Below are 387,706 nucleotides of genomic sequence, written 5' to 3'. Positions count from 1 at the left end.
CGCCGCGAACAGCCGGCCGAGCACGTCGGTCGCACCACCCGCCGCGTAGGGCACGACCAAGCGTACCGGTCGCGAGGGCCAGGCCTCCGGCGACGACTGAGCCCAGGCAGGCCCCGTCACCACCATGCAGGCGACCAGAGCCGGCACACGCCAGCCCTCGAGTGCCTGCCGGCGCCGGTTGACCACACGTGACTGCGCGTCGAAAGCTGCCTGTTCCATGCTCATGCTCCCCTGGCGGACGCCACTTTTTCGTTGGCTATCGCCAGCGAATAGTATGTTCAAACGCGTTCGGGCACGTCGCAGTCGCGCTCCCAGCCCTCGTTCTCGAGCTTCAGGCTCTGGAACGCCACCGCATTGGCATTCGTATCGAGGTCGGGCAGCGCCAGGTACTCGCTGACCCAGCATCGGTAGAGCCTGTAGGCGATCGCCAACTGGCCGGCCTCGTTGTAGACCCCGAGGATCAAGTCCTTGCGGAAATCGTTCAGCGACACTTCGCTGCCTGGACCTGAGCCGAAGTTCCAGACCTTGCTCGCCCACTGTTGGAATTCGGCATCGCAAGTCACGCCGCGCTCCAGGCTTATCGCCGCGAACTTCGCGCGGCCCGGGCGATTGCGGCCGGTCGACGGATCACCACCCTCGCGGTGCTCGACCACTTCCGTGCTGCGCTCGAGCGCCGACACCGTGCTCACCCCGGCCACGTAGCGGCCGTCCCACTTCAACCGGAAATGGAAGTTCTTGTAGGGGTCGAAGTGTTGCGCATTCACCGAGAACCATGAGCCAGAAGGAACCAGCGCGGCACACACCGCTTCTGCCGAATGGCAAATGGTACCAACGAAAAAGCGTCCGAAGGCGCTTGTTTGCCAGTCCATTGGCGGAGAGGGTGTCTGTCAACCCTCTAGTATCCATGCGGGTTACAGAACCTCTGAATCAGCTATCCCCCAACCTACCCGCCGAACCGTCAACCCTCGGAGCGCCCTTTGCACCTTTTCAATCGGTACGTGGGAAGTTCAAACTATCCATTCCGGCGACCTTGCAGGACGAAGTCCCGCGAAATCGATGATTCCCAAGGAGAACCGCTTTGGAAGGCTTACTGATCACGTTCGGTTTAGTCGCCGCCGCTGCGAGCTACTATTTTGGCTGGGAAGCTGGAAAACAAGAAAAGGTTCGGGAGATTGCAAAGTCCATACGAGACCACATGAGCACTGATGCTCAACGCAGCGATTTTGCGAACATCTTCAAAATTTCAGGGATGCATCTTTATGAAATTGAACCTTCGTGGAACACATTGGCAAGCGGTCCGCCGCCTGCATTTATTGTCAGGCAGGGCGAATTCTACGATCTTGCGGCTCGCAGCGAACTTGCCTCGGATGTTCCACTCGATGCCGTAGAAAAAAAAGTTGACTCGATGCACGAGATGTATCTTGATTACGCGAAGAAGCGTCGGAAGTGGGGCTAGATGAATGCTTTCGGAGGCAACCGCCGCTCACCCCGCCTGGATCGTCTTCATACGATGGGGCACCGATCGGCCTATGGCGCGCCCGGCTGCGTTCGTCTTCGATACGCCGACGGGCTTTCTGTGGATCGAACCTTCGTATTTTGACGAACCCGGCTATCGTTCTGCGCCAGCGATGCACGTCGCGCGCTGCGAGGTTACGCAGGCAGTCGGCGAGCGCTGGACATTCGTCGGCGAGATGTCGGGCGCCGTCGAGCGCTACGGCATCGGAGAGGATGCCGACATCGTCTCCGGGCTCGAATGGTTCGCGACAGAGTTTCTACCGTCGCAAAAGAAAACGCTCGCCGAACTGCGGGCGAGCGTTGCGGAGAAGCTCCGAAGAGAAGCCGTCGAGATCCTCTAGCATGCTCGCGCGCAGGACTCGGCCCCTGAGTTCGCCAGTCATGGAATTCGGGCAAGCATCTCGTTGCCGGTCGGCAATTCGGTGAAAAAAGCCCCAGTGCATGGCCGCACGAGCTGAACTCCGGTTCAGATCGTCGATCATCGAACGAGGGCCGAACCGGCATCACCGGTCCCCGGCAGGCCTTTGCGCGCACGAATGCCCTTCATGGTCAATGCATCGGGCGTCCCAGCAGCTTCTCGTGTGTCCTGACTTCCTTCGCAAGGCGTTCACTCAATTCACTGGCCCCCGTTTCCGGCACGACTTCCTGATCGACGGATGACTTCGCAAGTATGCTTAACGCCGATTCATACGCGGGGCGCAAATCCTTCTGGCTGGGCTCGGCCACGAGGAAGTACAGCTTGAACTTTTCCTTAGCCTTGGCCACGCTGGTGAGTTGTCCGAGCCATTTATGCGCCTTGTCCCGTATCGAATCCGCCGACGCGAGATCGAACGACACCGGCGCCAAACAATGCCAAGCACCGTTCTTCCAGGCGTGCTTGAACTCGACTTGATCGTCGTCCACGGCGATCGTCTTCTTTACAAAGTGCGGCAGTACCTGCCGCTTTTCGAGTTCCAGGCTGAACCGCTTCCAGACGTCTTCGTCCTGCCGCCGCGGCACCTGCGCGCGGGGTTCGTGCGCAGTCACGAAACGATCGTAGAGCTGTTCGAGCGTCGCGCCGGGGTCGGCTGTAAGCCCTGCGCCCATTGGCGACCACTGCAGTGAGCTGTCGTCGGCCCCGAGCACGGCATGTGCAAAGCGCATCACGCCCGTTTCAGTGGCCTGCACGGAGGTTTCCGCATTCAGTTCCGCCTGAAACCATTCGAACTCATGGGTCACATGGCGCATGCTTGAGCGAAACGAATCACCGTCAAGTGACGGGAAGACGTCTTTCAAGCGCTTGTATGTGGTCCGGCACCGAGCATTGACGTAGTGGCATTCCGGGACCAGCAAAGCTACGCCGACGTTCAGAAACTCCCCGGTGCCAATGTCGTGGACATAGCGCAGCACCGTGTAGGTGTAGGCAGTCTTGTTGCTCATGACAGTGTCCTCAGGATTTCCCGCATGGCGGGGCCAATATGTTGCCGGAGGTCGTGCAGGAAGTCGATCACCGTATCGGCAGTGTGCGCCGCCTGCGTGCTGGCGGTCCACTGCGGCGGTAGTGATGCCCGATAAGCGGTCAACCGCTCGTCGTCAATGGCCTCCCACGCCGTCGCGAGTCGTGTCAGGTCCGGGCGGGTGCCGCGGAGCGAGGGAAAAAGCAGATGCGTCCCGACCGATCCCGTCGCATTGAGTGCACCCGGCGTCCAAGGCGGCGCCCAGAACAGCACGCCCTCGGTGACGAAAGCCAATTCGTGATCAAAAATCGCAAAGCGCTCGCCCTTCACCTGAAGATTCGGGTTCTCTGGCCGGCGATCTGGGTTCTGGATGAGCAGATCGAACGCGTATATCTCTGCCGCAGCCTGCTGCATAGACATCGGCACACGACGCTCTGGCATCCAGGCCGCAAAGCCGTTGGGGAGCATTGTGGAACCGAAGCCAATGGGAACAGCGGCCGCGAGTGCCGCGCCATCAGCGGAATACATGGTCGACACGGCGGCCACGAACTCGGGCGAAAGGGTCACGCAAAAGCACTCCGGCACGGGCAGACCTAGGTCGGCCGCCAGCATCGCGCCGAAGGCTTCGCGGACTAGACCTTCTACCGCTAACTGCGCGCTCGTAAACTTCGCGACCACCGCCACGGAGCGACCGACACGGTTCTCGCATTCAAGCAGGAATGGACGAGTTCGGCCTTTCGTGATTCGACGGTCGAAGCGGGTGGCGATAAGGGTGTCCAGCATTCGGGAGTCGATTCAGTTGAAAGCTCGATAGAGCAAAGCGTTGCAAGATGCATTTGCTTTTGCCAACGCATCAGCCTGTCGTTCCATGACCGACTTAATGCTCTGAACGTGCTCGCAAAACGCCTTTTGCAATGCCCCTGGAACCACGGGCACCGGTAGCGATCCGAGACCTTCGACATTTAGGTTGTATTGCCCCGCCGAGGTTTTCGCCCGCTCCCGCAAGAGTCGCCTTCCTCGGTCGCTAGACAAGTACGCTTGCAAAAACACGGGCGAAACGCGCGAGTCTGCCAGTCTGGCCCGGATCAGATAGGACGCGTAGACGCAGTCGCCGCCATCATGCCCAGCAGCGGTCAAAACTCTGCTGGCGTAAACCGAGCACCGCCCGACGAATTCTGGGTTTCCGTTAGTCCGAACAAACAGTAGGTCGCCGTCCAGCAGTCGCAAACGCTCAAGCTCAGCCGGCTTTAATGACACGAGCTTCACCTCAGTTATGTCGATCGCACCGTCGACGACATTCGGGATTCTCAGGACAGGTATCCCGACGGATCCAGACTTCTGTGACGTTCCGTACCGGAACGAATTAACAAGCTCCCTCATCGGCACTACTGGCCAGTTCTTCGGATTAGTTTCTGGGTCGCCAAACATATCGTTGAAAATCGCCGGGATCAGCTCGGCGGCTGTCTGCTGGGCTTCGCGGCGCAGACGAACGATGCCTTCGGCTCGGGTAAGCAGGTCGACGATGCTGCGCTGCACCTCGAGCGAGTGCAGCGGAACCATCAGGCTCTCGATGAATCCCGATTGAACGCTATGTACCGTTGCGCCTTTCTTGACTCCACGCGCAACGACATTCAAAGACTCCGACCGGAGAAACCAATATAGATAGTCTGGTACGACCTCATCGCTGATGGGAGTGGCCGCCTTGATGTCTTGATTGAACGCTACTGGCCTTCCGACCTGCGCAATCGGGAACGAGTGCGCTAGGATTCCAGAGCGAACGACGAGCAAGATGCTGCCGGGTGGCACGATCGACGTTGCTGAGTTTTCTACCGCCTCGGCTGAGATGTAGTCCGTCGTGCAGTCGATGACAGCCTGCTTCATGTCTTTCGGTGACACCCATGGAATGTCGCCTGCCCAAAAGCGGGCATTCGACTTAGGAGGCGTGCCACCGTGCCTGAAGGCGCAAAGATCACGGAGTGGTTTGAAGCTTGCCGCGCTCATCGCGACTGTTCGGCGAGAAGAGCGCGAAGCGCCGACACCTCCTCCGTGATCTCCGCTTCGATTGACGCGAGTTCATCCAGCAGCTCGCGCGGATCACGGTGCTGGACTTGCGCCTGGCTCATCGGCCTGTAGCGCCCCGCCGACAGATTGAAGTCGGTCGCCCGCAGCGTCGCCGCGTCGGCAAACCACCATTTCTCATCCCACTTCGACGCAGCGTCACGCGCTGCCCACTTGCTCTCAACCAATGCACGCTGGGCGTACGCCCGCACCATTCCCGGCAGGTCGTCGGCCTCGATGGACGTGTCATGGTTCGCATCGAGCTTGTAGCCGTCATCGTCAGCGTGCAGGAACAGCACTCGCTCGGTGCGCCCGCCCTTGCGAAAGAACAGCACCGACGTCTTCACCCCGCTGTACGGCTGGAATACACCACCCGGCAGGCTGAGCACGGCCTCGACACGGTTGTTCTCAATCAACTGCCGGCGCAGTTCCTTGTGCGCACCGGTCGAGCCGAAGAGCACGCCCTCTGGCACGATTACGCCGCAGCGACCGCCCGGCCGAAGACTGTCCATCATGTACTTCAGGAACAGCAGCTCGGTCGCCGTGGTGGTGCCGACCTTCACGTCTTCCACGATACGGTCGCGGTCAACACGGCCGGAAAACGGCGGGTTTGCAAGGATGACGTGGAAGCCCTCGGCAGGGAGTCCAAGCTCGGCTTTGCGTTCGGCATCCTGCGTCGTAGTCAGGACGTTGCGCAATTGGATGCGCACATCGGAAAGGCCGCGGAGCGTCAGATTCATAGTGGCCAGCCGGACCATTTTCGGGTCGACGTCATTACCGAAGAAGGTTGCGCTATTCAGGGCGCTGACCTGTGCCGCCGAGAGCTTGTCGCCCAGTCCACGGCGCTGCGGCTTGCCGTCCAGCTCGGCGGTGGTTATCGCGCTGGGTGACGAGTTGGCCAGGCGGATGTGGTTGTATGCCGCCACCAGAAAGCCAGCAGTGCCCGCAGCCGGGTCGTAGATGGTCTCGCCGACCTTGGGGTCGATCATCTCGACGATGATACGAATCACATGCCTCGGCGTCCGGAACTGACCGAGCTCGCCAGCCTGCTTGATCTGCCGCAGCACATGCTCGAACAGGTCACCCTTGGTATCGGCATCGGCCTGATCGAGGCGCAAGCCATCCACCAGATTGATGACTTGAGTCAGTACGGTAGGCTCGTCGATGGTCAGACGGGCGCCGGCCATGAAGTTGGTCGCTCCGCCCTGTCCAAGCTCCGCGAAGAAGGCGAACACCTCGTCGCGTACGAAACGCACGAGCGACTCGCCGGACATGCCTTTTGCCCAGATAGACCACCTGAACCGGTCTCGCGGGATGCTTGCTGCGCCCGCCTGTACGCCCTGGCCAGCCGCGCCCGCCGGAGCGTTGAGCGGATTCTTCAGCTCCCAAGCTCCGTCGAACAGGCTCGTGTGCGGCTTCTTGAGAAAGCGCGCACGTGCGCGGTTCTCTGCGTCGATACCCTCGATCAGATAGAAGAAGAACAGAAACGACAGTTGCTCGGCGTTGCTCACCGGATCCGGGTAACCGCCACCGAAAAGATAGTCGCGGATCTGGTCGATCGACCGACGCATCTCGGGTGTCAGGGGCATAGGTTCATTGGCTCTGCAGAATGGGAAGGCGATGCGCGGTCAATGTGATGCGGAATGTGGCGAGTCACCGGAACGGGCGGCGCCCTCATCGGCGCCGTCCGACTGCCACGCAAACATGTGCTCGTTCAGGCTTCCGATAACTTCCGCCAGGCGCTTCTGGCTTCCAAACACCCGGATTGCCTGCGCCATACCGCCGAGCTGCGAAAACGGGTGGAAGGCAAACTGGTCGAGCGAAAACTCAGCATCGGGGCCGCCGTAGTGATCGGCGTTTGCACGGAACTGATGCCCGATCATTCGAAGCCAGGACTCTTCACCAGCGTCGAGATCGGTTCGCTGCAGTAGCCATGCCTCGAACCGCGTACCCAACTCAGCGGCCAGCTGTTCCGAAGCTTCAGGGAACACCATGTTTCCATCCTCGTCGACGGTGATCCACTCTCGCGTGGTCGGGTCGATGTGGTCGTCGATGTCGAGCGCCAGCAGGCGCCGCGGCTCATACTTCTTTCGCGCTTGCTTGGCGGCAACGATGCCGCCTTGGGCGTAGTCGTCGTCATCCCCGTGATAGTCCGAGACGCCGACGAAGTCGAACATCGTGAAAGTAGGCTTGTTGCGAGCCTTTCGCGTGCCGCGCCCGCGCATCTGCTGGTAGAGAATCGCCGAGCGAGTGAAGCGCGCGAAAACCAGGCTGACGACTTCGGGGCAGTCGAAGCCGGTGTCGAGCATGTTCACCGACACCAGTATCTGCGGAAACTGTTCCTTCTTGAATCGGCGGATTTTGCTCATACCGTCGACGGTATCATCGGCGCCCTGCCCGCTCACCACATAGTCGGCGAAGCGCACATCAGGTGAGGGTTTCAGATGCGCGAACTCGGCGTCGAAAAGCTGCGCCAGTGTTTCCGCATGCTTCTTCGTTACGGCGAACACGATCGCCTTGCCCAGCAGCGGCTTGCGCAACACCCCGTTGCCGTCGACATAGCCGTGGTCGAGCACTTGGCGGTACTCGCGCACGATCGCGCGGTTCCGCTCAGGAATGGTGAACCGTCGCTCCAGGGCTGAAGGGTCGACCGTGATCGCTGCTTGTTCTCCGAAGACCTTCTCCAGCTCGGTCCGGGTATCTGCAGTCATGCCCGACCAGTCGAGCTCGGCCTTCTTGACTTCGAAGCCACCCTCGGCCGCTGTCTTGACGGTCTGAGCTTTGTAGATCTGATACGGGACGAGATGACCGTCGCGGATGGCCGTCTTGAGCTTGTACGAGAACGTCGGCGCGTCGACCTCGAAGAAGCGGAGCGTGTCGCGCACGAAAGCCTTGTCGTCAGCGTCGCCGCTATCTGGATCGGCTACGCATGGCGTGGCTGTCAGGCCGACCTGTACGCCGTCGAAATGTCGGAGCACGCCGCTCCACTGGCCGTAGATGCTGCGGTGACACTCGTCACTGATGACGAGATCGAAATAGCCGCTGGAGTACTCGGCGTACAGATTCACCATGCTCTGCAGCGTTGTGATGGTGATCCGCTTTTCGTCCTGGAAGCGCCGGCCGGCGCGCAGCACATAGGCCGGATAGTCCGGAAGGTGCTCGGCGAACGCGTCTTCGGTCTGCTTTGCGAGCGGAATGCGGTCCACCAGGAACAACACCCGGGTGATCGCGTTCGCCTCAAATAGACGCTTGATGAACGCTGCCGCGGTGCGCGTCTTGCCTGTGCCGGTCGCCATCTCGACGAGCAGCTTTCGCCGGCCCAAGCCGATTTCCCGGCAGAGCGTGTCGATGCACTCTATCTGGTAGTCGCGCTCGACGATGTGCCGGTCGATCGCCACCGTGGCGGGATCCCGGCGCACGGACAACGTGGCGATTCGGCGCTCCAGGTCGTCCTGCTTGAAGATCGTCTTCACCGGCCGGGGATATGCCTCGCGCTCCCACTCCCAGAAAAGCACCTCGTCACCGTTCGACAGGAAGGCGTACGGGACCCCGAGTTGCAGGGCGTAGGCTTTCGCCTGCGCCGCGGCGTCGTTCGGGCTGACCGAATACCGCTTCGCCTCGATCACCGCCAGCGACCGGCCGTGCCGATCGCACAGCACATAGTCGGCGCGGGTACCGTCCGGCAGTTGAACCTCGAAGCGGACGGCGTTCGTGTCGACGGTGTCCCAGCCCTGCGCGGCGAGCAGGGCGTCGATCTTCACGCGGGCGAACGCTTCGTTGCTCATGTCACCTTGTGTTGCGTGGCCGTCTAGGATCGGCACCCGGACATGCCGAGACTCCGGGAGACGCCGTCAGGCCGGGAGTATAGATTGCGTTCGGCCGGCGCGACCGGCAGCGGGTTCCCGCGCGCACCTACCGCCCGATTTCGACGAGGGTCCGCCATGTCCTTTAAGAGACATGTTTCAGCCCGGCACGGCCCAACGCCGTCACTCGGCAGTGGGGCTTTAGCCTATCGCCGACCGAGGGGTCGTGAGCCCGGCGCCAGCGGCAATATGTCGATAGCACTGCAGTGCTGCTTCCCGGTCGGCGAGTGCAAGATTCCGGGCGAGTACGAATTCATCCGGGGTAAACGCGTACAGCCGGCCGACGATGTCGACCAGCGCACGAAGTTCCGCATCAAGCGCCCTGCCGCCGCGCTGCGAGGGGCAGATTCGCCCATCTGAGGAGGTGTCGACGTGCGTCGGTTTTTTCTGCAGGGTTCCCGAGACGGCACCGCCAAAACTGTCAGAAGGGGCTTTTGGCGGTTCTGTCGGTGCGCCCCGATCCGCCGCCCCGGAAAACTCGGCGCGGAACTTCTCCAGGTACTTCATCGAAGAACCTTCGGGTTGACTCGATACCCAGGACTCGGCCGACCGGCCGTTTCGATGGTCTCGGCGCGCAGGTAATCGAAGTCTGCGAGAAGGTCAGCAGCCTGCTTTGCTCGGTCACGGGTATCGAGCTGCGCCCAGCCGAATCGGTACACCTCGCGCAGAGCGAACGAGCCCCCTGCACCGATCGCGCCGCGTTTGATCTTTCCGAGAAGCGCTCGCGCAGCTTCACGATGCGTCGACCGCGCAGCACCGTAAGCGCGGCGCGCATGGGCTTCCAACAGGTCGCACCACGCAAGCGCCCTTGTGAGCGTTGCGGCGTCGATGTTCTGCGGTTCCCCATGGACAGCGTGGAAGATCAAGGCCAGCGCCGGCGCCAGCTTCCGGTACTTCGCGAGGTGGGCAGTGACAGCCGCCAAGTCGTCGCCGTCCGGCGTACGGAGGCGCCGTTCCAGTTCGGCCCTCCATGTCTCGAATAGCTCCCGGGCACCGTCGTCAAAGCGGACGAATGGCACCGCACCCACCGCCTCCGTTTCGGCGCCGATCGCAGCGGGGTCGAACTCCGCCAGCCTCTGGAACAGTTCATTGGCGGCGTTCCGCGCGGCCGCGTCCGGAGCGCGGTCGACCGATCGCCATTGTGCCGGCGAATCCGGCCAGACCAGCAGGGAGAACCTGGACAGAAGACCATCGCCACCGCCAGAGTCGAGAGCTTCCCGGATGTACTTCGCGATCACGGCCGGTTGCGTCGAGCCCAGCAGCGAAAGACAGCAAGCCGGGACGCGGGTCTTACCGCGTCCGATCCGGTCCGAAACGTACGGTTCCTTTCCGCTGTAAGCGGAAAGAAAGAAGCCGCGCTGTTCTTCCCTGCCCTCGCGCTCCATGCCGGCGAGCAGCGAGGCGAGCTCATCACGGAAGGCGAGTACGCCGAGCGGGTTCGCAGCAAGAATCTCCTGCAGAGCCTCCGGCGTTGCATCGTTCACCACGAAGCGCTTCGCTTCAGGCTCATCATCGGTTATGTCGAGCAGCAGGCTCGATGCATCGAAATCCTGGCCCTTTCGCGCCGCCCGGTTAGCCTGGTGTTTCGCCGCGTCGCGCCTCACCTTGGAACCTTCGGCTTCGGCCTGCCACGCGCGAACGGCCTGTTCGTGCTGCTCGTGCGCCTGATCTTCAAGCCTCCGAAGGGGGGCGAGAACAGCATTCAAGGCCGGCGACTTCAACACCCCAGGCGACCCGATCACCACTCCCCAGAGATTCGCGAACTCGGACCAGTCATCGAGTCGCTTCGGCCGTACCGCCACCCTGCGGCCGAGAACCGAGCCGAGCGCGGCGAGTGCGCCGACCGCGAGGAACTCCGGCGGACATTGCATGCGCTCGGCAATATCAGATACCCATGAAGCCAGAGGATCCGGAAGAAGGCGAGCATCGAACGCGGGCACGGGCAGCAGTTCATCGATGATCGGCTGTGGATCCGGCCAGTCATCAGTCATGGTAGCGGTCGTCTTGACCGTTTCCGCCTGCGGCGCGGGCGGAGCCGCCGCCGCTAGACACGCCCGAGCCGCGTCGGGACCTTGCTCGTTCCAGACATCCCACAGGTCGCACTTCCGGCCGCCCATCAGTGGCACGGCCACAAGCGCCCCGGTGGCGAGCGCCGCATCCTTCGCCGAGCGCACGCCGGTATTGCCGCTGGTCTTTTCGTCGTTGTCCGCGACGATGACTATTCGTGCGCCTGACGCGGCAACTTTTCGCAACGCCCGTGCGACAACAACCAGATTACCGGCGCTCATCGCCGCCGCGGCTGGCCACCCGGTCACGGCGACCGCCGTGGCGACCGTTGCCAGCCCTTCGCCGATCAGAACATTCGCGGCTCCGCGCAGCTTGCCGAAAGGGTGGAACGCGCCCGCCGCCCGACCATCTTTCAGAAACCGCTTGTCACCGTCCATTGCGATCGCCTGAATCGAAACAAGGTTGCCGGCTGCGTTAAAGAGCGGCACGCGCAACGCGTCGGCCCAGCTGTTCTGTTCCCACGCGCCACGGGTTACGAGCGGCCCGAATGGAACCCGCTTGCGCTGGGCGTAGGCGTGTTCAGCGGGATCGCCAACGTCGGCAGCTTCCATGATGTCCTTGGCGAGCCGTGCTGCGCGCAACTGCGCATCCGTCTGGGCTGCTTCTCGGGCCCGCTGCTTTTCCGCAATTTCGCGCCGAAATGCCTTCATATCCGCTGGGCTCATCGACTGACATGCTTGGCCACTCGACCAACGTATCAATCCCCCCGATCCTTTGTGGGATTGGAACCATCCGGTCGGCCGATGATCCGCGTGGACCTGATAGGCACCCGACCGTTTGCCACGCTCGCCCCGCAGTGCAAAACGTTGGATGGTGCCATCCGCGATGATCTCGTCGGGCGGCTCCACGCCCGCGGCCCGCATCGCGTTCGCGAACGCCGCCGTTACCTGGGAGGTCGAGTTCATCGAAGGAGCCCTCCCAGCAGTCGCAGACAAGTCGACAAGGTGCTTGCTGCCTTCTGCAGCACAGGTCGCTTATCAATGGCATACCGGGCCGATCGAGCGTCTGCAGCCGCTTGCGCGAGCCACAAAGACACGTCGACGCGACTCGCGAGTCGCAACACCCATGCTGGCGTCATCGGCGCCCCCCCTCGGGGAGCGCCGCACGTGCGTGTTCCGCACGCTTCCTCCGCTTCCCGTCGATCAATTGCTGGGGTCTGTCCATCGACTTCAGAGCGGGCAACGATTCGACCCACTGAACGAGCTCGGCAACGCGCCACCGGGGGTTTCGCGGACCGAAAAGCGCCACCGGCGCCGGAAAGCCTTCGCGTTTGCGCAGATCAGCGAACGCCCGTGGACTGACATCGAGGAGCGCTGCGCCGCCGTCGGCGTCGACAATGAGCGGCGCGGTCATCGCTTCTTCTCCTGAGTGGCGGCGACGCGCTTCAGATAGTCCGCCGGAGCTTCGATGACGATGGTCCGCCGACCGATCTTGATGGTCTTCGGTCTGAGCTCAGCCGGAAGGGTGTACAGCTTCGGACGACTGATCGAAGTCAGCTCACACCATTCGGTCAAGCTGAACCCGACTCGGAACGGCGCAGATATTGTCATTCCCATGTTTACGTCTCCTGAGACGCCCCGAACGATTCGGGACATGGAGACGGATTAAATAGATCTCTTTTTTGGCGCGAAGCTGTAACCAGTATCTATTTCGAAGCTTTCTCGCAGAGATCTTCCGGCGACAGTCGCTCAGGCGACCGCCCTGCTCATGATGGGCAGCACCTTCGCCACCGGTAACCGACCGTCCTGGTACTCGCTCCAGGCCACGAGCAGCGCTCGACGCTCTTCGTTGAACTTCGCCCGGTTATAGGCCGCGCGGATCCTGTCGCCTTCCTTGTGGGCAAGGCATGCCTCGATGACGTCCGGGCGCGCAATTCCGGTTTCGTTTGCCCAGGTCGAGAAGGTCGAGCGACACACCCCGTGCGCCGTCGTCCGGTCAAGCCATCCCATCCGCTTGAGGAGTGAAAGCATCGCCATGTTCGACATCGGAATAGTCGTGTCGCGCGGGTTCGGGAACAGGAATGCGCCGTTCACCGAGCGCATTTCGTCGATGATCTGAAGCGCGCGGGGGCAGAGCGGCACCCGGTGCTCCTCTCCCGCTTTCATGCGCGCAGCCGGTATCGTCCACAAGCGTGCCGCCGCGTCGATCTCGCTCCAGGTTGCGCCGATGATTTCGCCGGTTCGGGCCGCGGTCAGCATGGCAAACTCCAGCGCACGGGCCGCGATACCCGGCTGCGCTCGGAGCGCCTGCACGAACCCGGGTACGTCGGCGACAGCGAGCGCCCGGTGCGATTCGACATCGCGCCCGACTTGTCCTTCGCGCACCTTTCGCTTGATCGCTGCCGCGGGGTTCCGGCCGCAGATACCGCGAAACACGGCGTCATCGAAGACGGCCTCCAGACGCTGCCGGATTCTCGAAGCCGTTTCCGGCACCCGCTGGTACAGGTCGGCCATCGCATCGAGCAGCGCAGGCGCCTCGATCGTTGCTATCGGCGCGTGCCAGAGGTGGGGCGGGACGAGACGTTCCATCGAGCGGATCCACTCGCCCCCGTGCTTCGCCGATCGTGACGGCTCGATCACGCGTTCGTGATAGCCCCGCGCGACGCGTGCGAGGGTTGCCGCGTTCTTCGTCCTCTCGGCCTTCGCAGCGCGGACCGCCGCCTTTGCGGCTTCCTTCGCAGCCTTGCGGTCTTCGATCGGATCGCGGGGAGGAACCTCCGCCAGCATCGCCCGTGCCTTCGCCGCTGCGGCGCGCGCTGCAGTCAGGCTGGCGCCGGCGGTCTGCATGTTCGCTCGCTCGCAGCCGCCCAGACCCATCTCGCGCCGCGCGCCATCAGGGGAGGTGAACCGGAACAGCCATCTCGCGCCGCAGGCATCCACCTGAAGGCGCAGCCCGGCGCCGTCGGAGTGGTCACCGGGCGGGGCGTGCAGCACCTCCCGCACGCTCAGAAGGTGAAGCTTGCACATCTGAAGCCGAGTACCCATCGCAACCCTCGCTCGCTCGATCATGGCGGCGGGTTCGATGTGCTGTACCCGCCAGCGTACCCACCACAGGGTCGCGAAAGTGCGCGCTCCAGGGCGGATTCACGATGCACTGTCTGTGCAACGAACGAAGGCTAGTTCCGCTTTTGAATCAATGGGAAACTGCACTTCGGTGCACCGTCGACGCATCGAGGGTGCGAGTATTGCTGGCGGAGAGGGTGGGATTCGAACCCACGGTAGGCTTGCACCTACGCCTGATTTCGAGTCAGGTACATTCGACCACTCTGCCACCTCTCCGGCAGCCCGGATTTTACACATATCCGGCATTCGTGCCCGCATCGCCGAAAGCGTGTCCTGACGCACATTTGCGCCGTGAACCAACACACGACCGCGGCCCGGGGGTGCATGTCACAATCGCGGCTCGTCGGACACCAGGGAAAGCCGATGCCTCTGTCGCTGACTCTGCTTCTGTCTCTGCTGTTGCCCATGTTGTTGTCGCGCCTGGTCGTGCCGTCGCTGCGGTTGCTGGTGTGGCGGACGCTTGCCCGCCGGTTCGCGCGGGTCCTGCCGATGATGACCCTGGCCGCCCTGGCCGGTTGCGGCGATCCGGCCCCGCCTGCCGAGGTGCTCCCCCCCCTGGTCGACGGCGGCGAACTGGTCGTGCTCACCCACCAGAGCGGCACGACCTTCTATCAGGACGGTGAAGGCCGCCACACCGGGCTCGAGTACGAGCTCGTGACGCGCTTCGCGGCCGAGGCCGGGTACAAGGTGCGCTTCATCGCGCTGCCGCAATTCTCGGCGGTGCTGCCGGCCCTCGCGCAGGGACAGGGGCATCTGGCCGCAGCCGGGCTGAGCATCACGCCCGAAGCGGCGAAGCGGTTCACCTTCGGCCCCAGCTACCAGGAGGTGTCGCTCGAGGTGATCTACGACACCGAGACGCTGCGCCCGCGCAGCGTGAACGATCTCGTCGGCAAGCGCGTGGACGTGCTCGCCGGGTCGCTCGCGATCCCGGAACTGCAGCGCCTGCAGGCGAAGCTGCCGAACCTCGCGTGGAACGAGGTGGTCGCACGCGACACCGAAGAGATCGCCGGGCGGGTCGCTGGCCGCCATGCGGAGTTTGCAGTGGCGGAGTCGCATGCGGTCGATGTCGCTCGCAACTTCCATCCGTCGATCGCCACCGCCTTCACGATCGGCCAGCCGCGCAAGCTCGCCTGGGCGCTGCCGAAGAACGCAGATCCGGAACTGGTGAAGAAACTCGAAGCGTTCTTCGGGCGCATCCGGCGCGATGCCACCCTCACCCGCCTGATCGACCGCTACTACGGCCACCTGCAGCGGCTGACCGAAGCCGACATCGCACATTTCATGCTGCGCGTGCGCACCGTGCTGCCGCTCTACCGCAAGCACTTCCAGGATGCGCAGGAACTCATCGGCATCGACTGGCGCCTGATCGCGGCGCTCGGCTTCCAGGAATCGCACTGGGATCCGGCCGCCGTCTCGCCCACCGGCGTGCGCGGGCTGATGATGATGCAGGACGATACCGCGGCCAGGATGGGCGTGAAGAACCTGCTCGACCCGCGCGAGAACATCCTCGGCGGTGCACGCTACCTGTTGATGCTGCGCGACCTGCTGCAAAAGGCACCCGAGCCTGACCGCACCTGGATCGCGCTGTCGGCCTACAACATCGGCTTCGGACACCTCGAGGATGCGCGGGCGATCGCCCGTTCGCTCAACCTCGACCCGAACGTGTGGGTCAACATGAAGCAGGTGCTGCCGCTGCTGATGCGCCCGGAGCACTCCGCGGTCACCCGGTTTGGCTATGCGCGCGGCGGCGAGGCGGTGATCCTCACCGAGAATGTCCGCCAGTACTACGACATCCTGCAGCGCGTCGAGGCACCGCACCGGCCGGCCTTCAAGAGCCTGCGCGACGAGATCACCCTGCTGCCCCCCGGCCAGAAGGCGCCGTCGCTGAAGGGGCCCTGAGCGCGGTCAGCCCCGGGCAACCACCCGGGTCCCGCCCATGTACGGCTGCAGTGCCTCCGGCACGTCGATGCCGCCGTCGGCGCGCTGGTAGTTCTCCATCACTGCCACCAGCGTTCGTCCGACCGCAAGGCCCGAGCCGTTGAGCGTGTGCACGATCTCCGGCTTGCCCTTGGCGTCCTTGCGGTAGCGTGCCTGCATCCGGCGCGCCTGGAAGGCTTCGAAGTTGCTGCACGAAGAGATCTCGCGGTAGGCCTGCTGGCCCGGCAGCCAGACCTCGAGGTCATAGGTCTTGGCCGAGCCGAAGCCCATGTCGCCGGTGCACAGCAGCATCGTGCGGTAGGGCAGACCGAGCCGCTGCAGCACGGCCTCGGCATGCGCGGTCAGCGCCTCGTGCGCCTCGTACGAAGCCTCGGGCTTCACGATCTGCACGATCTCGACCTTGTCGAACTGGTGCTGGCGGATCATGCCGCGCGTGTCGCGGCCGTAGGAGCCCGCCTCGCTGCGGAAGCACGGGCTGTGGCAGACGAACTTCAGCGGCAGCGCCTCGGCCGCGAGGATCTCGCCGCGCACGATGTTGGTCACCGGCACTTCGGCGGTGGGGATCAGGTACAGCTTCGCCTCGTCGCCTTCGCCACCCCTTGGCACGGCGAACAGGTCTTCCTCGAACTTGGGCAACTGGCCAGTGCCGCGCAGGCTGTCCGCGTTCACCAGGTAGGGCGCGTACACCTCGGTATAGCCATGCTCGAGCGTGTGCATGTCGAGCATGAACTGGGCGAGCGCGCGGTGCATGCGCGCGAGCGGCCCCTTCATCAGCGAGAAGCGGGCGCCGGTGATCTTCGTCGCAGTCTCGAAGTCGAGCAGCCCCAGCCCCTCGCCGAGGTCGACATGGTCCTTGACCGGGAAGTCGAAGCTGCGCGGCGTGCCGACGGTACGCACCACCGCGTTGTCGTCGGCCGAGCGGCCTGCCGGGACGCTGTCGTGCGGCACGTTGGGCACGCCGGCGAGGAAGGCTTCGATCTCCTCCTGCAGCGCCGCGAGGCGCTTCTCGTCGGCCGCGAGCTCGTCGGCGAAGCTCGCCACCGAAGCCTTGAGCGCGGCGACGTCGCTGGCGTCCTCCCCCTTCTTCATCGCCTCGCCGATCTGCTTCGACACCTGGTTGCGGCGCGCCTGCAGCTCCTGGGTGTGCCCCTGCAACTGCTTGCGCTCGCCTTCCAGCGCCAGGAAGCGCTCGCGGTCGAGCGCATACCCCCGGTCGGCAAGCCGCGTGGCGACGCGATCGAGGTCGGAGCGCAGCAGTTGGATGTCCAGCATGGTGGGAAGCCTGCGATGAGATAACCCGCTATTCTACGAAAAAAGCGCGCCGGGGCTGGCCTGCAACGGCCAGGCCGGACCGGGACGCGCCGCCATCGCCCGCAAGGCGAACCACCCGAAGGAGGAACGCTTGACCCAGGATCCCCCGTCGATCCCGACCACGCGCGGGCCCGACCGCCAGCCGCGCCGCCCGGCGCTGGCGCTGCCGCCCGGCAGCTGCGACTGCCACTCGCATGTGTTCGGGCCGGCCGGGCGCTTCCCCTACGCGCCCACCCGCAGCTACACCCCGCCGGACTGCACCACCGCCGAGTACGTGCAGATGCTGCAGACCATCGGCTGCGAGCGCGCGGTGATCGTCCAGCCGAGCTGCTACGCCACCGACAACGCGGCCACGCTCGACGCGCTGCGTTCCGGCCAGTTCGATTTCCGCGGCGTGGCGGTGATCTCCGGACACGAGACGGATGCGCAGCTGCAGGACATGCACGAGGCCGGCGTACGCGGCGTGCGGCTGAACCTGCACACCCGGGGCGCGGTGCTCGGCCTGGCGGATGCCGGGCGCATCGCCGCGCGGGTGCGGCCGTTCGGCTGGCATGTGCAGGTCTATGTCGAGGTCGCCGCGCTGCCCGACCTCGATGGGCTGCTGGCCACGCTCGGGGATACGGTGGTGATCGACCACATGGGACAGCCTGCGGTAGGGGCGGGACCCGATGCGCCTGCCTTCCGCACGCTGCTGCGGGCGCTGGCCGATGGCCGCTGCTGGGTGAAGCTGTCCGGCGCTTACCGGCTGTCGAAGTCCCATCCACGCTATCCCGAGGCCACCCCGTTCGCCCGGGCGCTGGTCGCAGCCAACCCGGATCGGCTGGTCTGGGGCAGCGACTGGCCGCACCCGAACTTCGACGGCCCGATGCCGAACGATGCCGAACTGGTCGACCTGCTGGCCGACTGGATGCCCGACGCCGGGCAACGCCAGCAGGTGCTGGTGGACAACCCGGCACGGCTGTACGACTTCCCCACGAGGACACCATGAACAGGATGCGGATGACCACCACCGGCCGCGCCGCCCGCAGCGCCGCCCGCAGTGCCAACTTCTGGGCGCCTGCCCTGCTGCTCTGCCCCGCCCTGGCCGCCGCCCAGCCGGCGTGGCCGTCGAAGCCGATCCGGCTCATCGTGCCGCTCGCCCCGGGTGGCAACCAGGACCTGATCGCACGCAACGTGATGCAGCGGGTTGCCGTCGAGGTCGGCCAGCCGGTGGTGGTCGAGAACCGTCCCGGCGTCGGCGGGGTGGTCGGCTCGGAAGTCGTCGCGCGCGGGCCGGCCGACGGCTACCAGTGGCTGTCGATCTCCAACACCTTCGTCACCGTGCCGAGCGTGCTGCCGAACGTGCCCTACGACCCGGTGAAGGACTTCGTCACCGCCAGCGTGATCGCCAACATCCCGCAGGTGCTGGTGGTCAATCCGGCGATGCCGGTGAAGACGGTGCAGGACCTGGTGAAGCTGGCGAAGGCCCGGCCCGGCCAGGTGAACGTCGCGATGTCCGGATCGGGCAGCACCGGCCACATCGCCTCGGTGGGCTTCACCCGGGCCGCCGGCATCGAGGTGACCTACGTGCCGTACAAGGGCAACGCCCTGGCACTCATCGACGTGATGGGTGGCCATGTGTCGGTGCTGTTCGACCAGGTCAGCACCTCGATACCGCTGATCCGCTCGGGCAAGGTGCGCGCGCTCGGGGTGACCAGCACGCGGCGCTCGGTGCTGCTGGCCGACGTACCGACCATCGCCGAATCGGGGCTGCCAGGCTACGAGGCGGCCACCTTCAATGCCGTGCTGGCGCCGGCCGCGGTGCCGGCGGCCATCGTGTCGCGCATGCATGCGGCGATCGCGGCTGCGGTGAAGCAACCGGACCTGCGCGGCCGCATGGCCGAACTCGGCATCGAGCTGATGGCCAATGCCTCGCCCGAGGAGGCCACGGCATTCGTGCGCTCGGAAGTGGCGCGCATGGCAAGGCTGGTGAAGGAAGCCGGCATCAAGGCCGACTGAAACGTCCGGTGCAGGCGCGGCAGCGCAGTCCGCGCCAGGCGCACGGTGCCGGCGCTCAACCGGCGGTCGCGGGCGGCGGCCCTGGCGGCTGCGGCGGCATCGGGTCGTGCTTCGAAGAACGCCGATAGAACTCGCCGCCACCGAACAGCATCGCCGCACAACCGAGGAACACCGGGATGTAGCCGGTGACGCTGGCCAGTGCGCCGAAGGCGAGCGGGATGGTCACGTGCGTGAGCTGGTTGATCATCACGCGAATGCCCGTGCCCTCGCCCGCCCGGCCCTTCGGCGACAGGTTGTAGATCAGCGTCATCGACAGCGGCTGCGCGCAGCCGCAGCCCAGTCCGAGCACGAAGGCGATGATCGCCAGCGTCAGGCCACCGGTGAACAACGGCAGCAGCGCGTAGGCGATGCCGGTGGTGAAGATCGCCCAGGCCAGCACCGGCCCCTCGCCGTGCTTGGTCGCGAGCTTGGCTGCCACCAGGCGCACGACGAAGGTCGCGCTGGCGAACGCCGCCATGATCGCGCCGATCGCCGAGGCGGAATGGCCGATGGAGCGCGCATAGACCGGCAGGAAGAAGTTGAACAGGTCCCAGGCGGTCGCGATCACGCCACCGGCAAAGAAGGTGCGCTTGAGCGCCGGGATGCGCCAGAGGTCGAGCGAACTGGTCTTCGGCCCGCCCCGCGTTGCCGATGCCCGGCGCTGCGGGATCCAGCCGGGGAACCACCACACGGCCACCAGGGCGATCAGCGGCAGCGCGGCCAGCACCAGGTAGGTCGCGCGGTAGCCGATCAGGTCGATCGAGAAGCCGGCGATCAGCGGGCCGAGCAGGCCGGACAGCGAGAAGCCCATGCCCAACAGCGCGAAGTTCCGGGCACGGCTCTCCGGTCCGCCGAGCGAGCCGGTCATCGTCTGCGCGGCCACCTGCCAGGCCATGAAACCGACGCCCAGCACGCTGGCCGAGATGCAGAGCGCGACCATGTTCGGAAAGAACCAGGGAATCAGCAACCCCGTGAGCACCATCAGCGCGCCGAACACCAGCGGCAACCGCATGCCGAGGCGGTCGACCATCTGGCCGGCCCGGACCGCGAGAAACAGCGGCAGCAGCGCATACAGCGACACCACGACGCCGATCATCAGCGGGCTCGCCTCCAGGTGAAGGGCGAACAGTGAAGACAGGACGCGGCTGCCCCCGAACCCCACATGGGTGAGCACGCTCATCAGCACGATGAGCTTGAGCGGGCGCGAAGGCCCCGTCATGGGCGTCGCGGGTCCACGGTCAGCGGGTCGGTAGGCATCGGGCAGTCTCCATTATGCGAGTAAACTCGGGCGCAGTCGAACCGCACGTCGTTCGGCAGCGCGCATGGACGCCAACGCATGGATGCACAGAAGAGGAACGTCGCCGTGCTGGCCGGTTGCCAGGCGATCACGCAGGTCAAGATGTCGATGCTGATCGCCATCGCGGGACTGTCCGGCTATGCACTCGCCGCCGACAAGACCTGGGCGACCCTGCCGGTCACCATCTACGTGATCGGCTCCGCGCTGGCGACGCTGCCGTCGGGCACGTACATGAAGCGCCACGGCCGGCGCAGCGGCTTTGCGCTCGGCGCCACCTTCGGCATTGCCGGCGGCGTGGTCTGCGCCGCCGCACTGTGGCTGGAGAGCTTCCTGGTGCTGTGCATCGGCACGGCGGTCCTCGGCGTGTTCGTCGCGTTCGGACGGGCCTACCGCTTCGCCGCGGCAGACTCGGCCCCGAAAGAATTCAAGGCGAAGGCGATTTCGCTGGTGCTCGCCGGCGGCATCGTGGGCGGCGTCCTGGGCCCCAACCTCGCGAACTGGACGAAGGACATGATGCCCGGGCTCGCATTCGGCGCGTCCTTCCTCGCCATCAGCGTGCTGTCGGCACTGACGCTGCTCGCGCTGATGCCGCTGCGCATCCCGCCGCTCACCGCCGCCGAGCAGGCCGAGCCGGGACGCCCGATCGGCGAGATCATGCGCCAGCCGACCTTCATCGTCGCGGTCACGGCATCGGCCGTGGGCTACGGCATCATGAACCTGCTGATGGTGGCCACGCCGATCGCCATGCACCACCATGACTATCCGTTCAGCAACACCGCCTTCGTGCTCGAATGGCACCTGATCGGCATGTTCGCGCCGTCGTTCTTCACCGGCCACCTGATCACCCGCTTCGGCGCGCTGAAGGTGATGACCGTGGGCGCGATCCTCAACCTCGTATGCATCGGCATCGCGCTGTCCGGCGAGACCGTCTGGCACTTCTGGGCGTCGCTGTGCATCCTCGGCATCGGCTGGAACTTCCTGTTCACCAGCGGCTCGGCCCTGCTCACCGAAACCTACCGGCCGTCGGAACGCGAGAAGACGCAGTCGATGCACGACTTCGTGACCTTCGCCACCATGGCGGTCACCTCGCTCGTGTCGGGGGCGATGCTGTCGCACGAGGGGTGGGGCTGGCATGCGATCAACTACGGCTCGCTGCCGTTCGTCTGTGCCGTACTGATCGCGATCGCCTGGCTGTCGGCGATGCGCCGGGGCGGTGCCAGCGGTACCGCGTCAGGCTGACCGCCCGGGCCGGGATCGGCCTTCAGTCCTCGCCGCGATAGCCCCCGCAGTCAGCGGGTCGGTGGGCCCGGGTGCCTCAGGCGTTCGTGATTGGCCGTGTTCTCGAGGCAGATCGCGATGATGCTGGCCAGCCGCTCGATGACGTCGGTCTCCATGCCAGGCGCGAAGCGCGCGAAGTGGAGACTGCCGATGTTCAGGCTGCCGAGCAGCCGACGCCGGCGCTGCAGCGGCAGGATGGCGACGCTCTGAGGCGGCTGCGACTCGCGCGGGAACAGCAGGCCATGCAGCGGCTTCACGAAGGAGCCCAGCGACGTCCCTCCGTCGCCTTCGAACACCCGGTACAGCTCCGAGAACCCACCGAGCAGGATCAGGTCGGGATAGTCGTTCGGGTCCATGCCGGCCGCGCCGAACAACCGGCGCAGGTCATGATCGGGGTCGCACAGCGCGAGCGTCACCACGTCGTAGTCGTTGGCGCGCTTCAACGCGTTGAACAGCGTGTCGAACAGCTCCGGGAAGCTCGATCCTTCCAGCAGCCCGAGTTCGATCCGCCGGTGCCGGCTGAGGATCTGTTCGTTGCGCTGGGCGTCGGCCAGCATCGCGTCGAGGCGCTCGCGCAGCGCGCGGTTCTCGTTCCGGCGGCGATCGATATCCATTGCGCCTCGTCAGGTCAGGGGGGCCGGCGCGGCCGGCAGGATGGCGCCCAGCCAGGCCGCGCGTGCGGCCGACGCCTCGGGGGATGCGCCGGCGTCGACCGCCAGCCATGCGGTATCCAGGGGGGCCTCGGTCAGCGTGACCCGGCACTGGTACAACTCGTCGCGGCGGAACGCGTGCACGTCGAGTACCCGCCCGGGAGACGAGGCCGACAGCAGCGCGTCGATGCCGGCGAAACGCAGGCCGTCGATCGCGATGACCTGATCGCCCGCAGACAGTCCTGCCTGCTGTGCGGGGCTGCCATCGTGCACGAGCGAGATCCGGCCGTCGGCAGCCATGCGCGCGCCGAGCCAGGCTCGGGCCGGCCACGCGCCGGCACGTGCCTCGGCCGACACCGCCGGCGGCGACCCGGGCCCTCCCCCCTTGTCGGACTCGCCGCTGGCCGCACGCAGGCCGAGCGCCACGCCGACGGTGCCGAGCAGCGTGGCCAGCGGCAGGTCTTCGGTGCCATCGACCGCGAGCGCGAAGAACGCGCCCAGGTCGCGCCCGGCGATCTCCGAGGCCAGGGCCGGTATGCGATCTTCCGGCACGCCGATGCCACGCGCGCCGTAGTCTTGCCACAGCCGGCGCATCAGGTCGTCGAGCGAACGTGCACCGCCGGTCGCCTCGCGCAGGGTCAGGTCGAGCGCCAGTGCGACCAGCGATCCCTTGGTGTAGTAGCTCACCACCGCATTCGGCGTGTTCTCGTCCGGACGGTAGAACTTGATCCACGCGTCGAAGCTCGACTCCGCGACCGACTGCTTCAGCCGGCCGCCGCCACGCAGCACGCGGGTGACGGTCTCGCCCAGCATCCGCAGATACTCGTCGTGGGTGAACAGCCCGCAGCGGACGAGCGCGAGGTCGTCGTAGTAGGAGGTGATGCCCTCGAACGCCCACAGTTGCCGCGTATAGGCCTCGCGCGACAGATCGTAGGGCAGGAACGCGGCAGGCTTGATCCGCTTCACGTTCCAGGCGTGGAAATACTCGTGGCTGGCCAGCCCGAGCAGCGTGCGGTACTTGTCGCTGGTCCCGGACTGACCCGGCTGCGGCAGATCGTCGCGGCTGCACAGAAGGCTGGTCGAGCAACGATGCTCGAGGCCGCCGTAGCCGTCTCCGACCACCATGATCTGGAACAGGTAGCGGTCGAACGGCGGCGGCGCGCCGAACAGGTCGATCTGCGCGGTGCAGGCGCGCGCGAGATCATGCGCGAACCGATCGAGGTCGCTGCGATGCCGGCCGGTGACCGCCACCTCGTGCCGCACGCCGTGCGCCTCGAACGCCACCAGGTCGAAGGTGCCGCATTCGACCGGATGGTCGATCAGTTCGTCGTAGTCGGATGCGCGGTAGCGGCCGAAGCCGTGCTCGGGCGCACCCGCCCGCTCGAGCGTCGTGGCGACGCGCCAGCCCTTGCCTGCATCCCCGGGCGGCGGCTGGATGTCGACCGTGCAGCTTTCGTGCTCCCGCCCCGCCACCGCCAGGAAAACGGAACTTCCGTTGAAGTAGGCATGGGTGGTGTCGAGGTGGGCAGTCCGTACCGAGAGGTCCCACGCATGGATCTCGCAGGTCACCGAAAGCGGGCCGCTGCAGGGCGCACAGTGCCATCGATGCTTGTCGACCTTGGCCACCGCCACCGGCTGACCCTGCCCGTCGCGCGCGCTGATCGACAACACCTGGCGCGCGAACTCGCGCACCAGGTAGCTGCCCGGCAACCATACCGGCAACCAGAAGCCCTGGCCGGCCGGGTCGGGATCGGATACCCGCACGGTGACCTCGAAGCGGTGCGCTTCCGGAGAAGCGGGAACGATCAGGTAGTGGATCTCTTCCATTTCGTGCAAGGATAGACGCTATCGTTGAAGGACAACGCAAAGGAGCTGCTGCACCCCCTACCCCAGCGCCTTGGTCGCCACCTCGTACACGTCCTTCGACAGGGTCTCCTGGGCGGCGATCGCCTGCAGCTCCGCGCGCATCAGCGCCTGCCGCTGCGGGTCGTACTTGCGCCAGCGGTTGAGCGCGCCGAGCATCCGCGATGCCACCTGTGGGTTCTGCCGGTCGAGCTTCAGCACCTGCTCGCGCAGGAAAGCGTAGCCCGATCCGTCGGCCTGGTGGAAACGCAGCGGGTTGCCGTGGCAGAACACGCCGACCAGCGCGCGGATGCGGTTCGGGTTGCGCGCGTCATACGCGGGATGGCCCATCAGCGCACGCACCTGGGCGAGCGCATCGGGCGCTTCCGAGCGCGCCTGCAGCGCGAGCCACTTGTCGATCACCAGCGGATCGGCCTGCCACTGTGCATGGAAGGCATCCAGGGCCCGCTGGCGCGCCTCGCCGGGCACGTCGACAATGCACGAAAGTGCCGCGATCTGGTCGGTCATGTTGTTGGCCGAGTCGAACTGGCGCAGCGCGAGGCCGAGTGCATCGGGAGCACCGGTGCGGCTCAGGTAGGCGAGGCAGGTGTTGCGCAGCGCGCGCGCGGCGATCGACGCGCCGTCGTGGCGGTAGGGACCGGGCGCACGGTTGGCCTCGTACAACTGCTCCAGCGCCTCGCGATGCGCGCATGCGAGCTGGTTCACCACGGCCTCGCGCGCCGCATGCAGGCCCTCGACATCGATCTGCGCCATCTGCTCGCCGAGGAAGGTGAAGTCGGGCAGGGTCAGTGCCAGTGCCTTGAAGCGGCCGTCGAGTGAAGGGTCGGCGAGCGTGCGGCCGAACGCATCGATGAAGGCGCCGGGCAGTTCGATCGCCCGTCCGGCACGGAACGCGGCGACCGCAGCCAGCAGGATGCGGGTGGCAAGCCGCTGCCCGGCCTCCCAGCGGTTGAAGGGATCGTCGTCGTGCCCCATCAGGAACGCGAGGTCGGCATCGCTGCAGTCGAGGTTCAGCTTCACCGGCGCGGAGAAGCCGCGCAGCAGCGATGGCACCGGCGCCGACGACACGCCCTCGAACACGAAGCGCTGCTGCGCCTCGGTCAGCGACAGCACGACCTCGGTGCCGGCCGGGGCGGCCGCACCGGCCAGCTGCAGCGGGAGCGGCTTGCCGTCGCTATCGAGCAGCGACACGCGCACCGGGATCTGCAGCGGCTGTTTCTGTGGCTGTCCAGGCGTCGGCGCGGTGTACTGGGACAGGGTCAGCGTGAACCGCTGCCCCGGCGCATCGTAGGCGGTGCTGGCGGTGACCTCCGGGGTACCGGCCTGTGAATACCAGCGCCGGAACAGGGTCAGGTCGACACCCGAGGCATCCTGCATGGCCTGCGCGAAGTCGTCGCAGGTGACCGCCTGCCCGTCGTGGCGGTCGAAGTAGAGGTCCATGCCCGCGCGGAACTTCTCCGGCCCGAGCAGGGTGTGCATCATGCGGATGACTTCCGCACCCTTCTCGTAGACGGTCGCGGTGTAGAAGTTGCTGATCTCGATGTACGCGTCGGGCCGCACCGGGTGCGCGAGCGGGCCGCCATCCTCGGGGAACTGGTGGCTGCGCAGGGTGCGCACATCACTGATCCGCTTGACCGCCTTCGAGGTCATGTCGGCGGTGAACTGCTGGTCGCGGAAGACGGTCAGGCCTTCCTTCAGCGACAGCTGGAACCAGTCGCGGCAGGTGACGCGGTTACCGGTCCAGTTGTGGAAGTACTCGTGAGCGATCACCGCCTCGATCGCCTCGAAGTCGGCGTCGGTGGCGGTCTCGGCCTTCGCCAGGACGTACTTCGAGTTGAAGACGTTCAGGCCCTTGTTCTCCATCGCGCCCATGTTGAAGTCATCGGCGCTGAAGATCATGTAGGCGTCGAGGTCATACTCGCGGCCGAAGGCCTCCTCGTCCCAGCGCATCGCGCGCTTCATCGACGCGATTGCATGGCCGCACTTGTCGAGGTTGTGCTGCTCCACCCAGACCTCGACGCCGACCTCACGGCCGGACATCGTGGTGAAGGTATCGCGCGCGCAGGACAGATCGCCGGCCACCAGCGCGAACAGGTAGGACGGCTTCGGCCAGGGGTCGATCCAGGTCGCGAAATGGCGGCCTTCGGCGCCCTTCCCGGTCGCCGGCCCGGTCTCGCCGCGGTTGCCGTTGGACAACAGCACCGGGTATTTCGCCCGATCGGCGATGATGGTCGTGGTGTAGCGCGCCATCACGTCCGGACGGTCGAGAAAGTAGGTGATCTTCCGGAACCCGCGTGCCTCGCACTGTGTGCAGAAGTTTCCGCTCGACTTGTACAGGCCCTCGAGCGCGGTATTGGTCTCGGGGTGGATGATGGTGACCACCTCGAGCGTGAACTGGCGCGGGACGCGACCGATCGTCAGGCCTTCGGCGTCGACCGTGTACTCGGACGGCTCGAGCGCCCGCCCGTCCAGTGCCAGTGCCTCGAGTTCCAGTCCGATGCCGTCCAGCCGCAGCGACGGCGCGACCGGTGCCTGATCGTCGCAGGCGTGGATCACCGAATATGCGGTGACGACCGTACGGTCTTCATGCAGGTCGAACGTCAGTTCGACCGAATCGACTCGATAACTCGGCGGCGCATAATCTGTCAGCCGGGTGACCGACGGCGTTGCTTGGGTGCTGGAAACGATGTCCATCGGGCGCTCGGCGACAAGGGGTCGGCGAGCATTCTAACGGCATCGGCTGCAACGACACCCGGGCTACGGACCTGTCGTCCGCCACCCGGGCACTCGCACGGTCATTCCGCCTTCAGGTTGGCTTCCTTGACCAGCCGGGCGAAGCGCGCGGTCTCCGTCCGGATGAACTTGTCGAACGCCTCGGGCGTGCTGCCGGTCGGAACGATACCCGCACCGTGGTGTCGCTCGATGATGTCCGGCATCTTCAGGACTGAATTGACCGTCGCATTCATGCGGTCGATGATCGGGCGCGGCGTCTTCGCGGGGAAGAACACGCCGTACCAGTTGGTGACCGCGAAACCGGGCACGCCCGCTTCGCCGATGGTCGGGATATCGGGAAACAGCGGCGTGCGTTCCGGCAGCGTGAAGGCGATCGGACGCAGGCGGCCGGACTTCCAGTGCGGCAGCACCGACACCATCGTCGCGAACGACAGCGTGATGTTGCCGCCGACCAGGTCCGCCATGGCAGGGCCGCCTCCCTTGTACGGAACGTGGACCAGTTCGGTGCCGACGATCCGGTTGAACAGTTCGCCGGCGAGGTGGTCGGCCGCGCCCATGCCGGAGGAGCCGTAGGTCAGCTTGCCGGGGTTCTTCTTCGCCAGGGCGATGATGTCCTTCACCGTCTTCACCGGCAGCGACGGGTGCACCACCAGCACGTTCAGTACGACCGAGGTCTGCGAGACCGGCGTCAGGTCGCGCAGCGGATCGACCGCCAGCTTGCCATAGAGCGCCGGGTTCACCGCGATGTTGCCGATCGTGCCGAGTACCATCGTGTAGCCGTCAGGGTCCGACTTCGCAGCCAGTTCGACCCCGATGTTGCCGCCGGCCCCGCCGCGGTTCTCGACGACCACCTGCTGGCCGAGCGCATCGGACAGCTTCGGCGAGATCAGGCGGCCGACGAAGTCGGTGCCGCCGCCGGGAGCGAACGGCATGATGAAGCGGATCGGCTTCACTGGCCATTGCTGGGCCAGCGCCGCGCCGGGCAGGACCATCGGCAGCGCCAGTGCGGCCGCGGCGGTGGCAACGCAGCGGGACGAAAACCAGGATACACGGGGAAACGGCATGGACGACCTTTCTGTCATGGGATGACGCGGTGGCGGCAATGTACCAAAACGGTGCATCGCAGGGCCATCGGACTGCCTGACCTGCAGACCCAGGACGCGCAGCACGAGCTGTGCCAGCTTCCGGGGCGTGCGGTCAATCCACCTGTGCGCCCGACGCGCGCACCAGCGCGCCCCACTTCGCCACCTCGGCCGCAATGAACTTCGCGAACTGCTCCGGGCTGTTCGGGCTGGGTTCGCCGCCCTCGGCGGCGATGCGTTCGCGCACGTCGGACAACTGCAGGATCTTCACGATTTCCGCATTGAGCCGGTTCACGATGTCCGGCGGCGTGCCGGCCGGCGCGAGCACGCCCCACCAGTTCACCAGTACGAATGCCGGCAGCCCGCTCTCGACCATGGTCGGCACCGCGGGCAGCACGGCGGCACGATCGGCACCGGTGGCCGCGATGGCCCGCAGACGTCCGGTACGCACCTGCCCGAGCACCGGCGGGATCGTGCTGAACAGCATGCTGATCTGCCCGCCGAGCACGTCGGTCATCGCCGGCACATTGCCCTTGTAGGGGATATGCGTCATCCTGGCCTTCGCCGCGATCTTGAACTGCTCGCCGGCGAGATGGCCCGCCGTACCGTTGCCGGGCGAACCGAAGGTCAACTGGTCGGGACGGGCCCGCGCAAGCGCCGCCAGTTCCTTCACCGTCTTCACCGGCAGCGCCGGGTTGACCACCAGCACCAAAGGTGCAGACACCGCGTTGGTGACCGGGGCGAAGTCCTTCACCGGGTCGTAGGGCAGCTTCTTGTACAGCGCCGGGGCCACTGCCAGGTTGGCTGCCTGCCCCATCACCACGTTGTACCCGTCGGCCGGGGCACGCGCTGCGGCTTCCAGGCCGATCGTGCCACCCGAGCCGGCGCGGTTCTCGACCACCACCGGCTGGCCGAGCCGGTCGGACAGCCGCTGTGCGATCACCCGCGACATCACGTCGGTGCCGCCACCGGGCGGGAACGGGATGAACCAGCGCAGCGGCTTCGACGGCCAGGCCTGGGCGTGGGTGGTGCCTGCAGTGAAGGCACTGGCCACGAGCGCTGCGGTGCCTGCGGCGAACAGCACGCGCACGGCGCTCATGCCGATACCATCGGCATGCGTGCCGACGCATCGAGCATCGGCACATGGCCATACAGCGGCTCGCCCGGAATGCCTTCCGCGAGCACCTCGCGGATCGCGATCAGCCGGTCGAGGTCGATGCCGGTGCGCAGGCCCATCTCTTCCAGCATGAACACCAGGTCTTCGGTCACGATGTTGCCGGTGGCCCCCGGCGCGAACGGACAACCGCCGAGACCAGCGAGCGAACTGTCGAAGGTGCGCACGTCTTCTTCCAGTGCGGCGACCACGTTGGCCAGGCCGAAACCGCGGGTGTTGTGCAGGTGGGCGCCGCCCAGCCTGTCGCCGATCGCCGCGCGCACCTTGCGGAAGACACGCCGGATCTGCGTCGGGTTGGCCATGCCGGTGGTGTCGGCGAGCCCGACCTCGTCGCAGCCGGCTTCGACGCAGGCGATGGCGTCGCGCACCACCTGCTCTTCCGACACCCGGCCTTCGATGGTGCAGCCGAACACCGTCGACAGGCCCGCTTCGATCTTCGGCCGCTGCGCCTCGGGCAGCGAATCGCGGAACGCGCAGGCACGGCGCGCATCCTCGATCGCCTCTTCCGTCGAGCGGCGTACGTTCGCCAGGCTGTGCTTCCGGCTCACCGAGATCGGCAGCGTGATCTTGTGCGCGCCGCTCTCGATCGCACGCAGCACGCCCTTGAAGTTCGGCGCGAGCACGGCCACGTGCAGGCCGGGGATGCCCAGCGCATGGCGCACCACCTCGTGCGCATCCACCATCTGCGGGATGATGCTCGGCGGCACGAACGAGCAGACCTCGATCTCGCGCAGGCCGGCGGCGGCGGCGGCGCTGATCCAGCGCTGCTTGAACGTGGTGGGCATGAACTGCTTCGTGTTCTGCAGGCCGTCGCGCGGACCGACTTCACTGATCAGGACATCGATGCCTTCGACGGACGGGGTCATGCCGCTCCTCCTTGCTTGCGCGCATCGCGTGCGCGGATCAGCGCGCAAGCTGCGCGCACGTCGACGTTGCCGCCGGAGACGATCACTCCGATGCGCGCGCCGCTCTTGTAATCGATCTTGCGCTCGAACAACGCGGCCGTGGCAAGCGCGCCAGTCGGCTCGACGACAATCTTCATGCGCTCCCAGAGGAACAGCATCGCGTCGAGCAGCTGGTCGTCGTCGACCGTGACCATGTCGTGCAGCAGCTTCTGCACCAGCGGGAAGGTGAGCGTGCCGAGGGACGGCGTACGTGCGCCGTCGGCGATGGTGTCCGGATTGTCGACCGTCTGCAGCACGCCGGTGTGGAACGAGCGCGTGGCGTCGTCACCGGCTTGTGGTTCGACCCCGACCACCTTGCAGCCTGGGGACAGGTGGTGCGCGGCGATCGCGCAGCCGGACGTGAGGCCGGCACCACCGGTGCAGACCAGCAGCCAGTCGAGCGGGCCGGCGTCCTCGATCAGCTCCTTCGCCGCCGTGCCCTGGCCGGCGATCACATGCGCGTCGTCGTACGGCGGCACCATGGTGAGGCCGCGTTCCTGCGCCAGTTGGCGTGCAATCGACTCGCGCGTGGTCTTCGTCTTGTCGTAGGTGATCACCTCGGCGCCATAGCCGCGCGTGGCCTCCAGCTTCACCGAAGCCGCGTCGTCCGGCATCACGATGACCGCCCGGATGCCCAGCAACTGTGCCGACAGCGCCACCGCCTGCGCATGGTTGCCCGACGAGAACGTCACCACTCCACGCGCCTTCTCCGCCGCACCCAGCTGCGACAGCGCGTTGTACGCCCCCCGGAACTTGAACGCACCACTGCGCTGGAAGTTCTCGCACTTGAAGTACACCTTCGCGCCGGTGCGGCGGTCCACCGTACCCGACGTGAGCACCGGCGTGCGATGCGCATGTCCTTCGAGCCGGCGCGCTGCCGCCTCCACATCCGCGTACGTAGGCAAATCAGGGGCAGACGCCATCTTTCTGCGATCTCCGGAACAGAAGGTTCAGAGCCCGCATTCTGCGACAAAAAACGGTGGGGGTCAGGTCTTGAGTTTTGCATGCCGGTGGGGGTCAGATCGGCGCAAAACTCAAGGCCCCCATCTGACCCCACTCCACCTTCTGCAAAACTCAAGACCTGACCCCCATCTCACACCCATCTCACCTGACCCCCATCTCACCCATCTTTCACCGGGCACCTCGACCGACGTCGCGCTGACATTGCGCGGCCGACTGTCGTACGGCTTCCTGATCGGCGAGGACGGTTATGCTTCGTTTCTGCGCCTGGAACAGGCTCATCTCTTTGAAGGGACTGCGTCATGATGCTGATCAAGGGCGGCCGGGTACTGAACCCGGGCAACTACCGTTTCGAGCCTGCCGACATCCTGGTCGAGGCCGACCGGATCATCGACATCACCGCGCCCGGCAGTGTGCCGGCCGAAGGCAGGCAGGTCGTCGACGCCACCGACCGGCTGGTCATCCCCGGGCTGGTGAACGGCCACAACCACGCGCAGACCAACCTGTCCAAGGGCATCGCCGACCGCTGGACGCTGGAGGTCCTGCTCGCCAACGCCCCGTGGACCGGCGCGCGCCGCTCGGTGGAAGAGAAGTACCTGTCGGCCGCAATCGGTGCCTGCGAGATGCTGCGCAAGGGCTGCACCGCCTCGTTCGACATGTTCGCCGAGTTCCCGCTGCCGACCCTCGACGGCGTGAACGCGGTAGCGCAGGCCTATGCCGATGTCGGCATCCGCGCAACGCTGGCGCCGATGATGGCCGACCGCAGCTTCTACGAGGCGATCCCGGGACTGGCCGATGCGCTGCCCGGCCCGCTGCGTGAACAGGCGCTGGCCATCCGCCACGCCTCGCATGCCCAGAACATCGCCATCTGCCGCGAACTGTTCACGAACTGGAAGTTCGACCGCACGCAGATCCGCCCGGCGCTCGGCCCGACCATTCCGCACCACTGCAGCGATGAATTCCTGAGTGGCTGCCGCGACCTCGGCCTGGAACTCGATGTCGGCTTCCAGATGCATGTCGCCGAATCGAAGATGCAGGCGATCGTCGCGCAGCAGCGCTACGGCAAGACCCTGGTCGCCCACCTCGATGACCTGGGCCTGCTAAAGCCTGGCTTCTGCGTCGCGCATGGCGTCTGGCTCGACGACGACGACCGCGCGCGGCTGGCCGACCACGGCTGCTCGATCTCGCACAACCCGGGCAGCAACATGAAGCTGGGGTCAGGTCTCGCGGACACACGCGCGATGCTCACGCGCGGCGTGAACCTGGCCCTGGGCACCGACGGCGCCGGCTCGTCCGACAACCTCAACATGTTCGAGGCGATGCGCCTGGCCTCGTTCGTGTCGCGCGTGCACGGGCGCGACACCGAACTGTGGCTGTCGACACAGGAAGTGCTGCGCGCGGCGACCGAGGGCGGCGCGCAGGCGCTCGGCTTCGCAGGCCAGATCGGGCGGCTGCAGAAGGGCTACAAGGCGGACATCGTGCTGCTCGACCTCGGTGCGCCGCACTACGTGCCGTTGAACGACCCGGTGAACCAGATCGTGCACTGCGAGGACGGCACCGGCGTGCATACGGTGATCGTGAACGGGCGCGTGCTGCTCGAGGCCGGGCGCTTCACGTCGTTCGACTTCGACGCCTTGCGCGTGAGGGCGGCGGTCGCGATCGAACGGCTGAAAGAGGTGAACCGCGAGTCGCGCGCGCTGTGCGAGCAGATGGAACCGTACGTCAGCCAGTTCTGCAGCGGGCTGGCGAAGACGCCGTACCACGTGCCGGGGTTCTGCCAGCACTGAGGCGGTACGGCGGGCAGCCGCATTGACTTTCAGTACCGAAAAAAGCACTATAAATCCCATATCAGTACGTTTCGGTGCCTGGATGAACAATACGCTGACAGTTGCAATGCTCAAACGGCGCGGAATGGCGGCTATCGAGGAAGGCCTCCGTCACGGCCCGATCCACATCGTGAAGCGCAACAAGCCCGCTGCAGTCGTACTGTCGGAGGACGAGTACCTTCGGCTGACGGGCAGACAGTCGAACAGTCTGCCCGGACAGACCGCCATACAGTGGTTGCTCGCACAGCCTTCCGCCAACCTGCGCAGCAAGCAGGACATCGACGAAGCCCTGGAGGAGGAACGCAATTGGTGAAGGCGCGGTGATCGCATTTCTGGATTCCAGCGCTTTGATCTACCTGACGGAGGGCCACGAGCCCTTCGCAGCCCGGATGCGGGCCACAGTCCACTCGATCGCTGAACAGCATGCTGATATCGGCCTCGCCATCAGCCGATTGACCTGGCTGGAATGCCGTGTCGGCCCGATGAAGCGCGACGATGCGGCTACCCTGGGGCGCTACGACGCATTCTTTGCGCGTCCCGACGTTTCGTGGGTGGAACTCACGCGCGACGTGGTGGAACTGGCCGCCGCGGTACGCGTGCGCCACGGTCTTCGCACCCCGGATGCGTTGCAGGCAGCATGCTGCCTGCAACTGGGGCGAGAGCACCGCATGCTCACCGGAGACGCTTCCTTCCAGCGCGTGGCGGGCCTGAACGTCGTCCGGCTGGACTGAGAGACACCGAGGCTCGCATACAATCGGAGTCGCGGCGCTCCCTCCGGAGCGCCGCCTCCATTTCCAGCGAGCCCCATGCCCGATCAGGCCCCTCCCGCCCCCCGCCCCGCGATCTCCATCCGCGGCGCCCGCCAGAACAACCTGCGCAACCTCGACCTCGACCTGCCGCTGGGAGAACTGACGGTCGTTACCGGGGTCTCCGGCTCCGGCAAGTCGTCGCTGGTGTTCGACACGCTGTATGCGGAAGGCCAGCGGCGCTATGTCGAGACCTTCTCGCCCTACGCACGGCAGTTCCTCGACCGGATGGACAAGCCGCAGGTCGACCGCATCGACGGCATCCCGCCGGCGATCGCGATCGACCAGGTGAACCCGGTGCGCACCTCGCGCTCGACCGTGGGCACGATGACCGAGCTGAACGACCACCTGAAGCTGCTGTTCGCGCGCGCGTCGAAGCTGCATTGCCGCTGCTGCGGACAGCCGGTGTTGCGCGACTCGGCCGATTCGATCTTCGCCACGCTGGCCGAGCGAACGCCAGCGGCCGGCGACCCGCGGCTGGCGATCACCTTCCCGGTGCCGGTGCCGGACAACTTCAAGCCGGACGAAGTCCGGACGATGCTGGAGCGGCAGGGCTACACCCGGATCGAGCCGGATGGCGCGAAGCGATTCACTGTCGTGCAGGACCGCTTCCGCTTCGGCAACGCGGAGCGGGCGCGCGTGGTGGAGGCGCTGGAGGCCGCGCTTCGCGTCGGGCAGGGCCGGGTCGACGTCCGTGTGCTTGCCGAAGGCGCCACGGCAGAGAGCAGCAGCATTGAACCGCCCCCGGCGTCCCCGGCATCCACCCTGGTCTGGCGTTTCTCCTCCGACCTGCACTGCGCCCACTGCGACCTGCACTACGCGGACCCGACGCCCAGCCTGTTCTCGTTCAATTCGCCGGTCGGTGCCTGCGAGACCTGCCGCGGCTTCGGCCGGGTGATCGGCGTCGACTACGGGCTGGTCGTACCCGACGAATCGAAGACGCTGCGCCAGGGCGCGGTCAAACCCTGGCAGTCGAAGAGCTTCAGCGAATCGCAGAAAGAGCTGATCGAATACGCGCAGAAGCGCGGCATCCCGATCGACGTACCCTGGCGCGACCTGGGCGAAGCGAACCGCCGCTGGGTGATCGACGGCGAGCCGCAATGGAAGAGCTGGAACAAGTCCTTCCCCGGCACCTGGTACGGCGCGAAGCGCTTCTTCGACTGGCTCGAGACCAAGAGCTACAAGATGCATGTGCGGGTGCTGCTGTCGCGCTACCGCGCGTACACCCCGTGCACCGATTGCGACGGTGCGCGGCTGCGCCCCGATGCGCTCGACTGGCGCCTCGGCTCGCGCGAGGATGCAGACGCTGCATTGGCCGGCACCGCGCGCTTCCGCCCGCAGGCGGCGCGCTACGATGCAGCGGCGCTGCAGGCACTGCCCGGCCTCACCGTGCACGACATGATGCTGCTGCCGGCCGAACGCCTGCGCACCTTCTTCGACCGGCTGCAGTTGCCGGCACCGCTCGACCAGGCGACCGAGCAGCTGCTCGGGGACATCCGCGCGCGCGTCGGCTACCTGTGCCAGGTCGGCCTCGCCTATCTCACGCTGGACCGCCAGTCGCGCACGCTGTCCGGCGGCGAAGTGCAGCGGATCAACCTCTGCACTGCCCTCGGCACCTCTCTTGTCAACACGCTGTTCGTGCTCGACGAGCCGTCGATCGGCCTGCATCCGCGCGACATGCAGCAGGTGATCGCGGTGATGCAGCGGCTGCGTGCCGCCGGCAACACGCTGGTGGTGGTCGAGCACGACCCGCAGATCATGTTCGGTGCCGACCGCATCCTCGACATCGGCCCGGGGCCGGGCGAGCGCGGCGGCAACATCGTGTTCCACGGCACACCGGTCGAGATGATGGAATCGGGCACGCTGACCGCGCTCTACCTGTCGGGCAGGCGCCGCGCCGATGCGGGGCGGCTGGGCCGCCCGGAGGCCGAGATCGCAGCCCGGCCGACGCTCGTGCTGCGCGGTGCCTCGGAACACAACCTGAAGCAGGTCGATGTCTCGGTTCCGCTGGGCTGCCTGGTGACCGTGACCGGCGTATCCGGCTCGGGCAAGTCGACGCTGATCGACAACGTCCTGCATCCGGCGCTGCTGCGCCATTTCGGGCGCCCGACGGAAGCACCCGGCGCGTTCGATTCGCTCGAAGGCGCGGAGCATCTGGAAGATGTGGTGATGGTCGACCAGACGCAGATCGGCCGTACGACGCGATCCAACCCGGCCAGCTATGTCGGGGCCTTCGATGCAATCCGTACGCTGTTCTCGAAGCTGCCGCTGGCAAAGGAACGCGGCTATACCGCCGGCACCTTCAGCTTCAATTCGGGCAACGGGCGCTGCCCGACCTGCGGCGGCACCGGCTTCGAGTTCGTCGAGATGCAGTTCCTGTCCGACGTCTACCTGCGCTGCCCGGACTGCGACGGCACGCGCTACCGCGCGGAGACGCTGGAGGTGACCCTCGACGGCCGCTCGATCGCCGACGTGCTGGAACTCACCGTATCGGAGGCGCTGTCGGTGTTCGCTGGCGAACGCGACCTGGTGACGGCACTGCAGCCGCTGGCCGAGGTCGGCCTCGACTACCTGCGCCTCGGACAACCGGTGCCGACGCTGTCCGGTGGCGAGGCGCAGCGGCTGAAGCTGGCTGGCCACCTCGCCGAGGCCGCGAAACGCAGCAGCAACTACGCCGCGCCAAAGGATGGCCGGGGCAAGCTGTTCCTGTTCGACGAGCCGACCACCGGCCTGCACTTCGACGACATCGCCAAGCTGCTGGTCGCGTTCCGGCGGCTGATCGAGGCTGGCCATTCGCTGCTGGTCATCGAACACAACCTCGATGTGATCCGCGCCTCCGACTGGATCATCGACCTCGGGCCGGAAGGCGGCGACGGCGGCGGCGAGGTGGTCGCGGTGGGTACGCCGGCTACGATCTGCGCCAGCCCCCGGTCGCACACCGGCCGCGCGCTGGTCGATTACGAAGCGTCGTTCACCGACCTGCAGCGCTTCCATCCGTCGCGCACGACCGTGGCGCAGGAACCCGACGGCCTCGAGGCCGGCTACCGCGAGCGCGCCCGCCATTCGATCGTGGTGCACAACGCGCGCGAACACAACCTGAAGCAGGTGCATGTCGAGATCCCGCGCGACCGCTTCACCGTGGTCACCGGCGTCTCGGGCTCAGGCAAGTCGACGCTCGCCTTCGACATCGTGTTCGGCGAAGGGCAGCGGCGCTACCTCGAGTCGTTGAACGCCTATGCCCGGCAGTTCGTGCAGCCCGCAGCCAAGCCCGAGGTCGATGGCGTGTTCGGCATCCCGCCGACGGTGGCGATCGAACAGCGCACCAGCCGCGGTGGCCGCAAGAGCACCGTGGCGACGATGACCGAGATCTACCACTTCCTGCGCCTGATGTTCATGAAGCTGGGGACGCAGTACTGCCCGGACTGCAACGTCGCGATCGAGCCGCAGAGCTTCGATGCGGTGGCCGCGCAGGTGATGCGCGACTACCGGGGCCAGAGCATCGGCGTGCTTGCGCCGCTGGTGGTCAACCGCAAGGGCATCTACACCGACCTCGCCGCCTGGGCCTCGGCGCGCGGCCATGGCCACCTGCTGGTCGATGGCCAGTTCGTTACCACGCGGCCGTGGAAGCGGCTCGACCGCTTCAAGGAACACACGATCGACCTGCCGGTCGCGGACATCCGCGTGCTGCCCGAGAACGAGGTGAAGCTGCGTGCGCTGCTGCAGGCCGGCCTCGACCAGGGCAAGGGCGTGGTGCATGTGATGGCCGACCTCGATGCATTGGACGGTGCGATGCGCGCCGGGCAGAAGAGCGCACTGCTGTCGACCCGGTCGTTCTCGGTGCGCCGGGCCTGCCCTTGCTGTGGCACGAGCTTCGCCGAACTCGACCCGCGGCTGTTCTCGTTCAATTCGAAGCATGGCTGGTGCGAAGGCTGCCTCGGCACCGGCGTGGCCTTCCGCCACTACAGGCAGGACGACGACGCGAGCCTCGAGACCGAGGACCGGCGCCTGGACAGCTTCCTCGACGAGCAGGCCGGCGGCGGCGAACTCGAGGCATGCCACGACTGCGCTGGCGAACGCCTGAACCCGATCGCGCGCAACGTCCGCTTCCGCGGGCGCTCGATCTCGGCGACCACCACCGGCTCGGTCGATGCGCTGGCGGGGATGTTCGATGCGCTGGTGCTCGATGCCCGCGAAGGCGAGATCGCACGCGATGTGCTCTCCGAGATCCGCTCGCGCCTCGCCTTCCTGCGCGATGTCGGCCTCGGCTACCTGGGCCTCGACCGCGCCTCGCCGACGCTGTCCGGCGGCGAGGCACAGCGCATCCGGCTGGCTGCCCAGCTCGGCTCCAACCTGCAAGGGGTGTGCTACGTGCTGGACGAGCCGACCATCGGCCTGCATCCGCGCGACAACCGGGTGCTGCTCGACATGCTGCAGCGGCTCGCCGGAAAGGGCAACACGCTGCTGGTGGTCGAGCACGACGAAGAGACCATCCGCCGGGCCGACCATGTGATCGACCTCGGTCCGGGCGCAGGGGTTCGTGGCGGCCAGGTGGTCGCCCAGGGCACGGCCGATGAACTGTGCGCCTCCCCGACCTCCATCACCGGGCGATTCCTGAATGAGCCATTGCGCCACCCGGTCTCGCCGAGGCGGCCGGTGGACGCCGATACGCCTTCGGTACGGGTGCTCGGCGCGCACCGGCACAGCCTGCAGCAGGTCGACGCCCGGTTCCCGCTCGGCCGGCTGACGGTGGTCACGGGTGTCTCGGGCAGCGGCAAGTCGACCCTGGCACGCGAGGTGCTGCTGGCCAACCTGTCCGCTGCGGTGTCGGCACGGCGCGAGCACCGCCAGCCGTCGTGGGAGGGCGTGCGCGAGATCGCCGGCGCCGAGCAGGTAGGGCGGGTACTCGAGGTGGACCAGACACCGATCGGCAAGACGCCGCGCTCCTGCCCGGCCACTTACATCGGCTTCTGGGACGCGATCCGCCGCCTGTTCGCGGAGACGAACGAGGCTCGCATGCGCGGCTATGCCCCGGCGCGCTTCTCGTTCAACACTGGCGACGGCCGCTGCCCCGCCTGCGAAGGTGCCGGCGTGCAGCGCGTCGAGATGAGCTTCCTGCCCGACGTGAAAGTGCCCTGCGAGAGCTGCCACGGCCTGCGCTTCAACCCGGCCACGCTGTCGGTGACGTTCAAGGAGCGTTCGATCGGCGACGTGCTGCGGATGAACGTGGAACAGGCAGTCGAGTACTTCGAGGCCCATCCGTCGATCCGCGCGCCGCTCGAACTGCTCGAGAGCGTCGGCCTCGGCTACCTCACGCTCGGCCAGGCGAGCCCGACGCTGTCGGGCGGCGAGGCGCAGCGGATCAAGCTGGTGACCGAACTGGCGAAGGCCCGCGTCGGAGACGTGCGCGACGCTGCACGGCGGCCGGGCCGGGGCGGCGCGGAGGCCCATACGCTGTATGTGCTCGACGAGCCGACCGTCGGCCTGCACATGGCCGACGTCGAAAAGCTGATCCGCGTGCTGCATCGGCTGGTCGACGCCGGCAACACGGTCGTGGTGATCGAGCACAACCTGGACGTCTGGGCCGAGGCCGACTGGATCATCGACCTCGGCCCGGAAGGGGGCGACGGCGGCGGGCGAATCGTTGCCGAGGCACCGCCGGAGGTCGTGGCGCTCGATGCGGGCTCGCACACCGGGCGTATCCTAGGCGAGTTCCTGGGCGAGCGCTCGATCTGAGGTGGCTCTGAGGCAGCACCAGGACGGTAAGGGCGTCGGCCCGCCGGATAAGGTATCCTTCGGGTAGACGATGTGCGCCATGTTCCGGTTGCGCACGCTCCGTCTGCCCTCCCCCGGGCCATGCCGCGGATGCCAGTCCTGATCCGGCGCGCATCGCCTGCCGTCACCGAGCCCCGCTCGCTGCCGCGCAGCGATCCCGGCGGAAGGTTCCCTGTCGAAACGCTGTCGTCCTGAACCGGTACGAAGGAAGAACCTTCGCGGGCCGATGCATTCAGGAGATTCACATCAGTACATCGTTCAATGACCTCGGGTTGGTCCCCGAACTGCTGCGCGCCATTGCCGACCAGGGCTATACCGAAGCGACGCCGATCCAGATGCAGGCCATCCCGGTGGTCCTCGCCGGCCGCGACCTGCTCGGCGCAGCACAGACCGGTACCGGCAAGACCGCCGGCTTCACGCTGCCGCTGCTGCAGCTGCTTTCCTCGCGCGCGCGCAACGGCACTGCGCCCCGCTGCCTGATCCTCACGCCGACGCGGGAACTCGCCGCGCAGGTGGAAGAAAGCGTCACCACCTACGGCAAGTACCTGAAGCTGCGCTCCACCGTGATCTTCGGCGGCGTCGGCATCAACCCGCAGGTGGCCGAGCTGCGCCGCGGCGTCGACATCGTCGTGGCCACGCCCGGCCGGCTGCTCGACCATGTGCAGCAGAAGACGGTCGACCTCAAGTCGATCGAGATCCTGGTGCTCGACGAAGCCGACCGCATGCTCGACATGGGGTTCATCCGCGACATCAAGCGCATCCTGGCGGTGCTGCCCAGGCAGCGCCAGAACCTGCTGTTCTCCGCGACCTTCTCCGACGAGATCCGCACGCTGTCGCGCGAGTACCTGCACGACCCGGCCACGGTGGAAGTCGCCCGCCGCAACACGCCGGCGGAACTGGTCACCCAGGTCGTGCATCCGGTCGACAAGGAGCGCAAGCGCGCGTTGCTCTCGCACCTGATCAAGGAAAAGAACTGGTTCCAGGTGCTGGTGTTCACCAAGACGAAGCATGGCGCGAACCGGCTGGCGGAACTGCTCGAACGCGACGGCATCGAGTCCGCGGCCATCCACGGCAACAAGAGCCAGGGCGCGCGCACGCGTGCGCTGGCGCAGTTCAAGGACAACTCGCTGCGCGTGCTTGTCGCCACCGACATCGCGGCGCGCGGCCTCGATATCGAGATGCTGCCGCACGTGGTCAACTTCGACCTGCCGAACGTGTCGGAAGACTATGTCCACCGGATCGGCCGCACCGGCCGTGCCGGTGCCAGCGGCGAAGCGATCTCGTTGGTCAGCGCGGAAGACCGCCCGCTGCTGCACGACATCGAGAAGCTGATGGGACGCCGGATCGAGCAGCGGGCGGTCGCCGGCTTCGAACCCGGCAAGCCGAAGCCGGCTGGCGAGGCGGACGATCGTGCGCCGAAGACCGATGGACGGCGCAGTGAGTTTCCGCCGTCGCGCGGACGGCAGGGCCAGCGCCCCGGGGGCGCCGGTGCAGCCCCGGCCGGCAGGCATGGCAACGCTGGCGGCGGACGTGGCCGGCCCGCCGGCCAGGGCGCGGGTGGTGCCGGTCGAGGCCACGGCAATGCTGCTGCCGCGCGCCCGGCAGCGCACGCTCAGCCGCGGATGGCTACCCCCGCTTCGGCGCAGCCAGCCCGAAGCGGCCCGGCCGGGTACGGCACGGCGGCACCGGCTCCCGCGCCCTCGGGCGGGCTGTATTCCGACCGGGGCAAGCCGCGTTCGCGCGGCAGGGCTCGCTGAAAACGCGCCGCACGGCTCGCCGCCGTTGCAGCGGCCGGGCAGCCTGACGCCCTGTTCTGCAGCCGGGCCCGGTCGGTGAGCCGGTGCCGACACGCGAGCCGCTCGCGCGTATCATTTCTATCCAGCCAGCAGTGCCCCAGCCCGACGCCGAGAGCCCGCGCATGAAACCTGACGATTCCGACCTTTCTCTCCCCCCGCAACAGGTCAGTATCGATGTGCTGCTCGAGAAGTACGCGAAGGGCGGCGAGCAGTCGATCGAAGAGGTCCGTCGGCGCGTCGCCCGCGCGCTGGCCGAGATCGAAAGCGATCCGGCTCACTGGGAGCCGGTATTCATGGAAGCGCTCGAGAAGGGCTTCATCCCCGGCGGGCGCGTGAACTCGGCCGCCGGCACCGACCTGCAGGCGACGCTCATCAACTGCTTCGTGCAGCCGGTCGGCGACTCGGTGTCCGAGACGGTCGACGGCAAGCCGGGCATCTACGTCGCGCTGATGCAGGCGGCCGAGACGATGCGCCGCGGTGGCGGCGTGGGCTACGACTTTTCCTCGATCCGCCCCAAGGGGGCGCATGTGAAAGGCACCGACTCGCATGCAAGCGGCCCGGTGTCCTACATGCGGGTGTTCGATCGCTCGTGCGAGACGGTGGAATCCGCCGGTTCGCGGCGCGGCGCACAGATGGGCATCCTGCGTTGCGACCATCCGGACATCGAAGACTTCATCCACGCCAAAGACCACGGCGACCTGCGCAACTTCAACGTCAGCGTCGCCGTGACCGACGCGTTCATGTGCGCGGTCGAAGCCGACGGCGAATGGTCGCTGGTGCACAAGGCGCCGCCACGCCGGCGTGGCGACGATACGCCGGTGCAGGACCCGCACGGCGCATACATCTACCGCACGGTCCGCGCACGCGACCTGTGGCAGCAGATCATGCAGTCGACCTACGACCATGCCGAGCCGGGCGTGGTGTTCATCGACCGGATGAACAGCGACAACAACCTCGCCTACTGCGAGGGGATCGAGGCGACCAATCCGTGCGTGACCGGCGACACCTGGACGATGACCGTCGACGGTCCGCGCCAGGTGCGCGACTGCATCGGCGAGTCCCAGACGCTGGTCGTAGACGGGCGGCCGTGGGCGACCGGCCCGCAAGGCTTCTTCGAGACCGGGACGAAGCCGGTGCTGTCGGTGACGACCGCCGAAGGCTTCAAGCTGCGGCTGACCGAGGACCACCAGGTGCTGCGGGTCAAGCGCATGACGCGCGACGTGCGCGAAACGGAATGGATCCCTGCATCGGCGCTCGCCGCGGACGACCGCATCGTCGTGCATGACCATCGCGCGCTGTCCGGCTGGCCCGGACGCGGTTCGGCCAGCGACGGCTTCCTCCTCGGGTTCCTGCTGGGCGACGGCACGCTCAAGGCCGACGCAGCAGTGCTGGAAGTGTGGGATGCCGCAGCCGCCCGGGTCGTCGGCGGCGCGCCGGCAGCCGGACTGTCGGCGCGGTCGCTGATGAATGCGGTGGTCGATGCGGCCAGCGGACTGCGCAAGCGTTCCGACCACCAGGGCTGGATGCCGGTCCCCGACCACAACAGCTGGCGGTTCAAGTCGAGTGCGCTGCGCGACCTTGCGAGTTCCTTCGGCATGCTGCCCGGCGCGAAGGCCATCACGCCAGAGATCGAGCGCGCGTCTTCCGTGTTCTGCCGGGGATTCCTGCGCGGGCTGTTCGACGCCGACGGGTCGGTGCAGGGCAGCCAGGCAAAAGACATCAGCATCCGGCTGGCGCAGTCGGACGAAGCGACGCTGCAGGCGGCACAGCGGATGCTGGCGCGGCTGGGCATCCTCGGCACGCTGTATCGCGAGCGGCGGCCGGCCGGGCTGCGCCTGCTGCCCGACGGCCACGACGGCACGCCGGAGTATGCGACGCGTGCCCAGCACGAACTGGTCATCGCCAACGACAATGTCATCCGCTTCGCCGACCTGGTCGGCTTCGCGGACAGCGACAAGCAGGCCGCACTCGCAACCGCGCTTGCCGCGTACCGGCGCCGGGCGAACCGCGAGCGCTTCGTCGCCACGATCCGGTCGATCGTGCCCGACGGCATCGAACCGGTATACGACGTGAACGTCCCGGGCGTGCATGCATTCGACGCCAACGGCCTGTACGTGCACAACTGCGGTGAACAACCCCTGCCCTCCTACGGCTGCTGCTGTCTGGGCAGCGTCAACCTCACCTTGTTCGTGCGCGAGGCCTTCACGCCGCAGGCCCGCTTCGACTTCGAGGCGTTCGGCCGCGTGGTACGCCCGGCGATCCGCATGCTCGACAACGTGCTCGACGCCACCGTCTGGCCGCTGCCGCAGCAGTACGCCGAATCGCGCGCGAAGCGCCGCGTCGGGCTCGGCTTCACCGGCCTGGGCGACACGCTGATCATGCTGGGGCTGCGCTTCGACACCGAAGGGGCGCGCGGCATGGCCTCGCAGATCGCGCAGGCGATGCGCGACGAATCGTATGCAGCCTCGGTCGACATCGCGAAGGACAAGGGCGCCTTCCCGGCCCTGGATGCCGAGCGCTACCTGGCCGAGCCGTCGTTCGCCTCGCGGCTGCCTGAGGACGTGCGGCAGGGCATCCGCAAGCACGGCCTGCGCAACAGCCACCTGCTGTCGATCGCGCCGACCGGCACCATCTCGCTGGCGTTCGCCGACAACGCGTCCAACGGCATCGAGCCGCCGTTCTCCTGGACCTACCAGCGCAAGAAGCGCATGCCCGACGACACGCACAAGGTCTACGACGTCGAAGACCACGCGTGGCGGCTGTACCGGCACCTCGGCGGCAACGTCGATGCGCTGCCGGAATCGTTCGTCACCGCGCTCGAGATCTCCGCGCTCGACCACATGAAGATGGTCGCCGCCGTCGCGCCATTCGTCGACTCGGCGATCAGCAAGACCGTCAACGTGCCGGCGGACTACCCCTATGAAGACTTCCAGAACCTGTACATGGAAGCCTGGAAGGCCGGCCTGAAGGGCATCACCACCTACCGCCCGAACGCCGTGCTCGGCAGCGTGCTGTCGGTGACACCGTCGACGTCGGCGGGTACCGGTGCAGGCACGACGCCCAACGACGCACCGAACGACCTGGACACCAGCGACGCCGACCGCCGCATCCGCCTCGATGCCGCGCCGCAGCCGGCCCTGGCCAGCCTGCGCTGGCCGGGCCGCCCGAAGCTCACCGCCGGCAACCCGTCGTGGACGTTCATGGTCGAGGCGCCGACCGGCAGCTTCGCGATCTTCGTCGGCCACGTCGAAGGCGAGCAGTGCCATCCGTTCGAGGTCTGGGTGAACGGTGCCGAACAGCCGCGTGGCCTGGGCGCCGTCGCCAAGACGCTGTCGATGGACATGCGCGCACAGGACACCGGCTGGCTGCGCGCAAAGCTCGACATGCTGTCCAAGACCCCGGGCGACGATGCGTTCGACTGTGCGCTGCCGCCCGACGGCAAGCCGCTGCGCATGCCCAGCATGGTCAGCGCGTTCGCGCGCATCGTGCGCTGGCGGGTGGAGCAGCTCGGCGCGCTCGACGAGCATTCGAGCGGCACCCCGGTGCTCGACACCCTGTTCACGAAGAAGGAGCCCAAGACCGGCACCGACGGCACGATGAGCTGGAGCGTCGATGTCTACAACGGCGCGAGTGGCGACGACTTCGTGCTGATGCTGAAGGAGCTGGTGCTGCCCAACGGCCAGCGGCGTCCGTACTCGATGTGGCTCGCAGGTTCGTATCCGCGCGCGCTCGACGGCCTGTGCAAGCTGCTGTCGCTCGACATGCGGGTGATCGACCCGGCGTGGATCGGCATGAAGCTGCGCAAGCTGCTGTCGTATGCCGAGCCGCTGGGCGACTTCATGGCGCGCGTCCCGGGCGAAGACCGCCAGGAGAACTACCCGAGTACGGTCGCCTACATCGCCCGCCTGATCATCCACCGCTACGCGATGCTCGGCGTACTCGACGAACGCGGCCTGCCCCTGTCGGACATGGGTGTGCTCGAGATGCCCGAGGACGACGGGGTGATGCCGGTGGCGAACGCGCCGGGGTACACCCAGGCGAGCGCCGTGGTCGCCGGCAAGCTGTGTACCGAATGCGGCAACATGGCGGTGATCCGCAAGGATGGCTGCGAGTTCTGCACGGCGTGTGGCGCGATCGGCGCCTGCGGCTGAGTGCCGCAGGGCGAGCCTCCGATGGGCGCGCGGGCACATGCGATCGGCGAGGCTGGCGCCCGGTCAGACGCCGGGCCGGTGCCAGCCTTCCTGTTCGACCTCTCGCTGGCCGAGGCGCACGCCTGGGGCATGCTCGAACGCGGCGCAGCCGATCGACGTTCGCCCTGCCATGCGCCGTCGGTGGCCACCCTGTCGGACGAAGGGCCGCAGGTGCGCACGGTCACGCTGCGCCATGCAGACCGTGCGGCGGCCACCCTTCGCTTCAATGCGGACGCGCGCGGCGGGCTGGTGACACAGCTGATGGCCGATCCGCGCGCCGCGGTACATGCGTACGATCCGGCCGGAAAGACGCAGTTGCGACTGCGCACCGTCGCCGCCCTGCATCGCGGCGATCCGCTCGCGTTGTCGACGTGGCAGGCGACCAACCCATCGGCGAAGCGCTGCTACCTGGTGCCGCCACCAGGATCGCCCGCCGGCGTGCCTGCCAGCGGCCTGCCGGCACCGCTGGAGCGCCGCCGCCCGACCGACACGGAGAGCGACGCCGGATTCGCGCACTTCTGTGTCGTCGAACTGAAGATCGAGGCGATCGAATGGCTGCATCTGCATGCGATCCACAAGCGTCGGGCGCGCTTCGAGCGACAGGGGGAACGCTGGCAAGGGACCTGGCTGACCCCGTGAAGGGCCGGACATGAACGATCCGCATCTGACCCCCGCGACAACGGCGCGATCCGATCCGGCGACGGTCGACGACCACACGGTGTCGATGCGGGAGTTCCTCCGACTGTTCACAGCGCTGATGTTGCCGATGTTCCTCGCAGCGGTCGACCAGACGCTGCTGGCAACGGCGACTCCGGCGATCGCCGCCGACCTGGGCGGCCTGCGCGACACCACCTGGATCGCGCTCGGCTACCTGCTGGCCGTGACGATCATGGTGCCGACCTACGGGAGGCTCGGCGACCGTTATGGCCGACGCGACCTGCTGCTGGTCGCACTCGGCGTGTTCGCCGTCGGATCGCTGGCGTGTGCCCTGTCGCAGTCGATGGCGCAACTGGTGCTGGCGCGGGTACTCCAGGGCCTCGGCGGCGGCGGCCTGATGGTGATGGCACAGGCATTGATCGGCGAACTCGTGCCGCCCCGGGAGCGGCCCCGGTTCCAGGCGTACTTCGCGAGCATCTTCACTCTGTCGAGCGTCGGCGGGCCGGTGCTCGGCGGACTGGTCGTGAGCCAGTTCAGCTGGCGCTGGCTGTTCGCGGCAAACCTGCCGCTGATCGCATTCGCAGCATGGCGCGTCTGCACGCTGCCACGCGGCATACGCCATCCGGAAAGCGGCGGCGTCGACGACCGGACCGGCATGGTGCTGTTCGCGGTAGCGGCGTCGAGCGGACTGCTCTGGCTGACCTTCGGCGGGCACCGCTTCGACTGGCTGTCGGGCGCCAGCGCCGCGCTGATCGGCGGATCGGCGCTGGTATGGCTGTGGCTCTACCGACGCGAACGCCGCCTGGCGCAGCCATTCCTTCCGATCGAGATCCTGCGCATCCGCGGCGTGCTCGACATGTCGATCACCATCGCCTGCTTCGCCGCCTGCCTGTTCGCGACGATCTTCTTCCTGCCGATCTACCTCCAGCTCGGCCATGGTTCGACCGCCAACGAGAGTGGCCTGCTGCTGCTGCCGCTGACGCTTGGCCTGGTGGCTGGCTCGACGATCACCGGGCGCATCGTCTACCGCACGCGGCGTCCGTCGGCCACCCCGCCGATCGGGCTGGGCATCGCCGCGGCGTCGCTGGCGCTGCTGGGCCTCACGCCACCGGATCCCTGGGTGATCAGCATGCTCGGACTGTGCTGCGGCCTGGGGCTGGGCGGCATCATGCCGTCCGCGCAGGTCATCATCCAGCAGCTGTCGGGCCGCACGAAGCTCGGTGCCGGTGCCGCGACACTCGGCCTCGCACGCGTGCTCGGCGCATCGCTGGGCACTGCCGGATTCGGCGCGATCTCGTTTGCACTGCTGCAGGGCACCGACATCGACGCGATGCTGCACGGCGCCGCCGGCGACCGGGCACGGCTCGTCGACGGCTTCCACATCGGCTTCCTGGCGATCGCCGGCCTGGCGCTCGCCGGCGCGCTGCACGCACGTCGCCTACCCGACGTGCGACTCTGACCCTGGGGTCTGACCCCGGGGTCAGACCCCGAAGTCAGCTGATGGACTTGAAGCGGATGCGTTTCGGCTTGGCACCTTCCTCGCCGAGGCGCTTGCGCTTGTCTTCCTCGTACTCGTGGTAGTTGCCGTTGAAGAACGTCCACTGCGATTCGCCCTCGCAGGCGAGGATGTGGGTGGCGATGCGGTCGAGGAACCAGCGGTCGTGCGAGATGCACAGCACGCAGCCAGCGAACTCGAGCAGGGCCTCTTCAAGGGCGCGCAGCGTCTCGACGTCGAGGTCGTTCGATGGTTCGTCGAGCAGCAGCACGTTGCCGCCCTTGAGCAGCGTCTGCGCGAGGTGCAACCGGCCGCGTTCGCCGCCGGAGAGCTGGCCGACCTTCTTCTGCTGGTCGGCACCCTTGAAGTTGAAGCGGCCGCAGTAGGCGCGCGAGGGCATCTCGAAGCGACCGACCGTCAGGATGTCGGAGCCCTGCGACACCGCCTCCCAGACCGTCTTGTCGTTCTCGAGCGCATCGCGCGACTGGTCGACGTAGGCGATGTTCACCGTGTGGCCGATCTTCACCTCGCCGCTGTCGGGCTGCTCGCGGCCGGTGATCATCCGGAACAGGGTCGACTTGCCGGCGCCATTCGGGCCGATGATGCCGACGATCGCGCCAGGCGGGATCTTGAACGACAGCTTGTCGATCAGCATGCGGTCGCCGTAGCCCTTGCTGACGTCGATGAATTCGATCACCTCGTTGCCCAGCCGCTCGGCCACCGGGATGAAGATCTCGGAGGTCTCGTTGCGCTGCTGGTACTCGTATGAATTGAGTTCCTCGAAGCGCTGCAGACGCGCCTTGGACTTGGCCTGCCGCCCCTTGGCGTTCTGCCGCACCCACTCGAGCTCCTTCTTGATCGCCTTCTGGCGCGCGGACTCGCTGGATTCTTCCTGCTTCAGCCGGTTGTCCTTCTGCTCCAGCCAGGAACTGTAGTTGCCCTTCCACGGGATGCCGCTGCCACGGTCGAGTTCGAGGATCCACTCGGCGGCGTTGTCGAGGAAGTAGCGGTCGTGGGTGACGCCGACCACGGTGCCGGGGAACTTGGCCAGGAACTGCTCCAGCCAGTCGACGCTCTCGGCATCCAGGTGGTTGGTCGGCTCGTCGAGCAGCAGCATGTCGGGGCGCGAGAGCAGCAGACGGCACAGCGCCACCCGGCGCTTCTCGCCACCGGACAGGTTGGCGATCTTCGCGTCCCACGGCGGCAGCCGCAACGCATCGGCGGCGATCTCGAGCTGGTGCTCGGCGCCACCCGACCCGCCACCGCCGGCGATCAGCGCCTCGAGCGAAGCCTGCTCTTCTGCCAGCTTGTCGAAGTCGGCGTCGGGTTCGGCATAGGCCGCATAGACCTCCTCGAGGCGCTTCTTCGCGCCCTCGAGGTCGCCCAGCCCGGATTCAACCGCCTGGCGCACCGTCTGCTCGGGATCGAGCTTCGGCTCCTGCTCGAGGAAGCCGATCTTGAGCCCGGCGGCCGGCGTCGCTTCGCCCTCGATCTCCTTGTCGAGGCCGGCCATGATCTTGAGCAGCGTCGACTTGCCCGACCCGTTCAGGCCGAGCACGCCGATCTTGGCGCCGGGGAAGAAGGACAGCGAGATGTTCTTGAGGATCTCGCGCTTGGGCGGGACGATCTTCCCCACCCCATGCATCGTGTAGACGTACTGAGCCATTGCATCGCAGCCGTGAATGTGGACGAACGCGATTGTCCCACGATACGCGGGGGGCTTTCAGCCGGTGTGCTTGCCCACCGCCCAGCCCTTGCCAGCCAAGTGTTTCTCGCCCACTTCCAGCGGCTCCTCCTCGAGCGGCGTGGCCATCGAGTCGTTCCACCGGTTCATGAAGCCGAACAGCGCGACCGTGGCGGCGATCTCGACGATCTGCCCCTCGGTCCAGTGCAGCTTCATGCGGTCCATCAGTTCGTCGGTCACGTCGTTCGGCTGGGAGGCCGCCGCGATCGCGAAGTCGAGCGCCACGCGTTCGGCCTCGCTGTAGAGCGGGCTGGAGCGAAACGCCCAGATCGCATCGAACTTCGCTTCATCGATCCCGAGCCGGAGCGCCGCCCCGGCAGTGTGGGCCATTCAATAGTTGCAGCCGTGCGCCTTGCTGGCCATGTAGGACACCAGCCGCTTGAACGACACCGGCACTTCGCCGTCCGCCGCCCAGATCGACGAGGCCAGCCCGGCCAGCGCCTTCAGGATTGCAGGCTTGCGCTGCAGGATCAGCGCGCTGTTGGGCACGAACCCCAGCGCCATCCGGTAGCGGTCGAAGGACTCCTCGAGGCCGGGGACGGATCCCATCGGCAAGGGTGCAATGCGTGACATGGATGTACTCCCCCGGTGTTCTCGTTTCGCCGCGCCGGACGGCGTGGCTAGGCCCTGCCGACCTTGTCCTGCACCCGCTGGTCGAAACGCTCGACATTGACCACCACGCGGTCGTGCAGGCCGTCGCCGACCAGTTCCTTCTCGTCGTGCGCCTCGACCCGGAAGGTGATCAGCCGGCCCTCCACCTTGATCACTTCGGCAGTCGCCACCACCTTCATGCCGACCGGGGTCGCGGCGATATGCCGGATTTCGAGTCGGGTGCCCAGGCTCTGGTGCCCCTCCGGCAGGAAGTGCTCGGCGGCCTGCAGCGCGGCGGCCTCCATCAGGTTGACCAGGACCGGGGTGGCGAGCACCTCGACCTTGCCACTGCCCACGTGCGGCGCGGTATGCTCATGGGCGACGGTGATCTCGTGCCGTCCCTGACTGCCGGCCGGTACCTTCAGTTCGAATGCCAAGTCTGGTGCTCCTGGTTCCAGGTGGTCATCGCTGCCTGCCACGCTGTCGCGTTCATCGAAACCGCATGTTATCCGAAGGCCGGGGGAGTCCAGCATGGAACTGCTGCTGAAGCCGCATGTGAAGGACCTCGGCGGGTTCAGCGTCCGCCGCCTGCTGCCCGCGCAGGCGATACGTACGATCGGGCCATTCATCTTCTTCGACCACATGGGCCCGGCGGCCTTCGCACCGGGCGACGGCATCGATGTGCGTCCACATCCGCACATCGGGCTTGCCACCGTCACCTACCTGTTCGACGGCGCGCTGATGCACCGCGACAGCCTCGGCTTCGTGCAACGGATCGAGCCTGGCGCAGTGAACTGGATGACTGCGGGCGACGGTATCGTCCATTCCGAACGCAGCGACCCCTCCGATCGCGCCGCGGGTCACCGCCTGCACGGCATCCAGACCTGGATTGCCCTGCCCCGGGCCGCCGAACGCACCGCACCGTCGTTCGTGCATGTGCCCGCCGACCGCCTGCCGTCGTTCGAAGAATCGAGCGTGCAGTTGCGCCTGATCGCCGGCGACGCACTCGGCCTGCGCTCACCGGTGCCGGTGCATTCGCCGATGTTCTACCTGGCCGCCGTGTTCCGCCCCGGCGGCCGGTTCGTGCTGCCGGCCGAATACGCCGAGCGCGGCATCTACCTGGTCGAAGGCAACCTCGACATCGACGGCGAGGCCCTGCCGCCACAGCATGTGGCAGTAACCGCAGCCGGCCAGCCGGTGCTGCTCGAATCGCAGCAAGGCTGTACCGCAATGCTGTTCGGCGGGGCCCCGCTCGATGGCGAACGCTTCATCTGGTGGAACTTCGTCGCCAGTTCGCGCGAGCTGATCGAATCCGCGAAGGACCGATGGACCCGGCAGCAGATGGGGCAGGTGCCGGGCGAAACCGAATTCATCCCGCTGCCGGCGCAATGAGCCAGCACGCACCCGCCTCGAACGTTCCCACAGGCGCTGCGCCCGAGGCAGGCGCGGCCTTGTCGCAGCGGCTCACCCCCAAGGCGATCGTGCGCCACCTCGACCTCGAGGTGATCGGCCAGGACGACGCGAAGAAGACCCTGGCGGTGGCGATCTACTCCCACCAGCGCAAGATCGAGGCGGCACGCACGCGCGGGACGCCGCTGGCGAAGAGCAACATCCTGCTGATCGGCCCGTCGGGCACCGGCAAGACGCTGATGTGCGAGACGCTGGCGCGCTTCCTCGGCCTGCCCTTCGTGACCGCAGACGCCACCGCCATGGTGCAGACCCGCTATGTGAACGACGAGATCGAGGCGATCCTGCAGCGGCTGCTCGACCATGCCGACGGCGACCTCGCCGCCGCCCAGCGCGGCATCGTGTTCATCGACGAGATCGACAAGCTCAAGGCACGCGATGGCCAGCCGGCGGCCGTGTCCGGCGAATCGGTGCAGCATGCGCTGCTGCGCGTCATGGAAGGCGCGCTGGTACGCCTGCGCGGCAGCGACGCCGACGGGCAGGCGCGCTACATCGACACCACCGGCATCCTGTTCATCTGCGGCGGTGCCTTCGTCGGCCTGAACGACATCATGGCGCGCAACCAGAGCTATGGCTTCATCTCCACCACGGGCACAGACGATCGGACCATCCTCGATCGCCTGAATGCGCGGGTGAAGCCGACCGACCTGATGCTGTTCGGACTGATCCCCGAGTTTACCGGCCGCCTGCCGGTGGTCGCCCGGCTGCAGGACCTCGATCGCGCGGCGCTGGTGCGCATCATGACCGAGCCGCGCAATTCCCTCTACCGCCAGTGCCAGGCCGTTTTCGAGGCCGAGCAGGTAGCCCTGACCATCGAACCGAGGGTGTTCGAGGAGATCGCCGACCTCGCGCTCGAATACCGCACCGGCGCGCGCAGCCTGCGCGGCATCTTCGAAGAACTGGTGACCCCGATCCTGTACGTGGTGCCCGACCAGCCCGAGATCCGCAAGGTCACGATCACGTCGCTGTTCGCCGGGCCTACGGTCACGCGCGGCACCTGACGCGCCGGTCGTCCCCTACCGCGCCGCCCCGAACAGACCCTGCGCCGCGTCCAGCCGGATCCTCGCCTCGGCCAGGCCGGACAGCAGGTCGACCCTGACCAGGCGCTGCTCATGGTGGGTACGCATGGCGTCGAGCCATTCGAGGATGCTGGCCCGGCCGAAGCGATAGGCATCCTCGGACATCACCTGGAGCATCGGCAGGCGTGACGCGGCGTCGGCCTCGAACCGCTGCAGGGCTTCGCTGCGTCGCTGCACCACAATGGCGTAGCGGTCGAGGCTCGCGGCGACCTGGGCCTCGGCCAGCGTGCGCCGGAGGGTGGCCGCACGCGCCTCGGACAGCGCCTCTTCAAGCGGGCCGCGCCGGGTATCGAACAGCGGCACCTCGACCGACAGGCCGAGGAAGTTCGCGGCACCGTAGGGATCGCGGGTCCACATGCGGCCGATGCCCAGCGACGGCACCGGGATGCGGTCGCGTCGGGCGACTTCGATCGCTGCGGCTGCGGCTGCTTCCTCGCGCAGGGCGGACTGCACCGATGGATGGCCAGCGGCGAGCGCCGGGCGCAGCGCCGGGGCTGCACCGGACGGGCTGCCGGGCAGCGAGGGGCCGCTGCCGGCAGTGCCGTGGACCGGCATCCCGTCAGCGATCGGTGCCAGGCGGCCGGAGGCCTTCGGCGTCCAGCCCGGCACGCCGAGCAGCACCGCCAGCGCACCGGTGGCATCGGCGCGGTCGCCTTCCTGTTCGGCCAGCCGGGCCTGCAGCGCCGCACGCTCCATCTCGACGCGCGCCACGTCGTAGCGGCTGGCGAGGCCACTCGATTCGCGCGCCGCTACGATGTCGCGGATGCGGCCGATGCGCTCGATCGAATCGGTCAGCGCGTCGATGCGTTCCTGTACGGCGAGGATCGCCACGAACGCGACCGCCGCTTCCTCCGCCAGCTGGTTCTCGCCGACGCGCACCCGGGCGCGCGCTGCATCGATGAAGCGCTCCGCAGCCTCGATACGTGCGCGGCGCTGGCCGGCCAGCAGCAGCGGGAACTCGACCGAGGTGTCGGTCTGGTTGCGCCCGTCGAACATCGTGGCACTGCCGCCTGCCGGGCGGCTGCGGCCGATCGCGATCCTCGGATTGGGCAGCGCGCCGGCGGAGATGCGGCGGGCCTCGGCAGCGGACACCGCCTCGCGCTCGATCTGCAGGCGCGGACTGGCTTCACGCGCCAGCGCAAGAACGGCTGGCAGGTCGACCTGTGCCGGCAGGGCCGGCGCGACGGCCTGCGGGGCCTCGGCCGGGAAGGCAGGCTGCGGCGCGGCCAGCGCGGCCACGCACAGCGCAAGCAGGCAGAACATGCGCAGGGCCGGGCGCGGTACCGCCGCGGAAGGAACCCGCCCAGGCATCATGCGTCCTCCTGTTCCGGCGTCATCAGTTTCTTCGGCGTGAGCATCCGGTAGACCACCGGCAGCACGAACAGCGACACCAGCAGCGTCGTCGCCATGCCGCCCACCACCACCAGGGCGAACGGCCGCTGGGTCTCGGACCCGACGCTGGTCGCCACCGCCATCGGCATCAGGCCGAACATGGCCAGCATCGAGGCCATCAGCACCGGCCGCAGCCGCTCGACACAGCCCTCGACCAGCGCCGAGTCGAGCGCTTCCCCGGCCAGCCGGCGCGCCTCGGTCGCCCCGAGCAGCAGCAGGCCCATCAGCGACACCTGCCCGAGCAGCGTGATGAAGCCGATCGCCGCGCTGACCGACAGCGGCACGTCGGCGATCAGCAGAGCAAACGCACCACCGCTCTGCGCGAAGGGTACGGTCAGCAGGATCGCCAGCACCGTGCGCCCGCTGTTCATCGCGGCATAGAGCAGCGCCAGCACCAGCAGCACCGCCACCGGCACCACCAGCTTCAGCCGCGCAATGGCACGCTGCTGGTTCTCGAACTCGCCGCCCCACACGAAGCGGTGCCCCTCGGGAGGCTTGACCTGCTCGCGCACCGCGCGGATCGCCTCGGTCACGGTCGAACCGATATCCCGGTCCTCGATGTTGAACTTCAGCGCGAGGAAACGGGTGTTGCCCTCGCGGTTGATCTTCGCCAGGCCGGTAGTCGAGGTAATCGACGCCAGCTCGGACAGCGGGATGCGCGCACCGCCGGCACCGTCGAGGGTGATCGCGCCGATGCGCTCCGCGTCGTCGCGCGCGCCGATCGGAAGCACGACACGTACCGGCACCACCCGTTCGCCTTCCCAGAACCGGGTGACTATCTTGCCTGCGAGCGCGGTCTCGATCACCGTTTGCGCAGCAGCGACTTCGATGCCCGCCCGCGCCAGCGCCTGCCGGTCGAGCTTGATCTGCAGCTGCGGCGTGGTGGCGTCGCGGAACAGGTCGAGTTCGACCACGCCCTCGACCTTGCGCAGCACCGCGATCGCCTCGACCAGCGACGCGCGCATGGCAGCGAGGTCTTCGCCGAAGATCTTCAGCACCACCTTGCCGCGCACGCCGCTGACCGCTTCCTCGACGTTGTCCTTGATCGGCTGCGAGAAGTTGTAGCGCACGCCCGGGATCTCCGCGAGCGAGGCGCGCATCTCGCGGGTCAGCGCCGTCTTGTCGATGCCCTTGCGCCACTCGCCACGCGGCTTCAGCCGTACGTAGGTCTCCGACGCGTTGACGCCTTCGTTGTCGGTGCCGTCCTCGGGCCGTCCCTGCGCAGACAGCGTCTCGCGTACCTCGGGGAACTTCATGATCCGGCTGCGCACCTCGGCCAGGATCTCCTGCCCGCGCTGCAGCGACACGCTCGCCGGCATCTCGACGAACACGGTGAAGTCGCCCTCGTCCAGCTCGGGCAGGAACTCGGTGCCCACGCCCTTGCCCGCCAGCACGCCACCACCGAGCAGCACCAGCGCGAACACCAGGGCCACCCAGCGCCGCTTCAGCAGCCAGCGCAGCAGGCGGCGGTAGCCGTCGGCCAGCGCGACCTGCCAGCGGGGCTCCTGCTTGTCCGCGTCGGACGGACGGAACGCGAACGCGCAGAGCGCCGGCACCACCGTCAGCGCGAACACCAGCGCACCGAGCAGGGCGAACGCATAGGTCAGTGCCAGCGGCCGGAAGATGCGCCCCTCGACCGACTGCAGCGTGAACACCGGCAGCAGCGCGACGATGATGATCAGCATCGCATAGAGGGTGGGCTTGCCGACGTCGATCGCCGACTGGATGACCACCCGGATCACCTCGCGCCGGTCCTTCGGCCGCTGGTGGCGCAGCGCATGCTGCACGTTCTCGACCAGCACCACCGCGCCATCGACCAGGATACCGAAGTCGATCGCGCCCATCGAGATCAGGTTGGCCGGCAGCCCGAGCGCATGCAGCCCGAGGAAGGCCGACAGCAGGGCGAGCGGGATGACGACGGCGACGATCGCCGAGCCGTAGATGCTGCGCAGGAACAGCCAGACGATCGCCACCACCAGCACGAAGCCGTGCAGCAGGTTGGTGTGCACCGTGGCCAGCGTCAGGCCGATCAGCGTGCTGCGGTCGTAGGTCGGCTCGATCTTCATGCCCGAGGGCAGGATCTCCTCGTTGAGCTGGCGCACCTTCTGGTGGATGCCGTCGAGCACCAGCGACGGGTTCTCGCCACGGCGCATCAGCACGGTGCCGATCACCACGTCGGGCTTTTCGTTCCAGCCGACGCTGCCGCGGCGCGGGGTATGCGACTGCTTGACGTCGGCGATGTCGCCGACGGTGATCGGGCTGCCGCCCCGGCTGCGCAGCACGATGCTCTTGATGTCCTCGGCGGTCTCCAGGAAGCCGAGGCTGCGGATGGTCAGCTCCTGCTCGCCGCGGCGCAGGAAGCCGCCGCCCACATTGCTGCTCGAGCGCGACAGCGCGTCGTCGAGTTCGACCAGGGTGATGCCGGCGGCATGCAGGCGCGCCGGGTCCGGCTCGACATGCACCTCCTTCAGGTAGCCGCCGAAGGACACCAGGTCGGCGACCCCCTGCACCTGGCGGATCACCCGTGTCACGGTGAACTCGAGTTCGGAGCGCAGTTCGTACAGGTCGTGCCGGTCGCTGGTGATGCGGAACTGGTAGACCTGTCCGAGCGGGGTCGCCTCGGCGGCGAGCTTCGGCTGCACCTGCTCAGGCAGCTCCACCTGGGTCAGCCGCTGCGCGACCAGCAGCCGGGCGTTGAAGGGATCGGCACCGTCGCGGAAGGTCAGCGTCACCAGCGACAGGCCGAACAGGCTCTGCGAGCGGATCAGCGTCATGCCCGGCGTACCGTTGAGCACCCGCTCGACCGGCACCGTGATCAGACGCTCGATCTCGGGCGCGGCATAGCCGGGCATCTGGGTGATCACCGTCACCTGGGCGTTGGTGACGTCCGGGAAGGCCTCGATCGGCGTGTCGAGGTATGCACGCACGCCGAAGGCGGCCACCACCAGCGTGAAGAACACGGCGGCAATGCGCCGGTGGACGCAGGCCTCGATCAGGAACTTCAGCATCGTGGCCTCAGAGCAGCAGCTCGGCTTCGCCGTCGAGCAGCAGCGCGCCCTTGACGACGATCCGTTCGCCGACGCTCAGGCCCTCAAGGATCGCGATCCGGCCACCGGACGAGCGCCCGGTTCGCACCTCGCGCACTTCGAACTTTCCGTCCGCCCGCTGCAGGTACACCACCCGCCGGTGGCCGTCCTTGATGAGCACCGCGGATACCGGCACCGACAGGCCGTCGCGCGAGCCGGCGAACCGGACCTCGGCCAGCATGCCCGGCGTCAGGCTTGCCGGCGGCACCTTCAGCGCGATGTAGACCGGTAGCCGGCGGCTGGTGGCGTCCACCGCGGAACCGATACCGTCGACCACGCCCTCCAGCGTGGCATCGATCGCGGGCACGCGGACCCGGACCTGCTGGCCGGCGGCGATGCGCGCCACCTCCGGCTCGGGCACTTCCGCCACCACCCAGACCCGGCCCGGATCGGCCAGTTCGACCAACGGCTCGCCGCCCGGCTCGGCGATCGCCCCGGCCGAGGCGCGCACCGAGACAACCACGCCGGCCGCCGGTGCACGCAGGATCACTTCACTGCCCTGCCCGCCGCCGGCGAACGCGATCGCACGCCGGGTACGTTCAAGTTCGGCGCGTGCCTCCTTCGCCCGCGCCTCGGCCTCGACCCGCTCGACCTCCAGGCCGACGCCGCGCGCCATCATCTCGGTCTGGCGGCGTAGCTGGTCCTCGGCGGCACTGGCGCGAGCGGTGGCCTGCTCGAGCTGAGAGCGTGCGGCGGAGGCATCGGCGCTCTGCAGCACGACCAGTGGCGCACCGGCCCTGACCCGCTCGCCCGGCCGCACCGAGACCGAGGTGATCCGACCCGAGAACGGCGCACCGAGACTCGACAGCGCCTGCGGCCGGTAGGCCACCCGCCCGGGGACTGCGGCAGACGGGGCATCGCCGCCGCCGCCGACCTCCTCGATCTTGAGGAACCCGATCTGCTCGGGCGTCAGTATCGTCGCCTGCCGGTCGCGGGCTGGTGCCGGGATCTTGGCCACCGGCGCCTCCCGGCAGCCGGAGGCTGTAAGCAGCAGGCCTGCGACCAGTGCGGCACCGAGGCGCCGGGCGGGGCAGGATCTGAGCGGGAGCGCGATGTCGCCGGATGAGCCTGGGATGCAGCGGTGGATCGACAGCATGGATGCGGAATGACCGGCTCTGTTACACGTTCAAGACGTATACAGGTGCCTCCTTTCGCCAAGCTTGCAGGCTTCGGGGCCTCCTGCCCGGGCGGACCGGACCGCTCAGCCGCCGGGTATCCAGTCCAGCCCCGCGACCTGCCCCACCGTGACCGGCAGCACCGGTGCGCGAACACGGTAGCAGCCGACCTCGGCCGGCGGCCGGTGCTGCGTCGCCGCGATCAGTTCGGTTACCGTGAGCCCGCACAGTCGGCCCTGGCACGGACCCATCCCGCAACGGCTGAAAGCCTTCATCTGGTTCGGTCCGGCCACGCCGCCGAGCGCGAGCCCCCGCAGTTCGCCAGCCGTCACTTCCTCGCAGCGACAGACGATCGTGTCGTCGCCTGCCGGCACGCGCAGGGCGGGTGGAGGCTGGTACAGCCAGTCGAGGAACGGCCGCACGCTCCAGTGCGCCCTCAGCGCACGCCGAGCCAGCCGGGCGCGGCGGTCGCGCTCTGCGGTGTCGATGCGTCGCTGCTGCCACGCGACCGACAGACCGGACAGTTCGCCGGCACAAAGGGCCGCCTCGGCGCCGCCGATACCGGCGCTGTCGCCTGCCACCAGCACGCCGGGCAGCGTCGTGTTGCCCCAGATGTCGACCACCGGGCGGAAGCACCGCTGTGCGGCATCCCAGTACTGTTCCATGCCGAGCGACTGCCAGAGGCTCGCGTTCGGCACCACACCCTGGTGCAGCAGCACGGTCCGCGCGGCGATTCGATGTTCGCGTCCGCGGCTGCGAAAGGCCACGGCCTCGGCCCGTTCGCTGCCCTCTATCCGCAGATCGGTCGCCGACGCGAAAGCCGGCACGCCCGCGCGGCGCAGCGCTCCGAGCAGCGACAGTCCCCTGGACAGGTAGCCGGGCGCCAGCAGTGCCGGCAGCAGTCGTGCTGCCGCCCGCAGACGGTTTCCGGCCGGCACGGTGCCGACGACCGCAGCCGGCTTCACGCCGGCGCGCATCAACTGCACGGCGAGCAGCAGCACCAGCGGTCCGGAGCCCACCAGCACCGGCGGTGCCGCGGGTACCATCGCCGCCGACTTCATCAGCACCTGCGCGGCACCGCAGGTCAGGACGCCAGGCAGCGTCCAGCCGGGCAGCGGCATGGGGCGTTCGCAGGCGCCGGTCGCCACCAGCACATGGCGCGCGGCGATGTGGTGGGTGCCGCGCGCGTCGGTATAGAACAGATGGCGGTCTGCGCCGGTGCGCCGACGCTCGTCATGTACGGCCTCGTCGTCCGGACCGGTATCGATCGCGCCATCGGTCGGCAGCGCCAGCGGTGCCGGCGGTTTCGGCACCGGCAGCGCGAGTTCGACCTGCCAGACCCGTGCGCCGGGCCGGTAGTCGGCACCGCAGCCGCGGAACCGCTGGGCGAACGCGAAACCGTCCGCATACTCCGTGCCGAACAGGAAGAGATCCTGGGGCCGCCGCGTGGTGATCGCCTCGACATTGCGCCACACCTGCCCGCCCGGATCGGGCTGTTCGTCGAGCACGACGGTACGCAGCCGGTGCCGCCGAGCCTCGAGTGCCGCAGCCATCCCCGCCGGGCCGGCGCCGACGATCGCGAGGTCGAAATGCTGTTCGCTCATCGGGTCGCGCCGCCAGCCGCGGTGCGGTAGCCGACCTGGCAACGGACGATCATCCCGGCCTCCGCCACCACCATGCATGCCTGCTGGTTGGGCACGCCGTCGATCTCCACCAGGCATTCGAAGCACACGCCCATCATGCAGTAAGGCGCACGCGGGCTGCCCGACAGGCCGCTGAGGCGCGAGACAGCACCGCACTGGAGCAGCGCGCTGGCCACCGGGGCACCAAGCGGCACGGTACAGGGCTCGCCATCGACCGACAGCGTGACCCCGGGCCGCTGCGGATCGACGTCGTCGTCACGCAGGCTGCGGAACATGCGCCTCCTTGTCTGAGCTGCCTGGCGCAGGCGCAGCGAAGCGGACCGCCGAGCAGTGCGCATACTGCGGCGGCAGGCGGCCGCGTGCGATCGCAGCGGCGACGCCATACACATGCACTGCGGCCAGCGTGACACCACTGTGACAGGACACCGCCCAGGCTCCCGGATGGGTTGGCGATGCCTCGTAGACCGGCAGACCGTCGGGCGTCATCACCCGCAGCGCCGCCCAGCTGCGCACGATGCGCAGGTTGCCGATGAACGGAAAGGTGTCGACCGCGCGCCGCGCGATCGCGCCCGAATTGCCGACGGTCACCCGGTCGTCGAAGCCAGCCTCCTCCTGCGACGACCCCAGCAGCAGACCGCCCTCGTCGGTCTGCCGGATGTCGGCGGTCGGGAATGACAGCACCGGCTGCACCTTCTCGGTGACCAGGATCTGCCCGCGCACGGGCCGTACCGGGCAGCGGATGCCGACCATCCGTGCCAGCCGCTCGTTGCCGAGCCCGGCAGCCAGCACGACCTGCGGTACCCAGGCGCTGCCCCAGGACGTGCGTACCTAGAACCCGTCGCCACCGACCACCGGATCCACCGCCTCGACCGCAGCACCGAACCGATGCGTGGCGCCGAGCGCGATGGCCGACTGGTAGAGCGCCCGCAACAACCGCAGCGGATTCACATGCCCGTCGTAGGGCGTGTACGACGCCCCGACCACCTTCGGTCCCAGCGCGGGCCCGCCGCACAGACGGCGATCGAGGCTGCCGCGGTCGAGCATCTCGAATTCGAAGCCGAAGTCCCCCGCCTCGGTCTGAATCCGGCGCATCAGGCGCGCGCGAGCCTCGAAGGCAGCGACGTCGAAACAGAAAGAAAAGCCGCCCGGCTGCTGCAGTCCCGTATCGATGCCGCTGGCATCGCGCAGGCCGCGCGCGAGGTCGCCCCACTGCACGGCCGACTCACGAGTCAGCCGGTGGTATTCCGGCACGCCTGCACCCTTGTCCTGCACCCAGACCTGGCCGAAGTTGCCACGCGCCGCACGCAGCGCAACGTCGCCTTCGTCGTGCACGACGACCCGGCGGCCCTGGCGGGCAAGCCCGTAGGCAATCGACCATCCGACCAGGCCACCGCCGACGATGGCGAACTCGGGCCGGCCAGCCGCAGTCGCGCTACCGAAGCCCACCGTCAATCCACCGTCGCGCCCGTTTCTCGGACGATACGGCTCCAGAGCGAGACATCGGCCGCGATGATCGCGCCGAACTGTGCAGGCGTGGTCACCAGAGGCTCCGCGCCCTGCGCCGCGAACCGCTCGACGATGTCGCGCGATACCAGCAGACGATTGATGTCGGCATTGATGCGCGTGACTACCGACGGTGGCATGCCCGCCGGCCCGAGGACGCCGAACCACGGCGTGACGTCGAACCCGGGGAACCCGGACTCCGCGATGGTCGGCACATCCTTGAGCAGCGCGGCCCGACGCCCGCTGGTGACGGCGATCGCGCGCAGCGACCCGGCCTTCAGGTGGCCGATCACCGACGGCATGCTGGCGAACGTGAACTGCACCTGCCCGGACAGGGTGTCGGTGATCGCACCGGCCGCACCCTTGTAGGGGATGTGCGTGAACTGGACCTTGCCCGCGCTCGCGAGCATCGGGCCCAGCAGGTGATTGACCGTACCGTTGCCAGCCGAGCCGAAGCGCACATCGCCGGGCTTCGCGCGTGCGAGTGCGACCAGTTCGCCGATACTCTTCACGGGCAGGGGACCGTGCACGGCGACGACAAACGGTACGCTGGCCAGCGTGGCCAACGGAGTGAAGCTCTTCTGCGGATCCCAGGTCAGCCCCTTGTACAGGCTCGGGTTGATCGCATGGGTGCCGACGAAACCGAGCAACCAGGTGTAGCCGTCCGGCGTGGCCTTGGCGACAAGATCGTTGCCGATGTTGCCGCCGGCACCCGGACGGTTGTCGACGAGTACCTGCTGGCCCCAGCCATCGGCCAGTTGCTGGCCGATGATGCGCGCCAGCGCGTCGGAGGCACCGCCTGGCGTCTGCGGCACCACCAGCCGGATCGCACGTGTCGGCCACGCCTGTGGCTGCGCCGCGGCAGGTGCGGCCGCCGGCACCTGCGCCAGCAACGGCAGGGGCGCGCTGCCGATGGCAGCCGCCAGGCAGGCAGCAGCTACGGTCCGGCGATATTGCGTTCGATCTCGGGGCATTGAATCCTCCTGGGTCCGACTGGGTCCGCCTGGGCCGGGCTGTACGGCATAGCCCGCGACATTCAGCGCGGACGGTCGCCGGCGAGGGTGATCCGGTGCATCACGCGCCGGAACCCGTGGTAATCGTTGACCGGATTGTGCTGCACGCACCGATTGTCCCAGATCGCGATCGAACCGGGCTGCCAGGCGAACCGGCAGGTGAATTCCGGGCTGACCTGGTGCGCAAACAGGTAGTCGAGCAGCGGCGCGCTCTCCGCCTCCGTCCAGCCCGCGAAACGCGCGGTGTGCGCGACATTCACATACAGCGCGCGGCGCCCGGTCTCCGGATGGGTGCGCACCACGGGATGCTCGGCGACATACTCGCGCCGCGCGTCTTCGCGGCCGCCATCGCGGATGCGATCCTCGCGCGTGCGGCTCACGTCCGCCTTCGACGAGCTCGACACGCCGGCCAGCGTCGCCAGCGTGGCCTGCAGCGCCGGCGAGAGCGCATCGAGGGCACGGTACTGGCAGGCGAACAGGGTGTCGCCGCCGAACGGCGGCACTTCGCGCGCGATCAGCATCGAGGCCATTGGTGGCTGCTCGAGGTAGGTAGTGTCGGAATGCCAGATACCGCCGAAGTTGCTGCGCTCGTGCTCCAGCTTGACCACCGGGGTGATCATCGGGAAGCCGTCGATCCCCTTGATGAACGGATAGTCGACCGGCTGGCCGAACCAGCCGGCCAGCCGGAGGTACTGCGCAGGCGACAGCGGCTGGTCACGGAAGAACAGCACGCCATGCGCCAGCCAGGTCCGGCGCAGCGCGGCAATGACCTCGGGCGGCTGGTCGCTGCACAGGTCGATGCCGTGCACCTCGGCGCCCAGGGCGCCGGCCACGCGGCGCACCTCGAGACCGCCACCCTCGCACATCGCCAAGGCCTCGCTGCCGCAGCCAGGTTCAGCCGACCGGGTTGGTCAGCGTGCCGATCGGCTCGATCGTCACCGCGACCACGTCGCCCGCCTGGAGGTACTTCGGCGGATTGAAGCCGATGCCGACCCCGGCGCAGGTGCCGGTGGCGATCAGGTCACCGGGCTCGAGCGTCATCAGGCCCGAGATCTCCTCGATCAGCGTCGGGATGTCGAAGATCAGGTCAGACACCGGCGCATCCTGGCGCAGTTCACCGTTGACCCGGGTCTGCAACTGCAGCTTCGTCACGTCCGGCACCTCGTCGGCGGTGACGATGCACGGGCCCATCGGGCAGAAGCCGTCGAGGCTCTTGCCCAGGAACCACTGTTTGTGCCGGTGCTGCAGGGTACGCGCGGTGGCGTCGTTGATGATCGTGTAGCCGTACACATGCCTGAACGCATCGGCCTTTTTCACGTTGCGCGCGACAGAGCCGATGACGACGGTCAGCTCGCCCTCGTAGTCGACCGAATTCGTCGGGTCGTTGGCGCTGGGAATCGCATCGCCCGGCCCTGTCACCGAGTTCGGCCACTTGGTGAAGATGATCGGCACGTCCGGTATCGCATCCTTGCCGGCACTGGCGTCGAAGCCCGACTGGTGGAATTCCTTTGCATGCTCGTGGTAGTTCTTGCCCACGCACAGGATGTTCTTTGCCGGGCGCGGAATCGGCGCGAGCAGGCGCACACGGTCGAGCGCGATACGGCCGCTGCCCGAGGCGACAGCGTTGCGCGCAGCATCGAGGGCTGGTGCACCGGCTGCGATGAACGCACCCATCTCGCGCGGCAGCGACGGCGCCGCCACGGACAGGTCGGTGATCGACTCGCGTGCATCGTCGAGCACACCGATACGGATGCCGGCGGCGTCGGAAAAAGTCACCAGTTTCATGAAGCTCTCCTTGTCGATATTCGTCCGCAGGCCGGTCAGGCTGGCGCGCGTTCGTTCGCCGCGCGCGCCCACAGGTAGACCGGGATGCCGGCCAGCAGCACGCCGACCGCGATCAGGCCGTTGAACTTCGCGTAGTTGATGCCCGACCAAAGCATGTACGCGCAGAACACGCAGAACAGGACAGGCACCACCGGGTAGAAGTGCACCGCGTACGAGTTCACCGGCTTGCCTTCGCGGGCGCGGAAGATGAACAGTGCGATGCCGTTGAGCAGCATGAAGGTCCAGAACACCGGTGCGGTGTACTCGACCAGCACCTTGAAGCCATCCTTCTGGATGGCGCCGAACACCACCAGCGCCAGCGCAAGCACTGTCTGCACCAGAAGTGCATTGGCCGGCGTATTGCGGCCTTCGTTCCAGCGGCCCATGAACGAGAAGATGCGGAAGTCACGCCCGAGCGCGTAGTTCGTGCGCGCACCGGTGAAGATCGTCGCGTTGAGCGTGGTGCCGATCTCGGTCAGGATGACGATCGTGATGATCACCGCGCCGGTGGCGCCGGCGACAGCCTTCATCATGTCGGTGCCGACCGCGCGGCTGGCGCGGATGCCGTCGATGCCCAGCACGTTGAGGTAAGCCAGGTTGAGCAGCAGGTAGATCACCGTCACCACCGCCAGCCCCATCAGGAACACGCGCACCATGTTGCGCTTCGGGTCCTTCAGTTCCCCGGACAGGTACACCGTCTCGTTCCAGCCACCGTAGGTGAGCATCACGAAGACGAAGGCAAAGCCGACCGCGGCATTGGCCGGGTCGAATGGTTTGGACAGGGCCGGGATCGGACCCGTCGGCGTCACCGTCAAACCGAGCACGATGATCACCGCAAACGCGCAGACCAGCGTGACGGTCAGCACGTTCTGCAGCCACGTACTCTGTTTCGTGCCGAGGTAGTTGATGAACGAGAGCGCGACGATCAGGATCGCCGCCCACAGCGGCTCGCTCAGTGCCCCGAAGTTGGCCCAGCCGAAGCCGTCGAACGCCGACAGGCGTGTCATGTATTGCGCGAACAGATAGCCGATCGCCGCGATGATGCCGGCCTGGATCACTGTCAGCCGCCCCCACGCGAACAGGAAGCCCAGCCCCTTGCCGTAGGCGCGGGAGAGGAAGTTGTACTCCCCGCCGGAATCCGGATAGCGACCGGCCAGTTCGGCATAGCAGAGCACGCCGAGCAGCGACACCAGCCCGCCGACCACCCAGAGCGCGATGTACCAGCCGGCATCGGGTGAGTTGAGCGCGACCAGCCAGGGCGTGCCGAAGATGCCGACGCCGATCACCATGCCGACCATCAGAGCGGTGGCATCGAAAACCGACAGGGACTGCCGGGGTGCTGCCGAGCCTTGCGACATGCCGTTCCTTCCTTCTGTGGGTCGTGGGGCGGTGGTGGCCGCGGTCCCTGCCCGGGTGGGTTTGAGGGTTGACTGGTTCCAGGGTGGAGTGCAGGCGATGCGCGGCGATCAGCCGCGCATCGCAGTGAATGGCATCTGACGCCGGGATTTCCCGATGCCGACGGTGACCAGACCAGCGATGGTATCGCCTTCGACCCTTCCTTCGAAGCGGTGCGCGCGTTCGGCATCGTCGTGCTCGATCGGCGAAGCGTCGCCGCCGGGAACGTAGGTCAGGGTGAAGCCGATCCGCTCGCCGTCGAGGCGCCCCTCCCACAGCCGCGCCGTGCGGCTGCCGATGGTGGCCGAGCCTTCCAGCTTCTGGAAGCGCTGGCGCAGCGCCAGGTCGAACCGGCGGTCGCCCGCATCGACACGCCACTTACCCTCGACCCGGGCCGGGATGATCCACAGGTAGAGCGTCTTGCCGACGACCAGCCGGCGGTCGGGCTCCCAGTCGTCCATGTGGAAGTCGTGCGACACCACCCGGGTGCCCGGCTTGAGTTCGGCCAGCAGCTTCGGCCGCAACCGCAGGTTGACCGCGGTCAGCAGGTACATCGTGACCACCGTCGCCTTGCTGAAATCGGCGGCGAAGATGTTCTCCTCGCGAAACTCGACCAGTTTCTGCACACCTGCCGTGCGGGCGTTCACGCGCGCCTCGGCGATCCGCTGCGGATCGATGTCGAAGCCGATGCCACGGATGCCGAATGCACGCGCGGCCGTCACGACGATACGGCCGTCGCCCGACCCGAGGTCGATCAGGAAGTCATTGCCGTCGACGGCAGCCAGCCGCAGCATCTCGTCGACCACCAACTGGCGGGTGGGTACGTACGGCACGTCGAAGCGCTGCTGCGCGATGGCACGGGTCGGCAGCAGCGCAGGCAGCACTGCCGGCAGCAGCAAGGCGCGCGACACAGCGCCCGACACCGATGCCATCGCCGTCCCGGCGAGGCTGGCCGCCGCGCCACCGAGCAACCGCCGCCGCAAAACGGTCACGGCTTCTTCGGCAGGCGCACCGCAGACCAGGGCGCGCTCATCGGTGCGGCGTTGTCGCCATTGACCATGCGCACCGTGCCCTTGATCGCATTGCCCGCGACCCGCCCGCTGTACTCATGGCGGATGCGCAGGCCACCGGCGTCGCCGATCACGGTGAACGAGATCTCCTCGCCGCGCAGGCGCGCATCCATCAGCCAGTAGGGGTCGTTGTCGATCTTCACCGGGCCGCTGATCATCTGGAACTGCTGCCGCAGTTCCATCGTGAACTCGGGCGTGCCCTTCCCGACCGGCTGCCGCCATGCCCATTCGCCGTCGACCTTCGCCGGCACGATCCACAGGTAGATGCGCGTCCAGCCGCGATCAGCGCGTGCGTCCGGCATCCACTCGGCCATGTCGAAGTCGTGCGACACGACGCGCGTCCCCGGCCGCAGTTCGGACAGGATGCGCGGCCGCAGCTTGAGATTGACCGTCGGCAGCAGGTACATCGTCAGCACCGTCGCCTTCGACAGGTCGGTCTCGAACAGGTCGCGCTGGTAGAACGCCACCCGGTCGGCCACGCCCTCCTTCTCGGCATTGCGCAGCGACAGCTTCCAGCGCTCGGTGTTCAGCTCTACGCCGAAGCCGGTCGCGCCGAACTGCTTCGCCGCGTTGATCACGATCCGGCCATCGCCGGAACCGAGGTCGATCAGATAGTCCTTGGGGCCGACGCCGGCCATGCGCAGCATGCGATCGACCGTCTCGTCGCTGGTCGGTACGAACGGCACGTCGAGCGGCCGGTCCATCGGCTGCGCCAGCGCCGGCAGGGCGACCGCGCCTGTACCGGCGAGCAGCGCCTGCAGGATGCGACGGCGCGCAGTAAGGCCTGGTCCTGTTGCGTGCATGTCCATGGTTCGGAAGGTCCTCGGGTGCAGAGTCATCGGGGGAGAAATGCGATCGTCGGGCGCTTCACGGGCGGCGCGCAGGCACGGCCAACGGTTCGGCACGCCTCGCGGTGATGGCGACGGTCGTGGCGAAGGCTGGCGCGGCCGCTGCGGCCGACGGGCCTGTCGGTCGACCGGCCGCCTCCACGGTCCACTGGCCCACGAGTTCGCCAGCCACCGAACGGCCGTCGAACGAATGCCGCACCGGACCGCCCGGGCCATCGATACGTGCGCCGAACGTGACCTTGTCGCCCGCAATCGCCGCCCGGTCGAGCGGGCCGCTGCGCGCCCCTACGCGCAGGGTGCCGGACAGAGACTGGTAATCCTGGCGCAGCTCGGCGCGGAAACGCTCGCTGCGTCCACGCTCGGCGACGCTGCCCTCCCAGGCGCCTTGTACGTAGGCCGGGACCACCCAGAGGTAGACCGTGCTGAACGGCGGCCCGAACGCACGGTCTGGCACGTCCACCTTGATCGTGGCATCGGGTTTCCAGTCGCCCAGCCGGAAGTCGTGCGACACGATGCGCGTGCCCGGCCGCAGGCGGGCGAGCCGCGGCTGCAGTTCCATCAGCAGCCTGGGCAGCAGGTAGAGCGTCACCACGGTCGCCTGGGACAGATCGGTCTCGAACAGGTCGCGCCGCTCGAAGGCCACCCGGGCAGACAGGCCGAGCTGCCGTGCCTCGTCGTTGCTCGACCGTACCAGGTCCGGTTCGATCTCGACGCCCAGTCCGCGCGCCCCGCGACTGCGCGCCGCTTCGATAACCACGCGACCATCTCCAGATCCGAGGTCGACCACGAAATCGGTATCGCCGACCCGCGCCAGTTCGAGCATCACCCTGACCACCGGCCACGGCGTGGGAACATAGGGCGCGCCGGCGACCGGCGCAGCCTCGACCGGCTGCGCCAGGGCACGACCGACCGGGACTGGAGAAGGTGCCAGCCAGAGCATGCCGGCGCAAGCAGTTGCCGCGGCGATCGCGGCGGGCGCCTTTCGGCGCGTGCCGGGGCAAGGTGCCATCCTTCCCACTCCGTCTGCCTGCATTCCCGCCATGTCCGCCGTCCGCTCGCCCGCGCAACGATGCATCCGGCATCCGATCGCTGCCGTGCAACAGTGCCGAGTGTATGACGAGCGCACGCCAGTGGCAAAAGCGCCCGCCACAACGGAAAAAGCCCGCCGAAGCGGGCTTCTCCTGTTGCCGGTCAGGCAGGATTACGTCGGTAGTCAGGCGCCCTGCTTCGCCTCGTTGCCGAGCACCGGGTAGCGCACGTTCTCCACCATCTCCTGCACCGAGCGGCCAGGCGGCGCGGTGAGCAGCGACACGACGATCAGCGTCAGCATGCCGGCTGGCATGCCGAAGATGCCCGCGGAGATCGGCGCGATGCCGAACCAGAGGTCGATCTTGTAGCCGGTCATCGCGGTGAAGAACGGATAGGTCGAGATCTGGTAGTACATGCAGACGGCCAGGCCAGTCAGCATGCCGGCGATGGCACCGGCCTTGTTCGCACGCTTCCAGAATACGCCCAGAACGAGCGCAGGGAAGAACGCAGACGCAGCCAGCGAGAACGCCGCACCGACCAGGAACAGGATGTCCCCGGGGTTGAGCGAAGTCACGTATGCCGCGACGATCGCCACCACCAGCAGCAACGCCTTGGCCATCACCAGTCGCTTCTGGGTCGTGGCGCTCGGGTTGACCATCTTGTAGTAGACGTCGTGCGAGAGCGCGTTGGCGATGGTCAGCAGCAGGCCGTCCGCAGTGGACAGCGCCGCCGCGAGGCCACCCGCCGCGACCAGGCCAGAGATCACGTACGGCAGGCCGACAATCTCAGGCGTGGCCAGCACGATCACGTCCTGCCCGAGGGTGATCTCGGCCAACTGAACGATGCCGTCCATGTTGACGTCGACCACCGACAGCAGCTTCGGATCGACCTTGCTCCAGGCCGCTACCCAGGCTGGCAGGTCGGAGAAACTGTCACCGACCAGCAGCGTGTAGATATCGAACTTGGCCAGCACCGCCAGCGCCGGCGCGGTGAAGTAGAGCAGGAAGATGAAGAACAGCGACCAGAACACCGAGCGCCGGGCCTCCTTCACCGACGGCGTGGTGTAGTAGCGCATCAGGATGTGCGGCAGCGCTGCAGTACCCACCATCAGGCAGAACACCAGCGCCAGGAAATTGATGCGCGCGGTGTCGCGTGCAGCTTCGGTGGCGCCCGGGAACGGTGTCGCGTGCGGACGCGGCGGTGCCGCACGTGCGGTGTTCGCGTTGCGTGCCGCGGTCCACGCGGTACGCGCGGCATCCGCGCTCGCCGGGTAGCCAGCGAGGGCCTTCTCGGCGGCCGCGACCGCCTCGGCGGGCGCATTGGATGCCTTCAGGTCGGACACCTTCTGCGCGAGGTCGGCGCGTCCCTTCTCCCAGGAGGCGGGCAAGCCCTTGATCTGCGCATCGAGCGCGGCGGCGCGCTCGCGGAAGATACCGCGCACCTCGAGTTCCTTCGGATCGGCGGTCAGAACCTTCTCGCGCTCGGTCACTTTCTCTAGCACCGTGCCGTAGACCGCCTGCGGCACCGGGATGCCGGTGTGCTTGTACGCCAGCATCATCACCGGAATCATGTAGGCGACGATCAGGATGATGTACTGCGCCACCTGGGTCCAGGTCACTGCCCGCATGCCGCCGAGGAACGAACACACCAGGATGCCCAGCAGGCCGACGAACACGCCGACGCCGAACTCGAGCCCGGTAAAGCGCGCGGTGATCAGCCCGACGCCATAGATCTGCGCGACGACGTAGACGAACGAGGCGAGGATCGCGGCGAACACCCCGATCGTGCGCACGATGTTGCCGCCGTAGCGTTCGCCGAGGAAGTCGGGGATGGTGAACTGGCCGAACTTGCGCAGGTAGGGTGCCAGGAACAGCGCGACCAGCACGTAGCCGCCAGTCCATCCCATGATGAACGCCAGCCCGTCGTAGCCCTGCAGGTAGAGGCCGCCAGCCATGCCGATGAACGACGCGGCCGACATCCAGTCTGAGCCGGTGGCCATCCCGTTGAACACCGCTGGCACGCGGCGTCCGGCGACGTAATACTCGGACAGGTCGGTGGTGCGGCTCATGATGCCGATGCCGGCATACAGGCCGATGGTCGCCAGCAGGAACAGGTAGCCCAGCGTCTTGTTCGGGACGCCCATGTATTCGAGTATCGCGACCCCGACCAGGAAGACGAAGAAGCCCCCGGTGTAGAATGTGTAGTACTTCGTCAGCTGCTGGGTGAAGGTCTTCTGCGAAAAGGGAACGGCACTCATTCATCGTCTCCTTCAGCTACGCCGTACTCTTTGTCGAGCCGGTTCATGTACCAGGCGTAGTAGCCGATGATCGCCACGTAGACGATCAGCGCCCCCTGCGCGCCCATGTAGAAGCCGAGCGGAAAGCCGAAGATGACGATCTCGTTCAGTTCGCGCGCGAAGAAGCTCGCAACGAAGGTGACGACGAACCAGATCGACAACAGGATCGCGGTGATCCTGAGGTTCCGGCTCCAGTATTCCTCATGACGCTGGGTGAGCTGCATGTATTCCCCCCTCCAGTTGGCGAACCGCAGCCGTCGCAGGCTGCTCGCACGTGCGATCGGTCGCGTCCTGCGGTCGATCGCGCATGTCACTGTCATGCACCGCACCCTTCAGGCGCGGCACCATTCCAATGTCCTCAGCTGCTGGCGCGCCACAGGCGCGCTGCCCGTCCCTGCTTCGTCCGTCTGGCGCGGCTTGGCAGGCTTTTTATCGATCAGATGACACAGGGTACCCAGTACCGGCAGCCATGCCAAGACCCACGTTGAATCTTTTCGCAGGAAACTGACCGATGCACGACAGGCCTTGCGTTCGCAGGCCGCGGCAATGCGGCCAGAGGCGACCTCTCCCGCTGACGACGGTCAGGGCGAAAGGGTCTCGCTTGCCACGCGCAGCACGAGGTAGACCTTCGCCACGTAGAGGAGGATCCAGGCCATCAGCACGAGCGCAAACGCCGCCAGCCCGATGTGCTGGTCGACGACGAAGCGCGGCGCGATGAAGCGGGTCGCCGCCCGCACCGGCGAAGTCATCACCGCCAGCACCCGGTAGAAGACGTTCGTTTCCCGGGACGGACCGGCCAGCAACGCCAGCAGGCCCTGCCCGAGCAGCGCGAGCCCGGCGATCTCGGCGACCGCCTTCAGCACGACGACCACGTCGTACCAGAGCGCCAGTGAACTCAATGGCCGCTCCTGCTGCCACGATAGCCCGCCATCACCGTCAGCTGCCGTCGACCTTGATGCCGACCTGCTTGACGATCTTCGTCCAGCGCGCGATCTCGCTGCGCACCAGCTGGTCGTGCTGCTCCGGCGTGGAACCGACCGGCTCGGCGCCCTGGCTGGACAGCCGCTCGCGCACGCCCGGGTCCTGCAGCGCCTTGACCAGCGCCGAGTTGACGACCTTGACCACGTTCGCCGGGATGTTGGCCGGGGCGATCATGCCGAACCCGGACGACACCTCGTAGCCGGGGAACCCCTGTTCGGCGATGGTCGGCACGTCGGGCAGCGCCGGGGAGCGCTTCACGCTGGTCACCCCGAGCGGCTTCAGCTTGCCTGCCTTCACATGCGACACGAACACCGGCATCGACGCAGCCATCAGGATCACGTAGCCACCGACCACGTCGGTGATCGCCTGGCCCGAGCCCTTGTACGGCACGTGCACGTAACTGCCGCCGTTCATCGAGGTCAGCAGTTCCATCGCAAGGTGCCCGACCGTACCCGAACCGGAGGACGCATAGTTCAGCTTGCCCGGATTCTTGCGCGCCAGCGCGGCCAGCTCGCGCACGTTCTTCACCGGCAGCGACGGATGCGCGACCACCAGCGTCGGCACGTCGGCGGCCACGCCCAGCATGGTGAAGTCCTTGATGCTGTCGTACGGCAGCTTGGGCAGGATCGCAGCATTGAACACATGCGCAGAGGACACGAAACCGACCACGTAGCCATCGGCCGGCGAACGCGCCAGCACCTCGGTGCCGATCGTGCTGCCAGCCCCGCCCCGGTTCTCGATCACGAAGGTCTGGCCGAGCAGTTCCTGCATCCGGTTGGCGACACCGCGCGCGATGATGTCGGTGTTGCCGCCGGGCGGGAACGGTACGATCATGCGGATCGGCTTGGCAGGATAGGCCTGCGCCTGCGCGGCGGCAGGCAAAGCAGACAGCACGGCGATCGCCACTGCGGACATCGACAGCAGGGCCGCGGGTGAAAGGCAGGCCGGGGCCCGGTACGTATCGTGGGTCATCAACTGCTCCTCTTGTGGATTCACGCAGCCGGCCGGACTGGCACGCCGGTGCAGTCGTGTCGTGAAGCACGCCAGGACTCTGTGATCCGGTTGCGCGGCCGCCGACATCAGCAAACCGTCAGTTTACTTCACTTCACGACGATCGCTCAGCCGAGATAGGCCTTCCGCTTCACGGTCCGGGAAAGGACTGCCTGCCCCGGAAGCACTGGCGGCGGCGTCTCGTGGCCAGCCCGTACGGTGCCGGCCGCTTCATCGCCACGCATCGGAGCGCGGATTTCATGGCGAACCTGGCGGCCACCGACCTCCGCGCTGAAGATCACGCTGAGGTCGTTGCCGATCATCTCGGCGAACACCAGCTTCGCGGGGCGACCGCCGAGGCTGACCGTCCCGGTCAGGATCTGGAACCGCTGTTCGAGGTCGAGCTCGACCGGCAGCGTCTGCCCGCCCGCGACCGGCATCCTGCCCTGCCAGCGGCCTGCGCCCTGCCCCGGCACGATCCACATGTACACATAGGCGAGCCCAGGCGTACCGACCTTCTTCTCCGGCACGTCGAGCGTGATCCGGTCGTCGGGGAGCCAGTCCTCGAAGTGATAATCGTGCGTGACCACACGCGCACCCGGCCGCAGTTCGGCGAGCAGCTTCGGCCGCGCCATCATGTTCACTTCCGGCAGCAGGTACATCGTGACCACGTCCGCTCCGGACAGGTCGGTCTTGAAGATGTCGCGCTGGAAGAACTCGACCCGATCGGACACGCCTGCCTGCTTCGCACCCGCATTGGCGTAACGCACCAGTTCTGCATCGAGGTCGACGCCGAAGCCGCGCACACCCATCCGCTGCGCTGCGGTGATGATGATCCGCCCATCCCCCGACCCGAGGTCGACGATGAAGTCCTTTGCGCCAAGACGTCCCATGCGCAGCATCTCGTCGACCACTTTCTGCGGTGTAGGCACATAAGGCGAAGAGTCCGACCGGATCACCACTGCATCGCGGGCGACTGCCTGCGCGTGTGCGGCCGGGGACAGCACGATGCCAGCGGCACCCGCAGCACATGCCTGCAGCACCGAGCGTCGGGTTACGGCCGGAACTGCCGCCCCGGACATCGTCAGCAGGGCCATTCGGAAAGCGGTGTCGGAGGATTTCATTTCACCAGTCCGGTGGGGCGGAAGTAGGCCGTGGCGGGCGTGCGCACCGCGCGCCACGGATAGGTGACGGCCTTGTAGTCGGGGTCGTCACGGTAGACGACCTTGACGCTGCCGTCGATGCGGTCCCCGCGCACCTTGCCGGAAAACTCCTGGCGGGTGAGCCCGACCTTGTCGAGGGTGATCTCCATGGCGAACGACAGGTCTTCACCGCGCAGCTTGACGTCGGTGCATACGCCGCGCCGATCGCCGACGCGGCAGATGCCCTCCGCCACCTGGAAACGCTGCTCGAGCAGGGCATCGTAGCGCTGCGCGCTGCCGGTGACCGGGAGCTCCCAGTTCCAGTATCCCTGGACACGAGCCGGGACGATCCAGACCAGTACCCGGCCACCTTCGGTGTCGGTGAAGTCGGGCTCCCAGCCGGGCATCTCGAAGCCGTTGGACACCAGCCGGGTACCCGGCCGCGCCTCGGCCAGCAGCTTCGGCCTGAGCAGCCGCATCAACTCCGGGAACAGCCACATGGTGATCACCGTCGCCTGCCCGATGTCGGCATCGAACACGTTGCGGTGGAAGAACTGCGCACGACCGTCGAGGCCCTGCTCGCGCGCATTCGCAGTCGCCTCGGCCACCAGCTCCGGGTTGATGTCCACGCCCCAGCCACGCACCTTCGGGTTCGCCTTCAATGCAGTGAGCACGATGCGGCCATCGCCCGAGCCGAGGTCGACCACCACGTCGTCGTCGCGCAGTTGCGCCATCCGGATCATGCGGTCGACGGTGAACTGCGGGCTGCCGACGAAAAGTGAGAAACGCTCCTGTGCGCGCGCGGCGCCGGGCAGCAGCGCGGCGCCGGCCAGCAGCGACAGGCAGGCCCGGCGTTGCCGCGATGGCAGCACAGCGTCGGCAGGACCGATGGCCGCTCCGGGCCGGTCTCCGGGGATACCGACTGGCGTCGGTTCGCGGCGCATGCTCACTTGAGGTCTATGCCGGTCGGACGGAACCAGCCGCTCTTCGCGACCCGCCGTGCCGTCCACGGCAGCTCGACCGGCTTGCCCTCGGGGATCGCCACCTTCACCGAACCCTTGATGGTGTCGCCGTTCACCTTGCCGGAGAACTCGTGCTTCGTGCGGCCCACGCCGGTGAGCGTCATGTCGAATACGAACGAAAGGTCTTCGCCGCGCAGCTTGACGTCGGTCAGGCTCTCGCGCCGGTTGCCGACGCGGGCGAAGCCCTCGGCATTCTGGAACGCCTGGTTCATGATCGCGTCGTAGGTCTGGGTGGCACCGTTGAGCGGCAGGTCCCATGTCCAGTAACCCGCCACGCGCGCCGGTACGATCCAGAGCATGATCGGGCTGGAACCTTCGCGGTCGATCACGTCCGGCTGCCACAGACCGAGGATGTTGTCGGTGCCGATCAGCTGGCCGTTGACGATGACGCGCGTGCCCGGCCTGGCCTCGGCGAGGATCTTCGGCTGCAGCAACCGGGTCAGGTTGGCGAACAGCCACATGTTGATCACGTTCACCTGGCTCAGGTCGACGTCGAACGCGTTGCGCTGGCTGAACTGGGCACGGTCGGACACGCCCTGCTTTGCCGCCTCTTCCGTGGCGGTCTTGACCAGCCATTCCTGCAGATCGACGCCCCAGCCGCGCACCTTCGGGTTGCTCTTCGCGGCCGCGATGATGATCTGGCCGTTACCCGAGCCGAGGTCGGCGACCACGTCGCCGTCCTTCAGCGCCGCAAGCTTGATCATGCGGTTCACCGCGTCCTGGCTGCTCGGCCCGAACGGCGTTGCATACTCCTGCGCCAGTGCGGCCCGGATCGGACCGAATGCACCGGCGAGCATCCCGGCTGCGGCCGTGGCCCCGGCGATGAACGTGCGACGCGACTGCTGTTCCATCTGTGTTCTCCCTGTCCCTGTTGCCTGTGGACGCCTGCGGCCCGGCCCCCCGGTCCGCAGGCGCATGATTACTTCGTCTCGACCCCCGTCGGACGGAAATACGCGGTCGTCACCGTGCGCCGTGCAGTCCACGGCAGTTCGACGTTCTTGCCGTCGGGCATGCCGATCTTCACCGTGCCCTTGATCTGGTCACCGCTCACCTTGCCGGCGAAATCGTGGCGCGTGAGGCCAACGCCGTCGAGCGTCATCTCGAGCGAGAACGAGAAGTCCTCGCCCCTGAGCTTCACGTTCTGCAGCACGCCGCGGCGGTTGCCGGCCCGGGTCACCCCCTCGGCCATCTGGAAACGCTGCTCGAGGATCGCATCATGGCTGAACGGGATGCCGTTCAGCGTGTACTGCCAGGACCAGTTGCCCTCGACCTTCGCCGGCACGATCCACAGGCCGACCGCGGAGCCTGCTTCCTTGTCCCACTCGTCGGCTTGCCACGAACCCATGTCGAACAGGTGGGTCAGCACGCGCGTACCCGGCCGCGCCTCGGCGAGGATCTTCGGGCGCAGCAGGCGCATCAGTTCCGGGAACAGCCACATGTTGATCACGGTGACATCGCGGATGTCGGCGTCGAACACGTTGCGGTGGAAGAACTGGACGCGGTCGGACACGCCCTGCTTCTTCGCCGCCTCGTTCGACTGGCGCACCAGGTTCTCGTTGATGTCGACGCCCCAGCCGCGCACCTTCGGGTTGTCGCGCGCCGCGGTGAGCACGATGCGCCCGTCACCCGAACCGAGGTCGACCACGACGTCGTTTTCCTGGATGCGCGCCAGCTTGACCAGGCGTTCGACCGTCGGCTGGGCACTGGGGACGAACAGCGAGAAGCGTTCCTGCGCGACGGCAGCGCCGCTGCACAGGAAAAGTATCGAAGCGGCGAGCAGCGTACGCAGCCCTGGGCCAGTCAGGGAATGGGTGGTCATCTTCATCCTCGGTTACTCGATCGGTCGGAAACGTGCATTGCGTGAGATGGCTTACTTGATGTTGACGCCAGTGGTCCTGAACCAGGACGCGGCCGTACCGCGGCGTGCAACCCAGGGCAGCTGCTGCGGCTTGCCCTCGGCCGGGGTCACGGTGACCGTGCCCCGGATCTCGTCGCCCTCGACCTTGCCGGAGAACGCATGGCGCGTGCGCCCGACGCCTTCGACCGTGATCTCCATCGCGAACGAGATGTCGGCACCCTGCAGCCGCGCGTCGCTGACCGACTCGCGGCGGTTGCCGACGCGTGCATGCCCTTCGATCATCTGGAACTGCTGGCTGAGCAGCAGGTCGTACGGGCGTGCCTCGCCGCCGAGCGGCAGTTGCCACGACCACGCACCCTCGACACGGGCAGGCACGACCCACACGAGGATCGGGCTCTGGCTGCCGTCGCCGCGGTCGACGCGGTCGGGTTGCCAGTTGCCCATCATGTTGCCGTTGTCGATCAGCGCGCCGTTGACGATCACCCGGGTACCGGGCCGCGCTTCGGCGAGGATCTTCGGCCGCAGCAACTGCGTCAGGCTGCGGAAGAGCCACATGTTGATCACCGTGACCTCGCGCAGGTCGACGTCGAACGCATTGCGATGGAAGAACTGCGCGCGGTCGGACAGGCCTTCCTTCTTCGCCGTCTCGTTGGCGGCCGCCACCAGGCTCGCTTCGATGTCGACACCCCAGCCGCGCACCTTCGGGTTGCTGCGTACCGCCGCGAGCACGATGCGCCCGTCGAACGAGCCGAGGTCGACCACCACGTCGCCGTCGCGCAGGGCGGCGACCTTGACCATGCGGTCGATGATGAACGGGCTGCTGCCGGCAGGAAACGACCACTGTTCCTGCGCGGCGGCAACGGCCGGCAGCAGAAGCCCGGCAATCAGGATGGCGCGGGCGCGCCGCAGGATGTCAAAGCCCATGTAGCCTCCGTGGTTCACTTCGCCGCCAGCCCGGTGGGCTGGAAATAGGTCGTGCTGCTGGTACGGGCCGCGCGCCAGGGCAAAGTGACGGCCTTGCCGCCATCCGGGGTGACTCGCACCGTACCCTCGATGGCATCGCCCTTCACCGTGCCGCGGAACTCGTGCGTCACCAGCACTCCGGGATCGATCGTGATGCGCAGGCCGAACGACACCTGGTCACCACGCAGCCTGAGGTCGGTGAACAGGCCGCGCCGATTGCCCACGCGGACGATGCCTTCGCCCACCTGGAAGCGCTGCTCGACGATCGATGCGTAATTCACAGGCTGGCCGCCGACCGGCAGGGACCAGTTCCAGTAGCCGTGGATCTTCGCAGGCACGATCCACAGGCTGATCCGCGCCTCCGCGCCGGCACCGCCGAACTTGTCCGGCGCGAAGAAGCTGATCTGCTCGTCCGGATCCCAGGTGCCGAAATTGAAGTCATGGCTGACGATGCGCGTTCCCGGCTGCAGTTCGTTCAGCAGTTTCGGGCGCAGCATCCGCATCAGTTCGGGGAACAGGTACAGGTTGACGACCGTCGCCTTGCGCAGGTCGGCATCGAACACATTCTGCTGAATGAAGGTGACCCGGTCGCTCACGCCCGACTTCTTCGCGATCGACGCGGCGAGGTCCACCAGTTCCGGGTTGATGTCGACCCCGAATCCGCGCGCGCCGTGCAACCGGGCGGCAGTGGTGACGATACGACCGTCTCCGGACCCGAGGTCGACCACGACGTCCGACTTGCCGACGCCGGCCATCTTCGCCATCGCCTCGGCCACGCTCTGCGGGCTCGGGACATACAGCGAGAAGCGCTCCTGCGCAACTGCCGACAGCGGGGCGGCGACCAGGCCGAGCAACAGCAGGGCCGCGGCGGCCAGCCCTGCAGCGCCGCGCGGCACGCGGGGGATTCGATCGGCCACTGCCGTTGCGCCCCCCGCCCTCGCTTGGTCGTTGCACAGCTGGTGTGGCATTTCCGGTCCGGTTCCCGTGGCGCGTATGGTCTTTTCGATGCGCGAACTGTCCCGCACGCCAGGTGCGGAGAATCGCGGAGCGCAGTTTGCCTGCAACGGCGCCGAATGTCAGCGCGTCGAACGGATTCGATCGGCCTTGCGGCCTGCTGCCCGCCCCCGAGTCACCGCCTCGCGGTCCTCCGGGCCTGCCAGCGGACTTCCGCGCCGCGGTGGTTGCGCGCCACCCCGGACATCGTTTCACCTTCTACCCGGCCTTCGAACTGCCAGGGCATTGCCGGTGGTCCGCCGGCGCGGACCGGCAATACCGTGGCAAAGCGCAGTCGATCACCGGCGAGCCGGGCATCGCGTGCCTCCAGGATCTCGCGCCCCACGCTCACTTCGGCATCGAGGATCTGGTTGACCTGCAGCAAACGCAGTTCGAGCGGACCCTGGGGCAGGTCCTCGGGTGACGTTCCGGTCAGCGTCAGCGCCCAGCGGCCATGGATTTCGGCCGGCACCACGTACAGGAAAACCGTGCTGTCGCCGCCGCGCCCGTTGTTCTTTTCCGGCGCGAAGAACGTTTCGGTGGCATCGGCCCGCCAGCCCTCGAACGGAAAGTCGTGGCTGACGATGCGACTGCCGGGGCGCAACTGGCGCAGCAGCACCGGACGCAGGCCCTGGATGATCGGTGGCAGCATGTAGAGCGTAACGACTGTCGCCTTGCGCACATCGGCTGCGAACACGTCGCCGCGCTCGAAACGCACCCGCGCGGCGACGCCGGCCTCGGCGGCATTGCGGTTCGACAGTTCGACCAGCCTCGCATCGAGGTCGACGCCGGCACCGCTGGCACCGAACTTCAGGGCGGCGGTGATCGGGATGCGGCCGTCGCCGGACCCGAGATCGATCACATGGTCGTCCTTGCCTACGGAGGCGATCGACAGCATGCGCATCACCGTGTTGGTCGGGGTGGTGATGAACGGCGAGAACGGCTTGTCGTCCTGGGCCCACGCCGCGCGCCCCGCGAGCACCAGCGGCAGCGCGGGCATGGCGAGCCAGCCGCCAGCGCACGCCACGGCGATGCGGCGGCGCCCGAGGTCGGGAAGGCCGGTCGCCATCTAGCGCACCCCTGCCGACGGATCGATCGACACCACCTTGCCACCGGTGCGCGAGGCGGCCCAGGGCACGCTCGACTCGACCTTGTCGAACAGGCGCAGCATGCCCTCGACCGTATCGCCCCGTACCTTGCCCGTGAAGTCGTGCCGCAGCGTTCGTCCGTTGATGTCGACCATGGCGGTGATGCGCAGGTCCTCTCCGCGCACGGTGGCCAGCGTCACGTTGACCGGCTTGCCGCCGGCGGTGCCGCGTACCTCGATCTCCTGCAACCGCTGGCGCACCGACATCTCGACCGGCTGGCCGCCAGGCAGCTTCCACTGCCAGGTGCCGGAGACGTTGGCTGGCACGATCCACAGATAGACGTAGCTGACCCCCGGATTGCCGACCTGCTTCTCGGGAACCTGCATCGTGACCGCCTCTTCCGCCCGCCAGTCGCCCATGTTGTAGTCGTGCGAGACGATGCGGGAACCGGGGCGCAGTTCGGCCAGGAGTTTCGGCCGCAGCCTCAGGTTCAGGTCCGGCAGCAGGTACAGCGTGATGACGCTCGCCGCGCTGACGTCGGTCTCGAACATGTTCCGCTTCTCGAAGGTGACCCGCTCGGCGACGCCCTGCTTCTTCGCGTTGTCGTTCGCCTGGCGCAGCAGTTCGTCGTCGAGGTCGTAGCCGCGGCCGCCCCTGGCGCCGAACTTCGCCACCGCCGTGATCAGCTGGCGTCCGTCGCCCGAACCCAGGTCGATCACGAAGTCGGCGGGACCGACGCGCGCCATCGACATCATCCGGTTGACCACCACCTGCGGCGTGGGTACGTAGACCACGTCCCCGGCTCCGGTCTGCGCCCGCAGCAGCGGCGCCGATGCCAGCGCGCCCGCACCGGCAGCTGCGGCAACGCCGAGCATCCGCCGGCGCAGCGGGTCGGCAGGCAGCAGTTGCCGCGACGCGTGCGACGAACGTTTCGAATCCATCGATGTACCTCCGGGAACCTTCATTTGAGCCTCGATGCGGCAAACCGCGTCGTCGCCGAGAGCGTCGATTCGATCGTACCTTCCATGCGGTCGCCATCGACCCGCGCGCGCACGATGGCCCGGCCGGGCCGGCCACCCGGGCCATCGACCGGGAGGGCGAAGCGCAGGTCGAGTCCCCTGAGCGAGGTCGCGTCCAGCCGGCGCGGCACGCGCCCGCCGAGTCCGATCGTGCCCTCGAAATCATTCAGCGTCTTGCGCAGTACGAGTTCGCCGCGATCCAGGGCTGCGACCCCGGGGGCCTCGACCGCCCAGCGGCCCTCGACGCGCGCCGGAACCAGGAACAGGTAGACCGTCGTGGTCGGTATGCCGGTGATCGCGACCTTCTCCGGCACGTCAAAGGTGAATTCGCTCGCGGCGCGCCAGTCCTCGAAATGATAGTCGTGCGCGACGATACGCGTGCCCGGCCGCAGGTCTGAAAGGAAACGCGGGCGCAGCTTCATCATCATCCACGGCAGCAGGTACAGCGTGAGTACCGTCGCCTCGCGCACGTCGGTGTCGAAGATGTTGCGCTCCTCGAATCGCACCAGGTGGCCGACGCCCTCGCGGGCCGCGGTGTCGTTGGCGAGGCGGACCAGCTCGCCGTCGATGTCCACGCCATAGCCGCGGGCACCGTGGCGTTTCGCCGCGGCGATCACCAGCCGGCCATCGCCGCAGCCGAGGTCCATCACCAGGTCTTGCGCGCCGATGGTTGCGGTGCGGATCATCTGGTCGACCACCGGCCAGGGCGTCGGCACATACGGACCGCCGTTACGGTCGAGCGGCTTCGTGGCAGCCGGGGACTGTGCCAGCAGCGGCATCGCGCCGAGTCCCAGCCCGGCACCGCCGAGCCCCGAGGCCAGCGCCAGCATCCCGCGCCTGCGCATGCGCACGCGCTTCATCAGCTGCCGCGGACGTAAGTCCAGGCGCCTTCCGGCCCGGGCTCGACGACCGTGGCACGGGTCATCCGGAACGGCGACTCGCTGCGCCGGCCTTCGGTCTCGGTGCGGAAGTAGCCTTCGATGGTGTTGCCGGTCGAGCCCGGACCACGCACCACGCGCCCGAAGAAACGGCGGAAGGTGAACTGCCGGTTCACCTCTTCCATCATGATGAAGGTGAGGCGGTCGCCGGCGAGCCGGATGTCGCGCAGGCCGACCTTCGCACCATCGGCCTTCACTTCGGCATCGATGTCCTGGAAGCGCTGGCGCAGCACGATCTCGTGGTCACGCGGCCCGATGCCGGGCAGGTCCAGCCGGGCCGTCCAGATACCCGCGATGCGCGCGGGGACCCACCAGAAGAATACCTGGCTGCCGTAGTCGCGCAGGCGGATGTGCAGGTCAGGCTTCCAGTCGCCGAGGTCGAAGTCGTGCGATACGATGCGCGTGCCGGGTCGCAGTTCGGACAGCAGCTTCGGACGCACGCGCAGGTTGACCTTTACCCCGAGGTAGAGCGTGACGACGGTCGCCCTCGACAGATCTGCGTCGAACAGGTTCTGCTCGGTGAACTGCACCTGCCCGGAGACGCCGGCGACCCTGGCCAGTTCGATGCTCTCTCGCACCAGCGCGGGATCGATCTCGTACCCGATGCCGGGCGCGCCCCACTCGCGCGCCGCCGCGATGTTGATGCGTCCGTCGCCCGACCCGAGATCGATCACGAAGTCGCCGGGCACCACGTTCGCCACACGCAACATCGTGTCGATCAGGGTGAAATTGGTCGGCGCAAACGGAACGTCGAGCTTCAGTTGAGCGCGGGCACTGCCGGACGGCAACGCGAGCGTGCTGCCGACAGTGGCCGACAGCGCGGCGAGCAGCGAGCGACGGCGGGGATTCGGCGGCATCAACCGTGTGGGCGAGGACAGACGTTGCGAAGGCGCGAAGTCTAGCATGGCGCCTTCGACCGATCGTTCCGGCCCGGACGGGCCGGCGAGCAGGCGTTCGTCAGCGAACATAGCCCTCCCAGGGCGCGATCGCCGTCGCGCTGGCCATGTAGAGCGGATGGCGCGGATGCCCTTCCCGGGTCAGCCCGAGTACGCCCAGGCGTATGCCCTCGCGGCCGAGGCGCGAGGCCACGCGCTGCCCGCGGTCGGACAGGGCCCCGTGCACGCCCCAGGCGCAGACCACCTGCCCCGCCTCGCCAGCCATCGCCAGGATCGCCGCATCGTTGCGCGGCCCGACCGGGGACGGATGTGCGTACAGGGCTTTCGGATCGGTGCTGCGCAGCGCGAAGATGTTCGCCACCAGCAGGCCGCCGAAACCGCTCGCACGCGCGCGACGCTCGCAACGTTCGACCGTAGGGTCGTTGCGCTCCTCGTCGGCCGTCGACGGATTGAGCATGATCATCAGCAGCGGCGCGCGGGACAGGTCCCAGTGGCGCCACAGCCGGTATCGGTACAGCCGGTCGCGCGAGAAGGTCGCGCCGGCGGAAACACGCACGCGCACGATCGCGCCCGCCCCGCTCTTCCGGGGTGGTGCGCGGCCGTGGACCGGCGCCTCGCTCAGTTTGCCGCGAAGCAGTACAGCCGCCCGTCGCCGCCGGTACTGCGCAGCGCCTCGATGCTGCACGCCTTGGACGGATGCGAAGCGTTCCATGAGCGCGACGCCTCGTCATCCCTGAGCCCGACGCGGTCGTGGTGACCGACCATGGCAGAGCCGGCGGCGCTGCGCGTCCAGTTGCCGCAGGTACGGTCGTCACCCGCCGGGAAAGCGGTGCCGTCGGCCTGCGACCCGGTGAGGATGTCATGCATGTTCGGCTTGTCGCTGCGCCCGTTCAGCGTAACGCCCTTGTCGGTCAGCGCGGTCTGCAGGTTCAGGTTGTTGTTGCCGTGCAGTTCGGCGACGCTGGAGGCGATGACCACGCCCTTCGCGTTGACCCACGGACCGCGGCCGATCCGGTCGCGCGCGTTCACTGCTGGCGCATCCGGCGTGGCCTGCGTGCTGAGGTAGGCGCGCCAGGTGCGGCGGCCACCGGCGCCGGCCTCTTCGGCGAGCCTCTGGCACAGCGCATCGGCACCGGCGAGACCACCGAAATCGGCGCCCTTGCCCGAATCGACGCTGGTGATGAAGAAGGTCATCGGCGACTTCGGCTCTTCGATCAGCATGCAGCCGGCCAGCACTGTTGCGGACGCCGCGAGCGCCCATTTCCTGAGTTTCATTCCCGGTTCCCCCTTTGGTCGTGACGGGCTTCGGCACATCCCCCCCGCGCACCGTCCACCGCAGTGTGCGCCTTTGCCATGCAATGGCAAGGGCGCACAGCCCCGAAGCAGGGTCAGTCCCCGCCGCTGTCGCGCCGCGTCATTCCTCGAGCAGCGATCGCAGCATCCACGCAGACTGCTCGTGCACCGTGAGGCGCTGGGTCAGCAGGTCGGCCGTCGGCTCGTCATCCGCCTTCTGGGCGGCCGGGAAGATCGACCGTGCGGTGCGCGCGACCGCCTCGTGGCCCTGGACCAGGATCGCGACCATTTCCAATGCGCCCGGCCGCGTCTCGGGTGCGTCCTTGAGGGACGTGAGGCGCCCGAACTGGGCATAGGAGCCCGGCGCGACATGGCCGAGCGAGCGGATCCGCTCCGCGATCGGATCGACCGCGTTCCAGAGCTCCGTGTACTGGACCATGAACATGGTGTGCAGCGTGTTGAACATCGGCCCGGTCACGTTCCAGTGGAAATTGTGCGTGGTCAGGTACAGGGTGTAGGTGTCGGCGAGCAGCCTCGACAGGCCCTGGGCGATTGCCGCACGGTCCTTGTCGCTGATGCCGATGTCGATGACAGGTGCTTTCTTTCCGTTGCTCTTGCCCATGGAACGCTCCTTCAGGTTGCGAATCGGGACGCAGGCGACGGATACGCAGCGAACGCGCCCGCCCCTGGTAGCAGGCATTCACGTCAGCGCGCCAGCCTGGCCTCCCATCTTGCCGCCACCGACGCCGCGCGCGCGTGGTAGGTAGCCGTACCCGACACGCTGTCGCCTTTCACCACGCCGTCGAATTCATGGCGGAACCGTTCCACGCGACCGGACGGCTCCAGCGCGAAACGCAGCCGTTCGCCGTCGATGCGCAGGCCCAGGAGGTCGACCGGCTGTCCGTTCAGGGTCGCCTTGCCGGTGAGGATCTGCCGGGCCTGCGACACCGCGATCTCGACGCGGGCGCCACCCTGGGCCTTCGGCAGGTCGAACTGCCACCGGCCAGCGACCGGTGCCGGTACCGTCCAGAGCATCAGCGTACTGTGTTTGTCGCGGCCGACCGGCTTGTCAGGCACGTACATGCGCAGCGTCATGTCCGGCTGCCAGTCGCCGAGCATGGCGTAGTCGTGCGAAACGATCCGGGTGCCGGGCCGCAGCGCAGCGAGCTTCGGCGTGAGCAGTTGCATCACCTTGGGCAGCAGGTACACGCTGACCACGGTTGCCTTTGAAAAATCGGACTCGAAAAGGTCCTGGGTCAGGAACTGGGCGCGATCGCCGATGCCGAGCTTCGCCGCGGCCTGCCGGCTGCGTTCGATCAGGCGCGGATCGATCTCGATGCCATGGCCGCGCGCGCCGAACTTCGAGACCGCCGTCAGCACGATCCGGCCGTCCCCCGAGCCGATGTCGATCAGGTAATCCGACGGACCGACGCCGGCCAGATGGAGCATCCGCTCGACCACGTCGATCGGCGTCGGCACATACGGGGTATCGGTATCCTCGTCGACGATGCCGGCATCGGCGGGCGACTGCGTTGTCGGGGCGGTACCCGCCTGGGCGAACGACGCGGCAGGCTGCAGTGCCGCGCCGATGGCAACGGACAGCAGCAGCGCGGACCATACGCGCAAGGGAGGGGTGTACGACTTCATCGACGGCCTTTCCGGGACAACGAGGCGTCGAGTCTAGCAAACGGTGCGGATACGCAATCCCACCGCTGCGAAAGGCCCGCCGCCGCCGTACAATCCGCGACCGCCGGGCTGCCCGGCCCTCCATGGCCCGCGGGCCGCTGCGGATCCAGACCATGTTCCTGCTGCATGCGATCATCTTCTCCACCGGCGGCGCGATCCTCGCGCTGGAACTGCTCGCCTCACGGATCATGACGCCCTACTTCGGGGTCAGCATCTACATCTGGACCGGCATCCTGTCGATCACCCTGATCGCGCTGGCCGCCGGCTACTGGTACGGCGGGCGGGTCACCCATGCACGCCGCAAGCCGTCGATCGAACGCCTCGCGCAGTGGTACCTCGAGCAGCCGGCGCTGGCCGGGCTGACCATCGTCGCTGCCTGCCTGGTCTATCCGTACGCGTTCCACTCACTGGCGAGCTTCGACCTGGTGATCGGCTCGTTCGTGGCCTGTATCGTGCTGCTGTTCCTGCCACTGCTGACCACCTCGGCGATGAACCCGCTGCTGGTCGCGATCATGACGCAGTCGTCGCGCGCCAACGCAGACGCGAGCGCATCGAAAGGCGCGGCGCCACTCGAGCAGCTGGATGCCGGGTCGGGCCGGGTCTTCTTCGTGAGTACCGTCGGTTCTGTCGCCGGCGTGATCGTCACCGCCTTCGTGCTGATGCCTTATGTATCCAACTACAACGCCGTGCTGGCGGTCGCTTTGGTGCTGTCGCTGTTGTCGCTCGCCGGTGCGGTGCGCCCGCCGGTGCCGGTAGCCAGCCGGCGGCGCCTGCTGGCCGTGGGCATGGCGGCAACGCTCGCCTCGGGCGGCCTGCTCGTCTTCTCCGACAGCTATCTCGACCGCCTGTGGCCCGCCCGCTATGGTGGTGTCGAATGGCAGAAGAAGGCCGAATACGGCTCGCTGTTCGGTACGGTGAAGATCCTCGCCGGCCCGGCGGGCGCAAACCCGGACGACCAGCTGCGCATCTACTTTCAGGATGGCCTGGTGCAGAACACGCTCGACGCGCAGAATCGGTCGCAGTCCTTCTTCACCTACGGCCTGGAGGGGCTGGTGCAGTCGTTCAAGCCCCGGGCCACGCGTGCACTGGTACTCGGTCTGGGCGCCGGCGTGGTGCCCATGTCGCTCGCGCGGCATGGCATCGAAGTGACCGCGGTCGAGATCGACCCGGTGTCGTTCGAGGTCGCACGAAAGCATTTCGGCTTCGACCCCTCCCGGGTCCGCACGATAGAGGCCGACGCCCGGACCTACCTGCGCGGCTGCAATGGCGAGTACGACACCGTGGTGGTGGACCTTTTCCACGGCGACGGCATCCCCGAGTACCTCATCACGCGAGACTTCTTCCACGACCTGCGCGGATGCCTGAAGCCCGATGGCGTGGTGGTATTCAACACGTTCGTCGACCTCGACCGGCCCACGGTGTACGCCAACTTCCTGGTCACGCTGCACTCGGAACTGCCGGAGATCGTGGTCTATCGCCCGGACGCGGCAGGCTCGCGGCACGTCAACAGCTTCGTGGTGGCCAGCGCCGGCACACTGGTGCCACCCTCGCCGGTGCGCCTGCGCGAGGCCCCGCCCCGGCACGCGGCGATGCTGCAGACGATGCTGGAGCGACCGAACAAGCTCGATGCGGATACCCTGCGCCGAGGAGCGATCATCACCGATGCGCGCAACTCGATCTCGCTCGACATCGCCGATGCGCAGATGGCCTACCGGCGGCTGGTGATAGAAACGGTGCCACGGGCGTTCCTGGTCAACTGAGCGCGCCGGACAGGTCGCTCGACCTTGCGGCGCGCGCAGTTCACCGGAGGATCCAGCGCGCTGCACGAAGCGACGGCAGCTCCCGACCCTCCCGAGGTTCCGACCGTTCCATGGCAGACGTTGTGATGAATCCAGCCCCTGGCACCGAGCACGCAGCACGGAGACGGCGGATGCTGCCGCCGGCAGCAATCCGGCTTTGCGCGCTGCTTGCCCTGGCTGCGTTGCTGGCCTCGACGGCTGCCATCGGACAGTCGCTGTCGACCGGGCAGAACAGGGTCCGGGTCGAGTTGTTGGCAGAGCCCAGCACAGCCCGCCCGGGCGAGCCGTTCCAGGCCCTGCTGCGCATGCGCATCGCGCCCGGCTGGCACACGTACTGGATGAATCCGGGCGATTCAGGCCTCGCGACCAGCCTGGAGTGGCAGCTGCCAGCCGGCGTGACCGCTGGCCCCCTGTCCTGGCCGGTGCCGAAGCGGCTGCCGGTCGGGCCGCTGATGAACTACGGCTATGAGAATGAAGTACTGCTGCCGATGCAGGTCACGGTACCGGCCGGATTCAGCGATCCGGTGCTGCGGGTCGCGGCAACAGCCGAGTGGCTCGTCTGCAAGGATGTATGCATTCCGGAGTCCGCAGCAGTCGGCTTCCAGTTGCCGGTGGCACCGATCGCCGCGCTGGCCGACCCGCGCACGGCAGCGCTGTTTGCCGCAGCGCGCGCCGCGCTTCCCGGCAGCCTCCCCGCCTGGACCGCGACGGCCAGCGTCGCAGACGGCCGGTTGCGCATCGCACTGCGCGCGCCCGAGGGCAGTCCGGCGCCCGCGGGTGAGGTCTATTTCTTCAATGCGACCGAAGGCCAGGTCGCGCATGCGGCGGCCCAGACGGTGTCCCGCCACCGTGACGGGCTGGTCATCGACGTGCCTCTGCAGCCTCAGCCGGTGACGCCGGTACAGCGCATGGACGGGCTGCTGGTGGCCGCAGCCGGCTTCGGTCCGGGTCAGCCGACGGCGGCAACCCTCAGCGCCGCGCTGGCGCCGACGTTGCCTGACCTGGGCCCCCTTCTCGACACGACGACCGTCGGCGGCGCGGGAGCGTCGGTCGCCGGGCGCACTGGCCAGCCCGCTGCCGCAGCCCCGTCGCTGCAGGACGGCGCCCCGGCAGCGGGGCTGCTGCTGGCATTGTTGCTGGCACTGGCTGGCGGCCTGGTACTGAACCTGATGCCATGCGTGTTCCCGGTACTGTCGCTCAAGGCCCTGGCCATGGTCGGCGAGGCCAGTGCCGACCCGCGCGGCCTGCGCAAGGGTGGCCTGGCGTTCGGTGCCGGCGTGCTGGTGTCCTTCTGGGCGCTGGCCGGCACGCTCATCGCGTTGCGCGCCGGGGGCGAGCAGGTCGGCTGGGGGTTCCAGCTGCAATCGCCACCGTTCGTCGCAGCCATGGCTATCCTGTTCACGCTGCTTGCCCTGAACCTCGCGGGGGTGTTCGAAGTGGGATCGCGGGTGGCCGCGCTGGCCGGCAGCCTGCCCGAGCGCAAGGGGCCGGCGGGTTCGTTCTTCAGCGGAGTGCTCGCAGTCGCGGTGGCCGCGCCATGCACCGCTCCGTTCATGGGCGCAGCGCTCGGCTATGCGCTGGCGCAGCCCGCACCGCATGCACTGGCGGTGTTCGCTGCTCTCGCGCTGGGCATGGCCCTGCCCTACCTGCTGCTGTCGTTCGTGCCCGGCCTTGCACGGATGCTGCCTCGCCCCGGTCGATGGATGGTCACGTTCCGGCAGGCGATGGTGTTCCCGTTGCTGGCCACGGTGGCGTGGCTGGCGTGGGTGCTCGGCCTGCAGGCGGGCGTCGATGCCGTGTTCGGCCTGCTCGCCGGACTGGTGCTCATTGCCCTCGCCGCCTGGCTGTACGGACGGTTCGCGCTACCGGCTGCAAGCCGGCGCAGCCGGGCGATCGCGATCGGCTGCGCACTGGGCTTCGCCGTCGCAGGTGGCTACGCTGCATGGCCGTCCATGGCTGCAGATGCGCCGGCCGGCCGGCCCGACGCGGCGCGGCGCGGCGATACCCGCGAACCCTGGCAGGCCTGGTCGCCCGACCGGGTCGCCACACTGCGCGTCGAGGGTCGGCCGGTGTTCATCGACTTCACCGCCGCATGGTGCGTGACATGCCAGGCCAACAAGCAGCTGGTGCTGGATACCGTCGCGGTACGCCAGGCGTTCGCCCGCGTGGGCGCAGCGACGCTGCGCGCCGACTGGACACGCAGGGATCCGGCCATCAGCGCAGCCCTCGCAGGCTATGGTCGCAGTGGCGTACCTGTGTACGTCCTTTACCTGCCAGGGCGCGATGCACCCGTCCTGCTGCCCGAACTGCTGACGCGCGACATCGTGCTCTCGGCGCTGGCTGCCCATTCGCCATCGACCGCCGGCGCACGCTGAGGCCCGTCGTTGTCCATCAGATAACGGAGCGACATCCTGATGATCCTGTCCTGCCCGGGCCGAGGCGCCCATCCACCAGGAGGCCTGCGGTGGCGACGACATCGCCTGCCGGGTCTGCTGTACCTGCTGTGCCTGGGGGCGGCGCTGCTGTTCGCCCGGCCTGCACTGGCGCAGCCGTCGCTGGCGCGCGTCGGTGACCCTGCGCCGCCCTTCACCCTGTCGACGATCGACGGACGCAAGGTGTCGTTGTCCGATTTCCGCGGCAAGTACGTCGTGCTGGAATGGTGGAACAGCGATTGCTTCGCGATCAACACGCACTACGGCGCGGGAGCGATGCAGGCAGCGCAACGGCGTGCAAGGGCCAGCGGCGCGATATGGCTGTCTATCGACTCCACCCACCCCGCGCACCCGAGCTTCGTCGATGCGAAGCGCTCCGGCGCGATACTCAGCCAGTGGAAGGCCAACCAGACCGCGATGCTGCAGGATCCAGACGGTCAGACCGGGCGCGCCTACGGCGCGATGGTGACGCCCCATACCTACGTGGTCGATCCGTCGGGTACATTGATCTATGCTGGTGCGATCGACGACCAGCGCAGCATGCGCGACGTGCGCAAGGCGAGGAACCTCGCGCTCGCGGCGATCGAGGAGGCCCGTGCCGGCAAGCCGGTATCCCGGCCGCTCAGCCAGGCCTATGGGTGAAACATCAAGTACGCGGGCTAGTCTGGTCCGCCTGATGAAGCATCGCGAACACCTGCATTTGGCCCGGCTCGCATGCTGGAAGCGACGCTGCGGCCGGCCTGGCTGGCCACCGGCGTGAGCCCTCAACCGCCCGAGCGGTCCCGGCGGCGCGCGAGCCAGTAGGCACCGAGCAGCGTCTTGGCCTCCGTCTGCTCCCCGGCATCGGCCTGCCGCAGCAGCTCGTCGAGCGGCGACACGACCGTGGACAGGAACTCGCCGTCCTCTCCCGGATGACCGACGTGCACGAGCCGGGTCGCCAGGTAGTAGTCGATCCGTTCGTCGGCATAGCCAACGCACGGATGCACCGTGAACGCGAACTCGAGGCATCCGGCGCGGTAGCCGGTCTCCTCCAGCAGTTCACGCTCGGCCGTCGCGCGCGAGGACTCTCCCGCGTCGATCTTGCCGGCAGGGAACTCGAGCGTCTCGCGCCCGACCGGGTAGCGGTACTGACGCACCAGGATCACCCGTCCATCATCGAGCACCGGCAGGATGATCGCCGCCCCGGGGTGCAGGATGTACTCGCGCAGCGCCTCGCGCCCGTCGGGCAGGCGGACACGGTCGCGCCGCACCTTCAGCAGCGCACCGTCGAACACCGCGGTGGAATCGATCTGGCGTTCGGTGAAATCGTCCATCCGGCCCCTCGCCGGCCCGCGCCGCTGCGGGCCTACATCGATCGTTCGATCACAAACAGACACCAGGCCATCAGGGGCTGCGGCAGCAGGCCCAGCGCCAGCACCGCCAGGCCGTTCATCGTCATCAGCAGGCGCGCGTCGGCGGCCGCCGTAAACGGCACGGTGTCTGCAGGCTCGTCGAAGTACATCAGCTTGACGATACGCAGGTAGTAGAACGCCCCGACCAGCGACATCATCACCGCGAACACGGCCAGCCACACCATCCCGATGTCCACAACGGCGGACAGCACGGTCAGTTTCGCGTAGAAGCCGACCATCGGCGGCAACCCGGCCATCGAGAACATCAGCAGGAGCATGAGAAAGGCCTGCCAGGGCGCACGGCGCGCGAGACCGCGATAGTCGTCGAGCTGGTCCGCCTCGAAACCGGAGCGCGCGAGCAGCAGGATCATGCCGAAGGTGCCGAGGTTCATCAGCACGTACACAGCCACGTAGAACATCGCGGCGGCGAAGCCGAACGCATTGCCCGCCAGGAAGCCGAGCAGCAGGAAGCCCATGTGCGAGATGCTCGAATAGGCGAGCATGCGCTTGAGGTTCGTCTGCGCGATGGCCGCGATGTTGCCGAGCGCCAGCGACAGCACTGCCATCACCACCAGCATGCTGCGCCAGTCGGCCGTCAGCCCGCCGAGCGCCTCGCCGAGAATCCGCATGAAGAACGCGAAGGCCGCCACCTTCGGGGCCGAGCTGATCAGCAGCGTCACTGCCGTCGGCGCACCGTGGTAGACATCCGGCACCCACATGTGGAACGGCACCACGCCCAGCTTGAAGCCCAGCCCGGCCACGATGAACACCAGTCCGAACACGAGCACCGTCCGGCTACCCTCGCCGCGGGCGATCATCGCGGCGATGTCGCCCAACTGCAGCGTACCCGTCGCGCCGTACACCATCGACATGCCATACAGAAGCATGCCGGAGGCCAGGGCACCCAGAATGAAGTACTTCATCGCCGCTTCCGTGGCGACCGCAGAATCCCGCTGCAGGGCGATCATCGCGTACAGCGACAGCGACAGCAACTCGAGGCCGAGGTAGAGCGTGATGAAGTGGTTGGCCGACACCATCACCATCATGCCCAGTACCGAGAACAGCGTCAGCGTGAAGAACTCGCCGCGATACATGCCGCGGTCGGCCAGGTAGCGCCGCGAATAGACGAGCAGCATCGACACCGCGACGATGATCATCAGCTTCAGTGCGTCGGCCAGAGGGTCGTCGATGAACATCACGCTGAACGTGAACGCGGTGCCGCTGCTCGCGGTGGCGATCAGGATCGCGGCGCAACCGACCAGGACCAGTTGGGCAAGCATCTGGGTGATCCACCGGCGCCCGTCGCTGATGAACAGGTCGATCAGCAGCACTGCGCAGGCGGCCGTCAGCAGGAACAGCTCGGTCGCCGCCGGGGCGAGGTCGGGAATCGGGATGATCATGTCAGCGCGCCGGCAGTTTGCTCTGGCCGACATGCGCGACCAGATCGTTGACCGAGGTGTGCAGCACTTCGGTGAAAGGCAGCGGCCAGAGGCCCATGCCGAGCACGGCGACCGCCAGCAGGCCGAGCACCAGCGCCTCGCGGGCGGAGAGGTCCTTCAGCCCAGCGACCGCGGCATTGGCGACCTCGCCGAACACCACCCGTCGGTACATCCAGAGCGTGTATGCAGCGCCGAAGATGAGCGTGGTCGAGGCCAGGACTGCGTACCAGAAGTTGACCTCGATCGCCGCCATGATCACCATGAACTCGCCGACGAAGCCGCTGGTGCCCGGCAGCCCTGCGTTTGCCATCGCGAACAGCATGAAGAAGGCGGCGAATACCGGCATGGTGTTGGCCACGCCGCCGTAGTCGGCGATCGCCCGGCTGTGCACACGGTCATAGAGCACGCCGACGCAGAGGAACATCGCCGCCGAGATGAAACCGTGCGAGATCATCTGCACGATCGCGCCTTCGATACCCAGCGCATTGAACAGGAACAGCCCGAGCGTGACGAAGCCCATGTGGGCGATCGACGAATAGGCGATCAGCTTCTTCATGTCGGTCTGAACCAGCGCGACCAGGCCGATGTACACGACCGCCACCAGCGACAGGGCGATCACCACGCCGGCCAGCGCCTGGCTGGCGTCGGGCACTACAGGCAGCGAGAAGCGCAGAAAACCGTAGCCACCGAGCTTCAGCATGATTGCAGCCAGCACCACGGAGCCGCCGGTCGGCGCCTCGACGTGCGCATCGGGCAGCCAGGTGTGCACCGGCCACATGGGGATCTTTACCGCGAAGGCCAGGAAGAAGGCAATGAAGATCAGCACCTGCGCCTGGAACGGAATCTGCAACCGGTACCACTCGGACAGGGCGAAGCTGCCGTCGGACAGCATGAACAGGTAGATCAGCGCCACCAGCATCAGCAGCGAGCCCATCAGTGTGTAGAGGAAGAACTTGACCGAAGCGTAGACGCGGTTCGGCCCACCCCAGATGCCGATCACGATGAACATCGGAATCAGCGTCGCCTCGAAGAAGAAATAGAACAGCAGCGCATCCATCGCGCAGAAAACGCCGTTCATCAGGCCCGACAGGAACAGGAAGGCGGCCATGTACTGCGCCACCCGATTGTCGATCACCTTCCAGCCTGCCAGCACCACCAGCACGGTGGTGAAGCTGTTCAGAAGGATCAGCAGCAGCGAGATGCCGTCGATGCCCAGGTGGTAGTTGATGTTGAACGCCGGCACCCAGGCCATGAATTCGACGAACTGCAGGCCGGATTGCTGGGGGTCGAACCCGAACCAGAGCGGCAGCGTGACCGCGAACCCCGCCAGCGCTCCGGCAAGGGCAAGCGCCCGCGCGATCCCGGCGTTGCGGTCGGAGCCGGTAGCCAGCACGAGGATCGCGCTGGCGATGGGCACCCAGATGGCCAGTGTCAGCAGCGGAGTCATTTTCGATCAGTCATTTTCGATTCGTGTTTTCGGTCAGAGCACCGCGCGCGTGCGCACGACCCACAGCAGCAGCAGGCCGAGCACCCCGATCAGCATCGTGAACGCATAGGTGTAGAGGTATCCCGACTGGAGTTGCCGCGACAGCCGTGCTACCTGCCCGACTACCCAGGCCGTGCCGTTGACCATCACGCCGTCGATCAGCTTCACGTCGCCGACCTTCCAGAGAAAGGTACCCAGCTTGCGCAGCCCGTCGCGGAACAGGAAGGCGTAGACCTCGTCGATGTAGTACTTGTTCAGCAGCAGCGCATGCAGGCCCTTCATCTTCCCGGCCATCGCGGCAGGCAGGTCGGGCCGCTTCAGGTAGAGGAACCAGGCGAGCACGACACCGGCCAGTGCAAGCCAGAACGGTGCTGTGACGAAACCGTGCAGCGCCATCTCTAGCGGACCGTGCACATGCGCCTTCAGGTGCTCGAGCGCGCCATGGGCGGGATCGACGAAGATCGCGTCGGAGAACCAGTCGCCGAGTACCATCGGCGACAGCGCCAGGTAGCCGATCGCCACCGACGGGATCGCCAGCACGACCAGTGGCAGCGTCACCACCCAGGGCGACTCGTGCGGTTTTTCGTCATGGCCATGGCCGTGCCCGTGATCGTCTGCGTGTGCGTCGTGCGGATCGTGCGGCTTCAGGTGGTAGCGCTCTTCGCCGTGGAACACGAGGAAGTACATGCGGAACGAGTAGAACGCGGTGATGAATACGCCGGCGATCACCGCGAAGGCCGCAAAGCCCGAGCCGGCGATATCGGCCTCGGAGACCGCGACGATGATCGAGTCTTTCGAATAGAAGCCCGACAGGAACGGCGTGCCGATGAGCGCGAGCGACCCGACCAGCGAGGTGATCCAGGTGATGGGCATGTACTTGCGTACCCCGCCCATCCAGCGGATGTCCTGGTTGTGGTGCATCCCGATGATCACCGAACCGGCGGCGAGGAACAGCAGCGCCTTGAAGAACGCGTGGGTCATCAGGTGGAAGATCGCGACCGGGTAGGCGGAGGCGCCGAGTGCAACCGTCATGTAGCCCAGTTGCGACAGCGTCGAATACGCCACCACGCGCTTGATGTCGTTCTGGACGATGCCGAGCAGGCCCATGAACAGGGCGGTGATCGCGCCGGTGACGAGCACGAACGACAGCGCGGCATCGGACAGCTCGAACAGCGGAGACATGCGCGCGACCATGAAGATGCCCGCAGTGACCATCGTCGCCGCGTGGATCAGCGCCGAGATCGGCGTCGGGCCTTCCATGGAATCGGGCAGCCAGACATGCAGGGGGAACTGCGCGGACTTTCCCATCGCGCCGATGAACAGCAGGATGCAGGTGACCGTCACCAGCGACCAGTTCATGCCGGGCAGGATCTCGATGCCGGCGGTGGCCATCTCGGGCGCGCGCTCGAACACCTGCTGGTAGTCGAGGGTGCCGAAGAACGCGAGCACCAGGCCGATGCCGAGCAGGAACCCGAAGTCGCCGACCCGGTTCACCAGGAAGGCTTTCAGGTTCGCATAGGTGGCTGTCGGGCGCTTGTACCAGAAGCCAATGAGCAGGTAGGACACCAGCCCGACCGCTTCCCAGCCGAAGAACAGCTGCAGGAAGTTGTTGCTCATCACCAGCATGAGCATCGAGAAGGTGAACAGCGAGATGTAAGAGAAGAACCGCTGGTAGCCCGGGTCGTCGCGCATGTAGCCGATGGTGTAGACGTGCACCATCAGCGACACCGAGGTCACCACCAGCATCATGGTGGCCGTCAGGCTGTCGATCAGGAAGCCCACCTCAAGGCGCAGGTCGCCGGAGGTGAGCCAGGTGTAGACCGTACCGTTGAACGTGTTGCCCTCGAGCACGTCGAGGAACACGCAGACCGAAGCGGCCAGCGATACCGCGACCCCGGCGATGGTGACCAGGTGCGCGCCGGTACGCCCGACCTGGCGACCGAACAGGCCCGCGACGAGCGCCCCGAACAGCGGCGCGAGGGGAACCAGCAGGTAGACCGTCTGCATCGTCATCGCGGCGCCCTCACCCTTTCAACGTGTCGAGGTCGTCGACATGGATGGTACGCAGGTTGCGGAACAGCGCGACCAGGATGGCCAGCCCGATCGCCGATTCGGCCGCGGCGACGGTCAGGATGAAGAACACGAAAACCTGCCCGGCGATGTCCTGCAGGTAGTAGCTGAAGGCGATGAAGTTCAGGTTCACCGCCAGGAGGTTCAGCTCGATCGCCATCAGCAGGATGATCACGTTCTTCCGGTTGAGGAAGATGCCGAGCACGCTGATCGCAAAAAGGATCGCGCCCAGAATCAGGTAGTACGACAGCGGCACCAACGGCTTCGCTCCCCTAGTGTTCCTGCTTGTTCCACGGACCGGCGCACCGTCGAGGCATGGTCTGCACGCGGGCTTCGGTCATTTGGGCTGTTGCGGTGTTTCCGCCGGGGCGGGTTCCGGCGGGGGCGCTGGCACGCCCTTCTTCTCGGAGGGCATCGAGACCAGCCGCACGCGCCCTTCGCGGGTCGCGGCGACCTGGACCGACGGATCGATGCTGCGGGTGTTCTTGCGTGCGCGCAGCGTGAGCGCGATCGCGGCCACGATCGCCACCAGCAGGATCACCGCGGCCAGTTCGAACGGATACAGGTATTCCGTGTAGAGCACCATGCCGATCGCACGCGTGTTGCTGTAGCCCTCGGCCACCTCCGGCGGCGGCGGCCGTACCGACAGGCCGAAATAGGGCCCCATCAGCGTCGCACCCATTACCCCGAGCAGCAGTACTGCCACCGGCAGCGCGATCGGCAGGATGTTCCAGAAGCCCTCGCGCAGCCGGTCGACGTTGATGTCGAGCATCATGATCACGAACAGGAACAGGACCATCACCGCGCCGACGTAGACCAGGATCAGGGTGATCGCGAGGAACTCGGCATGCAGGAGCAGCCAAAGCCCGGCCGCCGAGGCGAACGAGAGCACCAGGAACAGCGCCGCGTGCACCGGATTGCGCGCGGTGATCACGCGCAGCGCCGACAGCACCAGCACCGCAGCCAGCACGAAGAACACCGCGGACTGGAAGTTCATTGCGCCCCCCGGTCAGCGGACGCAGCGGGGGTCTGGGTCGCCGGCACCGCGCCGGGCGTCTTGTCAGCGGTAGTTCGCATCGGCCATCCTGTCGCGGGCGATCTGTTCCTCGTAGCGGTCACCGATCGCCAGCAGCATTTCCTTGGTGTAGACCAGGTCGCCGCGCCGCTCGCCGTGGTACTCGAGGGTGCGCGTCTCGACGATCGAATCCACCGGGCAGGACTCCTCGCACAGCCCGCAGAAGATGCACTTGGTGAGGTCGATGTCATAGCGCGTCGTGCGCCGGGTGCCGTCATCGCGTACATCGGACTCGATGGTGATGGCCATCGCCGGACACACGGCCTCGCAAAGCTTGCACGCGATGCAGCGTTCCTCGCCGTTCGGATAGCGGCGCAGCGCATGCAGGCCGCGGAAGCGCGGACTCTGCGGGGTCTTCTCCTCCGGATACTGCACGGTGATCTTGCGGGCGAACAGGTTGCGCCCGGTCAGCATCATGCCGCGCAGCAGTTCGAGCAGCAGGAACGATCGGAAGAAACTCTGGATGCGGGTCATCATCGGGGGCCTCTGCGCATTTCCATGGCTCAGAACCACCAGCTGAACGGCGGCCAGTTGCGGATCGGATCCATCAACGCAACGCCGACCACCATGATCCAGACCAGCGTCAGCGGGATGAACACCTTCCAGCCCAGGCGCATGATCTGGTCGTAGCGGTAGCGCGGGAAGGTCGCACGCAACCACAGGAAACAGAACAGCAGGAATGCGATCTTCAGGAACAGCCAGTGCGCGCCAGGTCCGAACAGCAGGCCCACGACCGGGATCGCAGCCAGCGAATCGACCTGCACCGGCGGCAGCCAGCCGCCGAGGAACATCAGCGAGGCCAGCGCCGAGATCAGGATCATGTTCGCGTATTCGGCCAGGAAGAACACCGCGAACGCGGTGCCGGAATACTCGACATGGAAGCCGGCGACGATCTCGGACTCGCCCTCCGCCACGTCGAACGGCGCGCGGTTGGTCTCGGCGACGCCGGCGATGAAGTAGACGAGGAACAGCGGCAGCAGCGGCAGCAGGTTCCACGACCAGAAGCCGCCGCCCTTCTGCGCATCGACGATGCCGCCCAGGTTCAGCGTGCCGGAGACCATCAGGACCCCGACCAGCGCGAAGCCCATCGCGATTTCGTAGGACACGATCTGCGCCGCCGAGCGCATCGCGCCGAGGAAGGCGTACTTCGAGTTCGACGCCCAGCCGGCAACGATCACGCCGTAGACCCCCATCGAGGTCAGCGCGAGCACGTAAAGAAGGCTCGCATCGATGTCAGCGAGCACCGCCTCGGGACCGAACGGCAGCACCGCCCAGGCGGCCAGCGCCGGCATGATCGACAGGGTCGGGGCGATCAGGAACAGGAACCGGTTCGACCCGGTCGGGACGATGATCTCCTTGAAGATCAGCTTGAACACGTCTGCGAACGGTTGCGCCAGACCCGCCGTCCAGCCCATCCCGAACGCCATCACCCGGTTCGGTCCGATGCGCAGCTGCATGTAGCCGATCACCTTGCGCTCCGCCAGCGTCAGGAAGGCCACGCAGATCGTGATCGGCAGCACGATCGCGAGGATCTTCACCAGGGTCCAGACCACGGGCCAGGCCGGGCCGAACAGGTTCTCGAAGAATTCCATCGTCGCCCCCTCAGCTCACGGTCTCGGCAGGCACGGCCCGGGCGGGCGCCGCAATGCGCTCGATCGAGAGCGCACCAGTGCCGCCGGCGGGGGCGCCGAGCGGGAACGTCGATGCATGCCCGGCCGCAAGCAGCAGGCAGCCCGCGGGCAGCCGAGGGTCGAGCACGGCAGGAAACAGCGCACTTGCGCCGCCGGTGCCGATGCGCACCGAATCGCCAGGCTGCAGGCCGGCGCCCTGCCAGAGGTCCGTCGCCAGTGCCGCTTCCAGCGGCGCCGCATCGCGCGTCTTCTGCAGCGGCGGCGAGCGGCGCGCGAGCGCGTCGGCATCGTGGATGCGTACCGGCGCGACCCGTTCGATACCCGTCGGCGCAGCGGGCGACGCATCGACGGCCAGCGACGCGCGCAGCGCATTGTCGCAACCGGCCGCCGGCAGGCCGTCGAGCGACAGCGCAGCCCGCACGGCATCGGACGAATCCTGGTCGAACCCCGGCAGGCCGAGCAGGTTGCCCAGCACGCGCAGTACCTTCCACGCCGGGCGGGTGTCGCCCAGCGGGCGCACCACGCCGGCGAACGACTGCGCGCGGCCCTCGGCGTTCACGAAGGTACCCGCGGTCTCGGTGAACGGGGCGACCGGCAGGATCACTTCGGCGTAGTCGAGCGCACGGTGTTCGAACGGCGACATCGCGACGACGAACTCGGCGGACTTCATCGCGGCCAGCGCTGCCGCGCCATCGGCGCAGTCGAGTTCGGGCTCGACGCCGAGCAGCACGTAGGCCTTCCGGGGCGATGCGATCATCGCCCGTGCATCGAGGCCACCGCCGGACGGCAGCGCACCGGCCAGTACCGCACCGACGCTGTTGGCGGCTGCGCCGAGATGGCCGAAGCGCGCGCCGGTCAAGGTCGCCAGCGCCTGCGCGAGGACTTCGAGCTCGGCATAGCGCGGATGCTGCACGGCCAGGTTGCCGAGCCAGACCACCCCGTGCGCCGCGCGCACGAGATCGTCGGCAGCCTGCCTGGACTGCGCAGACACCGTGACCTCGGCCAGCGCGGCGTCGAGGCCGGCCGGAAGCGCGGCACCCTTCGCCTCTGCGGCAGCCTTCACCACGGCGGCCAGCGTGGCAACCATTGCCGACGGTGCGACCACCTGCTCGCCCGCCAGCGGCATCAGCGGATCCTGGGCGAGCGGATTGAGCAGGTGTACCCGTGCCTGCCGCTTCGCGGCCTGGCGCAGCCGCTGCGCGAGCAGCGGATGGTCCTTGCGCAGTACGCTGCCGACCACCAGGACAGCATCCGCCTGGCCGACCTCGGCCACCGGCAGCCCCAGCCAGGGTGCGCCACTGCGCGATCCGTCGAGACGGAAGTCGACCTGGCGCAGGCGATGGTCGACGTTGTCCGAGCCGAGGCCACGCACCAGCTTCGCCAGCAGGTACAGTTCCTCGACGGTCTGGTGCGGCGAGGCCAGCGCGCCGATCGAATCGGTGCCGTGGCTGGTCGCGATCGACTTCAGCCGGCCTGCCACGTGTTCGAGCGCCTGCGGCCAGTCGACCTGTTCCCAGCGCCCGTCACGCTTGAGCAGCGGCTGTACGAGCCGCGTCTCGGCATTCAGCGCTTCGTAGGAGAATCGGTCCTTGTCGGAGATCCAGCACTCGTTGATCGCCTCGTTTTCCAGTGGCAGCACGCGCATCACGCGGTTGCCCTTCACCTGCACCATCAGGTTCGAGCCGAGGCTGTCGTGCGGGCTCACCGACTTGCGGCGCGTCAGTTCCCAGGTGCGGGCGGTGAACCGGAACGGCTTGGAAGTCAGCGCCCCCACCGGACAGACATCGATCATGTTGCCGGACAGTTCCGAATCGACGGTGCGCGCGACGAACGGCATGATCTCGCTGTGCTCGCCGCGGCCTGCCATGCCCAGTTCCATCACCCCGGCGATTTCCTGTCCGAACCGCACGCAGCGCGTGCAGTGGATGCAGCGCGTCATGTCGGTGGCGATCAACGCGCCGAGGTTCTTGTTGGGCACTACCCGCTTCATTTCGTCGTAGCGCGACTCGCTCGCGCCGTACCCGACCGCGAGGTCCTGCAACTGGCATTCGCCGCCCTGGTCGCAGATCGGGCAATCGAGCGGATGGTTGATCAGCAGGAACTCCATCACGCCCTTCTGCGCCTGCACGGCCTTGGGCGAGTGGGTGGATACCTTCATGCCTTCGGTGACCGGCGTCGCGCAGGCGGGCAACGGCTTGGGCGCCTTCTCGACCTCGACCAGGCACATCCGGCAGTTGGCGGCGATGGTCAGCTTCTTGTGGTAGCAGAAATGCGGCACGTAGATGCCGAGCGCATTCGCGGCTTCCATCACCATCGCGCCGTCGCGTACCTCGACCGGTTTGCCGTCGACTTCCAGCTTGGCCATCGTTGCTATCGCTCTCTCAGACGTACGGGCCGACCAGGCACCGCTTGTGGTCGACGTGGTACTGGAACTCGTCGCGGAAGGCCTTGATGAAGGCCCGTACCGGCATCGCGGCCGCATCGCCCAGTGCGCAGATCGTGCGCCCCTGGATGTTGTCGCAGAGGTTCAGCAGGAGGTCGAGGTCTTCTTGCCGGCCCTTGCCGTGCTCGATGCGGTCGACGACCCGGTACAGCCAGCCGGTGCCTTCGCGGCACGGCGTGCACTGGCCGCACGATTCCTCGTAGTAGAAGTAGGACAGGCGGTGCAGGCAGCGCACCATGCAGCGGGTCTCGTTCATCACGATCACCGCGCCCGACCCGAGGAACGACCCGGCCTTCTGGATCGAGTCGTAGTCCATGTCGAGTGCCATCATGGTGTCGGCAGGCAGCACCGGCATCGACGAGCCGCCGGGGATCACCGCCTTCAGCTTCGCGCCATCGCGCATGCCACCGGCCATCTCGAGCAGCTTCGCGAACGGCGTGCCGAGCTTGACCTCGTAGTTGCCCGGGCGTGCGACGTCGCCGCTGACCGAGAAGATCTTCGTGCCGCCGTTGTTCGGCTTGCCGAGGTTCAGGAACGCCTCGCCGCCGTTGTTGATGATCCACGGCACCGCGGCGAAGGTCTCGGTGTTGTTGATCGTGGTCGGCTTGCCGTACAGGCCGAAGGTGGCCGGGAACGGCGGCTTGAAGCGCGGCTGTCCCTTCTTGCCCTCGAGCGACTCGAGCAGCGCGGTCTCTTCGCCGCAGATGTAGGCGCCGTAGCCGTGGTGCGCATGCAGCTGGAAGCTGAATTCGCTGCCCAGGATGTTCTCGCCGAGGTAGCCTGCGGCGCGCGCCTCTTCGAGAGCTTCCTCGAAGCGCTCGTAGACATCCCAGATCTCGCCGTGGATGTAGTTGTAGCCGACCGTGATGCCCATCGCATACGCTCCGATCGCCATCCCCTCGATCAGGATGTGCGGGTTGTAGCGCATGATGTCGCGGTCCTTGAACGTGCCCGGCTCGCCCTCGTCGGAGTTGCAGACGAGGTACTTCTGGCCGGTGTAGTTCTTCGGCATGAAGCTCCACTTCAGGCCGGTCGGGAACCCGGCACCGCCGCGCCCGCGCAACGCGGACTTCTTCAGCTCGCCGATCACCACGTCCGGCGGGATCTTCTCGGACAGGATCCTGCGGATCGCCTGGTATCCACCGCGCGCCTCGTAGTCGCGCAGGCGCCAGTTGGTGCCGTCCAGGCCCTTCAGGATCACCGCATCGGGGCCGTAGATGCCGGCCTCGAACGGGGGCAGCGGTGCGTTCATCGGCCGCCCTCCTTCGGCGTGGCACCGGCTGCGCCCGCGCGGTGCTCGGCGCGCAGCTGTTCGACCAGTGCATCGATGCGTTCGGGCGTCATCCAGGAGAGCATTGCACGGTTGTTGCGCATCATCACCGGAGCATCGCCGCAGGCGCCCATGCACTCGCCCTCCTTTAGCGTGAAGCAGCCGTCGGCGGTGGTCTCGCCGAAGCCGATGCCGAGCGTCGCCTTCAGGTGTTCGGCCGCGGCACCCGCGCCCTGCAGCTGGCAGGGCAGGTTCGTGCACAGCGTGAGCTTGTTGCGACCGACCGGCGCCAGGTCGTACATGGTGTAGAACGTCGCGACTTCATACACCGCCACTGCCGGCATGCCGATATGCCGGGCGACGGCATCCATCACGGCCGTGGACAGCCAGCCGTTTTCTTCCTGGGCGATCGCCAGCGCGGCCATCACCGCGGACTGGCGCTGGTCCGCCGGGTACTTGGCAATCGCGCGATCGATGCGCAAGATCGCGCCGGCCGACAGCACGGCCTCACCGTCGGGACTGGCGGAGGTGCGGCCGCCTTCGGCCGCTGGCACGGGTGCGTTCATCGCGCGGGGGTCAATCCATCGGTCATCGGGTTGCTCACCGGTCGCTCATCGATCAATTTCGCCGAACACGATGTCCTGGGTGCCGATGATCGCGACCACGTCCGCGATCATGTGGCCGCGGGCCATCTCGTCGATCGCCGCCAGGTGCGGGAAGCCCGGCGCGCGTATCTTCAGGCGGTAGGGCTTGTTCGCCCCGTCGGACACCAGGTAGATGCCGAATTCGCCCTTAGGATGCTCGACCGCCGCGTAGGCCTCGCCGGCCGGCACATGCATGCCTTCGGTGAACAGCTTGAAGTGGTGGATCAGCTCTTCCATGTTCATCTTCATGTCGACCCGGTGCGGCGCGGCGACCTTGTGACTGTCGCTGATCACCGGGCCCGGGTGCTTGCGCAGCCAGTCGACGCACTGCCGGATGATGCGGTTCGACTGGCGCATCTCCTCGATGCGGACGAGGTAGCGGTCGTAGCAGTCGCCGTTGGTGCCCACCGGGATGTCGAAGTCGAGCTGATCATAGACTTCGTACGGCTGCTTCTTGCGCAGGTCCCATTCGATGCCGGAGCCGCGCAGCATCGGACCGCTGAATCCGAGCTGGAGCGCGCGCTCGGGCGACACCACGCCGATGCCGACGGTGCGCTGCTTCCAGATGCGGTTGTCGGTGAGCAGCGTCTCGTACTCGTCGACACAGCCCGGGAATCGCTCGGTGAATGCCTCGATGAAGTCGAGCAGGGAACCCTGGCGATGCTCGTTCAGCCGCCTGAGGTCGGACTCGCTGCGCAGCGGCGACGGGTCATACTGCGGCATGCGCCCGGGAAGGTCGCGGTACACGCCCCCCGGCCGGTAGTACGCCGCGTGCATGCGCGCGCCCGAAACCGCCTCGTAGCAGTCCATCAGGTCTTCGCGCTCGCGGAAACAGTACAGGAAGACGGTCATCGCGCCGATGTCGAGCCCGTGCGCGCCCAGCCAGAGCAGGTGGTTCAGCGTGCGCGTGATCTCGTCGAACATCACGCGGATGTACTGCGCGCGGATCGGTGGCGCCACGCCCGTGAGCTTCTCGATCGCCATCACGTACGCGTGCTCGTTGCACATCATCGACACGTAATCGAGACGGTCCATGTACGGCACCGACTGCAGGAACGTGCGTGTCTCGGCCAGCTTCTCGGTGGCCCGGTGCAGCAGTCCGATGTGCGGGTCGGCGCGCTCGATCACCTCGCCATCGAGCTCGAGGACGAGGCGCAGGACGCCGTGGGCCGCCGGATGCTGCGGCCCGAAGTTCATCGTGTAGTTCTTGATTTCGGCCATACGCTTGCTCAGCCCTTGCGGAAGCCTTCGCTGTCGGCGTAGTTGTCTTCGCGGATCACGCGGGGCACGACCTCGCGGGGTTCGATGCTGACCGGCTGGTAGATCACCCGCCGCTGGTCCGGGTCGTAGCGCATCTCGACGTACCCCGAGACCGGGAAATCCTTGCGGAACGGATGTCCGACGAAGCCGTAGTCGGTGAGGATACGGCGCAGGTCGGGGTGGCCTTCGAACACGATGCCGAACAGGTCGAAGGCCTCGCGCTCGTACCAGTTCGCGCCGGCCCAGACGCCGGTCACCGAAGGCAGCACCGGGAAGTCGTCGTCGGTCGCGAAGGCGCGTACACGCAGCCGGGCATTGTGTTCGAGGGAGAGCAGGTGATAGACCGCCGAGTAGCGTGCACCATCCCAGGCACCGTCGCCGTAGCCCGACCAGTCGACACCACAGAGGTCGACGAGTTGCGCGAAGCGCAGCCCGGCCTCGTCGCGAAGCCGGGTCATCGCCTCGATGAGCCTGGCCGGCGCCACCGTCACCGTCAGTTCGTCGCACGCGAACTCGACGTTCGCTGCCGCATCACCGAGCGCGGTCTGCACCCTCGACTGAAGTTGATCGGGAGGAAGGCTCATCGTGCGATCGTGCTCTGCCGCTTGATCTTGTTCTGCAACTGGATGATCCCGTAGAGCAGCGCCTCGGCGGTCGGCGGACAGCCTGGGACGTATATGTCCACCGGGACGATACGGTCGCAGCCGCGCACCACGGAATACGAATAGTGGTAGTAGCCGCCGCCGTTCGCGCATGAGCCCATGGAAATCACCCAGCGCGGCTCGGCCATCTGGTCATAGACCTTGCGCAGGGCCGGAGCCATCTTGTTGCACAGCGTGCCGGCGACGATCATCACGTCGGACTGGCGCGGGCTCGGGCGGAAGATCACGCCGAAGCGGTCCATGTCGTAGCGCGCCGCGCCCGCATGCATCATCTCGACCGCGCAGCAGGCAAGACCGAAGGTCATCGGCCAGAGCGATCCGGTGCGTGTCCAGTTGATCAGTTTGTCGGCCGAGGTGGTCACGAAGCCACGGTCGGCGCCCGGGAATACCGGCGCGGGCGCACCCGACTGCACACCTGCAGCGGGCATGGCGAGATCGCTCATCGGCTGCTCCTTTCGATGCCGCCGGTCATTCCCATTCCAGCGCACCCTTCTTCCATTCGTAGACGAAGCCCACCACCAGCACCATCAGGAAGATGAACATCGCACCGAGCCCGAACCACCCGATGTCTTCCAGCACCACCGCCCACGGAAACAGGAAGGCGATCTCGAGGTCGAACAGGATGAACAGGATGGCGACGAGGTAGTAGCGCACGTCGAACTTCATGCGCGCATCCTCGAACGCCTCGAAACCGCACTCGTAGGGCGACAGTTTCTCGGGATCGGGCCTGTTGGCGCCGGTCGCGGAACTGGCGATCCAGCCGACCAACGGAAGCACGAGCCCGAAAGCGAGCCCGACGCCGATGAACAACAGAATGGGCAGGTAACTTTCCAGCACAGCTAGCTCAACCGTCGACTATGCACATCTTTGGCCCCCCGGCTTACCCGGTACACCCTCGCGCGTCGGCCGGCCTGCCGGAGGTCGGCCGGACCGTGCGAGGGCCACGATAACGCAGCCGCTGCGCTCGTCCGGAACATCACGACCCGAACGAGTGGCGTGCGCTGCAATCACGCGTCTGGAGGCATCAGGCGCGGCGCGAGGGACCGCTTTGCGCCTTGCCATGCTGCCGATCCATCACTTTCGCCGGACCCATGCACTGCACGGAACCCGGAACTGCTGGTGCCCACGATCAGACTCGAACTGATACGGCTTTCGCCACTGCCCCCTCAAGACAGCGTGTCTACCAATTCCACCACGTGGGCAAACTGCCTGCGACCCCCGTATTGTCGCCTACTTTCGTCCTTCCGGGTTCATCCGTCCTGCGTTTTACTTCGGAATATCTTGCGCCTTCGATGCTCCGCCCTTTACGGCTTCGGCAGGAACGGAAGGCACCGGTACCGCGGGCGCACCAGCAGCCGGGGCACCCGGCACCGGGATCTGCGAGGCCGGCGTGGCCGGAGCCGCCGGCACCCGCTCCATCAGACCGCGAGAGGCACCGGTGTTGGCCGCGACATAGGTCAGCACAAGGCTCGTGATGAAGAATACCGTGGCCATGATCGCGGTCATCCGGCTCATGAAGTTGGCCGATCCGCTGGAACCGAACAGGCTGCCGGCCGAGCCGCTGCCGAATGCCGCGCCCATGTCGGCGCCCTTGCCCTGCTGAAGCAGCACGAAGACGACGATCGCGCCGGCGGCAAGCACGTGAAAGAGGAGGATGAAATTCTGGAGCATCTGGTGGATTCCTGTGGTTCCGGCAGTGCAGGCCGAGGGTAGCCGGCGAGGGTCAGGCGCAGGCGCGGCAGATGGGCTCGAAATCGGCCATCTTCAACGAGGCACCGCCGATGAGGCCGCCATCGACGTCGGGCATCGCGAAGAGTTCGGCGGCATTCGAAGCCTTGACGCTGCCGCCGTACAGCAGAGACACCGAGGCACCGGCCGGGCCGAGCCGTCTGCGCAGGAAGGCATGGACGGATTGAACCTGGTCGGGCGTTGCATTGCGGCCGGTGCCGATCGCCCACACCGGTTCGTAGGCGATCACGCATTGCGCGACATGGTCGTGGCCAAGCACTTCGATACAGACCGACAACTGGCCGGAGATCACGACCTCGGTCATGTCGGTCTCGCGTTCCTCGAGCGTCTCGCCCAGGCAGATGATCGGCGTCAGGCCGACGGCGAGGGCCGCGGCGGCCTTCCCGGCGACCTGCGCGCTGGTCTCGGAATGATGCGCCCGCCGCTCGGAGTGGCCAACGATCACGAACGATCCGCCGAAGTCGGCGATCATCGCCGCCGACACTTCGCCAGTATGCGCACCCGATGGGTGGACACTGACATCCTGCGCACCCCAGCGCACCGCACTCCCGGACAGGCGGTCTCGCGCCTGGGCAAGATAGGGAAACGGCACGCAGACCGCCACCTCGAGGGCCGCCGTGGCGCCAGCTGCCGCTGCCGGGAACGCCGACGCGCAGTCGCCCAGCAGCACCGCGTTTCCCGCCAGTGTGCCGTTCATCTTCCAGTTGCCCACGACGCGCCTCGTCCTCAACGCATCGTCCCCCAACGCCTGGTGCTCATATCGCCGGCACGCATCCCGCTTTTATCTGAAGTAGAACCGCGGGATTGTACCGGCCGAGACGCAGGCCGGTCAAACTTCGACGACTACGACTACGACTGCGGCAGCCGCGCCGTCGTCCCGGCGACGTCAGCCGAAGCGCCCGGTGATGTAATCCTCGGTCTGCTTGCTGGTCGGCTTGATGAAGATCGACTCGGTGACGCCGACCTCGATCAGCTCGCCGAGGTACATGTAGGCGGTGTAGTCGGACACCCGCGCGGCCTGCTGCATGTTGTGGGTGACGATGACGACCGTATAGTCACGCTTGAGTTCGTTGATCAGTTCCTCGATCTTCGCGGTGGAGATCGGGTCCAGTGCCGAGCAGGGCTCGTCGAGCAGCAACACTTCCGGCTTGATCGCAATGCCGCGCGCAATGCACAGTCGTTGCTGCTGGCCGCCGGACAGGCTGGTGCCGCTCTGGTGCAGCTTGTCCTTGACCTCTTTCCAGAGCGCCGCCTGGTTCAACGCCCACTCGACCCGCTCGTCCATGTCTGACCTGGACATCTTCTCGAAAAGACGCACGCCGAACGCGATGTTCTCGTAGATCGTCATCGGAAAGGGCGTCGGCTTCTGGAACACCATGCCGACCCGGGCACGGATCAGCGAGACATCGTCCTTGGTCGAAAGGATGTCCTCACCGTCGAGCAGCACCCGACCTTCCGCACGCTGCTCGGGGTACAGTTCGAACATGCGGTTGAGCACGCGCAGGAGCGTCGACTTGCCGCAGCCGGACGGACCGATGAAGGCGGTGACGCGCTTCTCCGGGATCGTCAGGTTGATGTTCTTCAGCGCATGGAACTTGCCGTAGTAGAAGTTGAGGTTGTCGACCAGTATCTTGGTCTGCTCGACCGAAGCGGGGACCTGCACCTGCGGCGCGTCGGTCGGCTTCTGGAGTTCTGCATTGAGCACGGTTCAGTCCTTCTTGCGGAACATGACGCGCGCGATGATATTCAGCGCGAGTACACCAAGGGTGATCAGGAAGACGCCGGTCCACGCCATCTTCTGCCAGTTCTCGAACGGGCTTAGCGCGAACTTGAAGATGGTCACCGGCAGGTTGGCCATGGGCTCGGAGAGGTCCATGCTCCAGAACTGGTTGGACAGGGCGGTGAACAGCAGCGGCGCGGTCTCGCCGGAGATGCGGGCGATCGCCAGCAGCACGCCGGTCACCACGCCGGCGCGCGCGGCCTTGAGCGTGACCAGCGTGATCACCCGCCACTTCGGCGCGCCGAGCGCGTACGCCGCCTCGCGCAGCTGATTCGGGATCAGCTGCAGCATGTTCTCCGTCGTGCGCACCACGACCGGTATGACGATAAGCGCCAGCGCGAGCACGCCGGCGAAACCGGAAAAGGTGCGCGTCTTCGCCACGATCACGGCGTAGATGAACAGACCGATCACGATCGACGGGGCCGACAGCAGGATGTCGTTGACAAAGCGCGTCACGTTGCCGAGCAACGTGCGCTGGCCGTATTCGCCCAGATACACCCCCGCCAGCACGCCGATCGGCGTGCCGATAAGCGTGGCCAGGCCCACGATCACCAGCGAACCGTAGATGGCGTTCGCCAGGCCGCCCCCCTCGACGTTGGGCGCCGGTGTCATCTCGGTGAAGATGGCAATCGAGAGGCCGCCGATGCCGCGGACCACGGTGTCGGCCAGGATCCAGATCAGCCACACCAGCCCGAACGCCATCGCGGTCAGCGACAGGCTCAGGGCGATGATGTTCACCAGCTTGCGGCGGCGATGCGCTGCCAGCCGCTGCGCGTTTGCCGCCAGCGCGCTCATGAACGCCCCCCTTCGGCACGTTCCAGGCGGGCGAGCAGCACCTTGGATGAGGTGAGAACGACGAACGTGATCAGGAACAGGATCAGCCCGAGCTGGATCAGCGACGCCTCGTGCAGGCTGCCTGGATTGGCCTCGGAAAACTCGTTCGCGAGCGCCGAGGTGATGCTGTTCGCGGCATCGAAAAGCGACACACTGTTCAGCTGGTTCACGTTACCGATCACGAAGGTGATCGCCATCGTCTCGCCCAGGGCGCGGCCGAGGCCGAGCATGATGCCGCCGATCACGCCAGCCTTGGTGTACGGCAGCACGATGCGCCAGACGACTTCCCAGGTTGTCGCGCCAAGGCCATACGCGGACTCCTTCAGCATCGGCGGCGTCACCTCGAACACGTCGCGCATCACCGAGGCGATGAACGGGATGATCATGATCGCCAGGATCACGGACGCGCACAGGATGCCGATACCTACCGGCGGGCCCTGGAACAATGCGCCGAGCCCGGGCACGTCGCCGAAAGCCTTCTGCAGGGGAATCTGCACGTAATCGGAGAAGATGGGCGCGAACACCAGCAGGCCCCACATGCCGTAGACGATGGACGGAATGGCCGCCAGCAACTCGATGGCCGTGCCGAGCGGACGCCGCAACCAGCCCGGCGACAGCTCTGTCAGAAAGATCGCAATGCCGAAGCTGACAGGCACCGCGATCAGCAGCGCAATGAGCGACGTCACCAGCGTGCCGTAGATCATCACCAGCCCGCCGAAACGCTCCTTCACCGGGTCCCATTCAGCTGTCCAGAGGAAGGACAGGCCGAATTCGCGCATGGACGGGATCGCGCCCGCGACCAGGGAAAGAAGGATTCCGAGCAGAAGCCCGAGGGTAATCAGCGCGGCACCGGTCGTCAGGACGGCGAAGACCTGGTCGCCAAGCCGGTCGTCACGACGAATTGCTGTTGGTGCCGGGGGGCGCGGCTCTGCAGTCTGGTCAGTTGCACTTACGGGCAGGATCGCCGCCATCACATTCTCCCGGCTTCGGACGAAGGAACGGGACCGGTTCTTCCACCGGCCCGTCCAAGGGACAGGAAACCGCCGCTACTTCGTCGGTACCGGCTTGCCGTTCGTATCGCGCATCTCGCTCCAGAGAGCCCGTACCGACTTCACGACGCTCGGCGGCATCGGCACGTAGTCGAGTTCGAGAGCCGTCTTGCTGCCATTCTCGTATGCCCAGTCGAAGAAGCGAACTACTGCCGTCGCATTCTCGGGACGTTCCTGGACGCGATGCATCATGATGAACGTCGCGCCGGTAATCGGCCAGGCATCCTTGCCACGCTGGTTGGTCAGGATCTGGTAGAACGATTTCGACCAGTCGGCACCTGCGGCCGCAGCGGCAAACGTCAGATCATCTGGAGCGACGAAATTGCCTGCAGCATTGCCCATCAGCGCATAGGGCAGCTTGTTCTGCCGTGCATACGAGTATTCGACGTAACCGATCGAGTTCGGCAGGCGCTGCACGAACGCGGTCACGCCCTCGTTGCCCTTGCCACCGGCGCCCGTAGGCCAGTTGACCGAGGCGCCCTCGCCCACCTTCGACTGCCACTCTGCGCTGACCTTCGACAGGTAGTTGGTGAAGATGAAGGTCGTCCCGGAGCCGTCGGCGCGCCGCACCGGCGCGATCTGCGCGTCCGGCAGCTTGACACCCGGATTGAGCTTGACGATCACCGGGTCGTTCCAGCGGGTGATCTTGCCCAGATAGATGTCGGCCAGGATCTCGCCGGTCAGCCGAAGCTGGCGCGCCTGCAGGCCGGCAATGTTGATGATCGGCACTACGCCGCCGATGACCGTGGGGAACTGGAACAGTCCGTCCTTGGCCAGTTCCTCATCGGTGAGCGGCACGTCCGACGCGCCGAAAAACACCGTCTTGCCACGGATCTGGCGCAGACCGCCACCGGATCCGATCGACTGGTAGTTCATGCGCACGCCGGTGGCCTTGTTGTAATCAGCGGCCCAGCGCGCGTACAGCGGCGCAGGGAAGGTCGCGCCGGCGCCGGTGATCTCGGTAACCTGGGCGATCGCAGCCGAGGCTGCCACGAAAGTCAACGTGGCGGTTGCGGCGGCAAGCAGGCGGCTCAGTTTCATGTCGTCGATTTCCTCTTCGTCTGGTTTGCGGCCGAGTCTAGCGCCACCACATGACAGGACTGTTACTGTCAAATCCCCACGCCGAAGGCTTCAGCCAGCCTTGCCGATCGCCGCCGCGATCGATTCGGCGCAGCCGCGCGACAACGATTCCCTGTCCGACTCGACCATCACCCGCACCACCGGCTCGGTCCCCGATGGCCGCAACAGCACGCGTCCGCGCGATCCCAGCGCCTCGCCGGCATCGGCCACTGCCTTCACAACGTCAGGATCGTCGCGGTAGGCCGCCGGCTTGTCGGTGCGGACGTTGATGAGTACCTGCGGGAACAACACCAGCGAACCCGCGATCTCGGCCAGGGTCCGCTGCCCTCGCTGCATTGCAGCAAGCACCTGCAGCGCCGAGACGATGCCGTCGCCGGTGGTATGGCGGTCGAGACAGAGGATATGCCCGGAATTTTCGCCACCGACCTGCCAGCCGCGCGCGCGCAACTGCTCGAGCACGTAGCGGTCGCCGACCGCCGCGCGCGCGAACGGAATGCCGCGCGCCGCCAGCGCGCGCTCAAGCGCGAGGTTCGTCATCAGCGTACCGACCACGCCACCGACCAGCTCGCCGTGCTCGTGGCGATCGACCACGATCGCATGCAGCAGCTGGTCGCCGTCGTAGACGGTGCCGTCCTGGTCGCACATCAGCAGACGGTCGCCGTCGCCGTCCAGCGCGATGCCGAGGTGGGCGCGATTGGCCTTCACCGCGTCGCGCAGCGCGGCCGGATGGGTCGCCCCGAAGCTGCGGTTGATATTGAAGCCGTCGGGCTGGTTGCCGATCGGGATCACATCGGCGCCCAGTTCGTGGAACACCGGCCCGGCGACATGGTAGGTCGCGCCATGGGCAGAATCGACCACGATGCGAAGCCCGCGCAGGTCGCGCTCGGCCGGGAAGGTGCCCTTGCAGAACTCGATGTAGCGCCCGCCGGCATCGGTGATCCGCCGCGCGCGGCCAAGACTGGCGGATTCGCGCGTGATCATCGGTTCATCTACCACCCGCTCTATCTCGAGCTCGACCGCGTCCGGCAGCTTGTTGCCATCGCCGGAGAAAAACTTGATGCCGTTGTCCTCGTACGGATTGTGCGAGGCACTGATCACGATACCTGCCGACAGACGCAGCGCGCGCGCGAGGTAGGCGACCGCGGGCGTCGGCATCGGACCACACAGGTATACATCGACCCCGGCGGCAGACAGCCCGGCCTGCAGAGCGGATTCGAGCATGTAACCGGACACACGCGTGTCCTTGCCGATGACCACCGCCGGCTGCGCCGGCGCGCGGCCCGGCCCGGGCGTGGAGCCCTCGCCGGGCTGCTCGGCGAAGCCCGCCAGCACGCGGCCGGCGGCATTGCCCAGGCGCATCACGAAATCAGGGGTGATCGGGGGCTGGCCTACGCGGCCGCGCACGCCGTCGGTGCCGAAGTACTTGCGGGTCAAGGGTGAGGTCTTGTGCCTGTGGGGTTGGACGCGTCGAGCGCGCGCCAGACAGAAAGGGCATCCCGCGTCTCGCGCACGTCGTGGACCCTGATTATGTCAGCGCCGTGCAGCGCGCACCACAGAGCGCCGCCGACGCTGGCCGCCAGCCGTTCGCCGGTCGCCCGCCCGGTGAGCGCACCGAGCATCGACTTGCGCGACAGGCCGACCAGCACAGCGCAGCCGAGCTGGCGAAAACGCGGCAGGGCATGCAGCAGCGCCACGTTGTGCTCGAGCGTCTTGCCGAAACCGATGCCGGGGTCCACCGCGATCCGCTCGCGCACGACGCCCGCGTGGACCAGCGCATCCACCCGGCCGGACAGGAAAGCGTAGACCTCGGCCACGACGTCGTCGTAACGCGGCTCGCGCTGCATCGTCGCCGGCGTGCCCTGCATGTGCATCACGCAGACGCCCGCCTCGCTCTCGGCCAGCGTCTCCAGGGCACCCGGCGTACGCAGGCCCTGGATGTCGTTGATGATCGACGCGCCGGCGGCGATCGCGGCACTCATCACCGCCGGCTTCACTGTATCGACCGAGATCGGCACGCCGGCGTCGACCAGCCCTTCGATCACCGGCAACACCCTCTGCATCTCGTCCGACACGCTGACCTCGGCCGCACCGGGGCGGGTCGACTCACCGCCGACGTCGAGGATGTCCGCACCCTCGTCGACCAGCGTCCCGCCGTGCGCCAGCGCCGCTGCGGCATCGAGGAACTTGCCGCCGTCGGAGAACGAATCGGGCGTGACGTTGATCACGCCCATCAGGCGGGGCACGTCGAGCGACAGGCGATACCGCCCGCAGCTCCAGTATCGGCGCACGGAACCGTCCCTGCGTGCGTGCTCAGGCCTCGGTCGCGGGCGTCGTGGACGGCGCGGGCGCACTCGGCGTGGAGGCGTTGCCACCACCCGGCGACGAGGCCGGCGGCTGGGACGGCTTCGGCGGACGCGGCGGGCGACCTTCCATGATGTCCTGTATCTGCTCGGCATCGATCGTCTCGAACTCGAGCAGGGCATTGGCCATCGCATGCATCTTGTCGGAGTTCTCTTCGATCAGCCGGCGCGCCAGCGTGTACTGCTGGTCGATGATGCGTCGGATCTCGGCGTCCACCTGCTGCATGGTTGCCTCGGACACGTTCTTGTGCGTGGTGATCGAGCGGCCGAGGAACACTTCGCCCTCGTTCTCGCCATACACCATGGTGCCAAGCTCCTTGCTCATGCCCCACTGGGTAACCATCTTGCGTGCAAGGTCGGTGGCCCGCTCGAAGTCGTTCGAGGCGCCGGTGGTCATCTGGCCCATGAACACTTCTTCGGCGATACGACCGCCGAACAACACGGCGATGTTCTGCAGGATCTGCTCGCGGTCCATGCTGTAGCGGTCTTCGACCGGCAGCTGCATGGTGACGCCGAGGGCGCGGCCGCGCGGGATGATGGTGACCTTGTGTACCGGGTCGGTCTTGTCGAGCATGCGCGCGACCAGTGCATGGCCGGACTCGTGGTACGCGGTATTCTTGCGCTCGTGTTCGGGCATGACCATCGACCGGCGCTCAGCGCCCATCATGATCTTGTCCTTGGCCTTCTCGAAGTCGTCCATGTCGACCAGGCGTTTGTTCTTGCGCGCGGCAAACAGCGCGGCCTCGTTCACCAGGTTGGCGAGGTCGGCACCGGAGAAGCCGGGGCAGCCGCGTGCCAGGATGTCCGCCCGCACGTCCGGCGAAATCGGAACCTTGCGCATGTGCACCTGGAGGATCTGCTCGCGGCCCCGGATGTCGGGCAGCGGCACCACCACCTGGCGGTCGAAGCGGCCCGGGCGCAGCAGCGCCGGATCGAGCACATCCGGACGATTGGTCGCGGCGATGACGATCACGCCGACCGCGCCCTCGAAACCATCCATCTCGACCAGCAGCTGGTTGAGGGTCTGCTCGCGCTCGTCGTTGCCACCACCCAGCCCGGCACCGCGCTGGCGGCCGACGGCATCGATCTCGTCGATGAACAGGATGCACGGTGCATGCTTCTTCGCCTGCTCGAACATGTCGCGCACCCTCGCCGCACCGACGCCGACGAACATCTCGACGAAGTCCGAACCCGAGATCGAGAAGAATGGCACCTTGGCTTCGCCGGCGATCGCCTTGGCGAGCAGCGTCTTGCCGGTACCCGGGCTGCCGACCATCAACACGCCGCGCGGGATGCGGCCACCCAGCTTCTGGAACTTGGACGGGTCGCGCAGGAAATCGACCAGCTCGGACACTTCTTCCTTCGCCTCTTCGCAGCCGGCCACGTCGACGAAGGTGATCTGATTGCTGTTCTCGTCGTGCAGCTTGGCCCGGCTCTTGCCGAACGAGAACGCCCCGCCCCGCCCGCCGCCCTGCATCTGGCGCATGAAGAACACCCAGACCGCGATCAGCAGCAGCATCGGGAACCAGGAGACGAAGATATTCATCAGCAGCGACGGCTCTTCCTCCGGCTTCGCCTCGATGATCACGCCGCTCTTCAGCAGGTCGCTGACCAGCCATGGATCGGAAGGGGAGTAGGTGACGAAGCGCTTGCCGTCGCTGCGCAGGCCCTTGATGACCCGGCCCTCGATGGTGACCTTGGCAACACGGCCCGCCTTCACCTCTTCGATGAACTGGGAGTACTCCAGCGTGTTGCTCTGGACCTGGCGCGTGTTGAACTGCTGGAAAACGGTCATGAGCACAAGGGCTATGACCAGCCAGATCGCGACGTTCTTCACGAGGTTGTTCAAGCGCTGCTCCTGCTGGGGTCACGTGCGGGCGATGACCCGCGCGAAAGCGAACATTCTAAACCTGAAACCTGCCGGGTACGGCCCCGGCCCTGCCCCGACCAACGCGGCCAGCCCTGACTGTGCTGCCTGATGCATCCATATCGACCAAAACCGGCGTGCCTGCAGCGCTTTAGCCGCCTGCCGGCCGTTTCAGCTGACGGCCCAGCAGGAACTGCTCGCTGCTGCGGTCGCGCGAGGCCGCCGGCTTGCGGCTGGCGACCGTCCTGAAGGTTTCCATCATCTGTGCCCGGAAATCCGGGTAACCCGCACCCTGGAATGTCTTTACCAGAAAGGCGCCGCCCGGGGCCAGCCGTCCGCGGGCGAACTCCAGCGCCAGTTCTGCCAGGTTCACCGCGCGCGCCTGGTCCATCGACGCGATACCCGAGATATTGGGGGCCATGTCGGAAAGCACAAGGTCGACCGGCCGGCCGGCAAGCCGGGCATCGATCTGCGCCAGAACTGCATCGTCGGTGAAATCGCCCTGAATGATCTCCACGCCGGGCAGCGGTTCGATCTCCAGCAGGTCGACCGCGATCAGCCGGCCAGCCGGCTGGATGCGCTTCACGGCGTACTGGGCCCAACTGCCCGGCGCTGCGCCGAGGTCGATCACCGTCGCGCCCGGCCGCAGGAGGCGGTCCTTGCCGTCGATCTCGGTCAGCTTGTAGACCGCCCGGGACCGGAACCCTTCCTTGCGCGACAACAGGACGTAGGCGTCGTTCTCGTGTTCCCTGAGCCAGGTGTTGCTGCTGTTCGAGCGTTTCATCGCCGTGCCGGTCCGTCAACGGCCCCACGCGGGATGCGCTGGCCGGCCGTGCAGATTACACTTCGCGACCCTGCCGTGCCGGAGCACCGATGCCTGCAATCGAACTCACCCCCGCCGAGCGCAAGGCGCTGAAGGCCGACGCCCATGCTCTGTCGCCAGTCGCCGCGATCGGCAAGGCCGGCATCACGCCGGCCGTCCTGAAGGAAATCGACCTCTGCCTGCGCAGCCATGCGTTGATCAAGGTGCGCGCCGGCTCCGACGAACGAGAAGAGCGGGCCGGCTGGCTGCACGCTCTTTCAGAGCAACTCGACTGCGCACCGGTGCAGTCGATCGGCCGCGTGCTCGTGCTGTGGCGTCCGAAGCCGGACGAACCGGCAGCAGCGCCGTCGCGTTCACGCAAGCCGGCGGGTCCGGCGCGCAAGCGCACCAAGCGCGCCTACCAGTCACACTGAGCCCCGGTAGCGCGGCACGCTGCGGCACTGCCCGCCCAGGCTGCCAGCCGGAGCCCGGCAGAGGTGCCCCGGATCAGCGCAGGCCGGTACGCTGCAGCAGCACCATGGCGACCGCCAGCATGCACTGCACCAGGTAGAGCACGCTGGACACGCCGTGCCAGGTGCCGAAGCGCTCCCGGAACACGCTCTCGACGATTTCCTTGGCCAATTGCTGCTCACGCAGCCCGGCCAGGATCGGCTGTACGCCGAACTTTCCGACCAGCACCAGGGCCAGCATCAGCAGCACCACCCAGGTGAAGCCCTGACGGAACGCCGAGCCACCGAAGCGTACGATACGGAACAGCAACAACCAGGATGCGCAGCCGATGCCGATCCACGCCACGCTGTCGAACAGCACCCCGGCGAGGCGTCCGGCGAGAGCGCGGTCGTCCAGCACCGAGAACAACGTCGGCGCGACCAGCAGGCCGACGGCCCAGAGGGCCCCTGCCCAGCCCGCGACCGCAAGCCAGTGCAGTGCTTCACCAAGCCGTTTCAATCGGACCGCCTCAGATGTACTTGACGTCGAGCACTTCGTACTCGCGTGCGCCACCAGGGGCCTGGACCTCGGCGATGTCGCCGGCATACTTGCCGATCAGTGCACGCGAGATCGGCGACGAAATGCTGATCTTGCTCTGCTTGATGTCGGCCTCGTCGTCTCCGACGATCTGGTAGGTCACCACGTCACCGGAGGCGAGGTCCTCCAGTTCCACCGTGGCGCCGAACACGACCCGCCCTTCTGCGTCGAGCAGCCGGGGGTCGATCACCTGCGCGTTGGACAGCTTGCCCTCGAGTTCCGCGATGCGGCCTTCGATGAAACCCTGACGTTCCTTTGCCGCATCGTACTCGGCGTTCTCGGACAGGTCGCCATGCGCACGCGCCTCGCTGATCGCTGCGATCACTTCATGCCGTGCCACGGTCTTCAGGTGGTGAAGTTCGGCGCGCATCTTCTCCGCGCCGATAACGGTCACCGGAACAGTCGCCATCGGGACAGCCTCGATATGGTTGGTTGGAAAGGCGGCGCCTGTCAGGCAGCCAGCGAACGGTGCAGGCCCTGCAGGTCGTAAACCTTCATGCCGCGGATATCGCGCATGCCATAGGCTGCCGCTCGGGCACCGGCGACAGTGGTGAAGTTGGCGATGCGGCTCTGCAGCCCAGCCGCACGGATCGAGTACGAATCCTGGATCGCGGCACGCTTCTCCTCGACCGTATTGATGATCATCGCGATCTCGCCGTTCTTGATCATGTCGACGCAGTGCGGCCTGCCCTCGGTCACCTTGTTCACCGCTGCGACCGGCAGCCCTGCCGCCTCGAGCGCCGCAGCGGTACCACGGGTCGCGATCAGCGAGAAGCCGAGTTCATGCAGCACGCGCGCGACATCGATGATCTTCGGCTTGTCGGCGTCGCGCACGCTGATGAATACCTTGCCGCTGCGCGGCAGGCGCTCGCCGGCAGCCATCTGCGCCTTCACGAAGGCTTCGGCAAAGCTTTCGCCGACGCCCATCACCTCGCCGGTCGATTTCATCTCGGGGCCAAGGATCGAGTCGGCGCCGAGGAACTTGGCGAACGGGAAGACCGCCTCCTTCACCGAGAAGAAGTGCGGTACGACTTCCTTCGTCACGCCCTGCGTCGCGAGCGAGATACCGGCCATGCAGCGCGCGGCGATCTTCGCGAGCGGCAACCCGGTTGCCTTCGACACGAACGGCACCGTACGCGACGCACGCGGATTCACCTCGAGCACGTAGATCTGGTCGCCTTCGGGCGTCGACTGGATCGCGAACTGCACGTTCATCAGACCGACCACCTTCAGCGCCTTCGCCATCGCCACCGTCTGCGCGCGCAGTTCGTCCTGCAGCGCCGGGGACAGGCTGTACGGCGGCAGCGAACAGGCCGAATCGCCCGAATGCACGCCGGCCTGCTCGATGTGCTCCATCACGCCACCGATCAGCACCACCTTGCCGTCGCTCACCGCGTCGACGTCGACTTCGATCGCGTCGTTCAGGAATCGGTCGAGCAGCACCGGCGAATCGTTGGACACCTTCACTGCCTCGCGCATGTAGCGCTCGAGGTCCGCCTGCCGGTGCACGATCTCCATCGCCCGCCCGCCGAGCACGTAGCTAGGACGCACTACCAGCGGATAGCCGATCTCTTCGGCCAGCGCGATCGCCTTCGGCGCGCTGCGCGCGGTCCGGTTGGGCGGTTGCTTGAGCTTCAGCTTGTGGATCAGCTTCTGGAACCGCTCGCGGTCTTCCGCGACGTCGATCGAGTCGGGCGAGGTGCCGATGATCGGCACGCCGCAGCGCTCGAGGTCGCGCGCGAGCTTCAGCGGCGTCTGGCCGCCGAACTGCACGATCACCCCGAACGGCTTCTCGATGGCGACGATCTCGAGCACGTCTTCCAGCGTCAGTGGCTCGAAGTACAACCGGTCGGAGGTGTCGTAGTCGGTCGACACGGTCTCCGGGTTACAGTTGACCATGATGGTCTCGAAGCCGTCCTCGCGCAGCGCGAGCGCGGCGTGCACGCAGCAGTAATCGAACTCGATGCCCTGCCCGATGCGGTTCGGCCCGCCGCCGAGCACCATGATCTTCCGGTTCGACGTCGGATGCGACTCGCATTCCTCGTCGTAGGTGGAATACATGTAGGCGGTGGACGTGGCGAACTCGGCCGCGCAGGTATCGACCCGCTTGTAGACCGGGCGGATGCCGAAGCCGTGGCGCCGTTCGCGCACCGCATCCTCGGTGGCCTTCGTCAGGTAGGCAAGCCGACGGTCGGAGAACCCCTTGCGCTTGAGCATCCGGAGTTCCACCGGATCGAGGTCCTCGAGCGCACGCTTCTCGATCGACAACTCGAGGTCGACCAGTTCCTTGATCTGCACCAGGAACCAGGGGTCGATGCGGGTCAGTCGATGCACCTCGTCGAGCGACATGCCGACGCCGAACGCATCGGCCAGGAACCACAGCCGCTCCGGCCCGGGATAGGTCAGTTCATCCGCGATCGTCTCGGCATCGACCGTCTTCAGGTTGAAGCCGTCGACGCCGGTCTCGAGCCCGCGCAGCGCCTTCTGCAGCGACTCCTGGAAGGTGCGGCCCATGGCCATCACCTCGCCGACAGACTTCATCTGCGTGGTCAGCCGCGAATTGGCCTGCGGGAATTTCTCGAATGCGAACCGGGGTACCTTGGTGACCACGTAGTCGATCGACGGCTCGAACGAGGCTGGCGTAGCGCCACCGGTGATCTCGTTGCGCAACTCATCGAGCGTGTAGCCGACTGCCAGCTTGGCGGCAACCTTGGCGATCGGGAAACCGGTGGCCTTGGAAGCCAGCGCCGACGAGCGCGACACCCGCGGATTCATCTCGATGATCACCATCCGGCCGTCGGCCGGATTGATCGCGAACTGCACGTTCGAGCCACCGGTCTCGACGCCGATCTCGCGCAGGCAGGCGATCGAGGCGTTGCGCAGGATCTGGTATTCCTTGTCGGTGAGCGTCTGCGCCGGCGCGACGGTGATCGAGTCGCCGGTATGGACGCCCATCGGGTCGAGGTTCTCGATCGAGCAGACGATGATGCAGTTGTCGTTGCGGTCGCGCACGACCTCCATCTCGAATTCTTTCCAGCCGATCACCGACTCCTCGACCAGCACCTCCTTGGTCGGCGAAGCCTCCAGGCCGCGCTCGATGATCGCGACGAATTCTTCGCGGTTGTAGGCGATGCCCCCGCCAGTGCCGCCGAGGGTGAACGAGGGTCGGATGATCGTCGGGTAACCGACGACCGCCTGAACCTGCAGCGCCTCTTCCATGCTGTGGGCGAGTGCGGAACGGGGGCTCGCCAGGCCGATCTTCGCCATCGCCCGCTTGAACTTCTCGCGGTCTTCCGCCTTGTCGATCGCCTCGCGCGAGGCGCCGATCATCTCGACACCATGCTTCTCGAGCACGCCATGCTTCGCGAGGTCGAGCGCGCAGTTGAGCGCCGTCTGGCCGCCCATCGTCGGCAGCAGTGCGTCGGGCTTCTCGATCTCGATCACGCGTTCGACCATCTGCCAGGTGATCGGCTCGATGTAGGTCGCATCGGCCAGCCCCGGGTCGGTCATGATGGTCGCCGGATTGGAGTTGACCAGGATCACCCGGTACCCCTCGTCGCGCAGCGCCTTGCACGCCTGCGCGCCGGAATAGTCGAACTCGCACGCCTGGCCGATGACGATGGGACCAGCCCCGATGATCAGGACGCTCTTGATGTCCGTACGCTTAGGCACCGCGCACCTCCATCAGGCGGATGAACCGGTCGAACAGGTAGTCGACGTCATGCGGCCCGGGGCTCGCTTCCGGGTGCCCCTGGAAGCAGAACGCCGGACGGTCGGTACGCTCGAAACCCTGCAGGCTGCCGTCGAACAACGACACGTGCGTGACGCGCGCGGTGGACGGCAAGGTATCGGCATCGACCTGAAAGCCGTGATTCTGGCTGGTGATCATCACGCGTTTCGTGTCGAGGTCCTGTACCGGATGGTTCGCCCCGTGGTGGCCGAACTTCATCTTGCGAGTCTTCGCGCCACTGGCGAGGCCGAGCAGCTGGTGACCGAGGCAGATGCCGAACAGCGGCACTTCATGGTCGAGCAGCGTGCGGATCGCGGCGATCGCGTAGCCGCAGGGTTCCGGATCTCCGGGGCCATTGGACAGGAACACCCCATCGGGCTTCATGGCCAGCACGTCGGCTGCCGGCGTCTGCGCAGGCACGACGGTAAGGCGGCAGGCGCGCGAAGCCAGCATGCGCAGAATGTTGCGCTTGACCCCGAAATCGTAGGCCACCACGTGGAATCGTGGATCGGGCGGTGTCGAATGGCCGCTGCCGAGTGCCCATACACCCTCGGTCCAGGCATACGGGGCGGCGCAGGTGACATCCTTCGCGAGATCCATCCCGGCGAGGCCACTGAACCCGCGTGCCGCCGCGACCGCGCGGCCGGCGTCGAGCGTGGCAGCCGGGGCCGCTGCGGCGACCAGGCAGCCGCCCTGTGCTCCCTTCTCGCGCAGGATGCGGGTGAGCTTCCGGGTGTCGATCTCGGCGATGCCGGGCACGCCGGCTGCCTCGAGACAGGCCGTCAGCGATTGCGTCGAGCGAAAGTTGCTCGCGACCATCGACAGGTCACGGACGATCAGTCCGGCAGCAAAGACGCTCGCGGACTCCATGTCTTCCGGGTTGATGCCGACGTTGCCGATGTGGGGGCAGGTCAGGGTGACGATCTGACCAGCGTACGACGGGTCGGTCAGGATTTCCTGATAGCCTGACATCGACGTGTTGAACACGACTTCCCCGATCGATTCGACCGGTGCACCGATCGACACACCGTGGAAAATCGTTCCGTCGGCAAGCGCGAGCATGGCGGGCGGACGGGTTGACACGACAGAACCTCTCCAGACTTGGACGGCGGGCACGCTCCGGAGCGCGCACCGCTGCTTGCGGCCCGGGGGCAGCATGCGGATGGGTGCGAACAGCCCGCTGACGTGGCCCTCTGGGCCGTATACATGGCAAGCGGGACTGGCACGTGCACGTCCGGCGGGAAACACCCGGACATTCTCACGCCGTCCCGCAGAATATTTCGCGAATTATACGCGAACGGCCGCCCTTCGCCTACCGCCGGGGGAACCGCCTCAGTGCCCGCGCAGTCCGAGCACGTCCTGCATGTCATAGAGCCCCGGCGCGCGCCCATCGAGCCAGCGTACGGCGCGCAGCGCGCCCAGCGCATAGTTGGCGCGGCTGGAAGAACGATGCGTGATCTCGAGGCGCTCGCCGGCCCCGGCGAAGAACACGGTATGGTCTCCGACGATGTCTCCGCCCCGCGCCGAGTGGAACCCGATCTCGCGCACGGTACGCTCGCCGGTCACCCCCTCGCGGCCATGTACCGCGTCGGTCGCAAGGTCGCGGCCGAGCGCAGCCGCCGCGACCTCGCCCAGGCGCATCGCAGTGCCCGAGGGGGCATCGATCTTGTGCCGGTGATGGATCTCGAAGACCTCGACGTCGTAGGCATCGCCCAGGATGCGCGCCGCGGTCTCGACCAGCTTGAACGCCACGTTCACGCCGACGCTCATGTTGGGTGCGAACACCAGGGGGATTTCGCCAGCCGCCTGCGCGAGGCGGCCGCGCCCCGCCGCATCGAACCCAGTGGTACCAATCACCATCGATACGCCAGCAGCGCGGCAGGCATCGAGATGCGCAAGGGTCGCAACCGGCAGCGTGAAGTCGACCAGGGCATGCGCACCGTCGAGGGCGTGCGCGACATCGCTGCCGATCACCACGCCAGTGTGCACACCGGCACCGTCGCCGGCGTCGCGGCCGATCGAAGGACTGTCGGCACGGTCGAGTGCGGCATGCAGTCGCAGGTGGGGTGCGCGCGCGACCGCCTCGATCAGGGTACGACCCATCCTGCCGGATGCACCGGCGATCACCACGTTCAGTGTACGGTCCATCTGCTGCCTCATCTGTTGGGTGCGGCCGGGGCCGGCGGTACCGTACCGGAACCGGCAACCACGTCACCGTCGATGCGCGCCAGCTGATCGCCATCGAAGATCACCGTGACCCGCCGCTGCTGCGGTGCCTGTCCCTGGCGCCGGAGGAAATAGACGTAGTCCCAGCGGTCGTTGCGAAAAACGTCGACCACCAGCGGCGTGCCGAGCAGGAACCTCACCTGGGAACGGGTCATACCCAGCTTGAGCTTCGACAGCGATTCCTGTTCGATGACGTTGCCCTGCTGCAGCGGCGGCGAGTACGGCGTGGGCATGCGCACGCTGCAGCCGGCGAGCCCGAGGGCGATGGCGCCCGCCGCCACGAGCAGGCGAAAGGAACTGCCGCCGCCGCGGTGGTGCGACGAAACCGATTCGATGACGAGGCTGGACGGCATGGGGCGGGCTGGCCGAAGCGGGACGCGCCGGCGCTGGATTCGAGGTCGTATATGATACCTATCCTGGTAATGCGACCGCACGGAAGATGGTCTAATGGGCAAATCGCAGGAACTGAAGACGATCGGCCTCAAGGTAACGACCCCGCGGTTGCGCATCCTGAACCTGTTCGAGACGAGCCAGGTCCGGCATATGACCGCCGAAGAGGTCTACCGGCAACTCTCGAAAGACGGCATCGATATCGGGCTGGCGACGATCTACCGCGTCCTCACCCAGTTCGAACAGGCGGGCCTGCTCGAACGGCATCACTTCGAAGGCGGGCGGGCCGTGTTCGAACTCAAGCAGGACGGCCACCACGACCACCTGGTCTGCCTGCAGTGCGGCCGGGTCGAGGAGTTCTACGACCCGCAGATCGAGCGGCGCCAGGAGAAGGTCGCGGCGGAACGCGGCTTCGCGATCGTCGATCACTCCCTCTACCTCTACGCGGAGTGCCGCACCCCGGACTGCCCGCACCGCAGCCAGCCGGCGTAAGCCGTCGGGACGCACGGCCCGGCAGTACGGCAGCATCAACCCGCGGCCGCGTCCTCGCGCGCCTGGCGCAGGAGTTCGTCTGCGTGCTGGCGCGTGGTGGCAGTGATGCGTACGCCACCGAGCATCCGGGCGATCTCGTCGACGCGTGCGGCGGCGTCCAGCGGCTCGACGCGACTGACCGTCTGCCCGTCCACCACCCGCTTCGCCACCTGGTACTGGTGCGCCGCGCTGGCCGCGACCTGCGGCAGGTGGGTCACGCACATCACCTGGTGCGTACGGCCCAGTTCCCGCAGCAGGCGCCCGACGATCTCGGCGACCCCGCCGCCGATACCGGCATCCACCTCGTCGAACACGAGCAGCGGTACGTGCGTGGCTGCGCTGGTGACCTTTCGCAGGGCAAGGCTGATCCGCGACAGCTCACCACCGGAGGCCACCGCGGCGAGTGCCGCCGGCGGCATTCCCGGATTGGCGGATACGCGGAACTCGACGGTCTCGTCGCCATGCGGGCTGCCCGGAGAATCGACCGGCACGGACGCGGTCGCGGACACCGTGCTCTTGGCCTTCGCCGGGGCGGAGGTGCCGCGAACCCGGGACGCCGGCTGCAGCGAAGCGGACGGCGCTGCCGGTTGGGCGGGCAGGCCCTGGCCCGCGGCAGCGCCGACCGGCTGCAGCACCACCTCGAACCGGCCGCCAGCCATCGCCAGCGTCTGCATCGCCTCGGTGACGGCCGAGGCGAGACGCGCCGCCACGCGCTGCCGCGCCCGGGTCAGCAGCGCGGCGGCCTCCTTGTAGGCGGTGCGGGCCGAAGCCTCCGCGGCGGCGAGCGCACGCGGATCGGCGGCCCGGTCGAGCTGGCGCAGTTCAGCGTCCAGTCGTACGCGGAGCAGGCCCAGTTCGGCCGGCGCGACACGGAACTTGCGCGCGGCGTCGTGCACGGCTTCGATGCGGGCGTCGAGTTCCCGCAGCCGCGCCGGATCGATGTCGAGCCGGTCGCGGTAATGGCGCAGTTCGCGCACCGCTTCCTTGAGCTGCGCATCGGCCCCGGCCATCAGCTCGAGAGAAGCCTCGGCCTCGCGGTCGACGCTGGCACTGTCGCGCAGCCGCGCGAGCACGGCCGACACCTGAACAAGCGCGGACCCCTCGCCATCGCCGAGCGCGGCGAGCGCGTATTCCGCCGACTCGATCAGCGCCGCCGCGTTGCCCAGCCGCGCATGCTCCTGGTTGACCGCTTCCCATTCGCCGGCATCGAACGCGAGCGTCGCGAGCTGTGCGGTCTGCCATTCGAGTTCTTCGCGCCGCTGCGCCAGCTCGGCCTGCCCTCGCTCGGCCTCCTGGCGGGCGCGCCTGGCAGCCTGCCACGCCTGCCAGGCGGTGCCCGCCCGCGCCAGCAGGTCGGGGTGGCCACCGAAGCCGTCGAGGATCGCCCGCTGCTCGGCCGGCCGCGCCAGCGACTGATGCGAATGCTGCCCGTGGATGTCGACCAGCTGCTCGCCCAGTTCGCGCAACTGTCCGAGCGTGACGCTGCGGCCGTTGATGTACGCACGCGAACGGCCGCCGGCATCGACCACCCGCCGCAGCAGGCAGCCCTCCCCGTCGGGATCCGACAGTTCACGCGCCGCGAGCCATTCCGCAACGCCCGGTTCGCCCGCGATGTCGAATTCGGCCGACAGCTCGGCCCGCTCACGACCGGGACGCACCACGCCCGGATCCGCCCGGCCGCCAAGCAGCAGTCCGAGCGCATCGATCAGGATCGACTTGCCCGCGCCGGTCTCGCCTGTCAACGCGGAAAAGCCCGCGTCGAACTCGATCTCGAGTCGATCGACGATCACGAAATCGCGGATCGCCAGCGCACGCAGCGCGGCGGCCCGGCTGCTGTCCGGACGGGACGCCATCGCTACAGGGTTTCGCTCCACTTGAGCTTCTCGCGCAGCATGTGGAAGTAGTCGTAGTCGTTCGGATGCAGCAGCATGACGTCGTGGTCGGAACGGCGCACCTGCAGGCGGTCGGCGCTGCAGATCGCCGCGTCGGAATGGCTATCGAAACGCACCACCGCTTCGCTGCCCGCGTGCATCCTGACCTCGATCGACGAGCCGGCAGACACGATGATCGGCCGGTTCGACAGGGTATGCGGACAGATCGGCACCAGGCTCATCACCGACAGCGACGGATGCACGATCGGGCCGCCCGAGGACAGTGCATAGGCGGTAGACCCGGTCGGAGAGGCGATGATCAGGCCGTCTGCGCGCAGGCTGGTCACGTACTGCCCATCGACCGAAACATCGAATTCGATCATGCCGCCGCGCTCGCCCTTGCTGATGACGACGTCGTTGAACGCCAGCACGGTCGCGGGGGCTTCGACGGCCCCGGCATCGGCGGCGAGCGCGTCGCTGCCGGGGCCGACCGTCGCCTCGAGCAGCATGCGGGACTCGGCAAGATAGTGCCCATCGAGGATCGCATCGAGCGCAACCGCCATGCGGTCTACCGACAGGTCGGTGAGGAAACCCAGGCGCCCCTGGTTCACGCCGACCAGCGGCACGCCAAACGGCGCCAGCGTGCGCGCGATGTTCAGCATCGTACCGTCGCCGCCGAGCACCACGGCCAGCCCGGCACGCTGGCCGATTTCCTCCAGCGAGAGCGCGCCGGCCATGTCGCCGCCGACATGGGCCGCGGTCAGCCGGTCGATAAGAACCTCGACCCCGCGCGCGGCCAGGTGCCTCGCCAGATCGGCGAGCGGCTCGGCGATGAGCGGGCTCTTGTATTTGCCGATCAGGGCCACGGTACCGAAGGTGCGCGACGGCGTACGCAGTGCGGCTCGGCCGCCGGGCAGGACGCGGGCGCTGGCCCCGCCGTGCGGCGCAGCGCCGGACGGCTGGTCTGCCCCGAGAGGCGCGGGTCGGTAGGCTGGTTCGTTCATGGACGGATTAGAACACACACGTTCGGTGCCGAAACAGGATCGGCGGATGAACCGGGAAGGCCGGCGGCAGAGGGCTGCAGAGGGCGACAACGACGCTGGAAAGTGCGGCAGCCGGCGTACGCCACCGGCCATCGGGGACGGCGCCGCCAGCCCGGGCAACCGCAGGGTTGCCCCGCAGCGGTGTCCGATGGGTAGAATGAGGCCATGCTCAACGATCGTGCACAACTGCTGCTGAAGACGCTTATCGAGCGATACATCGCCGACGGCGACCCGGTGGGCTCGCGCACGCTCTCCAAGTACTCCGGGCTCGAACTGTCGCCGGCGAGCATTCGCAACGTGATGGCCGACCTCGAAGAGATGGGCTTCATCGCCAGCCCGCACACTTCGGCCGGACGCGTGCCGACCGCCCGCGGCTACCGCTTCTTCGTCGACACGCTGCTGCGGGTAAAGCCGCTCGAACAGGTCGAGATCACCCAGCTCGAGGGCCAGCTGGAGAATGACAGCCGGCGTCGGCTGGTCGCCTCGGCCTCGCACATGCTGTCCGAACTCACTGCGTTCGCGGGCGTGGTGATGACGCCGCGTCGCCAGGACCAGGCCTTCCGTCACCTCGAATTCCTGCGCCTGTCCGAAAAGCGCGTGCTGCTGATCGTCGTCGCGCCAGATGGCGAGGTGCACAACCGCATCCTCACCACGGCGCGCGACTACTCCGCGACCGAGCTGATCGAGGCATCGAATTTCGTCAATCAGCACTATGCCGGTACGGGGTTCGACCAGATCCGCCTTCGCCTGCAGGGTGAACTCGTGGCGCTGAAACAGGATGTGTCGGCGCTGATGAACGCCGCGATCGAAGTCGGCAGCGCAGCCATGACCAGCCCGGAAGACCTGGTGGTCTCGGGAGAGCGAAACCTGCTGGGCATCCCCGACCTGTCCACCGACATGGGGCGCCTGCGTGAACTGTTCAACGTGTTCGAGCGCAAGACCGCCCTGCTGCACCTGCTCGACACCAGCCTGCATGCGCAAGGCGTGCAGATATTCATCGGCGGCGAATCGGGCATCTCCCCGCTGGACGAGTGCAGCATCGTCACCGCACCCTATGAAGTGGACGGCCAGGTCGTCGGCACGCTCGGCGTGATCGGGCCGACCCGGATGGCGTACGAGCGGGTGATCCCGATCGTCGACATCACTGCAAAGCTGATCGGCAGTGCGCTCAGTCATCGCTGACCGCCGCCCCGGCGCGCGTCCGGGGAGCGTGGCCGGCGCCGCGGAGCGTCGGCACCCCTCCTTTACGGCACTGGACGCAGCGTGAGTACCGTCGCCTACCGCCACGGCACGCAACCGCGCATCGGCGTGTTGCTCGTGAACCTCGGCACTCCTGCCGCGCCGACAGCGCGCGCGTTCCGGCCGTACGTCAAGCAGTTCCTGTCGGATCCCCGGGTGATCGAGATACCGAAGCTGATCTGGTGGCCCATCCTCAACCTGATCATCCTGAATACGCGCCCGAAGAAGTCCGCCGCGAAGTACGCGATGATCTGGACACCAGAGGGTTCGCCGCTGCGCGTGTATACCGAACGGCAGGCGAAACTGCTGGCGGGCTACCTCGGCGAGCAGGTCAAGACACCGCTGACGGTCGACTTCGCGATGCGCTACGGCAAGCCCTCGATCGAGCAGCGCATACTCGAAATGGCAGCCGAAGGATGCGACCGCATCCTGGTCCTGCCCTTGTATCCGCAGTACTCGGCCAGCGCGACCGCGACGGTGTTCGATGCCACGTTCGACGTGCTGAAGAAGATGCGCAATCCGCCGGCACTTCGTACCGTCAAGCATTTCCATGACGACCCGGCCTACATCCAGGCGCTCAAGACCAACGTGCAGCGCTACTGGTCAGAGAACGGTCGGCCGGATCTGCTCGTGATCAGCTTCCACGGCATCCCGCGTTTCGCGCTCGACCGCGGCGACCCGTATCACTGCGAATGCCACAAGACCGGCCGGTTGCTGGCAGAGGCGCTCGGGCTACCGCCCGAGAAGTACCGGGTCACCTTCCAGTCCCGCTTCGGGCAGGCTGAATGGCTGAAGCCGTACACGTCAGAGACGCTGGAAGAACTCGGACGCGCCGGTACCCGGCGGGTGGATGTCGTGTGTCCCGGCTTCGTCGCCGACTGCCTCGAGACGCTCGAAGAAATCGGCATCGAAGGCAAGAGCAGCTTCCTGTATGCCGGCGGCAAGGAGTACCACAGCATCCCGTGCCTGAACGATCGGCCCGACTGGATACATGCGCTGACCGGCCTGGTCACAACGCACCTCGCGGGCTGGATCGACACCGGCCTCGATCCGAAAGCGGCAGCCGCGGCCAGCGACGCGACCCGCGAGCGTGCGCTGGCGCTGGGCGCGCGCGACTGACCTACGGCCCGGTCGCTACGGCCGAGTGCTGGAGCGTCTGCGCGCGGCGTAGCTCAGGAACCGCCGCCGGTCCGGTTGCGGGACGAAGAGTCGGCGGCCGACGGCTCGAAGGTCTGATGCGAAAACATCGTGCGCGACACACCGGCGAACGTGGAATTGGCAGCGGAGGCGAAACTTCCGGTCGGGTCTGGCTTGTTCGATGCGGATGCCGATGCTGAACCATAACCCGAAGTGGAGGAGCGACCAGGCCAGGCGATGGCCTCCAGATCGCCCCCTGTTCCATCGGCTGGCACGAGTTCGAGGTTCATCATGCTGGGCACCGGAGCACGCGCCGGCGCCGAGTGCTCGCTCACCACTGCGTTAGCGCTGTGCAGGCGGCGGATCAGCGCGTCGATCAGCACGCTCTGGAAGTGTTCCTTGCACTCTTCGGACGCGATTTCATAGGCGGCCAGATTGACCTCGAGAAACGTGACATCGCCCATGGCAACGACGGTTGCCGTACGCACCGGATGCGTCTGATTCAGGAAGGCCATCTCGCCTAGCACTTCGCCCGGCCCGAGGCGGGCGAGCACGCGGCGGTCGCGAGATACCTCGACCTCGCCGGCGATCAGCACGCCGAAGGTGTGGGTTTCGTCACCCTCCTCCATCAGGGCAGCGCCGTCATCGAAGTGATGCCAGGTGGCGATACGAAGCACCTCCCACAGCTCGACGCGTTCGAACTGCGCGAACACCGGCAGCGAGCGCAGCAGTTCGAACCGGTCGCTCAGCTTTTCCGTCTCTTCGTCCTTCAGCTGGTAGCGCGCGCCCGCGAGGTCCTTGCCGAAATCGGCACCGGTCTTGTAGCGGGAATAAAGGTCCTTCTCGAGCGCCCGCTTCACGATCGGGTCGAGTTCAGGCGGGATCACCGGATTCAGCGCGCTTACCGACGGCGCGTCGGAATTGATGATCTTGTAGATCAGTTCGGGGTAGTGCTTGGCGCGGAAAGGCACCCGGCCGGTGAGCATCATGAAAAGCACGACACCGAGCGAGTACAGGTCGGTCTGCTGGTTCAGGGCATAGCCCTTGACCTGCTCCGGCGACATGTAGGCCGGAGACCCGACCCCCATCACGAAGGTGGAGTCGTGCTCGGACTGCTTCTGCATGTTCAGGGCCAGCCCGAAATCCATGATCTTCGGGTTGTCGTCGGGACCGACCATGATATTGGCGGGCTTGATGTCCCGGTGCACGACCCCCTGCCGGTACGCATAGTCGATTGCAAGGCAGCACTTGAAGATGATGCCGACGACCCGGGGCAACGGCAGCAACCGGTCGAACGTACAGAACTCGGCGAGGGTCGCTCCCTCGACATACTCCATGGCCATCAGGGCGGTGTTCTGGTCGACCACCGTGTCGTAAACCTTGACGATGTTCGGATGGTCGAGGCGCGCGGCCACCGCGCCCTCGGTCTGGAACAGCTTGCGCAGCCGCCGGTGCTGCTTGATCCGCGCCTCGCCCGGCTCCAGCTCGCCGCCGAACTTGATGACCTTCAGCGCGACCTGACGATCGTGGTGCGGATCGTGGGCGAGATAGACAGTCGCGGTCGCACCGCGACCGAGCTGACGGACGATCTGGAAACGACCAATCCGCGCCGGCTTGGAATCAGCTTCGGACACTATCGGCTCGCGCTATTTTTCGACATTCCAACATTATGCGCCTGCTTTGCGCCAGCCGGAAGCCAACTTTGCACGTTTTCAGCCCTTGAATCCTGCCGGAGTGTCCCCATCAACCCATCGTGGGTTGATGCAAGCACCGAAGCGGAAGCGAATCGACGCACGCACCAGGCCCGGGCTGGATTGAAACAGGAACGTGAAACAGGAACGGAACCCGGGGGCGTTCGATCCCGCGTTCCGAATACGCCAAGGAAAGGCACACCAATGTCGCAACATGATACATCCCAGGCCGGTCAGCCGGAATCGCCGCAGGATCCGGCAACAGCCACCCACGGCGCGCCGGCCGATGCGGCAGGGCTCGCCGAGGCGCTGGCCAGGGCCGAAACCCTTGCGCAGGAGCACCAGGAAAACTGGCTGCGGGCAAAGGCCGAAGCTGACAATATCCGCAAGCGTGCGCAGGCAGACGTATCGAGTGCCCACAAGTACGCGATCGACAACTTCGCTGGCGAACTGCTTCCGGTTTACGACGCGCTCGATGCCGCGCTGGCCACCGGAAACGCGACGGCAGAGTCACTGCGCGATGGGGTTGAACTGACGCGCAAGCAGCTCAAGGCGGCGTTCGAGAAGTTCGGAGTCACGGTGCTCGACCCGACCGGCGAGAAATTCGACCCTCACCACCATCAGGCGATGACTGCCATCGAGTCCGACGCCCCGGCGCACTCGGTGCTGCAGGTGTTCCAGAAGGGCTTCAAGCTGCACGATCGGGTGATCCGGCCTGCGATGGTCGCGGTCGCCAAGCCCAGGCCCGGTACGGACGATTCCGGCACGGCCCCTGCTTGAAAAGCGCGCCTCCGATCCCAAGCTTTGACGCATGCGCAGGATCCTGAGGCGGACGCCAGGCTTTCCTGCAAGCGCCATCTACCCTGCAGAATCAACGAACTCCCCGAGAGGAACAGCAAATGGGCAAGATCATCGGCATCGACCTGGGCACCACGAATTCCTGCGTGTCGATCATCGAGAACGGGCAACCGAAGGTGATCGAGAACGCCGAAGGCGCGCGTACGACGCCGTCGATCATCGGTTATGCCGATGACGGCGAGATCCTGGTCGGTGCGCCGGCCAAGCGGCAGGCCGTCACCAACCCGAAGAACACGCTGTATGCGGTGAAACGACTGATCGGACGGCGCTTCGAGGAGAAGGAAGTGCAGAAGGACATCGACCTGATGCCCTATACGATCGCCAAGGCCGACAACGGCGACGCCTGGGTCGAGGTGCGCGGGCGCAAGATCGCCCCGCCGGAGGTGTCGGCGCAGGTATTGATGAAGATGAAGAAGACCGCCGAGGACTACCTCGGCGAACCGGTGACCGAAGCCGTGATCACCGTGCCGGCCTACTTCAACGACTCGCAGCGCCAGGCGACCAAGGACGCCGGCCGCATCGCCGGCCTCGAAGTGAAGCGGATCATCAACGAACCGACCGCCGCTGCGCTGGCCTTCGGCCTGGACAAGAAGAAGGGCGACCGCAAGATAGCGGTATACGACCTCGGCGGCGGCACGTTCGACGTGTCGATCATCGAGATCGCCGAAGTGGAAGGCGAGCACCAGTTCGAGGTGCTGTCGACCAACGGCGACACCTTCCTCGGCGGCGAAGACTTCGACCAGCGCCTGATCGAATACCTGGTCGACGAATTCCGGAAGGATTCCGGCATCGACCTGAAGAAGGACATCCTCGCGCTGCAGCGGCTGAAGGACGCCGCCGAGAAGGCGAAGATCGAACTGTCGAGCGCGCAACAGACCGAGGTGAACCTGCCCTACATCACCGCCGACGCCAGCGGCCCGAAGCACATGGCGGTGAAGATCACGCGCGCCAAGTTCGAGAGCCTGGTCGACGACCTGATCCAGAAAACCATCGAGCCGTGCCGCATCGCGATCAAGGATGCTGGCGTGAAGATCTCCGACATCGAGGACGTGATCCTGGTCGGCGGCCAGACGCGCATGCCGAAGGTGCAGGATGTCGTTAAGGAAGTGTTTGGCCGCGAGCCGCGCCGTGACGTCAACCCGGACGAGGCGGTGGCCGTCGGTGCCGCGATCCAGGGCGGCGTGCTGCAGGGCGATGTGAAGGACGTGCTGCTGCTGGACGTGACGCCGCTGTCCCTGGGCATCGAAACGCTCGGCGGCGTGATGACCAAGCTTATCCAGAAGAACACGACCATCCCGACCAAGGCTTCGCAGGTGTTCTCGACCGCAGACGACAACCAGTCGGCCGTGACCATTCACGTGCTGCAGGGCGAGCGCGAGATGTCTGCCGGCAACAAGAGCCTCGGCCAGTTCAACCTGACCGACATTCCGCCGTCGCCGCGCGGCATGCCGCAGATCGAGGTCACCTTCGACATCGATGCCAACGGCATCCTGCACGTGTCGGCGAAGGACAAGGCCACTGGCAAGGAGAACAAGATCAAGATCCAGGCGAGCTCCGGGCTCACCGAGGAAGAGATCCAGCGCATGGTGAAGGATGCCGAGGCGAATGCCGAGGAAGACAAGAAGATCCTGGAACTGGTCACCGCGCGCAACCAGGCCGACGGCATGGTCCACACCGTGAAGAAGTCCCTGGCCGACCACGGAGCAACGCTGGAGGCCGGCGAGAAGGAAAAGATCGAAGCGGCGCTGAAGGAGGCCGAGGAGGCGATCAAGGGCAGCGACAAGGAGAAGATCGACGCGGCTACCCAGGCACTCGCGATGGCCTCGCAGAAGCTCGGCGAGAAAATGTACGCCCAGGAGCAGGGCAAGCCCGCCGGCGGTGCCGATGCCGGCGCAGCCGGCAGCGCTGGCAAGGACGACGGCAACGTGGTCGATGCCGAGTTCGAGGAAGTTAAGGAAACGAAGAAGTAACGGGCAGCACCCCGGGCGAAGGCGGCTGAGCGATCAGCCGCCTTTCGCTTGTGGTGGACGCACTGCGAAACGACCGTCCAACCCGAACCCTGCCCTGCAGCAGTCGAAGAGAAAGACCGATGGCCAAGCGTGACTACTACGAAGTGCTCGGCGTCAACCGGGATGCCGACGAGGACACGCTGAAGAAAGCGTACCGCCGGCTGGCGATGAAGCACCATCCCGACCGGAACCCGGACAACCCGAAATCGGAAGAGGCATTCAAGGAGGCGAAGGAAGCCTACGAGATGCTGTCCGACCCCAGCAAGCGCGCAGCCTACGACCAGTACGGCCATGCGGGCGTCGATTCCTCGATGGGCGGCGGCGGCGCCGGCATGGGCGGCTTCGCCGATGCGTTCGGCGACATCTTCGGCGAGATCTTCGGTGGCGGCGGACGCGGACGCAACGGCGTCTACCGCGGGGCCGACCTGCGCTACAACCTCGAGATCTCGCTCGAGGAGGCGGCACGCGGCACCGACACGCAGATCCGCATCCCGAACCAGGCGAAGTGCGAGGTCTGCGAAGGCAGCGGCGCAAAGCCCGGTACCAGGCCGGTGGGCTGCCCCACCTGCGACGGCCATGGCCAGGTGCGCATGCAGCAGGGCTTCTTCTCGATCCAGCAGACCTGCCCGCGCTGCCACGGCACAGGCAAGATCGTGCCGACCCCCTGCACGAACTGCAACGGCGCCGGCTTCGTGAAGCAGCAGAAGACGCTGTCGGTGAAAATCCCGGCCGGTGTCGACGACGGCGACCGCATCCGGCTTTCGGGCGAAGGCGAGGCTGGCGCGAACGGCGGTCCGCCCGGCGATCTGTACGTCGTGATGCACCTGAAGCCGCACGCGATCTTCAAGCGCGACGGGAACGACCTGCATTGCGACATGCCGGTGAGCATCGCAACGGCCGCCCTGGGCGGCGAGATCGAGATCCCCACGCTCGACGGCCATGCACAGATCCGCATACCTGCCGAGACACAGACGGGCAAGGTGTTCCGGCTGCGCGGCAAGGGTATCAAGCAGGTGCGTGGTTCAGGCTTCGGCGACCTGCTGTGCCATGTGTACGTCGAGACGCCGGTGAACCTGACCCATCGGCAGCGCGAACTGCTGGAGGAATTCGAAGCCATCGCGAAGGAAGATCCTTCGCGGCACAATCCTCAGGCAAAGGGCTGGTTCGACAAGGTGCGCGACTTCTTCGGCGGCTAGCCCGGGCAGGCCCGGTCGACCGGCACCGGGTGGCGTGGCCAGCTAGATCAGGTCGCCGGGGTCGAAATCGGCCCCGGTATCGTGCGCATCGTCGTCGAACAGCGCAGTGGCGGCGGCCACCAGCAGGTTGCCGCCGAGTACCCCGGCACTGATCGCCGCCGCATCACGCAGGAAACCACGCGACGGAAGCGCAGCGGCGGCACGCGCCGCGCTGTCGGCGCTGTCGGCCGGCGTACTCGCCGGCATTCCCGGATCGTTAGCAGCGATCGCTGCGCCGCCGCGCAGGCGCGCGATCTCCGCGTGCACCTGCGCCAGCGCGACCTCCAGTACCAGAGCCCGCTGCAGCAGCAGGTAGGGAGCATCGGCGCGCGCCGCCACCAGCCGCTGCACTGCTCGCTGTGCGTCGATGTCCTTCGCTTCTTCAGGGTGCCGCAGCACTCGGTTGACCAGTGCGGCCAGCAGTTCGCGCGCTTGCTCGTCCATCGCAGCCTCGTGCACGCTAGGGAATATCGAGCACAACCTGCCCGATCTTCGTGCCCGATTCCACCGCGCGGTGCGCGTCCACCGCATGCTCCAGCGGAAAACGCCCGGAGATCGCAAATGAAGGTCCGCCGACTGACTTTTCTTCCCGCAACCAGCGGCCGATGTCGGCGATCGCGTGGCGCTTCGCGGCATCGGGCATGGTGTAGACGAACACCTGCCGCACCACCGGGTTCTTCCAGAGCATCGACGCATAGGGAAGCTCGGGCACCGGCTTGCCGGTAGTCGCGTAGGCGGCGATCGCACCGTTGGGCCGCAGCAGTTCAGCAGACACCGGCAGGTTCACGCCGAGGTCGACCTCCACCACCCGATCGATGCCGCCCAGCGCCGCCCGCACTTCCCGCACCACGTCCGAACGCCGGTAGTCGACCACGACGTCTGCGCCTGCCGCGTGCGCATGCGCGGCCTTCTCGGGCGAACTGACCGTCGCGGCCACGCGAGCCCCGGCCCATTTCGCCAACTGGATCGCGTAGTGGCCGACGACGCCCGCGCCGCCGGTGACCAGCACGTTCAGGCCAGCGACCGGCCCGTCGGCGAACAGGCACCGGTGGGCGGTCATGCAGGGGATGCCGAGGCATGCGCCCTGCGCGAAATCGAGCGATTCCGGCAAGGGAACGGCCAGCGTCTCGGGCAGGCAGACGAACTGCGCGCTCGCCCCGAACGGCCGGCCCCACTGCGCGTTGTAGATCCAGACGCGCTCGCCGATTCGTCCGGGGTCGACGTAGGGTCCGACGCGGTCGATGCGGCCGGCACCGTCGCTGCCCGGGATCACGTAAGGTGGTATCGGCTTGCGCGAACCGGCGCGCGCCTTCACGTCAGAGGGATTCACCGCTGCGGCATGCAGCCGGACGCGAACCTCGTGCGGACCGGGCTCCGGGTCGGGCCTTTCGCCGACCTGCAACACCTCGCCTGCAGGCCCGTTCGTTTCGTACCATGCGGCAAGCATCGCGACTCCGTCAGTTCGGCTGGATGTTTGCAGTCTGCACGACCTGCTTCCAGCGCGCTATCTCGCCCCGGAGGAAGGCCTCGAACTCGGCGCTGGTGTTGGCGACCACCTCGAAGCCGATCTCGTCCATCGACTGGCGTACCTGCGGGAGCCTGAGCGCCGAGACCACCGCGCCTTCCATCCGGCTGCGGATGTCCTTCGGCAGGCCTCGCGGAGCAGCGAACGCCTGCCAGGAATAGACCTCGAAGCCCGGGAAGCCGAGCTCTAGCATCGTCGGTACTTCAGGCAACTGCGGAGACCGGCGATCGCCGGTGACTGCGAGCGCACGCAGCCGGCCGGCCTTGATGTGGCCCGTCGCCGCGCCGAGGTTCTGGAACGACGCATCGACCTGGCCGCCGACCATGTCGGCCATCGCGGCGGCACCGCCCTTGTATGGCACATGGATGCCGGTGGTCTTCGTCCGTTGCCAGAACAGCTCGGCAGAAAGATGGTCAGAAGACCCTGTGCCCGACGACACGAAGGTCAGCTTGCCGGGGGTCTTCTGCAGCAGGCCGATCAGGTCCTTCACGCTCGCCGCGGCGACCTTCTGGCTGGTGATCAGCACATTCGGGTTCCGTACCGCGACGGTAAGCAGGTCGTAGTCGCGCAGCGGGTCGTAGGAAAGGTCCTTGAACAGCGCAACGTTGATCGCGAACACTCCGATCGAGCCGACCATCAGCGTGTATCCGTCGGGGCTGGCCTTGGCCAGCATCTGGCCGGCGATCGCACCGTTGGCGCCGGGCCGGTTATCGACGATGACAGTCTGGCCGAGCGCCTCCTGCATGCGCAGGGCGACGCTGCGTCCGACAATGTCCGAGGAGCCGCCAGCGACAAACGGCACGAGCATCCTGAGCGGCCGATTCGGCCAGGCGGTTCCCTGTGCCTGCGACGATGTCGGCGGCAGGGCCAGGCACAACGGGATCGACAGCAGGCATGCAGCATGGGCCGCGAAAGCGGCGACGGTGCGCTTCATCGGTCTTGCTCCTCCGGTTCGGCCGCCCGACGGTTGCGTGCGGACACTCGTTTATTTTCTCTGCCCGCACAGCGTACCGCAAAGCGCACACGGGACGCGTAGTAACATCGATGCACTGCAACGCGGACGCGACTCCATGGAAGCTTACCTCCTCGACTGGGCCAGCCTGCTGCTGCGCTGGCTGCACGTGATCGCCGGCATCGTCTGGATCGGCGCCTCCTTCTATTTCGTCGCGCTCGACAACTCGCTCGATCCGCCGAACCCACCGAAGAAGGGTGTGCTCGGCGAGAACTGGTCCATCCACGGCGGCGGCTTCTACCACAAGCAGAAGTACGTGGTCGCGCCCGACCGGCTGCCGGAGCGGCTGCACTGGTTCAAGTGGGAAGCCTACTGGACCTGGATCAGCGGCTTCGCGCTGTTCGTGGTCACCTACTACCTCCATGCCGAGACCATGCTGATCGACCGCGCGGTACTCGACATCGCGCCGTCGACCGCGGTGCTGGCGAGCCTCGGCCTGATCGTCGCCGGCTGGCTGGTCTATGACGGGCTGTGCCGATCGCCGCTGGGCAGGCATGACGGGTGGCTCGCACTGGTGGGCTTCGTGCTGATCGCCCTGGCCGCCTGGGGCTGCGCGCAGGTGTTCGGCGGGCGCGGCGCCTACCTGCAGGTGGGCGTGATGGTGGGGACCATCATGGTGGCCAACGTGGCGATGGTGATCATTCCGGGCCAGAAGAAGATGGTCGCGGCCATGTCCGCCGGCGAGGTGCCGGATCCGAAGTACGGCCGCTGGGGCAAGCAGCGCTCGGTACACAACAACTACGTGACGCTGCCGGTCGTGTTCATCATGCTGTCCGGACACTATCCGATGACCTATGGCCATCCGCAGGCATGGGCAGTACTGGTCGCGGTGTTCCTGATCGGCGGCGTCGTCCGTCACTACTTCAACCGGCGCAATGCCGGCCAGACCATCGCCTGGCTGCCGGCGGCGGCTGCGGCAATGGTGGTCGTGCTCGCGGCACTGATCGTGCCGCGAGCACCCGAAGGCAGCGCCGGTCGCACGGCGACGATCGCCGACGTGCAGCAGGTAATCGCGCTGCGCTGCCAGTCGTGCCACGCGGCCACGCCGACGCAGCCGGGATTCGCACAGCCGCCGGGGGGCATCATGCTCGATACACCCGAGCGGATCGCACAGCTTGCGCAGAAGATCCACCAGCAGACCGTACTGGCGAAGGTGATGCCGCCCGGCAACCTGACCGGCATCACCGACGACGAGCGTGCGATCATCGCCGCCTGGTATCGCGACGCCGCTCCCGGGCGCTGACCGGAAAGGCAGATGCCGGAGGTGCCGGGGTCTGACCCTGGGGTTGACCCTGGGGTCTGACCCCGGGGTCAGACCCCAGGGTCAGCGCCCGGACGCGGCGGCAGCCAACGCAGGAGGAGGCACAGATGGGAATGCTCGACGGCAAGGTGGTGGCGGTCACAGGTGCAGGAGGCGGGATCGGCCGCGACCTGGCGCTGGCGTGCGCCGCGGCGGGGGCCTCGGTGGTGGTCAACGACATCGGGGCATCGCTCACCGGTGAAGGCCTGGACGCCGGTCCGGCGCAGCAGGTCGTCGACGAGATCCTGGCCGCCGGTGGCCGCGCCGTGGCGAACACCGACAACGTCGCCGATCCGAAGGGCGGCGAAGGCATAGTGGGCAGCGCGCTGGCCGCGTTCGACCGCATCGACGGTGTGATCAACAACGCCGGCATCCTGCGCGACCGCTTCTTCCACAAGATGAGCGAAGTCGAGTTCGATGCGGTCGTCAAGGTCCACCTGTACGGGTCGTACCACGTCGCGCGCGCCGCCGCCAACCACTTCAAGGAACAGGGCAGCGGTGCCTACGTGTTCATGACGTCTACCTCCGGGCTGGTCGGCAACTTCGGCCAGGCCAACTACTCGGCCGCCAAGCTGGCGCTGACCGCGCTGTCGAAGTCGATCGCGCTAGACATGCAGAAGTTCAACGTGCGCTCGAACTGCATCGCGCCGTTCGCCTGGAGCCGGATGATCGCGTCGATCCCGACCGACACGCCCGACCAGGTCGCGCGCGTGGCCAAGCTGCAGCAGATGACGCCGGCGAAGATCGCGCCGCTCGCGGTCTACCTGCTGTCCGACGCGGCGCAGGACGTCAACGCCCAGGTGTTCGGCGTACGCAACAACGAGGTGTTCCTGTTCAGCCAGCCTCGGCCGGTGCGCAGCGTGCACCGGTCGGAAGGGTGGACGCCGGAATCGATCGCCGAGCATGCAATGCCTTCTCTGGCGAAATCGTTCTTCCCGCTGGACCGCTCGCAGGACGTGTTCAGCTGGGATCCGGTCTAGGGCGCTTCCGGTGAGGGAGATCGCCTTCGATTCCGCGGCCTCGATCGCGCGCCGCATCGCGCGCGGCGAGTTCTCCGCGCGCGATGCGCTCGATTACTTCGTCGATCGCCAGCGCCGGCTGCATCCGTCGCTGAATGCAGTCGTCGTGACCGACCTCGCGAAGGCGCGGCGGCAGGCCGGCGCGATCGACCGTGCGATCGCGCGCGGCGAGCGGCCCGGGCCGCTGGCCGGCGTACCGATGACGGTGAAGGAATCGTTCGATGTCGCGGGGCTGCCGACCACCTGGGGCCTGGAGGCACACCGAGGCAACGTCGCCGCACGCGATTCGCTCGTCGTGGAGCGGTTGCGTGCGGCCGGTGCAGTAATCTGGGGCAAGAGCAACGTACCGGTGATGCTCGCCGACTGGCAGACGTTCAACCCGGTCTACGGCACCACCAACAGCCCCTGGGGCGCAGGACTCACGCCCGGTGGCTCCTCCGGCGGCGCGGCCTGCGCGCTGTCCGCCGGCATCAGCGCGCTCGAATACGGGTCCGACATCGGCGGCTCGATTCGCGGTCCGTCGCACCTGTGTGGCATCTACGGGCACAAGTCCAGCTACGCGATCGTACCGGGCCGCGGTCACGCGTTGCCCGGCTTCTGGTCGCCACCGGAGATCTCGGTGGTCGGTCCGCTCGCACGGTCGGCGGGTGACCTCGCGATCGCGCTGAAGGCGACCGCCGGCCCGGCCGGCAACGATGCCCGGGCCTACCGGCTCTCGCTGCCGGCACCGTGCTTCGACGGGTTCAAGGGATTGCGCGTCGCGGTGCTGCCGTCGCACCCGGCGACCCGCGTGTCGCGTGTCGTCGCCGACGAGGTCGTGAAACTCGGCCGGTTCCTCGCACGGCAGGGTGCGAGGGTGAAGATGCCGGTCGATCTGCCCTTCGACGTCGCAGCGCACGACCGGCTTTACGTGCTGCTGCGGCGGGCCGCGACTTCGATGCGCGCGTTCGATGACGCGGGATTCCTGCGGGCGGTGGCCGAACGGGACAAGCTGTCTCCGGACGATCGCAGCTACGCCGCCGACCAGCTGCGCGGCAACACGCTCGCGCACCGCGAATGGATGCTGCTCGAGAACGAGCGCCAGCGGTTGCGCCAGGTCTGGGACGACTTCTTCCGCGACCACGACTTCCTGCTGTGTCCGGGTGCCGCGACCGTGGCCTATCCGCAGAATCCATCGGGGCGGCGCTGGGAACGCATGATCGACATCGACGGCGAACCGATGGCCGATGTGCAACAGATATTCTGGATGGGTTTCGCCAGCCTCGGCTGCCTGCCAGCGACCATGGCGCCGATCGCGATCACCGCCGACGGATTGCCCACCGGCGTGCAGATCATCGGGCCGCAATTTGCCGACCTGTCGACCATCCGCCTCGCCGCGCTGATCGAGCGCCACTACCACGCCTTCGTACCGCCTCCCACACTCGCATGATGATCGTCCGTCTCCCGATGTCCGCTGCCAGGGTTCGCCTCGGCGCATTCATGGGCGCATTCATCGGAACACTCGCCGGACTGCTGCCGGCCGCGCAGGTGCACGCCCAGGCCTGGCCGGCCCGGCCGGTGCGCATGATCATTCCGTTCACCCCTGGCGGATCCACCGACCTCCTGGCACGCGCGGTCGGCGCGCGCATCTCGGAGGGTATCGGCCAGCCAGTGGTGTTCGACAACCGGCCGGGCGCCAACACCATCATCGCGTTCGAACTTCAGGCAAAGGCGGCACCCGACGGCTACACCTTGCTGATGGGTGGCTTCAACGGCATGGTGATGAACCCGATCTTCTATCCGAAGCTGCCCTACGACGTCGAGCGCGACCTCGCGCCGATCGGCATGGTCGGTGCATCGCCGCTGATGGTCGTCGTGCATCCGTCGCTGCCGATCCGCTCGATGCGCGACCTTGCCGAATACGCCCGCGCCAACCCGGGCAAGCTCGACTTCCAGTCCTCGGGCAACGGCAACATCACCCATGTGTCGGTCGAACTGTTCATGACGATGGCCGGCGTGAAGATGCAGCATATCCCGTACAAGGGCGGCTCGGCCGGGCTGCCCGACCTGCTGTCGGGCGCGGTGCCGTTGAAATTCGACGTACCGCTGTCGGCTCTGCCGCACGTGAAGGCCGGCAAGCTGCGCGCGCTGGCTGTCACCTCGCCCAGGCGCCTGTCGATTGCACCCGAACTGCCGACCGTCGCGGAAGCGGGCTATCGTGGCTACGAGGCAGCGACGTGGTTTTCGCTGGTCACGCGGCGCGGCACGCCGAAAGAGATCGTCGACCGGGTGAACGCCGAGATACGGCGCTTCGTCGACACCGCCGAGGCACGAGCCCAGTTCGCCACCCAGGGCATCGAACTCGAGGCTGGATCGCCTGCAGACCTGCAGGCCCGGATCGCGCGCGACCGCGCCACCTGGTCGAGCGTAGTGCGAAAGGCCGGCATTTCGGTCGAGCCGCTCTGAGCGCAGCGCGGGCACCCATGACATTCCGATCGCGAGGCAGTGGAAACGGCAGCGCCGGAGTACCCGCCTGGCGGGCGCTGCGCACGCTGCTGACGATGGTCCTGCTGGCGGTGGTCGGTTGCGCGCAACGCGACAGCGCAGACGACAGTCGGCGGATCGAACAGGAGACGTCCTGGCAGGAGACGATCGCACAGGCAAAGGCCTTCACCTACCGCATCGGCTTCGTCCCGACCGCCAACTTCACGCATGCGAGCGCGGACCTGCCCGGTTTCCCGTACTGCGGTCGCGCCTCGAAGCTGGTGCTGCCCTACTCGTACGAAGACCCGGCGATCGAATGGCTGGACGTGGCCACGCCGGCGCAATGTCGCGACATCCCCCCATCCATGGAGTCCTACCATGGCATGTCGGAAGCGGTCGGCGAAGTCGCGTCGCCGGTGACGCCGTCGATGATCGCCAGCGGCGTGCCGCGAATGATCTACCTGGTCGTTCACGAGGACTGCCACGACCAGTTCACGCTACCCTACGGTATCGAGGAACCGTTGTGCGAACTCATCAGCTACCGGGCCATGACGGAGATAGCGGCACAGCCAGGGCCCTGGAGCGCCGCGGAGCGGCGTGCCATCCGCGACTACGCGCTGCGCAATGCAGGCCGGATCCCGCTCAACCTGTATCACTACCAGCAGGTCGCAGCGCTCCATGAACGGCATGCCCGCGGTGAAATCGACCAGGCCGGCCTGCTGCGCGCACGCGCGGTGCTGCTGTCCAGGGCGGAAGCGGCGACAGACTCACCGGCCGGCAGCCTCAACAACATCGTGCTGGCGAACCGCATGACCTACGCTCGCCATTACCCGGCCATCGAGCGGGCGTTCGAGCGCGTCGGCTCCGACCTGGGACGGCTGGTCGCGCTGTTCCAGCAGGTCGATGCACGCATCGTGGCAGCGTCCGCACTGGCCGCCGAGACCGCCATCGATGCCGGGCCGGCACGCGTCGAGCCGGCGACGAATTCCGGCCCGCGACAGCGGCCATCGCCCCTGCCGCGTGCGGCACCGGCCGGACGCAACCCGGTCGACGCGAAGGCCCGCCCGCCCCAGAAGCCCGCCACGCGCCCGCCAGCGCCAGGCAGTCGTGCGGCCATCACAGGCGCGTCCGCTGAGCGTGCGCCGGTCGAGACAGCAGCGGCGGAATCCATGGCCGACGACCCGGCTGCGCTGCTCGACCGGATCAGGGCGGCCGAGGCAACCGCACTTGAGGTCGTAGCCCGGTTGCTCGACGCACGCTGAACAACGGCTAGCCGAGGATGAACGCTTCGTGGATCGACGACTGGATCGATCCGCCGACGATCGGACCGCCACCGGCGACGTACAGCGTGTCGCCGATGGCCACTGCACCCAGGCCATGCCGGGGCGTCGGCATGGGCGCATGCGCCTCCCAGCGATCGCCACGGAAGTCGTAGCTCTCGTTCTGGCCGAACACCCGGCGCGTACCCTCGCCGCCGACCACGTGCAGGCGACCACCGATCAGCCCGACCCCGTGGCCACTGCGTGGCGTCGGCAGCGGCGCGCGTTCACTCCAGCGGTCGGCCTTCGGGTCGTACACATGGTGCAGGCCGGTGTTGAAGTGGAAGGTGTCCATCCGACCGCCAATGCAGTGGATACGGCCCTCGTGGGCGATATGTCCGATGTGGTCGCGCTGGGCCGGCAGTGGCGATGCACCGTCCCAGCGATCGGCCTTTGGATCGTAGACGTCGTGCCAATCGACCGATCGCGAATCGCGACCACCGATCGCATGTACCCGCCCGCCATGCACTTCGACAGCGATCGCCCCTCGAGGACGATTCAGCGGACGGATCGTCCGCCATTCGTTGGTATTGGCATCCCAGACATGGCACTGCGAATGCGGCGCGCGGTTCTGCTCGATGAATCCGCCGATCGCGAAGATGTAGCGGTCGTCCATGGTCGCCACGCCGATATGGTTCGCGCCGAACGGAATCGCGGCCGCCTGCTCCCAGCGGTCGGCCTTCGGGTCGTACACATGATGGTAGTTGCGGTCGACGCGCTGCAGCCCGTACCCGCCGACGATGTGCATCCGGCCGCGGCAGACCGTTGCCCATGCCATCTCGCTGCGAGGGATAGGCAGGCTGGCCCGTGCGATCCAGCGGCCCTGCCGCGCGGAGGCCGGTGCGGAACTGGCGGTGAACCGCACCTCGGCCGCCGCTGCTGGCAGGTCGCGGATCTTCGGGTCGAACAGGTGCGAGTACGGGCTGTCGTGATGCGGGATCGGGTCCATCCCGGCAGCGCCGTGGTGGCCTGCATGCTGGGCGCGGGCCGGTGCCACGGCGGCGACGCCGGCAGCCAGCACGCCAAGGAAGTTGCGGCGCGTCGTGTTCATCGTGGGCTCCAGGTGGACTTGTCAGGACTTCCAGGCATCGGGGTTGAGCAGGTTCGGCGGGCGCTCCCCGGAGAGAACGCACAGCGCATTGCGGGCAGCCAGCATCGCCATCCCGCGGCGCGTGGCAGCGGACGAACTGGCGATGTGCGGTGCGAGCACAACGTTGTCGAGCGCGAGGAAGTCACGGTCGAAAGCCGGTTCGCCTTCGAACACGTCGATGCCGGCCGCGGCGATCGTCCGCCGGCGCAATGCCTCGACCAGGGCGCGGTCATCGACCACCCCGCCGCGGGCGGTATTGACCAGGACCGCCGTCGGCTTCATCCGAGCGAGCTCGGCCGCGCCGATCAGGTGGTGGGTCGCTGGCGAATACGGCACCATCAGCACGACGAAATCCGCTGCGGTCAGCAGTTCGTCGCGGGCCACCCAGCGGGCGTTCAGGCTGCGCTCGGTCTCGGCGTCGAGGCGACTGCGGTTGCAGTAAAGGACCGACATCGAAAAGCCCTGCGCACGCCGTGCGATCGCCTGCCCGATTCGGCCCATGCCGATAATTCCGAGCGTCGCATGGTGCACATCCACTCCGAGCAACTGCTTCAGCTGCCATCCCGTCCACCGGCCTTCGCGCAGGTACCGCTCGGCCTCGGTGACACGGCGCGCCGCACCGAGCATCAGCGCCCATGCGAAATCGGCAGTGGTCTCGTCGAGAACCCCGGGGGTATTCGTGGCCATCACGCCGCGCGCAGTACAGGCCGCCAGGTCGATGTTGTTGTGGCCGACCGCGATGTTGGCCACGACCTTCAGCTTCGGGCAACGGGCGAGCAGTGCATCGTCGATGCGGTCGGTCAGCGCACAGACGAGCGCATCGGCATCCGCCGCACGCGCCGCCAGCTCTTCCGGGGACAACGGCCTGTCGGACGGGTTGTCGACCACCGTCGCTCCGGCGCGAAGCCGTTCGAGTACATCGTCGAACACCTCGCGCGTCACCACCACCTTGTACGCCATCACGCCATCCCCCCTGTTGCGGCCGCCGGAACTATATCGCAGCGGGACGCCGGTGTTGCAGGCAAGGGCAGGCAGCTGCAGGGGGTGCCCCCCCAGTACCGGGCGGGGCGATACGAGACCGCCCGTGCTGCCCCCTCAATTTTCCGGGGTCCACGCCGTTAACTGGCTGACGAGCCTCGTCTTCCCCTGCCGGAGTACGCGTCCGCACGCACCATGCAGATCTACACCAACACCGCGGCCCTGAACGCCCAGCGATCGCTCGACCGTACGTCGAGCGACCTGTCGCGTTCACTGTCGCGCCTGTCCTCCGGGGTGCGGATCAATACCGCAGCCGATGACGCAGCGGGGCTGGCGGTGGGGTCACGCATGACCGCTCAGCTGCGCGGGATGAACCGCGCCGAACGCAATGCGAACGACAGCGTGTCGCTGCTGCAGACCGCGGAAGGAGCGATGGGCACGGTGGTCGACGCGCTGCAGCGCGCGAGGGAACTCGCAGTGCAGGCAGCGAACGGCACGAACAACACCAGCGACCGGGCCGCACTGCAGGCCGAGGTGTCGCAGCTGATGGCGGAGATCGATCGCGTCGCACGCGCCACCACCTTCAATGGCAGCCAGGTGTTCTCGCAGGATACGCAGGGCATCGGCGGCGACGCCAGCATACGCGCCGTACTGGACGGGCTGAAGCTCGGCTGGCTCGAGGAGGCGGAGAGCCGGATCAGCAGATTCTTCGGCATCCAGGGCGACGGCGCCGAACTGCAGGTACAGCTGACCACCTTCACCGACGGCGCGAGCGGCACCGCCGCCCGCGTGGCCGGTTCGTTCGCGGCCCCCGGCCCGGGCGTCAAGGGCAGCAGCCTGAAGCTGCAGGTGGATATGGCCGATTTCACGCCGCCCAACCTGCCCGATGGTGGCAACGCGCCGTTCTACAACGACCGGATCATCGCGCACGAGATGGTGCATGCAGTGATGTACCGGTCGATGGATGATTTCCAGGCGCTCCCGACCTGGTTCACCGAAGGTGCAGCGGAGTTCATCCACGGTGCGGACGAGCGGCTGGCCGCCGACGTGCAGGCCGCCGGCGGCATCGGCGCGCTGCTCGCCGCGGCACCGATCACCAGCTGGGGCGGCAACTCCGCGAGCTATTCGACCGGCTACCTCGCGACGCGTTACCTGCACCAGGCACTGAAGGATGCCGGCGCGAGCGGCGGCCTCAAGGATTTCATGCAGTTCCTGTCGCGACCCGGGGCGACCATGGATGCCGCGTTCAGCCAGTTCTTCGCGGCCTCGGGCGGCCCCACGACGCGTACCGCCTTCGAGACCGCGTTCGCCGGCAACGGCGCGGCCTTCTTCAACAGCCACATCAACCTCACCAACGCCGATACCGGCGCGATCGGCGGGCTGGATGCGGACAATGGCAAAGTCTTCACCGCGGCCAGCATCATCGACAACATCAGCGGCACGTCCTACGGCGACAGCACGCTGAAGGGGTTCCGGCTCAAGTACGACGAATCGAACCCGACCGGCACCTCGACGCGCGACCTGTCGTTCCATGTCGGCACCCAGTCTTCGCTGCAGGAAGGCGGCCAGACCATCGACGCGCGGATCGGCGCCGTCAACGTGCAGGCACTCGGCCTGGGCGAGGTCGACCTTGCGAAGGATGCGCGGCGGGCGATCGTGCACATCGATGAAGCGCTCGGTTTCCTGAACAGCCAGCGCGGCCAGATCGGCGCGCAGCTGTCACGGATGGACAGCGTGATCGCCAACCTGAAGTCGGGGGCGGTGAATATCGCGGCGAGCCGGTCGCGCATCATGGACGCCGACTTCGCCGAGGAAACCGCGAAGCAGGTCCGCGCGCAGATCCTGCAGCAGGCGGCGGTATCGATGCTCGCGCAGGCGAATGCGGTGCCGCAGCTCGCGCTGTCGCTGCTGCGCTGAAGGCCGGGGCGCCGCTCAGGCGCCAGCCGGCATCCTCGCAGCATCGATGGACGGCGCAGCCACGACCGCCGGAGCAGCCGCATCGCCGCGCCGCTGCGGTTCGTGCGGATGCCAGCCGAGCACCAGCAGCATCACGGAGAACCCAACGACATAGCCCAGCGCCACATGCCAACCGTGCCGCAGCCACGCACCGACCGATCGTGCCTGCGGGAACTGGTTGGACAGCGCGATACCGGCCGACGACCCGAACCAGAGCATCGAGCCGCCGTAGCCGACCGCGAACGCAAGGAAACCCCAGTCGTAGCCACCCTGCTCGAGCGCGAGCTTGGTCAACGGAATGTTGTCGAACACCGAGGACACGAACCCCAGGCCGAGCGCCGTCTGCCAGCTCGCCACCGGCAGGTGCTCGACGGGCATCATCGAGGCACAGAGCACCAGCGACAGCAGGAACAGCGCACCCTTCGCGGCCTCCGGCACCACAGCCCAGTCGGGCCGACGCAGCAGCGAACTGAGCAGGATGGCGCCGAACACCGCGACGCCGATGAACGGGAAGCTGTCGGCGAGCGCCGCATGCCTCAGGTTCACGTAGACATTGGCGGCGATGGCCGATGCCAGGATGAAAGCAACGATACCGACCCGCACCCAGTCGATGCGCACGCCCGGTGCGACGTCGGCGGTGATCGGCTGGTGGCGATGCTGCTGCAGCGCGGCCGGAATGCCGCACACCACCAACGCGACGACCGCCGCGACATAGGCATGCACGACATCGAGCGGATCCACGCCGCCGATCCACATCATGGTCGTCGTGGTGTCGCCCACCACGCTGCCAGAACCCCCGGCATTCGACGCGGCGACGATCGCAGCGAGGTAGCCGATGTGTACCCGCCCCTTGAACACGCTGGCCGCGACGGTGCCACCAATGATCGCAGCCGCGATGTTGTCGAGGAAACTGGACAGCACGAAGATCAGCACCAGCAGCATGAATGCGCCCCTCCAGTCGTCCGGCAGGAAGCGCGGCAACATTTCCGGGACCCTGCTGGCATCGAAGAAGCGTGCGAGCACCGCAAAGCCGACCAGCAGCATCATCAGGTTCGCAAGGAGCACCCATTCATGCCCGAGGTGGGACGCCAGCCCGGCCAGTCCCGCGCCATGGTGGAAACCCACATACGCGAGCTTGTAGCTGGTGATCACAGCAAGCCCGATCAATGCCACCTTCAGCGTGTGGGCATGGAACAGCGCGACGCCCAGCAGCGTGCAGGCAAACAGGAGGAACTCGACCGGAATGCCGAGCAGGGTCAAGGTCTGGGTCACTGTGTCACTCGATCAGGGCGATTACGCCGGCAGCGGGCACCGGCCGGAAACGGCCACAAACGGCACATGGCACCCGCCAGGCTAGTTGAGGGAAGCGCTGGCGCCGCAACACTGCGAGAACCGTCGCCCGCTGCAACAGGGACAGGGGTCCGCAGGCTTCAGGCGTGGTGGCTTGCGCACCGCCGCACGGGCGTCCGGACCGGTGCCGCGCTGGTGCCAGAACTGGTGCAGTTCGAGCGTGCTGTCGGGCAGTTGCTCGATCAGTGCCTCGATCTGCTGCGGCGACAGCGGCTGTTCGACGATCTCGCGGTCGTCGGCATGAGCAAGGGTGACGATCGGCGTCAGCGACTCGGATGCGTCATCATCGTCGAAGGCTTCCTGCCAGTCGTCGGCATGCAACCCGACGGCACGCATGAAACCGATCGCCCAGGTGCTGCCGGGAACGAGTTCCTGGGCACGCTCGCCAGGCGTGGATGCGGCGCCAGGCTTGTACTCGAACAGGATGGGCATCGTCGGCATGCCCGAATGCAGCGTCCAGGCGATGGTCGCCCAGTGCCGGTCGAGGAGTTCGAGAATGCGCCGGCACTGTGCAGCGGAGCCGAAGCGTACCGGCCGCCGGCCGTCCTCGGTGTCGCCCCAGATCAGCGAAAGCCACTCGCTTGCCCCCGCCGCGATGGGACTGCAGACCAGCCCGGCGATGAACCCGTCGAGTTCCTCGAGGTCCATCGAATCTTCCGGCGTGGCGCTGGACAGCAGGAAGCGGTCGAGTTCGTCGAGTTCGCTCTCGGTGAGCGGGTCGACGCGGGGCCTTCGGGCAGCCATCGGCTCGGTACGGAGCGGTCGTTACTTGATCAGCGTCACCGGAACGGTGGCGACCTGCAGCACCTGGGTGGCGACCGAGCCGAGTACGAGCCCGCTGACACCGCCGAGGCCGCGGGTACCCATCACGATACCGTCGCAGGCATTCTGGGCCGCGAAGTCGCCGATGGCAGGCCCGATCGGACCCAGCAGGATATGCGACACATAGGCGGTACCGGCTGCATCGAGGAGCTTGCGCGCGGAAGCGAGCCTCTTGTCGCCCTCCTCGCGCTGGTAGGTCTCGATGGCATCGCTGGAGACGAAGCTGCGGATCAACCCGTCGCGAATCGCCGGCTGGACGGTCACCACATGCACCTCGGCCGGTTTGTTCATTGCCTGGACGACACCGATCACCCAGCTTACGGCGCGGTCCGAGCATTCGGATCCGTCGACAGCCAACAGTACCTTGTTCATTTCCATCTCCTGTTGCCGGGCGAGACCCGGCGGCACCAGAACACTGCGGACCGGCAGGCACCTGCCGATACGAGACCCCGCTACTGGCCGGATCTTCCGGCACCAGTCAGCGAACCAGCACGACGGGCACGCTGCACAACTCGATCACGGCCTTCGCGACCGAACCCATGAGCACGGTGTTCACCCAGCCAAGGCCCTTGGTACCCAGCACCACCAGTTCGAAGCCTCCGGCATCGGCGAACTCGCTGATTCTAACGCCCGCAGGGCCCATCGCGATATGGGTCTGGCAGGGAATGCCAGCTGCGTCGAGGCGAGCGCGAGCGGATTTCATGGATGCTTCGCCGTAGGACTGCAGGTGCATCGCCTGCGCCTCGATGCTCATGAAGGGCTGCACCTGGATCACCGTCACCTCGAACGGCGCCCCGGCCCGATGCAGGGCGATCACCCGGTCGGTCGCCCGATCGGACGTTTCGGAACCATCGACTGCCAGAAGCACCTTGATCGACATCGCATCCTCCTTCGTGTGGCGTTCCCCGGTCGCACCCTTGCGACCGGGCGTCGGCCACGGTTCAGATGCCTGACTGTACTGCCGCCTTTCCTTACGGAATATTGACGACGATCAAGATCGATGCAGATTCCGGTGTCGCGCGGTCAGCCATGCGTCGGCATCACGGTCGAGCGGCCCGCCACCGGGGCCGCTACCGCCGCCGACGGCCAGCGTTCGGTGATCACCTTGGTACGGGTATAGAAGCAGATGCCTTCCATGCCATGCACATGCAGGTCGCCGAACAGGGACTGCTTCCAGCCACCGAACGAGAAGAATGCCATCGGCACCGGGATCGGCACGTTGACGCCGACCATGCCGACTTCGATCTCGTTCTGGAACTTGCGCGCAGCGCCACCGGATGCGGTGAAGATCGCGGTGCCGTTGCCGAATTCGTTGCGGTTGACCAGTGCGATGGCTTCGTCGAGCGTATCGACGCGCACCACCGAAAGCACTGGCCCGAAGATCTCGTCGCGATAGATCGACATCTCGGGGCTGACGTGGTCGAACAGCGTGGGTCCTAGGAAATAACCCTGCTCATGGCCGTCCACCGAAAGCCTGCGGCCGTCGAGCACCAGCGCCGCGCCCTCGGACTCGCCGCTGTCGACATAGCCCTTCACCTTGTCGCGGTGCGCCTTCGACACCAGCGGCCCCATGTCGGCGCCCGCGACATCGCCGGGCGCAACCTTGTAGCCGGCGCCGATCCTGGCGATCTTCGCGACCAGTTCGTCGCCGATGCCGCCTACCGCCACCACCGCCGAGATCGCCATGCAGCGCTCGCCGGCCGAACCGTAACCCGCGCCGGCGATCGCATCGGCGGCGAAGTCGATGTCGGCGTCAGGCATCACGACAGCGTGGTTCTTCGCGCCACCCAGCGCCTGCACACGCTTGCCGCCACGCGCCGCCGTCTCGTAGACGTACTTCGCGATCGGGGTCGAGCCGACGAACGAAACCGCACGCACCGACGGGTGCTGCAGCAATGCATCGACGGCCACCTTGTCGCCGTGCACGACGTTGAAGACGCCGTCCGGCAGGCCGGCCTCCTTGAGCAGTTCCGCCAGCAGCATGCTCGCCGAAGGGTCCTTCTCGGACGGCTTCAGGACGAAGGTATTGCCGCAGGCGATGGCCACCGGGAACATCCAGCAGGGCACCATCACGGGAAAATTGAACGGCGTGATGCCGGCGCACACGCCGATGGCCTGCATGCGCGAATGGCAATCGATGCCGCGCCCGACGTCCTCGGCATGCTCGCCCTTCTGCAGGTGCGGTACGCCGCTCGCGAATTCCACGACCTCCAGGCCGCGCTGTACCTCGCCCTGGGCGTCGGGCAGCGTCTTGCCATGCTCTTCGGTGATCAGCCTGGCCAGCCGATCGCGATTGAGTTCGATCAGTTCCTTGAACTTCGCCATGACCCGTGCCCGGCGCAGCGGCGGGGTAGTGCTCCAGTCGGAGAAGGCAGCGCTGGCCGCTCGCACCGCCGCGTCGACATCGGCAGCATCGCCCAGAGCGACCTTGCGGATGACCTGGCCGGTTGCCGGGTTGGTGACCTCGCCGCTGCGGCCGCTGCGGGCGGCGTGGCGTGCGCCGTTGATCCAGAAGGTGACGAGTTCGTTCATCGGCGTGCTCGATCGGTGCATGGAAGGGGCCCCGCGACAGGCACGGGAGCAAGGGCGAAAGTATAACCGCCGGCGTCGATCGGACTGGATGCGGGCTTCGGGCGCACGCGCTCGACAGGGTCCCGCCCAGACGCGGAGCCCCTCGAACCGGGCGGGGAAGCGCCGATGAGCGACAATCCAACGGAAAGGAGCCAGTCAACCATGACGGACGCGATGCGGGGCCAGCGCAGGCCGGGATACCGAGACACAGACGTCGACGCACGGCGATGCCAGGTGCGCAGATGAGCGTCGGCGTGCTGGCACTGGTTGCCATCATGACGATCGCGCTGCTGGTGATGCTTGGCCTGTGGCGCCTCAGCGTGCGCGAAGCCTACATCCGCGAGACGCTGCTCCCGCCAGGCCTCCTGGATACGCTGTCCAGCCCCTTCCCGGCGCTGAGCCTGAAGGACCGGCAACTGGTCGCGCGCGGGCTGCGCAAGTTCTTCCTCGCGCAACTGAAGGCCGGCCGAAAGCCCGTGGCCATGCCTTCGCGCGTGGTCGGCGCACTCTGGACGGCGTTCGCGCAACGCGGCGCCGCCTACGAGTCCTACTGTCGCCAGAGCCTCGGACGGGTGCTTCCGGTCACCGCGCCGGTGGCATTGTCTGTCGAAGCCGCGGCCAATGCCGGGCTGCGCCGCTGCTGGTGGAATGCCTGCCGGGAAGAAAACCTCGATCCGAGCGCACCGACGCGGATCCCGCTCTTGTTCGCACTGGATGCGAAACTGAAGATCGAGCATGGCCATTACTACTTCGCTGACGATGCGGCGAGGCTTCGCGCGTTGCGCCGCGATGACGGCGGCGAGTGGTCGTTCGAGCGCGAGCGCAGCTGGACGCCCGACGATCTGCGCGATACCGCATGGGACGGGGGCACCGACGGCTTCGGCGACGGCGGTGGCGGCGACGGCGGTGGCGGCGACGGCGGCGGCGGAGACTGACCTCGGCGACTGACCTCGGCGACTGACCTCGGCGACTGCTCCCGGTACCAGCGCGGCGCCGGTCGTGCGGGCCGGGACTCGAGCCCCGCGCGGATCAGGCGCCGACGAGCCCCATCAGCCGCCATACCGGCATCGACAGCGCGATCGACAGCAGCACCAGCAGGCCCCACAGCCAGGCCAGCGCACGCGCATGCCGGTGCGAGAAGCACTCGCCGGAGCCGTGGTAGAGCGCCAGGTAGACCGTACTCTGGTAAGGCAGGAACCACACCTGCGTCGATACCAGCGCCACCAGTGCAACCAGGAACGGATGTACCTGCGCCGCGCCGGCCGCCGGCAGTGCGACCAGCGTCAGCAGGGGCGCAGCGGCCTGCCAGCGCACGATGAACGACAGGCCGAAGCCGACCAGCGCCAGGACCAGGCAGAACGACAGGCTGCCCAGGGCCATCGACTGGATGACTGCGGCAAGCCGCGCACCCAGCCAGGTACCGATACCGAGCGTGGTGAACACGGTCGCCAGGCTGGAGATCGCGCCGAAGAACAGCAGGAACGGCCAGTTCACGCCGGTACGCACCATCGTCGTGTCGAGCGCACGGCCGAGCGCCAGCACGACCAGCGCACCGACGCCGAGCCATGCGCCGTTGATGCCGTGCCACGGCTCGGTCAGGAAGCCGGCGATCAGGCCGATGAGCACCGCGAGGCAGAGCTTCTCGTCCGCACGCATCGGCCCCAGTACCGCACGCTGCAGCGCGAGCCGGTCCCCGGGGTTCGCAGCCGCGGCCGTCGGCCGGTAAAGCCACACCACTGCGGACACCCCCCCGGCGAACAGCAGCAGGTGCAACGGCAAGGCCGCGACGAACCAGCCGGCGAACCCGAACTGGCTCCGGACCTCGTCGGGCAGCAGGCCGTGCACCAGCAGGCCGACCGAAGAGCCGGTCAGGAACAGGCCGGCCATCTGTCCGAAGCCGATCAGTGCCGCCAGCGCAAGCCCGGTCGCCGCACGACCGCCGGGTTCGAAGCCGAGCGCCTCGGCGATCTCGCGCACCATCGGCGCAGCCAGCGCCGTGCGGCTGGTCGCATTGGGCAGCGTCGGCGTCACGGCGGTGCCGACCAGCCCGAGCGTGATGCAACGGCTGGCGAAGCCGGCCGGCTTGCGGCCGAGTGCCGCCAGTGCGACCCGGTACATCAGCCCGGTGTTGCCCACGGCGACACCGACCGCAAGCACAGACAGCACCAGCACCCAGGGTTGGCTGGCGAAACCGTCCAGCGCGACGCGTGGCGCGACCAGGCCGGTGACTACCCAAGAGGCGATCAGCGCCAGCGCGATCACCTCTTCGGCCAACGCCTCGGTGGCGAACAGGATGGCCGCTGCGACGACGGTCAGGAGGGCCTGCCAGCCCGCCGGGCCGAGACCCTCCGGCGGCGTCATCGTCCACAGCGACAGCGGCAGCAGGGCCAACGCCAGTCCCGCGAGCCTGCGCAGCGGCAGAGGCCGGCGCGCCGGCGCGGCCGCGGACGGTTCGGCATCGCTTGTCGATGCCACCTCGGACAGGGCAGCTTCCCGCCCGTCCGGCGCCGTCGCCGCAGGCGTACCGCGCGCGCTCAGGCGCAATGCATCGCTGTCGGCGCCGGCCGCGCGATATGCGGCAGCTGCAGGGTTGCGCTGGCCCAGATGCTCGAGCTCGACTGCAATCGCGCAGATGCGCGCCGCGAGCGCGGTATGGCGGTGCTCGGCCTGCAGCCCGCGTTGCAGCGAGCGGGCGATCGCAACCGGCACGCGGTAGCCGTCCGGCTCGTCGCGCAGCAGGGGCGACTGGCGCGCGAGCGCCGCCAGCCTGATCCGCGCCCTGTCCTCGTCGACCTCGGCCAGCCGTGCCAGCACCGCCAGCGGCGCGCGTTCGAACAGGGCTGCCGCCTCGACGAGGTCGCGCTGACCGGCATCGAGCTCTCGCAGGCGTCCGGCCACCCAGGTATCGACTTCCCGCTGCAGTTCGCCGAGCGCGCGCCGAGTACGGGCAAGGTCGAGCCCGATCGCGGCGCTCAGGTGCAGCATCAGGTCCGGTTCGCCGCGCAGCAGCGCATCGAACCGGACCCGGGGCAGCATCCAGACTCGTACTGCGGTCACCGAGACCACGCTCGCCGAGCGCGGCTCGTCGGTAAGCAAGGACAGTTGCCCGAAGCTCTCGTAGGGTTCGATGCGGTCGATCGCGGACCCCGACACGCGCCGCTCCGCGACGCCCTCGCGCATGATGTAGAGACCGTCGCCTTCGCCGCCGGCCTCGAACACGAGCGATCCGGCATCGAACCAGCGCTCCTCGAGCACGCCCGCGAGCTTCGCGAGGTCGACTGGGTCAAGCCCGGCGAACATGGGCACCGCAGCCAGTGCCTGCGCCGCGGCAAGCGACTCCTGGCCCTCGCTCACCGCTGCGTCCGGCGGCAGCGCGGACCGCGCACATCAGGCCCCTGCCCGCGCCTCATGGCCGGACCTTCCAGGGATGGAAGAACTCGACCCGGTCGATCGAATTGACCAGCGCATCGAGCACCAGCCGACCGCGCAGTACCCGCAGCCGGATCCGGGTGCCGGCGGCACCGGCGGCCCAGAGCCTTTCGTAGAATTCGCGCGGCGTGGCCACCGGATCGGCAGCCACCGCGATGATCACGTCGCCCTCGCGGATACCCACACGCTGCGCCGGAGACTGGTCCATCACGTGCGCCACGACCACCTTGCTGTCGTCCTGGGCCGTGTAGACGCCAAGCCAGGGGCGTGCCGGCTCGGGGCCGCGGCCATGCGCGATCAGGTGGGGCAACAGCGGCCGCAGCAGATCTGTCGGCACGAACATGTTGCCGGGCAGGGCGCTGCCCTGGTCGAGCGCATCGCCGACCCACAGCGAGGCGACGCCCAGCAACCGACCCTCGGCATCGACCAGCGCGGCGCCACTGTGCTCCGAACGCCCCGGGACGGTGAACAGCGCTTCACCCAGCATGTACTCCCAGTAGCCGACGAATGGCCGGCGCGACACGACTGCCGCGGCGCTCGCGCCCCCGGCGCCCTCCTGCGCGACGAAGTAGCGCGGCTGCATCTCGCGCACCGACGAGGAATCGCCCAGCACCAGCGGATGGTCGGTGACCCTGCCGCTGGCACGCAACAGCCCGAAACCGGTCGCATGGTCGAATGCGATCACGCTGGCCGAGAGCACACGGTTGTCGCGGGTGATCACCAGCACCGACCCTGCCTCGATCACCAGATAGCCGATGGTCAGGATCAGCGTACCGGCCCGGGCATCCTCCCCGGGCACGTCATCGGCGCGGATCACGATCCCGGTCCCCTCGCGTTCGGTGCCCAGGGTCTGCCCGGTGCGCGCGTCCTCGATCGTGCGCACGCTCAGCTTCACCACCGCATCCAGCACCGCGTCGGGGAGCGCGCGGGTCGACGCCGGGTCGTTCACCGCCCGCCACGCGGCAAGGCTCGCGAGCACGAGCGGGACGCTGTCCGGCAGCGGCGGGGCGGGGATAGCTGGCCGGTACGATCCTGGTGGATCGCCCGGATCCGGCGATTTGGATGGATCCGACACGCCCCTACTGTACCGCTCCGCGGGTCCGCATGCGCGCCTGGCCGGTGTCATCGCTGCCGCGCGTGCTACCGTCGTCGTTGCACCGCAGCCGACCGCTGGCGGGCTGCATCACGCCGGCCGCGCCCTTGCCCGACAGGAATCCGAGTGCCACCACCTTCCAGCCAGCCCCGCCAGCCCCGCCAGACCCGCACCCGCTCCAGTCCCGCACCGAAGGCAGGTCGCGAGTTCGATCGCTCGCTGCTGAGCGCGCGCGAACTGGCCCGCCTGCTCCCCCTCACCACCCCCGCGAAGATCCAGGACTTCATCACCGACCGGCTGTCCTGCAACCACGAGGTGAATGGCGATACCGTGCTGTCGGTGCGGTCGGTGCTGCGCGAGAAGCATGCGCACTGCATCGAGGCAGCCTTCGTAGCGGCCTGCTGCCTGTGGCTCAACGGCGAGCCGCCGCTGTTGCTCGACCTGCACGCCGAGGGCCACGACTACGACCACGTGGTCGCCGTGTTCCGCCGCAACGGCTGCTGGGGCGCGTTGTCGAAGAGCAACCACCTCTGGTACCGATGGCGCGATCCGGTCTACCGCTCCCTGCGCGAACTGGCGATGTCGTACTTCCACGAATACGTGGATGCCGAAGGCACCAAGACGCTGCGCAGCGTCTCGGTGCCGCTCGACCTGTCACGGGTGGATCCTGCCCTGTGGATCACCAGCCCGGACCATTGCTGGGAGATCGTCGATCGCCTCGGCAGGCTGAAACACACCCGGCTGCTGCCGCCGGGCCAGCGCCGCTGGCTGCGTCCGCGCGACAGGCTCGAACGCAGCGGCAACGCCATCATCGAATATCCGGAGTGAAACCGGGGTCAGGCGCGCGCGACGGTGTTGCGCAGCACACCGATGCGCTCGAGTTCGCACTCGACGACATCGCCAGGCTGGCAGTAGCCCTTCGCAGGGACCAGCGTCTCCTCGCCATCGGCCGCGCCGATCCACTGGCCGCCGAGTTCCGCATCGGTCGACCACGCCGTGCCGCCAGGCGTGCCGGTGATGATCACCATGCCCGGCTGCAGCGTGAGATTGGTCGAGAAGAAATGGATCAGCTCGGCGCACGACCAGATCATGTTGCCGGTCGACGCCGACTGGCGCAACTCGCCGTTGATACGGGTGCGCAGGCGCAGCGCCTGCGGGTCGGGAATCTCGTCGGCCGTGGTGATCCACGGACCGAGCGGCGCCGCGCTGTCGAACACCTTGCCGCGGCCCAGTTCGTACCAGGTGCTGCCGTCGGGCTTGCGCCGCACCTGCCGGTCGCGCGCGGTCACGTCGTTGACGATGGTGTAGCCGAACACGTGTTCGAGCGCGCGCTCCACAGGGATGTGCCGTCCCGGCCTGCCGATCACTACCGCCAGTTCGGTCTCGCAGTCGAGCTTCTTCGTGAGTCGCTCGTCGTACACGATGTTCGCCTCGGGGCCGACCACGCAATCGGCCGTCTTCAGGAAGAACTCCGGTTCCTTGCCGGAAATGGGCGCAGCCGCCTTCTCACGGTTGTGGTCGTGGTAGTTGCTGCCGCTGCACAGGATGGTCGACGGTCGCAGTGGCGCCGCCAGGCGCACGGTCTTCAGCGCGCGGATCGCAGCGGCCGGAGCCATCGACAGCAGCGATGCGGCCAGCGCACGCGCCGGCTCGCCGGCACCGATGAACGCCAGGCAGTTGGCGAACCAGGCTGCGCCCTCGGGCGGTACCGCCCTGCCGCCGGCCGCATGCGCCTCGAGCGCACGCAGCGCATCGACCATGCCGGCGCCGTTGACGAAACCCAGGCGCTCGCGCCCGTCTTCCAGGTAAGTCAGTACTTTCACGTCGTTGCCTCGTCGAGCGGCGGCCGGTTCATTCCAGCTTGCCCATGCGGCGGATCACGTCGGCCAGCCGCTTCGAATCGCGTTGCAGGAAATCGTCGAACTCGGCACCCTGCAGGTGCATGATCGGCGTCTCCATCGCCGACATCGCCTTGATGAAGCCGGCGTCGGCGACCGCCTCCTTCACCGAGCCGCGCACGCGCGCCAGCACCTCGGCAGGCAGACCGGCCGGCGCGAACACGCCGGACCAGATGTAGAACTCCGCCTCGTAACCGGCCTCGCGCATCGTGGGCAGGTCGGGGAAGGCCTTGAGCCGCTGCCCGCCCCATGAGCCGAGCAGGCGCACCTTGCCCGCCTTCACATGCGGGCTGGCGACCCCGGGCGCCTGCGCGGTCACCTCGACCTGGCCGCCGAGCAGGGCGCTCATCGCGGGGCCGCCACCGCCGAACGGCACGTGCAGCAGTTGCGCACCCGCCGACTGCGCCAGCATCTCGACCGCGACATGCAGCGTGCCGTAGATACCCGACGATGAATATGTGATCTTGCCCGGACGGCTGCGCGCGTCCTTCATCAGGTCGGCCACCGTCTTCCACGGGCTGTCGGCGCGCACGATCAGCACGGTCGGATCGGCCGACACCAGCGCCACCGGCGTGAATTCCTTCATCTGGTAGCTCGGCGCGCGCCCGTTGACGCGGTCGGCTTCCGGGATGGTGACGATGCTCGACAGCGCCATCAGCAGCGTGTAGCCATCGGGCTTCTGGCGCGCCACGTGCACCATGCCGACGCCGCCGCCCGCGCCGGGCCGGTTCTCGATGACGATCGGCTGGCCGAGCGTGCGGGTCATCGCCTGCGCCAGCGGGCGCCCGGTGATGTCGGCGATGCCGCCGGGCGCGAACGGTACGACCATGGTGATCGGACGGCTGGGCCAGGCGGCCGGCGCCTGCGCACTGGCGGTACCGGCAACAAGACCTGCCGCAGCGATGGCTGCGACCGCAGCGGTGACAAAGCTCTGACTCACGATGGGCGCTCCTCCTGGAAGATCGAACGGCCGGGGCGCCGATTATGCCGTGCGCAGCGCGGCCAGGGTCGCCTGCACGATCGACGTCGCATCCACGCCGAAAAACGCCCGCAGCGCCTGCCGGGTGTCGCTGCGGCCGAATCCGTCGGTACCGAGCGTGACATACGGCGCCGGTACCCAGCCGCGCACGAGGTCCGGCAGCGCGCGCACATAGTCGGTCGCGGCCACCACCGGACCACTGCCGGCGCCGAGCGCAGCGGTGATCCATGGCGTGCGCGGCGCGTGCGGGTTGTGCAGGTTCCACGCATCGCAATCGAGCCCGTCGCGCCGCAGTTCGGTGAAACTGGTCACGCTCCAGACTTCCGCATCGACGCCGTGGGTTGCCTCGAGCACTTCGGCTGCGGCCAGCACTTCACGCAGGATGGTTCCGCTGCCGAGCAGCCGTACCGGCCGGGCGCCAGGCGCCGCATTGCCCGGGCGAACCCGGTGCATGCCGCGCAGGATGCCTTCCGTCGCATCGGCCGGCATCGGCGGCTGCGGGTAGTTCTCGTTCATCACGGTGACGTAGTAGAAGACGTCTTCGCGCGCCTCGAGCATCCGGCGCATGCCGTCGTGCACGATCACGGCGACCTCGTAGCCCCAGCACGGGTCGTAGGCCACGCAGTTCGGGTAGGTCGACGCGATCAGGTGGCTGGTCCCGTCCTGGTGCTGCAGGCCCTCGCCCGACAGCGTGGTGCGGCCGGCCGTGGCACCGATCAGGAAGCCGCGCGAGCGCATGTCGGCCGCCGCCCAGATCAGGTCGCCGATGCGCTGGAAACCGAAGATCGAATAGAAGGTGTAGAACGGCAGCATCGGCAGGCCGTGCGTCGAATAGCTGGTGGCCGCCGCCAGCCAGGACGATATCGCCCCCGCCTCGCTGATGCCCTCCTCCAGGATCTGCCCTTCGCGCGCCTCCTTGTAGTAGACGAGTTCGTCGCGGTCCTCCGGTTCGTACAGCTGGCCGACGGCCGAGTAGATCGCCACCTGCCGGAACAGCGCCTGCATGCCGAAGGTACGCGCCTCGTCGGCGACGATCGGCACGATGCGCGGGCCGAGCGCCGGATCCTTGAGCAGCTGGCCGAGCATCTGCACGAACACCATCGTCGTCGACTGCTCGCGCGCGCCCGAGCCCTCGAGCAGCCGCGCGAACGCGGGCAGCGGCGGCACCGGCAGCGCCGGCACCTCGGTGCTGCGCCGGGGCAGGTAACCGCCCAGCGCGGCGCGCCGCTGGTGCAGGTAGCGCATCTCGGGGCTGTCCGCGTCCGGCCGGTGGAAACGCAGCTGCGCGACATCGTCCTTCGACAGCGGCAGCGCGAAGCGGTCGCGGAACGCGAGCAGCGCTTCCTCGTCGAGCTTCTTCTGCTGGTGGGTACCCATGCGGCCCTGCCCCCAGTGGCCCATGCCGTAGCCCTTCTTGGTCTGCGCGAGGATCACGGTCGGCTGGCCGCGGTGGCGTACCGCCGCGTGGTAGGCCGCGTGGATCTTCACCGGGTCGTGCCCACCACGACGCAGCCGGTCGATGTCGGCATCGGTCAGGTGGGCAACCAGCTGCCGAAGCTCGGGATAGCGGTTGAAGAAGTTCTCGCGGTTGAACGCGCCATCGGTTGCCGCGTACTTCTGGAACTCTCCATCGACCGTCTCGTGCAGCCTGCGCAGCAGGATTCCTTCATGGTCGCGCGCGAACAGCGGGTCCCAGTCCGATCCCCAGAGCAGCTTGACCACGTTCCAGCCGGCACCCGCGAACAGACCCTCCAGTTCCTGGATGATCGAGCCGTTGCCGCGCACCGGACCGTCCAGCCGCTGCAGGTTGCAGTTGACGACGAACACGAGGTTGTCGAGTCCTTCGCGCCCGGCCAGCGACAGCCCGGCCAGCGATTCCGGCTCGTCCATCTCGCCGTCGCCGACGAACGCCCAGACGCGACGGCCGCGCGTCTCGAGCAGCCCGCGATGCTCCAGGTAGCGCAGGAAACGCGCCTGGTAGATCGCGTTGATCGGTCCCAGCCCCATCGATGCACAGGCGAACTGCCAGAACGATGGCATCAGCCATGGATGGGGATACGACGGCAGGCCGCGGCCACCGGTCTCGCGCCGGTAGTGGTCGAGCTGGTCCTCGTCGATGCGGCCCTCGAGGAAGGCGCGCGAATACACGCCCGTCGACGAGTGCGGCTGGAAGTACACCAGGTCGCCGTCCTGCCCGCCACGGAAGAAATGGTTGAAGCCGACTTCGAACAGGTCTGCGGCCGACGCATAGCTGGCGATGTGGCCACCGAGCTCCGGATGCGCACGGTTGGCGCGCACGACCATCGCCAGCGCATTCCAGCGGATGATCGCCGACAGCCGGTTCTCGATGTCGAGGTCGCCGGGATACTGCGGTTGCGCCTCCAGCGGGATCGAGTTGCGGTAAGGCGTGTTCAGCACCGGCGGCAGCGGCACGCGCTTCGATCGCGCCAGGTCGAACAGCCGGCGCAGCAGGAAGGTCGCGCGCTCGGGGCCTTCGCGCGCGATCGTCTGTTCGAACGCCTCCAGCCACTCGCGGGTCTCTTCCGGATCCTCGTCGGGTGGCGCGACGCGGAGGAATGCCCGGGCGGCGGGAAGGCCCGGACTGTCTTCAGCGGGGTTCGGGATGCTCTCGTCCATGGTGTGCAACGCGCGCTGGCGCGCCCTCCTCGTCAGGTACCGGCCGTGGATCGCCGGTTGCACCGATGGTATCGGGACGCCACCGGCACGGGCTGCCGAAGCCAATCGCACGGACCGCCTCTGTCGGCATATCATGCCGCATTAACTATCGAAACAGAGTTTTCATGCTGCCAACATCGCTGGACACCAAAGACCTGCGCATCCTCGACCGACTGCAGCGCGATGCCAGGATCTCCAACGTGGACCTCGCACAGGCGGTCAACCTGTCGCCCTCGCCGTGCCTTGCCCGGGTACGCGCGCTGGAAGCCTCCGGAGTCATCGCTCGCCACGTCACCCTGCTCGATCCGTTGGCGGTCGGGCTCGATGTCACCGTGTTCATCCAGGTCGCGCTCGACAAGCAGGTCGAGCCGGTACTCGACCGCTTCGAGAAGGCGGTGCGCGAACGTCCCGAGGTGATGGAGTGCTATCTGATGACCGGGGACGCCGACTACCTGCTGCGCGTGGTCGTGCCCGACGTGCGGGCACTCGAGCGGTTCATCGTCGACGTGCTGTCGCGCATGCCCGGCGTGGGCAACATCAAGTCGAGCTTTGCGCTCAAGCAGGTGAAATACGAGACCGCGCTGCCGCTGCAGCCGCCGACGGTCAGTCGGACGCGCGCGCGCCGGAGCGCTTGACCAGTTCAGCGTACTTCGCCACTTCCTTCCTGAGGAAGACCGCGAACTCGGCCGGTGGCAGGAAGATACCTTCCGCCCCATCGCGCTCGAACGCGGCGCGTATGTCGGGATGCGCATGCACCTTGCGCATTTCTTCGACCCAGCGATCGAGCACCGGCTTCTGCACGCCGGCCGGCAGCCATGCGCCGTACCAGATGTCGGTATCGAAACCCGGCACGAAGTTCGCCATCGGCGGCACGCCCGGCAGCGCGGCAGCCGGGCGTGCGGTGGTCACCGCATGCACGCGCAGCTTGCCGGAACGGATGTGCGGCAGCGCGCTGATGCTGGCGACGAAGCCCATGTCGACCTCGCCGCCGATCAGTGCCGCGATCACCCCGCCCGCGCCCTTGTAGGGAATGTGGGTGAGGACGGCCTTGCCCGAGAGCTTGAACAACTCACCGGACAGATGGCTGGTGGTACCCGTGCCGTTCGATCCGAAATTCAGGCCGCCGCTGCGCTTCTGCGACAGCGCGATGACGTCCTTCACCGACTTTGCCGGCACCAGCGGATGGGTGACCAGGGTCAGCGGGGCGCTGGCGAGGAAGGCGACCTGCTGGAAATCGGTAAACAGGTTGTAGTTCAGCTTCGGGTACAACGAGACGTTCACCGCGATCGAGTTGGTGGTGATCATGATCGTGTGGCCGTCGGCCGGCGCTTTCGCCGCGATCTCGGCACCCACGTTGCCGCCAGCGCCGGCCCGGTTGTCGACCGCGACCGGCTGGCCGAGCGCATCGCCGAGGCGCGCCGCGAACTGGCGGCCGATGATGTCGGTGCCACCGCCTGGCGCGAAAGGCACGACCAGCCGGATCGGCCGGCTCGGGAACGTCTGCGCCTGTACGGTCGCGGCAGCGATGAGCAGAAGCAGGGTCGCGCAGGTGGTGCGCACGGCGGTCATGCGGTCGATCATGTGGTCCACTCCTGGGGCACGGGACAGCGGCCGCGCGATTGTACGGCAGCCTCCATCGGCCGGTTGAAAACTGACCTTTCCGTCAAGGTCGCCGCGGCAGCAGGATCGAACGATCGACCTGCCGGATGTCGGTCTTGCCGCAGAAGGCCATCGTGATGTCCAGTTCCTTGCGGATGATCTCGAGGCAGCGCGTGACGCCCGCCTCGCCCATCGCGCCCAGGCCGTGCAGGTAGGCACGCCCGATCATCGTCGCCTTCGCACCGAGCGCCACCGCGCGCAGCACGTCCTGCCCGGACCGGATGCCGCTGTCGAACCAGACCTCGATCCGCGGGCCGACCGCATCGACGATCGCCGGCAGTGCATCGATCGTCGATGGCGCCCCGTCGAGCTGGCGCCCCCCGTGGTTGCTGACCACCAGCGCATCGGCGCCGGCGTCGGCGGCGAGCCGTGCGTCCTCGGCGTCCATGATGCCCTTGAGCACCAGCGGACCGCCCCAGCGGCGCTTGATCCACTCGACGTCGCTCCAGTCGAGCGTCGGGTCGAACTGGGCGCTGGTCCAGGAGGCGAGGCTGGAGGTGTCGCCGACGCCGTCGACATGGCCGACGATGTTGCCGAACTGCCGGCGCGGCGTACCCAGCATGTTCCGGCACCACCGGGGCTTGGTCAGCAGGTTCAGCAGGTTGGCCAGGGTCGGCCTTGGCGGCGTCGACAGTCCGTTCTTCACGTCCTTGTGGCGCTGGCCGAGGATGGTGAGGTCGAGCGTGAGCACCAGCGCAGAACACTTCGCGGCCCTCGCGCGCTCGATCAGCCGCTCGATGAACGCGCGGTCGCGCAGCACGTAGAGCTGGAACCAGAACGGCTTCGTCGTGTGCCCGGCAACGTCTTCGATCGAGCAGATGCTCATCGTCGACAGCGTGAACGGCACGCCGAACTTCTCGGCGGCGCGCGCCGCATGGATCTCGCCGTCTGCCCACTGCATGCCGGCCAGCCCGGTCGGCGCGAGCGCGACCGGCATCGTCACCGGCTGGCCGAGCATGGTTGTGGCGATCGAACGCCGGTCCACGTCCACCGCGACGCGCTGGCGGAACTTCAGTTCCTGCAGGTCGGCCTGGTTGGAGCGGTAGGTTCGCTCGGTCCAGGCGCCGGAATCGCAGTAGTCGTAGAACATGCGCGGGGCGCGCTTCTCATGCAGTACACGCAGGTCTTCGATGTCGGTGATGACGGTCAAGGCATTCCCCCGGTGGCCAGCCCGCGCCGGCTGCGGCCGGCCGGTACGCTGGAGGTGGAGTATCGCGCGATTGACAGGCCGCCGGTTGCGCCGCCCGGCCTAGCGCCGGCTGCGGTAGCGCGCGAGGGCCGGAAGGTCGGGTTCGATGCCGAGCCCCGGTGCATCGGACAGGTGCCAGCAGCCGTCCGCGATGCGCGCGAACGGCCGTGCCAGCGCCTCGCGCAGCGGATTCGGGTTCGAGTCGACTTCGAGCATCCCGCTGCCGCCGACCGCGGCGAGCAGGTGCGCCGACGCGGTCAACCCGATGCCGCCGCCCAGGTAGTGCGGGCAGAACGCGAGGCCGGCCGCGACGATGCCGGCGCCGATGTCGTGGCAGCCGCTGATGCCGCCCCACTTGATCACATCGGGCTGCAGGAAGCGGAACGCCCCGGTCGCCAGCGCCGCGGTGAACTCCCCCTGCCGCGCAGGTTCTCACCGGCGGCCAGCGGGATCGGCGATCGTTCGGCAAAAGCGCGCCAGGTCTGCAGCCGGGCGTCGGCACGCAGCGGCTCCTCCAGCCAGATCGGCCGGAACTCTGCCAGGCGGGCGGCCATCGCGACACCGCCATCGAGGTCCCAGGCCTGGTTGGCATCGATCATCAGTGTCGCGCCATCACCGACCGCGTCGCGCAGTTCACGCAGGTTGCCGGCATCGCGATCCTCGCCGAAGCCCACCTTCAGCTTGAATGCGCCGAAGCCGAGCGCCTTGTGCGCCAGCGCGACCTGGCCCGGGCGCGTCGGGTTGATGCCGCTGGCATAGGCCGGCACGCTTGAGGCCGCGGACGGGTTCAGCAGTCGCGCAAGCGGCAGCCCGGCGCGCCGCGCGACGAGGTCCCAGGCGGCGATGTCGATGCCGGCGATCGCCTGCGCGAACGGCCCGGGTTCATCGGTCTGCAGCACCAGCACCCGGGTGCGCTCGGTGAGGAACTCGAACAACCTGGAGGGCGATGGATGTTCGCGCTCGAGCGCCAGCGGACCGAGTACCTCCTCGATCAGGCATCCGCGATGCTCGGCGCCGTCGGGCGGCCAGTTCGAGAACACCTCCCCCCAGCCATGGGCGCCCTCGGCATCCTCGACGCGCACCGCAAGCGCAGCGCGGCTGCGCATCATCCCGAACGAGTTGCGCACCGGCTCGTCGAGCGGCACGCGCCATACGAAAGCTTCGACCTTGGCCAGCCGGAGCGTCTGCGAGGTCATAGGCTGCCGTCCCCGTGCGACTTGCCCATGGCCGCATCCGGCATCAGGTGATAGATCGCGAAGGCCTCCTGCGCGTCCGTCCACGTAAACCCACACGCGTAGCCGCTCGATGCAGCCAGCGCGCGAAACCCGTCCGGCGTGTACTTGTAGGAATTCTCGGTGTGGATGGTCTCGCCCCGGCGGAACGCATGGACGACTCCGGCAACCTCTACCTGCTGATCGACGAGGCTTTCCAGGTGCATCTCCACGCGTCCGGCCTGCGCATCGTAGCGCGCAACGTGGCGGAACCGGGACAGGTCGAACGTGCATCCCAGCTCGGCGTTCAGGCGGGCGAGCAGGTTCAGGTTGAAGCGCGCCGTGACGCCCTGCCGGTCATCGTATGCGGCTTCCAGTACCGCAGCGTCCTTGCGTGTGTCCACGCCGATCAGCACGCTGCCGCTCGGGCCGATCCAGCGCCCGACGCGACACAGGAACGCCCGCGTCTCTTCCGGCGTGAAATTGCCGATCGTCGAGCCGGGAAAGTACAGCACCCGCGGCGCTCCCGGCGGAAGACGATCGTCGGGCAGGGTGTCGAGGCGCGTGTAATCCGCATGGATCGCGAGCACCTGCAAAGAAGGGAACAGGCGCGCAGTACCGGCGGCGCCGGTCTCGAGCATCGAGCGCGAGATGTCGATCGCGACATAGGCGCATGGCAGGCAGGCCTCGATCAGCAACCGGGTCTTGGTGCCGGCGCCACTGCCCGGTTCGATCAGGACAGCGCCGGCCGGGAGCGCGGACGCTATCGCATCGAGATGCTCGCGCAGGATGGCCAGTTCGGTGCGCGTGACGTAGTACTCTGGGGTGGCGCAGATCGCCTCGAACAGTTCACTGCCCTGCTCGTCGTAGAACCACTTGGCCGGAAGCGCGCGGGGAGCGGCGGCGAACCCGGCCAGCACGTCATCACGCAGCGAAGTGCCGAAGGTATCGGCCGCGGCAAATGCAAGGTTGGCGGGACGCGTATCCATCATCGCCGCATGGTAACCGGTCGCCGCCCGGACAGGTGGACGCGGAGCGACCACCTGTCGCGGCGTATACATCCACCGCGGCAGACGCTCGATGCAGGGACGGCGGCGCGAGACTGCGCCGGTCAGATCAGACGCAGGGAAAACCCGCTCTCGATCCAGCGACGGATGCGATTGGCATCGGCGATGCGCGAGTGGCGGCCGTCGGAGTCGAGCAGGACGATCACCATGTCTTCACCATTGATGCGCGTGTGCATGACCAGACAGCGCCCCGCCTCGCGGATGAAGCCGGTCTTCGAAAGGCCGATGTCCCACTCTGGGCTCGCCACGAGCTGGTTCGAGTTGTTGAACTGCAGGTGCGCTGCACGGTTACCCGGGGTGTCGACACGAAGCGCCGACGTGGTCGTGTATTCACGGATCGTCGAATAGGTCATGCCGGCGTTCACCAGCCGTACCAGGTCCTGCGCCGTGGCCACGTTGCCGCTGTGCAGGCCGGTGGAATCCTCGAAACGCGACTGGTGCATGCCGAGCGCCTGTGCCTTCAGGTTCATCTGGGCGATGAACTCGCGGTAGCCGCCGGGCGAGGTCCTCGCCAGTGCTGCGGTGGCACGGTTCTCCGAAGACATCAGAGACAGGCGGAGCATCTCGGCGCGGCTGAGCGTGGTACCGGCGGCCAGGCGCGAGCCGAGCCGGCGCGTGGCGTCGATGTCTTCCTCGGTGATGGTGACCGGTTCATCCATCGCCTGGTTGTAGTCGAGCACCACCATCGCGGTCATCAGCTTGGTGATGGACGCGATCGACCGGACCCTGTCGTCATTGCGCGAGAACAGCACCTGTCCGCTCGCCTGTGAAGCGACCAGCACCGCGGTCGAGCGCAGGACCAGGTCGCTGGGCGCCTCCGCCGAACGCGCGGAGTCGGGACGGTACCGCATCGACACGGGCGTCGCGCGGGCGGCAGTCATCGGCGCTGCCTTCGCCGCCGCATGCCCGCTGGCCGGGATCGTCGCACGCACCCGTTCGCCCGGCCGGGCGGTGCCGTGGCGGCCGGTGGCGGTTCGCTGTGCCTGCGCGGCGGGCCGCTGTGCCTGCGCGGCGGGCCGCGCCGCCTTTGGCGCCTGCGCCTTGCGGGCAGTGGCCTCGCGCGAGTTCGCGGGCTGCGCATGGGCCTGTGGTGCGGGGAGCGACACCGTAACGGCCGCGAAGCAGAGCAATCGAAGCCACTTCCTGAGAGAGCGGGTCGTCACGGTTCGGATCCTCGTGCGCATGGATGCCATACTGTCAACGGCACCCTCGGGCGGCAGCTTTAGCGTCCCGAATGGGGCGCTCGCCGCGCGATTAGATAACGAAAACCGTGGCTTGGCAACTACAGCTCAGGAATTTCCTCGATCGATCAGGGTTCGCCGCGGGTCAGCTGCCAGTCTGTACCGAGCGCTCCTGCTGCTGCAGTGACCACATCTGCGCATACTGCCCGCCCGCTGCGAGCAGTTCGCGATGGGTGCCGCGCTCGATGATCCTGCCCTGCTCCATCACCAGGATCTGGTTGGCGTCGATGATCGTCGACAGACGGTGTGCGATCACCAGCGTGGTGCGGCCGATCGCGATCTGGTCGAGTTCGCCCTCGATCGCCTGCTCGGTTTCGGAATCCAGGGCCGAGGTGGCCTCGTCGAAGATCATCACCTGCGGGTTCTTGAGGATGGCGCGGGCGATCGCGACCCGCTGCTTCTCGCCCCCCGACAGCTTCAACCCGCGCTCGCCGACCGCCGATTCATAGCCCTGTGGCAGCGACGCAATGAATTCGTGGATATGCGCCGACTGTGCCGCAGCGACCACCTCATCCGGGGCGGCCGAGGGCCTGCCGTAATGGATGTTGTAGCGGATCGTGTCGTTGAACAGCACGGTGTCCTGCGGCACGATGCCGATCGACGCACGCAGGCTCTGCTGGCGCAGGCGCCGCACGTCGATGCCACCGACCGAGACGCTCCCGCTCTGTACGTCGTAGAACCGGTAGAGCAGCCGTGCCAGCGTGGACTTGCCGGAACCGCTGTGGCCCACGACCGCCACCTTCGCCCCTGCCGGGACCTCGAAGCTCACCCCGTGCAGGATCTGCCGCGCCGGGTCGTAGCCGAAATCAACGTGATCGAAGCGGATCGCCACGCTGCCGGGAGGCACGTCGACCGCGCCCGGGGCATCCTGCACCTCGCGATGCTGGCCGAGCAACGCGAACATCCGGTCCATGTCGGTGGTCGACTGCTTGATCTCGCGGTAGGCCATGCCGAGGAAGTTGAGCGGGATATAGAGCTGGATCAGGAGCGCATTGACCAGCACCAGGTCTCCGAGCGTGAGTTCCCTCGACGCCACGCCCTGCGCAGCGAAGATCATCAGTACCGTGACCCCGCCGGCGATGATCAGGCTCTGGCCCACGTTCAGCAGGCCGAGCGACGCCTCGGTCTTCACCGCTGCGGCCTCGTAGCGCTCGAGGCTGCGGTCATAGCGCCGCGCCTCGTACTCCTCGTTGTTGAAATACTTCACTGTTTCGTAGTTGAGCAGGCTGTCGACCGCGCGCGTGTTCGCCTTCGAGTCCAGTTCGTTCGCTTCGCGGCGGATCGCCGTCCGCCATTCCGTCACCGAGATCGTGAAATACACGTACAAGCCGACGGCCAGGAAGGTCACGGCCGGGAAGCGCCAGTCGAACTTCGTCAGCAGCACCGCGGCCACCAGCACGAACTCCAGGATCACCGGGATGATCGAGAACAGCATGTAGTTCAGGAGCGTACTGATGCCGCGCGTGCCGCGCTCGATGTCGCGCGACATGCCACCGGTCTGGCGATCGAGGTGGAAACGCAGGCTCAGGCTGTGCAGGTGGCGGAACACCGACAGCGCGACCTTGCGCACTGCGCGCTGGGCCACGCGCACGAACACCACGTCGCGCAATTCGGCGAACAGCGTGGTCGACATCCGCAGCAGGCCATAGGCGAGCAGGAGCATGAAGGGCACGGCCAGCATCGCGCGATCCGGAGAAAGCGAATCGACGATCTCCTTCAGCACCAGCGGCACGCCCAGGTTGGCGAGCTTCGCGCACACCAGCAGCGACAGCGCGGCCACTACCCGCCAGCGATACTCGCGCAGGAACGGCAGCAGTATGCGCACACGCGACCAGTCGAAGAAAGCGGCACGGGGTTGCCCCGGCCCTGCCTGCTGCGGGGCCTGCACTGCCGGCCCGGAATGCCCGTGAGGACTCATGCTGCACCTGCCATCATCGTTCTTGCGTCCTCGATCCTGGATCCGAAACATTTCGGGGCCACATGCCCCGGAAGATAGGAAAAAAAGCGGGCACCCTTGAGGGTGCCCGAAATCCAAAGGAGGAGGATGAAAACAGTGAGCCATTGCGGGCACTCTGTCTTCACGCTCAATCGCAAGCAGAGACCGTGCCAACTTCGGACGGTCATCGAATCAATCACTTGGAGGCGTGGCACATCATCGATCGCGCACCGGATGCACCGCACGCATTCGACACGCCTGAAGCGCGCACCATCGATGCGCAGCACCGGAGACGACGCCGGCCGACGCGCTGCCAGTTACGGCGTACCCGTCCCGGGTGCGCTCTCGTGCGTGCGCGACCTGAACTCGGCGGCCACCGGAGACCAGTAGGCTGCGGCCAGCAGTACGCCCCACAGGATCGCCGCGACGCTGTCCATCGTGTAGGCAAAGCCGGACAGGACTACCGTACCTGACAGTGGCATGGGCAGGTAGATCGCAATCGTCGAGGCCAGCGTCAACCAGCGGGCCCAGCGCTGGAACGCCAGCAGGCCAACCAGCCCGACGCACAGCGCCACGAACGCGCCGAACGACACGGTCGCGCCGATCGATTGCAGGGGCGTGGACAGCATCGCGCCGCGCGAGCTGATCCAGGCCTGCAACTCGGGCGGAAGCAGGTACATGTCGAACGACGCGACGAACATGGCGGCCGGTATCAGAAGCGCGTTGAACAGCACCAGCAGGCGGAACTCGGCACGGACGCTCAAGGGACCTCGGGACATTTCTCTGGAAGATAGCCAAGGATGCCATGCGTGCCAGACGGTTGCCGGATAGCGGTGTCTGTAAACGCGGTGACCGCGCCGGGTCTCCGGGGCGCGGGGGCAGCCCCGGCGGTGGCATCGCCAATGCGCGAAGGCCGCTACAGATAATCCTTGCGTGCTCCATACCCCGCCCAGCCGAGCAGCACCCGCACGATGCCGTAGCTGACCCAGCTGGCGATGCGCGCGGCAAACCCGCGCCGGTACCCGGAAGCGAACACCTGCCGAGCGCCAGCGTCCATGGCCCGCCGCAGGCTGGACAGCAGTTCGGCGGCGAAGGCGGCGTCGCGCACGAACACGTTGGCCTCGCGCGCGAGCAGCAACGACAGCGGGTCGATGTTGGAGGAGCCCACGGTTGCCCACTCGCTGTCGAATACCGCCACCTTCGCATGCATGAAGCTCCGGTGGTATTCGAAGATGCGCACGCCGGCGTCGAGCAGTTGCCGGTACAGCGCGCGCGAGGCATGGCGCATCAGCACGTATTCGACGCGGGCCTGCAACAGCACTGTGACCTTCACGCCGCGCCTGGCGGCATCGATCAGCGCGTGGCGGAACTCGATGCCCGGCAGGAAATAGGCACTGGCGATCAGGATCTCGCGCTCCGAGCGCGCAATCGCCTGCAGGTAGGCATCCTCGATGTCGCGCCGGTGGCGCAACGTGTCGCGGATGACGAAAGCAGCCTGGATCGGCCCGGCCGGCGCCATCGACGGCGCTGTTGCCGACGCGTCGGTTTCCTGCACCGGCAGCGAGACGAGCGACTCGGGCAGCGCGCGCCATGACGGCCAGCGGCGGCCCAGGTAGGTGCGGGCGACGGCATCCCATGTCTGCCGTGCGACGCGCAGTATCTCGAGCGTGAGTGGCCCGCGAATTTTCACCGCATAGTCCCAGCGCGGCGGCGTCTGTCCCGGGGTATGCATGTCGTCGATCACGTTGATGCCACCGGCAAAGCCGAGTTCACCGTCTATCGCGACGATCTTGTGGTGCAGTCGGCGCAGCCGGCTGCGCTGAAAGTCGAACACGGTGACGTCGGGCCGGAAGAACAGCAGTTCGATCCCGGCTGCGCGCAGCCGCGCGCGAAGCACACCGGGCATGTTGCGGCTGCCGAAGCCGTCGACCAGCACATGTACCGCGACCCCGCGCGCGGCCGCCCGCACGAGCGCTTCGGCGACGATCCGCCCTGCCGGATCGTCCGCGAAGATGTAGGCCTGCAGATGGATCTCGTGCCGGGCCGCATCGAACGCTGCCGCAAGCGCCGGGAAGTACGCGCCGCCGCCCTCCAGCAGTTCGACCGCATGCCCTTCGAGGAAACGGGCGTGGGTGGCTGCCGACTGCACGGTGGCCCTGCCTTCAGCCGAGGATGAGCGTGGCTGAAAGCGGTGCATGGTCGGACAGGCGCGCCCAGGCCTGTCCGTGATGCACATGGGCGTGCCGGACTTCGAACCCGCGCACGTAGATCCGGTCGAGCCGGAACATGGGCATGCGCGTCGGGAAGCTGCGCGCCGGGTGGCCGCGCGTGACCTCGAACACCTCGACCATGCCCAGTTCCGAGCTCATGCCGTCGCTGGCTTCCTTGCGCCAGTCGTTGAAATCGCCGGCGATCACGAGCGGCGCGCCCTCCGGCACGAGCGCCCGGATATGCCCGGTCAGCTCGCGCAGCTGCCAGCGCCGGCCGCGTGCAAGCAACCCGAAATGCACGTTGACGCAATGCAGCGGGTGCGCCCAGCCAGGCACGGCGATCTCGCTGTGGAGCAGGCCGCGGCTCTCGAAGAAGTAGGCCGACACATCGATATTGTCCCACTTCGAGATCGGATAGCGGGACAGGATCGCGTTGCCGTGATCGCCATGGTCGTAGACCGCATTCCGGCCGTAGGCGAAATCGTGCCATACCGAATCGGCAAGGAATTCGTACTGCGGTGCGGCCGGCCAGTGCTCGAAGCGCGCGGCATGCCGGTCGTGGCGACCATGCACCTCCTGCAGGAACACGACATCTGCCGCCAGCGTGTGCAGCTGGTCGCGCAGATCGCGCACCATCATCCGCCGGTTGAACGGCGAGAAGCCCTTGTGGATGTTGTAGGTCGCCACCCGCAGCGCTCCAGTGGCGCGCGCGACACCGGCTCCGGACGTTTCGTGGACGGTCGACCGCGCGTCAACCGAGGACACACGCACTCCCGCGGGCTCGGGGCCGGCACGGCGTTCCGGTCGCACGCTCCCGCCCGGGGCGGACTACGACACCTCGAGCATGCGGGTCAGCGCGAGACGCGCGAGCGCCGCTTCCCGCTCGGGTACCGTGATTCGGTTCACCACGCGGCCCTCGACGAGATTCTCGAGGCACCAAGCCAGGTGCTGCGGATCGATGCGTGCCATCGTCGAGCACATGCAAACGGTCGGCGCCATGAACTGCACCACCTTGCCCTGGCTCTTGAACTGGTCCGCAAGCCGGTTGACGAGGTTCAGCTCGGTGCCGACGAGCCAGCGCGTGCCGGGCGCACTCTGCGCGATGGTCCGGAGGATGAAATCGGTCGAGCCGACGTAGTCGGACAGCTTGCAGACGTCGAACTTGCACTCTGGATGGCTGATCACCATGCCCGTCGGGTTCTGCTCGCGCCAGCGCAGGATATGCTGCGGCTGGAACATCTGATGCACGGAGCAATGGCCCTTCCAGAGCAGCACCTTGGCCATCTTGATCTGCTGTGCGGTGAGGCCCCCCATCGGTTCGTCCGGGTCCCAGACCAGCATCTCGGACACCGGAATATCCATCAGGTAGCCGGTCCAGCGGCCCAGGTGCTGGTCAGGGAAGAACAGTACCTTGTCGCGCCGGGCGAACGCCCACTCGAGGATGCTGCGCGCATTGCTCGACGTGCAGACGATGCCGCCATGTTCGCCGCAGAACGCCTTCAGGTCGGCAGCCGAGTTGATGTAGGTGATCGGCGTGATGTGCTCGTCCGGATCGAGCACCTCGGAGATCTCGCGCCAGGCCCGCTCGACCTTGGCGAGGCTGGCCATGTCGGCCATCGAGCAACCGGCCGAAAGGTCGGGCAGGATCGCCACCTGGTGCGGTTTCGTCAGGATATCGGCCACCTCGGCCATGAAATGCACGCCACAGAAGACGATGTACTCGGCGTCGGTCTGCGCCGCCAGACGCGAAAGCCCGAGCGAATCCCCGGTGAGGTCGGCATGCTGGTACACGTCGGCCCGCTGGTAATGGTGGCCGAGGATGGTCGCGCGTGCGCCCAGCCTGGCCCGGGCTGCGACGATCCGCGCCTGGCAGGCGTCGTCTTCCAGGGTCTTGTAGTCGTCGAATGACAACACTGGGGTCGCGGTCATTCCATCCTCCAGGGAAAGCGCATCGGCAAAACGCCACCGATCAACGCAAACGGGCCGGCGAAGTTAACACAACTGTCATCCCCGGGTGCACGGCAGCGAGGTGTCAGCGCGAGGCAAGCAACGGCAGCCGGCGAATGGCATCGCCATTGGTGGACGAAAACACCTTTCCTGCAGCCTCCGACCAGGGCAACCATTGATATCGGGTGTGTTCGCGCGGGGACAAGACCACCGGCAGGCGATCGTCAAGCTCGAGACCGAACGCATGCTCGACATTCTCGGTGACACCGGGACCGTAGCGGGCCCGCCAGTGCGGGTATATCTCGTAGCGACTCGACTGCTTCCAGTCGACCAGGCGGCCCTGCCCGGCATCTATACCGGTCTCCTCGAGCACCTCGCGCCGCGCCGTCTCGTCCAGCGGCTCGTCGAGCCGGTCCAGGCTGCCGGTGACCGACTGCCAGAAGCCGGGGCGGTCGAAACGCTCGAGCAGCAACACGTCAAGGGCACGGGTATGGATCACCACCAGCACCGATACCGGGATCTTGTACACGCGCGCGGCGCCTGGATCAGCCGGCGTCCGGCGCGTCGGCCGACGGCAGCGCATCCAGGCCGAACTCCGCCGGCTCGTCGCTCGCCACCAGCACCCAGCAGGCGATGCCACGCTCGCGCCAGGCGTCGACCGCATCGTCGAGGATCTCGACCAGGGTCTCGAACACGTCCGGGACCTGGTGCGCCGCGAACGCAGCCCCGTCGATGCGCCAGAGCAGGCCCTGCCGGGCGGCATCGCCCGGTTCGTGCCAGGCGTCGTCGCGCAGGCATTCGTCGAGCGCGTCCCAGTTGCCACCGAAATACTCGGGAAGCCTGCAGGCGTCGGCGAAGGCATCCAGGATCGCGCCCTTCGTGCGGCAATGTTCGAGGTCGACCCTGACCACCATCAGCCCGGCGGCGCGCGCGGCGGCCTCCCAGGCATCGAGGTCGTGATCGCATGCATACAGACCGGCGGCTGCGGCATCGCGAAGCAGGCTCTTGTTCATGCCATCGCTCCCGTGACTGTCAGCGGCTCATTCACGGATGCGCCTGAAACTCGCATAGTGGTCGTCGGTGTAGTAGAACTCGCCGGACCGCGCCGTCACGATCCGCCGCGCCCCCCTGTTGCGCGCACCCGGCGTAGGCACGGTGTATTCCAGGTACCAGCCGCGCTCGCGCTGCGGCAACAGTTTCTCGCGGTTGCCGAACACGATGCCGTCCCGGTCGTACGGAAACGGTCCACCCTTGCGAATCAGCGCAAGCGTGCGCTGTGCCTCCGGCGGCAGGTCGGCCAGCGCGACCTCCGCGCCCCTGCCCTGGACCGCGGGTTGCTGCTCGCCGCGCGCGGCCGAGTCCGGCACCGTCGCGCACAGCAGGGCGAATGCCAGCAACGCCGGCAGCCACGCGAGCAGCGTACCGGCGGCAGCCCGCCACGGCTTCGGCCTGACGCACCGGGTGGGTGCCTGCATCAGCGGACCTTGATGTGCAGTTCACGCAACTGCTTCTCGTCCACGGGCGACGGTGCCTGGGTCAGCAGGCATTGCGCGCGCTGCGTCTTCGGGAAGGCAATGACATCGCGGATCGAATCGGATCCGGCCATCATCGCCACGATGCGGTCGACACCGAACGCGATCCCGCCATGGGGCGGCGCACCATACTGCAGCGCATCGAGCAGGAAGCCGAACTTGGTGCGTGCCTCCTCGATCGACAGGCCGATCGCCGAGAACACCTTCGACTGTACGTCCTCGCGGTGGATACGCACCGAACCGCCGCCGATCTCCGATCCGTTGAGCACCATGTCGTACGCCTTGGCCAGCGCCTTGCCGGGCTCGGCTTCGAGCAGGTTCTCGTGGCCGTCCTTCGGTGCGGTGAACGGATGGTGCATCGCCGTCCAGCCCTTGCTCTCTTCGTCGAACTCGAACATCGGGAAGTCGACCACCCAAAGCGGTGCCCAGGCACGGCCATCGAGGTGGCCCTTCTCGTGGCCGACGCGCAGGCGCAGGGCGCCCATCGAATCGTTGACCACCTTGCCGCGATCGGCACCGAAGAAGATCAGGTCGCCCGACTGCGCGCCGGTGCGCTCGAGGATGGCCGCCAGTGCCTGCGCATGCAGGTTCTTCACGATCGGCGACTGCAGGCCTTCCTCGTTCGGCTTCGAGGCATCGTTGACCTTGATGTAGGCCAGGCCCTTGGCGCCGTAGACCTTCACGAACTCGGTGTAGCCGTCGATCTCGCCCCGGGTGAGCGCAGCGCCGCCGGGCACGCGCAGCGCCGCCACCCGGCCACCGGGCGTCGTCGCAGGACCGGAGAACACCTTGAAGGCAACATCCGTCATCACATCGGTGAGTTCGGTGAGTTCGAGCGTGACGCGCAGGTCCGGCTTGTCGCTGCCGAAGCGGTCCATCGCCTCCTGCCAGCTCATGCGCGGGAACTCGGGCAGATCGACCGACATCACCTCGCGGAACACGCTGCGGATCATGCCCTCCATGATGTCGTTGATCTCGCGCTCGCCCAGGAACGAGGTCTCGACGTCGATCTGGGTGAATTCGGGCTGGCGGTCGGCACGCAGGTCTTCGTCGCGGAAGCACTTGACGATCTGGTAGTAGCGGTCGAAGCCGGCGACCATCAGCAACTGCTTGAAGATCTGCGGCGACTGCGGCAGCGCGAAGAACTCTCCGTGGTGCACGCGCGAGGGGACGAGGTAGTCGCGCGCACCCTCCGGCGTCGACTTGGTGAGCATCGGCGTCTCGACGTCGATGAAGCCCTGTGCATCGAAGTAGCGGCGTACCGCCATCGTGAAACGGTAGCGCAACTTCAGGTTGTTCAGCATCTCCGGGCGGCGCAGGTCCATCACGCGATGCGTGAGCCGCACGGTCTCGGACAGGTTCTCCTCGTCCATCTGGAACGGGGGCGTCAGCGAAGCGTTCAGGATCTCGATCGACTTCGCCAGCACCTCGATCTGTCCGCTGACGATGTTCGCATTGGTGGTGCCCTGAGGGCGGTGCCGCACGCGCCCGGAGATGCGCAGGACGAACTCGTTGCGCACCTTGTCGGCGGTGGCAAACGCATCGGGGGTATCGGGGTCGATCACCACCTGCACCACGCCCTCGCGGTCGCGCAGGTCGATGAAGATCACGCCGCCATGGTCGCGGCGCCGATGCACCCAGCCGTTCAGTTCCACCGTCTGGTCGAGGTGTCTTTCGGAGATCAGGCCGCAGTAGTCGGTTCGCATCGTCGTTCTTCAGGTTCCGGCGGGCACGCAGCCGGCGGTTGGGGAATGTTCAGGACTCGAGGGCGCCGCGGCATGCGCAGCGGCGGCAGGCTCAGCTGCCGGGCAGCGGCCGCTTGACCAGCTGCAACGGGCTCTCGCCGGGCCCTCCGGGACGCACCTGCCCGCGCGGCGGCACGATGCCCATCGAGATGATGTACTTGAGTGCCTCTTCGACGCTCATCTCGAGTTCGATCACTTCGTTCGCCGGCACCAGCAGGAAGTACCCGGCCGTCGGATTCGGCGTCAGAGGGATGAACACGCCCACCGAGTCGCCCGGCAGGTGCCGGGCCACTTCGCCACCCGGAGTACCGGTGATGAATCCGATGGTCCACGTGCCGGGCATCGGAAACTGCAGCAATACCGCCTTGCGGAAGGATTGTCCATTGCTCGCGAGCAACGAGTCGCTGACCTGCTTCACGCCGTAGTAGATCGAGCGCACGACCGGTATGCGCGCGAGGAGCCCTTCCCAGAAGGCGAGCAACCGCTGGCCGATGAAATTGGCCGCCACCACGCCGGTCAGCGTGACGATAGCCAGCGTCAGCAGCACGCCCATGCCGGGAATATGCATGCCGATCCAGGCCTCCGTGCGCCAGCTGGCCGGCAACAGCGCCAGCGACTGGTCGAGCGTGCCGACGAGGAAATCCATCACCCAGAAGGTGATGCCGATCGGGATCCAGATCAGCAGGCCGGTGATGAAGTAGCGGCGCAGGTTCACTGCCGTCGGCCAGCGGTGTGCGAACTGCCGGCGGTCACTGGGCCGCCGGCTTGCCGCTGGTGGACGGGGTGGCTGCCGGCGCAGCAGGGGTGGACGCGACGGGTGCGGCGGCAGAGACACTCGCCGCCGGCTTCGCCGGCTCGCCAGCCGGCGTCGGTGCCGCATCGCTGCCTGCAGCCTTCGGTGCTTCCGTCTTGGGGCTGGGTACCGAGGTGGAGCCTTCGGCCGGCTTCTTGCCGCTGTCGCGGAAATCGGTGACGTACCAGCCGGAGCCTTTCAGCTGGAATCCTGCGGCGGTGACCTGCTTGGCCAGGGTCGGCTTGCCACATGACGGACAGTCGGTCAGTGGATCTTCGCTCACCTTCTGCAGCACATCCTGTTCGAAGCCGCAGGAGGCGCATCGATAGGCGTAGATCGGCATCGCGCACTCCGGAGAAAAGGGTAAAAGCACAAAGGGCGTAATTATAGCGCGCGCGCCGGCAGAATCCGTGCCCGATCGCGATTGCGCCACCCCTGTCAACGCTTCCGGCGATCCCGCGTGTATGCTTTCCCGTCATGGTCGAAGTGGATAACGTCGGATGAAACTGCTGCTGCGCTGGGCGCTCAATGCAATCGGGCTATGGGTTGCCACCGAGATCGTTCCGGGCGTCACCGCTTCCGGCTGGCAGGCTCTGCTCGTCTCGGCGCTGCTGCTCGGGCTGGTGAACGCGCTCGTACGCCCGGTACTGGTGCTGCTGACCCTGCCGATCACACTCCTCACGCTGGGACTCTTCCTGGTGGTCATCAATGCCTCGATGCTGATGCTGGTCGCATGGCTGGTGCCGGGCTTCTACATCGCCAGCCTGTTCTGGTCCGGCGTCCTGGCTGCGCTCTGGATGTCGCTGTTCGGCCTGTGCACCCACTGGACCATCAAGGACTGACGGCGCCAACCGACGATCGACCATGGCTGACCTCCCGACCCGCACGCCCCACACGCCCCCACACGCCCCCGACGGCAATCATCTGGATACCCTGCTGGCCCGCGCGCGCGCGTTGCCGCCTGCAGCCACTGCGGTCGCCTGGCCGCTTTCGCGCGACGCACTCGCAGGACCCGTCGATGCGGCAGCCGAGGGCCTGATAGAGCCGTGGCTGGTCGGGCCGGTGCAGGACATCCGTGCGCTGGCCGAACGCGAATCGCTCGACCTGCGCGGCTGCCGGGTGGTCGACACGCCCGATCCAGTGCAGGCGGCAATGCACTGCGCGCGCCTCGCCCGCGATGGCGAGGTGACCGCGATCATGAAGGGCAGCCTGCATACCGACGAGCTGATGGCTGCCGTGGTAGCGCGCGAATCGGGGCTGCGCACCGCGCGCCGGATCAGCCATGCGTTCGTGATGGGTGTGCCCGCCCATCCGCGGCTGTTCATCATTACCGATGCCGCGGTCAACATCGCGCCGGACCTCGAGGCCAAGCGCGACATCGTTCAGAACGCAATCGAACTGGCCCATGCCCTGGGCGTCCCGGTGCCGAAGGTTGCGCTGCTCGCGGCGGTAGAGACCGTGAACCCGAAGATGCCGGCGACCCTCGATGCAGCCGCCCTGTGCAAGATGGCCGACCGCGGGCAGATCAGCGGCGGCATGCTAGACGGACCGCTGGCCCTGGACAATGCGCTGTCGGCAGAAGCCGCGCGGATCAAGGGCATCGTCTCGCCGGTGTCGGGCCGGCCCGACATCCTGGTCGCACCGGACATAGAGGCCGGCAACATGATGTACAAGCAACTGGTGTTCTTCAGCGGCGCGTTCGCAGCCGGGTTGGTGCTGGGCGCGCGCGTTCCGGTGATCCTGACAAGCCGCGCCGACGGTCGCAGTTCGCGCCTGGCCTCCTGCGCCGTGGCACGGCTCGCCGCGTCCCCCCCCTGAACACCACCGCGCACGGGCTTCGCACCGATCGGCGATTCGGCCCGGAATCCCGATGACCGACAGCATCCTCACGTTCAACGCAGGCTCCTCCAGCCTGAAGTTCGCGCTCTTCGTGTGCCACGGAGATCAGGCCATCGAGCCACTGTTCCGCGGGCAGCTCGAAGACCTCGACGAGGACCCGCGTTTCCTGGTGACGGACGCCGTCGGCCGCCGTATCGTCGACCAGAACCTGGGCCAACTGCGCCCGGGCACCTGGACGCATTCCGAGGCCCTGGCGCACCTGCTGCACTGGATCGACGCGCACGACGACAACCTGGTCCTGCGCGCGATCGGACACCGAGTGGTGCATGGCGGGGAACACTTTCTGGCCCCGGTAATCGTCGATGCGGCGGTGGTCGATGCGATCGAGGCACTGACCGTGCTCGCGCCGCTGCACCAACCGGCAAGCATCGCGCCGATCCGCGCGATGGCCGCGCTCAGGCCGGACATCCATCAGGTCGCCTGTTTCGACACCGCATTCCACGCGACGCTGGACACGGTCGAGCGCACGTTCGCACTCGGTGCCGACCTGCGCGCGCTCGGCGTGCGCAGGTTCGGATTCCACGGACTCTCCTATGAGTACATCGCCTCCGAACTGCCCGCGCGCATCGGGCCGCTGGCCGAGCGCCGCGTGGTGGTGGCCCACCTCGGCAACGGCGCGTCGATGTGCGCGATGCATGGGCGGCGCAGTCGCGCGACCACGATGGGGTTCACCGCGCTGGACGGCCTGATGATGGGCACCCGCTGCGGCACGCTCGATCCGGGCGCGGTGCTTCACCTGCTGCGCCATGCCAGCCTCGACGCGGCGACGCTGGAACGCAAGCTCTATCGCGAGTCGGGCCTGCTCGGGGTGTCAGGGCTGTCGCACGACATGCGCACGCTGCTCGCCTCTGACTCACCGGCTGCGGCGCTGGCCGTGGACCTGTACTGCCATCGCATCGTGCGCGAGGTCGGTTCGCTGGCCGCGGCGGTCGGCGGGCTGGATGCATTGGTATTCACTGCCGGCATCGGCGAGCACGCGACGGCGGTACGCGCGCGGGTCGTCGACGCACTGGGCTGGATGGGGCTGCAGCTCGATGCCGCGGCAAACGATTCGGGCACCGCCTGCATCACGACCCGGGACAGCCGCGTGCCGGCGTTCGTGATCCCGACCAACGAAGAAGCCGTGGTCGCGCGACAGACGCTGGCGCTCGTGCAGGTTCACCAGACTCCGATGCCGGGCTCGCCCTTGAACGGCCCGAACACGTCGGGTGCCGCCCAGCGAGCATAGAACTGTCCAGGCTGGGGCAGCACGCACATCGCGCGGCCCGTGCGCGCGACCTCGGTGCCGGCAGCGATGATCACGACCTCGCGATGATCCGGCGCGAGCTGCAGCGGGCGCGGATAGTCCCATACGGATTCCTGGCCAGGCGCGGGTTCGATCGGGAACCCCGGACGCCGGACGCCGGCACTGCCGGTGTACCCTCGCGCGTGCCCCACCCGTCAACCGCAACCCGGAGCATCGACCCGATGAAAGCCCCCTTCCAGCTCACCGCCATCGAAGCGCGCACGCAGATGGATGCCGGAACCCTCACCGCGGAGGCGCTCGCACGCTCCTGCCTGGAGCGTATCGCCGAGCGCGAACCCCAAGTCGATGCCTGGCAGTACCTCGCCAGCGATGCTGCGATCGCGCGAGCGCGTGAACTCGATCGCGGCCCGGTGAGCGGGCCGCTGCACGGCATCCCGTTCGGCGTGAAGGACATCATCGACACCTTCGACATGCCGACCGAGTACGGCTCGCCGATCTACCGCGGTACGCAGACTCGAAACGACGCGGCCTGCGTTGCACTCCAGCGCGAGGCAGGCGGTGTGCTGTTCGGAAAGACCGTCACCACCGAGTTCGCCAACCTCACCCCAGGCAAGACGAAGAACCCGCACGATCCGCGGCGCACACCGGGCGGCTCTTCGAGCGGCTCCGGAGCTGCAGTCGGCGCGATGATGGTGCCGCTGGCGCTGGGCACCCAGACCACGGCCTCGACGATCCGCCCGGCCGCCTTCTGCGGCGTGGTCGGCTACCGCCCGACCTGGGGCGACCTGCGGCTGTCGGGCGTGCGCGAAGCGGCTGGTTCGCTCGACTCGCTCGGCCTGATGGCACGCTCGATCGAGGACATCTCGCTGCTGCGCGACGTACTGCTCGGCCGACCGTGGCAACCGCTGGAGGGCACGCCGCCGAAACCGAAGATCGGCTTCTGCCGCAGCCACCTCTGGGCGCAGATCGAAGCACCGGCCGCTGCGCTGCTCGAGGATGCCGCACAGCGCCTGTCGGCCGCCGGCGCGCAGGTGATCGACATCGACCTGCCGTCAGGCTTCGCCGACGTGCTGGATGCGCACAGGTGGGTGTCCAGCTTCGAGTTCGCCCGCAACTTCCGGCATGAAGTGACCCACCACTGGAACCTGATCAGCGAACAGCTTCGCGAAGGCCGCCTCAAGGATGGCCTGGGCTGCACCTTCGAGCGCTACCTCGAGGCGCGCACCTTCCTCGAAGGCCTGCGCGCCGAGTTGCCCGCCCTGGTCGGCGACTGCGACCTGCTGCTCACTGCACCGTGCAATGGCGAGGCACCAATCGGGACCAGCACCACTGGCAACCCGTACTTCTCGGCGCTCTGGACCGCGATGCACGTACCCTGCCTGACCCTGCCGCTGTTTACTGGCCCCAGCGGCATGCCGATCGGCGCCCAGCTGATCGGCCACCGCAACCGCGACCGCCAGTTGCTCGACGCCGCCCGCTGGGTCTCCGCCACGCTGTCCTGAGGACCGGACCGGCACCTTATAGTGGGGTCTGACCCTGGGGTCAGACCCCCGAGCATCCGGGGTCAGGTCTCGAGCATCCGGGGTCAGGTCTTGATTTTTGCATCCTCGCAGAAAGATGCAAAACTCAAGACCTGACCCCCCTTCATCATTTCGCCGGAATCACCGGCAGCAGGATGTGCGACGGATAGATTCCGCCGGCGTGCAGGGTGTTCTCGGCGCCGGCGTTATAGTCTGCGTGGTAGTGGGTGTAGGGTGCCGAGCCGATGCCGTCGCGCGGCTGGATGTCGACGCGCAGCCGGTGTCCCTTCTGCAGCACGATGCAGGTGGGCCAGATCTCGACGTTGCATTCGACGACCTCGCCCGGCGATAGCCACAGGCGCTCGTCGTGCGAGTGGTACGGACGATGTGGCGTCGACAGGGCCGGATCGAGCTTGCGATGCGAGGCCCTCAACCATCCTTTGGTGAGCGGCACTGGCTGGCCGTGCTGTCCGACCTCGGGCACGTCCTTGCCGTCAGGGCCGACGTTGCGCAGCGTCAGCATCAGGTCCATGTCCTCGCTGGTGCTCGACACATAGAGCGTCATCGACAGCGGGCCGGTGATCTCGGTGTCCGCGGCCATCGGCTCGGTCTGCACCGACACGCCGAGCCGGCCGCCACCGCCGTGCGTGGTCGACAGCGACGAGCCCGATGCCACGCCGGCGGCGGTGACGCCGCTCGCCGGGTAGCTTACCGACGTCTCGTCCGACGGCAGTGTGTCGACCATCAGCCCCTCGACATCCGCGGCGTCGTGAGATTGCTCGCGGTCGAAGCGCAGGTACATCTTCTTCCACTGCGTGCGCGCTAGCGGCCACTCGTTCTCGAAGCGGAATGCGTACGGCTTCGGGCTGCCGCCGGTGCGGATCTCGAGCTTCACCGGCGGCTCGTCCATGATGCCGGTGTCGTTGCCCTTCAACCAGTGGTCGAAGAAGCGCAACTGGTCAAGCCGGCCCTCTTCCGAGTGGAACGGATGGAAATGGGTGCCGGTGTGTACGCGAAGCTTCTTGTGCTTCGACTTCGCGCGGGTGAAGCCCTCGGTGTTGCCGCGCAGGTGCAGCGCGAAGCCTCCCCAATTGCCGGCGCTGTACAGCGGCACCTCGGTGGCGTCCCAGTCGGCGCTGCACAGGCGCCAGAACATCGAGTCGAGGTCGTTGCGCATCAGGTTGTAGAGCATGTCCGGCTGGAACGAATCCGGGTTGTAGCTGCGCGGCCGGCCGAGCAGGTGGTGTGCCGTGTGCGTGGCGACCCAGTTGGCAATGAAGCCCAGCGCGAAGATGCCGCCGTGGTAGCCCTGGTCTCGGTACTGGTCGGCGCGCCCCTCCCACGGGATGATCGCCTTGAGCGACGGCGGCTTCAGCTTGGCCACGCGCCACTGAGAGCTCGCGTGGTACGAGATGCCGCAGGTACCGATGTTGCCGGAACACCAGTCACGCTTCGCGATCCACTCGATCGCGTCGTGGAAATCAAGCGCCTCCTGGTACGAACTGGGCTCGCAGCGGCCATGCGACTTGCCGGTGCCACGCGAATCGACGCGCACGCAGGCATAGCCGCGCGGGCACCACCACAGCGGGTTGACCGTCTCCCAGTTCATGTACGGGTTGGCCGCCTCCTCGAGGTCGGCAGGCGGGATCCAAAGCTTGTCCTTCTGGTAGACGCTGATGTTCATGATCGCGGGCACCTTGCCGGGAATCGCCGGCCGGAACACGTCGCATGAAAGGATCGTGCCATCGCGCATCGGCACCTGCACGTCCTTCTCGACGATCAGTTCGCACTCCACCGGCTGCGACACCCTGCTCATGACATCCACGCCTGCTGCCACCGCTGCTGCTGCCATGCCGCCCTCCCCCTTGTCGAATGCAGGCTCAGTCGAGCCTGATCTGGTTTTCCTTGATGATCCGGGCCCAGCGCCCGACCTCGGACTTCACGTACGCATCGAATTCCTCGGGCGAGCGGCTCGTCGCCACCGGCACCGCCACCTTCGCATACGACTCGACGATCGCCGGGCGTTGCAGCACCTCGACCGTGGCCTGATGAAGCCGGTTGACGATCGCGCGTGGCGTACGGGCCGGCACGAACAGGCCATTCCAGTTGTCGCTCCCGACACCGGGCAGACCAAGTTCGGCGAACGTGGGCACCTCGGGCAGGTCGGACAGCCGCTTCGGCGCAGTCGTGGCGTAGGCCTTCATGCGCCCGGCCTTCACCTGCGGCGTGGTCGATGCGGCATTGGCGATCGAGAAATGGATCTCGCCGCTGATGATGCTGGCCGCCGACGAGCCCGCGCCCTTCGACGGCACGTTGACCAGCTTCATGCCTGTGCGGCTGGCGAGGTCGAGCATGTCGAGGTGCGAGTAGCCCCCTAGCGGAGTCGAGTAGTTCAGCTGCCCGGGGCGGGCTCGAGCATACGCAAGAAGTTCCTTGAAGCTGCCCGGCGGAAATCCGGCACCGGACACCAGCAGGTTCGGGATCGCCGCCAGCAGCGTCACCCCGGAGAGTTCCTTCAGCGGGTCGAACTTGAGCGTACCGGCGTAGAGGATCGGGTTGATCGAGGCGGTCGACACGTTGCTTACCAGTACCGTATGCCCGTCGGGCTGCGCACGTGCAACGATCTCCATCGCGATGTTGCCTGCCGCGCCCGACCGGTTGTCGACGACGACCGGCTGGCCGATTGACTCGGCGAGCGTCGGCGCAAGCAGGCGGGCGACGATGTCGGTGCCGCCACCGGGTGCAAAGGGCACCACCAACCGCACCGGCCGCTGCGGCCAGTCGAGCTTCTGTGCACCGGGCTGCGCATGCACGGGCGACGGCACCGCCGCGACGAGCGCGAGCGACCCGATCGCCCCGATCAGGGACAGCCTGCACAGGCGGTTGTCCGGCCAGTGCCCGGGCCGGGATTTCTCTTCATCCATGGTTACAGTTCCTCCGTCGGCCTGCCGTCGCCTTTCGTCGAAGGCCATCGCGCCGCAGGCTAAACGCTGGTTTATCCGCATCCCGGCGTCCAGTCAACAGCCCCCGGGCTGGCGGGCAGCGCGGCAATAGCGAGGAGGGCAGGGTGATAGACTCGATCACGACGCAAGCAGTCCCGAGGAGGACCATGAACTTCGACCTGTCTGAAGACCAGCAGCTTTTCCAGGACGCCGTGCGCGGCTTCGCCGAGCGGCACCTTCGCGCCGACGCACTCAAGCGCGCGCATGCGCCCGAGCATCCGGCCGATGTCGGACGACTGATGGCCGAACAGGGCCTGATGGGCATAACCCTGCCGGAAGCCGATGGCGGCCAGGGCGGCACGCTGCTCGATGCAGTGATCGCCATCCAGGAAGTCGCGAAGGTGTGCCCGCGCAGCGCCGACGTGATACAGGCCGGCAACTTCGGCCCGATCCGCGTGTTTGCCGAATACGGCACCCCGGCGCAGAAAGAGAAGTATCTCAAGCCGCTGCTGCGCGGCGAGACCGTGATCTGCCTGGGCATGACCGAGCCCGAAGCCGGCTCGGCGGTCACCGACCTGAAGACGACCGCGAAGCCCGACGGTGACGGCTACCGGGTGACTGGCACCAAGGTCTTCAACACGCATGGTCCTTATGCAGACGTGTACCTCGTGTACGTGCGCTACGCACCGGGCGTCGGCGGCATCGGATCGGTGCTGATCGAGCGCGGTGCTCCCGGCTTCCGCATCGGCAAGACATCGAAGTTCCTGTCCGGCGAGGAGTGGGCGCAGCTCTACTTCGAGGACGTCTACGTGCCGCCGGAGAACGTGCTGCTGAAGGAAGGCGGCTTCAAGAAGCAGATTGCCGGCTTCAACGTCGAGCGCATGGGCAACTGCGCCCGCTCGCTGGCCTACGGACAACTGGCATTCGAGACCGCCCGCCAGTGGGCGATGGATCGCAAGCAGTTCGGCCGCCCGCTGTGCGAGTTCCAGGGCCTGCAGTGGCAGTTCGCGGAACTGAAGATGCGCCTCGAGGCCGCTCAACTGCTGCTCTACCGTGCCGCGCTGTCGGGTGGCCAGGCGGGCATCCCGACCCAGATGGATACCGCGATTGCCAAGCACACCTGCAACCAGGTCGGCTTCGACGCCTGCAACTTCGCGATGCAGGTGATGGGCGGCATGGGCTACAGCGACGAGTCGCTGATCGAATACATGTTCCGCAAGACACGCGGCTGGATGATCGCTGGCGGCTCGCTTGAAATCCTCAAGCAGCGTGTCGCCGAGGGCGTGTTCGGCCGCAGCTTCGACCAGCGCCCGCCGCGGGCGGGCTGATCGGCATGGCGATGAACGAACTGTCGAGGGCGCTGTTCCGTCCGCAGCGCATCGCACTGGTCGGCGCTTCCGGCGACGCCACGAAGAACACCGCGCGGCCGCAGCGCTTCCTGCGCAAGCACGGCTTCACCGGCACCATCCTGCCGATCAACCCCGGGCGCCCCGAGATCCTCGGGGAACCGGCGTTCGCCTCGCTGGAGGCCGCTGCGGCCTCGCTCGGCGGCGCACCGATCGACCACGTGTTCATCATGACCCCGGCCGCCTCGGTGCTGGAACTGGTGCGCGAATGCGTGCGCCTGAAGGTGCCGGTGGCGACGCTCTACAGCGACGGGTTCGCCGAGCGCGGCGAAGAAGGCCGCGCGCTGCAGGAGGAGATCGTGTCGATCGCGCGCGCCGGCGGGCTGCGGCTGCTCGGGCCCAATGCGCTCGGGGTGATCGACACCCATGCCAACTCGCCGATCACCTGCAACGCGACCTTCGAGGGCGACCTCCTGCTGCGCGGCAACCTCGCGATCATCTCGCAGAGCGGCAGCATGATGGGCTCGCTGATGTCGCGCGCACAGGCGCGCGGCTTCGGCTTCTCGCGGCTGGTCTCGGTCGGCAACGAATGCGACATCGGCGTCGGCGAACTGGTCGACCTGATGGTCGACGACCCGAACACGGATGCGATCCTGCTGTTCCTGGAGACCCTGCGCGATGCCCCGGCGCTGGCCACGGCCGCACGCCGTGCATTCGCCGCGGGCAAGCCGGTGATCGCCTACAAGCTCGGCCGCTCCGAGATCGGCCGCGAACTCGCCGCCTCGCACACCGGGGCGATGACTGGGGCAGACGACACAGCCGACGCGTTTTTCCGGGCGCACGGCATCGTGCGCGTCGGCACGCTCGAATCACTGCTCGAGACCGCCCAGCTCCTCGGCCGGTTCCCGCCGTCGAAGCAGCCGCGGACGGGACGGCGCCGGGTTGGCGTGGTGACGACTACCGGCGGCGGCGCGGCGACCGTGGTCGACCAGCTCGGTCTGTACGGCATCGACATCGCACCGCCGACCGAAGACGTGATCCGCCAGCTGGCGGAGAAGAAGATCCATGTCGGCCAGTCGCCGATGATCGACCTCACGCTGGCCGGCACCAAGAAAGAGATCTACAGCGCGGTGCTCGATGCGCTGCTCGCATCCGACGACTGCGACGCCGTGCTTGCGGTCGTGGGTTCCAGCGCGCAGTTCCATCCGCAGCTCGCAGTCGAACCGATCGTCGGCGCCAAGCCAGGCAAGCCGCTGCTCGTGTTCATCGCGCCCGCCGCCGACACCTCGCTCGACCTGCTGCGCGCCGGTGGCGTACCGGCTTTCCGCACGCCCGAGAGTTGCGCCGACGCGATCCGCTGCTACTTCGACTGGCAACCGCCAGTGGCGCGCGACCTGGCCGCACCAGCCGGCCTCGACGCGGTCGCCGGGCTGGTCGCAGCCGCCGGCGACGCGCCGCTGAACGAGCGCGATGCAGCCGCCGTGTTCTCTGCAATGGGCATCCCGGCCGCGCCGTCCGAGGTACTGACGGCGGCCGACCAGGGTTCGTCGATCCCCTTTCCGGTCGTGGCGAAGGTGCTGTCGCGCGACGTGCTGCACAAGACCGACGCCGGCGGCGTCGTGCTCGGGATCGTGGACGCGGCGGCCCTGCGGGCAGCCTGTGGACGCATCCTGGACAACGTCCGCGCCAGGCATCCGGAGGCGCGCATCGACGGCGTGCTGGTGCAGAAGATGGAACGCGGGCTGGCCGAGGTGATCCTGGGCTACCGCAACGATCCGCAGGTCGGGCCGGTGGTGATCGTCGGCGCGGGCGGCACGCTGGCCGAGATATACAAGGACTACGCGATCCGCAGTGCGCCCGTGGATCTCCCCGAAGCGCACCGCATGATCTCCGAGGTGAAGGCGCTCGCGCTGGTGCGCGGCTACCGTGGCCTCCCGGCCGGCGATGTCGATGCGCTGGCGGAAGCGGTCGTCGCTTTCTCCATGCTGGCGCTGCTGCCCGGGGCGACCGTTGCCGAAGCAGAGATCAATCCCCTGCTGGTGAAGCCCGCGGGCGAAGGCGTAGTGGCGGTGGATGGCCTGCTGGTCACGCGCTGAGTGCTGCGCCCTGCTTCCAGGGTCTCCCGCAGGGTACAGGGGCTGACCACCCACTGGCAGGCAAGGATTTTGCTACCCTATCTTCTTGGATTTCGCATGATGTGGAAGATAGGGCAATCTGACAGATGGCGGTGATACTCGATCGAGGTCCAGACGAAGTCCAGGGATGGTTTGACGACCTGCGCACGCGCCTGCAGAGCCCCGTCGTATACGGGGTATTGCCCCCCCTTGCTGCGGTACAAGTCGATCGTCCGGCCGCCGAGTTCATCTCGCTGTTGGGCAGGCGCCAGGCGCCCCGCGACGACGCCGAGCTTTTCGCGCTGTTCGCACTGGCGCGTGCCGGCATCCATCTGTCGCATGTCGTCACCTCGCCGTGGTACTTCGCGTTCACCCGAGATGTGGGTCGCCGCGCGCGCTGGGCAGCCCGCTGGCAGGCCTCGCGCCGGCCTCTCGCCAGCGGCGAAGAGCTTCGCGCGCGAACCGATTTCGCCATGCTGGCCGGTACCCTCTTCGACACGACGGAAGGATTCAGCGTCCACGAGATCCTCGAGACACACGCGATCGTCGAGGGTCTGCGCTCGTCGATGGCCCGTCCGAGCGCGGTCGCGCTCTACCACCTGGCGCTCGAGCTGTACCGCGAGCGGCCGTCGAGCCTACGGCTGCTGTCGCGTCTGGCCGGGCTGTTCGACATCGAGCTGGCGGTGGCGCTGGTGCCCCGCCTGTGCTCAGCAGCGCTGCGTTTCCCGTTTCCGGCGATCGCTCTCGGCGACCTGATCGCGTCGCTTGAACAGAACCGGAGCAAGGTCGACCAGCTGGTCGAGATGACGGCAGAACGCTTCTTCACGAAGTGCAGGCTCGACGCCGACGCGGCGGCTCGCTCCTCGCGCGAGCAGGCCGCCGACGGACCATTCGTGGAGACCGATGCATGGGCCGAGTCGATCCGGACCTACTTCGATCGCTACGAATCGCTGGACAGCGGGGAGGCACGCCTGCAGGCCGCGCTTCACCCGCTGCAGGGTGCGCTGGACCCGGCATCCGCCGACAGCCCACCGCTGTTCCAGCCGGCATGGCTGCTGTTCCCCGACGGCCAGGTCGGCGACCTCCGGCCACAGCCGGGGACGTTCACGGACTTCGCGCGCTGGGTGGCGGATGCACTCGGATTGCTGGAAGGGGTCGCCTGGCTGGGTGAGCCTCAGTCCGCCCTCTGAGCGGACAGGTCAACCAGTGCCGCTCGGCAATGCAGGGCTTGATGCGGCCACGCGCGGCCCCAATATCCGACAGATCTCGCGATCGTGCCGGAGCCTCAGATGACCGATCCACTGCACCTCTGCTGTCCGCACTGCCAGGCCGTGAACCGCGTCCCTGCCGCGAAGCTCGAACAGCAGCCGCGCTGTGGCCAGTGCCACCAGCCACTGTTCACCGGCAAGCCGGTTACGCTCACCAGCCAGAGCTTCGAGCGCCAGATGGCGCGCAGCGACATCCCGCTGCTCGTGGATTTCTGGGCTCCCTGGTGTGGGCCCTGCAGGACGATGGCCCCGCAGTTCGAGCAGGCAGCTTCCCGGCTGGAACCGGGGATGCGTCTGGGCAAGGTCGATACCGAGGCGGAACAGGCACTCGGCAACCGGTTCGCAATCCGCAGCATACCGACCTTGATCCTGTTCAGCGGCGGACGCGAAATCGCACGTCAGCCCGGTGCCTTGGGCATGCAGGACATCCTGCGCTGGGTCGACGCCCACCGCCCGCGCCCCGCCTGATCCATCCAGGGCGATCACGCCACCGGCGGCAGCCCCTGGAACCCGAACATCGATTCGCACCATGCGGCAGCCGCCAGCAGGCCTGCGTCGCGACGCTCGGCGCCGACCAGTTGCAGCCCGAGCGGCAAACCAGCAGGCCCGAGGCCCGTCGGTATGGTGATGGCCGGCGTGCCGAGCAGCGTCCAGATCGAACAGAACACAGGGTCACCGCTGGTCCGGATGCCGTCGGGGGCTTCGCCGATCGCCGGCGGCGTCAGCACGGCATCGAATCCGGACACGAAGCGTGCAAAGGTCTCGCGCAGCCGCTCGCGCGCGCCCAGCGCGTCCCGGTACTCTGCCGCGCCGATCGCGGCAGCCTGGTCGAGGTATCCGTTCAGCCAGTCGCTGATCAGGCTGCGGTGCCGCGCCTGCACCGGCTCGAAATAGCGCACCGCCTCGTGGCCCATGATCACGCGGTGGACATCGTGCGCGCGCTCGAAGCCGGCCGGGAGATCGGGGCATTCGACCCGGGCACCGGCACCCGACAGCACCGACTGCGCGCGTTCGAATGACGACTGCATCGCCGCCGAGGCCTGCGCCCACACCGGGCTGCGGACGGCTGCGAGGCGCGGACGACCGGCACCCGCCTCGCCTCCGAACGCGCCCTGCCGCGCGCCGGCATCGAGGCCGAAACCGGGTTCGGCCAGTGCCTGCGCGATGCGGGTGACGCCGTCGACCGATCGCGCATAGCAACCCGCCTGGTCGAGCGTCGGCGCATAGCTCAGCACCCCCTGCACCGGGAACGCACCGTAGCTCGGCTTGAAGCCGACGATGCCGCAGAACGCCGCGGGCCGGATCACCGAGCCGTTGGTCTGTGTCGCCAGGGCCGCCGGGACACAGCCTGCCGCCACGGCCGCCGCCGATCCGCTGGACGACCCGCCCGGCGTATGCGCTGTATTCCACGGATTGCGCGTCTCGCGCGGGTGCATGAAGGCGAACTCGGTGGTGACCGTCTTGCCGAACACGAACCCGCCGGCCGCCTGCAGCCGCGCGACCAGCGGCGCATCGGCATCGGCGACCGATCCGTCGTGGATCGGCGAACCCATACCGGTCACCAGGCCACGCACGTCGATGATGTCCTTCACGCCGAACGGCACGCCGGCAAGCAGCCCGGAAGGTGCGCCAACGCCTGCACCGCCTGCGGCCTCCACGCGCGCACGGATCATGGCCGGCTCGATCGCCTTGAACGCGTGGATCATCGGCTCGACCGCCAGCGCCTGCTCGATGCAGGCCCGGGCGTACTCGACCCGGCACAGGCGGCCGGCGGCGATCGCATCGGCCAGTGCCGGCAACGGCACACGCAAAGGCGACCCTTCGGGCGGACCCGCGACCCGCGACGAGACGCGCAAGGTCAACGCCCGCTGAACTTCGCAGAGCGCTTTTCGAGGAAAGCCAGCACGCCTTCGGCGTAGTCCTCGGTGAAGCCGAGCTCACGCTGTCCGTCTGCCTCCTGCTGCAGGATGTCCTCCAGGGAGGTCTCGATGCCAGCCTTGATCGTCGCCGAGATGCGCCGATAGGAGCGTGTCGGACCGGACGCCAGCCGCTGCGCGATCGCCAGCGACTCGTCCGGCAGCGCCATGTCATCGACTACCTTCCAGACCATGCCCCAGGCCTGCGCCTGCTCCGCGCCGATCTTCTCGCCGAGCAGTGCACAGGCATTCGCGCGGGCGGGTCCGATCAGGCGCGGCAGGAAGAAGCTCACCCCGCAGTCGGGCATCAGGCCGATGCGGCTGAACGCGAGCACGAAGCTCGCGCTTTTCGCGGCGACCACGATGTCGCAGGCAAGCGCGAGGCCGACGCCCATGCCCGCCGCCACGCCATTGACCGCGCACACGACCGGGATCGGCGAATGGTAGAGCCGGGAGAACAGCGGATTCTTTGCCTCGAGCGACGCCCCGAGGTCGTGCTTCTGGCCCTCCGGCAGCGGCTTGCGGTCAGTAAGGTCGACGCCCGAGCAGAAGCCGCGCCCGTTCGCGCCCAGCAGCAGCACGCGGGCGCCGCTGTCCGGCGCATCGATGCGATCGAACGCATCGAACAGTTCGTCCTGCATGCGCACGTTGAACGCATTCAGCCGGTCGGGCCGGTTCAGCGTGATACGGGCGATGCCCGCGTCGATCGAGAAGGTGATGGTCTGGTAGTCCACTGCATTCACTCCTTTCCTCCGGTGGCGGCCAGCGCGCGCCGGGCCGCATCGTATTCCGACCGCAGCCGCGCGACCACAGCGGCCACCGGCTCGACTGCATCGATCGCGCCCACGCCCTGCCCGGCACCCCATATGGTCTTCCAGGCCGGCGGACGGTCGTCGCGCCGGCGGTAGCTCGCGCCGGGTTCCGGGGCAGGCAGGTTGTCCGGGTCGAGGCCGGCCGCGACGACCGATGGCTTCAGGTAATTGCCGTGCACGCCGGAGAACAGCGGCGTGTAGACGATATCGGCCGCGCTCGCATCGACGATCATCGACTTGTAGGCGTCGCCGGCATTCGATTCGCAGGTCGCGATGAAGCGAGTGCCGATGTAGGCGAGGTCGGCACCCATCGCCTGCGCGGCGAGTATGCCGCTGCCGGTGGACATCGCGCCGGACAGCGCGATCAGCCCGTCGTAGAACGCACGGACTTCGGACACCAGCGCGAACGGCGACAGCGTGCCGGCATGCCCGCCGGCGCCGGCGCACACGAGGATCAGCCCGTCGACCCCGGCCTTCAGTGCGCGCTTCGCATGCCGGGTGCTGATGACATCGTGCAGCACGATGCCGCCATAGGCGTGGATGCGCGGCACGATGTCGTCGGGTGCCGACAGCGACGTGATCACCACGGGCACCCGGTTGGCTATCACGACCTCGAGGTCGTGTTCGAGGCGCGCGTTGGCCTTGTTCACGATCAGGTTCACCGCATGAGGCGCAACCGGGTCCCCCGGGTGCGCCGCTGCATGCGCGGCACAGGCAGCGGCGATCTGCCTCAGCCATGCATCGAGCAGTTCCGGCGGACGCGCGTTGAGCGACGGAATGGAACCGATGATGCCGCTGGTGCACTGGGCGATCACGAGTTCCGGCCCCGAGATCAGGAACATCGGGGCTCCGATCACCGGTAACGACAGTCGCCCCCGCAGGGCCACGGGAAGCGCCATCAGCCGGCCCCGGCACCAGCCGACCGTGCCGCGCCCGACCTGCGGTCGACCACCGGCGCACCGTACAGGTATCCCTGCGCCCAATCGACGCCGAGGTCGCGCAGCACGCTTGCCGTACCCGCATCCTCCACGCATTCGGCAACCGTGGTCAGGCGGAACTTCCGGGCGGTAACGACGATCGTTTCGAGCAGCTGCCGGATGCGCGAATCGCCGACCGCCCGCGCGACCATCCAGCCCTCTATCTTCAGGAACCGGATCGGCAGGTCGGCCAGGTACTGGAACGAGGAATAGCCGCTGCCGAAATCATCGAGCGAGAGCAGGAAGCCGGCGTCGACCAGCGGCTTGAGGTGCGCCTTCAGCGATGCGATATCGACGCCATGGCGTTCGCTGATCTCGATCACGAAGCTGCGCTCGCCCGCCCCCGGGATGCGGGCACTCGCCGCCTGCTCGATCAGGCGGTCGATGCTTCGTGTGCTGGCAAGGAACTGCGGGGAAAGATTGATGAAGCAGGTGAGATGGCCGGCGGCCCTGGCGGTCAGCATGTACTCGGCGATGGCTTCGTCGATATCGGCGCACAGGCGCAGCGATTCCGCCGCCTCGAGGAACTCGGAGGCCGGGATCACGCGGTCGTCCGGGGCGATGATGCGCGCGAGGGCCTCGACCCCGACCTGTTCGCCGCTGCGCAGGTCGATGATCGGCTGGAAGGCCGCGACCACGCGCGACTCCTGCAGTGCGGTCCCGACCTGTGAAGGCTCCCGTACGACGCTGCCCCGGCGCCCCTCGGCCGTGCCGATGCAGAGCACGCGGTCGCGCCCAGCCTGCTTTGCTTCGTACAGCAGCCCGTCGGCCTCGGCGAGCATCTTCGCCGGCGACTCGAGCGCCGGTCGGTACACCGAGATGCCCAGGCTGACCGTCACGGCAGGCTCGGTACCGCCAGGTGGCGCCGATGCGCTCACATGCTTGCGCATCCGTTCCCCGGCTGCCAGCGCCCCGGCAGCATCCAGCCCGTGGAAGCAGATCAGGAACTCCTCGCCGCCCCAGCGCGCCACCCAGTCGCCGCCGCGCAGCGTGGTGTTCACCACCTGCGCGACACGGCGCAGCGTACGGTCCCCGACCTCATGGCCGAACTGGTCGTTGACGCGTTTGAAATGGTCGATGTCGAGCAACCCCAGCGCAAACGGCGAGCGCATTCGCCGGGCGCGGTTCCATTCGAGCTGCAGCCGCGCCTCGGCCGCACGCCGGTTCGGCAGGCCGGTGAGGTAATCCTCCATGGCCAGCCGGGTGATCTCCTGCTCGGCATGCTTGCGTTCCGACACGTCGCGGCCGACGGATAGCCAGTGTTCTACCAGACCGTCGCTACCGGTCACCGGCACCACTGACAGGTCGATCCAGAACGGCGTACCGTCCTTGCGGTAGTTCACCAGCTCGGCGCGAACGGGCCGCCCGGCGCGCATCGTCGCACGCAGGCGATCCAGTGCGGTTCCGGGCGTCCTGCGTCCCTGCAGGAAGCCCGGATGGCGGCCGAGTACCTCGTCGGGCTCGTACCCCGTGACCTTTACGAAGGCCTGGTTCACGTACTCGATCTGGAACGACGCATCGGTGATCAGGACGAGATCGTTCGACGCCTCCACTGCGGCCGACAGCAACCGCCGCTGCGCGATGTCGCGGTCCGTCCGCGATACGTTGACCGCCATGCACTGCAGTTCGTCGTTCTCGGCCGCCTGCTGCATGAAGGCGATGATGTCGAGCGTTACCCGTTCGCGGCCCACGCCGAGCGTGCGCACCTGCGCGCGCCCGGGACGACCGCTCTTCACCGACTGTTCGACGATCTCGACGAGCTTCTCGACCGGGATGAAGCGTCCGGCCGGCACGCCGATCAGGTGCTTCGCCTCGGTGCCGAGGAACCCGGCAAAGGCTTCGTCGGCCTGCACTATGAGGCCATCGGTCACGCGCAGCGAGAAACGCCCGATGCTCAGCGCATCGAGGAACTCGTCCTGCAACTGCTCGGTGAGCCGGCGCTCGCGCTGCGAGACCGCGAGCATCAGTTCTGCCAGCGCCGCGTCCACCAGCAGGGTCGTCAGCCGGTCGGAAGTCTCGAGCGCCTCTACCAGGTGAGGCCAGGGCGTGGGGCCGGCTGCTGCCGCTGCGTCCAGCGCATCATGCAGCGATACCTCGGCGGCGACCAGTCCGTGCCAGGTCTGGTCAGCCGCTGCAGTTGCCGCCGGATCGGCCGCCACGTCGACGGCGGCCGCAGTCGGGACCGGCGGCAGGATGGACGCGCGCGCCGCGAGGAGCGGCACTGGCTCGCCGGCCGCGGCCGCGGCGATCGCCCGCCGCACCAGGCTGCGATTGACATCGAGCGAGCGCAGCAGCGGCGCAAAGCGCCGGACGCCACCGGCGCCGGGGCGGTCGTTCACCATCCGGGGGCCTTCAGCTGCACGCCGCCCCGCTGGTCACCGCCGCTGCCCGCGCACCCAGGGTCCGCTCACCACTGCCAGGCTGCAGCACGCCGCGCCTGACCGCGGTCATCTCGGCCAGTATCGATACGGCGATCTCGGGCGGCGTCTTGCTGCCGATCGGCAGGCCGACAGGCCCGAACAGGCGTGCGATCTCGGCGTCGGACACGTCGAAGTCGGCGAGCCGCCGGCGTCGCTTCTCGTTGTTGGAGCGCGACCCCAGCGCGCCGACGTAGAAAGCCGGCGACTTCAGTGCCTCCATCAGTGCAAGGTCATCGAGCTTGGGATCATGGGTAAGTGCCACCACCGCGCAACGGCTGTCGAGTTCCATCGCCACCACCGTGTCATCAGGCATGGTGCGCACCAGGTCGACCCCAGGAACATCCCATCCGAACACGTACTCGTCTCGAGGGTCGCATACCGTCACGCGATAGTCGAGCGTACGCGCCATCTCGGCGAGGTAGCGCGACAGCTGTCCGGCGCCGATCAGAAGGAGGCGCCAGAGCGGGCCGTGAACGGTCTGCAGCATCTTCCCGTTGAACGAGAGCGTGGAATCGCGCGAGCCCGGGGCAAGGCTCATGCGCCCGCTTTCCATGTCGAGGGTGCGCACGGTGAGTTCTCGCCGGTCGCTCGCCGCGAGCAGCTTTTCGAGCATCTCCAGCACATGTGGATCCTGTGCCGGGTCGACCACGGGCTCGACCACGATCGCAAGGCGGCCGCCGCAGGGCAGGCCGAAACGTTCTGCCTGCTCGCGGGTGACGCCATAGGTGAGCAGCTTCGGATGCGCCGGGGCCGCCTCGCCGGTGAGCTTTGCGATCATGTCGTCTTCGACGCAGCCGCCGGAGACGGAACCCGACACCATGCCATCGCTGCGGATCGCCAGCATCGCGCCGACCGGCCGAGGCGCGGAGCCCCACGTTTCCACGACCGTAGCCAGGGTCACCCCATGGCCGGCCCGGCGCCAGGCGACCGCCGAACGCAGCACTTCAAGATCGACGCTGTCCATCGCAACTGCCTCCCGCGGAACAAACACCTAGTTTATCCGCTGCAACCCCGCATGTCCGCGCAGCGGCGGGTTTGGCAACCGCGGCATCGCCGGCCCATGGACCGGCGGCAATCAGGCGCGCCGCCAGAGCGTGCCGCCCGCCCCGTCCTCGAGCACGATGCCGGCGGCCAGCAGGTCGGCGCGTATTGCATCGGCGGTCGCGAAATCGCGCGCCTTCTTCGCCGCGGCACGCTCGGCAATCTTCGCCTCGATGGCCGCCGGGTCCAGGGCGGCGACGGACGCGTCCCCGGCTGCCGACTGCAGGAACAGGAGCGGGTCGCGCTCGAGCAGACCGAGGCTGCGGCCCAGGGCCTGCAGCATCCCGGCCACCGCGGGGTTTCGACTGCGGTTCAGCTCACCCGCCAGGTCGAACAGCACGGCGATCGCCTCCGGCGTGTTGAAGTCGTCGTCCATGGCTGCCCTGAAGCGGGCCGCATGCGGCTCGTGCCAGTCGATCGCGATCTGCGGGACATCGACGCCCTTGAGTGCGGTGTACAGGCGGGCCAGCGCCTGGCGCGCATCGTCGAGGTGACGGTCGGAATAGTTCAGCGGGCTGCGGTAGTGCGCCCGGGCAATGAAGAAGCGCACCACCTCGGCATCATAGCGCCCGAGCACTTCGCGCACGGTGAAGAAGTTGCCGAGCGATTTGGACATCTTCTCGTCATCGACGCGCACGAACCCGTTGTGCATCCAGTAGCGAACGAAAGGTCGGCCATTCGCCCCCTCGGACTGTGCAATCTCGTTTTCGTGGTGGGGAAACTGCAGGTCCTGGCCGCCCCCGTGGATATCGAAGGTCTCGCCCAGCAGCGCCGCAGACATCGCGGAGCACTCGATATGCCAGCCCGGACGGCCACGTCCCCACGCCGATTCCCAGAACGGTTCGCCCTCCTTGCTGCGCTTCCACAACACGAAATCGAGCGGGTCGCGCTTGCCGGAATTGACCTCGACGCGTTCGCCCGCGCGCAGATCCTCCAGCGACTTGCCGGACAGTCTTCCGTAGCTGGCGAAGTCGCGCACCGAATAGTTCACGTCGCCGTCGCTGGCCACATAGGCCAGCCGGTTGCGCTCGAGCCGGTCGATGATCGCCTGCATCTGCGGCACGTATTCGGTCGCGCGCGGCTCGTGGTCGGGCTTGATGACCCCGAGCGCCGCGGCATCCTCGTCCATTGCATCGATGAACCGCTGCGTGAGCGTGCCGATCGACTCGCCGTTCTCGGCCGCGCGACGGATGATCTTGTCGTCGATGTCGGTGATGTTGCGCACGTAGGTGACCTCGTAGCCGCTGGCGCGCAGCCAGCGGGTGACCAGGTCGAACACCACCATCACACGGGCATGTCCGAGGTGGCAGTAATCGTAGACGGTCATGCCGCAAACATACATGCGGACCCTGCCCGGCTCGAGCGGGACGAACGGCTGCTTGTCGCGTGCCAGCGTGTTGTAGATTCGGAGCATCGTCGTCCCGGAGAAACGGTTGCTGGGAGATTACTTTTCGCGGCCTTGCTGCTAGAATCAGCCGGGTAGCCTATATCGTAAGTATTTGTCTTGATTCGATATTTCCAAAGCCCGACGAGAAAAATATAACATATGCAGTGTCTGCGAACCGCTATTGCCGCCACCGAGGCCCCGGTCGGCCCGGGCGCGATGTCCGTGCGGGCGTCCCTGCGTGGCCGCATTCGAAGCGCCACGGCGATCCTGGCCCTGCTCGCCGGCATCCTGTGCGCACCGGGGGCCGCGCTCGCCGACGAGCTGACCGACGTGCAGGCGCTGGTCAGGCAGGGCAACCTGACCCAGGCGACCGAACGGCTGAACGCATACCTCGCGAAGAATCCCAAGGACGCGCGGGCGCGTTTCCTGCGCGGCCTGATCCTCACCGAGCAGAAGCGTCCTGCCGATGCCATCCGGGTGTTCGTGGCGCTGACGGAGGAATACCCGGAACTGCCGGAGCCCTACAACAACCTGGCGGTGCTCTACGCGGCGCAGGGGCAGTTCGACCGCGCACGGCAGATGCTCGAGTCGGCGATACGTACGCATCCCAGCTACGCCACCGCGCACGAGAACCTCGGCGACATCTACGCGAAGATGGCCTCCGAAGCCTATGACCGGGCGCTGCAGCTCGATCGCTCCAACACGGGCGTACAGACCAAGCTCTCGCTGATCCGAGAACTGTTCTCGGCCAACCCGAAGTTCCAGCGTCAGCCGCTCGCAGGCGATTCGTCGAAGCAGGTCGCGATTGCCGGCCAGGCCGCACCGGCCGCACCCGCAGGTCAACCGGCAAAAGGGGCTGCGGCACCCGCACCTGCACCACTTTCAGCACCCGCGGCCAGCCGGCCGGTAGCCATCCGCGAAACTGCCCCTGCTGCGGCCGACGCCCAGCCCGCACAGGCCAGGGCGTCGGCAGCTGCCACCGCCGCGCAGCCGCCGACGGCTGCCTCCCCCGCCACTGCGGCACCGGCGGTGGCGCCGGCCGCTCCGTCCTCCGTTGCCGGCGCCGAAGACGTGTTGCGTACCGTAGAGCAATGGGCGCAGGCATGGTCGACGAACGACGTGAACCGCTACCTTGCGTTTTATTCGAAGGATTTCAAGGTTCCCGGCGGCGAGACACGGGCAGACTGGGAGAAGGGTCGACGCGACCGGATCGCGAAGCCCAGGAAGATCGAGGTCAGCGTGAGCGCGCCGCAGGTCAAGCCGCTCGGGCCCAACCGCATGGTGGTCGCGTTCCGCCAGGATTACCGGTCGCCGACGCTGAAAGCCAGCTCGCCGAAGACGCTGACGCTGGTACGCGTCGGTGATCGCTGGCTGATCGAGCAGGAGCAGGTCGGCCGGTGACCGGCTTTGCTGCATCGTCCGATTGAACAGTACATCGTGAGCGCGCCGTGAGGTTCTTCAGCCGTACTTGGCATGGCCGGATGGGCACCCTCGTGGCTCCGATCATGGCGCTGTCCCTGTTGGCCTCCGCAGGCGTTGGTCTGTTGCTGCTGGTCGGGCCAGCGGAAGACGTCCATGTACCCGGCAAGGTACCGGGCAGTGGTGGCAGCCTGGGTGCTGCACCAGGCGCGGACTCGCCGGCCACTGCGCCGACGACGAGCACCGAGGCCGCGTTGCGGGCCACCAGCGAGGTGGAAGCCTCACTGGTGCGTGGCATCCTGGAGATCGCGCGCAGCCGACCGGACGTCGCGCTTGCGGAGATCGACCAGGTGCTGCTCGGCAATCCCAACTTCCGGCTCGCGCACCTGGTGCGCGGCGACCTTCTGCTTGCCCGTGCCAGGCCGATCACCGACTTCGGCAACCCGGTGAAGGAGGCCACCGAACCCTCGACCGGGCTGTCCGACCGCGCCGAACGCATCGACGACCTGCGCGCCGAGGCGCGGGCACGGCTCAGCCGGCTCGCCGCCGAACCGCCGCCCGGGCGGTTTCCGGGCCACATCCTTCAGCTCGACCCGCGACAGCGGTACGCGATCGTCGTCGACAGCGCGAAGTCGACGCTGTACGTGTTCGAACAGGTCGACGGCCGATTGCGCTACCTGAAGGACTACTACATCAGCGTCGGCCGCAATGGCATCGACAAGATGTTCGAGGGCGACAAGCGAACGCCGCTGGGGGTCTACCACGTGCGCGCGAACCTGCCGCGCCAGAAACTGCCCGATTTCTACGGCAGCGGTGCGCTGCCGATCAACTATCCGAACGAACTCGACCGAATCGAAGGACGTACCGGCCACGGGATCTGGCTGCATGGCGTGCCCTCCGATACCTTCGCCCGTCCGCCGCAGTCGTCTGATGGCTGCGTGGTGCTCGCCAACGCCGACTTCGAGGCCCTGCTGCCGCTGGTTCAGATCGGCCTCACGCCGGTGGTGATCGCACCGCGCATCGACTGGGTCGATGCTGGCGCAATCGAAGCGAGCCGCGCATCGCTGGCCCGAGCGGTCGAGGCCTGGCGCCGAGACTGGGAAGGGCGCGACATGAAGGCATACCTGCGGCATTATTCGCCCGCGTTCAGCAGCGGCGGGGCGGCGCGCGACCTCGCCGCGTGGTCTGAACAGAAGGGCAAGGTCAACGCGAGCAAGACCTGGGTGCGCATTGGACTGCGCAACACCAGCATGTTCCTCGATCCGAACCGCGATAACCTCGCGGTCGTGCAGTTCGAGCAGGACTACGCCAGCAACAACCTCAACCAGCAGATGCGCAAGCGCCAGTACTGGAAACTGGAAGGCGGCACATGGCGCATCGTCTACGAAGGCGACGCGTGACCCCGGCAACGACGGGGGGTATCGCGCCGACACGCTACAGGGAGTCGATGTGCAGAGACTGATCCGGAATTGGTTCCTCAAGTTCGCACCGCAGTTGCTCTTGCCACTGATGCTCGGCATCGGGGTGTCGGGCGACGCGCTCGCGCAGAAGAATCCGCGCGTCGAGTTCACGACCAGCTACGGGCCGATCGTGGTCGAGCTGTATCCCGACCGCGCACCCGAGACGGTGCGCAACTTCCTCCAGTACGTGAAGGACGGCCATTACGAAGGCACGGTGTTCCACCGCGTCATCCGCGGCTTCATGGTGCAGGGGGGCGGCTTCACCGCCGACTTCAAGGAAAAGCCGACGCGCGAGCCGATCAAGAACGAGGCCGAAATGACCTTCAAGGCCGGGCTGCGGCACGAGATCGGCACGCTGGCGATGGCCCGCACGCGCGATCCGCACAGTGCGACCGCCCAGTTCTTCATCAACGTGGCTCGCAACGACTTCCTCGACTTCCGCGAGCGCACGGTCGTCGGCTTCGGCTATGTCGTGTTCGGCCGCGTGATCAAGGGTCTCGAGACCGTCGACCAGATGCTGCAGGTGCCCACCGGTCCGGGCGGGCCGTTCAAGACCGACGTGCCGGCCAAGCTGCCGGTAATCGAGAAGGTGACGATCCTCGGCGCCAGCCGCTGAACGCCTGCCGGGATCCGCGTCCTTCGACCACAACCCCCAGAGGAGCAATTCGACCATGATCAGACTGCACACCAGCGCCGGCGTGATCGGCATCGAACTCGACGCCGCCAAGGCCCCGATCACGGCAGCCAACTTCATCGAATACGTGAATGCTGGTCACTACGACAACACGATCTTCCATCGCGTGATCGACGGCTTCATGATCCAGGGCGGGGGCTTCGAACCGGGCATGAAACAGAAGAAGACGCGCGATCCGATCACCAACGAAGCCGACAACGGGCTGAAGAACGACAAGTACACGGTGGCGATGGCGCGCACCTCGGAACCGCACTCGGCGTCCGCCCAGTTCTTCATCAACGTGGCCGACAACGACTTCCTGAACTTCACCTCGCCGACCGCACGCGGCTGGGGCTATTGCGTGTTCGGCAAGGTGGTCGAAGGAATCGAGGTGGTCGACCAGTTGCGCGGCGTGGCGACGGGCACGCGTGCGGGCCACCAGGACGTACCGACCGAAGACGTGGTGATCACCCGCGCGGAAGTCGTCGAGGCCTGAGCAGGGGCCTGCGCCGGGACACGGCAGACCGCATGGCGTCCGGCCCCACGCTGCTGGTCTCGGACCTGCACCTGTCGGCATCGCGGCCGGTCACCACGGCGGCCTTCATCGGCCTGCTCGCTGGCGCAGCCCGCGATGCTGCGGCACTGTACATCCTGGGGGACCTCTTCGACTACTGGATCGGGGACGAAGAGATCGACGACCCGTCGATCCGGCCGGTGGTCGATGCGCTGGCAGCCGTCTCCGCCGGCGGCACGTCAGTGCTGTTCATGCATGGCAACCGTGACTTCCTCGTCGGCCGACGCTTCGCCGAGGCGACCGGCGTACAGTTGCTGCCCGATCCACTGCTGGTCGAGATCGACGGCATGCCGACGCTGCTGCTGCACGGCGACACCCTGTGCACGGAAGACGACGGCTACAACCGCTTCCGGGCGACAGTACGCGACCCTGAGTGGCAGGCGGCCTTCCTCGCACGGCCGCTTGCGGAGCGGCGTGCCGAGGCCCGGCGGCTGCGCGCGATCAGCGAGCGCGAGAAGCAGTCCAAATCCGCTGAGATCATGGACGTGACACCGTCCGAAGTGCTGCGTGTGCTGCGTGAGACCGGCTATCCGCGCCTGGTACATGGCCACACGCACCGGCCGATGCAGCATGTCCATCCTGTCGACGGCCGGTCATGCGAGCGCTGGGTGCTGCCCGACTGGCACGACGCCCCGACCGGACTCGCCGCAGATCGCCGCACGCTGCGGCTTTTCTGAGTCCGGAGACGGAGCCAGGGGTCAGGCGTCGAGCCCGCGCGCCAGGTCGGCCTTCAGGTCGACCACCGCTTCCAGCCCGACTGCGACCCGGATCAGCCCCTCGGTAACACCGGCGGCATCGCGCGTGGCCTGCGGAATACGCCCGTGGGTGGTGGTTGCCGGATGGGTGATCGTCGTCTTGGTATCGCCGAGGTTGCCGGTGATCGACATCAGCCGGGTGGAGTCGATCACGCGCCAGGCGGCTTCGCGACCGCCCTTCACCTCGAACGACACCACACCACCGCCGCTCTTCTGCTGGCGCATCGCCAGCGCGTGCTGCGGGTGCGACGCGAGCCCTGGATAGAGCACGCGCGACACCTTCGGGTGCTTCTCTAGCCAGGTCGCCAGTTCGAGCGCGCGAGCACTGTGCGCCTCCATCCGGATACCCAGCGTCTCCATGCCCTTCAGGCAGACCCATGCATTGAACGGACTCATCGACGGCCCGGCATTGCGCATGAACTGCAGCATCGGGCCGTGCACCAGCGCCTTGCTGCCGAGCACTGCGCCACCGAGCACCCGGCCCTGGCCGTCGAGGTACTTGGTGGCCGAGTGGATGATGATGTCAGCCCCCAGTTCGAGCGGCTGCTGCAGCGCCGGCGAACAGAAACAGTTGTCGACGATCAGCACAGCGCCCGCGCGATGCGCGATCGCTGCCAGTGCGCCGATGTCGGACACCTCGGTCAACGGGTTCGAAGGCGTCTCGATGAAGAACATCTTCGTGTTCGGGCGTACCGCCGCTTCCCAGGCCGACGGGTCGGTCGGCGGCACGAACGACACCTGCATGCCGAACTTCTCGAAGAAGTTGGTGAACAGCTGCACGGTCGAGCCGAACACGCCCTGCGAGATCACCACGTGGTCGCCGGCCTTGAACAGGGCCATGGTGATCGCGAGGATGGCGGACATCCCGGACGCGGTCGCCACGCAGCACTCGGCGCCTTCCAGCGCGGCCAGCCGTTCCTCGAACGCGGTGACCGTCGGGTTGGTGAAGCGCGAATAGACGTTGCGCCCCTCGATGCCCTTCTGGAAGGCCTCCGCCGCCTGCGCCGCGTTGTCGAACACGAAGCTGGAGGTCAGATACATCGCCTCGCTGTGTTCGCCGAACTGGCTGCGGTGGATGCCGGTGCGCACGGCGAGCGTGTCTGGCTGGTACTTTTCCATCGATCAATTCTGCGACGCCGGTACACAGGCTGTCAAACGACCGGCCACTGCAGGCGGCGGCACCGGTGCCGGGGTACCCTCCGGCTTCCGCAGACATGACAAAGCAGGAGGACGCCGATGCACACCACCCCCGCCGCCGAGCCCGCGATGACCGAACAGCGATCGAGCATGGCAGCGACCGGCATCGGACGCTCCGCCACGATGCTTGTCCGGACATGTGCCGCGGCCTTGCTGTTGGGCCTCCCGGCCATCGCCGCGCACGCGCAGCCGGCGGCACAGGCGCCGGCCGGCAGCCAGGCCTTCCCGGCCGGGCCGGTACGCATCGTCGTGCCGTTCGCGCCCGGTGGCTCCACCGACGCCATGGCGCGCATCGTCGCGCAGCGCCTGGGCGACCGTATCCGTCAGCCGGTACTCGTCGAGAACCGCGCGGGCGCCAATGGCACGATCGGAGCCGCCCATGTCGCCAAGGCACCCGGTGACGGCCGCACGCTGCTGTTGGTGCAGGCTGGCTATGCGTCCAACCCGAGCCTGTTCAAGAACCTGCCCTACGACCAGTCGCGCGACCTGCTGCCGGTGACCAACCTGGCATCCGGACCGCTCGTGCTGGTCGTGCATCCGTCGCTGCCGGTCCGCTCAGTGAAGGAGCTGGTCGCGCTCGCGCGCGCAAAGCCGGGGGCGCTGAATGTCGGAGTACCGGGTACCGGCTCGCTGAACCACCTCGCAGCCGAGCTGTTCAACCTGAACACCGGCATCCGGACGACCAGCGTCCCGTACAAGGGCACCGGTGGCGCACTCGCCGACGTGCTGGCAGGCAACGTCGAGGCCTACTACATGAACCTGGTGCTGAGCGTCCCGTACGTGAAGTCCGGCAAGCTCCGGGCGCTGGGCGTGACGAGCGCCCAGCGTTCGACGATCGCGCCGGACCTGCCGGCGATCGCGGAGGCCGGCGTGCGCGACTTCGACCTCACTACCTGGTTCGGCCTGCTCGCGCCCGGCACGACGCCGCGCGAGGTGATAGGCCGCGTGCAGTCGGAGGTCGTGCAGGTGCTGGGGCTCGCCGATGTACGCGAGCGCATGGCCGGCGATGGCCTGACGGTGGTCGGCGACACACCGGAGCAGTTCGCCACCTTCCTTGCAGCCGAGACCGCGAAGGCTGCCCGGATCATCAAGGCCGCCGGCATCAGCGTCGGCCAGTGACCGACCGGGCGCTCAGATGACCGTCTCGTCCGGCAGGATGGTAGCGAGTACGCGCAGGTAGTTGCCACCGAGGATGGCTGCGATGTCGTCCTCGGCGTAGCCGTGGCGCTGCAGCCCGTCGACCAGGTTCGGCAGGTCCTCGATCTCCTCGAAGCCGCGCACGACCGGCGGTTCGGCGCCCGGCGTGTGTCCGTCCCGGATGCTGCGCGGACCGTCGTACTTCACGAAGTCCATGCCCAGTGCCATGTGCTTCACGCCGACCAGGTCGACGATGTAGTCGATATGCCGAAGCATCTGCTCGATCGACGACTCCTTGCCGGCGACCGTGAACGGCAGCGCGAGGATGCCGATGACGCCGCCCTGAGCGGCGATCGCGCGGATCTGATCGTCGTCGAGGTTGCGCATGTGGTCGTACACGCCGCAGGCATTGGCGTGGCTGACGATCAGCGGCGCTGAAGCCACCTCCAGCGACTGGTAGAAGCCGGCCTTCGCCATGTGCGACAGGTCGACGACCATGCCCAGCCGGTTCATCTCGCGGATCACGTCGACGCCAAAGCGGGTCAGCCCGCCGCCGGTACGGCTCTCCCAGACCCCGTCGCCGAGTTCGTTGCGCAGGTTCCAGGTGGGCTGCATCGAGCGCACGCCCAGCCGGTAGAAGTTACGCAGCTGCGCGAGGCCGCCCTGCAGGGGTTTGCCGCCCTCGAGGTGCAGGATGAACTTCACGTGGTCGTGCAGGCGCGAGGCCGGCAGGTCGCCGCGCGTCTTCACGAGCGAGAAGCGGCTGCCGGGCGCGGACATCTCCTGCAGGAACTGGTCGAGGTTGTCGAGCGTAGCCTCGAGGAAACGCCCCGTGTTCTGCGAGTGTGCCCATGAGTCGCCGCCGACCGCATAGACCGACAGGTCGATCCGGTCGCGGATCAGCCGCGGCACGATCGCGTCGGCAAGCGGGCTGGCTTCGCCCATCAGCGTCCGGTGCACCTGCTCGTAGACGTCGCGGTGGCCCTCGATCACCAGGTGCCGCTGCAGGATCGCCGAAGCTTCGGTTTCGGTCATGCCTTGCCCCCTGCGCGGCTACTCGGCCGATTCGAGGTTCAGGTCGAGCTGCGTGGTCGACTCGCGCGACCGCTGGCGATCGCCATCCTCGCGGTTGGCTTCGAGGCAGTTCAGGTATTCGGCAGTGACGTCGCCGGTGATGTACTTGCCGTCGAAGCAGGACGTCTCGAATCGGGCGATCGCCGGGTTGGTCGCACGTACGTCATCGATCAGGTCGTCGAGGTCCTGGTAGATGAGGCGGTCGCAGCCGATCTCGCGGGCGATCTCCTCGACCGAGCGCTCGGAGGCGATCAGTTCGCTGCGCGTGGGCATGTCGATGCCGTACACGTTGGGGAAGCGCACCGGCGGGGCTGCGGAGGCGAAATGCACCTTGCGTGCACCGGCGTCGCGCGCCATCTGCACGATCTCCTGGCTGGTGGTGCCGCGCACGATCGAGTCATCGACGATCAGCACGTTCTTGCCCTTGAACTCGGTCCCCAGCGCGTTGAGTTTCTGGCGCACCGACTTCCGGCGCACGGCCTGCCCCGGCATGATGAAGGTGCGCCCGATGTAGCGGTTCTTGATGAAGCCTTCGCGATAGGACAGGTTCAGGTGCTTGGCGAGCTGCATCGCCGCCGGACGCGAGGAATCGGGGATCGGCATCACCACGTCGACGTCGAGGCCGGGGAACTCGCGTTCGATCTTGCGCGCGAGGCTCTCGCCCATGCGCAGGCGGGTGTCGTACACGGAGATGCCGTCGATCACCGAGTCAGGGCGCGCGAGGTAGACGAACTCGAAGATGCACGGCGCGAGTTCCGTGCGCTCGGCGCACTGGCGACTCTGGAACACGCCCTGCTCGTCGATGAACACAGCCTCGCCGGGCGCGACGTCGCGCAGCGGCGCGAAGCCGAGCGCATCGAGCGCCACCGTCTCGGAGGCCACCATGAACTCCGTGCCGGCCTCGGTCTCGCGGCTGCCGATGCCGAGCGGCCTGATGCCGAACGGATCGCGGAACGCCAGCAGGCCGTAGCCGGCGATCATCGCGACCACCGCATAGGCACCGCGCACCCGCTTGTGGACGCCGGCCACTGCCTTGAAGATCGTGTTCGCGTCGAGGTGGAAGCCTGCGGCATTGCGCGAGAGTTCGTGCGCAAGCACGTTCAGGAGCACCTCGGAATCCGAGTCGGTATTCACGTGGCGCAGATCGTCACGGAACAGCTCGCGGCGCAGTGCCTCGGAATTGGTGAGGTTGCCATTGTGGCCGAGCACGATGCCGAACGGAGAGTTCACGTAGAAGGGCTGTGCCTCGGCCGACGACCACGCAGAACCGGCAGTCGGGTAGCGCACGTGGGCGATCCCGACATTACCCGCGAGAGTCCGCATGTTGCGCGTGCGAAAGACGTCACGCACCAGCCCGGGACCCTTGTGCATGTGGAAGGTATTGCCTTCGCTCGTCACAAGGCCCGCCGCATCCTGGCCGCGATGCTGGAGCAAGAGCATCCCGTCGTACAACTCCTGGTTGACAGGAGACTTCGCAACCATTCCGACGATGCCACACACGAAGATTTCTCCCTTCGGCCCGATACCGTTACGACGGAGCATTCGCGGGAGAATCGAGTCCCTGCGGCCCCGGCCGGTTCGCCTTGGCTCTAGCGAGGCGGAGTATAGACCACCTGCTGACCTGCGTCGTACCTGATCTTGCGCGCGAGGTCCGCGGGGAGATAGGGAAGCACGGCCAGTGCGAGCACCTCGAGCGGCTGCGACAGCATCGCGTCGCGCCAGCCTGCATCCTGCGGCACGCGGGTGAGGCCGGCGAGCAGCACCACGATCAGCACGATCAGCAGGCCGCGTACGAGCCCGAATGCAAGGCCGAGCACCCTGTCGACGAACCCGAGCCCGACCACGCGCACCAGTTCGACGATCGCGAGTGTGATCACGACCATCACGAGCAGGGTTGCGCCGAACACCAGCAGGAACCCGGCAAGCATGCGCAACGAATCGTTCGGGATTGCCGCCGGCAGCATCGGCGCGATCCTGCCCGCGAACGTGCTGGCAGCCACGAACGCCGCCACCCATGCGACCAGCGACAGCACTTCGCGCACGAAGCCCCGGATCACCGCCACCAGCGCCGAGACGCCCATGACCAGCAGCACGCCGTAGTCGAACCACGTCATCGGCGATCGCTCCTCGAAGCCAGTGCCCGGGCCTGGAGACCGCCGGCCTTGCCCCGCACGCTCAGTAGCGCCGGGGGACCACGATCCCGTCGGTCATGCCCAGCCCCTTCAGCCGCTCGTTGACCTGCTCGGCGGCTTCGCGCGTCGGGAATGGTCCGGCCCGCACGCGCGTCTTGTCGCCGGTGGGCGTCTTGACCACCTCGGTATAGGACTTCACGCCGGCCTTCACCAGCTGTGCATGGCGATCCTTCGCGCGGCTCACCTCGGCGAATGCTCCCAGCTGGATCACGAAATTCTTCGCCTCGGCATCGCCGGGGATCACCTTCGATTCGCTGCCCTTCGCATCGGCGCCTTTGGTCGGCGCGCTCCGGGCCTCGGTTGCAGCCTTCGCCTCAGCCGCGCGAACTGCGGCTGCCGTCTCGGCAGCGTTCCTCGTATCGGCTGCGGTGCCGGCTGCGGTGCCGACAACGCCACCGGCCCCGTCGGACGGTGGCCGCAGCGCGCCGGTCACTTCGATCTTCTGGTCCGCGGGCGTCGCCGAGGACGGCCCGCGTGCCGGCGCAGCCGTGCCCGCCGCACTGGACGGAGTCGCAGAGGACGCCGGAGCCGCACGCGGATCGTCTGCCGGCGCCAGGGGCGGTGCATTCACCGTGCCGTTCGTGTTCCCCGGCGCAGCGCTGGTACGCGCAGCCTCGGCCTGGCCCTTCGGCGCATAAGGGCCGCTGTTCGGTGAGGGTATCTGCACGGCGATGTCATGGCCGATCGGCCGAGGTTCGCTGTCGAGTACCATCGGCAACGTGACAACCACCAGCGTGGTCAGGGCGATTGCGCCGATCAGCCGGCGCCGGGCGCGTTTGCGGAGCCTGATTTCTTCTTCTGAAATGCTGCGTGCCATGCCTGTCTGTCCTGGCCGAGGGTTGGACGCAACGGGCCGGTGCTGCTCGTCATTCAATCGCGAGACGCGCCGATCGACGCCAGTACCTCGGCTACCGTATAGAACGACCCGAACACCACGATCCTATCACTTTCGCCTGCACGTTCCCGAGCCTTCAGCCAGGCCTGGGCGACCCCGCTGCATTCGGTCGTCGGGTCGAGCGCAGCGGCCCGGGTCAGGGCGCCGCGCAGCGCAGGCAGGTCGGCCGCACGCGCCGCGTCCACCGGCGCGATGAACCACTCGTCGATACGTGCCTTGACCGCACGCACCACGCCCTCGATGTCCTTGTCGGCCAGCATCGAGAACACCGCCAGCGTGCGGCCCGTCCCCTCGAGGCGTGCCAGGCTGGCGTCGAGCACTGCAGCTGCATGCGGATTATGGGCAACGTCGAGCACCACCGTCGGCCGTCCAGGAAGCACCTGGAATCGCCCGGCGATCTCGGCCGTGAGCAGCCCGGTGCGGATCGCCTCGGCACTGACCGGCAACCGGTCGGCCACCTCGTCGAGCGCAGTGAGCGCAGCCGACGCGTTGGACAACTGGTATGCCCCGCGCAGCGCGGGAAACGGCAGGGCGTAGCGGGCCTTGGACACCACGGTGGCGGCAGGTACGGCACCGCCCGGCGAGACGAAGCGCCGGTAGCGCCACTGACTGCCATCCTGATCGGTGAAGTCGTAGTCGATGCCGGCACGCAGCAGCCGCGCGCCGATCGCCAGTGCATGGTCGACCAGCGATGCGGGCGCATCGATATCCGCACAGATGGCTGCGCGGCCGGGACGGTAGATGCCGGCTTTCTCGAAGCCGATCTGCTCGCGGGTGTCTCCCAGGTATTCCATGTGGTCGAGGCCCACGCTGGTGACGACCGACACGTCGGCATCGATGATGTTCACCGCATCGAGCCGCCCGCCAAGGCCGACCTCGAGCACGGCCACGTCGACACGGCCGTCGATCATCAGCCACAACGCGGCCAGCGTGCCGAACTCGAAGTAGGTGAGCCCGATGTCGCCGCGCGCCGCCTCGACCGCCTCGAAGGCGCGGCAAAGATCCGCGTCGCTCGCATCGTGCCGCGCGAGACGCACGCGCTCGTTGTAGCGCAGCAGATGCGGCGACGTGTAGCACCCCACACGGTAGCCTGCGCGATCGAGGATCGCCTCCAGCATCGCGCAGGTCGAACCCTTGCCGTTGGTGCCGCCGACGGTGATCACCGGAAAGCCGGTCGACCGGGGATGGGCGCCGGGGCGAAGCCGGCGCCACACTTCGGCAACCCGGTCGAGCGTCAGCTCGATCGTCACCGGATGCCGGGTCGAGATGTATTCGAGCCAGCCCTCGAGCGTGCGTGCCCCGCTCACCTGGCGGGCTGTGCCTGCATGCGCGGTTGCGGCTGCCGCGACAGCAGCGCCAGCAGCGACGCGAGCCGGTCGCGCATCTCGCGCCGGTCGACGATCATGTCGATCGCACCGTGCTCGAGCAGGAACTCCGCGCGCTGAAAACCTTCCGGCAGCGTCTCGCGCACCGTCTGCTGGATCACTCGAGGACCAGCGAAACCGACCAGCGCCCCCGGCTCGGCGATCACTACATCGCCGATCATCGCAAAGCTGGCCGATACACCGCCCATGGTCGGGTCGGTCAGTACCGACACGAAGGGCAGGCGCTCGCTCGCGAGCAGGGTCAGTACCGCGCAGCACTTCGACATCTGCGCCAGCGACAGCACGCCTTCCTGCATCCGCGCGCCGCCCGAGGCAGCGATGCACACGAACGGCATGCGCTGTTCGATCGCGGCGCGTACGCCGCGCGCGAAACGTTCGCCGACCACCGACCCCATGGAGCCGCCAAGGAAGCGGAACTCGAATGCAGCGACCACGACGGGTGTCGCATGGATGCTTCCCTGCATCACCACCAGGGCATCGTCCTCGCCGGTGTCGCGGGTCGCGGCAGCCAGGCGGTCGGTGTACTTCTTCGTATCCTTGAACTTCAGACTGTCCACCGGAAGCACTTCGGCACCGATTTCGTAGCGCCCCTCGCCGTCGAGCAACATGTCGAGCCGCTCGCGCGCGCCGATCCGGTTGTGGAAGCCGCAACCCGGGCACACCTGCAGGTTGTTATCGAGGTCGGTACGGTAGAGCACCGTCTCGCAGCCATCGCACTTGATCCACAGGCCTTCGGGCACCGACTTGCGTGCAGCGCTGTCGTCGCGCTTGATCTTCGGCGGCAGGTGCTTGTGCAGCCAGCTCATCGGACGCGCGCCTGCCTGGTCTGCATTGCCCGCCCCGCCCCGCTGGCTGGCACCGTGTCAGCCCTTCCGCGCGACGGCATCGATCGCCTGCCGGATGCCGCGCAAGAACGCCCCGACGTTGGCAGCCTCGCTGCCGGGTGCGGAGCTCTCGATCTCTTCGACGATGCGGCTGCCGATCACGACCGCGTCGGCGACCTTCGCAATACCCGCAGCGCTCTGTGCATCGCGGATGCCGAAGCCGACCCCGATCGGCACGCTGAGGTGCCGGCGCAGCACTTCCATCCGCGCGGACACGTCGCCCACCTGCAGGTGTTTCGCGCCGGTCACGCCGGTCAGCGACACGTAGTAGACGTAGCCACGCGCGAGCCGGGCGATCTCGCCGATGCGGGTATCGGTCGTGGTCGGAGACAGCAGGTAGATCGGATCCAGGCCGGCACTGACCAGCCGATCGACGAAGCCGCGGGACTCTTCAGGCGGCAGGTCGACCAGTAGCACGCCGTCGACGCCGACCTCGGCCGCACGGCTGGCGAAAGCGTCGTAGCCCATCGCCTCGACCGGGTTCGCATAGCCCATCAGCACGACGGGCGTATCCGCGTCGAGGCTGCGGAACCGCGCCACCACGTCGAGGATGCGCCGCAACGTCGTGCCGCGCGCCAGTGCCCTTTCGCTCGCGCGCTGGATCGTCGGGCCGTCGGCCTGCGGATCGGAGAACGGCACGCCCAGCTCGATCACGTCCGCACCGGCAGCAGCCAGTTCGTGCATCAGCGCAAGCGTCACCTCGAGCGAGGGATCACCCGCGGTGATGTACGGGATGAGCGCCGCGCGGCCTTCGCCCTTCAGCTTCTCGAAACGTCCACGGATGCGCGACATCAGAGGGTGATCCCCGCAATGCCGGCGACGGTGTTGATGTCCTTGTCGCCACGGCCGGAAAGGTTGACGAGCAGGACCTGGTCCTTGCGCATCGAGGGCGCCATCTTCGCCGCCTGCGCCAGCGCGTGGGCGGACTCGAGCGCCGGGATGATGCCCTCGAGCCGGCACAACAGGTGGAACGCCTCGAGTGCCTCGTCGTCGTTGATCGCGACATACTCGGCACGGCCGAGGTCCTTGAGCCACGAATGCTCGGGCCCGACGCCAGGATAGTCGAGGCCTGCCGACACCGAGTGGGTGTCCATGATCTGCCCATCCTCGTTTTGCATGAGGTAGGTGCGCGTGCCGTGCAACACGCCCGGGCGACCGGCGGACAGCGGTGCCGCATGCTTGCCGGTCGCGACACCGGAGCCGCCGGCCTCCACGCCGATCAGGCGCACGCCTTCGACGTCGATGTATGGATGGAAGATACCCATCGCGTTCGAGCCGCCGCCGACACAGGCGATACAGGCGTCCGGCTGGCGCCCGACGAGTTCCGGCATCTGCCAGAGGCACTCGTGGCCGACCACCGCGTTGAAGTCGCGCACCATCATCGGATAGGGGTGCGGGCCGGCGACGCTGCCAATGATGTAGAAGGTGTCGGCGACGTTGGTCACCCAGTCGCGCATGGCTTCGTTCAACGCATCCTTCAGGGTCTTCGAGCCGCTCTCGACCGGCACCACCTCGGCACCCAGCAGCTTCATGCGGAACACGTTGGGCGACTGCCGCTTGACGTCCTCCGAACCCATGTACACGGTGCATTTCATCCCGAAGCGGGCAGCGACCGTCGCGGTCGCCACGCCATGCTGCCCTGCTCCCGTCTCCGCGATCACGCGCGGCTTGCCGATCTTGCGTGCAAGCAGTGCCTGGCCCATGGTGTTGTTGATCTTGTGCGCGCCGGTATGGTTCAGGTCTTCACGCTTCAGGTAGACCTGCGCACCGCCGAAGTGTTCGGACCAGCGCCTGGCGTGGTAGATCGGGCTCGGGCGGCCAACGTAGTGCTTGAGTTCGCGCGCCAGTTCTGCCATGAACTCGGGGTCGTTCCGGTACTTCAGGTAGCACTCGTTCAGTTCGTCGAGCGCATGCATCAGCGTCTCGGCAACGAACACGCCACCATACGGGCCGAAGTGGCCACGCTCGTCGGGCAGGTCATACATCTGCAAGGTGAACCTCCTCAATGAACCGCTCGATCAGGCCGTGATCCTTGACCCCCTTGGGGCCACTGCTGCGCTCGACGCCGCTCGATATGTCGACAGCCCACGGACGCACCTGCCGCACCGCGTCTCGCACATTCGCAGGCGTCAGACCTCCGGAAAGGATCACCTCGCCGCGCATCGACCCGGGGATCAGCGACCAGTCGAACGACTGGCCGGTACCCCCGTGCAGACCGGGGACGAACGCATCGACCAGCAGTCCCCGCGACAAAGGCCGGAACGGCACCGACGCAGCAGCGGATTGTAGCAAATCGACTCCCGGCCTCACCCGCACTGCCTGTACGAACGGTTTGTCGAACTGCGCGCAGAAAGCCGGCGCCTCGGAGCCGTGGAACTGCAGCAGGTCGAGCGGAACTGCCGACAGCACCTCGCGCACCTCTGCTGCGGGAGCATCCACGAACAGCCCGACGGACATCACATAGGGTGGCAGGCTGCCGACGACCCGCACGGCCTGCTGCACCGTGACGTGGCGCGGGCTCGGCCCGTAGAACACCAACCCGATGGCATCGGTACCAGCCCGCGCCGCAGCCTGTGCGTCGTCGACAGTGCGGATACCACAGATCTTGACGCGGGTGCGATGGCGGGTCACGCCGTCGCCCCTTCCATCGCAGCTGGCAACGGCGCCGCCGACCCGACGAAGGCCGGCAAATGCCCGGCAATCGAAGGACGCGGCCCCGGAAGCGCTGGCGCACGGCCCGGCGCGTAGGCCACCTCCGTCAGGTAGAGGCCGGCCGGCGAGAAGGTAGGCGCCGCGCGGGTGCGGTCGCGCCCTTCCAGTAGTTGGCCGAGCCACTGCGGTGCTGCGCGTCCCCGGCCGATGCGCACGACGCTGCCGACGATGTTCCGGATCATGTGGTGCAGGAACCCATCGGCCCTGAACTCGAAGGTGAACAACGAGCCCTGCTGCGCCACCGCCGCGCAGTACATCCGGCGGATGGGCGAGCGCGCCTGGCATTCGGCGGCACGGAACGCGCTGAAATCATGCTCGCCCTCGAGCGCAAGGAGCGCTTCGCGCATCGGCTCCAGCGAAAGGCGTTCATGGTGCCATCCAGCGGTACCCCCGAGCATCGCTGGCCGCACGGGATCGCTGACGAGGACGTAGCGATAGGTGCGGGACACGGCATCGAAACGTGCATGGAAGTCGTCCGGCACCGTTGCTGCGCCGACCACCGCAATCGAATCGGGCAGCAGCGCATTGACGCCGCGGACCCACGCCTGCGTCGGCCGCACCGTCGGTGCATCGAAATGCACGACCTGCATCAGCGCGTGCACTCCGGTGTCGGTACGGCCGGCGCAGAGGGTGGATACCGGTGCAGCCGCGATCCCTGCAAGCGCTCGTTCAAGGGCATCCTGTACCGAGCATCCGGAAGGCTGGCTTTGCCAGCCGCAGAACAGGCCACCGTGGTACTCGATCTGGAGGGCGATGCGCATCGTGCAAGGATAGCGCCAAAGGCGACTCAGGGCGCGCCATGGACTCCGATGGCGGAGTACGCTGTACGAAAGGGCCGCAGCCTCGCGGCCGCAGCCGATCGTCCGGCAGATCAGCCCAGACGGGCGAGCATCGCTTCGGCGTCTGCCTTCTGCTGCGCGTCGCCCTCGGCAATCACTTCGCGCAGGATCTCTCGCGCACCGTCCTTGTCGCCCATCTCCTCGTACGCCTTCGCGAGGTCGCACTTGGTGTTGACGTCGTTCCAGTGCTCGTCCCTGTCAGGATTACTCCCATCGACCTGTGTCTCGCCGAGGTCGAGATCGACGCGAGGCAGGGTAGCCTCCTGCCAGTTCTGCGGCAGTCCGGCCGGATGCGTCATGTCGAACGTGACCAGTTCGCCCGGGTTGGCCATGATCATCGTGTCCTGACCCAGAGACGCCTGCGTCGGCTCTCCGGACTCGGTGTCTGCGGCAGACAACTCGGACTGGGCCAACGCAGCCTCGCGCTTGAAGTCGAGGATGCTGCCGGTGGGCGGACCGGAGTCGAGCAGGACATTGGTGGCCTCCGATTGGAACAGCGGAGTGGGCAGGCCCTCTTCACCAGTCGAGGACGGGAAGATCGGCTCGAAGGTCAGGTCGGCTTCGGCCGTCTGCGTTCCAACGGAAGGCGCCTCGAGCGGAAGATCGGGCAACGGGGGCGCCGAAGCCGTCTGGGGCGAACCGAAGTCGAGTGTGAAGTCCATGTCGGTGGCAGCCGCGCCGGACGGGACAGCTGCTGCGCCCTCGACGTCCATCAGCCCCCCCACGCCAGCGACTGCGGCCGGCGGAGCCAGCGCACCTGCGGGTTCGAAGTCGAAGTCGATGGTCGGCGGCGCCTCCGACAGCGCGGTGTCGTCCACCTGGAGAATCTGTGTCTTCTCCATGTCGAGCGCGAGCGGAGCGGGGCTGGGCGCCCTGGGCGCAGGGCTGGGCGCCCTGGGCGCGGGGCTGGGTGCCCTGGGCGCGGGGCTGGCCGCCCTGGGCGCGGGGCTGGCCGCCTTGGGCGCGGGGCTGGCCGCCTTGGCTACGGTCGCTGCGACCGCAGCGACTGCGGCCGCAGCAACCGGGACGCTGGTGGCACGCGGCGCGACAGGCGCGACAACCGGCTGACCAGACGAGTACAGCGGGTTGGCCGGATCGATCGACGCACCCATTCGGGATGCAGTCTGCCATACAGCTCCTTCGCCACGGGTCCCGGTATACAACTTGCGGGCAACCGGCTCGAACGCGGCTGCATCGCCGCGCTTCTGGTAGATCTCCAGCAGCTTCAAGTGAAGCTCGTAGCGCGTCGGGGCCTTGGCGATCATTTCGTGCAGAAACTCTTCAGCCTGGCTCTCTCGCCCATGATCGAGATAGACCTCGACCTCGGCCAGCGGATCGACCTCTTGAAGATCGATCTGCGATGCCTGCGTCGGCTCCAGGAACGAATCCGCACGCGTAGCCACCGCAGCTGGCGCAGACGCCGGGACGATCGGCGGAGCCGCTGCAGCCTTGGTGACCGGGGTCTTGGGCGCACTGCCTTTCCGACGGCGGGCAACCAGCGCACCCAGGCCGAGCAGCGCGGCGAGGCCCAGACCCAGTTCGGTCAGGTAGGTCGTGACGAACTCCATTGCCTGATCGACGAGGCTCGGCGCAGGCGGCGGCGGTGGCGGCGGCGGAACCGGTTTCGGTTTCGCAGCCTCGACAGGCGGCGTGGGTGCGACCGGTGCAGCCGGTGGTTCCGCCTTGGCAGGCTCTGCCGTCGGTGGCGCCGCTGGCGCGATCGGAGCGACCGACTCAGCCTTCGCTTCAGCCTTCGCGGGTTCCGGCTTCGGCTCCGGCACGGCTGGCACCGGCTTTGGTTCTGCCTTGACCGGCTCGGGCTTGGGCGCTTCGACCGCCTTCGCGGGCTCTGCCTTCTTTGCCGGCTCGGCGGCCTTCGCAGGCTCTGCCTTGGCGGGCTTCTGCAGGTCGGCCAGTTGCTTGCTCTGGATATCGAGCAGCCGCTGGGCGTCCTTCAGCATCTTCTCGAGGGATGCGACCCGATCATTGGCCTCGCGCAGCGCCTTTTCGCGAGCGGTAGCGTCTTCTTCCCGCGCGGCCTGGGCCGCCTTCGGATCGCGACCGCTGCCCTTGGACGGATCGCCCTTGGAGACGCGGAGCACATCGGAACCGCCCGAAGGCGCGGGTGCCTTCTCTTCCACCCGCGGTGTAACACGACCGGACGCCACCTGACCGCCTTCGGCGGCGGCGGGCGGCGCATCCTGGACAGCACCGGCGAGCCGCTGCCGATATCCATTGAAATCGGCTGCCTGGGCACGTACTTCGCGCGAAGCCTCGGCGGCTGGCGTGGCACCGAGCGCCGAGGCGTCAGGCACGCGCAGGACCGCCCCGGTCCGCAGGCGATTCATGTTGCCGCCGTCGAACGCCGCCTTGTTCTCGCGGTACAACGAAACCAGCATCTGGTCGAGCGATACGCCGGCAGGGCGAACCGATTCGGCGATCTTCGCGAGCGTCTCGCCACGGCGCACCGGACCGTATTCGCTCGCCCCAGGTGTAGCGGTGGCAGCAGCGCCCTTTTCCGCGGCGGCACGCGCGACCGGGGCGGGCTTGACCGCAGCGGCCGGGGTAGCCGGAGCAACGGACGCAGCAGGGGTCTCGGGCGCGATCGGAGCCGCAACGACAGGACGCGGATCGGCGACGGCCGGACGCGCAGCAGCGACGGGCGGCGCGGTCGGGGGTGCCACGACGTCAGCCGCAGTGAATCCGGGCGGATCGATCAGCGACGTGTACTCGCGCATCAGGCGGCCCGAAGACCACACCAGCTCGACGAGCAGTTCGATGAACGGCTCGTTCACCGGACGCACCGTGGTTGCGCGCACGATCATCGAGCCGTCTCGCCGCTGCTCGATCGCGAGCCGTACCGATGTCACGAACGCGGAGAACTCGAGGTTCGCGCGCCGGTAGGCGTCGGCCGACGCGATGCGAACCTGCATCGTCGAGAGCTCGTCTTTCGTCGCGTTCAGCTCGATTTCGGCATTGAGTGGCTGGCCGAGCGCAGACAAAACGTTCATTCGCCCGAGGCCTGCAGCATCGGCCGCAGCGGGGAGGAACACCATGATCGTGAGCGCGCAGGCTGCAAGCCACGCGCGAATGCCATTTGAAACGCTGTTGCGCACGGACCGTCCTTCAGGACTTGTCGGAGTTTGAACTTAACATCATGGGCTTATCGACGCAAGCTCACTCAGTCTCTCGCCGGCTGGACGCTCCAGGAGCAGCCGGAGCATACGGCGCAACGGCTCTGCTGCACCCCAGAGCAGCTGGTCGCCTACCGTGAACGCGGTGAGATAACTGCCTCCCATGGGCAGTTTGCGCAACCGGCCGATCGGGACCTTCAAATCGCCAGTCACCGCCGCAGGCGTCAGGCGCGCGAGAGAGTCCTCGCGCCGGTTCGGCACCACCTCGACCCAATCGTTTCCGGACGCGAGGAGCGCCTCGACCTCCGCCAGGGGCAGATCGCGGGCAAGCTTGATGGTGAGCGCCTGGGAGTGACAGCGCATCGCACCGATGCGAACGCATATTCCGTCGACGGGTACCGGATCGGCGGACCGGCCAAGGATCTTGTTGCACTCGGCCATCCCCTTCCATTCCTCGCGGCTCTGGCCGTTGCCCAGGTCCTTGTCGATCCATGGCAGCAGGCTGCCGGCCAGCGCATGACCGAACTGCTCGGTCGGAAAGGCGTCGCTGCGCAAGCGCGCCGACACGGCGCGGTCGATATCGAGGATGTTCGACTTCGGATCGGCGAGCAGCACGCGAACTTCCTCGTGGGCCGCCCCCATCTGCGCCAACAGTTCGCGCATGTTCTGAGCCCCGGCGCCCGACGCCGCCTGGTAGGTCATGGCAGTGACCCACTCCACCAGACCTTCCCGGAACAGCCCCCCCATCGCCATCAGCATCAGGCTGACCGTGCAGTTGCCGCCAATGAAATCGCGTCTGCCCGCGGCAAGCGCAGCGTCGATCACGCCGCGATTGACCGGATCGAGGATGATCACCGCGCCATCCTGCATGCGCAGCGTCGAAGCCGCATCGATCCAGTAACCGCTCCAGCCGGCCGCACGCAGCTTCGGGTGCATCGCAGTCGTGTAATCGCCACCCTGACAGGAAATCAGCACGTCCATCGACGACAGCGCGCCGATGTCGCTGGCGTCAGCCACCACCGCCTGCGCGTTCGGCAGCGCCATCGCGGCCTGTCCCGCCTGGGTCGTCGAGAACAGCGTCGTGCGCACGTGGTCGAAGTCACGCTCTTCCTGCATCCGCCCGACCAGCACCGAGCCGACCATTCCGCGCCAGCCGATCAGTCCGACCTTCATCATCTTCGCCATGATCTTCTCCTTCGGTCCGCGACGCAGCGCGCCGCGGCGGCCTCAACCAGGGACAGCGAGGGCCGCCACGACCGCATCGCCCATCGCGCGGGTGCCTATCACCGGCTCGCCCTTCTCGGCGATGTCCGACGTGCGCAGGCCTTTCGCGAGTACCGCGCTGACCGCACCCTCTATACGGCGCGCGAACGCATCCTGGTCGAGGCTGTAGCGCAGCAGCATCGCGGCCGACAGGATGGTCGCCAGCGGGTTGGCGACGTCCTTGCCGGCGATGTCCGGTGCAGAGCCGTGGATCGGTTCGTACAGCCCCTTGCCGTCCGCGTCGAGCGAAGCCGACGGCAGCATGCCGATCGACCCGGTGAGCATCGAGGCCTCGTCGGACAGGATATCGCCGAACATGTTGCCGGTGACGATCACGTCGAACTGGCGCGGATTGCGCAGCAGTTGCATCGCCGCGTTGTCGACGTACATGTGCGACAGCTCGACCGTCGGGTAGTCCCTCGCGACCTCGGTGACGACATCACGCCACAGCTGCGAAGTCTCGAGCACGTTCGCCTTGTCGACCGAGCACAGCCGGCGATTGCGCTTGAGCGCCGACTCGAAGCCGACGCGGGCGATCCGGCGTATCTCCGACTCGGCGTAGAGCATCGTGTCGAAGCCTTCGCGCTCGCCCGCAGCGTTGGTGCGGATGCCGCGCGGCTGGCCGAAATAGATGTCGCCGGTCAGTTCGCGGATGATCAGCACGTCCATGCCGGAGACCACTTCCGCCTTGAGCGTCGAGGCGGCGGCCAGTTCGGGATAAATCACCGCCGGCCTGAGGTTGGCGAAAAGCTTCAGCTCCTTGCGCAGGCCGAGGATCGCCTGCTCGGGACGCTTCTCGCGCGGCAGCTTGTCCCACTGCCAGCCACCGACCGAACCGAACAGGATCGCGTCGGCCGAGCGGGCGAGGTCGAGCGTCGCCTTCGGCAGGGGATCGCCGGACAGGTCGTAAGCGGTGCCACCGACCGGGGCCTCCGCCATCTCGAGCACCAGACCCTGGGGTTCGAGGGCGCGCAGCACGCGCACGGCCTGCGCGATGATCTCGGCGCCGATGCCGTCGCCGGGCAGGACTGCGATCTTCTTCATGGGGTCTCCGGGCCTGCTAGAGGAAAAGCCAGGGCTGGGCAGCCCTGTGCTTCGTTTCGAATGCACGGATGTCGTCCGCGTGCTGCAGCGTCAGGCCGATTTCGTCGAGCCCGTTCATCAGGCAATGCTTGCTGAACGGCTCGATGTCGAAATCGAACTGCCGTCCGGACGGCGTGGTCACCTTCTGGCCGGCGAGGTCGATATCCAGCCGATAGCCTTCGCTGGCGAGGGTCTCGTCGAACAGCACGTCCATCGCCTCCTTCGGCAACCGGATCGGCAGCAATCCGTTCTTCAGGCTGTTGCTGTAGAAGATGTCGCCGAACGACGAGGCGATGACGACCTTGAAGCCGTAATCCTGCAGCGCCCACGGCGCATGCTCGCGCGAGGACCCGCAGCCGAAGTTCTCGCGCGCGAGCAGCACCTGCGCGCCCTGGAACCGGGTCTTGTTCAGGATGAAGTCTTCGTTCAGCGGCCGGTTGCTGTTGTCCATGCCGGGCTCGCCGGTATCGAGGTAGCGCCAGGAATCGAACAGGTTGGGGCCGAAGCCGGTGCGCTTGATCGATTTCAGGAACTGCTTCGGAATCACCGCGTCGGTGTCGACATTGGCACGGTCGAGCGGCGCGGCAAGGCCGTTCAGTCGGATGAACTTGTCCATGATCAGGCCCCCTTGACAAGCGTGCGCACGTCGACGAAATGCCCGGACACCGCGGCAGCGGCAGCCATGGCCGGGCTGACCAGATGCGTGCGTCCGCCCGCGCCCTGCCGGCCCTCGAAATTGCGGTTGGAGGTCGACGCGCAGCGCTCGCCCGGCTCGAGCCGGTCATCGTTCATGCCCAGGCACATCGAGCACCCCGGCTCGCGCCATTCGAACCCGGCGGCGGTGAACACTTCATGCAGGCCTTCCTGCTCCGCCTGCTCCTTGACCAGCCCGGAACCCGGCACCACCATCGCCAGCTTCACGTTCGGCGCCACCTTGCGGCCCTTTGCCACGGCAGCCGCCGCACGCAGATCCTCGATGCGCGAGTTGGTGCAGGAACCGATGAACACCTTGTCGATCGCGATGTCCTGGATGCGTGTGTTGGGCTTCAGGCCCATGTACTTCAAGGCGCGCTCGATGCCGTCACGGCGCACCGGGTCGGTTGCGTCCGCCGGATCGGGCACGCGCCCGCCGACCGGCACCACCATCTGCGGGCTGGTGCCCCAGGTGACCTGGGGCTCGATCGACGCAGCCGGCAAGTCGACGATGGCATCGAACCCGGCGCCTTCGTCGCTGACCAGCGTGCGCCAGCAGGCGACGGCGGCATCCCACTGCTCGCCCTTTGGCGCGAAAGGCCGGCCCTTGACGTATTCGATCGTCTTCTCGTCGACCGCAACCATGCCGGCACGGGCACCGGCCTCGATCGCCATGTTGCACAGGGTCATGCGGCCTTCGACCGACAGGCCGCGGATCGCGGAGCCCGCGAATTCGATCGCATGCCCGGTCCCGCCCGCAGTGCCGATCCTGCCGATCAGCGCGAGCACGATGTCCTTGGCGGTGACGCCGGGGCCGAGGTCGCCCTCGACCTTGACCAGCATCGACTTCGCCTTCTTCTGCACGAGCGTCTGCGTCGCCAGCACATGCTCGACCTCGGAGGTACCGATGCCGAACGCCAGGGCCGCCAGCGCACCGTGCGTGCTGGTATGCGAATCGCCGCAGACCAGCGTGGTACCCGGCAGCGTGAAGCCCTGCTCCGGCCCGATCACGTGCACGATGCCCTGCTGCTTCGACAGGAAAGGGAAGTACGCGCGCGCACCGTACTCGCGGATGTTGGCGTCCAGCGTGTCGACCTGCAGCTTCGACACCGGATCCTTGATGCCGCCGGCCCAGTCGCGCGTCGGCGTGTTGTGGTCCGCCGTCGACATGATCGAGTTGATGTTCCAGGGCCTGCGCCCGGCGATCTTCAGCCCTTCGAATGCCTGCGGGCTGGTCACCTCGTGGACGAGGTGACGATCGATGTAGAGCAGCACGGTACCGTCGTCCTGGCGATGGACGACGTGGCTGTCGAACAACTTGTCGTAGAGCGTGGAGGCCATGGTCTCGGGCACAGCGTTGATGAACCCGTGATTATGTCATGGACCCCGTCCGGCCGGCACGCCGGCCGGGCCGCCGCCAACGGATGGCGGCGACCCGCTACAGCCCGACCGACGTGGCCACCAGCCGGCCCAGTTCCACCCGCAGCGTGCGGCGCACCTCGGCGCAGGCCGGGTCATCGATCAGGTTGTTCATCTCGTACGGATCGCGGTCGAGGTCATAGAGCTCATCCAGTTCGCCGTCGTCGCCGCGGTTGACCCAGTGGATCAGCTTGTAGCGGTCGGTGCGCACCGCCTTGTACGACATGCCGATCAGCCAGGGCATGGCGTTCTCGCTGAAGTACTCGCACAGGATCGAGTCGCGCCAGCCCGGCGTGGTACCGCGCGGCCGGCCTTCCATCAGCGGCAGCAGCGAGCGCCCCTGCACCTGCGGCCCGGGCGTGCCACCGGCCAGTTCGATGCAGGTCGGTGCGATGTCCAGCGCAAGCACCAGGTCGTCGATCTTCGTGCCCGCCTTCACCCGGCGCGGATAGCGGAAGATGAAGGGCGAGCGGATGCCCTCCTCGTAGGCGAACCTGCGCTCGAGACCCAGCCCGTGCTCACCGAAGAAGTACCCGTTGTCGCCCAGGAACAGGATGAACGTGTCGTCGAGCTGGCCGCTCTTCTCGAGCGCGTCGAACAACTGGCCGACGCCCTCGTCGACCGAGGCCATCATCCGGGCGCGCAGTCGCATCTCTTCCTGGTCGCCGCTCTTCACCGATTCGAGCAGCGCCTGCGAGGTCTCGGTCGACTTGATCTCGAACGCCTCGCGCCAGACCGGCTTGTCCTTCACGACTTCCGCCATGGGGATCACGTTCGGCCGCGGCGGGAAGATCGCGCCTTCGTAAAGTCCTTCATGGCGCGGCGCCGGCTTGTAGCCATTGCCCGGGTCGAGCGTGAGCTTGCCGTCGGCCGCCTGCACCGCGTCCGGGTGCACCGCCTTGTGCGCGAAGAACAGCGAGAACGGCTTGTCGCGCGGCCGCGATACGAACTCGACCGCACGCTCGTTGAGCAGGTCGGTGATGTAGCCCTCGTACTGCGTGTAGACGCCGTCTTCGTTGAGGCGCGGGTTGAACAGGTTGCCGTGACCGTCGAAGCTGACCCAGTAGTCGTAGCCGGGACGCGGCCCGCCCTCGTTGCCCATGTGCCACTTGCCGACATGCGCGGTTTCGTAGCCGAGTTTCTGCAGCGCGAGGTGGTAGTTGGGCAGGCGATGGCTGTGCGCGTCGCGCGCGACGTTGTCGATGATGCCGTGCCGGCTCGCATACTGGCCGGTGACGATAGAAGCGCGGTTCGGCGAGCACAGCGGCGTGGTGTGGAACGCGCGGTCGCACAGCGCGCCTTCGCGTGCGATACGGTCGATGTTCGGCGTCTTCATGTACGGGTGGCCACCCGCACCGAATTCATCGAAGCGCAGGTCGTCGATCAGGATTACCAGCAGGTTGGGACGCTTCACCGTGCGCACTCCCTCGTCGTTATCGGATTCGTATTCGTTGTCGTGATCGTCGGTGCCGCCGCTGCCGGCGTCAGCGTGGCTTGTAGATCGCCAGGGCCTCGGGCAGCATCGCCTCGATGTCGCGGATGCGGCTGGCGTTGGACGGATGCGTGGACATCCATTCCGGGGTGGAACGGCCCATCTTCGCGGACGCGTCGGCCATGCGCACCCAGAGGTCGCGCGCAGCGCGCGGATCGTAGCCTGCCCGTGCCATGTAGGTCAGGCCGAGACGGTCGGCCTCGGTCTCCTGCAGGCGCGAGAACGGCAGGATCACCCCGAGCGTGGCGCCGGCACCGAGCGCACCGAGCAGCGCCTGCGTGGATGCCGAATCCCGGCCGCTGGCACCGGCGGCGATCGCACCAGCGGTGAGTCCCGCCTGCACCAGCAGCCCCTGGCTCATGCGCTCCGCACCGTGGCGCGCGGTGGCATGCGCGATCTCGTGGCCGATCACCGCAGCAAGCCCCGCCTCGTCTCGGGTGATCGGAAGGATGCCGGTATAGACCGCGACCTTGCCGCCCGGCAGGCAGAAGGCGTTGACGAGCTTGTCGTTCTCGATCAGCCGGAATTCCCACTGGAAATCGGTGCGGCCGGTGGCCGCGGCGATGCGAGCGCCAACCCGGGCGAGCAGCGCGGTCTTCTCCGGATCGGTGGAGATCTTCTCTTTCTTCAGTATCTCCTGGTAGGCCTGCAGGCCGAGCTTGACCTCCTCGCCGGGGGAGAGAAGGATCAGCTGGCTGCGACCGGAGATCGGTGCGGTCTCGCAGCTCACCAGCATCGGCCCGAGGCCGAGCGCAAGCAGCAATGCGGCAGCCGCCGACCGAAGGCTGCGCGGCGTCCGCCGCGGGCTGCAGGCTTCAGGCGCTTCGTCGATGGCGTTCATTCAGTTCTCCTCCCGTTCCGCGGCGCACGATCGAGACCCTCGCGCCGGCACGCAGGACGCGTCCCCGGCGTGGCACCGCCTGACCCGCACATTATCGCAGCCGTTCATGCCGCGGGGGGCGGATGTTCCGGGACCCGCCCGCGCACCATGGCCAGCAGCAGCGCGAAACCCAGGCCGGCTGCCAACGCGGCGAGCGTGAAGGTAATGGCCGGGCCGAACGACGACCAGACCAGGCCAGAGGCGAAGCCACCGAGCGTCCCGCCGGCCCCGAACGACAGTGCGGTATACAGCGCCTGCCCCTTCGCCTGGTGCGCTCCCTGGAACCAGCGGTGTATCAGGCCGATGGCCGCAGCATGGTAGGCGCCGAAGGTCGCTGCGTGCATCGCCTGCGCCAGCACGAGCGCGGTCGGCGATCCGACCAGCCAGCCGATCATCAGGAAGCGCACCACGGCGATCGCGAACGTCGCCACCAGCAGCCGGTACAACCCGATGCGCGCGACCAGTTGCGGCATCCACCAGAACACGGCGACCTCGCAAACCACCCCGAGCGCCCATAGCCAGCCGACGGCCGACTTGCTGTAGCCGTTGTCTACCAGGTGCACCGAGAAGAACGAATAGTAGGCACCGTGCGCAGTCGCCATGAGGAAGCAGGCACCGAGCAGTCCGGCCACCTCCGGGCGCATCAGGATCGTGCGAGCCGGCACCTCCTCCCGCACCGACCGATGGGCCGAAGATTCCGGCACCTGCCAGGTCGCGACCAGCGCCACGGCATAGATGGCGATCACCAGCCAGAGCCAGTCGCGCAGGGTCGCGAAGTCGAGGAAGTAGCCGATGCCGACCACCGAGAAGATGAAGCCGACCGAGCCCCAGAGCCGGGTGCGCGCATAACGCCCGGTATCGCCACGCACATGCCCGAAGGTGGTCGCCTCGGCCAGCGGCATGGTGGCACTGGTGAAGAAGCTGATCACCAGCAGCGTGACGAACAGCGCGCCGAAGCTGTCGCCGGCGAACAGTCCGAACATCGCAATGCCGCCGGCCAGTGCAGTCAGGCGCACGATATGCATCCGGCTGCCGCGCCGGTCGGCCAGCACTCCCCACAGCATCGGCGCGAACATGCGCGAGGACTGGTTGACCGCCATCAACATCCCGATCTGCACCGCGCTCATGCCCACCGAGTCCAGGTAGAGACTCAGGTAGGGCGTGAAGCCGCCGACGTACGCGAAGTAGAAGAAATAGAACGCACCGAGCGACCACGCGGTGCGGGCGGGCAACGATGAGCTCATCGTGGTCGCAGCCGTGCCGTCGCCGGCCGGCGGCTCAGGCCTCGGATGGGTCCGAGTCCTCGCGCGTGGCGGCGGCGGCAGGCGCTGCGCTGTCCGCCGACGGCGCCAGCGCAGCGATGCGCGGCGTAGACACCACCACGTCGGCGTTCTGCGCCCGGTGGCGCAGCGCATGGTCGATCAGGGTCAGTGCCAGCATGGATTCGCAGATCGGCGTCGCCCGGATACCGACGCACGGGTCGTGGCGCCCGGTGGTCTCGACGATCACCGGTGCCCCGCTGCGGTCGATCGACCGCCGGGGCAGGCGGATCGAAGACGTCGGCTTGACCGCCACGTGGACGACGATGTCCTGTCCGGTCGAGATGCCGCCGAGCACGCCGCCGGCATGGTTCGACAGGAAACCGTCCGGCGTCAGCTCGTCGCCATGCACCGTGCCCGGCTGGGTCACCGCATCGAAGCCGGCGCCGATCTCTACGCCCTTCACCGCATTGATGTTCATCATGCTGTAGGCGATATCGGCGTCGAGCCGGTCGTACACGGGTTCGCCCCAGCCCACCGGCACGCCGGTGGCAACCGTCGTGATCTTCGCGCCGCAGGAATCGCCAGACTTGCGCAGGCGGTCCATGAACGCTTCGAGCTCCGGCACGATGTCGGGGTCGGCACAGAAGAACGGGTTGTCATACACGCCGTCCCACGACTTGAACCCGAGCGGGATCGGCCCGAGCTGCGACATGCGCCCGCGGATGACGATGCCATGGCGCTCGAACAACCACTTCTTCGCGATCGCACCGGCGGCGCAGCGCACTGCGGTCTCGCGTGCGGAACTGCGCCCGCCGCCGCGGTAGTCGCGTTCGCCGAACTTGTGCCAGTAGGTGTAGTCGGCATGGCCGGGCCGGAACGTATCCTTGATCTTCGAGTAGTCCTTGCTGCGTGCATCCACGTTCCGGATCAACAGCCCGATCGGCGTGCCGGTCGTACGGCCCTCGAACACACCCGACAGGATCTCGACCACGTCGTCCTCGCGCCGCTGGGTCACGTGGCGCGACGTGCCGGGCTTGCGCCGGTCGAGTTCGATCTGGATGTCGGCCTCGGTCAGCGCCATGCCCGGCGGGCAGCCATCGACCACGCAGCCGATCGCTGGGCCGTGGCTTTCGCCGAACGAGGTGACGGTGAACAGGGTACCGAGCGTGCTTCCGGACATGGGGTAGGCGACAGGCGCCCGGTGGCCGGGCGACCGCGATTGCTGTGGAGCCTGAAGTCTAGCATTCGCCCCCCTGCTCCTCCGTGCCCGTAGCGCTGGCGCAGGGCTGCCACGCTCTACCCAGGGAGCGCCTGGACGCGCGCACCGGGTTGCCGACTCCGTTCGTGTCCCCCGGCCCGGCCCTGCTCGCGCAGGCCCGGGCCTCCTCCTCTACCTCACTCCGTCGGCAACCCGATGCACGCGCCCATTCCACCGCCGTGCCGCGCGACCAGGCGCCGTTGCGACCGCCGTGCTGTATAGCGAGGCACCGTCGCGACCGCGGCACGGCACCTGCGCTGATCGAGGTGATGGGGTACCTCGCGGAGCGAAGTAGAGGAGGAGGATCGGGCTCGGACACGAGCCCGATCCGGGGGACATGAGCGGAGCGAGGTACCCCGTCGCCTCGATCCCGCACCGCCCCTGCAAGCGAGGTACCCCGTCGCCTCGATCCCGCACCAGCCCCTGCATGCGAGGTACCCCGTCGCCTCGATCAGCACCAGCACGGCAAGCGACCAGCGATACAATCGGCGGACGTCCAGCCATCCCTGCCCATCGCGCCAAGGTGCGAAACCGATGCAGCAATACCACGAACTCATGCGCGCGATCCTGGATCGCGGCAACCGCAAGTCCGACCGCACCGGCACCGGCACGCTCAGCCTGTTCGGCTGGCAAATGCGCTTCGACCTCGCCGACACGTTCCCGCTCGTGACGACCAAGAAGCTGCACCTGAAATCGATCATCCACGAACTCCTCTGGTTCCTGCAGGGCGACACCAACGTCGGCTACCTGCACCAGCACGGTGTGACGATCTGGGACGAGTGGGCCGATGCGAACGGAGACCTCGGGCCCGTGTACGGGAAGCAGTGGCGCAGCTGGTCGGCACCGGACGGCCGCACCATCGACCAGCTGACGCAGATCGTCCAGCAGATCCGCAGCAACCCCGACTCGCGCCGCCTGGTGGTGTCCGCCTGGAACGTCGGCGAGCTGGAGCGCATGGCGCTGCTGCCCTGCCATGCACTGTTCCAGTTCTACGTGGCCGACGGCAGGCTGTCCTGCCAGCTCTACCAGCGCAGCGCCGACGTGTTCCTGGGCGTACCGTTCAACATCGCCTCCTATGCGCTGCTGACCCTGATGGTCACGCAGGTGTGCGGGCTGAAACCGGGCGAATTCGTGCACACGCTCGGCGATGCCCACCTCTACCTGAACCACGTGGAGCAGGCGAACGAGCAGTTGCGGCGCTCGGTACGGCCGCTGCCGTCGATGCGGCTGAACCCGGCGGTGACCGATCTGTACGCGTTCCGCCACGATGATTTCACGCTCGAAGGCTACGACCCGTGGCCGGCGATCAAGGCACCGATCGCGGTGTGAACCGGTGACCGGCCTGCCCCCACCGTCCCTGATCGTCGCGATGGCGCGCAATCGCGTGATCGGCCGCGGCAATGCGATGCCGTGGCACCTGCCGTCCGAACTGCAGCGCTTCAAGCGCATCACGCTCGGCCACCATATCGTGATGGGGAGAAACACGTTCGAGTCGATCGGCCGCCTGCTGCCAGGGCGGACCTCGGTGATCGTCACCCGCAACCCGGCGTATGCCGTCGAGGGCGCGATCGTCGTCCATTCCCTGGATGAAGCGCTGCGCGCCTGCGCCGGCGACGAAGAGCCGTTCGTGATCGGCGGGGCCCAGTTGTTCGCGCAGGCGCTGCCGCTGGCACGACGCATCCACCTCACGACGATCGACGCGGAGATCGATGGCGACGTGCTGATGCCACCGTTCGACCGGGCAGCCTTCCGGGCGTCCGGCCAGGAGCGTGTCGAAGCCGGCCCGGGGCAGTCCCTCGCCTATGATTTCGAACGGCTCGACCGCATCGCAGACGCGCCAGTCGCCTGAGAACGGCGGCGAATCACTCCGGCAGGCCCTTGCGCGTCACCGACTGCAGTTCCCAGCGCAGCCAGTCGCCCTGCATGACCAGCGTGCCGCCGGCCTCGCCGCCGCCAGACATCAGGTCTTCGTTGAAACTGTCCTCCTGGGAACGGACGACCGCCCCGATCGACGGCGCGAACCAGTCCACTTCCTTGCGGATCGTCTCGGTCCGGTAGAAACGCTGGTCGCCGAGGAACACGTCGCGTACCACGCGCAGCGCACGGAATTCGCCAGCGGGGACCTTCACCGTCTCCCAGCCTGCGCTGTAACCGGTCACGATCACCCGGCGCGGCGGCGAACCGTCGGACTCGCGCGCCACCAGCGTCTGCCGGAAGCGTGCACCCGGACGAAGCGGGAACGGCAAAACCCGCATCGGCGGTTCGAACGCGACGCTGCTGCCGTCGGCGCGCTCCAGGCGGACGATGGCGCCGCGCGCATCGAGCACGCGGTTGACGAAGATCGTCTGGCTGGAACCGAACGCGTTCTCCGCAGGAATCTGGTAATCCATCCCCTCGATCCGTGATCCGGCGGGTCCGTATACCTGGCGCACGGTAGCGCGCGGTGCATCGTTGTAGGCGTTGAACGTGGCGTAGGTCAGTACGCTGCCGGACGGCAACGCGCCAGGTTCATGGACGATTTCCACGGCCGGCACCGACGGGTCGGTCGCGCAGCCGGCGGTGACGAGGACCAGCGCCGCGAACGCGGCGACTGAGAGACGGCGGATCTGCATGGCGGGACTCCCTCGGGTGGCGTGGCCGGGACGACCCGGACTTTGCGTAGCTTAAACCCGAGCGCCTGCGCCAACGCGTGGTCGAGGCCTAGCGCCGCACGCCAGGTGCATCGATGGCGAGGCCTTCCGCGCGCCATGCGAGGTACAAGGCTAGTTCGAGGTGCTCCACTGCACCATACGGAAACATCTCGGCGCGCACGCCCGACAGGCAACTGCGCAACCGCCGCTGCAGCGACCCGGCACCCTGCCACTCGAGTCGATAGACAGGATAGCCCGTACCGTGGCCCTGGCTGATGGTCTCGGGGCCAAGCTGGCGTCCCCAGTTCGAATCATGGCACTGGCTGCAGGACAGGTTCATCTGGCCGACTCGCCGGTGGTAGTGCTCGCGGCCACGCTCGAAGAACGGCCTTGCCGCACCATCGATCGCGGGCCGGATCGGCAGCCCCCTGGACTGAAAGGCAACGTAGGCCACCAGCGACAGCAGCGGCTCCGACTCCCAGTCGAGTGGCGAAGCCTGCTGGCGTTCGCTGCGGCACTGCCTGATCCGGCCTTCGAGGTCGACCAGTTGCCCATTGGCCTGGTCGACCTGCGGATAGCGGGTGGCAGCGCCGCGCATCGAACTGCCCTCACCATGGCAGCCCGCGCATGACCGCGCCTGCGGCCCTTCGGGCTGCAGCCACAGCTTCGCGCCCCGGGCGACCCAGAGCATGCCTGGATTCTCGAACTCGTCGGCCTGCATTGCCTGCAGCGCCTTCGGCGCGAACGCGCTGCCCTGCTGCAGCGGCAGTGGACGATCCGGCAGGGGCGGATGACCACCGCTACCCGGCTCGCGGGGCGTGCACCCGGCGCAGGCGAACACCAGGCCGATCAGCCAGGGTGCCAGGGTAGTTGCACGCATCGTCCGGCCTGGGCCCGCCAGGTCAGCCGCGTACCGTGACCGGTATGCGCTCGCTGCCCGTGACGCCCGCATCATCGACCCAGGATAGTTCGAGTACGCCGCTCGCTTGCGCGGTGATCCAGAACTGCAGATACGGGTTGGCCGCGATGCCGGACCCGAGCTCGGCGCGGTAGACCTCGACACCGTCGTAGCGCGCAACCAGAGTGTGGATCACGTTCCTCGGGATCGTGCGGCCCGAATTGTCGAAGCGGAAGCCAGTCTCCATCGCGTGCTGGATCGCGATCCGCACATCGAACGGTTCACCGCGCTTGACAACTTCGGGGATGCGTACGCGCGCCACCATCTCAGGATCCGTCGAGACAGGCAGATTCGGTGACGACCACGTCGGCCTGGCCCGACCACCAGGTGCCATCGGACATCTCTGCCAACGCAACGATGCGCTGCGTACCGTTCAGGCGCACGCGGGTAGCCAGTTCGGCACGACCAGCCTGCGGGCCCAGCCACACTTTCAGGATCACCGGCCTCGGATTTCGATCCGACAGCAGCGTGATACTGCGTACGTGATCATCCTGGCGCATCGAGCTCTGCACGACGATGCGTACCGGTACCGCATGACCATTGTCGGCAAGCGCCGGCACATCGACCGTTACGCGTGCGGCGCGCACCGATGCACCACCGGTCTCCTTCGGCACCAGCAGTGCATAGCCACTGCCCAGCGGTGGTGGGGCCGTCGGCATCTGCGCCTGCGCGTCCGGCAGAAGCAGCGGCAGCAGCGCACTGCCGCCAGCCAGCGCCAGGAACGACCGGCGGCCATGACCGTTCATTTCAGCGTCTGCAGCCATGCGACGACATCCTCGATCTGTTGCGCATCCAGCAAGGGCCTGCCGCGCCAGGGGCCGGCGACCTGACGCAGTCCGTCGACCACGAAATAGGAAGGCATGATGGTATGCGGGTTGACGAGTGACGGGTTGACCATGCGCTGACGGAGCTGGCCAGCGCTCAGCCGCGCGCCGACGCGATCAAGCGGCGGTGCGAGGTTCCCGACCGGCCGCCCCGCATCGGCAACCGGATGGCAGAGCAGGCAGTTCCCGTCCCGCCCGAATGCGATCATCTGCCCACGCGCCGGATCGCCACTGCCGGATACCAGCGGCTGCTCGATACTATCGGCAGACTTCAGACCGGCGGCAGCCACTACCGACACAAGCAGGATGCCCGACAGGCAGCCGGCGACGCGCGCAATCGGCGGGGCGCAGGCTGCCACGGACTGTCCTTGTTCGCGCCGCGGTCAGATGAAGGTGAAGCCCTCGTTCTTCAGCGGCAGGTTACGCACCGGCCGGCCGATGGCGGCGGCAATCGCGTTCACCACCGCCGGAGCAGACACGCAGATCGTCGGCTCGCCTACCCCGCCCCAGAAATCCCAGGTCGGTGCGATCACCGTCTCGACCATTGGCATTTCTGCGAGCTTCATGATCCGGTACCGGTCGAAGTTGGTCTCGACGATGCGGCCCTTGTCGACCGTACATTCGCCGAAGAACGCGGCGGTGAGGCCGTAGGCGACCGAGCCCTCGACCTGTGCGGCGATCTGGTCCGGATTGACCTGATGCCCGCAATCAGTGCCGAGCACAAGACGATGCACCTTCACCTGCCGCTTCGCATTCACGCTGACTTCCGCGACGGCGGCCGAATAGCTGGCGTAGCCCATGAACTGGGCAATGCCGCGGAACACGCCTTTCGGCAGCGGCTTTCCCCAGCCCGCCCGCTCGGCGACCGCATTCAGCACGCCCAGGTGCTTCGGATGGCTGGCCATCAGCGCACGGCGGAACTCGAGCGGGTCGCGGCCTGCGAGTCTCGCCACCTCATCCATGAAGCACTCGAGGTAGACGCCGTTCTGCGTGGTGTTGACGCCGCGCCACGGCCCCGGCGGCACGTGCGTGTTGCGCATCGCGTACTCGATGCGCATGTTGGGCACCGTGTATCCGATCTGCGCATCGCCAGGCTCTTTCCAGAACCCCTGCAACTGGCGCACGTCCTTGCCGTCCTTGATCGCCGCAGGATTCAGCGCGGCATTGATCGACTGGCCAGACACCCGGATGTGCAGCCCCGTGAGGTTGCCCTTCGCGTCGAGGCCTGCCGCCAGCCGGCATTGTGAGATCGGCCGGTAGAAGTCGTGCGACTGGTCTTCCTCGCGGCTCCAGATCATCTTGACTGGCACGCCGGGGAATTGCCTTCCGATCGACACCGATTGGCGGATGAAGTCGGGCACCGTCACCCGGCGGCCGAAGCCGCCACCAAGGTCGTGGTTATACACCTCGCACTGGGCGAGCGGCAGGCCCGAGGTCTCGGCCAGCGCGGCCAGTGCGGATTCCTGGTTCTGAGTGGCCACCCAGATCTCGCCGCGATCGGCGGTGATACGCGCGGTGCAGACCATCGGTTCCATCGTCGCATGCGCGAGGAACGGTGTCGTGTAGACCGCCTCGATCTTGCGCGGGGCGGCGGCAATCGCCTTTGGTGCATCGCCGTAATCGGAATCAGCGAACGCGTCGCCCGAGGTCAGCCCGGTACGGAGGTGCGCGGCGATGCTGGCGCTGTTCACCTTCGCATTCGGACCTTCGTCCCAGACGATCGGCAATGCATCGAGCGCGGTCTTCGCGCGCCACCAGGTATCGGCGACCACGGCCACCGTGGTGTCGTTGACCCGTACCACGCCCTTTACGCCGGGCATGCCCGTGACCTTGGCCTGGTCGAACGAGACCAGCCTGCCGCCGAACACCGGGCACTGCTTCACCGCGGCATTGAGCATGCCGGGCAGCTTGACGTCGATCGAGTACACCTTGCTGCCGTCGACCTTCGGTGCGGTGTCGAGCCGCCGCATCGGCTTGCCGGCGATCTTCCAGGCGCGCGGATCCTTCAGCTTGATCGACTTGGCATCCGGCGGGGTGAGCTTCGCAGCCGCCGTGGCGACCTGGCCGTAGCGTACGGTGCGGCTGCTCGCGGCATGGCTGATCACGCCGTTGGCCACAGTCAGTTCGCCCACCGGCACCTGCCAGCCATCGGCCGCTGCCTGCATCAGCATCATCCGGGCGGCTGCGCCGCCGCGGCGGACGTAGTCATGCGAGCCGCGGATGCCGCGGCTGCCACCGGTCGACATGTCGCCCCAGACGCGCTTGCGTGCCAGGTTACGGCCGGCGGTGACTGCCTCGAGCGTCACCTTGCTCCAGTCGCATTCGAGTTCCTCGCAGACCAGCTGCGCCAGCCCGGTGTGCGTGCCCTGCCACATCTAGGAGCGCACGACGCGGACCACCGTGGTGTCGTCGGGGCGCACGACGACCCAGGCGTTGATCTCGGGCGTGCCAGTGGCATCGACCATCTGCGCCACGGCATCGCGTGCGCCACCGGCAATGCTGATGCCCAGCGCGAGGCCGCCACCGGCCATTGCACTGCCGACAATGAAGTGGCGGCGGCCAAGGCTGGCCGCGCTGTCGATGCCGGCATTGCCAACCTGCGCCGACCCCTTGGAAATCTTCGTGGTCATGGTGTCTGTCTCCGTGTGCGCTGGTTCAGGCGTCGCTGGCCGGGCTGCGGTCGGTGCCGTTGGCGGCAAGCGTCGCGCTGGCGCCGGTCTCGCCGACCACATGGAAGACAGACCCGTTGCCGCTGCCCTTGGCGGTGCCGGCGGCCTTGTGGATCGCCGCACGGATGCGCTGGTAGGTGCCGCAGCGGCAGATGTTGGTCATCGCGTCGTCGATGTCCTTGTCGGTGGGCTTCGGCTTCGCGCGCAACAGCGCGACTGCCGCCATGATCTGGCCCGACTGGCAGTACCCGCACTGCGGTACGTCGAACTCGGCCCATGCCTTCTGCACCGGGTGGCTGGCATCCGCGGACAGCCCCTCGATCGTGGTGATCCGCTTGCCGGCCACCGCCGACACTGGCATTACGCACGACCGGATCAGCTGCCCATCGATGTGCACACTGCATGCGCCGCACTGGGCGACGCCGCAGCCGTACTTGGTGCCGGTCAGCCCGACCTGCTCCCGCAGCACCCACAACAGGGGCGTACCGGGTTCGGCATCGACCGTGACGGCCTTGCCATTGACGTTCAGTGACAGCATCGACTCCTCCTGGGGGTGTACACAGCGGTGCGTCGTTCTTGGGTCGACTTGCCGCCAAGTCGTGCGAAGCGTAAGTCGCGGGTGGCAGTCGGGTCAAGCTTCGGACAGTTTCCGTCAGCTTCGGGCATGAGCCCGCCGGGAACGCGTCGTAGATGAGTCATGCAGCCGACGGTCGTATCTCGATTCACTACGAAAGGAGATTCACGAACGCTTCGGACCCACCGTCGGCCGAGCGCGGCAGGTGGTCGACCCTCACCACCGCAAGCTCGAGCCCCTGGCCGAGGCGCTCGCGAACGACGGCGGCGAGGCTTGCCTGGTCGGCGGCGCCGAGCGGCTGGTCGGCGACCAGCCGCAACTCGACGCGGTCTAGCGCGGTCTGTACGAACTGGTGCTGGCGGATACCGGGCACGACGTCGAGCGAAATCAGTTCGCATCCGGGCCAGCGGCGGCTGCCGTCGGGCATCGATATCAGGTTGCGCCCGCGGCCGACGATCCGGTCCAGGACGGCGAGCCCGCGCCCGCAGTCGCACGCGGCACCCGCGATCGCGTAGTCGCCGGTGTCGTAGCGCACGAAGGGCATGGCGAAATTGTGCAGCGAGGTGACCACCACCCGTCCCGCCCGACCTCGCGGCACCGGCTGCCCACCCTCGTCGAGCAGTTCCAGCAGCACACCCTCTTCCTGCACATGGTAGTGCTCGTGCCTGGGGCATTGCAGGGCGAGGTAGCCAAGTTCGCGCGTCGAGTACGAGTCGACCAGCGGCCGCCCGAAGGCGGCGCGGCACGCGGCCCGCTGTTCCGGCGTGACCCGCTCGGACACCGTGCGGATGTCGCGCAGGCGCGGCAGCTTCAAGCCATGCCCGCTGAACCAGCCCGCAAGCGCATAGAGATTTCCGGGATGCGTGATCAGGCTGTGCGGATTCTGCTCGACCAGCCACGCGACCTGCTCGACGATATCGTGCTCGACGGGCAAACCGACGGCGGGTCCGGTGCTGCATAGCGCCGAGGCAGCCCGGTCCCAGTCAGGCGCTTCAGCGCGCCCCCCCGGGGTCGAGCGGATCATGGCGAGCTTGCCGGTCAGGTCTCGCCGGTGCCAGAGGTGGTCGCGCAGAGAGAATGCCCGCCACATGAACTGGGTCAGCCCGGTCGTGCGGAAGTGCAGCGGCGCACCGGTGGTGCCCGCGGTGAGAGAGGTCTGCACGGCACCGTGCGCCTGCGGCACCGTCTTGCTGAATGCCGCCTCGCCCGCGCCGCGGATCATCTCGCGCGTGACCACCGGCAGCGCAGAGAAACGTTTCGGCGTCAGCGTATCGACCGCAGGATCGAATCCGAGCCGTTCCCGGCCGAGCCCGGCCCAGAGGTCCGCGTAGAAGGGCACGTGCGCCGCCGCATGCCGCAGCAGCGCGCGAACCTGCACCATCTGCAGCGAGCGCAGCCTGGCTGGTGCGAACCGTTCGCTGCGCTCCATCTGCCAGAGCATCGCGAGCAGCGCTTCGCCGGCCTGGTCAGGGAACGCCGGCCAGGCGATCCCTTCGATGGCCGAGCGTACCGGCAGCCCGGCGGCTTCTGGCATCCGAGCAGCGCTGCTACTTCGACGGCTTCACGCAGTCGACGTAGTAGCGCGTCGCGCCACCGCTCACCTTCTCGGACACGAGGCCATGGATGTCGGTCTCGAAGCCGGGGAACAGGTGGTTGAAATCGCGCGCGAACCGCAGGTAGCGGACGATGGTCGAATTGAATCGCTCGCCCGGGATCAGCAGCGGGATACCTGGGGGATATGGCGTGACGAGCATCGCGGTCACCCTGCCCTCGAGATCGTCGATCGGGACACGGTCGATCTCGCGGTGCGCCATGCGGGCGAACGCCTCCGAGGGCTTCATCGCCGGCTCCATGTTCGACAGGTACATCTCGGTCGTCAGCCGCGCGATGTCGTGTTCCTTGTACTTCGCGTGGATCTGCGCGCACAGGTCGCGCAGGCCGACCCGCTCGTAGCTGGGGTTGCGCGAGACGAACTCGGGCAGCACCCGCCACAGCGGCTGGTTCGAATCGCAATCGTCCTTGAACTGCTGCAGTTCGGTCACCAGCGTGTTCCAGCGGCCCTTGGTGATGCCGATGGTGAACATGATGAAGAACGAGTAGAGGCCGGTCTTCTCGACGATGATGCCGTGCTCGGCGAGGTACTTCGTGACCACGTTCGCCGGGATGCCCCAATCGGAGAAGTCGCCATCGACGTCGAGGCCCGGCGTGATCACGGTGGCCTTGATCGGGTCGAGCATGTTGAAACCCGGCGCGAGGTCGCCGAAGCCATGCCAGCGCTCGCCGGACTTCAGGATCCAGTCTTCGCGATCGCCGATGCCCTCCGGGGCCAGGTGGTCCGGACCCCAGACCTTGAACCACCAGTCGTCCTCGACGCCCTTCGCCCGGCCACCGCGCCCGGCGCGGCCGTCGACCGCATCGCTGCCCTCCGGGTTGCCGAACTCGTCGCCCACCTTGCGCATGGCGCGCCGGAACTCGATCGCTTCGCGGATCGACTCCTCGACCAGCGCATTGCCCTGCGGCGGCTCCATCATCGCCGCGGCCACGTCGCAGGACGCGATGATCGCGTACTGCGGGCTGGTCGAGGTATGCATCAGGAACGCCTCGTTGAACACGTCGCGGTCGAGCTTTCGCTTCTGCGAATCCTGGGCGAGGATCTGCGAAGCCTGCGACAGCCCGGCCAGCAGCTTGTGCGTGGACTGCGTCGAGAACACCATCGACTCCTTGCAGCGCGGACGGTCGGCGCCGATCGCGTGGTAGTCGCCGTAGAAGTCGTGGAAGGCCGCGTGCGGCAGCCAGGCCTCGTCGAAATGCAGCGTGTCGAGGTGGCCGTCGAGCATCTCCTTGATGGTCTCGACGTTGTAGCTGATGCCATCGTAGGTCGACTGGGTGATGGTCAGGATGCGCGGCTTCTTGTTCTTGCCGCGCACGAACGGGTTCGCCTCGATCTTGCGCCGTATGTTCTCGATGCGGAATTCTTCCAGCGGAATCGGGCCGATGATGCCGTAGTGGTTGCGCGTCGGCGTCAGGAACACCGGCACAGCGCCGGTCATGGTGATCGCGTGCAGGATCGACTTGTGGCAGTTGCGGTCGACCACCACCACGTCGCCCGGGGCGACCGTCGAATGCCAGACGATCTTGTTCGAGGTCGAGGTCCCGTTGGTGACGAAGAACAGGTGGTCGGCGTTGAAGATGCGCGCGGCGTTGCGCTCGCTCGCCGCGACCGGCCCGGTGTGGTCGAGCAGCTGGCCGAGCTCGTCGACCGAGTTGCAGACGTCGGCACGCAGCAGGTTCTCGCCGAAGAACTGATGGAACATCTGCCCGACCGGGCTCTTCAGGAAGGCGACGCCCCCCGAGTGGCCGGGACAGTGCCAGGAGTACGAACCGTCGGCCGCGTAATGGGTGAGCGCGCGGAAGAACGGCGGCGCCAGCCCGTCGAGGTAGGCCTTGGCCTCACGGATGATGTGGCGCGCGACGAACTCCGGGGTGTCCTCGAACATGTGGATGAAGCCGTGCAGCTCGCGCAGCACGTCGTTCGGGATGTGCTGCGAGGTGCGCGTCTCGCCGTACAGGTAGATCGGGATGTCCGCGTTGCGGAAGCGGATTTCCTTGATGAACTGGCGCAGGTTGAGCACCGCAGGGTCCAGTTCCGGCCCGGGCGTGAACTCTTCGTCGTCGATCGACAGGATGAATGCCGACGCACGCGACTGCTGCTGCGCGAACGACGACAGGTCGCCGTAGCTGGTGACACCGAGGATCTCGACGCCCTCGTCCTCGATCGCCTTGGCGAGCGCGCGGATGCCCAGACCCGAGGTGTTCTCGGAGCGGTAGTCCTCGTCGATGATGACGACGGGAAAGCGGAATTTCATCGGTTCACCTTTCGCCGTCGCAGCGTTGCCGTGCGACGGCCGCTAGATCTTGGGTAACGTGACGCCGACCTGGCCCTGGTACTTGCCGCCACGGTCCTTGTAGGAAGTCTCGCACACGTCGTCCGCGTCCGACTCGAAGAAGATCATCTGCGCAACGCCTTCGTTGGCGTAGATCTTCGCCGGCAACGGCGTGGTGTTGGAGAACTCGAGCGTCACGTAGCCTTCCCACTCGGGCTCGAGCGGGGTGACATTGACGATGATCCCGCAGCGGGCATAGGTCGACTTGCCGAGGCAGACGGTCAGCACGTTGCGAGGGATGCGGAAATACTCGACCGTGCGCGCGAGCGCGAACGAGTTCGGCGGGATGATGCAGACGTCCGACTTCAGGTCGACGAAGGAATTCGCGTCGAAGTTCTTCGGATCGACGATGGTCGAGTTCAGGTTGGTGAACAGCTTGAACTCGTCCGAACAACGCACATCGTAGCCATAGCTGGAGGTGCCGTAGGACACGATGCGGCGGCCGTCGACCTCCTTCACCTGGCCGGCCTCGAAGGGTTCGATCATGCCGTGGCCGGCGGCCATGTTCCGGATCCAGCGGTCGGACTTTATGCTCATGCGGGCGGGCTCGTTGTCATCGGCCGATGGTACCAAGGGTGCCGCTGGATGCGGTGCCTTCCAGCAGTCGCCCCGACGTTCAGGTGTTCTTCTGGATCACGATCTTCGGGAACGCCGCGCTGTGGTCCTGCTGCAGGTCGGCGATCTTCAGGGCCACCTTGCGCGCGATGTCGCGGTAGATACCCGCGATCCGTCCCTCCGGATCGGCCACCACGGTGGGCCGCCCGGAGCCGGACTCTTCGCGGATACGGATATCCAGCGGCAGCGAGCCGAGCAGGTCGACCGAATAGTCGCTGCCCATGCGCGCACCGCCGCCCGCGCCGAAGATGTGCTCTTCATGGCCGCAGTTCGAACAGACATGCGTACTCATGTTCTCGACGATGCCCAGGATCGGGATGTTCACCTTCTGGAACATCTTCAACCCCTTGCGTGCGTCCAGGAGCGCGATGTCCTGCGGCGTGGTGACGATCACCGCGCCAGTCACCGGTACCTGCTGGGCTAGCGTCAACTGGATGTCGCCAGTGCCCGGCGGCAGGTCTACAACGAGGTAATCGAGGTCTCGCCACTTCGTTTCGGTGAGCAGCTGCTGCAGCGCCTGGGTGACCATCGGGCCGCGCCAGACCATCGGCGTCTCGGCATCTATCAGGAAACCGATCGACATCGCCTGCAGCCCGTGGCGCTCCATCGGCTCGATCGACTTGCCGTCCTTCGACTCGGGCTTGCCATCGATGCCGAGCATCGTCGGCTGCGATGGACCGTAGATGTCCGCATCGAGCATGCCGACAGTCGCACCCTCGGCAGCCAGTGCCAGCGCCAGGTTGACGGCGGTAGTCGACTTGCCGACGCCGCCCTTGCCGGACGCCACCGCGATGATGTTCTTGACGCCGGGAATCAGCTTGACGCCGCGCTGTGCGGCATGCGCGACGATCCGGCTGCCGACCGTGACCTCGACCCTGCCCGCCCCCGGCAGGGCTGCCAGGCACCCGGCAACCTGTGCGCGGACCGATTCCCAGACCCCCTTGCCCGGATAGCCCAGCGCAATCTCGACGGCGATGTCGGCGCCGGTCACCTTCACCGACTTCACGGCCTTTGCGGACACGTAATCCTTGCCGCTGACCGGATCGGTCAATCCGGCGAGTGCGGACCTGACTTCCTGCTCGTTCAATGCCATCGGAGGCTCCAGCACGCCGTGCGTGCCCAAACGCGGGGACGCAGAGTTTACGGCTTTCCGCTCTGCTAGACTTCGCTGCATGTCCCGTCGACGAATCCTGGTCACCTCCGCGCTGCCCTATGCCAATGGCAGCATCCATCTGGGCCACCTGGTCGAATACATCCAGACCGACATCTGGGTGCGTTTCCAGCGCATGCAGGGTCACGAGATCCACTACGTCGGCGCCGACGACACCCACGGCACGCCGATCATGCTGCGCGCCGAGAGCGAAGGCATCACCCCGGAGGCGCTGATCGAGCGCGTCTGGCACGAACACAAGCGCGACTTCGACGCCTTCGGGATCGGTTTCGACAACTACTACACGACGAACTCGCCCGAAAACCGCGCCTACTGCGAGGAGATCTACGGTTCGCTGCAGGCGGCAGGCCTGATCGCCCGGCGGCCAGTCGAGCAGTTCTTCGACCCGGTGCGCGAGCTGTTCCTGCCCGACCGCTACATCAAGGGCGAGTGCCCGAAGTGCGCGGCGAAAGACCAGTACGGGGACTCCTGCGAGGCTTGCGGCGCTACCTATTCGCCCACCGACCTGGTGAACCCGTATTCGACCGTGTCGGGTGCCACGCCGGTGCGGCGCGAATCAGAGCACTTCTTCTTCCGGTTGTCCGACCCGCGCTGCGAAGCCTTCCTTCGCAGCTACACCCAGCAGGCCGGCCACCTGCAGCCGGAGGCGGCGAACAAGATGCTGGAGTGGCTGGGTGAGCCCGGCGAGTCGAAGCTGGCCGACTGGGACATCTCCCGCGATGCGCCCTACTTCGGCTTCCCGATACCGGGCACCCTGGGCGCCAAGTTTTTCTATGTCTGGCTTGACGCGCCGGTCGGCTATTTCGGCAGTTTCGCCAACCATGTCGACAAGTGGCCGGCTGGTGGTACCCCTATCGACCGCGACCATTTCCTGAAGCCGGGCCACGACACCGAGCTGATCCACTTCATCGGCAAGGACATCCTCTACTTCCACGCCCTGTTCTGGCCGGCGATGCTCGAACACGCCGGCTACCGTACTCCCACGCAGGTATTCGCCCACGGCTTCCTCACCGTCAACGGCGAGAAGATGTCGAAGTCGCGCGGCACCTTCATCACCGCCGCGAGCTATATCGAGCAGGGCCTGAACCCGGAATGGCTGCGCTACTACTACGCGGCCAAGCTGAACGCGACGATGGAAGACATCGACCTGAACCTGGCCGACTTCTGCGCACGGGTGAACAGCGATCTCGTCGGCAAGTACGTGAACATCGCCAGCCGCTGCGCCGGCTTCATCGGCAAGCGCTTCGACGGGCGCATCGGCACGATGTCGCATGTCGCGCCGGGCGCACCGCCTTCGCTGCTAGATGACATGCGTGCGGCCCGGACCACGATCGCGTCGCTCTACGACGCGCGCGAGTACGGCAAGGCGATGCGCGAGGTGATGGCGCTGGCCGACCGGGCCAACCAGTACGTCGATCACGAAAAGCCGTGGGAACTCGCGAAGCAGCCTGGCCAGGAAGCGCGGCTGCATGAAGTCTGCAGCACCGCGCTCAACCTGTTCCGCCTGCTGACTCTTTACCTGAAGCCGGTGCTGCCGAAGCTCGCGCACGAGGTCGAGGCATTCCTGTGCATCCCACCGCTGGTGTGGGGCGACGCCACGAGCATCCTCGCGCCAGGGCACGTGATCCATCCGTACAAGCACCTGATGCAGCGGGTCGACGTAAAGCAGACCGAGGCACTCGTGGCCGCCAACCGCGAGACAATGCCCGGTGCCGCGGCCAAGGTGGCCTCGGCAGTCGCGGATGCTGCCACTGCGGCGACGACCGCGGCGGCAAAAGCGCCTGCGGCGCAGGGCGGGGCCGCCATGCCCGCCAAGGCGCTCCCCTCGGCGGCGGCCGCCCCGGGCACCCTCACGATCGACGAGTTCGCACGCGTCGACCTGCGGATCGCGCGCATCGCGAATGCCGAGCAGGTCGACGGCGCCGACAAGCTGGTGAAGATCACCCTCGATCTCGGCGGTGCGCAGCGTACCGTGTTTGCCGGCATCAAGTCGGCCTACGCGCCGGAGTCGCTGGTCGGCCGACTCACCGTGATGGTGGCCAACCTCGCGCCACGCAAGATGAAGTTCGGCGTGTCCGAGGGCATGATCCTCGCCGCCAGCGGCGAAGGACCTGGCATCTTCCTGCTCTCCCCCGACGACGGCGCGCTGCCCGGCATGAAGGTCAAGTAGCGGCCATGGCTGCCTGGACCCGGTTCCGTCCGCGGCTGCTGGACAGCTTCGACGGATACGACGGGCCGCGCTTCGGGACCGACCTGGTCGCTGGCGTGACCGTCGGGGTGCTGGCTCTGCCGCTGGCAATGGCCTTCGCGATCGCCAGCGGCATGAGCCCGGCGGCGGGTATCGTCACCGCGATCGTTGCCGGCCTGGTCATCTCGGTGCTGGGCGGATCGCGGGTGCAGATCGGCGGCCCCACTGGCGCGTTCATCGTGATCGTCTACGGCATCGTTGTCCAGTACGGGGCGGCCAACCTGCTCATCTGCACGATGATGGCCGGCGCCATGCTGCTGGCCATGGGCCTGGCCAGGCTGGGCACCTGGATCCGCTTCATACCGATCTCGGTGATCAGCGGCTTCACCAAGGGCATCGCGGTGCTGATCCTGCTGTCGCAGGTGAAGGAGTTTCTCGGCCTGGAGATCGAGGCGCTGCCCGCCGAATTCTTCGGCAAGGTAGAGGCGCTGTGGGCCGGGCTGCCGACGACCAACCCGCAGAGCGTCGCGCTGGGCATCGCCTGCGTGCTGCTGATCGTGCTCTGGCCCGGGCGCTGGCGCAGCGTGCCCAGCCCGGTGGTCGCGCTGGTCGCAGGCACGGTGGCGGCCGCCACACTGGGCCTGGATGTCGAGACCATCGGCTCGCGCTTCGGCGGCATCCCGTCCGGCCTGCCAGCCTTCGCGCTGCCTTCGGTCTCGTTCGCCGAGCTGGGCCCGCTGTTCGCCCCGGCGTTCGCCATAGCCCTGCTCGGCGCAATCGAATCGCTGCTCTCGGCAACCGTGGCCGACAACATGATCGACGACCGGCACGACCCGAACCAGGAACTGGTCGCGCAGGGGCTCGCGAACATGGCCGCGCCACTGTTCGGCGGTTTCTGCGCGACCGGTGCCATCGCGCGCACCAGCACCAACGTGCGCATGGGCGGGCGCACGCCAGTAGCCGGCATCGTGCATGCGCTCACCCTGCTAGCGGTGGTGCTGGTGGCGGCACCCGCTGCCCGGTACATCCCGCTCACCGTCCTGTCGGCGATCCTGATCGTGGTTGCCTGGAACATGGGCGAATGGGGCGAGTTCCGGGAACTGCGGCGCTACCGCTTCAATTATCAGGCGGTGCTGCTCGCGACGTTCGCACTGACGGTCATCTTCGACCTGACCGTCGCGGTGCAGGCGGGGCTGGTGCTGGCGGCGATCTTCTTCATCACGCGCATGTCGGGGCTGACCCGGGTGCGCGAACTCGCGCTGCCGGACGGGCTGGCGGCGGCAGGCACCGATGCGGCGGCCGACACGCGCCCGGTACGCATCTTCGAAGTCTTCGGATCGCTGTTCTTCGGCGCGGCAAACAAGATCGAGCCGCTGCTGACGCTGGCCGAACCCGCGCATCCGGCGCGGGTGGTGGTGCTCGACATGCAGAAGCTGATCAATGTCGACACGACCGGCCTGGACATGCTCGCCACGCTGCAGCGCAAGCTGGCGCGCAGCGGCAAGCAGTTGTTCATCGCGGGCGCCAATGCCCAGCCGCTCTCGCTGTTCTCCCGCTCGGGTTTCCTGGACGTCCTGGGTCGGGACAACCTGTGCTCGACGGTGGACGAGGCGCTCGCCCGGGTCGGGTACGCGCAAGACCGCCAGGCCTGAGCCCGCCGGTCGACGGGCATTGCGCTCAGGCCTGCCGCTCCTCCAGCGCGGCCACGATCTGCGCCGCCCAGTCTTCGCTCGACTGCAGATTCCGGCCGGTCACCAGATAGCCATCCCGCACCGCATTCGAGGTGAACTTCGGAGCCAAGACCACTTCGGCACCGAGCTCGCGCAGGCGCTGTTCCAGGTGGAACGAAACGACGTCCGCCAGACCGACCGCGGCCTCCTCCTCGGTGCGATGGACGGATCGTCTCTGCATCATGCGGCAATCATGCCTGCGTGACTGCGTGCTCGAGACAACAGGGCAGCGGCAGCCAGCGGGCCCATCACTCGAAGCAGCTGCGCATCCAGGACAGGTAGCCGGCTGCACCGGGCGAACCTTCGGCCGGGGCGAACGACGGCAGTTCGGCCGGCGTGCGATCGACGAACGGCCCGGCCTTGGCCTCGAATGCGATGGTGCCGGGTTCGAGCGCGACGAGGGAATGGATGACCCCGTGCGGGATGTCGATGCCGACGGTATCGCCACCGGCCGCGATCACACGACGGTCGGTCACCGCACCCTGTTCGTCGAACAGCAGCACGCCGATCGACCCGCGCAGCACGAACAGTGTCTCGTCCTTCGTCGGGTCGAGGTGGCGATGCGGCGGCACGTAGGAGTCGGGCTCGATCGCGTTGAGCAGCCGGTTGCTCGGGTAGTCATTGACCGGATGGAAGTTCAGGTTCCTGCGCCGACGCACCGACGCGCGCGCCTGCGCCGACAGGGCATCGAACATCGGTGCGTCGATCCAGCGCGCGCTCACGACAGACCAGCCATCAGTAGACGATCTCCACCGCCTCAGGCTTCAGCCACTCGCCCAGCTTGCCGACCAGTTCGTCGTGCAGGTTCACGTTCCAGCGCTCGCCGAGCGTGATCGGAACGGTCGCGCGGCCATTGTCGTAGAGTATCTGAACCGGGCAGGGCCCCTCGCGATGCGGGCCAAGCAGGTCCTGCAGACGGCGGATGTTCGCCTCGGTCGTCGCCGCCGCGAGCTGGCCGTTGCAGTGCAGCCGCAGCCCGCGCGCAAAGCGGTTGCGCGCGGCGGTCAGGTCGTACACCTTGTCGGCGGAGATCCGGCGAAAGGTCTCGCCGGCTTCGCCGTCGGCACCGCCGCGCCGGATGTCGCGCACCTTCACCTCGAGCACCAGCACCGCATCCTCCACGATCGCCTTTCGGTGCTGGTCGTACAGTTCGCCGTAGAGCGTGACCTCGACGGCCGCCGTGCCGTCGGACAGCGTGACCACGATCAGGCGGTTCGAACTCTGTGTCTTGAGCTGGCGCACGGATTCCACCACCCCGGCGATCACCTGGCCAGACTGGCCGAAACCGCCGCCACCGTACTCGCCGCCTCCGCCTCCACCGGACGACGGCGCCAGCGTGGCGAGCGTCGAACGCACGAAGCGGCAGATCTCGTCGCGGTAGGCCGAGTACGGGTGGCCGGAGAAGTAGAAACCGAGCGCCGCCTTCTCTTCGCGCAACTGCATCCGGCGATCCCACGGCGCAGGTTCGGGCAGCGCGACCTGCGGACGCGCCTCGGTCTCGCTGGCGCCGAACAGGGACACCTGCTGCGCGTTGCGCTCGCGCTGCTCGGCCGCGGCGATCGCGATGCCGACCCACGACAGCTGCCGCGCGCGATGGTCGTCGAGCCCGTCGAACGCGCCGGAGCGCACCAGCGCCTCGATCACCCGCCGGTTGACCAGCCGCTTGTCGACGCGCGCACAGAGGTCGAACACGTCGCGGAACGGACCTGCCTTCGCACGCGCGGCCGCGATCGCATCGATCGCCGACTCGCCGGTGCCCTTGATCGCGCCCAGCCCGAAGCGGATGGTCTGCCGGTCGATCGGCACGAAGCGGTACTCGCCGCTGTTCACGTCGGGCGGCAGCACCGAGAGCCCGTTGTCCTTCGCGTCCTCGCACAGCGCACGTACCTTGTCGGCATCGTCCATCACCGCCGAGAGGTTGGCTGCGAAGAACGCCGCAGCGTGGTGTACCTTGAACCACGCGGTCTGGTAGGCCACCAGCGCATAGGCGGCGGCATGCGACTTGTTGAACCCGTAGCCGGCGAACTTCTCCATCAGGTCGAACATCTCGTTCGCCCGGTCGCCGTCGATGCCGGATTTCGCTGCGCCTTCGGCGAAGATCTGGCGGTGCTGCGCCATCTCCTCGGCCTTCTTCTTGCCCATCGCCCGGCGCAGCAGGTCGGCGCCACCGAGCGAGTATCCGCCCACCCGCTGCGCCATCTGCATCACCTGCTCCTGGTAGACCATGATGCCGTAGGTCTCGGACAGGACTTCCTCGACGCGCGGGTCGGGGTAAGACACTTCATGCCGGCCGTGCTTGCGGTCGCAGAACTCCGGGATCAGGTCCATCGGGCCCGGCCGGTACAGCGCCACCAGCGCGATGATGTCTTCGAAGCGGTCCGGACGCGCGAGCTTGAGCAGGTCGCGCATGCCGCGCGATTCGAACTGGAACACCGCCGTCGTGTTCGCGCGCGCGAACAACCGGTACGACTCGGGATCGTCGAGCGGCAGCTGGTCCAGGCGCACGTCGGCATCCGGGTCGATGCGCGCGATGAACTTGAGGGTCCAGTCGAGGATGGTCAGCGTGGTCAGCCCGAGGAAATCGAACTTGACCAGCCCGACCGCCTCGACGTCGTCCTTGTCGAACTGGCTGACCGCCGCCTCGGTGCCGGCCGCCATGTACAACGGGCAGAAATCGGTCAGCTTGCCGGGGGCGATCAGTACGCCGCCGGCGTGCATGCCGACGTTTCGCACGACGCCCTCCAGGCGCTCGCCGAGCGCAAGCAGTTCGGCCACTTCCTCCTCGGCCTGTTCGCGTGCCTCGATCTGCGGCTCGACTTCGCGCGCGTAGATCACGCCGGAGTCGCCCTCGCCTTCGCGCCGGCGCAGCGTCACCAGCTTGCCCGGCTGGAACGGGATAAGCTTGGCGATCGCATCGCAGAACAGGAACGGCAGATCGAGCGCCCGTCCCGCGTCGCGTACCACCGCACGTGCGGCCATCGTGCCGAACGTGACGATCTGCGACACGCTCTGCGCGCCGTACTTCTGGCGCACGTAGCTGATGACCCTGTCGCGGCCCTCCTGGCAGAAGTCGATGTCGAAGTCGGGCATCGATACCCGCTCCGGGTTCAGGAAGCGTTCGAACAGCAGGTTGTAGCGCAGCGGATCGAGGTCTGTGATGCACAGCGAATACGCGACCAGCGACCCGGCCCCCGAACCCCGGCCCGGGCCGACCGGCACCCGGTTCTGCTTCGCCCAGTTGATGAAGTCGGCGACGATCAGGAAATAGCCGGGGAAACCCATCTTGACGATGGTGGCGATCTCGAACGAGAGCCGCTCGCGATAGCGCGGCATCTCGCGCTCGCGCGCTTCGGCATCCGGGTAGAGCAGCTGCATGCGCGTTTCGAGCCCGCGTTCGGCTTCCATGCGCAGGAACTCGTCGAGGCTCACCCCGTCGGGCGTCGGAAATCGCGGCAGGTGCGTCTTGCCCAGCGTGAGCTCGAGGTTGCAGCGCTTAGCCACCTCGACCGTGTTGTCCAGCGCCGAAGGCAGGTCGGCGAAGCGCCGGGCCATCTCCTCGGCAGGCAGCAGGTACTGGTCGGCGGTGAAATCCTTCGGCCGCCGCTGGTCGCCGAGCGAATAGCCCTCCGCGATGCAGACCCGGGCTTCATGTGCCTTGAAGTCGTCCGGATCGAGGAACTGGACCGGATGGGTCGCCACCACCGGCAGGCCGAGCCGCGCCGCCAGCGAGGCGGCTGCGCGCAGCTGCGGCTCATCGTCCGCATGGCCGGCACGCTGCAACTCGAGGTAGAAACGGCCGGGGAACCGGGCCGCCCACTCGTTGGCCAGCGACTCGGCCAGCGCCACGTTGCCGCCGAGCAGTGCCGCACCGATCTCACCCTTGCGTGCACCGGAGAACGCGATCAGGCCGTCGGCACCCTCGCCATCCAGCCATTCGCGACGCAGCTCAGGCCGGCCGCGATGCTGGTTCTCGCGATAGGCGCGGGTGACCAGTTCGCACAGCCGCCGGTACCCGGCTGGCGACTGGCAGAGCAGCAGCATGCGCATCGCCCGGTCGCGGTCTGCTTCCTGGGTGACTACCATGTCCACCCCGGCGATCGGTTTCACGCCGAGCGACATCGCCGCGCGGTAGAACTTGATCAGGCCGAACAGATTCGCCGAATCGGTGATCGCCAGCGCCGGCATGCCCAGTGCCTTCGCGCGTTCGAGCACCGCATCTGGCTGCAGCAGGCCGTCGCTGACCGAATACTCGCTGTGCAGGCGCAGATGGACAAAGGCAGGCTGGGGCATTCGGGGCAGGCGTCGCGTGATGGCCGATCATTTTACGCGCGACCGGCAGACGATTGAAAATCCCCCGTAACCGGCCCAGACTCTGCCGACAGGCTGTTACCGTCCATGGCGGCACCGTACCGTACCGGCCGGGCGTTCAATACTGCGGCAACATCCCCGGCATCCGCCAGCATGCACCAGGAAGAGAGCGATTCCATGTCCACCGACTTGCCGTCATCCAGGCGCCACCTGCGCCCGCTCGCCACCAGCGCGATCGCCTGCACCCTGCTGGCCGCGGCGGTAGCGCACGCCCAGCCGATCTTCAAGTCGGTCGATTCGACCGGGCGTGTGACCTATTCGCAGGAACCGATTCCGGGGGCGGTCTCGGTCGACAAGGTCGACGTCACGCCGAAGGTCGTGGTCGACCGGCCCGCAGGTGCTGGCAGTGCCGCCGCGCCGAATGCGGCGGCCGAGGCGAAGCGGGCCGAGACCGCTCGCCAGAACGAGGAGTTCCGGCAGCGCCAGCAGGCCCGGGAAGCCCAGCGCCAGCAGGCGAGGGATGCGGTCAATGCCGCCGAGCGCGACCTCGACGCCGCACAGAAGGCCCTGGTCGCGGGCCAGGAGACCGACCAGCCCGGCGACCGGCAGGGCATCGGCGGCGTACGCAGCCGCCCGACCGACCAGTACCTCGAACGGGTGCAGCGCCTGGAGGCCGCCGTCGAGGCTGCGAAGAAGCGGCTGGCAGAAGCGCAGAACCGGCTGCGCGAGGTCCAGTAGCGGGTCGCGCGCGCGGTCACGCGCGCCGGCTCATCAAGCCGCCGATCACCAGGAACGCGGAGGCGAGCAGGAAGACGGGCGCAACCCCGACCATGGTGCCGAGGAATCCTGCCCCTGTCGGCACCAGCACATGGGTCATGTTGTTGATCGCGAGCCTCAGGCCCGTCACTTCGCCGCCCCGCCCTTCCGGCGAACGGTTGAACACCATCGCGAGGGTCAACGGCTGCCCGGTACCGAGCGCACCGCCGACCAGGAACGCGAAGAACAGCAGCAGCGAATAGTTCTCGATATACGGGAACACCACGTAGATCGCCGCGCCGAAGAACATCGCGGTCATCAGCACCGGGCGCACCCGGAAGCGGGTGGTCAGCGGCCCCAGGCAGGCCCGCATCACGAAACCGCCGATCGCGAACGCCCCGAGGATCTTGCCGATCTCGGCCGGGGACAGATTGATGTTGTAGCCGTAGATCGGCACATAGAACGTGAACAGGTCCCAGCCAGTCACGATCAGCGCGCTGGCGATCAGGATCTTCCGCAGTTCCGGATTCGACAGCAGGTCGAACGAACTACCCGGCTTGCCCGACCGGCCGGACGCCGGCGTGGTGTTGAGCGAACGGCTGAAGTAGAGCACCACGAGCGCGAAGAACATCGAACAGGCGAGCAGGCCCGAGGCCCGTGAATGCCCGTACCACTCGATCAGGTAGCCGGTGCTCACCGGCCCGATCAGGTTCGACGCCGAATAGCCGAGCGACAGCGTCGCGAAATTGCGCGTGCGCTCCTCCTTCGGGCCGTACTGCCCGGCCAGACTCTGCGTCGAAACGTTGTAGAACGCGAACCCGAGCCCCACCATCATCGCCGAGGCGAACAGCGCGACCAGCGTCGGGAACACGAAAGGAACGATCAGCCCGACCGTCATCGAGGCGATACCGAAGAGCATCGGCTTGCGAGTGCCCAGCCGGTCGGCCACGCGCCCGGCGTAGATCGCCAGCAGCAGTGGCAGGAACGAGTAAGCGGCGATCAGCAGGCCGATCGTCCACTTGCTCGTCTGCAATTCCAGCGCGAACAGCGTAGCCAGCACCCGGCTCCCCATCTGGGAGCCCTGGACGATCATCGTGACAAAAGCGAGCAGGTACATGGCTTCGCCCGCTGCGCTGCGGCGGACACGATCCCGTGAGGAGTGACGCCGGATTGTCTCAGCTTAGGGGGTGCCGCGTCTGTACCCGCCGCCTGCCCTCCGGCCAGCCCGCAAGCGCAGGGGCCGACCGCTCAGTCGGTAGACTTGACGTCGTACTGCCGCACCGCCTTCGCCCAGCGCGCGACCTCGGCGCGCAGGTACTTGCCGAACTCGTCCGGCGACATCGGCGTCGGGTCGAAGCCGCGGTCTTTCAGGGTCTGCGCAGCCGGCCCGCCGGAAAGCACCTTGTTGACAGCTTCGTTCAGGCGCATCACCACCGGCCTGGGCGTGCCCGCCGGTGCCATCAGGCCGTACCAGCCGCGGATCTCGAAGCCCTTGTAGCCGGCCTCGCCCATCGTCGGGACATCCGGCAGTTCGTTCGAGCGCCTGGGCGAAGTGACACCGAGCGGCCGTACCTTGCCCGCCTTGATCTGCGGCATGGCAGCCGTGGGGCCGGAGAAGATCACCTGCACCTCGTTGGCCAGCAGCGCAGCCATCGACGGGCCGGAGCCGCGATAGGGGATATGCGTCATCTTCAGATTCGCGGTCGCGTAGAAGACTTCCTGTGTGACATGCGCAGTCGCATTGCCGGATCCGAAGTTGTACTTGCCCGGATTGGCCTGCACCAGCTTGACGAATTCGGCGAGGGTCTTCGCCGGCACCGACGGGTGGATGCTCATCAGGTACGGCTGCTCGACCAGCATCCCGACCGGAACGAAGTCGCGTATCGCGTCGAACGGCGGCTTCGGGCTCATCGGCGGTGCGATCGCCGTCGCGCCGATCTCGGCGATCACCAGCGTGTAGCCATCGTTCGCCGAGCGAGCGCCGATCTGCGTGCCGACCACGCCCTGTGCGCCGCCCCGGTTGTCGATCAGAACGGGCTGCCCGAGCTGATCGGACAGCGGCTGCTGGATCACGCGCGTGACGAAATCGGTGCCGCCGCCCGGCGGGAACGGCACGATGATGCGTACCGGCTTCTGCGGGAAGGCGGCCGCGGCAGCCGCCGGACCGGCAAACAGGACCGGCAGTGCGGCGGCCAGGGCCAGGGTCAGGGCAGCCAGCAAGGGCTGCCGAGCCGGCGATGCCGGTTGGCTGGAAACGGATTGCGAACAGCGTGATTGCAGGTTCATCTCGGGCTCCCGGTTGACAGGGCAGACAGCAACTCGGGCGCGAGTGTATCAGCGGTGGATGAACGTAATGCAACAGCCCCGCGCGTCCCGGCGATGGCGCCCACAGCGCCCCGAAGCGGGGCCCGCTGCGCTCAGCCGCGCAGGATGCGCTTCATCTTGGCCACGGCGCTCTCGGGGCTGGTGAGCGGCTTCTCGCCAGTCGCCGCCTCGACCGCCGCCGCGGCGCGCGCCATCGAGAACTGCGACAGCAACAGCCGGCCACGCCCTCTGTAGCGCAGCGCCGCCTCGGCGATCAGCCGGTCATGCGCCGCCGCATCGCCTTCGCCGAGCAGGCGCTGCGCATCGGGGACATGCACGCCGATCAGTTCCGCCATCCGCCCGCCGGGGCCGATCGCCTCGCGGAAATCAACTTCCATCGACGGGATGCTGGGCGCGAAGGTGGCGAGCACGACGATTGGCATCGCCGTCGCAACCGCCTCCTCGACCATCGCTTCGTTCGGCTTGAGCATCGGCAGCGGTGCATTCCGGCGCACCGCATCGATCGCTTCGCCGAACGCCGAGCAGGTGTAGATGATGCCGTCGACGTTCTGCGCGATGCAGTAGTCGGCAAGCGTCCGGAAGCGCGGCGCGAAATCGACCTCCATGCCGCCGGGCGCCGCGCGGTCGAACGCGAGCGAATCGTCGAGCAGGTTCATCGGCTGCGCGCCGGGCAGGCCGGCGCGCAGCGCGTCGTTGATCGGGGCGACCGCCAGTGGCGTCGCGTGGATGAGTCCGATGCGAAGAGTCATTCTGTTACGTCCCGTTCAGGCGTTGGCCAAGGCCTGCACCACTTCCGCGGTGAAGGCGGCGGTGCCGAGCGGCCCGCCGAGGTCGCCGGTGCGGCGCTTGGGATCGACGATCACCGAGTCGATCGCACGTTCCATCGCCGCCGCGGCGTCGACCAGCTTCGCGCTGCCAGTGCGCCGGCCGTACCAGTCGAACAGCATACCGGCAGAGAGGATCAGCGAGGTCGGGTTCGCAATGCCCTTGCCGGCGATGTCCGGCGCCGAGCCGTGCTGTGCCTGGGCCACGCAGAAGTCGTCGCCCTGGTTGGTCGAGCCGGCCAGCCCGAGGCTGCCGGACAGTTCGCCCGCTTCATCGGACAGGATGTCGCCGAACATGTTCTCGGCCATCACCACGTCGAACTTCGACGGATCGCGCACCAGCAGCGCGGCCATCGCGTCGACGATCTTCTCCTCCACCTCGACATCCGGGTAATCCTTCGCCACCGCGCGCGCCTCGCGCAGCCAGAGCCCGTCTGACATCTTCATCACGTTGTGCTTGTGCACGATCGTGACTTTCTTGCGGCGTCCGCGCGCCAGTTCGAACGACACGACGGCGATCTTGCGCGAGGCCTCGGCGGTGATCTTGCGCACGGCGATCGCGATGTCGGGCGTCGGCATGAACTCGCCCACGCCCATGAACATGTTGCGGTCGGCGTAGAAGCCCTCGGTGCACTGGCGCACGATGATCAGGTCCATCGGCACGCCGACGCGCGACAGGCCCATCCGGCTCTTCGCCGGGCGGATGTTCGCGTAGAGGTCCCACTTCACGCGGAACTCGCCCGACGGGTTGATGCCGCCCTGGTCGCGGGGCGGGTAGTCGAGATGCGATACCGGCCCGAGGATCACGCCGTCGCAGTGGGCGACCTTCGCGCGCACATGGTCCGGGAACGTCGACTTGAACTTCTCGAGCGCGGGAAAGCCGATCAGGTCGTGGTCGTACTTCAGGCCGAGGCCGAATCGAGCGTCGGCCGCGTTGCAGACGGCAAGCGTCGCATCGGTGATCTCGGGGCCGATGCCGTCGCCCGGCAGAACCAGCAGTTTCATTGCCTTCTCCTCAGTGCCTCGGTCCCGCGGTGCATCCGTTCGCAGGATGCATCGGTTCCCCCCGGTGCGCGCAGCGCGCATCCGTTGCGCGAATGCCCGGCGGAGGGGGGGTATCGGCCGACAACACGCGCCGGCCCAGGAAACTGCCGATGATCGCATGCCGTACCGGGCTCAGGCCAGCCATGGCCGCGGCCCGGATGGCTGCCAGCCGGAAGCGGTGCCCGGGGCACCACGGGCGCGTGCGGCTACAGGCGCAAGCCCATCGACTGCAGCCGCGCGCGCGCTACCGGGTCGTGCAGCAGTGCGATGAACGCCTTCACCGATGGCCGCTCCGCGCGCGCCTTTGGCACCACGAAATCGTAGTGCTCTTCCTGCAACGGGATGAAGCCGAGCCCGTACTGCCCAGCGACGGTGTCGATCGCGATGCCCCAGTCGGCGCGGCACTGCGCAACAGACGCCGCAACGGCGTTGTGCGACTTCGTCTGCACGCCGTAGCCCGGCGGCTGCCGGCCGTCCAGCAACCGGTCGACCAGCACGCGCGTGCCGCTGCCGGCGTTGCGGTTGACCAGCGTGCAGTCGGGATCTGCCAGTGCAGCCGCGACGGCATCGGCGAGCGGGCGGCCTTCGAAACGCGCATCGCCACGGCGGAACACCAGCCCCTGCAGGCGCCGGTAGCCTTCGACCAGCATCAGCCGGTCATCGAGCAGGTGGCTGTTGTAGCGGCCGGTGGCCGGGTCCATCAGGTGGATGCCGGCGATGTCGCACTCCCCTCGCCTGGCCGCCGCCAGCCCGCCCATGCTGCCGACATGCATCGCCCGGGTGGTGGTGCCGCGTGCCTGCAGTTCGCCGAGCAGCCAGTCGAGTCCGGCACAGTGGCTGCCGATCGCGACCAGCCCGGGCGCCGCCAGCCCCTCGCCCAGCAACTGCACTTCGACCGGGGTGTCAGCGTCGACGATCTCCTGGTGCTGCCCGATGGTCACGAAACCGTCGGCATGGCTGAATGAGGTGACCGACCCCGAACCCTTGCCCATCGGATAGGCGACAGTGCCGCCATCGGTCTCGAACAGGCCCACCAGCAGGTACTCGGTGCGGCCGCGCTCGGAGTTCACGCGCAGGGGCAGCCGCGCCTGCACCGACTGCCGGCGCTGTGCGGGCAGTCCGCCGAACGCGCGCAGCACCGGCGCGACGAACTCGTGGAAGGTGAAGATCGCCGAGGTCGGGAAGCCGGGCAGGATCACCACCGGCTTGCCGTCGGTCACCGCCAGGCAGACCGGTTTGCCGGGCTTCAGCGCGACGCCATGCGCGACGATGCCCGGATTGCCGAGCCGGCTGACCACCCGGTACGACAGGTCGCCCGCACCCTTCGAGGTGCCGCCGGACAGGATCACCATGTCCGCAGCCATCCCGCGCGCGAGCACCGCCTCGAGCTGGGCATCGTCGTCCTCGACAATGCCCAGCTGGATAGCCTCGCCGCCGAGTTCCTCGACCGCCGCGCCGATGATCGCGGCATTGGAGTCGAACACCGCACCCGGCCGCGCCGGCGAACCCGGCGCGACGATCTCGTTGCCGGTGGACACGATCGCCACCCGCGGCCGGCGCCACACCTCGACCTCGGCCAGCCCGATCGCGGCCAGCACGCCGATCTCGCGCGAGGTAAGCCGCTGGCCCTGGCGCAGCACGGTCTCGCCGCGCGCGATGTCGGTGCCGGCGAAGGTCACGTTCTGTCCGGGAGGCACCGAGTGGCGGCATTCAACGCCACCGTCGTCGGTCGCTTCGGTCTGCTCGACCATGATCACCGCGTCCGCCCCGCGCGGCAACATGCCGCCTGTGGCGATGATCGACGCCCGCCCGCGGGCGACCGACTCGGCGGGGACGCGTCCCGGCTCGATGACTTCCGCGTTGAGCGCGAGCGCACGCGGGCTCTCTTCCATCGCGCCAAAGGTATCGGCGGCAACGAGCGCGAAACCATCGACGTTCGAGCGGTCGAACGCCGGCACGTCGACCGGCGAGACGATGGTGGAGGCCAGCACGCGCTGTCGTGCCAGCGCGAGCGGCACCGTCTCGCGGCCCAGCGGCGCCAGCACGAGATGGCGCCGGAAACGATCGGTGGCTTCATCGCGGGTGATGACTTCCAGGAACTGTTCCTGGCGGGCGGCACTGCGCACGCCAGGCCTTGGTTTCTTGTCTGGCATTCGATCCAGGCCGTCTACGGGCCGCGGTGATCAGGATTCATAAAGGTACACGTCGACGGCCGTGCCTGCCGCCTGCCCTTCGCTGTCCCCGGGGACGATCACGAAACCATCGGCCCGAGTGGTCGACGAGAGGATCGAGGCGCCGCTCAGCGCGAGCGGTTCGGCCCCGTCATCGCCGAGCCTTACCCTGCAGTAGTCGACCCGTCCGACCTGAGAGGCGATCTTGCGCGTGAGCACTGCGCGCCGCACGGCGTGCGGCCATGCCGGCGCGCGACCGCCGAGGATGCGCAGCGCGCGTCCGGCGAAGAAGTCGTAAGCGCACAGGCAGGACACCGGGTTGCCGGGCAACAGGAACACCAGCGTGTCTCCGACGCGACCGAACCCCGCCGGGCTCGAGGGCCGCATCGCGACACCGTGCACGGCGAGCTCCCCCGCCTCCGCGAGGAGGCCAGGCGCATGGTCTTCGCTGCCAACGCTGGACCCTCCGGACACCAGCACGACATCAACCCCGGGCGCGAGAATCGCCTCGCGCACAGACTCGCGCCGGTCGGCCACCCGAAGCACCGGCGCGGGCATGCCACCGTCGCGGCGCACCAGTCCGTGCAGCATGCTCGAGTTGGCATCGTAGATCTGGTGCAGGCCCTTGGCGGCACCCGGCACCGCGAGTTCATCGCCAGTGACCACGATGCGCACGGTGGGCCGCCGCACGACCGTCGCGCGGTCAAGTCCGATCGAGGCGATCAGCCCGACGTCCTGCGCACGCAGGCGGCGTCCGGCAGCGAGCAGCAACGCACCGGCTGCGACATCCTCCGCGCGGCGTCCGACATGCCGGCCGGGTGCGAGCGGCGCGGTGACCTCGACCTGGCCGTCGCGCTCGGTCGCGTATTCGGCAGGCACCACCGCATCGGCGCCAGCCGGCATCGGCGCACCAGTCATGATGCGCACCGCGCAGCCGGCCGCTACCACGCCCTCGAACGGCCGGCCCGGCAGCGCCTGGCCGACGATCGCGAACGACAGCGGGTTGTAGTCGCCGGCACCATTGGTCTCGGCACCGCGCAAGGCATAGCCGTCCATCGCCGAGCGGTCGAACGGCGGCACGTCGATCGTCGCGTGCAGGTCCGCCGCCAGTACGCGCCCGTGCAACGCGTCGAGTGCAGCCGTCTCCGGGCCGAGTTGCCGCGCATGCGCGTCGATCCAGGCCAGCGCAGCCTCGACGGTGGCACGCGCGGAAAAGCCGCGCATGCGAACATCCTCCCCCGGATGGGTCATCGGCTGCGCTGCCGGGCGACATGCACGGCGACACGCACGGCGATGCGCACGGCGATCGCGGGCATCAGGGCACCAGCGCCTGCGCCACGCCGATCATGCTGTCGCGGGTCACCAGCGCGGCGAGCCGCTCTTCGTCCCAGCCCTCGGTGCCCGGCGGGCGCAACGGGATCACGAGGTAGCGCATGTCGGCGGTCGAGTCGACCACGCGGATCTCGCGCTGCGCCGGCAGCTCGGTACCGAATTCCTTCAGCACGGCACGCGGCTCGATCACCACGCGCGAACGGTACTCGCGGCTCTTGTACCAGGCCGGGGGGATGCCGAGGATGTTGCGCGGATAGCATGAGCAGAGCGTGCAACAGACGACGTGGTGGACCGCCTGCGTGTTCTCGAGCACGGTGAGTTCAGGCGTGTTCGCGAGGTCGAGCTCGAAGGCACGGCCCAGCGCCGGCTTCGCCTCGGCGAGCAGTGCCGTGCGGAAGGCATCGTCGAGCCACGCGCGGGCGATGATGCGGGCGCCCAGCGCCGGCGTACGCGATTCGGTGAGGTCGATCTGGCGCTGGATGTCCTCGGCGCTGAACACGCCCTGCTCGACCAGCAGTTCGCGCAGGGCCTGTTCCATCAGCAGCGACTCGGGCTGGTAGTGGTCGAGGTCATCGACCGGTGCGTGCGGATCGCCGGCATCGTGTTCGGGATGCGCATGGTCGCCGTGGTCGTGCCTGCTCATGCCGTGTTCCCTTGCCTGCCGTCCGGCAGCGCCGGTTCGAGCCAGTGTTCGAAGATGTCCGCCATGATGCGGTAGGGAGCCTCGCGCAGCAGCTCGCCCCAGACCTCGGCCGCGTCGAACTCGACCTGGTAGAGCGTGACCGGCGGCAGCCCGGGCTTGTGGTAGGCGAGCGCTTCCGGATTCGGATAGCAGCCGAGCGCGCGCACCACCACGCCATGTTTGCCGCGCAGGTAACGCGGCGTCCGGCAATGGGTAGACGGATCGGCGGTGCCCACCTTGACCACCACGCCCGCGGCGAGCGGTGGCCGGCTCACGGCTTCACCACGCGCTGCGCGGCGATGGCGGCCATCCGCTGCTCGAGCGCGGTCTGGCTGACGAGGCCACGTTCGATCGCCAGTTCGCGCACCGCGCGTATCCAGCGCTCGTAGTAGGCGAGGCCGTGGTAGGCCTGCGGGTCGAGCGATTCGATCGACCGGCGCATCGCATCGACGGTGAAATACCCTTTCTGCGGATGGGCGAGCAGGCGCAGCATCGCGTCGACCCGCTGGTCGAACAGGGTGCGGGCATGCTCGGCCCGCTCGATCGGGCCGGCCGGGTCGCCACCCATGTCGTGGACGTTCTTGCTCATGCCGCTATTCTGCCTTGATACCGGCGGTACGGATGATCTTGCCGAGCGAGTCGATCTCGGCTTTCAGGAACGCGCCGAAAGCCTCGGGGCTGCTCGGCCACGGTTCCGCGAAGAGCGCAGCCAGGCGGTCTTTCAGCTCGGCGGTTCCCAGCGACCGGCCGATCGCCGCGTTGATGGTCGACACCACCGGCTTCGGCGTGCCGCGCGGCGAGACCAGTCCCCACCACTGCATGATCTGGTAGCCAGGCAACCCCTGCTCGGCCATGGTCGGGATCTCCGGTGTCAGGCTGTGCCGCTTCGGCCCGGTGGTGCCGATCGCGCGCATCTTGCCCGCGCGCACCAGCGGCATGGCGGCGAGCATGCTGCTCGCCGTCAGGGTCACTTCGCCGCCGGCCAGCGCTGCCAGCGCTGGCACCGCACCCTTGTATGGAATCACCGTGAACTCGAACTTGCCCATCATCCGCAGCAGTTCTCCGCTGAGGTCGCCAGTGGTACCGCGTCCGGGCGAGCCGAAGTTCACCTTGCCCGGGTTGGCGCGCGCGAACGCGATCAGATCCTGTGCTCCCTTGCCGGCGACCGCGTTGGACACGGTCACTACCTGCGGCGCCGTCGCGATGCCACCCAGCGGCGTGAAATCGCGCAGCACGTCGATCGGCAGCTTGCTGTACAGCGACGGCAGGCTTGCCAGCGCCGGTTCCGCGAGCATCAGCGTATAGCCGTCCGCGCCGGCACGCACAGTGAGTTCGGCGGCGATCAGCCCGCCGGCGCCGGTGCGGTTGTCGACGATGGTTGTCTGGCCCCAGGCCTGGCTGAACTGGGCGCCGATGGTTCGCGCCATCACGTCGGCCGCACCGCCGGCGGCGAACGGAACGATGAAGCGTACCGGCTTGACCGGAAATGCCTCTGCCGCACGCAGCGGCGACGCACCGATGGCTGCGGCGATCGCCGCGGCGCTGGCAGCCAGCGCAACGGGAGCCCGCCAGGGCACCATGGGCCTGCCGCGGACGGAGCCGTCGGTTCGGTTGCAGCGCGAGGTCATCGAAAGCCTTTCAGTGGGGAAACCGAGCGGCCATTCTAACGGTGCGACGCGGGTACGGTGCCCGATCCTGCGGATCGGTCAGTCGAGCTTGAGTCCGATCCTGCGGATCAGCTTGCCCCAGAGTTCGCGCTCTGCGCGCAGGTGCGCACCGAATTCCTCGGGCGTATTGCCCACCGGTTCGGCGCCGAGCTCGAGCAGCCGCTGGCGCACCACGTCACGGCGCAGCACCGCGACCGTCTCGCGGTTCAACCGCTCGACGATCGCGCGCGGCAGGCCGGCCGGGCCGACGAATCCGTTCCATCCCTGCACGTTGTAGCCAGGAACTCCGGCTTCAGCCATCGTCGGCAGGTCGGGCAGCAGCGCGGAGCGCTTCGCCGGGGTGACCGCCAGCGCGCGCAGCTTGCCGGCCTTGATGTGGCCGATCGACGGCGGCAGGCCATCGAACATCAGCTGGATCTGCCCGCTGAACAGGTCGATGTGCGCGATCGGGCTCGCCTTGTAGACGATGTGTTCCATCTGCGTCCCGGTCAGCGCCTTGAACATCTCGGCCGCCAGGTGGATCGTGCCACCTGCGCCGGCGGAGCCATACGACAGCTTCCCCGGGTTGGCCTTCGCATGGGCGATCAGTTCCGGCACGCTCTTCACCGGCAGCAGCGGGCTCACCACCAGCACATTGGTGACCGCGTTGATCTGGGTGATCGGTGCGAACGCAGTGGCCATGTCGTAGGGCATATTGCTGAACAGGAAGCCGTTCACCGCCAGCGTGCTGGCCGAACTGAGGATCAGCGTATGGCCGTCGGGTACCGCCTTCACGCCGAGATCCGTCCCGGGGTTGCCGCCACCGCCGGGCCGGTTGTCGACCAGGATCGGCTGGCCGAGCGCATCGGACAGCGCCGGCATCGTCACGCGCGCGATCACGTCGGTGACGCTGCCGGTGCCGAACGGAACGATCACGCGGATCGGACGGTTCGGATAGGTGCCCTGCGCGAGGGCCTGCAGGGACAGCGAACATGCAGCCGCGGCGCACAACAACGGCACCGCCTGTCGGGCATCGAAAGGCATCTTCAGTCTCCTGGCAACGTGCAACGGTCGAAGCGGAAGGTGTTCGCCGGCTCGGCGGCCCGTGCGAGCGGCTCACGAATGCGGCGGATCATCGCGAACGCATGCGGCGCAGCGCGCAGCAGCAGGTCGAACTGGCGCTCGTCGAGCACGAGGCCCGCCTGGCTGGCCAATGCCCCGGTGGCCGCGCGCACGGCAGCGGTCACCACACGGTCGTCCAGCAGCGCCGGTGGCGCCAGCCGCACCGGTGGCCGCGCAGACCCGGGCACCAGCGCCGGCCGTCGCGCACGCCAGCCGGTCGCCTGTTCGTAGGCGTGGCCGACGCGCAGCACGGTGCACTCGTCGAACGGGCGCCCGCCGATCTGCAGCCCCATCGGCAGGCCGTTGCCGGCGAATCCGCAGCACACGATCAGCGCCGGATTGCCGAACACGCTGAACGGGGAGAACAGCGAGGGCTTCTCCCAGAACGACACCGTGCGGTGCGCATCGAGCCGCGGTGCCGGACCGGCACCGGGAGTGACCAGCACGTCGAACCGTTCATACAGCGGCAGCGCGGCCTCGAGCAGGCCGCGCCGCACGCGCTGCGCGAGCATGTAGTCGGATGCCTGGAACAGCGCGCCAGCCAGGCCACCGCGCCCGAGGAAGTCCTCGCCGAAATCGCCCGGCCGCGCCACGAGCGAGTCGCGGTAGATCGAGAAAAGCTCCGACAGCGAGATCACCGTCTTCACGTCGTGGTACACCTGCGCCGGATGCATGCGCACGTCCTCGACGGTCGCACCGAGCGAACGCAGCACATCGATCGATGCCTCGGTCGCACGCACGAGTTCGGCCGGGGTATCGACGTCCTCTTCCCACAGATGGCGCGGCACGCCCACCCGGATGCCGCGCAGGTCGTCGCCGCGCAGCGCGGCCCGGTAGTCGGGGATCGAGCGATCGGCGCTGGCCGGATCGGCCGCGTCGTGGCCGGCGATCACCTGCAGCAGGATCGCGCAGTCCTCGGTGGTCCAGGCCATCGGGCCGCAATGATCGAACGACCATGAATTCGGCAGCACGCCGCTCCGGCTCACCAGCCCATAGGTGGGCTTGAGCCCGGCCAGGCCACACAGCGCCGAGGGCGTGCGGATCGAGCCGCCGGTATCGCTGCCGAGCGCGCCCGGGGCGAAGCCCGCGGCGACGGCCGCGCCAGGGCCACTGCTCGAGCCGCCGGTGATGTGTTCGAGGTTCCACGGGTTGCGAGCGGGTGGCCACGGCAGGTCGAAGGACGGTCCGCCATGGGCGAACTCGTGCGTCGCGAGCTTGCCGAGCAGCACCGCGCCGGCCGCATGCAGCCTGGCCACCGCGAAGCCGTCGCGCGCCGGCACATGGTCGATGCAGATGCGCGAATGGCCGGAGGTGAGCACGCCCGCCGTCTCGAAGATGTCCTTCAGCGCGTACGGCATGCCGTGCATCGGCCCCCGGTAGGTGCCGGCGGAGATCTCTGCCTCCGCCTGCCGCGCACGAGCCATCGCGAGCTCCGCCGTGCGGGTGATGAATGCATTGACCTGCCCGTCGAGCGACTCGATGCGGGCGAGCAGTGCGCCGGCGAGCTCGACCGGGGACAGTTGGCGCGACTCGATCCGGCGCGCCAGCTCGGCGAGCGTGAGGGTATGCAGCCCGTCACTCATGGGCAGGCCCCTGGCGCACGGCCCACAGCAGTGCGAGTGCCTGCACCGGGTCTTCCGGTGCGCCCGAGCTGCCTGGTCGGCGGCCCCTTCAGTTCGACCCTGTTGCCTTCCGGGTCGCGCAGGTAGATCGACCAGCCGAAGCCGTCCGCGCCGTAGAGCTCGCGCTTCGGTTCAGGCTGGCCGCCGCACGCGAGGATGTGCGCGGTGATCGCATCGGGATCGAACGGGTCGACCCGCAGGCAGAAGTGTTCCATGTTGTCGCCGGCGCCGTCGTCACCGGGTGCCGGCATGCGGCCCGGTACCAGGTCGAGCAGCGCCTCGCCGATACGCAGCTGCACCAGGACGATCGGCTTGTCGATCCGGCGCTCGACCGCAGCGCCCAGCAGGCTGCGGTAGAAGGCCTCTGCACGCGCGAGGTCGTGCACCCTGAGCACGACATGGTCGAGGCGCAGGATGCGCATCGGGGCCGGGGCGATGGTCATGGTTCCCTCCCTGGTTCAGGGTCGTTGCACGGCCGTCACATCGGCTTGAAGCCGATGGCCTTCGTGAGCTTCGCGTACTTGTCGAGTTCACGCCGGATCAGTGCTGCAAATGCGTCCGGAGGTTCGGCGATGATCTCCAGGCCCGCGCCGGTCATGCGCTCGGCCACGTCCGGCTGATTCACCGCTCGATTGATTTCCTCGTTCAGCCGCAGCACGATGGCGCGTGGCGTGCCCGACGGCGCAAGGAAACCGAACCAGCCCTGCGACGAATAGCCCGGCACCGCATCGGCGACCGTCGGCATGTCCGGCGCAGAGTTCATCCGTACCGGGTTGGTGATGGCCAGCATGCGCAGCTTGCCCGCACGCGCGAACGGCACCATCGACGTATAGCTGGCCATCGCCGCGTCGACCTGCCCGCCCAGCAGGTCGTTCACGATCTGCGCCGCGCCCTTGTAGGGCACGTGCAGGTAGGTGAAGCCGGCCTGTACCCGCAGCAGTTCGAAGGACAGGTGCGGAAAGCCCCCCTCCCCGTTCGACCCGAAGGTCAGCCTGCCCGGGTTGGCTTTCGCCCAGGCGACCATCTCGGCCACCGTGCGGTAGGGCGCCGACGGCTGCACCACCAGTGCGAGGTAATTCATCGCCACCAGCGCCACCGGCGCGAAATCGCGCTGCGGGTCGTAGCCCAGCTTGCGGTATGCATGCGGGGCGACCGCGACATTGCCTGCCTGGCCGACCGCTACGGTGTAGCCGTCCGGCGCCGCCCGGGATGCCAGCTCGAGCCCGAGCTGGCCGCTGGCACCGGCGCGGTTGTCGACCAGCAGCGGCTGCCCGATACGCTCGGTGATCTTCTGCGCGATCAAGCGGACGATGGTGTCGGCGGTATCGCCGGGTGGATAGGGAACGATCACCCGCACCGGCTTGGCCGGCCAGGCCTGCGCCCACGCCGGAAGCGATGCGGAGACGATCGCGATGCCCGCGACAGACGTGATGACCGCTGCCCGCAGCAGCGCTCGATGTGAATGGACCAATACCGCCTCCGGATGCGCAGCAGCCGCCGACTGGCGACCGTCCCGCGCCAGAATACAAGCATTCAACGCGTACGGCGTCGGCCGCGCGCCGGCACGGCTACTCCGGCACGGCTCCGATCCGGCTCGCGAGCTTCTTCATCGCCGCCAGGTCAGCCTGCACGAAACGCGCGAACTCGGAGGGCCGCTCCGACGCGAACGGCTCGAAGCCGAGGTCGTCGAAACGCTTGCGCACGTCGGCTGATGCAACCGTACGCCCGATCTCGCCGTGCACGCGATCGATGAGTTCCGGGGCCACGCCGGCCGGGTACCAGAACCCGTACCAGGTGAAGTACTCGAACGCGGGCACGCCGGCCTCGTCGATCGTCGGGACATCGGGCAGGCGCGCCCAGCGTTTTCCACCGCTGAAGCCGATCGCCCGCATGCGACCGGTACGAACGAACTCCAGCGCGCCGGCAGGTACCACGAACGCGGTCTCGATCTGCCCGCTCATCAGGTCGATCGACAGCGGCGGCGCCCCCTTGTACAGCACATGGGTCATCCGCGTTCCGGTCGCAAGATTGAACAGCGCCATCGCCAGATGCTGCACACCGCCGGTGCCGGAGGATCCGTAATTGAGTTTCTGGGGATAGGCCCTGGCAAGCGCGACGAGTTCCTTTACCGAGCGCACCGGCAACGAGGGATGAACCGCCAGCAGAAAGCCCGGGATGCGCGCGACGCTGCCGATCGGAGCGAAGTCACGCAGCGGATCATAGGGAAGCGTCCGGGTGAACGCAGGCAGGGCCGTGAAGTTGCCCGAGGTCAGAAGCATCGTGTAACCATCCGCCGGCGCCTTGGCGACCAGTTCCATGCCGACGATGCCGCTGGCCCCGGGCCGGTTGTCGAGCAGCACGTTCTGGCCGAACGAGGCCGACATCTGAGCGGCGGCGGCACGGCCGAGGACATCGACTGGCCCGCCCGCGGCGAACGGCACGATGATCCGGATCGGTTTCAGCGGAAACTCGGCCGCCCGGGCGACTCCCCCCGCGAACGATCCGGCGACCATGACCAGCGACTGTGCAGCGAGGGCTGCCCGCAGGATGAACCGCATTGCCATCTCCTTCTGAAGACATCCAGCGACCACAGGCCCGGCTGCCACCCGGGCCTGTGGTCGGTCCGTGTCCGCCGGTCGCGCTGTCAGAACCGGGGTTCGTCCCGGTTGTTCCAGCCCTCGACCACTGCCATGCCTTCGATCGCCAGCCCGTAGCCCAGCGTTTCGTGGAACGACCGCTTCAGCTGCTGCACGAGCAGGGCCTTGGTGAATCGGCGCACCAGCGGCGGCTGCCTGAGCAGGATCTCTGCCAGCTCATGCGCACGCGGTAGGAGCCTGTCCCGCGGCAGCTTCTCGCAGATCAGACCGAGGTCGAGCGCCTCCTTTGCCTCGATCAGCTGGCCTGTCATCAGGAAATAGCGCCCACGGTTGAGACCGAGCAGCATCGGGTAGATCACATGCACGCCATCGCCGGGCACCAGACCGGTCATGAAGTGCCCGGTATCCTGGAATGCACAGGTATCGGAACCGATCACCAGGTCGCACAGCAGCGGCAGTTCGCTGTGCCGCAGGGCCGGGCCGTTGATCGCGGCGATCGTCGGCACCTCGATGTCCAGCAGGTTCTGCACCAGCCGCTTGCCGCCCCAGTACTCGTTGTACCAGCCTGCCGGTGTCTTCTGTGGCCGGTGATTCGACGGGTTGCCGGGCGGCCCGGAAAAGGCATCGCCCGCGCCGGTGAAGATCACGACCTTGTTTCCCGGATCGTTGCCGATGTCCGCAAAGACCTGCGGGAACTCCAGGTAGGGAGCCTGTCCCCACTGCAGCGTCCCGCCGTCGGTGTGGAACGTCGCGAGCAATACGCCGTCGGCGCTGCGCTCGAGCCGGATATGCCGGTACTTGCCCGAGTACTCTTCGAATGTCGACATCCATCCCCCTTGCCGCGCTGTCCGGCAGCTGTCTGTTTACGTCGCATGCTAACCACGGGTGCGGTGCAGCAGCAAGCCGGACGTCGCACGCCCGGGCGCGCCCCGGCGCGCCAGTTGCCGGGCGGGGTTGCCCGGTAGCATCATCGCGCCTCGCGCAATTCACGTACGGTACCCGGAGGCAGGATGGACGATCGGAAGATAGGAGTGGTGGGTCTGGGCAACATGGGCGGTGGCATCGCACGCAACTTCCAGCGCGCCGGCCTGCCACTGGCGGTCTGGGACCTCGACCCGGCCGCCCGCGATGCGCTCGCCGCGCTGCCGGGCGTGGAGGTGGCCACGCCGGGAGAGATGGCGGCCTCCTGCAGCACCATCTTCTTCATCGTGCCGGCCACGCCCGAGATCGCCGCCTGCTTCGACGGCCCAGACGGCGTGCTCGCGCACGCGGCGCCGGGGCTGGTGGTGTACGACTTCACCACGTCTGGTCCGGTGCAGACGCGGGCGATCGCGGCGCGCGCGGCCGAGCGTGGCATCGCCTATCTCGACGCAGGCATGAGCGGTGGCGCATCGGGAGCGGACGCCGGCACGCTGACCCTGATGGTCGGCGGCGACAAGGATGCGTTCGAGCGCACGCGCGGATTGTTGGAGCGGATCTCGAAGCGGCTGTTCCACCTGGGCGCCAGCGGCACCGGCCACACGATGAAGCTGATCCACAACATGGTCTGCCACACGATCTTCCTCGCGACCTGCGAAGGCGGGCGGATGGCCGAAGCGGCGGGCATCAGCGTCGCCGACATGATCGGCGTGTTCAACGTATCCAATGCGCGCAGCTATGCGAGCGAGGTCCGCTTCCCGGCCCACATCCTGTCGGGCAAGTGGGACGCCCGCTCGCGCGTCTACAACCTGCGCAAGGACGTATCGATGGCGGTGTCGCTCGCCGGGTCGCTCGGCGCGCAGGTGCCACTGGGCACGCTCACCAGCGAGTTCCTGGCCTCAGCCATCGAACAGGGGATGACCGACACCGATTTCGCCCACCTGTATCCGCGTTTCGACGAAATCGTGAGCGGCACGCGCACGCGCTGATCGGCGGACCATCGTGCGGCCGTCCACTGTGTATGCTTGCGGCTGGACGGCATAATGACCCCCATGCAAACGTAGAGGAGACACCATGCCCAGGCTGGCCATCGGCGACGGCGAGATCGCCTACGAAGAAAGCGGCAGCGGCCATCCGCTGCTGTTCGTCAGTGGTCTCAACGGCACTGGCCGTTCATGGGCGCCGCAGGTGCCCTTCTTCAGCCGGCACTATCGGGTGATCACCTACGATCAGCGCGGCACCGGCTCCAGCGACCGGTTGCAGCGTTCGTTCTCGGTCGACGGGATGGCTGCCGATGTCATCTCGCTGCTTGACGCACTCGGGCTCGAACGCGTCCACCTGGTCGGGCAGTCCACGGGCGGCGCGATCGGCCAGACACTCGCGGTACTGCATCCCGAGCGGCTGTCGCGGATGACGATCTACGCGACCTGGACCTGGTGCGATCCCTGGTTCAGGCGATTGTTCGAGGCGCGGCGGCAGATGTACCAGCAGGCGGGGCCGGAACTGCACGGTCGATTCCATCCGCTCTGGCTGTACCCGCCCGATTACGTGAACGCGCACGACGCCGAGATCGAGGAGGAACTGCGCCGCGCGGCCGTCAATCCGCCGCCGGCGGACGTCTCGGTCGGCCGCATCGACGCGATCATGGCGTTCGACCGCCGCGCAGACCTCGCACGCATCACCACGCCCACGCTGGTGATGGCCGCGCGCGACGACTACATCACCCCCGCCTACCACGCCGAGGCCCTGGCCCGCGCGATCCCGGGCGCCCAGCTCGAGTTGATGGACAGCGGCGGCCATTCACTGTCGAAGACCCGCCCGGACGCGTTCAACGCGCGCGTGCTGCGGTTCCTGCAGGAGGGCGGCTGAGTCGGTGCGCGAGGGGGTAGCGCCCGACTGACTTACCTGGCACAGCTGCTCGCGCCTTGCGCGCTGACCGCTACTTGTCGGTGAAGAACCGTACGCCGTAGTTGCAGGGATTGACCTTGCAGTCTTCCATGATCACGCGCAGCGTGAAGCGGCCTGTCCACTTCGGGCGAGCGTTGACGATCGGGATGTCGTCGGTGGAAGTGTCCTGGGAGATCTCGTTGCCGCGCTCGTCGAGCAGGATCAGGTCGAGGTCGCGGCAGTCGTTGTCGCAGACACCGTGGATGCGATAATCGACTCCCTTCACCAGGAAAATCGTCCACTCGGTGCGCTGGCCATTGCGCAGCGAGCCGGTGAGGTCGCGCGCGGCCTGTGCCATGTTGCGCGCCTCCATGCGCCCGCTAAGGCGCGACAACTGGGAGTCGATCGAGCTCTGCTGGGCGATGGCGGGAGTCATGCCGGCGGCTGCGAAACCGGTGACGACGAGAAAACGGAACAGTCCTTTGGTGAGCATGAGGGGCCTCTTGTTTCCCGTTGCAAAAGTGTTTCCGGGATAACGGCTTGCGAGGCTCTTTCTTGAGTGCCGGGCTCCAACATGGCTGAACCGGGCGTTCGAGACCGCCGGGCTTTCGGCAGCACGTGGACCGATTCCCGGCCACTCAGCCCGTTTCTGCGAGCGCGGAGATCCTGTCAGCGAGTACGTGCGCGATCTGGATTCGGCCCGACAGGGAGCGCAAGGAGGAGCAGGCGCTTGATCGGCTGAAGACAGAACTCGCGCGCCCATTTGCCGCCCACGAGTCGGCCCGCAAGCCTTTGGCTGCGCCTGGCCGCGCCCGACCGGGAGAACAGCCCCTTGATCCGCAGGAAATCGAAAGCGAGGCGAAGCCGCGCGAAACAGCGCCTTCACGGCCTGCTGGATTGACTCACTGACGCCTCGCGGTGGCGGCCATCCACCTGGTCCAGGAACTCGGCGATGCGGCGCTCCAGGTCTGGGTAGTGCGGGTTGAAGGTCGCCCGGGCGCCGGCTGCGCCAGGGGGCGGCGTCTGCCCGCCAACGCCGTACCACACCTGCGACGCCTCTTTGCAGGCCCGGATCTCGTCTTCCTTGCGGAAAGGGGTGCTGCCGCAGTTGCGGTACGTGCCCGTCACACCGTAGTGCGGGTTGTGAGGCGACATGTGCAAGGCGAGGTGGGAGAGCCCGACCACGCGCATGGCGTCGTTGGCGGCAGGAAGCCAGATCACGCGCTGGCTCGATGCATCTTCCGGCAGGACGGAGAAGTAGTTCAAGAAGATGCTGCGAGGATCGCCCGCGTTCGCATGGAAGAACCTCCGGTTGCTGGCGACATCGACCACTTCATCGTCTTCGCTCTGCACGACCAGCCAGGGCGTCTTCACGGCGCCTGCTCGCCTCACGCGATCGTTCAACACGCTGAGCACCGCCATGGTGGACGCGATGCCCTTTGTCGGCATGGCGCCATACCGCGCGAAGTCTTCGCGCGGACCCAGTTCCAGCCATGGACGGAACGCCGCCACCCAGCGGGCCTGCCGCGCCAGGGTGTTGGAGCGAAGTCGGTAGGCCGGCGACAAGCCGATGACCGCATCGACCTTGTCAGGCGACTCGGCTGCCACCGCGAGGGAGAGGGCTGCGCCAAGGGAAAAGCCTGCGAGCACGACGACATCGCTCTCGCGACCGGCCTGCGTGACCGCCGCCTCAACGTGAGCCAGCCAGTCCCGGTGATCGACAACCATCAGATCCGCCGGACGAGTGCCATGCCCTGGCAGCAACAGCACGCGGGACTCGAAGCACATTCTCGATAGGGACTTCGCAAGATCGCGCATGGCAAATGCGGTATCCGACAGCCCATGGACGATGACCGCGATGCCTCGCGGGGCCTCGGGCTGGCATCCCGGACTTGGGGCAATCCGAAAGGGGGCCACCAGCCTCAGCTCCGCATCGGCCATCGAGGGTGCGAACGGCAGCCGGTGGACGCCCAGCTCCCGCGTCACCTGTGCGACATAGGCATCGAAGTCGGCGACAGGCGCCACCGCTGACGGGTCACGCCAACCACTGCTGAGACGTTCCGCCCGCGGCGCGACGCTCTCTTTGGATGCGCAGCCCGACAGGAGCGCGAACAAGGCCGCCCCGGCAAGAACAGCAGGCAGGGATCGCTTGTGTGGCCGAGAGATCCGTATCGACAAGGGTTGCCCCCAGGAAACCGAAGGCCTCAAGCTTGCAGTGCATGGTCAAGGGGGAGCAATCCCCACCCGTGCATGCCAGCCATGCAATTCTGCAGCGGGCAGTTCCATCTTCCGCTGGCGCTCCCGTCGAGCAGTCGCAGTTCCCGGAGCAGGGACGGTCGGCTTCGTCTTCAGCGAGGGCCGGGGTTGCTCTCTTGGCCGCGGACCGACCCTTCTTCCCGCTTCGACCCTTCGCCCACACAAGTCGGGCACGCCTTGGCCGGCTGGCCTCCGATAACCGGGAACATTGACGTTCTGCCGCGTTTTCGTTCCGGGACACGGGACGAACGGCGTAGTGTCCACACTTCAACCTAAGCCATCCTTACCGGTGGCGCCAGCGCCGCCCGCCCTCCGGCGTGAGCAGCAGGAAGAGCCCACTGCCGTCAAACAGCTTGACGGGCTTGGTGCCGGGCTTCGCGTTCTTGATCGCGGTATCGGTGAGCGACGTTCGGTGCTCTTTACTGACGGCGAATTGATCGCGTACCCCCCGGCTGTAAAGGGACGCTACCGGACAACCCCGGACCGTTCAGACGAAAATAACCGCAGATACGCGGGTTCGGGCAGGTTCTTCGGACGTCTACGGACGACTTCAAACAGGCTGATGGTGCGGATACAGGGACCGCATTCCACGCTGTAACCGGCATGGATGCCATTCTACGGTCTTCGTTTGCGGAGTTGACCCCGCGTGGGGCATGTGACCCTGCGGCCTGAGCGTGTCGGATCAGGTGAGCGCCACGCCGAGCGCAGCGAGCACGATCACCGCAACCGCGCGCAGATTCACCGCGAGCCAAGCCACCGCCGGCCAGACGAATAGCCAGACCGGCGCGCCGACGAAGAAAGCCAGGCCGAAACCGACTGCGATCGCCCACCCCAGAAGGCGTGACACAAGCCGAGCCGAAGGCATCAGTACGCCACCTCTTCCAGCGGCGGGCAGACAAAGTGACGCTGCATGGTCTGGCCTCCTTCCTGTGGGCTCAGATCGTCCCACTTCGTCAGGTCTGTCGGCCGGACAGTGTAGCGCGCTCAGCCCGGCCTGTTTACCCCGCCGCGTCCGTAGATGACCCGGATCGTCAACGGTTCGCCGCCCAGCGCAGAGTGCTCGACGCGCTCAATGAAGTCGCCGGAAGCGCGGGCGAGAATCTCGGATGCCTTCAACCGGTCGCGCATCTCGGCCGCTGGGTCGCGGGCGAGTAACGCGGCATGTGGCCCGATGCGCTCGGCCTTGGCCAGTACCCGCGCGCTCTCGCGCGAGGGATTGAACAGCCGATCGGTGGGCGCCATCGTGAAGGTGCCGCGCTGGGTGGAAACCTCGTGCCGGCGGAGCAGTTGGCCGGCGGCATCGAGGATCTCGATCGAGCGGTCGAATATGCGCACCGTCACCGTGCTGTGTGCCGCTGCCGGCAGCGCCGCACAGCAGGCCGCATCGATCTGCACCAGCCCCGCGTCATCGACGGTGCGCGTGGCCTGCTTGAAGTAGCGGAAGGGCTCTGCGGGCGGCGCTCGCAGCTAGGGCAGTTCCTCGCGGTACATCTCGAGTACCTGGCGCTTCTTGCGCCCGTGGATCCGGGTAGCCGCCCAGCGCTCCTCCCAATGGGCGAGCCAGGTGTTCTGCGCCCCGACCGAGTCGAACCGGCGCCCCTTGAGCGCTGTCGCCTGCGTGTGCTGGATCGCGCTCTCCACCGTGCCCTTGCGGTTGGGGTCGCCCACGCGGCAGGTGTCGGCCACCACGCCGTAGTGCGTGAGCATCGCCGCATACACCGGGTTCAGTTCCGGGGCATACAGGTCGGGGCGGATCACCCCTTCCTTCAGGTTGTCGAGCACGATGTAGGCCGGGCAACCGCCCAGCGCCCGGAACGCCTGTTCGTGCAGTCGCGCCCACGCCTCCTGGCTGGTCTTCCACACCGTCTTGCGGAAGCTCTTGCCAAAGAACTTCAACGTCATCACGAACAGGTAAGGACGCCGGTACTTGCCCCCGCCCACGGCGGTGAGCGCGCCCTGGCCGTAGTCGACCTGCGCCTCCTCGCCGGGGAGGACCTCGAGCACGTCGAAGCGCTCGGGCTCGCGCTTTCGGATCGTGGCGACGAATCGCTTGCTCGAGTTATGGGCGTGGCCGAAGCCGTGCACCTCGACCAGGTCCTGGTAGATGCTCACCGCATTGCGACCGAGCACGACCTGGGCTTCGATCCACGCCCGGTACGGTTCGCACGCCGAGGCGGCTGGTGCCAGCGCCGCGCTCCCCGGACCGCCCTCCGGAGCCGGTGGCCGGGGTGGGGGAATCTGCGCCCCAGACTCGGAAAAGCCGGTGGCCACCCCGGGGGAATTTGCCATCGCCCGGGCATGACTGCGAATGGTTTTCCGGTCCACGCCAGTGCGGCGCTCGATCTCGCGCTGGGGCGTGTCCGTGCTCAACAGGGTCTGGACGGTGATGCGTAGATGCGGCTTCAAGACGTTCAGTCCATTACCCCCTCATGCGAAGGGGCGAGAGTAACGTCCCGTCTTCAGCGCTCCACGGCGAGTCAGCCGCAGCTATCGGTGCTCAGGTGGGGGAATTTGGGTGGCCGCCGGGGCCGGACAGTCCAGACGTAAAAAAACCCGCAGATACGCGGGTTTGGGCAGGTTCTTCGGACGTCTACGGACGACTTCAAACAGGCTGATGGTGCCGGATACAGGATTCGAACCCGTGACCTTCGGTTTACAAAACCGCTGCTCTACCAGCTGAGCTAATCCGGCAGGTTCAGAACGAGTATAAGCGACCCTCCAGGCGCCGGTACGATGCGCATCGGCCGACGCTGGGCAGCGTCCGCCGAGCGGCCGCTACTTGACAACCTGCAGGCGCGGGCGCGACGGACGCGATGGACTCGTCGGCGTGTCGGGACCCGGCTCGTCGCCGGTATCGCTGGGCGCAGGCGACTCGGGAGCCTCGGTGGCCTGCCCCTGCGTGCCGGCTGCCGCCTCGGTCGGGAAGAACAGCCCCTGCCCGTTTTCCTTGGCGAATATCGCGGCGACCGCACCCATTGGCACGCTGATCTCGCGCGATACGCCGTTGAAACGGGCAGAGAACTGCACCACGTCGCGTCCGAGGGTAATGTTGCGGGTCGCGTCCTGACTGATGTTGAGCACGATCTCGCCGTTCTTCACGTACTCGAGGGGCACCCGTGTCGACCCGTCCACCTTCACCGAGATATAGGGGGTGTACCCCGAGTCGCTGCACCATTCGTAGATGGCGCGGACGAGGTAGGGTTTGGTCGTCGGGTCGGTCATGTCGGCAGCCTACTTGCGCATCACCTTCTCGGAAGGCGTCATCGCGTCGATGAAGGCCGGACGGCTGAACAGCCGCTCGGCATACTTCGCCAGCGGCGCCGCCTGCCGGGGCAGCTCGATACCGTAGTGCTCCAGGCGCCAGAGCAGCGGTGCGATCGCAACGTCGAGCATCGAGAACTCCTCGCCCAGCATGTATTTCTGCTTGGCGAACACCGGCGCAATCACGGTCAGGTTATCGCGGATGATCTGGCGAGCCTTCTCGACCGTCTTGGCATTGCCCTTCTCAAGCGTATCGATGTGACAGAACAGTTCGTTCTCGAAGCGGTAGAGGAACAGCCGCGCCCGCGCCCGCATCACCGGATCGGCCGGCATCAGCTGGGGATGCGGAAAACGGTCGTCGATGTACTCGTTGATGATGTTCGACTCGTACAGCACAAGGTCACGCTCGACCAGCACCGGCACCCGGTTGTACGGATTCATCACCGCGAGGTCTTCCGGCTTGTTGAACAGGTCGACGTCGGTGATCTGGAAATCCATGCCCTTTTCGTAAAGGACGATACGGCAGCGTTGTGAGAACGGACAGGTCGTTCCCGAGTACAAGGTCATCATCAGGGGTTCTCCTCCGCCGGTCTCGAGCCGGCGCGAGTGGGTTCCGGGGTGCCCGAAGGCACCGTCGCAGGGAAGTTCAGTGCTTGATATCCCGCCAGAACTCGAGCTTCAGCAGATATACGAATACGAGGAGGATCGCCAGAAAGAACATGACGATGATGCCGATGCGGCTGCTCTGTACCTTCCAAGGCTCGCCCATGTAAACCAGGTAGTTCACCAGGTCGCCGACGGCGCGGTCGTACTCAACCGCGTTCAGCAGGCCGGGCTCACCGGGGGCGATGCTCTTCACCTGCACCGCATGGCCGTGGGACTGCTTCTCCTCGACCTTCAGTTGCGTCGCACCCTGCAACTGCCAGAGCGGATGCGGCATGCCGATGTTCGGGTATGCGAGGTTGTTCCAGCCCAGCGCACGCGATTCGTCGACGTAGTAGGACTTGAGCAGCGTGTAGATGTAGTCGGGTCGCTTGGAGCGGGCGATCACGGTCATGTCGGGCGGCGCCTTGCCCATCCACTCTTTCGCATCAGCCGGGCGCATCGCGATCGTCATCGGCGAGCCCACCTTGTCGGTCGCGAACAGCAGATATTCCTTGATCTGCTCTTCGGTCAGCCCGAGGTCGGTCAGCCGGTTGAACCGCATGTAGTTCGCGCTGTGGCAACCCATGCAGTAGTTGACGAACAGGTGCGCGCCGCGCTGCAGGGACACCGCATCCTGCAGGTTCACCGGTGCGCGCTGGAGTGCAACCCCACTGCTGGCAGCCAGCGCGGAAGACGGAGGCGCCGAGGACAGGACTGCCGCGAGGGAGACGAGGGCTGCGAATGCCCGGTTTCTGAACTTGGCCATCTTCATCCTGTCAACCGCTCGGGTTCGGGTTTGCACTTGTCGATGCGGCTGTACCAGGGCATCGCGAGGAAGAACGCGAAGTAGGCAATCGTCAGCAGGCGCGAGACGATCGTCGCCACTTCGACGCCACCGATGATCGGCAGTATCTCCGGCATCTTGCCCCAGACGTCGGTCGTGGCCACGCCCAGGTAGCCCAGTACGAGGAAGCTCACCACGAAGATCGCCAGTGCGGTACGGAAGATCGGTCCCTTGTAGCGGATCGACTTCACGGGGCTCTTGTCGAGCCAGGGCAGGAAGAACAGGATGATCACGCCCGCACCCATCACGGCCACGCCGGCGAACTGCGACCCGAACATCGCGGGCACGGCACGAAGCATCGCGTAGAACGGCGTGAAGTACCAGACCGGGGCGATGTGCGCCGGGGTCTGCAGCGGGTCAGCCGGAAGGAAGTTGTTGTACTCGAGGAAGTAGCCGCCCATCTCCGGACCGAAGAACAGGATCGCGAAGAACACGATGAAGAACACGACGATGCCGATCAGGTCCTTCACGATGTAGTAGGGGAAGAACGGTATGCCGTCGACCGGCTTGCCGGTAACCGGATCCTTGTTCTTCTTGATCTCGATGCCGTCGGGGTTGTTCGAACCCACTTCGTGCAGCGCGACCAGGTGCAGGAACACCAGCCCGACCAGTACCAGCGGCAGCGCTATCACGTGCAGCGCGAAGAAGCGGTTCAGCGTCGCATCGGACACCAGGAAGTCGCCGCGGATCCAGACCGAAAGGTCGGGCCCGATGAACGGCACCGAGGAGAACAGGTTCACGATCACCTGCGCGCCCCAGTAGGACATCTGGCCCCAGGGCAGCAGGTAGCCCATGAAGGCCTCGGCCATCAGGGCGAGGTAGATCATGCAGCCGAAGATCCACAGCAGCTCGCGCGGCTTGCGGTACGAGCCGTACAGCAGCGCGCGCATCATGTGCAGGTACACCACGACGAAGAACATCGAGGCGCCGGTCGAGTGCATGTAGCGGATGAACCAGCCGCCCGACACATCGCGCATGATGTATTCGACCGAGCCGAACGCGGTCAGCGCGTCGGGCTTGTAGTTCATCGTGAGGAAGATGCCGGTGACGATCTGCAGCACCAGCACGATCATCGCCAGTGAACCGAAGTAGTACCAGAAGTTGAAGTTCTTCGGAGCGTAGTACTCCGACATGTGGTACTTCCAGGTCGAAACCAGCGGGAACCGCTCGTCGACCCAATCAATCAGCCCTTGCCCGGCTGCAACGATTCGACTCATGACGCTCATGCCCCCTTGCTGTCGTCGCCGATACGCAGGCGAGTGTCGTTCAAGTATTTGTAAGGCGGCACCACCAGGTTGGTCGGTGCGGGCATCCCGGCGAACACCCGCCCGGCGAGGTCGAATACCGAGCCGTGGCAGGGGCAGTAGAAGCCGCCTGCCCAGCCTTCGGCCGGTGCCAGCCGGTCCGTAGGAGAGCAGCCGAGGTGGGTGCAGATGCCGAGCAGCACGAGCATCTCGGGCTTGATCGAGCGCGTGGCGTTCGCGGCATACTCGGGCTGCTGCGGCAACTTCGAATCGGGATCGGCCAGCTTCGGCTTGACGGCATCGAGAGTGGCCAGCATCTCGGGCGTGCGGCGTACCACCCAGACCGGCTGACCGCGCCATTCGGCACGCAGCAGCATGCCGGGTTCGATCGCGCCGACATCGACGTCGACCGGGGCGCCGGCGGCTTTCGCCCGCTCGCTCGGGAACCAGCTTGCGAGGAATGGCGCGCCCGCTGCCGCTGCGCCCGCAGCGCCGACAGCCGAGGTGGCCGCGAGCAGGAGCTTGCGCCGCTGGGGCATTTCAGCGCCGGGTGCTGGCGGCGTGAAGGATCCGCCGCTTGTGTTGCCAACCACGGGCGCGGTCATCGAGGGTGACTTGCTCATGCCATTCTAGCCTTTGCCGGAACCATAACCACGGGATTGTACCGAATCGGATGCGAGACCTGAAGCCTCGATGCGTTCGCCGGGTGGTCGCAGCGCGTTCCCCGCGCTGTTCGACAACCGCGATGGTGACCGAAAGCGGCGAAACCGGCGGATCAGGCGGGATTGTCGATGTCGATGAAGCGGTGATCCAGCCCATGCTCGCGCGCCAGATGTTCGCCGACGGCCTGCACTCCGTAGCGCTCGGTGGCGTGGTGACCGGCACAGACCAGGGCGATTCCGCACTCTCTGGCCACGTGCACCGTCTGCTCGGAGACTTCCCCGGTGATGAAGACATCGGCGTGCGGCCAGGCGTCCTCGATATAGCGCTGGCCACCGCCGGTACACCATGCCGCGCGGCGCAGCGGCATCGCGGGATCACCGATGACCAGCGGCTCGCGCCCCAGCGCCAGCGCGACCTGGCGCGCGAAGGCCGCCAGGGTTGTCGCGCCCGTCAGCGGCGACGGCAGGTCGCCCACCGCGAGCAGGCCGGCCCGGTCGAGCGAACCGGTGCGTTCGATCCCCAGTTGCACACCGAGCCGGCTGTTGTTGCCGAGCGTCGGATGGACATCGAGCGGCAGGTGGAAGGCGAACAGGTTCAGGTCGGCACCGATCAGGCGCGCGACCCGCGCCCGGCGGTAGCCGGTGAGCCGCCCGCTGTCGCCCTTCCAGAACAGACCGTGATGCACCAGCAGCGCATCGGCCCCGGCATCCACGGCGGCATCGATCATTGCCTGCGAGGCGGTCACCCCGGTCACCAGCCGGCGTACCTGCGCGCGTCCTTCCACCTGCAGTCCGTTCGGGCAGTAGTCGTCGACCGCCGCGGGCGGCAGCAGGCGATCGAGATAATCGCTGAGGTCCTGTCTGTCCATCGTCTCGTCGGGGATGCGGTGCGGCGCCGGATCGACGGCACGCGCCGGACGTGCGGGTCCGGTGCGCGCCTCGATGAGCCCGATGGTAGCCTTGATGATGGATCTGGGCGAATTCCGTCCGGCGATTTCGGGAATCTCGGCATGCGCAGGCTGTGGCTGCTGTTTGCACAGGCGGTGACGGTCACCCTCGGGGTGTGGTTCGTCGCGGCCCTGCTCCGCCCCGACCTGATGCCGGCGGCCCTGCAGCCCTGGCGGTCGATGCCCCACCATCAGGCCGCCCCCGCCGCGGGCGCTGCCGCGACGGCCGTCTCCGCAGCGGCCAACCCGGCACCTGCGCTTCCGGCGACCGGCTCCTACTCCGAAGCCGCCGCGCGCTCGATGCCATCGGTAGTGAACATCTACACGACCGCCCGTGTATCGCCGCGCGAGCGCAACCCCGCACTCGACGATCCTTTCTTCCAGTTCTTCTTCGGCGACCGCGCACCCGGCGGCCGTGGCCGCGGCGAGGGCGAGCAGCGCCAGCGCCCCGCCAGCCTGGGCTCCGGGGTGATCGTCAACGCTGGGGGCTTCATCGTCACCAATGCGCATGTCGTCGACGCCGCCGCGCAGATCGAGGTGGCGCTGTCCGACGGGCGCCGCGCGGCGGCCACCGTGGTCGGCTCGGATCCGGATACCGACCTCGCGGTGATCAAGGCCGACCTCGGCAACCTGCCGGCCATCCGCATCGGCGACACCTCGAAGGTCCGCGTCGGGGATGTCGTGCTTGCCATCGGCAATCCGTTCGGGGTCGGGCAGACGGTGACGATGGGCATCGTCAGCGCTTTGGGTCGCAGCCAGCTCGGCGTCAGCGCGTTCGAGAACTTCGTGCAGACCGATGCAGCGATCAATCCCGGCAACTCGGGCGGTGCGCTGATCGACAGCCAGGGCAACCTGATCGGCATCAACACCGTGATCTTCTCGCGCAGCGGCGGCTCGCAGGGCATCGGCTTCGCGATTCCAGCCGAGACGGTGCGCCAGGTGATGGACCAGCTGATCGCCTCCGGCCAGGTGGTGCGCGGCTGGCTCGGCGTCGAGACGCAGGACCTCACCCGAACACTGGCCGAGTCGTTCGGCATCGGGCCGGCCGGCGGGGCGTTGATCGCGGGCGTCGTACGCGGTGGCCCGGCCGAAGACGGCGGAATTCGCCCCGGCGACGTGGTCGTCGCGATCGAAGGCAGGCCGATCGGCGATTCGAGCGCCCTGCTCAACGCGGTCGCGGCGCTGAAGCCGGGCAGCAGTGCAGCGGTCGCGCTGGTTCGCGAGCGCAGGGAACTGAAGGTGACGGTGAAGGTGGGTACGCGGCCGGCACGCCGGCGCGGCTGAGTCAGTCGGCCGGTGCGATCCCGCAGAGGTTGAGGATGGTCGCGGCGTACACCTTCGTCGCTGCCAGCAGGTCATCGATCTTCATCGCCCGGTCGCGGGCGCCGCTGAACGGCTCCATCTGCCGCGGCGGGCCATAGCAGACCGACGGTATGCCGACCTCGTTGAACACGTTGACGTCGCGCCACATGCTGGTCTCGGCCGCCGGCGGCGTCGGAGTCGACGTGCCGAACAGGTCGCGATGCGCGGCCTCGATGGCGGCCACCAGCGGCTCGGCACCCCTGGCGACATGGCCGCGGGAGTACTGGTACACCGACAGCTTCGCCTCGACGCCGAGCTTCGCGGCGACCTGCGCGATCTCGCGTCGTACCAGCTCCGGGTTCTTGCCGGGCACGATGCGCACATCGACATGGATGTCGCACCAGCCCAGCGCCTCGGATCCGCTGACCTTCACCACCTGCGCGCGCGGCACGAACTGCCCACCCGGGAACGGCTGGCTTTCCCGCTCGGTGTAGGCGATCGCCCATTGCTCGATCGCGATCACCAGGTGCGCCGCCTTGACGAAGGCGTTGGACGCCGGGCCGAGCGTGGCCGGACGTTCATGGCGCGGCGTATAAACGCGCTTGCCTGGCACATGCACCTTGATCGACGCCTCTCCACACTCGGCCTTGATGATGCCGAAACCCGACGTCTCGCCCACCAGTGCGAAATCTGCGGTGATGCCGCGGTCGACCAGCCAGCGGGAGCCGAAGCCCTCGCCGGGGTAGTCGATGCCCTGCAGGTCGCCGACCGACGGGCGACCGGTCTCGAAGGCCACGCCGGCGAGGTAGCAGTCACCGCGCAGCCGCAAGCCCATGCGGCGGATGGCACGCAAGGCGATCATGAATGCGCACAACTGACCCTTGTCGTTGATCACGCCCTTGCCAATTATCAGGTCGCCATCGACCCAGGCACCCTCGATGCGCCGGTCGGCCTCGGTCGCATCGGCCGACAGGGCCGGGCCGGTGTCGAGGTGGGCATCGACGATCAGGCTGGACCCATCGCCGTTGCCCGGCAGGTGCCCGACCACGTTCGCGCTGCGCTCGGTGATCGGTTGCAGCCAGGCGTCGATCCCGTGCCTGGACAGCCACTCGCGCACATACTCCGCACCCGGCCGCTCCTGGGCGTGCGGAGTGGCCATGTTGCCCAGCGCCAGGCACAGCTCGACCAGGTCGTCGCGATCGCTGTCGATCGAAGCCAGCAACTTGCGGTGGATCTCGGTGCTGTCGCCGTCGCCGACGACCCTGCTGTTCCTGCCAGCCATGCTCGACCCTCCCCGGTCGGTATGCCCGCGCCCGAACACGGCGTGGCGCGCTATTCTGCCTTGATGCCGGCCGCGCGGATCACCTTCTCCCAGCGCGCGACCTCCATGTCGATGTAGGCCGCGAACTCCTTCGGCGAATTGCCGATCGCCTCGAAGCCACCGGTGGCCATGCGCTCCCTCATGTCGGGTTGCGCATAGATCTTCTGCAGGTCAGCGTAGAACTTGTTGATGATCGGCTGCGGCGTGCCTGCGGGCATCAGCAGGCCTGCCCAGGTCGAGGCCTCGAAGCCGCGCACGCCGGCCTCGTCCATCGTCGGCAGGTTGGGCATCGTCTGAGAACGTTTTGCCGAGGCGATCGCCAGTACATTGATACGCCCGGTGTTCACGTGCGGCAGCACCGCCGGCAGGTTGCCGAAGATCATCGAGATCTGGCCGCCCAGCAGGTCTGTGACGGCAGGACCGCCACCCTTGTACGGGATATGGGTGATGTCGACTTTCGCGAGCAGCTTGAACAGTTCCGCCGCCAGGTGGGTGGAGCCGCCGACGCCGCCAGAGCCGTAATTGATCTGCCCGGGCCGCGAACGCAGCAGCGCGATCAGTTCCTTCACGCTCTTCGCGGGCACGCTCGGATGCACCGCAAGCACGTTCGGGGACTCGGCGACGTTCGACACCGGCGCGAAGTCGGACAGCTTGTAGGGCACCTTGCGGAACAGGCTGAAGTTGGCCGGGAAGGCCGAGGTCGCCATCAGCATCGTGTAGCCGTCGGGCGCGGCGCGTGCGACCACCTCGGCGCCGATCATCGTCGAGCCGCCGGGGCGGTTCTCGACCAGCACGGTCTGGCCCCAGATCTCGCCCAGCTTGGTACCGACCAGGCGCGCGATGGCATCGGTCGACCCGCCGCCGGCAATCGGCACGATCATGCGTACCGGCTTGACCGGCCAGGCCTGCGCGAACGACAGGGTCGACGCGCAGAGGCAGGCCACGACCAGCAGGCGTGTAGCGGTGCGCAGCTCGGGGCGTCGGTCGATACGGGGCATCTTGGGGCTCCTTCCGAGGATCGTAGAGCGACATGAAGCAATAGGCAGGCCACCTGTCGAGCACGCGTCTTGATCGCCCCGGCCCCCTTGCCCGGATCGTAGCGCCGATCCGCGCACCGGGTCATCCCCCTGGCTGCGCCTTCGCGCCTTGGGCGCCTCGTGCGTCACGGATTGCCTGCAGCGCCGGCGGCAGCGGCGTGAGGGTGCCCTCGGTCGTCCAGCGACGCTCGGTGGCCAGCAGTTCCATGCGGTACAACCGATCGTCGGTTGAAGGATGGGTGCGCATGAACACGGGCACCGATTCCGACGCACTGCCGGCTACGGACGACCGACGCTGCATCTCCTGGAAGAACGCGGCGGCGCCAGCGACATGCCCGTAACGCTGCGCCACCGCAGCCAGCGCATCGGCATCGGCGCGCGCCTCCTGAGCGCGACTGAAGGTGAGCACAGTCAGGTTGCCGGCGCTGCCGACCACCCAGTCGGCGACAGCGGAGCCGGCGCCCGCCGACATGGCCGACATCACCACCGCAAGCGCCATTCCCCGGCCGAGGCTGCGCACCGGATCGCGGTGACGGATATGTGCGATCTCGTGCGCGAGCACCATCGCCAGCGCGTTCTCGCTGTCGATCGCCTCGACCAGACCACGGTAGATGGTGATGTTGCCGCCCACGGTGGCCGAGGCATTGGCCACCGGCAGTACGCCGTAGTGCACCTTCAGCGTCATGCCCGCTGGCAGTCCCTGCGGACCGACCAGGGAGTCGGCCAGCTTCTGTAACGTCGCCTCCGGCTCCGCCGCAGGGTCCACCGGCTTGACGAAACGCGCGGCCACCGCCTGTTCGGCCGAGAACGGCAGCCAGGCGGCGATGGCCTGGGCGAACAGCATCAGCACGAGCGCACAGGCGAGCAAAGCCACGCCCAGGCCAGCGACCATCACGAAGAACGACAGCACCGGACGCGACTCGCCGACGTTGATCGTTTCCTGCGGCAGTCGCGGATTGCTCCAGGCGCTCACGCGAGCCGGCGCAGCGCCGTCCCGTAGGCGAGCAGTTCGACCGCGCCGACGCCACGACCGGGCACCTGTACCGTCTGGAACTTGACGTTGACGATCATCGATGCGCCCTTGCGCATCGCCGCATGCTTCATGCGCAGCACCGACTCGCGCCGCGCGCGGTCGAGCAGGCTCTCGTACGAGCGGACGCGTCCGCCGAAGATGCTGTAGAGGCCGGCGGCCACCGCCTTGAAGTAGTCCTGCGACACCACGACGCTGCCGCAGACCAGCGTCGCCTGGAATGGCTGCGACACCGTAGGCGGGAAGCGACTGCTGAACACGGTCACGCGCTCGAACAGTTTCTCGCGCTTGCGGATCGATCGATAGTGCGCCTTCTCGGCGATACGGCCGGCGACATAGCCGACCAGCAGCAGGACCGCGAAGACGATCAGTTCGACAAATGGGAGGAGACCCTGCATCCCGGCCGCCTACTCGACCACCACAGCGGTACCGTAGGCGAACAGTTCGGCCGCACCCTGTGTGATCGAGGAGGTGGAGAAACGCACGTTGAGTACCGCGTTCGCCCCCGCAGCCTGCGCCTGGCGCACCATGCGCTCGGTGGCCTCCTCGCGCGCCTCGTTCAGCAGTTCGGTATAGCCCGTCAGTTCGCCACCGACGATGTTCTTCAGGCTGGCGAGCAAGTCGCGCCCGACATGCTTTGCACGCACGGTACTGCCCTGCACCAGACCGAGGTGGCGCACGACCCGCTTGCCAGGAATGAGTTCGATGTTTGTCAGAATCATCTTCGCTCCGTAACGTATGCCAGAGTGATTGGCGCTACTGCCGCTGCTCAGGACTCTTTGCCCGCACCGGCCGCGTCCGATTCGGCCGACTCGGCGGCGGCCCGGGCGTCCGCCTCGGCACGCGACGGCGAGAGACCGGTGAATCGCGCGATCTGCAGGCCGAGTTCGTACAGCAGGCACAGCGGGATCGCGAGCAGCAGTTGCGAGATGACGTCCGGCGGCGTGACGACGGCCGCGACCACGAACGCGCCGACGATCACGTACGGCCGCGCCTGCTTCAACTGGTCGATGGTGGCTACGCCGAAGCGCACCAGCAGCACCACGACGATCGGCACCTCGAACGTAAGCCCGAAGGCCAGGAACATGCCCATCACGAAGGACAGGTAGTTCTCGATATCGGGGGCGACCGCCACCGATTCGGGAGCGAAGCCGGCGATGAACCGGAACACGAAGCCGAACACGACAAAATAACAGTAGGCCATGCCGACGAAGAACATCCCGACGCTCGAAGCGAGTACGGGCAGGGCAAGGCGCTTCTCGTGCTGATAGAGCCCCGGCGCGACGAAAGCCCAGACCTGGTAGAGCACGTAGGGCAGCGCGAGCAGGAAGGCGACGAACAGGGTGACCTTCAGCGGCACCATGAACGGCGAAATGACGCCGGTGGCAAGCAGCTTGGTACCGACCGGCAGCGCCGTCATCAGCGGCAGCGACACCGCATCGAAGATCTGCTTCATGAACGGCGACAGCACGACGAATACCAGCAGCACCGAACCGGCCGCGCGCACGACCCGCTGCCGGAGTTCAACGAGGTGGGACATGAAGCTCTCGGCGGGCGGGGCATCTTCCGTGCCTGCATCCGCCTGCGGATCGTTACCGGGGGTGGTCGACATCGGTCAGGCCCCTGGCACGCCGACGCGGGCCGGTACGTCCACGGACAGCGGGACCTCGGGCCAACGGCGCGCGCCGGACAGTGGTGCCGCGGCACTGGCCATCGCGATCGAGGCAGTGGCCCTGCAGCACGCGGTACCCGCCCGGCTGGACATCGCACCGGCCACCGTCGGCTCGATCCATGTCTGGCTCGCGTCCGCCGGCGGCGCGGACAGTTCGACCAGCGCAGGCTCGGGCATCGGCGTCACTTCATCGCCAGGCAGCGGCATCCCGGCCGGCAGTGCCGCACCGTGCGCTTCGCTGCGCGCCAGCGCCTCCAGGTCACCGGCCGTGGTACGCGCAGCGGTCTCGAACGAGTTGAACGAAGACTGCACGGAACCCGCGGTCTCTTCGACCGTCTGCCGGAACTTGCGCAGTTCTTCGAGTTCCATCTCGCGCGTGATGTCGGATTTCACGTCGGCGACATAACGCTGCATGCGGCCGATCAGGTGGCCGACGGTCTTCGCGACCTTGGGCAGGCGCTCCGGGCCGAGCACGACCAGCGCGACGACCGCGATCACCATCATTTCAGAGAAGCCGAGGTCGAGCATGGCTCGGGCCGCCTATGCCGCCGCGTCGGCGGTGCCGCGCATCGGCACCGGGCACGTACGGATCAAACCTTGCTTTCTGACTTGCTCTTGACCTCGCCCTCGATCGTCTGCCCCGAGATCTGCTGCGAGGGGGTGCCAGGGGCGGTGCCGGTACCGGGCTTGTCGTCTTCGGGCTTCATGCCTTCCTTGAACCCCTTGATCGCGCTGCCCATGTCCTTGCCGAGGTTGCCGAGCTTCTTGGTGCCGAACACCAGCACTACGACCAACAGCACGATCAACCAGTGCCAGATGCTGAACGAACCCATGACGATGCTCCTTGTCGGTCGAGCGGCGCGCAGGCCGCTGGCGGCGTGATCCGGGGTGGGAAATACGGGACTGAACGAACCTGCTGCGATCATGGACGCGGGCACATGCCGCTTCCGATCATCCGGCGTTCCTGGCCTTCTTCTCGTCGTGGCCCGACACACCCTCACGCCGTGCCAGTTCGTCGAGTACATCGCCGGGCCGCAGGCCATGGAAGGCAAGCAGCACCATGCCGTGGAACCAGAGGTCAGCCATCTCTCTGATCAGGTGCAGTTTATCACCGTCCTTCGACGCCATTAGCGTCTCGGCCGACTCCTCCGCCAGCTTCTTGAGGATGGCGTCTTCGCCCTTGTGGAACAGGCTCGCCACGTACGAGCTGCCCGGATCGGCCAGCTTGCGCGACTCCAGCGTGTCCGCCAGTCTTTCGAGGATGGGTTGGTGTTCCATGGTGTCAGTCGGTACGGCCGTAGATTTCGCCGGGCGGGCGCAGCACGGGGTCGGTGGTGACCCAGCCGCCGGCCTCGAGCCGACGGTAGAAGCAGCTTGCACGACCCGTGTGGCAGGCGATGCCGCCGACCTGATCGATCAGCAGCAGGATGACGTCTTCATCGCAATCGAGCCGGATCTCGGACACCTTCTGCAGGTGGCCGGACTCCTCGCCCTTGCGCCACAGTTTGCCACGCGAACGCGACCAGTAATGAGCAAAACCGGTCTGGTGGGTGAGCGCGAGCGCCTCGCGATTCATCCAGGCGAACATCAGTATGCGACCGTCGGCAGCGTCCTGCGCGATCGCCGGGATCAGCCCGGCCGCGTCGAACGCGACCTCGTCGAGCCAGGCATCCGCACCCATGCTAGAGCCTCACCTCGACGCCGGCGGCAGCCATCGCCCGCTTGACTTCGCCGACCGTATGCTCGCCGTAGTGGAAGATGCTGGCGGCCAGCACCGCATCCGCATGGCCGAGCGTCACGCCGTCGACCATGTCGCCGATCGACCCCACGCCACCGCTGGCGATGATCGGGATGGACAGGGAATCCGAGAACGCACGGGTGAGCGCGAGGTCGAAGCCGACCCGCGTGCCATCGCGGTCCATGCTGGTCAGAAGGATCTCGCCCGCGCCGTTCGCCTGCATCCGCCGCCCCCACTCGAGGGCGTCCAGGCCGGTCGCGCGCCGCCCGCCGTGGGTGAACACCTCCCAGCGCGGCGCGTCGTCCGGCGTGCCCGGGACCCGCTTCGCGTCCACGGCAACGACGATGCACTGCGAGCCGTAGCGGTCGGCCGCTTCGCGTACGAACTCCGGCGACTGCACGGCAGCGGTGTTGATGCTGACCTTGTCAGCGCCGGCGTTGAGCAGGGAACGCACGTCGGCGACCGTGCGCACGCCGCCGCCGACGGTGAGCGGGATGAAGACCTGGGCGGCCACGGCCTCGACCATCGACAGCAGCGTGCTGCGTTCATCGCTGCTCGCCGTGATGTCGAGGAAAGTGAGTTCGTCGGCGCCCTGCTCGTCGTAGCGGCGCGCGACCTCGACCGGGTCGCCGGCATCGCGCAGGTCGACGAAATTCACGCCCTTGACCACCCGGCCGCCAGCGACATCCAGGCAGGGGATGATGCGCTTGGCCAGCATCGCTCAGGCGTCCGGCGCAGGCACGGGCGGCGACAGCGTGTCGGCCAGCCGCTGGGCCTCGCCGAAGTCGATCGTGCCTTCATAGATCGCACGGCCGGTGATCGCGCCCGGGATACCCTCGGCCTCGACCTCGCACAGCCTGCGCACGTCGTCGAGGTTGGTCAGGCCGCCGCTGGCGATCACCGGGATGGTCAGTTGCCGGGCCAGCCGGACCGTCGCCTCGATGTTGATGCCGCTGAGCATGCCGTCGCGGCCGATGTCGGTGTAGATCACCGCCTCCACGCCGTAATCCTCGAACTTCTTCGCCAGGTCGCCGACCTCGTGCCCAGTCATCTTCGACCAGCCGTCGACGGCAACCTTGCCGTCCCTGGCATCGAGCCCGACGATGATGTGGCCGGGGAAAGCGCCGCAGGCGTCGTGCAGGAAGCCGGGCGTCTTCACCGCGGCCGTACCGACGATCACGTAAGAGACGCCGTCGTCGAGGTAGCGCTCGATCGTGTCGAGGTCGCGGATGCCGCCGCCGAGCTGGATCGGGATGCGATCGCCGACCGCCTTGACGATGTCCTTGATCGCCGGCTCGTTCTTGGGCCTGCCGGCGACCGCACCGTTCAGGTCGACGATGTGCAGGCGGCGCGCACCCTGGTCGAGCCACTGCTTCGCCATCTGGCCCGGCTGGTCGGAATAGACGGTCGCGCCGTTCATGTCGCCCTGGCGCAGCCGCACGCAGCCGCCGTCTTTCAGGTCGATCGCGGGAATCAGGAGCATGTTGCACCCTCGGTGATCGTTCCTGCGCGGACATCCCAGCGGACGAAATTCGCCAGCAGCTGCAGGCCTGCCCGATGGCTCTTTTCGGGATGGAACTGCACGGCGAACAGGTTGTCGCGGGCGACTGCGCAGCAGAACGGGAAAGGATAGTGGCTGTAGCCGGCGACCAGATCGGGGCGCGCCGGCTGGGGAAAATAGCTGTGCACGAAATAGAAGCGGGTCGCGTCGGGGATGCCGGCCCACATGGGATGCGCTTCGGACTGGTGCACTTCGTTCCAGCCCATGTGCGGCACCTTCAGACGGCTGCCGGCCGCATCGAACATCGCCTCGGGCGGGAATCGGATCACCTCGCCCGGCAACACCGACAGGCCGGGCGTATCCGCCTCTTCGGAGCGATCGAACAGCATCTGCAGGCCGATGCAGATGCCGAGAAACGGACGGCTGGCCGCGGCTTCCAGCACGGCCGCACGCAGGTTTCGGGACTGCAGTTCGCGCATGCAGTCGCGCATCGCCCCCTGGCCCGGAAACACCACCCGGTCGGCGGTGGCGATGGCGGCCGGGTCGCCGGTGACGACCACCGGCACGCCGTCCGAGACATGTTCGAGGGCCTTGGCCACCGAACGCAGGTTGCCCATGCCGTAGTCGACTACAGCGATCGTCATCGCGGGCTCTTGCTCAACGTGGGTTCAACGTGGAAAAGGAAATGGCCGCGCCGGTGCCGGCCCGGCTCAGAGCGTGCCCTTGGTGGAAGGGACGGCGTCGACCGCGCGCGGGTCGAGTTCCACCGCCATCCGCAGCGCACGGCCGAACGCCTTGAAGATCGTCTCGGCCTGGTGGTGCGCGTTGCGGCCCTTCAGGTTGTCGATGTGCAGCGTCGCCTGAGCGTGGTTGACGAAGCCCTGGAAGAACTCGTACACGAGGTCGGCATCGAACTCGCCGATGCGCGCGCGCGTGAACTCGACCTGCATGTCGAGGCCGGGACGCCCCGACAGGTCGACCACCACCCGCGACAGCGCTTCGTCGAGCGGCACGTAGGCATGGCCATACCGGCGCACGCCACGCTTGTCGCCGACCGCCTTCGCCAGCGCCTGGCCGAGCGTGATGCCGACATCTTCGACCGTGTGGTGGGCATCGATGTGCAGGTCTCCGACCGCGCTGATCTCGAGATCGAACAACCCGTGGCGTGCGATCTGCTCGACCATGTGGTCGAGGAAGGGCACGCCGGTCGCGATCGAATAGACCCCCGTGCCGTCGACGTTCAGCGTGACGTCGATCGAGGTCTCCTGGGTCTTGCGATGTACGGTGGCCTGACGCATGAGCGAAGGTTAACCCAAATCCGCCACGGCCTCGTGCAGCGCCGCAATGAAGCGGCGGCTCTCCGCCGGCGTTCCCACCGTCACCCGCAGGCAGTCAGCGAGCAGCGGGTGCGCGCGCGACACGTTCTTGACCAGCACCCCGCGCGCGACCAGTGCATCGAACAGCGCAGCCGCCCGGGGAATCCGGAACAGCAGGAAGTTCGCCTCCGACGGGAAGACCTCGGCACCGGGTACGGCCCGAAGCGCTTCGGCCAGCGCAGACCGGTCGGCGCGGATGGCTGCGGCCTGCGCCGCGAGGGCGGGATAGCTGTCGAGCAGCCGCGTCGCAGCGAGCTGGGTCAGCACGTTGACGTTGTAGGGCAGGCGCAGCTTGTCGAGCTGCTCGAGCCAGGCCGGCGCGCCGACCAGGAAGCCCAGGCGCAGGCCAGCCATGCCCAACTTGGAGAAGGTGCGCATCACCAGCACGTTGGGCAGCCGGGCCGCGAGTTCGAGGTGGCTGCTGTCGCCGAACGCATAGTAGGCCTCGTCCACCACCAGCAATCCGGGCGTGGCCGCAGCGATGCGCTCGATGTCGGCGCGCGCGAACGTGTTGCCGGTCGGGTTGTTCGGCGTCGCCAGGAACATCACCGCCGGGCGCTCGGCCTCGAGCATGCGCAGCACAGCGCCCATGTCGAGGGAGAAATCGGAGCGCAGCGGGCATGATGCGTAGCGCAGCCCGGTGAAGGTCGCGATCATCCGGAACATGACGAACGTCGGCTCGACCGAGGCCAGCACCGCGCCGGGCTTCGCCACGGCCATTGCCAGCAGCTGGATGATCTCGTCGGAACCGTTGCCGAGCAGGATGTCGCAACCGGACGGTACATCGAGCGCGCGCCGGATCGCCGCCTTCAGCGCGCGCGCATCGGCCTCGGGATAGCGGTTTACCAGCGCCGCGCCGAGCAGCGCGCCGAGGCCTGCCGCGAGGTCGTCCGGCAACGGGTACGGGTTCTCCATCGCATCGAGCTTCACCATGCCGGCCGAAGCGGGAACATGGTAGGCCGACAGCGCGAGCAGTTCTTCGCGGATCAGGGACTGCGGCGTCGCCGCGCCGTTGGCTTCGCTCATGCCGCCCCCCGGCGCTTCGGCTTCAAGCGACACTCGGCCGCGCGTGCATGCGCTTCGAGCCCTTCCGCGCGCGCGAGCACGCTCGCGATGCCACCCAGCGCATCGGCGCCGCGCGGCGTGACCTCGATCACGCTGGTGCGCTTCTGGAAGTCGTAAACGCCCAGCGGCGAGGAGAAGCGCGCGGTGCGTGCGGTCGGCAGCACGTGGTTGGAGCCGGCGCAGTAGTCACCCAGCGTCTCGGACGTGTAGTGGCCGACGAAGATCGCGCCCGCATGGCGGATGCGCTCGACCAGCGGCCGCGGATCGCGCACCGAGAGTTCGAGGTGCTCGGGCGCGATGCGGTCGGCGATCGCGCAGGCTTCCGCCAGGCTCTTGACGCGCACCAGCGCGCCGCGCGAGGCGAGCGACTTCGCGATCACCTCGCGTCGGGCCATGCCGGGCAGCAGGCGGGCGATCGCCGAGTGCACCGCGGTCAGCAGGCGCAGGCTTGGCGTGAGCAGGATCGATTGCGCCATCTCGTCGTGTTCGGCCTGCGAGAACAGATCCATCGCGATCCAGTCGGGGTTGGCCGAATCGTCGGCGATGACCAGGATCTCGGACGGGCCGGCGATCATGTCGATGCCGACGGTGCCGAACACGCGGCGCTTCGCTGCGGCGACATAGGCGTTGCCCGGGCCGGTGATCTTGTCGACCGCAGGCACCGTCGCGGTGCCGTAGGCCAGTGCCGCCACCGCCTGCGCGCCACCGATCGTGAACGCGCGGTCGACGCCGGCGAGCTTCGCCGCAGCGAGCACCAGGGTGTTGCGTTCGCCCCCGGGCGTCGGCACGACCATCACCACGTCACGCACCCCGGCCACCTTCGCCGGCACCGCGTTCATCAGCAGCGAGGACGGATATGCCGCCTTGCCACCCGGCACGTACAGGCCGGCGCGATCGAGCGGTCGCACGAGTTGCCCGAGCTTCGACCCGTGCTCGTCGGTGAACTGCCACGACTTCGACACCTGCCGCTCGTGGTAGTCGCGGATGCGGGTATGCGCGGCCTGGAGCGCGCGCCGCTCGATGGCGCCGAGGGCCTTCCAGGCAGCCGCCAGTTCGGCGCGGGTGATCTCGAGAGCGCCCGCGTTGCGCACCGTCATGCGATCGAAGCGCCGGGTGTAGGCGACCAGCGCGCGATCGCCGTCGCGCCGCACGTCGTCGATGATCGTCGCGACGGCCGACTCGATCGCAGGATCGGACGACGCATCGAAGGCCGTCAGCGCGGCCAGCGCAGCGTCGAAGCCGCGAGCACCGCTGTCGAGGGTGCGCACCAGCGAAGCGCCTGCGGTGCTGCGCGACCTGGCACCGGCGGTCGTGTGCTCAGCCATGGGCGGCCTCCAGCCGGCGCGTGCGCGAAGCGGCGGCAGCCAGCGACACGGTGTCGATCAGTGGCCGCAGCGCCTCGCGCTTGAGCCGCAGCGCAGCCGGATTGACGATCAGCCTCGCGCTCACCAGGGAAATCTCCTCCACTGCGACGAGGTTGTTCGCCTTCAGCGTGTTGCCGGTATCGACCAGGTCGACAATCACGTCGGCCAGGCCGGTCAGCGGCGCGAGTTCCATCGAACCGTACAGCTTGATCAGGTCGACATGCAGGCCCTTGGCCGCGAAATGCTCGCGCGCGGTGCGTTCGAACTTGGTCGCCGCGCGCAGGCGGCGACGCTGCGCCACCGCGGCGGCGTAGTCGAAATCGGAGCGTGCGGCGACCACCATCCGGCAGCGGGCGATGTCGAGGTCGACCGGCTGGTACAGACCGCTGCCGCCGTGTTCGTCGAGCACGTCCTTGCCCGCGACGCCGACGTCCGCGCCGCCGAACTGCACGTAGGTCGGCACGTCGGTCGCGCGCACGATCACCAGCCTGACGTCGGGACGATTGGTCGGAATGATCAGCTTGCGCGAGCGTTCGGGATCGATCGCCGGCACCAGCCCGGCCTGCGCGAGCAGCGGTAGCGTGTCGTCATAGATGCGGCCCTTGGACAGCGCGATGGTGATGATCGGTGCGGAGGTCAAGTCAGCGGTTCCGGTACGGATACAGGTCGGTGGAGGTCGGCTTCAGCGTGCGCGGCGGATCTTCGCGCCGAGCCCGGACAGCTTCCGCTCGATCGCCTCGTAGCCGCGGTCGAGGTGGTAGATGCGGTCGATCACCGTCTCGCCGCTGGCGGCCAGCGCGGCAATGATCAGGCTCGCCGATGCCCGAAGGTCGGTGGCCATCACCGCTGCGCCGTCGAGCGCCGGTACGCCCTGGATGATCGCCGTGTTGCCGTCGATCTCGATCTGCGCACCCATGCGCTTCATCTCGAGCGCATGCATGAACCGGTTTTCGAAGATCGTCTCGACGATGGTCGAGGTGCCTTCGGCGACGCAATCGAGCGCCATCAACTGCGCCTGCATGTCGGTCGCGAAACCGGGATACGGCGCGGTGCGCAGGTTCACCGCGCGCGCGCGTGCCGGCATCGCCAGCGCGATGGTATCGGCGCCGGTCTCGATGCGCGCGCCGGCCTCGCGCAGCTTGTCGAGCACCGCCGTCAGGTGCGAGGGGTTGGCGCCGCGCACGACGATGTCGCCGCAGGTCGCCGCCGCCGCTGCGAGGAAGGTTCCGGCCTCGATGCGGTCGGGCATGATGCGCCAGGAGGCACGATGCAACCGCTCGACGCCCTCGATCGTGATCTCGCTCTCGCCGGCACCGCTGATGCGCGCGCCCATGGCGTTCAGGCAGTGCGCGAGTTCCGCCACTTCCGGCTCGCGCGCGGCGTTCTGGATCACCGTCGTGCCCTCGGCCAGCGCAGCCGCCATCATGAGGTTCTCGGTGCCGGTGACCGACACCAGGTCCATGAAGATCGGCGCGCCGCGCAACCGCCTGCTGCCTCCCGGGTGCCCCACCCGCGCTTCGAGGTAGCCGTGCTCGATCGAAATTTCGGCGCCGAGTGCCTGCAGGCCCTTGATGTGCAGGTCGACCGGGCGCTGCCCGATCGCGCAGCCGCCGGGAAGCGAGACGCGCGCGCGTCCGAAGCGCGCGACCATCGGGCCGAGCACGAGGATGGACGCGCGCATGGTGCGCACCAGTTCGTAGGGCGCCTCCAGCCGGTCGAGCTTCGCGCAGTCGAGAACCATCGTGTGGTCCTCGGGTCGCTCGACCGTCGCGCCCATCGTCGACAGCAGCTTCGCCGTGGTCGCCACGTCCTGCAACCGCGGGACGTTGGTGACGGTCAGCGGTTCGGCCGAGAGGATGGCCGCGCACAGCACCGGCAGTGCGGAGTTCTTCGCGCCCGAAACCTCGACTTCTCCGGCGAGCCTCGCGCCGCCTTCGATGACCAGCTTGTCCATGGATCGTCCGTGAAGTCAGTGGCGCAGCTTGTAGCCGCTCTTGAGCAGCAGCATCGCCCAGCCGCTGACTACCACCGCGCAGGCAGCGACCACCGCGAGCGACAGCCAGGGCGAGACGTCGGCAGCCCCGAAGAAGCCCCAGCGGAAGCCGTCTACCATGAAGAACACCGGGTTCAGGTGCGAGGCGGCCTGCCAGAAAGGCGGCAGGGTCTGCACCGAATAGAACACGCCGGCGAGAAAGGTGAGCGGTACCACCACGAAGTGCTGGAACGCCGACAACTGGTCGACCTTGTCGGAATAGATGCCGGCCACCAGGCCGAGGGCGCCAAGCGAGGCCGACCCGAGCATGGCGAACACGACGACCGCGAAAGGATGCGCGACCGGCAGCGGCGCGAACCCGGCACCGACCAGCAGCACGGCCGCGCCGCACAGGAAGCCGCGCAGCATCGATGCCAGGACATACGCGCCGACGATCTCTGCCGGCGACAGCGGCGGCAGCAGGATGAAAACCAGGTTGCCGGTCATCTTCGACTGGATCATCGAGGACGACGTGTTGGCAAACGCGTTCTGCAGCGCGGCCATCATGGCCAGCCCGGGCACCAGGAACGAACTGTAGGCCACGCCCGGGAATACCTCGACATGGTTCGCCAGCACATGGGCGAAGATCATCAGGTAGAGCACGGTCGTCACCACGGGGGCGAACACCGTCTGCATGCTCACCTTCCAGAAGCGCAGCGTTTCCTTGTAGAGGAGCGTGACGAAGCCGCCACGGACGTCGGTGGCCGGAACGGCGATCGGGAGCAGGTGTTCGGACAAGGAGGCAGCCGCCAGCAGTGTGGGCGGCGTCTGGAGACGCCGCAGGTTCGCCGCCGGTGGCCCGGCGCTGATCGGGGACGGATTTTACACCCCTGTCCGCCCGCAGGCCCCGGCAAACGTTTCGCGCAAGCCCTTTTTGCGCGGTCGGGCCGGCGCAACAGCGCTCGTCGGCGGGCGTTCAGTGCCGGGTCATCACCTGCATGAACACATCCTGCAGGTCGGGCTGGACCACGTCCAGTTCGAGTACCGCCTCGCCGGCCTGGCGTACTTCGGCGAGGATCTGCTCCAGTTCGGCATAGTTGCCGAGGGGGATCGTCACCGAATCGCCGTCACGCACCGGTTGCCGCGCAGCCAGCGCCATCGGGAGGGTGCTGCCGGACAGCCGCAACCGGACGGTCTTCTGCGCGTTGCGCGCGACCCGCAGCAGGTTCGCCGTAGTGTCCAGGGCGACGACACGGCCCTGCTTCAGCATGGCGATCCGGTTGCACAGGGTCTCGGCTTCTTCCAGGTAATGGGTGGTCAGCACGATGGTGTGCCCGGCACGATTCAGGCGCCCGATGAACGCCCAAAGCCCCTGGCGCAGCGCAACGTCTACGCCCGCTGTCGGCTCGTCGAGCACCACCACCGGCGGCTTGTGCACCAGCGCCTGCGCCACCAGCACGCGCCGCTTCATGCCGCCCGACAGCGCGCGCATGTTCGTGTCGGCCTTGCTGGTGAGATCGAGGCTGTCGAGCAATTCGTCGATCCATGCGTCGTTCCGGCGCAGGCCGAAGTAACCCGACTGGATGCGCAGTGTCTCGCGCACCGTGAAGAACGGGTCGAACACCAGTTCCTGGGGAACCACCCCGAGATGGCGCCGCGCCGCCCGGTAGTCGTCGACCACGTCGTGGCCCATCACCGACGCCCGCCCCCCGCTTGCCCGGACAAGGCCCGCCAGCACGCTGATCAGCGTGGTCTTGCCGGCGCCGTTCGGCCCGAGGAGCCCGAAGAACTCGCCCGGCTCGACCCGCAGGTCGACACCATCGAGCGCCTGCAGCGATCCGTAGCGCTTGGACAGCCCTTCGATGGCAATGGCTGCGCTCATCGACAGCCCCGTGCAGCGGCGACGCTCAGCACCGCTTCAGACATGGGCGGGCGCCAGCAGCAACGCATCGACACCGTACAGTGCGGCCAGCGTGGCCAGCTTCGGCGGTGGGTTCGAGTAGCGGATGCCGGACCCACCATCCGCCGACCGGCGCTGCCACTCGAAGAAGACCCCGATCGCTGCGGAGTCGAAGTCGGTGAGGCCAGCGAGGTCGATCTCGACCGTCGCGTTACCCGCCGCAGCCAGCAGCACCGAGCCGGACGCGAGCACCGCGGGCGCCGACTCGATGGTGATCGCACCATCGACCCTGAAGCGGCCGCTGCCGTCGGCGCGCAGGACTGCCTGGCTGCTCACTTCTTCGCGACCTCGATGGACGCGCTGCGATTGCGCTCGGCAATCGACTTGACCAGCCCGTCGACGCCGGACTTGCGGATCTCGGCGTCGAAGCTCGAGCGGAAGTTCACCACCAGGCTCACGCCACCGATGGTCACGTCATAGACTCTCCAGCCCTGGGGCGTGCGCTCCATGTCGTAGTCGATCGGGATAGCCTGCGCACCGGGCTGGTTCACAACGGTCTTCACCTGCACATCGGTCGACCCGGCGGGGATCTTGAGCGGCCGGACGTCGATCGTCTGGTTGCGGTATTCCTTCAGCGCCACCGCGTAGGTGCGCAGCAGCAGCGCGCGGAACTGACGCACCAGTTCTTCCTGCTGGGACGGATTGGCCTGCTTCCAGTTCGCCCCCATCGCGAGGCGGGTCATGCGCACGAAATCGAAATGGGGCGACGCATGCGTCTCGGCCACTTCGAGGATGCGCTTCATGTCGCCGGACTGGATGGCCTTGTCGCCCTTGACGATCTCGATGATCTTGTCCGTGGTCGTCCTCACCAGCTGATCAGGCCCGATATCCTGGGCGTGCACTGCCGGGGCAGCAAGCAGGAGGCAGAGCATCGCAAGAGCCGGGGCGAACGGACGAAGCAACAGCGGAACACGGCAGGACAGTCTCATGGATTCACTCATCGGAGGGTGGATGCAGGGAAAGGACAGGTGCATGCGGCGCCGTCGCACCGCGAGGGCGATATGCCCGCGCCGCTGCGACCGCAGTAGAACCGCGGCCGGACGACCGCGAAGAGCGCTGGCAGGCCTGCAGGCGCGTCACTTGGCAGCCGGTTCGCCTGCACGGCTCGTCAGGAATTGCCCGATCAGGTCTTCGAGCACCACGGCCTTCTGCGTCTTCGAGATCCGGTCGCCGTTGGCGAGCACCTTCTCGTCGCCGCCGGGAGCCAGGCCGATATACTGCTCGCCGAGCAGGCCTGACGTGTAGATGCTGGCGAAAGTATCTTTCGGAAACTTGTCGAACCGCTTCTCGATGCTGAGGGTGACCACCGCGTTGAACGTCTCGGCATCGTAGTCGATCGTCACCACCCGACCGACCACGACACCGGCGCTGCGCACCGGCGCCTTCGGCTTCAGACCACCGATGTTCTCGAAACTGGCCGTCAGTGTGTAGGTCGGCCCGGCGCGCAGGAGATCACCGGCATTGCCCACCTTGAGCGCAAGAATCAGCAGCGCCGCCATGCCGCCGACGACGAAGATGCCGACCCAGACGTCGAGCGAAGAACGTTCCATCAGAGCCCCCGGAACATGAGCGAAGTAAGGATGTAATCAAGAAACAGGATGGTCAGGGCCGACGTCACCACGGTGCGGGTCGTGGCGCCGGACACTCCCTCGGCGGTGGGCGGGGCATCATACCCTTCGAACACCGCAATCCACGAGATCGCGAACCCGAAGGCCAGGCTTTTCAGCAGGCCGTTGACGATGTCCTCGCGGAAGTCGACCGAGTTCTGCATCTGCGACCAGAACGAGCCCTCGTCGACACCCAGCAGTACGACGCCGACCAGGTAGCCGCCATAGATGCCCATCGCCGTGAACATCGCGGTCAGCAACGGCGTCGAGATCACGCCCGCCCAGAAGCGCGGCGAGACGACCCGCGCGATCGGATCGACCGCCATCATCTCCATCGCGCGCAGCTGTTCGGTCGCCTTCATCAGGCCGATCTCGGCCGTGACCGCAGATCCGGCGCGGCTGGCGAACAGCAGCGCGGTGATCACCGGCCCCAGTTCGCGCAACAGCGACAGCGCTACCAGCACGCCGAGCGCCGATTCCGAGCCGTAGGTCCTGAGCGTCTGGTATCCCTGCAGGCCCAGCACCATCCCCACAAACAGGCCGGACACCAGGATGATCACCAGCGACAGCACACCGGAGAAGTAGACCTCGCGCACGACCAGCCGGGGCCGGCGCAGGCAGACACCGGAATTGAGCAGCGTCAGGCCGAGGAAGCGCGCCGCGAAGCCCAGGCGCAGAAAGGTGTCGATCGTCCGACGACCGATTCCGCCGACGGTGAGCCAGCCCTTATCGATCACGTGCGCCAAGCCTGAGTTCGGTGCGGTAGTCGGCACCCGGATAGTGGAACGGCACTGCGCCGTCGATCTCGCCGCGGAAGAACTGCCGTGCGTAGGGCTTGTCCGATGCCAGCATCTCGGCAGGCGTACCCTGCGCGACGATCTGTCCTTCGGCCATCAGATAGCAGTAATCGAGGATCTTCATCGATTCGCGCACGTCGTGAGTGACCACGATCGAGGTGGCCCCCAGTGCATCGTTCAGCGTCCGGATCAGGTTGCTGATCACCGCCAGCGAGATCGGGTCGAGGCCGGTGAACGGTTCGTCGTACATGATCAGCTCAGGGTCGAGCGCCACTGCGCGCGCCAGCGCGACCCGCCGCGCCATGCCGCCGGACAGTTCCGCCGGCATCAGCTTCGCCGCCCCGCGCAGGCCGACCGCGTGCAGCTTCATCAGCACCAGGTCGCGTACGATCGGCTCGGGCAGCGCGGTGCGCTCGCGCATCGGGAACGCGACGTTGTCGAACACCGACAGGTCGGTGAACAGCGCGCCGAACTGGAAAAGCATGCCCATCTTGCGCCGCATGCGATAGAGCCCGTCGCGGCCGAGCGCACCCACCGACTCGCCATCGACGACCACGGAGCCCTCAGACGGGCGCAGCGCACCACCGATCAGCCGCAGCAGCGTGGTCTTGCCGCAGCCGCTGCCGCCCATGATGGACACGACCTGCCCCCGTGGCACACGAAGGTCCAGCCCCTTCAATATGCTCCGGCGACCGTAGCCGAACTGCAGGCCTGAGATTTCTACGAAGTTGTCCGAAGACACGCGCGGGATGGAAGTGGAAAACAGCTATTCTATCCCTTCGCACCTTACCGGTGAGTTACTGGTTCGACAACACTCGCGATGCATCCCGCAGCGGTCGAGTTTTCCGGCGTGAACCGGCAGTTCGGCAGCAGACGCGCCGCGGCCGATGTGTCGTTCGCCGTGAACGCCGGCGAGAGCGTCGCACTGGTCGGCGTGAACGGAGCCGGCAAGACGACGCTGCTGCGCTGCATGCTCGACTACTGCCGCGCCGACAGTGGCACGATCCGCGTCTTCGGGGTGCCGAGCACCCATGCCGAGGCACGCAGCCGGATCGCCTGGCTGCCGGAGCGGTTCTCGCCGCCCTACTACCTCACCGGGCGCGACTATCTGCGCTACCACGCGTCCCTGCGCGGCGCGGCACACGACGAAGCGGCTGCCCTCGAACGCTTGCGCGACCTCGATTTCGATCCCGAGGCGCTCGACCGCCCCGCACGCACCTTCAGCAAGGGGATGCTGCAGAAGCTCGGTCTGGCAGCCTGCCTGCTCGCGCGCCGTCCGCTGACTGTGCTCGACGAACCGATGAGCGGGCTGGATCCACTGGCGCGGTCGCGGGTCCGCGCAGCGCTCGGACGCCTGCGGACGGACGGTGGCGCACTGCTGTTCAGTTCGCATGCCCTGGAAGACGTCGCGGCACTGTGCGACCGGCTGGCGGTGATCCACGGCGGGCGCGTCGCCTTTGCCGGCACACCGGCGCAACTGTGCGCACGCTCCGGCACAACAGTCCTCGAACAGGCTTTTCTCGAGTGCATCGACGCCACCGCCGCATGAGACGATAGCGGCGCGATGACCCTACCGCCCCCGAAACCGATGGCTCCTGCCAGCCGCAAGCCCGACCTGCTGATCGTCGACGACGATCCGCTGATCACAGACACGCTCGATTATTCGCTCGGCGGCGAATATGAAGTGATCGTCGCCGCTTCGCGGCCGCAGGTGCACGCCCTGCTGCGCCAGATCGAGCGCATGCCCGGCCTGGCGCTGGTCGACCTCGGCTTGCCGCCGTCGCCTCACCGCCCCGACGAAGGCTTCCGGCTGATCACCGAGTTGCTGGCCGCCTCGCCATCGATGAAGATCATCGTGCTGTCCGGGCAGAACGACGAGGCCAACGCACGGCATGCGCGGGCGATCGGCGCGATGGAGTTCGTGTCCAAGCCCTGCCCCCCCGACCGGCTGCGCGCCCTGCTTGCACAGGTCAGCCGGGTTGCCGCACCGGAGCCCGCGGGAGACTCCGACCGCACGATCGTCGGGGCCAGCCCGGCAATCGAACGTCTGCGCCAGCAGATCGAGCAGTACGCAGCCGCCCCGTTCCCGGTCCTGATCGAAGGCGAGTCCGGCAGCGGCAAGGAACGGGTCGCGCATGCGCTGCATGCGCGCAGCGGCCATTGCGCGCGGCCGCTGATCGCACTCAACTGCGCCGCGATCGCGCCGACGCTGGTCGAGCCCACCCTGTTCGGCCACGCGCGCGGGGCCTTTACCGGCGCCACCGGTCCCCGTGCCGGCTATTTCGAGGAAGCGGCCGATTCGACGCTGTTCCTCGACGAGATCGGCGAACTGCCGCTCGAACTGCAGTCGAAGCTCCTGCGGGTGCTCGAGAATGGCGAATTCCAGCGCGTCGGCGAGACTACCAGCCGGCATTCCAATGCACGGGTGATCGCCGCAACCAACCGCGACCTGCGCCAGGAAGTGCGCGCCGGGCGTTTCCGGGGCGATCTCTACCATCGACTGTCGGTGTTCGCGATCACCGTGCCGCCGCTGCGCGACCTGGAGGACGACCGTCTCAGGCTGCTGGAGCATTTCCAGTCGCTACATGCGGCATCCGCCGGCACCGCCGGTCGCGCACCGTTCTCTCTCGACGATGAAAGCCGGCGCATCTGGCTCGAGTACGGCTTTCCCGGCAACGTGCGCGAGTTGCGCAACATCGTGATCCGCCTGGCAACCAAGTATCCCGGACAGCGCGTGAACCCGGCGCAGTTGCTGGCGGAAATGGACGTCGGGGCCATCGCGGAAGAATCGTCCAGCCTGCCCGCGCTGTCGGGCATGCCCGGAACGCCGGGCGAGGTCGGCTCGATCGAGGCAGCAAGGCGGCACCTTGCGAGCGCGCGACAGGTCGACCTGGACCGCCTGCTCCGCGAATGGGAGCAGAGTTACATACAGGCCGCACTGTTCATGAGTCACGGCAACCTCGCGCAGGCTGCGCGCCTGCTCGGGCTGCGCCGAACCACGCTTTACAGCCGGATGCAGGCGAGCGAGCGCGGGGGCGACTGATGTACCACGATTTCTTCGGGCTGCGCGAAGCGCCCTTCCGGATCACGCCGAACACCGACTTCTTCTTTGCGGGCGGCAACCGAGGCGCTGTCCTCGATGCACTGCTGTATGCGATCGGCCAGGGCGAAGGCATCGTCAAGGTGACCGGCGAAGTCGGCAGCGGCAAGACAATGCTCTGCCGGATGCTGCAGGCACGGCTGCCCGACGACGTGCTCGGCATCTACCTCGCCAACCCGAGCGTTTCCCCGGACGAGATCCTCCACGCAATAGCCCACGAGGTCGAGCTGCCGATGCCGGCGGGTTCCGGGCGGCTCGAGGCGATGCAGCGGCTCACCGCCTTCCTGCTCGACTGCCATGCATCGAACCGGCAGGTGGTGCTGTTCGTCGAGGAATCGCAAAGCATGCCGATCGCCACGCTCGAGGAGATCAGGCTGCTGTCGAACCTCGAGACCGACCGGCACAAGCTGCTGCAGATCGTTCTGTTCGGACAACCGGAGCTCGATACCCTGCTGCGAAAACCCGAGATCCGGCAACTGCGCGAACGTATCAGCCACAGCTTCACGCTGGCGCCGCTGTCGGCCGCCGAGATCGGGCTGTACCTCGACTTCCGCCTGCGTACCGCAGGGTACAAGGGTCCGGACGTGTTCGGCCCGGACGTGGTGGCGCGCATCGCCCGCGCATCGGCGGGCCTGACCCGGCGCGTGAACCTGCTCGGCGACAAGACATTGCTCGCGGCATTTTCGGAATCCACCCATTCGGTCGCGCCACGGCATGCAAGAGCCGCGATCCGCGACAGCGAATTCGCCCAGGGCGGCGACCTGCGCGGCGCCGGCAGGGGATGGGCGATGGTCGCGGCAGGCCTCGCGGTGGCGCTGGCACTGGTACTGGCAGCGACTGCCTGGCTGCTGTCGGCGGCGCAGCACCCGCCTGCGCTGGCGATCGCCCCCTCGTCCGACCAGGGTACCGCGCCAGCGGCAGACGCACGGAAGACGCCCGCCACGCCGGCGGCAACCGCAGCAACCGCAGCAGCTGCGGCGCCCGAGGCACACGCCGCACCTGCTCCACCGACCGCTGTCCAGACTTCGAGCAGCATGCTGGCAACCCGGCTTTCGGCAACAGACGAATGGCTCAGCGCCTCCGACCCGTCCCGGGTGACGATCCAGCTGATGGGCTCACGCAGCGAAGAGCAGCTCGACTGGCAGTTGCGAAACCTGTCCAGACAGGTCAAGCCGGAGCATCTGTTCGTGATCCGTACCCTCAGCGGCGAACGCCCGTTGCTCACGGTGTTCTACGGGGATTACGCCACTCGGAGCGAGGCTCAGGCCGCCATGGCAACGCTGCCCGAACCGCTCCGAGCGTTCTCGCCCCGCCTGCGCAGGATACAGGGTATCCGCGATGAAATCGTCGCGACAGGATCTTGACAAGCCTTCTGGTTCATATAGGCAAATCATTGAAAAATAGCAGGATTAGTTATAGTCTTAAACTCCGGGCGTCGGTCTGCGTACGTCCCGTCACGCCATCCGCCGGCGGGAAACCCACTGGGCGGTTGCCGTCACTCCAGAGGACCCGCCGATGAACGCGCCGACCGACACCCAGCGGCAACCGATCGCCGACGCGAGACTCATGCCATGCCTGTTCTCGACGCTCGTCGCGGCGATGCTGCTGGCCGGTTGCGGCACGCCGGTCAAGGTCGCTCCCGCCCTGCCCCAGTCCGAAGGGCACCTTACCGCCGCACGCGAGCCGGCACCGGTCGGCGACCTGCCGCCACCGGTTCGCGTTTCCGGCCTGGTACCTCCGCCGAGACCGGCGGAGAAGGTAGCCACCTACAGCGTCGTGGTCAGCGACGTGCCGGTGCGCGAACTCCTGCTCGCACTCGCCCGCGATACCCGGCAGAACATCGACATCCACCCCGGCCTTACCGGCCGTGTCACGCTGAACGCAATCAACGAGACACTGCCTGCCATCCTGGAACGCGTCGGCCGCCAGGTCGACATGCGGGTACGCACCGAAGGCACGACCATCATCGTCCAGCCAGACACGCCGTTCTTCCGGGTGTACCGGGTCAACTACGTGAACATGCAGCGCGATACCACTGCCACCATCGGCGCATCCGGCCAGATCGGTGGCCCGCAGGGGGCGCCAGGGGGGGCGGCGAGCGGCACGGCCGGGGGAGCGGGGGGTGGGGCGAGCGGTGCGGTGAACGCGTCCGCGACGCTGGTACGCACCACCTCGCAGACCAATTTCTGGGAGACCCTGCGCGACAACGTGCGCGCGATCCTCGCTTCGTCCCGCGCCCAGACGCAGACCGCCGAAGATCGCGCCCAGCGCGCCGAGCAGGCCCGGCAGCAGCGCGAGGAGCGACTCGCGCAGGCAGAAGCGGTCAGCCGCGCGGGTACCGCATCGACCACCCTGTTCAACACGGTGTTCGGCCAGGCAGGGCAGCAGCAGCCGATCGCCAACGATGTGCGCGACAGCATCGTGGTCAATCCGCTCGCCGGCACGGTCAACGTGCTCGCCACCGAGCGCCAGCACCAGCTGGTCCAGCAGTACCTCGACGGTGTGACCAGCGCGGTCAGCAGGCAGGTGCTGATCGAGGCGACGATCGCCGAAGTCCGGCTGAACGATGCCTATCAGGCCGGCGTCGACTGGAGCCGACTGCGCGGATTCGGCGGCTTTTCGATCCAGCAGCAGCTGATCGGCAGCAACCTCGGCGCACCGCCGGTGGTCTCGATCGGCTACACGTCCGATTCCGGCAACGTCGTGTCCGCGATCAAGATGCTGCAGCAGTTCGGCAACACCCAGGTGCTGTCGAGCCCGAAGATCATGGCGCTGAACAACCAGACCTCGATCCTGCGCGTCACCGACAACTTCGTGTATTTCCAGGTCGAGGCACAGCAGGGCGCGGTCACCGCTGGCGGCACCATCCAGCCGACCGTGTTCAACACGACCGCGCAGACGGTCCCGGTCGGGGTCGTGCTCGCGGTGACGCCGCAGATCAACGACAGCGGACAGGTCACCCTCACCGTGCGCCCGACCATCACCCGCGTGACCGGCACGGTCGCGGATCCGAATCCGAGCCTGCGCCAGGGCACCGCACCGATCCAGAACCTCGTTCCGGTGATACAGACGCGCGAACTCGAGTCGGTGCTGCAGGTGGTGAGCGGACAGACCGTGATCCTCGGCGGCCTGATGCAGGACGATATCTCGCGCAATCGCGACGGTGTGCCGTGGCTGTCGCGACAGCCTGGCATCGGAGACATCTTCAGCTTCCGCAACGAGCGCGTGACCAAGACCGAACTGGTGATCTTCATCCGCCCGACGGTAGTAACCAACCCGACGCTGCAGAGCGACGAGCTCAAGTTCTTCCAGCGGTTCCTGCCGCAGGCCGACGCAGGGCCGTCGGTGGTGCCGGTCGGTGCACCCGGAGCCAGTTCCCGCGCAGTGCCGGGCAACTGACCGGGACGACCACAGCCCATGAGTCTGTTGATGAAGGCGCTGCAGCAGGCCGCCCGGAACCGCGACACAGGGCCGGCCGGCCCGCCCGAGCCCGATGGCCGGACGAGTAGCGAACCGCAGCAGCGGCCCGCGGACACGGTCGGGGACCTGGGCATCGTCCCCGCCGCCGCGCACGTAGCATATCGCGGCGAGGCGTCTTTGCCAGTCCCGGGGAGTCCAGAGACCGGCACCACTGCGGCAGAGCTGAGCCTGGAGCCGATCGGCGGGCCGGCAGCTCAGACAGATCAGACAAGTCTGGCTGTCGACGAGGTGCCCCGGACGCCGGAGCATGTCGTCGGCAACCCGCGCACGCACCGGCCGCCGGGGGCCGACGCGGCCGTGGCTGCGACATCAGCCAGGCAGGACCAACGCAGCGCACCGCGCTGGAGCGGCGACCTCCAGCAAGTCGAAGCCACGCCCGACGCCGAGGGTGCCGATCGTAACCGGCGGCGCGGCGCGGGCCGGATCGAAGCGTCCCCGGCCCGCGCGGAGTCGGTCCTGGCTGCCGGCGCCGGTGCAGCGCAGACCGGCATGCTTTCGAGGATCACCCCGCTGCAATGGATCATCGCCAGCGGCCTCGTCGCCGGGGCTTTGCTGTTCGCCTACTTCTACATTCAGATTTCCTACCCTGGCCTTTTGCAGCGCGGATTCCAGCAGCCTGTGCTGTCGGCTCCTGCAGGGAACCGGTCGCCGCAGTCGACGGCGGCCGCGCCGGACGCCGCGACCGCCGGGGCCGTGGCGGTCGGCAGCGTTCCGGCTGCCGGGACACTGCCGCCGCAGCAGGGCACCCTGCCCGGGCCCGCAGCGTTGCCGGTGCCGGTAACGCCTGCCGACATGCCGGCTACGCTTGCGGCGTCCCCGCTGCTCAATCCGCCAGCCGGCGCCACTCCTGCCAGCGGGGCGACCAGCCCATCTCCGGCACCGGCAGCGCCTGCAGCTGCAACCGTCCGTGCGGCGCCATCGCCGACGGCACGGACATCCGGACCGACGGTCCCGCCATCCCCTCCGGCAGCAACGGTAGCCGCAGCCGCATCACCCGCGGCATCGCCAGCGCCCGCGCCGGAGACGGCCACCGCAAGGGCGGCGACGCCGACACAGGCCGGTAACGCGATCCAGGTCACCCGCGGCAGCAGCGCCTCACCGGTGAATCCCGTGCTTGCGGATGCGTTCGACCACCTGCAGGCAGGGCGGATCGAATCCGCCCAGCGGCTCTACAGCCAGGTGGCGAGCAGCGAGCCGCGCAACGTCGACGCGCTGCTCGGGCTCGCCGCGGTAGCGCAGCTGGGCAACCAGCCCGAAGCGGCGAACCGGCTATGGCTGCGCGTGCTCGAGCTCGAGCCGCGCAACGCGCATGCGCAGGCCGGGTTGATCGGGCAGCTCGGCAGGGCCGATCCGATCGCGGCGGAGTCGCAGCTGAGAACGCTGATCGGCCGCGAACCCTCCCCGTTCCTGTACTTCACGCTCGGCAATCTGTACGCCGACCAGAACCGCTGGACCCAGGCACAGCAGGCCTGGTTCCAGGCATACCACCTGCAGCCCGGCAATGCAGACTATGCGTTCAACCTGGCGATCGGCCTGGAACGGATCTCCCAGCCACGTCTGGCGATCACCTACCTGCGCACCGCGATCCGGCTGGCGGAGGCCGGGCCAAGCCCCAACTTCGATGTGGCCGCGGCACGCAAGCGGGCGGCATTGCTCGAAGCAACGCACGGAGTACCCTGAACGTGACGGATCCGCGCAGGAAGCTCCGCCTCGGAGAACTGCTGGTGCAGCAGGGACTGCTGTCGGTCGACCAGTTGCGTATCGTGCTGACCGAGCAGAAGCGCCAGAACATCCCGATCGGCCGGCTGCTGGTGCAGTTGGGGTTCGTGTCCGAGGACGTGATCCGCGACGCGATGGCGCGCCGGATCGGCCAGGAGAGCATCGACCTCGCCCAGGTGGTGGTCGATGCCGAAGCGCTCAGCCTGGTGCCCGAGGAGTTCGCCCGACGCAACCGGGTGCTGCCGATCGCCTACGAAGCACAGAAGAACCTGCTGACCCTTGCCACCACCGACGTGTTCAAGGTGGTCGTACTCGACCAGTTGCGTGCCAACCTCGGTGGTCGGGTCGAGATCCACACGCTGCTCGCGACCGAAGCGCAGATCGAGGAATCGATCGACAAGTTCTACGGCTTCAATCTGTCGGTGGACGGCATCCTCGAAGAGATCGAGACCGGCGAGATCGACTACCAGAGCCTGCAGGTGGCCGAGGGCGAGTACACGCAGCCGGTGGTGCGGCTGGTCGGTGCACTGCTGATCGATGCGGTGAAGCGCGGTGCGTCGGACATCCACTTCGAGCCCGAGCAGGCGTTCCTGCGCATCCGCTACCGGATCGACGGCGTGCTCGAGACGATCCGCAGCCTGCACAAGACCTACTGGCCGGGCATCGCGGTGCGCGTGAAGGTGATGAGCGGCATGAACATCGCCGAGACGCGTGCGCCACAGGACGGCCGCGTGTCGATGAACCTGTCCGGACGCACGATCGATTTCCGCGTGTCGACGCAGCCGACCATCCACGGCGAGAACATCGTGCTGCGTGTGCTCGACCGCGAGAAGTCGATCATCAGCCTCGACCGGATGGACCTGACCGACCGCCAGCGCGAGAAGCTGCTGCTGATGCTGGCCAGACCTGAGGGCATCCTTATCGTCACCGGCCCGACAGGCAGCGGCAAGACGACCACGCTGTACTCGCTGCTGTCGCAGGTCAACGACGAGACGGTCAACATCATGACTCTCGAGGATCCGGTCGAATATCCGGTGACCCTGATGCGCCAGACATCGGTCAACGAAAGCGCGAAGATGGAATTCGCGAACGGCATCCGCTCGATCATGCGCCAGGATCCGGACATCATCCTCGTCGGCGAGGTTCGCGACCACGAAACCGCCGAGATGGCGTTCCGCGCGGCGATGACCGGCCATCAGGTATTCACCACGCTGCACACGAACTCGGCACTCGGCGCGTTCCCGCGCCTGTTCGACATAGGCATACCGCCCGACATCATGGCGGGCAACATCACCGGCGTGGTCGCGCAACGGCTGGTGCGGGTGCTCTGCAAGGAATGCCGCGAACTGTACGTGCCCACGCCGGAGGAACTGCGCCTGATCGCCCGGCCGGTGGAACAGCTGTACCGGCCTGTCGGCTGCAACCACTGCAACGGCAAGGGTTACCGCGGCCGTACCGCCATCATGGAGATCCTGGTGATGGATGGCGAGATCGACGAACTGGTCGCCCGCCGCGCGACGCTGCGCGAGCTGCGCAACACTGCGATGGCGCGCGACTTCCGGCCGCTCGCCGACGAGGCAATCGAACGCGTGGTCGACGGCACCACCAGTCTGGTCGAAGTGGCGCGCACGGTCGATCTGACCGGCCGCTACAGCTGACGCAGGCGGCGCCGGACCGGACTGGCGAGACACCACCCAGCGATGGCAACCTTCCAGTACAAGGCGGTCGACCGTACCGGGCGTACCGCACGCGGCACCCTCGACGCGATGAACGACGTCGACCTGGAGCTGCGGCTGCGCCGGATGGGGCTCGACATGATCTCGTTCCGGGCGATCGAGCCGCGCAGCATCCACGCGCTGGGTTCGGTGAAACGCCAGGACGTGATCAACCTGGTGTTCGACCTCGAGCAGATCAGCCGAGCCGGCATCCCGATGCTCGACGGCCTGCGCGACCTGCGCGACGGCATCGACAACCCGCGCCTGCGCGAGATCCTCACCTCGGTGGTCGAGGACATGGAGGGCGGGCGAACGCTGTCGCAATGCCTCGGACAGCACCCGTCCATATTCAACAACGTATTCGTGAGCCTGGTCCGCGCAGGCGAGCAGTCGGGGCAGATGACCGAGGTGCTCGAGAACCTCGGCACGACGCTGCGCATGCAGGACGAACTGAGCGCTCAGACCCGGCGCCTGCTGGTCTACCCGAGCGTGGTGCTGCTGGTGGTGCTGGCGGTAATGGCCTTCCTGTTCACCTATCTCGTACCCCAGGTGACCGGACTGCTGCGCACGATGGGTATCGCACTGCCGCTGCAGACCAGGCTGATGATCGGCGTCTCGGAGGTGGTGCGCGGCTACTGGCCCCTGCTCCTCGCAGGGCCGATCGTCGCGGCGGTGGTGGCCGTGTCGCTGGTGCGCACGAGCGACCGCGCGCGCCTGGCATGGGATCATGTGAAGCTGCGCATACCGGTCACCGGGCCGCTGCTGCAGAAGGTGATCATGGCGCGCTTCGCCAACGTGTTCGCGCTCCTCTACCGATCGGGCATCACCATCCTCGAAGCGCTTCGCACGAGCGAGGCGATCGTCGACAACCGTGTGATCAGCCAATCGATCGCGCGTGCAGGCAGCCAGATCAATGCGGGGATCAGCCTGACCGATGCCTTTCGCGACCTGGGCACCTTCCCGCCACTCGTGATCCGGATGCTGCGGGTGGGCGAGACGACCGGAGCGCTCGACACCGCCCTTGCCAACGTCACGTACTTCTACAATCGGGACGTGCGCGAATCGATCGAACGCGGACTCAAGCTCCTCGAGCCGGCACTGATCTTCGTGCTCGGCATGTCGCTGCTGCTGATCATGTGGGCGGTGCTGTCGCCGGTGTACGACATCCTGGGCAAACTGAAGCTGTGACCTCCCTTCCCTCGACCATCGATGCAATCGTTCGGGTCCGGCCAGCTGGTGCTTGCCGAGCGGGCGTGCGCACGGGGGGGCGCTGACATGGCGATCGGCGAGCGGCTGCTGCTCTGCGTCGGCTCGGCCCAGGCCACGCTCGGCCACTGGCGCGGCAACCGGCTGGTCGGTTGCGAAACCTTCGCCAGCGACGAGGATGGGCTGCGGCGCCTGGGCATCGCCCTCGCGGCCGATCGCCGGCTGTCGATCCAGGCGCTGGTCGATGCAGTCGAAGAAGATTACCGCGCCGAACTGCTGCCGCATGTCGGCGGCAGTGAACGAACGGCGATGGTCCAGCGCAGGCTGCGTCAGCTGTACCGGACTTCGCCGTACCACGCAGCGGTTCGGCAGGGGCGCCAGGCAGACCAGAGGCGCGATGATCGCTACCTGTTCGCCGCCCTGACGAACGCAGATCTGTTCGCGCCCTGGGCGGAAGTGATCGAGCAGGCAGGGATCGCATTCGCCGGCCTCTACCTGCTGCCGCTGGTGATGACCTCGCTCGCCGAACGGCTCGGCATCGACCGCGCGCCGACGCTGGTGATCACCGCAACCGCCAGCGGCCTGCGCCAGACCTTCATCGAGGACGGTCAACTGCGGGTCAGCCGCCTCACGCCACTGGCACGCAGCGCAGCCGATCACGGTGGCATAGACATGCTGGTCGAGGAGGTGGGCAATACCCGGCTCTACCTCGAGGCCCTGAAGCTGCGAGGACGCGACGATCCCCTGTCGGTCACGCTGGTCGACATCGATGACAGCCTCCAGGCGGCGGCCACTGCGCTCGAACGGCAGGGCAACAACATCCACTGCGTGCGCATCGGCGCGGCAACCCTCGTGCGGAAGCTGCCGCTGTCGGCGCAAATGCTGGCGGACACCCCGGACGCGCTCGCGCTTGCGCTGCTCGGCCTGCGTTCCCCGTCCGCCAACCTGGCACCTGCGCCATCGATGCGCCGGTTCCGGGTCCTGTCGACCCAGCGCTGGCTCCATGCGGCAACCGGGGCGATCGGCGTACTGGGCATCGCGTTCTCGCTCGCCAACGTATGGCAGCAGAACCAGTCCACCGCGCAGGCCGAGGCGCGGCAGACCGAAACGCTGCGCTGGCAGGCACAGTACGTCGCCGTCACGCGACAGTTCCCGGCAGCGCCCGCGCCGCTCGAGACGCTGCAGCGGACCGTCGACGCCGCGCGCACGATCGCGGCGCAGACGCGGACGCCGGAGCGCGCGTTCGCGGTGGTCTCGGCCGCACTCGATGCGCAGTCGGAGATCGGCCTGCGCCGCCTGACCTGGCGCCTGGGCGAACCGATGGCGGACAACGACACCCAGCGCAGCGGCGCTCCGCGCCCCGCGGCGGGGCAGTCGAGCGGCACGCGTGTCGAGAGCATCGCGATCGATGCCGAGGTCCTGGGGTTCTCCGGCGACCTTCGCACCGCCATCGCGAACATCGAGGGCTTCGCACAGCGACTGCGCGAGGACGCCAGGGTGCAATCGGTCGTCATCGCGCGCCTGCCGTTGAACCTGAACCCGGGTGCCAGCCTGTCCGGCAACACACAGGAGCGCACCGAACAGGGTGGCGGTTCCACGTTCAGGCTGGTGGTCCAGTTACGCAAGGCCTCGTCGTGAGTACGGCAGGCAGATCGCCCTACACACTGGCCACGCTCCTGCTGGCGATCGTGACGGTCGCGGTCTGTGCGCTCGGCTGGTACACCTACCGGATTGCCGAGGACGGGCGCGTCGCAGCAGACCGGCAGCAGCGCGCGCTCGAGGAGGCGCGGCTGCGCTATCAGCGCTCCGGCGAGGAACGGGACCTGCTCACCCGCTACGCACCCGAATACAGGTTGCTGGAAAGCCATGGCTTCATCGGTGCGGAGCAGCGCGTGAACTGGATCGACAGCCTGCGCATGGCCAGCGAATCGGTGCGCCTGCCGGGCGTTCAGTATCAGATCGGCGCACAGGCGCCCTACCGCCTGCCGGAAATGCCCGATGCGCCGCTCGCACAATCGCCGATGACCATCGAACTGCGGCTGGCGCACGAGGGCGACCTGATGAGATTCCTGCGCGCGCTGGCAGCCGGGCGGGCGGGCGTATTCCTGCTGAACGAATGCACGCTCGAGCGGCTGGCCGCCGAGCCGGTCGGTGGCGGGCAGCCGAACCTGCGTGCCGACTGCGAGCTGTCCTGGGTCTCGGTGCCGAGGCCGGCGGGAGCGGCGCGATGAATGCACTGCGCAGCCGGCCTCCGGCCGCCTGGCAGTCGAAGATGACTGCGGCGGTCGCGCTGGCGGTGACGCTGTGCGCCTCGGCCAGCCCTGCAGCCGCCCAGGACAGCTTCGGCCGGTTGTTCCTCACGCCCGCACAGCGAGTGCAGATCGACGAGTCGCGGCGCCTTCCGACCGCGCAACCGGCGCGCACCGTCCCCGGTGCGCCGGCTCCAGCGCAGCCGCAGTCGCTATCGGTGGACGGTATCGTCCGACGCAGCGATGGACAGGCGACCGTATGGCTGAACCGGACGCCGATCGCAGCGCCGCAGACAGGCGGTACGGTCAGGATCGGTCCGGTGGGCGACGCCGCCGACGGCGCTGACCTGCGACTGCCGGACAACGGCCGCCGGGTCCGGATCAAGGTAGGACAGGAAGTCGACATACAGTCAGGCAGGGTGCAGGAACGCTACCGGCAGCCGGTGCCGGCACCCGCCGCGCCGGGCGCGGCTATGCCAGCGGAAACGGCGAACGTGCCCGGAGCGGGCTCAGCGGGTTCGGATGGCCCGCCCGCGCCCGCCACGCGCGGCGATGCGCTACGCGAGCCGGCACGCGACGCAGCCGTCGAGCGCCTGTTGCGCGAACTCGGGCGCAGGCTCGACGAACCGCCGCGCGAACCGGTTCGCGCCGGGGATCAGACCCGGTGAGCCGTTCGATTGACACGGCGATCGACCGACGGAGACCCACCCGGGCGCTCCGCGCGCTGCGGCGGCAGTCAGGCGTGGCGCTGATCGCGGTCGTGGTGTTCATCGGCATCGCGACCGCGGTATACGTCGTGCACAGCCTGGATGCAGACGCCGTGATTGCCCGGCAGAATCAGCGCAACGCAGAGGTGCTGCAGTCGGCGCGCGAGGCCCTCCTGGCCTTCGCGGCCACCGATGCCAACCGTCCCGGAGCGCTACCCTGTCCGGACATCGACGGCGATGGGCGGGCACTGCCCGGGGTCGAGTACGTCGGCAACGGATGCCAGTCCTACATCGGGCGGCTGCCCTGGGCCCTGCTGCGTATCCCGGAACTGCGAGACGCGAGCGGCGAACGGCTCTGGTATGCGCTGTCGCCCGGTTTCCGCGATGCAGGTCCCGTCACCGGCAATCCCGGATTCGTCAATCCGGACACCCCGGCAGTCCTCACGATCGATGGTTTGCCCGGTACCTTCGGCGCGATCGTGTTCGCGCCTGGCGCAGCCATGCAGGGACAGGCACGCAGCGGCCTGGGGATCAATGCGCTGGTCAACTACCTCGACGGGGTGAATGCCACGTCCACCCTGCAGTTTTCGGCCGCACTGCCCGGTCCGGCGTTCAACGACCGCCTGCTCCCGGTGTCCGGCACCGACCTGGTGGCGATCGCGGAACGCCGGGTGTCGAAGGAGATTGCCGCCGCGCTGAACCAGTATTTCGATGTCTACCGGTTCCTGCCCTTCCCGGCAACGTTCGACGACGTGCAATGCGTCGGTCCGGGCTTCGTGCCGGCGGGGGGCTGCCAGCCTGCGCCGGGCGTGCTGGCCGGACGTATTCCGGGCTCGGTCACCCCGGATGCGTATGCATCGGTAGGGTCGGGCCTGCGCAGCGCGCTCCTGAACGGAAACACGGTCCCGCCTGGCCAGTACGATCTGGTCTGGCTCCAGCTACAGCGCTGGCGCGAGCACGTGGTCTACATCGTGTCTCCGAACTGTGCGGGGCCACCGGCGAACGACTGTGCTGCGGGTACTCTCAGCGTGCGCGCGGCATCGGGCAATGTCGACAATGCGCGGTTCGCGGTGATGATGGGCGGGCCTCCCGGTGTCAGCCAGTCGCGCACGACCGCCGCCGACAAGTCCATGCTGTCCAACTATCTGGAGGGGCCGACGCTGTCGGCGGCACAGTCGCTGGGTGCGGGCACCGTTCCGGCACAGATCCTGGTGCCAGCCGGCACGGTCACGGCAGTGCAGGGGGGCAATTGACAACGGCGCTTCGCGGCAGGCCGGTGCAGGCTCGTGCCAGGGCACGCGGTGTGTCGCTGGTCGAACTGGCGATCGGCCTGCTGATCCTGTCGCTGATCATCGGCGGACTGCTGGTGCCGCTCGCCAGCCAGGTCGAGCAGGGCCGTGTGAGCCAGACCCAGCGCCAACTGGACGAAATCCGGGAGGCGTTGATCGGTTTCGCGCTGGCGAACGGACGCCTGCCCTGCCCGGCATCGGCGACATCCAATGGCGTCGAGAGTCCACCTGGCGGCGGTGCCTGCACCGATCCGTGGAACGGCTTCGTACCGGCGGTCACGCTCGGGCTGTCGCAGGTAGATGGGCAGGGCTACGCGGTCGATGCATGGGGACTGGCCCAGAACCGGATGCGCTATGCGGTCACCACCGCCAACGCCAACGCGTTCACGACAGCCGGTCAGATGCGCGCGACAGGCATGCCAGGTCTGGCACCCGACCTGCGCGTCTGCGGTTCCGGTGCCGGCATCACTGGCGCCGGCAATGCGGCGAACTGCTCGGCGACCGACGTACTGTCGCAGAACGCCGTCGCCGTCATCTATTCGCTGGGTGCAAATGCCGCCTCGGGTGGCCTGTCGACCGATGAGGTGCAGAATCCGAATCCGAACAGCAACAACAACGATCGCGCGTTCGTCAGTCGCGTGCGGGGCGCACCCGGCACCGCCGCAGCCGAGTTCGACGACCTCGTGACCTGGCTGTCCCCGAACATCCTCTATTCGCGGCTCGTCATGGCTGGCCAGCTGCCCTGACCGGACTCGCGGTCCGCCTGCAGCCGAAACGGTCAGCGTGCAGGTTTCAGCGTGAATCGCACTGCACCAGCCTGATTGCTCGACAACTGCAGCTCGAAGCCGTGCTCCAGTGCAAGCCGGGCCGCCTGGTAGAGACCGACCCCGAGGCCGTTGCGCGATTCGACCGGCTCCACCAAAAGGCGCTCGGCGATGGAAGGCTCGACCGCAGCACCAGTGTCGGTCACCGAAAGCTGTACACCGTCCAGCACGGACAGTTCGATGTGCACACTGACTGCCGGGTCGAGCTGGCGCTTGACCCATGAGTTCTGCAGCAGGTTGTCCACCGCGCAGTCGAACAGTTCGAGCGGCAGCAGGCTGCCATCCAGCGCGCCGCGGCTCGACAGGCGCACGCCATCCTGATCGACCCGGCGCCGCAGCGCGCGCCACCACTGGCCGGCGTCGACCTGGGTCATCGTGCGCACTTGCGGCCGGGCGAGCTTGTCGAGCGTACGTTCGAGCCGCTGGGCGATCTGCGGCAACTGCCGGCGCATCAGCGCCTGCAGTTCGACGGCGCGCGCAGCATCGCTCGACTCCACCGCGGCGCACAGCACCTGCAACGACTGCAGCAGGTTCTTCACGTCATGGGTCAGCCGCGCGCCGGTCTCGTGGATGGCATGTTCGTACGCATGCTTGCGCTCGCGCAGCTCGCGCCGTTTCGCATCATAGAAGTCGCCAAGCAGTTGTGCCAGCAGCGTGGCATGGAGGTTGAGCGCGGGCGTCGGCTGCATCTGCGTGTACAGTTCCAGCGACAGGCCGCGCGCGGACAGCTCGATACGGTGGCGCGTCACGACACCGAGGGTACCGGTGCTGCCGACCGCTTTCCAGCACACCCCAGCGGCCCAGGGCAACCTCGACAGCTCTGCTATCGCACCCCGAAGAAAGCGCTCCGGGTCGCGCTGGCGCTCGGCCAGAAGCGCAAGGCTGCGCATCCAGTTCTCGAACGGCAACCCGACCGACAGCAGGTGCCCTGAAATCACCTGGTTCAGGCCGCCGAATCCGCCGCGCGGGTTCCATAGCCACGAAAGGACTACCAGCAGCGCGGCAATGGCGATCAGTGCCTGCGCAAGCGTCAACAGGTGGTTCGCCTCGCCGCGGACCGAGCCGAGCACCAGGCTGCCCAGCACCAGCACCGCAACCAGCAGCAGAAGCAGCATCGAATACACCAGATCGATGACCACCGGCACATGGACCTGCCGCGCTGCCGGTTTCGGCGCGGGCGGATGCGGACGTATCGCTCCTGCCGCAAGCGCGACCAGCGGCAGCATGAACTGCACGACCACCGTCAGCAGTTCGGGAAGCGCACCGCCCGGGCCCAGACGCGGCACCACCCACAGCAGCAGCAGGCCGAGCAGGAACGACGATGCAAGCAGGGTGCCGGCGCGCTCGCGCGGCTCGCCCGTGCCGGGCACCTGACCGGCGATCAGCGCAAACAGCACGCAGATCCACAGCGCGGCGAGCCACCACGTCGCCAGCAGTGCAAACCCAACCCCGGCTGCGACGAGCGCAAGGCCCGAGCGGGGATCGATCCGGCGCTGTGCGCGCCACAGCGGCTGCCAGATCAGGAACAACCCGATATGGGTCAGCCACAGCGCACGCGCCCACCACGCGTCGATATCCCAGGCGAGCGCCGCATGCAACGCCAGCAGCATCATAGACAGCACCCATTGCGGCTGCCTGTTCGCCAGCCAGAGCAGGGGGGCACCGGACGCAGCCCTGCGCTCGATCAACGCCCTCTCCCGCGCGCGAGCGCCGCTGGCAGCAGGCCCCGGGCATCGGGCAGCGCACCCGATGCGGCGCCGGGCGCGCGGCTAGGCTTCGATCGCGGTACGCTAGAAGCCGTCGCAGCGCGCGGCGCGGGCGACCGCCTGTCTGCCGACGCAGTCCATCCGGAGCCACCTGCATGCAGCCCATGAATGTCCGTCCCGCGTAGTCCGGAACTGATCGCCAGCCATGGCGCCAGGCAGGCCCGACGACTGCTCGCGGTGGTCCGCTTCACCCTGCTGGAGGCCTGTCGGTCGCCGCTGCCATGGCTGCTGCTGGCGGCGCTCGGCTGTGCGCTGGCCGCGAGCGCATTCGCTGCCTCGCTGGCGCTCACCGAGGGCGCACGCTTCCAGGCCGCACTTCTCGCTGGCGGAGTCCGCATCGCGTGGGTGTTCATCCTCGCAGTCTATGTCATTGCAAGCCTCGCCCGCGAGATGAACGAACGCGGTTTCGAGGTCGCACTCGGGCTGGAACTCGACCGCGCGACCTGGGTGCTAGGCAAGCTCGCCGGTTTCCTGCTGCCCGCCCTCGCTTCGGCGCTGCTGCTCCTTCCCGTGCTCGCGACGATCGCATCGCCCGCCGCGGCTGCGGCATGGTGCCTGTCGCTGGCGTTCGAGCTGGCGATCGTCGTTGCCGCCGCGCTCTTTTTCACCCTCAGCCTGGGCAGTGTGTCGGCCGCGGCCGTGCTGACCGCAGGCTTCTACCTGCTCGCACGGACGATCGACGCGCTGCTGCTTATCGTGTCGTCTTCACCGCTGATCGCCCCCGGCGCGTGGCGCGCGCTCGCCGAGTCCGCTCTCGGCGCATTCGCATGGCTGCTGCCCGCGCTCGGACGCTTCGCGCAGGGCAGTTGGCTGGCCGACCAGGCGCCAACCGCCCCGGCACTGGCGCTGATGGGACTGCAGTGCGCGGCGTACGTCGCTCTTCTCTCGACGGCGGCTCTCGTCGACTTCCACCGGCGCGACCTGTGAACAGGCTGCGCTGGCCATCCAAGCTTGCGCCCGATCAAGCGCAGCGCCCATGGCGGGCCGTACCGGTGCCGGTCCGGATGGCGCTGGCGTTGGCGCTTTGCGCACAGTTGGCTACCCATGCGCTCATGCCCGCCCCTCTGGCCCGCGCGGTGGACCTGGCGGAGCCTCCCTCGGTGGCCACGATGCGGGCGGCGGCGCTGGGCGACCGCATGCCGCTCGCGCAACTGGCCACGCTGCATCTTCAGTCGTTCGACAACCAGCCCGGCATCAGCATCCCGTTTGCCGAACTCGACTACGGCAAGGTCGTGCGCTGGCTGTCGATGCTCTCCGACCTCGATCCGGACAGCCAGTATCCCTTCCTGCTGGCGGCACATGTGTATGCGTCGGTCCCGGATCCGACCCGCCAGCGCGCGATGCTGGCGTTCATCCACGAGCGGTTCGCAGCCGACCCGTCCCGCCGCTGGCGCTGGCTCGCCCATGCAGCCATCGTGGCCCGTCACCGGCTGGGCGACCTGCCACTGGCAATACGCTATGCCCGGGCGATCACCGAGCAAGCAACCGGACCTTCGGTACCTGGCTGGGCCAGGCAGATGTCGGTTCTGCTGCTGGCCGACACGGGAGAGATCGAGGCCGCGAAGATCCTGCTCGGCGGACTGCTTCAGGCCGGTTCGGTGACAGACCCCAGGGAGTTGCGCTTCCTGCTGGAACGCCTCGAACCCCCGACGACTCGCTGACTCTTCGACACATCTGTCGATATCTCGACGTTCAGAGACGCTGGCTTAACGCAGTTGCGCGCGCTGACGGAATCCCTCCCTGACGTATCGCAGCGGTATGAGGACTTCCGCACGGCGCCATCAGGCCTTACTTCACGGAAACTGCAGATCTCGTTTGCCACGGCACCGGACCACCTCTCCGGCATGGCTTTTGCAGGATAGTGCTGCCTCCCCGGTAGCAGCGACAGCAAAGGAAAACTTTCGTGCGCACGCATCAACGTGGCTTCACCCTGATCGAGATCGCGATCGTGCTGGTCATCATCGGCCTGCTGCTGGGCGGCGTGCTGAAGGGTCAGGAACTGATCACCAGTGCCCGTGTGCGCAACCTGATCTCCGTGCAGGATGGCGTCAAGGCGGCTTTCTTCGGCTTCCAGGATCGCTTCCGCGCGTATCCCGGCGACTACAACCAGGCCTCGCAGAACATCGCCAACATGACAACCACGTGCGGCGGCGGCAATGGCAACGGCAACGGCGTGATCGACGCGACGCCGGTGCTCGAGTCGATACTCGCCTGGGAACACCTGTCGAAAGCGGGGTTCATCACCGGCACATTCGACTGCAACACGACCGAGTCGCTGTCGACCACGCCCAACAACCCGTACAACGTCTTCCTCCAGCTGGTGTTCGATGGCGCCTACGGGTCGGCAACCAGCGCCCAGCGCCACAACCTGAAGACGGGCGCGCAGATCCCGGTCGAGATCATCGCCGAGGTCGACCGCAAGATCGACGACGGCAGGCCATTCTCCGGGTCTTTCCAGTTCTCCACGTATCGTGGCAACGGTGCCGCCGCGCCCCAGGTTGGCGCCACCGCTGCGGCGCCTAACTGCGCGAACACGACCGGCGCGGGCATCTGGAACTCGACGAACGGAGAGTCGAACTGCGGCGGCGCCGTCGTCTTCTGACCGATTCCGGTCGAGGTTGCAGCAGGCGCCTCAGACGCCCTGCACCAGCCGGATTTCCGCGGCGGCCACCGCTGCGGCGTTTCCGCGCAGCACGATGATGTCACCCTCGCGCAGCTCGGTGTCGAGTGCCGGATGCAATTCTCGCTCGCCGCGCCGACGGATCGCGCTGACCTCGGCCAGCAGCGCCTCCAGCCCGAGGTCGCCCAGGCGGTGGCCGATGGCACGAGAGCCGCGCACGAGCGCGACCGAATGCAGGAACACATCGTCCGTACCCTCGCCAGGCTGGTCGCTGGCGCCATGGAAGAAGCCGCGGAACAGGCCGTAGCGCTCTTCGCGCGCGCTGCGGATGCGCCGGAGCACGCGATTGAGCGGCACGCCCAGCACCATCAGCGCGTGCGAGGCCAGCATCAGGCTGCCTTCCATGATCTCGGCCACGACCTCGGCCGCCCCGGCGGCCTTCAGACGATCGATATCGGTGTCGTCGACGGTGCGGACGATCACCGGCAGCCCGGGACGCAGTTCATGCACCACCTCGAGAATGCGCAATGCCGAGTGCACGTCGGCATAGCTGATCACCAGTGCCCGTGCGCGCGCCAGGCCGGCAGCCTGCAGGACCTCGCGCCGCGCGGCGTCGCCGAACACGACATGTTCGCCGGCTGCCGCCGCCTCGCGGACCCGCACCGGATCGAGGTCGAGCGCGAAGAACGGCACCTGCTCGGCCTCGAGCAGCCTCGCCAGGTTCTGCCCGCTGCGGCCGTAGCCGCAGATGATCACATGGCGGTCGGCAACGATCGTCTGCGAAGCGATCTGCGTGAGCTGCATCGCACGGCTCATCCAGTCGGAGCCGCGCCAGCGACGCACCAGATGCTCACTGTGCTCGACGATGAACGGCGCGGCGATCATCGACAGGACCATCGCGGCCAGCACCGCCTGCATCACCTCCGGCTCCAGAGTACCCTGCCCGCGCGCGAGCGTGAGCAGCACGAACCCGAACTCCCCGGCAGGCGCCAGCGTGAGGGCGACCCGCAGCGACACGCCGGAATCGGTGCGCGTGGCCGCCATCACGCCGAGCAGCACGAGCGCCTTGACGGCGAGTATCGCCACCAGCACGCCGGTGACGAGCAGCAGATGCTGCGCGATCCACGCGAGGTCGACCAGCATGCCGACGGTGATGAAGAACAGCCCGAGCAGGATGTCCCGGAACGGCTTGATGTCCTCCTCGACCTGGAAGCGGTACTCGGTCTCGGAGATCAGCACGCCGGCCACGAACGCGCCGAGGGCGAGCGACAGACCCATGCTCGCGGTGAGGTAGGCCAGGCCGAGCGTGATCAGCAGCACGTTCAGCACGAACAGTTCCGACGATTTCTGCCGCGCGACGAGGTGGAACCAGCGGCGCATCAGCGGCTGCCCCAGCTTGAGCAGGAGCACCAGGGTGACCGTGACCTTGGCCAGCGCCAGCGCGAGGCTGGCCGGCAGGTCGCCCGCGGGTGCCGCCAGCGCCGGGATCACCACAAGCATCGGCACCACGGCCAGGTCCTGGAACAGAAGCACGCCGATGATCCGGCGTCCGTGCTCCGAATTGAGCTCGAGGCGCTCGGACAGCGACTTGGCCAGGATGGCCGTCGAGGACATCGACAGCGCACAGCCCAGCACGATCGCAGCCTGCCAGCTCATCGCGCCTCCGGTCAGCAGTCCGACGCCGGCCGCGATCGCACTGGTGACCAGCAGGGTGAACACGACCTGTGCACCGCCCAGCCCGACGACGAGTCCGCGCATCGCGATCAGCCGCGGCAGGCTGAACTCGAGGCCGATGGTGAACATCAGGAACACGATGCCGAACTCGGCGAGATGGGCAACGCCGTCGGACTCGGGCACCAGGCCAAGCGCGTTCGGCCCGACTGCGATGCCGACGATCAGATAACCGAGCAGCGGCGGCAGCTTGATCGAGCGGCAGACCACCACCACCACGACAGCGGCAGCGAGCAGGGTCAGAACGAAACGGAGGGTACTGTCCATGCGACTGCGCGGGCCGGCCGTGTGTCGCTCGATGGTAACATTCGGCGCTGATGAATCCGACCGCCGCTTCCACCGCAGCCCACGCCACCATGCCCGCAGACCCCTCTCCACACGCTACGCCCGCCGGCTCCGTGCGCGCCTCGGGGAAGGCCCTCGCGCTGGCGCGCCGGGTGCTCGAGATCGAGTCGGCCGCAGTAGCAGCGCTGGCCTCCCGGATCGACGACGGCTTCCTGCACGCGCTCGACATCGTGCTCGCATGCCGGGGCCGCGTGGTGGTCAGCGGCATCGGCAAGTCCGGCCATATAGCGCGCAAGATCGCGTCGACGATGGCGAGCACCGGCACACCCGCATTCTTCGTGCACCCGGCCGAAGCCATGCACGGCGACCTCGGCATGATCACCCGCGACGACGTGCTGGTCGCGTTGTCCTACTCGGGAGAGACCGAAGAACTGCTGCGCATCGTACCGGTCATCCGGCGGCAGGGCGCGCGCCTGATCGTGATCACCGGCAACCCGCGCTCGGCACTGGCGCGGGAGGCCGATGCATTGCTCGACGCCAGTGTCGCGGAAGAGGCCTGTCCGCTCGGGCTTGCGCCGACAGCCAGCACCACAGCCGCGCTGGCCTTCGGCGATGCGCTGGCCGTTGCGCTGCTCGATGCACGCGGTTTCGGCCCCGACGATTTCGCGCGTTCGCATCCAGGCGGCAAACTGGGGCTGCGCCTGCTCACGCATGTCGCCGACGTGATGCGTACCGGGGAGGCGCTGCCGCTGGTCGCGCCGACGGCGACGCTGTCGGCGGTGATCGTCGAAATCAGCCGCAAGGGCATGGGGTTCGCGCTCGTCGTCGATGAAGGGCGCAAGCTGCTGGGCGTGTTCACCGACGGCGACCTGCGGCGCCTGATCGACAGCGTCTCCGACCTTCGAAGCGTCACTATCGACGGCGTGATGAGCCGGACGCCGCGCTCGATCGGCGCGCAGGCGCTCGCGGTCGAAGGCGTTGCCCTGATGGAGCAGCACCGCATCAACCAGTTGCCGGTGGTAGACACCGACAACCGCGTCGTCGGTGCACTGAACATGCACGATCTGTTCGCCGCGGGCGTCGTGTGAAACGACCGGGTCGGCAGGTTCCGCTCGCGGACCGCTGGAAGCAGATCCGTCTAGCCGTGTTCGACGTGGATGGCGTGCTTACCGACGGCACGCTGGCCATCGCCGCGCAGGACACGGCGAGCGTCGAGACGAAGACCTTCCACGTACTCGACGGCCATGGCATCAAGCAGATGGCACAGGCGGGCGTAGAAGTGGCCTGGATCTCCGGGCGCAATTCGCCGGTGGTGGCGGCGCGCGCGCGCGAACTCGGCGTGACCCGACTGCACCAGGGGATCGGCGACAAACTGCCGGTCCTGCAGGCGATACTGGATGAACTGGCGATCGATTTCGACCGTGTGCTCTGCATCGGCGACGACCTGGCAGACCTGCCCCTGATGCGCCGGTGCGCGATCGCGTTCACCGTGCCGCATGCGCCAGCCACGGTGAAGCTGCAGGCGGACGCGGTGACCAGGCTGCCGGGCGGGGGTGGCGCGGTGCGCGATCTGTGCGACCGGCTGCTGCATGGCATCGGTCGGCACGACCTGCTCGACGAGCCGGAACGATGCTGAGCGATCGCCTGGCGCTTGCCTTCCCGGTATTCGTCGTGGCACTGCTCACGGCGCTGAGTTTCTGGCTCGAAGCAGTGGTGCAGCAGGCCAATCCCCGGTCCGCGGAGGTCCGGCATGACCCGGACTTCATCGTCGAAAACTTCGTCGCCAGCCAGACCAGCCCCGAGGGGCTGCTGAGGCACACGCTGCGGGCGCGGCGCATGACGCATTTCCTGGACGACAACGCCAGCCATCTCGAACAGCCGAGCCTGGTCCACTTCACGGACCAGGGGCTGGAGGTCACCGCCCAGTCCGACCATGCGCAGATGTCGGGCGACGGTCAGGTGATCCAGTTGTCCGGAAACGTTCGCCTGACCCGGGCGCCGGTGGCCAACCAGAGCGAACTGGTGCTGCTCACCGAAAGCCTGCTGGTCGCGCCGGACAAGAACTTCGCCCGAACCGATGCCCCGGTGGTTATCCGGAATGCGACGTCCCGCACCGATGCGGTTGGCCTAGAATTCGATTACAACACGCGGCAGCTGGAGTTGCTGCGGGATGTCCGCACGACCTGGCAGGCGCGGCACAACCGCCCCTGATGCACGCACCGCTCCCGAAACACCGTTCCCCGTCCATGCAGTCAATCCACGCGCCGTCCCCCTGCCCGTCCGCTGGCCGCCGTGCGGGCGCGGTCCTGCTCGCACTGCTGCTGTGCCTGACGGTGCAGCCAGCGGCCGCCGAGAAGGGCGATCGCGACAAGCCGATCAACATCGAAGCCGACCGCGTGCAGGTCGACGACGCGAAACAGGAGAGCGTCTTCACCGGCAATGTACAGATCACGCAGGGCACTCTGATCATCCGGGGAGAACGTGTGATCGTGCGCCAGGACAAGCAGGGGTTCAACTACGGCATCGCGTTCGCGGGGCCAAAGGCACAGGCTTACTTCAGGCAGAAACGCGACGGCCTCGACGAGTATGTCGAAGGCTGGGCAGACCGTCTCGAGTACGATGGCCGCAAGGAGACCGTACAGTTCTTCACCCGCGCGAGGCTGCTGCGCGGCGCAGATGAAGTTCGCGGCGACTACATGGTGTACGAGATGCAGACCGAGGTGTTCCGCGTGGTCGGCGGCGGCAAGGGCGCCGCCACCGGCAACAATCCCGAAGGACGCGTCCGGGCGGTGATCCAGCCCAAGCCGAAGGAGGATGCGGAGCAGGGAGCATCCGGGGCAGCTGCCAGGAAACCGGAACCCGCGCCGCCGTCGGTGAAGATCAAGCCGTCGCCGACGATCGCCAACCCGCGTGAGTGACTGACCGAGGTGGCCCGGGCGACTCCATCGGCAACGCCGCGCAGGCACACTGCAACCGTCCCCTGCCATGGCGGGCCGCACCGATGACCATGCTGCGCGTCGAGCGCCTGCAGAAGTCCTACCGGTCGCGCAAGGTCGTGAAGGATGTCTCGCTCGAAGTCGGCAGCGGCGAGGTGATCGGCCTGCTCGGGCCCAACGGCGCCGGCAAGACCACCTGCTTCTACATGATCGTGGGCCTGGTCGCGGTCGATGCAGGAGAAATCCACATCGATGAGCAGCCGCTGACGCGGCTGCCGATGCACCGGCGGGCGCGGCTCGGCCTCTCGTATCTGCCGCAGGAGGCATCGATCTTCCGGCGCCTGTCGGTCGCGGACAACGTGCGCGCGGTGCTGCAGCTGCGCGACCTGTCGCCCGCCGGCGTCGAGACGCGGCTCGCCGAACTGCTCGAAGAGCTCCATATCTCGCACCTCGCCGGCAACCCGTCGATGAGCCTGTCGGGCGGCGAGCGCCGGCGCTGCGAGATCGCCCGAGCGCTGGCCACCGATCCGCGCTTCATCCTGCTCGACGAGCCGTTCGCCGGCGTCGATCCGATCGCGGTGATCGACATCCAGAAGATCATCGGATTCCTGCGCGAAAAGGGCATCGGCGTGCTGATCACCGACCACAACGTGCGGGAAACGCTGGGCATCTGCGACCGTGCCTACATCATCACGGATGGCACCGTGCTGGCTTCCGGCAAGCCCGAGGAAATCGTCTACAATGAATCGGTTCGGAAGGTCTACCTCGGAGAGCATTTCCGGCTGTAGCGCCGTCCTGGCCATGCTCCCGAGAATCCCCCGCCTCCACAAAAGCCACCCTGCAGCGGCCCCGCGCGACATGCGGCACCTGCTCGATCGTCGGACGCGATGAAGAACGCCCTGCAACTCCGGCTGTCCCAGCACCTGACGCTTACGCCCCAGCTGCAGCAGTCGATCCGGCTGTTGCAGTTGTCCACGCTCGACCTGAACCAGGAACTCGAGCGCTTCCTGCAGGAGAACCCGCTGCTCGAGCGCGAGGATGACGGCGATCCTGCGCTGGAACCGCTGCCGGGCGGGATTGCCGCGGGCGAGCAGCCGGGCGTCACCGTGACCGAGCCGGAGGTCGCCGAAGCGCGCAGCGACGACCGCCCGACCGACCAGGCTGCCGAGCACGGCGACGGCTTCGAATTCGACGGTGTTCCCGACTCCAGCTGGTCGTCCGACGAAGGCAGCTTCGGCGCGCGCGACACGGACGAGGACAGCGAGTACTCGCAGCAGGTCGCCAGCGCCCCGACGCTGCGCGAACACCTGCTCGGCCAGCTGTCGCTGACGCCGTTGCCCGAGCGCGACAAGGTGCTCATCGAACTGCTCATCGAGGCACTCGACGAGGACGGCTACCTGTCGCAGGACCTCTCCGAGATCGCGACCATCCTGCCTGAAGAGGCGATGGTCGAGATCGAGGAACTGGAGATCGCACTCAAGCATCTGCAGCACTTCGATCCGGTGGGCGTCGGTGCACGGACACTCGGCGAGTGCCTCGGACTGCAGCTGGCGGCGATGCCGGCCTCGGTACCCTGCCGGACGGAGGCGATGCTGGTCGTACGCGACCACCTCGATGCGCTGGCCGCGCGGGACTTCACCCGGCTGCGGCGGGCGCTGCGCTGCGACGAGGACCGCCTGCGCGGCGTACAGGAACTCATCGGCAAGCTGAACCCGCGACCAGGCACGCCGTTCGCGGTGGTAGACACCCGTTACGTGATCCCGGACGTCGTCGTGAAGAAGACCAAGGGCATGTGGGTGTCGTCGCTCAATCCGGACGCAATGCCCAGGCTGCGCATAAACCGGATGTACGCCGAGATCCTGCGCCGCAACCGGGACGCCTCGCACAGTCAGCTCGCGAGCCAGTTGCAGGAGGCCAAGTGGCTGATCAAGAACGTGCAACAACGCTTCGACACCATCCAGCGGGTCTCGCAGGCGATCGTGGACCGCCAGCGGCAGTTCTTCGAGCATGGCGAGGTGGCGATGCGCCCGCTGGTTCTGCGCGAAATTGCCGAGGTTCTTGACCTGCACGAATCGACCGTTTCGCGCGTCACCACGCAGAAATTCATGCTGACCCCGCGCGGCATCTTCGAGCTGAAGTATTTCTTCGGCAGCCACGTATCGACCGAGAGCGGCGGTTCGTGTTCGGCCACGGCCATCCGGGCGCTGATCCGGCAACTCGTAGGATCGGAAGATACGCGCAAACCGCTGTCGGACAGCCAGATCGCGGATATCCTAGGGCAGCAGGGCATCGTGGTTGCGCGACGCACCATCGCCAAGTATCGCGAGTCCCTGCAGATCCTTCCGGTCAACCTGCGGAAGACGATCTGACGGAGCGTGCCACGCCGACTGGCGTGCGCGTTGACAGACGCAACTACACGACAGGGAGAGCGCATGAACATCCAGATCACCGGACATCACGTCGAGATCACATCCGCCATCCGCGATTACGTGAACGGGAAGCTCGATCGCGTGACGCGGCACTTCGACCACGTCATCGACATCAACGTGATCCTCTCCGTCGAAAAGCTGCAGCAGAAGGTGGAGGCAACCGTCCATGTTCGAGGGAAAGAGATATTCGCGGAGAGTGACGACCAGAACATGTACGCGGCGATCGACAGCCTGGTCGACAAGCTCGACCGTTCCGTGATCCGGCACAAGGAAAAGCAGCAGGATCGGCGCGGCAACGCTGCGCCTGCGCCTGAAGCCGACGAATAGGTCCTGGCGGGTCCTCGGGGCCCGCTCCCTCCAGAGCACTCTCGCAGCATGCCCACCGAAACCAACCTCATCGCAGCCCTGCTGCCCGCCACCAACGTACTCGTCGATGCCGACCTCGGCAGCAAGAAACGGGTCTTCGAGCAGGTAGGTCTGCTGGCCGAAAACCACCACCGGGTTGCACGCAGCACCGTGTTCGACAGTCTGTTCGCGCGCGAGCGGCTGGGCTCGACCGGGCTCGGGCAGGCGGTGGCCATACCGCATGGGCGGATCAAGGGCCTGCGCGATGCCATCGGCGTTTTCGTGCGTACCCGGTCACCGATCCCGTTCGACGCGCCCGACGGACAGCCGGTCTCGCTGATCTTCGCGCTGCTCGTGCCGGAACGTGCCACCGACCTCCACCTCGACATCCTCGCCCAGCTGGCGCAGCTATTCGGCGACCGCTCGATGCGCGATCGTCTCGCCAGCGCTGACTCCTCGGCTGCAGTCCACGAACTCTTCACCCAATGGTCACCGAATGCCACGGGTCAGCGCGACGCAGCTGTTTGAAGATACCCGCGGGAAGCTCCAGCTCGCCTGGGCGGGCGGGCACGCATCGCCCGCCAACTGGCTGGACAGTGAGCGCATCAACGCATCGGCACAGGGGCTGATCGGCCACCTGAACGTGATCCATCCGAACTGGATCCAGGTGCTGTCCCCGACCGAGATCCGCCACCTCGATGAGCTGGGCCCGGAAGGCGCCGCGCAGGTACTCGACAAACTGGCATCGAGCGACCTGGCCTGCGTGATCGTGTCGGACGGACAGGCCGTGCCGCCGCCGATCCTCGCGATGGCCGAGGCGCGGCCGGTACCCTTGCTGTCGACGCCCCTCACCAGCATCCAGGTGATGTGGATCATGCGACCCTACCTCGCGCGCGCGCTGGCCGAATACACCGAGATGCACGGCGTACTGCTCGACGTGCTGGACGTCGGGGTCATGATCACCGGGCAGAGCGGCGTCGGCAAGAGCGAACTGGCGCTCGAACTGATCAGCCGTGGCCACGGCCTCATCGCCGACGACGTGGTCGAGCTCTACCGCATCGCGCCCAACATCATCGAGGGCCGCTGCCCGGCGATGCTGAAGGACTTCCTCGAGGTACGCGGGCTGGGCATGCTCAGCATCCGCACGATCTTCGGCGAGACCGCGATCCGCATCAAGAAGAACCTGAAGCTGATCGTCGAACTGCAGCGCGCGAGCGCCGAACAGATGGCCGGGCTCGACCGGCTGCCACTGCGCCCAGAGCGCGCCAGCGTGCTCGGCGTTCCGGTGCGCAAGGTCATCCTGCCGGTTGCGGCCGGCCGCAACCTCGCGGTGCTGACCGAGGCGGCGGTACGCAACTTCGTGCTCGAACTTCGCGGGTTCGACAGCACTCAGGAATTCATGCGCCGCCAGGAGTCCCTGATGGCGGGTCCAGCCGATCCGGACGGTGCCGCATGAAGCCGCGTGGCGAAGGGCGCAGCCCGACCCGACCGGCATATCCAGATGGGGTAGCGCTGCCATGCAGATCACCCTGATCACCGGCCTGTCGGGTTCGGGCAAAAGCGTGGCACTCCATGTGCTGGAGGACCACGGCTTCTACTGCGTCGACAACCTGCCGGTCGGCGTACTGCCGCCGCTGGTGGCGGACCTGCAGGTGCAGGGACAGCAACGGGTAGCGATCGGCATCGACGTGCGCAGCGGCGACAGTCTGGCTTCGCTGCCAGCCGAGGTTGCCCGGCTCAAGGGCGCAGGCCACGACGTACGGGCCGTCTACCTCGATGCGAGCGACGACACCCTGGTCACGCGCTTCTCCGAGACGCGACGGCGCCATCCACTGTCCGACGGCTCTCGCACCCTCGAGGAGTGCATCGAGTGCGAACGCGGGATCCTCGAAAGCGTCGGCGAACTCGGTCACCGCATCGACACCTCGCGCCTGTCCGCGAACGCACTTCGCCAGCGCGTACTGGAGGTGATCGGAATCGATCGCTCGCAACTCACGCTGCTGTTCGAATCGTTCGCCTTCAAGCACGGTTTGCCGCGCGATGCCGACCTCGTGTTCGACGTACGCTGCCTGCCCAATCCGCACTATGACCCGCGCCTGCGCCCGCTGACCGGCTGCGACCCGGAGGTCGTAGCCTTCCTCGAGGCCGAGCCCGAGGTTGCACGGATGCTGGCGCACATCCGGGGCTTCGTCGCCGACTGGCTGCCCTCGTACGTGCGCGACAACCGAAGCTATCTCACCGTGGCGGTCGGCTGCACCGGTGGCCAGCACCGCTCCGTCTACATGGTCGAGCGACTCGCACTTGCCTTTGCGCAGGGCCCGCGCGTGCTCAAACGGCATCGCGAACTGCCGTGAATACCGCCAACCGGGTGTCCCGCCCGCTGCGTCCGCTTCCCGCGTGGCGGTCCATGGCCATGCAGCCTGGCGCGTACGCCCTGGCCCTGTTGCTTGCCCTGCCGCCGCTGGCGGCGGCGCAGTCGCTCCCGCCGCAGCAGCCGCCGCCCGCAGCAAAGACCGACACCGGCTGGGCGAGGGTCAAGTCACCGGGCGCAGACGAACTCTGGTACGACCGCGAAAAGCTCGTATTGTCCGGCGGCGACGTCACCTACTGGCGCAGGGTCGACTTCGCCCTGCCTCAGCAGTTCAGGACATTCCTGGTCGCCTCGGCGCTGTTCCGCGAGCAGATCAACTGCGACGACCACACGATCCGTGTTCATGCGCAGGTGTTCCGCTCGGCCGATGGCGCGATCGTCGAGCAGGTGAACAATCCGATCGCCGAGCCCGTCCCGATCATCCCGGATACGGTCGGCGATGCACTCTGGCGCTCGGTCTGCCCGCTGGTTGCGAGCCATCGCGTGGCCGAAGATCGCCTGAGGACGATGCAGGAACGGCTGGACAACCGCCGCCGGGAACTCGACCGCCTGAGAGTCGAGGTAGAAGACCTTGAGGCGTCGGTCGCACGCCTGCGTACCGAGTCCCGCGACCCGGCCCGTGATGCCGTGCGCGAGGGCGCGCGCGAACAAGCACGGGAAACGCCACGCCAGCCAGGCAGACAGGGTCTCTGATGGAAATGCCGATTTTCCCGCTGGGCACGGTCCTGTTCCCAGGCGGGGTGCTGCCGCTGAAGATCTTCGAGCAGCGTTACCTCGACATGACCAAGGCCTGCCTGCGGGACGGCACGTCGTTCGGCATCTGCCTGATCCGCGAGGGGCGCGAAGTGGGCGCCCCGGCAGTGCCCTCCAGCGTCGGCTGCATCGCGCGCATCCGCGAATGGGACATGCCGCAACTGGGTATCTTCCTTCTCATCACCGAAGGCACCGAACGCTTCCGACTGGGTGGCAGCCGCATCGACCGGTCGGGACTCCTGATCGGCGAAGTCGAACCCCTGCCCCTCCCGGCGGATACGCCGCTGCCGCCGGAGTTCGATCCCTGCGTATCGATGCTCAAGGTGATCGTCGAGAAGATCGGCGAAGACAAGCTGCCGTCGAGCGCCTGCTATCACGATCCTGCCTGGGTCGCCTACCGGCTCGCCGAATTCCTCCCGCTTGAGTCCCCGGCACGGCAACGGCTGCTCGAGATGGACAACGCCGACCTGCTGGTGGGCGTTGTCGCGAAGCTGCTGCGCCAGCAGGGACTCGCGCTCTAGCGCCGATCCGCGTCCTCCTGCTGCGCACATGGCCGGCGGTGCAGCGCGACCCTTGCCACAAGATACGCGGAGACTGGCGCGGTCACGAACAGCAGCAGCGCGACCAGCAGCTCGTTCAAACTCAATTCGCGCTGCGCCGTCCAGGTGGACAGAACCGAAGCTGCCAGCACCAGCCCGACACCGAGGGTGGTCGCCTTGGTCGGTGCATGCATGCGCTGGAACACGTCCTCGAGCCGAAGCAGGCCGATCGAACCGACCAGGGTGAAGCCCGCACCGGCCAGCACCATCAGCGACACCAGCATCTCGAGCAGGTAATCGACCATCGCAGGGCTCATTCCATCACGTCCTTGCGCAACGCGAACTTCGCCAGTGCCACCGTACCGGCGAACCCGATCAGTGCGATCAGCAGCGCGGACTCGAAGTGGACCGGGTCCGACTCCGCGATGCCGAGCAGGATGATCAACGCGATCGCATTCACGTAGAGAGCATCGAGGGCGACGATGCGGTCGGGCAGCGTGGGGCCGCGCAGCAACCGCACCAGCACCAGCAGCATCGACAGGCAGACCAGCCCGATGCCGGTCAGGAGCGCGTAGTCGAGCATGAAAAGATCTCCGCGAGCGGGCGTTCGTAACGTGTCGTGATCGACGCGATCACGGCAACGGGGTCGGGGGCATGCAGGCAGTGGATGGTGAGCACGCGCCGATCGGCGCTGATGCCTGCCGACAACGTGCCCGGCGTCATCGTCACGATCCCGGCCAGCACCGCCACCGCCACCGGATCGTCGAGGGATACCGGTACCTCGATGAACCTCGAACGGATGCGCCGCTTCGGCCCGAGGATCAGCACGGCCACCTCGATGTTCGACCAGATGACGTCGATCGCGACGACCACGGCGAGAGACAACAGGCTGCGCAGCGCCGGCCACCGCCAGCCGCGACCGGCCGGCCGGTCTTCGGCCCCGCAGAGGGCGCGCGTGGCGAGCGGCAGTGCCCATCCGAGCAGCAGGCCCAGCAAGACATGCGCGGGATCGACGGTGTTGTTGAGCAGCAGCCAGAAGACGGCCAGCGTCAGCGTGAGCAGCGGCGCGGGCAGCAGGCGCGAGCGGGCGCGCGGGAAGTGCGCGTGCATCATGCCCCCCTCGCGCCGGGGGGGGCAGCTGGTGGGGCCGCTGATGGGGCCGCCGATGGGGCAACCTCAGGTACGCCACCACGCGTGCGCAGGCGGTCGTCCCCCGGCCCGATGAGGTCCGGCGGTCCGATGAGATCCCGCTGGATCACGGCGTCGACGTATCCGGCAGGATCCAGCAGCTGCGCGCCGGTAGCATCCATGAACTGCTGTACCGGTCGCGCGCCGACGAGCAGCAGCAGGAGCGCTGTGGCGAGGAACCAGGATGGTCCCGCGGACGCCCTCGGCAGGCCGGCGGCGGCACCCGCGGATGCCGCCGTGACGGACGATCCGAGCGGGCGCCAGAACAGCATGCTGCCCGACCGCGCCAGCGCGACGACCACCAGCAGGCTGGAGGCGAAGATCGCCATCCATGACAAGGCCGTCCAGGAGCCATCGATCGCGCCCTGCAGGATGCCGACCTTCGCGATGAAGCCGCCGCCAGGTGGCAGCCCCGACACCGCGATCGCCGCGAACAGGAACAGCGGCGCGAGGTGGCCGGGCCGCAGGGGCGGACCGGGCAGCAGATCGCTGCCGAGCGCGCCCCGTTCATGCGCGATCTCGCCGGCGAGCAGGAACAGCAGTGCCACCGCGAAGGTCGAGTGCACCATGTAGAACAGCGCTGCGGAGAGTCCCTGCGCGGAGAGTACGCCCGCGCCGATCAGCATAGAGCCGACCGACGTGACGACCAGGCAGGCGGCGAGTTCCGCGAGATTTCGGCACGCCAGCGCGGCAATCGAGGCCATCGCCAGCGTGGCGATACCGACCGGCACCAGCCACTCGCCTGCAAGGTTCGCGTCCCCGCCTGCTTCCGCGCCGAACATCAGCGTGCAGGTGCGCACGATCGCGTAGATGCCGACCTTGGTCATCAACGCGAACAGACAGGCAACCGGCGGCGACGCGCTGGCGTAGCCGTCGCGCAACCAGAATCCGAGCGGCAGCACGGCTGCCTTGACCGCGAAGACCACCAGGAGGACCAGCCCCGCGCTGCGCAGCAGGGAGGCGTCCTCCAACGGCGCCGCAGCGACCTGCAGCGCCAGATCGGCCATGTTGAGGGTACCGGTGACGCCATAGAGCAGGCTCGCCGAGACCAGGAACAGCGTCGATGCGACGAGGTTGCACACCAGGTAGTGGAGGGTGGCGCGCTGCCGGCGCACGCCACCACCATGCAGCATCAGGCCGTACGAGGCGATCAGCAACAGCTCGAAGAACACGAACAGATTGAACAGGTCGCCGGTCAGGAAGGCACCGTTGAGTCCCATCAGCTGCAACTGGAACAGCGCATGGAAGTGGCGGCCGCGTGCATCCCATCCGCCCGCTGCGAACCAGGCCACTGCGACCGCCAGCAACGCCGTGAGCAGCAGCATCAGGGCGCACAGGCGATCGAGGACCAGCACGATGCCATAGGGTGCCGGCCAGTTGCCGAGCGGGTAGGCGACGGGCTGCCCGATCGCCGACCATCCGAGCAGGTAGACCGCCGCCAGCACCAGCGAAAGGCAGGAACCGATCGAGACCGCACGGCAGGCGCCAGGCCGCCGCCGGTCGCCGAGGGCCACGATGATCGCGGCCGAAAGCAGCGGCAGAACGACCGGTGCGACGAGGAGGTGCCCGAGCATCGCCATCATCGGTTCGGGTCTCCGTCCCCGTCGACATGGTCGGTCCCGCTGTCGTAACGCAGCCGGACCGACAGGGCGAGCAGCAGCGCGGTCATGCCGAAGGAGATGACGATGGCGGTCAGGACCAGCGCCTGGGGCAGCGGGTCGGCATAGCGTTCGACGCCTTCCCGGATTACCGGAGGTGCGCCGATCGCAAGCCGCCCCATCGAGAATATGAACAGGTTGACCGCATACGAGAGCAGCGTCAGGCCGAGCATCACCGGGAAGGTGCGCGCGCGCAGCAGCAGCCACGTGCCGGCAGTGGTCAGCACGCCGATGCCGCTGGCGAGCAGTAGCTCCATCAGACGCCCCCCTCTCGTACAGCCGCGCCGGTGGTGGCCGCCGGACATGCAGGCGCCGCAGCGACGCGCCCGATCGAGGCGATCATCATCATCGTGCTGCCGACGACCGTGAGGTACACGCCGGCATCGAAGAACATCGCCGAGGCGAGCGGCACCTTGCCGAGCAGCGGCAGGTCGAAATAGGCGTAGGCGCTGGTCAGGAACGGAAACCCGATCGCAGTCGCGCCCAGGCCGGTCAGCACCGCTGTGAACATGCCGGCGGCGATCCAGCGGTCGAACCCTTCGTCGCCGGCGGGAACCGGGCGCGGCGGTATGGCGCCCCGACCGCCGCACGGTACCGCGTCGCGCCCCCCGGCCATGTATTGCACGAGCAGTGCGATCGCCGTGACCAGTCCGGCGACGAAGCCGCCGCCCGGCTGGTTGTGGCCGCGCAGGAACAGATAGGCCGACACCGCGAGCGCAAACGGCAGTATCAGTCGCGCCAGCACGCGCAGCATCAGCGGCCTTGCATTCTCCGCATCCGGGACCGTCGCAGGACCGGGGGCGACGAACCCGGCAAGCAGGGCCTGGGTGACCAGACCGGCCACGGCCAGCACCAGTATCTCGACCAGTGTGTCGTAGCCGCGGAAATCGACGAGGATCACGTTGACCACGTTCGCCCCTCCCCCCTTCGGCACCGACTGCTCCAGGAAGTAGGTGGAGATGCTGGCGAGCGGGCGGGTCAGCGCCGCGTAGGCAAGCACGGTCATGCCGATCCCCGCAGCCAGCGACAGCAGCGCGTCGCGCAGGTGCCGCGGCAGCGTACCTTCGACGGGCGTGTGAGCGGGCAGATGGCGCAGCGCGGCCATCAGCAGCACGACCGTCACCACCTCGACCGCGAGCTGGGTCAGCGCCAGGTCGGGCGCCGAGAACAGCACGAAGACCAGGCTGACCAGCAGGCCGACGGCGCCGAGCGCGACCAGCGACAGCAGTCTCTTGCGGTGCAGCGCCACCGTGGCCACCACGGCTGCGACCAGCGCGAACCACATCGCCAGCGCGGCGCCGTTGGACGGCAGCAGCAGTTCGTCGCCGATCGAGTAGTTGTCCTGGAAAAACGGTATCGCCCCCGCCGACAGGACGACCACCAGCAGCAGCCATAACGAGCGCTGCAGCGAGCCGTTCTGCACCAGGGCGGTGGCCAGCCGCGCCGTCGAGATCGAGGCCTCGAGCAACCGGTCGAACAGGCGCTTCGCGCTGATCCCGTCGTCGCGGTAGAGGTGCAGGTTGTATCCACGCTGCAACCCGAAGTACAGCGCAGCGCCGAGCAGAAGGGCGATCGTGCTCATTGCCAGCGGCAGGTTGAATCCGTGCCACAGACTGATGCTGTATTCGGGCACGTTGCCGAGGAGCACGCCAGCGACCGCGGCGTCCAGCAGCGGCGCGACCACGACATTCGGCATCACCCCGACCAGCACGCACAGGACGACGAGCAGTTCGACCGGTACGCGCATCCAGCGCGGCGGTTCATGCGGCTTACGCTCGAGGCCGACCGGATCGCCGTTGAAGAACACGTCATGCACCAGCCGCAGCGAATAGGCCACCGCGAACGCGCCCGCCAGCGTCGCCATCACCGGCACGAGCCAGTCGGCCCAGGTGCCGGTATCGATCGCCAGCGTCTTCGCCAGCATCATCTCTTTCGACAGGAACCCATTGAGCAGCGGTACACCGGCCATCGCCGCTGCGGCCACCGCGACCAGCGTCGCCGTGATCGGCATGAAGCGGGCAAGGCCGTTCAAACGGCGCAGGTCGCGCGTACCCGTCTCGTGGTCGATGATGCCGGCCGCCATGAACAGCGACGCCTTGAAGGTTGCGTGGTTGATGATATGGAACACCCCGGCGACCACGGCCAGCGGCGTGTCGAGCCCGAACAGCAGCGTGATCAGGCCCAAGTGGCTGATCGTCGAGTACGCCAGCAGCCCCTTGAGGTCCTGCTGGAACAGCGCAATCCACGCAGCGAATACCAGCGTGACCAGGCCAGTGCCGCTGACCAGCAGGAACCACAGATCGTTGCCGCCGAGCACCGGATACATCCGCGCCAGCAGGAACACCCCAGCCTTCACCATGGTCGCGGAATGCAGGTAGGCCGACACCGGCGTCGGTGCGGCCATCGCGTGCGGCAGCCAGAAGTGGAACGGAAACTGCGCACTCTTGGTGAATGCGCCGAGCAGGACGAGGACCAGCGCCAGCGGGAACAACGGGTGGGCTTGCAGCAGTTCACGCTGATGGAGCACCTCGGACAGTTCGAAGCTGCCGACGATCTGCCCGATCAGCAGCACCCCGGCGAGCAGGGCGAACCCGCCGGCGCCGGTCACCGTCAACGCCATCCGCGCCCCCTGCCTCCCGTCGCTGCGATCGCGCCAGAAACCGATCAGCAGGAACGACGACAGGCTGGTGCACTCCCAGAACACCACCAGCAGCAGCAGGTTGTCCGCCAGCACCACGCCCAGCATCGAGCCCATGAACAGCAGCAACAGCGACATGAACCGCGACGCGTCATCCTCGGGCGACAGGTAGTAGTGCGCGTAAAGGATCACCAGCAACCCGATCGCGAGCACCAGCAGCGCGAACAGGAAACCGAAGCCATCGAGCATGAACGTGAGGTTCAGGCCGATCGCGGGCAGCCACGCGCCGCCCGCCTGGACGACCTCGCCGTCGAAGACTGCCGACGCATGAGCCAGCAGCAGTGCCAGCGCAAGGGCCGGCGGGCAGGCTGCGAGCAGCGCGCAGCGGCCACGGCGGTGCCGACCGGCCAGTCGGGGTAGCGCCGCCATCAGCAGGGGCAGCAATACGATGAGTATCAGGGTCAACGGGCGGCAACCGGGGCAGTGGACATCGTCTCGGTCGACTTCGCGGCAAGCGGGACGCAGCGCGTCCCTGCCGGTTCACGCGAAGCGAACGCTCTGCGGTCGCGCGAACAGACAGCGCGAACGCGTCGAAGCCTACCATCGTTGCGTTCGCCCGGGCGGGTTCAGACCCTGCCCTGCGCAGACCTGGCTGTCAGGTCGTGGACACCGACTCCACCCAGACCAGCTCGCACGCGCCTGCACCCGTGTCCTCGCGCGTCATCGAACTGCGCCAGCGCCAGCCGTCCGGCGCGCGCGCCTCGACCAGGTAGCCGCGTACGGTCACGATCTGCCCCGGCCGCACCGACTTCAGCGCAGCCTCGATGCGGTCATCCGCCGGGATCATGTGCATGTTGGCGCTGGAGGTCTCGATCTCGCGCCGCGGGATCGGGAAGTCGGCCGTGCTCCAGTAGTAGAAGCGCCCGCGCTGGCTGATGCTGATGCGTTGCAGGACGGCGGTGTCGGACATCCTCCCCCAGCCCAGAGCGAGGTCGACCGGTGCCAGTTGCGCCTCTCGGTCGAGCCGGTAATGCTCGGCCCCGAGCACGCGCGCGGAGACCTCGAACCGCGCCAACGCGCGGATGCGGTACCCGTTGCGCTCGAATTCGCGCTCGCCGGCGACCGATGACTGTACGGGCAGGTCTCCCGCGACCACGCCCGGCGGCAGCGATACCTCGCGCCCGGACCACCAGTTGAGCGCGCCGAACAGTATCAGCGCGACGAAACCTATCTTCGGCCAGTTCATCGCCCGATGCTAACCGCACATCCCGGCTGCCCGCCAGTCGACTGCCGCGCGAAAGTCTACTTCACGAGCGTGATCGGGCAATCCGCCAGGTGAAGCACCCGTTGGGCAACCGATCCCATCAGCAGGCCGGAAATGCTGCCCAGCCCGCGCGTGCCCATCACGATCTGCGCGACGCCGTGCTTGCGTGCGAACTCGGCGATCACACTGGCTGGCGCCCCGCTCGCCACGTGGCAGTCGTAGGCAATACCGGCCGCCCGGACCCGCGCGCGCGCCGGATCGAGCATCTCGGCGGCCTCGGCTGCAAGGACCTTCTCGATCTCGGACGCGTCGATCAGCTCACGGGTGTCCACGTCCACAGCGTCGAGCACGCTCAGCACATGCAGAGTCGTTCCCGCGCGCGCGCGCGCCAGCCCGATTGCAAGGTCGAGTGCACGAACGGCGGGCAGTGAATTGTCGAAGGGAACCAGAAGGTCGGTCATCATCATCCTCATGCCAGGTTGGTCATCGAAGGCCGGGCAGTGACGGCTGCACACCCTGCCCGCCGGCACGCAGCGCCTCCAGCAACGTGCGCACGGGTGCCGGCAGCGCGACCGCTTCCAGTTGCTCGAACGCGACCCAGCGCCGACCGGGCTCTCCGGCCTGCGCGGTCACTGCGGGACCCTGTCCCTCCACCAGGTGCATGCGTACCAGCATCGGTTCGATGCGCAGGCGGAAATGCGTGAACGCATGCTCGATCGGCGCCAGCGCCTGCAGCGCGGCGTCGCTCGCGCGGATGCGCGCCTCTACCTGTGCATCGATCGATTCCGGCAGGCTCCACAGCCCGCCCCAGATGCCGCTGGGCGGGCGGCGTTCGAGCAGCACGCCGTGCTCGCGGTCGACGAGCAGCCAGACCACGCTCGTACGGCGGGGGATCTCGCGCTTCGGGCGGGGCGCCGGGATCGCGTCGGTGCGTCCCGACACGTGCGCCGTACAGTCGGCCGACACCGGGCATTCACCGCAGCGCGGACGGCTGCGTGCACACGGACCGGCACCCAGGTCCATCAGTGCCTGGGTGTAGGTACCGATGTCCGGATGCCCGCCAGCCACGCCACCGGCCGCGCCGCCCGCAACAACCGGCGGCAGGCGCGCGGTCGACTCCGCCCACAGCGCGGCGAGCACCGCAGGCTCCCCGGCCCAGCCCTCGATGCCGGCATGCCGGGCGAGCACGCGCTTCACGTTACCGTCCAGTATCGGGTGCCGCTGGCCGAAGGCGAAGGCGCAGATCGCGCCGGCCGTCGAACGGCCGATGCCGGGCAGCGCGAGTACGGCGTCGAAATCGTCGGGGAACCGGCCGCCGTGCTGCTCGATCACCTGCCGCGCGGCGCGGTGCAGGCAGCGCGCGCGCGAGTAGTACCCGAGCCCGCTCCAGGCTGCGAGCACGTCATCGAGCGGCGCAGCCGCCAGGGCATCGACATCGGAAAACCGCTCCAGGAAGCGCAGGTAGTACGGGATCACCGTCGATACCTGCGTCTGCTGCAGCATGATCTCCGACAGCCAGATCCGGTAGGGGTCGCGGGTGCCCTGCCAGGGCAGCCCGCTGCGGCCCGCGCGGCGCTGCCACTCGACGAGTCGCACAGCGAAGCTGCCTGAGTCGTCCATGCGATCGGCCGTTCTCATCCTTTCAGGATACCCCTCGGGAGATCGGCCGGCACGTCGAGCCTGAAGCTTTCAGGCGGGAAGGACGGCCGGATTCCATCCGGAGCATCCCGCGCAGTTGGGGCATCGTGCGTGCTGCGCATGCTGCTGCACGCTCGACCAAGCAAGGCAGCAGTGGAGCGGGTGATGGGAATCGAACCCACGTCTAGAGCTTGGGAAGCTTTCGTTCTACCATTGAACTACACCCGCGCGAGTTGCCGATGTTACTTCGGTTTCGGGCTGCCGGGTTCGCCACCGGTTGCGGCCGACGCGCAGGTGCCCTGCCGGCGATAAAATGGCAGCATGAATCTGTCCTGTCCCGACCCCTCGTCCGCTTCGGCGGCCACGCTCTGCCTGACGGTGAATGGCGAGCATCGACGCTTTTCCGCGCCACTTACCTGCGCTGGCCTGGTCGAGGCGCTCGCGCTCGGCGGGCGCCGGATCGCATTCGAAAGAAATGGCGAGATCGTCCCGCGCAGCCGCCTGGCCGACACCAGGCTGGCCGATGCCGACACTGTCGAGATCGTCGTCGCCGTCGGCGGCGGCTGAACCCAGAACCCTCCGGAGCCCCCTTCATGTCAACCCTGTCCACGCCGTCCCCGCTGCAGGTCGGAACCCGCAGCTTCCAGTCACGGCTGCTCGTCGGCACCGGCAAGTACCGCGACTTCGACGAGACGCGGCTCGCCATCGAGGCCAGCGGCGCGCAGATCGTGACCGTCGCGATCCGGCGCACGAACATCGGCCAGAACCAGGGCGAGCCGAGCCTGCTCGACGCGCTGCCGCCGTCGCGCTTCACGATGCTGCCCAACAGCGCGGGCTGCTACACCGCCGATGACGCGGTGCGCACGTTGCGGCTCGGGCGAGAACTGCTCGATGGCCATTCGCTGTGCAAGCTCGAGGTGCTGGGCGACCCGCATACGCTGTATCCGAACATGGCGGAGACGCTGCGCGCCGCCGAGACGCTGGTGCGCGACGGGTTCGACGTGATGGTGTACTGCAGCGACGACCCGATCATGGCGAAGCAGCTGGAAGAGATCGGGTGCGTGGCAGTGATGCCGCTGGCCAGCCTGATCGGATCCGGCATGGGCATCCTGAACCCGTGGAACCTGCAGATCATCATCGGCAACGCGAAGGTACCGGTGATCGTCGATGCCGGCGTCGGGACGGCGTCCGACGCCGCCATCGCGATGGAACTGGGCTGCGACGGCGTGCTGATGAACACCGCGATCGCGGCGGCGAAGCAGCCGGTGCTGATGGCCTCCGCGATGCGCAAGGCGGTCGAGGCGGGGCGCGAGGCTTTCCTCGCCGGCCGCATGCCGAAGAAGCTCTACAGCGCCACGCCCAGTTCGCCCACCGCGGGCCTGATCACGCCGGGCAAACCGGCTTGAGCAGCGGCGATGCGGGCACCGAAGCCCAGCACGCACGGCACATCCGCAGCTTCGTGCTGCGGCAGGGGCGGATCACCCAGGCACAGCAGCGGGCCTACGACGCGCTGCTGCCATCGTTCGGCGTCCCGTATGCGGACGCGCGGCTGGACCCGGCCGCTGCGTTCGGACGCAGCGCGCCGCTGATCGTCGAGATCGGCTTCGGGATGGGCGAAGGCACGGCGCAGATCGCGGCGGCGCACCCCGAGAACGACTACCTCGGTATCGAGGTGCACAACCCGGGCGTCGGCAGCCTGCTCGACAAGATCGGCCGTGCCGGCCTCGACAACGTGCGCATCGTCCAGCACGACGCGGTAGAGGTGATGCGCGACATGATCGCCCCGGACAGCCTGGCGGGCGCACACGTCTTTTTCCCGGATCCCTGGCACAAGAAGCGCCACCACAAGCGGCGCCTGCTGCAGGCACCATTCGTCTCGCTGCTCGCCTCGCGGATCGCGCCCGGCGGCTACCTGCACGTGGCGACCGACTGGGAAGACTATGCGGTGCAGATCCTCGCCGTACTCGAGGCCGAACCGCTGCTCGTCAACACCGTCGGGCGCTATGCACCAAGGCCCGCATACCGGCCGCTGACGCGTTTCGAGCAGCGCGGCGTGCGGCTCGGCCACGAGGTATTCGACCTTGTGTTCCGGCGCCACTGAGCGCTGCGGCCGGACTGCGGTCGAGGCAGGCGCCGTCGGGCGCCAGCCTCGCCCATGCTGGCGTTACTGCACCGGCGAGAACGCCGCCGGCATCACGATCTTGTTCTCCTGCGCCAGATAGTTCACTGCCTCGCGGCCGTCCTTTTTCGCCTTGGCACTCGGAGGCCACGAACCACCGGCGACGGCCTTCGCGCGGGTCTCCATCCGGTCGTTCATCGACGCGTACGGCCAGATATGCATGAACTTGTTCAGCGCACCCAGGTCGGAGTACCACATGGCGAGGCAGGGCGAAAGCGTGCTGCGCTCGGGGATCGCCTTCTCCCAGTTGTCCATCAGCAGCGGGAGCTTGCCCGAGGGGTAGGTATAGGTGCGCATCTCGAAGATCGGACCGTACTTGCCCGGCCTGATCGGCGGCGAGAACGCGAACGGGATGAAGATCTCGGAGCGCTGCGCGACGATGAAATCCTTGATGTCCGGCGGCCAGGTCTTGTCCGCGATCGCCGCGGCACGGACCTTCGCACGCTCCTCCATGTCCGCGTAGGGCCAGATATGGATGATCTGGTTCAGCGGCCCGATCTCGGTGTGGAAGAACGCAGCCAGCTCCGAGAACTTCTTCCGCTTCTCGTAGGCTTCCCCGAATCGCCGTTCCACTTCCGCCTGCGAGCCGCCCTTGATGTCGTAGGTCCGCACTTCGTAGATCATCTTTTCCTCCGGTTGGGGTGATCGTTGGCAGAGTCTAACCGGTCACCGCGCGATCGACGTGGACCGCGGCGATGGGCGGGATCATTCGGAGTCGGGCAGGAACAGGGATACCAGGTCGTTCAGGTATCGCAGTCCCAGCGCCGTCGGTCGCAGCGCCAGGTGGTCGCGCTGCAGCAGCCCGCGCGCCTCGGCGACCTCCAGCGCCGGTGCGAGCGCGGTGATCGGCAGGCCGGTGCGTTCCGCGAACAGCGCCACCGGAACGCCTTCGACCAGGCGCAGCGCATTGAGCATGAACTCGAAGCCCAGCTGCGACGACTCGACGTCGTGCTGTTCGTAGACGGCATCGCCGGCGATTGCCGTGTCGATGAACCGCTGCGGCTGCCGATGGCGCACCTGCCGGAAGATGCGGTCGGGCAGCGACAGCTTGGCATGCGCACCGGCACCGATGCCGATGTAGTCGCCGAAGGTCCAGTAGTTCAGGTTGTGTCGTGCACGGTGCCCCGCCGCTGCGAACGCCGACACCTCGTAGCGTTCCAGCCCTGCTTCGGCGAGCCGCCCGTGCACCGCCTGCTCGATGAGCTCCGCGCCGTCCTCGTCCGGCAGCACCGGCGGATAGCGGTGGAACACCGTATTGGGCTCGAGCGTGAGCTGGTAGGCCGAGACATGGCGCGCCCCCAACCCGAGGGCGATCGACACGTCGGCCAGCGCCTGCTCCGGCGACTGTCCTGGCAGCGCGTACATCAGGTCGACGTTGACACGATCGAACAGCAACAGCGCGCCCTCGACAGCCGCCCGCGCCTCGTCGGCATCGTGAACACGGCCGAGCGCCTTCAGGGCCGCGGCGCTGAACGACTGCACGCCGACCGACAGCCGGGTGATGCCGGCATCGCGGAAGGCACGGAACTTTCCGCGCTCGAAAGTACCGGGGTTCGCCTCCAGCGTCACTTCGGCCGCTGCATCGAGCGGCAGCCGTGCGCGTACTGCACCGAGCAGCCGGTCGATCGACTCTGCGGGAAACAGGCTGGGCGTACCGCCGCCGATGAACAGCGTGTACACCCGGCGTCCCCAGACCAGCGGCAGCACCGCCTCGAGGTCTGCGACCAGCGCGTCGACATACCGCTCCCAGGGCATGTCGCCGCGCACCTCGTGCGAATTGAAGTCGCAATAGGGACACTTGCGCAGGCACCACGGCAGGTGGATGTACAGTGACAGCGGCGGCAGGCTGGCGAGCCTGCGCGAAGGCAGCGCAACCGGCGCGGATTTCAGGATGCTCATTGCACAAGCTTAACGTGCCAGGCCGCGTCGGCCTATGATTGCGCACCCGCACCCGCACCACACCTGGACCCGATCCCATGGCTTCGTATGTCGAACAGGCGCTGACCCGTGGCGAATCCGTCCTGCACCTCGGCCGTACCAGTTGGTGGTCGCTGTCCGGCTACCTGGTCCTCGGGGTGGTCCTGCTCCCGGTCGGCGTCGGGCTGATCCTGCTCGCGCTGGCCTGGGTGAAGCAGCGCAGTACCGAACTGGCTGTCACCAACAAGCGGGTCATCACCAAGTTCGGCTTCATCCAGCGCGACACCGTGGAGCTGAACATCCAGAAGGTCGAAAGCGTCCAGGTACAGCAGGGCATCATGGGCCGCATGCTCGACTTCGGTACGATCGTGATCGCCGGCGGTGGCAGCCCGCAGGCGCCGGTACCGGGCATCAGCGACCCGATGGGGTTCCGCCGCGCGTTCCTCGAAGCCCAGGAGACGGCGCTGAAGGAACGCGCCACGCCAGCCTCACCCGAGTGACGACCACCGACACGGAACGCCACCGAAGCGAAGGACTGATGCGATGGACGATGCCGACGCCTACTACGAAGGCCAGTACAACAACCGCCTGTCCATACCGGATGCGGCCGACTACAACGCGCGCGGCGTCGCGCGCTCGACCGCGGCGCGCGCGCGCCTGGCGTCGAAGCTCGACCTCGCCTATGGTCCGTCGGCGCGCCAGCGCATCGACCTTTATCCCGCAGCAACCCCGGGCGCGCCGATCCTGTCCTTCATCCATGGCGGCTACTGGCGTTCGCGCGACAAGTCCGAGTTCGCTTTCGTTGCCGAGCCCTTCGTCGCCGCCGGCATCACGGTCGCGATGCCGGAGTACGACCTCACCCCGGCCGTGACGGTCGGCAACATCGTCGAGCAGATGGTGGCCGCCCATGCCTGGCTGTACCGGCATGCGGGCGAACACGGCGCCGATGCATCGAGGCTGTTCATCGCCGGCCACTCCGCGGGTGGGCACCTGGCGGCCATGATGGCGGCCACGCGCTGGACGGAAGTGGATGCAGCACTGCCGGCCGACCTGGTAAAGGGTGCCTATGCGGTCAGCGGCCTGTTCGACCTCATGCCGATGCTGCATTTCTCGTTCAATGCCGACATCCGGCTCGATGCCGCGAGCGCGAAGGCACTGAGCCCGATCGAGCACCTGCCGCCGTGGCCGGTGCCGGTACGCACTGCGGCGGGCGCGCTCGAGAGCGACGAGTTCAGGCGGCAGTGCCGCACGCTCGCCGAGCACTGGCCGGCATCGGTGAAGGGGCACATCGACGTGCCTGGCTGCCACCACCTGTCGGTGGCCGAAGCGCTCGCGGAGCCGGGCAACTTACTGTTCGAATCGGTGCGCGACTTCGTCCTGCGCGGCGTCTGAGCCGCCGTCGATTCACGGTCGTACCCGAGGCGCGTACCACCTTCGCCCACTTGTCAACCCCAACCCTGCACAGGAGATCCCCCATGGGAGCCGCCCGCCACCCGATGCCACCCGAAGTGAAGGATCTCTCGCTCGAGCAGATCATGGACCAGTACGTCGCGCTCTACTCGGAGCGTGTCCCCGACTGGTATGCGTTCGAGGACGCGAAGATCGAGGGATGGAAGCGGGCACAGCACCGCTTCATCGGCGCCGGCGCCTCCGGCAAGCATGGCGATCCGGACGTGATCCCGGCGCGCGGCTTCACGCTCACCATAATGTTCGTGAACCCCGGCCAGGGCAACGCCGCCCATACCCATGAGTCGGAGGAGTGCTTCTTCGTCCTGAAGGGCTTCCTCGACGTGTTCCTCGAAGACGAGACCGGGCGCCAGGTGTGGAAGCGCCTCGGCCCCTGGGATTGCGTGTCCTGCCCGCCCGGCGTGATCCACGGCTACGAGAACCGCAGCCTGGAGCCGGTGTATTTCCAGGTGATGCATGGCCGGGCGAAGCCCGAGACCATGGGCTACGCCGATGCCTCGCTGTACGACAGGCGCGACGAGCACCTGAAGGCCGCACCCACCTCTGCGGTCGACAAGCCGATCTGACGCAGGCGGCAGGTTGCCATCCCTATTGCGCCACACCCCCGGGATCGAATACAGTCCGGGTATGTACACGCGCGCTGCCCACTGGTTCTTTTTCGGCTTCTTTCTGCCCCTGGCGGAAGGAATCGATCGGCGCTGCTGAAACATACCGAACCCGATACCGACCGCCAGGCCAAAACCTGGCGGTTTTTTTTCGCCGGGTCGATGGCCGGCATCAACCCCGCCCGATGGAGAAGCAGCATGCCGCACAAGACCGATGACGTCCGCATCAAGGAGCTAAAGGAACTCGCGCCGCCGTCGCACGTGGTGCGCGAGTTTCCGATCGACGAAAAGGTGTCCGACCTGGTGTACGACACGCGCGCGAAGATCCACCGGATCGTGCACGGCATGGACGACCGGCTGGTGGTGATCATCGGCCCGTGCTCGATCCACGACCCGCGCGCGGCGCTGGAATACGTCGAGCGGCTCGCCCCGGAGCGCAAGCGGCTCGCCGGCGAACTCGAGATCGTGATGCGCGTCTATTTCGAGAAGCCGCGCACGACCGTCGGCTGGAAGGGACTGATCAACGATCCGCAGCTCGATGGCAGCTTCCAGATCAACCAGGGGCTGCGCATCGCGCGCGAGATGCTGCTCGAGATCAACCGGCGCGGCGTGCCCGCCGGCTGCGAGTTCCTCGACATGATCACGCCGCAGTACATCGCGGACACGGTGAGCTGGGGCGCGATCGGCGCGCGCACCACGGAGAGCCAGTCGCACCGTGAGCTGGCCTCCGGCCTGTCCTGCCCGGTGGGCTTCAAGAACGGCACCGACGGCACGGTGAAGATCGCGGTCGATGCGATCAAGGCCGCCGAGCGCCCGCACCATTTCCTTTCGGTGACCAAGGCCGGGCATTCGGCGATCGTGTCCACCACCGGAAACGAGGACTGCCACATCATCCTGCGCGGCGGCAAGGCACCGAACTACGACGCTGCGAGCGTCGATGCCGCGTGCGTCGAGCTCGCGAAGTCCGGGCTGGCACAGCGCCTGATGATCGATACGAGCCACAGCAACAGCTCGAAGAAGCACGAGAACCAGATCCTGGTCGCGCAGGACATCGCAGGGCAGATTGCCGGCGGCAGCGATCGCATCATCGGCGTGATGATCGAAAGCCACCTGGTTGCCGGCCGCCAGGACCTGGTGCCCGGCAAGCCGCTGACCTACGGCCAGTCGATCACCGATGCCTGCATCGCCTGGGAAGACAGCGTGCCGGTGCTCGATGCGCTGGCCGCCGCGGTGAAGGAGCGTCGATCGAAGGCGGCGAACTATACCGGCAAGTGAGCTTCGGCGGCCGGCGCGCGGGACGGCGGCAGCGCTGCCGCTCGCCGGTCGGGCTTCACTCGGGCTTGATGTTGTTCTCGCGGATCAGCCGGGTCCAGCGTACGAGTTCGCTCTTCAGCAGTGCGGTCACCTGGTCGGGTGAAGTGCCGAGTGCCTCCGCGCCCTCCTTGGTCAGGCGTTCGCGCATTTCCGGGGACTGCATCGCCTTGACCGCCAGCTGGTTGAGCGGATTGACGATCGACGCCGGCGTGTTCGCAGGTGCCATCAGCACGAACCAGCCGCTGAACTCGAAGCCGGGCAGCCCGGACTCGGCCATCGTGGGCACCTCTGGCGCCAGCGGCACGCGCTTGATGCTGGTCACCGCGATCGAACGCAGGCGCTTCGATTCGACGTGCGGCAACACCGCCACCAGGCTGATGAAGCTCATGTCGACCTCGCCACCGAGCACCGCGGTCAGGGCCGGACCGCCGCCCTTGTAGGGTACGTGCACGATGTCCGCCTTCGTCAGCTGCTTCATGAACTCGGCGGGAATGTGCGGGTTGGATCCACTGCCCGATGACGAGAATGTCATCCGGCCGGGCTTCGCCTTCGCGAGCGCGATCAGTTCCTTCAGGTTGCGTGCCGGCACCGACGGGTGGACCACCAGCATCGCGGGGGAGGTCGCCACCAGCGACACCGGCGCGAAGTCGCGGATCGGGTCGTAGGGGACCTTACCCATCAGCGGCACGTTGACCACGAACGGCAGTGTGTTGAGCAGCAGCGTCGTCCCGTCGGCTGCCGCGCGCGCGACATACTCTGTACCGATCACGCCGGTCGCCCCGGAGCGGTTCTCGACCAGGAAGTTCTGGCCAGCCAGTTCGGTCATGCGCGCGGCGAGCAGGCGCGCGATCACGTCGACGCTGCCACCGGGCGGGAACGGCACGACGATACGGATCGTCTTGCCGCCGGCGACTGGCTGGGCAAACACCGAAGGCGCGACGGCGCCGGTCGCGGCGAGCATGGCGACAACGACAGGAAACAAAGCCGCGCGCGGTCGCGCCACGGACGACGGAATGGATCGGATCACAACGCCTCCTGGGATTGACCGGCACGATGGCCGGTGACCCGGCGTGCGGAACCGCAGGTCAGCGCCCGTTCGCACACCGTGGTCGGTGGAAGAGCTTACCGCGAAGCGTGCCGCGGGTCCTGTCTGTCCGGGGACGCTTCAGTCGTTGCCGACCAGGCGCATCACTTCCTGAGCAGCTGCAGCGGTGTCGTCCCGGATCGCCTGTTCAGCCGCCGCCGCATCGCCGCTGCGGATCGCCGTCACCAGGTCGCGCAGGCCGCCGATCGCCTGCGTCGAACGCGCGCGGGAACGGTCGGCATGCGACAGGCCGACCGCGCGCCAGCGCCAGATGCGGGCATGCAGCCCGCCGAGCATCGAGGACAGCACGTCGCTGCGCGCACCGTCGAACAGCGCGGCATAGAAGCCGTTCTTCGCGGCCAGGATGCCGTCGGCGGCGCCCGCCGCATAGGCGCCCTCGACGTCGCGCAGAGCCGCGGCGAGGCGGTCCATTGCCTCGGGTGGCGCCCGCTCGATGAACAGCCGTGCCGCCAGCGCCTCGAGCGAGGCGCGGATGCGGTACAGGTCGACCGCCTCGGCCCGCGACAGGGCCCGTACCACCGGGCCCTTGTTGGGCACCGTCTCGACCAGGCCCTCGGACTCGAGCTGGCGCAGCGCCTCGCGGATCACGGTGCGCGACACGCCCACGCGGTCGATCAGTTCGCGCTCGGTCAGGCGCTGGCCGGGCGCCAGGTCGCCGGAAATCACCGCCGCGCGCAGCCGGTCCACGACTTGCTGGCGCAGGGGCGCCGCAAGCGCACGCACCGCCAGTGGCGCAGGCGGGGCAGGTCTGGCAGCGGAATCGGCGGGCTGGTCCATGGCAGGCAGAGTGTACTTGCGGCGCGGCAGTCCGAACGCAGAGGCGGTACGCGGCGCGCACAATCGTAATACGGTATTATGGCTCCACTCGCACGATCAATCCAAAGGAGCGTTTCAAGATGAGCGAACCCATCAATGTCGGCATCGTCGGCCTCGGCCGCTGGGCCAAGGTGCTCACCCGCGCGGCACGCGCGTCGACCAGCATCCGCATCGTCACCGGCTACAGCCGGTCGCAGGAAAAGCGCGATGCCTTCCAGGCCGAATTCGCCGACACCGGGTTCAAATCGGCCGCGACGATGGAAGCGATGCTCGCCGACCCGTCGATCAAGGGCGTGATCATCACCGTCCCGAACGAGCAGCACCTGCCAGTCGCGGAACAGATCGCGAAGGCGGGCAAGCACATCTATACCGAGAAGCCGATCGCCGCCGAACTGTCCGACGGCCTGAAGATCGAGGCACTCCAGAAGCAGTACGGCGTGACCGTGACCGTCGGCCACTCCGCCCGGCTGCTGGCCGGCGTGCGCATGATGAAGGAGAAGATCGATGCCGGCGAACTCGGCCGCGTCGGCTTCATCGAGGCCAACTTCTCGAACGAGCGCGCGCTCGAACTGACCCCGCAGACCTGGCGCTGGTACAAGGATCGTGCACCCGGCGGCCCGCTCTCGCAGCTCGCGGTGCACATGTTCGACATCGTCCACCTGCTGGGCGGCGACGTGTCGCAGGTCTCGTCGATTGCGTCCAAGCTGTCCCCGGTCGGCGCCGAGGTCGACGACCAGTCGATGTCGTTGGTCAAGTTCGGCAACGGCACGATCGCCTACGTCGGCACCTGCTGGACCTCGCCGGGCATCTTCTCGGTGCGCGTGTTCGGCTCGAAGGGCCTGATGCACTACGAAGTCGACTTCGGCACCTGGGACACCCCGTCGAACCTGCACAAGACCTCGGCGCTGTACATCCAGCGCGGCAAGGACTGCTACGGCAAGCGCGAAGACCTCACGATCCCGGCGAGCGACATGTTCCGCGACGAACTCGAGCAGTTCGCGCAGAGTTGCGTCACCGGCACCGTGCCGATGCTCTCGGCGCACAACGGCAACGTCGCCATCGCGATGATGAACGCCGCGCTTAAGTCGATCGACCGCAACGGTGCGCTGGTGGCAGTCGACGAAGTGATGGAAGCGGCTCGCAAGGCCTGACCCGAAAAAGGACACAGACATGCTCCCGACCCGATACTTCATCGACCTCACCCAGCCCGAGATCGCCGCGCAGCTGAAGCACAACCCGCTGGTGATCCTGCCGGCGGGCAGCGTCGAGCAGCACGGCCCGCACCTGCCCACCGGCACCGACATCTACGCATCGAACGTGATCGGCAATGCCGTGGCCGAACGCATGGACGGCCTGGTGCTGCCGGGCGGCCCGCTGGGCGTGACCCCGATGCACATGCCGTTCGAAGGCACGATCACGCTGTCGCCGGAGACCTACCAGCGCGTGGTGGTCGAGACCTGCGAGTCGACTGCCCGCCACGGTGCGCGCGACCTGCTCATTCTCAACTGGCACGAAGGCAACATCCCGTCGCTAGCACTGGCCTCCGAGAAGCTGCACCGCGAGCACCACATGAACGTGGTGGTGGTGCAGGCCTGCTACGTCGCAGCAGAGCTGTACGGCCACGATTGCGGCGGGCTGACCCATGGCGGCGAGATCGAGGCGCTGGCGGTGCTCGCGTACCGCCCCGACCTGGTCCACCTCGACCGGATCGACTATTCCTCCGACCATTCGCAGGGCCGCAAGTGGGACAAGCTGCGCCGCACACATGCGTTCCAGCCCGTGCTGCGCGACATCAAGACCATCGCCCCGACCGGCTGGTACGGCGCGCCCGAGCATGCAACCGTCGACAAGGGCCTGAAGATGCTGTCGGACATCGCCGACGCGATCGCCAAGGAAGCCAGCGAGCTGTTCCGGATGCTGGCCGAGGCCCAGGGCGGCACCGCCGAGATCAAGCAGCTCAAGCTGGCCAGCTGAGCGAAGGAGGCCCCTGACATGGCACGCGTATTCACCCAGGCCGGCGCGAAGTCGATGGGGCTTCCCGGCCGCAAGTCGATCGAGATCGCCTCGCAATCGATGGGCACAGACAACGTCACCCTCCGCTACGTCGAGATCCCGGTCGCCCAGCCGGGCGCCGGTCCGCGCAAGCCGCACCGGCACGACGGCTTCGAGGAAGTGATCCACGTGCTCGAAGGCAACGGCTGCACCGAGGCCGACAGTGGCAGCTATCCGATCGCCGCCGGAGACACCATCGTGCTGCCGTCCGGCGAATGGCATGCGACACGCAACACCGGCGACACCACGCTGAAGCTGCTCTGCTTCTTCCCGGTCGGCGACATCACCGCCCGTACCTCCAACGGCTGAAAAGAAAACCGATGCCCATCGACATCCTGTGCCTTCGCCCCGAGTCCGACTTCACCCGGGTCGGAGTCGCCATTCCCGCCGGCCCGTCGATCGCCTTCCGCGCGCCCGATGCGGCCGACGTGCCCGAGCTGATGACGGAAGCGCGCGTGCTGGTGATCCCGGCCGTCGGGCCGAAGCTCGCACCCGCGCTGTTCGAAACGGCGAAGGCGCTGAAGCTGGTGCAGATCACCGGCGCCGGCGTCGACCGGCTCGACCAGCCGACGCTGACGCGCCTGGGCATCCCGGTCTGCAACGTGCCCGGCGGCAGCAACGGCGCGCTCGCGGAGTATGCGGTCGGCCATGCCCTCGCGCTGCTGCGCCGCTTCAGCTGGGCCGATGCCGAAGTGAAGAGGGGCAACTACGTACCGTTCCGCAACCGGATGGTCGCGGACAACCTCTCCGGCCTCGACGGCATGCAGGTCGGCATCGTCGGCATGGGCACGATCGGCATCGCCGTGGCAAGGGCATTCGCAGCGTTCGGTTCGCGGATCGCGTTCTTCGATCCCGCGCCACGCGATCCGGCTGCGGTGGCGCAACTCGGCGCGACGTCGATGACGCTCGAGGCACTGTTGTCGGGCAGCGATGTGGTATCCCTGCACGTGCCTCTGCTGCCGCAGACGACCAACCTGCTCGGCGCACCACAGCTCGCGCTGATGAAGCCCTCGGCAGTGCTGCTCAACGCTTCGCGTGGCGGCATCGTCGATGAGGCGGCGCTGGCGACAGCCCTGACCGAAGGCCGGCTGTTCGGTGCCGCCGTCGATGTCTACTCGACCGAACCGCTGCCGCAGGACAACCCTCTGCTGTCCCTGGATGGCGAAGGCGCGTCACGGCTGCTGCTCACGCCGCACATCGCTGGCGTGAGTCGCCAGGCATCGGCAACGCTGTTCAAGGTCGCGCTCGAGAACGCGATGCGCGCGCTGGCCGGCGAGACGGCGCTGCATCGAGTGTACTGAAGCCGGCGGGTGTCGCCATGGATGGCTGCGCGCAGGTGTTTCCCGGCCGACGCCCTGGGCGAGTTGGAGTACGATCCGCGCCGCAAGCAGCAGCGGAGTGCGGACCCACCATGATCGAAGACACGACTGCAGGCGCGCAGCAAGCGGCCCGGAACAGACCCATCCGGCTGCCGCTGCACGCGTGCCCGGCCCGGTCGGAGACCGGCGGGATGCAGGGCGACCGATGAACGAACGGTCGGACATGCCGGCAGTGCAGGCGCCGATCGACCGGCTGCCCTGGGTGGGCACCACGATCTTCTCCGTGATGTCGGCGCTGGCCGCACGGCACGGTGCGATCAACCTCGGCCAGGGATTTCCCGACTTCGACTGCGACCCGGCGCTGCACCTGGCGGTGGTGGAGGCCATGCGTGCCGGGCACAACCAGTACGCGCCGATGCCGGGGGTACTGCCGCTGCGCGAGCGGATCGCATCGAAAACGGCGGCGCTGTACGGGCACCGCTACGACGCGGACCAGGAAATCACGGTCACTGCCGGGGCGACCCAGGCGCTAATGGCCGCGATCGTCGCCCTGTCCGGCCCGGGCGACGAAGTGATCGTGCTCGAACCATGCTACGACTCGTACCAGCCCTCGATCGACCTCGCAGGGGCGAGCGCGGTGCGCGTGCCGCTCGACGCTGCGCGCAACTACGCGGTCGACTGGGACCGTGTGCGCGCGGCGATCACCCCGCGCACACGGCTGCTTATCGTCAACTTTCCGCACAACCCCACTGGCCAGGTACTGGACGCGGCCGACATCGCGTCCCTCGAAGCCATCGTCGAGCACAGCGGCATCACCGTGCTGTCCGACGAGGTCTACGAGCACATCCTGTTCGACGGCCGCTCGCACCAGGGCATCGCACGTTCCCCGCTGCTCGCCTCGCGCGGCGTGCTCGTGTCCAGCTTCGGCAAGACCTTCCATGCCACCGGCTGGAAGGTCGGCTACGCATGCGCGCCGGCCGCGTTGAGCGCCATGATCCGCAAGGTGCACCAGTTCATGGTGTTCGCGGTATCGACGCCGATGCAGCATGCGCTTGCGTCCTACCTCGACGACCCGACACCGTACCTCGACCTGCCGGCGTTCTACCAGCGCAAGCGCGACCGTTTCTGCGCGGCGCTGTCCGGCTCCCGGTTCCGGTTGCTGCCTTCCCAGGGCACCTACTTCGTGCTGGCGGACTATTCCTCGATCAGCGACGAACCGGAGGACGTCTTCGCGCGGTGGCTGATCGAGCGCCACGGCGTTGCGGCCATCCCGGTATCGGCGTTCTATCGCGAGGGTTACGACAACCGGGTGATCCGTTTCTGCTTCGCCAAGCGCGAGGACACGCTCGACGCCGCCGTGGATAAGCTGCTCACGGTCTGACCCCCTCGGGGCTGGATGCCGTGCGCGCGAGCACGAGTTGGAATCATCGCCCCCCGGGTTTACCATCCGCCAACGACAACAACGCGGCAGGCTGGGGGAGAGTCGATGGACAAGGTGGTCGCGTCGCCACAAGAGGCGCTTGCAGACATTACCGACGGCGCCACGGTTGCCATCGGCGGCTTCAGCGTCGGCCACCGGTTCGCACTCAGCCTGATCACGGCGCTGCGCGACAAGGGCACCAGGGATCTCTGCGTCGTATGCAACTCGATGGGCGCAGCCGGTGAACTGCGCGGACAGATCCTCGCCGAGAACGGCCAGGTCCGGAAGCTGATCGCAGCCTTCACCGTGCGCCCGGGCATGCCCGCTGCATCCGAAGAGCAGATCCGCGCCGGGCAGATGGAGGTCGAGCTGGTTCCCCAGGGCACGCTGGTCGAGCGCTGCCGCGCCGGTGGCGCCGATATCCCGGCCTTCTTTTCGGCCGCCTGCGTCGGCACCGACATCGCGCAGGGCAAGGAGTCGCGCGTGATCGACGGCCGCACCTATGTGCTCGAAACCGCCATCAAGGTCGACTACGCGCTGCTGCGCGCCTGGCGCGCCGACCGCGCAGGCAACGTGCAATTCCGCGGCGGCAGCCAGAACCTGAATCCGGCCTTCGCCAAGGCCGCACGTATCGCGATCGTCGAAGTCGACGAGATCGTCGAGGTGGGCGACATCCCGCCAGAGCTCATCAACCTTCCCGGGATCTTCATTGCCCGCGTGGTGAAGAGCACCAACCCGTTCGATGCGAAACAGACACCGCAATCGAAGAAGCGCCCTGCAGACCAGCCCCGCCTGTACAACGGCAAGCCGGCCCTGACCCGCGCCGGCATCGCGAAGCGTGCGGCCCGGCTGGTGCGCGAAGGCAGCTACGTCAACCTGGGCGTGGGCATCCCGACGATGGTCTCGAACTACCTCGAAGGGCGCGATGTCGTGCTGCACGCGGAGAACGGCGTGCTCGGCTACGGCCGCATGGTGTCGGGCGACCGGGTCGACCCCGACATGTACAACGCCAGCGGCCAGTATGTCGAACTGGTGCCGGGCGCATCGTTCTTCGATTCGGTCACCTCCTTCGAGATGGCGCGCAGCGGGCGCATCGACACCGTAATCCTGGGCGCCTACGAAGTCGACTCGACCGGCAGCGTCGCCAACTGGAGCACCGAGAATGCGCGCCTGGGCGGCATCGGCGGCGCTATGGACCTGATCTCCGGCGGCAGCGAACTGATCATCGTGATGGAACACTGCGACAGCAAGGAGCGGCCGAAACTGAAGAAGCAGTGCCGCTTTCCGCTCACCGGCCAGCGCTGCGTCGACTGGGTGGTCACCGACCTCGCCCTGCTGCGCTGGAACGACGGCGACAGCCGCTTCGAACTGCTGGAGACTGCGCCCGGCTTTACGGTCGAAGAAGTGGTGGCCCTTACGGAAATGCCGGTGTTCCCGGTGGCTGCGGTCGGCACGATGGCCTGAGCAGCCCGGTGCATTATTGACCGGATGGAAATACTCATTGGCTGGATCGCAGCTTCCTTCCCGTCGGTTGCATGCCTAGAATGCAGGCCTGATCGGGAACCGATGCCGGCACTGGCCGCACGCGCTCGATCGAACCCGGAACCGGCATGGCCCGTGCATCGATCGGCGGCATGCAACCAGGAGGAGAGGTCATGAAGTTCGGGCTGTTCGGCGGCGGCAAGGTGGGGGGCGCCAATCCCCTGGGCGACAGCTACGGCTATCGCGATTTCATCCGCTACATCTGCGATGCCGAGGAACTCGGCTTCGAGAGCGCATTCCTGGTCGAGCACCATTTCACCGGCGTGGGGCAACTGTCGGCGTCGCTCAACCTGCTGTCGTACATCGCGGCGAAGACCAGCCGCATCCGCCTTGGCACCGCGGTGGTCGTGCTGCCGTGGCACAACCCGGTGCTGCTGGCCGAACAGATCGCAACCCTCGACGTGCTGTGCGAAGGGAGGTTCGACATGGGGGTCGGCCGCGGCTACCGCAAGGACGAGTTCCAGGCGTTCTGCATCCCGATGTCCGAGGCGCAGGAGCGCTACAACGAGTGCTTCGAGTTGCTGCTGAAATCGCTGTCGAGCCGCGAGCGCTTTTCGCACCACGGCAAGTACTGGAACTTCGAGAACATCGTCGTCGAACCGGCACCAACACAGCAGCCGCATCCACCGGTCTGGATGGCGGCCGGCCGGCCCGAGGGCATCGCCTACGTCGCCGGGCAGGGCTGCAACGTGCTGCTCGACCAGATCGGCTCGGTCGACGACACCATCGAGCGCGTGCAGGTGTTCCTGAAGGCACAGGCTGCGGCCGGCATCGTCCCTGACGCCACGCGCTGCGGCGTCACCCGCGCGCTGCATATCGTCAACAGTGAAGCCGAGCGCCGGCAAGCCTATGCCCGCCGCATCGATACGCTGAAGAAGATCGGCGAACTGGCGAAGAAGCCGCTCAACCTGGAACCTGCGACCTTCGCCGAGGGCGGCATCGCCAGCGACGACGCGGCGCTGATCGGCACCCCCGAGGAGATCGGCGAGCGACTGCAGAAGCTTGCCGACGGGGGCGTCGAGTACGTACTGCTGACCAATGCGACGGCCAGCCGCGAGTCGCTGGTGACCTTCTCCGAGAAGATCATGCCGCATGTGCGCAGCCGTGCACCGGCAGCCGCGCTCGAAGCCGCCTGACCCGCACCGAACGAGGAGCATCGATGAGCAGCCACGCCGGCACGCCAGCCTTCCGGGAAGGCTTCGTCCAGACCAATGGCCACGGCCGCATGCATTACCTCGAGGCCGGCAGCGGCACGCCGCTGGTGCTGATCCATACCAACGGCGGATCCGCCCACCAGTATGCCGGCGTGATGCCGGCGCTTGCGCGCCAGTTCCGCGTGATCGCCTGGGACATGCCGGGGCACGGCGATTCCGACCCGGTCACGCGACACTACTCGATCGCCGACTACTGCGCGGCGCTGGCGGCCTTCATGGACAGCCTGTGCATCCCGGCTGCGCATGTTTCCGGCTGCTCCTGCGGCGGCACGATCACCATCGGATTCGCCACTGGCCATGCCGCGCGCACCCTGTCGGCGGTGATCGTCGAGACGCCATTCCGGACGTTCGACGAGTGGGGCGCGCGCTGGGCGCATACCGAAGCGAACTTCTGCATTCCGACCCAGGGCATCGACGAGGTGCGCAACCGGGTCGCGCGCGTCGACGACGCCCTGCTCGCGCGCTGGAACATCGACCGCAACAAGGCCGGTGGCAAGCTGATGATCGACGTGATGTGGGCGATGCGCGGCTTCGATGCCAAGGCCGGGCTGGCCGCGATCACCCGGCCGGCGATGGTCCTGTACGGTGCGAAGGGGCCGACCATCGCAATGCGCGACCGGGCGGCGGCGGCGGCACCGGCAATGCCGATCGAAGTGCTGCCGGACTCCGGGCATTTCCCGATGCTCGACGAGCCGGACGCGTTCGCCGCCACGCTTGCGCGCTTCTGCGGCGCAGCTTCGCGCTGATCGGCGCGTCGCGCCGCCCGGCAGACTGCCCGGAACGCTGATGCAACTGCGATCGGCGGCGGCGCGATGAACAAGCTGCTCGGCATGCAGGCCTTCGTCAGCGTGGTCGAATGCGGCGGATTCACCGGCGCAGCCAGGCGGATGGGCCTGTCGGTGTCGGCGGTCACCAAGAACGTCGGCCGCCTGGAGTCTGAACTGGGCACGCAACTGCTCGCCCGCACCACGCGCCGGGTCAACATCACCGAGTTCGGCCGCGAGTACTACGCGAGCTGCCGCAAGGTGTTCGGCGAACTCGAGGGCGTCGAGAACGCGCTGCGCCAGTCGCAGGAGCAGCCCAGGGGCAAGGTCAACCTGCTGTGCCCGGCGTTCTTCGCCCGGGTGAACCTGATGCCCAGGCTGCACGAATTCAATGCGCGCTACCCGGACATCGAACTCGACGTGACGCTCGGCGACAGGCATGCCGACCTGATCGATTCAGGCATCAACCTCGCGGTCGTGGTCGGCGAACTGAAGGATTCGCGCTTCGCCAGCCGGCTGCTCACGCGCGGCCCGCGGGTGTGCTGCGCGACGCCGGAATACTTCCGGCGCCACGGCATGCCGCAGCAGATCGACGAGGTGATGTCTCACAACTGCCTGGTGAGCCGCACGGCGCTGTGGCAGTTCCGCGAAGGCGGGCGCACCATCGAGGTTGCGGTCAAGGGCAACCTGGTGGTGCGTAGCGGCGATGCGCTGCGCGAGGCGACGCTGTCCGGGCTGGGCATCGCGCAGTCGAACTGGTGGCTGTTCCGGCAAGACCTCACGGCCGGGACGCTAGTGGAATGCCTCAAGAAGCATCGAGTGCCGGGACGATCGATGTCGGTGGTGTATCCGCCGACGCGCTTCGTGCCGCGCAAGGTCCGTGTCATGATCGATTTCCTGGTCGAGATCACGCGCGTCTGAACGCGTGACCGGCCTCGCGGCGGCGGCATGCCGCCGGAGAACCCGAGAGGAGGAGCAACCGATGTCCCGCATCCTGACCACCGCAGCACTGGCCGGCTGCCTTCTCGCCAGCGCATGGTCCGCCGGCAGCGTATCCGCACAGGCCTTCCCCGCGCGGCCGCTGATGATCGTCAATGGCAACGCAGCCGGTGGCACGCCCGACATCCTGGCGCGCCAGATGGCAGAAGAACTGCGGCAGGCCCTCGGCCAGAGCGTGGTGGTGGTGAACCGCACCGGCGCCAACGGATCGATCGCGGTGGAATCGGTGCGCCGGGCGACCCCGGACGGCCACACCCTGCTGTTCGCGACCATGACCACGATGGCGGTCAACCCGCACCTGCAGAAAGATGCGCGCTACAACGGCGCCCAGGACTTCGAACCGATCGCCACCCAGGTGCTGCAGCCGCTGCTGTGGGCGACCACCTCCAGCCAGCCGTTCAAGTCTCTGAAGGACGTGGTCGAACAGGCCCGCGCCCATCCGGGGAAGATCATCGCCTCGCGCCAGGGCTTCGGCGCCTCGTCGCACCTGACGGTGGCCGCACTCACCGGCCGCAACAAGATAGAGTTCAACCTGATCGGCTTCACCGGGTCGGCCGACACCTTCATGGCCCTGCGGCGCGGCGACGTCCAGCTGATGGTCGACCTGCCGCAGTCGATGCTGCCGCGCATCCAGGCCGGCGACCTGGTGCCGCTCGCCGTCACCAGCGCGGCGCGGATCAAGGCCCTGCCCAACGTCCCTACCTGGATCGAGCAGGGCGTGATGGACAACGAACTGACCGCCTGGTACGTCTACCTCGCACCGAAGGGCACGCCGGCCGCGATCGTCGGGCAGCTCAACACCGAGATCAACCGGATCCTCATGCAACCGAAGTTCCGGCAGCGGCTCGAGGAGGTCGGCGGCATCGTGCGCACGCTGTCCCCTGCGGACCTGCGCCGCTTCATGGCAGAGGAACATGTGCGCTGGGGTGCGCTGCTCAAGAATGCCGGGGTCAACCCGGATTGACGGCATCGGTCCAAAGCGCACCGCTGCAGCCCGTACCGTTCGGCTGTAACCTGGCGCACATCATGCTTAACCTGCATCGGCAGCCCTCCGGAGGATCACCGTCTTGCCAGCGCCACAGCCTGAACACTATCTCGACCGTATCCTCAACCCACGCTCGATCCTGATCGTCGGCGCCTCGAGGGACCCGGTCAAGCGCGGCAACCGTGCGATCCAGTCGCTGGTCGCCGACGGATACGCCGGCACGATCATCCCGATCAATCCGCGCGAGACGGAAATCCTCGGCTTCGCGGCCTATCCGTCGATCACCGATGCACCGGGCGAGCTCGACCTGGCTGTGGTGTGCACTGCTGCGCACACCGTCAAGGCGGTGATCGAGGAATGCGGCCGGCGCAAGGTGAAGGGCGCGATCCTGCTCGCCGCCGGCTTCAGCGAGATCGGCGAGCAGGGCCGCATCCTCGAGGACGAAGTCGTGGCACTGGCGAGACACTACGGCGTGCGCCTGATCGGCCCGAACACCAACGGCATGTTCAGCGCCCGCCTCGGCTGCAACGCCTGGGGCCTTCCCGACATCCCGCGCGGCCCGCTCGGCCTGCTGTCGAACTCGGCCAACTGCGTCACCTCGATCGTGATGCAGGCGCGCACGCATGGCTTCATGGGCATCAACACGATGCTCAGCGTCGGGAACCAGGCGGACATCGAGTTCCACGAGTACCTCGAGTGCCTGGGGGAGGATCCGGCCATCTCCGCGGTGATGCTCTACCTGGAGGGATTCAAGAACGCAGCGGCCTTCCGCGAGGTCGCGCGCCGCACCACGCAGAAGAAGCCGGTGGTGATGTACGTAGCGGGACGCACCAGCGAAGGCAAGCGTGCCGCGAAGTCCCACAGCGGCTCGCTCGCCGGGGCCTACGCGATCAACCGCGGCGCGCTCCGGCAGTCGGGCGTCACCGTGGTGGAGCGCCTGTACCACCTGTATCCGGTCGCCGAGGCGCTGAGCCTGTTCCCGTCGATGCGCGGCCGCCGCGTCGCGGTCGTCTCCGAAGGCGGCGGACCGCTGACCGTGGCAGCCGATGCACTGGTCGAGCAGGGGCTGGTGCTCGCGCAGCTGTCGCAGGAGACGCAGGCGCGCATCCATGCCGTCGTGCCCAACGCCACCGCGATCGACAACCCGGTCGATGCCGGTGGCGGCACCGATCCGCGCGCCGAATACTACGGCCCGATCGTGCGCGCGATCCTCGAGGATCCGGCGATCGACGCAGTGCTGATCGTCGGCCTGCTCGGCGGCTATGCCGATCGCTTCGGCCCACAGGCGGCACCCGCCGAGCATGCGGTCTGCGCCGAACTGGGCGCGATGATGCGCGAGTACGGCAAGCCGGTGATCGTGCAGAGCCACTATGCCGACATGAAGACGCAGTCGCTGCGCATCCTGCGCGAGGCTGGCGTGCCCTTCCAGCGGCATGTCGAAGTCGCGGTACAGTGCCTCGCCAGCGCGGCCGATGCGTCCGCGGCCCGCGCACGCAACGCCGCTGCCGCCGGCGCGGCGCAGTCGATGCAGCACCCGGCACCGGCGGCCGTGCGCATCATCGATTCGGCGATGGCTGAAGGCCGCGACCTGCTGGAGACCGAGGCGCGCGACCTGCTCATCGCCTGCGGCATCGCGATGCCCGGCCACCTGCTGCTGCGCAGCGTCGACGACGCAGCCGCTGCGATCGACCGTTTCGGAGACTCACGGCTGGCAATGAAGGTCGTCTCCGCCGACATCCTGCACAAGTCGGAGGCGCAGGGCGTGCTGCTCGGCCTGCAGGGTGCAGGTGCGCTGCGCGAGGGCTGGCGGAAGATCGCGGCAAACGCCGAGTCCTACCATCCCGGCGCACGCCTCGAAGGCATGCTGGTGACGCCAATGGCCCCGCGCGGCACCGAGTTCATCATCGGCATCACCGACGACCCGCAGCACGGCCCCGTGATGCTGTTCGGCCTGGGCGGCGTGTTCGTGGAAGTGATCGGGGACGTCGTGTTCCGCGCGCTGCCGCTGACGACGGAAGACGCGCTCGACATGATCGGCAGCCTGAAGCATTCGGCGGTGCTCGACGGCGTGCGTGGCGCCGCTCCGGTCGACCGCGCCGCGCTGGCGGACCTGCTGGTGCGGCTGTCCCGCGTCCGCGAACTGCATCCGCAGATCGCAGAGATCGACCTCAACCCGGTGATCGCGCATGACGGTGGCCAGTCCGTCGTCGACGCGCGCATCGTACTGCGCAGGAACGTTTCCAAACCCGCCTGAAAGGTCCGCCCATGAATGCGTGCTGCAAGCGTGTATTGCCCCTGTTGCTCGTCGTTGCATCGGCCGGCGCGGCCGCACAGCAGTACCCGTCCAAGCCGGTGCGCGTGGTCATCGGCTTCGCCGCCGGCGGCAGCGTGGACCTGGTCGGGCGCACGGTGGCCCAGGCGCTCGCGGGTGCATACGGCCGGCCGGTCGTGGTCGACAACCGGCCGGGTGCGGCGAGCCATATCGCTGGGGCGCTCGTTGCCGCAGCGATACCGGACGGCTACACGCTGCTGGTGAGCAGCCAGGGTGGCCTCGGCACCAACCTCGCGCTGTACACGAAGATGCCGTACAACCCGCTGAAGGACCTGACCCCGGTCACGCTGCTGGTGTTCCAGCCGCAGATCGTGCTCGTCAACCCGAAGGTCGAGGCGCGCAACATCAAGGAGCTGATCGCTCTCGCCCGCGCAAAGCCCGGTGGGCTCAACTACGGATCGGCCGGTTCCGGTGGCGTGCTTCACCTGGCGGCCGAACTGTTCAGCAGCATGACCGGCACGAAGATGACGCACATCGCCTACAAGGGCGGCGCGCCAGCACTGGTCGACCTGATCGGCGGCCAGATCGACCTCACCTTCCAGCCACTGCCGGAAGCCCTGCCCCACCTGCGCGGCGGGCGCGTGCGCCCGCTGGCCATGACGAGCGCGAAGCGATCCGCGTCGGCACCGGACATCCCGACCGTCAGCGAGTCCGGGCTGCCCGGGTTCACGTTCACCAGCTGGATGGGCACCGCCGGACCGGCCGGCATGCCTGCCGCGCTGACGGCGCAGATCAGCGCCGACTGGAACAAGGCGCTGAACGCACCCGAAGTGCGACCGCGCCTGATCGAAGCCGGACTCGACATCGCCGGCGGCACGCCCGAGCAGTTCGCCGCGCACATGCGCAGCGAGGTCGACGCGATGATGAAGCTCGTGAAGGAATCCGGCATTCCCCCAGTCGAGTAGCCGACATCCGGGTCTGACCCCGGGGTCAGACCCCAGGGTCAGACCCGGATTTTTTGTGGTCTACTCGGTCGGTATGCGGGCGTCGCGGATGGTCTGTCGCCAGCGCTTCAGTTCGGATTCGATCATCCGCTGGAACTGGCCGGGGGCCTGCGCGGCGGGTTCGAGGCCGGTCGCCTGCAGGCGCTCGCGCACGTCGGTGGCCGCCATCGCGCGGCCGACCTCGTCGTACAGCCGTTGCACGACAGCCTTGGGAGTCGCCGACGGCGCGACGATGCCATACCAGTTGGTCACCACCACGTCGAAGCCGAGTTCGGTCATCGATGGCACCTCGGGCAGCGCGGCGCTGCGCTTCACCGAGGTCACCGCAAGCGGCCGCAGCCGCTTCGTCTGCACGTAGGGCAGCGAACCGCCCATGCCGATGAAAGTCCCCTGGATCTGCCCGGCGACGGCATCGTTCACGGCCGGACCGCCGCCCTTGTACGGGATGTGGTTGAGGTCGAGCCCGGCCCTGAGCTTGAACAGTTCCAGGGTGAGGTGCAGCCCGCCACCATTGCCGGACGAGCCGATATTCAGCTTGCCAGGCTGCGCCCTGGCCAGCGCGAGGAAGTCCTTGACGGTCGTGGCCGGCACCGCCGGGTTCACCATCAGGATGTACGGCGTCTCGGCGATCAGTGCGACGCCGGTAAACGCCTTCACCGGATCGGCCGGTGGCTGCTTGACGAAGTAGGCAGGGTTGATGGTGAGCGCGAGGTCGGCGAGCAGCAGCGTGTAGCCATCGCCGGCGGCGCGCGCGACCACGTCGGTGCCGAGCATGCTGGCGGCACCCGGCCGGTTGTCGACCACGACCGACTGCGCCATCAGTTCGGACAGTTTCTGGCCGATGATGCGGCCGGTGACGTCGGACCCGCCGCCCGGCGCAAACGGCACGACCAGGCGGATCGGCCGACTCGGCCAGGCATCGGCTGCGATCGCCGACGCGGCAGGCATCGCCACCATCGCGACCAGCAGCGGGAGCAGCGGTGCGGACGGACGCTTCGTGTTCATGGCGGGACCTTCGTTCGGGCTGGTGGAGGACTGCGCGGGCTGTATGCTGCGTGCGTTCCTTGCTGCCGGCAAGCCCCCGACCAGCCCCACCCGGCTCAGCCGTAATGGACGATCGCCCGGCCCTGCACCTTCCCGTCGACCGAGCGTGAGCAGTGCTCGATTACCCGGTCGAGGGTGATCGGGAATCCTATGCGATCGAGGTGGCGCGGCCGCAGGTCGGTCGCCACGCGCGCCCATACCTGGCGGCGTACCGCCATCGTCGTGTTCGAGTTCACGCCGATCAGCCGGACCCCCCGCAGGATGAACGGAAACACCGAGGTCGCGAGGTCCGCTCCGCCGGCATTGCCGAAGGCCCCGATCACGCCGTTCTCGGCCATCGATCGGGTCAGCCAGGAGAGTTGCTCGCCGCCGACGGAATCCAGCGCGCCGGCAAACTGCGCCTTCTCGAGCGCCTTCCTGCCCATCTCGAACTCCCCGCGCACCAGCACCTCGGCTGCGCCGAGGTCCATCAGGTAGTCGCGCGACGCCGCCTTGCCGGTCAGCGCGACCACCTGGTAGCCGCGACGCGCCAGCATGTCGATGCCGATGCTGCCGCAACCACCGGTCGCCCCGTTAACCAGCACCCGGCCACTGTCCGGCGCGAGTCCGTTGAGTTCCATCAGGTGGATCGCGAGCGCGGCGGTGAAGCCGGCCACGCCCATCGTGCCCACATCGAGCAGCGACATGCCCTGCGGCACCGGGATCACCCAGTCGGCGGGCACCCGCACACGCTCGGAAAAACCACCGTCATGGCTCACCCCGAGCCCGAAGCCGTTGACGAACACCGGGTCACCGGGCTTGAAGCGCGGATCTGCCGAAGACTCGACCACGCCCGCGACATCGATGCCGGCGATGCACGGAAAGCGGGACATGATGCGGCCGCGGCCGGTGACGGCGAGCGCATCCTTGTAGTTGATGCTCGCGAAACGCGACGCGATGACCACCTCGCCGGTGGCCAGTTCGTCGATCGTGGCATCGACCAGCGCGCTGGTGACGGTCTTGCCGTCGTCCTGGCAGACCCGTACCGCCTTGAATGTGGACATCGCTCTTCCTGTCGATGGAGTCTTCGGCAGCCGGATCGACTCAGCCGGGTGGCCAGGCGAAAGGCCTGCCACCGAGGATGTGCAGGTGCAGGTGGAACACGCTCTGCCCGGCCGCTGCGCCGTTGTTGACATTGAGCCGGAACGCACCGCCCACGCCGAGTTTCTCGGCGATCGCCGGGGCGACCAGCATCAGGTGGCCAAGCATCGCCTGGTCGGCCGGTGACGCGTCGGCCAGGTTGACGATCGGCTTCTTCGGAATCAGCAGCACATGCACCGGCGCCTGCGGATTGATGTCGCGGAACGCCAGGCAGAGGTCGTCCTCGTGGACGATGTCTGCGGGAATCTCGCGCGCGATGATCTTGTCGAAAATGGTTGCCATGGAGTCCTTCCGTCGATGCCGCGGCGGTCGACCGCGAGCGTCGAGCCCGGTCGACCGCCCGACGCTGGAAGGTACCCCAAACCCGCCAGCCACACAGCGCAGACGCGATGCCGCTGGAGGCTCCGATCGGCCAGCGGCGATCTGCGCCCGTCGCAGCGGGCGCGCACGTTGCGAAGCAGCATACACGGCATGCCGTGTCAGACACTTTTGTCGCCGAAGGCCTTGACAACGCGGTTTGCGGCACTTACATTGGCTTTGTGCATCGCAGCAAAAGGGTGACGCGACAAGCGCCGTCCCTTGTAGATACCGCAATGCACACAACAATTGCCGCCTCCACAGCGCGACCACCGCGCCGGTCACGACACCCGGTCTCTGAAACCGGTACCTGGTTGTGACGCCCCATTCCCTCAGGAGATCAACATGATTCAGGTTCCGGAACAAGTCGCCGCCGTCACCAAAGCCCAGGTCGAGGGCGCAACCAAGTTCGCATCGTTCGGCCTCGAGATGACCGAGAAGTTCGTCGCGTTCCAGCTGGCGCACGCCAAGTCGGTGTTTGGCGACGCGGTGTCCAGCGCCAAGGCCTTCACCGAGCTGAAAGAGCCGGCTGCGCTGCCGGACATCAAGGCGAGCGTCGAGCCGACCGTGGAGAAAATGACCGCCTACGCGAAAGGCCTGTACGAACTGTCGGCCTCGACCCAGGTGCAGTTCTCCAAGCTGGTCGAAGAGCAGATGAACGCCGTCAACAGCCAGATGCTGTCGATGCTCGACACCGCAGCCAAGAACGGCCCGGCGGGCACCGATCTGGCCGTCTCGGCGATCAAGTCGGCGCTCGCCGCCGCCAACTCGGCCTATGACAACATCTCGAAGGCAACCAAGCAGGCGACCGAGATGGCCGAAGCCAACCTGGCGACGGTCACGAAGAAAAAAGCCGCCTGAATAGCGTCCCCGGCGGCACCCGCTCGCGGGCGTCGTCCGGCAGGCCGCCGACCGAAGGCTGGCGGCCATGACGTAAAGTGAACACCAACCCCGCTCCAGGGAACTCCTGTTGCGGGGTTTTTCACGTACGGACGGCCGCTCAGCCTGCAGGTGGCTCCTCGGCCAGCCCTGTGGCCGGACTGGCCTGCGTCGGTGCAACGTGCACGCGGTTGCATCCGGCGTGCCTGGCCGCCCGCAACGCTTCTTCGGCAAGCCGGGCGAGCGACCTGGCATCGAGCACGGACCCGTCGCGCACGGCGACGCCGATCGACAGGGTCAATGGCGCCGCCTCCGTGCGCGCTCCGGCCGCACCCGGCGCGAACCGCTGCTCGACGGCAGCGCAGAAGCGGCTGGCTGCCGCCATCGCCGCGGCACGGTCCGCACCCGGGCAGATCACCATGAACTCCTCGCTGCCGACGCGGCAGATGACATCCTCCGCGCGCGCCGACTCGTCCAGGATGGTCGCCACCGTGCCCAGCGCCTGGTCGCCAGCGGCATGCCCGAGCGTCGTATTCACTTGCTCGAAGTGGTCGATGCCGATCGACATGCACGACAGTACCTGCCGGTTACGGGCCGTTTCCGCCCATGCCTCCTCCAGCCGCTCGAACGCCTGGCGGCTGTTCGGCAGCCCCGTGAGTGCATCGATCAGGGCCGAGCGCTGCAGCCGCCGGTTCTCTGTCGCCAGCCCGGACGCGAGCTCGCGCAGTTCATCCAGCTGCTGGCGATGTACCGCACGGGCAGCCAGCGTGCGGCGAGCGGCCCGGATCCGCAGCTCCAGCATCGCGGGGTCGATCGGCTTGAACAGGAAATCGTCCGGGCCACTGACCAGGTCACGGTCAGGATCCACCGCCGGATCGGCGATGGGGCAGAAATCGAGGTTCGGCGCCCGCGTGCCGATGATGTATGTGCGCTCGCCGACCGACGCTGCGCGCAGGGCGGCGCACAGGTCGCGGCCATCGATCCCCCCATCGGGCAGGTCGATCAGCATCACATCGGGTGACTCGTCGAGCGCGGCGGCGAGCGCAGCATCGTGCGTGCCGAACCACATCACACGGTGCCCGGCACCGACGAGCAGTTCGCGCAGGCGCGTGGCACTGGCACCGTCCTCGGTCACCATGTGCACCCTCAGGCCGGGCGGCTCCACGGCCGGCAACGGGCCGGTTCCAGCCGGCAGCCCTTCGGCGCGCACGAAGTCCGTGACCGGCGCGGTGCCGTCAGACGCCTCGCCCGACGCAGCCGGCTGTTCGCCATCCTCCAGGTCCAGCCCGTCCAGCGGACTGAACGCGCAGCCCAGCAGGCTGTTCCAGTATGGCCAGCTGTCCTGCACCGTATCGCACACCCGGGCCAGCGCATCACCATCGACGCCGATGCGCGACGCCCGCAGCCTCATGATCGGCGCGATGCGCCTGCGTGCATCCGGGCCGGTGACCAGACATTCGCCGACCTGCCGCGACAGCGCGATCAGTTCGCAAACCATCTGCGGGCGCGAGGTGGCTTCGAATCCCGCCTGAGCCGGCATTTCGCTGCGAAACACCGCATCGACGCAGATCTTCGGCAGGCGCCAGTCCTCCAGGAGCGCCGCGCCGAACTCGAGATGGTCGGCGCCGAAGGCCTCGCGTTCGGCGGCCGAAAGGTCGGCGCCCGTGGCACCGCTGGAAAGTACTTCGGTGAACTTCTCCGGATACAGGGATGCCAGCACCAGCGAACCGATATCCGCAAGCAGGCCGCAGGTGAATCCCTCTTCGGGCGCAAGCACCCGCAACTGCAGGCACAACGCCTGCGCCGAGAGGCCGGTCGCCAGCGAGCGGGACCAGAACCCCTGGTAATCGAAGCCGGCGCAGCCTCCGGTACGGTTGGCGTCCAGTACGGAAAAACCGATGCACAGTTGCCGCACGACCGCGAAGCCGAGCAGCTTGACCGCATCGGCGACAGAGAGCACCGGACGCGCGGCACCGCCCTGCGTGGAGTTGGCGAACTTGATCAACCGGCCTGCAAGCGCAGGATCCGCCTGAAGTACGTTTGCGAGTTGGCTGACGGTCGCATCCTCGCTCTGGCTCAGCCGCAGGATCTCGAGCGCAACGCCTTTCGCCGTCGGCAATGCGCCACTGGCTTTCAATCGTTCGAAACGGGAAAAGACGTAGCTCACGGAGGGACCTCGGGGCAGGCGGTGATGTCGCTGGAGCGCGCTCTTCACCCTGCCGCTTTAACGACCGGCGGCCAGCCGACTTGAGCGCAGGCCGCCGGGCCATCCCTCGCACCGGACGAATCAGGGCGTCCCGGCAAGTTCCGGCGGGAGCGGATGGCCGGGCCACGCCTTGCGGAAGGCGGCAAGGGCCTCCGCGGCTTCCTGCGTACGTCCGCTGCTGCGCAGTTCGAGGATGCGCTGCAGCCACCGATCGGGAGGCAGCGAGGCCGCCTCTGCCGGGGTTGCGGTCCCGGATGCCGCCGCCTGCGGCGGTGGCGGTGGGGGCGCGGCCATCGGGGCGACTGACCGGCGCGTCGACGGAGGTTCATAGTCCGCGGCCGGACGTTCCAACGTGGCGCCGGCCGTCGGTGCAGGTACAGGCACCATCGGCTCGACAGACGGTACAGGGGCGGCGGGGGCGACTGCCGGTCGGGCGGCCGGGCTGCGTCCGTCCCGCCCAGGCCCGGACGCCAGCCCTTCAGGCAGCACGACCGCAGCGGATGGCAGCGCCGACGACGCGGGCGCCGCTACGCCGGTTCGCAGGTCCTCCGGCGCGGACTGCGGCGCGCGCTGTTCGCGATCGACCAGCAGCGTCACGGAAACGGTCACCACCAGCATGGCAGCGGCGGCGATCGGCAGTCGCGCAGCGTGCCACCACGGGCGAGGGCGGCCACTGCCGCCGGGCAAGGCCATGCCGTCATCCGGCAAGGGCTGCGGCCCGGCAGCCACCGCCCGCCGCGCGGCTGCGCGGATCGCCGCATCGACGGCGCCGGGAGGACCGTCTGCAGCGGCCGCTGCGCGCAACGGTACCGACAGGGGCGATCGCCGGTCGAGCAGGCGGGCGAGTTCGGCATCGTCCGCGCGGCGCCCGGCCAGGCCGTCGCCCGGACCGGACGCTGGGGGCTGACCTGAGACGCTCATGTCCCCTCCCGTCCGGAGGCAGCCGTGCCGGTGGCGCCGAAGCAAGCACGCAGCCTGCGCAGCGCATGGCGCAAGCGGCTCTTGACCGTCTCCCGCCCGGCACCGGTGAGCGCGGCGATCTCGTCCAGCGAAAGGCCGCCATCCTCGTGCAGCAGCAGCGCCTCGCGCTGGACGAACGGCAGCGCCGCGATCGCGGCCTGCAGTTCGCGGGCCAGCGCGCGCCGCTCGGCGATCGCCTGCGGTTCGAGGGCTGCCTCCGCGGGAAGTCGTTCGGCGAGTGTCATGCCGGATCCATCGTGCGCCTCGTCGATCGACAGCCCGTGGCTCTCATGGCTGCGCCGTGCCAGGTCGATCACCCGGTTGCGGGCGATCTGGAACAGGAAGGTCCGGAACTTCGCGCTCGGCTGGTAACGGCCACGCGCGCCGATCAGGTTCATCCAGACATCCTGGAAGACCTCGTCCGCCTCGGTACGGTGCCTGCACTGGCGCAGGATGAAACGGTAGAGCCCGGCGCGATGGCGCTCGTACAGCCGATCGAATGCCTGTGCATCGCCGTCGCGGTAGCGCAGCATCAGTTCTTCGTCTGCGTCCCCTTCCAGTGCTGCAACGCGCGAGTTCCCGGGCGTTCCGCCCGGCGATGAGCGTGCGCGATGGGCTCCGTCCGCATCCGGCATCCGCTCGGTGGTATCCACGGCAATGGCCATGCGCGGCAAGGGCAGCCGACGCGCGTCAGTCCAGTGCCAGCGTCACCCGCGGCTCGAAAGTGAAGCCGCCGGCCATCACACCTTCGCGCAGGAACGCGAGGCCCTGCTCGGCCAGCGCGGCCTCGCCGCGCACGCCCAATTCGATGTACGGTCGCTCGGCGATACGTGGCAGGCTGAACAGTTTCAGCGCAGGATACCGGCCGACACAGGCGTTCATCAGGTCGATCAGCTGGCTCTCCCCGGCACCGTAGACCAGGATAGCGATATCGACTTCCGGCACCCGCGCCAGGTGCGGATAGACCGTGTCGAGCACCCAGTCGAGCATCGGCCAGGCCATCTGCGGGAATCCGGGGAAGAAATGCACGTTGCGGAAGGTGAATCCCGGGATCCGGTTGTACGGATTCGGGATGATCGAGCTGCCTGCCGGAAACATGCCCATCGCCAGCCGGTGCGGCGTGACCTCTTCGCCCCAGCGGCCGCGGATCTCGCGCTCGGCGTCCGGATGCAGTTCAAGCCCGACCCCGCCAGCCGCCGCGGCGCACTGCCGCGTGTGGTCGTCGGGCGTGGCACCGATGCCCCCGAACGAGAACACGACATCGTCGGTGGCGAGCGCGCGCGCCAGCGCGTCGGTGATGCGCGCAGGCTCGTCCTGCAGGCAGGTCGACCACGACAACTCGAGGCCCCGCCTGCCGAGCGCCGCGACCACGGTCGAGAAGTGTTTGTCCTGTCGCTTGCCGGTGAGGATCTCGTCACCGATGATGATGCTTCCGAATCCCATTGCCTTGCTTCCTGTGCGGCGCCGCCATGCGGCATCAGGTCATTATGTAGCTTTCCAGCTGGGCGATCTGGAATTGCTGTTCGGAGATGGTCTCCTTCACCAGGTCGCCGATCGACAGCACCCCGATCACGCGCTTGTCCTCGAGCACCGGCAGGTGGCGGCAGCGCTTCTCGGTCATCACGCCCATGCACTGATCGACCGTCTGGTCGGGCCCGACGCAGACGACCTTGTGGGTCATGATCTCCGACACCCGGATATCGCGCGAGGACTTGCCGAGCAGGATCACCTTCCGGGCGTAGTCGCGCTCGGACAGCATGCCGGCCAGCACCGACCCGTCCAGCACCACCAGTGCACCGATGTCGTGCTCGGCCATACGCTCGAGCGCGGTGAACACGCTCTCGTGCGGCGCGATCGACACGACACCCGGCTTTCTTTCGATCAATTGCCTCGCTGTCTTCATGGGATCCTCCCCTGGCGACCGGGCTCAGGCGGGGCGCTCCGAGGCACCACTGCTGCCCGCCCCCGCAGTATGGGCGCGCGGGTCGCCGGTGCCAACAGCCGCGGTGCTAACCGTGGGAAACGAAACGGCCCCGCCGAAGCGGGGCCGGGATGCTGCGACGCGGGGCTGCTCCGCCCTCCTGCTACTTCGTCTCGTCGCCGGCGGCGGCCGCGCCGCGCGGCGGGATTTTCAGGCTGAGGATCATCGACGCGGCCAGCACGGTGATGACGACACCGAGCGATACGTACACCGGGATCTTGTAGACGTCCAGCAGCAGCATCTTGGTGCCGATGAAGATCAGGATGATCGCGAGGCCGTAATTGAGCAGGTGGAACTTGTCCTTCATGTTGGCGAGCAGGAAGTACATCGCACGCAACCCGAGGATCGCGAAGATGTTCGACGTCAGCACGATGAACGGGTCGAGCGTGATGGCGAAGATCGCCGGGATCGAATCGACCGCGAACACCACGTCGATGACGCCGATCATGATCAGCACGACGAACATCGGCGTCGCGTACTTCACCCCGTCCTTGAACACAAAGAACTTCTCGCCGGCGTACTCGCGCGTGATCTTCATCTTGCTGCGCAGGAACTTGAGCATCGGATTCTGCTCGAGGTCAGGTTCGTCATCCGCATGCGCCCACATCTTGTAGCCGGTGTAGACGAGGAACGCGCCGAACACGTACAGGATCCAGTGGAAGTGCTGGATCAGCCAGACGCCGACCAGGATCATGATCGCGCGCAGGATGATCGCCCCGATGATCCCGTAGATCAGCGCGCGCCGCTGGTACTCGGGTGGCGTCGCGAAGAACGTGAAGATCATCAGGAACACGAAGATGTTGTCGACCGCAAGCGACTTCTCGATCAGGTAGCCGGCCAGGAACTCGAGCGATTTTTCCCAGGCGACGAACCAGCCGAAATCGGCCCCGAACCGGGCGACGTACTCGGGCGCGCTGTACTTGTCCCACAGGTAGAGGAACAGCAGGCCGTTGAACACGAAGGACAATGCGATCCAGAGGATCGACCAGTTCAGCGCCTCCTTGAAGCTGACCGCCTTCGAACCCTTCCGTTCGAGCAGCAGGATGTCGATCGCCAGCGCGATCATGACAAACAATGCAAACGCACCCCACATCCAGGGTTCCCCGACCTGGATCTCGAAATCTGCAGCCTGTTCTAGGTTCATCTCTCTTCGCTCGCTACACCCGCCCGCACTGCCCCCAGGACCGCCGGGCAGGCGATCGAAGGCTGCAACCAGTCAGGGATTGTTCGTTCTCGGTGGCGCCAATGGCGTACATTGTTCAGGTCGGACCCGCCATGAACGTTCTCGGTAATCGCCACGACAGTCGTGCGGGCCCTGTGTCTTTGACAAAGTCTGTCGGCAAAGTTTCAATCTGGCGAAACTTTCTTTTGGTGATGCCGGCCGAGCCTGCCATTGCCTGACGTCAGCCAGCGGCCAGGATCGCCTCGGCGCGCCCGATCAGTTGCTCGGCCTGCCGGATACTGACGATATCCAGCATCCGGCCATCGAGCGACACCGCACCCTGCCCCGCGGCCGCGGCCGACTGCATCGCCTCGATGATGCGGCGCGCCTGGGCGACTTCGTCCGCGCGCGGACTGAAGACCTCGTTGACCGGGCCGATCTGCGCCGGGTGGATGCACATCTTGCCTTCGAAGCCGAGCGCCGCTGCGCGATGCGCGCTGGCGAGCAGGCCTTCGGTATCGCGGAAATCGGCGAACGGGCCGTCGAGCGGACGCAGGTTCCATGCACGCGCCGCGACCACCAGCCTCGAATGCACGGCATGCCAGGGATCGCCCCAGTGGAAGCCGCGCGCGCCGCCCGGCTGCCCCGCGGCCGGATCGGTCAGCACGCCGTAATGCGGCGTCACGCCGCCGATCGATGTCGTTCGCATCCGCGTGGAGGCGGCGAAGTCGCCGCTGCCGAAGGTGATGCCTTCGAGACGCGACGCCGGCTGCGCGGCCGAGGCCGCGATCGCCTCGATGTTCGCGATGCCCATCGCGCTCTCAACCAGCGCCACCAGGCCGGTCCGTTTCGACCGTCCTGCCTCCATCTCGACCTGGCCGACGAGCATGTCGACCGCATGCAGGTCGGCCGGGCTTGTCACCTTCGGGATGATCAGCACGTCGACGCGCGGACAACGCCCGACGATGTCGATCACGTCGCGGAACATGAACGGGGTGTCGAGTCCGTTGACCCGCACCTCCAGCGTCCGGCGTCCCCAGTCGATCCCGTTCAGCGCGTCGACCACGTTGGCGCGGGCGGTCGCCTTGTCGGCGAAGGCCACTGCGTCCTCGAGGTCGAGGTAGACCGCATCGGCGGCCGAGCGCGCGGCCTTCTCGAACATCTTCGGCTGGGAGCCGGGCACCGCGAGTTCGCTGCGGAACAGGCGGGTCGGGCGTGCGGCTGCGGGGACTGGCATCATCAGGCAGGGTGATCCTGGCTCGTGGGTGGGCGGAAGTATAGCCAGTTGCCCCTGGTTCCCCTGTCAGGCGGGCACGGAACGACGACCCGCGGCGGCCCGTTCGGGAAGCGCCCACGCTGCCCTTCCTGATGCCTTTCGGCGCGCCGGCGCTAAAGATGCCGCCGGCACGCCCGTTATACTGGCTAAATGATCGACCTGCCTGCTCCCGACCGTCCGGACCCGTCCCCTGCGCAGCCGGTTGCGCCCGGCCGTGCGGCGCCCGCGCTGACTCCGGCGTGCAGCCGCACGACCTGGTCGCCGGCGCTGGCCACCTGCGCCGCCGCGCTGCTGCTCGCCACCGGCTGCAGCATGACATCGACCGAAGTCGCCAACCGGGTGCTGCCAGGAAGTACGCTGGTGCCGGACTACGCGCTGCCGGTGAGCCCGTCGCTGAGCATCCCGCTCGAGTCGGCGCTGGCAGCGGCACTGGTGTACTGGTTCGTCGATCCGCTCGGCCCCAACTGGGAAGTCGCGGAGCGCCAGGTGTCGCCGACGCTCGTGCACCTGTCGCTGCGCAAGAAGCGCATCGCGACCGGCGGCGACGGCGAGCCGCCGCAGATCGTGCGCCGCCGCGCGACCGAACTGGCGCTGAAGGCCGGGCTGGGCGGCTACCAGCTCCTCGAGTACAGCGAATCCACCGAGTCGGAGACCATCGGTGCCCGCCGCACCATCACGGCGCTGGTGAAGCTGACCGACGAACGCCCAGTGCGCATGCCCTGAGCGCGGCAGGTCGGTCGCGTCCGCCAGTTCAGCGGTCGCGCCGGACGATGCCGAGGATCGCCGACGAGTCGAGCCGCTCCCCGCCGGCCTTCTGCAATGCGCTGAACGTCTGCGTGGCGATCGCGGCGCCCGGCAGCGCGATGCCGGACCGGCGTGCGGCCTCCAGCACGATGCGCAGGTCCTTCCAGTGCAGCCTCGACTCCACGCCAGCCCGGGTATCGCCGCTGGCCATCTTCGGCCCCATGACCTCGAGCATGCGGCTGGCCGTGGTTCCCGCGCGCAATGAATCGAGCAGCACCTGGGGATCGACGCCATGCGCGCCAGCCAGGCAGAACGCCTCGGCCATGCCCTGCAGCGTCACGCAGATCGCGAGCTGGTTGGCAGCCTTCGCCACCTGCCCCGCCCCGCTGTCGCCCACGTGCACCAGCGTGCGGCCAACCGCCTGGAGCAGCGGCCGCGCGCGTTCGAACGCATCGGCATCGCCACCGGCCATGATCGACAGCGAGCCGGCAATCGCGCCCGCCTCGCCGCCGGATACCGGGGCATCGAGCATCTGCACCGATTGCCGCGCCAGCCGCGCGGCACACGCACGCGCGGTCGACGGCGAGATCGTGCTGTGGTCGATCACGAGCGCACCCGGCACCAGCCCCTCGACAGCGCCACCGGGGCCGAACAGAACCTGCTCGACATCGGCGTCGGCGGTGACCATCGTGATGACGGCATCGCAGCGCGCGGCCAGCGCCGCCGGCGAATCGCAGGCCGTTGCGCCGTCGGCGACCAGCGATGCGGCCGACGCCGCACGCCGCGCATACACCGCGACTGGAAAGCCGGCGCGCATCAGGTTGGCCGCCATCGGCCGTCCCATCACGCCCAGTCCGATCACGCCCACGCGCATCATTCGCCCCGGGCCGGATGCCGCCTCCGGTAACCCTGTCTCTTCCAATGTCTATTTCTTCCCGTGATAGACGGCGTCGGGCTGCCCGGGCCAGCCGAGCGCGATCGCCTTGCGCAGTTCGCCCAGCGTCGCGAAGCCCTGGCGCGGGATTGCGTCGTAGACGATACCCTGCTGCCGATTGACGTCTTTGGCTACGCTGCCGATCGCATGCAGCGACCACCCCTGGAGCGACAGGCCGTCAGGCAGTTCTGGCGGTTTCTTCGCTTCGTCGCGCCAGGTGCCGCGAAGCGTCGTGTTGTTCGTGCCGTTCGGGTCGGTGCGCGACCGGCTGACCAGCAGCAGGTCGAACTCGACCACTTCGCCGTTGCGCCGCACCTTGCCGGTGAGTTGCCAGGGCGGCAGGAAGGTGCCTGCGGCGCTCGGCGTATCGACCGACAGCGGCTGCTTGTCGTCCTTCACCGTGACCGTACGCTCGCGCCGCAGCGACTGCGGCCCGTCAGGGACGCCGCGCTCGAGCAGGCGCAGGGTCAGGTTGAGCAGCAGCGTCGGGCCATCCACCGCGGGCATCAGCCCCCCCTGCCGCGCCAGCACGAGGTCGCGCGTGAGCAACGCCTTCTGGCCGATGATCAGGATGGTGCCCGACTGGGGCCCGGCCTTGCGCTGCTCTTCGAGCACCAGCCGGATGTCGTTATCGGACGTGCGTTCGAAGGTCCAGCGCGCCTTGAAGCCGGCCCTGGGTTCGGACGCATCGAGGGTGATCAGGTTGCCGCGGTACCAGGCCGCGCCGGGCTTGCGGGAGGCTGCGTCACGATCGGCCGCCGTCGCTGGCGGCCGGCCCGGTGCCTGGGTCACCGCCGGGGGCGGCATCTGCGCGACCGCACCCCCGCTGCCCAGAAACAGCGCAGCGGCGGTCAGCAACCCGCCGATCCGGCACCCTCGCGGGCGGCCGCTGCCGCCCCCGGCCTGGCCGGTCATCGCGATTCTCCGGCCATGCGCTCGAGCACCTTCACCAGCGCGGACGAATCGAGCGCGCCGTCACCGGCGCCCACCAGTGCATTGAGCTGCTGCGCGACCAGCGCGCTGCCCGGCAGGTCGAGCCCGAGCGCATGGGCTTCGTCCACGACCATCCCGAGCGCATCGGCATGCGTGCCGGCCGCCAGCCCCGGCACGAACGCGCGCGACAGCATGCGCGCCCCGTGCACGTCGAGTACATGGCTGGCGGCGAACCCGCCGGCCAGCGCCGCGCGTACCCGCGCCGCATCCGCGCCCAGCCGGCGCGCGAGCGTCAGCGCCTCGGCCACCGCTTCGACGGTGACTGCCTCGACGATCCGGTGGCAGCCCGCGACGACGCGGCCGGTGCCGATCGCGCCGACATGGCGGACATCGGCGCCGATCAGCGACAGCACTGGCAGCGCGCGCTCGAACGCAGTCGTACTGCCGCCGGCGCGCAGGCCGATGCCACCCGCCGCACCCTCGGCCAGATCGACCTGCGCGACATCGAGCAGGTCGATGCCGAGCGCGGACAGGCGCTCGGCCAGCGCCTGCACCTGACGCGGCGCGAGGGTGCCCAGTTCCACCACCAGCAGGCGCTGCGGCGACGCGTGCGCAGCGCCGTCCAAACCATCCAGCAGCGCGTCGGCATCGGCTGGCGTTACGAATGCGGTCAACAACAGGTCGCAGCCCTGCACGAGCGCAGCGGGCGCCGGAGACCAGGCAGCGCCGGCCGCGAGCAGGGCCGCCACGTCCTCGCGCGCGGCCGCATGCACCGACAACGGATAGCCCGCGTCGAGCAGTGCCGGGCCGATGCGGCCGATCAGCTCCGATCCGCCGCCCGCGGCGAGCCCTGTACGCGGCAGAGCTGCGCTGGCCGGAGTAGTCACTTGCTCTTCTTCTTTTTCTTGCGGTCCTTCGATCCCGACTTCGACTTGCCGCCGGATCCGCCATAGCCGACGTCGCGCACCTCGGTATTCATCTTCACGTCGTTGCGGCGCTGGGTGGCGATCAGTTCACCGGTCTGGAAGTAATCGCCGGCCACCGCGAGTTCGGCGGCCTTGTCGAACTCGGGCGACCATTCGCCGAGCGAATAGCCGAACCAGGGCGCCTGCGGCCGCAGCGGTGGCAGGCCGAGTTCCTCCCAGATGCGCTTCGCGTTCTCCATGTACTCGCGCTTGGGCAGCGAGATCGGCGGGAACTTCTCCTTCAGTGTCGCATCGATCAGCACCGACGCATCGGTGCCGCCGTTGCGCTTGCTGCGCGGGCCGTGGCCCTGGTCGCGGTGGGCGAGGATCTCGATGTCGAGCGCCGGGTTGGCACGGTAGGACATCGCCCACAGCAGCGCATCCGCGTTGTTCGGGTCGATGTCCTCGTTGACCGCGATCACGTACTTGCCGGCGGCCCGGTGCAGCGAGGCCGCGCCGTACATCGCACGCCAGATCTCGTTGCGCGGCGTGTTCGTGTCCATGATCAGCGCGACCACCTTGCGCAGGTTGGTGAGCGGCTCGTGCATCACCACCTTCTTCACGCCCTGGATGCCCAGCACGTTCCTGAGGTGGTTGTGGAACAGCGGCTCCATCGCGACGCGCTTGATCAGGCTCGACTCGCTCGGCGTCACCTGCGAGATGATCGACGTGAGGATCGCCTTCTTCTTGCGCGTGATGCAGGTCACGTCCATGAACGCATTGAATTCCTGCAGGTTCACATGGCCGTGCGACTCGCCGAACGGAGCCTCGGGCTCCAGCCACTCGGTGTTGATGAACCCCTCGATCACGACCTCGGCCTCGGCCGGGACCAGCAGGTCCACCGTCTTCGCACGCACCACATTGACCGGCGCGCCGACGAGGCCACCGGCGACATGGAATTCGTCGACCGTCTCGGGCAGCTTCTGCACCGACGTGAACGTGATGCAGGGCGGCGCGCCGAGAACCACGGCGGCGGGCAGCCGTTCACCGCGCGCCTTCGCCTTTTCCCAGTGAATGTAGATGCCGGGGCGCAGTTCCAGCGAGGGATTCATGCCCAGCCGCCGCTGGCCCTTCACCTGACCACGGTAGTTCCCCATGTTCTGCACGCCGGTCTCGGGGTCCCTGGTGATGTACTGCGACAGCGTCGTATAGGGCGCGTTGTCCCAGCCCGGCGTCGAGATCGGCACCGGGATCGCATCCAGCCCCATGCCAGGCTTGTCGAGGTCGTCGCCCATGATCACGATCTCATGACAGGGCGCGTTCTCGACGATACGCGGTGGAATCGGGTTGGCGGCTGCCTTGTTCCAGGTGGCGTCGATCTGATCGAGCTCGCAGCCGATGCCGATCCGGTAGATCTCGCGGTTGGCCGCAAGCGCACCGACCACCACCGGGATATCGTACTTGCGGCCCTTGCTGTCGACCACGTTGTTGAAAAGGAAGGCCTTGCGGTCCTTCTCTTCGATGCCGCCGCGGAACTGCCAGCGCACCAGCGGGTGCATCTCGGTGTCCTTGTTGATCGGGCGGTCGACGGTCACCAGCAGGCCCGCCTTGTCGAGCGCGGCAATGTGGTCGTGCAGGTCCGGATAAGTGCGTACAGGCACAGAACGAGCAGACTTCGCCGCCGCGCCGCGCGCGCGCGCGCGGGCCGATGCCGGGGCTGCGGCCGGGGTCTTCTTCCTGCCGGGCGCCTTCGCGGCGCCGCCTTTGCTGACTGCCATGACGATGCATCCCCTCCGTGGTTGAGGCACGGTTATACCAAGTTCGGCAATTCCCGGCGCAACGTCCCTTGCGACGCGCCGTCGCCGCCGAAGCGGGCGTCGAGCAGCGCGGCGGCCTGATCGAACTCGAGGCTGGCAAGGTATCCGGCGAGGCACCGGTGGTCGGCCGGATCCATCCGCCGCTGCAATGCCGGCGACAGGGCCTCGAAGCAATCGACGGCGGCCATGTCCTGCTGGCGCAGAAGCCCCACCAGGCGCAACAGCGCTGCCGGATCGGAATCGTCGCCCGCACCAGCCGTCCCCTCGACGGCCGGCGCCACCCGTCCGGCATCTGCATCGACCTCCGGCAGCAGCAACGCAGCAGACGCCCTCAGTTGCCCGATCGCCTCGGCCACCCGCGAGAAGGCGTCGATCGCCTGCGTCTCGTCCTCCCGCCGACAGGCCGCCTCGGCATCGGATGCAAGGGCATGGATCCGGTTGGCTCCCAACGTTCCTGCGGATCCCTTCAGCCGGTGCATGCGCATCGCGCACCCGGCGAAGGCAGTGGCATCCATCGGGCCGGCAGGCAGGTCGACGTCTGCGAAATCGCGCAGCCAGCGCACCAGCATGCGCCGGAACAGCGCTGCATTGTTGCCCATCCGTCTGCGTGCATCCTCGGTATCGATGCCGACGATCTGCAGCCACTCGCCATCGCTGGCGACTGCGGTCGGGGCGCTGATCGGGACACTGGCCGCGGGCATCTCGATCGGCGGTGGATTGCGCAGGTGGCTCAGGATGCATGCGACTGCCGTCGCTGCGTCGAACGGCTTGCTGAGGTAGTCGTCCATGCCGGCCGCGGCAGCGCGCTGGCGCTCGCTGGCCAGCACGCCAGCGGTGAGCGCGATGATCGGCAACGTCGACAGTCCAAGCTCGTTCCGGATGCGGCGGGTCGCCTCGTGGCCGTCGAGCACCGGCATCTGCACGTCCATCAGAACGATGTCATGGGCTGCGGGCGCCTTGCGCAGGATGTCGAGCGCCTCCTGTCCATTGCGCGCGATATCCACGCGTGCGCCCTCTGCCTCGAACAGGCGCCTGGCCACCTAGAGGTTCAGCTCGCTGTCGTCGACCAGCAGGATGCGCGCCGCCTGCAGGCGGCGCGAGTCGGCCGGCAGTGCATCGGCCGGCGCAGGCAATCGAGATGCATCGGACAGCGCCAGCGTGAGCTGCACGTTGAAGACGCTGCCGCTGCCCGGCGTGCTCTGGACACCGATGCTGCCATCCATGAGCTGTACCAGCGAGCGCACGATCGACAGGCCGAGTCCGGTGCCACCGAAGCGCCGTGTGGTCGAGGCATCGGCCTGGGAGAACGGCGCGAAGATCAGTGCCTGCTGTTCCGGCGCGATGCCGATCCCGGTATCGCGTACCTCGAAGCAAAGGTTGGCAGCGCCCGCACCAGCCGCAGCAGGCGCGGCGCGCACGAGCAGGACCTGCGAGGGGAACACGGGATCGGAGAAGTTCAGCAGCGCCTCCCGCCATGCCAGACGGGTGAATCCAGTGGCGATCATGTCGCCGCGCTGCGGAACTGCCGCACCCAGCACCGCCTTGCCGCCTTCCACGCGCACGCTGCGGCCGATCAGGTCGCCGACCACCGAGTAGAAATCGGAATAGACCAGGCGGTAGCGAACACCGATGTGCCTGGCGAACCCCTGGACGATCTCCGCGTCGAACCCGTCTCCAGCCCCGGTGACGAAATTGGCGTAGCGGATGCCCAGATGACGCAATTCGCCTCTTGCCTTGATCTCCGCGAGATCGGCCGCGCCCGCTGCCGCGACAGACAGGCAGAGGGCAGCCAGGGCAAACAGGCGCATCAGTCCCCTGGCGGCGCAGCTGCCGAGATCGGGAAACGCGCAGGACCGGTCAATCTGCACGGATGCCCGCCGCTTTCACCACCTGCGTCCAGCGCGCGATCTCGATGCGGATCTGCGTCGCGAACTGGGCGGGCGTGCTGCCGACCGGCTCGGCCCCCTCGGTCGCCAGCAACGCCTTCATTTCGGCGCTGTTGATCGCCCTGGCTGCCTCGACGTGCAGGCGCTCGACCACCGCCTGCGGCGTGCGAGCCGGCGCCAGCAGGCCGGTCCACGACGTATAGTCGAATCCGGCGACGCCAGCCTCGGCGACCGTAGGCAGCTCCGGCAGCACGGCAGCACGGCGGGCACCGGTGGTAGCCAGCGCGCGCAGGCGCCCTGCACGCACCTGCGAAAGCGCGGTGGAGATGGTCGCCATGTTCACCTGCACCTCGTTCCCCATCAGCGCCTGTACCGAGGGCGCGCCACCCTTGTACGGCACGTGCACCAGCCGCACGCCGGTCAGGTGCATGAACAGCTCCATCGACATGTGGGTGCCGGTCGCCGCGCCGCTAGTGCCGTAGTTGAGCTGACCGGGCCGCGCGCGGGCAAGCGCCAGCAGATCCTGGACCGACTTCACCGGCAGCGACGGGTGTACCACCAGCAGGTTGGGAAACGCCGACAGCAGCGTGATAGGTGCGAAGTCGCGCTGGCTGTCGAACGGCAGCTTCGCGTGCAGCGCGGGTGTCGCGGTGAAGGATGCGGCGATCGCCAGCAGCGTGTGGCCGTCGGGCGCGGCGCGCGCGACGATGTCGGTGCCGATCACGCTGCCTGCACCGGGGCGGTTGTCGACCAGCACGTTCTGCCCGAGGGCGGCGGCGAGCTGCTGCGCGAGCGGCCGCGCGACGAGGTCGGTCGAGCCGCCAGCGCTTTGCGGCACGATCAGGCGCAGCGGCTTGGCCGGCCACGCCGGCTGCGGCTGCGCCACCGCCGGGGCGGCAGCGACGATCGACAGCACGGACGCGGCGACGCGGGCGAAGGCAACCAATGGCGGCAGGCGCATCGCTCAGTCCACCTGCAGCCCGAGGGCCTTGACCAGCTTGATGTTGCTGGCGATGGTCTCCTGCACCAGCGCCCGGAACTCGGCCGGGGTCGACACCACGATCTCGGTCGCCTGTGCTGCGAAGGCAGCCTTGACTTCGGCGCGCGCCATGGTGGCCACCAGCGCCTTGTGCAGGCGGTCGAGGATCGGCTGCGGCGTCTTCGCCGGCGCGATGATCCCGTTCCACGCGCTGTAGTTGTACTTCGGGATCGACTCCGCGATCGACGGCATGTCGGGCAGCAGCGGCGTGCGCCTGGGCAGGGTGTGCGCGAGCGCCACGACCTTGCCGGCGCGGATCAGCCCGAGAGACGACGGGGCCGGGTTGATGGACCAGTGCGACTCGCCCGACATCACCGACGGCACGGCACCGCCGCCCTTGAACGGCACGTGCAGCGACTCGAACCGGCCGATGTTCTGCAGCAGCGCCCCGGCGAGGTGGCTCTGCGAGCCGTTGCCCGAGGAGGACATGTTGAGCGCCCCCTTCTTCGCGCGAGCGAGCTCGATCAGGTCGACCACCGACTTCACGCCCAGCGACGCGTTGACGATCAGCACGTTGGGCGTGATGCCGATGGTGCTGATGTAGGCAAAGTCCTTCATCGGGTCGAACGGCTGCTGCTTCTGCACGAAGGGGGCAACCGTCAGCGCGGGCGGCGAGGAGTAGATCAGCGTGTAGCCGTCGGGGGCGGCGTTGCGGCCGATGTTCATGCCGAGCACGCCGCCGGCGCCGGCGCGGTTGTCCACCACCAGCTGCTGGCCGAGTTCCTCGCCCAGGTACTGCGCCACGATGCGCCCGAGCGTATCGGTACCGGTGCCGGGGGCATTGGGCATCACCAGGCGCATCGGCTTCACCGGCCAGCCGGCACCGCTCCCCTGCGCCAAGGTCGGGCTGGCCGCCATGCACAGCACGACGGCACCCAGGACCAGGTCGGTTTTTCGCATCCACTCCTCCTCGAGATGTCGCCGGGCAGGCTGTGCGTGCCGCGGCTTCGGGCGTCTTGCGCCTGCGATTCTCACAGCATACCGCAGCCCCGGCCGGCGGCAAGCCCCCTGCTTCCCGCCCCTACTCGCGCAGCAGTTCCCGCTGCCGGCGCACCCCCGGCAGCAGCACGAACACCAGCAGCAGGACGGCAGCGGCCAGCAGCGTCGCGCTGATCGGCCGCTGCAGGAAGATCATGTAGTCGCCGCCGGACACGGCCAGCGAGCGGCGGAAATTCTCCTCGAGCATCGGCCCGAGGATCAGGCCGAGCAGCAGGGGCGCCGGTTCGCAGCCGAGCTTGCGCAGCACGTACCCGGCCACGCCGGCCATCGCCATGAATACCACCTCCATCATGCTGTTGCGCAGGCTGTACACGCCGATGCAGCAGAACACGATGATCGCGGGGAACAGGTAGCGATACGGCATCTGGATCAGGCGAACCCAGAGACCGATCAGCGGCAGGTTCAGCACGACCAGCATCAGGTTGCCGATCCACATGCTGACCACCAGGCCCCAGAACAGTTCCGGCTGCCTGGCGATGATCTGCGGCCCGGGCTGGATGCCGTGGATCATCAGCGCGCCGACGAGCAGGGCCATGATCGCGTTGGGCGGGATGCCCAGCGCGAGCATCGGGATGAACCCGGCCTGCGCACCCGCGTTGTTGGCCGCCTCCGGCCCGGCCACGCCCTCCACCGCACCCTGGCCGAAGCGCGACGGATCACGCGCCAGCTTCTTCTCGAGACTGTAGGACGCGAACGACGGAATGGTCGAGCCACCGCCTGGCAGGATGCCCATCGCGATGCCCAGCAGCGTGCCGCGCACGGTCGCGGGCGTCGCACGCCGGAAGTCTTCGCGCGACGGCCACAAGCGGTCGCGCAGGCGCGCAAGCCCGCCGTTCTGCGCGCGTGCCTCCAGGTTGAGCATGATCTCGGACAGGCCGAACAGCCCCATGGCAACCGGCACGAAGCCGACCCCGTCGAACAGGTCGTCGATGCCGAAGGTGAAGCGCTGCTCGCCGGTGGTGACGTCGGTGCCGATCAGCCCGACGAACACACCGAGCACGATCATCGCCATCGCCTTCACCAGCGAGCCGTGGGCAAGGACGATGGCGGCCACCAGACCGAGCACCATCACCGCGACATAGTCGGGGGACTGGAACAGAAGCGCGACGCTCGCGATGGCCGGGCCGCCGATGGCGATCGCGAGCGTGGTGACCGTCCCGGCGAAGAGCGAGGCCAGCGCGGCGATCGCCAGCGCCGCGCCGGCCCGCCCCTGTCGGGCCATCGCATGGCCGTCGAGGCAGGTGACCACCGACGACGATTCACCGGGCAGGTTGACCAGAATGGCGGTGGTCGACCCGCCATATTGCGAACCGTAGAACACGCCGGCCAGCATGATCAGCGCCCCGGTCGGCTCGAGGTAGAAGGTGATCGGCATCAGCATCGCGATCGTCGCGGTCGGACCGATGCCGGGCAGCACGCCGACCAGCGTCCCCAGCAGGCAGCCAACCAGGCACAGGCCGAGGTTCACCGGCGTCATCGCGACGCCGAAGCCCTGCGCGAGGTTGCCGAGCAGCGCCGTGAGCAGGTCCATCAGCGGGTCCATCGGCAGGTATGCGCCATCGTGCGCCCGGGCCGCCTGCTCATGTCATCCGCCGCCCAGTCGGGGCAAGGCATGCAGCGGCAGGCCGAGGCCCCAGACGAAGATCGCCAGCACGGCCAGCGACAACACGGCGGCCGGCAGAAGCACCGAACGCAACGCCACGCCGGGTACCGCACGGGCCGCGCACAGCGCGGACGCGAAGATCGCGATCACGACGCCGAGCGGCTCGAGCGCGAACGCAAAGGCGAGCACGGCGGCGGTGACCGCCAGCAGCGGCCGCAGGCGACCGGGTGCGACCGCCGGCGCCGACGCACGCAGACCACCGGCGGCGATCAGCAGGCCGAGCCCGACCATCAGCCAGCAGGCCGCAAGCGGCACGTAGCCCTCGCCCATCGCATCGGCAGTGCCGACGTTCAGCGAGCGGCCGGCAACCAGGCCACCCGCGCCGATCGCCAGGAACAGCGCGCCGGCGAGGGTGTCCTGGTTGAGCCAGCGGGACATCGTCCGAGGACTGCCGACAACCGTGTCGGACAGGTACCTACTTCTGCCGGGCGCGGACCAGGCCCGCCTCGAGGAACACCGGGTACATCGCCGCGTCCTCGGCGACCAACCGCTTCGCGGTATCGGCGCGGTTCAGCGGCTCGACGATGAAGCCTGCCGCGCGTGCCTTCTCGATGAATCCCTTGTCGCGCATCGTCTCGAGCAACCTCGCCTCCAGGATGGCGAGCCGGTCGGCCGGCGTTCCCCGGGGCGCTGCGATGTAGCGCCAGGTACCGGCGATGAAGTCGATGCCCTGCTCGCGGAACGTCGGCACATCGGGCAGCAGGAAATGGCGCTGGGTCCCGGCAATCGCGAGGCTGCGGGCGGCACCCGAACCGTGGTGCTGCGAAATGTCCGGCGCCGGCACGGTCGCCGAGTCGATCTCACCCGAGAGCAGCGCCTGCACGGTCGGCGCGAAGCCGGCGTAGGCGATCTTGTTGATCTTCGCCCCGAGGGTGCGCTCCATCAGGGACGCCGCCACATGCGAAGAACCGCCTGGCTGGTCATTGCCATTGCGCAGCTTGCCGGGGTTCGCCCTTGCCGCAGCGATGTAATCGGCGAGGGTCTTGATGCTGGTCTTCGCGCCGACGGACAGCACCACCGGATCGTCGCCGAAAAAGGCGATCGGCTCGAAGTCGGACAACGCGTTCGCGTTCGGGTTGTTGTATTGCGCAAACACGGCGCCGGTGGCCACCATGGCGATCGTGTAGCCATCCGGCCTCGACGAAGCCATCTCCTTCAGTCCGATGGTGCCGCCAGCGCCCGGCCTGTTGACCACCACCATCGGCTGACCCATGCGCCTGGAGGCCGCATCCGCGACCAGGCGCATCGCGATGTCGCTGCCACCACCGGGCGGCCAGGGCACGATCATGGTGATCGGCTGCGACGGGAAGGCCTGGGCGATCGCGGCGGGCAGCGCGATGACCGAGCATGCGGCGGCCAGTGCCGCAGCCATCGTCCGTCGGACGGCTGCGAGGCGGCGGCGATGGCGTCGCGGGTTCGAGGGACGGCTGCATTCGAGGCTGTTCACGGCGTGCTCTCCCGGATGGCTGGCTGTTTTCATGCTAACGCGAACTCACGGATGACCGCCAGCGACTCGCTGCGATCGGATTCGGTGCCGGTCAGGTAGAGCACCGGCTCGGTGACGCCCGCATCGATGTAGTCCTGCAGGCGGCGCGCGCAGCGCTTGCGGTCGCCCCACACCGCGAACGCTTCGACGGCGGCCTCCGGTACCAGCCGCGTGGCTTCGTCCATGTCGCGCCGCGATACCGCGTCGATGATCGCTTCCTGGTCGATCGGGATGCCCGAGTGCGCGATGCC

The 387,706-nt window shown here is 67.5% G+C and carries 352 protein-coding genes, 4 tRNA genes and 4 pseudogenes (1 of these 360 running past the window's edge); 105 read left to right on the top strand and 255 right to left on the bottom strand.

Going from position 1 to position 387,706, the window contains the following annotated elements; genetic code table 11:
* Both ING98_13235 and ING98_13230 read right to left on the bottom strand, forming a co-directional pair.
* Positions 1 to 126, bottom strand: a 126-nt coding sequence (locus tag ING98_13235; GenBank protein MCA3102831.1) for a tripartite tricarboxylate transporter substrate binding protein, incomplete at its 3' end; no start/stop codon positions are given.
* A gap of 152 nt (positions 127 to 278) precedes the next feature.
* Positions 279 to 869, bottom strand: a complete 591-nt coding sequence (locus ING98_13230; protein ID MCA3102830.1) for a phage tail protein — start codon at positions 867 to 869, stop codon at positions 279 to 281.
* 209 nt (positions 870 to 1,078) lie between these two features.
* On the opposite strand from ING98_13230, the gene ING98_13225 reads away from it, so the two are divergent.
* Together ING98_13225 and ING98_13220 are read left to right on the top strand one after the other, a co-directional pair.
* Positions 1,079 to 1,456 carry a hypothetical protein gene (locus ING98_13225; GenBank protein ID MCA3102829.1) on the top strand — a complete coding sequence of 126 codons (378 nt, stop codon included), beginning with the start codon at positions 1,079 to 1,081 and terminating at the stop codon, positions 1,454 to 1,456.
* Positions 1,457 to 1,529: 73 nt separating this feature from the next.
* Positions 1,530 to 1,856, top strand: coding sequence for a hypothetical protein (locus tag ING98_13220; GenBank protein ID MCA3102828.1), 327 nt, complete (start codon positions 1,530 to 1,532; stop codon positions 1,854 to 1,856).
* 208 nt (positions 1,857 to 2,064) lie between these two features.
* On the opposite strand, the gene ING98_13215 is transcribed toward ING98_13220, so the two are convergent.
* From ING98_13215 to ING98_13165, 11 genes are all read right to left on the bottom strand, one after another.
* The gene (locus tag ING98_13215; GenBank protein ID MCA3102827.1) at positions 2,065 to 2,934 is read right to left on the bottom strand and encodes a DUF3037 domain-containing protein; all 870 of its coding nucleotides are present in this window, start codon (positions 2,932 to 2,934) and stop codon (positions 2,065 to 2,067) included.
* Positions 2,931 to 3,734, bottom strand: coding sequence for a hypothetical protein (locus ING98_13210; protein MCA3102826.1), 804 nt, complete (start codon positions 3,732 to 3,734; stop codon positions 2,931 to 2,933). The genes ING98_13215 and ING98_13210 overlap by 4 nt, the downstream gene beginning before the upstream one ends.
* A gap of 12 nt (positions 3,735 to 3,746) precedes the next feature.
* A complete protein-coding gene (locus tag ING98_13205) occupies positions 3,747 to 4,952 on the bottom strand; it encodes a restriction endonuclease subunit S (GenBank protein MCA3102825.1) in 1,206 nt (401 codons plus the stop codon).
* Entirely contained in the window at positions 4,949 to 6,598 is a 1,650-nt protein-coding gene (locus ING98_13200) for an N-6 DNA methylase (GenBank protein ID MCA3102824.1), read from the bottom strand. Before ING98_13200 ends, ING98_13205 begins: the two co-directional genes overlap by 4 nt.
* Positions 6,599 to 6,637: 39 nt before the next feature.
* On the bottom strand, positions 6,638 to 8,794 hold the full coding sequence (locus ING98_13195) for a DEAD/DEAH box helicase family protein (GenBank protein MCA3102823.1): 2,157 nt from the start codon (positions 8,792 to 8,794) through the stop codon (positions 6,638 to 6,640).
* Positions 8,795 to 9,013: 219 nt separating this feature from the next.
* Positions 9,014 to 9,379 carry a hypothetical protein gene (locus ING98_13190; GenBank protein MCA3102822.1) on the bottom strand — a complete coding sequence of 122 codons (366 nt, stop codon included), beginning with the start codon at positions 9,377 to 9,379 and terminating at the stop codon, positions 9,014 to 9,016.
* The gene (locus ING98_13185; protein ID MCA3102821.1) at positions 9,376 to 11,844 is read right to left on the bottom strand and encodes a DUF3987 domain-containing protein; all 2,469 of its coding nucleotides are present in this window, start codon (positions 11,842 to 11,844) and stop codon (positions 9,376 to 9,378) included. The genes ING98_13190 and ING98_13185 overlap by 4 nt, the downstream gene beginning before the upstream one ends.
* A 169-nt stretch (positions 11,845 to 12,013) precedes the next feature.
* Complete coding sequence (locus ING98_13180; protein MCA3102820.1) at positions 12,014 to 12,292, bottom strand: hypothetical protein; 279 nt, start codon at positions 12,290 to 12,292, stop codon at positions 12,014 to 12,016.
* Positions 12,289 to 12,495 carry a hypothetical protein gene (locus ING98_13175; protein MCA3102819.1) on the bottom strand — a complete coding sequence of 69 codons (207 nt, stop codon included), beginning with the start codon at positions 12,493 to 12,495 and terminating at the stop codon, positions 12,289 to 12,291. Before ING98_13175 ends, ING98_13180 begins: the two co-directional genes overlap by 4 nt.
* A 132-nt stretch (positions 12,496 to 12,627) precedes the next feature.
* Positions 12,628 to 13,881: a site-specific integrase gene (locus ING98_13170; GenBank protein MCA3102818.1), complete on the bottom strand. Its 1,254-nt coding sequence runs from the start codon at positions 13,879 to 13,881 to the stop codon at positions 12,628 to 12,630.
* Positions 13,882 to 14,127: 246 nt separating this feature from the next.
* Positions 14,128 to 14,217: transfer RNA gene (locus ING98_13165), tRNA-Ser, on the bottom strand.
* Positions 14,218 to 14,364: 147 nt separating this feature from the next.
* Between ING98_13165 and mltF the strand changes: the two genes are divergently transcribed.
* Positions 14,365 to 15,900 (top strand): membrane-bound lytic murein transglycosylase MltF, encoded by a 1,536-nt coding sequence (mltF, locus tag ING98_13160; protein MCA3102817.1) that lies wholly within the window; start codon positions 14,365 to 14,367, stop codon positions 15,898 to 15,900.
* A 6-nt stretch (positions 15,901 to 15,906) separates the two neighbouring features.
* Here mltF and serS read toward each other — a convergent pair whose 3' ends face one another.
* A complete protein-coding gene (gene serS, locus ING98_13155; protein ID MCA3102816.1) occupies positions 15,907 to 17,211 on the bottom strand; it encodes a serine--tRNA ligase in 1,305 nt (434 codons plus the stop codon).
* 130 nt (positions 17,212 to 17,341) lie between these two features.
* Between serS and ING98_13150 the strand changes: the two genes are divergently transcribed.
* Both ING98_13150 and ING98_13145 read left to right on the top strand, forming a co-directional pair.
* A complete protein-coding gene (locus tag ING98_13150) occupies positions 17,342 to 18,238 on the top strand; it encodes an amidohydrolase family protein (GenBank protein MCA3102815.1) in 897 nt (298 codons plus the stop codon).
* Positions 18,235 to 19,248, top strand: coding sequence for a tripartite tricarboxylate transporter substrate binding protein (locus ING98_13145; GenBank protein ID MCA3102814.1), 1,014 nt, complete (start codon positions 18,235 to 18,237; stop codon positions 19,246 to 19,248). The genes ING98_13150 and ING98_13145 overlap by 4 nt, the downstream gene beginning before the upstream one ends.
* 55 nt (positions 19,249 to 19,303) lie before the next feature.
* On the opposite strand, the gene ING98_13140 is transcribed toward ING98_13145, so the two are convergent.
* On the bottom strand, positions 19,304 to 20,506 hold the full coding sequence (locus tag ING98_13140; GenBank protein ID MCA3102813.1) for an MFS transporter: 1,203 nt from the start codon (positions 20,504 to 20,506) through the stop codon (positions 19,304 to 19,306).
* 117 nt (positions 20,507 to 20,623) lie between these two features.
* On the opposite strand from ING98_13140, the gene ING98_13135 reads away from it, so the two are divergent.
* Entirely contained in the window at positions 20,624 to 21,823 is a 1,200-nt protein-coding gene (locus ING98_13135) for an MFS transporter (GenBank protein MCA3102812.1), read from the top strand.
* 50 nt (positions 21,824 to 21,873) lie between these two features.
* Here ING98_13135 and ING98_13130 read toward each other — a convergent pair whose 3' ends face one another.
* From ING98_13130 to ING98_13100, 7 genes are all read right to left on the bottom strand, one after another.
* The gene (locus tag ING98_13130; protein MCA3102811.1) at positions 21,874 to 22,476 is read right to left on the bottom strand and encodes a DUF484 family protein; all 603 of its coding nucleotides are present in this window, start codon (positions 22,474 to 22,476) and stop codon (positions 21,874 to 21,876) included.
* A 9-nt stretch (positions 22,477 to 22,485) separates the two neighbouring features.
* Complete coding sequence (locus ING98_13125; GenBank protein ID MCA3102810.1) at positions 22,486 to 24,339, bottom strand: M61 family metallopeptidase; 1,854 nt, start codon at positions 24,337 to 24,339, stop codon at positions 22,486 to 22,488.
* A gap of 57 nt (positions 24,340 to 24,396) precedes the next feature.
* Positions 24,397 to 27,069, bottom strand: coding sequence for an aminopeptidase N (gene pepN / locus ING98_13120; GenBank protein ID MCA3102809.1), 2,673 nt, complete (start codon positions 27,067 to 27,069; stop codon positions 24,397 to 24,399).
* A gap of 101 nt (positions 27,070 to 27,170) precedes the next feature.
* The gene (locus ING98_13115) at positions 27,171 to 28,172 is read right to left on the bottom strand and encodes a tripartite tricarboxylate transporter substrate binding protein (protein MCA3102808.1); all 1,002 of its coding nucleotides are present in this window, start codon (positions 28,170 to 28,172) and stop codon (positions 27,171 to 27,173) included.
* A gap of 133 nt (positions 28,173 to 28,305) precedes the next feature.
* A complete protein-coding gene (locus ING98_13110; GenBank protein MCA3102807.1) occupies positions 28,306 to 29,289 on the bottom strand; it encodes a tripartite tricarboxylate transporter substrate binding protein in 984 nt (327 codons plus the stop codon).
* Positions 29,286 to 30,230 carry a hydroxymethylglutaryl-CoA lyase gene (locus ING98_13105; protein ID MCA3102806.1) on the bottom strand — a complete coding sequence of 315 codons (945 nt, stop codon included), beginning with the start codon at positions 30,228 to 30,230 and terminating at the stop codon, positions 29,286 to 29,288. Before ING98_13105 ends, ING98_13110 begins: the two co-directional genes overlap by 4 nt.
* The gene (locus ING98_13100) at positions 30,227 to 31,231 is read right to left on the bottom strand and encodes a threo-3-hydroxy-L-aspartate ammonia-lyase (GenBank protein ID MCA3102805.1); all 1,005 of its coding nucleotides are present in this window, start codon (positions 31,229 to 31,231) and stop codon (positions 30,227 to 30,229) included. Before ING98_13100 ends, ING98_13105 begins: the two co-directional genes overlap by 4 nt.
* Before the next feature lie 339 nt (positions 31,232 to 31,570).
* On the opposite strand from ING98_13100, the gene ING98_13095 reads away from it, so the two are divergent.
* From ING98_13095 to ING98_13060, 8 genes are all read left to right on the top strand, one after another.
* Positions 31,571 to 33,055: an amidohydrolase gene (locus ING98_13095; protein MCA3102804.1), complete on the top strand. Its 1,485-nt coding sequence runs from the start codon at positions 31,571 to 31,573 to the stop codon at positions 33,053 to 33,055.
* An 82-nt stretch (positions 33,056 to 33,137) separates the two neighbouring features.
* Positions 33,138 to 33,407: a type II toxin-antitoxin system Phd/YefM family antitoxin gene (locus ING98_13090; GenBank protein ID MCA3102803.1), complete on the top strand. Its 270-nt coding sequence runs from the start codon at positions 33,138 to 33,140 to the stop codon at positions 33,405 to 33,407.
* A 7-nt stretch (positions 33,408 to 33,414) separates the two neighbouring features.
* Positions 33,415 to 33,825, top strand: a complete 411-nt coding sequence (locus ING98_13085) for a PIN domain-containing protein (GenBank protein MCA3102802.1) — start codon at positions 33,415 to 33,417, stop codon at positions 33,823 to 33,825.
* Between the two features lie 75 nt (positions 33,826 to 33,900).
* On the top strand, positions 33,901 to 39,633 hold the full coding sequence (uvrA, locus tag ING98_13080) for an excinuclease ABC subunit UvrA (GenBank protein ID MCA3102801.1): 5,733 nt from the start codon (positions 33,901 to 33,903) through the stop codon (positions 39,631 to 39,633).
* 374 nt (positions 39,634 to 40,007) lie between these two features.
* Positions 40,008 to 41,429: a DEAD/DEAH box helicase gene (locus tag ING98_13075; GenBank protein ID MCA3102800.1), complete on the top strand. Its 1,422-nt coding sequence runs from the start codon at positions 40,008 to 40,010 to the stop codon at positions 41,427 to 41,429.
* A gap of 161 nt (positions 41,430 to 41,590) precedes the next feature.
* Positions 41,591 to 45,619: a ribonucleoside-diphosphate reductase, adenosylcobalamin-dependent gene (locus ING98_13070; protein MCA3102799.1), complete on the top strand. Its 4,029-nt coding sequence runs from the start codon at positions 41,591 to 41,593 to the stop codon at positions 45,617 to 45,619.
* Positions 45,620 to 45,640: 21 nt separating this feature from the next.
* A complete protein-coding gene (locus ING98_13065; GenBank protein ID MCA3102798.1) occupies positions 45,641 to 46,297 on the top strand; it encodes a pyridoxamine 5'-phosphate oxidase family protein in 657 nt (218 codons plus the stop codon).
* A 10-nt stretch (positions 46,298 to 46,307) separates the two neighbouring features.
* On the top strand, positions 46,308 to 47,774 hold the full coding sequence (locus ING98_13060) for an MFS transporter (GenBank protein ID MCA3102797.1): 1,467 nt from the start codon (positions 46,308 to 46,310) through the stop codon (positions 47,772 to 47,774).
* Positions 47,775 to 47,808: 34 nt separating this feature from the next.
* Here the strand turns inward: ING98_13060 and ettA are convergent, their stop codons facing one another.
* Genes ettA through ING98_13045 form a run of 3 tightly spaced genes read right to left on the bottom strand, consistent with a single transcriptional unit; the run spans position 47,809 to position 50,678 of the window.
* Positions 47,809 to 49,476 (bottom strand): energy-dependent translational throttle protein EttA, encoded by a 1,668-nt coding sequence (gene ettA, locus ING98_13055; protein ID MCA3102796.1) that lies wholly within the window; start codon positions 49,474 to 49,476, stop codon positions 47,809 to 47,811.
* Between the two features lie 57 nt (positions 49,477 to 49,533).
* Entirely contained in the window at positions 49,534 to 50,127 is a 594-nt protein-coding gene (locus ING98_13050; protein ID MCA3102795.1) for a carboxymuconolactone decarboxylase family protein, read from the bottom strand.
* Positions 50,128 to 50,174: 47 nt separating this feature from the next.
* Positions 50,175 to 50,678 (bottom strand): thioesterase family protein, encoded by a 504-nt coding sequence (locus tag ING98_13045; protein ID MCA3102794.1) that lies wholly within the window; start codon positions 50,676 to 50,678, stop codon positions 50,175 to 50,177.
* Between ING98_13045 and ING98_13040 the strand changes: the two genes are divergently transcribed.
* Both ING98_13040 and clpX read left to right on the top strand, forming a co-directional pair.
* Complete coding sequence (locus ING98_13040) at positions 50,677 to 51,537, top strand: pirin family protein (GenBank protein ID MCA3102793.1); 861 nt, start codon at positions 50,677 to 50,679, stop codon at positions 51,535 to 51,537. The two genes, ING98_13045 and ING98_13040, sit on opposite strands and share 2 nt — an antisense overlap.
* Complete coding sequence (gene clpX, locus ING98_13035) at positions 51,534 to 52,613, top strand: ATP-dependent Clp protease ATP-binding subunit ClpX (protein ID MCA3102792.1); 1,080 nt, start codon at positions 51,534 to 51,536, stop codon at positions 52,611 to 52,613. The genes ING98_13040 and clpX overlap by 4 nt, the downstream gene beginning before the upstream one ends.
* Before the next feature lie 15 nt (positions 52,614 to 52,628).
* On the opposite strand, the gene ING98_13030 is transcribed toward clpX, so the two are convergent.
* The 31 genes and pseudogenes from ING98_13030 to ING98_12880 all read right to left on the bottom strand — a co-directional run bounded on the left by ING98_13030 (position 52,629) and on the right by ING98_12880 (position 85,735).
* Positions 52,629 to 54,005, bottom strand: a complete 1,377-nt coding sequence (locus tag ING98_13030) for a TolC family protein (GenBank protein ID MCA3102791.1) — start codon at positions 54,003 to 54,005, stop codon at positions 52,629 to 52,631.
* Positions 54,002 to 57,091 (bottom strand): efflux RND transporter permease subunit, encoded by a 3,090-nt coding sequence (locus ING98_13025; GenBank protein MCA3102790.1) that lies wholly within the window; start codon positions 57,089 to 57,091, stop codon positions 54,002 to 54,004. Before ING98_13025 ends, ING98_13030 begins: the two co-directional genes overlap by 4 nt.
* A gap of 7 nt (positions 57,092 to 57,098) precedes the next feature.
* On the bottom strand, positions 57,099 to 58,127 hold the full coding sequence (locus ING98_13020) for an efflux RND transporter periplasmic adaptor subunit (GenBank protein MCA3102789.1): 1,029 nt from the start codon (positions 58,125 to 58,127) through the stop codon (positions 57,099 to 57,101).
* 243 nt (positions 58,128 to 58,370) lie between these two features.
* Positions 58,371 to 59,888 carry an FAD-dependent oxidoreductase gene (locus ING98_13015; protein ID MCA3102788.1) on the bottom strand — a complete coding sequence of 506 codons (1,518 nt, stop codon included), beginning with the start codon at positions 59,886 to 59,888 and terminating at the stop codon, positions 58,371 to 58,373.
* Complete coding sequence (locus ING98_13010) at positions 59,885 to 60,202, bottom strand: (2Fe-2S)-binding protein (protein MCA3102787.1); 318 nt, start codon at positions 60,200 to 60,202, stop codon at positions 59,885 to 59,887. Before ING98_13010 ends, ING98_13015 begins: the two co-directional genes overlap by 4 nt.
* A pseudogene (locus ING98_13005) lies at positions 60,183 to 61,373 on the bottom strand (FAD-binding oxidoreductase). The gene ING98_13010 and the pseudogene ING98_13005 overlap by 20 nt, the downstream one beginning before the upstream one ends.
* A gap of 2 nt (positions 61,374 to 61,375) precedes the next feature.
* Complete coding sequence (locus tag ING98_13000) at positions 61,376 to 62,404, bottom strand: tripartite tricarboxylate transporter substrate binding protein (GenBank protein ID MCA3102786.1); 1,029 nt, start codon at positions 62,402 to 62,404, stop codon at positions 61,376 to 61,378.
* Between the two features lie 62 nt (positions 62,405 to 62,466).
* On the bottom strand, positions 62,467 to 63,309 hold the full coding sequence (locus tag ING98_12995) for a TauD/TfdA family dioxygenase (protein ID MCA3102785.1): 843 nt from the start codon (positions 63,307 to 63,309) through the stop codon (positions 62,467 to 62,469).
* Positions 63,310 to 63,337: 28 nt separating this feature from the next.
* Positions 63,338 to 64,228, bottom strand: a complete 891-nt coding sequence (locus ING98_12990) for a fumarylacetoacetate hydrolase family protein (protein ID MCA3102784.1) — start codon at positions 64,226 to 64,228, stop codon at positions 63,338 to 63,340.
* A 35-nt stretch (positions 64,229 to 64,263) separates the two neighbouring features.
* Positions 64,264 to 65,625 (bottom strand): APC family permease, encoded by a 1,362-nt coding sequence (locus ING98_12985; GenBank protein MCA3102783.1) that lies wholly within the window; start codon positions 65,623 to 65,625, stop codon positions 64,264 to 64,266.
* A 108-nt stretch (positions 65,626 to 65,733) separates the two neighbouring features.
* Positions 65,734 to 66,594, bottom strand: a complete 861-nt coding sequence (locus ING98_12980) for a class I SAM-dependent methyltransferase (GenBank protein ID MCA3102782.1) — start codon at positions 66,592 to 66,594, stop codon at positions 65,734 to 65,736.
* A 56-nt stretch (positions 66,595 to 66,650) separates the two neighbouring features.
* Complete coding sequence (locus ING98_12975) at positions 66,651 to 67,535, bottom strand: class I SAM-dependent methyltransferase (protein MCA3102781.1); 885 nt, start codon at positions 67,533 to 67,535, stop codon at positions 66,651 to 66,653.
* 64 nt (positions 67,536 to 67,599) lie between these two features.
* Complete coding sequence (locus ING98_12970) at positions 67,600 to 68,589, bottom strand: SAM-dependent methyltransferase (protein MCA3102780.1); 990 nt, start codon at positions 68,587 to 68,589, stop codon at positions 67,600 to 67,602.
* A 204-nt stretch (positions 68,590 to 68,793) separates the two neighbouring features.
* Positions 68,794 to 70,866 carry a cation acetate symporter gene (locus tag ING98_12965; protein ID MCA3102779.1) on the bottom strand — a complete coding sequence of 691 codons (2,073 nt, stop codon included), beginning with the start codon at positions 70,864 to 70,866 and terminating at the stop codon, positions 68,794 to 68,796.
* Entirely contained in the window at positions 70,863 to 71,129 is a 267-nt protein-coding gene (locus tag ING98_12960) for a DUF4212 domain-containing protein (GenBank protein MCA3102778.1), read from the bottom strand. The genes ING98_12965 and ING98_12960 overlap by 4 nt, the downstream gene beginning before the upstream one ends.
* A gap of 357 nt (positions 71,130 to 71,486) precedes the next feature.
* The gene (locus tag ING98_12955) at positions 71,487 to 71,795 is read right to left on the bottom strand and encodes a hypothetical protein (protein ID MCA3102777.1); all 309 of its coding nucleotides are present in this window, start codon (positions 71,793 to 71,795) and stop codon (positions 71,487 to 71,489) included.
* A gap of 46 nt (positions 71,796 to 71,841) precedes the next feature.
* Positions 71,842 to 72,801 (bottom strand): tripartite tricarboxylate transporter substrate binding protein, encoded by a 960-nt coding sequence (locus ING98_12950; GenBank protein ID MCA3102776.1) that lies wholly within the window; start codon positions 72,799 to 72,801, stop codon positions 71,842 to 71,844.
* 203 nt (positions 72,802 to 73,004) lie between these two features.
* On the bottom strand, positions 73,005 to 74,000 hold the full coding sequence (locus ING98_12945) for a class I SAM-dependent methyltransferase (protein MCA3102775.1): 996 nt from the start codon (positions 73,998 to 74,000) through the stop codon (positions 73,005 to 73,007).
* Positions 73,997 to 74,962: a methyltransferase domain-containing protein gene (locus ING98_12940; GenBank protein MCA3102774.1), complete on the bottom strand. Its 966-nt coding sequence runs from the start codon at positions 74,960 to 74,962 to the stop codon at positions 73,997 to 73,999. Before ING98_12940 ends, ING98_12945 begins: the two co-directional genes overlap by 4 nt.
* 2 nt (positions 74,963 to 74,964) lie before the next feature.
* Positions 74,965 to 75,891 (bottom strand): methyltransferase domain-containing protein, encoded by a 927-nt coding sequence (locus ING98_12935; protein ID MCA3102773.1) that lies wholly within the window; start codon positions 75,889 to 75,891, stop codon positions 74,965 to 74,967.
* 68 nt (positions 75,892 to 75,959) lie between these two features.
* Positions 75,960 to 76,859, bottom strand: coding sequence for a methyltransferase domain-containing protein (locus ING98_12930; GenBank protein MCA3102772.1), 900 nt, complete (start codon positions 76,857 to 76,859; stop codon positions 75,960 to 75,962).
* Between the two features lie 51 nt (positions 76,860 to 76,910).
* Positions 76,911 to 77,822: a hypothetical protein gene (locus ING98_12925; GenBank protein MCA3102771.1), complete on the bottom strand. Its 912-nt coding sequence runs from the start codon at positions 77,820 to 77,822 to the stop codon at positions 76,911 to 76,913.
* A 14-nt stretch (positions 77,823 to 77,836) separates the two neighbouring features.
* Positions 77,837 to 78,829 carry a class I SAM-dependent methyltransferase gene (locus ING98_12920; protein ID MCA3102770.1) on the bottom strand — a complete coding sequence of 331 codons (993 nt, stop codon included), beginning with the start codon at positions 78,827 to 78,829 and terminating at the stop codon, positions 77,837 to 77,839.
* A gap of 161 nt (positions 78,830 to 78,990) precedes the next feature.
* Entirely contained in the window at positions 78,991 to 79,923 is a 933-nt protein-coding gene (locus ING98_12915; GenBank protein ID MCA3102769.1) for a methyltransferase domain-containing protein, read from the bottom strand.
* Positions 79,924 to 80,883, bottom strand: a complete 960-nt coding sequence (locus ING98_12910; GenBank protein MCA3102768.1) for a class I SAM-dependent methyltransferase — start codon at positions 80,881 to 80,883, stop codon at positions 79,924 to 79,926.
* 20 nt (positions 80,884 to 80,903) lie between these two features.
* A complete protein-coding gene (locus tag ING98_12905; GenBank protein ID MCA3102767.1) occupies positions 80,904 to 81,821 on the bottom strand; it encodes a class I SAM-dependent methyltransferase in 918 nt (305 codons plus the stop codon).
* Complete coding sequence (locus tag ING98_12900) at positions 81,821 to 82,867, bottom strand: SAM-dependent methyltransferase (GenBank protein MCA3102766.1); 1,047 nt, start codon at positions 82,865 to 82,867, stop codon at positions 81,821 to 81,823. The genes ING98_12905 and ING98_12900 overlap by 1 nt, the downstream gene beginning before the upstream one ends.
* Positions 82,857 to 83,507 carry a DUF1643 domain-containing protein gene (locus ING98_12895; protein MCA3102765.1) on the bottom strand — a complete coding sequence of 217 codons (651 nt, stop codon included), beginning with the start codon at positions 83,505 to 83,507 and terminating at the stop codon, positions 82,857 to 82,859. Before ING98_12895 ends, ING98_12900 begins: the two co-directional genes overlap by 11 nt.
* The gene (locus ING98_12890; GenBank protein ID MCA3102764.1) at positions 83,414 to 84,016 is read right to left on the bottom strand and encodes a hypothetical protein; all 603 of its coding nucleotides are present in this window, start codon (positions 84,014 to 84,016) and stop codon (positions 83,414 to 83,416) included. Before ING98_12890 ends, ING98_12895 begins: the two co-directional genes overlap by 94 nt.
* A 193-nt stretch (positions 84,017 to 84,209) precedes the next feature.
* Positions 84,210 to 84,710 carry a DNA starvation/stationary phase protection protein gene (locus ING98_12885; GenBank protein ID MCA3102763.1) on the bottom strand — a complete coding sequence of 167 codons (501 nt, stop codon included), beginning with the start codon at positions 84,708 to 84,710 and terminating at the stop codon, positions 84,210 to 84,212.
* An 83-nt stretch (positions 84,711 to 84,793) separates the two neighbouring features.
* A complete protein-coding gene (locus ING98_12880; GenBank protein MCA3102762.1) occupies positions 84,794 to 85,735 on the bottom strand; it encodes a methyltransferase domain-containing protein in 942 nt (313 codons plus the stop codon).
* 152 nt (positions 85,736 to 85,887) lie between these two features.
* On the opposite strand from ING98_12880, the gene ING98_12875 reads away from it, so the two are divergent.
* The 3 genes from ING98_12875 to ING98_12865 all read left to right on the top strand — a co-directional run bounded on the left by ING98_12875 (position 85,888) and on the right by ING98_12865 (position 90,647).
* The gene (locus ING98_12875; GenBank protein ID MCA3102761.1) at positions 85,888 to 87,534 is read left to right on the top strand and encodes a fused MFS/spermidine synthase; all 1,647 of its coding nucleotides are present in this window, start codon (positions 85,888 to 85,890) and stop codon (positions 87,532 to 87,534) included.
* 170 nt (positions 87,535 to 87,704) lie between these two features.
* On the top strand, positions 87,705 to 89,948 hold the full coding sequence (locus ING98_12870) for a thioredoxin family protein (protein MCA3102760.1): 2,244 nt from the start codon (positions 87,705 to 87,707) through the stop codon (positions 89,946 to 89,948).
* Between the two features lie 39 nt (positions 89,949 to 89,987).
* Positions 89,988 to 90,647, top strand: coding sequence for a redoxin domain-containing protein (locus ING98_12865; GenBank protein MCA3102759.1), 660 nt, complete (start codon positions 89,988 to 89,990; stop codon positions 90,645 to 90,647).
* Positions 90,648 to 90,769: 122 nt separating this feature from the next.
* Here ING98_12865 and ING98_12860 read toward each other — a convergent pair whose 3' ends face one another.
* From ING98_12860 to ING98_12735, 26 genes are all read right to left on the bottom strand, one after another.
* The gene (locus tag ING98_12860) at positions 90,770 to 91,318 is read right to left on the bottom strand and encodes an NUDIX hydrolase (protein ID MCA3102758.1); all 549 of its coding nucleotides are present in this window, start codon (positions 91,316 to 91,318) and stop codon (positions 90,770 to 90,772) included.
* A 32-nt stretch (positions 91,319 to 91,350) separates the two neighbouring features.
* Positions 91,351 to 92,796 (bottom strand): NADH-quinone oxidoreductase subunit NuoN, encoded by a 1,446-nt coding sequence (gene nuoN / locus ING98_12855; protein MCA3102757.1) that lies wholly within the window; start codon positions 92,794 to 92,796, stop codon positions 91,351 to 91,353.
* Between the two features lies 1 nt (position 92,797).
* The gene (locus ING98_12850; GenBank protein MCA3102756.1) at positions 92,798 to 94,282 is read right to left on the bottom strand and encodes an NADH-quinone oxidoreductase subunit M; all 1,485 of its coding nucleotides are present in this window, start codon (positions 94,280 to 94,282) and stop codon (positions 92,798 to 92,800) included.
* 33 nt (positions 94,283 to 94,315) lie between these two features.
* Positions 94,316 to 96,334, bottom strand: coding sequence for an NADH-quinone oxidoreductase subunit L (gene nuoL, locus ING98_12845; protein ID MCA3102755.1), 2,019 nt, complete (start codon positions 96,332 to 96,334; stop codon positions 94,316 to 94,318).
* Positions 96,335 to 96,344: 10 nt separating this feature from the next.
* Complete coding sequence (gene nuoK, locus ING98_12840; protein MCA3102754.1) at positions 96,345 to 96,650, bottom strand: NADH-quinone oxidoreductase subunit NuoK; 306 nt, start codon at positions 96,648 to 96,650, stop codon at positions 96,345 to 96,347.
* A 78-nt stretch (positions 96,651 to 96,728) separates the two neighbouring features.
* Positions 96,729 to 97,388 (bottom strand): NADH-quinone oxidoreductase subunit J, encoded by a 660-nt coding sequence (locus tag ING98_12835; GenBank protein MCA3102753.1) that lies wholly within the window; start codon positions 97,386 to 97,388, stop codon positions 96,729 to 96,731.
* Positions 97,389 to 97,451: 63 nt separating this feature from the next.
* Positions 97,452 to 97,940: an NADH-quinone oxidoreductase subunit NuoI gene (gene nuoI, locus ING98_12830; GenBank protein ID MCA3102752.1), complete on the bottom strand. Its 489-nt coding sequence runs from the start codon at positions 97,938 to 97,940 to the stop codon at positions 97,452 to 97,454.
* A gap of 29 nt (positions 97,941 to 97,969) precedes the next feature.
* Positions 97,970 to 99,058, bottom strand: a complete 1,089-nt coding sequence (gene nuoH, locus ING98_12825) for an NADH-quinone oxidoreductase subunit NuoH (GenBank protein MCA3102751.1) — start codon at positions 99,056 to 99,058, stop codon at positions 97,970 to 97,972.
* Between the two features lie 10 nt (positions 99,059 to 99,068).
* Positions 99,069 to 101,462: an NADH-quinone oxidoreductase subunit G gene (locus ING98_12820; protein ID MCA3102750.1), complete on the bottom strand. Its 2,394-nt coding sequence runs from the start codon at positions 101,460 to 101,462 to the stop codon at positions 99,069 to 99,071.
* Between the two features lie 16 nt (positions 101,463 to 101,478).
* Positions 101,479 to 102,792 (bottom strand): NADH-quinone oxidoreductase subunit NuoF, encoded by a 1,314-nt coding sequence (nuoF, locus tag ING98_12815; protein ID MCA3102749.1) that lies wholly within the window; start codon positions 102,790 to 102,792, stop codon positions 101,479 to 101,481.
* Positions 102,789 to 103,313 (bottom strand): NADH-quinone oxidoreductase subunit NuoE, encoded by a 525-nt coding sequence (gene nuoE / locus ING98_12810; protein MCA3102748.1) that lies wholly within the window; start codon positions 103,311 to 103,313, stop codon positions 102,789 to 102,791. The genes nuoF and nuoE overlap by 4 nt, the downstream gene beginning before the upstream one ends.
* A gap of 108 nt (positions 103,314 to 103,421) precedes the next feature.
* Entirely contained in the window at positions 103,422 to 104,675 is a 1,254-nt protein-coding gene (locus ING98_12805) for an NADH-quinone oxidoreductase subunit D (protein MCA3102747.1), read from the bottom strand.
* An 8-nt stretch (positions 104,676 to 104,683) separates the two neighbouring features.
* Entirely contained in the window at positions 104,684 to 105,298 is a 615-nt protein-coding gene (locus ING98_12800; protein ID MCA3102746.1) for an NADH-quinone oxidoreductase subunit C, read from the bottom strand.
* Positions 105,295 to 105,804, bottom strand: a complete 510-nt coding sequence (locus tag ING98_12795; protein ID MCA3102745.1) for an NADH-quinone oxidoreductase subunit B — start codon at positions 105,802 to 105,804, stop codon at positions 105,295 to 105,297. The genes ING98_12800 and ING98_12795 overlap by 4 nt, the downstream gene beginning before the upstream one ends.
* Before the next feature lie 40 nt (positions 105,805 to 105,844).
* A complete protein-coding gene (locus tag ING98_12790; GenBank protein ID MCA3102744.1) occupies positions 105,845 to 106,213 on the bottom strand; it encodes an NADH-quinone oxidoreductase subunit A in 369 nt (122 codons plus the stop codon).
* A 280-nt stretch (positions 106,214 to 106,493) separates the two neighbouring features.
* Positions 106,494 to 106,578, bottom strand: a tRNA-Leu gene (locus tag ING98_12785).
* Between the two features lie 64 nt (positions 106,579 to 106,642).
* A complete protein-coding gene (gene secG, locus ING98_12780; GenBank protein MCA3102743.1) occupies positions 106,643 to 107,047 on the bottom strand; it encodes a preprotein translocase subunit SecG in 405 nt (134 codons plus the stop codon).
* A gap of 52 nt (positions 107,048 to 107,099) precedes the next feature.
* Entirely contained in the window at positions 107,100 to 107,822 is a 723-nt protein-coding gene (locus tag ING98_12775; protein ID MCA3102742.1) for a triose-phosphate isomerase, read from the bottom strand.
* A gap of 189 nt (positions 107,823 to 108,011) precedes the next feature.
* Complete coding sequence (gene pstB / locus ING98_12770) at positions 108,012 to 108,788, bottom strand: phosphate ABC transporter ATP-binding protein PstB (GenBank protein MCA3102741.1); 777 nt, start codon at positions 108,786 to 108,788, stop codon at positions 108,012 to 108,014.
* 45 nt (positions 108,789 to 108,833) lie between these two features.
* Positions 108,834 to 109,700, bottom strand: a complete 867-nt coding sequence (gene pstA, locus ING98_12765) for a phosphate ABC transporter permease PstA (protein MCA3102740.1) — start codon at positions 109,698 to 109,700, stop codon at positions 108,834 to 108,836.
* On the bottom strand, positions 109,697 to 110,710 hold the full coding sequence (pstC, locus tag ING98_12760) for a phosphate ABC transporter permease PstC (protein MCA3102739.1): 1,014 nt from the start codon (positions 110,708 to 110,710) through the stop codon (positions 109,697 to 109,699). The genes pstA and pstC overlap by 4 nt, the downstream gene beginning before the upstream one ends.
* A gap of 75 nt (positions 110,711 to 110,785) precedes the next feature.
* Positions 110,786 to 111,829: a phosphate ABC transporter substrate-binding protein PstS gene (gene pstS, locus ING98_12755; protein MCA3102738.1), complete on the bottom strand. Its 1,044-nt coding sequence runs from the start codon at positions 111,827 to 111,829 to the stop codon at positions 110,786 to 110,788.
* Positions 111,830 to 111,919: 90 nt separating this feature from the next.
* The gene (gene glmM / locus ING98_12750) at positions 111,920 to 113,302 is read right to left on the bottom strand and encodes a phosphoglucosamine mutase (GenBank protein ID MCA3102737.1); all 1,383 of its coding nucleotides are present in this window, start codon (positions 113,300 to 113,302) and stop codon (positions 111,920 to 111,922) included.
* A complete protein-coding gene (folP, locus tag ING98_12745; GenBank protein MCA3102736.1) occupies positions 113,299 to 114,099 on the bottom strand; it encodes a dihydropteroate synthase in 801 nt (266 codons plus the stop codon). The genes glmM and folP overlap by 4 nt, the downstream gene beginning before the upstream one ends.
* Positions 114,100 to 114,178: 79 nt before the next feature.
* On the bottom strand, positions 114,179 to 116,077 hold the full coding sequence (gene ftsH, locus ING98_12740; protein MCA3102735.1) for an ATP-dependent zinc metalloprotease FtsH: 1,899 nt from the start codon (positions 116,075 to 116,077) through the stop codon (positions 114,179 to 114,181).
* Between the two features lie 169 nt (positions 116,078 to 116,246).
* Positions 116,247 to 116,879: an RlmE family RNA methyltransferase gene (locus tag ING98_12735; protein ID MCA3102734.1), complete on the bottom strand. Its 633-nt coding sequence runs from the start codon at positions 116,877 to 116,879 to the stop codon at positions 116,247 to 116,249.
* A gap of 89 nt (positions 116,880 to 116,968) precedes the next feature.
* Here ING98_12735 and ING98_12730 point away from each other — a divergent pair, with 89 nt between their 5' ends.
* Positions 116,969 to 117,331, top strand: coding sequence for a YhbY family RNA-binding protein (locus ING98_12730; protein ID MCA3102733.1), 363 nt, complete (start codon positions 116,969 to 116,971; stop codon positions 117,329 to 117,331).
* A 73-nt stretch (positions 117,332 to 117,404) separates the two neighbouring features.
* Here ING98_12730 and ING98_12725 read toward each other — a convergent pair whose 3' ends face one another.
* From ING98_12725 to ING98_12700, 6 genes are all read right to left on the bottom strand, one after another.
* Positions 117,405 to 117,953 carry a DUF4149 domain-containing protein gene (locus ING98_12725; GenBank protein ID MCA3102732.1) on the bottom strand — a complete coding sequence of 183 codons (549 nt, stop codon included), beginning with the start codon at positions 117,951 to 117,953 and terminating at the stop codon, positions 117,405 to 117,407.
* Positions 117,877 to 118,353: a transcription elongation factor GreA gene (greA, locus tag ING98_12720; GenBank protein MCA3102731.1), complete on the bottom strand. Its 477-nt coding sequence runs from the start codon at positions 118,351 to 118,353 to the stop codon at positions 117,877 to 117,879. Before greA ends, ING98_12725 begins: the two co-directional genes overlap by 77 nt.
* 41 nt (positions 118,354 to 118,394) lie before the next feature.
* Positions 118,395 to 121,616, bottom strand: a complete 3,222-nt coding sequence (carB, locus tag ING98_12715) for a carbamoyl-phosphate synthase large subunit (GenBank protein MCA3102730.1) — start codon at positions 121,614 to 121,616, stop codon at positions 118,395 to 118,397.
* Entirely contained in the window at positions 121,609 to 122,832 is a 1,224-nt protein-coding gene (carA, locus tag ING98_12710) for a glutamine-hydrolyzing carbamoyl-phosphate synthase small subunit (protein MCA3102729.1), read from the bottom strand. Before carA ends, carB begins: the two co-directional genes overlap by 8 nt.
* 174 nt (positions 122,833 to 123,006) lie before the next feature.
* Positions 123,007 to 123,822 carry a 4-hydroxy-tetrahydrodipicolinate reductase gene (dapB, locus tag ING98_12705; GenBank protein ID MCA3102728.1) on the bottom strand — a complete coding sequence of 272 codons (816 nt, stop codon included), beginning with the start codon at positions 123,820 to 123,822 and terminating at the stop codon, positions 123,007 to 123,009.
* Positions 123,823 to 123,830: 8 nt separating this feature from the next.
* The gene (locus tag ING98_12700) at positions 123,831 to 124,253 is read right to left on the bottom strand and encodes an outer membrane protein assembly factor BamE (protein ID MCA3102727.1); all 423 of its coding nucleotides are present in this window, start codon (positions 124,251 to 124,253) and stop codon (positions 123,831 to 123,833) included.
* A gap of 94 nt (positions 124,254 to 124,347) precedes the next feature.
* On the opposite strand from ING98_12700, the gene fur reads away from it, so the two are divergent.
* Positions 124,348 to 124,782, top strand: a complete 435-nt coding sequence (fur, locus tag ING98_12695; protein MCA3102726.1) for a ferric iron uptake transcriptional regulator — start codon at positions 124,348 to 124,350, stop codon at positions 124,780 to 124,782.
* 35 nt (positions 124,783 to 124,817) lie between these two features.
* Here fur and recN read toward each other — a convergent pair whose 3' ends face one another.
* Both recN and ING98_12685 read right to left on the bottom strand, forming a co-directional pair.
* On the bottom strand, positions 124,818 to 126,674 hold the full coding sequence (gene recN, locus ING98_12690) for a DNA repair protein RecN (GenBank protein MCA3102725.1): 1,857 nt from the start codon (positions 126,672 to 126,674) through the stop codon (positions 124,818 to 124,820).
* Positions 126,675 to 126,676: 2 nt separating this feature from the next.
* Complete coding sequence (locus ING98_12685) at positions 126,677 to 127,696, bottom strand: NAD kinase (GenBank protein ID MCA3102724.1); 1,020 nt, start codon at positions 127,694 to 127,696, stop codon at positions 126,677 to 126,679.
* 204 nt (positions 127,697 to 127,900) lie between these two features.
* On the opposite strand from ING98_12685, the gene hrcA reads away from it, so the two are divergent.
* Positions 127,901 to 128,917 (top strand): heat-inducible transcriptional repressor HrcA, encoded by a 1,017-nt coding sequence (hrcA, locus tag ING98_12680; protein ID MCA3102723.1) that lies wholly within the window; start codon positions 127,901 to 127,903, stop codon positions 128,915 to 128,917.
* 81 nt (positions 128,918 to 128,998) lie between these two features.
* Positions 128,999 to 130,093, top strand: coding sequence for a ferrochelatase (locus ING98_12675; protein MCA3102722.1), 1,095 nt, complete (start codon positions 128,999 to 129,001; stop codon positions 130,091 to 130,093).
* Between the two features lie 53 nt (positions 130,094 to 130,146).
* Here ING98_12675 and ING98_12670 read toward each other — a convergent pair whose 3' ends face one another.
* Positions 130,147 to 131,745, bottom strand: a complete 1,599-nt coding sequence (locus ING98_12670) for a protein kinase (protein ID MCA3102721.1) — start codon at positions 131,743 to 131,745, stop codon at positions 130,147 to 130,149.
* Between the two features lie 261 nt (positions 131,746 to 132,006).
* On the opposite strand from ING98_12670, the gene grpE reads away from it, so the two are divergent.
* The 3 genes from grpE (at position 132,007) to dnaJ (ending at position 135,865) form a co-directional block, all read left to right on the top strand.
* Positions 132,007 to 132,582: a nucleotide exchange factor GrpE gene (gene grpE / locus ING98_12665; protein ID MCA3102720.1), complete on the top strand. Its 576-nt coding sequence runs from the start codon at positions 132,007 to 132,009 to the stop codon at positions 132,580 to 132,582.
* 119 nt (positions 132,583 to 132,701) lie between these two features.
* Entirely contained in the window at positions 132,702 to 134,630 is a 1,929-nt protein-coding gene (gene dnaK, locus ING98_12660) for a molecular chaperone DnaK (GenBank protein ID MCA3102719.1), read from the top strand.
* Positions 134,631 to 134,749: 119 nt separating this feature from the next.
* On the top strand, positions 134,750 to 135,865 hold the full coding sequence (dnaJ, locus tag ING98_12655) for a molecular chaperone DnaJ (GenBank protein ID MCA3102718.1): 1,116 nt from the start codon (positions 134,750 to 134,752) through the stop codon (positions 135,863 to 135,865).
* Positions 135,866 to 135,907: 42 nt separating this feature from the next.
* Here the strand turns inward: dnaJ and ING98_12650 are convergent, their stop codons facing one another.
* From ING98_12650 to ING98_12640, 3 genes are read right to left on the bottom strand one after another with little or no spacing between them, the layout of a single operon-like run.
* Positions 135,908 to 136,348 carry a DUF2076 family protein gene (locus ING98_12650; protein MCA3102717.1) on the bottom strand — a complete coding sequence of 147 codons (441 nt, stop codon included), beginning with the start codon at positions 136,346 to 136,348 and terminating at the stop codon, positions 135,908 to 135,910.
* Positions 136,349 to 136,364: 16 nt separating this feature from the next.
* The gene (locus ING98_12645) at positions 136,365 to 137,351 is read right to left on the bottom strand and encodes an NADPH:quinone reductase (GenBank protein ID MCA3102716.1); all 987 of its coding nucleotides are present in this window, start codon (positions 137,349 to 137,351) and stop codon (positions 136,365 to 136,367) included.
* 10 nt (positions 137,352 to 137,361) lie between these two features.
* Positions 137,362 to 138,363: a tripartite tricarboxylate transporter substrate binding protein gene (locus ING98_12640; GenBank protein MCA3102715.1), complete on the bottom strand. Its 1,002-nt coding sequence runs from the start codon at positions 138,361 to 138,363 to the stop codon at positions 137,362 to 137,364.
* A gap of 136 nt (positions 138,364 to 138,499) precedes the next feature.
* On the opposite strand from ING98_12640, the gene ING98_12635 reads away from it, so the two are divergent.
* From ING98_12635 to ING98_12615, 5 genes are all read left to right on the top strand, one after another.
* Entirely contained in the window at positions 138,500 to 139,684 is a 1,185-nt protein-coding gene (locus tag ING98_12635) for a urate hydroxylase PuuD (GenBank protein ID MCA3102714.1), read from the top strand.
* 131 nt (positions 139,685 to 139,815) lie between these two features.
* A complete protein-coding gene (locus ING98_12630) occupies positions 139,816 to 140,721 on the top strand; it encodes an SDR family NAD(P)-dependent oxidoreductase (protein MCA3102713.1) in 906 nt (301 codons plus the stop codon).
* A gap of 10 nt (positions 140,722 to 140,731) precedes the next feature.
* Positions 140,732 to 142,189 carry an amidase gene (locus ING98_12625; protein ID MCA3102712.1) on the top strand — a complete coding sequence of 486 codons (1,458 nt, stop codon included), beginning with the start codon at positions 140,732 to 140,734 and terminating at the stop codon, positions 142,187 to 142,189.
* Complete coding sequence (locus ING98_12620) at positions 142,189 to 143,205, top strand: tripartite tricarboxylate transporter substrate binding protein (GenBank protein ID MCA3102711.1); 1,017 nt, start codon at positions 142,189 to 142,191, stop codon at positions 143,203 to 143,205. Before ING98_12625 ends, ING98_12620 begins: the two co-directional genes overlap by 1 nt.
* Before the next feature lie 17 nt (positions 143,206 to 143,222).
* Positions 143,223 to 144,485: a hypothetical protein gene (locus ING98_12615; GenBank protein ID MCA3102710.1), complete on the top strand. Its 1,263-nt coding sequence runs from the start codon at positions 143,223 to 143,225 to the stop codon at positions 144,483 to 144,485.
* Positions 144,486 to 144,492: 7 nt separating this feature from the next.
* On the opposite strand, the gene ING98_12610 is transcribed toward ING98_12615, so the two are convergent.
* Positions 144,493 to 145,593: a twin-arginine translocation signal domain-containing protein gene (locus tag ING98_12610; GenBank protein MCA3102709.1), complete on the bottom strand. Its 1,101-nt coding sequence runs from the start codon at positions 145,591 to 145,593 to the stop codon at positions 144,493 to 144,495.
* Positions 145,594 to 145,614: 21 nt separating this feature from the next.
* Entirely contained in the window at positions 145,615 to 146,592 is a 978-nt protein-coding gene (locus ING98_12605; GenBank protein MCA3102708.1) for a D-glycerate dehydrogenase, read from the bottom strand.
* 213 nt (positions 146,593 to 146,805) lie between these two features.
* Between ING98_12605 and ING98_12600 the strand changes: the two genes are divergently transcribed.
* On the top strand, positions 146,806 to 148,527 hold the full coding sequence (locus ING98_12600) for a flagellinolysin (GenBank protein MCA3102707.1): 1,722 nt from the start codon (positions 146,806 to 146,808) through the stop codon (positions 148,525 to 148,527).
* A gap of 105 nt (positions 148,528 to 148,632) precedes the next feature.
* Here ING98_12600 and ING98_12595 read toward each other — a convergent pair.
* The 5 genes and pseudogenes from ING98_12595 to ING98_12575 all read right to left on the bottom strand — a co-directional run bounded on the left by ING98_12595 (position 148,633) and on the right by ING98_12575 (position 153,270).
* Positions 148,633 to 149,838, bottom strand: a pseudogene (locus ING98_12595) (citrate transporter).
* A gap of 81 nt (positions 149,839 to 149,919) precedes the next feature.
* On the bottom strand, positions 149,920 to 150,660 hold the full coding sequence (locus tag ING98_12590; protein MCA3102706.1) for a UPF0149 family protein: 741 nt from the start codon (positions 150,658 to 150,660) through the stop codon (positions 149,920 to 149,922).
* Positions 150,661 to 150,681: 21 nt separating this feature from the next.
* Complete coding sequence (locus ING98_12585) at positions 150,682 to 151,110, bottom strand: universal stress protein (protein MCA3102705.1); 429 nt, start codon at positions 151,108 to 151,110, stop codon at positions 150,682 to 150,684.
* A 106-nt stretch (positions 151,111 to 151,216) separates the two neighbouring features.
* Positions 151,217 to 151,618: a universal stress protein gene (locus ING98_12580; GenBank protein MCA3102704.1), complete on the bottom strand. Its 402-nt coding sequence runs from the start codon at positions 151,616 to 151,618 to the stop codon at positions 151,217 to 151,219.
* A 143-nt stretch (positions 151,619 to 151,761) separates the two neighbouring features.
* Positions 151,762 to 153,270, bottom strand: coding sequence for a CoA-acylating methylmalonate-semialdehyde dehydrogenase (locus ING98_12575; GenBank protein MCA3102703.1), 1,509 nt, complete (start codon positions 153,268 to 153,270; stop codon positions 151,762 to 151,764).
* 281 nt (positions 153,271 to 153,551) lie between these two features.
* Here ING98_12575 and ING98_12570 point away from each other — a divergent pair, with 281 nt between their 5' ends.
* Entirely contained in the window at positions 153,552 to 154,244 is a 693-nt protein-coding gene (locus ING98_12570; GenBank protein ID MCA3102702.1) for a hypothetical protein, read from the top strand.
* A gap of 94 nt (positions 154,245 to 154,338) precedes the next feature.
* Here the strand turns inward: ING98_12570 and ING98_12565 are convergent, their stop codons facing one another.
* Both ING98_12565 and ING98_12560 read right to left on the bottom strand, forming a co-directional pair.
* Complete coding sequence (locus ING98_12565; protein MCA3102701.1) at positions 154,339 to 156,663, bottom strand: anion permease; 2,325 nt, start codon at positions 156,661 to 156,663, stop codon at positions 154,339 to 154,341.
* A gap of 52 nt (positions 156,664 to 156,715) precedes the next feature.
* On the bottom strand, positions 156,716 to 157,717 hold the full coding sequence (locus ING98_12560) for a serine protease (GenBank protein MCA3102700.1): 1,002 nt from the start codon (positions 157,715 to 157,717) through the stop codon (positions 156,716 to 156,718).
* A gap of 240 nt (positions 157,718 to 157,957) precedes the next feature.
* On the opposite strand from ING98_12560, the gene ING98_12555 reads away from it, so the two are divergent.
* Entirely contained in the window at positions 157,958 to 158,659 is a 702-nt protein-coding gene (locus ING98_12555; protein MCA3102699.1) for a hypothetical protein, read from the top strand.
* Between the two features lie 8 nt (positions 158,660 to 158,667).
* On the opposite strand, the gene ING98_12550 is transcribed toward ING98_12555, so the two are convergent.
* The 3 genes from ING98_12550 to mdeB all read right to left on the bottom strand — a co-directional run bounded on the left by ING98_12550 (position 158,668) and on the right by mdeB (position 163,345).
* Positions 158,668 to 159,654 carry a fumarylacetoacetate hydrolase family protein gene (locus ING98_12550; GenBank protein MCA3102698.1) on the bottom strand — a complete coding sequence of 329 codons (987 nt, stop codon included), beginning with the start codon at positions 159,652 to 159,654 and terminating at the stop codon, positions 158,668 to 158,670.
* Positions 159,655 to 159,682: 28 nt separating this feature from the next.
* Positions 159,683 to 160,558 carry a tripartite tricarboxylate transporter substrate binding protein gene (locus ING98_12545; GenBank protein ID MCA3102697.1) on the bottom strand — a complete coding sequence of 292 codons (876 nt, stop codon included), beginning with the start codon at positions 160,556 to 160,558 and terminating at the stop codon, positions 159,683 to 159,685.
* Between the two features lie 153 nt (positions 160,559 to 160,711).
* A complete protein-coding gene (gene mdeB, locus ING98_12540) occupies positions 160,712 to 163,345 on the bottom strand; it encodes an alpha-ketoglutarate dehydrogenase (protein ID MCA3102696.1) in 2,634 nt (877 codons plus the stop codon).
* A gap of 164 nt (positions 163,346 to 163,509) precedes the next feature.
* On the opposite strand from mdeB, the gene ING98_12535 reads away from it, so the two are divergent.
* Positions 163,510 to 164,019 (top strand): Lrp/AsnC family transcriptional regulator, encoded by a 510-nt coding sequence (locus ING98_12535; protein ID MCA3102695.1) that lies wholly within the window; start codon positions 163,510 to 163,512, stop codon positions 164,017 to 164,019.
* Here ING98_12535 and ING98_12530 read toward each other — a convergent pair.
* The 16 genes and pseudogenes from ING98_12530 to ING98_12455 all read right to left on the bottom strand — a co-directional run bounded on the left by ING98_12530 (position 163,988) and on the right by ING98_12455 (position 180,257).
* The gene (locus ING98_12530) at positions 163,988 to 164,965 is read right to left on the bottom strand and encodes a tripartite tricarboxylate transporter substrate binding protein (protein ID MCA3102694.1); all 978 of its coding nucleotides are present in this window, start codon (positions 164,963 to 164,965) and stop codon (positions 163,988 to 163,990) included. The two genes, ING98_12535 and ING98_12530, sit on opposite strands and share 32 nt — an antisense overlap.
* A gap of 82 nt (positions 164,966 to 165,047) precedes the next feature.
* The gene (locus ING98_12525; protein MCA3102693.1) at positions 165,048 to 166,193 is read right to left on the bottom strand and encodes an alpha-hydroxy-acid oxidizing protein; all 1,146 of its coding nucleotides are present in this window, start codon (positions 166,191 to 166,193) and stop codon (positions 165,048 to 165,050) included.
* A 99-nt stretch (positions 166,194 to 166,292) separates the two neighbouring features.
* A pseudogene (locus ING98_12520) lies at positions 166,293 to 167,428 on the bottom strand (mandelate racemase/muconate lactonizing enzyme family protein).
* Entirely contained in the window at positions 167,425 to 168,432 is a 1,008-nt protein-coding gene (egtD, locus tag ING98_12515; GenBank protein MCA3102692.1) for an L-histidine N(alpha)-methyltransferase, read from the bottom strand. Before egtD ends, ING98_12520 begins: the two are co-directional and overlap by 4 nt.
* Positions 168,433 to 168,554: 122 nt before the next feature.
* Positions 168,555 to 169,673, bottom strand: coding sequence for a serine hydrolase (locus tag ING98_12510; GenBank protein ID MCA3102691.1), 1,119 nt, complete (start codon positions 169,671 to 169,673; stop codon positions 168,555 to 168,557).
* 163 nt (positions 169,674 to 169,836) lie between these two features.
* Positions 169,837 to 171,669: an ABC transporter ATP-binding protein/permease gene (locus ING98_12505; GenBank protein ID MCA3102690.1), complete on the bottom strand. Its 1,833-nt coding sequence runs from the start codon at positions 171,667 to 171,669 to the stop codon at positions 169,837 to 169,839.
* 335 nt (positions 171,670 to 172,004) lie between these two features.
* Positions 172,005 to 172,451, bottom strand: coding sequence for a hypothetical protein (locus ING98_12500; GenBank protein ID MCA3102689.1), 447 nt, complete (start codon positions 172,449 to 172,451; stop codon positions 172,005 to 172,007).
* A 152-nt stretch (positions 172,452 to 172,603) separates the two neighbouring features.
* Positions 172,604 to 173,884 (bottom strand): cardiolipin synthase ClsB, encoded by a 1,281-nt coding sequence (clsB, locus tag ING98_12495; protein MCA3102688.1) that lies wholly within the window; start codon positions 173,882 to 173,884, stop codon positions 172,604 to 172,606.
* Positions 173,850 to 174,536, bottom strand: coding sequence for an endonuclease/exonuclease/phosphatase family protein (locus ING98_12490; GenBank protein ID MCA3102687.1), 687 nt, complete (start codon positions 174,534 to 174,536; stop codon positions 173,850 to 173,852). The genes clsB and ING98_12490 overlap by 35 nt, the downstream gene beginning before the upstream one ends.
* 189 nt (positions 174,537 to 174,725) lie before the next feature.
* On the bottom strand, positions 174,726 to 175,826 hold the full coding sequence (nadA, locus tag ING98_12485; protein ID MCA3102686.1) for a quinolinate synthase NadA: 1,101 nt from the start codon (positions 175,824 to 175,826) through the stop codon (positions 174,726 to 174,728).
* A 103-nt stretch (positions 175,827 to 175,929) separates the two neighbouring features.
* On the bottom strand, positions 175,930 to 176,427 hold the full coding sequence (gene nudB, locus ING98_12480; GenBank protein ID MCA3102685.1) for a dihydroneopterin triphosphate diphosphatase: 498 nt from the start codon (positions 176,425 to 176,427) through the stop codon (positions 175,930 to 175,932).
* The gene (locus ING98_12475; GenBank protein ID MCA3102684.1) at positions 176,390 to 176,857 is read right to left on the bottom strand and encodes a barstar family protein; all 468 of its coding nucleotides are present in this window, start codon (positions 176,855 to 176,857) and stop codon (positions 176,390 to 176,392) included. The genes nudB and ING98_12475 overlap by 38 nt, the downstream gene beginning before the upstream one ends.
* A 27-nt stretch (positions 176,858 to 176,884) precedes the next feature.
* On the bottom strand, positions 176,885 to 177,319 hold the full coding sequence (locus ING98_12470; GenBank protein ID MCA3102683.1) for a ribonuclease N1: 435 nt from the start codon (positions 177,317 to 177,319) through the stop codon (positions 176,885 to 176,887).
* The gene (aspS, locus tag ING98_12465) at positions 177,319 to 179,082 is read right to left on the bottom strand and encodes an aspartate--tRNA ligase (GenBank protein ID MCA3102682.1); all 1,764 of its coding nucleotides are present in this window, start codon (positions 179,080 to 179,082) and stop codon (positions 177,319 to 177,321) included. The genes ING98_12470 and aspS overlap by 1 nt, the downstream gene beginning before the upstream one ends.
* Before the next feature lie 91 nt (positions 179,083 to 179,173).
* Entirely contained in the window at positions 179,174 to 179,830 is a 657-nt protein-coding gene (locus ING98_12460) for a DUF502 domain-containing protein (protein ID MCA3102681.1), read from the bottom strand.
* A gap of 40 nt (positions 179,831 to 179,870) precedes the next feature.
* Positions 179,871 to 180,257 (bottom strand): zinc ribbon domain-containing protein, encoded by a 387-nt coding sequence (locus ING98_12455; protein ID MCA3102680.1) that lies wholly within the window; start codon positions 180,255 to 180,257, stop codon positions 179,871 to 179,873.
* Between the two features lie 157 nt (positions 180,258 to 180,414).
* Between ING98_12455 and ING98_12450 the strand changes: the two genes are divergently transcribed.
* From ING98_12450 to ING98_12435, 4 genes are all read left to right on the top strand, one after another.
* Positions 180,415 to 180,756 (top strand): phage holin family protein, encoded by a 342-nt coding sequence (locus ING98_12450; GenBank protein ID MCA3102679.1) that lies wholly within the window; start codon positions 180,415 to 180,417, stop codon positions 180,754 to 180,756.
* Between the two features lie 22 nt (positions 180,757 to 180,778).
* Positions 180,779 to 181,732, top strand: coding sequence for a bifunctional enoyl-CoA hydratase/phosphate acetyltransferase (locus ING98_12445; protein ID MCA3102678.1), 954 nt, complete (start codon positions 180,779 to 180,781; stop codon positions 181,730 to 181,732).
* A 52-nt stretch (positions 181,733 to 181,784) separates the two neighbouring features.
* Positions 181,785 to 183,041: an acetate/propionate family kinase gene (locus tag ING98_12440; protein ID MCA3102677.1), complete on the top strand. Its 1,257-nt coding sequence runs from the start codon at positions 181,785 to 181,787 to the stop codon at positions 183,039 to 183,041.
* A gap of 239 nt (positions 183,042 to 183,280) precedes the next feature.
* Positions 183,281 to 184,561, top strand: coding sequence for an amidase (locus ING98_12435; protein MCA3102676.1), 1,281 nt, complete (start codon positions 183,281 to 183,283; stop codon positions 184,559 to 184,561).
* Positions 184,562 to 184,706: 145 nt separating this feature from the next.
* On the opposite strand, the gene ING98_12430 is transcribed toward ING98_12435, so the two are convergent.
* Together ING98_12430 and ING98_12425 are read right to left on the bottom strand one after the other, a co-directional pair.
* Complete coding sequence (locus ING98_12430) at positions 184,707 to 186,395, bottom strand: CocE/NonD family hydrolase (protein ID MCA3102675.1); 1,689 nt, start codon at positions 186,393 to 186,395, stop codon at positions 184,707 to 184,709.
* Positions 186,396 to 186,459: 64 nt separating this feature from the next.
* Entirely contained in the window at positions 186,460 to 187,503 is a 1,044-nt protein-coding gene (locus tag ING98_12425; GenBank protein MCA3102674.1) for a tripartite tricarboxylate transporter substrate binding protein, read from the bottom strand.
* Between the two features lie 185 nt (positions 187,504 to 187,688).
* Between ING98_12425 and ING98_12420 the strand changes: the two genes are divergently transcribed.
* The 4 genes from ING98_12420 to trxC all read left to right on the top strand — a co-directional run bounded on the left by ING98_12420 (position 187,689) and on the right by trxC (position 192,717).
* A complete protein-coding gene (locus ING98_12420) occupies positions 187,689 to 188,849 on the top strand; it encodes an acyl-CoA dehydrogenase family protein (protein ID MCA3102673.1) in 1,161 nt (386 codons plus the stop codon).
* Between the two features lie 11 nt (positions 188,850 to 188,860).
* Positions 188,861 to 190,963: an acetate--CoA ligase family protein gene (locus ING98_12415; protein MCA3102672.1), complete on the top strand. Its 2,103-nt coding sequence runs from the start codon at positions 188,861 to 188,863 to the stop codon at positions 190,961 to 190,963.
* Positions 190,964 to 191,088: 125 nt separating this feature from the next.
* The gene (locus ING98_12410) at positions 191,089 to 192,171 is read left to right on the top strand and encodes a hypothetical protein (protein MCA3102671.1); all 1,083 of its coding nucleotides are present in this window, start codon (positions 191,089 to 191,091) and stop codon (positions 192,169 to 192,171) included.
* A 99-nt stretch (positions 192,172 to 192,270) separates the two neighbouring features.
* Entirely contained in the window at positions 192,271 to 192,717 is a 447-nt protein-coding gene (trxC, locus tag ING98_12405; GenBank protein ID MCA3102670.1) for a thioredoxin TrxC, read from the top strand.
* A gap of 14 nt (positions 192,718 to 192,731) precedes the next feature.
* On the opposite strand, the gene ING98_12400 is transcribed toward trxC, so the two are convergent.
* From ING98_12400 to ING98_12375, 6 genes are all read right to left on the bottom strand, one after another.
* Positions 192,732 to 194,060, bottom strand: a complete 1,329-nt coding sequence (locus ING98_12400; protein ID MCA3102669.1) for an amidase — start codon at positions 194,058 to 194,060, stop codon at positions 192,732 to 192,734.
* A 47-nt stretch (positions 194,061 to 194,107) separates the two neighbouring features.
* Entirely contained in the window at positions 194,108 to 194,899 is a 792-nt protein-coding gene (locus ING98_12395; protein MCA3102668.1) for an enoyl-CoA hydratase/isomerase family protein, read from the bottom strand.
* Positions 194,900 to 194,904: 5 nt separating this feature from the next.
* Positions 194,905 to 195,876 carry a nitronate monooxygenase gene (locus tag ING98_12390; GenBank protein MCA3102667.1) on the bottom strand — a complete coding sequence of 324 codons (972 nt, stop codon included), beginning with the start codon at positions 195,874 to 195,876 and terminating at the stop codon, positions 194,905 to 194,907.
* Complete coding sequence (locus ING98_12385) at positions 195,876 to 198,293, bottom strand: EAL domain-containing protein (protein MCA3102666.1); 2,418 nt, start codon at positions 198,291 to 198,293, stop codon at positions 195,876 to 195,878. Before ING98_12385 ends, ING98_12390 begins: the two co-directional genes overlap by 1 nt.
* Before the next feature lie 13 nt (positions 198,294 to 198,306).
* Positions 198,307 to 199,338 (bottom strand): XdhC family protein, encoded by a 1,032-nt coding sequence (locus ING98_12380; protein MCA3102665.1) that lies wholly within the window; start codon positions 199,336 to 199,338, stop codon positions 198,307 to 198,309.
* Positions 199,339 to 199,449: 111 nt separating this feature from the next.
* Positions 199,450 to 200,829, bottom strand: a complete 1,380-nt coding sequence (locus ING98_12375) for a cysteine--tRNA ligase (protein ID MCA3102664.1) — start codon at positions 200,827 to 200,829, stop codon at positions 199,450 to 199,452.
* A 189-nt stretch (positions 200,830 to 201,018) separates the two neighbouring features.
* On the opposite strand from ING98_12375, the gene ING98_12370 reads away from it, so the two are divergent.
* The 5 genes from ING98_12370 to ING98_12350 all read left to right on the top strand — a co-directional run bounded on the left by ING98_12370 (position 201,019) and on the right by ING98_12350 (position 205,605).
* Positions 201,019 to 202,203, top strand: a complete 1,185-nt coding sequence (locus ING98_12370) for a tetratricopeptide repeat protein (protein MCA3102663.1) — start codon at positions 201,019 to 201,021, stop codon at positions 202,201 to 202,203.
* A 104-nt stretch (positions 202,204 to 202,307) separates the two neighbouring features.
* A complete protein-coding gene (locus ING98_12365; protein ID MCA3102662.1) occupies positions 202,308 to 203,621 on the top strand; it encodes a L,D-transpeptidase family protein in 1,314 nt (437 codons plus the stop codon).
* Positions 203,622 to 203,730: 109 nt separating this feature from the next.
* Positions 203,731 to 204,297, top strand: a complete 567-nt coding sequence (locus ING98_12360; protein ID MCA3102661.1) for a peptidylprolyl isomerase — start codon at positions 203,731 to 203,733, stop codon at positions 204,295 to 204,297.
* 55 nt (positions 204,298 to 204,352) lie between these two features.
* Positions 204,353 to 204,850, top strand: a complete 498-nt coding sequence (locus ING98_12355; GenBank protein ID MCA3102660.1) for a peptidyl-prolyl cis-trans isomerase — start codon at positions 204,353 to 204,355, stop codon at positions 204,848 to 204,850.
* A gap of 32 nt (positions 204,851 to 204,882) precedes the next feature.
* Positions 204,883 to 205,605, top strand: a complete 723-nt coding sequence (locus ING98_12350) for a UDP-2,3-diacylglucosamine diphosphatase (protein MCA3102659.1) — start codon at positions 204,883 to 204,885, stop codon at positions 205,603 to 205,605.
* Positions 205,606 to 205,626: 21 nt separating this feature from the next.
* Here ING98_12350 and ING98_12345 read toward each other — a convergent pair whose 3' ends face one another.
* The gene (locus ING98_12345) at positions 205,627 to 206,802 is read right to left on the bottom strand and encodes an O-succinylhomoserine sulfhydrylase (protein ID MCA3102658.1); all 1,176 of its coding nucleotides are present in this window, start codon (positions 206,800 to 206,802) and stop codon (positions 205,627 to 205,629) included.
* 117 nt (positions 206,803 to 206,919) lie between these two features.
* Between ING98_12345 and ING98_12340 the strand changes: the two genes are divergently transcribed.
* Positions 206,920 to 207,999, top strand: coding sequence for a tripartite tricarboxylate transporter substrate binding protein (locus ING98_12340; GenBank protein MCA3102657.1), 1,080 nt, complete (start codon positions 206,920 to 206,922; stop codon positions 207,997 to 207,999).
* A gap of 12 nt (positions 208,000 to 208,011) precedes the next feature.
* Here ING98_12340 and ING98_12335 read toward each other — a convergent pair whose 3' ends face one another.
* The 19 genes from ING98_12335 to aroC form a co-directional block, all read right to left on the bottom strand.
* Positions 208,012 to 209,052, bottom strand: a complete 1,041-nt coding sequence (locus ING98_12335; protein MCA3102656.1) for a dipeptidase — start codon at positions 209,050 to 209,052, stop codon at positions 208,012 to 208,014.
* Positions 209,053 to 209,070: 18 nt separating this feature from the next.
* Positions 209,071 to 210,591: an amidophosphoribosyltransferase gene (gene purF / locus ING98_12330; protein ID MCA3102655.1), complete on the bottom strand. Its 1,521-nt coding sequence runs from the start codon at positions 210,589 to 210,591 to the stop codon at positions 209,071 to 209,073.
* An 89-nt stretch (positions 210,592 to 210,680) separates the two neighbouring features.
* Complete coding sequence (locus ING98_12325) at positions 210,681 to 211,205, bottom strand: CvpA family protein (protein ID MCA3102654.1); 525 nt, start codon at positions 211,203 to 211,205, stop codon at positions 210,681 to 210,683.
* 61 nt (positions 211,206 to 211,266) lie between these two features.
* A complete protein-coding gene (locus tag ING98_12320; protein MCA3102653.1) occupies positions 211,267 to 212,100 on the bottom strand; it encodes an SPOR domain-containing protein in 834 nt (277 codons plus the stop codon).
* 53 nt (positions 212,101 to 212,153) lie between these two features.
* Entirely contained in the window at positions 212,154 to 213,485 is a 1,332-nt protein-coding gene (folC, locus tag ING98_12315) for a bifunctional tetrahydrofolate synthase/dihydrofolate synthase (protein ID MCA3102652.1), read from the bottom strand.
* Positions 213,482 to 214,369, bottom strand: coding sequence for an acetyl-CoA carboxylase carboxyltransferase subunit beta (locus ING98_12310; GenBank protein MCA3102651.1), 888 nt, complete (start codon positions 214,367 to 214,369; stop codon positions 213,482 to 213,484). Before ING98_12310 ends, folC begins: the two co-directional genes overlap by 4 nt.
* A 57-nt stretch (positions 214,370 to 214,426) precedes the next feature.
* Positions 214,427 to 215,239 carry a tryptophan synthase subunit alpha gene (locus ING98_12305; GenBank protein MCA3102650.1) on the bottom strand — a complete coding sequence of 271 codons (813 nt, stop codon included), beginning with the start codon at positions 215,237 to 215,239 and terminating at the stop codon, positions 214,427 to 214,429.
* Complete coding sequence (gene trpB, locus ING98_12300) at positions 215,239 to 216,438, bottom strand: tryptophan synthase subunit beta (protein MCA3102649.1); 1,200 nt, start codon at positions 216,436 to 216,438, stop codon at positions 215,239 to 215,241. The genes ING98_12305 and trpB overlap by 1 nt, the downstream gene beginning before the upstream one ends.
* On the bottom strand, positions 216,425 to 217,078 hold the full coding sequence (locus ING98_12295; GenBank protein ID MCA3102648.1) for a phosphoribosylanthranilate isomerase: 654 nt from the start codon (positions 217,076 to 217,078) through the stop codon (positions 216,425 to 216,427). The genes trpB and ING98_12295 overlap by 14 nt, the downstream gene beginning before the upstream one ends.
* On the bottom strand, positions 217,075 to 217,920 hold the full coding sequence (gene truA / locus ING98_12290; GenBank protein ID MCA3102647.1) for a tRNA pseudouridine(38-40) synthase TruA: 846 nt from the start codon (positions 217,918 to 217,920) through the stop codon (positions 217,075 to 217,077). The genes ING98_12295 and truA overlap by 4 nt, the downstream gene beginning before the upstream one ends.
* Before the next feature lie 110 nt (positions 217,921 to 218,030).
* Complete coding sequence (locus ING98_12285; GenBank protein MCA3102646.1) at positions 218,031 to 221,009, bottom strand: hypothetical protein; 2,979 nt, start codon at positions 221,007 to 221,009, stop codon at positions 218,031 to 218,033.
* Between the two features lie 144 nt (positions 221,010 to 221,153).
* Positions 221,154 to 222,308, bottom strand: coding sequence for an aspartate-semialdehyde dehydrogenase (asd, locus tag ING98_12280; GenBank protein MCA3102645.1), 1,155 nt, complete (start codon positions 222,306 to 222,308; stop codon positions 221,154 to 221,156).
* Between the two features lie 51 nt (positions 222,309 to 222,359).
* Entirely contained in the window at positions 222,360 to 223,439 is a 1,080-nt protein-coding gene (gene leuB / locus ING98_12275; protein ID MCA3102644.1) for a 3-isopropylmalate dehydrogenase, read from the bottom strand.
* A gap of 16 nt (positions 223,440 to 223,455) precedes the next feature.
* Positions 223,456 to 224,094, bottom strand: coding sequence for a 3-isopropylmalate dehydratase small subunit (leuD, locus tag ING98_12270; GenBank protein ID MCA3102643.1), 639 nt, complete (start codon positions 224,092 to 224,094; stop codon positions 223,456 to 223,458).
* 2 nt (positions 224,095 to 224,096) lie between these two features.
* Complete coding sequence (gene leuC, locus ING98_12265; protein MCA3102642.1) at positions 224,097 to 225,512, bottom strand: 3-isopropylmalate dehydratase large subunit; 1,416 nt, start codon at positions 225,510 to 225,512, stop codon at positions 224,097 to 224,099.
* A gap of 97 nt (positions 225,513 to 225,609) precedes the next feature.
* A complete protein-coding gene (locus ING98_12260; GenBank protein ID MCA3102641.1) occupies positions 225,610 to 227,004 on the bottom strand; it encodes a sulfatase-like hydrolase/transferase in 1,395 nt (464 codons plus the stop codon).
* A gap of 70 nt (positions 227,005 to 227,074) precedes the next feature.
* Positions 227,075 to 227,818, bottom strand: coding sequence for a M48 family metallopeptidase (locus ING98_12255; GenBank protein ID MCA3102640.1), 744 nt, complete (start codon positions 227,816 to 227,818; stop codon positions 227,075 to 227,077).
* Positions 227,819 to 228,027: 209 nt separating this feature from the next.
* Positions 228,028 to 229,206: an MFS transporter gene (locus tag ING98_12250; GenBank protein ID MCA3102639.1), complete on the bottom strand. Its 1,179-nt coding sequence runs from the start codon at positions 229,204 to 229,206 to the stop codon at positions 228,028 to 228,030.
* A gap of 34 nt (positions 229,207 to 229,240) precedes the next feature.
* Complete coding sequence (aroC, locus tag ING98_12245) at positions 229,241 to 230,404, bottom strand: chorismate synthase (GenBank protein ID MCA3102638.1); 1,164 nt, start codon at positions 230,402 to 230,404, stop codon at positions 229,241 to 229,243.
* A gap of 612 nt (positions 230,405 to 231,016) precedes the next feature.
* Here aroC and ING98_12240 point away from each other — a divergent pair.
* Positions 231,017 to 231,811: a thymidylate synthase gene (locus ING98_12240; protein ID MCA3102637.1), complete on the top strand. Its 795-nt coding sequence runs from the start codon at positions 231,017 to 231,019 to the stop codon at positions 231,809 to 231,811.
* Complete coding sequence (locus ING98_12235; GenBank protein ID MCA3102636.1) at positions 231,750 to 232,331, top strand: dihydrofolate reductase; 582 nt, start codon at positions 231,750 to 231,752, stop codon at positions 232,329 to 232,331. The genes ING98_12240 and ING98_12235 overlap by 62 nt, the downstream gene beginning before the upstream one ends.
* 13 nt (positions 232,332 to 232,344) lie before the next feature.
* Here ING98_12235 and ING98_12230 read toward each other — a convergent pair whose 3' ends face one another.
* From ING98_12230 to apbC, 11 genes and pseudogenes are all read right to left on the bottom strand, one after another.
* A complete protein-coding gene (locus tag ING98_12230) occupies positions 232,345 to 233,094 on the bottom strand; it encodes a hypothetical protein (GenBank protein MCA3102635.1) in 750 nt (249 codons plus the stop codon).
* Positions 233,095 to 233,182: 88 nt separating this feature from the next.
* Positions 233,183 to 233,992: a sulfur oxidation c-type cytochrome SoxA gene (gene soxA, locus ING98_12225; protein MCA3102634.1), complete on the bottom strand. Its 810-nt coding sequence runs from the start codon at positions 233,990 to 233,992 to the stop codon at positions 233,183 to 233,185.
* 22 nt (positions 233,993 to 234,014) lie between these two features.
* Positions 234,015 to 234,335: a thiosulfate oxidation carrier complex protein SoxZ gene (gene soxZ, locus ING98_12220; protein ID MCA3102633.1), complete on the bottom strand. Its 321-nt coding sequence runs from the start codon at positions 234,333 to 234,335 to the stop codon at positions 234,015 to 234,017.
* Position 234,336: 1 nt separating this feature from the next.
* On the bottom strand, positions 234,337 to 234,834 hold the full coding sequence (locus ING98_12215) for a sulfur oxidation protein SoxY (protein ID MCA3102632.1): 498 nt from the start codon (positions 234,832 to 234,834) through the stop codon (positions 234,337 to 234,339).
* The gene (soxX, locus tag ING98_12210) at positions 234,813 to 235,184 is read right to left on the bottom strand and encodes a sulfur oxidation c-type cytochrome SoxX (GenBank protein ID MCA3102631.1); all 372 of its coding nucleotides are present in this window, start codon (positions 235,182 to 235,184) and stop codon (positions 234,813 to 234,815) included. Before soxX ends, ING98_12215 begins: the two co-directional genes overlap by 22 nt.
* A gap of 93 nt (positions 235,185 to 235,277) precedes the next feature.
* A pseudogene (locus ING98_12205) lies at positions 235,278 to 237,524 on the bottom strand (xanthine dehydrogenase family protein molybdopterin-binding subunit).
* A gap of 25 nt (positions 237,525 to 237,549) precedes the next feature.
* Positions 237,550 to 238,101 (bottom strand): (2Fe-2S)-binding protein, encoded by a 552-nt coding sequence (locus ING98_12200; GenBank protein MCA3102630.1) that lies wholly within the window; start codon positions 238,099 to 238,101, stop codon positions 237,550 to 237,552.
* Between the two features lie 187 nt (positions 238,102 to 238,288).
* Positions 238,289 to 239,671 carry a phenylacetate--CoA ligase family protein gene (locus tag ING98_12195; protein ID MCA3102629.1) on the bottom strand — a complete coding sequence of 461 codons (1,383 nt, stop codon included), beginning with the start codon at positions 239,669 to 239,671 and terminating at the stop codon, positions 238,289 to 238,291.
* Between the two features lie 13 nt (positions 239,672 to 239,684).
* A complete protein-coding gene (locus ING98_12190) occupies positions 239,685 to 242,003 on the bottom strand; it encodes an arginine/lysine/ornithine decarboxylase (GenBank protein ID MCA3102628.1) in 2,319 nt (772 codons plus the stop codon).
* Between the two features lie 42 nt (positions 242,004 to 242,045).
* Complete coding sequence (locus ING98_12185) at positions 242,046 to 242,618, bottom strand: dCTP deaminase (GenBank protein MCA3102627.1); 573 nt, start codon at positions 242,616 to 242,618, stop codon at positions 242,046 to 242,048.
* A gap of 79 nt (positions 242,619 to 242,697) precedes the next feature.
* Positions 242,698 to 243,789: an iron-sulfur cluster carrier protein ApbC gene (apbC, locus tag ING98_12180; protein ID MCA3102626.1), complete on the bottom strand. Its 1,092-nt coding sequence runs from the start codon at positions 243,787 to 243,789 to the stop codon at positions 242,698 to 242,700.
* Between the two features lie 79 nt (positions 243,790 to 243,868).
* On the opposite strand from apbC, the gene metG reads away from it, so the two are divergent.
* Positions 243,869 to 246,037, top strand: a complete 2,169-nt coding sequence (gene metG, locus ING98_12175; GenBank protein ID MCA3102625.1) for a methionine--tRNA ligase — start codon at positions 243,869 to 243,871, stop codon at positions 246,035 to 246,037.
* 5 nt (positions 246,038 to 246,042) lie between these two features.
* The gene (locus tag ING98_12170; GenBank protein ID MCA3102624.1) at positions 246,043 to 247,707 is read left to right on the top strand and encodes an STAS domain-containing protein; all 1,665 of its coding nucleotides are present in this window, start codon (positions 246,043 to 246,045) and stop codon (positions 247,705 to 247,707) included.
* Between the two features lie 25 nt (positions 247,708 to 247,732).
* Here ING98_12170 and ING98_12165 read toward each other — a convergent pair whose 3' ends face one another.
* From ING98_12165 to dnaE, 3 genes are all read right to left on the bottom strand, one after another.
* Positions 247,733 to 247,966, bottom strand: a complete 234-nt coding sequence (locus ING98_12165; protein ID MCA3102623.1) for a hypothetical protein — start codon at positions 247,964 to 247,966, stop codon at positions 247,733 to 247,735.
* 67 nt (positions 247,967 to 248,033) lie between these two features.
* Positions 248,034 to 248,480: a WbuC family cupin fold metalloprotein gene (locus ING98_12160; GenBank protein ID MCA3102622.1), complete on the bottom strand. Its 447-nt coding sequence runs from the start codon at positions 248,478 to 248,480 to the stop codon at positions 248,034 to 248,036.
* Positions 248,481 to 248,520: 40 nt separating this feature from the next.
* Complete coding sequence (dnaE, locus tag ING98_12155; GenBank protein ID MCA3102621.1) at positions 248,521 to 252,075, bottom strand: DNA polymerase III subunit alpha; 3,555 nt, start codon at positions 252,073 to 252,075, stop codon at positions 248,521 to 248,523.
* A 195-nt stretch (positions 252,076 to 252,270) separates the two neighbouring features.
* Here dnaE and ING98_12150 point away from each other — a divergent pair, with 195 nt between their 5' ends.
* On the top strand, positions 252,271 to 252,831 hold the full coding sequence (locus tag ING98_12150; GenBank protein ID MCA3102620.1) for a DUF4124 domain-containing protein: 561 nt from the start codon (positions 252,271 to 252,273) through the stop codon (positions 252,829 to 252,831).
* 16 nt (positions 252,832 to 252,847) lie between these two features.
* Here the strand turns inward: ING98_12150 and ING98_12145 are convergent, their stop codons facing one another.
* The 16 genes from ING98_12145 to ING98_12070 all read right to left on the bottom strand — a co-directional run bounded on the left by ING98_12145 (position 252,848) and on the right by ING98_12070 (position 269,041).
* Positions 252,848 to 253,966 (bottom strand): MFS transporter, encoded by a 1,119-nt coding sequence (locus tag ING98_12145; GenBank protein MCA3102619.1) that lies wholly within the window; start codon positions 253,964 to 253,966, stop codon positions 252,848 to 252,850.
* Positions 253,967 to 254,097: 131 nt separating this feature from the next.
* On the bottom strand, positions 254,098 to 255,069 hold the full coding sequence (locus ING98_12140; GenBank protein MCA3102618.1) for a tripartite tricarboxylate transporter substrate binding protein: 972 nt from the start codon (positions 255,067 to 255,069) through the stop codon (positions 254,098 to 254,100).
* A gap of 197 nt (positions 255,070 to 255,266) precedes the next feature.
* Positions 255,267 to 255,923, bottom strand: a complete 657-nt coding sequence (locus ING98_12135) for an arylsulfatase (protein MCA3102617.1) — start codon at positions 255,921 to 255,923, stop codon at positions 255,267 to 255,269.
* 15 nt (positions 255,924 to 255,938) lie between these two features.
* A complete protein-coding gene (locus ING98_12130; protein ID MCA3102616.1) occupies positions 255,939 to 257,003 on the bottom strand; it encodes an isocitrate/isopropylmalate dehydrogenase family protein in 1,065 nt (354 codons plus the stop codon).
* Between the two features lie 245 nt (positions 257,004 to 257,248).
* The gene (locus tag ING98_12125; protein MCA3102615.1) at positions 257,249 to 259,195 is read right to left on the bottom strand and encodes a molybdopterin biosynthesis protein; all 1,947 of its coding nucleotides are present in this window, start codon (positions 259,193 to 259,195) and stop codon (positions 257,249 to 257,251) included.
* A gap of 30 nt (positions 259,196 to 259,225) precedes the next feature.
* Positions 259,226 to 260,437: a molybdopterin molybdotransferase MoeA gene (locus tag ING98_12120; GenBank protein MCA3102614.1), complete on the bottom strand. Its 1,212-nt coding sequence runs from the start codon at positions 260,435 to 260,437 to the stop codon at positions 259,226 to 259,228.
* A gap of 91 nt (positions 260,438 to 260,528) precedes the next feature.
* A complete protein-coding gene (locus ING98_12115) occupies positions 260,529 to 261,188 on the bottom strand; it encodes a nitrile hydratase subunit alpha (GenBank protein ID MCA3102613.1) in 660 nt (219 codons plus the stop codon).
* Positions 261,185 to 261,463, bottom strand: coding sequence for a nitrile hydratase subunit beta (locus ING98_12110; GenBank protein MCA3102612.1), 279 nt, complete (start codon positions 261,461 to 261,463; stop codon positions 261,185 to 261,187). Before ING98_12110 ends, ING98_12115 begins: the two co-directional genes overlap by 4 nt.
* Positions 261,464 to 261,498: 35 nt before the next feature.
* Positions 261,499 to 261,816, bottom strand: a complete 318-nt coding sequence (locus ING98_12105) for a nitrile hydratase subunit beta (GenBank protein MCA3102611.1) — start codon at positions 261,814 to 261,816, stop codon at positions 261,499 to 261,501.
* 4 nt (positions 261,817 to 261,820) lie between these two features.
* Positions 261,821 to 262,807: a tripartite tricarboxylate transporter substrate binding protein gene (locus ING98_12100; protein ID MCA3102610.1), complete on the bottom strand. Its 987-nt coding sequence runs from the start codon at positions 262,805 to 262,807 to the stop codon at positions 261,821 to 261,823.
* Between the two features lie 126 nt (positions 262,808 to 262,933).
* Entirely contained in the window at positions 262,934 to 263,917 is a 984-nt protein-coding gene (locus tag ING98_12095) for a tripartite tricarboxylate transporter substrate binding protein (GenBank protein MCA3102609.1), read from the bottom strand.
* Positions 263,918 to 263,919: 2 nt separating this feature from the next.
* Positions 263,920 to 265,578 (bottom strand): amidase, encoded by a 1,659-nt coding sequence (locus tag ING98_12090; GenBank protein ID MCA3102608.1) that lies wholly within the window; start codon positions 265,576 to 265,578, stop codon positions 263,920 to 263,922.
* Positions 265,575 to 266,039 carry a VOC family protein gene (locus tag ING98_12085; protein MCA3102607.1) on the bottom strand — a complete coding sequence of 155 codons (465 nt, stop codon included), beginning with the start codon at positions 266,037 to 266,039 and terminating at the stop codon, positions 265,575 to 265,577. Before ING98_12085 ends, ING98_12090 begins: the two co-directional genes overlap by 4 nt.
* 56 nt (positions 266,040 to 266,095) lie before the next feature.
* Positions 266,096 to 267,088, bottom strand: a complete 993-nt coding sequence (locus ING98_12080) for a tripartite tricarboxylate transporter substrate binding protein (GenBank protein ID MCA3102606.1) — start codon at positions 267,086 to 267,088, stop codon at positions 266,096 to 266,098.
* A gap of 97 nt (positions 267,089 to 267,185) precedes the next feature.
* Positions 267,186 to 268,175 carry a tripartite tricarboxylate transporter substrate binding protein gene (locus ING98_12075; GenBank protein ID MCA3102605.1) on the bottom strand — a complete coding sequence of 330 codons (990 nt, stop codon included), beginning with the start codon at positions 268,173 to 268,175 and terminating at the stop codon, positions 267,186 to 267,188.
* A gap of 86 nt (positions 268,176 to 268,261) precedes the next feature.
* Positions 268,262 to 269,041 (bottom strand): enoyl-CoA hydratase/isomerase family protein, encoded by a 780-nt coding sequence (locus ING98_12070; GenBank protein MCA3102604.1) that lies wholly within the window; start codon positions 269,039 to 269,041, stop codon positions 268,262 to 268,264.
* Positions 269,042 to 269,224: 183 nt separating this feature from the next.
* On the opposite strand from ING98_12070, the gene ING98_12065 reads away from it, so the two are divergent.
* Together ING98_12065 and ING98_12060 are read left to right on the top strand one after the other, a co-directional pair.
* Positions 269,225 to 270,121: an NAD(P)-dependent oxidoreductase gene (locus tag ING98_12065; GenBank protein ID MCA3102603.1), complete on the top strand. Its 897-nt coding sequence runs from the start codon at positions 269,225 to 269,227 to the stop codon at positions 270,119 to 270,121.
* Between the two features lie 85 nt (positions 270,122 to 270,206).
* Positions 270,207 to 271,001: an alpha/beta fold hydrolase gene (locus ING98_12060; protein MCA3102602.1), complete on the top strand. Its 795-nt coding sequence runs from the start codon at positions 270,207 to 270,209 to the stop codon at positions 270,999 to 271,001.
* Positions 271,002 to 271,071: 70 nt separating this feature from the next.
* Here ING98_12060 and ING98_12055 read toward each other — a convergent pair whose 3' ends face one another.
* The 12 genes from ING98_12055 to ING98_12000 form a co-directional block, all read right to left on the bottom strand.
* Positions 271,072 to 271,512 (bottom strand): hypothetical protein, encoded by a 441-nt coding sequence (locus ING98_12055; protein MCA3102601.1) that lies wholly within the window; start codon positions 271,510 to 271,512, stop codon positions 271,072 to 271,074.
* A 389-nt stretch (positions 271,513 to 271,901) separates the two neighbouring features.
* Entirely contained in the window at positions 271,902 to 273,134 is a 1,233-nt protein-coding gene (locus ING98_12050) for an alpha/beta hydrolase (GenBank protein ID MCA3102600.1), read from the bottom strand.
* An 823-nt stretch (positions 273,135 to 273,957) separates the two neighbouring features.
* Positions 273,958 to 274,140, bottom strand: a complete 183-nt coding sequence (locus ING98_12045; protein ID MCA3102599.1) for a hypothetical protein — start codon at positions 274,138 to 274,140, stop codon at positions 273,958 to 273,960.
* A gap of 119 nt (positions 274,141 to 274,259) precedes the next feature.
* On the bottom strand, positions 274,260 to 274,670 hold the full coding sequence (locus ING98_12040; protein MCA3102598.1) for a hypothetical protein: 411 nt from the start codon (positions 274,668 to 274,670) through the stop codon (positions 274,260 to 274,262).
* 72 nt (positions 274,671 to 274,742) lie between these two features.
* Complete coding sequence (locus ING98_12035) at positions 274,743 to 275,681, bottom strand: IS21 family transposase (GenBank protein MCA3102597.1); 939 nt, start codon at positions 275,679 to 275,681, stop codon at positions 274,743 to 274,745.
* Between the two features lie 209 nt (positions 275,682 to 275,890).
* Positions 275,891 to 275,966 (bottom strand) — tRNA-Thr (locus tag ING98_12030).
* Between the two features lie 84 nt (positions 275,967 to 276,050).
* Positions 276,051 to 276,497, bottom strand: coding sequence for a ClpXP protease specificity-enhancing factor (locus ING98_12025; GenBank protein MCA3102596.1), 447 nt, complete (start codon positions 276,495 to 276,497; stop codon positions 276,051 to 276,053).
* 9 nt (positions 276,498 to 276,506) lie between these two features.
* On the bottom strand, positions 276,507 to 277,106 hold the full coding sequence (locus tag ING98_12020; GenBank protein MCA3102595.1) for a glutathione S-transferase N-terminal domain-containing protein: 600 nt from the start codon (positions 277,104 to 277,106) through the stop codon (positions 276,507 to 276,509).
* Between the two features lie 76 nt (positions 277,107 to 277,182).
* Positions 277,183 to 277,953, bottom strand: coding sequence for a cytochrome c1 (locus ING98_12015; GenBank protein MCA3102594.1), 771 nt, complete (start codon positions 277,951 to 277,953; stop codon positions 277,183 to 277,185).
* Entirely contained in the window at positions 277,950 to 279,251 is a 1,302-nt protein-coding gene (locus ING98_12010; protein MCA3102593.1) for a cytochrome bc complex cytochrome b subunit, read from the bottom strand. The genes ING98_12015 and ING98_12010 overlap by 4 nt, the downstream gene beginning before the upstream one ends.
* Positions 279,248 to 279,874: a ubiquinol-cytochrome c reductase iron-sulfur subunit gene (petA, locus tag ING98_12005; GenBank protein ID MCA3102592.1), complete on the bottom strand. Its 627-nt coding sequence runs from the start codon at positions 279,872 to 279,874 to the stop codon at positions 279,248 to 279,250. The genes ING98_12010 and petA overlap by 4 nt, the downstream gene beginning before the upstream one ends.
* Positions 279,875 to 280,044: 170 nt before the next feature.
* Positions 280,045 to 280,800: a Nif3-like dinuclear metal center hexameric protein gene (locus ING98_12000; GenBank protein ID MCA3102591.1), complete on the bottom strand. Its 756-nt coding sequence runs from the start codon at positions 280,798 to 280,800 to the stop codon at positions 280,045 to 280,047.
* A 141-nt stretch (positions 280,801 to 280,941) separates the two neighbouring features.
* Between ING98_12000 and ING98_11995 the strand changes: the two genes are divergently transcribed.
* Positions 280,942 to 282,162, top strand: coding sequence for a Do family serine endopeptidase (locus ING98_11995; protein MCA3102590.1), 1,221 nt, complete (start codon positions 280,942 to 280,944; stop codon positions 282,160 to 282,162).
* Position 282,163: 1 nt separating this feature from the next.
* On the opposite strand, the gene ING98_11990 is transcribed toward ING98_11995, so the two are convergent.
* The 25 genes from ING98_11990 to ING98_11870 all read right to left on the bottom strand — a co-directional run bounded on the left by ING98_11990 (position 282,164) and on the right by ING98_11870 (position 301,362).
* Positions 282,164 to 283,462 (bottom strand): M20/M25/M40 family metallo-hydrolase, encoded by a 1,299-nt coding sequence (locus tag ING98_11990; protein MCA3102589.1) that lies wholly within the window; start codon positions 283,460 to 283,462, stop codon positions 282,164 to 282,166.
* Between the two features lie 50 nt (positions 283,463 to 283,512).
* Positions 283,513 to 284,499 carry a tripartite tricarboxylate transporter substrate binding protein gene (locus ING98_11985; protein ID MCA3102588.1) on the bottom strand — a complete coding sequence of 329 codons (987 nt, stop codon included), beginning with the start codon at positions 284,497 to 284,499 and terminating at the stop codon, positions 283,513 to 283,515.
* Between the two features lie 121 nt (positions 284,500 to 284,620).
* The gene (locus ING98_11980) at positions 284,621 to 285,511 is read right to left on the bottom strand and encodes a M48 family metallopeptidase (GenBank protein MCA3102587.1); all 891 of its coding nucleotides are present in this window, start codon (positions 285,509 to 285,511) and stop codon (positions 284,621 to 284,623) included.
* On the bottom strand, positions 285,508 to 285,966 hold the full coding sequence (locus ING98_11975; GenBank protein MCA3102586.1) for a heavy metal-binding domain-containing protein: 459 nt from the start codon (positions 285,964 to 285,966) through the stop codon (positions 285,508 to 285,510). Before ING98_11975 ends, ING98_11980 begins: the two co-directional genes overlap by 4 nt.
* 9 nt (positions 285,967 to 285,975) lie before the next feature.
* Positions 285,976 to 286,290, bottom strand: coding sequence for a YbjQ family protein (locus ING98_11970; protein ID MCA3102585.1), 315 nt, complete (start codon positions 286,288 to 286,290; stop codon positions 285,976 to 285,978).
* 47 nt (positions 286,291 to 286,337) lie between these two features.
* Positions 286,338 to 287,180 carry a twin-arginine translocase subunit TatC gene (tatC, locus tag ING98_11965; protein MCA3102584.1) on the bottom strand — a complete coding sequence of 281 codons (843 nt, stop codon included), beginning with the start codon at positions 287,178 to 287,180 and terminating at the stop codon, positions 286,338 to 286,340.
* A 3-nt stretch (positions 287,181 to 287,183) separates the two neighbouring features.
* Positions 287,184 to 287,768 (bottom strand): twin-arginine translocase subunit TatB, encoded by a 585-nt coding sequence (gene tatB / locus ING98_11960; GenBank protein ID MCA3102583.1) that lies wholly within the window; start codon positions 287,766 to 287,768, stop codon positions 287,184 to 287,186.
* A gap of 62 nt (positions 287,769 to 287,830) precedes the next feature.
* On the bottom strand, positions 287,831 to 288,073 hold the full coding sequence (tatA, locus tag ING98_11955) for a Sec-independent protein translocase subunit TatA (protein MCA3102582.1): 243 nt from the start codon (positions 288,071 to 288,073) through the stop codon (positions 287,831 to 287,833).
* A 118-nt stretch (positions 288,074 to 288,191) separates the two neighbouring features.
* Positions 288,192 to 288,518, bottom strand: a complete 327-nt coding sequence (locus ING98_11950) for a phosphoribosyl-ATP diphosphatase (GenBank protein ID MCA3102581.1) — start codon at positions 288,516 to 288,518, stop codon at positions 288,192 to 288,194.
* A gap of 4 nt (positions 288,519 to 288,522) precedes the next feature.
* Entirely contained in the window at positions 288,523 to 288,921 is a 399-nt protein-coding gene (gene hisI, locus ING98_11945) for a phosphoribosyl-AMP cyclohydrolase (protein ID MCA3102580.1), read from the bottom strand.
* 1 nt (position 288,922) lies between these two features.
* On the bottom strand, positions 288,923 to 289,696 hold the full coding sequence (gene hisF / locus ING98_11940) for an imidazole glycerol phosphate synthase subunit HisF (protein MCA3102579.1): 774 nt from the start codon (positions 289,694 to 289,696) through the stop codon (positions 288,923 to 288,925).
* A gap of 3 nt (positions 289,697 to 289,699) precedes the next feature.
* Entirely contained in the window at positions 289,700 to 290,461 is a 762-nt protein-coding gene (hisA, locus tag ING98_11935; GenBank protein MCA3102578.1) for a 1-(5-phosphoribosyl)-5-[(5-phosphoribosylamino)methylideneamino]imidazole-4-carboxamide isomerase, read from the bottom strand.
* Complete coding sequence (gene hisH / locus ING98_11930; GenBank protein MCA3102577.1) at positions 290,452 to 291,123, bottom strand: imidazole glycerol phosphate synthase subunit HisH; 672 nt, start codon at positions 291,121 to 291,123, stop codon at positions 290,452 to 290,454. The genes hisA and hisH overlap by 10 nt, the downstream gene beginning before the upstream one ends.
* A 66-nt stretch (positions 291,124 to 291,189) precedes the next feature.
* A complete protein-coding gene (gene hisB, locus ING98_11925) occupies positions 291,190 to 291,777 on the bottom strand; it encodes an imidazoleglycerol-phosphate dehydratase HisB (GenBank protein MCA3102576.1) in 588 nt (195 codons plus the stop codon).
* A gap of 9 nt (positions 291,778 to 291,786) precedes the next feature.
* Entirely contained in the window at positions 291,787 to 292,881 is a 1,095-nt protein-coding gene (locus ING98_11920) for a histidinol-phosphate transaminase (protein MCA3102575.1), read from the bottom strand.
* Positions 292,878 to 294,245 carry a histidinol dehydrogenase gene (gene hisD, locus ING98_11915; protein ID MCA3102574.1) on the bottom strand — a complete coding sequence of 456 codons (1,368 nt, stop codon included), beginning with the start codon at positions 294,243 to 294,245 and terminating at the stop codon, positions 292,878 to 292,880. The genes ING98_11920 and hisD overlap by 4 nt, the downstream gene beginning before the upstream one ends.
* Entirely contained in the window at positions 294,238 to 294,924 is a 687-nt protein-coding gene (locus ING98_11910; protein ID MCA3102573.1) for an ATP phosphoribosyltransferase, read from the bottom strand. The genes hisD and ING98_11910 overlap by 8 nt, the downstream gene beginning before the upstream one ends.
* Positions 294,925 to 294,966: 42 nt before the next feature.
* Complete coding sequence (gene murA / locus ING98_11905; GenBank protein ID MCA3102572.1) at positions 294,967 to 296,238, bottom strand: UDP-N-acetylglucosamine 1-carboxyvinyltransferase; 1,272 nt, start codon at positions 296,236 to 296,238, stop codon at positions 294,967 to 294,969.
* A gap of 15 nt (positions 296,239 to 296,253) precedes the next feature.
* Complete coding sequence (locus ING98_11900; protein MCA3102571.1) at positions 296,254 to 297,072, bottom strand: ABC transporter permease; 819 nt, start codon at positions 297,070 to 297,072, stop codon at positions 296,254 to 296,256.
* Between the two features lie 160 nt (positions 297,073 to 297,232).
* Positions 297,233 to 298,138 (bottom strand): ABC transporter ATP-binding protein, encoded by a 906-nt coding sequence (locus tag ING98_11895; GenBank protein MCA3102570.1) that lies wholly within the window; start codon positions 298,136 to 298,138, stop codon positions 297,233 to 297,235.
* Positions 298,139 to 298,174: 36 nt separating this feature from the next.
* On the bottom strand, positions 298,175 to 298,492 hold the full coding sequence (locus ING98_11890) for an STAS domain-containing protein (protein ID MCA3102569.1): 318 nt from the start codon (positions 298,490 to 298,492) through the stop codon (positions 298,175 to 298,177).
* Complete coding sequence (locus tag ING98_11885; GenBank protein MCA3102568.1) at positions 298,489 to 299,088, bottom strand: ABC transporter substrate-binding protein; 600 nt, start codon at positions 299,086 to 299,088, stop codon at positions 298,489 to 298,491. Before ING98_11885 ends, ING98_11890 begins: the two co-directional genes overlap by 4 nt.
* 204 nt (positions 299,089 to 299,292) lie before the next feature.
* Positions 299,293 to 299,766: an outer membrane lipid asymmetry maintenance protein MlaD gene (gene mlaD / locus ING98_11880; GenBank protein MCA3102567.1), complete on the bottom strand. Its 474-nt coding sequence runs from the start codon at positions 299,764 to 299,766 to the stop codon at positions 299,293 to 299,295.
* The gene (gene mlaE / locus ING98_11875; GenBank protein MCA3102566.1) at positions 299,766 to 300,557 is read right to left on the bottom strand and encodes a lipid asymmetry maintenance ABC transporter permease subunit MlaE; all 792 of its coding nucleotides are present in this window, start codon (positions 300,555 to 300,557) and stop codon (positions 299,766 to 299,768) included. The genes mlaD and mlaE overlap by 1 nt, the downstream gene beginning before the upstream one ends.
* Entirely contained in the window at positions 300,550 to 301,362 is an 813-nt protein-coding gene (locus ING98_11870) for an ABC transporter ATP-binding protein (protein ID MCA3102565.1), read from the bottom strand. Before ING98_11870 ends, mlaE begins: the two co-directional genes overlap by 8 nt.
* Before the next feature lie 78 nt (positions 301,363 to 301,440).
* Here ING98_11870 and ING98_11865 point away from each other — a divergent pair, with 78 nt between their 5' ends.
* From ING98_11865 to ING98_11810, 12 genes are all read left to right on the top strand, one after another.
* Positions 301,441 to 302,169, top strand: coding sequence for an ABC transporter ATP-binding protein (locus ING98_11865; GenBank protein MCA3102564.1), 729 nt, complete (start codon positions 301,441 to 301,443; stop codon positions 302,167 to 302,169).
* A 39-nt stretch (positions 302,170 to 302,208) separates the two neighbouring features.
* Positions 302,209 to 303,663 (top strand): sigma-54-dependent Fis family transcriptional regulator, encoded by a 1,455-nt coding sequence (locus ING98_11860; protein ID MCA3102563.1) that lies wholly within the window; start codon positions 302,209 to 302,211, stop codon positions 303,661 to 303,663.
* On the top strand, positions 303,663 to 305,084 hold the full coding sequence (locus tag ING98_11855; GenBank protein ID MCA3102562.1) for an AAA family ATPase: 1,422 nt from the start codon (positions 303,663 to 303,665) through the stop codon (positions 305,082 to 305,084). Before ING98_11860 ends, ING98_11855 begins: the two co-directional genes overlap by 1 nt.
* Before the next feature lie 202 nt (positions 305,085 to 305,286).
* On the top strand, positions 305,287 to 307,119 hold the full coding sequence (locus tag ING98_11850; protein MCA3102561.1) for a secretin N-terminal domain-containing protein: 1,833 nt from the start codon (positions 305,287 to 305,289) through the stop codon (positions 307,117 to 307,119).
* A gap of 309 nt (positions 307,120 to 307,428) precedes the next feature.
* Entirely contained in the window at positions 307,429 to 308,880 is a 1,452-nt protein-coding gene (locus tag ING98_11845) for a hypothetical protein (GenBank protein ID MCA3102560.1), read from the top strand.
* A gap of 2 nt (positions 308,881 to 308,882) precedes the next feature.
* Complete coding sequence (gene tadA, locus ING98_11840) at positions 308,883 to 310,577, top strand: Flp pilus assembly complex ATPase component TadA (protein MCA3102559.1); 1,695 nt, start codon at positions 308,883 to 308,885, stop codon at positions 310,575 to 310,577.
* A 42-nt stretch (positions 310,578 to 310,619) separates the two neighbouring features.
* Positions 310,620 to 311,822 carry a type II secretion system F family protein gene (locus tag ING98_11835; protein MCA3102558.1) on the top strand — a complete coding sequence of 401 codons (1,203 nt, stop codon included), beginning with the start codon at positions 310,620 to 310,622 and terminating at the stop codon, positions 311,820 to 311,822.
* Positions 311,823 to 311,843: 21 nt separating this feature from the next.
* A complete protein-coding gene (locus ING98_11830; GenBank protein MCA3102557.1) occupies positions 311,844 to 313,478 on the top strand; it encodes a hypothetical protein in 1,635 nt (544 codons plus the stop codon).
* Positions 313,475 to 314,071, top strand: a complete 597-nt coding sequence (locus ING98_11825; protein ID MCA3102556.1) for a hypothetical protein — start codon at positions 313,475 to 313,477, stop codon at positions 314,069 to 314,071. Before ING98_11830 ends, ING98_11825 begins: the two co-directional genes overlap by 4 nt.
* A complete protein-coding gene (locus ING98_11820) occupies positions 314,068 to 314,757 on the top strand; it encodes a hypothetical protein (protein MCA3102555.1) in 690 nt (229 codons plus the stop codon). Before ING98_11825 ends, ING98_11820 begins: the two co-directional genes overlap by 4 nt.
* Positions 314,754 to 316,049: a hypothetical protein gene (locus ING98_11815; GenBank protein MCA3102554.1), complete on the top strand. Its 1,296-nt coding sequence runs from the start codon at positions 314,754 to 314,756 to the stop codon at positions 316,047 to 316,049. The genes ING98_11820 and ING98_11815 overlap by 4 nt, the downstream gene beginning before the upstream one ends.
* A 23-nt stretch (positions 316,050 to 316,072) precedes the next feature.
* The gene (locus ING98_11810) at positions 316,073 to 316,831 is read left to right on the top strand and encodes a prepilin-type cleavage/methylation domain-containing protein (protein MCA3102553.1); all 759 of its coding nucleotides are present in this window, start codon (positions 316,073 to 316,075) and stop codon (positions 316,829 to 316,831) included.
* A gap of 32 nt (positions 316,832 to 316,863) precedes the next feature.
* Here ING98_11810 and ING98_11805 read toward each other — a convergent pair whose 3' ends face one another.
* Positions 316,864 to 318,597, bottom strand: a complete 1,734-nt coding sequence (locus ING98_11805; protein ID MCA3102552.1) for a HAMP domain-containing histidine kinase — start codon at positions 318,595 to 318,597, stop codon at positions 316,864 to 316,866.
* Between the two features lie 186 nt (positions 318,598 to 318,783).
* Here ING98_11805 and ING98_11800 point away from each other — a divergent pair, with 186 nt between their 5' ends.
* The 3 genes from ING98_11800 to ING98_11790 all read left to right on the top strand — a co-directional run bounded on the left by ING98_11800 (position 318,784) and on the right by ING98_11790 (position 321,277).
* On the top strand, positions 318,784 to 319,602 hold the full coding sequence (locus ING98_11800; GenBank protein ID MCA3102551.1) for an ABC transporter permease: 819 nt from the start codon (positions 318,784 to 318,786) through the stop codon (positions 319,600 to 319,602).
* A gap of 77 nt (positions 319,603 to 319,679) precedes the next feature.
* A complete protein-coding gene (locus ING98_11795; protein ID MCA3102550.1) occupies positions 319,680 to 320,336 on the top strand; it encodes a hypothetical protein in 657 nt (218 codons plus the stop codon).
* Positions 320,337 to 320,578: 242 nt separating this feature from the next.
* A complete protein-coding gene (locus tag ING98_11790; GenBank protein MCA3102549.1) occupies positions 320,579 to 321,277 on the top strand; it encodes a prepilin-type N-terminal cleavage/methylation domain-containing protein in 699 nt (232 codons plus the stop codon).
* 30 nt (positions 321,278 to 321,307) lie between these two features.
* Here ING98_11790 and ING98_11785 read toward each other — a convergent pair whose 3' ends face one another.
* Entirely contained in the window at positions 321,308 to 323,293 is a 1,986-nt protein-coding gene (locus tag ING98_11785; GenBank protein MCA3102548.1) for a cation:proton antiporter, read from the bottom strand.
* Positions 323,294 to 323,382: 89 nt separating this feature from the next.
* Here ING98_11785 and ING98_11780 point away from each other — a divergent pair, with 89 nt between their 5' ends.
* From ING98_11780 to ING98_11725, 12 genes are all read left to right on the top strand, one after another.
* A complete protein-coding gene (locus ING98_11780) occupies positions 323,383 to 324,399 on the top strand; it encodes a KpsF/GutQ family sugar-phosphate isomerase (protein ID MCA3102547.1) in 1,017 nt (338 codons plus the stop codon).
* Entirely contained in the window at positions 324,396 to 324,947 is a 552-nt protein-coding gene (locus tag ING98_11775) for an HAD hydrolase family protein (protein ID MCA3102546.1), read from the top strand. The genes ING98_11780 and ING98_11775 overlap by 4 nt, the downstream gene beginning before the upstream one ends.
* A 35-nt stretch (positions 324,948 to 324,982) precedes the next feature.
* On the top strand, positions 324,983 to 325,522 hold the full coding sequence (lptC, locus tag ING98_11770) for an LPS export ABC transporter periplasmic protein LptC (protein ID MCA3102545.1): 540 nt from the start codon (positions 324,983 to 324,985) through the stop codon (positions 325,520 to 325,522).
* A gap of 35 nt (positions 325,523 to 325,557) precedes the next feature.
* Positions 325,558 to 326,229, top strand: a complete 672-nt coding sequence (gene lptA, locus ING98_11765; GenBank protein ID MCA3102544.1) for a lipopolysaccharide transport periplasmic protein LptA — start codon at positions 325,558 to 325,560, stop codon at positions 326,227 to 326,229.
* Between the two features lie 83 nt (positions 326,230 to 326,312).
* The gene (gene lptB / locus ING98_11760) at positions 326,313 to 327,035 is read left to right on the top strand and encodes an LPS export ABC transporter ATP-binding protein (protein ID MCA3102543.1); all 723 of its coding nucleotides are present in this window, start codon (positions 326,313 to 326,315) and stop codon (positions 327,033 to 327,035) included.
* Positions 327,036 to 327,134: 99 nt separating this feature from the next.
* The gene (locus ING98_11755; protein ID MCA3102542.1) at positions 327,135 to 328,616 is read left to right on the top strand and encodes an RNA polymerase factor sigma-54; all 1,482 of its coding nucleotides are present in this window, start codon (positions 327,135 to 327,137) and stop codon (positions 328,614 to 328,616) included.
* Positions 328,617 to 328,679: 63 nt separating this feature from the next.
* Complete coding sequence (raiA, locus tag ING98_11750; protein ID MCA3102541.1) at positions 328,680 to 329,003, top strand: ribosome-associated translation inhibitor RaiA; 324 nt, start codon at positions 328,680 to 328,682, stop codon at positions 329,001 to 329,003.
* 48 nt (positions 329,004 to 329,051) lie between these two features.
* On the top strand, positions 329,052 to 329,549 hold the full coding sequence (locus ING98_11745) for a PTS sugar transporter subunit IIA (protein MCA3102540.1): 498 nt from the start codon (positions 329,052 to 329,054) through the stop codon (positions 329,547 to 329,549).
* A complete protein-coding gene (locus ING98_11740) occupies positions 329,518 to 330,477 on the top strand; it encodes an HPr kinase/phosphorylase (GenBank protein ID MCA3102539.1) in 960 nt (319 codons plus the stop codon). The genes ING98_11745 and ING98_11740 overlap by 32 nt, the downstream gene beginning before the upstream one ends.
* Before the next feature lie 61 nt (positions 330,478 to 330,538).
* Positions 330,539 to 331,375, top strand: coding sequence for an RNase adapter RapZ (rapZ, locus tag ING98_11735; GenBank protein MCA3102538.1), 837 nt, complete (start codon positions 330,539 to 330,541; stop codon positions 331,373 to 331,375).
* A gap of 59 nt (positions 331,376 to 331,434) precedes the next feature.
* Complete coding sequence (locus ING98_11730) at positions 331,435 to 332,085, top strand: hypothetical protein (protein MCA3102537.1); 651 nt, start codon at positions 331,435 to 331,437, stop codon at positions 332,083 to 332,085.
* Positions 332,085 to 332,666, top strand: a complete 582-nt coding sequence (locus tag ING98_11725) for an LON peptidase substrate-binding domain-containing protein (protein ID MCA3102536.1) — start codon at positions 332,085 to 332,087, stop codon at positions 332,664 to 332,666. Before ING98_11730 ends, ING98_11725 begins: the two co-directional genes overlap by 1 nt.
* Here the strand turns inward: ING98_11725 and ING98_11720 are convergent.
* From ING98_11720 to ING98_11675, 10 genes are all read right to left on the bottom strand, one after another.
* Positions 332,663 to 332,989 carry a Na+/H+ antiporter subunit G gene (locus ING98_11720; protein MCA3102535.1) on the bottom strand — a complete coding sequence of 109 codons (327 nt, stop codon included), beginning with the start codon at positions 332,987 to 332,989 and terminating at the stop codon, positions 332,663 to 332,665. The genes ING98_11725 and ING98_11720 overlap by 4 nt on opposite strands.
* 8 nt (positions 332,990 to 332,997) lie before the next feature.
* Positions 332,998 to 333,267, bottom strand: coding sequence for a K+/H+ antiporter subunit F (locus tag ING98_11715; protein MCA3102534.1), 270 nt, complete (start codon positions 333,265 to 333,267; stop codon positions 332,998 to 333,000).
* Positions 333,246 to 333,794: a Na+/H+ antiporter subunit E gene (locus ING98_11710; protein ID MCA3102533.1), complete on the bottom strand. Its 549-nt coding sequence runs from the start codon at positions 333,792 to 333,794 to the stop codon at positions 333,246 to 333,248. The genes ING98_11715 and ING98_11710 overlap by 22 nt, the downstream gene beginning before the upstream one ends.
* The gene (locus ING98_11705) at positions 333,794 to 335,446 is read right to left on the bottom strand and encodes a monovalent cation/H+ antiporter subunit D (GenBank protein ID MCA3102532.1); all 1,653 of its coding nucleotides are present in this window, start codon (positions 335,444 to 335,446) and stop codon (positions 333,794 to 333,796) included. Before ING98_11705 ends, ING98_11710 begins: the two co-directional genes overlap by 1 nt.
* 5 nt (positions 335,447 to 335,451) lie before the next feature.
* On the bottom strand, positions 335,452 to 335,787 hold the full coding sequence (locus tag ING98_11700; protein MCA3102531.1) for a Na+/H+ antiporter subunit C: 336 nt from the start codon (positions 335,785 to 335,787) through the stop codon (positions 335,452 to 335,454).
* Positions 335,787 to 338,633, bottom strand: a complete 2,847-nt coding sequence (locus tag ING98_11695) for a monovalent cation/H+ antiporter subunit A (protein MCA3102530.1) — start codon at positions 338,631 to 338,633, stop codon at positions 335,787 to 335,789. The genes ING98_11700 and ING98_11695 overlap by 1 nt, the downstream gene beginning before the upstream one ends.
* A gap of 190 nt (positions 338,634 to 338,823) precedes the next feature.
* On the bottom strand, positions 338,824 to 339,414 hold the full coding sequence (locus ING98_11690) for a hypothetical protein (GenBank protein MCA3102529.1): 591 nt from the start codon (positions 339,412 to 339,414) through the stop codon (positions 338,824 to 338,826).
* A gap of 56 nt (positions 339,415 to 339,470) precedes the next feature.
* Positions 339,471 to 339,905, bottom strand: a complete 435-nt coding sequence (locus ING98_11685; GenBank protein MCA3102528.1) for a universal stress protein — start codon at positions 339,903 to 339,905, stop codon at positions 339,471 to 339,473.
* A 10-nt stretch (positions 339,906 to 339,915) separates the two neighbouring features.
* Positions 339,916 to 341,070 carry an A/G-specific adenine glycosylase gene (mutY, locus tag ING98_11680; GenBank protein ID MCA3102527.1) on the bottom strand — a complete coding sequence of 385 codons (1,155 nt, stop codon included), beginning with the start codon at positions 341,068 to 341,070 and terminating at the stop codon, positions 339,916 to 339,918.
* A 154-nt stretch (positions 341,071 to 341,224) separates the two neighbouring features.
* Positions 341,225 to 341,298: transfer RNA gene (locus tag ING98_11675), tRNA-Gly, on the bottom strand.
* A gap of 93 nt (positions 341,299 to 341,391) precedes the next feature.
* Between ING98_11675 and thiS the strand changes: the two genes are divergently transcribed.
* Genes thiS through trmB form a run of 3 tightly spaced genes read left to right on the top strand, consistent with a single transcriptional unit; the run spans position 341,392 to position 343,171 of the window.
* Positions 341,392 to 341,637, top strand: a complete 246-nt coding sequence (gene thiS, locus ING98_11670; protein MCA3102526.1) for a sulfur carrier protein ThiS — start codon at positions 341,392 to 341,394, stop codon at positions 341,635 to 341,637.
* A 26-nt stretch (positions 341,638 to 341,663) separates the two neighbouring features.
* Positions 341,664 to 342,476 carry a thiazole synthase gene (locus tag ING98_11665; GenBank protein MCA3102525.1) on the top strand — a complete coding sequence of 271 codons (813 nt, stop codon included), beginning with the start codon at positions 341,664 to 341,666 and terminating at the stop codon, positions 342,474 to 342,476.
* Positions 342,473 to 343,171: a tRNA (guanosine(46)-N7)-methyltransferase TrmB gene (trmB, locus tag ING98_11660; GenBank protein ID MCA3102524.1), complete on the top strand. Its 699-nt coding sequence runs from the start codon at positions 342,473 to 342,475 to the stop codon at positions 343,169 to 343,171. The genes ING98_11665 and trmB overlap by 4 nt, the downstream gene beginning before the upstream one ends.
* 63 nt (positions 343,172 to 343,234) lie before the next feature.
* Here the strand turns inward: trmB and ING98_11655 are convergent, their stop codons facing one another.
* Together ING98_11655 and ING98_11650 are read right to left on the bottom strand one after the other, a co-directional pair.
* Complete coding sequence (locus ING98_11655; protein MCA3102523.1) at positions 343,235 to 343,873, bottom strand: NIPSNAP family protein; 639 nt, start codon at positions 343,871 to 343,873, stop codon at positions 343,235 to 343,237.
* An 81-nt stretch (positions 343,874 to 343,954) separates the two neighbouring features.
* Positions 343,955 to 345,148 carry an oxygen-independent coproporphyrinogen III oxidase-like protein gene (locus ING98_11650; GenBank protein ID MCA3102522.1) on the bottom strand — a complete coding sequence of 398 codons (1,194 nt, stop codon included), beginning with the start codon at positions 345,146 to 345,148 and terminating at the stop codon, positions 343,955 to 343,957.
* A 77-nt stretch (positions 345,149 to 345,225) separates the two neighbouring features.
* Here ING98_11650 and ING98_11645 point away from each other — a divergent pair, with 77 nt between their 5' ends.
* The 4 genes from ING98_11645 to aroG all read left to right on the top strand — a co-directional run bounded on the left by ING98_11645 (position 345,226) and on the right by aroG (position 348,513).
* Positions 345,226 to 345,666 carry a PH domain-containing protein gene (locus tag ING98_11645; protein ID MCA3102521.1) on the top strand — a complete coding sequence of 147 codons (441 nt, stop codon included), beginning with the start codon at positions 345,226 to 345,228 and terminating at the stop codon, positions 345,664 to 345,666.
* A 43-nt stretch (positions 345,667 to 345,709) separates the two neighbouring features.
* The gene (locus tag ING98_11640; protein ID MCA3102520.1) at positions 345,710 to 346,558 is read left to right on the top strand and encodes an alpha/beta hydrolase; all 849 of its coding nucleotides are present in this window, start codon (positions 345,710 to 345,712) and stop codon (positions 346,556 to 346,558) included.
* 83 nt (positions 346,559 to 346,641) lie between these two features.
* Positions 346,642 to 347,199 carry a cupin domain-containing protein gene (locus ING98_11635; protein ID MCA3102519.1) on the top strand — a complete coding sequence of 186 codons (558 nt, stop codon included), beginning with the start codon at positions 346,642 to 346,644 and terminating at the stop codon, positions 347,197 to 347,199.
* A 237-nt stretch (positions 347,200 to 347,436) separates the two neighbouring features.
* A complete protein-coding gene (gene aroG / locus ING98_11630; GenBank protein ID MCA3102518.1) occupies positions 347,437 to 348,513 on the top strand; it encodes a 3-deoxy-7-phosphoheptulonate synthase AroG in 1,077 nt (358 codons plus the stop codon).
* 55 nt (positions 348,514 to 348,568) lie between these two features.
* Here aroG and ING98_11625 read toward each other — a convergent pair whose 3' ends face one another.
* A complete protein-coding gene (locus ING98_11625) occupies positions 348,569 to 349,513 on the bottom strand; it encodes a tripartite tricarboxylate transporter substrate binding protein (protein MCA3102517.1) in 945 nt (314 codons plus the stop codon).
* 204 nt (positions 349,514 to 349,717) lie between these two features.
* Positions 349,718 to 350,434, bottom strand: coding sequence for a GntR family transcriptional regulator (locus ING98_11620; GenBank protein MCA3102516.1), 717 nt, complete (start codon positions 350,432 to 350,434; stop codon positions 349,718 to 349,720).
* Positions 350,435 to 350,553: 119 nt separating this feature from the next.
* Between ING98_11620 and ING98_11615 the strand changes: the two genes are divergently transcribed.
* The 12 genes from ING98_11615 to ING98_11560 all read left to right on the top strand — a co-directional run bounded on the left by ING98_11615 (position 350,554) and on the right by ING98_11560 (position 364,005).
* The gene (locus tag ING98_11615; protein ID MCA3102515.1) at positions 350,554 to 351,624 is read left to right on the top strand and encodes a Gfo/Idh/MocA family oxidoreductase; all 1,071 of its coding nucleotides are present in this window, start codon (positions 350,554 to 350,556) and stop codon (positions 351,622 to 351,624) included.
* Positions 351,625 to 351,643: 19 nt separating this feature from the next.
* On the top strand, positions 351,644 to 352,447 hold the full coding sequence (locus ING98_11610; protein ID MCA3102514.1) for a creatininase family protein: 804 nt from the start codon (positions 351,644 to 351,646) through the stop codon (positions 352,445 to 352,447).
* A gap of 18 nt (positions 352,448 to 352,465) precedes the next feature.
* Complete coding sequence (locus ING98_11605) at positions 352,466 to 352,834, top strand: cupin domain-containing protein (protein ID MCA3102513.1); 369 nt, start codon at positions 352,466 to 352,468, stop codon at positions 352,832 to 352,834.
* 11 nt (positions 352,835 to 352,845) lie between these two features.
* The gene (locus ING98_11600; protein MCA3102512.1) at positions 352,846 to 353,826 is read left to right on the top strand and encodes a hypothetical protein; all 981 of its coding nucleotides are present in this window, start codon (positions 352,846 to 352,848) and stop codon (positions 353,824 to 353,826) included.
* A gap of 241 nt (positions 353,827 to 354,067) precedes the next feature.
* A complete protein-coding gene (locus ING98_11595; protein MCA3102511.1) occupies positions 354,068 to 355,225 on the top strand; it encodes a methionine aminotransferase in 1,158 nt (385 codons plus the stop codon).
* Between the two features lie 105 nt (positions 355,226 to 355,330).
* Positions 355,331 to 356,728, top strand: coding sequence for a 3-oxoacid CoA-transferase subunit A (locus ING98_11590; protein ID MCA3102510.1), 1,398 nt, complete (start codon positions 355,331 to 355,333; stop codon positions 356,726 to 356,728).
* Between the two features lie 191 nt (positions 356,729 to 356,919).
* Positions 356,920 to 357,942, top strand: coding sequence for an LLM class flavin-dependent oxidoreductase (locus ING98_11585; GenBank protein MCA3102509.1), 1,023 nt, complete (start codon positions 356,920 to 356,922; stop codon positions 357,940 to 357,942).
* 23 nt (positions 357,943 to 357,965) lie between these two features.
* Complete coding sequence (locus ING98_11580) at positions 357,966 to 358,766, top strand: alpha/beta hydrolase (protein MCA3102508.1); 801 nt, start codon at positions 357,966 to 357,968, stop codon at positions 358,764 to 358,766.
* Positions 358,767 to 358,832: 66 nt separating this feature from the next.
* A complete protein-coding gene (locus tag ING98_11575; GenBank protein MCA3102507.1) occupies positions 358,833 to 359,705 on the top strand; it encodes a LysR family transcriptional regulator in 873 nt (290 codons plus the stop codon).
* A gap of 61 nt (positions 359,706 to 359,766) precedes the next feature.
* On the top strand, positions 359,767 to 360,747 hold the full coding sequence (locus ING98_11570) for a tripartite tricarboxylate transporter substrate binding protein (GenBank protein MCA3102506.1): 981 nt from the start codon (positions 359,767 to 359,769) through the stop codon (positions 360,745 to 360,747).
* Between the two features lie 103 nt (positions 360,748 to 360,850).
* Positions 360,851 to 363,022 (top strand): acetate--CoA ligase family protein, encoded by a 2,172-nt coding sequence (locus ING98_11565; protein MCA3102505.1) that lies wholly within the window; start codon positions 360,851 to 360,853, stop codon positions 363,020 to 363,022.
* 11 nt (positions 363,023 to 363,033) lie between these two features.
* Positions 363,034 to 364,005 (top strand): tripartite tricarboxylate transporter substrate binding protein, encoded by a 972-nt coding sequence (locus ING98_11560; protein ID MCA3102504.1) that lies wholly within the window; start codon positions 363,034 to 363,036, stop codon positions 364,003 to 364,005.
* Between the two features lie 60 nt (positions 364,006 to 364,065).
* Here ING98_11560 and ING98_11555 read toward each other — a convergent pair whose 3' ends face one another.
* From ING98_11555 to ING98_11545, 3 genes are all read right to left on the bottom strand, one after another.
* Positions 364,066 to 365,049: a tripartite tricarboxylate transporter substrate binding protein gene (locus ING98_11555; protein MCA3102503.1), complete on the bottom strand. Its 984-nt coding sequence runs from the start codon at positions 365,047 to 365,049 to the stop codon at positions 364,066 to 364,068.
* Between the two features lie 95 nt (positions 365,050 to 365,144).
* Entirely contained in the window at positions 365,145 to 366,131 is a 987-nt protein-coding gene (locus ING98_11550) for a YhdH/YhfP family quinone oxidoreductase (GenBank protein ID MCA3102502.1), read from the bottom strand.
* A gap of 40 nt (positions 366,132 to 366,171) precedes the next feature.
* The gene (locus tag ING98_11545) at positions 366,172 to 366,510 is read right to left on the bottom strand and encodes a histidine triad nucleotide-binding protein (protein ID MCA3102501.1); all 339 of its coding nucleotides are present in this window, start codon (positions 366,508 to 366,510) and stop codon (positions 366,172 to 366,174) included.
* 420 nt (positions 366,511 to 366,930) lie between these two features.
* Between ING98_11545 and ING98_11540 the strand changes: the two genes are divergently transcribed.
* Positions 366,931 to 367,446 (top strand): phasin family protein, encoded by a 516-nt coding sequence (locus tag ING98_11540; protein ID MCA3102500.1) that lies wholly within the window; start codon positions 366,931 to 366,933, stop codon positions 367,444 to 367,446.
* A 139-nt stretch (positions 367,447 to 367,585) separates the two neighbouring features.
* Here ING98_11540 and ING98_11535 read toward each other — a convergent pair whose 3' ends face one another.
* From ING98_11535 to ING98_11505, 7 genes are all read right to left on the bottom strand, one after another.
* Positions 367,586 to 369,631, bottom strand: a complete 2,046-nt coding sequence (locus ING98_11535; GenBank protein MCA3102499.1) for an HDOD domain-containing protein — start codon at positions 369,629 to 369,631, stop codon at positions 367,586 to 367,588.
* 120 nt (positions 369,632 to 369,751) lie between these two features.
* On the bottom strand, positions 369,752 to 370,591 hold the full coding sequence (locus ING98_11530; protein MCA3102498.1) for a hypothetical protein: 840 nt from the start codon (positions 370,589 to 370,591) through the stop codon (positions 369,752 to 369,754).
* Positions 370,588 to 371,265, bottom strand: coding sequence for an RNA polymerase sigma factor (locus ING98_11525; GenBank protein MCA3102497.1), 678 nt, complete (start codon positions 371,263 to 371,265; stop codon positions 370,588 to 370,590). The genes ING98_11530 and ING98_11525 overlap by 4 nt, the downstream gene beginning before the upstream one ends.
* A 55-nt stretch (positions 371,266 to 371,320) precedes the next feature.
* Positions 371,321 to 372,073, bottom strand: a complete 753-nt coding sequence (locus ING98_11520; protein MCA3102496.1) for a competence/damage-inducible protein A — start codon at positions 372,071 to 372,073, stop codon at positions 371,321 to 371,323.
* 34 nt (positions 372,074 to 372,107) lie between these two features.
* A complete protein-coding gene (locus tag ING98_11515) occupies positions 372,108 to 372,533 on the bottom strand; it encodes a CBS domain-containing protein (GenBank protein ID MCA3102495.1) in 426 nt (141 codons plus the stop codon).
* Positions 372,534 to 372,714: 181 nt separating this feature from the next.
* Positions 372,715 to 373,755 (bottom strand): TerC family protein, encoded by a 1,041-nt coding sequence (locus ING98_11510; GenBank protein ID MCA3102494.1) that lies wholly within the window; start codon positions 373,753 to 373,755, stop codon positions 372,715 to 372,717.
* Positions 373,756 to 374,014: 259 nt separating this feature from the next.
* Positions 374,015 to 375,013: a CoA ester lyase gene (locus ING98_11505; protein MCA3102493.1), complete on the bottom strand. Its 999-nt coding sequence runs from the start codon at positions 375,011 to 375,013 to the stop codon at positions 374,015 to 374,017.
* 186 nt (positions 375,014 to 375,199) lie between these two features.
* Between ING98_11505 and ING98_11500 the strand changes: the two genes are divergently transcribed.
* Positions 375,200 to 375,772, top strand: a complete 573-nt coding sequence (locus tag ING98_11500; GenBank protein MCA3102492.1) for a hypothetical protein — start codon at positions 375,200 to 375,202, stop codon at positions 375,770 to 375,772.
* Between the two features lie 28 nt (positions 375,773 to 375,800).
* Here the strand turns inward: ING98_11500 and ING98_11495 are convergent, their stop codons facing one another.
* From ING98_11495 to ING98_11440, 12 genes are all read right to left on the bottom strand, one after another.
* On the bottom strand, positions 375,801 to 376,667 hold the full coding sequence (locus ING98_11495) for an NAD(P)-dependent oxidoreductase (protein ID MCA3102491.1): 867 nt from the start codon (positions 376,665 to 376,667) through the stop codon (positions 375,801 to 375,803).
* Positions 376,668 to 376,718: 51 nt separating this feature from the next.
* Positions 376,719 to 377,642 (bottom strand): hypothetical protein, encoded by a 924-nt coding sequence (locus ING98_11490; GenBank protein ID MCA3102490.1) that lies wholly within the window; start codon positions 377,640 to 377,642, stop codon positions 376,719 to 376,721.
* A complete protein-coding gene (locus ING98_11485; protein ID MCA3102489.1) occupies positions 377,639 to 378,547 on the bottom strand; it encodes an NAD-binding protein in 909 nt (302 codons plus the stop codon). The genes ING98_11490 and ING98_11485 overlap by 4 nt, the downstream gene beginning before the upstream one ends.
* Positions 378,544 to 380,343, bottom strand: coding sequence for a UbiD family decarboxylase (locus ING98_11480; GenBank protein MCA3102488.1), 1,800 nt, complete (start codon positions 380,341 to 380,343; stop codon positions 378,544 to 378,546). Before ING98_11480 ends, ING98_11485 begins: the two co-directional genes overlap by 4 nt.
* A 32-nt stretch (positions 380,344 to 380,375) precedes the next feature.
* Positions 380,376 to 381,422 (bottom strand): response regulator, encoded by a 1,047-nt coding sequence (locus tag ING98_11475; GenBank protein ID MCA3102487.1) that lies wholly within the window; start codon positions 381,420 to 381,422, stop codon positions 380,376 to 380,378.
* Positions 381,423 to 382,190, bottom strand: a complete 768-nt coding sequence (locus tag ING98_11470) for a hypothetical protein (GenBank protein MCA3102486.1) — start codon at positions 382,188 to 382,190, stop codon at positions 381,423 to 381,425. It abuts the gene before it with no gap.
* 49 nt (positions 382,191 to 382,239) lie between these two features.
* Positions 382,240 to 383,229 carry a tripartite tricarboxylate transporter substrate binding protein gene (locus tag ING98_11465; GenBank protein ID MCA3102485.1) on the bottom strand — a complete coding sequence of 330 codons (990 nt, stop codon included), beginning with the start codon at positions 383,227 to 383,229 and terminating at the stop codon, positions 382,240 to 382,242.
* A gap of 3 nt (positions 383,230 to 383,232) precedes the next feature.
* Complete coding sequence (locus ING98_11460; GenBank protein ID MCA3102484.1) at positions 383,233 to 384,207, bottom strand: tripartite tricarboxylate transporter substrate binding protein; 975 nt, start codon at positions 384,205 to 384,207, stop codon at positions 383,233 to 383,235.
* A gap of 121 nt (positions 384,208 to 384,328) precedes the next feature.
* Positions 384,329 to 385,837 (bottom strand): tripartite tricarboxylate transporter permease, encoded by a 1,509-nt coding sequence (locus tag ING98_11455; protein MCA3102483.1) that lies wholly within the window; start codon positions 385,835 to 385,837, stop codon positions 384,329 to 384,331.
* 54 nt (positions 385,838 to 385,891) lie between these two features.
* Positions 385,892 to 386,347: a tripartite tricarboxylate transporter TctB family protein gene (locus ING98_11450; protein ID MCA3102482.1), complete on the bottom strand. Its 456-nt coding sequence runs from the start codon at positions 386,345 to 386,347 to the stop codon at positions 385,892 to 385,894.
* Between the two features lie 37 nt (positions 386,348 to 386,384).
* Positions 386,385 to 387,341, bottom strand: coding sequence for a tripartite tricarboxylate transporter substrate binding protein (locus ING98_11445; protein MCA3102481.1), 957 nt, complete (start codon positions 387,339 to 387,341; stop codon positions 386,385 to 386,387).
* 104 nt (positions 387,342 to 387,445) lie between these two features.
* Positions 387,446 to 387,706 carry the 3' portion of an LLM class flavin-dependent oxidoreductase gene (locus tag ING98_11440; GenBank protein ID MCA3102480.1) on the bottom strand. The gene runs 735 nt beyond the window's last position, so 261 of the gene's 996 nt are visible here — the last part of the coding sequence; the start codon falls outside the window, past its right edge; its stop codon occupies positions 387,446 to 387,448.

It is taken from the genome of Rhodocyclaceae bacterium, assembly GCA_020248265.1.
In the GTDB taxonomy this organism is placed as follows: Bacteria; Pseudomonadota; Gammaproteobacteria; order Burkholderiales; family CAIKXV01; genus CAIKXV01.
This window is presented reverse-complemented; position numbering and strand designations above follow the sequence as displayed.

Bases quoted from the DNA above. Each gene is read 5' to 3' on its own strand.
- ING98_12020 (MCA3102595.1), bottom strand. From the start codon at position 277,106: ATGATGACCTTGTACTCGGGAACGACCTGTCCGTTCTCACAACGCTGC.
- ING98_11590 (MCA3102510.1), top strand. From the start codon at position 355,331: ATGGACAAGGTGGTCGCGTCGCCACAAGAGGCGCTTGCAGACATTACC.
- carA (MCA3102729.1), bottom strand. From the start codon at position 122,832: ATGCTGCCCCCGGGCCGCAAGCAGCGGTGCGCGCTCCGGAGCGTGCCC.
- ING98_12620 (MCA3102711.1), top strand. From the start codon at position 142,189: ATGATCGTCCGTCTCCCGATGTCCGCTGCCAGGGTTCGCCTCGGCGCA.
- ING98_12910 (MCA3102768.1), bottom strand. From the start codon at position 80,883: ATGGATTCGAAACGTTCGTCGCACGCGTCGCGGCAACTGCTGCCTGCC.
- ING98_11780 (MCA3102547.1), top strand. From the start codon at position 323,383: ATGCCCGCAGACCCCTCTCCACACGCTACGCCCGCCGGCTCCGTGCGC.
- ING98_11580 (MCA3102508.1), top strand. From the start codon at position 357,966: ATGAGCAGCCACGCCGGCACGCCAGCCTTCCGGGAAGGCTTCGTCCAG.
- ING98_11550 (MCA3102502.1), bottom strand. From the start codon at position 366,131: ATGTCCACATTCAAGGCGGTACGGGTCTGCCAGGACGACGGCAAGACC.
- ING98_13140 (MCA3102813.1), bottom strand. From the start codon at position 20,506: ATGACGGGGCCTTCGCGCCCGCTCAAGCTCATCGTGCTGATGAGCGTG.
- hrcA (MCA3102723.1), top strand. From the start codon at position 127,901: ATGCTCAACGATCGTGCACAACTGCTGCTGAAGACGCTTATCGAGCGA.
- ING98_12820 (MCA3102750.1), bottom strand. From the start codon at position 101,462: ATGGCCAAGCTGGAAGTCGACGGCAAACCGGTCGAGGTACGCGACGGC.
- ING98_12200 (MCA3102630.1), bottom strand. From the start codon at position 238,101: ATGCTGTCACTGAACGTCAATGGCAAGGCCGTCACGGTCGATGCCGAA.
- uvrA (MCA3102801.1), top strand. From the start codon at position 33,901: ATGCCCGATCAGGCCCCTCCCGCCCCCCGCCCCGCGATCTCCATCCGC.
- ING98_12530 (MCA3102694.1), bottom strand. From the start codon at position 164,965: ATGATCGACCGCATGACCGCCGTGCGCACCACCTGCGCGACCCTGCTT.
- ING98_12075 (MCA3102605.1), bottom strand. From the start codon at position 268,175: ATGCGGTTCATCCTGCGGGCAGCCCTCGCTGCACAGTCGCTGGTCATG.
- ING98_11555 (MCA3102503.1), bottom strand. From the start codon at position 365,049: ATGAACACGAAGCGTCCGTCCGCACCGCTGCTCCCGCTGCTGGTCGCG.
- dnaK (MCA3102719.1), top strand. From the start codon at position 132,702: ATGGGCAAGATCATCGGCATCGACCTGGGCACCACGAATTCCTGCGTG.
- ING98_12575 (MCA3102703.1), bottom strand. From the start codon at position 153,270: ATGAACGAACTCGTCACCTTCTGGATCAACGGCGCACGCCACGCCGCC.
- ING98_11755 (MCA3102542.1), top strand. From the start codon at position 327,135: ATGAAGAACGCCCTGCAACTCCGGCTGTCCCAGCACCTGACGCTTACG.
- ING98_12885 (MCA3102763.1), bottom strand. From the start codon at position 84,710: ATGGGCAAGAGCAACGGAAAGAAAGCACCTGTCATCGACATCGGCATC.
- recN (MCA3102725.1), bottom strand. From the start codon at position 126,674: ATGGCGTCCCGTCCGGACAGCAGCCGGGCCGCCGCGCTGCGTGCGCTG.
- ING98_11595 (MCA3102511.1), top strand. From the start codon at position 354,068: ATGCCGGCAGTGCAGGCGCCGATCGACCGGCTGCCCTGGGTGGGCACC.
- egtD (MCA3102692.1), bottom strand. From the start codon at position 168,432: ATGGATACGCGTCCCGCCAACCTTGCATTTGCCGCGGCCGATACCTTC.
- trxC (MCA3102670.1), top strand. From the start codon at position 192,271: ATGACCGATCCACTGCACCTCTGCTGTCCGCACTGCCAGGCCGTGAAC.
- ING98_12325 (MCA3102654.1), bottom strand. From the start codon at position 211,205: ATGACGTGGTTCGACTACGGCGTGCTGCTGGTCATGGGCGTCTCGGCG.
- aroG (MCA3102518.1), top strand. From the start codon at position 347,437: ATGCCGCACAAGACCGATGACGTCCGCATCAAGGAGCTAAAGGAACTC.
- ING98_11600 (MCA3102512.1), top strand. From the start codon at position 352,846: ATGCCCATCGACATCCTGTGCCTTCGCCCCGAGTCCGACTTCACCCGG.
- hisI (MCA3102580.1), bottom strand. From the start codon at position 288,921: ATGGGTGCGGATGCCTGGCTCGACGAGGTCGCGTTCGACGCGGCCGGG.
- ING98_12725 (MCA3102732.1), bottom strand. From the start codon at position 117,953: ATGCCGGCGACATCGCCGAGGTCCAGGCCCCTGGTGGCGCACGCGAGT.
- ING98_11530 (MCA3102498.1), bottom strand. From the start codon at position 370,591: ATGAGCGTCTCAGGTCAGCCCCCAGCGTCCGGTCCGGGCGACGGCCTG.
- secG (MCA3102743.1), bottom strand. From the start codon at position 107,047: ATGCTCCAGAATTTCATCCTCCTCTTTCACGTGCTTGCCGCCGGCGCG.
- ING98_13025 (MCA3102790.1), bottom strand. From the start codon at position 57,091: ATGCTGAAGTTCCTGATCGAGGCCTGCGTCCACCGGCGCATTGCCGCC.
- pstS (MCA3102738.1), bottom strand. From the start codon at position 111,829: ATGAAACTGAGCCGCCTGCTTGCCGCCGCAACCGCCACGTTGACTTTC.
- lptB (MCA3102543.1), top strand. From the start codon at position 326,313: ATGACCATGCTGCGCGTCGAGCGCCTGCAGAAGTCCTACCGGTCGCGC.
- ING98_12070 (MCA3102604.1), bottom strand. From the start codon at position 269,041: ATGTCGACATTCGAAGAGTACTCGGGCAAGTACCGGCATATCCGGCTC.
- ING98_11995 (MCA3102590.1), top strand. From the start codon at position 280,942: ATGCGCAGGCTGTGGCTGCTGTTTGCACAGGCGGTGACGGTCACCCTC.
- fur (MCA3102726.1), top strand. From the start codon at position 124,348: ATGGGCAAATCGCAGGAACTGAAGACGATCGGCCTCAAGGTAACGACC.
- ING98_12875 (MCA3102761.1), top strand. From the start codon at position 85,888: ATGTTCCTGCTGCATGCGATCATCTTCTCCACCGGCGGCGCGATCCTC.
- ING98_12345 (MCA3102658.1), bottom strand. From the start codon at position 206,802: ATGGAAAAGTACCAGCCAGACACGCTCGCCGTGCGCACCGGCATCCAC.
- ING98_13045 (MCA3102794.1), bottom strand. From the start codon at position 50,678: ATGCTGGACTCCCCCGGCCTTCGGATAACATGCGGTTTCGATGAACGC.
- ING98_11705 (MCA3102532.1), bottom strand. From the start codon at position 335,446: ATGCTCGGGCACCTCCTCGTCGCACCGGTCGTTCTGCCGCTGCTTTCG.
- ING98_13175 (MCA3102819.1), bottom strand. From the start codon at position 12,495: ATGGGAATGACAATATCTGCGCCGTTCCGAGTCGGGTTCAGCTTGACC.
- ING98_12055 (MCA3102601.1), bottom strand. From the start codon at position 271,512: ATGCTCACCAAAGGACTGTTCCGTTTTCTCGTCGTCACCGGTTTCGCA.
- ING98_12585 (MCA3102705.1), bottom strand. From the start codon at position 151,110: ATGAACAAGGTACTGTTGGCTGTCGACGGATCCGAATGCTCGGACCGC.
- ING98_12045 (MCA3102599.1), bottom strand. From the start codon at position 274,140: ATGCCTTCGGCTCGGCTTGTGTCACGCCTTCTGGGGTGGGCGATCGCA.
- metG (MCA3102625.1), top strand. From the start codon at position 243,869: ATGTCCCGTCGACGAATCCTGGTCACCTCCGCGCTGCCCTATGCCAAT.
- ING98_12425 (MCA3102674.1), bottom strand. From the start codon at position 187,503: ATGGATGAAGAGAAATCCCGGCCCGGGCACTGGCCGGACAACCGCCTG.
- ING98_12365 (MCA3102662.1), top strand. From the start codon at position 202,308: ATGGCGCTGTCCCTGTTGGCCTCCGCAGGCGTTGGTCTGTTGCTGCTG.
- ING98_12975 (MCA3102781.1), bottom strand. From the start codon at position 67,535: ATGCACGCAACAGGACCAGGCCTTACTGCGCGCCGTCGCATCCTGCAG.
- serS (MCA3102816.1), bottom strand. From the start codon at position 17,211: ATGCTGGACATCCAACTGCTGCGCTCCGACCTCGATCGCGTCGCCACG.
- ING98_12635 (MCA3102714.1), top strand. From the start codon at position 138,500: ATGGAAGCTTACCTCCTCGACTGGGCCAGCCTGCTGCTGCGCTGGCTG.
- ING98_11865 (MCA3102564.1), top strand. From the start codon at position 301,441: ATGCATCCCGCAGCGGTCGAGTTTTCCGGCGTGAACCGGCAGTTCGGC.
- ING98_11465 (MCA3102485.1), bottom strand. From the start codon at position 383,229: ATGCGCCTGCCGCCATTGGTTGCCTTCGCCCGCGTCGCCGCGTCCGTG.
- ING98_13145 (MCA3102814.1), top strand. From the start codon at position 18,235: ATGAACAGGATGCGGATGACCACCACCGGCCGCGCCGCCCGCAGCGCC.
- ING98_12360 (MCA3102661.1), top strand. From the start codon at position 203,731: ATGCTCGGCATCGGGGTGTCGGGCGACGCGCTCGCGCAGAAGAATCCG.
- ING98_12390 (MCA3102667.1), bottom strand. From the start codon at position 195,876: ATGGCGCTTCCCGTGGCCCTGCGGGGGCGACTGTCGTTACCGGTGATC.
- ING98_12100 (MCA3102610.1), bottom strand. From the start codon at position 262,807: ATGGTGCCCTGGCGGGCTCCCGTTGCGCTGGCTGCCAGCGCCGCGGCG.
- ING98_11450 (MCA3102482.1), bottom strand. From the start codon at position 386,347: ATGTCCCGCTGGCTCAACCAGGACACCCTCGCCGGCGCGCTGTTCCTG.
- ING98_12195 (MCA3102629.1), bottom strand. From the start codon at position 239,671: ATGCCAGAAGCCGCCGGGCTGCCGGTACGCTCGGCCATCGAAGGGATC.
- ING98_12590 (MCA3102706.1), bottom strand. From the start codon at position 150,660: ATGGCTGCCCGAAGGCCCCGCGTCGACCCGCTCACCGAGAGCGAACTC.
- mltF (MCA3102817.1), top strand. From the start codon at position 14,365: ATGCCTCTGTCGCTGACTCTGCTTCTGTCTCTGCTGTTGCCCATGTTG.
- ING98_12915 (MCA3102769.1), bottom strand. From the start codon at position 79,923: ATGGCGACCGGCCTTCCCGACCTCGGGCGCCGCCGCATCGCCGTGGCG.
- dnaJ (MCA3102718.1), top strand. From the start codon at position 134,750: ATGGCCAAGCGTGACTACTACGAAGTGCTCGGCGTCAACCGGGATGCC.
- mlaD (MCA3102567.1), bottom strand. From the start codon at position 299,766: ATGGAACGTTCTTCGCTCGACGTCTGGGTCGGCATCTTCGTCGTCGGC.
- ING98_12410 (MCA3102671.1), top strand. From the start codon at position 191,089: ATGGCGGTGATACTCGATCGAGGTCCAGACGAAGTCCAGGGATGGTTT.
- aspS (MCA3102682.1), bottom strand. From the start codon at position 179,082: ATGCGAACCGACTACTGCGGCCTGATCTCCGAAAGACACCTCGACCAG.
- truA (MCA3102647.1), bottom strand. From the start codon at position 217,920: ATGCGCATCGCCCTCCAGATCGAGTACCACGGTGGCCTGTTCTGCGGC.
- ING98_12870 (MCA3102760.1), top strand. From the start codon at position 87,705: ATGCTGCCGCCGGCAGCAATCCGGCTTTGCGCGCTGCTTGCCCTGGCT.
- ING98_11655 (MCA3102523.1), bottom strand. From the start codon at position 343,873: ATGATCTACGAAGTGCGGACCTACGACATCAAGGGCGGCTCGCAGGCG.
- ING98_12255 (MCA3102640.1), bottom strand. From the start codon at position 227,818: ATGCTGGTGAGCTGCGAGACCGCACCGATCTCCGGTCGCAGCCAGCTG.
- ING98_11505 (MCA3102493.1), bottom strand. From the start codon at position 375,013: ATGATGCCAGTCCCCGCAGCCGCACGCCCGACCCGCCTGTTCCGCAGC.
- ING98_13030 (MCA3102791.1), bottom strand. From the start codon at position 54,005: ATGATGCCTGGGCGGGTTCCTTCCGCGGCGGTACCGCGCCCGGCCCTG.
- ING98_11460 (MCA3102484.1), bottom strand. From the start codon at position 384,207: ATGCGAAAAACCGACCTGGTCCTGGGTGCCGTCGTGCTGTGCATGGCG.
- ING98_11515 (MCA3102495.1), bottom strand. From the start codon at position 372,533: ATGAAGACAGCGAGGCAATTGATCGAAAGAAAGCCGGGTGTCGTGTCG.
- ING98_11985 (MCA3102588.1), bottom strand. From the start codon at position 284,499: ATGCCCCGTATCGACCGACGCCCCGAGCTGCGCACCGCTACACGCCTG.
- ING98_12160 (MCA3102622.1), bottom strand. From the start codon at position 248,480: ATGTTCGATGCCCTGTCGGCGCAGGCGCGCGCGTCGGTGCGTCGGCGC.
- folP (MCA3102736.1), bottom strand. From the start codon at position 114,099: ATGGGCGTGATCAACGTCACGCCCGATTCGTTCTCCGACGGCGGCAAG.
- leuD (MCA3102643.1), bottom strand. From the start codon at position 224,094: ATGGACAAGTTCATCCGACTGAACGGCCTTGCCGCGCCGCTCGACCGT.
- ING98_12605 (MCA3102708.1), bottom strand. From the start codon at position 146,592: ATGGCGTACAAGGTGGTGGTGACGCGCGAGGTGTTCGACGATGTACTC.
- ING98_12985 (MCA3102783.1), bottom strand. From the start codon at position 65,625: ATGTCGCAAGGCTCGGCAGCACCCCGGCAGTCCCTGTCGGTTTTCGAT.
- aroC (MCA3102638.1), bottom strand. From the start codon at position 230,404: ATGTCCGGAAGCACGCTCGGTACCCTGTTCACCGTCACCTCGTTCGGC.
- murA (MCA3102572.1), bottom strand. From the start codon at position 296,238: ATGGACAAGCTGGTCATCGAAGGCGGCGCGAGGCTCGCCGGAGAAGTC.
- ING98_12835 (MCA3102753.1), bottom strand. From the start codon at position 97,388: ATGAACTTCCAGTCCGCGGTGTTCTTCGTGCTGGCTGCGGTGCTGGTG.
- ING98_12775 (MCA3102742.1), bottom strand. From the start codon at position 107,822: ATGAACGGCACACTGGCGGGAAACGCGGTGCTGCTGGGCGACTGCGCG.
- ING98_12995 (MCA3102785.1), bottom strand. From the start codon at position 63,309: ATGTGCGAGGGTGGCGGTCTCGAGGTGCGCCGCGTGGCCGGCGCCCTG.
- ING98_12600 (MCA3102707.1), top strand. From the start codon at position 146,806: ATGCAGATCTACACCAACACCGCGGCCCTGAACGCCCAGCGATCGCTC.
- ING98_11665 (MCA3102525.1), top strand. From the start codon at position 341,664: ATGTCAACCCTGTCCACGCCGTCCCCGCTGCAGGTCGGAACCCGCAGC.
- ING98_11610 (MCA3102514.1), top strand. From the start codon at position 351,644: ATGCTCCCGACCCGATACTTCATCGACCTCACCCAGCCCGAGATCGCC.
- tatA (MCA3102582.1), bottom strand. From the start codon at position 288,073: ATGGGTTCGTTCAGCATCTGGCACTGGTTGATCGTGCTGTTGGTCGTA.
- ING98_11690 (MCA3102529.1), bottom strand. From the start codon at position 339,414: ATGAACTGGCCGAAGATAGGTTTCGTCGCGCTGATACTGTTCGGCGCG.
- ING98_12935 (MCA3102773.1), bottom strand. From the start codon at position 75,891: ATGGAACAGCAGTCGCGTCGCACGTTCATCGCCGGGGCCACGGCCGCA.
- ING98_12355 (MCA3102660.1), top strand. From the start codon at position 204,353: ATGATCAGACTGCACACCAGCGCCGGCGTGATCGGCATCGAACTCGAC.
- ING98_12130 (MCA3102616.1), bottom strand. From the start codon at position 257,003: ATGAAACTGCTGGTTCTGCCGGGCGACGGCATCGGCCCCGAGATCACC.
- ING98_11650 (MCA3102522.1), bottom strand. From the start codon at position 345,148: ATGAGCATCCTGAAATCCGCGCCGGTTGCGCTGCCTTCGCGCAGGCTC.
- ING98_12685 (MCA3102724.1), bottom strand. From the start codon at position 127,696: ATGAACGAACCAGCCTACCGACCCGCGCCTCTCGGGGCAGACCAGCCG.
- ING98_12150 (MCA3102620.1), top strand. From the start codon at position 252,271: ATGTCCACCGACTTGCCGTCATCCAGGCGCCACCTGCGCCCGCTCGCC.
- ING98_12435 (MCA3102676.1), top strand. From the start codon at position 183,281: ATGAAAGCCCCCTTCCAGCTCACCGCCATCGAAGCGCGCACGCAGATG.
- ING98_11685 (MCA3102528.1), bottom strand. From the start codon at position 339,905: ATGAGGATGATGATGACCGACCTTCTGGTTCCCTTCGACAATTCACTG.
- ING98_12860 (MCA3102758.1), bottom strand. From the start codon at position 91,318: ATGGACGATTTCACCGAACGCCAGATCGATTCCACCGCGGTGTTCGAC.
- raiA (MCA3102541.1), top strand. From the start codon at position 328,680: ATGAACATCCAGATCACCGGACATCACGTCGAGATCACATCCGCCATC.
- ING98_12945 (MCA3102775.1), bottom strand. From the start codon at position 74,000: ATGAAATCCTCCGACACCGCTTTCCGAATGGCCCTGCTGACGATGTCC.
- ING98_12630 (MCA3102713.1), top strand. From the start codon at position 139,816: ATGCTCGACGGCAAGGTGGTGGCGGTCACAGGTGCAGGAGGCGGGATC.
- ING98_12450 (MCA3102679.1), top strand. From the start codon at position 180,415: ATGAAACTGCTGCTGCGCTGGGCGCTCAATGCAATCGGGCTATGGGTT.
- ING98_11615 (MCA3102515.1), top strand. From the start codon at position 350,554: ATGAGCGAACCCATCAATGTCGGCATCGTCGGCCTCGGCCGCTGGGCC.
- ING98_12735 (MCA3102734.1), bottom strand. From the start codon at position 116,879: ATGAAACGCTCGAACAGCAGCAACACCTGGCTCAGGGAACACGAGAAC.
- nuoL (MCA3102755.1), bottom strand. From the start codon at position 96,334: ATGACGATGCAGACGGTCTACCTGCTGGTTCCCCTCGCGCCGCTGTTC.
- ING98_11725 (MCA3102536.1), top strand. From the start codon at position 332,085: ATGGAAATGCCGATTTTCCCGCTGGGCACGGTCCTGTTCCCAGGCGGG.
- clsB (MCA3102688.1), bottom strand. From the start codon at position 173,884: ATGCACCGCTTTCAGCCACGCTCATCCTCGGCTGAAGGCAGGGCCACC.
- ING98_11520 (MCA3102496.1), bottom strand. From the start codon at position 372,073: ATGGGATTCGGAAGCATCATCATCGGTGACGAGATCCTCACCGGCAAG.
- ING98_13040 (MCA3102793.1), top strand. From the start codon at position 50,677: ATGGAACTGCTGCTGAAGCCGCATGTGAAGGACCTCGGCGGGTTCAGC.
- ING98_13000 (MCA3102786.1), bottom strand. From the start codon at position 62,404: ATGCCCCGAGATCGAACGCAATATCGCCGGACCGTAGCTGCTGCCTGC.
- ING98_11950 (MCA3102581.1), bottom strand. From the start codon at position 288,518: ATGGAACACCAACCCATCCTCGAAAGACTGGCGGACACGCTGGAGTCG.
- ING98_11575 (MCA3102507.1), top strand. From the start codon at position 358,833: ATGAACAAGCTGCTCGGCATGCAGGCCTTCGTCAGCGTGGTCGAATGC.
- ING98_12965 (MCA3102779.1), bottom strand. From the start codon at position 70,866: ATGAGTGCCGTTCCCTTTTCGCAGAAGACCTTCACCCAGCAGCTGACG.
- ING98_13180 (MCA3102820.1), bottom strand. From the start codon at position 12,292: ATGACCGCGCCGCTCATTGTCGACGCCGACGGCGGCGCAGCGCTCCTC.
- hisH (MCA3102577.1), bottom strand. From the start codon at position 291,123: ATGACGATCGCTGTAGTCGACTACGGCATGGGCAACCTGCGTTCGGTG.
- ING98_13095 (MCA3102804.1), top strand. From the start codon at position 31,571: ATGATGCTGATCAAGGGCGGCCGGGTACTGAACCCGGGCAACTACCGT.
- nudB (MCA3102685.1), bottom strand. From the start codon at position 176,427: ATGCGCTGCCGTCGGCCGACGCGCCGGACGCCGGCTGATCCAGGCGCC.
- ING98_11850 (MCA3102561.1), top strand. From the start codon at position 305,287: ATGCCATGCCTGTTCTCGACGCTCGTCGCGGCGATGCTGCTGGCCGGT.
- ING98_13100 (MCA3102805.1), bottom strand. From the start codon at position 31,231: ATGGCGTCTGCCCCTGATTTGCCTACGTACGCGGATGTGGAGGCGGCA.
- ING98_12230 (MCA3102635.1), bottom strand. From the start codon at position 233,094: ATGCAGATCCGCCGTCTCTCAGTCGCCGCGTTCGCGGCGCTGGTCCTC.
- ING98_13215 (MCA3102827.1), bottom strand. From the start codon at position 2,934: ATGAGCAACAAGACTGCCTACACCTACACGGTGCTGCGCTATGTCCAC.
- ING98_12960 (MCA3102778.1), bottom strand. From the start codon at position 71,129: ATGCAGCTCACCCAGCGTCATGAGGAATACTGGAGCCGGAACCTCAGG.
- hisA (MCA3102578.1), bottom strand. From the start codon at position 290,461: ATGCTCCTGATTCCCGCGATCGACCTGAAAGACGGCGGCTGCGTGCGG.
- ING98_11500 (MCA3102492.1), top strand. From the start codon at position 375,200: ATGATCGACCTGCCTGCTCCCGACCGTCCGGACCCGTCCCCTGCGCAG.
- ING98_12900 (MCA3102766.1), bottom strand. From the start codon at position 82,867: ATGTTCGCTGACGAACGCCTGCTCGCCGGCCCGTCCGGGCCGGAACGA.
- ING98_12850 (MCA3102756.1), bottom strand. From the start codon at position 94,282: ATGACTCCGCTGCTGACACTGGCCATCTGGGTGCCCATCGCCAGCGCG.
- ING98_13210 (MCA3102826.1), bottom strand. From the start codon at position 3,734: ATGCTGGACACCCTTATCGCCACCCGCTTCGACCGTCGAATCACGAAA.
- ING98_13130 (MCA3102811.1), bottom strand. From the start codon at position 22,476: ATGGATATCGATCGCCGCCGGAACGAGAACCGCGCGCTGCGCGAGCGC.
- ING98_12340 (MCA3102657.1), top strand. From the start codon at position 206,920: ATGCACACCACCCCCGCCGCCGAGCCCGCGATGACCGAACAGCGATCG.
- ING98_12145 (MCA3102619.1), bottom strand. From the start codon at position 253,966: ATGTACCTGCTCGCTTTTGTCACGATGATCGTCCAGGGCTCCCAGATG.
- ING98_12415 (MCA3102672.1), top strand. From the start codon at position 188,861: ATGAACGAACTGTCGAGGGCGCTGTTCCGTCCGCAGCGCATCGCACTG.
- ING98_12880 (MCA3102762.1), bottom strand. From the start codon at position 85,735: ATGAAGTCGTACACCCCTCCCTTGCGCGTATGGTCCGCGCTGCTGCTG.
- ING98_12730 (MCA3102733.1), top strand. From the start codon at position 116,969: ATGCCTGCAATCGAACTCACCCCCGCCGAGCGCAAGGCGCTGAAGGCC.
- ING98_13110 (MCA3102807.1), bottom strand. From the start codon at position 29,289: ATGAGCGCCGTGCGCGTGCTGTTCGCCGCAGGCACCGCAGCGCTCGTG.
- ING98_11645 (MCA3102521.1), top strand. From the start codon at position 345,226: ATGGCTTCGTATGTCGAACAGGCGCTGACCCGTGGCGAATCCGTCCTG.
- ING98_11625 (MCA3102517.1), bottom strand. From the start codon at position 349,513: ATGCTCGCCGCGACCGGCGCCGTCGCGCCTTCGGTGTTTGCCCAGCCA.
- nuoH (MCA3102751.1), bottom strand. From the start codon at position 99,058: ATGGAATTCTTCGAGAACCTGTTCGGCCCGGCCTGGCCCGTGGTCTGG.
- ING98_11510 (MCA3102494.1), bottom strand. From the start codon at position 373,755: ATGAACCTAGAACAGGCTGCAGATTTCGAGATCCAGGTCGGGGAACCC.
- ING98_11710 (MCA3102533.1), bottom strand. From the start codon at position 333,794: ATGCACGCGCACTTCCCGCGCGCCCGCTCGCGCCTGCTGCCCGCGCCG.
- ING98_12940 (MCA3102774.1), bottom strand. From the start codon at position 74,962: ATGCGCCGCGAACCGACGCCAGTCGGTATCCCCGGAGACCGGCCCGGA.
- leuB (MCA3102644.1), bottom strand. From the start codon at position 223,439: ATGAAGAAGATCGCAGTCCTGCCCGGCGACGGCATCGGCGCCGAGATC.
- soxZ (MCA3102633.1), bottom strand. From the start codon at position 234,335: ATGGTGGCGCGCGTACGCATCCCCGAAGTTGTCAAGCGCGGTGAACCG.
- petA (MCA3102592.1), bottom strand. From the start codon at position 279,874: ATGACCGCGCCCGTGGTTGGCAACACAAGCGGCGGATCCTTCACGCCG.
- ING98_12905 (MCA3102767.1), bottom strand. From the start codon at position 81,821: ATGAAGCGCGTGCGCATGCGCAGGCGCGGGATGCTGGCGCTGGCCTCG.
- hisF (MCA3102579.1), bottom strand. From the start codon at position 289,696: ATGCTGGCCAAGCGCATCATCCCCTGCCTGGATGTCGCTGGCGGCCGG.
- ING98_13230 (MCA3102830.1), bottom strand. From the start codon at position 869: ATGGACTGGCAAACAAGCGCCTTCGGACGCTTTTTCGTTGGTACCATT.
- ING98_12420 (MCA3102673.1), top strand. From the start codon at position 187,689: ATGAACTTCGACCTGTCTGAAGACCAGCAGCTTTTCCAGGACGCCGTG.
- leuC (MCA3102642.1), bottom strand. From the start codon at position 225,512: ATGGCCTCCACGCTCTACGACAAGTTGTTCGACAGCCACGTCGTCCAT.
- ING98_13205 (MCA3102825.1), bottom strand. From the start codon at position 4,952: ATGAGCGCGGCAAGCTTCAAACCACTCCGTGATCTTTGCGCCTTCAGG.
- pepN (MCA3102809.1), bottom strand. From the start codon at position 27,069: ATGGACATCGTTTCCAGCACCCAAGCAACGCCGTCGGTCACCCGGCTG.
- ING98_11570 (MCA3102506.1), top strand. From the start codon at position 359,767: ATGTCCCGCATCCTGACCACCGCAGCACTGGCCGGCTGCCTTCTCGCC.
- ING98_12430 (MCA3102675.1), bottom strand. From the start codon at position 186,395: ATGAGCAGGGTGTCGCAGCCGGTGGAGTGCGAACTGATCGTCGAGAAG.
- ING98_12375 (MCA3102664.1), bottom strand. From the start codon at position 200,829: ATGCTCCGAATCTACAACACGCTGGCACGCGACAAGCAGCCGTTCGTC.
- ING98_12610 (MCA3102709.1), bottom strand. From the start codon at position 145,593: ATGAACACGACGCGCCGCAACTTCCTTGGCGTGCTGGCTGCCGGCGTC.
- nuoI (MCA3102752.1), bottom strand. From the start codon at position 97,940: ATGACCCGCATCCAGAGTTTCTTCCGATCGTTCCTGCTGCTCGAACTG.
- ING98_11885 (MCA3102568.1), bottom strand. From the start codon at position 299,088: ATGCTCTGCCTCCTGCTTGCTGCCCCGGCAGTGCACGCCCAGGATATC.
- ING98_13135 (MCA3102812.1), top strand. From the start codon at position 20,624: ATGGATGCACAGAAGAGGAACGTCGCCGTGCTGGCCGGTTGCCAGGCG.
- ING98_11540 (MCA3102500.1), top strand. From the start codon at position 366,931: ATGATTCAGGTTCCGGAACAAGTCGCCGCCGTCACCAAAGCCCAGGTC.
- soxA (MCA3102634.1), bottom strand. From the start codon at position 233,992: ATGCGTGCAACTACCCTGGCACCCTGGCTGATCGGCCTGGTGTTCGCC.
- ING98_12455 (MCA3102680.1), bottom strand. From the start codon at position 180,257: ATGCCGATCTACGCCTATCGATGCGCCTCCTGCGGCTTCGAACAGGAT.
- ING98_11525 (MCA3102497.1), bottom strand. From the start codon at position 371,265: ATGCCGGATGCGGACGGAGCCCATCGCGCACGCTCATCGCCGGGCGGA.
- nuoN (MCA3102757.1), bottom strand. From the start codon at position 92,796: ATGATCATCCCGATTCCCGACCTCGCCCCGGCGGCGACCGAGCTGTTC.
- ING98_12980 (MCA3102782.1), bottom strand. From the start codon at position 66,594: ATGGCATCGGTGTCGGGCGCTGTGTCGCGCGCCTTGCTGCTGCCGGCA.
- mdeB (MCA3102696.1), bottom strand. From the start codon at position 163,345: ATGGACGAGAGCATCCCGAACCCCGCTGAAGACAGTCCGGGCCTTCCC.
- ING98_11785 (MCA3102548.1), bottom strand. From the start codon at position 323,293: ATGGACAGTACCCTCCGTTTCGTTCTGACCCTGCTCGCTGCCGCTGTC.
- ING98_13195 (MCA3102823.1), bottom strand. From the start codon at position 8,794: ATGAGCAACGAAGCGTTCGCCCGCGTGAAGATCGACGCCCTGCTCGCC.
- ING98_12865 (MCA3102759.1), top strand. From the start codon at position 89,988: ATGATCCTGTCCTGCCCGGGCCGAGGCGCCCATCCACCAGGAGGCCTG.
- ING98_13070 (MCA3102799.1), top strand. From the start codon at position 41,591: ATGAAACCTGACGATTCCGACCTTTCTCTCCCCCCGCAACAGGTCAGT.
- ING98_12445 (MCA3102678.1), top strand. From the start codon at position 180,779: ATGGCTGACCTCCCGACCCGCACGCCCCACACGCCCCCACACGCCCCC.
- ING98_11860 (MCA3102563.1), top strand. From the start codon at position 302,209: ATGGCTCCTGCCAGCCGCAAGCCCGACCTGCTGATCGTCGACGACGAT.
- rapZ (MCA3102538.1), top strand. From the start codon at position 330,539: ATGCAGATCACCCTGATCACCGGCCTGTCGGGTTCGGGCAAAAGCGTG.
- ING98_12350 (MCA3102659.1), top strand. From the start codon at position 204,883: ATGGCGTCCGGCCCCACGCTGCTGGTCTCGGACCTGCACCTGTCGGCA.
- ING98_12120 (MCA3102614.1), bottom strand. From the start codon at position 260,437: ATGCGCGGCTTTTCCGCGCGTGCCACCGTCGAGGCTGCGCTGGCCTGG.
- ING98_12470 (MCA3102683.1), bottom strand. From the start codon at position 177,319: ATGCAGGCACCCACCCGGTGCGTCAGGCCGAAGCCGTGGCGGGCTGCC.
- ING98_12570 (MCA3102702.1), top strand. From the start codon at position 153,552: ATGAGCGTCGGCGTGCTGGCACTGGTTGCCATCATGACGATCGCGCTG.
- ING98_12235 (MCA3102636.1), top strand. From the start codon at position 231,750: ATGATTTCACGCTCGAAGGCTACGACCCGTGGCCGGCGATCAAGGCAC.
- ING98_12950 (MCA3102776.1), bottom strand. From the start codon at position 72,801: ATGTCCGCAGTGGCGATCGCCGTGCTGTCTGCTTTGCCTGCCGCCGCG.
- ING98_12025 (MCA3102596.1), bottom strand. From the start codon at position 276,497: ATGACCGACCCGACGACCAAACCCTACCTCGTCCGCGCCATCTACGAA.
- ING98_12890 (MCA3102764.1), bottom strand. From the start codon at position 84,016: ATGCTGATCGAAGAGCCGAAGTCGCCGATGACCTTCTTCATCACCAGC.
- ING98_12545 (MCA3102697.1), bottom strand. From the start codon at position 160,558: ATGGTCGTACCGTTCGCGCCCGGCGGCATCGCCGACATCACCGGGCGC.
- ING98_12000 (MCA3102591.1), bottom strand. From the start codon at position 280,800: ATGGACAGACAGGACCTCAGCGATTATCTCGATCGCCTGCTGCCGCCC.
- ING98_12065 (MCA3102603.1), top strand. From the start codon at position 269,225: ATGGACGATCGGAAGATAGGAGTGGTGGGTCTGGGCAACATGGGCGGT.
- ING98_13090 (MCA3102803.1), top strand. From the start codon at position 33,138: ATGAACAATACGCTGACAGTTGCAATGCTCAAACGGCGCGGAATGGCG.
- ING98_12700 (MCA3102727.1), bottom strand. From the start codon at position 124,253: ATGCCGTCCAGCCTCGTCATCGAATCGGTTTCGTCGCACCACCGCGGC.
- ING98_12990 (MCA3102784.1), bottom strand. From the start codon at position 64,228: ATGAAACTGGTGACTTTTTCCGACGCCGCCGGCATCCGTATCGGTGTG.
- mutY (MCA3102527.1), bottom strand. From the start codon at position 341,070: ATGAGAACGGCCGATCGCATGGACGACTCAGGCAGCTTCGCTGTGCGA.
- ING98_11795 (MCA3102550.1), top strand. From the start codon at position 319,680: ATGGCGCTGGCGTTGGCGCTTTGCGCACAGTTGGCTACCCATGCGCTC.
- hisD (MCA3102574.1), bottom strand. From the start codon at position 294,245: ATGGCTGAGCACACGACCGCCGGTGCCAGGTCGCGCAGCACCGCAGGC.
- pstA (MCA3102740.1), bottom strand. From the start codon at position 109,700: ATGAGCGCGCTGGCGGCAAACGCGCAGCGGCTGGCAGCGCATCGCCGC.
- ING98_11545 (MCA3102501.1), bottom strand. From the start codon at position 366,510: ATGGCAACCATTTTCGACAAGATCATCGCGCGCGAGATTCCCGCAGAC.
- ING98_12125 (MCA3102615.1), bottom strand. From the start codon at position 259,195: ATGCCAGACAAGAAACCAAGGCCTGGCGTGCGCAGTGCCGCCCGCCAG.
- ING98_12115 (MCA3102613.1), bottom strand. From the start codon at position 261,188: ATGAGCAGGCACGACCACGGCGACCATGCGCATCCCGAACACGATGCC.
- ING98_12440 (MCA3102677.1), top strand. From the start codon at position 181,785: ATGACCGACAGCATCCTCACGTTCAACGCAGGCTCCTCCAGCCTGAAG.
- ING98_12010 (MCA3102593.1), bottom strand. From the start codon at position 279,251: ATGAGCGTCATGAGTCGAATCGTTGCAGCCGGGCAAGGGCTGATTGAT.
- ING98_12490 (MCA3102687.1), bottom strand. From the start codon at position 174,536: ATGATGGTGCGCGATCTGCGCGACCAGCTGCACACGCTGGCGGCAGAT.
- ING98_12090 (MCA3102608.1), bottom strand. From the start codon at position 265,578: ATGAGTGACGGGCTGCATACCCTCACGCTCGCCGAGCTGGCGCGCCGG.
- asd (MCA3102645.1), bottom strand. From the start codon at position 222,308: ATGATGAAGGTCGGACTGATCGGCTGGCGCGGAATGGTCGGCTCGGTG.
- ING98_12805 (MCA3102747.1), bottom strand. From the start codon at position 104,675: ATGGCCGAAATCAAGAACTACACGATGAACTTCGGGCCGCAGCATCCG.
- ING98_12250 (MCA3102639.1), bottom strand. From the start codon at position 229,206: ATGAGCTCATCGTTGCCCGCCCGCACCGCGTGGTCGCTCGGTGCGTTC.
- hisB (MCA3102576.1), bottom strand. From the start codon at position 291,777: ATGCGTCAGGCCACCGTACATCGCAAGACCCAGGAGACCTCGATCGAC.
- dnaE (MCA3102621.1), bottom strand. From the start codon at position 252,075: ATGCCCCAGCCTGCCTTTGTCCATCTGCGCCTGCACAGCGAGTATTCG.
- ING98_12920 (MCA3102770.1), bottom strand. From the start codon at position 78,829: ATGCCACACCAGCTGTGCAACGACCAAGCGAGGGCGGGGGGCGCAACG.
- ING98_12800 (MCA3102746.1), bottom strand. From the start codon at position 105,298: ATGAGCCTTCCTCCCGATCAACTTCAGTCGAGGGTGCAGACCGCGCTC.
- ING98_12650 (MCA3102717.1), bottom strand. From the start codon at position 136,348: ATGGACGAGCAAGCGCGCGAACTGCTGGCCGCACTGGTCAACCGAGTG.
- ING98_13190 (MCA3102822.1), bottom strand. From the start codon at position 9,379: ATGAAGTACCTGGAGAAGTTCCGCGCCGAGTTTTCCGGGGCGGCGGAT.
- ING98_11585 (MCA3102509.1), top strand. From the start codon at position 356,920: ATGAAGTTCGGGCTGTTCGGCGGCGGCAAGGTGGGGGGCGCCAATCCC.
- ING98_11715 (MCA3102534.1), bottom strand. From the start codon at position 333,267: ATGCTCGACTACGCGCTCCTGACCGGCATCGGGCTGGTCTGCCTGTCG.
- ING98_11480 (MCA3102488.1), bottom strand. From the start codon at position 380,343: ATGGCAGTCAGCAAAGGCGGCGCCGCGAAGGCGCCCGGCAGGAAGAAG.
- ING98_11445 (MCA3102481.1), bottom strand. From the start codon at position 387,341: ATGGCTGCGGCACTGGCCGCCGCATGCTCGGTCATCGCGCTGCCCGCC.
- ING98_11830 (MCA3102557.1), top strand. From the start codon at position 311,844: ATGCAATCGTTCGGGTCCGGCCAGCTGGTGCTTGCCGAGCGGGCGTGC.
- ING98_11620 (MCA3102516.1), bottom strand. From the start codon at position 350,434: ATGGACCAGCCCGCCGATTCCGCTGCCAGACCTGCCCCGCCTGCGCCA.
- ING98_11740 (MCA3102539.1), top strand. From the start codon at position 329,518: ATGCCACGGGTCAGCGCGACGCAGCTGTTTGAAGATACCCGCGGGAAG.
- ING98_11700 (MCA3102531.1), bottom strand. From the start codon at position 335,787: ATGGAGCTACTGCTCGCCAGCGGCATCGGCGTGCTGACCACTGCCGGC.
- apbC (MCA3102626.1), bottom strand. From the start codon at position 243,789: ATGGCATTGAACGAGCAGGAAGTCAGGTCCGCACTCGCCGGATTGACC.
- ING98_12190 (MCA3102628.1), bottom strand. From the start codon at position 242,003: ATGAAATTCCGCTTTCCCGTCGTCATCATCGACGAGGACTACCGCTCC.
- ING98_12475 (MCA3102684.1), bottom strand. From the start codon at position 176,857: ATGAACAAGAGCCTGCTTCGCGATGCCGCAGCCGCCGGTCTGTATGCA.
- dapB (MCA3102728.1), bottom strand. From the start codon at position 123,822: ATGGACCGTACACTGAACGTGGTGATCGCCGGTGCATCCGGCAGGATG.
- ING98_11720 (MCA3102535.1), bottom strand. From the start codon at position 332,989: ATGGTCGATTACCTGCTCGAGATGCTGGTGTCGCTGATGGTGCTGGCC.
- tatC (MCA3102584.1), bottom strand. From the start codon at position 287,180: ATGTCGACCACCCCCGGTAACGATCCGCAGGCGGATGCAGGCACGGAA.
- ING98_11495 (MCA3102491.1), bottom strand. From the start codon at position 376,667: ATGCGCGTGGGCGTGATCGGACTGGGCGTGATGGGACGGCCGATGGCG.
- ING98_11605 (MCA3102513.1), top strand. From the start codon at position 352,466: ATGGCACGCGTATTCACCCAGGCCGGCGCGAAGTCGATGGGGCTTCCC.
- ING98_11800 (MCA3102551.1), top strand. From the start codon at position 318,784: ATGTCCGTCCCGCGTAGTCCGGAACTGATCGCCAGCCATGGCGCCAGG.
- ING98_13060 (MCA3102797.1), top strand. From the start codon at position 46,308: ATGAACGATCCGCATCTGACCCCCGCGACAACGGCGCGATCCGATCCG.
- ING98_11920 (MCA3102575.1), bottom strand. From the start codon at position 292,881: ATGAGCGAAGCCAACGGCGCGGCGACGCCGCAGTCCCTGATCCGCGAA.
- lptA (MCA3102544.1), top strand. From the start codon at position 325,558: ATGCAGTCAATCCACGCGCCGTCCCCCTGCCCGTCCGCTGGCCGCCGT.
- ING98_12970 (MCA3102780.1), bottom strand. From the start codon at position 68,589: ATGGCACCTTGCCCCGGCACGCGCCGAAAGGCGCCCGCCGCGATCGCC.
- ING98_13105 (MCA3102806.1), bottom strand. From the start codon at position 30,230: ATGACCCCGTCCGTCGAAGGCATCGATGTCCTGATCAGTGAAGTCGGT.
- ING98_12285 (MCA3102646.1), bottom strand. From the start codon at position 221,009: ATGAACGTTTTGTCTGCGCTCGGCCAGCCACTCAATGCCGAAATCGAG.
- ING98_13075 (MCA3102800.1), top strand. From the start codon at position 40,008: ATGCAGGCCATCCCGGTGGTCCTCGCCGGCCGCGACCTGCTCGGCGCA.
- ING98_12085 (MCA3102607.1), bottom strand. From the start codon at position 266,039: ATGCGCATCCTGCGCCTCGACCATGTCGTGCTCAGGGTGCACGACCTC.
- ING98_11730 (MCA3102537.1), top strand. From the start codon at position 331,435: ATGCAGCCTGGCGCGTACGCCCTGGCCCTGTTGCTTGCCCTGCCGCCG.
- ING98_12505 (MCA3102690.1), bottom strand. From the start codon at position 171,669: ATGAGTCCTCACGGGCATTCCGGGCCGGCAGTGCAGGCCCCGCAGCAG.
- ING98_13115 (MCA3102808.1), bottom strand. From the start codon at position 28,172: ATGCCGTTTCCCCGTGTATCCTGGTTTTCGTCCCGCTGCGTTGCCACC.
- ING98_12305 (MCA3102650.1), bottom strand. From the start codon at position 215,239: ATGTCGCGCATCCGTGGACGTTTCGAGAAGCTGAAGGGCGAAGGCCGC.
- ING98_11640 (MCA3102520.1), top strand. From the start codon at position 345,710: ATGGACGATGCCGACGCCTACTACGAAGGCCAGTACAACAACCGCCTG.
- ING98_12335 (MCA3102656.1), bottom strand. From the start codon at position 209,052: ATGACCGAAACCGAAGCTTCGGCGATCCTGCAGCGGCACCTGGTGATC.
- ING98_12645 (MCA3102716.1), bottom strand. From the start codon at position 137,351: ATGCTTGCCGCATGGTACGAAACGAACGGGCCTGCAGGCGAGGTGTTG.
- ING98_12015 (MCA3102594.1), bottom strand. From the start codon at position 277,953: ATGAAGATGGCCAAGTTCAGAAACCGGGCATTCGCAGCCCTCGTCTCC.
- ING98_11455 (MCA3102483.1), bottom strand. From the start codon at position 385,837: ATGGACCTGCTCACGGCGCTGCTCGGCAACCTCGCGCAGGGCTTCGGC.
- ING98_13200 (MCA3102824.1), bottom strand. From the start codon at position 6,598: ATGCCCCTGACACCCGAGATGCGTCGGTCGATCGACCAGATCCGCGAC.
- ING98_12580 (MCA3102704.1), bottom strand. From the start codon at position 151,618: ATGTCGATCAAGGTGCTTCTGGCAGTCGATGGTTCCGAAACGTCCGAT.
- ING98_12060 (MCA3102602.1), top strand. From the start codon at position 270,207: ATGCCCAGGCTGGCCATCGGCGACGGCGAGATCGCCTACGAAGAAAGC.
- ING98_12185 (MCA3102627.1), bottom strand. From the start codon at position 242,618: ATGAGCATAAAGTCCGACCGCTGGATCCGGAACATGGCCGCCGGCCAC.
- ING98_13220 (MCA3102828.1), top strand. From the start codon at position 1,530: ATGGCGCGCCCGGCTGCGTTCGTCTTCGATACGCCGACGGGCTTTCTG.
- ING98_11820 (MCA3102555.1), top strand. From the start codon at position 314,068: ATGAATGCACTGCGCAGCCGGCCTCCGGCCGCCTGGCAGTCGAAGATG.
- ettA (MCA3102796.1), bottom strand. From the start codon at position 49,476: ATGGCTCAGTACGTCTACACGATGCATGGGGTGGGGAAGATCGTCCCG.
- ING98_11470 (MCA3102486.1), bottom strand. From the start codon at position 382,190: ATGCGCCTGTTTGCCCTGGCTGCCCTCTGCCTGTCTGTCGCGGCAGCG.
- clpX (MCA3102792.1), top strand. From the start codon at position 51,534: ATGAGCCAGCACGCACCCGCCTCGAACGTTCCCACAGGCGCTGCGCCC.
- ING98_12640 (MCA3102715.1), bottom strand. From the start codon at position 138,363: ATGAAGCGCACCGTCGCCGCTTTCGCGGCCCATGCTGCATGCCTGCTG.
- ING98_11990 (MCA3102589.1), bottom strand. From the start codon at position 283,462: ATGGCTGGCAGGAACAGCAGGGTCGTCGGCGACGGCGACAGCACCGAG.
- ING98_12930 (MCA3102772.1), bottom strand. From the start codon at position 76,859: ATGACCACCCATTCCCTGACTGGCCCAGGGCTGCGTACGCTGCTCGCC.
- grpE (MCA3102720.1), top strand. From the start codon at position 132,007: ATGTCGCAACATGATACATCCCAGGCCGGTCAGCCGGAATCGCCGCAG.
- ING98_12925 (MCA3102771.1), bottom strand. From the start codon at position 77,822: ATGGGCTTTGACATCCTGCGGCGCGCCCGCGCCATCCTGATTGCCGGG.
- ING98_11490 (MCA3102490.1), bottom strand. From the start codon at position 377,642: ATGACCGGCCAGGCCGGGGGCGGCAGCGGCCGCCCGCGAGGGTGCCGG.
- ING98_12535 (MCA3102695.1), top strand. From the start codon at position 163,510: ATGCTGCCAACATCGCTGGACACCAAAGACCTGCGCATCCTCGACCGA.
- ING98_12165 (MCA3102623.1), bottom strand. From the start codon at position 247,966: ATGCAGAGACGATCCGTCCATCGCACCGAGGAGGAGGCCGCGGTCGGT.
- ING98_13185 (MCA3102821.1), bottom strand. From the start codon at position 11,844: ATGAACTCGACCTCCCAGGTAACGGCGGCGTTCGCGAACGCGATGCGG.
- ING98_11970 (MCA3102585.1), bottom strand. From the start codon at position 286,290: ATGATTCTGACAAACATCGAACTCATTCCTGGCAAGCGGGTCGTGCGC.
- ING98_12380 (MCA3102665.1), bottom strand. From the start codon at position 199,338: ATGGACAGCGTCGATCTTGAAGTGCTGCGTTCGGCGGTCGCCTGGCGC.
- ING98_11635 (MCA3102519.1), top strand. From the start codon at position 346,642: ATGGGAGCCGCCCGCCACCCGATGCCACCCGAAGTGAAGGATCTCTCG.
- ING98_11745 (MCA3102540.1), top strand. From the start codon at position 329,052: ATGCCCACCGAAACCAACCTCATCGCAGCCCTGCTGCCCGCCACCAAC.
- ING98_12370 (MCA3102663.1), top strand. From the start codon at position 201,019: ATGTCCGTGCGGGCGTCCCTGCGTGGCCGCATTCGAAGCGCCACGGCG.
- ING98_12095 (MCA3102609.1), bottom strand. From the start codon at position 263,917: ATGCCTTTCGATGCCCGACAGGCGGTGCCGTTGTTGTGCGCCGCGGCT.
- ING98_12135 (MCA3102617.1), bottom strand. From the start codon at position 255,923: ATGACTCTTCGCATCGGACTCATCCACGCGACGCCACTGGCGGTCGCC.
- ING98_12240 (MCA3102637.1), top strand. From the start codon at position 231,017: ATGCAGCAATACCACGAACTCATGCGCGCGATCCTGGATCGCGGCAAC.
- ING98_12615 (MCA3102710.1), top strand. From the start codon at position 143,223: ATGACATTCCGATCGCGAGGCAGTGGAAACGGCAGCGCCGGAGTACCC.
- ING98_11975 (MCA3102586.1), bottom strand. From the start codon at position 285,966: ATGCAGGGTCTCCTCCCATTTGTCGAACTGATCGTCTTCGCGGTCCTG.
- ING98_11560 (MCA3102504.1), top strand. From the start codon at position 363,034: ATGAATGCGTGCTGCAAGCGTGTATTGCCCCTGTTGCTCGTCGTTGCA.
- ING98_12215 (MCA3102632.1), bottom strand. From the start codon at position 234,834: ATGGCTGCAGACGCTGAAATGAACGGTCATGGCCGCCGGTCGTTCCTG.
- ING98_12795 (MCA3102745.1), bottom strand. From the start codon at position 105,804: ATGCCCGCTGCAGGTGTGCAGTCGGGTGCGCCCGCGCCGGTATTCCCG.
- ING98_12320 (MCA3102653.1), bottom strand. From the start codon at position 212,100: ATGGCACGCAGCATTTCAGAAGAAGAAATCAGGCTCCGCAAACGCGCC.
- ING98_13010 (MCA3102787.1), bottom strand. From the start codon at position 60,202: ATGTTCCGCAGCCTGCGTGACGACGACGTCGATCCGCAGCGGCCCGGG.
- ING98_11835 (MCA3102558.1), top strand. From the start codon at position 310,620: ATGGCAACCTTCCAGTACAAGGCGGTCGACCGTACCGGGCGTACCGCA.
- ING98_13065 (MCA3102798.1), top strand. From the start codon at position 45,641: ATGGGCGCGCGGGCACATGCGATCGGCGAGGCTGGCGCCCGGTCAGAC.
- ING98_12105 (MCA3102611.1), bottom strand. From the start codon at position 261,816: ATGAGCAAGAACGTCCACGACATGGGTGGCGACCCGGCCGGCCCGATC.
- ING98_13015 (MCA3102788.1), bottom strand. From the start codon at position 59,888: ATGAGCGAACAGCATTTCGACCTCGCGATCGTCGGCGCCGGCCCGGCG.
- ING98_12170 (MCA3102624.1), top strand. From the start codon at position 246,043: ATGGCTGCCTGGACCCGGTTCCGTCCGCGGCTGCTGGACAGCTTCGAC.
- ING98_13125 (MCA3102810.1), bottom strand. From the start codon at position 24,339: ATGGAAGAGATCCACTACCTGATCGTTCCCGCTTCTCCGGAAGCGCAC.
- nuoF (MCA3102749.1), bottom strand. From the start codon at position 102,792: ATGAACGCACCGCTGCCCCCGTTCGAGGCCGGCATCTACGGCCCCGAT.
- ING98_11855 (MCA3102562.1), top strand. From the start codon at position 303,663: ATGTACCACGATTTCTTCGGGCTGCGCGAAGCGCCCTTCCGGATCACG.
- nadA (MCA3102686.1), bottom strand. From the start codon at position 175,826: ATGACCGCGACCCCAGTGTTGTCATTCGACGACTACAAGACCCTGGAA.
- ING98_11895 (MCA3102570.1), bottom strand. From the start codon at position 298,138: ATGAGCGCAGCCATTGCCATCGAAGGGCTGTCCAAGCGCTACGGATCG.
- greA (MCA3102731.1), bottom strand. From the start codon at position 118,353: ATGGCGACTGTTCCGGTGACCGTTATCGGCGCGGAGAAGATGCGCGCC.
- tatB (MCA3102583.1), bottom strand. From the start codon at position 287,768: ATGCTCGACCTCGGCTTCTCTGAAATGATGGTGATCGCGGTCGTCGCG.
- pstC (MCA3102739.1), bottom strand. From the start codon at position 110,710: ATGGCGGCGATCCTGCCCGTAAGTGCAACTGACCAGACTGCAGAGCCG.
- ING98_12310 (MCA3102651.1), bottom strand. From the start codon at position 214,369: ATGAGCTGGCTGCACAAGCACCTGCCGCCGAAGATCAAGCGCGACGAC.
- thiS (MCA3102526.1), top strand. From the start codon at position 341,392: ATGAATCTGTCCTGTCCCGACCCCTCGTCCGCTTCGGCGGCCACGCTC.
- ING98_12895 (MCA3102765.1), bottom strand. From the start codon at position 83,507: ATGGAACGCTTCGCATCCGTCCAAGGCGTGCAGCATCGAGGCGCTGCG.